We start from the raw sequence: 457,122 nt of genomic DNA, 5'->3' as shown, positions 1-457,122 counted from the left end.
GAGACGACCCGGCGCAGCTGGGCGTGGCGGGGGTCGTCCAGGTTGACCATCGAGTCGCCGAAGACCGTACGCACCCAGCGGGCCGGCTCGGGGGTGGTGACCCCCGGACCGCTGAGGAAGGTGCGCGGGTCCCGGCCGGCCGCCACCACGTCGGCGTGGCGGACCAGGGCGTGGAAACCCCGGCGCGCGCTGCCGGGCCGTTCGGTGAAGAACACCGGGGAATCCAGCGTGCGCAAATAGGCGAAGGCGGCCTCGCGTTCCCGGAGCGGACGTTTCCAGAACAGCGGGTCCGCGAGGTCGGCCCCTGATTCCGGCAGTCGCGCCGGCGCCCCGATGTGCGCAGTCATGTCCCACGTTATGGGCCACGCTCCGGGGAGGCGTCAAATCATGTCACCCGAATGCCGCAATCCGCGTGCGTCACAGCCGCTCGGGCACATGGTTGCTGCTCAGCGCCCAGATGACGAAGATGTCGAGCGCGATCAGCGTGATGGTCCAGAGCGGGAAGTACGGGATGAACATGAACTGGGTGACCAGCCCCAGGGACGCCATGAAGATGCCGGTCCAGCGGGCCCAGGCCGCCCCGGTGAACACCCCGAGGCCGACCAGGACCAGCAGCACACCGATCACCAGGTGAATCCAGCCCCAGGAGGTCAGGTCGAAGCGGTACACATAGCGCGGGGTGGCGACGTACACGTCGTTCTTGGCGATGCCGGTGATGCCCAGCAGGATGCCGAGCACGCCGTTGAGCACCAGCAGCACTGCGGCGAAGCCCATCCAGCCGGTCGCCCCGCCGCCGTCGCGCGGTCCGGGCGCCGGCGTGCCGCCCTGTGTTCCCGGTGTGGCGTGCATGGCCTCTCCCTGCCGTCGGGCCCTGCCGTTCGGGGCCGGTCCTGGGTCCGACCCTCCCGGTCCCGGGGCGGTGCCGCGACCGCTGCTGCGCCATCCGGGTGACACACCGGATGCGCACCGGGTGACGCGCAGGGCGGCGGCCGGGGGTCAGAGCGGCCCGGCCGCCGGGAGCTGCAACTCGGCCCAGACCACCTTGCCGGTGCGGGTGGTGCGGGTGCCCCAGCGGTGCGCCATCTCATTGACCAGCCGCATGCCGCGCCCGCCCTCGTCCTGGTCGGTGGCGCGGCGCAGCCTGGGCGGGAGGTGGCCGATGTCGGCGACCTCCAGGGTGAAGACCCGGTCGCGGATCAGCCGCAGCTGCCGGGGGGCGCCGGCGTGCAGCAGGGCGTTGGTGACCAGTTCGCTGACCAGCAGCTGGGCGAAGTCGGAGAGCGCGGTCAGCCCCCAGGCGTCGAGGGTGGCGCGGGTGAACCGGCGGGCGTCGCTGGGGGTGGTCCGCTCCCGTTCCAGCGGCAGGGTGGCGATCCGGTCGACGGGCAGCGGCAGCGCCCGCGCCATGATCATCGCGATGTCGTCCTCGGCGGCGGTGCCGACCAGGGTGCCGAGCACCGCGTCGCAGGCTTCCTCCAGCGAGCCGCGCCGGTCCGAGATCGTCCTGCGCAGCAGTTCGAGCCCCTGGTCGATGTCCGCGCCGCGCCGCTCCACCAGGCCGTCGGTGTAGAGCGCCAGCACGCCGTTCTCGGGGAGGGTGATCTCCACGCTCTCGAAGGTGGCGCCGCCGACGCCCAGCGGGATGCCCGGCGGCAGCCGCAGCAGCTCGCCGGTGCCGTCCGGGGTGACCAGCACCGGGGGCAGGTGTCCGGCGCTGGCGATGGTGCAGGTGCGCTCCACCGGGTCGTACACGGCGCAGACGCAGGTGGCGAACTGCCCCTCGCCGATCGCGGAGGTGGTCTCGTCCAGCCGGGTGAGCACCTGCTCCGGCGGCATGTCGAGGGTGGCGAGCGTACGGGCGACGGTGCGGATCTGGCCCATGGTCGCGGCGGCCCGGATGCCGTGGCCCATCACGTCGCCCACCACCAGCGCGACCCGGGCGCAGGACAGCGGGACCACGTCGAACCAGTCGCCGCCGACCTCGCTGACCACGCTGCTGGGCAGGTAGCGGTGGGCGATCTCCAGGCCGAGCGTGCGGTGCACCTCCTGCGGCAGCAGGCTGCGCTGGAGGGTGAGCGCGGTGGCGCGCTCGCGCCGGTAGAGGCGGGCGTTGTCGATGCTGACGGCGGCGCGGGCCACCAGCTCCTCCGCGAGTGCCCGGTCGGCCTCGTCGAACGGTTCGCGGCCCCGCAGCCGGATGAACTCGGCGCCGCCCAGCACCAGGCCCCGGGCCCGCATCGGCACCATCAGGTACGAGTGCAGTCCGACCTCGCGGGCGGGCTCCACCCGGTCGGGGGAGGCCACGATCCGGTGCAGCGAGTCGTCGTCCACCTCGGCGACCAGGATCGACCGGCCGGTGCGCAGGCTGTCGGCGTAGATCCAGGAGGAGCCGAACTCGGAGGTGGTGGCACCGACGGCGTCCGCGATCGGGGCGACCCCCAGGCCGGGGACGCCGCCGACGGCGACCGCGCGCAGCGCCACCGAGCCGTCGGCGGGCAGCGCGGAGGGCTCCTCGCCGCGCAGCACGGTGTCGAGCAGGTCGACGGTGGCCATGTCGGCGAACCGGGGGAGCACCACCTCGACCAGTTCCTCGGCCGTCCGCTGGAGGTCAAGGGTGGCCCCGATGCGGGTGCCCGCCTCGTTGAGCAGCGCCAGGCGGGCCTGGGCGGCCTGGGCGGCCTCCAGTGCCCGCTGCCGGGCTCCCGCCGCCTCGCGCTGGCTGGTGTAGAGCCGGGCGTTGTCGACGCAGAGGGCGGCCCGGGTGGTGATCTCCACGGCCAGTGCCAGGTCCTCCTGGCTGAACGGCTCGGGGGTCTCGCGCAGCCGGACGAACTCGACGCCGCCCAGCACCAGCCCCCGGGCCCGCATCGGCACCACCATGTACGAGTGCAGCCCCTCCGCCTCGAACACCTCCACCCGGGACGGGTCGGCGGCGATGTCCGGCAGGTCCTCGGGCCGCACCCGGGGGATCAGCAGCGGCCGGCCGGAGACCAGGCACTTGGTGTAGTGGATGGCGGCGTCCCAGGTCCGGACGTACCCCTCGGCGTCCTCGCCCCGGATCGCCATCGGGCGGTCGCGGGTGGCGCCGACGGCGAGGGTGCGCAGCCGCATGTGGGAGTCCCCGGCGGGCGGCTCGTCGCCGTAGACCACCGTCTCGCGGACGGCCACGGCGACCACGTCGGCCAGCCGGGGGACCGCGACCTCGACCAGTTCGCGGGCGGTGCGGCCCAGGTCCAGGGTGGTGCCGATCCTGGTGCTGGTCTCGTTGATCAGTTGCAGCCGCTCGCGGGCGGTGTTGGCCTCCTGGAGGGCGCGGCTGCGGGCCTCGGCGGTGGTGTGCTCGCGGGTGTACAGCCAGGCGTTGTCGATGGTGACCGCCGCTCGGGCGGCCAGTTCGTCGGCGAGGGTGGTGTCCTCGTCCTCGAACGGCTCCCGGCTGCTCTCCCGGGCGTAGACCACCAGGCCGAGCACCCGGTCCCGGGCCACCAGCGGGGTGGCGCGCACCGCCCAGCCGGTGCGGTCCACGTAGTCGCGGAGGCTGGAGGTGGTGATCTCGGTGAGCGGGTCGCGGTTGGGCCATGGCACATCGACGGTGTGGCCGGTGACCAGGGCTTCCTCGAAGCTGGAGCCGGGCGGGATGCGGCAGACCCGGTCCACCGGGGCGTCCTGGGTCGGGAAGTGGGGGTCGGCGGCCTTGAGGGCCAGTCGGCGTACGGGTTCGCTGCCGGGCCGGCCGTCGGGTTCGCCCTCCTCGCCGGCCACCATGTGCTCCAGTACGTAGACCGCGCTCACGTCAGCGAGCTGCGGGACCATGGCGGCGGCCAGCTCGCGGGCGGTCTGGTACAGGTCGAGGTCGGTGCCGATGCCTGCGGTGGCCTCGACCAGCAGCGCCAGCCGGTCGCGGGCCCGGGTCGCCTCGGCGTCGGAGCGGAACCGCTCGGTGACGTCGATGACCGAGGAGCACATGCCGATGATCTGGCCGGTCGGGTCGGCCAGCCGGAAGTACGAGGCGGACCAGGCGTGGTCGTGGTCGGGGTCGGCGAAGGTCCGGCCTTCCGAGCGGGCGTCGAGGATCGGTTCGCCGGTCACGAGGACGTCGCGCATGACCTCCTCGATCTCACGGCCGTTGATGCCCGGCAGCACCTGGCTCAGCCGGCGGCCCAGGTGCTGCTGGGCCGACAGGCCGTTCATCTCGGCCAGCGCGGCGTTCAGCCGGACGAAGCGCAGGTCGGTGTCGTACACCGCCAGTCCGATCGGCGCCTGGCCGAAGAAGGCGTCCAGGATGGCGAGGTCCGCCTCCAGGCGCCGTACCGCCCGGACGTCGGTGGCCACCGCCAGCACCATCGGACGCTGGTCCGGTCCGGTGATCGGGTGGGTGCGGAACTCCAGGTCGACCTCGTGGCCGTCCCGGTGCCGTACCGGGAAGGCGCCGGACCAGCCCTCACCGGCCAGGATGCGGCCGAACAGCTCCAGCACCTCGTCGCGGCGCTCCCCGGTCGCCAGCAGGTCGACGGCGTACTGGCCGACGGCCTCGTCATGGCGGTAGCCGAGCAGCAGTTCGGCGTCGCCGCTCCAGTGCAGGATGCGGCCGTCGCCGTCGATCAGCGCGGTGGCCACCGGCAGCGCGCGCAGGCCGCCCTCCGGCCGCGACTGTGCCGCGCCCGCCTGTCCCGGGCGGGCGCCGTCAGCGCTACTCGACTGGTCTCCACGCATGGTCAGGGTTCCACCTGAAGGGCTCGGTAGGTCCATTCTTCCCCGGGCCGGACGCGCCCGCCTGTCAGCTGCGCCCGGCGGCCTGGTGGTGGACCGGCGGGCGCGGGTCCGGGGCCGAGCTGACCTGGGGTGACTTATTGTTCTCGGATTGCGCAACCTCTAAAGTCTCGGCCATGGAGAAGCATGGCGCGACGGGGTGGGAGACGGCGGTACTGGACGGCGGGCCCGCGCACGGCCTGCGGGTGAGGGTGGCCGACCGGCCGCAGGTGCTCCAGGTGAGCTATCCGTGCCCGCCGGAGGAGTCGCCGGGCGGGGAGCTGCCGGGCGGGGAGCTGCCGGGCGGGGTGCGGGTGCAGGCGCTGCACATCTACCGGCGTGATCCGCGCGGGCCGGGCGGGCCGGGCGGGCCGGTGCGGTACGGCTTCGACCCGGCCAGCCCCTGAGCCGTACGCCCGCGCGCCCGGCCGGCTCGGGCGGGGGCGGCCGGGGCGGAGCGGCCGGGGTCGGGGCTCAGACGGGTGCGGGGCTCAGCGGCCTGGTGAAGCGCCGGTCGTAGCGGGTCACGGCGGCGGCGAGCCCGAGCCCGTACAGCGCCAGGACCAGCGCGAGCAGCAGGTAGTACACCACCGGCAGCGTGGTCATGCCCAGCGCGGGCGCGACCGGGGAGAACGGCAGCAGGACGCCGACCGCCGCCAGCCCGGCGGTGGCCGACCGGATCGGACCCGCGGTGCGGCGGCCGCCCCGGCGCAGCAGCAGCATCACCAGCGCCTGGGTGAGCAGGTTCTCGGTGAACCAGCCCGCGTGGAAGGCCGCCTGGCCGCCCGACCGGTCCACGCCCCGCACGGCGAACGCCAGCACGGCGAAGGTGGCCAGGTCGGCACAGGCGTTGATCAGGCCGAAGCCGGTGATGAAGCGCAGGAAGTCCTGCGGCCGCAGCAGCGCCGGACCGCGCAGCACGGCGGGGTCCGGCCGGTCGAAGGCGAAGGCCAGCTGCGCGGCGTCGAAGCAGAGGTTCTGCACCAGGACCTGCGCCGGGAGCATCGGCAGGAACGGCAGCAGCAGCCCCGCCACCAGCATCGAGATGACATTGCCCAGGTTGGAGGAGAGGGTGATGCGCAGATAGGTGGCGATGTTGCCGCTGCTGCGCCGCCCGGCGACGATCGCGTGGTCGATGGCGGTGAGGTCCTTGGCGGCCAGCACCACATCGGCCGTCTCGCGGGTCACGTCCACCGCGTCGCGCGGGCAGATCCCCACGTCGGAGGCGTGCAGCGCGGGCCGGTCGTTGACGCCGTCACCGAGGAAGCCGGTGGTGTGCCCGGCGTCGCGCAGCGCGCCGACGATCCTGGCCTTGTGCTCCGGGGTGCAGCGGGCGAAGACCGTGCTCTCGGCGGCCAGTGCGGCCAGTTCGGTGCCGGTCAGGGCGTCGAGCCGGTCGCCGGTGACCACGGTGCCGGGGTCGAGGCCCAGTTCCCGGCAGACCCGGGCGGCGGTGCCCGGGTGGTCGCCGGTGAGCACCTTGACGGCGACGCCCCGGCGGGCGAGGACGGCCAGCGCGTCGGCGGCGGTGGGTGCCAGCTCGTCGCGCAGGGCGACCAGGCCGAGGTAGGTGAGGCCGTGCTCGTCGGCGGCGGTGTACGGGCCGGACCGGGCGGGGCGCTCCGCGACGGCCACGGCCAGCAGCCGCAGGCCGTCCTCGGCCTTCGCCCGGACGGCGCGGCGCAGCCGGTCGCGGGCGGCGGCGTCCAGCTCCGTGCTCTGCGGGCTGCCGTCGGGGCCGTGGGTGCGCAGCCGGGTGCAGCGCTCCAGGACGTCCTCGACGGCGCCCTTGACGACCAGGGTGTGCCGGCCGAAGCCGTCCGGGCGGCGGACGACGGCGCAGGAGCTGCGGCGTACCGGGTCGAAGGGCAGCGCGGCCACCCCGTCCCACTGCTCGGCGTGGTCACCGGCGGCGGTCAGGATCGCTTCGTCCAGGGCGTCCGGGGCGGGGAGGTCGGCGAGGTGCAGCGTCCACAGGCTGTTGACGGCCGCCCAGCGCAGCGCCTCGGGGTCGGGGCGGCCCTCCGGGTCGAGCGAGCAGTCCAGCACCGGGTGGTCGCGGGTCAGGGTGCCCGTCTTGTCGGTGCACAGCACGTCGATCGCGCCGAGGTCGTGCAGCGCGGGCAGCCGCCGGACGATCACCTCGCTGCCGCGCGCCAGGGTGGCCGCGCCCCTGGCCAGCGCGGTGGTGACGATGACCGGCAGCATCTCGGGCGTCAGGGCGACCGCCACCGCCACCGCGAACGGCAGCGTCTGGAGGCCGCGCCCGCGCAGTGCGGCGTCGGCCAGCAGCACCAGTGGCGGGGTGAGCAGCATGAACCGGATGAGGGTCCAGGAGATCCCGTTCACCGACCGGTCGAACGCGGTCTCCCGGCGGCGCCGCGCCGACTCCCGGCAGGTGCCGGCGAACCGGGTGTCGGCGCCGGTCGCCAGCACCACCGCCGTACCGCTGCCGGAGGCCACGCTGCTGCCCTGGAAGCACAGGTGCGGCTGCTCGGGCAGGGGCGCGGCGGCGGTGTCGGGCAGCTGTACGGGGTACTTGGCGACCGGTGCCGACTCGCCCGTCAGCACCGCCTGATGCACCGTCAGGCCGGAGGCGCGCAGCAGCCGCAGATCGGCCGGCACCACATCGCCCGGCCCGAGCCGGATCACATCCCCGGGCACCAGCTGCTCGACCGGCACCTCCCGGAGTGCCGCCGCCCCGCCCCCGGCGGCCCGGCGCTGCACGGTCGCGGTGGTGGCGACCAGTTCGCGCAGCGCGGCGGTGGACCGGTCGGCCCGGTGCTCCCCGCTGGACCGCAGCACGCAGCCGACCACCACCAGCACCGCGATCACGCAGGCCGTGCCCCAGGACGCGACGACGGCCGACACCGCACCCAGGCAGAGCAGCACCGTGGTGAACGGGTCGCGCAAGCTGTGCACGAAACGCCATGGCCAGGAGGCGGGCCGCCGACCGGCGATGACGTTCTCGCCGTACCGCAGCAGCCGCTCCTCGGCCTGCGCCTCCGCCAGCCCGCGCGGGCCGCTGTCCAGTCTGCGCAGCACCTCGAGCGCGGTCAGCCCGGCGAGGTCGCGGACCGGCCCGTCCGCCGCTGCCGGGGCGGTACGGGCGGTGCCGGGTCCGGCGACCGCCTCAGGAGCCCAGGCCACGGACGCGCCCCGGTGCCGCCCGGTGCCCGGCGCGGTCGACCAGTCGGCCGACCAGCCAGCGGACCATGGCCACCACGTCCGGATCGTCCACCAGGTACACCACCCGGCGCCCCTCCCGGCGCGACCGCACCAGACCGGCCAGCTTCAGCTTCGCCAGGTGCTGGCTCACGGCGGGCAGCGCACCGCCCACCCGCTCCGCCAGCCCGCTCACATCGCTCTCGCCCTGGGCCAGCGCCCAGACGATGTGCAGCCTGGCGGGCGAGGCCAGCAGGCCGAAGGCCGCGGCGGCCTCGGTCAGCACGTCGGCAGGCGGGTCCACGAAGTCGCCGCCGCCTGTCGCCACTGTCGCTCTCCCCTCCGCGTGGGGCTCCACGCCGCCCCGGAGAGGCCAGTCTAGGCAACGGTACGGACAGCGGACCGCCGTTCTGGAGGCGAATACCGGTTGCCCGACTGTCGGTGCCGGGCGCTAATCTTCCGAACGTCTGTACAAGACCCATGTTCACCGCGCGCCCGCGCGTGTCGCGGCGGCGTCGCCACCGCTGCTTCTTCGGCTTCCCTGGGGGGACCAGTTCGATGAGACGTACCACCGCGCTGTCCGCAGCGCTCTCGGCGGCCCTGGCCGCCACCCTGCTCGCGGGGCCGGCCCTCGCGTACGCGGACACCGGCACCGCCGCCCCGGAGGCCACCGCGACCGCCACCGCCCCGGCCCCGGCGGATGACGACGCCCCGGCGGACCCGGGCCAGCCGGACCCGGGCACCCCCGACCCGGGCCAGACCGATCCGGGCCAGACCGATCCAGGCCAGACCGACCCCGCGCCGCAGGTCAGCCCCACCATCGACAGCATCGGCACGGTCGCCGGCGACAGCGGCATCCTCCAGGTGTCCGCCTCCTCCGACACGGCCATCGCCCAGGTCACCGCCACGGTCAGCCGCTCTGGTATCGAGGTGGGCAGATTCCCGCTCACCCCGGTCGCCGGCGCGGACCACCTGTGGCAGTCGACCCGCATGGTGCTGCTCCTCGACATGACGTACGACGTCACCGTCACCGCCGTGGACGAGGACGGCGACAGCACCGACGTCACCAAGCCGCAGGCCATCTCGTACTACATGCAGCCGCACGTCCTCGCGCACCAGCTGACCGTCCCGCAGCCGCTGGACTACCAGCACCGCACCGTCACCGCCTCCGGCCGGATCGAGGCCCTGAATCCCTCCACCGGCGTGACGGGCCCGCTGGTCGGCCGCCACATCGACCTGCGCGTGGGCTCCGCCGTGTGGGACGACGCAACCGACTCGACCGGCAGCTACCACTTCTCGGTCCCGGCCGACGCGGTCGCCGCCGCAGGAGCGTCGAAGAAGGCTGAAATCCTCTACCTCGGCGGCGGTCCCCAACTCGTCTTCGACAGCACCAGCCTGTCCACGCTGGTCAGCCAGACCCGCATCCGCCTGGACCACAGCTCGCTCACCATCAAGTACGGCACCAAGGTCGCCATCAGCGGCACCGCCGAGTACAACTACGGCGGCGTCTGGAAGCCGCTGCCGAGCGCCCGGGTCTCGCTCAAGGGCACGGTGGCCACCGCCAACTCGGCCGGCCGGTTCACCGTGAAGTACGCCACCGCGCCCTCGGACGACGGCAGCTGGACCGTCAGCCTGAGCCCGCAGACCCCGGGGAACTCCTTCCTCAAGACCTCGAAGGCGACCTTCAAGGTCGACGTGATCAACAAGATCACCCTCTCGCTGACCACCACCGGCCTGGACGAGTTCGCGGATCTGCACCTGCGCGGCACCATGGCCAGCAGCAACAAGAAGCTGCCCGGCACCCGCAAGATCTACGTCCAGAAGTCGGCCAACGGCAAGTCCGGCTGGAAGTCGGCCGGCTGGTTCACCACCGCGAAGAACGGCTCCTTCGACGTCTACGGCTACCAGGCCACCCCCCGGGGCTACTGGCGCCTGTACTACCCGGCGGCCAAGGACTACCAGGCCGCCTACAGCCGCACGATCCACCACGCCCGTACGGACACCCGGATCACCGGCTTCAGCGTCTCCCCCAAGTCGATCCGCAAGGGCCGCACCATCACCGTCAAGGGCACCCTGCAGAAGCAGCCCGCCAGCAAGTGGGGCAACTTCACCAAGCAGCGGATCTACTACCTCTTCCAGGCCAAGGGCAGCAAGAAGGTGACGCTCATGGGCACCAGCAAGACCGACTCCCACGGGCGCTTCAGCAAGCACTTCACGGCCAAGAAGACCGGCACCTGGTCGGTCGTCTGGATCACCCCCAACAACAAGTACGTCGACGCCTTCAGCAAGGAGGTCAAGGTCAGCGTCCGCTGACCCCTGCCCCCACCCACCCGAGGGCCCGCCGCCACCCGGCGCCGGGCCCTCGGGCATTTCCGCCGCGTCGACTTTGATAACTCCAGTTATGGTAGTTATAGCTGTAATTTCACTTTTCTACCGCCGTTCAGCAGTTCTCCATCCCGGTCGGACCGGCACCGCCGCCTTGCAGCCGACTTCTGCACTGCTCCGGGCCGCAGCCGGGCAGGCGCCGGGCATGGACGGAACCAGAACCCGCGTCAGCGCCACAGCCCTGCTGCTGATCGCCACCGCGGTCACCGGCTGCCGGCACGCCGGCCGCACAGACGACGACAGCAGCCCGGCCCTCGCCGCCGCGCCCGCGTTGCTCCCCAGGGCCGGGCAGCTGCTCATCACCACCGACAACGGCGTCCGGCTGCGCCCGACCGACGACCGCCGGGCCACCGTCGACGGCCATCTCCGGTCGCACTGGTCGCGCAACGGCGCCACCTGGGTGCTGGACCTGGCCTGCCCCGACCACGACCCGGACGCCACCCCGTGTACCCGGATGCCCACGGTCGGCGTACCCGCCGGCACCGCCGTGACCGTCACCGCCCGCAACGCCGGCATCGACGCCACCGGGCTGACCGGCGCCCTGGACCTGACCACCACCAACGGCGACGTGACCGTGGCGCAGGGCGGCGACAGCCAGGCCACCGTCAGGCTCACCACCCGCAACGGCTCCGTCCGGGCCACCGCCCTCCAGGCCGCCCACCTGCACGCCCGGACCGTCAACGGCGACGTGGTCCTCGCCTGCGCCTCCCCGCCGTCCGACGTCACCGCCGCCACCACCAACGGCTCGGTCCGGCTCACCCTCCCCCGCAACGCCCCCGCCTACGCCGTCGACGCCACCACCGACAACGGCCACCCCACCGTCACCCTCCCCACCACCACCCCGTCCCCCGACCACCACCTCACCCTCACCACCGTCAACGGCGACATCTCCGCCACCCGCGACTGACCCCCTCCACCACCGTGCAGCCCCGGAGCAGCATCACCAGCTGCGCCGCGACCACCCGCCGCACCTGCGGATCGGCGTACGTGACGAGCGCTCCCCCACCGGCTGCGGACGGCCCCGGCCGCCCCCGGGGGCGTACAACGCGCCGTACACGCCCACGACTTCGGGCCTGCGCACCCGTACGGCGATGTGGCGCCCGGACAGGTGCGGGCACAGTTCGGCGGCCACCCGAGCGCACGGCAGGCAGACGGGAGGATGCGTCGCGGCCATCCGCTCCGGCCGGCGCGGCCAGGCGCCCCGATCGTCCTTGAGCAGCCACAGCACGCCCTGCTCATTGACGTCCGCCGGCCTGCCGCAGACCTGGCACCGCAGGTGGCGCATCACATACCGCTGCCGACGGGCATGCACCTGCGCGAACTCCGGCCGCCCACCCCCGGGCCTCGACTCGACCCGGCGCCACAACACCCCCCACTCATCCCGGTCCCCCGGACGCTCGTCCAGGTACGCGATACCCCCCGACCGCCGGTCCTCCACCACCACCTGCCCAGCGCACTGCTCATCGCTCCAGGTCGCGATGTACGGGACAGCATCCGGGCGCTTCAGCACAGTCATCGGGATCGCTTCCTTTCACGGAGGCCAAGAGCCCCAGCCATCAGTCGCATACGAACCAGCACCGGGAAACAAACCTCCGTCAAGCACGGCCCCACCTGGCCGACACGGGACTGTTCCACCGGCCACAGCAGCTCTATGGTGTTCTAGAGCACTGATGCTGTCAACAACCGCTTCAGAGCGCTCTAGAACAGGAGCAGACATGACCGGCAACCCGCAGGCACTTCCTCCGTACCGGCGGATCGCCGCCCAGATCAGGGCCCGCATCGACAGCGGCGACATCCGGCCTGGTGAGCGCATCCCGTCCGTACGCGAGATCATGCGGACCGAGGGCGTCACCACCGCCACGGCCACCCGGGTCGCCTCCGTACTGCGCGCCGAGGGCTACGCCGAGTCGATCCCCGGCGTGGGCACCATCGCCAAGGTCCCGCCGGTGCTGACCACCGGGCCCGAACGGCTCCAGATGCTCCGCGCCACCGGCAGCGGCTTCCGTCCAGGCGAGCGCACCGAGATCCTGGCCGCCGAACTGACGTCGGCTCCGGACGACATCGCGGACGCCCTCGGGATCGACCCCGGCGACTCGGCGGTCCGGCGGCGGCGCGTGTACCTCGACGACCAGGGAGTCGTCGCCGTGTCCACGTCCTGGCTGCCGGGTGAGCTGGCCGAGGTGGCGCCCGAACTGCTGGCGGCCGAGCCGCTGCCGAAGATGACCTTCGGCCTGATCGAGGACCGGACAGGACGACGCGCCGCCAGGAGGCGGGACCTCGTCGCCGTCGCACCCGTCCCCGACGACGTGGCACCGCTGCTCGGCGTCGCCCCGGGCACTCCCGCCCTGACCATGACCAACCGCTACTGGGACCAGTACGGCAACGTCACCGAACACGCCGTCGACTTCCTCGGCCCCGGCCGCGAACTCTCCGCCGACTACGCACTCGACTGATCCCAGCCGAGGAGGAGGCGCGGAGCGATGTCAGACCACGGCACCCAGCTCCCGTACCAGCGTGGCGACTTCCGTCCGCTCAGGCGTCAGGGCATCCAGCGGCTGTCCCGCGAACGGTGGGGCGCCGGGCGGTCCATCTGGTCCGCCGAAGTCGAGAGCCGCGACCTGGTCGTGGACCAGCTCACCGTCACCGAGCACCCCGCACCCGAGCACATCGCGCGGGCCCTGGGCCTCGACCCGGGCGCCGCGACCTGCGTACGCAGCCGCCGCTTCGTACTGGACGGCAAGCCGGTACTGCTCGCCACGTCCCACCTCCCGGCCGACCTGGTCGCCGGTTCCGCCATCACCCAGGAGGACACCGGCCCCGGCGGCACCTACGCCCGCCTGGCCGAACTGGGCCACAAGCCGGTGCACTTCCGCGAAGAGATCCGCTGCCGGATGCCCACCCCGGCCGAAGCCGGCCGCCTCCTCCTCGCCGCCGGGACGCCGGTCATCATCCTCTGCCGCACCGCCTACACCGAGAACGGCACCGCCGTCGAGCTCAACGAGATGACCATGGACGCGGCAGCCTACGTCCTGGAGTACGACTTCGACGCGTAGCGGGCTTCGCCGAGTTCTCGGACGATCGCCGCCCCGCGACGGTACGTTGCCCTGTACACGGGTCGAGGACGTTGAGGACGCCATGAGCGACGGCCACCAGCACATCAGCACGGGCGAGCGGATCGCAGCGTACGCGCGAAACGGCGGAGTGACCCTCCGTGCCCTCGCCGCCAGAGCGGGCGTGTCCTATTCCCTGCTGACGAAGGTGACTTCGGGCCACCGACCGGCTTCACCGGCGCTGGTAGCAGCGGTCGCGCGGGCTCTCGGAGTCACCGTCGACCTCCTCGAACCGCAGCCTCACAGAGACGCCACCACGGACCCGCTCATGCCGCTGATGGCGCCCATCCGCGCCACGCTCGACCTCTACGACCTCGCGCCCCAAGAGGACGTCACGCCCCGTCCCCTGCCTCAGCTGCGCGTGGCCGTGGCGCACATCAACGCCCTCGCCCAGGCCGCCCAGTACAAGCCGATGGCCGGAGCACTGCCCGGTTTGCTGACCGAGTTGCACGCCGCCGCGCACACCTTCAACGGCCACGACCAACAGCAGGCATGGGGGCTGCTCTCCGAGGCGTACCGGTGCGGCCACTCGGTGGGGATCGCCATCGGGCTCAACGGCCTCTCCACCACCGCCCTGAACCGGATGGACTGGGCAGCGCAACGGGCCGGGGACCGCGCCCCCGGCCTGCGCGCGGCGCGGGAGTATCTGCGGGTCACCGCTTACCTGCGCACCGGGGATCTGGAGGCGTGCCAACGGTTGCAGGACTCAGGCCGGTACTTCCTGGAAGGCACCGACCCGAACACCCCCGGCGCGCTGGTCGCCCGAGGCCAACTGCACCTGGGCTCTGCCGTCGTGGCGGCCCGCGCGGGGGACAAGGCGCTGATGGAACACCACTTGAACGAAGCCGCAAGGATCGCGGCACGGACCGGCGAGCAGAACGATTTCAGCGTCCACTTCGGCCCGACCAACGTGTCCGTCCACCGAGTCATGACGCTGGTGGAGGTCGGAGAACACGCCCAGGCGGTCGCCGCTTCGAAGAGCGTCCGCTTCCCGTCAGACTGGGCGCCCACCCGCATCGGCCACCACCACATCGACCTTGCCCGCTCGTACCGGTGGCTGGCCAGGCCGGAAACCGCGCTCTACCACCTCGACCAGGCTTATGCCGCAGCGCCTCAGCAGGCGAGCCGACATCCCCTGGTGCGCGAGACGGTCACCGCGCTGGCCCGCACCAGCCACCGGCACAGCGACGCTCTTTCCGTCTGGATCACCCGCACCGGAGTCTGACTCTCTGCACTTGCCGTTTCACAAACTGTGAAACTGGATCGACCTCACAGGCGGCATCGTGGTGTCCGAGCCCCCGCTCGGGCTGTTCACCAGCCTTCTGCGGACACGGGCGTGCAAGCCCCGCCAGGCGCGCTGCTGGCCGGGGGTAGTACTACACCGATTGGAGGGGCCGACGTGGACGTTGGTCAGGTCCTGGAGAACGAGGGCGACGGGGATAACCTCCCCGGTCAGCCCTGGACGCCGCCGCCCCCGCCACCGCCACCGCCACCGCCGGACGGGGAGTCGCCCCCCGGCAACGGAGGACACCGCAAGTGATCGACCGCTCAATGGAGCAGCGGGACCGCGCCGGCGACGAGCTGACGCGGTTCCTCCTCGACATCGGCTCGCTGACACCCGACTGGGTCGACTGCTTCAAGGCCGTGCCGCGCGCACTCCTCCTGCCGGCCCTGGTATGGGCCTTCGACATGGCCACTGGCCAGAGCGTCGCTGTGGACAAAGCGGATGATCCTGACGAATGGCTACGCCAGACATTCGCCAACGTACCCCTGGTCACCCAGTGGGACGACGGCAAGCACGAAGGGAACGTCCCCGGCGCCGTACCGACGAGTTCCGCGAGCATGCCGTCCGTCGTCGCTTCCATGCTCCGCGACCTGGACGTCCGACCAGGCATGAGGGCGCTGGAGATCGGCACCGGTCCGGGCTGGACGGCGGGACTGCTCTCCCATCGACTGGGCAGCGAAAACGTGGTCAGCGTCGAAGTCGACGCCCACGTCGCGGCAGAGGCCCGAACGGCCCTGGCCCGGGTCGGACTCCACCCCGAGATCGTCCGGGCCAACGGCGAGTTCGGCTGGCAGCGCGGCGCTCCTTACGATCGCGTCATCGTCACGGCGGGCGTCCGGAGAATCCCCGTGACCTGGCTGCGGCAGACCCGCCCGGACGGCGTGATCCTCGCGCCCTGGGGCACGGACTACGACAGCAACGGGGACGTCCTGGTCAAGCTGACCGTGAACGCGGACGGCAGCGCGAGCGGCCCGTTCCTGCGACCGGTCGAGTTCATGAAGCTGCGAGGCCAGCGGCTGGACTGGAACCGCTTCCGCCACCACGTCCCCGCCTACCCCGGCGACGCCCACCGGTCCACGACACGGCTGGGACCCGACGACCTGGGCGGCCGATACGGAACAGCCCGCTTCATCGCCGGCCTGTGCGTCCCGAACTGCGCCCACGTCACCAACCAGACCGACGCCGCCACCACCCAGGCGTGGTTCTTCGACCTCTCTGGCCGCTCCTGGGCGAACGCCGTCTTCCGGCAGGGCGCGCCCTCGGCCACGGTCTACCAGTCAGGTCCGCGCAGGCTCTGGGACGAAGTCGAACGAGCACTCTCCTGGTGGCAGACCCAGGGCCAACCAGAACTCACCCAATTCGGCCTCACCATCCACCCCGACGGCACCCAACACCCCTGGCTCACCACCCCCACCAACCCCCTCCCCTCCCCCTGAGCCACCCGACCAGCCCCGGGAGTTGGCAGCCAAGATGGGCGGCGGGTTGATGTGGCTGCGGCTGTGGACCGCCGACGCCTTTCACCTGGTCCTTCTCACCGCAGCAACTTTTCTGTTCGCCGCAGTGGCCATCGAGCACGGCTGACCACACCGAGGCGAGGAAGCGGCCAGCCCAGCCCTGCACCGAACGGGCGCGTCTTCCGTGGCAGCGCTTCCTCCGCCCCACCTCTTGGCCGTGCCCGCTTCTGGGCGCCCGGTGTGCGCCCTACCTCCCGCCGGCCACGCCCAGCACGCTGCTTGGCAGGCTCTTGTCGAGTGGGGAGGCGTGATGGCCAGGAAGCACTGGCGTAAGGGACATCGGACCAGGTCCGGACGGTGGGTGTCGGGCCACTGGGTCGGTGGCACGAACCAGCAGGGCACCAAGGGATGCGCGGCTGCCGTAGCCGCAGCGGCTGTCACGCTCGTGGCCACAACCGTGGTCTTCCGGTCGGCAGCCCGCTAACCCTCCCGCGCCGGCGGCGACCCCCGGCAGGAACCCTCGCGCTGGTCAGCGACGAGATCACGGCCGAGGCAGGCTGGACTGGAGAGCGGCGAGAGCCGGGGCCCCGGGTGGGGCCACCGGCTCTCGGCTGTGGATCGCTAGCTGCGGAGGGCGTGGGATTCGAACCCACGGTGACGGTTTCCCGGCACGACAGTTTTCAAGACTGTTCCCTTAGGCCGCTCGGGCAGCCCTCCTGGCGGAGGTCAGCCTAGCGGGTGGGGCGGGGTGGGGGGTGAGCTACTGGCTGTCGCCGGTGCGCTCGCCGAGGGTGACGGTGGTGGTGTGGGTCTCGCCGCTGCGGGTGTAGGTGAGGGAGACCTTGTCGCCGGGGCGGTGGGTCCAGATCTCGCTGACCAGGGTCGGGCCGCTGTCGATCGGCACGCCGTCCAGCTTGGTGACGACGTCGCCGGGCTTGAGGCCGGCCTTGTCGGCGGGGCCGCCGGGGGTGATGGCGGGGGTGCCCTGGACGTCGGACGGCATGATCTGGGCGCCGTCGCCGTTGTAGTCGTCGTTGCGCAGCACGCCGAGGATGGCGTAGACCGGGCGGCCGGTCTTGATCAGGGTGTCGGCGACCCACTTGGCCTGGTTGATCGGGATGGCGAAGCCGAGGCCGATGCTGCCGGCCTGCTCGGTCTGGCCGAACGGGCTGCCGCCGCCCTGGCTGGTGGACTGGATCGCGGAGTTGATGCCGATCACCTGGCCGCCCGCGTTGAGCAGCGGGCCGCCGGAGTTGCCGGGGTTGATGGAGGCGTCGGTCTGGAGCGCGTTCATGTACGACGCCTGGGCGCCGGTGGAGTCGCCGGAGGCCACCGGGCGGTCCTTGGCGCTGATGATGCCGGTGGTGACCGTGCCCTCCAGGCCGAAGGGGGCGCCGATGGCGATGGTGGCGTCACCGACCGCGACCTTGGCGGAGTCGCCCAGCGGCAGCGGGGTGAGCTTGTTCTTCGGCGGGTTGTCGAGCTTGATCACCGCCACGTCGTAGCCCTCGGCGCGGCCGACCACCGAGGCGGCGTAGCTGGAGCCGTCGGAGAACTTGACCGTGAGCTTGCCGCCGTTGGCCGCCGGGGCGACCACGTGGTTGTTGGTGAGGATGTGGCCCTCGGTGTCGTACACGAAGCCGGTGCCGGTGCCGGACTCCTGGGAGCCCTCCGCCTTGATGGTGACGGTGCTGGGCAGCGCCTTGGCGGCGATGCCCGCGACGCTGGTGGGGGCGCGGTTCAGGGCGGCCTGGTCGACGGTGGAGGAGATGGTGGTGCTGCTGCCGACGCTGCCGGAGTCGGAGTTGCCCGACACCAGGGCGCCGATCCCGCCGCCGATGCCCCCGGCGGCGATGGCCACCGCCGCGACCAGCGCGATCAGCCCGCCGTTGCGGCGGCGGCGCGGCTTGCCCTCGGCGGTGGCGCCGACCGGGTGGTCCGCACCGCCGCCCCAGCCGCCGACCGGGTGGCCTGCGCCGAACGGGTGAGTGCTGGGCGGCGGCCAGGCCGCGCGGTCGGCCTCCGTCTCAACGGCGGCCGCGGGACCGGCACCGTACGGCGCCGCGCCCGGCATGGCCGGCGTCTGCGGCGGCGGGTACGCGGACAGCGGCTGCTGTGCCGTGGCGCCGGGGTCGGCCGGGGCGGGCGGCGGCGGGTACGCGGCCGGCGGCGGAGGGACGGCCGCGGACGGCCCGCCCACCGGGGCGACGGGCGGCGCACCGGCGGACGGCACGGCGGGCTGCTGCGCCGTACGGTCGGGAGCCGGACCCACCGCGTCCTGGCCGCCGGCGGGCTGCGCCCCCTGCGGCCCGGTGAACCCACTCTCGTGCTCGGTGCTCACGGACGACCTCCATGGATGACAGGACCTTGGGACACAGCATTTCCCATCGCCCGTCTGAATGCCGTAAGCAGCACACCCGTGCGGATGGTGGGTTCCTTAGCCGGGGCTGATCTCCGCAGGCCCCGGCCTTGGCCTGGCGGCCCGGTACGCCTAGCATGGCGTGTCGAACTGACACGCGGGAGCTTGGACCTCGACCAGGCTGAGAGGGCACCGGTCGGCCGTACAGGGCCGAGGGGGTGCCGACCGCCGGAACCTGACCGGGTAATGCCGGCGTAGGGAGCATCGGCCGTGACGGCTTCATCGTCCTCGCCTTCGGGCATGTCCACCTCCACCCTGCCCGCCCCCGGGCCGGACCACCCCGGCGGCGAGGCCCCGCTGGTGCTGGACACCACCCCGCCCCGCCCACTGGGCTTCCGCGACCAGGCGGCCTTCTGGGCCAACATGGGCATCAGCCTGATCGGCTTCAGCAGCGCGGCGACCGTACTGGGCACCGGCACCGGCACGCTGTCCTTCGCCGCCGCCGCGACCGCGATCGTGGTCGGCACCGCCGTCGGCACCCTGATGCTGGCCGTCGCCGGGGTGATCGGCGCCCGCACCGGCGCCCCCGCCATGGCGGTGCTGCGCGGCCTGTTCGGCACCCGGCTGTCGTACCTGCCGACGGTGCTCAACATCGTGCAGTGCGTCGGCTGGGGCGTGTACGAGCTCACCGTGATCGCCATGGGCGCCGAGGCGATGACCCACGGCCGGGGCTGGCACTGGCTGTACGTGGTGGCGGCGGGCGCGGTCACCACCGCGCTGACCATCCGGCCGCTGGGCGCCATCGCGCTGCTGCGCCGGTACGTGGCCGTGGCGGTGGGCGCCGCGATGGTGTACTTCACCGTCCAGCTGGCCCGGCAGGGGGTGCCGGACCCGGGGGCGGGCAACTGGCACGGCTTCCTGGGCGCCACCGACTACGTCCTGGCGGTGTCGATCTCCTTCGTACCGCTGGCCGCCGACTACACCCGGCACTCGCGGACGCCCGGTGCCTCCTTCTGGGGGACCTTCTCCGGCTACACCGTGGCGCAGGTGTGGTGCTTCGTGCTCGGGCTGATGGCGCTGCTCCAGGCGCACGGCGACAGCTCGCGGATCTTCGACACCTTCCTCGGGGTCACCGCCGGGTGGGCGTTCTTCGCGGTGCTGGTGCTGCGCGAGGTGGACCAGTCGTTCGCCAACGTCTACTCGACCGCGATGTCCGTCCACAACCTCTTCCCCAGGGTGGACCGGCGGGTGCTGACCGTCGGGATCGGCGTGCTGGTGACGGCGCTGGCGGTGCCGGTGAAGGAGTTCGGCAGCTGGTACTACGGCTTCCTGGGGCTGATCGGCTCGGTCTTCGTGCCGCTGCTGGCCGTGCTCGCGGTCGACTACTACCTGGGGCGCGGCCGGCGCGGCGGCTGGGACCTGTCCGAGTCCGCCCCGGGCCGGCCGCTGATGCTGCTGCCGTGGCTGCTGGGCTTCGCGACGTACCAGTTCCTCTCGCCGTCCGACATCGGCGGCTGGTGGGCCGGCTTCTGGGACCACGTCCACGGCTGGGCGCACTTCACCCCGCAGGAGTGGACCTCCGCCTCGCTCTTCGCCTTCCTGGTGCCCGCCCTGGTCACCTGGGCGCTGACGCCGCTGACCCGGCGGGACGCGGGCCGGGCGTAACCCCCGGTCGTACGGGCGTCGCCGGACGTTCACCCGGACGTCCACCGGGCCTCGCCGGGGCGCGGCGCGGCCGCCCGTACGCTGGGACGGGTGAGGACAGCCCCAGCCATGGCAGCCGCGGCGGCGCCGCCGGTGCCGCTCGCCGTACCCAACCGCTCGACCGTCCGGGTGGTGGCCCATCGGGGCTCCTCCGGCGCCGTCCCCGAACACACCCTGGCGGCCTACCGCCGGGCGATCGAGGAGGGCGCGGACGCGCTGGAGTGCGATGTGCGGCTGACCGCCGACGGCCATCTGGTCTGCGTGCACGACCGCCGGGTGGACCGCACCTCCAACGGGCGCGGGGTGGTCTCCACCCTGGAGCTGGCCGACCTGGCCGAGCTGGACTTCGGCTCCTGGAAGGACGAGGCGCTGCCGCCGGAGGAGCCGGAGGCGCCCGACCGGGCCCCTGCACCGGCCGGTACGGGGCCGACCGGTACGGGGCCGGTGGCCGATCCGGAGCGGTCCGCGGTGCTCACCCTGGAGCGGCTGCTCGAACTGGTCGCGGACGCCGGGCGGCGGGTGGAGCTGGCCATCGAGACCAAGCACCCGACCCGTTACGCGGGCCGGGTGGAGGCCGAACTGCTGCGGGTGCTGCACCGGTTCGGGCTGGCGGGCACCGATCCGGCGCGGGCCGGGGAGCGTTCCCCGGTGCGGATCATGAGCTTCTCGCAGTTGTCGCTGCGCCGGGTGCGGCAGGCCGCGCCGAGCCTGCCCACCGTCTTCCTGATGGAGCGGCTGCCGCTGCGCTTCCGGGACGGCTCGCTGCCGCCCGGGGTGTCGATCGCCGGGCCCGGTATCGACCTGGTGCGGGCCAATCCGGGGTTCGTGGCCCGGCTGCACCGGGCGGGCCACCGGGTGCATGTGTGGACGGTGGACGACCCGGCCGACGTGGAGCTCTGCCTGCGGCTCGGGGTGGACGCGGTGATCACCAATCGACCGCGCGAGGTGCTGGACCAGCTCGGCCGCTGAGCGTTTAGGCGCTGTTCCGGGCGGTGGATGGGTGCATTCCTCTTCTACGACAATGCGTAATCATCGGATGACCTGTCGTGGAAACCGCCATGTCTGTCTTCTTACGACTTGGGGTGATCGCCCGCATCCTGTTTCCGCCGCATTCCGGGTGGGCATTCACCATTCGGCATGCGCAGGCATGCGGCGAAGGAGGTATCGGGGGTGTCCTTGGTGATGGCGCAGGATGTGCCGACTTCGTCGACCATGGCCCTGCCGCACGGGCCGGCCAGCGTCAGCACCGCGCGGCGCCGCCTGCGCCGGGAGCTGCGCGACCGGGAGGTGCCGGACCCGGTGGTGGACGACGCGGTGCTCATCCTCTCGGAACTGCTCAGCAACGCCTGCCGCCATGCGCGGCCGCTGGCCCCGCTGCTGGACCTGGACAGTTCGGCTCTGGACAACTCGGCCCTGGACAACCCGGTCCTGAACAATTCGGCGCAGGGCAACCCGGCGCAGGGCAACCCGGCCGGGGCGGTCCCGGTGCGCGGCGACGACGCCGAGGATGTCGGCGGGGTGCTGGTCCGCTGGCTGGTGCAGAGCGACGGGCTGCTGACCCTGGAGGTCGTCGACGGCGGCGCACCGACCAGGCCGCGCAGCGCCCGGCCCTCGCTCACCGCGCGCGGCGGCCGGGGCCTGAGCATCGTCGGCCGACTGGCGGCCGACTGGGGGGTGCGCGACGACGCGCCCGGCGAGGTGACGGTCTGGGCGGTACTGCCGGTACGGGCCCGGCACGCCCGGCGCGGCGGCCCCACCGTGACGCCGCTCTCCCCCGCCGACCGCAAGCCGGCCGACCGGATCGCCTGACCCGTCCTCACCCCACGGCGACGGCTCACCTCCCGGCGACGGCCGCCACCGGCGCCGTACGCGCGGCGGAGCGGCCCCTTGACCCGGGCACCCGGCTACGCTTCCGGGCGGAAAGCATCGCCGACAGCGTCACCGCATTGGGGAGACCCGCACCATGGCCAAGAAGGCCGCCGACAAGGCATCCCAGCGCAAGCCCGCCGCCGCACCGCAGGCGACCGCGGCCGACCCGGGGTCGATCCCGGTCGTCGGCGCCCGCGAGCCCTGCCCCTGCGGCTCCGGCCGCCGGTACAAGGCGTGCCACGGCCGGGAGGCCGCGCACGCCGTGCAGCAGCTGGTGCAGCGTCCGTTCGAGGGGCTGCCGGGCGAGGCCGACTGGGTGGCGCTGCGCGAGCTGGTGCCCGCCGCCACCGCGCCGCTGACGCTGCGGCAGGGCCTGGCGGCCGACGGCGAGGTGCCGTCGGTGACGCTGGCCACCGTGCTGCCGATGGCCTGGCCGGCGCTGCGCCGCGCGGACGGCGCGATCCTGCTGGGGCTACAGACGCAGTCCTCGTCCGGCGATGTCAGCCGGGACCTGGCCGACGCCCTGGAGCAGGCGCTGGCGACCGAGCCCGGCAACCCCGTGCCGCCGCGCCGCCCGGCGCCGGGCGGTCCGCGCCTCCAGGACCTGCTGGACCTGTCGGCGCCGCTGGAGCCCACCGTGCACAGCGGGTTCGAGTTCTGGTTGGAGGACTCGGAGGCGGCCACCGGTGAGGTGGCGGCGTCGCTGGAGCGGGCGAACGCGGCGGTCATCCCCACCGAGCAGGTGCACGGGCTGGACTCGGCGTACTGGTGCGGGACGCCGGAGAAGAACCACCTGCGCTGGGTGATGACCCACCCCGAGGAGGAACTGCTGGACGCGCTGGCCCGACTGGCCTCCGCCGGTGAGGCCTCGCTCGGTGAGGGGACCAGGCTGGTGGGCTCGTTCCGGGCGCACGGGCTGACGGTGCCGGTCTGGGACCTGCCGCTGGAGATGTCGGCGGCGGACTGCGAGAAGCCGGCCGCCGCCTTCGCGGAGCGGCTCGCCGCCGTGCTGGCCGCCCCGGAGCCGCTCACCCCGGAGCAGCGCCGGACGCGGGCCGGTCTGGTGAACCGTCAGATCACGCTGGGCTGATCCCTGACCCCTGAACCCTGACCTGACCCTTGACCCCGGCCCGCCGGGCGGCCGCTCCGGGGGCGGCCCGGCGAGCGGCCGGTGTCACGGCGAAATAGGCTGGAAATCCGGCGGGTCGGAGCCGGGTCGGAGTGATTCTGGTCACATTTCAGCCGGGCGCCCGCAATTCAACGGGCGTACGCCCCCGGGGGAATTTGCGGATCGCCCGATCCTTGTTACCGTTTAAACAGCCCGGTCGCTGGTGCATCCCCCGTCGCCAGCGGCCGGGCGCTCTACGTTCCGGCCGTGTCCATACCGGCCGCCACTCCCCGCCGCCCTGCCCTGCCGTGCCGCACGCTCAGTACGCCAGTCGGCTGCCGTCCGGTGTCGCGGTGCTCGCCGCGACCAGCGCCTCCAGCAGGTCCCCGACCCTGGGCAGCCACGGCACGCCGCCCGGCCCCGGCACCGGCGGCCGCTCCCAGTGCACCTGGCCGCTCCCGGTGCGGGACGGCGGCAGCACCACGTACCCGCCGGGCCCGTGGTAGCGCAGCGAGGTCGGCACCCAGTCCTGCCGCACCAGCAGTTCGCCCAGTTCGTCGAAGCTGTACGGGGCGACCAGCAGCACATGGCGGGTGGCCGAGGCCGCCACCGGGCCGGTGCGCACCCGCAGCGCGTCGAAGTAGTCCAGCACCCGGGCGCCGGCGGCGGCCGGCAGGCTCACCGCCGCGACGGCGCCGCCGGTGGCGACGACGATGGGGGCGTCCGGCCGCTGGGACCACCACCAGCGGACCATCTGCGGATCGGTGGTGGCCGCGAGCAGCGGCGGGTCGTAGGGATGCGCCCCGGGGACCGAACAGTCGGCGCGCGGGCAGACGCAACTGCGGGCCGCCCGGTCACCCCGCTCCGCCCGGTCCGGGAAGCGGTCGCGGAGCTGGCGCGGCTGCACGCCCGCGCCCGGCACCACGGGCCATCTCCACTGCTCCGCACACGTCAGGGCCGCAGCCGGCAGTGCCGACCTGCTCCTCCGTCGCCTTCCGAGGATCTCGCGCATGTGCGCTCGTTCCTTTCCCGTGACCGTTGAGGATCGGACAGTGACAAATGGGACGACTTCGCAAGAGCACGCAACCGTAAGCGCACCATGGCCGACGCCGACTTCGATACGTGGCGGGGGGTGGCGAATGGTGGCGAATGCACACCGGCACCGCCGTCGGGGTTTTGCCGCCCGCCGTCCGGGGGATGCTTCGGGATTTCTCCTTGCGGCGGACGCCCTCCGGAGGATGCGAAGGGCGGTACGGCTCAGGAGGGGTGGGCCCTCCCGGCCGCGATCCGCTCAGCCGATGACCTCCCGGCCGAGAATCCCTCAGCTTCGGGAGTGACGTCGCACGCCGTGCGCTGGTTCCACCGTATGGATGACTGATACCCGGTTGTCCGCAGGTCGCACCTGTGCGTGGTACCGGGTCGGACCGGGCGCGCCCCGCCGGACACCGCCGCCGAACGCCCGTGCCCATCCGTCCCGCCACGCTCGCTCCGTCCGCTCGATCGCGCCTGCCCGGCCCCCGCTGCTTCGCCTCTCCGCTGTCGCGCGGTCCACGCCGCCCGATCGGCCGGCGCGACCGGAGCGACCGGAGCGGCCGATTGCCACCGCCGATCGGCCGCCGGGGGCCCGGCCGGCCGAAGACCCTCCGGGAGCTGGAATTTTGCGGAGCAATGCATAGCCATTCACACATACCGGAGTGATCATGCGAACCCATGCTTTTCGGCCAAGTTTTCGGAGCCGGGACACCAGCGATCCGGCAGCACCGCAGTTCTGGACATGCCCCGACCGGCCTGTGTAGAAGTGGGGTCATTAATTGCCTTATGGCATGACACCGGGGTGCAAAGTGACTCTTTTCACCGCGTCGGAGCCCACCGCCCCGCGCTGCGGCACCCATGGCACCACCACCCCCGGCCCCGGGCCCCGCGCCCGCAGCGCCGGGCGGCCTCCGGAAGGGCGGACGGCATGACCGGTACGCATCCCACGCCCACCGGCGCCGGTCCGGGCGGCGGCCCCGCCACCGCCGGCCCCGCCACCGCCGACCCCGACCCCGCCACCGCCGACCCCGAGGCCGCCCCGCCCCGGCGGCCGGGCCCCGCACCCGTGACCGCCGCACCCATCCCCGCCGCGCCCGGCGCCGCCCGGGACCGGCCCTGCGCCGACGCCGGGCTGCACGAGCACACCGAGCGGCTGGTCGGCAGCCGGGGCCTGGACGCCCTGCTGCACACCGTGCTGGCCGGCGGCGCCGCGCTGCTCGGCGCCCGGCGCGGCCTGCTGGTCCTCGACTCCTCGCACGGCGACGCGGTCGGCCTCGGCCTGGACCGCTCCTGCCGGGGCGCCCTGGAGACCGTCCCCCGCGACAGCGGCCCCTACGCCGGGCTGCTCACCGCCGCCGACCGCCCCCGCCAGGTGCTGCACCCCGACCTCGCCGCCGCCCCCGGCCTCGACCCCCGCTACCGGGCCGTCGCCGCGCAGCTCGGCATCGGCGCGTCGCTGGCGCTGCCGCTGGCCACCGCCGAGGACGGCCCGATCGGCGCCGCCGTCTGGTTCTACGACGAACCGGCCGAACCCGCCGAGCGCCGCTGCCGACTGGCCCGCCGCTACTGCGCGCTGGCCGCCCCGCTGGTCGCCCGGGAACTGACGGCGCAGCGGCTGCGCCACGACCGCGACGCGCTGCGGCGCGGGCTGCTGCCGGACCGGCTGCCCCGGGTGCCCGGGGTGCGGCTGGCCGCCCGCTGCGTCCCGGCCGCGCCGGACCGTTCGGCGGGCAGCGACTGGTACGACGCCGTCGCGCTGCCGGAGGGCGCGCTCGCCCTCACCGTCGGCAGCGTCTGCGGCGGCGGCACCGGCGCGGCCACCGCGATGGGCCGGCTGCGCGCCGCGCTGCGGGCCTACGCGGTGCTGGAGGGCGAGGACCCGGTGGCGGTGCTGGGCGATCTGGAGCTGCTGCTGAAGACCACCGAGCCGGCCCGCTCCGCCACCGCGCTCTACGCCCATGTGGAGCCCGCCGAGCGGCGGATCGCGCTGGCCGGGGCCGGGCACTGCCCGCCGCTGCTGGTCAGCGGCGGCGGGGCGAGCTTCGTGGAGACCTCGCTGTCCGCGCCGCTCGGCATGCTGAGCTGCTGGGAGGCGCCCGGGGTGGAGCTGCGCGCCGAGCCGGGGGACCTGCTGGTGCTGTACACCGAGGGCCTGGCCCGGCGCTGCGGCGGCAGCCTGGACGCCGGGCAGGCCCGGCTGCGGGCGCTGGCGGCGGACGCCCCGCGCGAGGTGCGGGCCGATCCGGAGCTGCTCTGCGCGCAGTTGCTGGCGGGCTGCCCCGCGCCGGACGGCGGCGACGGGCGGGACCGCGACGATCTGGTGCTGCTGGCGGCCCGCTTCGACTGACGGCCCGCCGCCGGACGGCCGTACGTCCGCCCACCGCCCGAACGGCCGATCGGATGCCGCGCCTACCATGGGAGGGCCGCCCGCCCGCCCCTCCGAGACCCGGTGTGCGCAGCCGGGCGGTCGACGACGCGAGGAGGCGACGCACGTGACCCAGGACCGCACCCCGGCGGCGGCTGAGAACCCCGAGTCGGCCCTGCCCGACGAGGGCGAGCAGCCGATCAAGGGACGCAAGAACGGCCTCTACCCGGAGGTCTCCGACGAGCTCGGCGAGCTGATGCGGAGCGACTGGGCCGACACCGAGCTGCGCGACCTCCAGCCGATCGAGCAGGCCGGATACGCCGCCGAGCGGCGGGCCGCGCTGTCGGCGCGCTTCCCCGGCGAGCGGCTGATCGTCCCGGCGGGCAACCTCAAGACCCGGTCCAACGACTGCGACTACGTCTTCCGGCCGTCCAGCGAGTACGTCCACCTGACCGGCGACCAGACCCAGGACGCGGTGCTGGTGCTGGAGCCGCGCGCCGGCGGCGGCCATGACGCCACCGCCTATCTGCTGCCGCGCTCCGACCGGGAGAACGGCGAATTCTGGCTGGACGGCCAGGGCGAGCTGTGGGTGGGCCGCCGGCACAGCCTGGCGGAGGGCGAGCAGCTGCTCGGCCTGGCCTGCCATGACGTCCGCCGGGTCGCCGAGGAGGTCCGGGCCGCCGCCGAGGCCGCCCCCGTCCCGACCCGCATCCTGCGCCACCATGACGCCGCGCTGGAGGCCGCGCTCGCCGAGCTGGAGCCCGACCGCACCGAGCAGCGCGCCGACCCGGAGACGCCGACCGCCGCCGAGCAGCGCGACGACGAGCTCAAGGTGTTCCTCAGCGAACTGCGGCTGGTCAAGGACGACTGGGAGGTCGGCCAGCTGGCGGCCGCCTGCGACGCCACCGTACGCGGCTTCACCGACGTGGTACGGGAGTTGGCGCAGGCCGTCGCCACCTCCGAGCGCTGGATCGAGGGGACGTTCTGGCGCCGGGCCCGGGTCGAGGGCAATGACGTCGGCTACGGCTCCATCTGCGCGGCGGGGCCGCACGCCACCACGCTGCACTGGGTGCGCAACGACGGCCGGGTGCGGCCCGGCGAGCTGCTGCTGCTGGACGCCGGGGTGGAGACCAGCACCCTCTACACCGCCGACGTCACCCGCACCCTGCCGATCAACGGCACCTTCAACGCCCTCCAGCGCCGGATCTACGACGCGGTGTACGACGCCCAGGAGGCCGGCATCGCGGCCGTCCGGCCGGGCGCCCGCTACCGGGACTTCCACGACGCGGCGCAGCGGGTGCTCGCCGAGCGGCTGGTGGAGTGGGGCCTGCTCGACCTGTCGGTGGACAAGGTCCTGGAGCTGGGCCTCCAGCGCCGCTGGACGCTGCACGGCACCGGCCACATGCTCGGCCTGGACGTGCACGACTGCGCCCAGGCCCGGACCGAGGCATACGTGGACGCGGTGCTGGAGCCCGGCATGGTGCTCACCGTCGAACCCGGTCTGTACTTCCAGGCCGACGACCTGGCCGTCCCCGCCGAGTACCGGGGCATCGGCGTCCGGATCGAGGACGACATCCTGGTCACCGCCGACGGCAACCGCAACCTCTCGGCCGGCCTCCCCCGCCAGGCCGACGAGCTCGAGCAGTGGATGCGCGACCTGACCGGCTGAGCCGGTACGCGGGGGAGGCCGGCGCCGCCTTGCCTCCCCCGTACGTCGCCCTCCGGTCCTGCGGGCAGCCGGGGGCGGGGCGACCCTGCCGGACGGGGGACCGGCTTGCCCTCGAACGGGTGGCGAGGCCGGGGGGCGGTGGAGCGCGGTGCTAGGGATGGGCGGGTTCGGCGTCTGACCGCGATCCCGGGGAGCCCGCCATGTCCGTCGTTTCCGCCGGCGCCACCGAGCGTCGCCTCTCCGGCCCGGCGGCGCCGGGCGGCGTCGAGGAGCGGGAGCTGTCCTTCGGCGGTTTCGGGTTCACCTGCCGGGTGGTGTGGCAGGACGCCCCGGCGACCGAGCCGCTGCTGCTGCTGGGCGGCTCCTCCCAGGACCGGACGTCCTGGGTGCGGCACGAGCGCTGGTTGGCGCCGCTGTGCACCGTCGTCACGGTGGACCTGCCGGGCTACGGTACGGCCGACTTCCTGCCCGCCCGGTACGGCCTGGACTTCCTCGCGGCGGCCGTCCGGCACACCGTGGCCGAGCTGGGGATCGCGCGGGTCAACCTGGTCGGGGCGTGCTTCGGCGGGGCGGTCGGGCTGCGCTTCGCCCAGCACTACCCGGGGCTGCTGCGGCGGCTGGTGCTGGCCGGGATGACGCTGGTGGAGCCCAGGGACCACCACGGGGAGCGGGTGCCGCGCTGGTCCCGGATGCTGGCGGAGGGCCGGATCACCGACCTGGCGCAGGAGCTGGCGGCCTGGTTCGTCACCCAGCCCGGCACGGCGCCGGTCCGCAAGCAGACCGCGATGACCCGCTTCCTGTACCAGCAGTTCGTGGCCCAGGGGCCGCGCGAGCTGGCGATGTGGCTGGAGCACAACGTCCGCCTGGTCAGCCATGAGTGGTACCGCCCCGAGCCGGTGCCGCCGCTGCCCACCCTGGTCTTCACCGGTGAGCACGACATCCTGACCACGCCCCGGATGGGGCGCGAGGTGGCCGCCGCGCTGCCCGGGGCGCGGTTCACCACCGTCCGGGAGGCGGACCACCTGGTGCATCTGGAGCGGATGGCGGAGTTCACCGAGCTGGTGGCCCGGTTCTGCACCGACCGGCCGGTCGACGACCTGCCGTGGTGCGGCCCGGTGGAGAGCTGGGGGCGGCGGGCCGCCGGCTGAGGCGCCCCCGGGCCGGGGCCGTCAGGAGGCGGCGCGCAGCAGGGCGCCCTCCTGCCACTTGAGCAGCTTGTCGAAGCTGACGATGGTGCCCCGGCGGGGGTGGCTGCGGAACTGGACGTGGTCGGCCAGCGCGCGGATCAGGAAGAGGCCGCGTCCGCTCTCCGCCGTGGGGTCGGGCAGGTCGGTGCCGATGTCCAGCGGCAGGCCGGGCAGTCCGGTGGCCAGCGCCAGGCCGCTGTCCAGCACATGGGTGTCGTACGGCGCCGAGCGGCCCGCGGCCCGCAGCCGCCGGGCGGTGGCGGCCGGGCTGAGCGAGGCCATCACGGCGGCCCGGCTGATCACGGTGGTACGGGTGCGCCGGCTCTGGCAGCCGGGGGCGAGCCGGGCCGGGGTCTTGCGCACGGGGGGCACCGGTACGGCGGCGGGGCGGCGCTCGGCCCGGGGGGCGGCCTGCGCGGCGGCGGCGCCCAGCAGTGGGACGGCGGGCAGCGCGAAGGACGGGACGCGCGGGGTCAGCTCGCCGGACGGCAGGCCGGGGCCGCAGTCCATCACCTCGATGCGCAGCCGGTCGCCGTCGATGGAGGCGGTGACCTGGAAGCCCTCGTCGGGGTCGGCGGCGGCGTGTTCGACGGCGTTGGCGCACGCCTCGCTGAGGGCGACCCCGATCTCGTGGGCGACCTGCGGGTCGACGCCTGCGGACTCCATGGTGCCCAACAGGATGCGCCGGGCCAGCGGAACGCTGGCGGGCTCGCGTTTGAGGTGCAGCGTCCACCAGATGTCCACGACGGATTCCTCCTGGCCCTGGCTGCGGCTCCGACACAGGTAGGTATTGCCGACCCGCCGTGGTGCCAACCGCTACCGGGGTCGAGGACCGCCCGTTCGGCGGATGTGCCGGACGGGCAGTGGCGTGTAGCGGGTACGTGCAGCGGTAACGGTCGGGCGGATTCCGCCGGAGGGGTACCCGGTGAGATGATGTCCCGGCCATGCTCCTCCAGCAGCGCGCCGCCGACTCCCCGGGCGCCGCCGCGGCACCGCAGCCGGTGCACGCCGCCGCCTGGGATCTGCGCATGCTCAGGGCGGTGCCGTTCGCCGTGGTGTGCACCCTGGTCGCGGCGGTCGGGCACGCGGTCGCCTCGGGCGGCCCGGTGCCGGTCGCGGCGCTGGCGGTCGGCTTCGCGATGGTGTTCGCGGTGGCCGCGCTGCTCGGCGGCCGGGAGCGGTCGATGACCGCGATCTCCGGTGGGCTGGCGGCCGGGCAGCTGGCGCTGCACTGCCTCTTCCACGGCGCCCAGGGTCTGGGCGGCTCCGCCATGCCGCACACCGGGATGGCGGGGATGGCGGACGGGCGGCTGACGGTGCTCCAGGTCGCGGGCCGGTTGCTGTGCAACGGCCACTCGCCGGGCGGCGCCCTGGTGCTGCCGCCGGGCATGACCCCGGAGCAGCTGGTCGCGCGGGCCGGTCTCGACCCGGCGGCCTTCGCCCCGGCGCCGGAGCTGTCCTGCCTGCACGCCGGGGTGCTGGGCATGACGCCGCTGATGCTGGTGGGCCACCTGGCCGCCGCGCTCGCTGCCGGGTGGTGGCTGCGGCGCGGCGAGGCAGCGCTGTGGCGGCTGGTACGGCTGACGGCCTCGACCGTGCAGGGCTGCGCGGCTCCGCTGCGTACCGTCCTGGCGGTGGCCGGGCTGCTGCTGCGCGGGCTGCTGGGTGCGGGCTCGATGGGCCCGCCCCGGGTGTACGGGCCGGAGCGGGGCGGCCTGCGGCCGCCCGTGCCGGCGACACTGCGGCACTCGGTGGTCCGGCGTGGTCCGCCGATGGCGGCGCTCGCGATCTGATCGGCCGCCGGTGGCGCCGCGCTGCGGCATGCCCCGGTGCGGGCCGATGGCCCGGCCATGCCGTCCGACCGGTCGCGATCCGTGTACGTCAGTCCTGATCACACCCCCATGTGCGCCGGGGCCCCACGGTGGTGGCCCGCGCACGCCCATCCTCCGGACGGAGATCCAGACGATGAACCGCAGCTCCCTCGCTCGCCGCTCGGCAACAGTCCTGGCCGCCGCGGCCACCGCCGTGCTGGCGGCGGCCGGTGCCGCCTCCGCGCATGTCACCGTGAACCCGCGCGAGGCCGTACAGGGCAGCTACACCAAGGTCGCCTTCCGGGTGCCCAACGAGGAGGACAAGGCCTCGACCAGCAAGCTTGAGGTCAACCTGCCCAAGGACCACCCGGTGGCGTCGGTCAGCACCCAGCCGGTGATGGGCTGGACGGTCTCGGTCGAGAAGAGCAAGCTCGACAAGCCGATCAAGTCGGACGACGGCGAGATCACCGAGGCCGTCACCAAGATCACCTGGACGGCGAACAGCGCGTCCAAGATCGCTCCCGGGCAGTTCCAGGAGTTCAACGTGTCGCTGGGCCCGCTGCCCACCGACACCGACTCGCTGACCTTCAAGGCGCTCCAGACGTACGACAACGGAGACGTCGTGCGCTGGATCGACGTGGCGCAGCCGGGCGGGGCCGAGCCCGAGCACCCCGCCCCGGTGCTGACCCTCACCGCCAAGGCGGCGGACGCCGAGCCGAGCGCCGCCGCGACCACGCCCGCCCCGGAGACCTCCCCGGCCGACTCCGGTGACTCCGCCGGCAAGACGGAGACCGCCGCCGCCGACTCCAGCGACTCCACCGCCCGCACCCTGGGCGTGGTGGGCATCGTGGTCGGTGTGATCGGCGCCGGCCTCGGCGTCGTCGGCCTGCGCCGTCGCGGCGGCAGCGCCTCCTGACCGGCTGAACCGGGCGGGCGTACGGGCGCGGATCGCCCCGTACGCCCGCCCCCACGGAACCACCCGCACCACATCGATCGGACCCACCCCATGCCTCGCACCACGCTGCCGCACCGGAGCCGCCGCATCGCGGCCCCGGCCGCTCTGGCGCTCGCCGCCGCCCTGGGCCTCAGCGCCTGCGGCTCCGCCGCCACCGGGGCGGCCGGCCAGGAGATGGCCGTCTCCAAGTCGGCGTCGAACTCGCCGTACCAGGCCACCGTCCTGCCCGCCGCCTACCAGAAGCCGGACCTGGTCCTCGGCGACACCAGCGGCAAGCCGTTCTCACTGCGCGAGCGGACGGCCGGCAAGGCGGTGCTGCTGTACTTCGGCTACACCAGCTGCCCGGACGTCTGCCCCACCACGATGGGCGACATCGCCGTCGCCCTGCAGAAACTGCCCGCCGAGCAGCGGGACCGCATCCAGGTCGTCTTCGTCTCCACCGACCCCGAGCGCGACACCCCGGCGAAGCTCCGCAGCTGGCTGGACTCCTTCGACAAAAGCTTCATCGGCCTCACCGGCGACCTGGCCAAGGTGAAGGCCGCCGCCGCGTCGCTGCACGTCCTGGTCGAGGACCCGATCGTCAACAAGGACGGTACGGTCACCTCCTCGCACGGCGCCGAGGTGCTGGGCTTCCTGCCGTCCGACGACCGGGCGCACCTGCTCTACCTCAGCCAGAGCTCGGTGGCCGTCTTCGCGCACGACCTGCCGCTGCTCGCCAAGGGAGTGCGGCCGTGATCGGCCGCCGCCGGGCCGTCCTGGCGCCGGTGCTGGTCGCGGCGGCGGTGCTGACCGGCTGCGGCTCGGGCTCCCAGGGCGGCGGACCGGCCCGGATCAGCGTCAGCGAGGCGTACATACCGCTGCCCGCCTCGCCCACGGACGCCGCCGGCTACCTCACCCTGCACAACACCGGCGGCACCGACGACCAGCTGGTGAAGGTGGGCAGCCCGGACGCCCGCCAGGTCACCATGCACCGGTCCACCGCCACCTCCATGGCGGCGCTCCCCGAGCTGCCGGTGCCCGCGCACGGCAGCGCCGCCTTCACCCGGGGCGGCGACCATCTGATGATCATGGGCCTGGCCCACCGGCCCACCCTCGGCTCCACCGTGCGACTGGACCTCACCTTCGCCCGCTCCGGGACCATCACGGTGAAGGTGCCCATCAAGCCCCTCGCGTACCGGCCCTCGGACGCCGGCACCGCCTCGGGCAGCTGACCGGAGGGACCACCACCGATGACACCCCGCCAGGGCTCCCCCACCCCACCCGGCACCCGGCCGCCCGACACCCCTGCGGCCGACATCCCCACGGCAGGCACCCCCACGGCCGGTAACGCCGCCGCCCGCCGCGCGGCCGGGCTGCTGCTCGTGCTCGGCTCGGTGCTGGCGCTGCTGCTCGGCGGCGCCGGCAGCGCCGCCGCGCACGCCGCGCTCAGCTCCAGCGACCCGGCGCCGGAGTCGGTGGTGGCCACCGCGCCCAGCCGGGTCACCATGACCTTCAGCGAGGGCGTCACCCTCTCCGGCGACTCGGTGCAGGTCTACGACCCGGCCGGCAAGCAGGTCGGCGAGGGTGCCCCCGAGCACGACGGCGGCAACGGCTCCACCGCCACGCTGCGGCTGCGCGACGGGCTGGCGCAGGGCACCTACACGGTCTCCTGGCGGGTCGTCTCCGCCGACACCCACCCGGTGTCGGGCGCCTTCACCTTCTCGATCGGCAAGCAGACCCAGACCGCCGTACCGGCCGAGATCTCCCGGCAGGACCGGGGCAGCACCGCCGTCGGCGCCCTCTACGGCACCGCGCGGGGCCTGGCGTACGCGGCGTTCGCGCTGCTGGTCGGCTGCGCGGCCTTCGTCCTGCTCTGCTGGCCGCGCGGCGCCGCCACCCGGCCGGTGCAGCGGCTGCTGATGACCGGCTGGGGCGGCCTGCTGCTCTCCACGGTGGCGGTGCTGCTGCTGCGCGGCCCGTACGAGAAGGGCAGCGGGCTGGGCGACACCTTCAACCTGACGCTGGTGCGCGCCACGCTGGACGAGCGGCTGGGTACTTCCCTCGCGGCGCGGCTGCTGCTGCTCGCGGCGATGGGGGTGTTCCTGTCGCTGCTGGTGGGGCAGCTGGGGCACGACCGGCCGGCCGAGCCGACCGCGTCGGGCGAGGTCGAGCCGGCCGAGGGTGAGCCGGCCGAGGGTGAGCCGGCGGAGGGTGAGCCGGCGGAGGGTGAAGAGGCCGAGCTGCGCCGGCTGGAGCGGCGGGCCGCCGCCCGGCCGGAGCGCGAGACCCGGTTCGCGTTGGGCGCCGCCGGGCTGCTGCTGTCCGCCGCGCTGGCCGCCACCTGGGCGGGGGCCGACCATGCGGCGGTGGGCCTCCAGGTGGGGCTGGCGCTGCCGCTGGACATCCTGCACCTGCTGGCGATGGCGCTCTGGCTGGGCGGCCTGGTCACCCTGCTGGTCGGGCTGCGCATCCCCCGGGCGGGCGGCGGGGTCGACGTCCCGGGGGTGGAGGTGTTCTCCCGTACCGCGATGTGCTCCGTGGCGGTGCTGGCGGTGACTGGTGTGTACCAGGCGTGGCGGGGGCTGGGCACCTGGTCCGCCCTGGTGGACACCGACTACGGGCGGCTGCTGCTGGTGAAGGTCGGCTTCATCGGGGTGATGCTGGGCGCGGCCTGGTTCTCCCGGGCCTGGACGGCGCGGCTGCGGACGGCGGTGCCGGTGGCCGAAGCGGCGCTGGTGGGCTCCGCCGTGGGCGCCCCCTCCCCGGCCACGGCCCCGGCCGCGTCCCCGGAGCCGGTGGCGGCCGACGCGCTGCCCGCCGACCCCAAGCGGCGGGCCCAGCTGGAGCGGCAGCGGGCCGCCCGCGCCAAGGCGGCCGACCGCCGCGACAAGGCGCAGGCGCAGGCCAGGGAGCGCGACTCCGACGCCGGGCGCCCCGCGCTGCGGCGCTCGGTGCTGGTGGAGGCCGCCGTGGCGGTGGCCGTCCTGGCGGTCACCACCCTGCTGACCAACTCGCCGCCCGGCCGCACCGCCCAGGAGACGGTGGCCGCCGCCCCGGGCACCCCGACGGCGGCGGCGCCGGCCCAGCCGGTGCAGTTGTCCCTGCCGTACGACACCGGCGGCAGCGGGACGACGGCCCGGGGCACGGCCGACATCACCCTGGACCCGGCCCGTACCGGCGGCAACGACCTGCGGGTGATGCTGATGGACGCGGCCGGCCAGATGGCGGACGTACCGGAGGTGCGGATCTCCCTCACCCTCCCGGCGAAGAACCTGGGTCCGCTGCCGGCGACACTGCAGAAGGTGGACACCGGCCTCTGGTCGGCCCGGCTCCAGCTGCCGATGGCGGGTGACTGGCAGTTGGCGCTGACCGTACGGTCGTCGGACATCGACGAGGCCACCACGACCGCGCCGGTACGGGTCGGCTGAGAGCGAGCGGACGGATCGGCCGCATCGGCCGGTCGACGGGCCCGGACGCATCGGCCGGGCCCGCAGAAGGCACGGAGTAGGGAGCGGCGTGGGCCGTGGACAAGGGCAAGGCGCGATGAGGCGGGTACGGCACGGCGGTCCGGGCGATGACACGGGCTCCGGCGGCCCGGGACAGCAGGCGCGTCCGGCGGGCGGCGTCACCCGGCGCGGGCTGCTGGGGGCGGCCGGGGCCGCCGGGCTGGCGGTGGGCACGGTGGGCGGCGCGGTCGGCCGGGCCGTGGCGGACGGCGGTTCCGGCGGCGCGCCGGCGCTGGGGGCGGCGGCCGTGCCGTTCCACGGGGTGCACCAGGCCGGGATCACGCAGGGGCAGCAGGCCCGGGTGCACCTGGCCGGGTTCGACCTGGCGGCGGGGGTGCGGCGCGGCCAGGTGGCGGCGCTGCTGCGGCGCTGGTCGGACTCGGCCGCGCGGCTGGCGGCGGGCCGTCCGGCGGCCGACCATGAGAACCAGGTCGCGCTGGACGCCGGGCCGTGCTCACTCACGGTGACCTTCGGCTTCGGCGCCTCGCTGTTCGACCGGATCGGGCTGGAGTCGGCCCGCCCGGCGGCGCTGGACCCGCTGCCGGACTTCCCCGGTGACGCGCTGGACCGCTCGCGCGGCGGCGGCGACCTCTGGGTGCAGATCTGCGCGGATGACGCGCTGGTCGCCTTCCACGCGCTGCGGGTGCTCCAGCAGCAGGCCGCCGGGGTGGCGGGGGTCCGCTGGCAGATGTCCGGTTTCAGCCGCTCGCCGGGGGCGACGGCCCGGCCGATCACCACCCGCAATCTGATGGGCCAGCTGGACGGCACCAACAACCCGCACCCCGCCGACGCCTCCTTCGCCTCGAAGGTCTTCGTACCGGCGCAGGGCGCCGACCCGGCCTGGATGGCGGGCGGCAGCTATGTGGTGTTCCGCCGCATCCGGATGCTGCTGGACAACTGGGAGAACCTGCCGGTGGACCGGCAGGAGCGAGTGATCGGCCGCCGCAAGTCGGACGGCGCGCCGCTGTCCGGCGGCAGTGAGACCTCGCCGGCCGACCTGGACAAGGAGAACCCGGACGGCACCCTGGCCATCCCGGCGGACGCCCACATCCGGGTGGCCGCCCCGGCCGCCAACAGCGGGGCGACCCTGCTGCGGCGCGGCTTCTCATACCACGACGGCTTCCTGCCGGACGGCGCCCCGGACGCGGGGCTGCTCTTCATCGCCTTCCAGGCCGACCCGCTGACCGGCTTCGTCCCGGTGCAGCGCAAGCTCGCGGGGGCGGACAGCCTGTCGCGGTTCCTGCGGCACGAGGCGAGCGGGCTGTACGCGGTGCCGGGCGGCGCGGCGGCGGGCGGGTACGTCGGACAGGCGCTGCTGGAGTCCTGACGGCGGGGACACCGGAACCCGGGGGCCGGGCCGGGTTCCAGGTGGCGGAACGGTCCACAGGTCGGGCGGCGGAGTGGCTAAGGTGGCGAATCGGGCATCTGTCAACGGACGTCCCAGCAGCGCATCGCACGGAGGCGGTATGTCGGCCACCCGCTACACCTATCTCGGCCCCGAGGGCACCTTCACCGAGGCGGCCCTGCGCTCACTCCCCGAGGCGGCGACCCGGGAGCTGGTGCCGATGGTCTCGGTGCCGGCGGTGCTGGACGCCGTACGGCGCGGCGAGGCGGCGGGCGCCCTGGTGGCGATCGAGAACTCGGTGGAGGGCGGGGTGACCGCCACGCTGGACGAGCTGGCCGCCGGCTCACCGCTGATGATCTACCGCGAGGTGCTGCTGCCGATCGCCTTCGCGCTGCTGGTGCGGCCGGGCACCCGGCTGGCGGATGTGAAGACCCTCACCGGGCACCCGGTGGCGCAGCCGCAGGTGCGCCGGTGGGTGGAGGCCCATCTGCCGGACGCGTCCTGGGAGTCGGCGGCGTCCAACGCGGACGGGGCGCGGCTGGTGCAGGAGGGGCGCTTCGACGGGGCGTTCGCGGGCGAGTTCGCGGCGGCGCTGTACGGGCTGGAGCCGCTGGTCACCGACATCCACGACGCCAAGGCGGCGACGACCCGCTTCGTCCTGGTCGGCCGGCCGGGGCGGACCTCGGCGGCCACCGGGGCGGACAAGACGTCGGTGGTGGTCTGGCTGAGCGACGACCACCCGGGTGCGCTGCTGGAACTGCTCCAGGAATTCTCGGCCTGCGGGGTGAACCTGATGCGGATCGAGTCGCGGCCGACCGGTGAGGGCCTGGGAAAGTACTGCTTCTCGATCGACTGCGAGGGCCACATCACCGATCGCCGGGTGGGCGAGGCGCTGATGGGGCTGCGGCGGACCTGCCCCCAGGTGCGTTTCCTGGGTTCCTATCCCCGGGCGGACAAGGTGCGGCCGGTACTGCGCCCTGGTACGTCGGATGTGGATTTCACCGCCGCCGCCGACTGGCTGTCGCGCTGCCTGGACGGACGCGGGGAAGTCTGACGCGCCCGACTCCGGGGTTCGGGACGCCGAGGCACTGCGGCCGGCCCTGACGGCGGCGGGCCGTTCGGCCGTACGGTGTACTCCGGCGAGCTGCGGCCGATCGGGACAGATCACCCTTGATCGGGTCGGACCGTATCAATCAGTCGACTTTTCCGCCATCCAGGGGATGCCCGATCGCCGCTCACCTGCGGCGCAGCACACTGTCCACAGGGGCCGAGTTATCCACAGGCCGGGGGGCCGAGTCGACAAACCGCCACGGATGCCCTGTTATCCCGACAGTCGGACATGTCGGAATCCCCTCCCGGCAGCGATCAAGACTCCCGCACTCGGGGGTCGATTTCCCACGCATGGGCGACTTTTGGCGGGTTTGAACCCAGGAAACACCGAGCAGGTCGGAAATCCACAGCGTGGACCCACAGGCTGTGGACGAATCACCGGCGGACCTGGGATGAGGCCAGTTATCCACAGGGATTCCAGGGTTATCCCCAACGTAGCTGCCCAGCGAAAAACGGTCAGAAAACGGCAATAACACTCGATCGCGGCGCACAAAACTACCGGATTGATCAATTCCGGTCACACCGACCCACCGTGGAGGTCGCTCCCCCGCTGCTCCCCACTGCTCCCCCGCTGCTCCCCACTGCTCCCCCGCTGCTGCCAAAGGGCTGGCGGCCGAAGGGAGCGGCCCCGGTAGGCTTCCTCCTGTGATTGACCTTCGCCTGCTTCGTGAGGACCCCGACCGAGTGCGCGCCTCGCAGCGCGCCCGTGGTGAGGACGTCGACCTGGTCGACTCGCTGCTCGCCGCCGACGAGCGGCGCAGGTCCTCCGGCACTCGCTTCGACGAGCTGCGCAACGAGCAGAAGTCCCTCGGCAAGCTGATCCCCAAGGCCCAGGGCGAGGAGAAGGCCGAGCTGCTGAAGCGGGCCCAGTCGCTGGCCGCCGAGGTCAAGGCCGCCGACGCCGCGCAGAGCGAGGCCAAGGAGGAGGCGGACCGGCTGCTGGCCGGCCTGGCCAACCTCATCGACCCGCAGGCCCCCGTCGGCGGCGAGGAGGACTTCGTCACCCTGGAGGAGATCGGCACCCCGCGCGACTTCGCGGCCGAGGGCTTCGAGGCCCGCGACCACGTCGAGCTGGGCCGCATCCTCGGCGCGATCGACACCGAGCGCGCCGCCAAGGTCTCCGGGTCGCGCTTCTACTACCTGACCGGGATCGGCGCCCTGCTGGAACTGGCCCTGGTGAACATGGCCATCGCCCAGGCGGTCGAGGCCGGGTTCACCCCGATGCTCACCCCGGCGCTGGTCAAGCCGCGCGCCATGGAGGGCACCGGCTTCCTCGGCCAGGCCGCCGAGAACGTCTTCCGGCTGGAGCAGGACGACTTCTACCTGGTCGGCACGTCCGAGGTGCCGCTCGCGGCGTACCACATGGACGAGATCATCGAGGCCGACCGGCTGCCGCTGCGCTACGCGGGCTTCTCGCCCTGCTTCCGCCGCGAGGCCGGCACCTACGGCAAGGACACCCGGGGCATCATCCGGGTGCACCAGTTCGACAAGGTGGAGATGTTCGTCTACACCACGCCGGAGGAGGCGGAGGCCGAGCATCGCCGCCTGCTCCAGTGGGAGAAGGACTTCCTCAACGCCCTTGAGGTCCCCTACCGGGTGATCGACGTCGCCTCCGGCGACCTGGGCGCCTCGGCGGCCCGCAAGTTCGACATCGAGGCATGGGTGCCCACCCAGGGCAAATACCGCGAGGTCACCTCCACCTCCAACACCACCGAGTACCAGTCGCGCCGGCTCTCCATCCGGATGCGCGGCGAGAGCGGCACCCGCCCGCTGGCGACGCTCAACGGCACGCTGGTGGCGGTGCCCCGCACCATCGTGGCCATCCTGGAGAACCACCAGCAGGCCGACGGCTCGGTCGTGGTGCCCAAGGCGCTGCGGCCGTTCCTGGGCGGCCGGGAGCTGCTGGAGCCGATCGGCAAGTGAGCCCCGCCCCCGCCTACCGGCTGATCGCCACCGACCTGGACGGCACCCTGCTGACCAGCCGGGAGACGGTCACCGAGCGCACCTTGGCCGCGCTGGCGGCGGCGACCGCCGCCGGCGCTAAGCACCTGGTGGTGACCGGTCGGCCGGCCGCGGTGACCCGGGCGGTCTTCGACGGCATCGGCTACACCGGGCTCGCGGTGTGCGGCCAGGGCGCGCAGGTGTACGACGCCGGTGCGCACCGGCTGCTCACCTCGGTCACCCTGGACCGGCGGCTGGCCGCCACCGCGCTGGCCAAGGTCGAGGGCGAGGTCGGGGCGCTCCGGGTGGCCGCCCACCAGGACGGCGCGGACGGCGCGATGCTGGCCGGCCCCGGCTTCGAGCTGAGCATCGCGGATCTGCCGATGCTCCGGCTGGACGGTCACGGCGGGCTGTGGGACGAGCCGATCAGCAAGCTCTACATCCAGCACCCCGGCATGTCCGACGACGACCTGGCCGCCGCCGCGCATGCGGTGGTCGGCCACCTGGTCGGCGTGGTGATGGCGGGCGAGGGCATAGTGGAGCTGCTGCCGCTCGGTCTGACCAAGGCCACCGGGCTGAGCATCGCCGCCCGGCGGCTGGGCGTCACCGCCGCCGAGACCATCGCCTTCGGTGACATGCCCAACGACATCCCGATGTTCGGCTGGGCCGCGTACGGCGTCGCCATGGGCGGCGCGCACGAACGGCTGCGCGCCGTGGCCGACGAGGTCACCGCCTCCAACGACGACGACGGCGTGGCCATCGTCCTGGAACGGCTCTTTCCCGTCGGCGGGTGACGGGTTCGCCTCGGGGCCCTGGCAGGGGCTGCGGGTCGAGGGCGGCTTGCGGCTTGGTGCGGGGCTGGGCGCGCAGTTCCTCGCGCCCCTGACGGGGCGACCGTCGGCCGGGGTGAGCCCGCACAGTTCCTCTGTTGGGAAACGACTCCCATGCACTTGACAGCCCCGCCGGCCAGGCAACTACCACTTCTCGTCTCCTAGCTGGCTGGGCTGGCGAGCAACCGTAGAAGACAGTGCTAGCGGGACCGTGGGGCCACAAGGTGCGCGTGACCAACATCCGCCACCTCCGGAGCCACGTCTCCGGGCCCTCGGAGGGCAAGCCGCGCGAGCAGCCCCAGCCGAGTGATCGCGGCGAAGACCTCCGCTTCGTCGTCATCTCCGGCCCCCACCCGTCAGCTGCCGCCTGCACCCCGGTACAGGCGGAATCCAGGGCTCAACTTTTTTGACTAGTTGTCGATTTTCGACGCCTTGCCCTCCATACTTTGGCCATGCGTACTGTGCAGAGGAAAGCCCAAGAGGTAGCTGAGCGTGAGCGCATGCTGGTCCGCCTCGCGCTGGAAATGATCGACAGGAGCGGGTTCCACGACCTGACCCTTGGGAAGCTGGCCGCAGAGGGCGGCTACTCCAAGGGGACGGTTTACAACCACTTCACCTGTCGCGAAGACCTTCTCATCGAACTGTCCGCAGAGAGCGCGCGTCGGCAGGTGCGCTACTTCCAGGCCATCGCGGACCTGCCCTGGAGTGGCGCATGGGCGCTGTACGGCCTGGCCCTGGCCTACATGCGGCATGCCGAAGTCGCGCCGGTCCTGTTCGAGTGCAGCATCACCGCACGCACGGACTCCGTGTGCGCAGTGGCCTCCGAGGAGCGCCTGAAGCGCCGCGACCTTGTCGAATCCCAGATGGTGCAGGTCGTCAGTGCCATCGTGGAGCGCGCGATGACCGAGGGATCATTCGACAATCCGCACGTCTCGCCTGCTGTCGCGGTGGATGCGCTGCGGTCCTACATCCTCGGCTACGGCGCGATGCACCTGCTGTCGAGCCGGTTCGTGTGGTCGACGCTGGAGGAATCCCAGAGCCGGTTGCCGGTGCTGGCCTCCGTGGTTAGCGGCCTCGGCTGGCCTCGACTGGAGGCGGACGAGCTGACCTCCGTCCAGCGGGTGGTTGTCGGCGTTGTCGATACAGCCAACGGATGGCGGTAACTCTAGGTATCCGACTTTGACCGATCGCCACGCGCACGCCCCGGCCGAGCACTAGATGATCAGGGGGCTTCATCTGAAAACTACTGGTCAAAAACCGACGGGTAGTCATATGGTGGGCCCTGCCTGATCCGGGGGGGTCAGAGCAGATGCGAACGGAGGGGTTCAATGCGCATCACTATCGCCCGTAGAGGCAGTACTTTGTGGCAGGCGTGTGCCGAGCTCGCGCGCGATCGATACGCACGTGACTACCAGGCCCACATCGCGCCGTCGCCCGACTGCTTCATCGCGCTGTGCTCGGGCGAGGACACCGAGGTCCCGGTCGCCTGTGCCGGGCTCACCTACGGTGGGGAGCGGGCCCTGCTCATCGAGAACTACCTGGGCGGGGACGCAGCCGACGTCATCGGCGGCCGACTCGACGAGCAGTGCGAGCGGACGGGCCTGGTCGAGGTGGGGCCGCTGGCCTCAGCCGAGGCGGGGGCCGGCCTGGCCCTGCTGCGCATGCTGCCAGCCCTGTGCTGGTGCAACGGGGCCGAGTTCGCGCTGTGCACGATCACGCGCCCGCTGTCCGCCATGCTCGCGCGCATCGGCATCAAGTTCACCCCGGTGACCGAGGCACGCGAGGACCTGCTACAGCCCGAGCAGCAGGGGCGCTGGGGCTCGTACTACGACACCGCTCCCATCGCCGGGTACGTGGACCTGCGCCACTTCGGAGCGGAGATCATCCAGCGGGCCGAGATGGGCTACCACTTGGCCGTGACCTGGGGCCGGGGCGAGCCAGTGGCCGTGGCTGCGGCAGGTGCCCGATGAAGGCGGTCGCCGAGGCGCTGTACGAGCCCGCGAACCAGGAGAGGGTCCTGGTCGAACGACTGGCGCAGGACGGTTCGGTCGCCGAGATCCTCACCTACGCGCAGATGCGGGCGTGGAGTGCGAGGTTGCGTCGCACACTGCGCGAGCTGGCCCTGCCGAGCGGCACCCGAGTCGGCTTGGTCGCCGACAACGGACCGGAGTGGGTCGCCGCGGACCTGGCCCTCCTGCTCGAAGACCTGATAGAGGTGCCGGTCCCGCTGGCCTTCTCGGGCGAACAGGCTGCCTCGCTGCTGCGGGAGGTACGGGTCTGCCTCACCGACGAGGCTGGCGCGCGCAAGCTCGACCAGTGGGGACTGGCCGCGGCCGCCATCGTCGTACCGATCGGCCTGAAGACCGCGGACCGCAGTGAGGAGAGTCGGGCGCAAGGGGCACAGGAACCGGCTACGGCGGGGGGTTCTGCCGACGACCGCATCATCAAGATTATTCACACGTCGGGGACCACTGGCGCCCCGAAGGGCGTCCAGATCCGGGCCAAGGGCCTGGAGGCTCTCCTGGGTTCGCTGGACGAGGTCTGCCCACCGCAGATCTTCGACCGGTACCTGTCTCTGGTGCCGTTCAGCCTGCTGATCGAGCAGGTGACGGCGGTGTATCTGCCGATGCTTCGCGGCGGCCGCATGGTGCTGTTGCCACAGGGGGTGTCCCTCCTGGGGACTGCCGGCTCCCGTGCCGACGACGCCCTGACCTGGCTCGGCAGGGGCCAGCCCACCGCGGCAGTGCTGCCGCCGGCGGTGGTCAGCGCCCTTGACAAGGCGGTACTCGGCGCGGGGACGGACGCCGACACCGTGTTCGGACCGGAGCGCCGCCCGTTCCTGATGGCCGGAGGAGCCCCGGTGGACCCTGCCGCGCTGCTGAGACTGGATGCCGTCGGCCTGCGGATACATGAGGGCTACGGACTGTCCGAGAACAGCTCGGTGGTCTCGTGGAACACCATCGACCACTGGCGTCCCGGAACGGTAGGCCATCCGCTGCCGCACTGCTCGGTCAAGCTGGCCGCCGACAACGAACTGCTCGTGAAGTCCACCTCGCTTTTCGCCGGCTACACGGTCGAAGACCCGACCAGCCGACCGGTGGACGAGGACGGTTGGCTGCACACCGGTGACCGCGCCGAGATCGACGAGGACGGCTTCATCCACATCCTCGGCAGGCTCAAGAACGTGATCATCACCGGTCATGGCAGGAACGTCTCTCCCGAGTGGGTCGAAGGACGCCTGCGCACCTGTCCGAGCGTGGTCGACGCCGTTCTCTTCGGCGAGGGCATGGAGTACCTCACCGCTGTCCTGCTCACCTCCGACCGCGCCGCCGCCCAGGGCGAGGTGGAGCGGCAGGCCCGCTCGTACGCCGACGAACATCTCGCCGAGACCGACCGCCCCGAGCGGTTCATCGTGCTGGTCGACGATCAGGACCTGAGGGAGCGCTACTTCACCGTGACCGGTCGTCCTCGACGCCAGCTCATCTTCGGCGAGATCGTGCAGCCCGCACCCGTCCCTGTCCACGCTCACTGACCTGCACCAGCCACTTCCTTGGGGGAACGAAATGAGCTCTGCAGCACAGAACAACCTGCGCCTGGTCACCATCGGCGACGGTGACGCGATGATGGTCACCCCGCCCGGTGAGGGTGCCGACTTCGCCTCCCTCTTCGACGCGGGTATCGACACGCTCCTGGCCGACTCGGGGCACCTCCTCATCCGCGGGTTCCGACCCTCCGTCGAGGACTTCAACGAACTCGTCCAGCGCTACAGCTCGCGCACCACCCTGGATCCGGCACGGGTCTTCCACGGCTCCGCGGCACAGAAGGTCGACTCCGGGCAGGACCCGATCGGCCTGCACCTGGAGAACGGGGGCACGCCCTACGCCCCCGAGCTCCTGTGGTTCCACTGCGTCAAGGCCGCCGCGTCCGGCTCGCAGACCACGGTCTGCGACGGCTACCGCGTCTGGGACGCGCTGTCCGATCAGGCCAAGGATGCCTTCTCGGCTCAGCCGATCCGCTATGCCAGAACCGTTCCGGCCGCGCTGTGGCGGCGCCTGGCGTCCTTCCTCACCGCAGATGGACGCGGACCCGAGGAGGTCACCGTCGCGGACCTGTACGCCACCGCCAACCCGGGGTCGAAGGTCGAGTTCACCGAGCACCCGGACGGCAGCCTGCACTACGACTACCAGGTCTACGCCGCGCACCCGACTAAGTGGTCAACCCGCACAGCTTGGGCCAACAGCCTGCTCGGCCCGTCCTTCAACTATGAGACCCCGGATATCCGGTTCGCGGATGGCTCAGCGATACCGGCCGACATCATCGCCGAATACGTCTCGGTGACCGAGGCGGTGACCGAGGAGATCCAGTGGGAGGACGGCGACATCGTCCTGATCGACAACTCCCGGGTCATGCACGGCCGACGTGCGATCACCGACCCAGACCGCACCATTCTCAACTCCCAGAGCTTTGCGAGGAACTGACCATGAAGTTCGCCATCATCGTCCGCTACGAGTTCGATGCTTCCTGGCTGCGTCTGAGCCGGGAGGAGCGCACCGCGAACGAGGAAGTCTTCCAGAAGGAGATCGTCGGACCGTTCATCGACAGGCTGTCGGTGCGCCACTTCGACGCGGAGGCGTTCTCCACCGCCTACTCGGACTTCCTGCTGATCGAGACCGACGACCTGAAGGCGTACTACTTCTTCATCGAGAAGCTCCGCGATAGCGACTTCATCGCCCGCGGCTGGGTGCGCCTCCACGACATCACCATCGGCATCCCGGACGGCTACAAGGAGTACGAAAATGGCCAGGCTTGAGACGTTCGCGGACATCGCCGACGCCGTCCGCGCCGAGCTGGACTCGGTGACGAGCCTGGCGCATGTGAACACCTTCCACCCCAACGCCTTCGACTGGTCCCAGGCCTCCACCCCCAACGAGCTGGCCTACCTTTCCACCGTCGCCTACGGCGAGCCGGGCCACGAACTGCAGGCCGTGGCCTACATCACCAAGGAACTAGCTCAGCTCGCCGAGATCGAGCGGCACGTCAGCACCGTGATGGCCCTGATCATGGGTGAGCTGCACGACCTCCGCGACTCAATCAACACCGGGCACGAGCTTCACAACGCGCTCTCGTGCTTCGCCGCCGAGGAGATCCAGCACGCCAACACGTTCTACCGGTACGTGCGCGCCCTGACTGGCATCGAACCACGTGTCCACAAGGCCCTGTTCGACGAGCGGCTTGAGGTCTTCCGTACCGACGACCACCCCTACGTCAAGCTGGTCGCGCTGTGCTGCTCGGCCTATGTGGGCGAATCGGTGATCACGATCTTCGAGCACCGCACCGACAACCTCGACCCGCGACGCGCCCACTTCTTCACCCGCCTGCTGCACACCCACGGCCTGGACGAGGCTCGCCACGTGCAGATCGACCACGTGGCGATGAAGATGATCTACCCGGCTCTCACCGAAGCACAACAGACCCGGGTCCGGGAGCTCCTCGCCCAGATCGAGGACCTGAACCGCCGCCTCGCCCAGTACTTCCAGGAGGCCATGACGCAGGCCCTGGCCGTCGACTTCATCACTGCCAACCCCTCGGCCGCTGTCCAGCTGGAGATCACCAAGACCTTCTCCCAGCGGATCTTCTCGGACAACGGCACGCTGCACACCGTCGACGAGATCCTGGATGCGGAGCTGCGCGAGCTCATCGCTGGCTTCGCCGGCGTCAGCCGCGTTCACGGCACGAACACCCAGCTCCTGTCCGCTGCAGTCCCGAGTGTGGGTGGGAGCGCCCAGTGACGGCGCCAGCAGTCGGCACGAGACACGCCGCCCGAGAGGGATCACCCTCGCAGACACGCACAGCCACGAGCAGACTCGCCATCGCCGCTGCCGTCCTTGCCCTCCTCCTCGCCGCCATGGACGCCACCGTCATGGGCACCGTACTGCCCAGTGTGCTCAAGGATGTAGCAAGCGGGTCGGGCGGCGGATACGCCTGGTTGGTCTCCGGGTTCATGCTCGCCCAGGTCGCCGGGACGCCGCTGGCCGGTTGGGCTGCGGACCGGATCGACGACCGCCTGCTCGCGGCGGGCGCGACCATTGCCTTCCTGGCCGCCTCGGCCGCAGCCGGATTCGCCGACTCGTTCGGCGTCCTGGTGGCGGCGCGGGTCCTACACGGACTGGCCGCCGGAGCGATCGTCGTCTCCAGCTACGTCATCGTGGGCCGACTGCTCGGCCCCCAGCGCCGAGCCGCCGCACAGGGCATGCTGAGCATGGTCTGGGGGATCGCCGCCGTGCTGGGTCCGGTGGTCGGAGCCGCTATCACCAGCGCGTTGGGCTGGCGCTGGGTGTTCTTCGTGAACATTCCCTTGTGCCTCCTGGTCCTTACTGCCGTGCTCATCGCCCTGCCGAAGCGCACCCAGGCCACCAACGCCCGGCAGCCCTCCCACCGATTCCCCTCGGCCGAGTACGCGCTGGTCACCGGAGGCGCCGCCCTCCTACTGATCAGCCTGCAAGGCTCTTCCCTGGGAATCGGACCGTTCGGCTCGGGGGCCGCAGCAGTCGTTGGCCTGACAGCGCTAGTTCTCCTACGCCGCTTCGGCAACTCCCTGGTTCCCCGCCAGGTCTACAGCAGGACACCGTCCGCAGGCGCGGCGCTCGCGACCATCGGGGCCTGCGTGGTGATGTACGCCACGGTGACGGTGCTGCCGGTCCGACTCGCCGAGCTCGGCGCATCCACCACGAAGATCGCGGTCATTGTCGGGCTCGCGGCGATCGGCTGGGTCGCAGGCAGCGCGGTAACCGGCAGTGTCGTGGCCAAGCGTGGGTACCGGCTGCCCATGGTGATCGGCTCGGTAGCGCTGGCTGTCAGCACCGTCTTCAGCGCGACCGGAGAGCTCCCCTGGCTGGCCGGAGCCACCGTCGGCCTCGGCACCGGCGCAGTCACTGCGGCAACACTCGCGCTGATCCAGGACCAGGCTCCCGCCGAGCAGCTCGGCGTGGCGACGGCTGCGGCGACCATGCTTCGCAATGTCGGAGCCGCAGTGGGCGTCAACAGCATCGCCGCCCTGTCGGCCGTGCTGGCCACTTCCTCACACGCAGGGAACAGGGCCTTTTGGGCTCTGACGATCGTTGTCGCATTGACCGTCCTCGTCCCGGCACTGTTGGCGCCGCGACGACGCACGCTGACGAAATAACCCCAAGGCACGACGTCAGGGCTGCGGCCGGGTCATCTGGCCGCAGCCCTGACATGCGCTGACCTGCTGCTGGCATTGGCCAGGCTCGCCTGCGGGTACCGCCCGTAGTACCGCCCAGCCGCTGAGCCCAACACCGTCCTGCCCTCCCTCCACGAGGTCTCAATGACTAGGTGTATCGAACCGCAGGGTTGTTGACGCAGGTGTTCGGTGCGTGGTCTCCGAGTGCGGTGTGGCATCGGTGATGGTTGGATGCGTAGGTCGGCAGGAAGACCAGCTCGAGGTCGTTCGCGGCCGCCCGCACGCGGACGTTCGCGTGCTTGTGCGGTGAGAAGTTGTCCAGCACGACGTACGGCTTCCCGCCGGGCCGGCGGGCACGCAGGGACTTGAGCGGGGCCAGGAACTCGCGCCGGCGTTTGCGGGGCCCGATGCGGTAGTACATCTTGCCGGTGGCCAGGTCGAGGGCGGCGAGCATGTGCATCACGCCGTCGTAGCGGTTGTAGGTGGCTCGCAGCCGGCGTGGTGAACGCAGTCGGCGCTGACCTGCATCAACGAGGTGATGTCCGGCACCGACTGGCCCTGTGCGGACATCATCACCACGATCGCCCGCCGCAGCCTCACCGGATCCTTCGCGGTCCGGCTGATCCGCTGCAGCCGACGCCCCTCCTCCATGCTCGTGGAGGGCGCCAGGCCCACGACCGGCCGATGCGAGCCGGGCCGTGCTTGCGCTCCCGGCTCAGAGCGCGGACCCGGGCCTCGGGCCAGGGCCGGGGTGCGGTGGGCGGGTGGTGTGCGGGCGGCTGGAGCGGTCGTGCAGGCCGGCCCGATCGGACACGCTCGACCGACAGCCGTCTGCCGTGAACGGTCAGCCGAGCCTTACGGAGGGACACAAGACCCCCGTGCGGTGCAGCCTTGGTCGTCGACAACCCTCGTGGTCGATACACCCTGGTTCGAGGGCGGGTTGCGGGTTGGTGGGGGGCTGGGCGCGTGGGCTGGGCCTCGCGGCCCTGGTGGGGTTGCTGGTGGGGGCGGTGGTGGGGCAGTTGTAGGATGACCGGGCAGTGGGATGAGTGGAGGTGGGCGGCGATGGGTGGGGGACTGCAGGCGGCGGGGCGTCGCTCGCTGGTCGACGCCGCGATCGAGCAGTTGCGGGGGCAGCTGGCCGACGGCTCCTGGCAGGTCGGTGACCGTATCCCGACCGAACATGAGCTGGCCGAGCGATTGCAGGTGGGCCGGAACACGGTGCGGGAGGCGGTCCGGGTGCTGGTGCACGCCGGGATGCTGGTCTCCCGGCAGGGCGAGGGCACCTTCGTACGGTCCACCAGCGATCCCGCGTCGGTGCTGCGCGGCGTGCAGCGCTCGGGGGTGCGCGACGTGCTGGAGGTGCGGCTCGCGCTGGAGGTGGAGGCCGCCCGGCTGGCCGCCCGTCGGCACACCCCGGAGGATGTCGTCCGGATGCGGGACGCGCTGGCGGCGGAGGCCGCCGTGATGTCGGCGCACCCGGAGCGGTCCGGGCGGGGCGCGACGGTCGAACACGACCTGGAGTTCCACACGGCCCTGGTGGAGGCGGCGCACAATCCGGCGCTGGCCGAGGTGTACCGCTATTTCGGCGCCTCGGTGCGCGAGGCGATGCGGACGACCTTCGGCGACCATGAGATGCCCGAGATGACCGTGCAGTCCCACGCCGCCCTGGTGGACGCGGTCGAGAGCGGCGACCCCGAGCGGGCCGAGGCCGCCTGCCGGGCCCTGCTGGCGGAGCCCACGGCGGCCGTGGAGCAGCTGCTCGCGGAGAACGCGGCGCGCGAGTAGCGGTCCGCTCGCCCCTTCGCCGTACCCCCCGCCTTCCGTCACCCCGTCTTTCCGTGTCCCCGCCGGGCCCCCGTGCGCTCCGGTGCGCCGTACACGAACCGAGAGGAGCCGTGCCCACCCATGCCCGTCACCGATTCCCCCCAGCCGTACTCCCGGCCGACGCAGCCGCACCCGCAGCCGGCCGGGGCAGCCGCCGTGGCAGTCCCGGGTCGGGCGGTGTCGCTGGGCCGGTTGGCCGGTCCCGGGCTGCTGCTGGCCGGGATCGTGCTGGTGGCGCTGAACATGCGCGCCAGCCTGGCGGCGGTCTCCCCGATGGTGGCCGAGGTGCAGCGGACCTTCGGGCTGTCCTCGACGGCGAGCGGGCTGATCACCGCCGTGCCGGTGCTCTTCCAGGGCGCGGGGGCGCCGCTGACGCCCCGGCTGGTCCGGCGGCACGGCACCGAGCGGGTGGTGCTGGGCGCGGTGCTGCTGCTGGCGGCCGGGGTGCTGCTGCGGGTGCTGCCGTCGGTGACGGCGCTGTACGCGGGCTGCGTGGTGATCGGCGTGTCGATCGCGGTGCTCAATGTGGCGATGCCGGGGCTGATCAAGCGTGAGTTCCCGGACCGGGCCGCCGCGATGACCGGTGTCTACTCCACGGCGATGCTGGTGGGCGCCACGCTGGCGGCGGCGGTGTCGGTGCCGCTGGAGCACGCCCTGGGCGGCTGGCGGGCGTCGCTGGGCTTCTGGTCGGTGCTGGCGCTGGTGGCGGCGGTCGGCTGGCTGCCGCAGCTGCTGCGCCGCCGGGCGATGGCGACGGACCCACGTACGGGAACGGGGACGGGTACGGGAGCGGCGGCCGTGGCCGGGCCGGCGGTGCGGGTGTGGCGGTCCCGGCTGGCCTGGCAGATCAGCGTCTTCATGGGCATCTCGTCGCTGCTGGTCTACTCGCTGGTCGCCTGGATGCCGACGATCCTGGCCGACTCGGGCCTCGACCGGGGTGAGGCCGGGCTGGTCTTCGCCTTCAGCAACCTGGTGCAGGTGGCGGGCGCGTTCGCGGTGCCGCTGGTGGCGGGCCGGATGCGTGACCAGCGCGGGCTGGCCGTGGCGATGGCGCTGCTGAACGGGGCCGGGATCGCCGGGCTGCTGCTGGCCCCGGCGTCCGGCGCGTGGGTGTGGGCGGTGGTGCTGGGCGTGGCGCAGGGCGGCTCGCTGGGCCTGGGCCTCTCGTTCATCGTGCTGCGGGCGGGCGGCGCCCAGGTGGCCGCGCAGCTGTCCGGGATGACGCAGACCTTCGGCTATCTGGTGGCCGCCGCCGGGCCGGTGACGGCCGGTGCGCTGCACCAGGCGACGGGTGGCTGGCGGCTGCCGCTGGGGCTGATGCTGGCGCTGTGCGCGGTGGCCGCGGTGGCCGGCTTCGGGGCCGGCCGGGACCGGGTGCTCGGCGGCTGAGCCCCGGCCCGCCGGCGGCCTACTCCTCGCCGGCCAGCGTGAACCCCGCCAGCCGTACCGCCGCGACTCCCGTGGCCGCCAGCGTGACCAGCACCAGCAGCGGCACGGCGACCGGCAGCGAGACATCGGCGGTGATCGCGCCCGGGTCGGCGACGGTCCGGGCGAGGGAGAGGCCCCACTGCTGGATGGAGAGGGTGCGGGCGCCGGATACGAAGTTGCCGATCAGGCTCTCCCAGATCAGCGAGTACATCAGGCCGGCCACCACCGCGTGCCGGGTGACCACGCCGAGCAGCAGGAAGACGGCGCTGTACGCGGCTCCGGCGACCAGCGCGCCCAGGCCGTACCCGAGGGCCAGGCCGTCGGTGCCCCCGTACAGGACCAGCCCGGCCAGGTAGGTGGGCAGGGCGCCGAAGACGGTGGTGCAGCCGATGGCGACCACCAGCTTGGTGACGATGATCTTCCAGCGCGGCTGCGGCTTGGCCAGCAGGTAGACGATGGAGCCGTCGTCGATCTCGGTGGCGATGGCGCCGGTGCCGGCGATCAGGCCGAGCAGCGGCACCAGGGTGCCCAGGGCGAGGGTGCCGAGTACCTGCACGGCGATGTCGTGGTCCCGCCCGTTGGCGGTGCGCACCAGCACCGCGAGGAGCAGCAGCAGCGCGGGTACGACCAGCAGCAGGACGCCGCGGCGGCGGCCCAGCAGGCCGCGTACGGTCAGCCTGGCGACGGTCGGGTTCACGGTGGGGCCTTTCTGCGGGGGTTCAGGAGGCGACGAGGTAGGAGAAGACGCTCTCCAGCGACTCGTCGGCCGGGGCGACGGTGTACAGCCGGACGCCGGCCTCCCGGGCGACGCGCGGCAGCAGCCGGGTGAAGCGGTGGAAGTCGATCGCCTGGACGCGCAGTGCCTTCTCCTGCCAGTCGAGCTCGATGCCGGCGGTGGAGGGGTCGGCGATCAGGGCGGCGGCCAGCGCGCGGTCGTCGCTGGAGCGGACCAGGTAGCGGTGCGGGCGGTCGGTCATCAGCCTGCGGATGCGGCGGAAGTCGCCGGAGGCGGCGTGCCGGCCGGCGACCACCACCTCGATGTGCCGGGCGAGCTGCTCGACCTCCTCCAGGATGTGCGAGGAGAACAGCACGGTGCGGCCGTCGGCGCCGAACCGGCGCAGCAGCTCCATCAGGTGCAGGCGCTGGCGGGGGTCCATGCCGTTGAACGGTTCGTCGAGCAGCAGCACCGAGGGGTCGTGGACCAGCGCGGAGGCCATCTTGACCCGCTGCTTCATGCCCTTGGAGTAGGTGCCGGTCTTCCGGTCCTGGGCGTGCTGCATCTCCACGGTGGCCAGGGCGCGGGTGGCGGCGGCGCCGGGGTCGGGCAGGCCGTGCAGTTCGGCGTTGGCGAGGACGAACTGCCAGCCGGTGAGGAAGTCGTACATCGACTCCCGCTCCGGGACGAGGCCGATCTGCCGGTAGGTCCGCTGGTTGCGCCAGATGGGTTCGCCGTCGAGGGTGACCGTGCCGGCGGAGGGCGCCAGGAAGCCGCTCATCATGTGGATGAGGGTGGACTTGCCGGCGCCGTTGGGGCCGAGCAGGCCGGTGACGCCGGGGCCGATCCGCATGGAGATGTCGTTCACGGCGACGACGTTCCCGAACCAGCGGGAGACGCCGTCGATGCTGATGGTGGCCATGGCTTGGCTGACTCCCTGTCAGAACTTCCGGTAGCGCCGCAGCAGCAGCGCGTACGCGGCGGCGATGATGACGAGGAACTCGGCGAGGAAGACCACGCCCGCCCCGGTGCTGGGCGGCCAGCTGGGGCCGCCGCCGTGCGGCAGCCGGAACAGCCAGGTGGACAGGGAGTCGACCAGGGTGGACGGGGAGAACATCCCGGCCCAGTTGGCGGTGGACGGGTCGGCGCGGCCGGACTCGTGCAGCACCGCCCAGCCGATGCCGGCCACCGTGGTGCTGATCACCAGCACGCCGATGATCGCGGCGACGCCGAAGCCGCGCCGGGGGGTGGCGGCGGCGATGGCCAGGCCGATGGCGGCGAGGATCAGCGAGTACAGCAGCGCGGCGCCCAGGCCGTAGAGGGCGTGCAGGGTGTTGTGGCCGAACGGCATCCCGCAGAGCAGCGCGCCCGCGTACAGCACCAGCACCGGCAGCGCGGTGAGGATCAGCAGCGCGACGGTCATCGCGGCGAACTTGGCCCGTACGTAGTCGGTGCGGGTCAGCGGCCGGGAGAAGTACAGCGGCACGGTCATGAACCGCAGGTCGCGGGAGAGCGCCACCGGTGCCTGGGCGGCGACGAAGATGCCGAACAGGGTGCCGGTGTCGGTGAGGTAGCCGGTGTACTCCACCGGCAGTTGCTCGCTCTTGGCGAACACCGCCACGGCGACGATGATCACCGCCGGTACGCACACCGCGCCGACCAGCAGCATCGGCAGCACCTTGGACTTCGCGGAGCGGCCGAGGCCGTACGCGGAGCGCAGGCTCTGCACGAACAGCGAGCGGGTGGCGTAGCTCCGGCCCAGGCGCGGGCCGCTGTAGTTGCGGTAGCCGATGTTGTGGATCACCCCGGTCCGAGGGGGTGCGGTCGTGGCCTCAGGCGGCACCGGCATCTGCGGGCCCCCCTTCCTGCGGATCGGGGCCGGCCGGCGTGGCGGCGGCGGAGCTGTCGTCGCTGAAGACCTCCACCACCCGGTGGCGGCGCTGCTCCATCCGCACCAGGCCGAGGCCGAGGTCGGCGACGGTGTCGCGGACGGTGTCGTAGGTGTCGTCGTCCTTGATCTGCACCAGCAGGATGCGGCCGCCCAGCTCGCTGCCGGCCGCGCCCGCGCCGTCGGTGCCCACGGTGAGGCCGGCGGCGGTGAGCCGGTCGCGTAGCACCTGGTCCGGGTCGGACCCGAGGTGCCGGTCGGTGTACTCCTCGTCGGCGGTCACCTCGATGGCCAGCACCTGGGTGGCCTCGGTGAACGACGCGGTGGAGGAGGAGCGCAGCAGCGCGCCGCCGTCGATGACGACCAGGTGGTCGCAGGTGCGCTCCAGCTCGCCGAGCAGGTGCGAGGTGACCAGCACCGAGATGCCGAAGTCGCTGTGGATGCGGCGGATCAGGGCGAGCATGTCGTCGCGGCCGACCGGGTCGAGGCCGTTGGTGGGCTCGTCGAGCAGCACCAGTTGCGGGTCGTGGACCAGCGCCTGGGCGAGCTTGACCCGCTGCTTCATGCCGGTGGAGTAGCCGCCGATCGGCCGGTAGCGCTCCTCGTACAGCCCCACGTGGCGCAGGGTGTCGGCGGTGCGCTCCCGGGCGGCGGCGGCCGGCAGCCCCGACATCCGCGCCATGTGGACGACGAACTCGGTGGCCGAGACGTCCGGCGGCAGGCAGTCGTGCTCCGGCATGTAGCCGACCCGCTCGCGGATGGCCGGCCCGTCGGTGGCGACGTCCAGGCCGAGGACGCGGGCGGTGCCGGAGCTGGCGGGGGCCAGTCCGAGCAGGATCTTGATCAGGGTGGATTTGCCCGCGCCGTTGGACCCGACCAGGCCGACGACGCCGGGGGCCACATCGACGGTGAGCCGGTCGAGCGCGGTGACGCGGGGGTACCTCTTGGTGAGGCTGTCCGTGGTGATGACTGACGACACCCTGTGAACCTAGCGCCTGCCGCCCGGTCCTGACATGCACTCGAAAGCCGATCACCTCTGCTCCTTGAGAGGTACACGGCGGGGGTCGTCCCCTAGGGGACGGTCGGGGACGCCCCCGTACGCTCAGCCGGGCGGCACCCTCAGCCGAGCAGCCCGGCCTGGAGCGACACCACCTGCCGGAACGCGGCGTCGGGCACCCCCTCGGGGTTGGTCATCACCACGGTCGCCACCAGGTCGCCCGCCCGCAGCCGCAGCGTCCGGGCGACATCGCGCCGCACCCCGTCGACCGTCTGCCGCCGCACCGAGGAGGTGCCGCTGACCCCGGACGGGAACGCCACGTCGAAGGCGCTGGCCGCCACCTGGTCCGGCACGGCCTTCAGCGTGGCGTCCGGCAGCACGGTGTACAGCTCGCGTGCCTCCGGTTCGGAGCCGAAGCCCACCAACCGGATCTCGGTACGGGTGCCGTCGGACGCCGTCCAGACCCGCCCGGTGCCCCGGCGGCAGGCGCTCTCGGTCAGCGACCGCCGGATCGCCGCGCTGTCCGTGAACTGCTCCGCGAAGGGCGCGCAGCCCGCCGCCGAGGTGGCGGCGGGCGCCGGGGCGACGGTGCCGGTGGCCTCCTGCGGGGCGGGCAGCAGCAGTCCCCGCAGGTCGGCGTAGTGGATGCCGGAGTTGCCGACGGCGGACGGCGCGGGCTTCCCGGCGGGCAGCGGCGGCAGGGTCGGCTGCGGGAAGGTGTAGCGGCCGTCGGCGGGGGTGCGCAGTCCGGGCAGGTCGGTGCGGTCCGGCGCGGCGACGGCGAACGCGGCCGCCGTACCGGACAGGCCCAGCAGCAGTACGGCGGCGCCCCAGCGCAGCACGGTGCGCAGCCGGGGGCGGCGGCGCCCGGGGGACGGCGCGGCCGGGGGTGCGGTGAGGGTGTCGGCGGTGGCCTGCTGGTCCGTCATACGGCTGCTCCCGGGCGTGCCAGGCGGTCGAGCTGCGCCTTGAGCAGCGCCACGGCCTTGTCCTTGTCCAGTGGTGCGGTGCCGGTCACCGCCATGGTGACCAGCAGGTCCCCCTCGGCGGCGAAGCACGTCATGTAGTCGATCTGGGCGGACGGCTCCAGCGGCGGCAGTATGCAGCGGGTGTCCCGGTGCCCGGGGACGGCCGGGCCCTGCCGGAAGGCGCCGAGGCCGTCGACCAGGGCGGTGCTGAGTGCGGTCCTCGCGGTCGCGGCCTGCTGGTTGAGCTGGCTGAGCTGCATCTCGGCCATGAACTCGCCGCTGTCCGCTCGGTAGGTCCGTAGTCCGCCGGCCCGCACGTGCAGGGAGTTCCAGGTGTCCTCGACCTCCTTGCGGTGCTTGTCGGGCACGCCCTTGAGCTGCTGCCGGAGCCGGTCGTGGAGCTGGGCGCCGACCAGTTCGGTGTCATTGCCGAGATCGCCTTCATCGGGGCCGAGGTTGTAGTCGTCGGGGACGGGGAGCAGCTGGTCGCGCAGTGAGCCGAAGTGGTTGCCGTTGGACCTGGCGCCCCAGCTGGGGCTGGGAGCGGCGGTGACCGGGGCGGTGGTGGGTGCGGCGGTGGCGGTGTCGTCCCGGTAGCGGGTGTGCAGCAGCACCTCACCGATGCCGACCCCGGCGACGGCGGCGGCCAGGACGGCGGCGAGCGGCCGCCAGGCACGCCGACGGCGGCGGCGCCTGGGGGGTGCGGCGGGGGGAGCGGTGGGGGGTGCGGGCGGGGTGGTGTAGTCGGTCACAGCCGCTCCCACTGGCGCTGGGCGAGGTCGAGGACCCGGTTGATGTCGACCTTCCTCGGTGAGTGCACGTCGATGCGCATCTCCACATTGCCGCGCCGGGCCACGGCGAGCCCGAGGTAGTAGCGGTCCTTGGACTCGGCGTACGTCTCGGTGGTGTTGCTCACGAGCGCGACGCCGGTGGCCGTGCCGGGGATGGGCCTGCTGGTGCAGGTGTCGTCGTCGCAGGCGGCCAGCTGGACGTCGGCGGCGGGCTGGGAGGCCCCGTCCGGGCCGAACTGGATCAGGCGGACCCGGAAGTCGGTGTCGCCCTCCAGCCAGCTGACGGTGGCGGCGCGGCGGAAGTCGTCGGCGAGCAGTTTGATGAACATGCCCCGGGCGTTGCTCCACATCAGGGCCATCTCGTCGATGGGCATCCAGCCGTCCACACCGGGCATGAAGTCCCAGTCCTTGGCGCCCTTGGGCTTGCTGATCAGCAGTTTGCGCAGGTCACCGTCGATCTTCAGCGGCTCGACGGCTGCGGCGGCGGCCGCCTTGGCGTCCAGCGGCCGGTCCGGGTAGGCGGGCCAGGGCACCGCCAGCGGCGGCAGCGGGGTCGGCGGGCGCCGGGCCTGGACGGCGTAGCCGACCGCGCCGCCGCCGAGGACGCCGAGCAGCAGGGCGGCGGTCAGCAGTACGCCGGTCCGGGGGCGGGGGCGGCGCGGGGCGGCGGGCTCGGGTTCGGCTGCGGGCGGTGGGGGTGCCTCCCGGCTGCCGGGGGTGAAGGGCTGCCAGGGGTCGAAGCCCGGTGCCGGGTCGGGGGCGGGCCGCTCCGGGCCGTCGCTGGTCAAGGGGTGCTCCACGGGAGTTCGAGGGGTGGCGGCGTACGTGCCGTGGCTCAGTGGCCGGTACGCAGCCGCTGCTGCTGGCGCTTGATCAGGCCGGTGAGGACGGACTTGTCCGGAACGCCCTTGACATCGACGCTGATCTCGACCTCCACGTCGCCCTGGTGGAAGAGGCCGATCAGCGATCCGGTGCCGCCCGGCTGCTCGGGCTTGAAGAGGAAGCCACGGGCGCCGTCGACCCCGGGCACCGAGAAGGGGGTGCCGTGCATCGACATGCCGGTCACAAACCAGTTCGCCTTGGTGGCGTTGCCGAACCGGATCAGCCGGGAGGTGACCTCGGCGCTGCCGTCCTGGGTGCGGTAGGTGCGGTAGGCGGCGGAGTGGAAGTCGTAGTCGTCCAGGATGCGCTTGGTCTCGCTGGTGTTGCCAAAGCCCTTGGCCACCGTTTCGAGCGACATCCGGGTACCGGCCGGGTCGCCGTAGACCTCCGCGTCCTCCGGTACGGGGAGCAGGAAGAACCGCAGGTCACCGGTGTGGGCATCGCCGGAGACCCGGCCGGTCACCGTGGGGTGCGGGGTGGGGCTCGCCGTCGGCGGGGGCGGTGCGGCGGTGGTCACGGACGGCTCGGCCGTGGGCGGCGGCGAGGGGGTGGCGGGCGTCGCGGCGGCGGCCTGCGGCTGCGCCGCCGGCCGGGCGGGGCGGCCGACCGCGACCGTCACGGTGGCGGCGGTGGCGGTGACGGCCAGCAGTCCGGCGGTGGCCAGGGTCACGCTCAGGGCGCGGGGCAGTCGGCGCGCCGGCCGGGCCCGGGGTTGGGGCGGTATGGGCGGCGGGGCCGCCTCGTCGGATTCGGGCGGGTGCACGACTCTCCCCCGGCAGATGCGGATCGGTACTCGTCCAGGCCGGTCCGCCTGTCACCCAGCTGGTGCCCGAACGCAGTTGAGCTGCGATTATGCCGACTACCCCGGGCCCTTACAACGCGTTTATGCCTGACGTGTCCGCAACTGTGCGAATACTGACGCACGATTCGTTACCGGACCCGGCCCGCCCAGCGCCCGGGTCAGCCCAGCTGAGCCAGGCCCTCGGTGGCGATCCGCTCGAAGAGGGCCTGATCGGTCTCGAAGACCGAACCGGGCACCGGCCAGTGGACGACGATCTCGGTGACGCCCAACTCGCGGTAGCGGCCGGCGTAGTCCACGAAGGCGTCCAGGGAGTCCAGCGGACGCTCCTGGGTCGAGCCGTGCAACAGCACCTTCTCCAGCTCGCCCGGGTCGCGGCCCACCGCAGCGCAGGCGTCGGCGAGCCTGGCCAGCTGCCCGGCGATCACCCCCGGGCAGTCCTGCACCGGCACGTCCCCCGGCCCGGCCGGATCGCCGTAGCTGACCCAGCCCTGCCCGTACTCCGCCGCCAGCCGCAGCCCGCGCGGCCCGGTCGCGGCCACATGGAACGGCACCCGGGGCCGCTGCACACAGCCCGGGATGTTCCGCGCCTCGACCGCCGTGTAGTAGCGGCCGTGCTCGGTGGTCGAGTCCTGGGTGAGCAGCTTGTCCAGCAGCGGCAGAAACTCCCCGAACCGGTCCGCCCGCTCCCTCGGCGTCCACGCCTGCTGCCCCAGCGCCGTCGCGTCGAACCCGGTACCGCCGACCCCGATGCCCACCGTCACCCGGCCACCGGACACGTCGTCCAGCGTCAGCAACTCCTTGGCCAGCGTGACCGGATGCCGGAAGTTCGGCGAGGCCATTCCGTTTTCATACGAACGGTCCATGCGACGCAACGGGAAGCAGGAGCCGGTGATCACGCCGGGAGAGGCGGCGGCCATCTACTGCCGGATCTCCCACGCCGATGACGACGACCAGACGGGCGTGGACCGCCAGGAGCGGATCTGCCGCGAGATCGCCGAGCGCCGGGGCCTCGTGATCGACCCGCGCCACGTCTTCGTCGACAACAGCCGGTCGGCCTGGCGCCGCAACCGGAAGCGCCCCGGCTGGGACGAACTGCTCACCGGCGCGGGCGAGCGGGAGTTCCGCCACATCATCGTCTACCACCCCGACCGGCTGATGCGGCAGCCCAGGGACCTCGAAGAGCTGCTCACGATCTCCGACGAGCATCAGATCCTCCTCCACGGGGAGGCGAACCGACGGAACCTCTCGGACCCCGACGACCGCTTCATCCTCCGCATCGAGGTGGCCCACGCCTGCCCGTCGTCCGACGACACCTCGCGGCGGCTGAAGGACACGCTCGCCGACCGGGCGAACGAGGGGAAGCCCCACACGGGAAAGCGCCGGTTCGGCTACGAGGCAGACGGCATGACGATCGTCGAGGAGGAGGCCGAGATCGTCCGAGAGGTCTTCGACCTCTACCTCAAGGGCAAGAACCCGTACGCCATCGCCCTCATCCTCCACAAGCGCGGCATCAAGACCGTGTACGGCAAGGAGTGGACCCAGGGCACCGTCCGTGCGCTGCTCGACTCCCGGCACGTCGCCGCCATCCGCATGCACCGGGGCGAGGAACTGGGCCCCGGTAACTGGCCCGCCATCATCGACGCCGGCACCTGGGCGGAGACCCGCGCCCGGCGCGAGTTCCGGTCCCAGGTCCACCAGACCAACCTGGAGCTGCGGCGGTTCTACCTGCTGCGCGGGCTCGTGATGTGCGGCCGGTGCGGGACGCTCATGTCCGGTACCAAGATCGGAAACTCCCCGGCGTACCTCTGCACCCGCAGGACGCGGAACGACGACAAGAAGTGCGTCCGGCGGATCGCGGCCATCAAGCTGGAGGACTTCGTCCGGGACGCCGCGATCGACCTGCTCGGCAAGCTCACGGTCTCCGGGCAGGTGGCCACGACCTCGCTCACGGACAGCGCCGCCGAGGCGGTCGAGGCTGACCAGCAACAGCTCGAAGAGCTGAACGAGATGTGGACCGCCAAGGAGATCAGCACCGCCGAGTACCGGAAGATGCGGAAGGAGATCCAAGGGCGCATCGCCAAGGCCCAGCGGCGGGTGGCGGTACGGCCGATGAAACTCCTCGAAGGGCTGACCGGACCAGGTGCACGGGACGCCTGGTTCGCGGAGGAGATGACCGACGAGCGGCGGAACGCCGTGCTGCGGTTCCTCTTCGCCGGAGTGATCATCGATGCCTCCACAAAGACACCTGGCGTCTTCGACTGGGACCGCATCAGCATCGAGCAGAACCAGCTCTGACCGACGTCGCGCCCCTACCACGAGATCGGCCGGATGCGTCCGGCTGTGGGTGGGTGATCGTGGTCTCGCGCACTCACTGCGGTCCGGGTGACCCCTGGAGGAGGAAGGGCGTGGGCCGTATTTCGAGGAGGAGATTCAACGTAGCGGCCAGGGGTGCCGCGAAAGGCCTCCTTCCCAGGTCAAGTGGCTTGCGAAAAATCCGGTAACGATTTATCCGAATTCCTTGCTTGGGAGATTTTGGCCAACTCCTTGATGGGAGATATTGCGGCTGCTTGAGTATTCGCATCCCCGGTCGCACTGCCTGCGACTTCCCCTGGCGTGGTCGCGCGCCTTCTATCACCGCCTTCCGGCCTCACCAAAGCAGCCACCCCGTGGTCACCTGCGTGCGGCGACGGTACCCCGCCGTTGCCGGATGCCCCAGCTTGCCCTGAAACGAGGAGTTTCTGACATGACGTAGCCGCCGAGGAGCGTGCCGAACGCCTGTCGGCGTCCGGCCCGCCTTCCTTGCCCGTGCCTGGTGTTGGAGCACCCGGCGCGTGGCCCCCGGCTTCCTGACGACCGCCCACAACCCGAGCGACCCGGTGCAGCCCGAGGGGGCCCGCCAGCCCCCTACCCCGCACGCTCTCCCGATGCCCATGGGAACGTGATCGCCCTGCGCCGCCAGGGCACCGACGCGACCGACCCGGCCGGCGGCCGTTCATCCCCGGGACAGCTGGCCGACGAGCGCGCACGCGCGCTGGAGCGGGTCTGCTCCGGCTTCCGGACGACGATCAGCCCCCGCAGCGCGGCCCGCTTGGCCGACCTGTTGGGGACCGCCGCGATCGGCGTCCTGGCCCGCGCGGCCTGACCGCACCCACTCGGGGCCCGCGCACCGCGTGGGCCCCGGAAAGGGGGTCGGCCCCTGGTGTTGGAGCACCAAGGGCCGAGACGACTCCCTGACGACCGCCCACTTAACAACGATCAACCCAGGTGCCCTTCGGCCTGCCAGCCGCAGGGCACCGCGCAAGGAGCTTCGTGTCCCAGCCTACGTTCCCCACTGCGCCCGGCGGGCGGGGACTCCCGACGGCCCCGGAGCGCCGGCCCTCCGGACCCGGCACCCGATCGCCTCACCCCCCTTCGACGGAGCGCCAGGTCAGCACCTGGGACCGCATCGCGGTCGCCCTCCTCGGTGCCGCGGGCTTCGCCCTGTCCTACGACGCGCTGCAGCAGATGGCCGCCGCGATCCACGTCCGCGGGTCGCTGACCTACGTCTTCCCGATGGCCCTCGACGGGTTCATCGCCTACGGCGTGCGTGCCCTGCTCGTCCTGCGCGCCGCCCCGTGGCCGGCCCGCGCCTACACCTGGCTGCTGTTCGCCGGTGCCACTGCCGCCAGCGTCTGGGCCAACGCCCTCCACGCCGTCCGCCTCAACCACCTGCCCGGCAACGGGGACGGGCTGCGGCTGGGCGACAGCGTGGTCGGGCTGCTGTCCACCCTCGCCCCGCTCGCCCTCGGCGGCGCCGTCCACCTCTTCATCCTCATCACCCGCCACGGTCCCCGACCGGACCACCGTCCCGTTCCGGAGGCCGGTGCGGCCCCGGACCGGACCGCGACGGCCGGGGTGTCCGGAACTCCCGATGACCTGTCCGCAGCCTCGGACCACGGGGTGGCTGTGGAGTACAACGACGAGTTCGTGCACCGGTCCGTGGCGACCATCGGCACCGTCCGGTCGGCTGCTGCCGGGACCGGTGGGCCGTCCGCAACGCCCGCAGGTCTCCCGTCCGGCAACCGGGCCGTCGAGGAATTCGTGCATCCCACCGACCGCACAGACGGCGAACCCGCAGGTCATGACCTGTCCGGAACTCTCGCCGTCGAGCGGACGGGCGACGCTGCCATCGGTCCCGAGACGGTGTCGGCGTCTGCCCCGATCGGCGAGGAGCACACCCGTGCTTCGGACAGCGTCGACGGTCGGACCGCCGGGGACGACCTGTCCGGAACTCTCCCGGTGGACCGGGTTGGCAGGCCAGTCGGCCGTCCCCCGGGCGCGTCCAAGGAGGAGCTCGCCGACATCGGACGCCAGGCGTGGCAGCGCACCGGACGGCTCAGCCGTGCCAGTGTCCGCAAGGCTGTCCGCTCCCGGGGCGTGACGATCTCCGGTGACCGCCTCACCGACGTCATGACCGTCCTGCGCGCAGAGAAGCAGGCCGCCGAACAGCGCAGCCGCCGCTGACTCGCGCCTACCTTGCCCTCGCCCTCCCCGTCTTCCGCCACCGATCCGCCCCGGAGCCCCTACGTGACCGCCATCCGACAGACCCCGTCCGGGCATCCCGCCAGCGTTGTAACCTCGCTGGACCGCAACGGAGTTGACCATCTACAGGTCAACAGCGGAGCAAGCGAGTGCGTCCGACCCCTGATCGGGGTCCGGACGCGGACGCTCGCGCCCAGGAGGGCGCGGGCGGGGCGGTGTGGTCGAGCGCGGGGGCGCGGCACTCCGGGAGAAGCCCATCGGAGCCGTTGGGCCGTCACCTGCCGCTGTCGCACGCAGTGCTGACCGTGCTGACGCCCATCGTCCGCCGAAGCGCCGTCGCCGTGACGACGAGAACCCGAGGCTCGCCAAGGTCTCCTTCCGTGTCAGCTCCAAGACGAAGCGGGAGATCGAGCGGCGGGCCGCCGCCGAGAACCTGACCGTCGCGCACTACCTCGCCCGCAAGGCCCTCACCGACGCAGGCCGGGGCCGGGCGGTCGAGACGTGAGCCTGGACGAGGCGATCGACGAGCTGCGGCTGGTGCGGCGCCAGTCCGCCGGCGCGGCCAGCAACCTCAACCAGCTCGCCCGCGACTACAACTCGGGCATCGACCTGCTGCCCGCCGACGTCCGGGACGCCGCCGACGCCGTCCGTGCCGCGTTCGACGCGGGCCGCCTGGTCATCATGCAGATCGACCGGGTGGCGATGGAGCTGGCGAAGGCGAAGCGCCGTTGATCAGCAAGGCCGTCCATGGCAGCAACACCCTCGGCGCGCTTCGCTACCTGTACGGGCCGGGCCGGGCGAACGAGCACACCGACCCGCACCTCGTCGCGTCCTGGGGCGGCTTCGCCCCCGACCCCGGCCGCGACCCGCACTCCAGTCTCGCGCAGCTCCGCGACGCCCTCGACCTGCACGTCGTCCAGTACGGCCGCAAGATCAAGAGCCACGTCTACCACCGAATGGTCCGCGCCGACCCGACCGACCGGACCCTCACCGACAACGACTGGGCCGCCGTCGCCCGCTGCGTCGTGGCCGCCGCTGGCATCGCCCCCGACGGCGACCCGGACGTCTGCCGCTGGATCGCCGTTCGCCACGCCGACGACCACATCCACATCCTCGCCACCATCGTCCGTGCCGACCTCACCCAGGCCCGCCTGCGCGGCGACCAGTACCGCGTCGAAGCCGAACTCACCACGATAGAAAGGCAGTACGGACTCAAAGACCTGTCCGACACCCGCACCCGGGACTACCGGGCCGCGGTCCCCAAACGCGCCACCGGCGCGGAGCTGCGCAAGGCCCAACGCCAGGGCAAGGAGACCAGCGACCGCGACCGGCTGCACACCTCCGTGCGCCGGGCACTGGCCGGGGCCGCGAGCGAGGAGGAGTTCGCCGCCGGCCTCGCCGCCCAGGGCGTGCTGCTGGGCGTGCGCAGGGCGCCGTCCGGGGACGTGACCGGCTACAAGTTCGCTCTCTCCACCGGCGACGGCACCGCACCGGTCTGGTTCCCCGGCGGCAAGCTCGCCACCGACCTCACCCGCCCGCAGATCCAGGCCCGCTTCACCGCTGGCACCGACCTGCCCACCACCAGCTCACCGGTCGCGGCCCGCTACCGGGCCAGCACCACCGTCGACCACGTCACCCGCACCCTCGACGACGCCCCGGACACCGCCCAGGTCGCCGCGGTGATCAGCGGCGGCATCGAAGCCCTCGACGCCCTCGCCCTCACCAGCCCCGTCCTGTCCCGGAAGGAGATCAACCACGCCGCCCGAGCCCTCGAATACACTGCAGTCGCCCGCACCCGCACCCGCGCCGCCCGAGCCGACCTGCGGGCGATGCGCTCCGCCGCCCGCGAACTCCTCCACGCCGGCCCCACCGGCGGCCGAGGAGAAGAAGGCGCGGCCGCCACCACGATCCTCTCCAGCCTGATCCTGCTCGCGCTCGTCATCGCCAAATGGCATGCCGCCCAAGGCCAGCACCACCAGGCCGACGCTGCCCGCACCGCGGCCGACCACCTGCGCACCGCCTACGGCAGGCACGCCGCCAAGCCGCTCGCCCACCTCTCCCTCGAAGGCGAACGCCTACCCGGGGAAGTCCGGGACCGGCAGGCGGCAGCGCTCCGCCACGCGCTACCGGCCGACCAGGCCGCGCGGGTGCTCGCCGACAAGGACGGCTGGGCAGCCCTCGCCGCCACCCTCGCCGAAGCCGAAGCAGCAGGACACGACCCCAATGCCCTGCTCGCCCACGCCACCGGGCGGCGCGAACTCGCCAGCGCCGACTCCGCCGCCGCGGTGCTCACCTGGCGCATCCGCCGCGACACCGCCCTCCCCGCCCCCGGACGAGCGGTCACGCCCGAGGACCGCCGCGCGAACGCGGCACTGTCCAGGAGCGCCACCGGCCGCACCACCACTCCACCTACCCCAACACACCAGCCCCACAGCTCTCGTGGCACCTCGGGAACCACCCCCACCTCGACAGCCGCACTCCCACCCACCACCTCACAGCCGGCCCCCCACCGGCGCTGACCCCTCCCGTAAGGAGCTTCACCACCTTGGCCCAGTCCGACTACCGCACCGACGTCATGGACCTGCTGTTCGACGCGGACTTCAAGTACCGCCCCGACACCAACACCTGGTCCCACAGCGACGGCAGCCCCTTCACCAGGAAGGAGCAGGCCACCGTCCTCAGCGCCACCCGCGAGGAGTTCGAAACGTTCTGCTGGCTGCGGGACCGCAAGATCGAACGCGACCGCGAGATGGCCGACGCCACCCAGGCCGTCATCGCCCTCCTGCACCGGTACTTCGCCGTACTCCCGGCGGACAGCACGGCCGCCGACGCCGCCGCCGTCATGACCGAGCAAGACCGCACCGAGTACGAGCGCCTGCTCGACATCGTCGCCCCGGACGGCTGGCTCTTCGCACCCAGCGAGGAATGACCCTCACCGGCACCCCCGGCCCAGCAACTCCATGGCCAGGGTGTCGATGTGATGTCTTCAGCGGCGGCCGGGAACTTCCCGACCGCCGCTCGTCTTGTGGTCCCTGCATCACGCCACCAGCACGGGAAAGGACCACATGACCGACTACGAACCCGACTTCCACAACCCGCACCCCGAACCCCACCAGAACGTCATCCGAGCGGTCCCCCACCCCGGTGAACTCGACGCTCGCGGCATCCCCATCACCTGCCCCAACTGCCACGCCCGCCGCGACTGGCTGCTCCTCAACGTCCGCCACCACGTCTTCGTCCGCTGCCGCTGCGCCACCGAGTGGCACGAGCCCGACCTCACCCGCGACTACTTCGACCAGTACTTCACCGAGCCCGAACGCGAGTGGGCCAACTTTGACACCGCGATGCGCGCCCTCGCTTTCGATGGCCTGCTCGCGGGCGTCATGTGGGATTAGCCGAACCTCTGTTGGGGCCGCGCCGAGTGGCATGGCCCCAACAGATGGTTGCTCCGGTTTCGACCTGCCGCAGCCCACGCGGCCAAGTCGCTCGGTCACGTCAGCTTGCGTCCGAGGACAGCGGCCAGTGCTCGCTCGTGAACGAGGCCGGGGCGGACGAGGCGTGCCGCGGGCGTCGAGCAGTCGACGATGGTGAGGTGATTCGCGGCCGGCGAGACCCCGCCGTCGAGGAGGACCGTCGCCCTGACACCGGTGGACTCCAGGAAGCCCCGGACCTCCTCGGCCGTGATCGCCGGGCCTGGCGCGTTGGTACCGGCGTTGCCCGAGATGTTGGCGGTCGTCGCGGCCACCGGGGTGCGGGCCGCCGCCGCGAGGGCGCCGAGCGGGCCGGAGGAGAGGGTGGTGAGCGCGGGCGAACCGACGGCGGGGTGGTGTTCGCCGATCTCGGTGCTGTGCCAGGGCAGGAGCATGGCGAGGTTGCCGGGCCAGAAGGCGTCGGCCAGTTGCCGGGCCTCGGGGTGGATGACGAACTGCTTTTCGTACTCCTCCAGGGAGGGGAGTACGAGTACGAGGGACTTGGTGCGGGGGCGCTGCTTGCCGTCGAAGATACTGTTGCAGGCGGCCGGGTTCGTGGCGTCGGCGCAGATCATGTACCAGCGCTCGGTGGGCACGACGACGAGGTCTCCAGCCTCCAACGCGCGGGCGGCGGCACCGAGTTGTTCTGCTGGGATCGGTCTCACAGGTTTCCCTCCGTCTCGGGAGTCAGTGGATGGGCTCGGTTCCGGCCCTGCTCGGCGTTCACGCCGCCTGCGGCAGTCCCTGGTAGTCGAGCCACGGGTTCTGCAGCGCCTGCAGCCGTCGCCGCGCGTGGTCGGTGTGCTCGACGCGGAAGTACGCCATGAGCCGGGGCTCGGGGCCGAGGTTGCGGCCGACGGCGTGGGGGACGAGGTGGTGCATCAGCAGCAGGTCTCCTGGCCGGCCGAGGAACGGGGTACCGGCCTGGGCGTCGAGGCCCGGCGGGACCTGTTCGGTAATGCCGAGCGACCACTGGGTGCGGAACCACTCGGCCATGGTCAGGTGCCCGCCCGGCTGGTAGCGCAGTGCGCCGGCCTCCGGGTCGGTGATGTCGGACAGCACCACGCCGACGAGCAGCGAGAAGGTCCGTAGTTCCTCGGGGTCGAGGTGCGGGCAGGAGACGCCGTCCACGTGCATCGTCTTCTCCGGCTGGCTCTGCTCGAACTGACCCTCGGGGATGCGGATCTGGAGTTGGACGGTGGAGACGGGCCGCACGTCGCCGAGCAGTTCCTGGGCGAGTTCGGCGGCCGGGGACTCGGCGAAGAGGGCGAGCAGGTCGAGGTGGCGGCCGAGTTCCGGGGCGAAGGTCCGCTGCGTGTAGGCGCTGATGAGCTCGGGGTTCATCGACTCGCGGTACCAGTCGGTGACCAGATCGCGGGCCTGGGCGATCCGGTCGGGTGCGATGGCACCGCGCTTGATGTGCAGGCCGTCGCGCATGAAGTCGCGTTTCTCGGCTGAGGTGAGGGCCACTGGATCTCCAGGTGGGCGTAAGGCTGCTACTGGTGGCGATCGGTCAGGTGCGCAAGGACGGGCCCAGCCGCGTCGAGGGCGCCGTCGAGGACGGCCCGGCCTGCGTCGGCGGTCGCCTCGCGGGGGTTGCCCCCGATGACGCCGCAGGTAGCGATGCGGCTGTCGCCGGAGGTCCACGGCCAGGTCGTGCCGCGCTCCATGACGAGCCGCTGCACGTCGCTGCCACTGGCGGCGAAGTCCGTCGGGAGGCGGTCGAGGTGGACGTCGTCCGGGGCGAGTTCGAGCATCATGGCCGTCTCGCGGATGCCCGCGTGAACCTCCGGGACGGCCCCGCCGACTGTCGGAACGGGAGACAGCGACGTCGGGTGGATGACGCAGACGGAGAACCTGTGTGCGCGCTCCAGTTCGTAGAGCGCCGGCTCCAGGATTCCCCGGTTGCCGCCGTGGCCGTTGACGATCAGGAGCCTTCGGGCCGGGGTCGCCCGCAGATACTCGGTGACCACGGCTTCGAGCAGGGCCATGAAGCCGGCGATCCGGAGCGACACGGTGCCCGGCGACCAGGCGTGATCGAGCGAGAGCCCGTACGGGATGGTCGGCAGGGCCCACAGGTCGTGCTGTTCGCCGTACCGCTCGATCAGCAGGCGGGTGAACTGCTCCGCGATCACGGTGTCCGTGTTGAGCGGCAGGTGGGGGCCGTGCTGTTCGTGGGAGCCGATGGGCAGGCAGAGCACGGACTCGGCGGTGAGCTCGGTGAGGACCGCGGGTGCGGCCAGCCGCCCGAACTGGCGGGCGACTGGTCTGCCGTTCGGTATCACGCGGTGCCCCGCCGGCCGATCCGGATGAGGAACTCGTTGTCCTCCGGGAACACGTCGTCGGTGCTGTGCTGCGCGAGGGCGTTCTCCACGGCCGCCTCGAACGCGCCGAGGCGGTCGCCGAAGAGGTGCGGCGCGGCGAAGCTGGTGGAGTAGAGGTAGCCGAGGATGCCCTTCGTGCTCCACGTCCGGTGGACGGGTACCCGGATCTCCTCGACCTGGTTGAAGGGCGACTCCTCCATGATCTCGCTGTAGGGCCGGTCGTGGTGCTTGAAGGTGCTGTTGCCGGCGCGCCGTTCCTCGCCGAGGAAGCTCTGGACGACCGCGCGCACGGATTGCTTCCAGGGGCTGTCGGCGGCCCAGAAGCTGTTGTCGCCGAAGACGGCGACGGCACCGCCGGGGGCGACCTGCTCGTCGAGGAGGGCGAGGACGGTGGCCTGGTCGAGCCAGTGGAAGGCCCGGCAGATCGTCACGAGGTCGGCCTGCCAACTGGCCGGGGCCTTGAAGTCCTCGGCCGTCGACTCGACGAGCGCCAGGCTTGCTCCGCCCGGGAGTTGGGACCGGAGGGCTTCCTCGGCGGCGGCGAGCATGTCGGGGTCGTTGTCGATGGCGATGATGTCGTCGAACCGGCCGAGGAGGGCCTCGGCGACGAGTCCGGTGCCGGTACCGATGTCCAGGAGTCGGCGGGGCCGACCGGGCGCGACGGCCCGGTCGAGGACGGTCGCGACCTCCTCGGGGATGCCGGGACGGTACTGGCGGTAGTAGCTGGAGGTGCCGGCGAACAGGCTCATGGGTGCCTCGTGTCGAGTAGGTGGCGGACGTGGTGGACTGCGTCGGTGAGGTCATGGGCGACGAGTACGTCGTGCTCAACGAGGACGTGTTCGTCGGGGACCGCGCGGCCGTGCGAGAGCCAGACGGCGGCGAATCCGGCTGCCGCAGCGCCGCGGATGTCGCACTCCCAGTCGTCGCCGACGTGGACCACGGCCGAGGCCGGGACCTGGCAGGAGTCGGTGACGGTCCGGAACGCACGGTGGTCGGGCTTGGCGAAGCCGGTCCGGCAGGAAGGGAAGTGAGCGCTGACCCACGGGGAGAGCAGGGCGAGGAGCCGGTCGGGGTCGGCCTCGGTACAGGTGACGTTCGAGAGCGTGACCACGGTGGCCAAGTCGCTGAACTGCTGAAGCGCCTCGACGGCTCCGGGGAACAGGACGAGCGGGGGGACGGGCAGGTCCGTCGGGAAGTCGGACGGCTCGATGCCGAGTGCCGCGCTGACCTTCTCGATCACGTCCTCGGTGATCTCGGGGGCCGTGTGCAGGACGTCCCGCATGACGCGCCGGGCCTGCTGCGGCCCGAGCGGCGAGAGGGCCGCGAGTCGACCTGCGAGGCCGGGGCCCTGTGTGGTACCCAGTGTTCCCCCGATGTCCAGGCTGACCAGGGGACGGACGGTCTCCCTCATGCCGCTTCGCCTTCCACGGCGGGCAGGGCGGAGACGATGGCCTCGACCCGGGCGATGCGGATCTGCTCCGTGGTGGACTCGCCCAGGAAGGTAAGCGCGTACCGGAGTTCGGCCTCGTCGAGCGCGTCCAAGTCTCGGTGGGTGGTCCGGGCGGCGGCGGTCAGGTCGTCGGGGATGCTGCGCGGGCGAAGTCCGTGCGGGAGGTGGAGAGTTCCGGCCCAGGATGGGGTGGTCACCTCGATCGTCTCCATCGGGCGGAGGACGGTGACGTCGTCGAGGGTGATGATCCTGACGGCCGCTGGCCCCTGGCCAAGGTCGAGACGACCGGACAGGAAGGTGTCGTGGCCGTCGAGCCGCTGGTCCAGGACGAGCAGCAGGCCGTGTTCGTCGTGGCGGGTCGTTCCGTGAACGGGGAGGAGCTGGGTGGTTCGGGTCATCGGGTACTCCGGGGTTGGGTGCCGAGTCCGGGGGCATCGGGTGCAGGGAATCTGCCGTTCTCGGGTATCCATGGTTCGGCGTAGAGGAGTTGGCGGCGTGGCTCCCACTGACGGCGGTACTCGACGGCTCGAACGGTGTCGGGGAACGCCGCCACGAGGTGGATAGCGGGCACCATCGAGCGGCCGTGTGGGTAGACGGGAACGCCGGCCTCGTAGCTGGCCTTGGTGATTTCGACCGCGCGGGTGAGGCCGCCGCAGCCGACGACGTCGATGGTCAGGGCGGTGGGTCGGGCAACGTCGAGGAGGGCGCGCAGGTCCTCATCGGGCCTGATGCGTTCACCGAGCGCGATCGGCACTCCGGCAGCGGCCAACTGGCTGTAGGTGCGCAGATAGTGCTCCGGCAGGGGATCCTCCAGCCAGGCGAGGTGCGGGTGGCCCAGGAGGGGCGCGACAGCGGCAGCGAGTTGCGGACTCCAGGTGCCCACTGCATCGACGGCGAAGGGCGCGTCGATGACCGAAGCGACGCGCTCCAGTGCCTCGACCAGGTCCCTGGCCTCGGCCGCGATGCTCGGCCCCGGGCGGCGGCGCAGTCCCCACTTGGTGAACGCCCATCCTTCGGCGAGGACTTGAGTGAGCGCACTGCGGTTGGCGGGGCCGCTGAGGTCCATCCGTAGCCAGGAGGCGTACGCCGGTACGGCCCGCGCCTTCCGTCCCGGTGCGAGCAGGTCGGCCACCGGCCTGCCGGCCAGGCGGCCGTGAAGGTCCCATGCAGCGCAGTCGATTGCTCCGACCGCCCAGTCCGAGACTGTGGGGGCGGCGGCCCGAAGCCGCGGCCGGAGGCCGTGGTGGTCGAGCAGGGAGGCCCCTGTAACTGCGGGTCCGATCGCTTCCACCGCCTGGGCAACCACCAGGCTCACGGGCCCGTACCACCCTGTCTGGCCGCCGCCGTGGACCGCGACGAAAACGGTGTCGTCCCCGGTCTCCGTCCCGCCGCCGGTCAACAGCGTCTCCACCTTGTCGATGAGCAGATCCGTCATCGTGCTGCCTCCGACCTGCCGGTCAGCCGACGGGCTGCCCGGAGCATTCCCTCGGCGTCGAAGCCGAGTTCATGAGCGAGCACGTCCTGCGGCATCGGCCCGGACGGCTCCCGCCAGCCGATCACCTCGACCTGCCGTCGCAACCGCCCCGCCAACAGCCCCCACACCGCTGCCGGATGCCCAAGCGTGACGACCAGAAGCGCAGCACGCTCACCGAAGTAGTGATCGGCCTCATCCTCGGTCAGGCCCTTCGGCCAGCGCTGCGGATCGCCGAGGACGGTCAGGTCGAGGACACCCACGACCCGCACCCGGCAGCCCAGTTGGGCGCGGATGAGAGGCACCGCCTCCATGACCACCTCGGTCGGAAGATCCCCGGCCGCGACGATGGTGAGGTCGGGCGCCTCCCGATCGCTCAGGTGCCACCAGATCGCGAGCCCCCGCCCCAACTCCTGCTCGACGGTCTCGTAAGGAAGTTGCAGTTCGCTGTGCTTGCCCGCGATCAGCACGTTGACCCGGTCCGTCGAGTTCAGCGCCGTGTCGAGCACGGCGGCGGTGCGCCGGGTATCGGCCGGCACCAGCACACTCACCGCCGGGTCTTCCGTCGCGAGAAGCGCGGTCGACAGCGACGGGTCGCCGTGTGTGAAGACGTTGTGCCACCCGTACGAGGTCAGCAGCAGATTGAGGCTCGGTACCTCCTGTTCCCCGGCGAGCCGCCGGTGCTTGAGATGGCCGACGATCCCGGAGGCCATGAGCGGCGCGAACGCCTCGTAGGACACCAGGACACCGCGACGGCCGCTGCTGATCCAGCCGGACAGCCAGCCCAGGAGCACCTCCTCGGCCAGCACCTCGGAGACCCACGGCTCGTCCCGCAGCGCGCCGAGGCGGTTCGAAGAGAGCTCGTCCGGGCTGAAGACCCGGAACCCGCCGCCCTCGGCGTGCCTGCGGAGCACACCGCCCACTGCTTCACCGAACCGGTCGGCACGAGCGGGCAGGACAGACCTCGGCAGTCCGAGCGGGGCGCGTCCGGCGCCTTCGGCGGAGTGCCAGGCGGCCGAGTCGATGGCTTCGGCCAGTGCGCCGATCGGCTGGCCGTCGTGGTCGAAGAGTTCGGCAGGCCGATACGACGCCAACCACCTTTCCAACTGGGCGCGTTGGCCTTCGTCCGAGTGGGCGCCACCGAGAGGCGTCTTGTGCGCTGCAGCGGTGCCGAGCACCGGCTGCCCATCGACCGACTCCGGTCCGCTCCAGCCCTTCACGCAGCGCAGGAACACGGCCGTCCGCGCGCCGTCGGCAACCGCATCGGCCGCCCCTGCCAAGGCTTCCCGGAACGCCTCGTGCGCGTCCACCGTGGTCGCCTCGACGTGCACGACACGGGCTCGCCATCCCAACCCGGCTGCGTAGGGGACGAGTTCCGAGTCTGTCATCATCCCCAGCAGTGACTGGGCACCCATCCGGAAGCCATTGACATGCACGATCGGGAGGACCGCACTCGACTCCAGAGCTCGGGCCGCGAGCCACGAGGCCGCCGTCGTAGGGGTCTCGCACTCACCGTCGCCGATGATCGGCACGACGATCCGCCTGGGGACATCGAGCGCCAAGCCGTGGCTGAACGCGAGCGCACCACCGAGGCACCCTCCGGGTGCCGCTCCCGCCATCAGCAGGGGGTGGGTCTCCGATCCGAGGCCGTCGACGTGCGGGAAGTCGCGGGCGAGGCGACGCAGCCCTGCCGCGTCACGGGAGTACTGGGGCCGTACGGAGGCCAACTGGCCGCTGAGCCAGGCGCAGGCCAGTTGGACCATCCCGGCGTGACCGGCCCCGATCACCGGGACCAGCTCGCGACCGGGCCCCACCTCACCGGCGGCGAGAACCGTGTGGACGAGCGCCCACGCTGTACCGGGAACGGTGCCCCAGTGCCCTGCCGGACGGGGCTTCACGTGCTCGGCCTTGAGCGGTTCGGCCAGCAGCTGGTTGTCGTCGAGGTGCAGCAGCGCCACCGCCACGTACGTGGCGGCCCTCCACAGCGCATCGGCGCGGTTCAGCACGGCGGCACCAACTGCTCCTCGCCGAACGTGAAGTACCAGAGCGGCCGGTAGCACTCCCATGCCACGGGACGAAGGCCGGTCGGACCGACTATCTCCTCGATCTCCCGACGTGCCCGCAAGTAGTAGTCCAGGGACTCGGACCCGCCGGTTCGAAGCCCCGCCATGATCGAGTTGTGCGCCTGGTACACCTGGAAGTTGGGGAACTCGGTGACGAACGGCATCAGCTCACCCACGCCGGCACGGAGTTCGGTGAGCCTGTCCAGGCCGACGATGTAGGTGAACGAGGTCGCGTGGCCCGCACGCATCGCCCGTTCCAGGACCTGCGGCATCTCCTGAGCGGTGAGGGCCGCCTTGCTGGCCTTGAGGAGGAGGTCGCGCCGGCTGAAGCACTCGGCGGTGAGTCGCAGCACCAACGGGGCGACGCGCTCGGCCAGTTCTTCGAACGCCCCGCTGCTGCGGATGACCGAGGTGAGGAGCCCGATCCGGGCGCCGATCCCATGGGCGGAGAGCACCTCGCGGAGCCCTATCAGGTGGTCGACCGCTGCTCGCTCCCGCTCGAAGCACCCCGTCGACACGGTGACCTCCCGTAGCTCGGTCAGGTCGTGGCGGGGGTGCTGCTCGACCAGCGCTGCCAGCAGCTCGTTCAGCTCCCGCTCCTCAGCGAGCCGCGGATCGGCAGCGGCCTCCAAGGTGTTCGGGCAGAACGCACACCCCACACAACGGCTCCGGGCGTTCGGGTTGAGCGTCGCGGCCCGTCCGTCGTCCCGGAAGTACCCGCCGACCGCCTCGTCGGCGGCGACCCGGTCGATCGTGCCGACGACCTCGCTGCCCAGCGACAGTTCCTCGCCGCTCAGACGGAACGGCGATGCCTCGGCGTTGAGCGGAACGATCACCATCCAGGAAGCGTCCGGCCGGGAGGTAAGGCGGACGGAGATTCGGGCCCGGTGCCGGCCGTGAGCGGAGGAGATCCCGTACAGGTTGATCGCGATGAGCAGGGCATCCTCCACCGGCACCCCGCGCTGCTCCGCCATCTCCCTGACGGTCGGCAATGTGAGCACCGCTGCCGGTGTGCCGTCGAGCGCCGCCTTCATGATCCACTCTCCGTAGCTGTCTCGGCCGGGCGATGCCGCCACCGGCGTCCTTCTCTACTGGTCTGTCGCGCTTCCCCTGCGATTCGATCCAGGGCTGGGCCGTGTGGGCCTGCCGGTATCCGTCCCGGCAGGCCCACCCGGTTCCTGCGTTCAGCGACCCGGATAGGGCGGGGTCGGTGGAGTCGGCGGCGGTGGGGCCGGAGGGGGCGGAGGGGGTGGCTGTGGCGTCCGAAGACGCGCGGTGAGCAACAGGGCTGTGCTCCCTTCTCTTCGGTGGCGCATGTGTTGACGAGGCGTGAGTCCGTCGTCAGGTCCCGTCATCGGCTGCGGCGCAGTCCTCGAAGCCGCAGTCGGGCTCGTGGTCGGCCGCCAGGGCGGGGCCGAAGCGGTCGAAGGTGAACTGGTGGTAGGCCGTCACGCCGAGCAAGGCGAAGACGATCAGGTGGCCGAGGACCCAGAGCCAGGTGAGTTTCTGGCCGAACGAATCCTGGCCGGTTCGACGGTGGATGCCGTGGTGCAGCCGGTAATCGGTCATGCCGCATCGGTCCTGAGCTCGGCCCAGACCACGGTGCCGTCGCGGGTCTCGTCGACGCCCCAGTGCTCGCACAGGCAGTCGACGAGGAGCAGCCCCCGACCGCCCTCGGCCGTCGGCGAGCACTCCGATTGCACGACCGCAGTCCCGGTCCCCGCGTCCGCGACCTCGATCCGAAGCCCGTTGGGCTGCGGCACCAGCCGAACGTCGAAGCACCCGAGGCTCGACATCACACCGTGGAGCACTGCGTTCGTGGACAGTTCGGATGCCACGAGTTCGATGTCCTGAACGAACAGTTCGCCGAACTTCCAGCTGCCGACGATCCCCCGAACCAACGTCCGAACCAGAGGCACCGAGGCAGGAGCGCGCAGGAAGCTCATCTGCACCGCCGTGCAGCCGATCGCCCAGGCACCGGTTGCCTCGGACTCGCCGGTGCGCGGCGGGGCTGTGCCCACACCACTGCCCCGAGGGGACACTGGGCGAAGACGGTCGGCGGATGCCGGTCTCTCCTCGGTGGTCGCACCGACCCGCAGGTACTGAGGTACCACGATGATCACCCCTCCGCATCGCTCAATGACCCATCAGGCAGGGCTGCTTGATGGCTAGTCAGAACGCTAGGAGGATGCGGGGAAGGGAACCCGGAAAATCCTTCCGGGGTAAGGAGCCGAGCTTCCCCGAGGCTGGGAGCATGCGAGGGATGACGGAGACGCTGACCATCGGCGAGCGCGTCGGCTGGTACCGCCGCCGACGCGGCATGCCCCAGGAGGTCCTGGCCGGCCTGGTCGGGCGGACGGCCGACTGGTTGAGCAAGGTCGAGAACGGCCGGATCGAACTCGACCGGCTCACGGTCATCAAGTCACTCGCGAGCGCACTCGACGTCCAACTCGGCGACCTACTGGCCGAACCGTCGCTCCTCGACGGGGCCGCCGACTCCCAGGGCGGGGCGGTCACGAAGCTCCGCGAAGCGCTCATGGACTACAAACACATGTCGCCGCTCCTCGCCGCCGACGACGTCGAGCAACCACCCGACCTCGACATCCTGCGCGCCGAGGTCGGCTCCGCCTGGTCCGCTTACCAGGACGCCAGATACTCCCGGGCCACCAGGCTCGTCCCCGGCATCCTCGCTCAGGCCCAACGCGCGGTTCGCATGCACGAGGGCGACCAGCAGCTCCAGGCCAAGGCCCTGCTCGCCATGGCCTACCAGGGCGCCGCCATGGTCCTGACGAAGATAGGCGAAGCCGACCTCGCCTGGATCGCCGCCGACCGCGGCCTCACGGCCGCTCAGGAGTCGGGCAACACCGTCGTCACCGGCTCCCTCTTCCGCTCGGTCTCCCACTGCCTGCTCACCAACGGACGCCTCGCCGCAGCCCGCGACCTGGTCGTGGACTCTGCGGCCTACCTGGAAGCCGGCCTCGACGACGCCTCCCCGACCTACCTCTCGATCTACGGCACCCTCTTCCTGGTCGGGTCGATGGCCGCCGCCAGGACCGAGGACCGCAGCACCGTCCGCGAGTTCCTCGCCGAAGCGAACAGGGCCGCGCAGCGCCTCGGCCACGACGCCAACCACATGTGGACGGCCTTCGGCCCCACTAACGTGGCCATCCACCGGATCTCGACCGCGATGGAACTCGGCGACATCCAGATCGCCGCCGACCAGGGCCCCCGCGTGGACTCCTCGACCCTCCCACTCGAACGCCGCGTCCGGCACACGCTCGAAATCGCCCGTGCCTACAGCGCGCAGAACCGCATGGACGAGGCGCTCGCCCTCGTCCTGGACGCCGAGGAACTCGCCCCCGAGCAAGTCCGCTACCACTTCATCCCGCGACACCTCGTCACCGCCTGGGTCCGCCAACAGCGAGGCAGGCCGAGCCACTTGCTCGCCGGCGTCGCCCAACGGCTCAGCATCGTCGCCTGACCGCAGCGGACGACTACAGTCGTTGCCATGAGCGACTCCCAGCCCGAAGAGGTCGTGGCCCAACCCCGCACCGCCGCCGGCGTCCTCTTCTTCGACGAGGACGACCGCATCCTGCTCGTGAAGCCGACCTACAAGCCCGGCTGGGAGATCCCCGGCGGCTACCTGCAGGCCGGCGAGACCCCGAGCGAAGGCGCCGCCCGGGAGGTCAAGGAGGAACTCGGCATCACCCCGCCGATCGGCCGCCTCCTCGTCGCCGACTGGGCGCCCCACCCCACCGAGGGCGACAAGCTCCTCTTCGTCTTCGACGGCGGAATCCTCCCAGCCCACGAGCTCGACCACATCGCCGTCGACCAGGTGGAAATCGGCGAGTACGCCTTCCACACCACCGACCAGCTCGACGAAGTCCTCATCCCGCGCCTGGCCCGCCGCGTCCACGCCGCCCGCGCCGCGAGGGCACAGTCCGAGACGGCCTACCTGGAACACGGGGCCACCCGCTCTTGACAGAGCGTCGCGCTCCTCGGCGAGTGAACGTGATCAAGACCGCTCGCATGAACACACCTTGCTTGCCTGGGTGTTGTGCTACGTTCCGTAGTCCAACCGAAAACAGGCGACCCCGGCGGTGCGGCAAACACCCCGGGGCCCGGCACCAGGAGCTGTAACTCCCGATGCGTGTTCATCGTAGCGCCCCCGCGCGCCACTACACCGTGCTGCCCAACGCGATGCTGCAGTACCGGCAACTGTCCTACACCGCCCGCGGCCTGCTCGCCGACCTCCTCTCCCGCCCCGACGGCTGGCGCGAGGACGGCCGCCACATGGCCGACACCAGCCCCCAGGGGCGGGGCGCGATCCGCAAGGCCCTGAAGGAGCTGATCGACGCCGGCTTCTACCGGGTCGAGAAGATCCGGCTGCCCGACGGCACGATCGTCAGCGAGATCCACGTCTACGACACCCCGCAGCTCCCGCCGCTACCGGGTGCCACCCGTCCGGCCCCCGGTGAACCGACCACCGATGCCCCTGACGCCCTTTCAAAGAACCGGTACAAAGAACCCACCCTCCCCACCGACCCCGTGAGCAGCGAGACGACCGAGGAACCGGGAGGGTGGGAGGAAGACCTCCGGGCGACCGAGGACGCCCCCGCGCTGCCGGACGAACAACTCCGCGAGGCGGTCGACACGCTGTTCCGGGTGATCCGCCCCGAACCCCGCCTGCACCTCGGCGAGGCCGAAGCCCGCACCCTCCCGCCCCTGGTCGCCCAGTGGCTGGAACGCGGCGCGACCCACACCGATCTCGCCCGCGCCCTGCTACCCGGCCTGCCCGTCCCCCTCCACTCCCCGGCCGGCGTGCTCCGCAACCGACTCGAACGCAAGATGCCACCCGTCCAGGCCCCCGTACGCCCAGCAGCCGCCCGCTACGCCGAGTGCGCCAAGTGCCACGACCCGGTGCCCCGCCCCGGCATCTGTCGCCCCTGCGCGGGCCTCGGCGTTTGGCCCGCCAAGAACGACGGCATAGCGGCAGCCAATACCGTTGGTGCTGCGCGAGTCCGGGCCGCTCTTCGGGCCGCGAAGGGCGCTGTCTGGAGCCCGAGTATGGCTACCGCGAGGTAGGGCGGCCGCAGCCGCGGCCGATTTGGGACATTGCCAAGCGCAATGACAACTACTGAGAGTTAAAGCTTGCAACTCCAGTTGGATCGTGTCATCCTGCAAGGCTTTGACCTCACAGGCACGGAGGGGGAACTTCGGATGGCGGCTAATGGTGCTGCGGGGCCCGACCCGGGCGAGCTTGCTGCGCGGTCTGCCAACTTCGGCTATCTGCTACAGCACGAGCCGCTGCTGGTGTCGTACGGAGTAGCGGCTGAGTCGTACGTGCACTCCGATGCCAACGGCGCCATGTTCAAGGCACGCGCTTTCGGCGAAGTGATGAGCCGCTACTTGGTGGGGCTGCTGGGCATTCGAGTGGATCCGCGGGACCGCCAGGTCGATCGGATCAACGCCCTGGCCCGCGAAGGTGTCCTCCATCCTCAGGTGAAGGCGTGGTTCGAATCGGTTCGCGCTACCGGAAATCGCGCGGTTCACGACCACTACGCCGAGGTCCGGGCAGCCCTCGCTTGTGTTGAGAACTGCTTCCGCCTTGGCGACTGGCTGCACCGTTCGCTGACCACCGACACCACTCACCGCGTCTTCCTTCCTCCGGCTCCCGCAACCCAGGGGCCGGTGCCGACAACGGCCCAGGAGCAGCAGGAGCTGGAGCAGCTCCGAGCCGAGCTTGAGGCGTACCGCACCAAGCTCGCAGAGGCCCGGCTGCGCTACGACGGCAAGCAGGACCGGCTGGAGCGGGAGCGAGTAGCCCGTGAGCTGGCGGAGGCCGAGCTCGCTCGAGCCGAGGCCGATCGGGCGGCACTCCGCGATTTGGTCGATCAGCTCAATGCCCGGCTTGAGCAGTTCAGTTCGGACGAGTTGCCGTTCACTGCTCCTGCGCGGCTTGGGGCCTCCCAGCGTGACGAGATCATCTCGCGTGCCCACAAGGCGGCTCAGGCACCACTGAACGAGGCCCAGGTGCGGGCAGAGATCGACCGCATGCTGGAGGCGGCCGACTGGGTGGTTCAGGACGCCTCTGCGGCCAACCTTCTTGCAGGCCGGGGAGTGGCACTTCGCGAGGTGAGCACGGCTGTCGGCCGGGCCGACTACCTCCTTTACGTCGACCACCGGCTGATCGGCGTGCTTGAGGCCAAGCGCGAAGGCGCTGACCTGACGGTCGCGCAGGACCAGGCAGCTCGCTATGCGTCCGGACTGACGAAGGGTCAGCAGCTGAGTGCTTGGCGGGCAACCCTGCCCTTCCAGTACGTCTCGGACGGCAACACCTTCCGGTTCAAGAACGAGCTGGACCCCGACGCTCGCACCCGCGACGTGTTCGCAGTGCATCGTCCGGAGACGATCGCCAGGTGGATCAAGGAGGCGGAAGCCGACCCCTCGGCTCCCACCTTCCGTGCGCGGCTTCGCCGGCTGCCCCGGACCTTCCTCGATCCGGACCCACTCCGGCCTGCCCAGGTCAAGGCGGTCACTGGCCTGGAACGGTCACTGGCAAGGGACGAACCGCGGGCACTGATCCAGATGGCCGCCGGCGCTGGCAAGACGTACACCGTGGTCAGCGAGAGCTACCGGCTGCTCAAGCACGCCAAGGCCAAGCGGATCCTCTTCCTCGTCGACCGCAACAACCTCGGCAAGCAGGCCGCCACCGAGTTCGACAACTTCAACACCCCTGACGACGGACGCAAGTTCACCGAGCTCTACCCGGTCCAGCGGATGTCCGGAAAGACCGTGCTCGGTTCGTCCGACATTGTCGTCTCCACGGTTCAGCGGCTGTGGCTGGCCCTGACTGGGCGGGAAGTACCCGACGCGGACACCGAGGACGCAGCGCTCGACCGCTACGACCTGATCGACGGCCCGGTGGAGGTCGGCTACAACCCCAAGATGCCGCCAGAGAGCTTCGACCTGATCGTCGTCGACGAGTGCCACCGCTCCATCTACGGCAAGTGGCGCGCAGTGCTGGAGTACTTCGACGCGCATCTGGTGGGCCTGACGGCCACCCCGGTCAAGCAGACATTCGGCTTCTTCTTCCAGAACATCGTCAGCGAGTACACGTACGAGCAGGCCGTCGCCGACGGCGTCAACGTCGACTTCGACGTGTTCCGGATCCGAACGGAGCTGGGTGAGAAGGGCGGCACCATCCCGGCCGAGACCGTGGTGCCCGTCCGGGAGCGCAAGACTCGCCGTGACCGCTATCAGGAGCTGGAGGACGACCTCAGCTGGGCACCCTCGCAGCTCGGCCGCTCGATCATCAGCCGCGGACAGCTGAAGCTGGTCCTCGAGACCTTCCGCGACCGACTGTTCACCGACATCTTCCCGCCCGTGGGGGAAGGCGGGACGGAACACCGCCGCACCCACGTTCCCAAGACGCTGATCTTCGCCGTGGACGACAACCACGCCGAGGAGATCGTGGCAACCGCCCGGCAGGTCTTCGGCAAGGGAGACGACTTCTGCGTCAAGATCACGCACGCCGCGAAGCACCCCGATCGGCTGATTCAGGCGTTCCGTAACAGCCCCGAGCTGCGCATCGCGGTCACAGTCGACATGATCGCCACGGGCACGGACGTTAAGCCCCTGGAATGCGTCTTCTTCCTGCGGGACGTGAAGAGCTGGGCCTACTTCGAGCAGATGAAGGGCCGAGGCGCCCGCACGATCGACCCGGACGAGTTCCAGGCCGTGACACCCGACGCGAAGGTCAAGGACCGCTTCGTGATCGTCGACGCGGTCGGTGTCACGGACTCGCCGCGTGTGGATGCCCGGCCGCTGGTACGTGCCTCCGAGAAGCAGATCCCGCTCCAGCGGCTGATCGACAAGAGCGCGACCTTCTCCCTGACCGAGGATGAGATCGCTACCCTCGCCGGCCGCCTCGCCCGCCTGGACAGGCAGCTGACCGACGAGGAACGCGACGAGCTCGCCGAACTCGCCGGGGGCAAGCCGTTGAGCGAGATCGTCGGTGGCCTGGTCAATGCTGTGGACCCGGACGCTCAGGAGAACGCTCGGCGCATCGGAGGCCCGGAGGCGGTCCGTCAGCTCGCGATCGACGGGTTGACTCCATTCGCCAGCCGGGAACTGCGGGAGCGCATCATGCAGATCCGCCGAGCACACGACATCGTCTATGACGAGGTGAGCGTGGACGACATCGTCGAGGCCCGAGGCATCACCGCAGAAGAAATCGCGACCCAGCGCGTCACCTCCTGGCAGCAGTACCTCAAGGAACACCAGGGCGTGATCGCACCGCTGGAAGCAGCCTTCCGTGAACGCCGCGACCCCCACGAGGTGTACCGGCAGCTGCGCGATCTCGCACGTCGCATCGAGCGGCCGCCCTACCGCTGGACGCCGGACGCCCTGTGGAACGCCTACGTACAGCTCGGCAAGGCCGCCGAGCGTCCGCAGCACGGCGCGGGCGTCGTTGACCTCATCGGCCTCCTGCGGGTAGAGCTCGGTTTGGACGAGACCGCACGGCCGTACCGCAGCTTGGTTGAGGAGCGCTACGCCGCCTGGATCGCACGCCAGCAGCAGGCCAGCGCCGGGTTCACCGCCGACCAGATCTGGTGGCTGCAGCGCATCGTCGATGTCATCGCCACAGACGCGGCGATCGAGCCTGACGACCTCAAGGACGTACCCTTTATCGAGCGCGGTGGAGTGGACGGCTTCCTCGCCGCCTTCGGTGGCCCCCGCGCAGCGGAGATTCTGGAAGACCTGGGACGGGAGCTGAGCGCGTGAGTGGGGATTTGCCGAGGGGATGGGCGCGGGTAAAGCTCAACGATCTCTTGCTCCGAGTTGAGGCGGGGAAGTCCTTCAAGTGTGAGCCGCGTCGCGCAAACCCTGACGAATGGGGAGTCATCAAGGTCAGTGCGATGACGTGGGGCGAGTTTGACGAGGCTGAGAATAAGGCCGTCCCAGAGAACTACGGGTTCGATTCACGAAACGAGATTCAGTCGGGAGACATTCTCGTGAGCAGAGCGAACACCGAAGAGTATGTGGGCGCCCCGGTGCTTGTCGGAGAGTGCCGCCCAAGGCTTCTGTTGAGCGACAAGAGTCTGCGTCTTATCCCAGGATCAGAAGTTGACCGCAGATGGCTCCTCTATTCCTTGTCATCTCCTGGCGTAAGGAGAGAGATTTCACGGCGTTCGACAGGCACCAAGGAGTCGATGCGCAATATCTCCCAAGGATCACTCGGAGAAGTTTCGCTCCTCGTTCCCCCGGCGGCTGAGCAGCTGCGAATCGTCGATTCACTCGAAGAGCAGCTGTCTCGACTTGACCACGCGAGCGCAACGCTCACTCGAGCAGAGCGGAACCTCGGCAGCTTGGCCAAGGCCGGACTCTACAATCTGCTGGGCGAACACGAGCAAGTCGCGCTCCATGAGGTCCTAGCGGAGGGGCTCTCGAACGGCAGGTCAGTAACCACCCGCGATGGCGGCTTTCCCGTTCTCCGACTAACGGCGCTGGGGAATGGGCGAGTGGATCTCACGCAGCGAAAGAGCGGGGACTGGGACGAGGATCAGGCAATGCCTTTTCTCGTCTCGCGCGGAGACTTCCTAATCTCCCGCGGGAGTGGCTCCATTTCCCTCGTTGGACGTGGTGCACTCGTTGAATCAGATCCAGATCCGGTAGCCTATCCTGACACTATTATTCGAGCTCGGCCAAATCCGAAAAGAATTCTCCCGTCCTTCCTGAGGATCATCTGGAACTCTGATATAGTGCGTAAGCAGATCGAGCGTCAGGCCAGGACCACTGCGGGAATTTATAAGGTCAATCAGAAGATCTTGTCTGCAGTCTCATTCCCCCTTCCCAATCTAGACGGGCAGCGCAGGTTCTGCCGCCAGTATGAAGACCTTGAATGGAAGATGGCAAAGCTCTCTGTCGAGGTGCAAATTAGCCAGGCGCGCACAAAGTCCTTGCGCCGCGCACTGCTCGCGGAAGCTTTTAATGGGCGACTTGTACCTCAGAATTCGAGTGACGAACCGGCCGAGAGCCTCCTGCATCGCATCGCTACTGAGCGCGGTTCCGGCAAGCGTCGCCCATCTGGACTCAGCCGAAGCCGGATGGCCGCGAGTGCTGATCCCTCGCAGGCACGACCGAAGGAGCCTGCACCTGCCGCCATCGTCCCTGTCGGTTCCGTCTCCCAGACCTTTCTCGACTTGGAGATCCCCGAGTGAGCACCCTTGAGACCCGTCGTCTCGTTGACAAGCTCTGGAACTACTGCAACGTCCTTCGGGATGACGGCGTCTCCACCATCGACTACGTCGAGCAGCTGACCTTCCTGCTATTCCTCAAGATGGCCGACGAAGCCCAGTCGCGACCGGCCATGTTCCGCGAACAGGTCCTTCCGTCTGGTCCGGCCTGGGATGGCCGCGGGTGGCCTGAACTGGTCAACGCGAAGGGTGATGCCCTTGAGATCGCATACCGCCACCTTCTCGAAGATCTCGGCAACTCCTCTCCTGGCACTACCTTCAACCTGATCTTCAACGGGGCCCGTAACAAGATCCAGGACCCAGCAAAGCTACGCCGTCTCGTTGTCGATCTGATCGGCAAGGAGGATTGGTCGCAGCAGGGCACCGACGTCAAGGGCGACGCGTACGAGGAACTGCTGGCCAAGGGTGCCGAGGACATCAAGTCTGGGGCGGGCCAGTACTTCACGCCTAGGTCGCTGATCCAGGCGATCGTCGACTGCATGCGGCCCACCCCGGACGACACAATTACGGACCCAGCGTGCGGGACAGGGGGCTTCCTCCTGGCAGCAGCGGAGTACCTCGTCCGTGAATACGGCAACACCTTCACACCAGAGCAGCGCCGCGCCCTGAGCTCGGGTGGGATCTGGGGCACCGAGCTCGTGCGCAACACCGCGCGCCTGGCCGCTATGAACCTCTTCCTCCACGGCATCGGGCATGCCAACGGGCCGAAACTGGTCAGGGACGAGGACGCTCTTGCACAGCCGCCGGCGAAGCGAGCCAGTCTTGTCCTCGCTAACCCGCCCTTCGGTAAGAAGTCCTCGATCACGATCTACGGCGAGGACGGCAGTGCCAGCCGCGAAGCCATCGCGTATGAGCGCCGCGACTTCTGGGTCACCACCACCAACAAGCAGCTGAACTTTGTCCAGCACATCGCCTCTCTGTTGGAGATCCACGGCCGGGCAGCGGTGGTCCTTCCCGACAACGTGCTCTTCGAGGGCGGAGCCGGCGAGACTATCCGCCGTCGGCTGCTCAAGGAGTACGACCTCCACACCATGCTCCGCCTGCCGACTGGCATCTTCTACGCGGGCGGCGTCAAGGCGAATGTGCTGTTCTTCGACCGGAAGCCAGCGCGCCCCGAGCAGCCGTGGACGGAGAAGCTGTGGGTGTACGATTTTCGTACTGCGCAGCACTTTACGCTCAAGCAGAACCCCCTCACCCGGGGCGCCTTGGACGACTTCGTCGCGTGCTTCTCGGCGGATGACCGCAGCAAGCGAGTCGAGACTGAGCGCTTCAAGCCTTTCACGTATGACGAGCTGGTGGCCCGGGACAAGGTGAACCTCGACATCACCTGGCTTCGCGACCCCAGCCTGGAAGACGCCGACTCGCTTCCTTCGCCCGAGGAAATCGCCGCAGACATCGTCGAGGACCTTCAGGCTGCCTTGGACGAGTTCGCCGCGATTGCCGACTCTCTTCGGGAAGCACGGACCGCCTCGGAAGCAGTGGCAGAGTCCGACTGAAGTAGTCGACCCGCATGGGTCCAGGCCATCGCATCCCACTACGTGTCCTGGACCCATGCCGTCTGCGACACCCGGTGTACCCAGCGGTGCTCTTTCGAGGAGTACGGCAGAGCTTGGCGCCCCTCGGACGTAGGGTCGATGGCATGCGACTGAGCACAGTGATCCTCCCCATCTACCGCTGGGCCGAAGGCCAGAAGGTCTGGCGGCGCGCCGAGGACCTCGGCTTCCACGCCGCGTACACCTACGACCACCTCTCCTGGCGGTCGTTCCGGGACGGGCCGTGGTTCGGCTCCATCCCGACCCTCACCGCGGCGGCGTCGGCCACCGAGCAGCTTCGATTGGGGACGCTCGTAACCTCGCCAAATTTCCGTCACCCGGTGACGCTGGCGAAGGAGCTGATCACGCTGGACGACGTGTCCGGCGGGCGGCTGACGCTGGGGATCGGGGCCGGGGGGACGGGGTTCGACGCGACGGCGATGGGGCAGAAGGCGTGGTCACCGCAGGAGCGGGCGGAGCGGTTCGGGGAGTTCGTGCCGCTGCTGGACGAGTTGCTGACGAACGACGCGACGACCCGCGAGGGCACCTACTACTCGGCGGTGGAGGCGCGGAACATCCCCGGGTGCGTGCAGACGCCGCGGGTGCCGTTCTACGTGGCGGCGACCGGGCCGCGCGGGCTGAAGCTGGCGGCGCGGTACGGGCAGGGCTGGGTGACGTACGGCGACCCGAAGGGGCCGGCCGACGTGCCGGTGGAGCAGGCGCCCGGGGTCGTGGCGCAGCAGATCGAGAAGCTGGCGGCGGCCTGCGAGGCGGCCGGGCGGGACGTGGGTGAGCTGGCGAAGGTGCTGCTGCAGGGGTCCACGGCGGAGAAGCCGCTGCAGTCGGTCGACGCGTTCGTCGACTGGGCCGGGACCTACCGGGAGCTGGGCATCACCGAGCTGGTGATCCACTGGCCGGTGCCGGACTCGATCTTCGCCAACGACCTGGACACCTTCGAGCGGATCGCCACCGAGGGCCTCGCCCAGCTGAGTTGAGATGCTTCGCTGGGGCGTTCCGAACCCATCTGGTGGAGCGCCCCGGCCGTGGACACGGTCTGCTCGCATTGCAGTACGGGCAAATTGATGAAGCGTCGGCTCTGGCGTCGATACGCTCCTGCAGTGGCCTACATCGTGACACTGCCTGCGGGCGGACTGAACTCCATCCGCGAGAAGTTGAGGATCGAGCAACGGCTGACGAAGGCACTGCCCAAGGAAGTCCGACCGGTTGAGCCGTCCCTGAGTAGGCCCATGGTCCTGCTCCTGAGTGCCACCACCACGGCGACCGGTCAGCGGATCAGGCACTTGATGTGGCTCGGCATCGTGGCGCAGCACAACACGGTCGGCGCTGTCGACTGGAGCATAACCGTCGACCCCCTCCGCGAGTGCATGGAGACGATCCCGCTCGACGGGCACGACGGTCTTCTCAGCCGGCTCTCTGCCGAGTTGCGGAGCGAGTTCGAGCAAGCGTCTCAGATCGGTGCCGTCGGTATGTGCAGCCACACTCTGTGGGAGGCCATCGATGGCGCGCTGCGTGCAGCCCATCCGGGGGCTATCGGCCTGCTGGACTGGCTCGCGGCCCAGGCGAACCCGCCCGTTCTGGACAGCAGTGACGCGGCCGACCGGTCGTGGCAGGAACAGCAAGATGCGACACGCAGCGTTGTGCGCATCTCCGAATTTCCCCTGTCCGCCCTCGCAGCGTGGCAGCGCCCGCCATCACGACACGACCCGTACTTGGCCGGCCTCATCCCCCAGCCGGTTGAGCACAGCCTGATCGACCATGACGTCCGCGCTTCAGGTGAGGCCTTCGGCCTGTTCAGCGAGTGGGAGGACGGCGTGGGAACACGCTGCGACGTGCACGTACTGCGAGACGCCAGCGGCCGATACCTGGAGGTGGCCAACGTCAATGCCACCCCGATCGAGTCCCGCTTCGGCACCGACATGATCTACTACCACGAGCCGACCATGAGCTTCACGTTCGTCCAGTACAAGCGTCTCGAATCACGCAAGAGGTCGATCCGGGTGGACGAGCGGCTGAGAAGCCAGCTCGACCGACTCGACGAAGTGGCGAAGCTGAGCACCTCACCGTCCCGCCCCAGCGACTGGCGGCTGGGGAGCGACCCGTGCTTCTTGAAGCTCGCTTACTGGCCGCGGGACCCGGAGAGCTTCACCGGAGGGCTCACTCCTGGCATGTACCTCCCGGTCTCCTACGTGCGTCTCCTCTTGGAGGACGACTGCACCCGCGGCCGGGAGGGAAGCGAAGCTCGCCTGCTCGGCTACGACCAGGTGGAACGCCACCTGGTCAGCACCCAGTTCGTCGAGCTGGTCAAGCACGGCTTGGCCGGGACGGTCGGAACCACGGCCGAGCAACTCCGGGACCTCGTCCAACGCCGAGTCAGCGCCGGTCACAGCGTCGTCGTGGCCACAGAGTTCAGCGAGGAAACCACCATCGAGCGCCAGCGGCGCACTCGAAGTCGAGCGTCCAAGGCCCAGCGGTACTCCCACAAGGCACAGAAGCCGGAGCCCCTGTTCGAACTGGACTGATCGCCACCCGTGCAGTTGCACCGCTACCTAGGGTGACAGGGTTGTCTACGTCCCAGGTCAGACTGTGATGGGTGAACGAGGCTTGACCGAGGTGACCAGCGTCCCCAGCCTGATCCGCTCGGTCACCACCGCCGCCGCCGTCAACGTCGGCACCGCCCCGAACCACGGCTCGTCCCGGAAGCTCCGCCAGCTCAGGTGGTCATAGGTGTACGCCCCGTGGAACCCCAGCTCCTCGGCCCGCCGCCAGACCTTCTGTCCCTCGCCCCACCGGTACACGGGCAGGATCACCGTACTCAGACGCATGCCCCGAGCCTACGGTCCGCCATGAGCGGACCGGACACCGCACGGCCCTGCACGCCACTTGGCGCAGACGCCCCCCCTTGGACCGGGCTCACCTGGGGCCCCGACGGCATGGCCGGGCTCTGCGGCGACGGGGGCCGTCCCGCTCATGTCAGGACCTGCCCGTGGCGGGCCAGCGCTGCATCCGCAGGAGGAAGGCCGTCCGGAAGCGGCGGTGCTCCTGATGCCGGACGTTCAGCCGTCCCTCCGCGTGGTCGAGCAGCGGAGAGACCCCTGGGTCCTCGGCATCGGGATCGCCCAGGTAGCGCTGAGCGAGGCGCTCCACTCCGGCCTTGACCCGAGGATCGAGCCGGCCCGGGGATGCGCCGACGGTCACCGCGTCCGGCGGGGGCTGGTGAAGGCTGGGTGGGGTCGGGTGGGGGTGGGGTGGGCGAGGATGGGGCGGTGACCACGACCTCTTCGACTCCTGACCGGCAGCACGCCGGGGGCGGGCCGGGCCGCGCCGACCGGCTCCGGATCATCGCGACCGACCTGGACGGCACCCTGCTGCGCAGCGACGGTACGGTCTCGCCGCGGACCCAGGCCGCGCTGGCCGCCGCGGAACGGGCCGGGCTGTGCATCGTCTTCGTCACCGGGCGGCCCCCGCGCTGGATGGAGTCGGTGAGCAGCCACATCGGCGGCCACGGGGTGGCGATCTGCTCCAACGGCGGCGCGATGTACGACGTGCGGCGGCGCCGGCTGCTGGAGAGCTACCCGCTGCGGCCGGCGGACGCGCTGGCGGTGGTGGAGCGGCTGCGGGACCGGCTGCCGGGCACCGAGTTCGCGTTCGAGTACCCGACCGGCTTCTCGCACGAGCCCGACTACCCGGCGCTGATGTGGGACGCGGACGCCACGCATCGGATCGCCCCGGCCGAGGAGCTGCTGGCGGCGCCCGAGGTGCACTCGATCTTCAAGATCCTGGCCTGGCACCCGGCGCTGGACCCGGACGCGTTCCTGCTGCGGGCCAGGGAGGCGGCCGGGGAGCTGGCGGAGTTCACCCGGTCCAGCCCGATCGCGCTGCTGGAGATCAGCGCCACCGGGGTGAGCAAGGCCAGCACCCTGGCCCGCTGGTGCCAGGAGCGCGGTGCGACGGCCGAGCAGGTGGTGGCCTTCGGCGACATGCCCAACGACCTGCCGATGCTGGCCTGGGCGGGCACCGCGTACGCGGTGGCCAACGCGCACCCGGAGGTGCTGGCGGCGACCGGCCGCCACACGGAGGGCAATGACGCGGACGGGGTGGCCCTGGTGCTGGAGCAGCTGCTGCGGGACGGCTGGACCGCCGAGGGCTGACCCGCCGCTCACCGCACGGCGGCCGCCGTCAGCAGGTCGGCCCGCTGCTCGCGCCGCCACATGGTGCGCAGCGGTCCGTCCTGTCCGACCAGCTCGTCCCAGCCGCCGCGCTGCACCACCCGGCCCCGGTCCAGTACCAGGACCTCGTCCACCCCGGCGTCGGCCAGGCCGGCCAGCCGGTGGGTGATGAGCAGGGTGGTGCGGCCGGTGGTGGCGTCCAGCAGGTCGGCGGTGAGGGCGTCGGCGGTGGGCAGGTCGAGGTGTTCGGCGGGCTCGTCCAGGATCAGCACCGGGAAGTCGGCCAGCAGCGCGCGGGCCAGGGCGAGCCGCTGCCGCTGGCCGCCGGACAGCCGGGCGCCGTGCTCGCCGACCATGGTGTCCAGGCCGTCGGGGAGGGAGTCGACCCAGGTCAGCAGGCGGGCGGCGGCCAGGGCGCGGCGCAGGTCCGCCTCGGTGGCGGTGGGTCGGGCCAGGCGGAGGTTCTCCCGTAGTGAGCTGTCGAAGAGATGGGCGTCCTGGGCGCACAGGCCGATCACCCGGCGTACGTCGTCGCCGGACGCGGCGCGGCTGTCCACGGCCGTCGGACCGCTGCCGAGGGTGATGCTCCCGGCGGTGGGTTCGAGGAAGCGCAGCAGGGCGGCGGCCAGGGTGCTCTTGCCGGAGCCGGAGGGGCCGACCACGGCGGTCCGGCGGCCGGCGGTGAGGTCGAGGTCCAGGCCGGCCAGGGCGTCGGTCTGCTGTCCGGGCCAGCGGGCGTGCAGCCCTCGTACGGTGACCGGGAGCGGCGTGGCGGGCAGCGCGGCGGGCTGGTCGGGTTCGCGTACCGGGTCGGGGGTGTCCAGCACCTCCACCAGCCGGGCGGCGGCGGCCGTGCTGCGCTGGCGGAACTGGGCGGCCACCGGCATCCCGGCCACGGCTTCGAACGCGGCGAGCGGGGTCAGCACCAGTACGGCCAGGCAGACGCCGGACAGCGTGCCGGCGGCCACGCCCTGGACGCCGACGGCGGCGGCGCCCGCGACGGTGAGGCCGGTGATCAGCGCGGTGAGGCCGGAGCCGAGACCGGCGGTGGCGGCCGAGCGGGCGGCGAGGCGGGTCAGCTCGGCATCGGCGTCCCGTACGACGGCCAGCCGGCGGGGGAGCGCACCGGCGGCGGTGAGTTCGGCGGTGCCGGTGAGGACGTCGAGGACACCGGTGGCCAGCGCACCCCTGGCGGGTGCGGTGCGCCGCTCGGTGCGGCGGGCCAGGGCGCCGGAGAGGGCGGGTACGGCGACTCCGGCGAGCAGCAGCCCGGCGGCGAGGACGGCGCCTGCGGCGGGCAGCAGGGCGGCCAGGCCGAGTGAGGCGGCGGCGGAGACGGTGACGGCGGCGGCGACCGGCAGCCGCCAGCGCAGGAACCAGTCCTGGATGGCGTCGACGTCGGCGACCAGCCGGGAGAGCAGGTCACCGCGTCGGAAGCCGTCGGCGGAGTGCAGGGCGGCGGGGGCGAGGCGTTCCAGGCGGGCGTGGACGGCGGTGCGGAGGCCGCCGAGGGCGCGCAGCACGGTGTCGTGGGAGAGCAGTCGCTCGGCGTAGCGGAAGACGCTGCGGCCGATGCCGAAGGCGCGGACCGAGGTGACGGCGACCATCAGGTAGAGGACGGGGGGTTGCTGGGAGGCGCGGGAGATCAGCCAGCCGGAGGTGGCCAGCAGGGCGACGGCGCTGCCGAGGGCGAGGCTGCCGAGCAGGGCGGCGAGGGGGAAGCGGGCGCGGGGGGTGGTGGCGCGGGCCAGGCGGACGATGCGGCTGAGGGGGGTGCCCGCGGTGGGGGTCCCTGCGGTGGGGGTCCCTGCGGTGGGGGTGCCTGCGGTGGGGGTCCCTGCGGGGCGGGTGGCCTGGGTGGGGGTGCTGTTTGCGGGGGCGGGGAGGGTGGGCTCGTCAAGGTCGTGGGGGGCTGGGCGCGCAGTTCCTCGCGCCCCTGACGGGGCGGGGAGGGTGGGCTCGTCAAGGTCGTGGGGGGCCGGGCGCGCAGTTCCTCGCGCCCCGGACGGGGCGGGGAGGGTGGGCTCGTCAAGGTCGTAGGGGGCTGGGCGCGCAGTTCCTCGCGCCCCTGACGGGGCGGGGAGGGTGGGCTCGTTGGGGTCGTGGGGGGCCGGGCGCGCAGTTCCTCGCGCCCCGGACGGGGCGGGGAGGGTGGGCTCGTTGGGGTCGTGGGGGGCCGGGCGCGCAGTTCCTCGCGCCCCTGACGGGGACGCCAAGGCCGCAGCCCGCACCCCGGACGGGGGTGCTGGGGGCGGGGTGGTGAGGTGGAGGTGGTGGGTGGCGGTGGCGAGGAGGGCGGGGCGGTGGGCGACCAGCAGGACGGTGCGGTGCGGGTCGGCGGCCAGGGCGTCGACGGCGGCCACCACGGCGGCCTCGCTCTCGCCGTCCAGGTTGGCGGTGGGCTCGTCCAGCAGCACCAGGGGGCGGTCCGCCGCCAGGAAGGCACGGGCCAGGGCGAGCCGCTGCCGCTGCCCGGCGGACAGCCCGGCGCCGCCCTCGCCCAGCGGCGTGCGGACGCCGTCCGGCAGCCGGTCGGTGAAGTCGAGGGCGTGTGCGGCCCGCAGCGCCGCCCGGACCTCGGTGTCGGTGGCGTCCGGCCGGGCCAGCCGGACGTTGTCCGCGATGCTGCCCGCGTACAGGTGCGGGTGCTGCGGTACCCAGGCGATCCGCCGCCGCCAGTCGTCGGGGTCGAGGTCGGCCAGGTCGTACACGGTGCCATCGGCGGCGGTGACGCGGACGGTGCCGGCGTCGGGCCGGGTGAAGCCGAGCAGTACCGACAGCAGGGTGGACTTCCCGGCGCCGCTGGGACCGGTGACGGCGACGGTCTCGCCGGGGCCGATCCGCAGCTCGGCGTCGTGCAGCGCGGGGGTGGTGCGGCCGGGGTGGGTGACGGTGAGGCCGGTGGCGGTGAGGGTGGCGCCGGCCAGGTCGGGGGCGGGGGTGCGGCCGGCCGGCGGGAGGGGGGTCTCCAGTACGGCGAAGACCCGGTCGGCGGCGGCGAGCCCGTCGACGCTGGCGTGGTAGTGGGTGCCGACCTGGCGGATCGGCAAGTACGCCTCGGGGGCGAGCACCAGCACCAGCAGGCCGGTCCCCAGGTCGAGCGAGCCGTCGACCAGTCGGAAGCCGATGGAGACGGCGACCAGGGCAACCGAGAGGGTGGAGAGCAGTTCCAGCGCGAAGGAGGAGATGAAGGCGATCCGCAGGGTGCGCATGGTGGCCCGGCGGTAGTCGTCAGTGACTGCGGCGATGGCCCTGGCCTGGGCCTTCGCCCGGCCGAAGACCTTGAGGGTGGGCAGCCCGGCGACGATGTCCAGGAAGTGGTGGGAGAGCCGGGCGAGGGTCTGCCACTGCCGGTCCATCCGGCTCTGGGTGGCGAGGCCGATCAGCACCATGAACAGCGGGATCAGCGGCAGGGTGGCGGCGATCAGCGCGGCGGACAGCCAGTCGGCGCCCAGGATGCGCAGCAGGACCAGGGCGGGGACGACGACGGCGAGGGCCAGCTGCGGCAGGTAGCGGGCGAAGTAGTCGTCGAGGGCGTCCACGCCCCGGGTGGCGAGGGCGGTGAGTTCGCCGGTGCGGCGGCCGGAGCGCGCGGCGGGGTCCAGCCGGGTGGCGTGGTCGAGCAGTTTGCGGCGCAGTTCGGACTTGACGGTGGCGCAGGCGCGGTGGGCGGCCAGCTCGGTGAGCCAGGCGACGGCGGCGCGGCCGAGTGCGACGGCGGCGAGCAGCAGCAGCGGGGTGCGCAGTTCGGTGAGGCCGGCGTGCTGCTGGAAGGCTCGGACCACGATCTCGGCGATCAGTCCGGCCTGGGCGATCACCAGGCCCGCGCCGGCCGCGCCGAGCAGCACGGAGCAGGCCAGGAAGGTGCGGGTGGCGCGGGCGTGGGCGAGCAGCCGGGGGTCGACGGGCTTCATGGGCGGTCGGCGGCGGGCTGGGCCGGTGCGGGCTGGGCGGGTGCGGGCTGGGCGGGGACGGGGGCGTGGTTCGGGGTGGCGGGGATGTGCTGGACGCCGATGCGGCGGCGGAAGACCCAGTACGTCCAGCCCTGGTAGAGCAGCACCAGCGGGGTGAACAGCCCGGCGACCCAGGTCATGATCTTCAGGGTGTAGGCGGAGGAGGCGGCGTTGCCGACGGTCAGGCTCCACCGCGCGTCCAGCGTGGAGGGCATCACGTTCGGGTAGAGCGCCAGGAACAGCATCGCCACGGTGGCGACCACCACGGCGCCGGAGCAGGCGAACGCCCAGCCCTCGCGGCCGGCCCGGTTGAGGGCGAGCGCGGTGAGCAGCGCGGCGACGGCGATCAGCAGCGCGGCCAGGCTGCGGCCGTTGCCGGTGTGGAGCTGCGTCCAGCTGAGGAAGGCGGCGGCGAGTACGGCGGTGGCGAGGCCGAGCCGCTGGGCGAGGGCGCGGGCCCGCTGCCGGATGTCGCCGAGGGTCTTCAGCGCGGTGAAGACGGCGCCGTGGAAGGTGAACAGGGCCAGGGTCACCAGGCCGCCGAGCAGCGCGTACGGGTGCAGCAGGTCGAGTACGCCGCCGACGTACTCCTTGTCGCGGTCGATGGCGACGCCGTGCACCATGTTGGCGAAGGCGACGCCCCAGAGGAAGGCGGGCAGCAGCGAGGTCCAGAAGATGGCCCGCTCCCAGTTGCGCTTCCAGCGCTCGCCGCTCCGCTTGGCGCGGTACTCGAAGGCGACGCCCCGGATGATCAGACAGACCAGGATGGCGAAGAGCGGCAGGTAGAAGCCGGAGAAGAGGGTGGCGTACCAGTCGGGGAAGGCGGCGAAGGTGGCGCCGCCGGCGGTGAGCAACCAGACCTCGTTGCCGTCCCAGACCGGGCCGATGGTGTTGATCAGCACCCGGCGCTCGCGCTCGTCGCGGGCCAGCAACCTGGTGAGGATGCCGATCCCGAAGTCGAAGCCTTCGAGGAAGAAGTAGCCCGTCCACAGGACGGCGATGACGATGAACCAGACGTCGTGCAGCTGCATGGTCGGCGGTCTCCTGTTCGGTCGGTCGGGCCGTCAGTACGCGAAGGCGAGCGGCTTGTCGGCGTCCTGGTCGGCGCCGTCGCCGTCCCCGCCGAACGGCCCGCCGCGCAGGGTCGGGTCCTGCTCGGGCGGCTGCTCGGCGGTGTTGGGACCGGCCTTGGCGTAGGTCACCATCAGCCGCACCTCGACCACCGCCAGCGCCGCGTAGAGCAGGGTGAAGCCGATCAGGGTGGTGAGCTGCTCGGCGGTGGAGACGCCGGGGGAGACGGCGTCGGCGGTGCGCATCAGGCCGAAGACGGCCCACGGCTGGCGGCCCATCTCGGTGAAGATCCAGCCCCAGGAGTTGGCGATCAGCGGGAATCCCATGGTGAGGATGCCGATCCGCCAGCCCCACCGGGTGAGCACCGGGCCGAGTTCGCGGTTTCGGGTGAGCATCAGCCGGGGCACCTCGTCGGCGGCGGTGCGCTTCGCGGGGGCGACCCAGCGGCGGTTGCGGGTGAGCCACAGCCCGGCCAGCGCGCAGCTGAACGAGGTCATGCCGAACCCGATCATCCAGCGGAAGCCCCAGTAGGTGACGGGCACATTGGGCAGGTAGTCGGCGGGGGTGCCGCCGTACTGGGCGGCCTCGGCGGCGGCGACGTCGTTGATGCCGGGGACGGCGGTGCTGAAGTCGTCGTGGGCGAGGAAGGAGAGCAGGCCGGGGATCTGGATCTCGACGGTGTTGTGGCCCTTGGCCACGTCCCCGACCGCGAAGACCGAGAACGGCGCGGGTGCGGCCTTGTCCCAGAGTGCTTCGGCGGAGGCCATCTTCATCGGCTGCTGCTCGAACATCACCTTGCCGAGGCTGTCGCCGCTGAGCGCGGTGGCGAGGCCGGCCACCACCGCGACCACCAGCCCGACCCGCAGCGAGGTGCGCATGGCCAGGGTCTGCTTGCGGTCGACCGGCAGCCCGGCGGCCTGCCGGCGCTTGGTCCGCCACAGGTGGAAGGAGGCGATGCCGACCATGAAGGCGGCGCCGGTGAGGAAGGCGGCGGTGAGGGTGTGGGCGACCACGACCAGGGTGGTGTTCTGGAAGAGCACCGCGCCGATGTCGGTGAGCCGGGCCTTGCCGGTGGCCGGGTCCAGGGCGTAGCCGACCGGGTGCTGCATCCAGGAGTTGGCGGCCAGGATGAAGTACGCGGACAGTACGGTGCCCAGCGCGACCATCCAGATGCAGGCGCAGTGCAGCTTGCGGGGGAGCTTGTCCCAGCCGAATATCCACAGCCCGATGAAGGTGGACTCGAAGAAGAAGGCGATCAGCGCCTCCATCGCCAGCGGGGCGCCGAAGACGTCACCGACGAAGCGGGAGTAGTCCGACCAGTTCATGCCGAACTGGAACTCCTGCACGATGCCGGTGACCACGCCCATGGCGATGTTGATCAGGAAGAGCTTGCCCCAGAACTTGGTGGCGTGGAAGTACCGCTCCTTGCCGGTGCGCACCCAGGCGGTCTCCAGCCCTGCGGTGATCGCGGCCAGACTGATCGTCAGCGGTACGAAGAGGAAGTGGTAGACGGTGGTGACGCCGAACTGCCACCGCGCGATCGTCTCGGGGGCCAGCGCTAGTTCCACGGGGCACGCCTCCTACCTGCAGAGCTTGTCCGCTTGTGAACGTGAACACGTTCACAAGCTCTGCAGGAATTATGTCCCACCCCTACGACACCAAAGCCCCGGAAAGCCCTCCGGCGGGCGTGAGGTCGGTCACCCGGCGTCATCCCGGGCCCGGCGGCGGCCTATGCGGCGGGGATGCGCACCCGGAAGAGGGCGCCCGCGCCCGGTGCGGTGACCAGCTCCACCGCACCGTCGTGCGCCGCCACCAGCGCGCCCACGATCGCCAGCCCGAGCCCGGCGCCACCGCCCTGCTGGCGGCTGCGCGAGGCGTCCACCCGGAAGAAGCGCTCGAAGACCCGGGCCGCCTGCTCCTCGGTCAGGCCCGGCCCCTGGTCCGCGACCTCCAGCACTCCCCCGCCGTCCGCCATGCCGACGCCGATCCGCACCGGCGTACCGGCCGGGGTGTGCGCGATGGCGTTGCCGACCAGGTTGGCCACCACCTGGCGCAGCCGGGCCTCGTCGCCCAGCACCACGGCGGGCTGCGGCGCGCCCCGGCCGCCAGGACCGGTGAGCGACACCGCGCGGTCCGGGTCCAGCGCGGTGAAGTCGTGCAGCGCGTCGGCGGCCAGGCTGCGCAGGTCCATCGGCTCACGCTCCAGCGGCCGCTGCTCGTCCAGCCGGGCCAGGGTGAGCAGGTCCTCGACCAGCCCGCCCATCCGTACCGCCTCGTTCTCGATCCGGGCCATGGTGCGCTTCACATCGGCCTCGGCGGGCAGCGCGCCCATCCGGTACAGCTCGGCGAAGCCCCGGATGCCGGCCAGCGGGGTGCGCAGCTCATGGGAGGCGTCCGCGACGAAGCGGCGCATCCGGGCCTCGGACTCGGCGCGCGCCGCGAAGGCCGCCTCGATCTGGGTGAGCATCCCGTTCAGCGCGGCGGACAGCCGGCCGACCTCGGTACGCGGCGACGCCTGCGGCATCCGGTGCGACAGCTCACCGGCGGCGATCAGCGCCGCGCCCTGCTCGATCCGGCGCAGCGGCCGCAGCCCCGCCCGGACCGCGAACCACCCGGCGACCGCGATCAGCAGCAGCACCGAGCCGCCGATCAGCAGGAAGCCGGTGCGCAGCTTGGCCACGGTCGCGTCCACCTCGGCCAGCGGGGCGGCCACCAGCACCGCCGCCGGCGCGCCCGCGCCGCCGTTCCGGGCCGGCAGCACCAGCACCCGCCAGTTGCCCGAGCCGTGCTCGCCCGGCACCTCGAACGGGTCGTCCAGCCGGTCCGCGAGGCTGCGCCCGGTCAGCACCGGCAGCCGTGGCCCGGGGTCGCCCGCCGCCACCGGCTGCCGCAGCACCTGCTGGGCGCTGCCGTCGGCCCGCAGGAACTGGACGGCGTACTGGCTGGGCAGCCGCGCGGCGGACGCGGCCGGCGACCGGCCGGTGCCGACGGCCTCCGGGAAGCGCTCCGCCGCGCGGTGGGAGAGCGGCTCCCCGAAGCGGTACAGCTGCTGGTCGAGCCGGTCCACCAGCTGGACCCGTACGGTGCCGACCACCACCGTGTCGCTGACCGCCAGCCCGACCGCGACCAGCGCCAGGGCCAGCGCCAGCAGCCTGGTCCGCAGCGACAGCGGCGGCAGGTCGGCGCGGGTGGGTCGGCGCACCGCCGGTCAGCCCTGGGGGTGGGGCGGGCGGCGCAGCACATAGCCGATCCCGCGCACGGTGTGGATCAGCCGGGGTGCGTCCCCGGTGCCCGGGTCGAGCTTGCGCCGCAGGTAGGAGATGTACGACTCGACGATGCTGAGGTCGCCGCCGAAGTCGTACGCCCAGACGTGGTCCAGGATCTGCATCTTGGAGACCACCCGGCCGGCGTTGGCCATCAGGTAGTGCAGCAGCTTGAACTCGGTGGGCGACAGCGAGACCGGTCGGCCCGCCCGGGAGACCTGGTGGCCGATCGCGTCCAGCTCCAGGTCGGCGACGGTCAGCCGTCCGTCGTCGGGCAGCCCGCCGGTGCGGCGCAGGATGGCCCGGATGCGGGCGATCAGCTCCTCCAGGCTGAACGGCTTGGTGACGTAGTCGTCGCCCACCGACAGCCCGATCACCTTGTCGCCGGTGCCGTCCTTGGCGGTGAGGAAGAGCACCGGGAGGTGGTCCCAGGGGCCGGTGCCGCCGCCCGGCCGGCCGGAGCCGGTCGGGCGGCGGCGGGAGTCCTCGCGCAGTCGGCGGACGACGGCGAAGCCGTCCATGTCGGGCAGCATCACATCCAGGACCACCAGGTCGGGGCGGTCGGCCGCGACGGCGGCGAGCGCCTGCTCGCCGGTGGCCGCCGAGGCCACCCGGAAGCCGGCGAACCGCAGGGAGGCGGCGAGCAGTTCCCGGATGTTGGGCTCGTCGTCGACGACCAGCAGGCTGGCCTCGGCGGAGGCTTCGGTTCCGTCCATGGTGTGCTTTCCGTTCCCCGGCCGGGACCGTCGAAGGAGTGGGTCCAGCACCGTACAGCGTGAAGATGAGAGAGGACGGGCGGCTCAGCCCCCGGCGCCCCCGGCCTGCCGGGCGCCGCCGAATCCGCCGAACCCGCCGAATCCCCCGAAGCCGCCGGTGCCGGCGCCCTCGGTGACCTGGGTGGCGGCGACATTGCCCGAGTCGTCCTTGGTGCCCTGCACCACCACGGTGTCGCCGGGCTGGAGGTCGGAGACCTTGCCGTCCTTGGAGAGCTTCACCTGGGTGGAGCCCTTCTTGGTGGTGATCTTGACCGTGTTGCCCTGGGCGTCGGTGAGGTAGAGGTTGTCGCCGTCGACGACCTTGACGGTACCGGTGGTCATGGTGGCACCGGAAGCGGCTCCGGCGCCCGCGCCACCGAATCCCGTACCGGCACTCGCACCGGCACTCGCACCGGCACCGGCACCCGCGCTCGCACCCGCCCCGGCTTCGGCGCCGCCCTGCTGCCCCTGGCGGCTGCCGAACTGCCCGGACCCGCCGGCGGCGGCGCGCTGCCCGAAGCCCCCGGCGGCGACCGGCGACCGGCCGCCCGGGGTGCCGTGGTCGCGCTGGTACCAGACGCCGCCGGAGAAGGCCACCGCCGCCACGATCCCGCCCGCCAGGCAGAGGGTGAGCCAGGGCAGCCGGCGGCGCGGCGGTGCGGCCAGCTCGGCCGTGATGTCGCGGGTGTCCGGCGGTGTGGCCAGGATCTCCTCCGGGCTGCCGGCCGCCGGCCGCACCGTGTCCGGTACGGGCGCGGGCGGCGCCTTCACCAGGTCGGCTCGGTGTGCGCCCATCTTCGTCATCTCCTTTGAGTCCTTTGAGGTCATCTCCCTTGAGGCCGTCCCCCTTGAGGCCGTCTCCTCGGGGCTACTCATGGCGCAGCGCCTCGATCGGCCGCAGCGAGGCGGCGCGGTTGGCCGGGTAGCTGCCGAAGAACAGGCCGATGGCGACCGCGATGCCGAACGCGCCCGCGACGGACTCGGGGATGATCACCGGTTTGATACCGACGATCGTGAAGTGCGAGCCGACCAGCCCGACCAGCACACCGAGCCCGGCGCCCAGCACCGACAGCAGGGTCGACTCGGCGAGGAACTGGCCGAGGATCACGCCCTTGGGCGCGCCGATCGCCTTGCGGATGCCGATCTCCCGGGTCCGCTCGGTGACCGTGACCAGCATGATGTTGGTGATGCCGATGCCGCCGACCAGCAGCGAGATGGCGGCCACCGCGCCGAGCAGCACGGTGAACGTCTGGTTGGTGCTCTGCCGGGCGCTGAGCAGCGACTCCTGGCTGCTGATCCGGAAGTCCAGGTTGCTGGCGTCCTTGATGCCGTGGGTGCCCATCAGCACCTGGGTGATCTCGCTCTGCGCGGCCGTGGTGGCGTCGGCCGAGGTGGCCTGCACCAGGATCTGGTTGAGCGAGCCGAAGCCGGTGAAGGCGTTCTGCACGGTGGGCAGCGGGGCGATCACCACGTCGTCCGAGTCGCTGAGGCCGGTGCTGCCCTTCTCGGCCAGTACGCCCCGCACGGTGAAGGGGGTGCCGCCGATGACCATGGTCTTGCCCACCGGGTCGGTGGTGCCGAACAGCTCCTCGGCGGTGGTGGCCCCGATCACCGCGACCTTGCGGGAGCCCAGGACGTCGTCGTTGCTGAAGTAGTCGCCCTTGGCGACCTTGTTGTTGGTGGTCTCGAAGTAGGCCGGGTAGGTGCCGACGATCGAGTTCACCGTGTACTCGGTGCCCTGGTAGACGGCGGTGCCGGAGCTGGTGACCACCGGGGCGACCGACTTGATGTCGGTGGCGTCCTCGGAGGTGGCCAGCGCCTTGGCGTCCTTGAGGGTCAGCTGCTTGGTGGCGCCGCTGGAGCGCGCGGCGCCGAAGCCGCCGCCGGAGGAGGAGACGGTGAGCGAGTTGGTGCCCAGCGAGGTGATGGAGTCCTTGACCGCCTGCGAGGAGCCGTTGCCCACCGCCAGCAGCAGGATCACCGCCGCGACGCCGATCAGCACCCCGAGCATGGTCAGCGCGGAGCGCACCTTGTTGGCGGCCAGGCCGCCCACGGCGAACCGCAGGATCTGCCAGACGATCACGGCCTGCCTCCGATCGCGGCGGGCCGCTGGTGGTCGGGGCGGGTGGCCCCCCGGTGGAAGCCGACCGGGTCGGCGAGGGCCGGCGGCGGGCCCGGTACGGGACCCTGCCGCCGGTCGGCGACGATCTGGCCGTCCACCAGGCGCAGCACCCGCTTGGCGTGCCGGGCCACCTCGTCCTCGTGGGTGATCAGCACCACGGTGCGTCCGGCGGCGTTCAGCCGGTCGATCATGCCGAGCACCTCGTCGGTGGAGCGGCTGTCCAGGTTGCCGGTGGGCTCGTCGGCCAGCAGCATCGCCGGGGAGGTGACCAGGGCGCGCGCCACCGCCACCCGCTGCTGCTGGCCGCCGGACAGCTCATTGGGGCGGTGGTCGAGCCGGTCCGCCAGGCCGACCATGGTGAGCGCGGCCACCGCGCGGCGGCGGCGTTCGGCGGCGCGGACGCCGGCGTAGGCCAGCGGCAGTTCCACCTGGGCCTGGGCGCTGGTGCGCGGGACCAGGTTGAAGGACTGGAAGATGAAGCCGATCTTGCGGTTGCGCACCAGCGAGAGCTGGTGTTCGTCCAGGTGGCCGACGTCGATGCCGTCCAGCAGGTAGCGGCCGGCGGTGGGCACGTCCAGGCAGCCCAGGATGTTCATCAGGGTCGACTTGCCGGAGCCTGAGCTGCCCATCACGGCGACGAAGTCGCCCTGCTCGACGTCCAGGCTCACCCCGAGCGGGGTGCCGCCGGGGCCGTCCGGGCCGCGCAGCGCGTGGACGGTGGCGTCGCCCTCGCCGTACGACTTGCGGACCCCGCGCACCGAGATGACCGGTACCGGTCCGGAGGGCCGGGCGGCCGGTGCGGGGCGCTCGGCCCGGCGCCGGCCGATCGGCAGCCTGGGGCTCACCGGCGGCCACCCCCGCTGAACCGGCTGCCCTGCATGCCGCCGCCGAAGCCGGCCGCGCCGCCGCCGAAGCCGCTGACGCCGGGGAAGCCGCCGCTGGGGAAGCCGTTGCCGCCGGAGGCGGTGGTGCTGGTCAGCTCGACCTTCTCACCGACCGACAGCCCGGAGGTGACCTGCACACTGGAGTCGCCCTCGATGCCGACCTCGACGGTGCGGCGCTCGGTGCTGCCGTCGTCCTTGACCACGGTGGCGGTCCGGGAGGCTCCGGTGCCGGAGACCGCGTTGGTGGGCACGTACAGGGCGTCGTCGGCCTCGCCGGTGACCACCGAGATGGTGGCGCTCATCCCGGTGCGCAGCTTGCCGGTGGGGCTGGTGATCTTCAACGTGGCGGCGTACTGCACCGCGCTGCCCGAACCGCTGCCGCTGCCACTGCTGGTGGGCAGCGAGCTGATCGAGAGCACCTTGGCGTTGAGCTCGGTGTCGGACTGGGCGTTGAGGGTGACCGTGGCGGCCTGGCCCTTCTTGACCTTCAGCGCGTCGGACTCCGAGAAGGAGGCGTCGACCTGCATCCCGGCCGGGTTGGTGATGACCACGAAGCCGGTCGGGGTGCCGGAGGAGGACGAGGAGGAGCCGGTGGAGCCGGTGGAGCCGCCCTGGCCCGAGCCGGAGGAGCCGCTGCCGGAGCCGGAGACCGTGTCCCCGACCTTGCCCGCCACCGAGGCGACCGTGCCGGCGACCGGGGCCTTGAGCACCGTGCCGTCCAGGGCGGTCTGGGCGTCGGTGAGGTTGTTCTGGGCCTCGGTGACCTGCTGCTCGGCCTGGGCGACCGCCGAGGCGTCCACCTTGGTGGTGGTCGTGGTCACCGGCGTGGACGACTCGCCGCCGTCACCGCCGCCCGCGCCCTGGCCGCCGCTCTGGCCGCTCTGGCCGCCGGACCGCCCGGCGCTGCCGGTGCCGGTGCCGGTGCCCGGGACGGTGGTGGTGCCCGGGACGGTGGTGGTGCCCGGGACGGTGGTGGTGACGGTCTCACCCGCCTGGGCCTTGGTCAGCGCGGCCTGCGCGGTGTTCAGCGCGGCCTGCGCCGCGTCCACCTTCGCCTGGGCGTCGGTGGTCGACACCTTGGCCAGCACCTGGCCCTTGGTGACCTTGTCGCCGACCGCCACCTTGACCGAGGTCAGGGTGCCGCCGGTGACGAAGTCGGCTCCGGCGTCGGTCGGTGACGCCAGCGTGCCCGAGCCGGACACCGTGGCCAGCACCGTCCCCTTGGCCACGGTCGCGGTACGGGTCTGCCCGGTGCGGCTGGTGGAGCTGGCATCGGCGTTCACCGTGGCGTACGCCAGGCCACCGCCCGCCAGCAGGACCACACCGAGCAGGGAGTTCAACAGGACGGCCCTGCGCCGCCGAGGGAGCACCTTCATAGCGGCACAGCGTGCCGCAGCACCTTTGGCCTGACCCTGGACGGAGCCTGGGAGTTGACTGGGTGAACATATCGGGTGATAGGCATATCAGCGGGTGCGAATCAACCGGCTCCGGCGCCGTCCTCCTACGCTCCTTTGACCGGGCATCCAGCAAACTCCCAGCAACCGCCCGGCACACCCTCACGGCGGTGCGGTTGATTGCCTGCGGTGGCTGCCGACCTCTTCCGGTCGGACGGCCGCCCGATCGGCCTGGTGCCCCGTTCGGCGGGGCCCATCACACCCGAGGAGCCGCAGGTATGTCCGGTACTCGCACGGTTGCGCCCCGCGTGGCCCTGACGCCCCGCCGGCGTGGCAGGGCGGCCCTCGGCGCCGCCGCCCTCCTCGGCGGGGGAGCGCTGCTGGTGGCCGGCTGCTCGTCCGGTTCGGGTACGGCCGCCGCGCCCGCCTCCGCCGCGGCCACCGGGCAGGCCGGCGCGGGCCAGGGCGGTGACGGCCAGGGCCGCGGCGGCGGGCCGGGCGGCGCGTTCGCGGAGTACGCCCAGTGCCTCCAGCAGAACGGCTACACCCTGCCGTCCCGGCCCAGCGGCATGCCGCGCGGCAGCGGCCGCCCGGAGGCGTGGGGCAGCGGCCGCCCGAGCGCCTGGCCCAGCGGACGGCCGAGCAACTGGCCCAGCGGACGGCCCAGCGCCTGGCCCAGCGGCCGACCCGGTGGGCGGGAGGGCGGCGGCTTCGGCATGGGGATGGGGAACACCGCCGACCCGGCGTACCAGAAGGCCGCCGCGGCCTGTAAGTCCAAGCTGCCCTCGTTCGGCGGCGGCCGGGGCGGCAACGGCGGCGGCAACGGCAGTGCGGAGAGCTCCGCGCTCAAGGCGTTCGCCGACTGCATGCGGGGCAAGGGCGTCACCGTCACCAACGGGCTGGCCGGCCTGGCCACCAGCGACCCCAAGACGGCCGCCGCGCTGAAGACCTGCCGGCCGCTGCTGCCCGAGTCGGGCTCGGCGCCGACGCCGAACGCCTCCCCCACCACCTGACCCGGGGAGCGAGAAGGGGGCCGCGCACCGACCGGTGCGCGGCCCCCGCTGATACGTCCTCACAGCTCCTTGCGGAACGCCTCCGCCGCGCGCAGGAAGAGGTCGTTGCCCTCGGTCTCCCCGATGGTCACCCGGACGCCCTCGGGCGCGAACGGCCGCACCACGACCCCGGCCCGCTCACAGGCGGCCGCGAAGTCCGCGGTGCGCTCGCCCAGCCGCAGCCAGACGAAATTGGCCTGCGACTCCGGCACCGTCCAGCCCTGGCCGGCCAGCGCCTCGGCCACCCGGGTCCGCTCGCCCACCAGCGCCTCGACCCGCTCCAGCAGCGCGTCCTCGGCGCGCAGCGAGGCCACCGCCGCGTCCTGGGCGAGCTGGCTGACGCCGAACGGCACCGCCGTCTTGCGCAGCGCCGCCGCCACCGGCTCATGGGCGATGGCGAAGCCGACCCGCAGCCCCGCCAGGCCGTACGCCTTGGAGAAGGTGCGCAGCACGCAGACGTTCGGCCGGTCGCGGTACAGCTCGACGCCGTCCGGCACCTGCTCGTCGCGGTTGAACTCCCGGTACGCCTCGTCCAGCACCACCAGCACATCGCCGGGCACCCGGTCCAGGAAGCGCTCCAGCGCGGCGCGGCGGACCACGGTGCCGGTGGGGTTGTTGGGGTTGCAGACGAAGATCAGCCGGGTCCGGTCGGTGATGGCGTCGGCCATCGCGTCCAGGTCGTGCACATCGCCGGGGGTCAGCGGCACGGTCACCGGGGTGGCGCCGCTGATTCGGGTGATGATCGGGTACGCCTCGAAGGAGCGCCAGGCGTACATCACCTCGTCGCCCGGACCGGCCGTCGCCTGGAGCAGCTGCTGGGCCACGCCCACCGAGCCGGTGCCGGTCGCCAGGTGCGTCGGCGGCACCCCGAACCGCTCGGCCAGCACGGCGGTGAGGTCGGCGCAGGACAGGTCCGGGTAGCGGTTCATCCGGTCGGCGGCGGCGACCACCGCGTCCAGCACGCCGGGCAGCGGCTCGTACGGGTTCTCGTTGGACGACAGCTTGTAGGCCGGCCCGCCGTCCGTGGCCGAGGCCGGGCGTCCCGGCTTGTACGTGGGAATGCCGTCCAGCACCGGCCGAAGCCGGGGGCCCTGCGCAGCCGTGCCGCTCACCGTGGTGTCCTCCACTCGCTCGTCCGCCCCGTCCCGGGGACGGGATCACCATACGAGCAGCCTCTACGGAATTCACCCGTGCAGGTGAGATATCGCGATGTCCGATGGGCCAGGACCTTTCGCCCGCCGCGCACCCAATGGCACATGTCAGAGGAAACTTGCCCCGCGAGGCCGGACTTCCCAGGGGAAAGACCCCTACTGCTCATGGAGAAACGTATCTGCGAACCGCTGTGACCGTCCGCTCACCCGGCGTCGCCATGGGCCATACGATCGGTCCGCCATGACAGCAGCAGCCAACCAGAGCGGCCGGCGGCCCACCAGCCCGAGACGGCTGGAGCGGGCCGGCATCCGGGACGTTGCCGCGGCGGCCGGAGTCTCCATCACCACCGTCTCCGACGCACTCAACGGCAAGGGCCGCCTCCCCGACGAGACGCGCAGCCGGGTGCGCGAGGTCGCCGAGCGACTGGGCTACCGCCCGTCCGCGGCGGCCCGTACGCTGCGCACCGGCCGCTCCGGCCTGATCGGGCTGACCGTGACCACCTACGGCGACGAGCCCTTCACCTTCACCGAGTTCGCCTACTTCGCGGAGATGGCCCGCGCCGCCACCTCGGCGGCGCTCAACCGGGGCTATGCGCTGGTGGTGCTGCCCGCCTCCTCCCGGCACGACGTCTGGGGCAATGTCGCGCTGGACGGCACCGTGGTGATCGACCCGGCCGACCACGATCCGGTGGTCGCGGAGCTGCACCGGCAGGGCGTGCCGGTGGTCAGCGACGGCAAGCCCGGCAACTGCCCGGTCACCGCGTGGGTGGACAACGACCACGAGGCCGCCGTGCTCGGCATCCTGGACCACCTCTCCGGCGCCGGCGCCCGCCGCATCGGCCTGCTGACCGGCACCAGCACCGACACCTACACCCGGCTCAGCACCGAGGCGTACCTCGCCTGGTGCGGCCGGGTCGGACAGGACCCGGTGTACGAGACCTACCCGGCGCACGACCCGGCCGCCGGCGCCGTCGCCGCCGACCGGCTGCTGGCCCGCCCGGACCGGCCGGACGCGGTCTACGGCCTCTTCGACCCCAACGGCACCGACCTGCTGGCCGCCGCCCGCCGCTACGGCCTGCGGGTGCCCGAGGACCTGCTGCTGGTCTGCTGCAGCGAGAGCGATGTGTACGCGACCACCGAGCCGCCGATCACCACCCTCTCCCTCAAGCCCAGGAACATCGGCACCACCGTGGTCAACCTGCTGATCGACGCGATCGAGGGAGTGGGCGAGCAGCGCTCCACCCGGCTGCTCGCCACCGGCACCGAACCGCCGCCGGGCCGGCTGATGCCCACCGAGCTGCTGGTGCGCGCGTCCTCGCAGCGCCGCAGCCCCCGGACCACCATCAGCCCGCCCCGTACTCCGGACGGAGGCTGAGCCACGCCCGGCACCACCGCAGGACCTCCCTCGATACCGGACAAATCACGACATCGAACCGGACGGCACCGCAAGCCGGAACCATCGGATGCGGCCCAGGTGCGGACGCCGGGAGATCGAGCTTCCTATGATGGGCGAATGACACCCGAGGACCGCTTCCCCGGGCCTGAGCTGCCGGAGACAGGCCCCCGAGCCCGCTTGGCCCTCGACCCGCTGTCGTACGGGTACGAGAGCGGCGACCACGGCGGTCCGCAGCAGCCGTGGGCCGGCCCCGGCTACGGCGGCCAGGGGCACGGCAGTCAGGGGCACAGCGGCCAGGGTCACGGCGGCCAGGGGCACGGCGGGCCGGGCGGCGCCGCCGAAGGCGCGGTCCACTCCGGGGAGTCCTCGACCGTCCGGGGCTGGTTCGAGGCCGGCGGCGGCGCGACGGCGTCCGGCTTCGACCCGGACGCACCCGGCCGGCCCCCCTTCGAGCCCACCGACCCGCCCACCCTCGACCTGGGCGCCCCGGTGTCCGCGGCGCCCCCGGCCGGTGCGCCCGACCCGCTCCCCGAGCCCGCCGACACCGCCCCCGTCGGCCCGCTCTACGCCGTCGGCGACGTCCACGGCTACCTGGGCGAGCTGCGCGCCGCCCTGTACGAGCAGGGCCTGGTGGACGCCGACGGCCACTGGTCGGCCGCGCGCTCCCGGCTCTGGTTCCTGGGCGACTTCACCGACCGGGGCCCGGACGGCATCGGCGTCATCGACCTGGTGATGCAGCTCGCCGCCGAGGCGGCGGCGGCCGGCGGCTACTGCCGCGCCCTGATGGGCAATCACGAACTGCTGCTGCTCGGTGCCCACCGCTACGCCGACGAGCCGGTGCAGTCCAGCGCCGGAACCGCGTCCTTCCTGGCCGCCTGGCGGCTCAACGGCGGCCAGCAGAACGACATGGACCGCCTGGAGCCGCACCACATCCGCTGGCTTTCCCGGCTGCCCGCCGTCGCGCTGGAGGACGGCCATCTGCTGCTGCACTCCGACACCACGGCGTACCTGGAGTACGGCGCGTCGATCGACGAGGTCAACGACACCGTCCACGAACTGCTCGCCTCCGACGACGCCGACGGCTGGTGGGACTGCTTCCGCCGGTTCACCCGGCGGTTCGCCTTCCGGGGCGAGGCCGGTCCGGCGGCAGCGGGCGAGCTGCTGGAGGCGTACGGCGGCCACCGCGTCGTCCACGGCCACAGCCCCATCCCGTACCTCACCGGCGAGGCCCCCGGCGAGGACGGCCGACCGCCGCTCCGGATCACCGGCCCCCATGTGTACGCCGACGAGCTGGCCGTCGCCATGGACGGCGGCGTCACCATGGACGGCCGGCTGCTGGTCGCGCGGCTGCCCCTGGAGTGACCGGCGGCGGTGCCCGGTGAGGCCGAAGTTCCGGAAACGGACTGTTAACCCGTCAGGTCGCCGCCCTACCATCGAGACAACCGTCGAGGCCCCGGGCAGCGCACCCACCCGATCCGGACCGGCAGGCCGCCACCGGCCTGCGCAGCCGCAGCTCCCCACCCACGCAGACCGCAGATCCCGCACCCCAGACGCCGAGACGGCAGAACCACCACCTCACCCTGACGGAGCAATCGGGGGGCAAGATGAACACCGCTCCGCACCTGCGGCCAGAAGACCGACCGGACTTCGAGCGGGTCCTGGACCAGGCGCTGCGCGCCGACGGCATCCGCCAGGCGCTGCGGGCGCCCGGCGCGCACCTGAACGCCGAACAACTCCGCACCAGGGCACTGGCCGAGATCGGCGGCATCGCGGCCGCCGCGGCCGTGGAGTACCACGAGTACACGACGCTGCGTGACCGCGTCCGGGACGGCGCCGTCCGGCCGCACGGCGTGGCGGGCGCCGCCGCCCGGCCGACTGCGGGAAACGGCGCCGGGGCCCTGCCGGTGCTGACCGTACTGGCGCCGATCCTGGCCTGGGCCGCCGCGCTGATCTTCCTGCTGCTCGGCTACAGCCTGCGCGCCGCCAAGCCCCGGCTGGTGTTCGCGGACGCGCTGATCACCGCGGGCTGGGTGGCCCTCGCCGTCGGCGCCGTCGCCATGGTCGCCGGTGTCATCGGACTGCTGATCACCGCGCTGCGGGACAGCTCGGCCCCGCCCGACGGCCAGGACCCCCGGCTGCACGCCGAACTGGCCACCACCCGGGACGCCTGGAAGGCGGCACTCATGGACGACGGCATACTGCCCTTCCTCCACCTCACCCTCGCAGCGGACACCCCCACCCGAACCGCCACCGACCGCCCTGCCACCGGCGCCGAACCGCCCATCAACGCGGCCACCGGCGTCGACCTGGTCCGCCGCCGCCCCCGGCTCGGCTACACCAGCCCCGGCTACACCAGCCCCGGCCCCGAGCCCACCCCCCGCCGCGACCGCGCCCACACCACCTTCTCCTCCCCCGAATACTCCAGCCCCAGCTTCAGCTCCCCCGACTTCACCAGCCCCGACTACGACGGCGCCCCCACCGACGCCCCCGGCCCCAACTGACCCGCCCAACCGCCGGTTGACCTTCCCCTGGGACTCGGGCGGAGCGGCCCGACCCGAGGAGGACCGTGGGCACGGAGCTGCTGCCGATCGGCGCCTCCGCCAGGGCGTCGGGGCTGTCGCCCGAGCCGCTGCGAGAACCGGGGCCGAACGAGACCGTGAAGCACCTCCGACTCGACTGGGTCTCGCTACCGTCGTTCCATGACAGATCTGCGCCGGGTGCCGGTTGACGAGGTGCTGGAACGGGTCGAGACCGCGTTGGGGACCCGGCTCGATCGGGCGACGGTGGTCCGCAAGCGTCGGTCCGTGGGCGCCCGCACCGAGCGCGGCACATGGGTTCGGATCGAGCGGCGCGGGTTGGATCGGATCGGCACCCAGGGCGGTGACGGCACACCTTCGGCCGAGGCGCTGAGCGGCATCGCGAAGCCCAGGTGGCTGGCCGGCATCGCGTGGCGAGACGAGGCCGAGCCGGCGATGTGGCGGGCTGACGAGACCGGGCTCCTGCGGTCCGAACCGGTGGGGTCCGCAGTCGTGGCGAACGATCCGGCACTGTCTTCCGGCTGGTGGGCGCAGCTGAACGCCTCACTGGATGCGCTCGCGCGGCAGCGGACGAACCGGATCGCCACTCCGGACACGGAGACGATCGACCAGGATCTGGTGGAACGGACGGTCCGTCAGGTGTTTCCGCGCGTCGATGCGACGGTGCGAAAGTGGTGCCCGGCGCATGCGGATCTGAACTGGGCGAACGTGACGGCACCCGAGTTCTGCATCTTCGACTGGGAGGACTGGGGCATGGCCCCCCGCGGATTGGACGCCGCCACGTTGTGGGCGGCGTCGCTCGCCGTACCGGCGCTGGCCGATCGCGTCCGCGTCGAGCGGAGCACCGACTTCGCGAGCCGGGACGGCAAGCTGATGACGCTGTTCGTCGCGGCGAAGATCCTCGGGCCGTACGCGCATCCCGAGGACCCCCACCTTGAAGGGGCCCGCGCGCTGGCGGAGCAGGTGGTGAAGGAGCTTCAGGCGGACTGACGCAGGAGCTGCCGGTAGGTAAGGAGGACCCCAGCGTGCTCCAGTCCGCCACGCGGCTCCCGCAGGTGCTCGGCGTCATCAGTGCCGACCGCCACCGCCTCCACCCCAGCTTCAGCTCCCCCGACTTCACGGGCACTGGGCCCTCCCTGTCACTCGAACGTCAGGCGGGGGATGGACGCGATGTCGATGCCGTACCGGCGGTAGACCGCCGTGGTGTTCTCGCTGGTGAGGTCGTTCACAGACAGGCCGAGCGCGCGGACCGTGTCGTGGACGTGCCGTCCGCTGTTGCCCTCCACCTCCAGGTACGGGGGGATGAGCGGCCAGTGGTCGATCTCGATGGAGGCGCCGTTCAGCGACCAGGAGGAACGGCGGTTCTCCTGATAGGCCCGGGGCTCGTATCCGAGCTTGGCGAGGATGGCGTTCGTCGCGTCGAAGTCGCCGACGATGGTCTCGGTCTCCGTCACTCCGTCGATGGCGTCGTGGTCCAGGATCTCCTTGACGCACAGGGTTACGGTGCTGCCGTTGTCCCGCAGCCTCACCCAGGTGCCGGCCTTGCCGGGGATGTCGTAGACGTAGCGCCGCTGAAGTCGGTCGGCCAGGTGGCCGGCACCGGCTGTGGCGAGCACGTCCCGGATCTCCTCCGGGTCGACATTGAGGATCTTCGCCTCGTACTCGACTTCAGTGGTCATGCTGGAGTTCCCTTCGCTGTGGGAGAGTTCAGGTGACGGAGCGAACGATGCCGGCGATCTCGACAGCGGCCTCATGCGGCGTCAATCCGGTGGCGTCCACGACCGTGAGGCCGAACCGCTCGTAGCTGGTCACCGTGGTAGCGACGTTGTGCTCCTCGCGCTGGTGCCAGTAGCCGAACGCGCCTCTCTCCTGACGCTGGAGCAGGCGACTTCGGCGCGTCTTCTCGTCCACCACAAGGAGGACAGCCACGTCGGGCAGCAGGACGCCGTTCGGGTAGACCGGCTCGCTGTCGTGCCCCATCGCCTGGTGGGTCGCTATCGTCCGGGGAAAGTAGCTCTCCAGAACCGCCGACCGACCCGTCTCGACGGCCGCCCTGACCTTCCTCGGACTTCAGATGGTTGGCCATCATCCACCAGTGGTAGCGAGCAGCGACGTTGCGGGAATCATCCACCTCCCGCCGCATATGCGGGAACGTCGGCAGGTCGTCTGTGATGTGCGCTGCCCCGAGCAGTTGGGCGACGACGGGTGCGATGGTGCTCTTGCCGCCGGCGCTGAGGCCGTCGATCGTGACGAACGTTCCGAGCTTCATCATGCGCTCCCCGAGTGAGGAGGCTGGGATGACGGGGCGGTGTCGTGTCGCGCCCTTTGGTTACTGGGCGAGGCCCAGGCGTTCAAGGAGGACGGATTCACCAGCTTCTCCCCGACCAACTGCCGTGCCAGGAGCAAGGCCGCGTGCACGCCAACGGGCTACCAGCTCGGTGCGCGGGGACGAGCACCTCAAGGCACTCCGGCAGGGCCTCACGCCCCACCTGACCAGCCGGGTCGTCCGCCAGCTCAACCAACGGTCCGGCGAAGTCGCGCGCCAGAAGGCGTGAGCCCGTCCCGACTCGAACGATCCCGTGGCTCCGCCATCGAGGCAGGCGATCGGGGTTGTACGGCCCGCCGGCGAAGCACTGCGCTGGGAAGCCCCTCCTGCCTCCCAGCGCAGTGAACTCAACGGGCTGGTGTCAGTCGGTGAGGGGGAGGTAGACGCGGTTGCCGTTGGCGGCGAACTCGCGGGACTTGGCGAGCATGCCGGCGGCGATCTCGGCCTCGGTGGCCGGGGTGTCGGGGGCGAAGGTCTCGTTGATGGTGCGGCTGATCTTCATGGAGCAGAACTTCGGGCCGCACATGGAGCAGAAGTGGGCGGTCTTGGCGGGTTCGGCGGGGAGGGTCTCGTCGTGGAAGGCGCGGGCCGTCTCGGGGTCGAGGGCCAGGTTGAACTGGTCCTCCCAGCGGAATTCGAAGCGGGCGTCGGACAGGGCGTCGTCCCAGGCCTGGGCGCCGGGGTGGCCCTTGGCGAGGTCGGCGGCGTGGGCGGCGATCTTGTAGGTGATGACGCCGGTCTTGACGTCGTCCCGGTCGGGCAGGCCCAGGTGCTCCTTGGGGGTGACGTAGCAGAGCATGGCCGTGCCCCACCAGGCGATCATGGCGGCGCCGATGCCCGAGGTGATGTGGTCGTAGCCGGGGGCGACGTCGGTGGTCAGCGGACCGAGGGTGTAGAAGGGCGCCTCGTCGCAGATCTCCTTCTGGAGGTCCATGTTCTCGCGGATCTTGTTCATCGGGACGTGCCCCGGGCCCTCGATCATCACCTGGACGTCCCGCTCCCGGGCGATCCGGCCCAGTTCGCCCAGGGTGCGCAGCTCGGCGAACTGGGCGTCGTCGTTGGCGTCCGCGATGGAGCCGGGCCGCAGACCGTCGCCCAGCGAGTAGGTGACGTCATAGGCGCGCAGGATGTCGCAGAGTTCCTCGAAGTGGGTGTAGAGGAAGTTCTCCCGGTGGTGGGCGAGGCACCAGGCGGCCATGATGGAGCCGCCGCGCGAGACGATGCCGGTCTTGCGGCGGGCGGTGAGCGGTACGTGGCGCAGCAGTACCCCGGCGTGCACGGTGATGTAGTCGACGCCCTGCTCGCACTGCTCGATCACGGTGTCGCGGTAGACCTCCCAGTCGAGTTCCTCGGCCCGTCCGTCGACCTTCTCCAGGGCCTGGTAGAGGGGGACGGTGCCGATCGGGACCGGGGAGTTGCGCAGAATCCACTCGCGGGTGGTGTGGATGTTGCGGCCGGTGGAGAGGTCCATGACGGTGTCGGCGCCCCAGCGGGTGGCCCAGGTCATCTTCTCCACCTCCTCCTCGATGGAGGAGGTGACGGCGGAGTTGCCGATGTTGGCGTTGATCTTCACCAGGAAGTCGGTGCCGATGACGGCCGGCTCCACCTCGGGGTGGTTCACATTGACCGGGATGACGGCCCGGCCTCGGGCGACCCGGTCCCGGACGAACTCCGGGTCCATGCCCTCCCGCAGTGCGACGAACTCCATCTCGGGGGTCACCACGCCCCGCTTGGCATAGCCGAGTTGGGTGACGGCGGCCCCGTCGCGGGCCCGCAGCGGGCGGCGGGGGCGGCCCGGGAAGACGGCGTCCAGGTTGCGCAGGCCGCCGCGCGGTGCGGTGGGCCGCAGACCGTCGTCCTCGGGTTTGGGCGCGCGGCCCTGGTACTCCTCGACGTCGCCGCGCTGCCTGATCCAGCCGTCGCGCAGCGCGGGCAGTCCGCGCCGTACGTCGGTCTCGTACGCCGGGTCGCCGTATGGCCCGGAGGTGTCGTACAGCGGTACCGTACGGCCGTTGCCGAGGTGGACCTCGCGGTATGGGACCCGCAGGTCGGGGCGCGAGCCGGTGCGGTACGCCTTGTGCCAGGCGGGTGTCGGGTACCCGGTGGCGCCGGTGGACCGGTTCCGGTCGTGGTCGTGCTGCTGTGCTTCGTGCGTGGTCATCGGACCCTGCTCCCTACGCCGGCATTACCCGGTCAGGTTCTGCGGTCGGCACAGCGTTCAGTGCCCTCTCAGCCCGGTGCTCCGAGCTCCCGCGTCTGCATCAGATGCGCCCCACCGTAGCCGTCCGGCGCCGCGCACCGCCAGGGGGCCCGGCCGTGGTTCCCTTGGTGTCGACCCACCCCGGAAGGACATCCCGTGGCCGACGTCGACGAGCAGCACCCGCACCGGGACGGCCACGGCCATGCCCACCACCACGGCCCGGCGGCGCCCGCTTCGGCGCGGCTGCGGCGGGTGATCGCGGCGGTGCTGGTGCCGTTCGCGGTGGCGGTGGTGGCGGGGCTGGTGGTGCTCTGGCCGGGGGGTGTGCCGCCGCACAGCGCGGGCCCCGCCGGGGTCGGCTTCGACCAGAGGACGGTGCACGGCACGGTGGTCGCCACCGCGCAGGCGCCGTGCACCGGGGACGCGGGCAAGCAGGACTGCACCAGCGTGTCGGTGCGGCTGACCAGCGGTGACAACGCCGGGCGTACGGTGCGGCAGACGCTGCCCCCGGACGGGAACGGCCGCTGGTCGGCGGGCGACAAGGTGATCCTCACCGACTCGCCGGACGCGCCGGCCGACCTGCGCTACGCCATCGCCGACGCGGACCGGGCGCTGCCGATGGCGGTGCTGGCCGGGATCTTCGCGCTGGCGGTGGTCGCGGTGGGCCGGCTGCGGGGGCTGACCGCGCTGGTGGCGCTGGTGGCGAGCTTCGCCGTGCTGGCGCTGTTCATCCTGCCCGCGGTGCTGCACGGGCAGAATCCGCTGCTGGTGGCGGTGGTCGGCGGCAGCGCCATCATGCTGGTGGCGCTCTACCTCTGCCACGGGCTGTCGGCCCGCACCTCGGTGGCGGTGATCGGCACCCTCTCCTCGCTGGCGCTGATCGGGGTGCTGGGCGAGCTGTTCATCGGGCTGACCAAGCTGACCGGCAACACCTCGGACGAGACGGCGCTGGTGCACTCGCTCTATCCGGGCATCCGGCTGGACGGGCTGCTGCTGGCGGGGGTGATCATCGGTTCGCTGGGCGTACTGGACGATGTGACGGTCACCCAGACCTCGGCGGTGTGGGAGCTGCGGGCCGCCAACCCGGGGCTGGGCGCCCGGGAGCTGTACCGGGCCGGCATCAGGATCGGCCGCGACCACATCGCGTCGACGGTGAACACCCTGGTGATGGCGTACGCGGGCGCCGCGCTGCCGCTGCTGCTGCTGTTCTCCATCTCGCAGCGGGGGGTGGGCACGGTGGCGACCAGCGAGATCGTTGCGGAGGAGATCGTACGCACCCTGGTGGGCAGTATCGGCCTGGTGGCCTCGGTGCCGGTGACCACGGCGCTGGCCGCCCTGGTGGCCTCCCGCGACCGGGTGCCGGGCGGCTCGGTGCCCGCCCCGGGGACCGGCGTACCCAGGGCGGGCACGGGCCGGGCCCGCCACCGCGTACGGCGGTAGCCGTCGCATACGGCGGTAGCCGTCACGTACGGCGGGCCCGGCCCGGTCCGTCAGAGCCGGGCCACGATCCGGCCGGCCTGGTCGTAGACGGTGACGACCACGGAGCCGGGCCTCGCGTCCTTGTCGAGCGTCGGCCCGACCACATAGCCGCTGGCGTAGCCGGGGCGGCCGGGGAGGGTGACCACCTGGGCGTCCAGCGTCCGCCCGGCCACCGCCACCGTGATCCGGGCGACCCGGGCGGGGCCGATGTACAGCGGCGTGTAGAGGGCGCGCCGGCTGTCGCCCAGGGTCTGCAGGCTGACGCTGCCCGCCTGCTGGTTGCCGTCCCCGACGCTCTTGCACTCCGGCCGGCCGTGCCCTTCGACCAGGCAGCGCTCACTGCGGGTCAGGTACATCCGCTGCCCCAGCCCCACCGCGAACCGCTTCCCCTCCGCGACCACCCGCACCGTCGGGGCCGCCGACCGGCCGGCGGTGGCGCCCGGTGCGGCGGCGGCCCCGACGGACGGCTGATCCGCCACAGTGGCCGCGGCCACCGGGTCGACCGGGTCGGCCGCGCCGCCGCGCAGCCCGACCGCCAGCGCGACCGGGGTCGCCACCACGGCGGCGACGGCCAGCGCGACGGCGGTGCGCCGCCGCGCCCGGACGCCCCGGCCGCGCCGGACCACCCGGGCGAGCGGGACCGGTGCGACCGTGAGCAGTTCGGCCTCGGTGGCCAGGGCGTACCGCAGCCGGTCCCCGTCGGCCGACTGGTCGCCGCCGTGGCCGTGGCCGTCCGTACCGATGTCCATGCCCGGGTTGGTCTCCATGCCTGCGGGTCCTTCCTTATAACGGGTCATCGGGGATCGCGTCATCGGGTATCGGGTCATCGGGTATCGGGTCATCGGGCCGCCTCCGCCGCGTAGTCGGCGAGCTGCGGATGGCTGCGCAGTTTGGCCAGCGCCCGGCTGGCCTGGCTTTTCACCGTGCCCGGGGAGCAGCCGAGCACCTGCGCGGTGTCCTGCTCCCCGAAGTCCTCCCAGTAGCGCAGCACCACCACGGCCCGCTGCCGGGGCGGCAGCGAGGCCAGTGCGGTGAGCAGCGCGGACCGCTGCTCCAGCCGGTCCTGGGCGCCGTCCCGCGCCGCCCGGTCGGGCAGCCGGGGCATCAGCAGCTGGGTCACCCGGCGGCGGCGGTACCGGCTGACGTTGTTGTTGACCAGCGCCCGGCGGACGTACAGGTCGGGGTTGTCCAGGCGCCGGATGCGGTCCCAGCCGGAGTAGACCTTGGCCAGGGTCGCCTGGACCAGGTCCTCTGCCTCGTGGTGGTCGCCGGTGAGCAGGTACGCGGTGCGGACCAGCCGGGTCCAGCGGGCGGCGGCGAATGCCTCGAAGTCCGGGGCGGCGCCGGTGTCGGCGCTCCCGGTGCTGGTCGCGGTCCTGATGTCGGCCTCCACCCCTGCGGCGCCCGGGTGCGGCCGTTGCCGTCCGGGTGTGTGCGGTCGGATCGGTGGCCCGGTCGTGCCCGCGCGGACGGCGGGCTCCCTCACTGCGGTCGATGGCACGGTGCTCCCTGTGGCTCGTGCGGATGTCGGTCGGTTCGGGAGCGGGCCCACTCCGACCTGTAACACCCGTGTGGGAGCCGTCGGGTTGCATGACGCCGCAGCCGTTCTCCGCGACGGCGGACCGATCAGGCCCGTACACGCAGGGGCCACACAGGCAGCGACCCAGACACGCAGCGGCCCGGAAACGCAGGCGCCCGCACACCGGGCGGTGTGCGGGCGGGCGCCTCGGGCTGTCGGCAGCTAGTGCCGGGCGGCCTTCTTCACCAGGATCACCACGGCGGCGGCGATGCCGACCACGATCAGCGCCTTGACCGCGAAGGCGATGATGGCGCCAACCAGGCTGAGCACGGCGAGCAGCACGTACCACGCCACGATCAGGACCAGGATCGGTACGACCACGTTGCGCACCCACGAGGGCAGCGACTTCCAGAACTCAGCCATGTCCGTTCCTTCTCTCCCCTCGGACCGGCTCCTGCGAGGCCGCGTCCCGTCCGCTGTGGACACTTCGATCGTACGGGGGCCCCGCAGCGCAGACGAGGGCCGTCGGCCCCGAGAAGACCCGGACATTCCCCTGATCCGGGCCTCCGGGCCGACCCCTCACACCGGCCAGCGCTCGCCGCGCCAGGCGGCGTCCCAGAACATCCACTCATAGCGGGTGGTGGTGGTGAAGTGCTCGGTCGCGCGCCGGCGCTCCGCTTCCGAGAGCTCCTCACCGATCCGGTCGGTCAGGTCGAGCACCCGCCGCACCACGGTCTGGAACGCCTCGTCGCCGTAGGTGGCGATCCAGCGGGCGTAGAGCGGGTCGGGCGACGAGGCTTCCAGCAGCCGCTCCCCTACCTTGGCGTACACCCAGTAGCAGGGCAGCACGGCGGCCAGCGCCTCGGCGAAGGAGCCGCCGTACGCGGTGGCCAGCAGATAGCTGGAGTAGGCGCGGGTGGTGGGCAGCACCGGTTCGGCGGAGGCCGCCGCCGCGTCCGAGCCCAGCGCGGACATGAAGTCGGCGTGCATGCTCTGCTCGGCGGCGATGGCCCCCACCGCGTCGTCCGCGAAGGCCCGGACGTCCTGCTCGGTCGGCGCCTTGGCCGCGCACACCGAGAGCGCTCGGGCGTAGTCCCGCAGATAGTGCGAGTCCTGCACCACGAAGTGGCGGAACGCCTCCCGGGGCAGCGTGCCGTCGGTGAGCCCGGCGATGAAGGGGTGCGTGAGGATGGCCGCGTAGGCCGGCTCCGCCGCCGCCCACAGCTGCTCGGTGAACGGTATGGCCTGCGGTCGGCCCTGCTCGCCCATCGGGTCTCCCTACCTGGTGGTTCCTGCCCTGGTGGTTGCTGCCCCGACCCTATCCGCGCCGCTGGTCAGCCCTCCGGCGGGGAGAAGACCACCAGGACCCGCAGCTCCTCGGTGATGTGGTGGAAGCGGTGCGGCACGCCGGCCGGCACATGCACCACGCAGCCCCGGGCGACGGTGGCGGTCTCGGTCCCCACGGTCAGGTACGCCCGGCCGCTCACCACGAAGTAGATCTCGTCCTGGGCGTGCGGCTGCTGGGTGTCGGTGTCCCCCGGTGAGAGGGCGTAGAGGCCGGCCGACATATGGCGCTCGTTCAGGAAGCGCAGATAGGCGCCCTGGTGGGCGGCCCGCTCCGCGTCCAGGTCGTCCAGCCGGTACATCTTCATGGGGTGCTGCTCCTCTCACCGCCGGTCGGCACGGGGGCATTCAACACCAGTCGCCGCGCAGCGGAGCTTCCGGAGTCGGGCGGCTCCTGCGACGATCACGCCCATGAAGAGTTTCGTCCTGAAGACGCTGATCAACGCCGCCGCCATCTGGGTGGCCGCCCTGATCGTCGACGGCATCACCCTCTCCGGCGGCTCGACCGGGCACAAGGTCCTCACCGTCATCCTGGTCGCCCTGGTCTTCGGAGTGGTGAACTGGCTCATCAAGCCGATCGTCAAGCTGCTGTCCCTGCCCCTGTTCATCCTCACCCTGGGCCTGATCACCTTTGTGATCAACGCCCTGATGCTCTGGCTGACCTCGTGGGCGTCCGACCGGCTGAACCTGGACTTCCATGTGCAGGGCTTCTGGGCCGCGCTGCTGGGCGCCCTGATCATCAGCATCATCTCCTGGGGCCTCAGCCTCGTCCTCGGCGACGACGACTGACGTCCACACCCCCGGCCCGCCCGGCCCCGCCCCCGCTCGGCCGCTTCGGCGCAGAGCGGCGGGCGGAGCCTCCCCCCTCGTGGCTCCGCCCGCCCGCAGCCGTCCCCAGCCCCCTGGTGCACGCCGGTTGACGCGCGGAGAACGACCTGAACAAAGGTAGTTGACTGGGCTGAGGTGTCCAATCACCGGATGACCGCACACCTATCGGCATATTTATGTTTGGGTGGTGGGCCGGTCGTGGCGTCGGATTTCGGACATTCTCCGTCCGCGCAGCTGGGCCCGCTTCTCGGCCGGGGTCGCGGACACCGATGATGCTCGGGGTATCGGGGTATCGGGGCACCGGCGTATCGGGGTATCGGGGTCGGGGAGAGGGGTACGGCGGTCGTGGATCTGGCGCTGCTTCGCACCTTCCTCACGGTGCACCGTGCCGGTTCCATCACCCGGGCCGCCCAGCTGCTGGGGCTGTCGCAGCCCGCCGTCACCGGGCAGATCCGGGCCCTGGAGCGGCAGCTGGGCCGCCCGCTGTTCCTGCGCCAGCCGCGCGGCGTCGCCCCGACCGGGGTGGCCGACGAGCTGGCCCACCGGGTCGCCCCGCATCTGGACGCGCTCGGCGAGATCGCCCAGGAGGGCCTGTACGGGACCGCGCCGCGCACCCTGCACCTGGCCGGGCCGCCCGAGTTCACCGCCAGCCATCTGCTGCCCGCGCTGGCTGGGCTGGTCGCCGACGGGCTGGCGCTGCGGGCCACCCCGGCCACCGGTGACGACGCCGTGGCGGGCCTGGCCTCGGCGACGTACGACGTGGCGGTGACCACGGCGCTGCCGCGCGGGCGGCCGTTCCACATCACGCCGCTGCACGACGAGGAGCATGTGCTGGTGGCCGCGCCGCGCTGGGCCGGCCGGCTGGACCCGCCGGCGGCGGTCTCCCCGGCGGCGCTGGAGCGGCTGCCGCTGCTGGACTGCGGGGAGGAGCTGCCGTTCGCCGGGCCGTACTGGGCCACCGTCTTCGACACCCGCCCCGCCGCCGCGGCGGCGCTGGTCGTGCCCGATCTGCGGGCGGTGCTGACCGCCGCCCGGGAGGGCGCCGGGATCGCGGTGCTGCCCCGGCAGCTGTGCGCCGCCGACCTGGCGGCCGGCACGCTGCGGGTGCTGCTGGAGCCGCCGATGGCGCCGCTGCGGACCTTCTTCCTGGTGGTACGGGCGGGCACGCTCGCCCAGCCGATCGTGGGCCGCGTCCACTCCCGGCTGCTGCGGGCCGCCGCCCGCTGGTGAGCCGGGCCGCCCCGGCGGCCCGTTCGGGTTTCGCCGCGCCCGGCCTGCGGCACAATCCCCGGCAACAGCCGTCACAACGGCCCGTTCCGCCCCACCCGACGGCTCGGACCGTGTTCGTCCCGCCCTGCCGCAGCGGGGCGGCCGCCCGGAGGTGACCATGGGCTCCTCGGCCCACCGCCCGGTGGTGAAGCGCACCGCCCGCGCCATCCTGCTGGACCTCGACCCGGCCGATCCGCACGGCGGCCCGGCGTCGATCGTGCTGATCAAGCGCACCCGCCCCGGCTGCACCCCGTACTGGATCACCCCCGGCGGCGGCGTGGAGCCGGACGACCCCAGCGTGGTGGACGCGCTGCACCGGGAGGTGGACGAGGAACTGGGCGGCAAGATCGCGGACGTGGTGCCCGCCTTCGTCGACACCGTGGTCCACCCCGACCCGCACGGCGCGCCGATCGAGCCGGGCGGGGTCAAGGTGCAGCACTTCTTCGTCTGCCGGCTGGACGGGATGGACCCGTCCCGGCGGCACGGCCCCGAGGTGGAGCAGCCGGCCGGCGAGTACGAGATCGTCCGGCTGCCGTTCACCCGGGAGGGCGTGACCTCGGTGAACGTGGTGCCGCCGTCGCTGCGGGCGTATCTGGCGGCCAATATCGAGGGCGTACGGGCGCTGCTGGCCGACGATCTGACCTGAGCCCCCGGCGCGGTCCGACCGGTCAGGACCGCTCCGCCAGGTCGTGGCGGATGCGCTCGGCCGGCACCCCGGCCCGCAGCAGCGCCTCGGTGCCGCGCCGGACCATGGCGGCCGGGCCGCTGAGGTAGGCGTCATGGCGGTCCCAGGGGCCGTACCGGGGCACCACCTCGGGCAGGGTGCCGGACAGCCCCAGGGTGCGCTGGTCGGAGATCACCGGGTGCACCGAGAGCCAGGGGTGCTGCTGGGCCAGCCGCAGCAGGGCGTGCAGCTCGTACAGGTCCTCGTTGCGGCGGGCGCCGTAGAAGACCGTCACCGCGCGGGCGCCCGCGCCGTGCCCGGCGACATCCTCCACCAGGGCTTTGATCGGCGCGATGCCGGTGCCGCCGCCCAGGCAGAGCAGGCTGCCGCCGCCGCTGTGGTCGACCACCATCCGGCCCTCGGGCTGGCCGAGCCGCAGCACGTCCCCGGGGCGGGCGCGGTGCACCAGGGCGTTGCTGACCCAGCCGGCCGGCACCGCCTTGACGTGGAAGGTGAGCAGCCCGTCGGCGCGCGGGGCGCAGGCGATGGAGTACGGGCGCCACACCCGGGGCCACCAGGGGGTCTCCAGGGTGGTGTACTGGCCGGCCAGGTACGGGTAGGGCTGGTCGGGGCGGACGGTGACGGCGGCGATCTCGCGGGTGCGCTGCTCATGGGCGACGATCTCGGCCTGCCACCAGGACGGGGTGGCGCTGCTCTCGGCGGCGCCGGTCATGGTCCGGGCGATCAGGCCGTAGACGCGCTGCCAGGCGCTCTCGGTCTCGGCGTCCCAGTGGTGTCCGCAGTAGCGGGCCAGGGCGGCGACCAGGCACTCCCCGAACGGGGCGTAGTGCTCGCTGCGCACCCCGTACCGGCGGTGGCTGCGGCCGAGCGGGGCGAGCTGGGCGGTGAGGGCGGCCGGGTCCTCGGCGCTGCGGGCGGCGGTGAGCAGGGCGCGGAACAGCCGGTCGCGCTGGACGTCCATGGCGGCGGGGAAGAGGGAGCGCAGTTCGGGGTGGCGCAGGAAGACCAGCGCGTAGAAGTGGGCGGTGGCGCGTTCCGCGACCGGTTCCAGGGCGGCCAGTGAGGCGCGGACCAGCTCCAGGTCGCGGGGGGTGGGGTCGTCGGCGGCGACCTGGGTGCCGACCGGGACGGCGGCGGTGCGCAGCGCGGGGGGCAGGGCGGGCGGGGCGCCGGCGGGGGTGTCGGTGCCCCAGGCGCGGGTCCAGTGGTCGCCGGGGCCGGCCCAGTTGAGGCCGGGGGCGCGGGTGAACATCGGCTCGATGGGCGGCCGGTCGGGGCGCCTGGGGTAGGCGAGCAGTCCGGTCTCGGGTGCCGGTACGGGCGGGGCAGGGGCCGGTACGGGCGGGGCAGGGGCCGGTACGGGCGGGGCGGGGACGGCGGGCGGGTCGATCGGTACCGGCGGCGGGGGTGCGGGGGCGGGCGGCGGCGGGGGGATCGCGGCGCTCAGGCCCGGTACGGCCGCCGGGGTGGTGGCGCCCACTCCGGCGCGTACCAGCACCGGTGCGGCGCTTCCCCGGTGTCCGGTCGGTTCCCCTGCCCGCCCCGGCTGCGGCGGCTCGGTCGTCAGAGCGTCCATCATCGGCGCTTCCATGCTTCGGCCTCGACTCGTACTCATCGCTGCCCCGACCACTTTTTTCAACTCCGATCATTTCTGATCAGAAGAATTCGAAAAGCACATCGGGAAACCGGTGAATTCCGGCCTCGCCTAGCCTTACACGCCCGAACAGCTCATCCGACAAGTAGCGCGAATACCCGACGGCGCCGCCCGCCGCGCGCTATCCTCCCGCCGAACCGTGCCGCAGGCGCAGACCGGCCGAACCGTGCCGCAGGTACCCGGGTCCGCCCCCGCCCACCGGCGACGGACCCGGGCCCGGCTCACAGCACGTCGGCCAGGTCCGCCAGCAGCCGCCGCTTGGGCCGGGCGCCGACCAGCGACCGCACCGGCACACCGCCCCGGAAGACCATCAGGGTGGGCATCGACAGCACCCCGTACGCGGCCGTGGTCTCCGGGTTGGCGTCCACGTCCAGCACCGCGACCCGCAGCCGGCCCGCCTGCTCGGCGGCGATCTCGGCCAGCACCGGGGCCAGCATCCGGCACGGGCCGCACCAGTCGGCGGTGAACTCCACCAGCACCGGCGACTCGGCCGCCAGCACCTCCGCCGCGAAGTCCGCGTCGGTCACCGTGCGGACGGCTCCGTCGGCCGCCGTCCGTTGTGCCATCTCCTGCATGTCGTGCTCCCCTCATGGGTCCGGTCGGTTTCAGGCACTCGCCGGTCGGTTGCGGAGCGCACCGGTCGGTCTCAGGAACCCGGGTGCGGGGCCAGCTCGCAGCGGGGCTCGGGGGCCGCCGCAGCGTCCGCCCTGGCGAGCTGGTCGCGGAGCTGGTCGCGGACGCCCTGAAGCCGGGCGATGCAGCCGTCCAGCTCCGCGAGCTTGCGCCGGTACACCTCCAGCGACGCCGGGCAGGCGTCACCGGCGTCATGGCCCGCCCGCAGGCACTCCACGAACGGCCGGGTCTCCTCCAGGCCGAAGCCGAAGTCCAGCAGGCTGCGGATCTCCCGCACCAGCCGCAGATCGTCCTCGTCGTACTCGCGGTACCCGTTGACCGCGCGCCGGGCGTCGAGCAGCCCACGCGACTCGTAGTACCGCAGGGTGCGGGTGCTCGTCCCGGCCCGCTCCGCCAGCTCACCGATCCGCATCGTCCTCCGGCTCCTCTCGGGCTGTGCCGTGCTGTCGACGGTAGACCTTGACGCCGACGTCAACGCCAGCCCGAGCGGAGCCGGTCTCACAAGTGGCGCAGCAGCTCCGCCGGATTCTCGACGCAGTCCGCGACGAACCGCAGGAAGCCGCCGGCCGCGCCGCCGTCGCAGACCCGGTGGTCGAAGGTGAACGACAGCTGGGTGACCCGGCGCACGGCCAGCTCGCCGCCGTGCACCCACGGCCGCTCGGTGACCCGGCCGACGCCCAGCATGGCGGCCTCGGGGTGGTTGAGGATCGGGGTGGAGCCGTCGACGCCGAAGACGCCGTAGTTGTTGAGGGTGAAGGTGCCGCCGGTCAGCTCGGCCGGGGTGAGGGTGCCCGCGCGGGCGCCTGCGGTGAGCCGGGCGATCTCGGTGGCCAGCTGCTCGGTGGTCAGCCGCTGGGCGTCCCGGACCACCGGGACCACCAGGCCGCGTTCGCCCTGCACGGCGAAGCCCAGGTGGACGGCCCGGTGGCGGCGGATGCCGGTGGGGGCGCCGTCCGGGCCGGTCACCACGCTGGCGTTCAGCTCGGGGTGGCGGACCAGGGCGGCGGTGCAGATCCTGGCCAGCAGCGCCAGCAGGCCGATCCGGGGGCCGGTGCCGGGGGCGGCCAGCCGGTCCTTCAGGGCGACCAGTTCGGTGGCGTCGGCGTCCACCCAGCAGGTGGCGTCCGGGATCTCCCGGCGGCTGCGGGCCAGCTTCTCCGCGACCGTACGGCGCAGACCGCGCAGCGGCAGCACCTCGGCGTCGGGCTCGACCTCGGCCGCCGGCGCGGATGTTTCACGTGAAACAGCGGCGGCCAGCGCGCGGTCCACATCGGAGCGGAGGATCAGCCCGTCGCGCCCGCTGCCGGTGAGGGTGGCCAGGTCGATGCCGTGCTCCCGGGCCAGCTTGCGGACCAGCGGGGAGACCACCGGCACCGGCCCGCTGCGGGCCGGGGGTGTCGGGGCTGCGGGTGTCGGGGCTGCGGGCGCCGGGGCCGGGGGCGGCGTCGGGGCCGCGCCGGTACGGACCCGGCGGCGCCGCGCGGCGGCGTCCTGCCTGGAAGTGCCGTAGCCGACCAGGACATTGCCGGAACCCTCGCCCTCGGCGCTTCCCGAGGCGCTCCCCGAGGCGCTCTCCGGAGCACCCTGCGGCTCCCCGCCCTCGCCGGACCCGGCCACCGTCACCAGCGGCGCCCCCACCGGCACCTCCTCGCCGGGCTCGCCGAACCGGGCGGTGACCACGCCCCCGTACGGGCAGGGCACCTCGACGGAAGCCTTGGCGGTCTCCACCTCGACCACCGGCTGGTCCACCGCGACGACCTCCCCGACCTCCACCAGCCACCGCACGATCTCGGCACCGGTCAGCCCCTCCCCCAGATCGGGCAGGGTGAACTCGCGCACCATCGCCATCGGGCTCAGTCCTCCCACTGCAGGCGGGCCACCGCGTCCAGGATGCGATCCACTCCGGGCAGGTGGTGGCGCTCCAGCATCGGCGGCGGATACGGGATGTCGAAGCCGGTGACCCGCAGCACCGGTGCCTCCAGATGGTGGAAGCAGCGCTCGGTGATCCGGGCGGCGATCTCCGCGCCCACCCCACCGAAGCCGGACGCCTCGTGGACCACCACGGCCCGGCCCACCCGGCGGACCACCTCGCAGACCGTCGCGTCGTCGAACGGCACCAGGCTGCGCAGATCGAGCACCCCGACCTGCCAGCCCTCCGCCTCGGCGGCCTCGGCCGCCGCCAGGCAGACCGGCACCGAGGGGCCGTAGCCGATCAGCACCGCCGACCGCTCGGTGCCGCCGGACGCGACCGGCCGCCGCAGCACCGCCCGCCCGACCGGCGCGACCGGGGTCGGCGCGTCGGGCGTCCACTGCTGCTTGGACCAGTAGAGCCGCTTGGGCTCCAGGAAGACCACCGGGTCGTCGCAGGCGATGGCGGCCCGCAGCATCCCGTAGGCGTCCTCGACGGTGGCGGGGGTGAGCACCTTCAGGCCCGGGGTGTGGGCGTAGTACGCCTCGGAGGAGTCGCTGTGGTGCTCCACCCCGCCGATGCCGCCGCCGTACGGGATGCGGATGGTGATCGGCAGCGGCAGCTGCCCGGCGGTGCGGTTGCGCATCTTGGCGACATGCGAGACCAGTTGCTCGAAGGCCGGGTACGCGAAGGCGTCGAACTGCATCTCGACCACCGGCCGCAGCCCGTACATCGCCATGCCGACGGCGGTGCCGAGGATGCCCGCCTCGGCCAGCGGGGTGTCGGTGCAGCGGTCGTCACCGAACTCGGCGGCCAGGCCGTCGGTGATCCGGAAGACGCCGCCCAGGGTGCCGACGTCCTCACCGAGGACGTGCACCGCCGGGTCGTCGCGCAGGGCGTCCCGCAGCGCCGTGTTGAGCGCCCGAGCCATGGTCGTGCTGGTGCCGGTGGGGGCGGTCGCGGTGGTCATCTGGCCGCCGCCTCCGCTTCCAGCTCGGCGGCGAGCTGCGCCGCCTGCTCGCGCAGCTGCGGGGTGGGTTCGGCGTAGACGTGGGCGAACAGGCTCATCGGGTCGAGGACCGGCTCGGCGTGGAACTCCTCGCGCATCCGGGCGGCCAGCCGCTCGGCCTCGTCGTCCGCCGCCCGTACGCCGTCGTCGTCCAGCAGGCCCGCCGCGCGCAGGCCGCGCTCCATCAGCAGCACCGGATCGTGCTCGCGCCAGGCGGCGACCTCCGGCTCGCCGCGGTAGCGGCCGGCGTCGTCGGCGTTGGTGTGCGCGTCCAGGCGGTAGGTGACGGCCTCCACCAGCACCGGGCCGCGCCCGGCGCGGGCGTGCGCCACCGCGTCGCCGAGCACGGTGTGCACGGCGGCGGCGTCATTGCCGTCCACCAGGCGGCCGGCCATGCCGTAGCCGACCGCCTTGTGGGCCAGGCTGGGCGCGGCGGACTGCTTGGCGAGCGGCACCGAGATGGCGTAGCCGTTGTTCTGCACCAGGAAGACCACCGGGGCGTTCAGTACGGCGGCGAAGTTGAGCGCCTCGTGGAAGTCGCCCTCGCTGGTGCCGCCGTCGCCGACCAGGGCCAGCGCGACGGTGTCATGGCCGCGCAGCCGGGCGGCGTGGGCGAGCCCGACGGCGTGCGGGGCCTGGGTGGCCAGCGGGGTGGAGAGCGGGGCGGTGCGCCACCGCACCGGGTCCCAGCCGCTGTGCGCGTCGCCGCGCAGCAGGGTCAGCGCCTCCAGCGGGTCGACGCCCCGGGAGACCACGGCGAGGGTGTCGCGGTAGCTGGGGAAGAGCCAGTCGTCGGCGCGCAGCACGGTGGCGGCGGCGACCTGGCAGGCCTCCTGGCCGGTGGAGGCGGGGTAGACGGCGAGCCTGCCCTGCTTGGTGAGGGTGGTGGCCTGCTGGTTGTAGCGGCGGCCGACCACCAGGCGGCGGTGCAGGTCGCGCAGCAGCGCGGGGTCGAGCGCGGCGGCGGCCGGGGTGCCCAGCACCCGGACCGGGGCGGGGTCGGGGAGCAGCGGCGCGGGGTCGGTGCGCGGGGCTCGGGCGCCGGGCCGCCAGGGTGGGGCGTGGTGGGCCGGGCCGGGTGTTCCCGGCTGCTGGTCCAGGACGGTCATCGTGGGCACCTCCGTGCGGGTGGGGAGGTCGCGCCGGGCGGCGTCGGGGGGGGTGGCGGCGCCCGGCGTGGTACCGGTGGGGCGGCGGTGCCGGGTGTGGTGTCCACGGGGCCGCTCTCCCTACCGATTGTTCGGTTGCCTGTTCACTTTGGCCACAGGGCTGCACAAGTGGTGGACAAACTGCCGACCGGGCGGTCGACTGGGGGCAGGACGTCCACATGGGAAGGGCGGGGGGACATGTCCGCTGAACAGATGGCCGGGACCGGCGGCGCGGCCCCGGAGCGCCGCGGCCCGCTGACCGGCGCGGGTCGGTCGCCGGGTCGGGGCGAGGCACCGGGCGACCGGGCGACGTCGGGTCCGCCCGCGAGCGGGACGAACGGCGCGAACGGTACGAACGGGAACGGTACGGGCCAGCCGGGCGGCGGCCGGGCGCTGGACCGGATCGACCGGGCGATCCTGCGGCTGCTCCAGCAGGACGGCCGGGCGTCGATCCGCTCGGTCGCCGAGCAGGTGCACGTCTCGCGGGCCAACGCCTACGCCCGGATCGCGCGGATGATGGAGGACGGGGTGATCCGTGGCTTCACCGCGCGGGTCGACCATGAGCGGGCCGGCCAGGGGGCCTCCGCGTACGTCACGCTGAAGATCGTGCAGAACTCCTGGCGCACGGTGCGGGAGCAGCTGCTCACCCTGCCGGGCGTGGAGCACATCGCGCTGGTGAGCGGGGAGTTCGACGTGCTGCTGCTGGTGCACACGGCGGACAACCGGGCGCTGCGGGAGCTGGTGCTGGGCCGCATCCAGAGCCTGCCGGCCGTGCTGGGCACCCAGACCCTGCTGGTCTTCGACGAGACGGACCAGGTGCCGCCGCAGCCGGACTGAGCCGCCCGCGCCCGGTCCCCTCGCCTGCCTCAGCCCTGGCCGGGCCGCCGCAGCCCGTCGAAGGCGAGCCGGACCACGGCGTCCACGATGTGCTCGGCGGAGGCGGAGCCGGATTCGGCGCCGCCGTCGGCCTCGGCGGCCGGGTGGTACCACTCCACAATGGAGTTGATCATGCCGAAGAGCAGCCGGGTGGCCAGCCGGGGCGGTACGTCCCCGCGCAGGTCGCCGTCGGCCGCCGCCGCGCCCACCAGCTCCGCCACCCGGTGGTCGAAGTCGCGCCGCCGCCCGAGCGCCCACTGCTCGGCGGCGGTGTTGCCGCGCACCCGCAGCAGCAGGGTGACGTACGGCAGTTCGGCGAGCAGCACCTCGGCGGTGCGCCGCACCACGTGCTCCAGCCGCTCCACCGGGCGGCCGGTGCGGGCGCGGGGCTCCTCCAGGATGGCGAACAGCCCGTCCAGCGCCCGGCCGACGGCGAGGCGCAGCAGCTCCTCCTTGCCCCGGACGTGGTGGTAGATGGACGACTTGGAGATGCCGGCCGCCCGGGAGAGGTCCTCCATGGAGGTGCCGTCGTAGCCGCGCGTGTTGAAGACCTCGACGGTCACCGCGAGCAGCGACTCCACCGTGTAGCTGTCCCGGCGGCCGCCCGGCGGCACGGCGGCGCGGGGCCGGGCGGCGGGTGGCGGCGTGTTGTCGACCATGGGCACGAGTATCCACCGATGGAGCAACGGTTCTCCGGCCGGGCGGGAATCCGGGCCGCCACCCTCTTGAACCGACCAATCATTCGGTTACGCTGAGGCAGGGCCCTCCCCGCGTCTCCGGCGCGGCGGAGAAGCGCCACCCACCCTCCCAGCTTCCGCCCCCACCCTCCCCGCAGAGGAGCGCACACCATGGCAGCAGCGGACCGCGGCCCCGAGCCGACCACCCCGGCCGCCTCCGGGCTGGTCGAACGGCACCGGGAGACCCTCGACCGGGCGCTGGCCGCGCTCACCGACCGGGACTACTGGTCGCCCTACCCCGAGATCCCCAAGGCGTACGGGGAGAGCGCGGCGGCCGACGGCCGGGCCGCCTTCGACGCGCTGCTCGGCAGGCCCTTCGAGCTGGACCAGCCCGGCGCCGACGGCGAGACCGGCGAGGAGGTCTCCCCGTACGGCCCGGTGCTCGGCGTCCGCTACCCGCACGCCGACCCGGAGGCGCTGGTCGCCGCCGCGCGGGCCGCGCAGCCCGGCTGGGCGGCGGCCGGGCCGCTGACCCGGGCGGCGGTCTGCCTGGAGGTGCTGGCCCGGATCAACGCCCGCTCGCACGAGTTCGCCCAGGCCGTGATGCACACCACCGGGCAGGCGTACGGCATGGCGTTCCAGGCCGGCGGCACCCATGCCCAGGACCGCGGCCTGGAGGCGGTGGCCTACGCGTACGCCGAGCAGACCCGGCTGCCCCGGCGGGCGGGCTGGACCAAGCCGCAGGGCAGGCGCGACCCGCTGGTGATGGAGAAGACCTTCACCGCCGTGCCGCGCGGCGTCGCCCTGCTGGTGGGCTGCAACACCTTCCCCACCTGGAACGGCTACCCGGGCCTGTTCGCCTCGCTGGCCACCGGCAACCCGGTGGTCGTCAAGCCGCACCCGCGCGCGGTGCTGCCGCTGGCGCTCACCGTACGGATCGCCCGCGAGGTGCTGGCCGAGGCGGGCTTCGACCCGAATGTGGTCACCCTGGCCGCCGAGCAGCCGGGCGAGGGCCTGGCGAAGGTGCTGGCGCTCCACCCCGAGGTGCGGATCATCGACTACACCGGCTCCAGCGCCTTCGGCGACTGGCTGGAGGCGCACGCCACCCAGGCGGAGGTCTACACCGAGAAGGCGGGCGTCAACACCGCCGTCATCGACTCCACCGACGACTACGCCGGGCTGCTGAACAACCTCGCCTTCTCGCTCTCGCTGTACAGCGGCCAGATGTGCACCACCCCGCAGAACCTGCTGATCCCGCGCGGCGGCATCGCCACCGACCAGGGCGACAAGTCGTACGACGAGGTGGTGGCCGACCTGGCGGCGGCGGTGGGAGCGCTGCTCGGTGACGACGCCCGCGCCGCCGCGATCCTGGGCGCGGTGGTCAACCCCGGGGTGGCGGAGCGGATCGGGCAGGCCCTGGAGGGCGGCTACGGCGAACTGGCCCTGGCCCCGCGCCCGGTGGCCGTCCCGGACTTCCCGGACGCGCTGGTGCGGACGCCCGCGCTGGTCAAGGCGGACGCGGCCAAGCCGGACGACGAGGCGACCTTCCGCAGCGAGTGCTTCGGCCCGGTCTCCTTCGCCATCGCGGTGGACTCCACGGCCGACGCGGTGGAGCTGCTGCGCAGCACCACCCGGGAGCAGGGCGCGATGACCGCCGCCGCCTGGACCACCTCGCCGGAGGTGGAGGCGGCGCTGGTGGACGCCTGCCTGGACGCCGGGGTGTCGCTCTCCCTCAACCTCACCGGCGGCGTCTACGCCAACCAGACCGCCGCCTTCTCCGACCTGCACGGCACCGGCGCCAACCCGGCGGCCAACTCGGCGTACTGCGACGCCGCCTTCGTGGCCGGCCGGTTCCGCACGGTGGAGGTCCGCCGGCACGCCTGAGCGGGCGGCACCGGCGCCGGGGCTGACGTGGGGTCGGCTCCGGCGTCCGGCGGCCCGCCGGGGGCGGACGACCCGGGTCCGCAGCAGGACGAGGCGGACCACGGCGGCGTGCCCGGCTCCCCGCCGTACGGGACGCCCGGGGCGAGGCGCCCGGGGCGAGGCGCCCGGGGCGAGGCGTCCGGGGCGAGGCGCCCGGGGCGGGCAGGAACGCGACACCGCCCTCGATCTGGCGCCCGGGGGCGTCGGCGCCGCTGTCGGGACGGGGTGCCGGGCCCCGGGTCGCCGTCCGGCTCATACCGGGGCGGCTCACAGCCCCGGCAGTGACGGCGGCCGACGAGCGTACCGGGAACCGCGCGGGCCGCCGGTGACGCTAGGTCAGCACGGCCTGTACCAGCGGGCCGAACCGCGCCACCAGCTCTTCGCGGTCCATCTCCACCACCGGCGGCAGCCGCAGGACGTAGCGGCACATCGCCAGGCCGATCAGCTGGGTGGCCACCAGCGCGGCGCGGGCCCGCGCCTCGGCCGGGTCCCGGTGCAGCGCGGCCACGGCGGGCGCGACCTGCCCGGCGAAGGCGTCCCGGGCGCGCTCGGCGGCGGTCTCGTTGGTGGCGGCGGAGCGCAGCATCACCTGGAGCGCCTCGTCGCCCTCCCAGCGCGCCAGGAAGTGGGCGACGACGCCCGCGCCGATCCGGTCCGGCGGCAGCGCGGCCAGCGCCGGTATCCGCAGGTCGACCTCGGTGACCGAGGCGGCGGCCGCGAACAGCTGCTCCTTGGAGCCGAAGTACCGCATCACCATCGCCGGGTCGATACGCGCGTCGGCGGCGATGGCGCGGATGGTGGCGCGGTCGTAGCCGTCGGCGGCGAACCGGGTGCGGGCGGCGGCCAGGATGGCGGCCCTGGTGGCGTCCGAGCTGCGGGGGCGCGGCGGTCTCTCGATCACGTCAACAACTGTAGGCCAACGGTCGTTGACATACCAGGGACGCCGTCCTAGCGTTGAAGTCAACAGGTGTTGACCGCAGGGCCGACCGGCCCGGCGAACCCCAGGGGGCGACCATGCCTGACCGCACCAGCACCACCGATGTCCTCATCGCCGGCGCCGGCCCCACCGGCCTGCTGCTGGCCGGCGACCTCGCCGCCGCCGGCGTCGGCGTCACCGTCCTGGAGCGGCGCACGGCCGAATCAGGGCTCACCCGCGCCTTCGCCGTGCACGCCCGCACCCTGGAGCAGCTGGACGCCCGGGGCCTGGCCGACGAGCTGATCGCCACCGGCACCGCGCTGAGCTCACTGCGCTTCTTCGGACAGCTGCGGATCGACCTCTCCCAGCTGCGCAGCCGGTTCCCGTTCGTACTGATCACCCCGCAGTACAACACCGAACGGGTGCTGGAGCGGCGGGCGCTGGCCGCCGGTGCCCGCATCCTGCGCGACGCCGAGGTGACCGGGCTGCGCCAGGACCCGGACGGCGTGGAGCTGGACGTCCGCGACGGCAGCGGCGGCACCGCCACCCACCGCGCCCGGTACGCGGTCGGCGCGGACGGCGTGCGCAGCGCGGTGCGGCAGCTGCTGGACCTGCCCTTCCCCGGCGAGTCGGTGGTCAGCTCGATGATGCTGGCGGACGTACGGCTGACGCACCCGCCCGGCGAAGTGCTCCTGGCCGCCGCCGGGCGGGGCGGCTTCGGCCTCCTCGTCCCCTTCGGTGACGGCTGGTACCGGGCCATCGCCTGGAACCGGCACCACCGGCTCCCCGACGACGCCCCGGTGGACCTCGCTGAGCTGCGCGAGGTGCTGCGGCGGACCCTCGGGGACGACTACGGCATGGGCGAGGCGCGCTGGACGTCCCGCTTCCACAGCGACGAGCGGCAGGTGTCGCAGTACCGCTCCGGCCGGGTCTTCCTGGCCGGCGACGCCGCGCACTGCCACTCCCCGGCCGGCGGCCAGGGCATGAACACCGGCCTCCAGGACGCCGTCAACCTCGGCTGGAAGCTCGCCGCCGCCGTGCACGGCCACGCCCCGGCCGGGCTGCTGGACAGCTACCACGCCGAGCGGCACCCGGTCGGCCGCAAGGTGCTGCGCAGCTCCGGCGCGCTGATCCGGTTCGCCCTGGCCGGCTCCACCGCCGCCGGCGCCCCGATCACGGCCCTGGTCCGGCTGGGCTCCCACCTCCGCCCGGTGACCCGGCGCGCCACCCGCCAGGTCTCCGGCATCGGCATCGCCTACCCGGCCCCGCGCGGCGCCCACCCGCTGACCGGCCGCCGGGTCCCCGACCTGCGGCTCACCGGGCCGGACGGCACACCGCAGCGGCTGTACGAGGCGCTGCGCACCGGCAGGTCCGTCCTGGTCGGCCGCTCCCCCGAGGCGGCCCGCCCCTGGGCCGACCGGCTGCTGCCCGCCACCCCGGCCGGCGGCCCGGCCACCACCCTGCTGGTCCGCCCCGACGGCTACACCGCCTGGGCCGCCGACTCCCCCGCCCCGGCCACCCTCCACACCGCCCTCACCACCCACCTGGGCCCCCCGGCCGGCTCGTGACCGGCGCCGGCCGGATCAGGTGCCGGGCGGATCAGGTGCCGGGCATCAGGACGATGCGCCCGCCCGGGGCGGGGGTGGCGGCCCAGGCCCGCTCGACCTGGGAGAGCGGCATGGGCAGCGGGTCCACGGCCAGGGTGCCGGCGGCGATCTCCACGGCGAGGGAGGGCAGTTCGGCCACGATGCCGGCGGTGGTCAGGGAGCCCTGGCCGCTGCCCAGGATGGTGAGGTTCGCCGCGCGCAGCAGGTACGAGGGCAGGGTGATGTCCCGGCCCGCCATGGACCCGATCTGGACCCAGGCCAGGGCCTTGGCGCGCTCGCGGCGGGCGGTCAGCAGCGCGGGCATGGCCAGCTGGGTGGGGCGCCCCCACAGGTAGTCGATGACGACGTCGACGTCCGAGGCGGCGCGGCCGAGCCGGTCGGCGACGTCCTGCTCGTCGCCGTCCAGCGAGACGACCTCGTCCGCCCCGAGGTCCGTCAGCAGTTCCAGGCGCCGGCGGTCGCGGCCGGCGCCGATCACCCGGGCGGCTCCCAGGTGCTTGGCGATCTGGACGGCGAGTTGGCCGGAGTTGCCGGTGGCGCCCAGGACCAGCACGGACCCACCGGGCCGGAAGCCGACCCGGCTGCGCAGGGCGAGCCAGGAGGACATGCCGGGGTTCATGGCGGCGGCCACGGCCGCCGGGTCGGTCCCGGCGGGCAGGGTGATGGCGCGGCGGCGGTCGACGACGGCCTGCTCGGCCATGGTGCCCGGTACGTCGTCGGCGGCGACGAAGTAGAGCAGTTCGCCGTCCGGGGTCCGGCCGACCCCGTCGACGCCGGGGACCATGGGCAGGGCGCCGTCGGAGGTGTAGTGGCTGCCGTCGGCGGCCGAGCGCACCCGGGGGTGCAGGCCGGCGGCCAGGACGTCGACCAGGACCTGGTGGTCACCGGTGGCGGTGGGGGTCGGGAAGGTGTCGAAGCGCGGCGGGGTGTCGAAGCTGCGGACGACTGCGGCGTGCATGGGGTTACTCCTGTCCGGCCGGCGAGCGCGGGGCGCCTGGGCCCGGGGCGACTGCCGCCATCATTTGGTTCGCGGCACGTACTAAATGGAAGGTAGTTCGTGCCGCGTACTAGGTCAAGTAGACTCCTCCCATGAGCACTGGCAGCCCCCTCGGCCTCCCGGACACCCGGCCCCTGGGCCCGGTGGACGCACTGGTGCAGCTGTCCTTCCTGGTCCAGGGCGTCCTGTCCGCCGCCGGAGCCGAACACGACCTGTCGGTCACTCAGATCAGGCTGCTGGGCGTGCTGCGGGACCGGCAGGTCGGCATGCTCGAACTCGGCCGCCACCTCGGTCTGGACAAGTCGTCCATGACCGGGCTGGTCAGCCGCGCCGAGAAGCGCGGCCTGGTCCGGCGCTCCCCGTCACCCCACGACGGCCGCGCGGTCCTGGTCTCGCTCACCGCCGACGGCAGCCGGCTCGCGGACCAGGGCACCGCCGAGATCGCCCGCCGCGTCACCGAGCTGACCGCACGCCTCGGTGACGCCGAGCTCGCCCAGCTCACCCGGCACCTCACCACACTGGTGCGCCCCTGGCCGCAGACCCCGTAGCGGCCGCCGGGTCGGCTAGGACCCGGCGGCGGGGATCTCGGCGTGGCTGCGGACCCAGGTGTGCATGGCGATGGCGGCGGCGGCGCCCGCGTTGATGGAGCGGGTGGAGCCGAACTGCGCGATGGAGCAGACCAGCGAGGCGTGCTGCCACGCCTCCTCGGTGAGCCCCGGGCCCTCCTGGCCGAAGAGCAGGATGCAGCGGCGCGGCAGCTCGGTGGTCTCCAGCGGGACGGCGCCGGGGAGGTTGTCGATGCCGATGATCGGCAGGTCGCGCTCGGCGGCGAAGGCCGCCAGCGAGGCCACCTCCGCATGGTGGCGCACATGCTGGTAGCGGTCGGTCACCATCGCGCCGCGCCGGTTCCAGCGGCGGCGGCCCACGATGTGCACCTGCTCGGTCAGGAAGGCGTTGGCGGTCCGCACCACCGAGCCGATGTTGAAGTCGTGCGTCCAGTTCTCCACCGCGACATGGAACGGGTGCCGCCGGGTGTCCAGGTCCGCGACCACCGCCTCCCGGGTCCAGTACCGGTAGCGGTCCACGACATTGCGGCGGTCACCGTGCGCCAGCAGCTCCGGGTCGTACCGCTCCCCCTCCGGCCACGGCAGCGGGTGCGGCCCGACCCCGACCTCACGGCCGAAGCCGTCGTCGTACTGGTCGCCGTCGTGCGGGTCGCCGTCCTGCGGGGCGCCGCCGGGCCGGACACTGTCAGGCCGGACACCGTCGAGCCGGTCGCCCTCGGGCGCGATGGGGGTGCTGCTCACGCCACGAGGGTAGTCGGGACCGGCGCGCACCCCGGCCCCGCGCCGGTCACGGGGCCGGCGCGGGGCTCTCGGTCAGGTTCTCGGCTGGGCTCTCATCTGGGCTTCCGGCCGGGCTCCCGGGGGTGCGCGCCGGGCGCGTACCGGCGGCCGACCGCCCCCACAGACCGGTGACCCGGCCGCCCAACCAGAGCAGGAAGGCGGTGGGCAGGAAGACCGCGTCGGCGGAGATCATCGAGAGCGAGAAGATCGGCAGCCCCAGGGCCACCGCGATCCCGGCGTGCTCAAGCATCATCATGGCCAGCAGGACGTTCTTCACCCGCCGGTTGAACAGGGTGAACGGGAACGCCACCTGCACCGCGACGGTGCCGTACGAGATCAGGAAGACCGCGAGCATATTGCCGGCCAGCAGCCCGGCCAGCCACGGCCACGGGGTGAAGTAGTCCAGGTGCAGCGGGTAGTACAGCGCACTGCCGTCCTGCCAGCGGGAGCCCTGGATCTTGTACCAGCCGGCCGTGGAGTAGATGAAGCAGACCTGCACCGCGATCACCAGCATCGCGCAGTTGTGCAGCATGGTGGCGCCCGCGTCCAGCAGCGCCCGCAGCTCATGGCCCGGCCGGTGGCGGTTGACCGCCCACCACAGGCCGTGCGCCGCCCAGATCGCCCACAGCACGGTGCCCCAGCCCAGGTGCGGCCAGCTGTCCGAGGTCATGTCGAGCGAGTCGCCGGAGAAGCCGGAGAGCTGCACCCAGAGCAGCAGCGCACCCAGCACCGACCAGAGCAGCACGCCGGTACGGCCGTCGCCCGCGCCCCGGCGGGCGCGCCGGGCGTCCAGGGACCAGACCTGGCCGCAGCGGGTGAAGACCAGGTAGATCGCCATCAGGTGGATGACGTTGTCGCCGCCGTCACCGACGAAGACGTTCCGGTTCTGGATGGAGAGCACGCCGAGCATGTAGAGCACGGTCATGGCCCGGGTGCGCCAGCCCAGCGTCACGGCCACGGCGGCGAGGATCGCCAGGTGGTAGACGAGTTCGAACCACCAGCCGCCATTGGACCAGGGCAGCACGGTGAAGGAGTGGTTGCCGGCGAGCAGCTGCCGGGCCAGGTCCAGGCTCCAGGGGGCCCGGTCGCCGTACAGGACGCGGCGCTCGGGCCACTCGCGCAGCAGGAACAGGGCGAAGGTCAGGCCGAAGCCGATCCGCACCACGGCGGCCTGGTGCGGGCCCAGCACCCGGCCGATGAAGGTGTCGAAACCGGTGGCGAACAGGTCGCTCAGCCGGTCCAGCGGCCCCCGGCGCGGCGCCGGGACGGGAGCGTCCCCGCCCCCGGGCGCAGCGTCGGCGTCGGCGTCGGCCGCAGGGCGCTCGGCCTCGGGCTCGGCGGTGCGGGGGCCGGGCAGCTGGACGGCGGGGGCAGTGGGCCTGCCGCTGCCGCCCTCCGGGCCGCCGCCGGTGTCGGTGTCCGTGTCGGTGTCCATCTCACAGCCCCGCGTAGTCCTGATCGGACACCGGCCACCACGGCGTCTCCTGGTAGCTGGTGCCGGTGGCCCAGCTCTCACTGCTCCACGGCGGCGGCGAGACGCTGGTGGTGCCCGCCCGCAGCTGCACCTCGACGACCCGCTCGCCCTGCTGCTCGCGGCCCAGCCGCTGGAGCACGATCCGCTTCAGGTACTGCTGGTGCAGCTCGCTGCGCTGCCCGTCGGTGGCGTCGCCGTTGGAGTTGTGCGAACCGCTGTACAGGTCCCAGGCCCGGCGCAGCAGATTCTGGTCGACATGGCCGGGGATGGGGTTGTGCCGGATGCGGGCGACGTCCTGGGCGGTGAGGCCGATCCACTGTCCGGTGTGGTGGCTGCCGTCCTGACCGAGGGTCTGCACCCGGGCCTCCACCGCGATGTTCTGCTGGAGCGGATTGGGGGCGAACAGCTTCCAGTTCTGCTCGAACTCGGGGTAGACCCACTCGTCGACCTGCTGCCGGTACTGCTGCGAGACGGTGTTGCTCGGCGCGATGTCCAGGAAGACGGCGCCCAGGTGCCAGGCCGTGGCTCCGGCGAGCAGCACGGCGGACATCGACAGCAGGGCCAGCGCCGAGGTGGACCAGGCGCGGCCGGGCGCCGTGGCGGGCTGCTCCGGCTCCTTGGGCCCGTCCGGCTCCGCCGGGTCGGACGACGCCGCCGGGTCGGACGGCTGCTCCGGTGTGGACGGCTGCTCCGGCTCGGACGGCCCCGCCTGCCCGGCCGTCGGTTCGTCGGGCGGTGCCGACCGCTCGGGCACCTCACCGCTGGGCTGCTCCATCACACTCCCGGACACCTCGCCGACTCGCCATGCGTCCCCGCACGGTACCGAGGCGGCCGGTCGCACGACAGCACAAGGACGACTGCTGTCCGGTACGACAGCATTTTTCCGGTGCGTTTTCTCCGGTATGCCCCTCCGCTCAGGCCCGCCGCTCATAGCGCAGCAGCCCCGCGCCGTCCCGCCCGACCCGCTCGAACCCGGCCCGCTCCAGCACCCGCTGCGAGGCCCCGTTGCCGGGCTCCACCGCCGCCACCACCACCCGCACCGCCGCCGGGTCGGCCAGCGCCCACGCGGTGAGCAGCCGCACCGCCTCGGTGGCATGGCCGCTGCCCCGGGCCGACTCCGCCAAGTCGTAGCCGATCTCCACCCGCCCGCCGTCCGGCGGGCCGTGGAAGCCGATGCCGCCCACCGCCGCGCCGTCGCCGCGCCGCACGATGGCGTACACCCCCCACTCGGGCCGGTAGCACCCGGCCTCGGCCGCCTGCACCAGCATCGCGGCGGCGTCCCGGGTGCCCTCGTACGGGCCGTCCGGGACCCAGGGCAGCCCGCCGGAGCCGCCGGACCGCAGGTCGGCGGCGGCCGCCGGGTCGATGCTGCGCAGGGTCACCGACTCGCCGGTCAGTACTGCCGTGTCCGCCATGCCGGGCTCCCCGCTGTGGTCGTCGGACGGTCGTGGGCATCCTCGCGCGGCACGCGGCGCGGCGCGCGGGGTTTTCCCGGGCGGCCCGCCGGCTTCCGACAGCCCGCCATCCTCCGGACGGCCCGCCGCCTCCGGACGGCCCGCCTCTCCGGACACCCGTCAGAGCACGAACGGCTCGCTGCCGTCGCTGCTGGCCATCGGACGGCCCGCCGCCTCCCAGGCGTACATGCCGCCCTCGATGTTCACCGCGTCGCGGCCCTGGGCGACCAGGTACTGCACCACCTGCGCGGAGCGCCCGCCGACCCGGCAGACCACGAACAGCCGGTCGTCGGGCAGCTCGTCGAGCCGGGCGACGACCTCACCGATCGGGATGTGCAGCGCCGAGTCGACGTGCCCGGCGTCCCACTCGTCCTGCTCGCGGACGTCGAGCAGCGCGGCATCGGCCGGTACGGAGGCGGCGTCCACGGTGGGCACCTGGGTGTGGAACATGGTCGGTCTCCCGGAGGCAGTCGGCTGGGCGTTCCCGCCCATTCTCACCCGGCGGCGCCGAGCAGCCGGTCGAGTTCGGCCTGCTGCTCGGCGGCGCGGGCCAGCAATTGCTCCGCGATCTCGTCCAGCAGCCGGTCCGGGTCCTCGGGGGAGAGCTTCAGCAGCCGACCCATCGGACCGGACTCCAGCCGCACCTGCTCCTCGGCGAGCCGCTCGATCCGGGCGACCAGCCAGCCGAGCCGCTGCCGCAGCCACTCGGTGCGGTCCGGTACGGCGGTCGCGGCGGCCGGGCCGCTGCGGGTGGCGGCCCACTCGTCCGCCAGGGCCAGCAGCGCCGGTTCGTCGCCGTGCGCGTACGCGTCGTTGACCCGGGCGATGAAGGCGCTGCGGCGCTGCTGCTCGGTGGGGTCGGTGGTGAGGTCGGGGTGGGCGCTGCGGGCCAGTTCGCGGTAGAGCCGCTGGGCCTCCTTGCCGGGCCGCACCCGGCGCGGGGCCTCGGCCTGCGGCGCCGGTCCGGCGTCGGCGGCGGGGCCGCCCCGGCCGGAGGGGGCGTCCGGGCCGAACGGCCCGTCCGGCTCGAAGAGGCCGTCCAGCTCCGGCAGCGGGGTGACCGCGCTGCGTGCCTGATAGGCGCGGCGGATGTCCTCGGCGGCGCCGGTGCGGGCCGCGACGGCCTCCGCGATCAGCGCCTCCAGCTCATCGAGGTGGACGTACATCGGGCCGAGCCGCTGGTGGTGCAGCAGCGCGAAGTTGTCGATCTCCACCCGCAGCGTCTCGACCTCGATCTCCAGGTCCACCAACGCCGCCTCCACGGCGGCCACCTTCAGCTCCAGGGCCTGCTGCTCGGGGTCGGTCCACTGGACGGGGCTCTCCGCGGTCACTGCTCGCCTCGCTGCTCGACTCGTCCGGGCCCGACCTGTCCCGGGCCCGCCTCGTCCGGGCCGCTTCGTGGCCCGGCCGGGCGGGCGGGGCCGCGAGCCGCCCAGCCTACACAGCGGCCGACCGGGCACCCGGCGCCCGGCGGGGGGCGCACGCCCGCAGATCACAATCTTCCGCAATTCCCGGCAACGGCACCCGCATTCGTGCTTGCCTGGTGATCCGCGCGGTGCGCCCCGCCGGCGCCGCCGGCGCGTCCGGGACCCGGTGGGGGCGCGCAGCCAGGCGGGAGCAGACTAACCCCATGCTGGAAGAGGGCACCTCCGTGCCGAACCCTGGTACGCCCGCGTCGACCCCGACGCTCGCCCCGGCCGCCGACGCCACGCCCACCGGGGTGGTGGCGCTGGTCCGGCTCGCCTCGCTGGTGGTCGATCCGGACGGCTGCGTGGCGCACTGGAGCCGATCGGCCGAGGAGCTGTTCGGCCACCGCTCGGACGCGGTGCTGGGCCGCGCCGCCACCGGGCTGCTGCCCGTCCACGAGACCCGCCCCGGCGCCATCGGCCTCGGCCGCGACGCGCTGGACCTGCTGGGCGAGCACACCGCCGCCACCGGCTGCTGGGCCGGGTCGCTGCCGGTCACGGACCGCGAGGACCGGGTGCGCGACGTGCTCTGGTGGGTGTACCGGCTGTCCGAGCCGACCGGCCGCAGCCTGCTGGTGCTGGCCGCCGACGCCCGCCCGCTGCGCGGCGGCCCCCGGCTGGCCCTGGGCTCCCGACTGCTGCCGTACGCCGCCGTGCCGCCGCAGGGCGGCCCGCTGCGCGTCGCCGCCACCGTCTGCGGCCCGGACACGCCCACCTCGCCGGGGATCACCACCCGGCTGGCCGCCGCCCTGCCCCGCACCGGCAACGAGCGGCGCCAGCGGCTGCTGCGGCAGATCGGCGCGGCCGGGCTGCCGGCCCTGCGGGTGGACGGATCGGCGGTGCTGCCGGTGCTGCCGTACGAGCCGCCGGAGGCGGCCGGGGCGCGGGTCACCACCGGGCTGGGCCGCCGCTACCCCACGGCGCAGCAGCGGGTCTCCCGTGGTGTGCACATGCTGCCGCCGGACTGGGCCGCGGCCCCGACGGCCCCGGCGACCCCGGCCGGGAGCGCGATCGGGCTGCGGATGGTCATCCCGTCCGGCTCGGTGCCCGGCCCGCGCGACGCTTCACCGCTCGGGGCGCCGCCCCGGGGCTCCACGCTGCTGCCGCTGCTGAGCACCGGCCCCGGCGGCGAGCAGTTCGCCCTGCTGAACGAGGCGGGCGGCAAGGTCGGCACCACGCTGGAGCTGGACACCACCGCCCGGGAGCTGTGCCAGGTGCTGGTGCCCCGGATCGCGGACTTCGCCTGCGTGGACCTGCTGGACGGGCTGATCTCCGACGCCGAGCTGCCCGAGGGCCTGCCGGACGACGACACCACGCTGCGCCGGCTGGCCCTGGTGCACACCGAGACGCCGGGTCACTGGGAGCACGTCCAGGCGGAGGGCAGCCTGCTGGCGATGCCGCGCGCCACCCCGCCCGGTCTGGCGCTCCAGTCCAACCAGCCGGTGCTGGTGCCGGTGATCGACGCGGAGTTGGCCGAGGACTACGCGACGGCGCTGGGCGGCGGCCCGGCGCTGGTGCCGCAGGTCTCCGGCCGCTCGATGCTGGTGCTGCCGCTGGCCGCGCGCGGCACCGTGCTCGGCCTGCTGAAGCTGCTGCGGCTGCCCGACCGGGCCGCCTTCGACGAGAACGACGCGGTGCCGCTGCGCGAGCTGGCCGCCCGCGCCGCGCTGTCGCTGGACAACGCCCGGCTGCACCGCGCCGAGTCCAAGGTCGCCGCCACCCTCCAGCGCAGCATGATCCCCACCCGGCCGCCGCGTATCCCCGGGGTGCAGATCGCCCACCGCTACATGCCGGGCAACCGCCGCGCCCAGGTGGGCGGCGACTGGTTCGACGCGGTGCAGCTGCCGGGCAGCCGGGTCGCCCTGGTGGTCGGCGATGTGATGGGCCACGGGCTGCACTCCGCCGCCGCCATGGGCCGGTTCCGTACGGCGGTGCAGACGCTGGCCGCGCTGGACCTGCCGCCGGGACAGCTGCTGCGCCATCTGGACAACCTGGCCCACCGGCTGGGCGACGACCACCTGGCGACCTGCCTCTACGCGGTGTACGACCCGATCAACCGGACCTGCACGCTGGCCAACGCCGGCCATGTGCCGCCGGTGCTGGTCCACCCGGACGGGCGCAGCGAGCTGTTGCAGATCCCGGAGGGGGCGCCGATCGGGGTGGGCGGGGTGCCGTTCATCGCGCAGGAGATCGCGGTCGAGGACGGCAGCATGCTGGTGCTGTGCACGGACGGCCTGGTGGAGGTGCGGGGCGGCGACATAGGGGACGGGCTGGCCGCCCTGTGCGGCAATCTGATCGACCCCCGGCGCACCCCGGAGGAGGCGTGCGACACGGTGCTGGCGCGGCTGCACTCCGACGACCGCAAGGACGATGTGGCGCTGCTGGTGGCCCGGTTCGACGGGGTGTCCTCGCCGGACGTGGTCACCTGGCGGCTGGGGCCCGACCCGTCCGAGGTGGGGCGGGCCCGCGCGCTGGTCCGCGAGCAGTTGGCGGCCTGGCAGTTGGACGGGCTCTGCGACACCGCGCTGCTGCTGGTCAGCGAGCTGGTCACCAATGCGCTGCGGGTGGCGAGGGACAGCGTTCAGCTCCAGCTGATCCGGGTGGACAAGCTGCTGGTGGAGGTGAGCGACGACAACCACAACCTGCCGTCGCTCCAGCTGTCGGACCCGCTCGGCGAGGGCGGGCGCGGGCTGGGCCTGGTCAGCAAGTTGTCGTCGCGCTGGGGGACCGCCCGCAAGGCGGTGGGCAAGGTGGTCTGGTTCGAGCTGCCGCTGCCGCGCCGGCCGTGAGGCGGCAGGCATGAGGCGGCGGGGGCTGAGCCGGCGGGCCTGAGGCGGGGGACGGAGGGCGGGGGACGGAGGGCGGTCGCGGACCCCTCGGTAAAAGTTGTATACTGCAACAAATCCGAAGGAGCCCCGCCATGCCCGGTCGCGACGCGACGATCGACATCATCCAACGCGAACTCACCGCCTTCGCCCGTCGCGCCCGCACCAGCGCCGCCCAGGTCCACCCGGAACTCTCCCTGGTCACCTACAGCATGCTCGACCACCTCAAGGAGACCGGCGGCTGCCGCGCCACCGACCTGGCCGCCCGCTTCCTGCTCGACAAGTCCACCGTCAGCCGGCAGACCGCGATGCTGGAGCGGCTCGACCTCATCGTCCGCGAGACCGACCCGGACGACCACCGGGGGCAGATCCTGCGGCCGTCCGAGCGCGGCCTGCGGATGCTCACCGAGGCGTACCAGCAGCGCCGGCTCTCCTTCACCGAGCGCTTCACCGACTGGGCCGACGACGACCTGGAGCGGCTGGCCGGCTACCTCCAGCGGTACAACGAGTCCAGCTGACCCCGCAATCCAGCCCTTGTCGCGAGCCTGTCACCTCCCCGGCTACCACACGCAACCCGCCCGCTACCGGTAGCTCACCCACCGCGCACGCGCCGGGGCGCGCACGCCACCGGGCGCAGAAAACCCTGCGCGACTCCTTCCCATATCCCGCGTAGACCCGTCACGATCGAGCCCATCGCGCCATTCGTGCGCCGACAGCACCCGCTGCCGCAACCGTTGACTCGCTTCCGCTCTTCCGGACCCGCCTCGGCACGCGGCACCCGGAGCAGGAGGAGAAGGCCGCCGTGCATCCCCCCAGGGTGGGTTCCCGGACCACAGCCGCCCCGGCCCCCGCGCACCCGCGAGCCGTCCGCGCCCCGGCCGACCCTCCGCCCCCCACCTCCCGTACGGCCACCTCCCGTACGGCCGCCTCCCGCACCACCGCCCCGCCGCGCCGCATGGTGATGGCGCTCGCCGCCCGCCCGCAGTCCGTACCGCTCGCCCGGTCCACCCTGCGCCGGCTGCTCACCGCCTGGCGCGCGGACACCGACGAGGACGCCGCCGCAGCAGCCGCCCTGATCCTCAGCGAGCTGGTGACCAACGCGATCACCCACGGCACCGCCGCCGACCCGGACGCCGGCTCGGTCACCCTCTCGGTCGCCCTGCTGCCGCCGCCCACCCCGGGCGCCCCCCGCGTGCTGCGGCTCTCGGTGCACGACCCGGGCAGCAGCCGGCCCCTGCTGCGCAGCGCTCGCACCGAGGAGGAGCACGGCCGGGGGCTGCTGCTGGTCTCCGCCACCGCCGACCGCTGGGACTGCGAGCCGCTGCCCGGCGACGGCAAGCGGGTCTGGGCGGAGTTGGACGTCCGGCCCTGAGCCGCTTACCGCGCTGCGGCACCCGACGCGGTACGGACGGTCTCGGTCGCCGCCCGCGCGAGCGCCAGCACCCGGGACCAGTAGCCCCCGAAGACCTCGCCCAGCGCCGCGATCAGCACCGCCGCGGCGATGGCCGCCAGATGCTCCAGACCCGCGAGATTGGGCAGTACGGCGGCCTCGGTGCCCATCAGCGCCACCACGGCGGCCCCGGTGAACCAGGCCCGCGCCCGCCACGCCGCGCAGATCGCCAGCGCCACCACCGCCGCCGAGGGGCCCGCGTCCCGGACCAGCGCGTCGGTGGCGGGCAGCCCCAGGAACCCGCCCGGCCCCACATCGACGGCGACCCGCGCATACAGGGTGCCCGCCACCGTACCGGCGTAGGCGACGAACAGGGCCAGCGGCCGACCGAGCACGATCTCGGCCACCGCGAAGACGACCAGCACCTGAGCCAGCGCCCCCCAGACCGGCAGGTCCAGCGCAGGCACGAACAGCGAGAGCGGCGTACGCAGCAGCTCCAGCTCCAGCGGCAGCCCGGCCCGGACCACGCCGACGCGCTCCACGAAACCGGCCCCACCGGGCAGCTGCTGCACCAGGTCGAAGAGGAGGACCAGCAGCGTGGCCGTCAGCGCCAGCGGCACCGCCGCCAGCCGGCGGCGCGCCAGCCGGCCGCCCACCGCCGCCCACAGCTCCCCCCACTCCGCGGCGGCCGCCCGCCCGAGCAGCGGGCCCACGGTGCCCCGCCGCACGTCCCCCGTGCGGGATGTCAGGTTCACACGCACCTTCCCCGTCGGATCTCTGCGTCTCACAGCACGCTAGGCCGCGTCGGCGCCGCTGTCCTCACCCTTCGGTACCCAGCTTCGGGTCGTCCTCAGGGCGGACGACCCCCGGGACGACCCTGACGGGTGACCCCGCCCTGCGCCCACCGGAGCCATCCCGACACCCCGCCACCCCGGCCGGTCGGACCGCCGCCACCGGGTGCTCCTACCCTCGGGTGGGGGCGCGCAGCCGCCCGCCCCCGCGCAAGCACCGCCCCGCGTAAAGCACCGCCCCGCGCAAGCACCGCCCCGCGCTCAACCGCCAAGGGAGGCAACCGTGCCGATCCGCGTCGTCATCGTGGACGACGAGGTCCTGGTCCGCTCCGGCCTCGAACTGATCGTCGGCTCCGCCCCGGACATCGAGGTGGTCGCCACCTGCTCCGGCGGCGGCGCCGTGGACGCGGTGCGCGCCCACCGGCCGGAGGTGGTGCTGCTGGACATCCGGATGCCCGACGTGGACGGCATCACGGTGCTGCGGCAACTGCGCTCCCTCACCGAACCGCCCGTGGTGTCGATGCTCAGCACCTTCGACACCGATGAGTACATCGGCACCGCGCTGCGCGCCGGGGCAGCCGGCTTCCTGCTCAAGGACACCGCCCCCGAGCAGTTGATACACGCCGTACGAGTGCTGGCGGGCGGCGGCAACATCCTCTCGCCCGCGGTCACCGCCACCGTGATCGGCGGCTATGTCGGCGGCGGCCCGGACGCCGAGGCCGCCGCCCAGGTCCGCTGCATGACCACCAGGGAGCTGGACGTCCTGGCACTGCTGGGCGAGGGCCTGTCCAACGCCGAGATCGCGGATCGGCTCTTCCTGGGCACCGGCACGGTCAAGGACCACATCAGCGCCATCCTGGCCAAGCTCGGCGCGGGCAACCGGGTGCAGGCCGCGGTGATCGCCCACCGGGCCGGGCTGGTCCGGGGCCACGGCACGGGCCCCGCCCTGTGACCGGCACCACCCACCGCCTGCGGACCTGGACGGGCCGGCTCCGGGCAGACCGGCTGCGGATGGGCCGGCTCCGGGTGGACCGGGCCTGGATCGACCGCGCCTGGGTGCGCCGGCTGCCCACCACCGTGCTGGTCCTGCTGTCGCTGCTGGACGCGGCGCTGGTGGACGAGCTCGGCCGCAGCCTGCAGACCGCCACCTCCGTCCTCGCCGCGCTGGCCCTGCTGGTCCGCAACCGCCGGCCGGTCCCGGTGCTGCTGCTCACCCTGCCCGGCACCCTGCTCGGCTTCATCTGGATAGCCCCGATGACCGCCGTATACACGGTCGCCGCCCGCCGCCGCTCGATGCCGACCATCGTGGTGTGCGCCGCGCTCTTCGCGCTGGCGGAGTTCTTCCACTGGCCGTTCAGCGACTACTGGCCGATCAGCCTGGACCGCGACACCGCCCTGTTCGCCATCGAGTGCCTGATGCTGGCCGGCGGACCGGCCGCGATGGGCCTGCTGGTCCGCACCCGCGCGGAGCTGACCGCCCGGCTGGAGGAGCTGACCCGCGGCCGCCGGCGCGAGCAGCGGCTGCTGGCCGAACGGGTGCTGGCCACCGAGCGGGCCCGGCTGGCCCGGGAGATGCACGACGTGGTCTCGCACCAGGTCAGCCTGATCAGCATCCAGGCCGGCGCGCTCCAGGTCGGCTCGGCCGACCCAGTGGCCCAGGACTCCGGCCGCACCATCCGGGAGCTGTCGGTACGCACCCTGGACGAGCTGCGCCACATGGTGGGCGTGCTGCGGGCGGCCGGCGGCTCCACCGGGGAGCTGACCCCGCAGCCCACCCTGGCGGACCTGCCGGGGCTGATCGGCGGCAGCGGACTGGACGCCCGTACGGCGCTGGAGTGGGGCTCCCGGGCCTGGCCGGAGGCGGTCGAGCGGGCCGCGTACCGGACCGTGCAGGAGGCGCTGACCAACATCCGCAAGCATGCGCCGGGCGCCGAGGTGGCGGTGCTGGTCCGCGCCGAGGGCGATCTGCTGCGGGTGGAGGTCCGCAACGGGCCGCCGGACGGCGGCGCCGAGCGGCTGCGGCTGCCCGGCGGCGGGCACGGCCTGGTCGGGCTGCGGGAGCGGGCCCAGCTGCTGGGCGGCCTGCTGACCGCCGGGCCGCTGCCGGGCGGCGGCTTCCTGGTCCGCGCCTCGCTGCCGATGCTGCCGGAGACCGCCCGCCCCTGAATCCCCGGGAACGCCCGAGCCCGTAAACCCACGAAACGCCAAGAACCGGATGCTCCGCAGTGACCTTGGTCATTGCGAGGCACCCGGTTCTTCGGGTACTTCTCTGTGCGCGAGGGGGGAGTTGAACCCCCACGCCCTTTCGGGCACTGGAACCTGAATCCAGCGCGTCTGCCTATTCCGCCACCCGCGCATGGGTGATGTCTTCGATGCTACCGAATGTTCCTCGGCGGTTCCAAACCGGATTCACTCCGCTTCGGTGCCCGGTCCGAGTCCCTTCCGGGTGCCCCTTCCGACGTGGAAAACATTAGCACGCCGGTTGCGGTGCCTTCGAATCCGTTCCGACCGGTCCCGGATCGGCGGCGGCCCGCGTGTCCGGGCCGCCGAACGGGTAGACGGCATCCGTGTCCTTACGCCCCCTCGCGCACCGCCCCGACCGGGGCAACCGCAGACAGCACCTGCCGCCGCCTCTAACATCACTGGACGGGAACCGCGCGGCCGGCCACACCGGAGCGGCACGACAAACGGATGAAGCCGGACCTGCGGCAACCCTCCGACCGCCCGTTCGGCCCGTCCGCAGTGGCATCCTGCGGAGGAGAGTGTGCGCAAGCGCACCCTCGGGCACCGGAGTGCCGGGGAACCGTACAGATGCCCGCGACGTGGATACGATCAGTAGGCAAGTACGCAGTACAGAAGGGCGTCGGCCGGACCGGGCGCGACGGCAGCGAACCCTGAGGAAAGGAGGTGCCCCGTGGGAGTCCTGAAGAAGTTCGAGCAGCGACTCGAGGGTCTCGTGAACGGCACCTTCGCCAAGGTGTTCAAGTCCGAGGTGCAGCCGGTGGAGATCGCCGGCGCGCTCCAGCGCGAGTGCGACAACAACGCCAGCATCTGGAACCGCGACCGCACCGTGGTGCCCAACGACTTCATCGTCGAGCTGAGCCCGCACGACCACGAGCGGCTCAGCCCGTACGCCGGGCAGCTCGGCCAGGAGCTGTCCGGCATGGTCCGCGAGTACGCCGACGCCCAGCGCTACAGCTTCATGGGCCCGCTCCAGGTGCACCTGGAGAAGGCCGACGACCTCGACACCGGCCTGTACCGCGTCCGCAGCCGCACCCTGGCCGGCAGCGAGTCCCAGCAGCAGGGCCCCCCGCCGGGGCCCGGCCCCCAGGGGTACCCGCAGCAGCAGTGGGGCGGCGGCTCCCGCGCGGAGCTCCCGACCGGCTACAGCCCGCCGCCCGCCGCACCCCCGGCGGCCCCGTGGCAGCAGCAGGCCCCCGGCGGCTACGCCGTGCCACCGCCGCCCGCCGCACCCCCCGGAGTGCCACCGCACGCCCCCGGCGGCGGCAACGTCCGGGCGTTCCCCGGCAGCGGCAGCCCGGCGGGCACCCGGCACTGGATCGAGGTCAACGGCACCCGCCACCAGCTCACCGGGGCCGCCACCGTGCTCGGGCGCTCCACCGAGGCCGACATCCGCATCGACGATCCGGGCGTCTCGCGCAAGCATGCGGAGATCCGTCCCGGTTCGCCCTCGATGGTCCTCGACCTCGGCTCCACCAACGGCATCGTGGTGGACGGACAGCACACCCAGCGCGCTACGCTCCGCGACGGCTCGCGGATCGTCGTGGGCAGTACCACCATCGTCTACCGGCAAGCCGAAGGGTAGAGCGGGGCACACATGTCAGAGCTGACCCTCACGGTCATGCGGTTGGGCTTCCTCGCCGTACTGTGGCTGTTCGTGATCGTCGCGGTCCAGGTGATCCGCAGCGACCTCTTCGGCACCAAGGTGACCCAGCGCGCCGCCCGGCGCCCCGCGACCGCCCCCAGCCCCGCCCAGGGCGCCCGCCAGCAGCAGCCCCGGCCGCAGCCGCAGCAGGCCAGGCAGCGGCGCGGCGCCCCCACCCAGCTGGTGGTGGTGCAGGGATCGCTCGCCGGGACGACGGTCGCCCTCCAGGGCCAGACCATCACCCTCGGCCGGGCCCACGACTCCACCATCGTGCTCGATGACGACTACGCGTCCTCGCGGCATGCCAGGATCTACCCCGACCAGAGCGGACAGTGGATCGTCGAGGACCTGGGCTCCACCAACGGCACGTACCTGGACCGGCAGCGGCTCACCACCCCCACGCCGCTGCAGCCGGGGATGCCCATCCGTATCGGCAGGACCGTCATCGAGCTGCGGAAGTAGTAGCGCATGAGGCATCGGACCACGTCCACCGCTCGCCAGCCCCACCGCCATGGGCGGGGCGGTGCCGCCGCGACGCCTGCTGAGGCCGGCTTCGCGCGCGACGAGACGGTTCGAGAGGGGGCGCACGCCGCATGACCCTTGTGCTGCGCTTCGCCGCCGGATCGCACACCGGCATGATCCGGGAGCACAACGAGGACTCCGGCTACGCCGGGCCGCGGCTGCTCGCCGTGGCCGACGGCATGGGCGGCCAGGCGGCCGGCGAGGTCGCCTCGGCCGAGGTGCTGGCCACCATGGTCAAGCTGGACGACGACATCCCCGGCGCCGACCTGCTCAGCCTGCTGGGCGACTCCGTCCAGCAGGCCAACGACCGGCTGCGGCTGATGGTCGAGGAGGACCCCCAGCTCGAAGGCATGGGCTGCACCCTCACCGCCATGCTGTGGACCGGCCAGCGGATGGGCATGGTGCACATCGGTGACTCCCGCGCCTATCTGCTGCGCGACGGCTCGCTCAGCCAGATCACCCAGGACCACACCTGGGTGCAGCGGCTGATCGACGAGGGCCGGATCACCGAGGAGGAGGCGGGTGCCCACCCGCAGCGCTCCCTGCTGATGCGCGCCCTCGACGGCCGGGGCCAGGCCGAGCCCGACCTGTCGATCCGCGAGGTGCGGGCCGGCGACCGGTACATGATCTGCTCCGACGGCCTGTCGGGCGTGGTCAGCCACCAGACGCTCGAAGAGACCATGGGGAGCTTCTACTCCCCGCAGCAGACCGTGCAGGAGCTGATCCAGCTCGCCCTGCGCGGCGGCGGCCCCGACAACATCACCTGCATCGTGGCCGACGTACTGGACGTGGGCGACAGCGACACCCTGTCCGGCCAGCTCAGCGACACCCCCATCGTGGTGGGTGCGGTCGCGGACGGCCCGCCCACCACCACCGACCACATGCTGCACACCCCGGCCGGCCGCGCCGCCGGCCTCGGCCGACCCCCCCAGCAGCCCGGCGGCGCCGGGCCGGAGGGCTTCGGCGAGTTCGGTCCGGCCGAGGGGTACGACGGCTACGACCTGGAGAAGCCGGACCGCCGCAGGCGCGGCAACGGCGGCAAGTGGTTCCGCCGCTCACTGGTCCTGGTGATCGCGCTCGGCCTGGTCGGCGGCGGTGGCTACGCCGGCTGGCGGTGGACGCAGAAGCAGTACTTCGTCGGCGCCAAGGACGACCATGTGGCGGTCTTCCGGGGCGTCAACCAGAGCCTGGTCGGCATCGACCTCTCCTCGGTCTACAAGGACACCACGATCCAGCTGCGCTACCTGTCGCAACTCCAGCAGGACCAGCTGCGGAACACCATCGCGGTGGACGACGTGGACGCCGCGCTGACCAAGGTCCAGGAGCTCAACGCCCAGGCCACCGTCTGCGAGAAGGTGGCCCACGGCGCCGTCCCGGCCACCGACGCCGGTGCGACCCCGTCCGCGCCCCCGTCCCCCTCCGCACCCCCGAAGCCCGCCGGAACCACCGCGAGCCCTGCGGCGTTCGAGGAGGAGACGGTGGGACAGCCCACCGCCACGAGCAAGCCCGGCACCGGCAAGCAGCCCGCACCGGGCCAGGCGTCCGGAAGCCCCGACAGCGGCAAGCCGACCCTGACCGCCCAGGAACAGGAACTGGCGAAGTCGTGCACTCAGTAGCCGTAGGGGAGCGGCCGACGCCGTGAGCAGTTTCGGATTGTCCAACAGCAACAGCGGCAACGCCCGCGACAACGCCAGTGGCAACACCACCACCATCACCCCGCAGGGGGCGCCCAACCGCAGGAACACGGAGCTGCTGCTGCTGCTCTTCGCGGTCCTGATACCGATCTTTGCCTATGCGAACGTCGGCCTGGCCATGGACGGCTCGCTGCCCGGCGGCATGGTGGCGTACGGCTGCGGCATGGGCGGCCTGGCCATGGTCGCCCACCTCGTCGTACGGAAGTTCGCGCCGTACGCGGACCCGCTGATGCTGCCCATCGCCACCCTGCTCAACGGGCTGGGCCTGGTGATGATCTGGCGGCTGGACAAGGCCGGGGACCTGATCACGAAGAACTTCTCGGCCGCCCCCAACCAGCTGATGTGGTCCGCCCTGGGCGTCGCGTTCTTCCTGGTGGTGATGGTCTTCCTCAAGGACCACCGCATCCTCCAGCGCTACACCTACATCTCCATGGTGGTGTCCCTGGTGCTGCTGGCCGCCCCCGCCTTCTTCCCGGCACGGAAGGAGGACTTCGGCGCCAAGATCTGGATTCACCTCGGCCCGCTCAACATGCAGCCGGGAGAGTTCGCCAAGATCATCCTGTCGGTGTTCTTCGCCGGCTACCTGATGGTCAAGCGGGACGCGCTCGCACTGGCCAGCCGCCGCTTCATGGGCCTGTACCTGCCGCGCGGCCGCGACCTGGGCCCGATCATCGCGGTCTGGGTCGTCAGCATCCTGATCCTGGTCTTCGAAACCGACCTGGGCAGCTCGCTGCTCTACTTCGGCCTCTTCGTGGTGATGCTGTACGTGGCCACCGAGCGCACCAGCTGGATCGTCTTCGGCCTGCTGATGTCCGCGGTGGGCGCGGTCGCGGTCGCCTCCGTGGAGCCGCACGTCAAGATCCGCATCGAGGCGTGGCAGCACCCGATGATCGCCTTCCAGGACAACCACCCGGACTGGGCCACCGACCAGATCGCCCAGTCGCTCTTCTCCTTCGGCTCCGGCGGGGTGCTCGGCAGCGGCCTGGGCCAGGGCCGGTCCTGGCTGATCGGCTTCGCCGCCAAGAGCGACTTCATCATCGGCTCCTTCGGTGAGGAACTCGGCCTGGCCGGCATGATGGCGGTCTTCCTGCTGTACGGGCTGCTGGTGCAGCGCGGGCTGCGCACCGCGCTGGCGGCCCGCGACCCGTTCGGCAAGCTGCTGGCCGTGGGCCTGTCGTCCGCCGTGGCCCTCCAGGTCTTCGTGGTGGCGGGCGGTGTCACCGGTCTGATCCCGCTGACCGGTATGACGATGCCGTTCCTGGCCCAGGGCGGTTCCTCCGTGGTGGCCAACTGGGCGCTGGTCGCCATCCTGTTGAAGATCAGCGACACCGCGCGGCGCCCGGCACCCGCGCCGGCACCGAGCCCCGATGCCGAAGCCACCCAGATAGTCCGGGCGTAGGAGGGGTTCCACCCGCATGAACAAGCCCATCCGACGGGTCTCCGTCTTCTGCCTGCTCCTGATCATGGCCCTGCTGGTCCGGGTCAACTGGATCCAGGGCGTCAAGGCGTCGGCCTATGCGGAGGACCCCAACAACAGGCGCGTGCTCTACGACCGCTACGCGCACCCCCGTGGCAACATCTTCCTGGCCAACGGCAAGCCGATGACCAAGTCCAACTTCGTCAACGGCCTGCGCTTCAAGTACAGCTCCGCCTGGACCGACGGCGAGCTGTACGCGCCGGTGACCGGCTACTCCTCCCAGGTGGTCGGCAACAAGCAGATCGAGGAGCTGGACGACGACTTCCTCTCCGGCAACGACGACCGGCTGTTCTTCCGCAACACGCTGGACCTGCTGACCGGCAAGCCGAAGCAGGGCGGCAATGTCATCACCACCATCGACGAGAAGGCGCAGAAGGCGGCCTTCAACGCCCTCAAGGGCAAGAAGGGCGCGGCGGTCGCCATCGACCCCACCACCGGCGCCATCCTGGCGCTGGTGAGCACCCCCTCGTACGACCCGACCAAGTTCGCCGGTCAGGACACCAAGGCGTACCAGGAATACCTCTCGGACCCGGACAACCCGATGCTCAACCGGGCGCTGAAGGAGACCTACCCGCCGGGCTCCACGTTCAAGATCGTCACGGCGGCGGCGATGTTCGAGAACGGGGTCTACAACAGCCCCGACGACAGGACCGACACGCCGGAGATCTACAAGCTGCCGACCACCGACCACGTACTCCCCAACGAGTCCAAGTACGAGCCCTGCACCAACGCCACCGTGCTGGTCGCCATGGAGTACTCCTGCAACACCGTCTTCGCCAAGGTCGGTGACGCGGTGGGCAAGAAGAAGATGGTCGAGCAGGCGGAGAAGCTGGGCTTCAACAACCCCAAGGTCGACACCCCGGTCCGGGCCGCCATGAGCGTCTTCCCCACCGACTCCGACCGGCCCGGCACCGCCCTGGACTCCATCGGCCAGCACAACACCACCGCCACCCCGCTCCAGATGGCCATGGTCGCCGCCGCCGTCGCCAACAACGGCTCGCTGATGCAGCCGTACATGGTCGACAAGGAGGTGGCCCCCGATCTGACGCCCATCTCGCAGACCAAGCCCAAGGAGATGAGCCGCGCCTTCAGCCCGGAGACCGCGCAGAAGCTCCAGGTGCTGATGCAGGGCGTGGTGGAGAGCGACGGCGGCACCGGAAAGGCGGCCCGGATCTCCGGCGTCACGGTCGGTGGCAAGACCGGCACCGCCCAGCACGGCGAGAACAACTCCAAGGCCCCGTACGCGTGGTTCATCTCCTACGCGAAGACCGGGGACACCCCCAAGGTCGCCGTCGCCGTGGTCGTGGAGAGCGACGACGAAGCCGACCACGCGGGCATCGCCGGCGGCAAGCTGGCAGCCCCGGTGGCCAAGGCCGTCATGGAGGCCGTGCTCAACAAGTGACCGATTCCTCACCGGCGCCCTCCGCCCAGTTCGGCGGGGGGCGCCTTTTCCGGTCCGACCTGGGCGGATGGGGTGGGGACGCGGCGGAAACAACCGGTGCACAGCTGATACCGGTCTGGTATCGGGTGGTGCTCGCTACCGGTCCGGGCCGCCGGGACCGGTAGCGTATCCGCAAGCAGCGATCTGTCTGCGGGGCGGTCCTGCGCCGCGACAGACGGCAGAGCCGGACCCGCAGGGCACTACGTCACACATCCTCATGCACCGGTGAGGGAGAGGGCTGGGAGCTATGGAAGAGCCGCGTCGCCTCGGCGGCCGGTACGAGCTGGGTGGCGTGCTTGGCCGTGGCGGCATGGCCGAGGTGTACCTCGGCCACGACATCCGGCTCGGCCGCACCGTCGCCGTGAAGACGCTGCGGGCCGACATGGCCCGTGACCCGTCGTTCCAGGCCCGGTTCCGCCGCGAGGCCCAGTCGGCCGCATCCCTGAACCACCCGTCCATCGTCGCGGTGTACGACACCGGCGAGGACTACATCGACGGCATCTCCATTCCGTACATCGTGATGGAGTACGTCGACGGCTCGACCCTGCGTGAGCTGCTGCACTCCGGCCGCCGGCTGCTGCCCGAGCGCGCCCTGGAGATGACCATCGGCATCCTGCAGGCGCTGGAGTACTCGCACCGCAACGGGATCGTCCACCGCGACATCAAGCCCGCCAACGTCATGCTGACGCGCAACGGCACCGTCAAGGTGATGGACTTCGGCATCGCCCGCGCCATGGGCGACCAGGGCATGACCATGACCCAGACCGCGGCGGTCATCGGCACGGCCCAGTACCTCTCGCCGGAGCAGGCCAAGGGCGAGCAGGTCGACGCCCGCTCCGACCTGTACTCCACCGGCTGCCTGATCTACGAGCTGCTGGCGCTGCGGCCGCCGTTCGTCGGCGACTCGCCGGTGGCGGTGGCGTACCAGCACGTCCGCGAGGAGCCGCAGCCGCCGTCGGTCTTCGATCCGGAGGTGCGGCCCGAGGTCGACGCCATCGTGCTCAAGGCGCTGGCCAAGGACCGGGACTACCGGTACCAGAGCGCCGACGAGATGCGCGACGACATCGAACGCTTCCTGGACGGCCTGCCGGTCGCCGCGGCCCAGCAGGTCGCCGCGTACGGCATGGGTGGCTACGACAACGGCTACGGCGACCAGTACGGCGGCCAGCCCACCACCGCGCTGCCCCAGCAGAACCCGAACCTGGCGGGCACCACCGTGCTGCCGCCGGTGGCCGGGGGTGCCGGGGGCGAGTACGGCGACGACGGCTACGGCGGGCGGGCGAGCAACCGCCGCAGCCAGCCGAAGAAGAACAACACCTCGTGGATCGTGCTCGCCATCGCGGCGGTGCTCGTCCTGGTGGGCTCGTTCTTCGTGGCGCAGGCCGTCATCGGCGGCGGCTCCAAGACGCAGGACCCCACGGTGCCCAACCTGGTGGGGCTGAGCCTGGCGGACGCCCAGACCAAGCTGGACAACGCGGGCGGCAAGCTCACCCTCCAGGAGGGTGACAAGGTCCCCTGCGACGAGGACATCGCGCCCAAGGGCAAGATCTGCCGCCAGGAGCAGGCGGCGGACAACACCGTGGCCGAGGGCAGCGCGGTCGTCGTCCACCTCTCCTCCGGTCCCGAGCAGGGCAGCGTGCCCGACCTGGACGGCCTCTCCCAGGACGCCGCCAAGCAGCGCCTGGAGTCGGAGGGCTTCAAGCTCGGCAAGGTCTCCCAGAAGGAGACCGACGACCAGAGCCAGCAGGGCAACGTCATCGGGCAGAAGCCGGCGGCCGACAAGCAGGTGGCCAAGGGCTCCACGGTCGACATCACCGTCGGCAAGGCGCCGGAGACGGTCGACGCGGGCGACCACAAGGACGAGGACTTCGCCTCCGCCAAGCAGACGCTGACGGACGCCGGGTTCCAGGTCGTCGAGGACCCGCGCGACGTGGACGACCCGAGCCAGGTCGGCAAGGTGCTCGGCCAGTCGCCCACCGGCCAGCAGCAGAAGGGTGCCTCCATCACCCTGACCTACGGCAAGCAGCCGGACCAGGTGCAGGTGCCGGTGCTCGGCCAGCTTCCTTTGCAGCAGGCGCTGAACGCCCTGAACGAGCGGCACCTGCAGTCGTCCATCAACGGACCGACCGACAGCAACGCGATCGTCGTGGACAGCTCGCCCGGGACCGGGAGCATGGTCAACCCCGGTTCGACCGTCACCCTCAACACCCAGGACGTCGCCCCGCAGGGCGACAACGGCGGCGGTGACAACAACGGCGGAGGCGATCACAACGGCGGCATGATCGGCGGCAACCCCAACGGCTGATCCGAGCTGCCGGTGATCCCGGCGGAGGGGCTGTGGACAACTCGTCCACAGCCCCTCCGCCGTTGTGCACACCCTCAGCGGCAGCGGCAGCGGCGCTTGCGGCGGCGGTCCCACTCCGACCGCTGCGACCACTGCGTGCACAGCGAGTCCATCCGGCTGCGGACCTCCCGCAGCGCCGAGTCCAGGTCCGCCAGGCGGCAGCTCATCGCGCCCACCACCCTGGCGTGCGACTCCAGGCGCCCGGCGACGACCTCCTCGGCCACCTGCCGGGCCGCCTCCTGGGCCGCCTGCCGGGCCGCCTGCCGGGCAACCGCCAGCAGCCGAGGGGTGGCCCGAGCCACGATCTCCTCGACCAGCGCGTCCAGCCCGGCGGACGGCCGCGCCGCGTCCGCGAGGTCCAGCAGCTGCACCCGGACCTGGCGGGCCACCTCGCTGTCGCGCAGCAGCATCGCCACATTGAGCACCGCTCGGCGGGTGAACAGCGCCAGGCCACGGCCCGGCACCGACCTAGGGTCCAAGGTGGACCCTAGGTGTTTGCGCAGCTCATCGCCTTGCAGCAGTCGGTAGCCACTGCGCAGCAACTCCTCGCGGTGCCGCTTGACGAGGCTCTTGACTGCCTCCTCGCCCACCTCGAAGTACTCGGCCACCAGCCGCGTCGTGAGGTGCAGGTCGTCGGGCAGCAGCCGGAGTGCCTTGGCCCGGTCGAGGGCTTCGGTCCGTGAAGTGAGGCTGTCGCGCATGGTGCGCGACTCCAGGATGACGGCTTGGCGGTCCATGGTCGGTCCCCTCGGGGTCGTCGGGTCAGGCGTACGCGGGGACGGCACCCCGGTGGCGGCTGCGGGTCATGGCCGCCCGAGCCCGCGCGGCGCCGCTGATGGCCACCTGCGGGGCCGGACGGGGCCCGTACGGGCTCGCCGGGGTGAGCCCGGCGCAGCAGCGGCAGATGCCCGGCTGCGGGACGGGAGCGGCGCACTCGGGGCACTCGTGGCGGACCGGTGGCGGGGGCGCCGGGGTCGGCGCCGGGGGCATCTTGCGGGTCAGCCGGTTCCGGAGCAGCCCGACGGCGGAGTGCACGCAGCTCGGCAGGCCGGACAGCAGCGACAGCCGCAGATCGCCCAGGGTGGCGCCCCGGGCCAGCCACTCGGCGGCCAGCGGCGCCAGCCGCAGGGCCTCCGCCAGGCCGATCCGCAGCCGGGGTTCGGACTCGACGGCCCGCAGCAGCACCTTGGCCGCCTCGGCGGCCCGCTCCGCCCCGATCTCGGGGACGTCCGGCGGCGCTGCGGCCGCGGTCCCGGCACCGGCGGCAGCGCCGCCGCTCCGCTCGCGCTCGGCCGGCCGCGGGGGTGGGAGGGTATTCCCCCGGTTATTCAACCCCTTGGGGGAACTGCCGGGCCGCCGACGCTCCGCCCGCCCGACTGCTGGGAACCCGGCTGTCGGGCGCCGGTCCGGCACCCGACCGGCGTCCCCAGCCGGACCCCCTCCCGGACCCCTTTCCGGACCCCCTCCCGGACCCCCGCCCGGCCCCCCGCCCTGCTCATCCTCGTCGTCGCCCTCGTCCGGCTCGGCGGCGTCGGCCGCCTCGGCACCGGCCGCCTCGGCAGCCGACCAGGCGGCGGCGATCTCGGCCGGGTCGTGCAGCGGCACGCTGGAGACCAGGGTGCGGGTGGCCCAGGTGCCCCGGGTCGGGTGCTGGAACCTGCGTACGTGCAGATAGCCCTCGGCGATCAGCTGCTGCCGGGCCGTGCTGATCGCCGCCTTGCCCTCGGGCAGCCGGGCGGCGATGGTCTGGACGGTCTCGGCGGCGCCGGAGGGGAGCGCGAGGGCGCACAGCAGGAGCTTGGTGGCCGTCCCGCTCAGACGCGGGTGGCGGATGATGTCGTGGGGAGCCTGAAGAAAGCGCGCGGGCTGGCTAAAATGAACGTGCATCGGAGGTTTGGCTCCTGTGTCGGGCCCCGGGGTGTTGGCGCACCGCCGGGGTCATCTATGCCAGGTGTTCGGCTCTGTGGGTACTTCTCGAACTACCCAACGGCCGATCCCGGCACCAGGTCACGTCTCCGGAGCAGCGCCCAGGCGCCCGCCCCCGGCGTGCGCAGCCCGCCACACGCCCCCAGCCACCTCCCACCGCCCCCGGGAACCGCCCCCGGGCAGCGCTCAGCGCAGCTCGGCCGGCGGGGTCCGCTTGGCGTCGACCGGCACGGTGCGCACCAGGGTCCCCCAGACCGCCATCCGGTAGCGGGAGGTGTAGACCGGGGTGCAGGTGGTGAGGGTGATGTACTTCCCCGGCTTGGTGTACCCGGAGCCCTCGGGGACGGGCGCGACCACGCCGGTGTTGAACTTCGAGGTCTCCGGCAGGCTGCTGTCGACCCGGTAGACGTACCAGGTGTCGGCCGTCTCCACCACGACGGAGTCGCCCTTGTGCACCTTGTCGAGGTTGTGGAACTTGGCGCCGTGGCCGTCGCGGTGCGCGGCGAGCGCGAAGTTGCCGACCTTGGCCCACGGCATCGCCGCCGCGTACGGCTCCTGGTAGACGCCCGCCACGCCCTCGTTGAGGATGTCGGTGCCGGTGCCCATCCTGATCAGCACCGTGAAGTCCTTGCCCATCGCGGGGACGTGCAGGAAGCCGACGGAGTCACCGGTGGCGAAGTGCGGGTGCCGCACCGCCGAGTCGCCCGGCTTCTTGGAACCGTCCGTGGCCGGCTGCTGCTGACTCCACTGCCGGCGCAACTGGCCGGCCTCGGTCGCCGCGTGCCGGTCGGCCAGCACATTGGTCCACCACAGCGAGTAGGCGACGAACAGCCCCAGCACCACGCCCAGGGTGATCAGCAACTCGCCGACGACCCCCGCCGCAGCCGCAGCCCTGCTTCGTCCCCGGTTCCCTGCCAATGGTCCTCCGCTTTCCTACGAGCCCAGCAGAGCGTCGGGCTTGCCCTTGCTCCGCGGCCGTTCTTCGACCATCTTGCCCCAGAGGATCAAGCGGTACGTGGAGTGGAACTCCGGGGTGCAGGTGGTCAGGGTGATGTACCGGCCCGGCTTGGTGAACCCGGAGCCGACCGGGATCGGCTGGATCACGCTGACGTTGGACGGCGGGGTCTGCGGCAGGGCACTGGTGATCTCGTACGTGTAGTACGTCTCGGCCGTCTCCACCACGACCTTGTCGCCGACCGCCAGCCGGTTGATGTAGCGGAACGGTTCGCCATGGGTGTTGCGGTGCGCGGCGAGCGCGAAGTTGCCGGTCTTGTCCCAGGGCATCGCGGACTGGAGCTCCCCCGTGTAGTGCCCGACCTCGCCCTTGTCCAGCACGGAGTGCTTGTCGGTGCCCTCCGCGATCGGCGCCTTCACGTCCAGCTTGGGAATCCAGATGACGGCGAAGCCCTCACCCGGCGCGAAGGTCCCCGGGTCGCGCGGGTCGTCCGGGTCCCGGGTGCCGCCCGCGTTGCCCTTGCTCCACTGCTCCTCCAGCCGGTTGGTCGCCCCGTCGGCGGCCTGGTGGGCGCGGACGTTGGTCCACCACAGCTGGTACGAGACGAAGAGCAGCAGCAGCACGCCGAGCGTCACGCACAGCTCCCCCGCCGCGCGGACCAGCTTGACGCCCAGCGGCTCGGCGGCTGCGGCAGCCGCACGACGCCCGTGGCGGCCCGCCACGGGCCGTACGGCGGCCTCCTCCGGCTCCGGGTGCCGGCCCCGCCCCCGGCCCTGCCCACGGGCCGCACGGCGCCGCTCGGCGCGGCCCGGACCTGCGGGCTCCACCGGCACCCCGGCCCACAGCGACGGCTCGGGCAGCCGCAGTTGCAGGGTGTCGTCCGGTCCGGCGGGTGTGCCGGAGGCGCCCGCCGCGGGGTCGGGCAGGGCCCGCAGCCGCATGGTGTCCTCGACGTACACGCTGTACGACGACTCGTCCTCGGGCTCGGGCTGGGCGCCCCTGCTCTCCGGCCGGACCGCTGTCACCTGGTCAGCCCCGACCGATCACCGGCGCCAGACCGGCGGAGCGATCAACCGCTCCGCCGTCCCCGCACTGCGTCAGCCAGTTGGCCAGCATGCGGTGGCCGTGCTCGGTCAGCACCGACTCGGGGTGGAACTGCACGCCCTCCACCGCCGCCTCGCGGTGCCGCAGCCCCATGATGACGCCGCTCTCCGTCCATGAGGTGGCCTCCAGCTCGGCGGGCACGGTGTCCTGCACGACGGCGAGCGAGTGGTAGCGGGTGGCGGTGAACGGCGACGGCAGCCCGGCGAAGACGCCGGCGCCCTCGTGCAGCACCCGGGAGGTCTTGCCGTGCAGCAGCTCCGGGGCGCGGCCCACCACGGCGCCGTACGCGACCGCGATCGACTGGAGGCCCAGGCAGACCCCGAAGACCGGCAGCCCGGCGGCGGCGCAGTGGTGCACCATCTCGACGCACACCCCCGCCTCCTCCGGCGTGCCGGGACCGGGGGAGAGCAGCACGCCGTCGAAGCCGTGGTCGCCCTCGCGGCGGGTGGCGTGGCCGACGGCCACCTCGTCGTTGCGGACCACCTCGCAGGTGGCGCCGAGCTGGTACAGGTACTGCACCAGGTTGAAGACGAAGCTGTCGTAGTTGTCGACGACCAGGATTCGTGCGGTCATGCCTGCGCTGCTCCGGGGTTCAGGACACGGTGGGAGAGGGTGCCGACCACGGCGGAGGGGGCCGCTGCGCCGTTGAGGGCCGTCTCGCCGCTGCTGGGAGTGGGACGGGGACTGCCGGAGGGTTGAACGCCGGAGGAGCCCCCGTCGTTCACGGTGACTTCGCCGAAGGGGAGCAGCGGTTCGGCCCAGGGGAAGACGTGCTGGAAGAGAACGTAGACGATCCCGAACACCAGCAGCAGCGAGATGACCGCCTTCACCAGGACTTTGCCCGGCAGCCGCCGCCAGATCCAGCCGTACATGCCGCTCCTTCCCTCGCCTCGGGCCAAGACTACGGGGAGGTGCGCCCGGCGGGTGGCGGGGAGCGGATTACCGGCGCCGGGTGGTAAAGGGCGCCGGCCGTCGCTACGGGGCGGCCTGGGCGTAGCGCAGGTCGACGGTGCCGGTGTAGCCGGGGAGGGTGGCCGACTTGCTCTGCTCGACCTTCCAGCCCAGGCCGTAGGCGTTGACGTACTGCAGGTAGTTGCTGATGTACGGGTCGGCGTCGATCGCGGCCCGCAGTGCGGAGACGTCCCCGACGGCCTTGACCACGTAGGGCGGGGAGTAGACCCGGCCCTGGAGGATCAGGGTGTTGCCCACGCAGCGCACCGCGCTGGTGGCGATCAGCCGCTGGTCCATGACCTGCACGCCCTTGGCGCCGCCGCGCCACAGGGCGTTGACCACGGCCTGGATGTCCTGCTGGTGGATGACCAGGTCGTTGGGGCCGGGGTCGGGGACGCCGGGGATGCGGGCGGTGGCGCCGGGCGGGGCGTCGTTCAGGGTGACGGCGAGGCCGGGGCCCTTCAGCGGGTCCAGGCCGGAGGCGCGCTCCAGGGCGTTCAGCCGCTTGATGTCGGCCGGATTCTGGCCCTGCTGCTCCGCGAGGTCGTCCACCTGCTGCTGGACCTCGGCCACCTGGCGCTGGGTCTGCTGGTTCTGCTCGCTCTTCTCCCTTATGACGTCGCTGAGCCGCAGCAGCGAGTCATCGGTGCGCAGATTGGTGCCGTGGGCGGTGAGCGCGCTGACGCAGAAGAGCAGACCGGCGAGCGCGAAGACAGCGCAGGTCAGCACACGGCCGACAATTCGGGCGGCTGGACGGCGGCCGACGGGCGGACGGGCGGAAATCTCGGATTCTGGCACCGTACCCTTATCTCCTTCCGACCCGGCGAGCCACTACGCTAACGGACGCCGGTGGCGTGCGCGGACCGCATCGGAACGCGTTCCGCAGCCCCGGCAGCCGCCACTAGCCCTGCGCGGTCATGCAGCGCATCGACAGGAGAGTTCCTCGTGCCGAAGTCTCGTCTCCGCAAGAAGTCCGACTACACGCCACCGCCGCCCGGCGGCACGGCGGCGGTCAATCTGGACGCCGGTCGCGGCTGGGTCGCCCCGCTGATGTTGACGATGTTCCTGGTCGGCCTGGCCTGGATCGTCGTCTACTACGTGACGAGTGCCGCCTGGCCGATCGGCAGCTGGGGCAACTGGAACATCCTGGTGGGCTTCGGCTTCATCGCCGCAGGCTTCGGCGTCTCCACGCAGTGGAAGTGAGCGGCGCCCCTTCGCCGCTCCCCTTTCAGGCATTCCGCCGCTCTCCGTACGCTGACGGTGGCCGCAATCGCGGCCACCGCCGTCGGCATGCCGTCCGCCGCTCGGGGCGCACCCGTTCCGGTGCGCTGGGATGGTCCTACATTGGGCTTGTCCACACAGTTATCCACAGTGGGGAAAAGTTCAGACTGTCTGTGGATAACTTGAGAGTCGGTACCCCCACCCGGATGGCCGCCCGCCTCGGGCAGTAGTCGTCGCCTCTTCTGTCCATCGGATGAGAACCCAGGTGGACGCGAGTAGAACCCATCTGCTCCACCGATTGCGGCCGCTCGGGCCCGGTTCTGTGGATAACGCTGGGGATCAAGCCCGCCCAGCCCGGACCCGCCCGTGGCCGGTCAGCCGTTGACCCGGATCGTCCCCAGCACCACCAGCGCCAGCGAGACCAGCACCACCGCCGCCGCCGACGCCCCCTGCAGCCCCCGCCGATCGGCCGGGGCGCGCACCATGCCCAGCGTGGTCAGCGCACCGGCCACCAGACCGCCGATGTGCGCCCGCCAGTCGATGCCGGCTATCGAGAAGGTCAGGACCAGGTTGAAGCCCACCATGGCCATGATCGGGCCGAGCGGGTAGCCGTTCAGCCGGTGCAGCACCACGGTGGCGCCCAGCAGGCCGAAGATGGCGCCGGAGGCACCGGCCGTGTTCACCGCCGCCCCGGCCACCAGGTACGACAGCGCGCTGCCCGCCAGCGCCGACACCAGGTACAGCGCCAGATAGCGCAGCCGCCCCAGCGCGTTCTCCAACTGCGGGCCGATCCACCACAGCGACAGCATGTTCAGCCCCAGATGCCACCAGGACCAGTGCATGAAGGCGGCGGTGATCAGCCGGTACCACTGGCCGGGCCCGGTCGCCACGCCCACCAGCTCGCCCTGGTCGAAGACCTTGCCCACCAGGACCAGCTGGTATTGGAACGACGGCCCCAGCAGCTGCACCAGCAGGAACAGGGCGGCATTGATCCCGATCAGCACCTTGGTGACCAGCGCCGGATCATGGGGCAGCCGACTGCCCGGAGCCGTCCGGACCTGCCGGACCCCCTGCGGGGCACCCGGCCGACCCTCCTGCGGGCCGCCGTGCACACACTCCGGGCAGTGGAAGCCCACCGAGGCGTTCACCATGCAGAGCGGGCAGATCGGCCGCCCGCAGCGGGTGCAGGCGACACCCGTCTCATGCGCCGGGTGGCGGTAGCAGCGCTGCACCCCCGCACCCTGCGGCGGCACGGCCGGCTGCGGCGGCGCCGGGGGCTGCGGCGGCCAGGACGGCTGCTGCGGGGGCTGCTGGGCCCAGTTGTCGGGACGACGGCCCTCGTCGGGGAGCATCGCGGGCTACCTCCTCGGTGGTGCCGTGTTCCGGTGGTGGCGTGGTGGCGTCGTGTTCCGGTGGTGCCGTGTTCCGGGTCGGGCGCGGCCGTACTCCGTACCTCGCCGGAGGGCGGCCGGTCCCGGCGGTGACAGCGCACCGCCGGGACCGGTCACCGAGCCGGGGATCAGCGGCGGGTGATCTTCACGGACTCGATCACCACGTCCTCCAGCGGGCGGTCGCCCGGCCGGGTCGGCGTGGTGGCGATGGCGTCCACGACCCGCCGGCTCGCCTCGTCGGCGACCTCGCCGAAGATGCTGTGCTTGCGGGTCAGCCAGGTGGTCGGGGCCACCGTCACGAAGAACTGCGACCCGTTGGTGCCCGGACCGGCGTTGGCCATGGCCAGCAGGTACGGACGGTCGAACGACAGCTCCGGGTGGAACTCGTCGGCGAAGCTGTAACCCGGGCCACCGGTACCGGTGCCCAGCGGGTCGCCGCCCTGGATCATGAACCCGGAGATCACCCGGTGGAACACCGTGCCGTTGTACAGCGGCTCGGTGCTCGACTGCCCGGTGTTGGGGTCGGTCCACTTGCGGCTGCCCTCGGCCAGCTCGACGAAGTTGGCCACCGTCTTGGGGGCGTGGTTCGGGAAGAGCTTGATCACGATGTCGCCGCGGTTGGTCTTGAGGGTGGCGAACAGTTCCTCGGCCACGATGCGCCTTCCTACATACGTCACTGACAGAAGAATCCTCGCACGTCCGGCGGAGAGGCGAGCCGCAAGCATGCCCTGCCGGCCGGAACCGTGACCCGGCACCCACCCGCCGCCGCCCCGGCGAGCGGACCCGCATAAGGCCGCAACCGCCGCATACGGCCTATTTCGGCATGCCGGGGCGCGATACCCCATGCATGATCTTCAAACAGGTGGACAGGTGACAGACCGGATGCCACCGAGGAGGAGGATCTTGTGACCCGCTTGGACGCAGCCCGCGATGCTGCCGGAAAGACCCGGGACACCCTGGCGCCGTATGCCGCCACCGCCAAGGACACGGCTGCGCAGTACGCGGACGGCGCCCGCCGCCGACTGGCACCCAAGGTGGAGGCAGCCGCCGCCCAGGCCCGCTGCACGGCCCGCAGCACCTATGACCAGCACCTGGCACCCCGGGTGGAGCAGGCCAGGGGCAGCGTGCCGCCCCAGGTCGAGGTGGCGGCGGCGCGCGCCGCCCAGCGCACCCGGGAGACCGCGCTGACCGCCCTGGACGCCGCCGTCGCGGCCGCCCAGCAGGCCCGCGCCACCGCCACCCCCGCCTTCTCCTCCTTCATGGAGGACGCCAGGACGGCGGCCGCACCGGTCGCCCAGGAGGCGCAGGCGCGCAGCGCGGCGGTCCTGGCGGTGCTGCGCGGCCAGGTGACGGCCGCCGAGGTCGAGAAGCTGGCCAACCGGCACGCACGGCGGCAGCGGTGCGGCCGGGTGACCAAGCGGCTGCTGCTGGTCGGCCTGGCGGCCGGCGGCGGCTTCGCGGCCTGGAAGTGGTGGCGCCGGCAGAGCAGCCCGGAGTGGCTGGTCGAGCCGCCCGCCGAGCACACCGCCCGGCCCTCGGACCGGGTGCACTCGGTCTCCGCGACCGGTCTCACGGCCGCCGACGCCGCCACCCTGGGCAACACGGTCGACGGCTCCATGCCGTCGGACCCCGAGTTCCGGGGCGGGCAGGACGCGGACGGCGAGGAGCGGCCGTAGGCCGCGGCGACCCGGCGCCGGAGCGGCGGTGGGGCGGAGCCCGCGAGGGGGCCCGCCCCACCGCCATGCCCGGCCCGGCCGCCGTACACCCCGCCCACAGTCGGCCGCCCCACCGCACAGTCGGCCGCCCCACCGCCGTGACCACCGGGACCGCCGTGACCACCGGGCTCAGCCCCGGCCGCCGTCCAGCGCGCGCTGCTCGGCCGCCGCCGTCGCGGTGATGTTGCGGGCCATGCCGCCGAAGACCGCCGCGTGGAACGGCGCCACGCTCCACCAGTACGCGTGCCCGGCCAGCCCGTGCGGGTGGAACAGCGCCCGCTGCCGGTAGCGGGCCCCACCCGCCCCGTCCGGCTCGCAGACCAGCTCCAGCCAGGCCAGACCGGGCAGCCGCATCTCCGCCCGCAGCCGCAGCAGCCGACCGGGCAGCACCTCCTCCACCCGCCAGAAGTCCAGCGAGTCGCCCACCCGCAGCCGCTGCGGGTCCCGCCGCCCCCGGCGCAGCCCTACCCCGCCGACCAGCCGGTCCAGCCAGCCCCGCACCGCCCAGGCGAGCGGGAAGGAGTACCAGCCGTTCTCGCCGCCGATGCCCTCGATCACCCGCCACAGCGCCTCCGGCGAGGCAGCGGTCGCCCGCTCGCGCAGATCGCGGTAGAGGCTGCCGCCCGCCCAGTCCGGGTCGGTGGGCAGCGGGTCGCTGGGCGCTCCCGGCACCGAGGCCGACGACCAGCGGGTGGCCACGTCCGCCTCCCGGATGCGCTTCAGCGCCAGCTCCACCGCCCGGTCGAAGCCGAGCGGGCCGCCGGGCGGGTCGGGCACATAGCGGGCGATGTCGTGCTCGGTGCAGACCACCTCATGGCGCAGCGACTCCACCAGCGGCCGGGCGATCGAGTTCGGTACGGGGGTCACCAGGCCCACCCAGTGGCTGGAGAGCCCGGGGCTGAGCACCGGCACCGGGAGGACCACCCGGCGGCGCAACCCGGCGACGGCCGCGTACCGGCGCATCATCTCGCGGTACGTCAGCACCTCGGGGCCGCCGATGTCGAAGGTGCGGTTCACCTCGGGCGGCAGCTCGACGGCGGCCACCAGCAGCCGCAGCACATCGCGCACCGCCACCGGCTGGATGCGGGTGTCCACCCAGGTCGGGGTGACCATCACGGGCAGCCGCTCGCTGAGGTAGCGCAGCATCTCGAAGGACGCCGAGCCGGAGCCGATGATCACGGCGGCGCGCAGCACCGCCGTGGGCACCCCGGACTCCAGCAGGATGCGGCCGACCTCGGCCCGGGAGCGCAGATGCGGGGAGAGCCGCTGCTCCGGGACTCCGGCGGGGGTCAGGCCGCCCAGGTAGACGATCCGCCGCACTCCGGCGGCGCGGGCCGCCTCGGCGAAGAGGCGGGCCGCGACGCGGTCGGTCTCCTCGAAGGACCGGCCGGTGCCCAGCGCGTGCACCAGGTAGTGGGCGGTGTCCATGCCGGCCAGGGCGGTGCGCAGCGACTCCGGGTCGGTGACATCGCCGCGTACCACCTCCACCCGGTCGGCCCAGGGCTGGTCGCGCAGCTTGGCCGGGGTACGGACCAGGCAGCGGACCCGGTGGCCCGCCGCCAGCAGTTCGGGCACCAGTCGGCCGCCGAGATAGCCGGTCGCGCCGGTGACCAGGCAGTGCAGCGGTGGTCGTTCGCTCATACCGGGCTGCTACCCGTCCACCGGCCGGCCGACCATGGACACGCCGGAGCCCCGGCCGCGTGCTGCGGACCGGGGCTCGGACGGAAGGATGCACGGCGCCGTACGGCGCTCGGAGCGTGGAGCCTAGGGGAGTCGAACCCCTGACATCCGCCATGCAAAGACGGCGCTCTACCAACTGAGCTAAGGCCCCTCGGCGGTCCCGGAAGATCCGCCGGGCACCAGGGTACCCGGTCGCGGACCCAATCTTGAGCAGGTATCCGGCCCGCCTCGCCCGGATGCCCGGATCGCCCCCGGAGCGGTGGCTGTTTCACGTGAAACAACCGCCGGCGACCCGCCCGCCCGGCACAGGGGCACCCGCACACGAACACCGCCACCGCGTACGAGCACCGGGGACGGGCACCGCGTACGAACCCCGCCGCCGGCCGCCGGAGACGACGAAACCCCGGCCGGGCGGCCGGGGCAGTCGTGGGAATCCTGGGAGGCGACCCGCTCAGCGGGCGCCCGCGCCGGTCGGAACCGGGTCGGTGGCCTCGGTCCACAGGTCCTGCTCTGCGCGGTCGGCCTGGACCTGGCGGTACACGAAGTAACCGCCGAGGGCGGCCAGGGCGATCAGGAGGAGCTTCTTCACCGCGCGACCTCGTCCTTCTTAATGTCTGGGGGCTCCGCCGGGCTCTCGCGGCCGGTGAGGACTGCGCCCGGCCCAGCGGGGTCCGCGTGTGTGCGAGTGCGAACCGGCGGCCGTGGTGGCAACCGCCGTGCGGCCGATGATACACACTTGTGTCCCAACGGCCGTCGAGGCCGACCCTGTCAACCGCCCGTCCGCAGCACGTCCCTGACGCCGTGAGGGCCGAACGGCCACCCTGCCTGCCCCCACCGGGCCTTGAAAACGACTCAGGGCCGGACACCTGATGGCATCCGGCCCTGAGTCTCGCGGGTGGGGCTAATAGGACTTGAACCTATGGCCTCTTCCTTATCAGGGAAGCGCTCTAACCGTCTGAGCTATAGCCCCGCGCTGCACTGAAAGATTAGCGGATCGACGGCCGAACGCCAAAATCCGCAGCCGCGCGCCGCCAGCCGCCGCCGATCACAAAGCGCAGCTCAGCGCGGCGCGAAAGCGGCGGGCCCGGCCCGGCGGAGTGCCGGACCGGGCCCACGGGGGTTCAGCGGCCCACCAGGGGCTCAGCGAGTGCTCACTCCTCCTCGGCGAGGGTCACCTCGACGCCGCCGGAGAACCCGGCCGCCGTGTTGTAGATGAAGGCACCCAGCGTGGCCAGGGCCGTCATCAGCACCACATCGACCACCGCGATGATCGTGGTGACCATGAACACCTTGCCGAAGCCCAGGAACGCCTGGAGGTCGAAGCCCTGCGGGTCGCTGTCGGAGCCGGTGACCTCCTTGAGCGTCTTGCCCACCGACTCGAAGACGCCCATCCCGTCGAGCACCATCCACAGCACGCACGCCGCCACGATGGTGACCACGCCCAGCGCGATGGAGAGCAGGAAGCTCACCTTCATCACCGACCACGGGTCGACCTTGGTCACCCGCAGCCGCGCCTTGCGGGTCCGCGCCGTGCCGCCGACGGTCACCGGGGCGCCGGCGGACCGGCGCCCGGCCGAGCCGCCCGTCCGGGTGCCGTGGGCCGGTGTGGTCTGGCCCTTGGCGTAGGTGGTCGGTGTCGAGTACTCGGCAGCGCCGGGGGCCGCAGGCGGCGGCGTCTGCGGCGGCTGGGGGTAGCCGTACCCGCCGGTGCCCGGCCCCTGGGCGGCGGCGACACCAGAGGTCGTGGCCCCCGGGTACTCGCCCGGAGCCCGATGTCCCGCACCGGGGGCCTGGTGGCCCCCCTGGCTCCTGGCCTGCGCGGACCCCTGTCGGCCCCCGGCGGCTCCGCCGCCCGCAGCGCCCGTGGCTCCACTCACCCTGGTCCTCCCGCAGTTCCCCTCCAGGCCGGCTGTCTCCGCCCTGGTCAGTCCAGATGGTTCCGCACCGGACAAGCCACCCGGCGGCGGTCAGCCGACCGGCCGGACAGCGCCGCGACGAGTCGCGGACGCGCTGTCCGGCCAGTGTCGACTGGGAAGCCGAGGCTCAGGACTGGTCGGCCGTGCCGCCCGCCGTCGCCTCGTCTCCGTCGTCTCCCCCATTGTCGACTGCCCCGGTTCCGGCCGCACCGCTCGCCGGCTCCAAGCCGTCGGCGGCAGGGGTGCCATCGCCGTTCTCGTCCTGGTACTCCTCCTCGGCCTCCGCGTTGCGGGCAATGCCCACCACCGCGTCACGCTTTCCGAGGTTGATCAGTTGGACGCCCATCGTGTCACGTCCGGTTTCACGAACGCCCGAAACCCTTGTACGAATCACACCACCGGAGAGCGTGATGGCGAGGATCTCGTCCGTCTCCTCGACCACCAGGGCCCCGACCAGCGTGCCCCGGTCCTCCACGATCTTGGCAGCCTTGATGCCCAGACCGCCGCGACCCTGGACACGGTACTCGTCCACCGGGGTCCGCTTGGCGTACCCGCCGTCCGTCGCCGTGAACACGAAGGTACCCGGGCGGACGACGTTCAGCGAGAGGAGCTCGTCCCCCTCCCGGAAGGACATGCCCTTCACACCCGAGGTGGCCCGGCTCATCGGCCGCAGCGCCTCGTCCGTCGCGGTGAACCGGATGGCCTGCGCCTTCTTGCTCACCAGCAGCAGGTCGTCCTCGGCGGAGACCAGCTCGGCGCCGATCAGCTCGTCGTCGCGGCCCTCCTCGTCGGTGCGCAGGTTGATCGCGATCAGACCGCCGGAGCGCGGCGAGTCGTAGTCCTTGAGCGGACTCTTCTTCACCAGCCCCTCCCGGGTCGCCAGCACCAGGTAGGGAGCCGCCTCATAGGTGCGCACCGCCATCACCTGGGCGATGTGCTCATCCGGCTGGAAGGCCAGCAGGTTGGCCACGTGCTGCCCCCGGGCGTCGCGGCCGGCGTCAGGCAGCTCATAGCCCTTGGCCCGGTAGACCCGGCCCTTGTTGGTGAAGAACAGGATCCAGTTGTGGGTCGTCGTCACGAAGAAGTGGTCGACGATGTCGTCCTGCTTCAGCTGGGCCCCGCGCACCCCCTTGCCGCCGCGCTTCTGCGAGCGGTACAGGTCGGTGCGGGTGCGCTTGACGTACCCGCCCCGGGTGATGGTGACGACGATGTCCTCTTCGGCGATCAGGTCCTCGATGGACATGTCGCCGTCGAACGGGATCAGCTGGCTGCGGCGGTCGTCGCCGTACTTCTCCACGATCGCGGCCAGCTCCTCGGCCACGATGCCGCGCTGCCGCACCGGCGAGGCCAGGATGCGGTTGTACTCCTCGATCTTGGCCATCAGCTCGTTGTACTCGGCCGTGATCCGCTGGTGCTCCAGCGCGGCGAGCCGGCGCAGCTGCATCTCCAGGATCGCGTTGGCCTGGAGTTCGTCGATGTCCAGCAGCCGCATCAGGGCGCTGCGGGACTCCTCCACCGTGTTGGAGCGGCGGATGGTGGCGATGACCTCGTCGATCGCGTCCAGCGCCTTCAGCAGACCGCGCAGGATGTGGGCCCGCTCCTCGGCCTTGCGCAGCCGGAACCGGGTACGCCGCACGATCACGTCGATCTGGTGGTTCACCCAGTGCCGGATGAAGCCGTCCAGCGACAGGGTGCGCGGCACGCCGTCGACCAGCGCCAGCATGTTGGCGCCGAAGTTGGTCTGCAGATCGGTGTGCTTGTACAGGTTGTTGAGGACGACCTTGGCGACCGCGTCCCGCTTCAGCACCACGACCAGGCGCTGACCGGTCCGGGAGGACGACTCGTCGCGGACGTCCGCGATGCCGGCCACCCGGCCGTCCTTCACCAGGTCGGCGATCTTCAGCGCCAGGTTGTCCGGGTTCACCTGGTACGGCAGCTCGGTGATCACCAGGCACTGCCGGCCCTGGATCTCCTCGACCTCGACCACCGCGCGCATGGTGATGGAGCCGCGGCCGGTCCGGTACGCGTCCTCGATGCCGCGGCGGCCCACGATCAGCGCGCCGGTGGGGAAGTCCGGGGCCTTGATCCGCTGGATCAGGGCCTCCAGCAGCTCCTCGCCGGTCGCGTCCGGGTGGTCCAGGTACCACTGGACGCCGGAGGCCACCTCGCGCAGGTTGTGCGGCGGGATGTTGGTGGCCATGCCGACCGCGATACCGGTGGCACCGTTGACCAGCAGGTTGGGGATGCGCGACGGCAGCGCGGTGGGCTCCTGCGAGCGGCCGTCGTAGTTGGCGGCGAAATCGACGGTGTCCTCGTCGATGTCGCGCATCATCTCCATCGCCAGCGGCGCCATCCGGCACTCGGTGTACCGCATGGCGGCGGCCGGGTCGTTGCCCGGCGAACCGAAGTTGCCGTTGCCGTCCACCAGCGGCATCCGCATCGACCACGGCTGGGCGAGACGCACCAGGGTGTCGTAGATCGAGGAGTCGCCGTGCGGGTGGTAGTTGCCCATCACGTCACCGACGACGCGGGCGCACTTGTAGTAGCCCTTCTCCGGCCGGTACCCGCCGTCGTACATCGCGTACAGCACCCGGCGGTGCACCGGCTTGAGGCCGTCGCGGACCTCGGGCAGCGCCCGGCTCACGATCACGCTCATCGCGTAGTCGAGGTAGGAGCGCTGCATCTCCGTCTCGAGCTCGACGGGCTCGATCCGCAGGGCACCGCCGACGAAGGTGTCGGGGGAGGGGATGATGTCGCTGGGTTCCGGCTGCTCGCCGTCGGGACGATTGTCGTCGACCACTGCTGGTCAGTTTCCTTTCGCGCGCTGCTGTCCTGGCGTCCGACCTCGGGGGGTCAGACGTCCAGGAAGCGGACGTCCTTGGCGTTGCGCTGGATGAAGGATCGGCGGGCCTCGACGTCCTCGCCCATCAGGACCGAGAACAGGTCGTCGGCGCGGGCGGCGTCCTCCAGGGTGACCTGGAGCAGCACCCGGTGCTCCTGGTCCATGGTGGTGATCCGCAGCTCCTCGGCGTTCATCTCGCCCAGGCCCTTGAAGCGCTGGATCGCGTCCTCCTTGGGCAGCCGGCGGCCGGCCGCCGCCCCCGCCTGGATCACGGCGTCGCGCTCGCGGTCGGAGTAGACGTACTCGAAGTCTTCCTTGCCCCACTTGATCTTGAACAGCGGGGGCTGGGCCAGATACACATGGCCGGCCTCGACCAGCGGCCGCATGAAGCGGAACAGCAGGGTGAGCAGCAGGGTGCGGATGTGCTGGCCGTCGACGTCGGCGTCGGCCATCAGCACGATCTTGTGATACCGCAGCTTCTCGATGTCGAAGTCCTCGTGGATGCCGCAGCCGAAGGCCGAGATCAGCGCCTGGACCTCGGTGTTCTGTAGCACCCGGTCGATCCGGGCCTTCTCCACGTTGAGGATCTTGCCGCGGATCGGGAGGATCGCCTGCACCCGGGGGTCACGGCCGGACTTGGCCGAGCCGCCCGCGGAGTCGCCCTCCACGATGAAGATCTCGCACTCGGACGGGTCCTTGCTCTGGCAGTCCGAGAGCTTGCCCGGCAGCGACGCGCTCTCCAGCAGGCCCTTGCGGCGGGTCAGGTCGCGCGCCTTGCGGGCCGCCACCCGGGCGGTGGCCGCCTGGATGGACTTGCGGATGATGTCCGACGCCTCGGTGGGGTTGCGGTCCAGCCAGTCGTTGAGGTGCTCGTGCACGACCTTCTGCACGTAGGTCTTGGCCTCGGTGTTGCCCAGCTTGGTCTTGGTCTGGCCCTCGAACTGCGGCTCGCCCAGCTTCACCGAGATGATCGCGGTGAGACCCTCGCGGATGTCCTCGCCGGTGAGGTTGTCGTCCTTCTCGCGGAGCAGCTTCTTCTCCCGCGCGTAGCGGTTGACCAGGCCGGTCAGCGCCGCCCGGAAGCCCTCCTCGTGCGTACCGCCCTCATGGGTGTGGATGGTGTTCGCGAAGGAGTAGACGCCCTCGGTGTAGGAGCTGTTCCACTGCATCGCGACCTCGACCGAGATCATCCGGTCCCGGTCCTCGGCGTCGAAGTCGATGACGGTCGGGTGGACCAGCTCGCCCTTGCGGGAGTTGAGGTACCGGACGAAGTCCGAGATGCCGCCCTCGTAGTGGTACGTGACGGTACGCGGCTTGTCCTCCTCGTCGAAGTGCTCGGGGCGCTCGTCGGTGAGGCGGATGGTCAGGCCCCGGTTGAGGAACGCCATCTCCTGGAACCGCCGGGACAGCGTCTCGAAGGAGTATTCGGTGGTCTCGAAGATGTCCGGGTCGGCCCAGAAGGTGACCGAGGTGCCGGTCTCCGCGGTCTCCTCGTTCCGCGCCAGCGGGGCGGTGGGGGCGCCGAGCTCGTAGTCCTGCGTCCAGCGGTAGCCGTCCCGCCTGACCTCGACCGAGAGCCGGCTGGACAGGGCGTTCACCACCGAGACGCCCACGCCGTGCAGCCCGCCGGAGACGGCGTAGCCGCCGCCGCCGAACTTGCCTCCCGCGTGCAGTACGGTCAGCACGACCTCCACGGCCGGCTTGCCGGTCGACTTCTCCACGTCGACCGGGATGCCACGGCCGTTGTCGACCACCCGCACGGCGCCGTCGCTGAGGATCGTGACGTCGATGGTGTCCGCGTAACCGGCCAGCGCCTCGTCGACCGAGTTGTCGACGACCTCGGAGACGAGGTGGTGCAGGCCGCGCTCACCGGTGGAGCCGATGTACATGCCGGGGCGCTTGCGGACGGCTTCGAGCCCTTCGAGGACCGTGATCGCGCTGGCGTCGTAGGACCTCCCGTTGCCGGGAGTGGAGTCGGAGGTCTCGGGGGACTGGTGGGAGTTGCCGGAATCGGCCACGAAGCGCCCTTTCTGGCACAGCACGAGCCGCACCCCCACCCGGCGGGCAGGCGTAACGCGGCCACGGCGTTCGTCTCAGAACCGCAAGCGGCGGTGTATTGCCTCCAGTCTACCGGTACGGCCGACATAGACGGGCGTTTGCCAGCCCCTGAGAGCGGATGTGCCGCACTGAATCCCCTCCGCACATGTCCCGATACTCAGGCGGGGGGCCAACTGCTCTCAAATGGGCACTCAGCGGCTCGACGGCCGCCCCGGTCCGACACCGGCGGCCTCATCAGCCCCAGGTGTCCCCCGGGCCCCGACTCCCGGGAGCCCGCAGCCGCCCGTAGCGGCGCGGCGGACCTGCCGGACCATGCACCTTGATCAGCTTCACCGCACCGTGCCCCAGCTCGGTGTTGAGCCTGGCCACCAGCTGCGGGGCCAGCAGCCGCAGCTGGGTGGCCCAGGCCGTGGAGTCGCAGCGCACGCTCAGCTCGCGGGCCTCCTCGGCATAGTGCTCCGGCACGCAGTGCGCGGCGATCTCCGGGCCCACGATCTGCGGCCAGCGGCCCATCACCCCGCCCACCGCCGCCGGGGCCTCCCAGCCGCGCTCCACGATCAGCTGCCGCATCGCCGCCCCCAGCGGCACCGGGTCACGGCCGTCCGCGCGGGCGCCGCTGCGCAGTCCCCGCCGCTTGGACTCCCGCTTCTGCCGCACCTGCTCGCCGCGCTCCCGGGCCTGCTGCTTGGCGGCGCGCAGCGCCACCCGGGCCAGGTCGACGCCGGACAGCGACGGCTCGGGGCGGTGGACGTCGGCGGGCGATGCCGCCTCGCCGGGTGCGTCGGTCACCGGGCCCACCTCCTTCCCCAGCCTGTGGACGGGGCTCTTCTGAACGGTGCCCCTTGGAACGGTGCCCCTTGGAACGGTGAAGTGGTCCAGCCTAGGGCGCCGGACCGGTCGGCGGGGCGGATGTCATCCACTGGTGACGCGCCGCACTTCGCCGTCGGCGACCGCGAAGCGCACCCCGGACAGCGCCACCGGCACGTCCTCCGGCACCGCCGCGGTGACCAGCACCTGCTCACCGGGGGCGACCAGCTCGGCCAGCCGGTCGCGGCGCCTGCCGTCCAGCTCCGCGAAGACGTCGTCCAGCACCAGCACCGGTTCGCCGCCGTCGGAGCGCAGCAGCTCGTACGAGGCCAGCCGCAGCGCCAGCGCGTACGACCAGGACTCCCCGTGGCTGGCGTACCCCTTGGCGGGCAGCGGGCCCAGCTGTAGCAGCAGGTCGTCGCGGTGCGGGCCGACCAGGGTGACCCCGCGCTCGACCTCCTGCTTGCGGGCGGCGGCCAGTGCGCCGCTCAGCGCCTCGTACGCCTCCTCGCGGGAGGCCGGGAGCGGCCCCTCCACCGAGCTGCGGTACTCCAGGGCGGTGGGGCCGCCGCCGGGGGCGAGCTGCTCGTACGCCTTCTCCACCAGCGGTTGCAGCGAGGCCACCAGCTGGAGGCGGAAGGCGGTCAGCTCGGCGCCGGCCCGAGCCAGGTGGCCGTCCCAGACGTCCAGGGTGGACAGGTCGGACCGGCCGCCGCCCGCCCGGCGGGCCAGGGCGGCGGTCCGCAGCAGGGCGTTGCGCTGCTTGAGCACCCGTTCGTAGTCCTGGCGCACCCCGGCCAGCCGGGGCGCCCTGGCGGTCAGCAGCTCGTCCAGGAAGCGGCGGCGCTCCCCGGGGTCGCCCTTGACCAGCGCCAGGTCCTCCGGGGCGAACAGCACCGTCCGCAGCAGGCCCAGCGCGTCCTTGGGGCGGACGTTGGACGAGCGGTTGATCCGGGCCCGGTTGGCCTTCCCCGGGTTGATCTCCAGCTCGATCAGCGTCGACCGGCCCTGCTGCACCACGCTGCCCCGGACGATGGCCCGCTCGGCGCCGAGCCGGACCAGCGGGGCGTCGGCGGCCACCCGGTGGCTGCCCTGGGTGGCGAGGTAGCCGACCGCCTCCACCAGGTTGGTCTTGCCCTGGCCGTTGGGGCCGACGAACGCGGTCACGCCCGGGTCGAGGGGGACCTCGGCCCGAGCGTAGGAGCGGAAGTCGGCGAGCGACAGATGCGCGACATGCATGGGGTGCGTTGCGCGCGGGGGCCTGTGCCCGCGCTGCCGTCCTCTCCGGTGGGGGTTGCTGCGGGCCGGGTCAGGAGACGGCCGGCGGGTCCACGTCGGCTCCCGGCGCGTCGGCGCCCTTGTGGTCGCTGACGGCGGTGACGGCGTGGCCGCCGAACTGGTTGCGCAGCGCCGCGATCATCTTCATCTGCGGGGAGTCGTCCTGGCGGGAGGAGAACCGGGCGAAGAGGGACGCGGTGATGGCCGGCAGCGGCACGGCGTGGTCGATGGCGGCCTCGACGGTCCAGCGGCCCTCGCCGGAGTCCTCGGCGTAGCCGCGCAGGTGCTCCAGGTGCTTGTCCTCGTCCATCGCGCGGACGGCCAGGTCGAGCAGCCAGGAGCGGATGACGGTGCCCTCCTTCCAGCTGCGGAAGATGGCGGGCACGTCGGTGGTCACCTCGGCGGCCTCCAGCAGCTCCCAGCCCTCGGCGTAGGCCTGCATCAGCGCGTATTCGATGCCGTTGTGGACCATCTTGGCGAAGTGCCCGGCGCCGACCTTGCCGGCGTGCACGAAGCCGTACTCGCCCTCGGGCTTGAGCGCGTCGAAGACCGGCTGCACCTGGGCCACGTGCTCGGCGTCGCCGCCGACCATCAGGGCGTAGCCGTTCTCCAGGCCCCAGACGCCGCCGGAGACGCCCGCGTCCACGAAGCCGATGCCCTTCTCGGCGAGGGCCTTGGCGTGGAGGACGTCGTCGGTCCAGCGGGAGTTGCCGCCGTCCACCACCACGTCGCCGGGCGAGAGCACCTGGGCGAGCTGGTCGATGGTCTGCTGGGTGGGGTCGCCGGCCGGCACCATCACCCAGATCACGCGGGGGCCGTCCAGCTTGTCCACCAGCTCCCGGAGGCTGTGGACATCGGCGAGGTCGGGGTTGCGGTCATATCCGAGGACGGTGTGGCCGGCGCGGCGGATGCGCTCGCGCATGTTGCCGCCCATCTTGCCGAGGCCGATGAGACCGAGCTCCATGACAAGTCCTTACGTGTGTCGACGTGCCTGACGACGGCCCCTTTGCCGCAGTTCGAGCCTACGCCGGGGAGGGTTCGGCCCCGACGGGTGAGGGGCCGCAGGGGAGCGCCTGCCCTGTCGGCGGCGTTCCAGACCCGGCGGCACGGCTGCCTCCCCCGGGACACCCTGCGGCGTGCGGGAGAGGCAGCAGCGGTGGATCAGCCGGAGAGCCGCACCGGCATGATCAGGTACTTGTACGCCTCGTCGGGCTCGGCGTCGACGGCCGGCCGGCCGCTGAGCAGCGCGGGCTTGGTGGAGGTGGTGAAGCTCAGCTGGGCCACCGGGGCGTCGATGGCGGAGAGGCCCTCCAGCAGGTACGCCGGGTTGAAGGCGATCGAGATGTCGTCGCCCTCGAGGTCGGCGTCGATCCGCTCGGTGGCCTGGGCGTCGTCGCCCGAGCCCGCCTCCAGGGTGAGCACGCCCTGCTCGAAGCCGAGCCGGACGGGGGTGTTGCGCTCCGCGACCAGCGAGACGCGCTTGACCGCCTCGACGAAGGGCGCGGTGACGATGGTGGCCACCGCGTTGAACTCGGTGGGGAAGAGGCTGCGGAACTTCGGGAACTCGCCCTCCAGCAGCCGGGTGGTGGTACGCCGCCCGGCGCCCTCGAAGCCGATCAGGCCCTCGCCGCCGGAGCCGGCGCCGCCCGCCAGCGCGATCGACACCACATCGCCGCTGTTGAGCGACTTGGCGGTGTCCAGCAGGGTCTTGGCGGGGACCAGGGCGACGGCCGACAGACCGGCCTGCTCCGGCTTCCACAGCAGCTCGCGCACGGCGAACCGGTAGCGGTCGGTGGCGGCCAGGGTGATCCGGTCGTCCTCGATCTCGACCCGGACGCCGGTGAGCACCGGGAGGGTGTCGTCCCGGCCGGCGGCCACCGCGACCTGGGCGACGGCGGAGGCGAACACCTCACCGGAGACGGTGCCGGAGACGGTGGGCATCTGGGGCAGTGCCGGGTACTCGTCCACCGGCAGGGTGGGCAGGGTGAAGTGGGAGCTGCCGCACACCACGCTGACCCGGACGCCGTCGGTGGAGATCTCCACCGGGCGGTTGGGGAGGGACCGGGAGATGTCGGCCAGCAGCCGACCGGACACCAGGACGGTGCCCACCTCCTCGGTGTCGGCCTCCAGCTCGACCCGGGCCGAGACCTCGTAGTCGAAGCCGGACAGGCTCAGCCTGCTCTCGTCGGCGGCCAGCAGCAGTCCGGCCAGCACCGGAACCGGCGGCCGCGCCGGGAGGCTCCGCGCAGCCCAGGCCACCGCCTCCGCGAGGACATCACGCTCCACCCGGAACTTCACCGGTCACCGCCTCCTGATGCTCCTGCTGTCGGCGAGCCGCCGTCGTCCCCAGCCTGTGGGCTGCTGGACCGGTCGGCTCGCTCCTGTTGCCGGAGAACAGTCTGACGTACTCCACCGACAGCCGGGGCAGACGGCCCGGAGCCCGGGTGAACAGCTGTCGGATTGCCGTTGTCCACAGATCGGCGCCCCACCTGCTGTTAGACGAAGCACCGGGGGATCTCTAGGCGGTAGTAGTAGTAGGGGCTGTGGATTAGGTGGATAACCCCATCCGGCCAGCTCAGCGCCCCTTTTTTATCCACCGGGCCTGTGGGTGGAGCGGTGGATGAACCAGCGCTTCCTGTGGATGGCGGGAGCTTGCCCACAGGCCGTCCACAGCGGTCCACAGGTTCTCCCCAGGACTATCCCCAGGTTTTACCCAGGTTACCCACCGGCCACACCTCCCCTTCGGTGTGACCGCTTTCACACGGACCAGTGAAAGCGCGGTTCTTGTTGTCGAACTGTGGACGCAGGTGTGGAGAAGCTGGGGACAACCCCTCTGGTCCTGGGGACAGCCGGTGGACAACTTTGGCGCCGTGTTGACGGCCCCTCAACTGTCCACAGGCTGTGGACAACGGTTGCCCACAAGTACACAGGCGGTTGAGCTGGGGCGACGAGCCTACTGCGCGCGGAGCTGTGGAGGAGTTCTGGATAACTCCGTGTTCCCCAGGGTGTGGACGGTCGAAAACGGCCCGAGCTGTGGAGACCGCCGCTCCGGGCCGCCGCTGTTCGAATCCCTGCGCACCTGTGCGAGGCGGCGGCCGGTCGGCCGGGGTCCGTCGAACCACCCCGGAGGCCCACCGGCAGGTCCACAAGGAAGGTCCGGGGGCGCTCCTGGAGCCCCTGCGGGCCGCCCGTGAGCCGCAGCCGCGAGGGCGTGCCGGCTGCCCCGGGGAAGGCACGGCGGCGGGTGCCCGGCGCCCGCGTACCCGGGAACGCCGTAGGGGCGCCGGGAGGGGTCTCCCGGCGCCCCTACGGGCGGCCTCTGACGCGGCCGGTCGGCTCTGGTGTGGCCGGTCGGCTCTTGGTGCGGCCAGTCAGCTCTTGATGCGGTTGGTCAGCTCGGTGACCTGGTTGTAGATCGACCGCCGCTCGGCCATCAGCGACCGGATCTTGCGGTCGGCGTGCATCACCGTGGTGTGGTCCCGGCCGCCGAACTGGGCGCCGATCTTCGGCAGCGACAGATCGGTCAGCTCCCGGCACAGGTACATGGCGATCTGCCGGGCGGTCACCAGCACCCGGCTCCGCGACGAGCCGCAGAGGTCCTCCACGGCCAGCCCGAAATACGCGGCCGTCTGCTCCATGATGGTCTTCGCCGTGATCTCCGGGCCGGCCTCCTCGCCGCCGGGGATCAGGTCCTTCAGCACGATCCCGGTGAGCTCCAGGTCCACCGGCGCCCGGTTGAGGCTGGCGAAGGCGGTCACCCGGATCAGCGCGCCCTCCAGCTCGCGGATGTTGCGCGAGATCCGCGAGGCGATGAACTCCAGCACCTCCGGCGGGGCGTTCAGCTGCTCCTGGATGGCCTTCTTGCGCAGGATCGCGATCCGGGTCTCCAGCTCCGGCGGCTGGACGTCGGTGATCAGCCCCCATTCGAACCGGTTGCGGAGCCGGTCCTCCAGGGTGACCAGCTGCTTCGGCGGCCGGTCCGAGGAGAGCACGATCTGCTTGTTGGCGTTGTGCAGGGTGTTGAAGGTGTGGAAGAACTCCTCCTGCGTCGACTCCTTGCTCGCCAGGAACTGGATGTCGTCGACCAGCAGGATGTCCATGTCCCGGTAGCGCTTGCGGAACGCGTCCGCCTTGCCGTCCCGGATGGAGTTGATGAACTCGTTGGTGAACTCCTCCGAGCTCACGTAGCGCACCCGCGTCCCCGGGTACAGGCTGCGGGAGTAGTGGCCGATGGCGTGCAGCAGGTGCGTCTTGCCCAGCCCGGATTCGCCGTAGATGAAGAGCGGGTTGTACGCCTTGGCGGGCGCCTCGGCCACCGCGACGGCGGCCGCGTGGGCGAACCGGTTGCTGGCACCGATCACAAAGGTGTCGAAGAGGTACTTCGGGTTGAGCCGCGCGGCCGGTTCGTCCTTGCGCGGACCGCCGCCGCCGGGCGCACCCGGCATGGGAGGCCCGCCCGGCCGCTTGGGCACGGCGGGGCCGGCGGGCCGGACGGCGGGCAGCGCGGAGCCGCCGCCGTCGCCCGGTGGCTCGGGGGTGTGCGCGGGCTGCGGGCGCCCGCTGTCGGCGCCCGCGCCCCGGCCCCCCTCGCTGCCCGGCGTGCCGTAGTCGCCGCCCAGCAGGTCGCCCTGGGTGCCGCGGCCGTCCCGCGCCGCGTCGGGCGGCAGCTGGCGGAAGCCCTCCGGTGGGGTGGGGGTGCGGTCGTGGTGCGGGGGCCAGTCGCGCTGGCCGGGCCGCCCCTCGGCGCCGGGCCACTCGCCGGGCGCCCGGTCGGCGCTCTCGCCGCGCTCGGGACCGCCGTCGCGGTAGCCGCCCTCGTACCCGCGCCGGTCCCAGTAGCCGGCGTCGCCGTAGCCCGGCGCCCAGCTGCCCTGCTCGGACCAGCCGGGGCGCTGGTCGTACGGGCCGGGTCGCTGCTCGTAGCCGCCGCCCTCGTACCGCCGCTGCTCGTACGCCGGGTCGTAGCCGCCGCGCTGGCCGCCCTGCGGCCGTCCGGGCCAGCCGCCCTCGCCACCGCCGGGCGCCGCCCGGTAGTCGCGGTCCTCCCGGTAGTCCTGGCGGGGCTGCTCCGGCTCGGCGGGCGGCGCGGCCACCGGTGCCGGGGGCACCGCGTTGGCGTCCACCATGACCGCGATCCGCACCGGGTGGCCGAACTCCGCGCCCAGGATCTCGCTGAGCAGCGGCAGCAGCCGGCCCTCCAGGACCTGTTTGGCCCGCTCGTTGGGCGCCGCCAGCAACGCGGTGTCGTGCATCATCCCCATCGGCTGGGTGCGCCGGAGCCACATCCGCTCGCTGTCCCCGACGCTCGCGTCATCGCCCAGCCGCTCGACGACCTTCGCCCAGGCGGGGGCGAGATCGCTGTTGACATCAGCCACTGGAGCACGCTTTCTCGTTCCACCGCTGCGGGTGGTCTTGGTCGGGGGGTGCTTGACACGCGAAGGTGTGGATCGGCGGAGGGCGGGGAACGCAGACAGGTTCTGCAACGGTAATCAGCGGTGATGCCTCGGTTCAAGTTGTTGTCCACAGGCTGTGCACAGCCTGGTCGGCGGCGGGTCGAGGGCGGCGCTCGGTGCCGCCGCACGGCGCGCCAGCACCCGGTTTGACCCGTGGTCCCCCGTCCGCGTACCGTAACCAGGTCGAGTTGTCGATGGCCGCTGCCGCATGCCCGCGGGTCACCCGCATCAGTACAGGCGCGCAGCACGGGCGCCGTGGATCGCCTTGCTTCTCAAGGTGAATGAGGAGATCGCGCGGACGCACGGTGACGGCCAGGCGACGCCCCGCCACCCTACGATTTCCCCTGGAGCCCCCGAGTGAGCAAGCGCACCTTCCAGCCGAACAACCGCCGCCGCGCGAAGACCCACGGCTTCCGGCTGCGGATGCGCACCCGCGCCGGCCGCGCCATCCTGGCGACCCGCCGTGGCAAGGGCCGCGCGCGTCTGTCCGCCTGATCCGCGTACAGGGTCATGCTGTGCTGCCCACCGAGAATCGGCTGAGGCGGCGGCAGGACTTCGCCATCGCGGTGAAACGCGGCCGTCGTGCCGGTAAACCCCTGCTCGTCGTACACCTCAGCCGAGGTGCGGCGGACGGGGGAGCCGACGGCGGACGGAACGACTTCGGCCCGCACGCGCCGGGGGAGGGTGCTCTCCCGGCGCGTGCGGGTTTCGTCGTGAGCAAGGCTGTCGGCCCGGCAGTCGTGCGCAACCTCGTGAAGCGTCGCCTGCGTCACCTTGTGCGAGAGCGTATGTCGCTGCTGCCCACAGGTAGCCTGATAGTGGTACGCGCGCTGCCCCCGGCGGGGACAGCGGACTACGCGGACCTGGAGCGCGACCTGGACGCAGCCCTGCGACGGCTGCTCCGGACGGAGACGACCGCCATCGGGCCGACGGGAGCAGGGCGATGAAGTACCTGCTGATGGGGCTGATCAGGATCTACCAGTGGACCATCAGCCCACTGCTCGGCCCCGTGTGCCGGTACTACCCCTCGTGCTCCCACTACGGCTACGAGGCGATCCGGGTGCACGGCGCGGTGAAGGGAACCGGCCTCACCGCCTGGCGCATCCTGCGCTGCAACCCGTGGTCCCCCGGAGGTGTGGACCATGTACCGCCGCGCAAGCGGCCCGTGTGGCACCAGCGGCTGCTCGGCCACTTCGCGAGCCCGGGTCACCATGGCCCGGCCCCCCAGCCCTCCGGCCCGGTCGAGAACCCGGCGCCCACGCCAAATGCCCAAGGAGCCTGATTCGTGGACACGGTCCTGAGTCCTCTCTATACGGCGGTGTCCTGGATCATCGTCCAGTTCCACTCGCTGTACGCACACCTCTTCGGAGCGGACACCGGCTGGGCGTGGGGACTCTCCATCGTTTCGCTCGTGATCGTCATCCGGATCTGCCTGATCCCGCTCTTCGTGAAGCAGATCAAGGCGACCCGGGCCATGCAGGCGATCCAGCCGAAGATGAAGGCCATCCAGGAGCGCTACAAGAACGACCGGCAGCGCCAGTCCGAAGAGATGATGAAGCTCTACAAGGAAGCGGGCACCAACCCGTTTTCGAGCTGTCTCCCGATCCTGGTGCAGTCCCCGTTCTTCATCTCGCTCTACCGGGTGCTGAACCACATCGCCCAGGGCAAGACGGTCGGCGTCATCGACCAGCCGCTGCTGGAGAGCGCACAGCGGGCCCACATCTTCGGCGCCCCGCTGTCGGTGAAGTTCACCGACTCCGCTGACAAGGTCACCGCGCTGGGCGCCAGCATCACCGATGTCCGCATCGTGACGATCACCATGATCGTGCTGATGTCGCTGTCGCAGTTCGTCACCCAGCGCCAGCTGATGACCAGGAACGTCGACCTCACGGTGAAGACGCCGTTCATGCAGCAGCAGAAGATGCTGATGTACGTCTTCCCCGTCATGTTCGCCGTCTTCGGCATCAACTTCCCGGTCGGTGTCCTGGTCTACTGGCTGACCACCAACGTCTGGACCATGGGCCAGCAGCTGTTCGTCATCCACCGGAACCCCACCCCGGGCAGCCACGCCTGGAACGAGCGCCAGGCCCGGCTGAAGAAGGCGGGCAAGCTCGCCGCCGACGGCACTCCGGTGCGGGGCGGCCTCACCTCCCTGGTCAAGGGCGGCAAGGCGGAGGCCCCCGAGGCTCCTGCGGAGACCGGGCCGCTGGTCCGGCAGCAGCCCAAGCGGCAGACCAAGTCCCAGCGGCAGCAGACCGCGCCCGGGGCCAAGCCCGCCGGTGGCGGCGGTCCGAGCGGCGGCGCCGACAGCGGTGGTCCCAGCAGCAGTGGTACGGCCGGCAGTGGTGCGACCGAGGCGGGGAAGACCGATCCGGGCAAGGGCTCGGCAAGTGGCGGCAAGCGCACCGGACAGCCCGGCAAGCGGACTCCCCAACCGGCCGGGCAGCGGCCGAAGAAGAAGTCCTGACCGGTTCCCCAGATCTTCGTCCCACCGATTCTCCTAAGGAGTCCCTCCGTGACGGAAGGCACCACCTCCGCCGCTGCGGACGCCCCCGCGCCCGCTCCCACGTCCAAGAACGACCTGATCGCCCAGCTGGAGCAGGAGGGCGATATCGCGGCGGACTACCTTGAGGGCCTGCTGGACATCGCCGACCTCGACGGCGACATCGACATGGACGTCGAGGGCGACCGCGCCTCGGTCTCCATCGTGGGTGAGGACTCCGGTGCCCACCGGGCCCTGCTGCGGCTCGTCGGACAGGACGGCGAGGTGCTGGAGGCGCTCCAGGAGCTGACGCGGCTGGCCGTGCACCGGGAGACCGGTGAGCGCAGCCGGCTGATGCTGGACATCGCGGGCTTCCGGGCCGGCAAGCGGGCCGAGCTGGCCCAGCTGGGGGCCAAGGCCGCGCAGCGGGTGAAGGAGACCGGCGAGCCGGCGAAGCTGAGCCCGATGACCCCGTTCGAGCGCAAGGTGGTGCACGACGCGGTGGCGGCGGCCGGCCTGCGCAGCGAGTCGGAGGGCGAGGAGCCGCAGCGGTGCGTCGTCGTGCTGCCGGCCTGAGGCTGCTGCCCTGGACCGGACATGGTTGGCCCGGACTGGACACGACTGCCAGACGGGACGCGACTGCACGGTGACGGCCCCGTCCGCCTCGCGCGGGCGGGGCCGTCCTGCCGTGCGGCAGGTGGCAGAGGATGTTTCACGTGAAACAGCATGAGCCGCTCCCGGCCGATGACGGGCGAGGCGGTGAACCCCCCAGGGAAGAGGCAGGGATGGAGACAGGCACACCCTCCGAGGCGGCCGAGGAGGAGCTGCCGGAGGCGCCGCCTGCTGCGAGGTCGGTCTTCGGTGAGCGCTTCGACGCGGCGGTTCGCTATGCCGAGCTGCTGGCCACCGCCGGGGTGCGGCGCGGGCTGATCGGCCCGCGCGAGGTGCCCCGGCTGTGGGACCGGCATGTGCTCAACTGCGCGGTGCTGGCCGAGGTCGTCCCCGAGAAGGCGTCGCTCTGCGATGTCGGCTCGGGCGCGGGACTGCCGGGCATCCCGGTGGCGCTGGCCCGGCCCGATCTCTCGGTGACGCTGCTGGAACCGCTGCTGCGCCGGACCACCTTCCTGGAGGAGGTGGTCCGCGAGCTGGGCTTGGAGAATGTGACCGTGGTGCGCGGTCGGGCCGAGGAGATGATCGGCAAGCTGTCGGTCGACGTGGTGACGGCTCGGGCGGTGGCGCCGCTGGAGCGGTTGGCCGGCTGGGGGCTGCCGCTGCTGCGCCCGTACGGGCAGATGCTGGCGCTCAAGGGGGACACCGCTGAACAGGAGCTGGCGGACGCCCGGGGGGCGCTGAGCAAGCTGGGTGCGGTGGAGTGGTCGGTGGTGCAGGCCGGCGGCGGGACGGTGGCGACGCCGACCCATGTGGTGCGGGTCCAGGTGGGCGAGAGCCCGGGTGGCGTACGGGCTGCCACCCGGCGGGCGAAGGCCGCCCGAGCGGGTCGGGCCGCCGGGGGCGACCGGGGCGCGGCAGGCGGCCGTGGGGGCGGTCGACGCCGACGCTGAGCGTGGACCCCGAGCCGTGGTGTGACGTGATCACTGCTGCGGATGGGTGAGGGGCGGTGGCCGGATGGTGCGGCTGCCGCCCCTTGTTGTTGCGTCCCGGAGTGTCGCGGCCTGCTATTTCCGACAAAACGGGCATGGTGTTTCACGTGAAACGTCGTCCCCTGCTTCCAGGAATCCTGAGCCGCAGCAGGGCTGCGGTCTCGGCGCCCATCTCCGGGGCGTCTGTCGGCACCTCTCCGGGTGAAGATCCGGGTTTGGGCGGGGTGGAACGGCCGCAACCCGCACCCAACTGCCCTTCGCTGCGCGATGATGCCCCCAAGACCTCAGTTTCCGCCGCGCACCCCGCCCGTCCCACCGGCCAGGCCGTTGCCGGCGGGCCGGGCGGAGGCCGGCCCGGAGAGGGGAGCCAGCCCTTGCCGTCCGACGTCCATGGCACCCAGCCCATGACCGACTCCATGGAATCCGCTGCCGCAGCCGCACTGTGGTCGAGCCGTCGGCCCGAGCCACTGCCGGGCCCCCGGGGCGAGGCCTATCCGACCGGCTCGGTGCCCGGTCCGGGGGGTGACCTCTCCCCCGGCCGCAGCACCGATGTTTCACGTGAAACACTGGCCCGCATGCAGGACTCCGAGTCTCCCGGCCCGGTCGACGCCGGGCCCGTCTACGACACCCCCATCGGGCGGGCCGCCCAGCTCGCGGTGGAGGCCAGAGGCCGTACCGGTGAGCGACTGCCGCGCCCGGCGCAGACCAGGGTGATCGTGGTCGCCAATCAGAAGGGTGGCGTCGGCAAGACGACCACCACGGTCAACCTGGCCGCCTCACTGGCGATGCACGGTGGCCGGGTGCTGGTGGTCGACCTCGACCCGCAGGGCAATGCCTCCACCGCGCTGGGGGTCGACCACCATGCCGAGGTGCCGTCGATCTACGACGTGCTGGTGGAGGGCAAGCCGCTGGCCGATGTCGTCCAGCCGGTGGTGGACGTCGAGGGGCTGTTCTGCGTCCCGGCCACCATCGACCTGGCCGGCGCCGAGATCGAGTTGGTCTCCCTGGTGGCCCGGGAGAGCCGGCTCCAGCGGGCCATCGAGGCATATGAGCAGCCGCTGGACTACGTCCTGATCGACTGCCCGCCCTCGCTCGGCCTGCTCACGGTGAACGCCCTGGTGGCCGGACGCGAGGTGCTGATCCCCATCCAGTGCGAGTACTACGCGCTGGAGGGGCTGGGCCAGCTGCTGCGCAATGTGGAGCTGGTACGAGCGCACCTCAACCCGCAGCTGCATGTCTCCACCATCCTGCTCACCATGTACGACGCGCGGACCAGGCTGGCCGCCCAGGTGGCGGACGAGGTGCGCACCCACTTCCAGAAGGAGGTGCTGCGCACCGCGATCCCGCGCTCGGTGCGGATCTCGGAGGCCCCCAGCTACGGGCAGACGGTCCTCACCTATGACCCGGGTTCCAGCGGGGCGCTGTCCTACCTGGAGGCGGCCCGGGAGATCGCGCTGCGCAGTGTCTCGGTGCCGGGTCCCGGCGCGGCGGCTGCGCGCGGTTACGACTACGGAGTCGGCGTGCAGGCCGGACCGATCGAGGAGCACAGCACGATGGAGGGCAACCGGTGAGTAGTCGCAGGGTGGGTCTGGGCCGAGGGCTCGGGGCGCTGATTCCGCCCGCGTCGGTGGGAGTGGAGGGGGAGCAGCCGGCTGCGCCGGCCCCCCATGTGCTGCCGAACGGGCGGACCCTGATCTCCCCCGGCGCCGCCTCCCCCACTGCGGTGCCGGTGCTGCCGGCCGATCGCGGGACGGTGGCGGCCAAGGCGGCGGCCGGGGCCTCCCGTGCCAAGCGGTCGCAGCCCGCGGTGCCGGAGCAGCCCACTGTGCCGGAGCAAGCTGTGGAGCTGGCGCCGGTGGCCGGGGCCCGGTTCGCCGAGCTGCCGTTGGACGCCATCACGCCCAACCCGAGGCAGCCCCGTGAGCTGTTCGACGAGGAGAAGCTCCAGGAGCTGGTCACCTCGATCAAGGAGGTGGGCCTGCTCCAGCCGGTGGTGGTGCGGCAGGTCGGTGCCGAGCGCTATGAGCTCATCATGGGCGAGCGCCGCTGGCGGGCTTCGCGGGAGGCGGGCCTTGAGGCCATCCCCGCCATCGTCCGGGCCACCGAGGACGAGAAGCTGCTGCTGGACGCGCTGCTGGAGAACCTGCACCGGGCGGAGCTGAACCCGCTGGAGGAGGCGGCCGCCTATGACCAGCTGCTCCAGGACTTCGGCTGCACCCATGAGGAGCTGGCGGACCGCATCGGCCGCTCCCGGCCCCAGGTGTCCAACACGCTGCGGCTGCTCAAGGCGTCCCCTGTGGTGCAGCGCAAGCTCGCGGCGGGGGTGATCTCCGCCGGGCACGCCAGGGCGCTGATGCAGCTGGAGGATCTGGAGGCCCAGGAGAAGCTGGCGCTGCGGATCAATGCCGAGGGGCTGTCGGTGCGTACCGTCGAGGAGATGGTGCGGACCATGGGCCAGCGCCGGCCGCGCTCCGGCCCCCGGCCCGGCGGCCGGATCTCCCCGGCCTTCGGTGAGCTGGCATCCCGGCTCTCGGACCGGTTCGAGACCCGGGTGAAGGTCGAGGTCGGCCAGCGCAATGGGAAGATCGGCAAGGGGAAGATCGTGGTGGAGTTCGCCTCGGTCGAGGATCTGAACCGCATCCTGGACAGCCTGGCCCCCGGTGAGGACTCGCTGCGCGGCGAAGCGCCGGAGGGGCCGGCGGACACTGCGGCCGACGACTCCGCCGACCAGGGTTAGCCATTGGAATGTGGTGGGGCCGGGCCGGGTACACAGGGAACGATGTTCCACGTGAAACCGGCACCGGCCCCTCTTGCGTGCCGCCACCACCCGGGGAGGTGGGGCCCGGATGCCGCGTCAGGACGATTGGCTGCTTGCGTTTCCGGCGGTGGCCGCGTGAAGGTGTGAGGCATGGGACGCAGGATCGCTCCGCTGACGCTCGACAACCTCTCGGATCTGCCGACGACCTGCCGCTCCTGTGTCTTCTGGGAACTGGACCCGGTGAGCGGCGAGGCGGCGGTGCAGGGCGGCAAACCGGAGCTGGAAAAGGAGTCCTGGATCTCCGGTGTGCTGCTGGACTGGGGGTCCTGCGGCCGGGTCGTCTATGTGGATGCCACCCCGGTGGGCTTTGTGCTCTACGCGCCGCCCGCCTATGTGCCCCGCTCGCTCGCCTTCCCCACCAGCCCCGTGTCGCCGGACGCCGTGCAGCTGATCACGGCGCGGGTGCTGCCGGGGTATCAGGGGCAGGGGATCGGCCGGGTGTTGGTGCAGACGGTGGCCAAGGATCTGGTGCGGCGTGGCTTCAAGGCGGTGGAGGCCTTCGGGGACGCCCGCTGGGAGGCGCCCGGTTGTGTGCTGCCCGCCGAACACCTGCTGGCCGTGGGCTTCAAGACGGTACGGCCGCACCATCGGTACCCCCGGCTGCGGCTGGAGGTGCGCTCCGCCATCTCCTGGAAGGGGGATGTGGAGGTCGCGCTGGAACGGCTGCTGGGGGCCACCCGCAAGGAGCCCGCGCTGCGGCCGCTGTAGGGCCGGGCCGGGCTGGGCCGGTCCGGGCGGGGCCCGGAGGCGGTGGAGACGGCTGAGGCGGCCCACCCCCGTGGGGTGGGCCGCCTCAGCCGCGCTAGCTGCCGACCGTTCTCACTTCTGGGAGAGGAACGGAGCCAGGTCCTTGAGCAGCAGGGCCTTGGGCTTGGCACCGACGATGGTCTTCACGACCTCGCCGTTCTGGTAGACGTTGAGCGTCGGGATCGACAGCACGCCGTACTTCGCGGGCACCGACGGGTTGGCGTCGATGTCGAGCTTGGCGACGGTGATCTGGTCGGTGTACTCGCCCGCGATCTCCTCCAGAGCCGGGGCGATCTGGCGGCACGGGCCGCACCAGGCCGCCCAGAAGTCGACGATGACGGGCTTGTCGCTCTTGAGGACCTCGGCCTCGAAGGTCTCATCGGTGACGGTGATGGTGGCGCCGGCCACGGGAACTCCTAGATGTGTGTCGAGGTGCGCGGGGTGGGTCGTGGTCCACGGTTTCACGTGAAACAACAACCGATGGGTCGGATCTGTTTCACGTGAAACCGTGGGCTGCGGCTTCAGAGGGCTGCGGCGGCCTGCTCCGGCTCACGGACGTGCTCCGGGGCGGCCTCCACCAGCGCGGCCAGGTAGCGCTCGGCGTCCAGAGCGGCGGCGCAACCGGTGCCGGCCGCCGTGATGGCCTGCCGGTAGGTGTGGTCCACCACGTCGCCGGCGGCGAAGACGCCGGTCAGGTTGGTCCGGGTGCTGGGGGCCTCGACCTTGAGGTAGCCCTCCTCGTCCAGGTCCAGCTGGCCCTTGAACAGGTCGGTGCGCGGGTCGTGGCCGATCGCGATGAAGAGACCGGTGACCGGCAGCTCTCGGGTCTCCCCGGTGACGGTGTCGCGCAGTGTGACGCCGCTGAGCTTGGGGTCGCCGTGGATCGCCTCGACCGTGCTGTTCCAGGCGAAGGAGATCTTCTCGTCGGCGAACGCCCGCTCCTGCATCGCCTTGGAGGCGCGCAGGGTGTCCCGGCGGTGGACCAGGGTGACCGACTTGGCGAAGCGGGTGAGGAAGGTGGCCTCCTCCAGGGCGGTGTCGCCGCCGCCGACCACCACGATGTCCTGGTCGCGGAAGAAGAAGCCGTCACAGGTGGCACACCAGGAGACGCCGCGACCGGACAGCTCCTCCTCGCGGGACAGCCCGAGCTTGCGGTAGTGGGAGCCGGTGGTGACGATGACCGCCTTGGCGCGGTGCACGGTGCCGACCGAGTCGGTGACGGTCTTGATGTCACCGGTCAGGTCGACCTCGACGATGTCGTCCGGGATCAGCTCGGCGCCGAAGCGCTCGGCCTGGGCGCGCATGTTGTCCATCAGGTCGGGACCCATGATGCCGTCGCGGTAGCCCGGGAAGTTCTCGACCTCGGTGGTGTTCATCAGAGCGCCGCCGGCGGAGACCGCGCCCTCGAAGACCAGTGGCTTCAGAGAGGCGCGGGCGGTGTAGAGAGCGGCCGTGTAACCGGCCGGGCCGGAGCCAATGATGATCACGTTACGGACGTCGCTCACTGCATCTCCTGGTTCGCATCGCGGCCCGCGAGGTCTGCGGGAGGGCGGTCTGCTCCGCCGCCGATTCAACGGTTCACCATCCTCTCGCATTCCCGGCTCCGGGCACGCCACCGGTCCGGCGCAGTTCGCCGGAATGGCCAGGTCCTTCGGTGCCTCAGGTCCGCTGGGGGCGGCGGGGCACGGGAGTCAGGGGGCGAGGTCAGGGTGCGGGGGTCAGGGTGCGGTGCAGTCGGACGGTGCCGGGGTCGGCCGGGGCGACCTGTTCGCAGTCGGGGTCGACCAGGAAGACGTCCAGTGCGCCGACCGGTTGCGCGGCGGCGTACACGACCACGGCGACCGGACCGCCCTGGAAGGTGCCCAGGTCGGTGGCGAGCGGCTGGTCGGCGGGCCGGCCGGTGGCCTGGAGCACGCAGTCGGGGAGGGGCGCGGTGGCCGTCCCGTTCGCCGGGCGAGCACCCGGGCCGCTCATCAGTCGCCCGATCTGGGAGTCGAGGCCCTGCTCGGTGTACGCAGTGCCGGTGCCACGGCTCTGGGCGGCCAGCTGGTCGGACGCGACACCGTGCGGCTGCCGTGCCGTGAAGGCTCGCTGGGGCGCGGCGGTGGCCCCGGCGGCGTCCTTGAGGGCACTGGTCGAGCGGACGTGGTCGGTTTGGAGTGTGTGGATGAGCACTCCGCCCAGGCCGATGGCGGCGGCCACGGCGGCCGTGGCGAGCAGCAGCCGACCGGTCCGGCGGCGCCTGGGCCCCCGGCCGGGGCCGGTCGCAAGACCGGGCCCGCCGCCGGGTCGGGTCCGATCCCGGACCGGGGGGCCGGGCTCGGCAGCGGCGGTGTCGGTGGGGGCGGCGGCCTCGGCCGCGAGTGCGGCGTCGATCCGGTCCGCGATGTCCGCAGGCAGGGGCGGCGCCTCGGTGCGGCCCAGCAGGGCACGGATCTCCAGCAGGGCGTCCCGGGTGTCGGTGCACTCGGTACAGCCGGCCAGGTGGGCACGGACCGTCTCGGCGGCCGCGGGGGTCAGCAGGTCCTCGGTGAGGTCGGAGATCTCCTCGACCGCCGGGTGGTCGGCTGGGTCGGCGGAACCGGCGGGGTCGGGCAGCGGTGGTTCGGTCGGGCCGGAACCCGGTGTGATCGGCGTCATGCTGGTGCTGCACCTCCTCCTGTGGTCAGATCTCCGGTCGGCAGTGCGCTGCCCCTCTCTCGGACGGTACCGCCCGCCGGGAGGTTCCCCCCGGTGGCGGACGGCGGGGCGGTGCCCGCCCGGGTCCGTGTTTCACGTGAAACACGGACCTCGGTTTCACGTGAAACAGTGCCCGGCGGCCCGTCCTCGTCGGTGCGCAGATGCCGAAGCAGCGGCAGCAGCCGGGCCCGGCCCCGGGCGCAGCGGCTCTTGACCGTCCCGGTGGGCACGCCGAGCAGCACGGCGGCCTCGGCCACCGGGTAGCCCTGCATGTCGACCAGCACCAGGGCGCTGCGCTGTTCGATGGGCAGCGAGGCCAGGGCGAGGGCGAGCTCGCGGCGCAGCTCGCCACGGACCACGGGGGCGTCGGCCGGTTCGTCGGTGCCGAGCAGGGCGTCGGCGGACGGTCGGCCGTCGTCCAGCGGGTCGGTGCGCCGGGACGCCGAGCGGCGGGCCCGGTCCAGGCAGGCGTTGACGACGATCCGGTGCAGCCAGGTGGTGACGGCGGAGCGGCCCTGGAAGGTGTGGGCGGCGCGGAAGGCGGAGACCAGGGCGTCCTGGAGCGCGTCGGCGGCCTCCTCCCGGTCGCCGAGCGTGCGCAGTGCCACCGCCCAGAGCCGGTCGCGGTGGCGGCGCACCAGCTCGCCGAAGGCGTCGTGGTCGCCGGCCGCATGTCGGGCGAGGAGTTCCTTGTCGGTCAGTGGGCGGGCGCTCGGTGGGTGGGCGTCGCTGGGCGGGTGGGCGTCGCCGGGCGGGGCGGCCTCGGCGGGCGTGTCGCGGGCGCCGTCGTCGGGCGTCGGGTCCACCGCGCCCCCTCCTGTGGTCGTCCTGCCCGTCAGCCGCTGACCTTGATCTCGGATACCTGGCCCCGGTAGGGCAGGCTGCCGCTGTCCGTCGCGGGCAGCTCGGTCAGCCAGACCAGCAGGAAGCGGGACTTGGTCGGCTTGGCGGGCTTCAGGGAGACATCGGTGCCCGAGCCGTCGGTGAGCGGGGTGAAGCCGTCGAAGCTGCTCGGGGCGCTGGTCGCGTCCGGCGGCGCCGCGAGCAGCGTCACCTTGGTCGAGCCACCGAACCGGACGGTCACGGCGGCGACGTTCTTGGCGCTGCCGAGGTCGAGGATGATGCCCACGCCCGGCTTGACGCCGCCGAAGTCGGCCCGGGTGTAGCCGTCGGTCCGCCAGTAGGTCGAGGGGTCGCCGTCGAAGGCCTTGGGTATGTCCTGCGGCTTCTCGCTGCGGTCGCTGCCGAACGGGTCGAAGTCGGTGGCGTGCACGACCGGCAGCGGCTGGGGCGCGCTCTTGGTCGGGGTCGGCTTGCCGCTGCTCTCGACCTCGGAGGAGGTGCTGTGGGTGCTGTCCCCGGTGTCGCCGTCCCGGTCGAGGAACTGGGTGGCCAGCTGCCAGCTGCCGAGGCCGAGGGCGACCAGCAGCAGCGCGGAGGCGCCCCACTTGACCACCCGGCGGCCGCGACCGCGACCGCGCCGGGCGACGGGCGGTGCGGCCGGGGGTGCGGCGGCTGCGGGCGCCACCGGGCGGGGCCGGGCGGCGGTCGGCGGCGGGTAGCTGGAGCGGGCGTGGGTGGGCTGCTGCTGCGGGTAGCTGGGCGCGGTGTAGACCGGGAGGACGGGCTCGGGCTCCGGGGGGCGCACCTTGGGCAGCAGGGCGATGGCCTTGGCCAGCTCCTCCGGGGTGGTGATGGGCGCCAGGTGGCGCGGCGGCTCGTCGCACAGGGCCCGTACGGCGATCTCCGACAGGCCGCGGTGCACCCCCGCCCGGACCTGGTCCGGCGGTACGCAGCCGATCTCCTTGGGCATGCCCTGGAGGTCGTACTTGTCCTCGGGGTAGGGCCAGCGGTGGGCCAGCGCCGCGTACAGCAGCGCGCCGATCGCCCGGGTGTCGTCCAGCTCGGCCTGCTCGTCGCTGAGGCCGTGCAGGGCGGCGTCCACCGCGAGGCCGTTGATCCGGTACTGGCCGCTGTCGGTGCGCAGCACGCAGGTCGGGGTGAGCCGCAGGTGCGACTGGCCCCGACGGTGGGCCACGGCGACCGCGTCGGTGACCTGCCGAACCATCCGGTAGGCGTCGTACGGCTCCATCGGACCGGTGGCGAGCAGGCTGGCCAGGTCGGTGGCGTCGGGCAGCCACTCGCGGACGATGTAGACCAGGTCGCCGTCGGTCACCGCGTCGAGGACCTGGACGAAGCGCAGGTCCCCGAGGAGCGCGGCGCGGCGGGCGGCGGCCAGCACGGCCCGGGACCGCTCGTGCCCGGCGGCCAGCAGGTGGATGCCGACGGCGCGGCGCAGCTTCTCGTCGACCGCGCGCCAGCTGGTGAAGACACCGGCCTGGGAGATGCACTCCTCCAGGCGGTAGCGGTTGGCGACCTTGTCGCCGCTGTGCCGGACCGGGACGGGCCGCAGGGTGGGCACCGGATCGGTGCCGGCCTCGGGCGTGGCGCTCTCCGCCGGGGCGTCCTCGGCGGGCGCGAGTACGGCGGCTTCCACAGCCGGAGAGCCCGCAGCCGGGTCGTCGTCCGCCGGGGCGTCCTCGGCCTGCTCGTCGGCGGGCCCTTCCTCGGCGGCCCCTTCCTCGGCGGCCTTGTCCTCGGCGGGATCGTCTTCGGCCGGGCCGCCGTCCGCCGTCGGGCCGTCGTCCGCCGCCTCGGCGGTGTCGGGCTTCGCCGCCTCCGCTTCGTCCGATCGGGTGGACTCCTGATGCCGACTGCCTGGGGCCGTCCGTCCGTCGTCCGTGCTGCCGGGAGCTGCGGCGGTCCCACCCGCGCCGTCCTCGGTCACCACGTCGACGGCGGCCCTGCTGCGATCCGCCACCGTCGTCCTGCCTCCCCTTGCATCGCCCCGGATGAGTACAAAGCCGTCCAGGGACAATTGTGCCCAGTCTCCCTGCCCGAGTACGACCGGCGGGAGGGCCGGAACGTTGCCCTGGCGGGAACGGAAGCCCTCCGGGCCGGGGGCTTCCGGGTAGGAGGAGATCATCCCGGTCCGGACCCTAGGTATGCAAAGGGCCCCGGAACCGCGTACCCGGTTCCGGGGCCCTCATCCGCCGACGGTCAGCGACCGAGGCGGCCCCGCACCATCCCGAGCAGCGCGTTCAGCTCCTCGATCCGCAGCCGCTTGGCGATCAGGACGAAGGCGGCCAGCTGCACCACGATGGCCACCGCCAGGGTGGCCACGGCGCCGATCCAGCCGGACGCCAGGTGGGAGAGGGCCTTGGCGACGCCGAAACCGATGGCGGCGGACGGCACACAGGCCAGCATCAGCCGGGTGTACATCCGGCCGACGCGCCGCCCGTCCAGGTCACCGAGCCGCCGCTTGAGCTTGGGCACCGCGACGATCACACCGACCACCGACGCCAGCCCGTAGGCGGCCGCCATGCCGGTGACCGCCCAGCGGGCGGGCAGCACCACGTAGCAGAGCCCGGCGAGGACGGCGTTGGTGATCGCCACCCAGACGGTGTTGGTGAACGGCGTACGGGTGTCCTCGTACGCGTAGAAGCCGCGCAGCAGCACGTACTGCACCGAGTACGGGATCAGGCCGAGCGCGAAGGCGGAGAGCATGACGCCGATCGAATGGCCCTGGGTGACGTCGTTGAAGCCGTAGACGGCCGATCCCATCCACGGTCCCAGCGACAGGAAGAGGAAGGCCGCCGGGACGATCGCCACCGCCGAGGTGCGCAGCCCGTGGGAGATGTCGTCGCGGACCGCTCCGGCGTCGCCGTCCGCCGCCGCCCGGGAGATCCGGGGCAGCACCGCGCTCATCACGGACACCGTGATCACGGCCTGGGGCAGCTGCCAGATCTGCTGCGCGTTGAGGAACGCGGCCAGACCGGCGGCGCCCTTGAAGCCCGCCTGCTCGGCGGCCTTGCCCGCCGAGGTGGCCAGCTGGGTGACCACCAGGAAGCCGGCCTGGTTGGCCAGCACGAAGAGGAAGGTCCAGCGGGCCAGCCGGGCCGCGTGGCCGAGGCCGTGGCCGCGCCAGTCGAAGCGCGGCCGGTAGCGGAAGCCCGCGTCGCGCAGGAAGGGGATCATCGACAGCGCCTGGACGGTGAGGCCCAGCAGGGTGCCGACCCCGAGCAGTCGCAGCCCCTCGGGGGAGATGGTGGCCGGGCCGACCTGGGTGTGGCGGAAGGTGCCGAACACCCAGATGTACATCCCGAAGGAGAAGATCACCACGACGTTGTTGAGGACCGGGGTCCACATCATCGCGCCGAACCGGCCCCGGGCGTTGAGGATCTGCCCCATCACCACGTGCACGCCCATGAAGAAGATGGTCGGCAGGCAGTAGCGGGCCAGCGCGACCGTGGCGTGGGCGCTGGCCGGGTCGGACATCGCGGCGTTGTCCACCATCCGCACCAGCAGCGGGGCGCCGAGCACCGTGACGAAGACCACTCCGGCCAGGCCGCAGATCACCAGGGTGAGCAGCCGGTTGGCGTAGGCGACGCCGCCGTCCTCGTCGTTCTTCATGCTGCGCACCAGCTGCGGCACGAAGACCGCGTTGAGCGCGCCGCCGCCGACAAGGATGTACAGCAGGGTGGGCAGCGTGTTGGCCGCCGCGTAGGAGTCGCCCATGGTGGTCGCGCCGATGGCCGCGACCATGAGCATGTTGCGCAGGAAGCCGGTGGCCCGCGAGACCAGGGTGCCCGCGGCCATCACGGCGCTGGAGCCGAGCAGCCCGGCGACCTTGCCCTTGGCGGGCGCGGCACCGGCTGCCGCGGCCTCCGCCAGCTCCTCGTCCAGCGGCGGCTCCACCGCGATCAGCGGCATGGTGCCGGTGTTCTCGGCGTTGCTGTCCCCGCCGGCCTCGCCGTACCAGTTGGGCGCGTACAGCTCGCCGGGGGGCTGCTGCTGCGCCGGCTGCGGGGCCGGCGGCTGTCCGGCGACGCCGAGCAGCCCGTCCATGCCGACGTACTCGGTCGTCTCGCTGTCCCACGGTGAACCGGCCGGCTGCGGCTGCTCGGGCGTGGGCGCGGTGCCGTACCGGTCCGCCGGGTAGCCGCCCTGCTGGTACTCCTGCGGGTAGGCGTTCGCCTGGAACGCCGTCGGCTGGGGGCCGCCGGGGCCCGGGTACGGGTCCTGGGCGTAGGGCGTCGGCGCGTACGGCTCCTGCGGCTGGGCCGCCTGGTCGTACGGCTGCTGCTGTGCGTAGGGGGTCTGGGTGTGCGCGTACGGCGACTGGCCGTACGGCGGCGGGGGGTGGCCCTCCTGGTCGTACGGGTCCCGCCCGTAGGTCCCCTCCAGGTACGGGTCCGACAGGTACGGGTCCGGGACCTGGCCCGGGGCCGCGGCGGCGCCGGGGCGGCCCTGCGGGACGCCGTCCCCGCGTCCGCGGCCCTGTGCTCTGTCGTCGCGCGGCGCGCTCATGCCACCTCTTCGCTGGTCTGGGTCTCTGTGCCGGGTCCCCGTGGGACCGCTCCCCGGGAAGACGGGGCTCAGGGTCCCACTTTCTCATTGCGAGCGGTCTGATCCCGGTCTTCGGCACCGACCGCCGGAGCGTCCGCCGCCGGAGCGCCCCCCTGCGGCGCGCCCTCCACCGGCGCGTCCCCGTCCTCGTCCGGCCCGTCCGACCCGCGCTTCTTGCGCTGGAGGTAGAACCGGACCCCGGCCAGCAGCGTCAGCAGCACCCCGACGGCGATCACCCACATGACGCCGTTGGTCACATCGGTCACCTGGAGGTTGAAGGTGATCGGATCGCCGTACTGCATCGGGTGGGCCCCGGTGGTCCACAGCTGGGCCATGACGGTCACCTCACCGTTGGCCGACGCCTTGGCGGGGAACCGGACCGACTTCTTCAGCTCGCCGCCGATCGTCAGCTGCGCCGGATCGGGCCGGTAGATGGACAGCCGGGTCGCCGACTGGGTGGAGAGCCGCACCTCCAGGTTGGAGACCGGCTGGTTCAGCCCGTTCTCCACGCTGACCTGGATCGTGCCGGAGTCGCCGGAGAGGGTGGTCGAGTTCTCCCGCTTCTCCACCAGCCGCACGGCCGTGGTGAGCGTCTTGAGATACGCCGCGACCCCCTCCCGGTAGGCCCGGCCGGTACCCCGGTGCGTCCGCCAGGAGGTGGACATCCCCCGCAGTATGGCCTGCCCGAACGGCTCGCGGACCGCGTCCGGCGAGCTGAGTACCCCCATCAGCATCTGCAACTGCCCCTGGGAGCCCATGGCGGCGGCCAGCGCCCGGTGGGACAGCTCGGTGGCCCGCGCCGCCTCCGGGTACTTGGTGGGGGCGGGGACCTTGGTGTTGGCGTCGCCGTCCGCCGAGGCAGCGGCCACCGTACCGAGGCCGGCCTGCTCCGCCCAGTGCCCGGCGGAGGCGTCGTTCAGCGCCTTGGCGAGCGCGTCGGCCGCGCCCGCCGACAGGTCCCGGGGCGGCAGCACCAGGATGCTGCGCTGGTGGCTCGGCTGCTCCAGTGTGATGGTCAGCGTCTCGGCGAGGAACCGCTGCACCGCCAGGGTCTGGGACTCCCGGCTGCTCAGCGAGCCCTGGAAGATGTCGGAGACCGTCGGGTCGGAGACCAGCGCCTTCTGGCCCTTGCCGATCGACCGGACGGCGTTCACCGTGTACTGCACCGACTCCGACGTCGGCATGCTGTCGCCGTTGACCAGCACGATCTTCCCGCCGGTGAGCCGCGACGTGGCTGCCACCTGCCGGTCGACATAGCCCTGGTAGGGCCAGGCGACGTCATTGCGGGAATCCGTCTGGAGCAGGAAGTCGGTGGTCACCGAACCCTCGGAGCTCGCCCGGCTCAGCGCCGTGGTCAGCCCCTGGACACCGCTGCCGTTGTGCGCGATCGACGCCAGGTCGGGATCGCCGTACGGCAGCGCGACCACCTCGTCGTTCTTCACCGCGTCCCGCAGCATCGCCAGCCAGGTGCCCGCCCGGTCGCCGCCGGCGCCCGCCTCGGTGTTGTCCGGCCGGGCGCCGTCCCCCGCGGTGTCCGCCTGCTGCACCCGGTAGGGCTTGGACATGGCCGACGCGGTGTCCAGCACATCCCCGTCGACGGCCCAGGTCACATGCTGGAGGCTGCTGCCCGCCGTCACCACCTCGTTCAGCCGGCCGCCGACGCCCAGCTCTGCCGCCAGGTCGTCGCTGCGCAGCACCGGGGCGTGCGAGGAGTCGGAGTAGGTCTGCGGGACCAGGTCCGGGGTGTGGGTGACCGGCCAGACGGTGGCGATCCTGGTCTTCCTGGTGTCGCCCTGCGACGGGTAGTACGGCAGGAAGGTCCGGGCGATGCCCAGCGTCTCGGCGGCCGCGTCGGCGCTGCCCCGTACGTCCACCGCCAGCTCGTACACGCCGTTGGCGGAGAGGTGCAGCTCCGAGGCGCTGACCGAGATCCGGAACTGACGGCTGGCCCCCGGGGCCAGATCGGCCACCTTGCCGCCGATGCCGGGCAGCTCCTGCCCGTCACCCGACACCGGGTCGGTGCGCGCGGCGACGGCGGCCAGCTCGCTGCGGGTCACCAGCGGTCGGCCGGTGCCGGTGCGCACCCCGGTGCGGACATCGTGCACCGGCTTGCGGCCGCCGTTGGCCAGCGTGCCGGTGACGGTGACCTTGGCGCTGCCGCCGGTCAGGTAGGTCGGCGACACCGAGCTGATCGAGACGGTCACCGGATAGTCGGCGGACGCCTTGCTGGCCCCCGGCAGGTCCGGGGCCTTGGCCGCCGCCTTGCCGGGCGCGGCGGCCACGGCCCGGTCCACGGCCGCCGTACGGGCACCGGCCTGCGCGGCCGGGGCGGTGGCCGCGCCGCCGAGCAGGGCCAGCGCGCAGGCGCCCGCCAGTGCGCCCGTCCGGCGCAGCCGCCCGGCCGCACCGCCCGGCCGCAGGCCGCGGCCCGCCCCCTCCGCGTACCGTGCTGCCTCGCCCACGCGCCTCGCCCTCGCCGTTCTCGTCGGTGCCGTTCGCACCGGCGTCGCTGCCGCCGGTGTCGTGCCGTACGTTCTACAGGGTGCCGCGCCGTTGTCGCGCCCTGGCATGGTAACGACGCTTCGCCCCGCCCCGTGCCACGGCCTGCGCCGGGGCCGCCGGTGGAACGCGGCGGCGGGGCACGGTCGCGGGCACGTACCCTTGTGGGTCGTGCCTAACGTCAACTCTCCCAGCAGCCCCGCTCCCGCCGTGCAGGCGGCGCCCGCCGTCTCCGGCGCCCTCACCGAGGCGCAGGCAGGAGGTGTGCAGGAGTTGCTGCGGGTCGCCCCGGTCGCCGTGGAGATCGCCCGCCGCTTCGCGGACGCGGGCTTCCGGTTGGCCCTGGTCGGCGGCTCGGTGCGCGACGCGCTGCTGGGCAGGCTCGGCAACGACCTGGACTTCACCACCGACGCCCGCCCGCAGCAGGTGCTCCGGCTGGTCAAGGGCTGGGCGGACGCCGTCTGGGACGTTGGCATCGCCTTCGGCACGGTCGGCGCCCGCAAGGACACCGCCGACGGCAGCTTCCAGATCGAGATCACCACGTACCGGTCCGAGGCGTACGACCGCACCTCCCGCAAGCCCGAGGTGACCTACGGCGAGACCATCGAGGAGGACCTGGTCCGCCGGGACTTCACGGTCAACGCGATGGCCCTCGACCTGCCGGACCAGGTGTTCATCGACCCGCACCACGGCCTGGAGGACCTCGCCGCGCGGGTGCTGCGCACCCCCGGCACCCCGGAGGAGTCCTTCTCCGACGACCCGCTGCGGATGCTGCGCGCCGCCCGGTTCGCCGCCCAGCTGGACTTCGAGGTGGCGCCCGAGGTCGTCGCCGCGATGACGGCGATGGCGGAGCGGATCACCATCGTCTCCGCCGAGCGGGTCCAGGGGGAGCTCAACAAGCTGATCCTCTCCGAGCACCCGCGCAAGGGCCTGCGGCTGCTGGTGGACACCGGGCTGGCCGATCATGTGCTGCCCGAGCTGCCGGCCCTCCGGCTGGAGCGTGACGAGCACCACCGGCACAAGGACGTGTACGAGCACTCGCTCACGGTGCTGGAACAGGCCATCGACCTGGAGACGGACGGCCCCGACCTGGTGCTGCGGCTCGCCGCGCTGCTGCACGACATCGGCAAGCCCCGCACCCGCCGCTTCGAGTCCGACGGCCGGGTCTCCTTCCACCACCACGAGGTGGTCGGCGCCAAGATGACCCGCAGGCGGCTGCGGGACCTCAAGTACTCCAAGGAGCTGACCGAGGACATCTCCCGGCTGGTGGAACTGCACCTGCGCTTCCACGGCTACGGCACCGGCGAGTGGACCGACTCGGCGGTGCGCCGCTACGTCCGCGACGCCGGGCCGCTGCTGGAGCGGCTGCACAAGCTGACCCGGTCGGACTGCACCACCCGCAACCGCAAGAAGGCCGCCGCGCTCTCCCGCTCCTACGACACGTTGGAGGAGCGGATCGCGCAGCTGCGCGAGCAGGAGCAGCTGGACGCCATCCGCCCCGACCTGGACGGCAACCAGATCATGGAGGTGCTTGGCCTGCCGCCGGGCCGCGAGGTCGGCCAGGCGTACAAGCACCTGCTGGAGCTGCGGCTGGAGCACGGCCCGCTGGAGCACGACGCGGCCGTGGCCGCGCTCCGCGAGTGGTGGGCGGGGCAGCAGTCCTGACGCCGCCCGGCGGCGTGGTGCGGCCCGGCCCGTCCGCCGGGCGGCACCGCGCCGCCGCAGTCGGTCAGCCCTCGGCCGGAGCCAGGCAGAGCACGAAGCGCGAGGAGCCCTGCTGCTGGTAGTAGCCGATCTCGGAGCCCTGGTCCGCGAACTGCCGGCACCTGTCGATGTCCGTGGTGCCGCTGAGCTTGCCCACCACCTTGTACTCGGCCTGGCTGCCGCCGCAGTCGGTGACCTCCAGGTCCGGGCTGCTCATGGTCCCGCTGTTGTGCAGGCAGTCGCCGACGTCGGCGTACGTCGGGTCGTTCATCACCGCCCTGGTCAGGGGGGCGATGATGATACCGATCACGATGATCGGCACCAGCGCCACCCAGGCGGCGGGCCGGGCGAGGACCGGCTTGCCGACCGGCATCGGGGTGCCCGGGGAGCCGGGTATCGGCGGCGGCAGCTTGTTGATCTTCAGCCGCTGTGGCACGTTGATCAGCATCGTGATCGGGTTGATGAACATCGAGAAGACGGACCACCAGCCCTGCCACAGGCTCCGGGTGGTCATCTCGCGGTGCGTCGCGATGCCGCAGGAGCGGCAGAACGGCCCATGCACGTACCGGAACCACATGATGATCACCAGGCCCTGGTGGCCCCGGATGGTGGCCTCGACGGCCGGTACCGAACCGCAGAAGCGGCACATCGGCCCCTGACCGGGCGGCGGCGGGGGGAAGCCGTACCCCGGGGCCGGCATGCCCTGCGGCGGGGCGCCGTAGCCGGGCGCCGGCTGGGGCGGAAACGGTGAGGCGTACGGGTTCTGATCCGCCGGCACCGGGGGCTGTGGGAGCGGCGGGGGAGGAGTGGTCACATGATTCCCTTGACGTTCGAGGTGGTTCGCAGTCCCGAACGATAGGAGCGGCCACTGACATCGGGGACGGCAATCCCGACTGTTGGACGGCCGTTGGCCGAATCGTGATGGCCCGCCGGCTGCCGACCGACCCTCAGGGAGCGGTGCTGCCGGGTCTGTTCCGGGTGAGGCAGAGCACATAGTGGGAGCGGTGCCTTCGGCTGCCCGTAGTGCCGCCGAAGGTCATGGTCGTGCCGGTGACCTCCTGGCACCTGCTGGTCAGGCTGCCGCTGAATCTGCCGATCACCCTGTACTCGGCGTCGGCGTCGGTGCAGGAGACGACCTTCACCGTGCTGCCCTGGTGCTGTACGCAGTCACCGATCTTGGCGTAGGCGGGGTTGCTGCCCTTGGTGAACAGGTACAGCACGAAGGCGCCGCCCAGTATCGCCACGATCCCGACCACCTTGAGCCAGAGCCTGTTCGACCAGCGCGGCGGCCGGGGCGGGACCGGCGGGGGTGGCGGCGGTGGCGGTGGGTAGCTGCCGGGCTGCGGCCGGCCGTATCCGTACGGCGGCGGGGGCTGCTGCGGCTGTCCGTATGGGGGCTGCCCGTAGGGCGGTTGCCCGTACGGGGGCTGGCCATACGGGGGCTGGCCATACGGGGGTTGCCCGTACGGCGGCGGCGGAGGCTGCTGCGGATACCCGTACGGACCCGGCGGCGGGCCGTACGGGTTGGGCGGCGGTGGAGTGCTCACGAGGCCCTCTCCGGTGCGGGTGGACGGAACTGACAGGCGTTCGAGTCCAGCACCGTAGCGGCTCCGGCCGCCCCGCGACGGCGAACCGCCCGGATCAGCCGACCGCCGCAGCCGCCTCGGAGGGGCCGGGCGGCGGGGTGCGGCGCACCGCGCGTGCGTAGCCGAGGGCGGTCAGCGCATACAGCACCCCCACGCCGACCAGCACCGGGACCGAGCGCCCGGAGAGCGGCAGCACCAGTGCGGTGAGCGCGGCGGCCGCCACGAAGGACACATTGGAGAGCACGTCGTACACGGCGAAGACACGGCCCCGGTAGTCGTCCTCCACCGCGCTCTGCACCACCGTGTCGGTGCAGATCTTGGCGCCCTGGGTGACCACCCCCAGCAGCAGCGCGGCCGCCATGACGGGCACCAGGGCGAAGGTGAGCCCCAGCCCCGGGACGCACAGCGCGGCGGCGGCCAGGCAGCCGACCATCCAGCCGGAGACGCCCAGCCGCCGGGTCAGCGCCGGGCTGACCACCGCCGCGACGAAGAAGCCCGCGCCGGAGAGGCCCACCGCCACGCCCAGGGTGCTCATGCCGCCGCCGGTGTCCGCCGGGTCGTTGAAGGTGTACCGGCAGAGCATCAGCACGGTGACCAGCAGCACGCCGTAGCAGAACCGGCCGACCGTCATGGCGGCCAGCGCGTGCGCGGCGGGCCGCCGGTCGCGTACCAGGTGCCGTACGCCGTCCAGCAGGCCGCGCGCCGTCTCGCCGACGGCCTGCCGCAGCGGCGGCCGGTCCGGGCGGTGCACCGGCCCCAGCAGGTCGGGCGGCATCCGCCGGGCCGCGAGCGCGGCGCCCAGGTAGAGCAGGGCGGCCAGCACCACCAGCGCGGTGTCCGAGGGCGTGCCGCGCGGCAGCACCAGGTTGACCACGAAGGCCGAGCCGCCGCCCGCAGTGGCCGCCACCGTGCCCAGGGTCGGGGAGACCGCGTTGGCGGTGACCAACTGGTCGCCCGCCACCACCCGGGGCAGCGCCGCCGAGAGCCCCGCCAGGATGAACCGGTTGACCGCCGTCACCACCAGCGCGGCCAGCAGGAAGAACCGGTTCGGTACGCCGGCCAGCACCAGCAGCGCGGTGCCCAGCACCAGCGCCGACCGGACCAGATTGCCCAGGAGCAGCACCTGGCGGCGGCGCCAGCGGTCGAGCAGCACCCCGGTGAACGGCCCGATCAGCGAGAACGGCAGCAGCATCACCGCCAGCACCGAGGCGATATCGGCCGGGGTGGCCTGCTGCTCCGGAGAGAAGATCACATAAGCGGCCAGGGATACCTGGAAGACGCCGTCCGACAGCTGCCCCAGCACCCGCACCGCCAGCAGCCGGCGGAAGTCGCGCAGCCGGAACAGCCCGGCCGGACCGGCCGACCGGGGCGGGCGCCCCGCCGGTGCTGCGGGATGCGCTGCCTGCTGCGGGGTGGGCGCGGAGGTGGGCCCGTCGGTGATCGCCACCCACCCAGGGTGGCATGGACCGCCCGACCGGCGGACGGAGAGGGGCCCCCACCCGTGACCGACACGGATGGGGGCCCCTCTCAGCCCTCGCGGGCACCCCTGACGGGGCTCACCCCTCGCGGGGCGTGGCGCTCGGCGTTCAGGCCTCGACGTCGCCGCGGATGAACTTCTCCACGTTCTCGCGGGCCTCGTCGTCGAAGTACTGGACGGGCGGCGACTTCATGAAGTAGGACGAAGCGGACAGGATCGGGCCGCCGATGCCACGGTCCTTGGCGATCTTCGCGGCGCGCACGGCGTCGATGATCACACCGGCCGAGTTCGGGGAGTCCCAGACCTCGAGCTTGTACTCCAGGTTCAGCGGGACGTCGCCGAACGCGCGGCCCTCAAGGCGGACGTACGCCCACTTGCGGTCGTCCAGCCACGCCACGTAGTCGGACGGGCCGATGTGGACGTTGCCGGCACCCAGGTCCCGGTCCTTGATCTGCGAGGTGACGGCCTGCGTCTTCGAGATCTTCTTGGACTCGAGGCGGTCGCGCTCCAGCATGTTCTTGAAGTCCATGTTGCCGCCGACGTTCAGCTGCATGGTGCGGTCCAGCACCACGCCGCGGTCCTCGAACAGCTTCGCCATCACGCGGTGGGTGATGGTGGCGCCCACCTGCGACTTGATGTCGTCACCGACGATCGGCACACCGGCCTCGGTGAACTTGTCCGCCCACTCCTTGGTGCCGGCGATGAAGACCGGGAGGGCGTTGACGAAGGCGACCTTGGCGTCGATGGCGCACTGGGCGTAGAACTTCGCCGCGGCCTCGGAACCCACCGGCAGGTAGCAGACGAGCACGTCGACCTGCTCGTCCTTGAGCACCTGGACGACGTCCACCGGCTCGTCGGTGGACTCCTCGATGGTCTCGCGGTAGTACTTGCCGAGACCGTCCAGCGTGTGACCGCGCTGGACGTTGATGCCGGTCGGCGGCACGTCGCAGATCTTGATGGTGTTGTTCTCGCTGGCGACGATGGCGTGGGCCAGGTCCTGGCCGACCTTCTTGGCGTCCACGTCGAAGGCGGCGACGAACTCGATGTCGCTGACGTGGTACTCGCCGAACTTGACGTGCATCAGGCCGGGGACCTTGCCGGCCGGGTCGGCGTCCTTGTAGTACTCGACGCCCTGCACCAGCGACGCGGCGCAGTTGCCCACGCCCACGATGGCTACGCGAACCGAACCCATTCCGGTTGCTCCCTGTGTTCTCAAGAGGACCGTTGCTCGGTCCTCGGTTTCGGTTGCTTCAGCGGACGGTCCGGTGCGCGGGGCTGTTCGGACCTGTCCTCCATGCAGTCGCCGGCAGTCCCCCCTGCCGCGCCTGCGCCGACCTCGGTGTCGGACGTCGCGCCGTCAGCGCTCCGGCCGGTCGGGCGGCAGGTCGGGGCTGCCGCGGCCGGTCCGGTTGGCACGCTCGGTCTCGATCAGCTCGTTGAGCCATCGGACCTCCCGCTCCACCGACTCCAGTCCGTGCCGCTGCAGTTCGAGGGTGTAGTCGTCCAGCCGCTCGCGAGTGCGGGCGAGTGCGGTGCGCATCCGCTCCATGCGCTCTTCCAACCGGCTGCGGCGCCCTTCCAGGACCCGCATCCGGACGGCCTTGTCGGTACGGCTGAAGAAGGCGAAATGGACGCCGAAGTGCTCGTCCTCCCAGGCGTCGGGCCCGGAGTCGGAGAGCAGCTCCTCGAACCGCTGCTTCCCCTCCGGCGTCAGCCGGTACACGATCTTCGACCGCTTGCCGTTGAGCGCCGTGGCCGGCACGTACTCCTCTTCCGGGTTGTCCTCCACCAGGAAGCCCTGGGCGACCAGGTTCTTCAGGCAGGGGTACAGCGTCCCGTAGGAGAAGGCGCGGAAGGAGCCCAGCAGCACATTGAGCCGCTTGCGCAGCTCGTAGCCGTGCATCGGGGCGTCGTGCAGCAGGCCGAGGACGGCGAATTCCAGGATGCCGGAGCGCCTGCCCATCTCCGCCTCGCCTCCTTCCGGGTCCGGTGCCGGGAGCCGGATGCATCGGAGCGATATGCCGCCGCGATGTATCGACTCGATATATCGAGCACCATAGGCCGGTGCGTCGACAGGAGCAAGGGGCACCCGGGTGAAAGCGATCACAGCAGCTCCGCCGGGGCCCGTGGCGGCCGACCTGGCAACGGGCGAGTAAGGATCTCCGGTCGCTATGCCCGGATTGGTAGTTGATGACCGTTTGGCAGTCCGTTACCCCTGCGTACGCTGTCGCCTGTGCACAGGGGATGCGGGAACCGACGTGACGCCTGGGACGTCAATGTCCCCGGTGCATTCCGCCGCGCCGGGCCCCACGGGCGTCGGCCGGCAGGTGATTCGGGGGAATCCCGCAGGTGCTTCGGCCGCCTGCGGGGAGTGGACGTGGACTACCGCCTTCAGGCCCGAGCGCCTGGCCGAGGAGTAGCTGGAGCATGAGCGAACACCGGCGCAAACCGCCACAGGGCGGAGACAACGCCCCGGGACGCCGCGGCGCGCAGCCGGGCGGCGGGCAGCAGCCCCCCGCCGGCGGCCCCCCGGGCCCGGGTCGACCCGGAGCGCAGGGCGGTCCCGGCGCGCCCCGCCGTACCACCGCGCGCCCCGGCGGCCAGCAGCCCACCGCGCAGCAGCCCCGGATGACCCGCGCCGAACTGCGCAAGGCCGCCAAGCGCGGCGGCGGCCGTGGCGGCGGCTCCGGCCCGACCGGCCGGGCCGGAGCCGTGCCGCCCAAGAAGCGGTTCATCGACTACCCGCGCTGGGGCAAGCACGGCGTGCGGCGCTGGCTGCCCTCGTGGAAGCAGGTGCTCAGCGTCTTCCTGGTCGGCATCGGCGGCCTGGCCACCGCCGTCGGCGTGGCGTACTCGCGCACCACGCTGCCCGACCTCAACGAGGCCGTGCGGCAGCAGAACAACATCTACCAGTGGTCCGACGGATCGCTGATGGCGACCACCGGTGAGACCAACCGTCAGATCGTGCACCTGGCGGACATCAGCGAGTCCATGCAGTGGGCCGCGATCTCGGCGGAGAACGCCAGCTTCAAGACCGACCACGGCATCGACCCCAAGGGCATCGCCCGAGCTCTCTACAACATGGCCAAGGGCGGCGACACCCAGGGTGGCTCCACGATCACCCAGCAGTACGTCAAGAACGCCTTCCTCAGCCAGGACCAGACGGTCTCCCGGAAGCTCAAGGAACTCTTCGTCACCCTGCGGGTGAACAAGAAGATGACCAAGGACGACATCCTCGAGGGCTACCTCAACACCAGCTGGTTCGGCCGTGGTTCCTACGGCGTCCAGGCGGCGGCCAAGTCGTACTACAACATGGACGCCAAGGACCTGGACCCCTGCCACAGCGCGATGCTGGCCGCCCTGCTCAAGGGCGCGGGCTACTACGACCCGTCGCTGAACAAGGAGAACCACGACCGGGCCGTGCAGCGCTGGGGCGACATCCTCGACCTGATGGTCCGGTTCAACCACCTCAGCCAGGCCGACCGGGACAAGTGCAAGACCTTCCCGGAGCCGATCAAGGAGCGCCCGGCGCCCAGCCTCAGCGGCCAGACCGGCTACCTGGTGAAGACCGCCGAGATGTACGTCATCAACAACGACATCGTCTCGGAGGAGGCCCTGAACAAGGGCGGCTACACCATCCGCACGACCTTCGACAAGAAGAAGGTCAAGGAGCTGGAGAAGGCCGTCCGGGACACCATGGACCCGGTGCTCGACCCCAAGAAGCGCAAGGTCGACCGGGACCTGCACGTCGGCGGCGCCTCGGTGGTCCCCGGGGACGGCGCCATGGTCGCCCTCTACGGCGGCCCCGGCTTCGAGAAGCAGCAGACCAACAACGCCGACTTCACCGGCGCCCAGGTCGGCTCGACCTTCAAGCCCTTCGTGCTCGCGGCCGCGCTCACCGACGGTGTCGAGGCCCCGGACGGCACCCGGAAGCCCATCTCGGTCAAGAGCCGCTACAACGGCAATGACATGGCCACCATCTACCAGCCGGACCACAAGACGCCCTGGCAGGACGAGCACGGCATCCTCAAGCAGGAGAACGACGACCACGACAGCCCCGGCTGGATCGACCTCAAGCAGGCCATGACGGAGTCGATCAACACCGTCTACGTTCAGCTCGCGATGGACACCGGCCTGCAGAACGTCAAGGACGCCGCGATCAAGGCCGGTCTGAAGGACGACAAGAGCATGGCCGGGGTCACCCCGACCATCGCCCTGGGCACCTCCAGCCCCAGCGCCATCCGGATGGCCGGCGCCTACGCCACCTTCGCCGCGGCCGGCACCCAGGTGGACCCCTACTCGGTCACCAAGGTCGAGAAGGAGGGCGTCAAGGTCTACCAGCACAAGTCGGAGTCCAAGCAGGCGTTCAGCGCCGACGTCGCCAACACCATCACCGACGTGCTGACCAACGTCGTCGAGAAGGGCACCGGCCGCAACGTCCGCAACCTCGGCCTCACCCGGCCGGTCGCGGGCAAGACCGGCACCACCGACGAGAACAAGACGGCCTGGTTCGTCGGCTACACCCCGCAGCTGTCCACCGCCATCGGCCTCTTCGGGCAGGACCCGAAGACGTACACGTTCGAGTCGATGTTGGACCTGGGCGGCCAGGGCAAGGTGCACGGCGCCGACTTCCCCACCACGATCTGGACCAAGTACATGCTGGCGGCGCTCGACGGCCTGCCGGTCGAGGGCTTCACCGCCCCGCCGCCGAACTTCGGCACCCGGATCGACCTGCCCGGCGCCCCGGTCAGCAGCTCCCCGACGCCGTCGTCCAGCGCCTCCATGGAGGAGTCCGCGCCGCCGCCCAGCACCCCGCCCACCACCTCCGCCAGCACGGAGGAGGACCCGGTCCCGGGCACCTCGGACTACCCCACCGGCGGCACCGACACCGACGGCGGACTGGCCGGCGGCCTGCTCGGCGGCACCGACGGCGGCGGCGGTCCGGGCGACGGGGGCGGCGACACCGGCACGGTCGGCGGCCCGGGTGGCGGCGGTCCGGGCGGCGGTCCGGGCGGCGGTACGGCGGGTACGTCCGCGCCCCCGCAGACCCAGCCCGCCAGCCCCACCGAGATCGGCAGACCCGGGGGCGGCCACGGCGGCCTGCCCGGCGGAGGGGACGGCAACGGCTTCAACTCGTCGGACAACTGACCGGTAGCCCACCGGGCACCGACACCACGGCCACGGCGGCCCGTCCGCCGTGGCCGTGGCATTTCCGGACAAAGCAGTGCGGGCCGCGCGATGCTTCGTACTGGAGTGCCGGGCGCCTACTGGCAGGCTAAGAATCGTGCGGCAGTATGGCGGCCATGACGTCGAGCGCGCATGACGAATCCGCCGGGCCGGAGCACCCCGAGCGGCCGGCCGGGCGGGCAGCCTCGGCCGTGGCCGACCCGGGCGGCGGCGCCGATCTCCAGGCCGACACCGTGGTCGTCCCCGCCGACGAGGACCCGACGGCCGCCGCCGGCAGCGAGCTGCTGGGCGGCGCGCCGGGGCGCCGGGCGCTGCTGGGCGTCTCGTGGTGGACCCCGGCGCGGTTCCTGGCGCTGGCGGTGATCGTCGTCTTCGTCCTGGGCATGGTGCAGAAGAGCCCCTGCTACAGCGGCGGCTGGTTCTTCGGCTCCAGCGACGCCCAGTACACCCACGCCTGCTACAGCGACATCCCGCACCTGTTCTCCGGGCGCGGCTTCGCCCAGGGCCTGCTGCCCTACAAGGACATGATCCCGCCGGGCCCGGACGGCAGCCGCGACCCCCATATGCAGTACCTGGAGTACCCGGTACTCACCGGGCTGTTCATGCAGGTGGCGACCTGGCTGACGCCCCGCTCGGGCGTCATCGCCCCGGACCGCGCCCAGTGGTTCTGGATGGTCAACGCCGGGATGCTGCTGGTCTGCGCCGTGGTGGCCGTCATCGCCGTGATGCGCACCCACCGCCGCCGCCCCTGGGACGCGCTGCTCTTCGCGCTGGCCCCGGCGCTGGCGCTGAACGCCACCGTCAACTGGGACCTGCTGGCCGTCGCCCTGACCGCCGTGGGCATGGCCTACTGGGCGGGCAAGCGGCCGGTCGCCGCCGGTGTGCTCATCGGCCTGGCGACGGCGGCCAAGCTCTATCCGGTGCTGCTGCTCGGCCCGCTGCTGGTGCTCTGCCTGCGGGCCGGCCGGATGCGGGACTTCGGCCGGGCGCTGGGCGGCGCGGTCGCCGCCTGGGCGGTGGTCAACGTCCCGGTGATGTTCTGGAACTGGGACGGCTGGAAGACCTTCTACAGCTTCAGCCAGAGCCGTACGGAGGACTACGGCTCCTTCTGGCTGATCATCCAGCACCAGCGCAATCAGGTGTCGCTCGGCACCGGCGTGCTCAACCTGTGCATCGCGATCCTGCTGATCTCCTGCTGCGCGGGCATCGGCTGGATCGCCCTCTCCGCGCCGCGCCGCCCCCGCTTCGCCCAGCTGGCCTTCCTGGTCGTGGCGGCGTTCGTGCTCACCAACAAGGTCTACTCACCGCAGTACGTGCTCTGGCTGATCCCGCTCGCGGCGCTGGCCCGGCCCCGCTGGCGGGACTTCCTGATCTGGCAGGCGTGCGAGGTCGCGTACTTCCTCGGCATCTGGATGTACCTGGCGTTCATCGCCGACACCAAGCAGCACGGCCTGCCCGTGTTCGGGTACCACGTGGTGATCCTGGTGCATGTCTTCGGCACCCTCTACCTCTGCGGGATGGTGCTGCGCGACATCCTGCTGCCGGAGCGCGACCCGGTGCGCTGGGACGGCAGCGACGACCCCTCCGGCGGTGTGCTGGACGGCGCGCCGGATCGTTTCGTCCTGGGGCAGGCCCGCTGGGAGCAGGAGGAGGCCAGCTACGCGCCGTACGCACCAGTCGGGGCGGTGGGCGCGGCGGACGGCGAGGACTGGCCGCCGCTGCCCGCGACCGACCGGCTCTAGCCGGCGCCCCGCCCCCGCCCCGGCCTCGGCTCGGGCGGGGGCCGGGGCTCTCAGCGGCGGGACATGTAGATGTCGAGCGCCTTGTGCAGCAGCCGGTTGAGCGGGAAGTCCCACTCCCCCAGGTACTCGGCGGCCTGGCCGCCGGTGCCCAGCTTGAACCGGATCAGGCCGAACAGCGGGTCGCCCGGGTCCAGGGTGTCGCTGATGCCCCGCAGGTCGTAGACGGTCGCACCGAGGGCGTAGGCGTCCTGCATCATCCGCCACTGCACGGCGTTGGACGGCCGGACCTCGCGCCGGTGGTCGGCGGAGGCGCCGTAGGAGTACCAGACGTGCTCGCCCACGGTGAGCATGGTGGTGGCGGCCAGTGGTTCGCCCTGGTGGTAGGCCAGGTAGAGCCGCATCCGGTTGGGGTCCTCGGCGGTCAGCGACCGCCACATCCCCTGGAAGTACGGCAGCGGGCGGGGCCGGAAGCCGTCGCGCTCCGCCGTGATCACATACAGCTCGTGGAAGGCCGGCAGGTCGTCGTAGCCGCCCTGGACCACCTCGACCCCGGCCTTCTCGGCCTTCTTGATGTTGCGGCGCCACAGCTGGTTGAAGCCGCGCTGCACATCGTCGAGCGAGCGGTTGGCCAGCGGCACCTGGAAGACGTAGCGGGGCTGCACATCGCCGAAGCCCGCACCCCCGCCGGCCCCCTGGAGCCAGCCGGCGCGGCGCAGCCGGTCGGCCAGCTCGAAGGCGCGTGGCTCGTACCAGGTCGCCTCGACGTCCCGCAGCCGCCTGGCGTGGCCGGCCGCGATGGCGTCCTTGACGGCGGTGGCGTCCCAGCGGCGGATGACGACCGGTGGGCCCATCTTCACCGAGAAGGCGCCCTGCGACTTGAGGTGGGCGAGCAGCGGCCGCAGCCAGCGGTCCAGGTCGGGGTCGAACCAGTCGATCAGCGGCCCCTCCGGGAGGTAGGCGAGGTACCGCTTGAAGGTGGGCAGCTGCCGGTAGAGGACCAGCCCGGCGCCGACCGTCCTGCCCTGCTCGTCGCGCCAGCCGATGCTCTCGGAGCGCCATTCCGCCTTGACGTCGCCCCACGAGGGCACCTGCATGTGGCTGGCGGAGGGCAGACCCCTGACGAAGGCGAGGTGCTCGGCGCGGCTGATCGTGGTCAGGCGCAGGCTCATGCTCGGTCGCTCCTCCCGGGGCAGCGGCTGTCCGGCGAGAGCCTAGTGCCCGGCCGTCCGCGCGCAGCCGCCCCGGCCGGGGGGTGCGCGCGGACGCCGGTCGCGGTGGCCGCGCTACCAGACGCCGCCGAAGAGGCCGCCGTGGGCCAGGCCGATGCCGAAGCCGATCGCGCTCGCCCCGAGGAAGATCACCAGGACGAACCGCTCCGCGGTGGTGGCCGACACGTACTGGCCCCACAGGCCGGTCACGATGCCGGCGAGGCCGCTCCAGGAGCTGAGCAGGTGCAGGTTGTGGAAGAACGAGGACACGAAGGCCAGCAGTCCGAGGACCACGGTCAACGCGGCGAGCGAGTTCTCCACCGGATGGGATTTGCCGTCGGTGTTGAGGGTGAACGCCGGCATCCGGCGTACCGCCTGTGCCATGGGACCAACCTCCTTGAGGAGGATCGCGCGCACTGTACGGACAGCGTCGCGCATCGTACGGCGCGGCGCATCCGGTGTGTCCAGATTGGGGGGACCCCCGCGCGGATTACAAGACCCCGTTCGGGTGCGGGTAGTCTGTTACGTCTGCACCGGTGCATTTCCGGGACGGCCCGACTGTCAGTGCCCCGCACTACGGTGGAGACGTCCTTGCATCGGCGCCGACGCAACAACCCTCCTGCCACGGAGAGACCGTGGCCGCTGAGTCCAAAGGAGGTGGGTTACACATGCGTCACTACGAGGTGATGGTCATCCTCGACCCCTCGGTCGAGGAGCGCGCTGTCTCCCCCCTGATCGAGAACTTCCTCAATGTCGTCCGCACCGGCGGCGGCAATGTGGAGAAGGTCGACACCTGGGGCCGTCGTCGCCTGTCGTACGAGATCAACAAGCAGTCCGAGGGCATCTACTCGGTCATCGACCTCAAGGCTGAGCCTGCGGTCGTCAAGGAGCTCGACCGCCAGCTCAACCTGAGCGAGTCGATCCTCCGGACCAAGGTGCTGCGCCCGGACACCCACTGAGCCTTTCCGGCGCCCGTACGGGCAACGGATGGCGCGCATCGCGTTGTTTCACGTGAAACACGCGATGAGCACCGCAGGACTCCCTGACCGCTGATGCCGACGGCAACCGCAGATCGGGAGCCCTGGGAACGGAACGTCTCCTCTCGAGAGGTCATCCCCACCATGGCAGGCGAGACCGTCATCACCCTCGTCGGCAATCTCGTCGACGATCCCGAGCTGCGCTTCACCCCGTCCGGTGCGGCGGTCGCGAAGTTCCGCATTGCGTCCACCCCCCGCACCTTCGACCGGCAGACCAACGAGTGGAAGGACGGCGAGAGCCTCTTCCTCACGTGCAACGTCTGGCGGCAGCCCGCGGAGAACGTGGCCGAGTCGCTGCAGCGCGGCATGCGCGTGATCGTGCAGGGCCGGCTGCGGCAGCGGTCGTACGAGACCCGCGAGGGCGAGAAGCGGACCGTCTTCGAGGTCGAGGTCGACGAGGTCGGCCCGAGCCTGCGCTCGGCCACCGCGAAGGTCACCCGGGCCAACCGGTCCGGCGGCCAGAGCGGCGGCTTCGGCGGCGGTGGCGGCCAGCAGGGCGGCGGCGGCTGGGGTGGCAACTCCGGCGGCGGCCAGCCCTCCGGCGCACCGGCCGACGACCCCTGGGCGTCCAGCGCCCCGGCGGGCGGCGGCCAGGGCGGCCAGCAGGGTGGCGGCGGCTGGGGTGCCCCGGCCGGTGGCGGCTACTCGGAAGAGCCTCCGTTCTAAGGGGCTTCCCGTTGGGGGAGCCTGCGCCAAGCGGACGAGATTTCGTGCGACCCGGGCGGCTGCGGCCGCTCGGATCGTGAACACCGATGGAGTACATGATGGCGAAGCCGCCTGCGCGCAAGCCCAAGAAGAAGGTTTGCGTGTTCTGCAAGGACAAGATCAACTACGTGGACTACAAGGACACGAACCTGCTGCGGAAGTTCATCTCCGACCGCGGCAAGATCCGTGCCCGCCGGGTCACCGGCAACTGCACCCAGCACCAGCGCGACGTCGCCACCGCTGTCAAGAACAGCCGTGAGATGGCGCTGCTGCCCTACACCTCGACCGCTCGCTGAGAGAGGATGACGAAGCCATGAAGATCATCCTCACCAACGAGGTTCCCGGTCTCGGCGTCGCCGGCGAGGTCGTCGAGGTCAAGGACGGCTACGCCCGCAACTACCTGGTCCCGCGCGGCTTTGCCATCCGCTGGACCAAGGGCGGCCAGAAGGACGTCGACGCCATCCGTCGCGCCCGCAAGGTCCGTGCCATTCAGTCGCTGGAGCACGCCAACGAGGTCAAGGGCAAGCTGGAGGGCCTCCAGGTCAAGCTGGCCGTCCGCTCCGGCGACTCCGGCCGCCTGTTCGGCTCGGTGACCCAGGCCGACGTCGTCGAGGCCGTCAAGGTCGCCGGCGGCCCGTCGGTGGACAAGCGCACCGTCACGATCGCCTCGCCGATCAAGACCGTGGGCTCGCACCGCGTCACCGTCAAGCTGCACACCGATGTCGAGGCCAACCTCGACGTCGCGGTCGTCTCCGCCTGACACCCGCTGTCCGCCTGCCGCCGCCCGCCCGCCGGGTGGCGGCACGGTACGCGGTCCCGAGGGCCGGGACTCCCCAGGGAGTCCCGGCCCTCGGGCTGTCCGCAGGCCCGTACGGCGGGGTGCCCCGGCGGCGGCCCGTCCTACCGTACGGCGCCGGCCACCAGCCAGGCCCCGCTGCGGGTCCGCCAGCCGAGCAGGATCAGCCGTACCGCCATGAAGACCGCCATGGCCCACCAGAGCGCCACCAGCCCGCCGCCCGCCGCCGGGACCAGCAGGGCCAGCGGGGCGAACACCGCGAGGGTGGCCAGCATCGCCCAGGCCAGGTACGGCCCGTCGCCCGCGCCCATCAGCACGCCGTCCAGCACGAAGACCACCCCGGACACCGGCTGGGTCAGGGCGACGATCAGCAGCACCGAGGCCAGCCGGGCCTGCACCGCCGCGTCCGGGCTGAACAGCGGTACGTACAGCGGCCGGGCCAGCACCACCAGCAGCCCCAGCACCACCCCGGCGCCGACGCCCCACTGGACCATCCGCCGGGTGGCGGCCCGGGTGCCGCCGAGGTCGCCCGCGCCCAGGTAGCGGCCGATGATGGCCTGCCCGGCGATGGCTATCGCGTCCAGTGCGAAGGCGAGGAAGCTCCACAGCACCATCGCCACCTGGTGCGCCGCGATCTCGGTGTCCCCCAGCCGGGCCGCCACGCCGGTGGCGATCAGCAGGATGGCGCGCAGGCTGAGCGTCCGGACCAGCAGCGGGCCGCCCGCCCTGGCGCAGGCGCGGATGCCGGCCGGGTCCGGCCGCAGCGAGGCGTGGTGGCGGCGGGCGCCCCGCAGCACCACCGCCAGATAGCCGGCCGCCATGCCGGTCTGGGCCAGCACGGTGCCCCACGCCGATCCGGCCACGCCCAGCCCGGCGCCGTACACCAGGGCGAGGTTGAGCAGCAGATTGGCCGTGAAGCCGCCGACCGCGACGACCAGCGGGGTGCGGGTGTCCTGGAGCCCGCGCAGCACACCGGTGGCGGCCAGTACGGTGAGCATCCCGGGGATGCCCAGCGCGCTGATCCGCAGATAGTCGACCGCGTACGGAGCCGCCGAGTCCGAGGCGCCGAACAGCCCGACCAGCCAGGGGGCCAGCGGGACGGTGAGGGCGACCAGGACGGCGGACAGCAGCAGGGCCAGCCAGATGCCGTCGATGCCCTGCTGTACGGCGGCCCGCCGGTCGCCGGCTCCGATCCGGCGGGCGACGGCGGCGGTCGTGGCGTACGCGAGGAAGACGAACACGCCGGTGAGGGTCGCCAGCAGGGTGGCGGCGACGCCCAGGCCGGCCAGCTGCGCGGTACCCAGATGGCCCACGATCGCGGAGTCGGCCATCAGGAAGAGCGGCTCCGCGACCAGGGCGCCGAAGGCCGGTACGGCCAGCGCCAGGATCTCCCGGTCATGGCGGCGGGGGGTGCTGCGATAGTCATCCACAGGTAAGAGACTAAGGCGACTGTCAACCATTACTCGCAACCCCGTGCGGTAGCCGCTCCCGCACCCTTTGTGGCGATCTACCGGTTGCCCGTAGAGAAATTCTCCTGCACAGCCGGTGGATGGAGTAATCCCAGGTCAGCCAGTTGACGCTGGGCAGATGGTGTGGTTATCCACAGGAGTTTCCCCCAACCTGTGCACAGGTTGGGCCCGCTTCTCCACAGCTGGCGGCCCGTCATCCACACCCCCTGTGGATAACCGTCTTGGCCGAGAGGGCCCGGCACCCGTAGCGTGGGCGTTCGCCCGGCCTGCCGCACCCGCTCCGGGCGGCTTCGATGTCGGTGGGGTGCCGTAGGAAAGAGCCAGGGCGCGCGACCCCGGCGGGAACCGGAGGCGGCGGAGTGCACCGTAGGATTCCGGCCCCCGCCCACCGCGCACCCCTCCCGCCCCACTCGCTGATCGGGGAACACGCGTGACCGGCCCCCAGTACGACGACAACAGCACCCCTCCGCCCCCGGAGGACGACTGGCCCGCTCCCGGCGACTCCTTCCCCAGTGGCTCCTTTCCCGGGGACTCCTTCCCCGGGGACTCGCTGCCCGGAAGCCCGCTGCCCGGCGGCCCCGGCGACCGGCTGCCCGTGCCCCGCAACCGCCGCGACGGCTCGGGCTCCGGCGGCCGGGGCGACTGGAAGACCGACCGGGGCCGGGACGGCGGCGGCCACGGCGGCGACGCCTTCGAGCGCGTCCCCCCGCAGGACCTCGCGGCGGAGCAGTCCGTCCTCGGCGGCATGCTGCTCTCCAAGGACGCCATCGCGGACGTGGTGGAGGTGCTCAAGCCCGCCGACTACTACCGGCCCGCCCACGAGATGATCCACGGCGCGATCCTGGACCTCTACGCCCGTGGCGAGCCCGCCGACCCCATCACGGTGGCCGGCGAGCTCACCAAGCGCGGCGAGATCACCCGGGTGGGCGGCCCCGGCTATCTGCACACCCTGGTCAACTCCGTCCCCACCGCCGCCAACGCCGAGTACTACGCCGAGATCGTCCATGAGCGGGCCGTGCTGCGCCGCCTGGTCGAGGCCGGTACCCGGATCGCCGGTATGGGCTATGCGGCCGAGGGCGACGTTGACGAGATCGTCAACGCGGCGCAGGCCGAGATCTACGCCGTCACCGAGCAGCGCACCAGCGAGGACTACGCCCCGCTCGCGGACATCATGGAGGGCGCCCTCGACGAGATCGAGGCGATCGGCTCCCGCAGCGGCCAGATGTCCGGCGTGCCGACCGGCTTCACCGACCTGGACCAGCTCACCAACGGCCTGCACCCCGGCCAGATGGTCGTGATCGCGGCCCGCCCCGCGATGGGCAAGTGCGTCACCGCCTCCACCCTCCTGGTGGACGCCGCCACCGGCGAGCGGATCGCCGTCGCGGACTTCGTCCGCCGGGGGCAGGCCGGTGAGCCGCTGCGCGTGCACACCCTGGACGCCGACTGGAAGCTGCGCAGCGTCACCCCGTCCGACTTCATCCACAACGGCCGCCGCGCCGTCCTGCGGCTCACCACCCGGCTCGGCCGCTCCATCGCCGCGACGCCCAACCACCCGTTCCGCACCCTGCGCGGCTGGGTCCCGCTGGCGGAGCTGCGGGCCGGTGACCGCATCGCGGTGGCGCGCGACCTCCCGGCCCGGTCGTCCGCCCGGCTCCCCGACGCCGAGGTGGCCCTCACCGGCTATCTGCTCGGCGGCGGCTGCCCGCCGGGTGCGGCGACGCTCCGGGAGGACTACGGCCGGTGGGCCGAGGCCGCCGCCGCGCTGCCCGTTCTCGACGGCGGCGGCCGGGACGCGTGCGTACCCGAGGTCTTCTTCCGGCTGTCCGAGCGGCAGCTCGCCCTCTTCCTGTCCCGCCTGTTCGCCGCCGGCGGCCGGGTCTCGGCGCCTGGCGAACGGCCGCAGCTGGAGTACGGCCCGCTCAGCGAGCGGCCGGCCCGCGAGGTGGCGCAGCTGCTGCTGCGGCTCGGCATCGTGGCCGAACTGCTGCCCGACCCCGCCCCGGGCCGGGCCGGTTTCCGCCTGCTGGTCCGCGACCCCGACCAGATCCGCACCTTCGCCGCCCGGGTCGGCGCTCTCGGCCAGGAGACCCGGCTCGCGGAACTGCTGGACCGGGTCGGCGGCCCGGCGGCCGTCCGGCCCGACCTCGACCTGATCCCGGCGGAGGTCTGGGAGCTGATCGCGGCCGAGGGCGGCCACCCCGACCCGTACGAGGGGCAGCCGATCAGCCGGGCCCGCCTGCTGGAGATCGCCAAGGCGCTGGACTCCCGGCCGCTGCGGGACCTCGCGGAGTCGGACGTCCAGTGGGACCGGGTCGAGACGATCGTCCCGGACGGCGAGGCGGAGGTGTACGACCTCACGGTCGACGGCACCCACAACTTCGTCGCGGACGACATCGTGGTGCACAACTCCACGCTCGCCCTGGACTTCGCCCGCGCCTGCTCGATCAAGAACGGCATGCCCAGCGTCATCTTCTCGCTGGAGATGGGGCGCAACGAGATCGCCATGCGGCTGCTCTCCGCCGAGGCCCGGGTGGCGCTGCACCACATGCGCTCGGGCAACATGACCGACGACGACTGGACCCGCGTCGCCCGCCGGATGCCCGACGTCACCGCGGCCCCGCTCTACATCGACGACTCGCCCAACCTGTCGATGATGGAGATCCGGGCCAAGTGCCGCCGCCTCAAGCAGCGCAACGACCTGCGGCTGGTCGTCATCGACTACCTCCAGCTGATGCAGGCCGGCGGGTCACGCCGGGCCGAGAGCCGCCAGCAGGAGGTCTCCGACATGTCCCGTAACCTCAAGCTGCTGGCCAAGGAGCTGGAAGTCCCGGTCATCGCCCTCTCCCAGCTCAACCGAGGCCCCGAGCAGCGCACCGACAAGAAGCCGATGGTCTCCGACCTCCGTGAGAGTGGCTCGATCGAGCAGGACGCCGACATGGTCATCCTGCTGCACCGCGAGGACGCCTACGAGAAGGAGTCCCCCCGCGCCGGCGAGGCCGACCTGATCGTCGCCAAGCACCGCAACGGCCCCACCGCCACCATCACCGTCGCCTTCCAGGGCCACTACTCTCGCTTCGTCGACATGGCCAACAGCTGACGGCCCATTTTTTAGGGTCTCAGATTTCATGTCGGAATCTCATGGTTGATGTCGGGGCAGGGTCGGATGCGACACCGTCTTGAGACTCGCAGGTCATGCCGTTGTCCCGTCTCGCTGGGCTTGGAGGAGTCTCACTGATCTGAGTGGGGTGGCCTCGAATCTCATACCCGGTGGCTGTTGTCGAGGGTGCGGTCACCCACAGGGGTGACCCGCGTCGCGTTTCGTGTGGCCTGTCTCATGGCATCCGTGATGGTCGAGTCATGGGTGGGATACAGGTGGTGCGAGGTGGGGCTCCGCCGGAGGTCTCGGATTTCGATCTGGCCTGGCTGGAGTATGGCGACGAGGTGCGGAAGCCGTTGGGGTACGCGGCGGAGGTGGCCTTCGAGGAGGTCGCGCCGGTTCGGGACTTTCCGTCGTACCGAGGGCAGCGGCATTTTCCGGGCCTGTACTGGTCGGCGACGACGGGTCGGCATGTCGGGTTCGAGTCGTGGCTGGAGCGTGATCACGCGATCCTGATGGACTTCGATCCGCAGGTTGCGGGGTTCGCCTCGCAGCCGTTCTGGCTGTTCTGGCGCGACGAGGCGTCGGGCCGCGGGCGGTCGCACGCGCCGGACTTCTTCGCGCGGGCAGCGGACGGGACGGGCCTGGTAGTGGACTGTCGTCCGGTGGACCGTGTCGATGCCCGGTCTGCGGTGGCGTTCGCCGCGATGCGCCGCGCATGCGACCAGCTGGGCTGGGCCTATCGGCTGGCCGGGGAGATCGATGCGGTGCGGGTGGCGAATCTGCGCTGGCTCGCTGGCTACCGCCACCCCCGTTACGGGCAGTCGGAGGGGCTCAATGCGGCGGTGACCGCGTCCTTTGCCGTCCCCGCTCCGCTGGTTGCCCAGGCCGCCTCCGTCGGCGATCCCCTCCAGGTGCTCCCGGTGCTGTTCCACCTGCTGTGGTGCGGACGCCTGGCTGCGGATCTGTCCTATCCGCTCAGCGACCGCACGCTGGTGAGCCGCAGCGAGGAGCGATGAGCCGGACAAGTCCGCGCGGAGCACTTCGTGTCGGCGATCGGGTCCGCTTCGACGGGCAGGTTCATACGGTGGCTGGGCTCGCGGGCACCACGGTCCGGCTGGTCGACAGCCACGGGGCACCGTCGCTGATGATGTTCACCCACCTCATGGCCGCCGAGGACTTCGAGTTGCTCGACTCGCAGGCCAGTACGCCGGGCCTGCCACCGTTCGGGCAACTCGACACCGTTCCAGAACCCGCCTTGCGCAAGGCGCAGTTCTTCGAACGGCACCTGATCGAAGTCGAGACCGGGGTGCCGCCGGATGCACCCGCGGGCACCAGTCCCCGGCCGGAGTTCGACCCGAGGTGGCGCACGATCAACGAGCGGATCGTCGCGAAGGCCGCCGAGCTGACCGCCTCGGGAACGTCGGTCTCGGAGCGGACCTTGCACCGCATGCGGTTGCGATGGCGGGACGAGGGTGTGTGGGGTCTGGTCGACCGGCGGGCCACTCGGCTGTCCATGCCGAGTACGGGACGAGTGGACGAGCGGCTGGTGGAGGCCCTCATCGAGGTGCTCGCCTCGCAGGAGAACAAGTCGACCGGCACTCGGACCCGGGTTATGAGGCAGGCCGAGCAGTTGGTGGCCGAACGCCACGGCGAAGGGGCGGTGCCCATTCCTTCACGGGCGACGTTCTACCGGCTGGTGAAGGCTCTGTCCGAGGGGCGGCACAGCTTCGAGGCGGCCACGACCAGGCGGTCGCAGGCCCGGCGGCCGGAGGCGCCGTTCACACCGACGATGGCTGCCCGGCCCGGCGAGGTGGTGCAGATCGACACCACCCCACTGGACGTGCTGGCGGTCCTGGACGACGGGGTCACCGGCAGAGTCGAGCTGACCATCGCCGTCGATATCGCGTCGAGAACGATCTGCGCGGCCATCCTGCGGCCGGCGGGCACGAAGGCGGTTGATGCCGCCTTGCTGCTGGCGCGGACACTGGTGCCCGAGCCGATGCGGCCCGGCTGGGCGGATGCGCTACACATGTCGGCCTCGCTGATCCCGCACGCCCGCCTGATGAGCATCGACGCCCGGCTGGAGCACGCCGCGGCCAAGCCGGTGATCGTCCCGGACACGATCGTCGTCGACCGCGGCAAGGTCTTCATCTCCGACACCTTCATCGCGGCCTGCCGGACACTGGGCATCTCCCTCCAGCCCGCACGGCCGGCCACCCCGACCGACAAGGGCGTGGTCGAGCGCACCTTCTCCTCGATCAACACCCTGTTCTGCCAGCACGTCGCCGGCTACGTCGGCTCCAACGTCACCCGCCGCGGCCAGGACGTCGAAGCCGTCTGGACCATCACGGAACTCGCCGACCTCTTCCAGGAGTGGGTTATCGCCTGCTGGCAAACCCGGCCCCACGACGGACTGCGCAGCCCATTCCTACCCGGCCGGGCACTGTCCCCGAACGACGTCTACGCGCTGCTGGTCTCCCGCTCGGGGCACCTACCGGTCTGCCTGAGCGGAGACGACTACATCGAACTGCTGCCGGTGGAGTGGCGGAAGATCAACGACTACGGGATCACCATCGACTACCGCACCTACGACTGCCGGGAGCTGGGCCCCTACCGGCGTCAGCCCTCCGGCGTCGACGTCAAAGGCAACCTCTGGGAAGTCCACTACGACCCCTACGACCTCTCCCACATCTGGGTACGCGACACCCGGGCCGGAGGATGGATCACCGTCCCGTGGAGCAGGCTGGGCACGGTCTCGGCCCCGTTCGCCGACTTCACCTGGCGCCACGCACGGTCACTCCTGGCCGCGCGGGGAGCGGACACCACCGACGAGGGCGCCATCGCGGCGGCGGTCGAGGATCTGCTGACCCGGGCCGGGGCAGGACCGGACCGGCGGATCGCCGCCCGCACCCGGGCCGCCTCAGCGATCCCCGGCCGCCCGGCGGCAGAGGTCTCGTCGGAGGCGGTCGAGGAGGCGGAGCCGGACGAGGATGAGCTGGTGGGCAAGGTCATCCCCTTCGGGGTGTTCGATGCCTTCACCGATGGGAGCCGCGGATGACGCACTTCCTGGAGCCGGAAGAAGTCGACTACCCGCTGACGACGAGGGAAGGCTGGGCTGCGTTTGTCGCAGAGACCATCGCGCCGCCGGTCGTCCTGCCGCCTGCGGCCCTGCAGCGGCTGCCGGAGCCTGAACGGGCGGAGTATGACCAGGTCCGGGAGGACTACCACTCCCAGTTGGTGATCGTCTCCACCCCGACGATCCGCCATGTCGCCGCGACCGGCCGCAAGCGCATCCTGCTCAACCGGCACCAGTACTCCGCCCGCCGGGGACTGATCGTCTCGGGCCAGGCGGGCACCGGGAAGACCACCGCCATCACGCAACTGGGCAAGAACTATGAGCAGTTGGGGCGGCGCCGGGGAGAGGTTCCGTCGAAGGCCCTGCCGGTCGTTTATGTCACCGTCCCGCCGGCCGCCACCCCGAAGATGCTGGCTATCGAGTTCGCCCGGTTCATCGGGCTGCCGTTGCCGTCCCGCTACAGCCAGGTCGAGATCACCAACAAGGTCTGTGATCTGCTCTGCACACTGGGCTGCCGTCTTGTGCTCATCGACGAACTGCACAATCTCGACATCGGTACGCGGGTCGGCGCCGAGGCGGCCGACCAGATCAAGTACCTCTCGGAACGCATCCCGGCAACCTTCGTCCTGGCGGGAGTCGACGTTGAGGGCACCGGTCTGTTCGCCGGACGGCGCGGCGGCCAGATCGCCAGCCGCTACAGCCTCATTCCCACCAGCCCCTTCCGGCACAAGACCGCAGACCAGTGCGGAGCTTGGCAATCCCTCGTCGCCACGCTCGAGGAATCGCTGCGACTCCATGCCCACCAGCCAGGCACTCTGCTGAAACTGAGTCCCTACCTGCACGACCGCACCAGCGGCATGATCGGCAGCCTGTCTCACCTCGTCCGCGAAGCTGCCCTGGACGCCATCCTCGACGGCAGCGAGAGAATCACCCAAGCCTCGCTGGAACGGGTCGACCTGGACGAGAGCGCCGAACAACAGAACCTCCCGCGCACACGCCGGCGCCGGTCCCGCCACGAGAAACGCACCGCGTGACCACCCGGCTGCGGGTCCTGCCGCTTGCACCACCGCCCGTTCACGGCGAGACGATCGGCTCCTACCTGAACCGGCTCGCAGACGCCAACCACCTCACCATCGGGCACTTCTCGTCCTTGATCGGCCCGTCACGACAGCACCGCCGTGACGACAACCGAGTCGGATACTGGACCTCTGAGGGCCTGATGCGGCTCGCCGCTCTGACCGGTCGGACCTCGGTCTCCCTGATCCACTCAATGCCCCCGCTCGGAACATTGGGCGACCCGATCCGGCGGCTGCCGCTGTCCGTCACTGAGGAGGTCATCGAGCCGCGACGCCGCCCCGCCTGCCGCCTCTGCATGGCCCGCCGCCACATCCGCGGTCTCGTCGTCCGCAGCACCCCGCACCATGAAGGCGTCTGCCACCGGCACCATCGCTGGCTCCTCGGAGACGAGCAGCACAGCCTCACACGACTGCCCGAGGTTGTTCGGGCCAACCGCCGACATCAGCGGATCGTCCGTCGGGGCACCCACCCCTCCACCGCGCTGGCCTACGTCGATGCCCGCGACCGCCTGACCAAGTGGTTCACCAACGAGGTCGGCAGCCCACCGCTTCTGCAGCGTTGGCACCGCCGACTCAACCTGCTGGGCGAGGACCCGTTCGGCGATCCTCACCGTCCGTCCGCATCCCGGATCGAATTGGTCACCTATCCCGAAGCCGTCGTCCTCACCCGCCTGTTCGCCTCCCCACACTGGCGAGGCCACAGCTGCCTGCCCGCCGAGGCGGCACGGCGTCTCGGTATCGCTCCCGATCAGATGCCCTTGTCGACGAGCCCGTAATTCCCAAGCTGTTGGCTGACGGGCTTTCGGGCAGAGCGTCCATCTTGCGGGCAGCGGAAAATCGTTCGACGGGGCGGGCCGGATTCGTCATGATCCGCACTCATGACGACTCCGAAGCAGTTCCTGGTCCGGGCCGCCGCCCGCAACAACGCCGAGTGGTGCGCGGCGATGAGCCGATCACACGGCTTGGCGGGCGAGTTCGGGACACATGCCTGGGCAGCTCCGTCTCGCACGCCGCTGTATTACCCCGACGCGGTGACGCTGGTGCCGGGCGCCGACCGAGCCGCGCTGGTGTCCCGGATCGACACCGTCGCACCCGGCGCCTCCGTCAAGGACAGCTTCGCCGACCTCGACCTGACGGAGGCCGGCTTCCAGATGCTGTTCGAGGCGCAATGGATCCACCGCCCGGCGAGTGCGCCCGCCCCCGTGTCGGATCTCGCCTGGGACGTGGCGGGCGACCCGGACATGCTGCACGCCTGGGCGCTCGCCTGGGACGACGGGGATGGCAACGCGGACCTCTTCCGGCCCGAACTACTCGACGACCCCGCCACCTTCGTACTCGTCGGGCAATCCGCCGACGGCCGCGTGGTCACCGGCGCGGTGGCCAGCCGCAGCGACCAAGCAGTCGGAATCTCCAATGTCTTCGCGCTGGACGGCGGCCCCGACGCGGCCTGGCCGGTCGTACTGGACGCGGTGACGTGGCTGTTCCCCACCCTGCCGGTGGTCGGTTACGAGCAGGGCGATGCCCTGGCGGCAGCCGTCCGTCATGGCTTCGAGCCGGTCGGTCCGCTGCGGATCTGGCTGCACAGTCAGTAACCAGACCAGCTCCAGGGCTGCCCGGGCCCGATTTCTTCCCGACCTGGCCCAGGAACTGCCACCTTCGGTGAGAACTCTGGACAAAGCCATCTCACCGTCCTGGCACAGAGCAGCTCAGGACGCATCACCGTCGTCATGATCAACGAGACATGCGTCCGGCAAAACCGACGCAACCTCCCGGGCACCCCGACAGCCCCGACGGAAATGTCACTCCCACCTGTCACACCCCAGGTCAGCAGCCCACCTTCTGCAAGATCTAATGAGAGGGGACAGCCGTCACTCGTTTGGGTGAAGTCCTGAGCGAGTGATCCCGCCCGGTGTGTCGTAAGCGGCAGCGTGCTGTCGACGGCACCGGAGCGGAGTGGGGGCATGGAGACTACGGTCAGCATCCTCGGAATGGGAAGGTCACGACCCCGAACAACTCACCTCCGAGGAGTTCGAGGAAGTCTGGGGGCCTGTCCGTCACCAGATCGCATCCCGGCCCCCTTGACCCAAGCTCGGTGCCGTGGGGCTTCTTGGCATCATCTCAACATGACCCCGACCCTTCCCCGCACTGTCCGGGCCGTCGACACAGCTCGGCTGCTGGACCTGGCCGAGGAGGCCGCCATGCACGGCTTCAGCCAGCGGCTCCCGGTCGACTGGCTCCGAGAGCACCTCGCGGCAGAGGCGACGCACTACCTGTTCCCGACACTCGTGCAGCGGCTCACGCACCGTCCCGAGACACCGCTGCAGTGGAGGTGCCAGCAACTGCTGACCGTCAGCACCGGCGAACAGATCTGGGGCTTGCTCGACGTCCTCCCCGACACTTTCGACAAGATCCCGGAGACCTTGGACACGGCGTCCAAGAAGGACATCGTCAGCCGCATCGACCGAGCAGTGAGGGTGCGGGAGTGGATGGAACGGACGGCCGCCGATGCAGGTTCATGAGGTCCGGCGCAGCCGGCTGGGCAGTCTGAGGAAATGGCACCGATCTGAGACAGCCGCCTGCCGACACGTCGTGAGACTGGAGGGGAACGTCCAGGTCATAGCGTCGGCTCATGACACCGAAAGTGAGATCCTACACGGCTGTAGGGTCTCAGAGCCGTGTCGGAGTCGCAGAGCTGAAGTCTGATCAGGGCGGATGCGGCACGGTTTTGAGGCTCGCAGGTCATGCCGCCACTCGTTCGGGTGACAGGGCGGGGCTGGGGAGGGAGCCGTAGGGCACCGCCGACGACTGGTGGGTGGAGACCGCGCGGGGGTCGTGATCGCGTTGGCTGGGCGGCTGGTTGTCTTGGGTGTGTTCGGGTGCATTCAGCCGGGTTGGAAGAATGCGAGCATTTTCCGGCCGGCGTCCGGTGAGGTCAGGATTTCCTGGATGTGCGCGGACTGGCGGCCGGCGGCGCTGGTGCGTGCGAACATCTCGCGTTCGTAGTCTTTGACGGCGGCGGGGAAGTCGGCCGGGTGTGCGGCCAGCGCGAGGCCGAGCAGTGCGCCGTCGAGCAGCGCCATGTTGGCGCCCTGGCCCACCGGCGGCATCAGGTGCGCGGCATCGCCGAGCAGCGTGACGCCTGGTGTCGACGGCCAGGTCAGGCCGACCGGGAGAGTGGTGATCGACCATGGCCGGATCGTGTCGTCGCAGGCGGCGATCAGTGCGGTGAACCGTGCATCCCAGCCGGTGAACAGGTCGATCAGCCGCACCCGGGCGGCGGCCGGGTCGTCGAACGGGATACCACTGGTGGCGAACCAGTCCTCGGCGGTGTAAAAGCTCAGGTAGATGCGTACGCGGCCGTCGCCGTTGCGCTGCGCCGACAGGGACTGTCCGTTGCCGAGCACCCAGTAGTTGCCTCGTCCGACCATCCTCGCGAGGCCGGGGTGGGTGTGGTCGATGTCGGGGATGCCGAGTTCGACGACGTTCTGGCCGGTGTGCGCCGGTCGGGCGTCGGTGAGAAGCGCACGGACCCGGGAGCCCGCGCCGTCGGCGCCGACCAGCAGGTCATATGTCGCGCTGCTGCCGTCGGTGAAGTGCAGCAGGCCGTGGTCGGCGTACTCGAACGCACGCCCCCAGTGCACCGCGTCTTCGGGGAGGGAGTCCAGCAGCAGGTTGCGCAGATCGGCACGGTCGACCTCGGGCCGTTCGAGTGGGGCGTCGTCGGGCGTGTCCTCCTGGAGCAGCAGGGTGCCGTCTGGTTCGAGAAGCCGCAGGTCCTGGCCCTCGCGACGGGCAATCGCGTGGAACCGGTCGAGCAGGCCGGCCTCGCGCAGCGCCCGCTGCCCCGTCCCGGAATCCAGGTCGAGCATGCCGCCCTGACCGCGCGCGCCGCGTGACGGTTCGCGTTCGTACACCACGGCGCCGATGCCGTTCATGTGCAGCACACGGGCGAGAGCCAGGCCGCCGAGGCCGGCTCCGATGATGGCGATGGTCATGGGCACCTTCCCTTCGATACACCGTACTGATCGATACACTGTATCGCCCAATGCGATGTACTGTTGGCGGCATGTTGGTGTGGGAGAGGCCGGAGCCACCGAATCGACCCGTGCCGGTCCCGCTGAACCGCGAGCGGATCGTGCGAGCGGCGATCCAGTTGGCCGACGCGGACGGCCTGGACGCGGTGTCGCTGCGCAAGGTCGCCACCGCGCTGGGCGTCGGGCCGATGCGGCTGTACGGCTACATCGCCGGCAAGGAGGAGCTGCTCGACCTGATGGTCGACGCGGTCCACGCCGAGATCCGGCCGGGCGGAGACGGCTGGCGGGAGGTGCTCCGGTCCCTTGCCGAAGCCACTCGGCACGCCGCTCACGAGCACGAATGGCTCGCTGATCTGCTTGGTGGCCGACCCCAGCTCGGGCCGCACGCGCTGGCCAGTGGCGAGACCGTGGTGGCCGCACTGGGCGGCGTCGACGTGGACGCCGTCATGCCGGTGGTCGCGGCAGTCAACGCGTACGTGATCGGCGCGGTGCGTCGGGAGATCGCCGAGCGGCGTGCCGAGCGGGCCACCGGGATGGACGAGAAGCGTTGGCAGGTCTCACTCGGGCCCTATCTGGAGCGGACCTTCGCCACCGGCCGGTTCCCCGCACTGGCCACGGTGGTGCGCGACGCCGCCCACCTGGACGCCGACCGCACCTTCCGGATCGGCCTCGACTTCCTGCTCGACGGCATCGAAGCCCGCATCTCCAGGTGACGCGCGGCCGAGGGAGCGGACCGGTACAGCCCATGGCACCGGGTCCGCCAGGACCGGCGCGGGCGGTTGTCGGGACGGCCGGCCTGGTCAGAGCTGGGGCTGGGGCTGGGAGTGGGACTGGAGGATCAGCTGCTGGAGTTCGGCGGTGCACATCATGTAGCCGTCGGGGGTCGGCAGGTGGTCCAGGTAGTGGGCGAGGTCGGACGCCAGCGAGAAGACCCGCACCGGGATGCCCGCCGAGCGTGCCGACTCCACCACCCTGCGCACGCCGTCCAGGACGGCCGGGTGGCGGGTGCGGTAGGAGTCGGCCACCAGGTGGTTGCCCCGGTCGGCCGCGAGGTAGAACTGCACCAGGTCCTTGATGCCGACGAACAGTTCGCTGACGCCCGTGGCGCACATCGCCGAGGTGGCGTGCACTGCGGAGGGCGTCTCGATGAACGCGGACAGGGGCGTCTCGTCCGGCAGTTGGAGGTGTGCCCTGAGCTGGGCGAACTCCACCTCGTCGTTGACGAACGGAACCGAGAGCCCGATGCGGTCGGCCTCGTCACCGAGCCGCTTGCGCAGGGACGCCAGTACGGCGTGCAGCGCGTCGCGGTAGGCGGCCGAGCCGAGCAGCCAGCGTGCGCCGTGCAAGCCCATCTCGGGGTTGGGCTCGACCGCGACCGGGGCGACCTCGGTGACGCCGGCCGCGTGGTCGGAGCGCAGGTCGAGCATGCGCAGCACCAGCCGCTGGCCGGGCAGGAGCGCCCCGACGAAGTCGCACAGCCGGTCCGCGATGGCCTGGCCGTAGGCGGCGATCTCGGCGGGGCCGCCGTCCATGGCGTCGAGCGGGCTCAGGCCCAGCGCGAGGCAGAGGAACTCCTCGCGGATGAAGAAGGACTCGACCCGATCGGCGTTCGGCCCGGCCGAGTTGATGGTGTCGATGTCCTGGAGATCCGCGATGACCGCGCACGCCGAGCCGAGGTCGTCCAGCGAGGGGCTCGCGGTCCGCGCCACCGCGCGCCGGTCCGACCCGACGACGATCGACGCGCTCTCCAGGTACAGCGTCACCTCGCCGGCCACGTCGGCCAGGTCCGCCTCGTCGACCCGGAGCACGGGTATGCCCCTGCTGCGGCACAGGGACTGCATGTGGCCGGTCAGCCCGCCGGAGCCACAGACGACCGCACGGGCCGCCACGATCGCGTCGTACAGGCTCGCTTCGAGCGCAGGGGCGACGAGGATGGTGCCCTCGCGTGGACTTCTGGTGCGGTTGCAGCTGCCTCGTAACACGCTCTCGGTGCCACCGGCCAGGAGAGATCCCAGAATCCGTCGCCCGTTCAACTAGTCCTCCGGTTCATCGGCGTTGGCTATCCCCAGGTGCCGACGCAGCTGCCGTGGCGTCATGCTGACGTCGGTGAGGCGTTGTACGGCGACCCGGTTGACCACCGTCCGGAGCAGGCGGTCGTACCGGGAAGCTTCTGCCGGAGGTGCCGGACGGTCGTCCAGCGAGCGGATGCATGCGTCCACGCGGGAGTCGAGCGCCTCTCGCTCTCTCCGTGCCCGTGTGGCCAACCTCCGCACCTCCAGGACTACAGCCTCCTCCAGCGCCGCCGGGGCCGCTTCCTTTGGGTTGCCTACACAAGTCCGGTAATGCGGGTGTTCTGCCGCGTTGTGCGGCAGACCGTCCTGCCGCAGTCGCAGTTGCTCGACCGCGTGCGCGGCGACGGCGATGGAGTGGTTCTTGATGGCGGCGAGATTGAAGGTGAACGCGCCGGTCCGGCCGTTGCGTACGATCTCGTCGCCCTCCCGCAGCACGCCGACCGCGAAGACCGGGCCGACCGGTCGCCCGTCGGCGCCCAGCAGGGTGCCGGTCTCGTCGACCTCCAGGCCGCGCCCGGTGCGCTCGTGGGGCACCGCGATCCCCCTCCGGAGGAGGTTGCGCCAGAGCGGTTGGCCGACCCTGGCGTAGTCCGACTCCCTGCCGAAGTTGGACACCACCAGGTCGGCTTCGATGGCGTGCTCCTCCCCCCGCGCCGCGACCGCGACGACCAGCCGCCCCGACTCCGCCGGGGTGATCGCCGCCACCTTTCCGACCACCAGCTTCAGCGGCCCGTCCGGTGGCCGCATGGCCCGCTCGATGACCGCCATGGTGTACTCCATCGCGCCGACGCGTAACGCCGCTATCGCGGTGCCGAAGTCGTCCAGCAGACGGCGCAGCTCGGCGGTGGGGATGTGCTCGATGGCCTCGGGGAGGTAGGGCTCCCACGCCTTGGACACGCGCTCGGCGACGATCACGGGATCGACGTCGGCGTGCTCCTCCTCGACCATCGAGCACGCCGTCTGCCACTCGGCCCTGACCCGGGCCAGGAACTCCTCGCGGTTCCGGTACGGCTGCAGCAGGGCGGCGGGGCGCGGCAGCCGCAGCACTCCGTGCTGGTGGCCGCCGGGGTAGGTGCGGAAGATCGTCCCCGACCTGGAGACGAGGTGGATCGGCCCGGTGTGCCCGTTGCGCAGCAGTAGGCCCGCCGAGTCGTACGCGCTGAGCACCGATCCGACGATCGCCACGGTGGCGTCGGGCGGCAGCGCCGCCAGCTTGCGGACTCCGGCCGCGGAGTACGGGTTGCGTACGAAGGAGCCGTGTTCGGCGACCTCGGTGGCGAAGGGCGGGTCCCTGAGCTCCAGGCCGGTGGCGAGGACGACATGGTCCGCGCTCAGCACCGTCGTCCCCGGGACCGGCCCGGCGCGCAGGCCGTCCAGACCGCTCGCGGAGAGTCGGCCCACCGTGACCTCGGCACCTTGGGCGCGTACGTCCATGTCGACCGCCTCGCCGTCGGCTTCCACGAGGACGACGCCGGGGTAGGACTCCCTTCTGGCCTCGGCCAGCCGGTCATGGAGGTAGTCCTGGAAGATCCGCCGGGGTGCCGGGCCGTGCTCGACGAACTTCGACTCGGCCCAGGGCGTCGGCCAGTCCCGGCGGTCGGCCTCCAGATTGGCCCAGCGGACGAAGTCGAGGACGTCCTCCCGGAAGACGGACATCCGGCCCGCCTGGATGTTGAACACGTGCTCCCAGGGGTTGCCGTCCCGGTGGTAGGCGACACCGGCGGACCGGTAGTCGGGGCGCCGTTCGAGCAGGACGATCTCCAGCGGACTGCGCGCGAAGTGGAGCAGTCGAATCGCCGTGGCGGTGCCGGCCAGGCCGGCTCCCACGACGAGCACTCTGGGGCGCGCTCCCGTTCGACTCATGCAGCCTCCGCCTTTGAACGATGGGCGCCGACCCGGCCGTTTCCCGCCGGGCACAGAATACTGACGGGGCGGCGAATTGCTCCCGGTCGCGGACCGTCGGGTCATCGGATTATCGGGGTGACGGGTATCGGGGTGACGGGTATCGGGGTGGCGGGTGCCGGGATGGCGGGTACCGCGATGGGGGCAGCGGCGTTCGCGCACGCGGCCGGGAGGACGCCCGCATCGGCGCCGGGGGCCGAGACGCCGGCGGTCGGGCGCGCAGCCCGGTGCAGGTCCGGGCTGCGCGGCCGGGGATGGTCAGGCGTCCAGGGCGGGGGCGGCCGGGACGTCGAGGTCGGTACGGGCGTAGTGGTTGAAGTAGTTGGTGTAGAGGTTCGCGGCCACGTGCGCGAACACCTCGGTCAACTCGGTGTCCGTCCAGCCCTCGGCCACGGCCTTGTCCCAGGCCGCGTCGGAGGCGTGACCGAGCTCGCCGGCGATCTCCCGCGCGACCTGGAGCAGGGCGGCCAGCTTGGCGTCGTCGCCGGTGTCGCCGCGGCGGATGGCGACGGTCTGCTCCTCGGTGAAGCCCGCCGCCTTCGCCGACACGGTGTGCGCCGACTGGCAGTACGCGCACTCGTCGACCGCGCCGACGGCCAGGGCGATCGCCTCTCGGGTGCGGGCGTCGAAGGTGCCGTGCTCGGCGATGGCCCCGTTGATCGCTGCGTAGGTCTCCAGGACCACGGGTGAATGGGCCATTCCCCCATGGATGTTGAGCACTCTTCCGAACCGCTTCTCCAAGCGGCGCAGCGTCTCCCGGCCGGCTGCGGGTGCGTTGTCGACGGTGTGGACGGGAATTCGCGGCATGTACATGCCTCTTCTCGTAGTAGGTCGGTGCTCCTCGCTCCCCGTAGTGTGCCCAAGCGGCAGACCCGGTGGGAGGGCATCGCACTTCTTCGCTCTCCGGCCCGCCGTGCCACCGGACGGACGGGCGTCCGGTCACCCGTGCGGCAGCGCCGGCCGAACGGCTCCGGAAGCGCGGAGGAAAGCGGAGGAAGGGGGCACGGATTCAGACCGCCGCCGGGTGGAGCGGCGTGCGGCAGAGGGGGAAAGCAGCAGGTCGCGGAGTGTGAAACCGGGGATGCCGACCGCAGCGCCGGTCGTCAGGGCGGGGGTGTGCGGGTCAGCGCGGCCAACTGGTCGTCGAGGAGTTCGGTCTGGCGGTGGGGTGGGAATGCCGCAGGGTCCAGCAGGGCCTGGACCACCAGGCCGAGTACGAAGGACTGGACGCCGGCCGCGATGCGGGCCGGGTCGCCGGCGGGGAGTTCGCCGGTCTGCTGGGCTGCGGCGACCAGGTCGCGCAGCCTGTCGCGGCTCTGCGCGTACTTGCGGGCGTGGTCGCCGTTCAGTTCGGGATCTGCGAGCGCGACATCCCAGGAGGAGACCCAGATCCGGTTGCTGTCGGTGGCCTCGCCGGTCAGCGGCAGCATGTCCAGCAGGGCGGCCCGCAGGGCGGGCAGTCCGGCCCCGGCGGTGCGCCGGGGCCGGGAGGCGCTGCGCCGGTCGAGCAGGTCCAGCGCGTGGACGACCAGGTCGCGCTTGGTGGGGAAGTAGTGGGTGAGCAGGCCGGTGGTCGCGTCGAGTTCGGCGGCGACGGCGCGCATGGTCAGCCCGCCGAAGCCGTGCCCGGCCAGCACCCGCCAGACCGCCTCGGAGACGTCGCGGCGACGGGCCTCGTGATCCCCCTTGGTACGTGGCATGCTGCTACGGTACATAAAAATAACGCTTGTTGTGTGAATGCGGGGTCACCATGTTCTCTCTTCCGCTGCGGGACGACGCCCTCCTCCGTCCGCTGGAGATCTGGCATGCCGAGGAGTTCGGCGCCCACCTGGACCGGGCCCGCGAGCACATCCAGCCGTGGGTCGGACCGGCGTTCGTCACCGACGACCTCGCCGGGGCGCGGGCCACCCTGCGCCGGTACGCGGAGCGCCAGGCCGCCGACGGTGCCCGTGTCTACGGCATCTGGCTCGCCGGCACGCTGGTCGGCGGCGTGATGTTCGTGGACTTCGACGCCGCCTCGGGGTCATGCGAGATCGGCTGCTGGCTGGAGCCGGCCGCCGAGGGCCACGGCCTGGTCACCGACGCCTGCCGCACCCTGCTCGACTGGGCGTTCACCACCCGGGGGGTGCACCGCGCCGAGTGGCACTGCCGCGCCGACAACGTACGCAGCTCCGCAGTGGCCGAGCGGCTCGGCATGACCCTCGAAGGCGTGCGGCGCGAAGCCTGGGCCTACGGCGGCGCCCGCCACGACAAGCAGGTCTGGGCGATCCTCGCCCCCGAGTGGCGAGCCCGTTCCTGACCGCCGGGCACCGGTCCCCCATGTACGGCCCCGGAGCGGCCGGACTCAGCGGGTGAGCAGGGCCCGGAGGGCGGCGCCGCCCTCGGCGGGGGCCTCCTCGGCCATGAAGTGGCCCGGGACATGATCGGCGCCGAGCTGGTCGCGCTGTCCGCCCGGCACGGCCTGGTCACCTATGAGGTGCTGGGCCACCTGGTACGCCTCCAGGCCCGCAGCGCGCTCGCGGACCTCCCGGCGGCCGACCGGCACGCGGCGGCGGCCGACCGGCTGGCCGAGCGGAATGAACTGCCGCTGGTCGGCGTGTTCACCGAGTGGTACCGGGCGCTGCGGCTCGCCGCGACGGGCACGGCGTCGGCGGCCGAGGCGGCGGCCTACCGGAGCGCCGCCGCTCGGCTGGACGGCGCCGGCGTGCCCGGCCTGGAGCGCGGGCTGCTGCCGCCGGCCCTGCTCTGCCTGCGGGTGCGGCGGGGGCGGCCCGCCCCGGGCGACGGGCGCCCCGACTGGGGACCGTACGAGCCCTGGGCGCGCCCGCTGGTGCTGCCGGCCCAGGGCCGGGACGGCGCGGCGGCGGGTGCGGTGCGCGCGCTCCCGGAGCCGCCCGGCGACCTGCTGTACGAGGCCCTGTGGTGCCCGGCCGCGCGGGCGGCCGTCGCCGTCGGTGACCGGGCGGCGATGCGACGTGCCCGCGCCGGGCTGACCCCGGCGGCGGGGGAGCCGGCGGGTGCGGGCAGCGGACCGGTCAGGCTGGGCCCGGGGGCGGGGTATCCGGCCGAGCCGGCGGCGGTGCTCGGCGGGTGCGGGGAGCAGCGGAGGGCGGTGACCGGCCGGGGGCGGCGGGAAACGGGTTGCCCGGGGGTTCGCACCGCCCGCAGACTCTGCCCATGACCACGACCCCCGCCGCCCTGCCGCCGACCGCCGCCGCCCGTCCGGTGCGGGTCCGGCAGCAGCCCGGCCGACCGTGGAGGCCGATTCCCGCCCGGCCGTGACCGCCGCCCTGGTCGCGGGGCTGCTCGCCGGCTACGGCATCGCCGTGCCGGTGGGAGCGGTCGCGGCCTCGCTGGTGGCCCTCACCGCGCGGACGTCCCTGGCGGTCGGCGCGTCCGCCGCCCTGGGCGTCGCCACCGCCGACGGCCTGTACGCGCTGGCCGCCACGGTCGGCGGTGCCACGCTCGCCCGGTTGATCGAGCCGGTCATGGGGCCGCTGCGCTGGGTCTCGGCCCTGGTGCTGGTCGGGCTGGCGGTCCGTGGCGGTGCCACCGCGATCCGGCGGTACCGCGCCCGGCAGCAGACGGCCCGGTCCGGGCGGGACCCGGGTGGTCCGGTCCGGGCCTATGCCGCGTTTCTGGGAATCACACTGCTGAACCCCGCCACCGTGGTCTACTTCGCGGCCCTGGTGCTCGGCAGCCGTACCGAGGCGGCGCCGGACCGCCTGGAGCAGGCCCTCTTCGTGCTCGCCGCCTTCACCGCGTCCGCCAGCTGGCAGCTGCTGCTCGCCGGGGGCGGCGCGCTGCTCGGCCGGGTGCTGACCGGCGGTCGCGGGCAGCTGGTCACCGGCGTGGCCGCCGGCGTGCTGATCACCGCGCTCGCCGTCCGGCTGCTCGCCCCGCCGTCCTGAAAGGATCGCGGACAGTAGTTGTCCGCATGGTCGGTTAGCGTCGCGCGCATGGTCGACACGAGAACGGGCACCGTCCTGGGCCGCCGGGCGCTGAACCGGGCGCTGCTGGAACGCCAGTTGCTGACGGAGCGCCGACCGCTGCCCGCACTGGCGGTGGTGGAGCGGCTGGTCGGCTTGCAGGCGCAGGACCCCCGGCCGCCGTACGTGGGGCTGTGGAGCCGGGTGGCGGACTTCCGGGCCGAGCAGCTGTCGCGGCTGGTGGCGGAGCGGGCGGTGGTGCGGATCGCGTTGCTGCGCAGCACCATCCACCTGGTCTCGGCGGCGGACTGCCTGGCGCTGCGGCCGGTGATGCAGCCGCAGCTGGAGCGCTGGGCGGCGGCGATGTACCGCAGCAGGCTGGCCGGAGTGGAGTCGGCGGAACTGGCCGCTGTGGCCCGGGGGTTGGTCGAGGAGCGGCCGCTCACCTTCGACGCGCTGGGCCGGCTGCTGGCCGAGCGCTGGCCGGGGCGGGACGCGGCCGCGCTGGCGCAGTCGGCGCGGGCGCTGCTGCCGCTGGTCCAGGTGCCGCCGCGCGGCCTGTGGGGCGCGAGCGGGCCCGCCGCGCACACCACCGCCGAGGGCTGGCTCGGGCGGCCCGGGGCGCCGGGCGCCGGGGTGGAAGCGATGGTGCTGCGCTACCTGGCGGCGTTCGGCCCGGCGACCGTCCGGGATGCGCAGAAGTGGTCGGGGCTGACCCGGCTGCGCGAGGTGCTGGAGCGGCTGCGGTCGCGGCTGCGCGTCTTCCGGGACGAGGGCGGCGCGGAGCTGTACGACCTGCCGGACGCGCCGCGCCCCGACCCGGACACGCCGGTGCCGGTGCGGTTGGTGGCGGAGTTCGACAATCTGCTGCTCTCGCACGCGGACCGTACCCGGGTGCTGCCCGACCCCCACTGGGCGCGGGTCTGCACCAGGAACGGCCTGGTGCGCGGCACGGTGCTCAGCGACGGCTTCGTACAAGGGACTTGGCGGATCGTCTGCGGCGGCCGGGAGGTGCCGCCGGCGCTCTCGGTGGAGCTGTTCGCACCGCTGCCGGCCGCCGACCGGGAGGCGGTGGAACGGGAGGGCCGGCGGCTGCTCGCCTTCTCGCTGAGCGGGGACTCCACGGCGCCCGACGGCGTCGGTGAGGTGCTTTTCACGGCTATGGACTGACTATCGGTCACCCCTGAGGGGGAATCTGCTGCCCCGTTCAGCCGCTGACCCGGCGTCTAATGTCGGACTTTCGGCTCGTAGGCGTGCTCCCTGGAAAAGGACAGACGTCGAACCCTGGTGTCGTCCGCAGCGCAGAACCGAAGGAGTCGTCCGATGCCGTCGTTCTCTCCGATGCGTGCCGCCGTCGCCGCGCTGGCGATCCTGTTGGCGGTGCTCACCGCCATGGGACTGGTCAGCCAGACCGCCGCCGCAGTGGGGGCGCGCACCACCGCGCCGGTGTCCGGTGACGCCGCTGCTGCCGACTGGCACCGGATCTCGCACTGCGAGAGCGGCGGCCGCTGGGACATCAACACCGGCAACGGCTACTACGGCGGTCTCCAGATGACCCAGGGCACCTGGGAGGACTACGGCGGCCGCCGCTACGCGCCGCGCGCCGACCTGGCGACCCAGGAGCAGCAGATCGCGATCGGTGAGCGGATCGTCGAGGCGCGCGGCCTCACCCCGTGGCCGGTCTGCGGCGCCCGCGCCTCGCGCGCCGGGGCTCGGGCGCCGCTGCACGTGGCGACAGCGGCGGCCCGGCCCGTGCACCAGGCGGCGCACACGCTGGCCGCGCCGGGCTTCCTCCAGCCGGTGTCGGTGCTGTCGGTCATGCCGGTGAAGGTCCCCGGGCCGGGCAGCGCCTACTGGACGGTGCACTCGGGCGACTCGCTCTCCTCCATCGCCCAGCAGGCGCATGTGCACGGCGGCTGGCACACCCTCTACGACCTCAACCGCGACACGCTGGGCGACAACCCGGACATGATCCAGCCCGGTCAGCACCTGCGGGTGTCGGCCTGAGCCGGCCGCGACCGGGACGGGTGGCGACGGTGACGACGGTGCGTACGGACGAGGTGACGACGGTGCGTACGGACGAGGTGGCCGGGGCCGACCGGTCAGAAGGCGCGGGCGTACTGCTCGGGCCGGGGCACGGCGGAGCCGAGTCGGAGCGCGGCCTGCTGCGGCCAGGTCGGGTTGCGGAGCAGCTCGCGGCCGAGCAGCACGGCGTCGGCGCGGCCGGAGGCGACGATCTCCTCGGCCTGCTCGGGCTCGGTGATCAGGCCGACCGCCGCGGTGGGCAGGCCGGTCCGGGCGCGGACGGTCTCCGCGAACGGCACCTGGTAGCCGGGCGCGACCGGGATGCGGGCGTCGGGCGCGTTGCCGCCGGTGGAGACGTCGAGCAGGTCGACGCCCCGGGCCTGGAGCTCCTTGGCGAGCAGCACGGTGTCCTCGCCGGTCCAGCCCTCCCGCTGGTCGTCGGTGTCACCGGACAGCCAGTCGGTGGCGGAGGTGCGGAAGAGCAGCGGGAGCTCGTCCGGCCAGACGGCGCGGACGGCCTCCACGACCTCCAGGGCGAGGCGCATCCGGTTCTGGGTGCTGCCGCCGTAGGAGTCGGTGCGCTGGTTGGCGTACGGAGAGAGGAACTCGTTGATCAGGTAGCCGTGCGCACCGTGCAGCTCGACCACCTTGAAGCCGGCGGCCAGCGCCCGGCGGGCGGCGTCCGCGAACGCCTGGACGATGCGCGGGATCTCCTCGGCGTCCAGCTCGTGCGGGACCGGCCGGTCGCCGAAGGCCAGCGCGCTGGGGGCGACCGCCTGCCAGCCGCCCCGGTCCAGCGGCAGCGGACCGGGCTCGCTCAGCGAGCCGTCGCCCGCCTTGCGTCCGGCGTGGGCGAGCTGGATGCCGGGGACGGTGCCGTGCTGCTCCAGGAACGCGGTGATCCGGGTGAACGCCTGCTGCTGGCGGTCGTTCCACAGGCCCAGGTCGTGGGTGCTGATCCGGCCCTCGGGGAGGACGGCGGTGGCCTCGACCAGGATCAGTCCGGCGCCGCCGGTGGCGCGGGCGGCCAGGTGCTGGAAGTGCCAGTCGCCGGGGGCGCCGGTGTCGGGGCCCTCGGGAGCGGCGGAGTACTGGCACATGGGAGCCATCCACACCCGGTTGGGGATGGTCAGGCTGCGCAGGGTGAGTGGCTCGAAGAGAGCGCTCATCGGGGTTCCTCGCTGGAGTCGTCGCGGCGGGTGCGGATCGGTGACGCCCTTCGACGATAGACAGCGCACGCAATAGGTGCAAGGACAACTATTGTGATCGGTACCGCACCCGACCCATACTCGGGCCATGGCGCAGCACAGCGGTGACCGGGCCGGATACGACGCACTCGTCCTGGCGGGCGGCGCCGCCCGGCGGCTCGGCGGCGCCGACAAACCCGGCCTGCTGGTGGGCGGCGCCACCCTGCTCGACCGGGTCCTGGCCGCCTGCACCCGGGCCGGCCGCACGGTGGTGGTCGGCCCGCCCCGGCCGACCGGGCACCCGGTGCGCTGGGCGGCCGAGGACCCGCCGGGCGGCGGACCGGTGGCCGCCGTCGCCGCCGGACTCCCGCACACCGCCGCGCCCGTGGTGCTGCTGCTCGCCGCCGACCTGCCGTTCCTGGCCGAGCCGACCGTGGCCCGGCTGGTCGCGGCCCTCGACGGTGTGGCTCCCGACGGCGTGGCCCTCGACGGCGTGGCTCACGGCGGCGGCGCGGACGCGGCGGTACTGGTCGACGCGGACGGCCGCGACCAGCCGCTGACCGCCGCCTACCGCACCCCGGCGCTGCGCACCGCGCTGGCCGCGCTCACCGCCGAGCACGACGGCAGCCCGGCCGGGCTGCCGCTGCGGCGGCTGGTGGGCGGGCTGCGTACCGTCCGGGTCGCGGACCGGGACGGCGCCGCGTACGACTGCGACACCTGGGAGCAGCTGGCCGAGGCCCGCAGGCAGGCCCGCTGAGCCGGCCGCAGCCGACACGGCCGCACCCGCTGCACGCCCCCGGCACCCCGATCCGGGAACATGGGCGGCGTGCTGGAAGAGTGGATCAAACAAGCCAAGTCTGAACTCGGGATCGATCTCGACGTCGACACCGCCGAACTGCTCGGCATGACCAAGACCGTCGCGCACGGCGTCGCCCGCCCCGCCGCCCCGCTGACCGCCTTCCTGGTCGGCTACGCCGCCGCCCGCGCGGGCGGCGGCCCGGACGCGGTCGCCGCCGCCAGCCGCAGCGCGGCGGAGCTGGCCGAGCGCTGGGCCGCCGAGCACGGCGACGGCGACTCCGGCTGATGGGCCCGGTGGCAGCGGGCGGCCCCGACCTCCCCTTCGACCTGGACGCGCCCCCGGCCGACCGCGCCCGGCGGGCACCCGCCCCCGACCTGCCCTGGAGCCAGGCCAGGGCCGCCGCCCGGCAGGCCGCCGGCGCGCCGCTGCCCGCCGTCGACCTGGAGCTGACGGCGGCCCTCGGCCACGCCCTGGCGCAGCCGCTGACCGCCCTCACCGACCTGCCGTCCTTCGACACCTCCGCGATGGACGGCTGGGCCGTCGCCGGCCCCGGCCCCTGGCGGCTGCACGGCCGACTGCTGGCCGGCCAGAGCCCGCCCGGACCGCTCGCCGACGGCACCGCCGTCCGGATCGCCACCGGCGCCCAGCTGCCGCCGGGCGCCACCGCCGTGCTGCGCCGGGAGCACGGCGTGGTGGACCGGCGCGAACCCGACGGGGACGCCGTGCTGCACGACCGCGCGCCCGGCGCGGCCGAGCCGGGCCGCGACGTACGGCCGCGCGGCCAGGAGTGCCGGCGCGGCGAACCGCTGCTGCCGGCCGGCACCGCCGTCACCCCGGCGGTGCTCGGCCTGGCCGCCGCCGCCGGATACGACCGGCTCGCCGTGCACCGCCGCCCCACCGTGGAACTGCTGCTGCTCGGGGACGAGCTGCTGGAGTCGGGGCTGCCGTCCGGCGGCCGGGTCCGCGATGCGCTGGGCCCGCTGCTGGCGCCGTGGCTGACCGGCTGCGGCGCCCGGCTGATCGGCCGCCGCCTGGTCGGGGACGACCTCGGGCTGCTGCGCGACGCCGTCCGGCTCTCCCCGGCCGATGTGGTCGTCACCACCGGCGGCACCGCCGCCGGCCCGGTGGACTACCTGCATCGCGCCCTGGCCGAGGCCGATGCCCGGCTGCTGGTGGACTCGGTCGCGGTGCGGCCCGGCCACCCCATGCTGCTGGCCGAACTGCCGCCAGCCCCCGGCACCGGCCCCCGCACCCTGGTCGGCCTGCCCGGCAATCCGCTGGCCGCGACGGCGGGCGCCGCCACCCTGGCGGTGCCGCTGCTGCGCGCCCTCGCGGGCCACCCGGCCGCCCCGCCCCGCCGGGTGCCGGCCGCCGCCGACCTCCGGGGCCATCCGCGCGACACCCGGCTGCTGCCGGTCCGCCTCGCGGAGCGCGGCGCGGAGCCGCTGGCCTTCGACGGACCGGCGATGCTGCGCGGGCTGGCCCTGGCTCGGGCGCTGGCGGTGGTGCCGCCCGGCGGCCTGCCGGCCGGGTCGTACGCGGAGGTGCTGGAGCTGCCCTGACCACCCGAGCTGCCCTGACCACCTGAGCTGCCCTGGCCACCCGAGCTGCCCTGACCACCTGAGCTGCCCTGACCACCCGAGCTGTCCTGACCAGCGGTGTCGCCGGTCAGGCGCCGTTGCCCCCGCCGGCCTCCTGCTTGATGGTGATCAGCCGGTCGGTGAGCTGGAGGGTGGCCACCTCCGGGTCCGCGAAGTGCAGCAGCCTGCTGCCCCGGACCACCGCCACCACCAGGTCCGCGCACTCACGCGGCGAGTGCCCGGTCTCGGCCCGGGTCACCGGGCGCTCCGCGACGTCCAGTCCGGTGCCGTACGTCAGCAGGTCCTCCAGCACCGCCCCGACGTGCGGGCTCACCATCGACATGCCGAGCAGCCGGCCGGCCGAACTGGAGCTGGTCACCACCACGTCGGCGCCGCTCTGCCGCAGCAGCGGCACGTTCTCGTCCTCCCGGATGGCGACCACGATCTTGGCCCGCCGGTTCAGCTGCCGGGCGGTGAGGGTGACCAGGACGGCGGTGTCGTCGCGCTGGGTCGCCACGATCACCTGGGCGGCCCGCTCGATCTCGGCGCGCTGTAGCGTCTGCGAGCGGGAGGCGTCACCGAGGATGCCCACCAGGCCGTCGTTGTTGGCGGCGTGCACCACCTTCTCCTGCGGGTCGACCACCACGATCTCGGACTTGGCGGCGCCCTGCCCCAGCAGCGTACGGACGGCGTGCCGGCCCTTGGTCCCGTAGCCGACGACGACGGTGTGATCACGCATGCGGGACCTCCAACGGTGGATGCGCAGCTGCTGCCGGGTGCGCTCGGTCAGCACTTCGAGGGTGGTGCCGACCAGGATGATCAGGAAGAGCACGCGGAGCGGCGTGATCACCAGGATGTTGACCAGCCGCGCCGAGTCGCTCACCGGGGTGATGTCGCCGTAGCCGGTGGTGGAGAGGGTGACGGTGGAGTAGTAGGCCGCGTCGAGCAGGTCCACGGTGGTGTCGGCGCTGTCGTGGTAGCCGTCCCGGTCCACCCAGACGATCGCGGTGGTCAGCACCAGCACCAGCAGCGCCATCGCCAGGCGTTTCAGCACCTGGCGGGCCGGCAGTGACACGGCCGCGGTGGGCATCTGGATGCTTCGGCCGGACTCCGCGTCCTGCGACGCCTCGTCCGGGGTGCGGCGTTGCAGCGAGTGGAGCATCAGCCCGAGGCGCCCCTCGGGGCGGACGGACTTGCGCACGCTCATCGTCGGGCACCTCCGGCCGTGGAGCGGTGCGCTCGCGGGTCCTCGGACTGTTGTCGGGCCGTTGGGGTGACGGCCACCCGTTGACTATGCACGCCCCCATGGTCCCGGACGCGGTCCCCGCCGTGCGCAGCGGTCCACCGGGAGCCCGTGCGGCCGGTCGGCGGCGGTGTGTCCGGGGCGTACGGTCACCGGTCGGCGGGAGGGCCGGGAGTAGCTTCGGACCATGCATGCGATCACGATTCCCGAACCCGGCGGCCCCGAGGCCCTGGTCTGGTCCGAGGTGCCCGACCCGGTGCCCGGCGACGGCGAGGTGCTGGTGGAGGTGGCCGCCTCCGCCGTCAACCGGGCCGATCTGCTCCAGCGGCAGGGCCACTACGACCCGCCGCCCGGCGCCTCCCCGTACCCGGGTCTGGAGTGCGCCGGGCGGATCGCGGCCCTGGGGCCCGGGGTGGGCGGCTGGGCGGTCGGCGACGAGGTGTGCGCGCTGCTGGCGGGCGGCGGGTACGCGGAGCGGGTGGCCGTGCCCGCCGGGCAGCTGCTGCCGCGGCCGGCCGGGCTGAGTGCGCCGCAGGCCGCCGCGCTGCCCGAGGTGGTGTGCACGGTGTGGTCCAACGTGTTCATGGTGGCGCACCTGCGGCCGGGCGAGACGCTGCTGGTGCACGGCGGCGGCAGCGGGATCGGCACCATGGCGGTGCAGCTCGCCAAGGCGGTGGGGGCCCGCGTCCTGGTCACCGCGGGCAGCGCGGAGAAGCTGGCGCGCTGCCGCGAGCTGGGCGCCGACGTCGGGATCAACTACCGCGAGCAGGACTTCGTGGCCGAGGTGCTGGCGGCCACCGCCGGGGCGGGCGCGGATGTGGTGCTGGACATCATCGGCGCCAGGTACCTCCAGCGGAACCTGGAGGCGCTGGCCGTCAACGGCCGCCTGGTGGTCATCGGGTTGCAGGGCGGCACCAGGGGCGAGCTGGACCTGAACGCGCTGATGCGCAAGCGCGCCGCCGTGGCGGCGACCTCGCTGCGGAGCCGGCCGGTCGCGGAGAAGGCGGCGATCGTGGCGGCGGTCCGGGAGCATGTGTGGCCGCTGGTGGAGTCCGGGCGGGTACGGCCGGTGGTGGACCGGGTGCTGCCGATGGCCGAGGCCGGGCGGGCGCACCGCCTGGTGGAGGAGAGCGGGCACATCGGCAAGGTCGTCCTGGCGCGCTGAGCCGAGGGCGGCGGCGGGTCCGAGAACTGATCGATATGCCCGGAATGTCGGATTGTGCGACTCTGGAGCGGAGCCGTCCGACCACACTCCGCCGGTCGGACGGTAGCGGCGCCGAGGTCCTGGGCGCCGCCGGCCTTGCCCGGTGCCGCCGCTTGCGAGGGGCGGCCGTCGGAAGGACGCCCGCCAGTGACCGCGATACCGTGCCCGCCGCACCCCGCCGCCGCCCGCCCGCCACTGCTCGCGGGCTCGCGGCCCTCCGAACACCCGCAACCGCCCCGCCCGCGCCACGGCGGCCGGGCCGGCCGAGTCCCCGTCACGGTGCTGCTCGGCGTCTGCGCCGGACTCGCCGCGTCGGCGCTGGTCGCGCCGCCGGCCGCCGCCGCGACCGGCTGCGACGGCGCAGGCCGGCGGCCCGCGCATGCCGCTGCCCAGGCACCGGCTGCCCGGACACCGGTAGCCCAGGCACCGGCTGCCCGAACGCCCACCCCCGCCCCCGCCGCGCGGCAGCGGCGGCCCGGCGCCCGGGAGTGCCGCGCCCCGGCCGGCGACCCGCCCGGGGCGCCACTGCCCGTCGCCGGGGTGCCCGGCCAGGCGCTGCCCGCCGCGCCCGCGCCCGGCGCCGAGGCGGTGCCCTGGCCCCGGCACCAGCCGCTGCGGCCGCCGCCCGTACCCCCGCAGGACGCCGGGGAGCGCATCGCCACCGGGATCGGCAGCGGCACACCGCCCTTCTCGGCGGTCGCCGCCGGAACGTATCTGCCGCTCGGCATGGGGATGAGCATGATCGGCTTCGGAGTGGCCCTGGTGGGCCTGCGACTGCGCCGCCACTGAATCGGGGCGGCGGCCCTCGCGTGGACCCCTTTCCCCCGGGGCAAGCGTCCTGCCCGCACTCCCGTGAGGAAGAATGGCACCCATGAACACGCCGATGAACGAACGGCCGGAAGAAGGCCCTCACGTCCTGATCGTCGGCCCGGACGGCATGGCCGTCGGCGATGCCGGGGGGTTCGGTCACGTACCGTCCGGTGGCGGTGAGGGAGGGGAACCCAGGGAACTGCCGGTCACCGAGATGGTGGAGCAGCCCGCCAAGGTGATGCGGATCGGCAGCATGATCAAGCAGCTGCTGGAGGAGGTGCGCGCCGCGCCTCTGGACGAGGCCAGCCGCGTCCGGCTCAAGGACATCCACACCGGCTCGATCAAGGAGCTGGAGCAGGGGCTCGCCCCCGAGCTGGTCGAGGAGCTGGAGCGGCTCTCGCTCCCCTTCACCGAGGACACCATCCCCAGCGAGGCCGAGCTGCGGATCGCACAGGCCCAGCTGGTGGGATGGCTGGAGGGGCTGTTCCACGGCATCCAGACCGCCCTGTTCGCCCAGCAGATGGCGGCCAGGGCCCAGTTGGAGCAGATGCGCCGCGCGCTGCCGCCCGGCCAGGGCGGCCAGCTCGACGAGCAGGGCGACCCCGGGCGCGGGATGCGGTCCGGGCCGTACCTCTGACCCCCGGCTGATTCCGGCCCCCAGCTGATTCAGGGCGGTGCGGGAACCGTCCCGGGTCCGGTCGCCGTGTACCGGGGCGTGCGCTGTACGATCGCACGCCCCGGTACCGCGTCGGAGCGTGCCGATAGCCTGGTTCCGGGCCCGGTTCGGGTCCAGGGGCGACCGCGCCGTGGGCCGGTCCACCACACCACGCGCGCGCGGCACGGCGGCGCGGCACGCCGAGGGGGATGTTGAGGACGATGGGCGAGGACGGCACCACCGACGGCGCGGCCGCCGGCCTGCGGGCAGTCGGCCACGGCAGGTACGTCCTGCGGCAACTGCTGGGCCAGGGCGGCATGGCGTCCGTCCACCTCGCGCACGACACCGTGCTCGACCGCCCGGTGGCGGTGAAGACCCTCCACACCGACCTCGGCCGGGAGTCCTCGTTCCGTGAGCGGTTCCGCCGCGAGGCGCAGGCCGTCGCCCGGCTGAGCCACCCCAACATCGTGGCCGTCTACGACAGCGGCGAGGACGCCGACGCCGACGGCGTCACCGTGCCGTACATCGTCATGGAGTACATCGAGGGCACCTCGCTCAGCGCGGTGCTCCGCACCGAGATCGAGCAGCACGGCGCGATGCCCGCCGACCGGGCGCTGCGGATCACCGCCGATGTGCTCTCCGCGCTGACCGTCTCGCACGAGCACGGGCTGGTGCACCGCGACATCAAGCCGGGCAATGTGATGGTGACGCCCAAGGGCGAGGTCAAGGTGATGGACTTCGGCATCGCCCGCGCCCTCCAGTCCGGCGTCACCTCGATGACCCAGACCGGCATGGTGGTCGGCACCCCGCAGTACCTCTCCCCCGAGCAGGCGCTCGGCAAGAGCGTGGACGCCCGCGCCGACCTCTACTCGGTGGGCTGCCTGCTCTTCGAGCTGCTGACCGGGCGGCTGCCGTTCGACGGCGACACCGCCTTCTCCATCGCCTACAAGCACGTCCAGGAGCAGCCGCCCGCGCCGTCCTCCGTCAACCGGGCGGTCACCCCGGCGGTCGACGCCCTGGTGGCCCGCGCGCTGCGCAAGGACCCGGGGCACCGCTTCCCGACCGCCGAGGCGATGCGCGACGAGGTGATCCGGGCGGCCAACGGCGAGCAGCGCGGGGTGACCCCGCTGGTGATCGGCGGCGGTCCCAGCGCGGCGCACGGGCAGGGGCCGGGCGGCCCGCTGTCGTCGGCGATCTTCCCGCAGGTGACGGGGGAGCTGCGCACCCCGACGCCGGACCAGGTACGGCAGCCGTACCAGCCGGGCCCGGCGCCCGCCTTCGGAATGGGCCCGCAGGCCGCGCCGCCGCACACTCCGCCGCCGCACGCCCCGCTGTCGCACACTCCGCCGCCCCGCACCCCGCACCCCCAGACCCCGCAGCCGCAGACCCCGCCGCCGCAGTACCTGCCGCCGCAGCAGCAGCCGCCGTACGGCTACCCGCAGCAGGCGCCCACGTCGATGCCGGGCCCGATGCGGCAGACGCCGCCGCCCCAGCCGATGTCACCGCAGATGTCACCGCAGATGTCACCGCAGCGGGCACAGCCGATGCCGGGCCCGATGGGCCGGCCCATGCCGCAGCCGATGGGGATGGCCCCGCAGCCGCAGCCCCGGATGGGGCCGCCCACCCCGCCGCCGGGGGCGTTCGCCCCGCCCGGTCCGTACCCGCCGGGGCCGCGCCCGGCGTCGGGCGGCAACGGCTGCGGGACGGCGATGGTGGTGGTCGGCGTCATCATCGGCGTGCTGGTGCTGATCGGCATCATCGTGGGGATCGTGGTCACCAACATGGATGACCCTGGCACGTCGGACGACCGCTACTCGACCGGCTCCGGCTACTCCTCGGCACCGCGCCTCACGGTGGTGCAGGGCACCCTGGAGGAGCGCGCCTGACCCCGGGCCGGGGCGCGCGGGCCGGTCCGCGCGCCTGGCGGACGGACGAGCATCCAACGGTACCGGCCGAGCGCCCGGCGGCAGGTCGAGCCGTCACGGACGATCCGCGAAGACGGTAGCGTGCACGGAGGGAATCTGCCCGCCGCCCCGCTCCGGGCGGGTGGGCCCGCCCGAGCGGACCGCTCCGGCGGGCCGAGAAGAGACGAGAGCGTGATCGCATTCAGGTCGACGACGGACGGCGAGGAGTGATGGCACAGACGCAGCACACGGGAGACGGCGATGCGCCCGGCGGTGGCCGGCCGCGCGACGAGTCCCCCCGTGAGCAGCCCCCGCACACCGCTTCGGGGCCGCAGGACGCCGAGCTCCACGGCGGCCGCACCGCAGCCGGCGTGTCGGACACTCCCCACACCCCGGTCGCCGGGCACGGCAGCGGCGGCTTCGGCCGCCCCGCGTTCGGCGCCCCCGGCACCCCGGGCCAGGGCGTCGATGGCGACTTCGGCACCGTCGGCGAGGGCCGCTACCACCTCAACCGGCGGCTCGGCCGGGGCGGCATGGCGGAGGTCTTCGCCGCCGAGGACCTGCGGCTGGGCCGTACGGTCGCGGTCAAGCTGCTCCGTACCGAGCTGGCCCAGGACGACGTCGCCCGGCTGCGGTTCACCCGCGAGGCACACGCCGTCGCGGCCCTGAACCACCATGCGGTGGTGGCGGTGTACGACACCGGCGAGGAGGAGCTGCCCGGTGGCGAGTCCATGCCGTACATCGTCATGGAGCTGGTGGAGGGCCGTACCGTCCGCGAGCTGCTGCTGGCCGAGGAGGCCCCGCCGGTCGACCAGGCGCTGATCATCATCGCCGGCGTCCTGGAGGCGCTGGCCTACAGCCACCGGCACGGCATCGTGCACCGCGACATCAAACCGGCCAATGTGATCATCACCACGACCGGTGCGGTCAAGGTGATGGACTTCGGCATCGCCCGAGCGCTCACCGGCGCGGCCAGCACCATGACGCAGACCGGCATGGTGATGGGCACCCCGCAGTACCTCTCCCCGGAGCAGGCCCTCGGCAAGCCGGTCGACCACCGCTCCGACCTGTACGCCACCGGCTGCATGCTCTACGAGCTGCTCACCCTGCGGCCGCCGTTCACCGGTGAGACCCCGCTGTCGGTGGTCTACCAGCACGTGCAGGACAACCCCGTCCCGCCGTCGCAGGCCAACCACCGGGTGCCGCCGCAGCTGGACGGCCTGGTGCTGCGCTCGCTGGCGAAGGACCCGGACGACCGGTTCCAGACCGCCGACGAGTTCCGCGCCCATGCCCAGCAGGCGCTGCGCGAGATGCACGGCGCGGCGACCGGCTCCGGCTACCCGGCGGGGCAGGCGTCGGCTGCGGGCCCGATCGGGCTGCGGCCCGGCCGCCAGGGCACCCCGCCGGCCGGTTCCGACGCCCTGACCCAGCGGTTCAGCACCTCCACCCCGCCGATGGGCACCGCCACGACCGCGCTCGACAGCGGCTACCGCCCGTACGAGCCCCCGCCGGGCGGCCCCGGCGGCGGTGACGAGCCGCCGCACCGGGCCCGCCGCAACCCGCTGCTCTGGCTGGCCCTGGTGGTGGCCGTCGCCGTGGCCGCAGTCGCCGCCGTGTTCACCCTCAACGGCGATCCGGACGACGCCAGGACCACCGGTCCGACCACCACCACCTCGCCCACGGCGCCGGACCCGGACGAGACCGGCGGGCCGACCACGCCATCGGTCGACCCGGCGCTGCCCTCCGGCGGCGACTCGGGGCTGCCGAGCGGCTCGGGGAACGGCCTGCCGCAGAGCCCGCCGCCCGCCACCGAGTCGACGCCGACCGAGCAGCCGACCACCACCGCGCCGACCACACCCCCGCCGCCGGTGACCTCCACCGCGCCGACGACGCCCCCGCCGCCGGTGACCTCCACCAAGCCGTCCGACCCGCCCGCCACGGACAGCGGCGGCGGGACGAGCGCCGGGAACGGCGACGGCGGCACCGAGGGCGGCGGTACCGGCACCGGCAACACCGGCGGCCCGGCCAGCCCGCCCGCGCCGGGCGGCGGTTCGGACACCGACGGCGGCGACAGCACCGCCGGCGACACCGCGCCCTGACGCCCGCCACCCCGGCGCCCGCCACCCGCCACCCCGGCGCCCGCGCCGACCGAACACCGCGGCCCCCGCCCGGCCTCCTCCCGGAGCCGAGCGGGGGCCGCGGTGCGCCGGGCCTCGGTGCGCCGGGCCTCAGTGCGCCGGGCCTCAGTTGGCGCAGGCGTCCAGCACCTGTTCGTACTCCTCGCACCACCACACGATCTGCGCCGAGGCGGCCGGGAACAGCGGGTCCGTCCGCCGGTCGCCGCGCTCATAGCGCCACTCCAGCATCCAGAAGTCGTTCAGCCGCTCCCACCACACCCGGTGCACCGCTGCGGCCATCTCCTCGGCGGTCGCGGCGCCAACCGCCCGGTACGCCCGGGAGAACCGCCGCACCCGGGCCAGGTCCAGCGCCCCGGCCACCGGGTGGTTGAAGAAGAGGGTGGCCCCCCGGACCGCCTCCTCCGCGCGGGGCTTGAGGCCGAGCCGGTCCCAGTCCAGCACGGCCACCGGGTCCGCCCCCCGGTAGAGCAGGTTCAGCGGGTGGAAGTCGCCGTGCACCCAGCCGGTCGGCGGTGCGGCGTCCGGGCGCGGCCGCCGGTGCCCGTACGCGGCGAGCAGCCGGCGCCGCTCCAGCAACCGGCGCTCGGCCAGCGCGTCCAGCCCGTCGTGCGGCCGGTGCCGCCGGGCGGCGGCCAGCAGCCTGCCGATCAGCTCCTCGGTGTGCGCCGGGTCGGCGGTGGGCTGTGCCAGCGGTTGCAGTACGGGCGGGTGGACCCGGACCAGGGCCAGGTGGAGCCGGCCGAGCAGGGTGCCCAGCTCGGCGCACTGGTCGGGGCTGAGCTGGTGGCCGGCGCGGTGGCTGCCCTCGACCCAGGGGAAGAGCGCGTAGCGCCGCCCGCCGTGGGTCGCCACCGTACGGCCGTCGCGGGCGGCGACGGGGGGCGCGGTGGGCAGTCCGAGGGCGTGCAGGGCGGCGGTGGCGTGGTGCTGGGCGGCGATGGTGGCCGGGGCGGCGGTGGCGCGGTCGACGTAGCACTTGAGGAAGTAGGCGCCGACCGTGGTCCGTACCCGGTAGCCGTGGTTGAGCAGGCCCTCCGCCACGGGGGAGACCTCCAGCGGGTCGCCGACGTCGTAGCGCCGGAGCAGGGCCGCGTTGGCGGGCCCGATTCCCTCGGACCGGCAGGCTGCCTGGGGCGGGACGGCTCTGGGCCGGGCTGTTCCGGGTTGGCCTGTCCTGGGTTGGCTCGTTCTGGGTTGGCCCGTTCTGGGTGGGGCTGTTCTGGACGGGACTGCTTTGGGTGGGGCTGTCTGCGGCTGGGCTGCGGGGGAGAGGACGGGCGGGAGGCCGTTCCGGTGGAGGGCGCCGACCGGACGCCTCCTGTCCAGGCTGCGGCGGTCAACCGTCTGACCGTTGATCACGTGGCTGATGTTACTGCTGTGACAGATGTGGCAGATGGTGACTGATGCTTCGTCAGGAATACTGCCCGCCGGTGCCCTGGGTCGGTATAGAGTCCCCATGCGGGCTCGCCAGGACAGTGGCATGCGCATGCCAGCCGCCCCCCGTCGCCGAGCCATGCCGCCCGCCCGCCGCAGCGGGCCGGCCGAAGTTCCCTGCCGGACCCCTTACGTGGAGCGGGTGCTGCCGGATACCGTGCCCACGTGCACCGACGGGCACTTCGGCAGCCGACCTCCCGAAGCCCCGCACCCAGGGAACAAGTAGGACGTCCAAGCTCAAGCGCGCTTCACGCTTCCGCTGGGTAACGTTCTCTGCGGAGCCGCCCCCGGGCACAGACCGCCACCCGCCTCGCACCTTCGCGCACACCCCGCGCGGACCCGCGAGGAGGCCGCCGAAGGAGGCGGCCGTACGGGCGGATGTCGGACCGGTTGCCGGCGACCCCGGGAGCCGGACAGACCGAGGAGTGAACGTGACCGTCGACAGCACGGCAGGAGCGCCCAAGAGGGCCTCCGGCACCCGCAGGAAGCGGGGGCCCTCCCGCCCCGGAAGCGTCGCGGCGGAGCCGGGGCTGGTCCAGCTGCTGACCCCCGAGGGCGAGCGGATCGAGCACCCGGACTTCTCCCTGGAGACCACCCCCGAGGAGCTGCGGCCCATCTACCGCGACCTCGTCCTGGTCCGCCGGTTCGACGCCGAGGCCACCGCCCTGCAGCGGCAGGGCGAGCTGGGCCTGTGGGCGTCCCTCCTCGGCCAGGAGGCCGCCCAGGTCGGCTCCGGCCGCGCCATGCGGCCCGGCGACTACGCCTTCCCCACCTACCGCGAGCACGGCGTGGCCTGGTGCAAGGGCGTGGACCCGCTCAACCTGCTGGGCATGTTCCGCGGCGTGAACCACGGCGGCTGGGACCCCAACGAGAAGAACTTCCACCTCTACACCATCGTGATCGGCTCGCAGACGCTGCACGCGACCGGCTACGCGATGGGCATCACCCGGGACGGCTCGGACGACGCGGTGATCGCCTACTTCGGTGACGGCGCCTCCAGCCAGGGCGATGTCAGCGAGGCGTTCACCTTCGCCTCCGTCTACAACGCCCCCGTGGTCTTCTTCTGCCAGAACAACCAGTGGGCGATCTCCGAGCCCACCGAGAAGCAGACCCGCGTCCCGCTCTACCAGCGCGCCTCCGGCTTCGGCTTCCCCGGCATCCGGGTGGACGGCAATGACGTGCTGGCCTGCCTGGCGGTCACCCGCTGGGCGCTGGACCACGCCCGCAGCGGCAACGGCCCGGTGCTCGTCGAGGCGTTCACCTACCGGATGGGCGCCCACACCACCTCCGACGACCCCAGCCGCTACCGGCTGAGCGAGGAGCTGGAGGAGTGGCGGCTCAAGGACCCCATCGAGCGGCTGAAGGCGCACCTGGCCCGCCAGGGCTGGGCCGACCAGGAGTTCCTGGACTCGGTCGAGGCGGAGAGCGAGCAGCTGGCCCGCCGGGTGCGGGAGGGCGTACGGACGATGCCGGACCCCTCGCCCCGGGCGATCTTCGAGCATGTGTACGCCGAGGGCCACGCGCTGGTCGACGAGGAGCGCGCCGAGTACGAGGCGTACGCGGCCTCCTTCGCGGACGCCGAGAAGGGGGCCCGCTGAGATGAGCAGCTTCACCATGGTCAAGGCGCTGAACGAGGCGCTGCGCAAGGAGCTGGAGAACGACCCCAAGACCCTGGTCATGGGCGAGGACGTGGGCCGGCTCGGCGGTGTCTTCCGGGTCACCGACGGCCTGTACAAGGACTTCGGCGAGAACCGGGTGATCGACACCCCGCTGGCCGAGTCCGGCATCGTCGGCACCGCGATCGGGCTGGCGCTGCGCGGCTACCGGCCGGTCGTGGAGATCCAGTTCGACGGCTTCGTGTACCCGGCCTTCGACCAGATCGTCACCCAGCTGGCCAAGATGCACGCCCGCGCGCTGGGCCACATCAAGCTGCCGGTCACCATCCGCATCCCGTACGCGGGCGGCATCGGCGCGGTCGAGCACCACAGCGAGTCGCACGAGGCGTACTTCGCGCACACGGCGGGGCTCAAGGTGGTCTCGCCGTCCAACCCGGCGGACGCCTACTGGATGCTGCGGCAGGCCGTGCGGTCCGACGATCCGGTCATCTTCCTGGAGCCCAAGCGGCGCTACTGGGACAAGGCCGAGCTGGACCCGGACGCCGCCGCCCCGACCCCGCTGCACCAGGCCCGGGTGGTCCGCTCCGGGCGGGACGCGACGCTGCTCGCGTACGGTCCGATGGTCAAGGTCTGCCTGGAGGCCGCAGCGGCGGCCGAGGAGGACGGCCGCAGCCTGGAGGTCGTGGACCTGCGCTCGCTCTCCCCGGTCGACTTCGACACCCTGGCGGACTCGGTGCGGCGCACCGGCCGGGCCGTGGTGGTGCACGAGGCGCCGGTCTTCATGGGCTTGGGCGCGGAGCTGGCGGCCCGGATCACCGAGCGCTGCTTCTACTCCCTGGAGGCACCGGTGCTGCGGGTCGGCGGCTACCACGCGCCGTACCCGCCGTCCCGGGTGGAGGACACCTTCCTGCCGGACCTGGACCGGGTGCTGGACGCCGTCGACCGCGCCATGGCGTTCTGAGGGCGGGGAGGAGAACCTGATGAACGCCATCGATGTACAGCAGGTCCGCGAGTTCCGGATGCCGGACGTGGGCGAGGGCCTCACCGAGGCCGAGATCCTCAAGTGGTACGTCCAGCCCGGCGACACCGTCACCGACGGGCAGGTGGTCTGCGAGGTGGAGACCGCCAAGGCCGCCGTGGAGCTGCCGATCCCGTACGACGGCGTGGTACGGGAGCTGTTCTTCCCGGAGGGCACCACCGTCGACGTCGGCACCGCGATCATCGCGGTGGCGGCGGCCGGCGCGGCGCCCGCCGCCCCGGCCGCGCCCGAGGCGGTGGCTCCGGCGGCCGCGCCGGTCGCGGAGGCGGAGCCGGAGCCGGAGCGGCGCGAGGTGCTGGTGGGCTACGGCCCGCGTACCGGTGCCGCCCGCCGCCGCCCCCGCAAGGCGCCGGCCGGGCCCGTCGCCACCGCCCCGGCCCCCCGGCCGGTTCCCGTGGCCGCCCCGGAGCCGGTCGCCGTACCGGTCCCGGCGCCCGCGCCCGCGCCCGCTCCCGCCCCGGCGCCCGCGCCGGTCGCGGAGCAGCCGGGTCGGCCGCTGGCCAAGCCGCCGGTCCGCAAGCTGGCCAAGGACCTGGGCGTCGACCTGCGGGCGGTCACCCCCACCGGCCCCGGCGGGGTGATCACCCGCGAGGACGTCCACGCCGCCGCCGCTCCGGCGGTCGAGGCGGTCCCGGCCGCTGCGGCCACCGCCGCCGAGGCCCCGGCCGTGCTGCCGACCGCCCCGGTGAGCAGGGACCGGCGGGTCCCGGTGAAGGGCGTCCGGCGGGCCACCGCGCAGGCGATGGTGGCCTCCGCCTTCACCGCCCCGCATGTCACCGAGTTCGTCCAGGTCGATGTGACCCGGACGATGAAGCTGGTGCGGGAGCTGAAGGAGTCCGGCGAGCTGGGCCCGGTCCGGGTGAGCCCGCTGCTGCTGGTCGCCAAGGCGCTGCTGACCGCGATCCGGCGCCACCCGGAGGTCAATGCGGCCTGGGACGAGCCCAACCAGGAGATCGTCTACAAGTCGCAGGTCAACCTGGGCATCGCCGCCGCCACCCCACGCGGGCTGATCGTGCCGAACATCAAGGACGCCGACGCCAAGACCCTCCCGGAGCTGGCCGCCGCCCTCCAGGCCCTGGTGGAGACGGCCCGCGAGGGCCGGACGGCGCCCGCCGACATGCAGGGCGGCACGGTCACCATCACCAATGTCGGCGTCTTCGGCGTCGACACCGGCACCCCGATCCTCAACCCCGGCGAGGCGGCCATCCTCGCCTTCGGGCAGGTCCGGGAGATCCCCTGGGTCCACAAGGGCAAGGTCGTCCCCCGCCAGGTGACCACCCTCGCCCTCTCCTTCGACCACCGCATGGTCGACGGCGAACTGGGCTCCCGGGTGCTCGCGGACACCGCCGCCGTCCTGGAGCGCCCCAAGCGCCTGATCACCTGGGGCTGAGCACGCCCGCCGGTCCGGGGGACGTCCGCCGCTGCGGACGCCTTCTCCCGGACCGGCGCCGTTCGGCGGGATGCTGAAGCAGGCATCCTGACGAGGTCGGCGCCTTCGTCGACCGGTCCACGGCGGAGGACCCGCTGCCGCGCGGGGCACCTGCTCTCTTCCGGTGACGTTGCGGTGCGGCGGGCGGCCGGGGGCGGCCGGGCGGGTACGTCTTCGCGGGTCGACCAGCCGACAGCGAGGACCGCCCATGCCCGGCACCGCAGGACGCCGCCGCGCCCCGGCGCTGCTCGCCCTGCTCGGCGCGGTGCTGGCGCCGGTGCTGGCCGGGGGCGCCGAGCCGGTGCGCCGCCCGCCGGTGGCGGCCGGGCGGCTGGTGCCGCCGCCGGGCCGGGAGGACGACGGCGCGCAGCGGGGCGGAGCGGCCCCGGCCGTCGACGTCCGGCGGGGCGGCGATCCCCGGAACCGGATCACCCTGGTGCTGCTGGGCGACGGCTTCACCGCCGGGCAGCTGGGCCTGTTCCGGGCGGAGGCGGAGCGGGCCTGGCGGGCGCTGATGGCGATCGAGCCGTTCCGCACCTACCAGCGCTTCTTCAACATGAGGCGGGTCGACATCGCCTCCCCGGTGCCGGGCGTCAGCGAGCAGCGGCCGCCCCGGCGGTCGCCGCCGAGCCCGCTGCGGATGCACTTCTGGTGCGACGGCACCGCCCGGCTGCTCTGCGTGGACGAGCGGGCGGCGGTGCGGCTGGCCGGGCCGGTGCCCGGCCCGCACTATGTGATCGCCATCGCCAACTCGGCCCGGTACGGCGGCGCGGGCGGCAGCGGGGTCACCACCCTGGCGGGCGGCAGCGCCGACGCCGGGCGGATCATCCAGCACGAGATGGGCCACACCCTGGGGGACCTGGGCGACGAGTACGACAGCGCGGACACCGACGCCGACTACCCCAACCTCGCCGCCGTGGACGCCGCCGCGATGCTCCGCGACCACGTCAAGTGGTGGCGCTGGCTGGGCAGTCGCGCCTCGGACGGCAGCGTGGTGGGCGCGTACCCGGGTGCCAACGGGCTCTACCGGCCCACGCCGGACTCGGTGATGCGCACCCTCGGCGGCGCCTACAACCCGCCGTCCCAGGAGGCGATCATCGAGGCGCTGTACCGGCGGGTGGACCCGGTGGACGCGGTCTCCCCGGCGGCCGGCCCGGTCTTCGGGCTGCCCAGGCTGGCGGTGCGGCCGGTGCCGCTGGCCGGCGGCTGCGCGCTGCGGGTCCGCTGGTGGGTGGACGGGCGGCCGGTGCGGGCGCAGTCGCCGGACGGCAGCTGGTTCGACCCGGCGTACCTGGGGCCGCTGGGCGGGCGGTCGGTGACGGTCACCGCGACCGTGCAGGACACCACCGACCGGGTCCGCGACGAGGCGTTCCGGGCCCGCTGGATGACCCGTACCGTGCGCTGGACGCTGCGCGGCTGACGGGCCGTTGCCCTTGGCCGGAACGGGCCGTGCGTACCCGGCCCCTGTTGCATCTATGATGGATGCATCATGAATGCAAAAGCCCCCGCCGCCGAGCGGGTCTACTCCTATGTCAAGCAGTCCGTGCTCGACCGCACCTTCGAGGGCGGGACGCTGCTGGTCGAAGGGGGGATCGCGGAGGCGGTGGGCGTCTCGCGCACCCCCGTCCGCGAGGCGCTGCTGCGGCTGGAGGCGGAGGGGCTGCTCAAGCTCTACCCCAAGAAGGGCGCCCTGGTGCTGCCGGTCTCCGCCCAGGAGATCGCGGATGTGGTGGAGACCCGGCAACTGGTCGAGCGGTACGCCGTCCGCAAGCTGTCGGCGACCCCGGCGCTGCTGGACCGTCTGGACGGGCTGCTGGCCGAGCAGCGGGCGCTGGCCGACGCCGGTGACCTGCGGGGCGCCGCCGCGGCCGACCGCGCCTTCCACCACGCCATCGTCGCCGCCGCCGGCAACCGCATCCTGGAGCAGCTCTACGACCAGCTGCGCGACCGCCAGCTGCGGATGGGCGTGCAGGTCATGCACGCCGAACCGGAGCGGGTCCGGCTGAACCTCTCCGACCACGCCGAGATCCTGCAAGCCCTGCGGGACGGCGACGCGGACCGGGCCGAGCGGCTGCTGGACCGGCACGTCGGGCGGCTGGACGTCCTGCTGCGAGGCACCGGTGCCTGAAGCGCCGGTACGTGAGGAAGGAGCCGACCCCGTGACCGGGAGCATGCCCGGACCCGCCGACGCGGCCGCAGCGCCGCAGCCAGAGCCCCGGCAGCCAGAGCCCCGGCAACCAGATTCCCAGCAGGTTGGCCCCCAGCGGGCCGCCGCCCGGCACCGCACCCCGGTCGCCGCCTTGGCCCTCGACCCGCCCGGCGGCCGGGCCGCCTGGCTGGCCTGGGGGATCGGCTGCTGCGTCTACGCCCTGGCCGTGGTGCACCGCACCAGCCTGGGCGTGGCCGGGCTGGACGCCGCCGACCGCTTCGGCGTGGGCGCCTCCGCGCTGTCCTCCTTCTCCATCCTCCAGGTGCTGGTCTACGCGGCCATGCAGATACCCGTCGGCCTGCTGGTGGACCGGCTCGGCCCGCGCCGGGTGCTCAGCTACGGCGTGGTGCTGCTGACGGCCGGCCAGCTGGGCTTCGCGCTCAGCACCGACTTCGGCCCCGCGCTGGTCGCCCGCGCCGTGCTCGGCTGCGGCGACGCGATGACCTTCGTCAGCGTGCTGCGGCTCGCCGCCCGCTGGTTCCCGGCCCGCCGCAATCCGCTGATCGCGCAGATCACCGGCCTGGTCGGGCTCAGCGGCAACCTGGTCAGCACCGCCGTCCTCTCCCAGGTGCTGCACAGCCGGGGCTGGACCGCCACCTTCACCACCACCGCGCTGTTCGGCGTCGGCGTGCTCGCCCTGGTGCTGGGGCTGCTGCGCGACACCCCGGCCAGCGGCCCCCCGCTGGCACGGCGGCGCTCCGCCGCCCGTACGGCTGGCGGCCGTACAGCTGGCGGCCGTACGACCGCCCCCCGCCCGCCGCGCGCCGCCAGGACCCCGGTGCCGGTGCTGCCGCAGATCCGCGCGGCCTGGCAGGAGCCCGGCACCCGGCTCGGCATGTGGGTGCACTTCACCACGCAGTTCCCCGGCAATGTCTTCGGCCTGCTCTGGGGCATGCCGTACCTGGTGGAGGGTCAGCAGCTGTCACGCGGCACCGCCGCCGGGCTGCTCACCCTGCTGGTGGTCAGCTCCATGGGCTGCGGGCTGATCTTCGGTCAGCTGGTCTCCCGGCGCCCCGGCGCCCGCGACGCCATCGTGTTCGCCGTGGTGCTGGGCACGGCCGCGCTCTGGGCGGTGGTGCTGGCCTGGCCGACCGGGCGGCCGCCGATGTGGCTGCTGGTCACCCTGATCGCCTTCATGGGCAGCAACGGCTCGGCGTCCCTGGTCGGCTTCGACTACGCCCGGCCCGCCAACCCGCCGGAGCGGCTGGGCACCGCCTCCGGGATCGTCAACATCGGCGGCTTCGTGGCCACCGCGATCACCCTGTTCGGCATCGGCGTGCTGCTGGACCTGGTCAGCCCCGGCGGCACCCCCACCGCCGGCTCCTACCGCTGGGCGTTCTGCTGGCTGTACGGGCCGATGGCGCTGGGCCTGGCCATGATCCTGCGGCTGCGCCCGGCCGCCGCCCGCCGCGAGGCCGAGCGGGCCGCCGCCGCGCCGCCGGTGACCGCCCACATCCCGGCGCCGCGTACGGACTGACCGGCCGTCAGAGGGTGACGGCGAAGTTGTCCAGGATGCGCCGCCCCAGCGCCTCGTCGCCCTCCATCTTCACCCCGGCGGTCTGCGGCCGGATGCGACCGCAGGCCAGCCGGGTGAAGGTCTCCCAGTCGGTGGTCAGCTGGACCCCGGGGGCCAGCGAGACCCGCTCCTCGACGCTGCCCCGGCCGCCGGCGTCCACCCGTACGGTGCGCATGAACTCCACCGCGCCGTGCACATCCACCACCACCGTGGAGCCGGCCGGTGCCCCCGCCTGCTTGGCCACGGCCTTGGGCAGCGCCTCGATCAGCAGGTCCCGGCTGACCAGCGCGCCGGGCGCGTCCAGATTGCCGGGCTGCCGCAGCGCCCGCCGCAGGTCCTGCTCATGCGTCCACACGTCGAAGACGCGGCGGCGCAGCACCTCGTGGTACGGCAGCTGCCGGGTGTACGGACCGGCCGGCCAGCGCACCTCGTCCTCCGGCTGCTGCCGGGCGGTGCGCAGCGCCCGAGCGCGGCGGATGATGGTGTACTCCAGCTCCGCCGTCATCTCCGGCGAGGTGTGGCAGCGCCGCTTGTCCACCGGCACCTCGCACCACCGGGTGAACTCGTCGGTGACATGCCGCAGGTCGCGGGGGAGCGGATGGATCGGCCGGGGGTCGCCCAGCAGCTCCAGCTCCACGGCGATGACATGCGAGACCACGTCCCGTACCGACCAGCCGGGGCACTCGGTGGGGTGGTTCCACTGCCCCTCGGGCAGGGGTGCGACCAGCTCGGAGATCGACTCGATGGAGTGCGTCCATGCGTCGATGTACGCCTGGACGGTCTGCTTGTCGGCCACGTGTCTTCTCGACCCCTCGATCGCTCCGGTGCGCCTGCGTGTCTGGGTGAAGCCGGCGCCCGCCCGGCGCCGGCTCCACTCAGGGGCAGAGGCGCTATCGGCACGTTACGCTTCCCCGTGTCACCGGGTCAGTGCTTTCGAGTGATGATCGTAGGACTCTTGGAGTGGACGGTGGTACTGTGCGCGCTTCTCTGATCCAGCTCTCCGTCACGGACACCGAATCCCCCGAGGAACGGCGGGCCCGGGTCTCCGCCCTGGTCCGCGGCCGTGCCGGTGACGATCTGGTGCTGCTGCCCGAGCTGTGGCCGCTGGGCGGCTTCGCCTACGACCGGTGGCCGACCGGCGCCGAACCGCTCGAAGGGCCCACCGCCGAGGCCATGTCGGCCGCCGCCCGCGCCGCCCGGGTCTGGCTGCACGCCGGGTCCATCGTGGAACGCGACCCTGACGGGCCGATGTACAACACCTCGCTGCTGTTCGACCCCCAGGGCAAGCTGCGCCGCACCTACCGCAAGATCCACCGCTTCGGCTTCGACGGCGGCGAGGCGGTCGCCATGGGCGGCGGCCGGGAGATCGCCACCGCCGTCACCGAACACGGCACCCTGGGCCTGGCCACCTGCTACGACCTGCGCTTCCCCGAACTGTTCCGGGCGCTGCTGGACGCCGGGGCCGAGATCCTCACCGTGCCCGCCGCCTGGCCGGCCCGGCGCGCCGAGCACTGGACGCTGCTGGCCCGCGCCCGCGCCGTGGAGGAGCAGGCGTACGTCCTGGCCTGCAACACCGCCGGCACCCACGGCGGCGTCGAGCAGGCCGGCCGCAGCCTGGTGGTCGACCCGTGGGGCGAGGTGCTGGCCGAGGCCGGCACCGGCGAGGAGGTGCTCACCGTGGACTTCGACCCGGCGGCCGTCGCCAAGACCCGGGCCGACTTCCCGGTGCTCCGCGACCGGCTGCTCGGCATCTCGGCACCCGTACGGCCCTGACCGGCCCGCAGCGCCGCCGCCCGCCCGTGGCCGGGCCCGGACCGGCGTGTCGGACCGGTGTGTCGGGGGAGCGTCGAGTTGCGAGGTTAAAGAGTGCATAAACACCATGGGGTACTGCTCGGGCAACGCTCTCTGATCGGACCTGATCGCCTCCGATCGGCCTTCGAGGATGCCTCCGGCGTCCCTGCACAAGGAGCTCCATGGGCCACCAGACCGCCCGCCGCGCCCCCAGGGCGGTTGCCGCCCTCGGTGCGGCCACCGCCGCCGTCCTCACCGTTGCCGGGACCGGAGCCGTCTCCGCCCCGGCGACCACCGCACTCCCGGCCACGCCGCGCCCCGCCGTGGCCGGCCATCAGCTGGTCAAGGCGGTGGCCAGTCCGCTGGCGACCTCCGCCTGTCTCAAGGAGTACCGCGTCCACTGCTACTCACCGATGCAGTACCGCAAGGCGTACAACCTCAATCCGCTCTACCGTTCCGGCATCACCGGCAAGGGCCGGACCATCGTCATCGTCGACTCCTTCGGCTCCCCCACCGTCCAGCACGACCTGGATGTCTTCTCCAAGGCGTTCGGCCTGCCCACCACCAAGGTGCGGATCGTCAAATGGGGCAACGTCCCGGAGTTCGATCCCGAGGACGAGACCGCGATGGGCTGGGCCGGTGAGACCAACCTCGACGTCCAGTACGCCCACGCCATCGCCCCCGACGCCAAGATCGTGCTGGTGGAGACGGCGGTGGCCGAGACCGAGGGCGTCACCGGCTTCCCCGAGATGATGCGGGCCGAGCAGGACCTGATCAACCAGGGCGTCGGCGATGTCATCTCGCAGAGCTTCGGCGCCACCGAGAACACCTTCCCCGGCTTCTCCAGGGGCGATCACTCCGCCCTGCTCAACCTCCGGTACGCCTTCAAGGCCGCCGCCGACGCCCGCGTCACCGTACTCGCCGCCTCCGGCGACTCCGGCGTCACCGACTTCAAGGCGGACGGCAGCACCCTGTATTCGCACCGGGTGAACTCCTGGCCCTCCACCGACCCGCTGGTCACCTCGGTCGGCGGCACCCAGCTCACCCTGGACGACACCGGCCGCCGACTGGCCCCCGACCGGGTCTGGAACGACGGCCGGGGCGCCGCCGGCGGCGGGAAGTCCGGCGTCTTCACCCGGCCGGGCTACCAGCGCAGCGTCGCCAGTGCGGTCGGCGGGCGGCGCGGCACCCCGGACGTCAGCATCAGCGCGGCGGTCGACGGCGGCGCCTGGGTGTACTCCTCGTACTCGGCCGCCGACAAGGGCTGGGGCATCACCGGCGGTACCAGCGAGGCCACCCCGATCTTCGCCGGGATCGTGGCCCTCGCCGCCCAGCAGGCCCACCACCGGCTCGGCCCGATCAACGACGACCTCTACGCCCTGGCCGCGCGCGGCAGGGCCCGCAGCGGCCTGATCGACATCGTGCACGGCAACAACTCCTTCGCCGGGGTGAAGGGGTACGCCGCCGCCAAGGGCTACGACCTGGCCAGCGGCCTGGGCACCATCGACGGCACCGCGTTCGTCCGCGCCCTGGCCCGGCGGGCCCGCTGAACCGGCGCGGCCCCGCACCCTGGCCGGGTGCGGGGCCGCGCAGTCGGCGGTCAGTCCTCCTCGGCCCGGCGCCGCTCCTTCTCCTTCTCCTCGTGCTCCTCGTGCTCCTCGGTCGACAGCCGGTCCACGCACACCGCCACCGACAGCAGCAGCGCCGCATCCGCCCCGTCCGCCACATCCACCGCATAGGTGTCCCGGACCCGGAACCACTTGCGGGAGATTCGCGCCACCCGCTCGCCGCCGTCCGCCTCGATGTCGTACTCCTTGTCGAGGAAGTCGCCGTGGATCTCCAGCTCCGAGCCGTCCGCCAGCTCCGCGTGGTACTTGTCCCGGAACGGCGTGAACAGCTTCTTCCGCACCGTGGCCACGGTCTCGCCGTGCGCGTCCTGCACCTTCATCGCGTCCCGCAGGCTCAGCACCTTCTTGCGGATCACCGTCACCACGTCACCCGCCGGGTCCCGCAGCTCGAAGGTCTCCCGCAGCCGCAGCGCCTTCCCGTCCACCAGGAACGCCTTCTCCCCGTGCTCGGTCTCGACCCAGTAGTCGTCACCGATCCCGAAGATCCGCTCCCGCACCAGATACCTCATGCCGTGCCCTCCTCCACCGTCCGGACGTCCCCCCAGCTTGGACGCCTCCCCCACCACCCCCGGTTCGACCCGCCGCCCACGGACCTCCCCCGGCAGCGGGTCGGAGATCGGAGGGGCCTTTCGTCGTCCGTGGCTGCTACCCGAGATGGGGAGTCGCCCGTTGCTCCAGGAAGTGGCGGAGCCGTAGTCGCTGGGTGTGGTGCATCGGGAGGGCCGCGATGTCGGCCGGGGCCACGAACTGGAGGTCGGTGGACTCGCCGGAGATCCGCAGCTCCCCGCCGGTGATGCGGGCGGTGAAACAGACGTTGAACTGCTGCCGTACCTCGCCGTCCGAGTAGGCGATCACATGTCGGGGATCGGTGTAGGTGCCGACGAGTCCGGTGATCTCCACATCAAGGCCGGTTTCCTCACGCACCTCCCGAACGGCCGTTCCCGGAAGCGACTCACCGAGGTCCATCGTTCCGCCGGGCAGTGCATACAACCCGTTGTCGGTGCGCCGCTGTAGCAGGATGCGCCCCTCGCCGTCCGTCACCACGGCGGACGCCGCCACTACCAGCCGGTTCGGCTTGGGCGCGGTGGGATCGTCGTAGTACTCGGTCCGTGCCATGTGATCAGCTCCCCTCAACGGGTCGAGCGGCCTCCCACACCGCGTCGAAGCTCGCAGCATAGGTATCGAACAGCGTTCCGGTGCCGGTCCGCCGGAGATGCCAGACCGGGGCGCCGAAGGCGTTGACCCCCCAGATGTGCGCATTCACCAGAACCTGATCATCCGCCCGGTACAGACTGTTGTAGAGCGTGGTCCCATGGGTACGGATCTCGATTCCGGGGGTTCCCAGGAGCGGCCGGTAGTGCATGAGGGCGAGTCTGCAACGGGACTCGATTCCGTGGCCGAACTTCTCCTCCTCGCCGCGTTGCCTGACGTTCTCGCTGTCCGCATCACCGAGGGCGATACGGACTGCGCAGCCGTCAGCGGCGCGCTCACGAAGCAGGTCGTTGAGCCGGGGGTACGTCTCGTGGAGGAACACCGCAGCGTAGACCAACACGTCGATGCGTTCCGCAGCCTTGCCGAGCAGGTCCACAAAGACGGACACCGGCAAGTCGGCCCGCTGCTCATGGAGCGCCACCAGCTCAGGGCTTGTCGCTCGTGCGGCTCGGGGCTGCCGCAGGCTCGGCCACAGTGCGAACATGTCTTCTCCCAAGGCTTCGGCAGCCAGACGGGCTGTCCCCAACCGGGGCGTCCTGTTCTGGTTGGCCCACCGCTCGACCGACTTGGTGTCCACGCCGGCCTTCGCTGCCAGGGCAGCGCACGTCCAACCACCCGACGCCATCACACTTTTCAGTCTCCCGTTTGGCATCTCGCTTGTCTCCCCACAGACACCGGCCCTCCGCCAGGGACGTTCTACCGCGCACGGGACGTTCCGAAGTGTCCTTTGCGCGGGGTTCCACCGTCCCGGGCGACTGCGTGATCGTTGTGGCGGCTCGATCGGAGGGCAGCCGAGGACGGTCGGCAAGGTGCACGACAGGCTGGGGACCGCCTCGGTATGAGCGGCAGAGAGGGGAAGTCCATGGGTGAGCACGGCGGCGGGACCGGCGACGGCAAGGGCGGCGGCCAGCAGGACGACAGCAACAAGGGCGCCGGACACGGCGGCGGCGGGTCCGACGAGGGCGGCAACACCTCCGACGGCTCGTCCCCGGCGGGCGGCGGCAGGTGACCGGCCGGACGCACCAGGAGGCGGGCCCCCAGGGGCTCGCCTCCGCGCTGGTGGCCGGCGGCGCACTCTCCCCGGACTGGCTCCCCTCCTTCAAGGCCGTCCCGCGCGAGTTGTTCGTCCCGGACCGCATCTGGCCGGGCATCGCGGACGGCACTCGGCAGAACCCCGTGGTGTACCGGTCGCAGGACCCCGGGGCGTGGCGGCGGGCGGTCTACTCGGACATCCCGCTCACCACGCAGTGGGATGACGGAGGCCATGAGGGGGACGGGCTCGGCACGACCCCGAGTTCGTCCAACTCCATGCCGACCATGGTCTTCTCGATGCTCCAGGACCTGGATGTCCGCCCGGGTGACCGGGTGCTGGAGATCGGCACCGGGACAGGTTGGAACGCCGGCCTCCTGGCCCACCGCCTGGGCAGCCCCAACGTGGTCACCGTCGAGTACGACCCGGACATCGCGCGCGGCGCGCGGGAGAACCTGGCGAAGGCCGGACTCGCGCCGACCGTGGTCGAGGGCGACGGGCGGTCGGGCTGGGCGGGGAGCGCCCCCTACGAGCGGATCATCGCCACCTGCTCGCTGCTGGAGATCCCTCCGGCCTGGCTGGAGCAGTCCGCCCCCGGTGGGGTCATCGTTGCCCCGTTCGGCACGGAGTACGGCGGCGAGCAGGTCATCCGACTGACCGTGAACGCTGACGGGACCAGCGCGAGCGGCATGTTCACCCGAAGCTCGGCCTTCATGCGGCTCCGGCAGCAGCGCACCGAACGGCCGCCGTTCGACGCCTACCTGCGGGGGAGCGAATGGCCGGCTGACGGGGTGAGAAGCACAACGGCCCTGGCCCCGCCGGACACCGGCGGGTGGCTCGAACAGTTCGCCATCGGGGTGGGCGTGCCCGGTGCGTTCTGGCGGGCGGAGCGCTACGGCAACGGCGCGTACACGCTCTGGCTCTACAGCCGAGACACCCGGTCATGGGCCTCCGCCGACTACGAGCGGGACCGTACGGAGTACGAGGTGTACCAGTCCGGCCCCCGGAACCTCTGGGACGAGGTGGAGGCCGCGTGGCGCTGGTGGGACGGCCAGGGCCGCCCCGGCCCCGACCGCTTCGGCCTCACGGTCACGGCCGACGGCCACACGGTGTGGCTGGACAGCCCGAGCCACCCGGTGCCCGTCCGAGGCCGATCACGGACCGCCCCGGCCGTTCGGCGTCCCTCCGGTGGCAGGGCGGACGCCCTGGAATGCGGACACCGGACGTGAGGTTTGATTGAGGCATGGCTTCTCGTGCACGTGTCCGCGCCCCCGAGCTGGTCGGCGCCGGTGGATGGCTCAACACAGGCGGCAAGGAACTCAAGCTTGCCGACCTGCGGGGTAAGTGTGTCGTACTGGACTTCTGGACGTTCTGCTGCATCAACTGCCTGCACGTCCTGGACGAGCTGCGCGAGCTGGAGGAGAAGCACCGCGACACCGTGGTGATCGTCGGCGTGCACTCGCCCAAGTTCGTGCACGAGGCCGACCACCGGGCCGTGGTCGACGCCGTCGCCCGCTACGAGGTGCACCACCCCGTGCTGGACGACCCGGAGCTGGCCACCTGGAAGCAGTACGCCGTCCGGGCCTGGCCCACCCTGGTGGTGATCGACCCCGAGGGGTACATCGTCGCCCAGCACGCGGGCGAGGGCCACGCCCACGCGATCGCCGCCCTGGTCGAGGAACTGGAGGCCGAGCACGCCGCCAAGGGCACCCTGCGGCGCGGCGACAGCCCGTACGTACCACCGGAGCCGGCCGCCGGCGACCTGCGGTTCCCCGGCAAGGCGGTGACGCTGCCGGGCGGCGGCTACCTGGTCGCGGACTCCGGCCACCACTCGCTGGTCGAGCTGGCCGCCGACGGCGAGACGGTGCTGCGCCGGATCGGCGACGGCGAGCGCGGGCTGCTGGACGGCCCCGCCGAGCAGGCCCGGTTCAGCGAGCCGCAGGGCCTGGCGCTGCTGCCGCCGCAGGCCGCCGCCGCGCTCGACTGCGACCTGGTCGTCGCGGACACCGTCAACCACGCGCTGCGCGGCGTCCGCCTCGCGGACGGCCGGGTCAGCACGCTGGCCGGCACCGGTAGCCAGTGGTGGCAGGGCTCCGCCGTCAGCGGCCCGGCCCGCGAGGTGGACCTCTCCTCGCCGTGGGACGTCGCCTGGTTCGCGGACCGGGTCTGGATCGCCATGGCCGGCGTGCACCAGCTGTGGACGTACGACCCGGCCACCGGCACCGTCGAGGCCGCCGCCGGCACCACCAACGAGGGCCTGGTCGACGGCCCCGCCGCCGAGGCGTGGTTCGCCCAGCCGTCCGGCCTGGCCGTCTCCCCCGACGGCCGCACCCTCTGGGTGGCCGACTCCGAGACCTCCGCGCTGCGCCGGATCGACGCCGCCGACCTCACCGTGCACACCGCCGTGGGCACCGGCCTCTTCGACTTCGGCCACCGGGACGGCGCCGCCGACCAGGCACTGCTCCAGCACCCGCTGGGGGTGACCGCGCTGCCCGACGGTTCGGTGGCGGTCAGCGACACGTACAACCACGCGCTGCGCCGCTTCGACCCGGCCACCGGCGAGGTCAGTACGCTCGCCACCGATCTGCGCGAGCCGTCCGGCGCGGTGCTGGCCGGGGACGACATCGTGGTGGTGGAGTCGGCCCGGCACCGGCTGACCCGGCTGCGGCTGCCCGAGGAGGCGGTCCGGGTGGCGGCCACCGCGCACCGCACCCGGCGGGCGTCGACCGAGGTGGCACCCGGACCGTTCCGGATCGACGTGGTCTTCAGCGCCCCGGCGGGCCAGAAGCTGGACGAGCGCTACGGCCCCGCCACCCGGCTGCTGGTCAGCGCCACGCCCCCGGAGCTGCTGGAGTCCGGCGCGGGCGCGGACAGCGCGCTCTCCCGCGAGGTGCGGCTGGCCGCCGACGGACCCACCGAGGGCGTGCTGCACGTCTCCGCGATGGCCGCCTCCTGCGACGACGACCCGGCCGTGGAGTACCCGGCCTGCCATGTGCACCAGCAGGACTGGGGCGTCCCGGTCCGACTGGTGCCCGGCGCCGCCGCCCGGCTGCCGCTGGTGCTGGCCGGGCTGGACGACCCGGGAGCCGCCGAACCGAGCTGACGCGGCGTCAGAGCCGGGGGTCCTCGTAGTAGTGGTGGCGCTCCTCCACGACCTCGTCGGCGCCGGGGCCGAAGCCGCGCCGGGGCCGCCGCAGCACGCTGCTGAAGGTCACCAGGCCGAGCAGCCCGGCCGCCATCAGGATCACCCCGACCACGGTCAGGTCGACCCCATGCAGGTGCCAGTCGGTGGCGAAGGTGAGGATGGCGCCGAGGGCTATCAGGATCACGCATCCGCCGAGGCCCATGTGGGTCCCTCCCAAGGGAGTTGGTCTGCCCCGTACGCGACGGGCCGTCAGTGCGCGGCTACCCGCACCCCCGGGCTCCATGCCGCACACGCCGACGGGCGGGGCGGGGCCGACCGGCCCCGCCCCGCCCGTCGGCGGCCGTCCGGTCAGCCCTCCAGGAAGCCCTTGAGCGCGGCGGCCAGCAGGAACGGGTCGTCGGCCCCGCACAGCTCGCGCGAGGAGTGCATGGAGAGCGCGGCGACCCCGCAGTCCACGGTGGCGATGCCCAGCCGGGCGGCGGTGATCGGGCCGATGGTGGTGCCGCAGGGCATCGCGTTGTTGGAGACGAAGGTCTGCCAGGGCACGCCCGCCCGCTCGCAGGCGGCGGCGAAGACCGCGCGGCCCACGCCGTCGGTGGCGTAGCGCTGGTTGACGTTGACCTTGAGGATGGGGCCGCCGTTGGGCAGCGGGTGGTGTCCGGGCTCGTGCCGCTCGCTGTAGTTGGGGTGGACGGCGTGGCCCATGTCGGCGGAGAGGCAGACGGTGCCGGCCAGGGCGCGCGCCCGGTCCTCGGCGGTGCCGCCCCGGGCGAACACCGACCGCTCCAGCACATTGCCCAGCAGCGGGCCCTGCGCGCCGGTGTCGGACTCGCTGCCGGTCTCCTCGTGGTCGAAGGCGGCCAGCACCGGGATGGCGGCCGGCTCGGTGTCGGCGGTGGCGACGGCGACCAGCGCCGCGACGCCCGCGTGCACGGAGAGCAGGTTGTCCAGCCGGGCGGCCGCCAGCAGCTCCCGGTCGCGGCCCAGGTAGGACGGCGGCTGCACGTCGTGGACCATCAGGTCCCAACCGGTGACGTCCTGAGCGGCCACTCCGGCCCGCTCCGCGACGTACTCGATCAGCGCGCCCTCGTCGACCGGGCCGATGCCCCACAGCGGGGTGAGGTGGCGCTGCCGGTCGAGCTTCAGCCCTTCGTTGACCTGGCGGTCCAGGTGGATGGCGAGCTGCGGCACCCGCAGCAGCGCCTCGTCCACCTGCACCAGGGCGGTCCCGCCGCCGCGCAGCGCCAGCCGGCCGGAGAGGCCCAGGTCGCGGTCGAGCCAGGTGTTCAGCGGCACGCCGCCGTAGACCTCGACGGCCACCTGCCGCCAGCCCACCGAGCCGGTGTCGGGCAGCGGCTTGACCCGGAGGTTGGGGGAGTCGGTGTGCGAGCCGACCACTCGGAACGGTGCCTCCGGGCCCATCCCCTCGGGGACGTACCAGGCGATCAGCGCGCCGCCGCGCACCACGAACCGGCCGCCGGCCTGGTCGTCCCACGCCTCGGTCTCGGTCACCTGGCGGAAGCCGGCCTTCTCCAGCCGTCCGGCGGCCGACGCGACCGCGTGGTAGGGCGACGGGCTGGCATTGAGGTAGGCGATCAGATCGTCGGTGTGGCTGCGGTCGAAGAAGACCGTTCCGGCGGCGGTCGGCATGCTGCTCCTGGGTCGAGGGTCGAGGGAAGACGCGGCGGGTCTCGCCGGACGCCTCCCGCTTTCGAGCATAGGCGGCACCCGGACGGGGACCGGGCAGGGCCGGAAATCGCCGCCTTGGGCATGACAATAATGCCTGCCAAACGCGCCGAAGGGGCCCCAAAGGCATCGCCCGGGGCCCCTTCGGCGGGAAGACCGCCTCGCTCAGCAGCTCAGAACGCGTCCTCCGGCAGGTCCATCAGCGTGTTGTCCACGCCCTCGGCGATCAGCCGCTGCGGGGCGACGGTGGGCAGGACGTTGCGGGCGTAGAAGCGGGCCGCGGCGACCTTGCCCTGGTAGAAGGCGACGTCCTTGCCGGTCGCGCCGGGCAGCTTGGCCAGCGCCACGGCGGCCTGGCGCAGCAGCAGCCAGCCGATCACCACATCGCCGGAGGCGAGCAGCAGCCGGGTGGTGTTCAGTCCCACCTTGTACATGTTCCGGGCGTCCTGCTCGACGGCGGAGAGGTCGGCCAGCATCTTGCCGACGATCGCCTCCAGGTCGCCGGCCGCCTTGGCCAGGAACTCGCGCTCGGCGGCCAGCTCCTCGCCGCCCTCGCCGCCGGCCAGGAACTTCTGGATCTGCTCGGAGAGCGCGGTGAGCGCCTGGCCGCCGTCGCGGACGATCTTCCGGAAGAAGAAGTCCTGGCCCTGGATGGCGGTGGTGCCCTCGTACAGGGTGTCGATCTTGGCGTCCCTGATGTACTGCTCCAGCGGGTACTCCTGGAGGTAGCCGGAGCCGCCGAAGGTCTGGAGCGACTGGGCCAGCTGTTCGTAGGACCGCTCGGAGCCGTAGCCCTTGACTATCGGCAGCAGCAGGTCGTTCAGCCGCTCGGCCGCCTCGGCCCGCTCGCCGCGCAGCTTGGCCGCCTCGATGTCGTCCTGGACGGAGGCGGTGTAGAGCACCAGGGCGCGCATGCCCTCGGCGTACGCCTTCTGGGTCATCAGCGAGCGGCGGACGTCCGGGTGGTGGGTGATGGTGACCCGGGGCGCGGTCTTGTCCAGGAAGTCGGCCAGATCGGGGCCCTGGACGCGCTCCTTGGCGTACTCCAGCGCGTTGAGGTAGCCGGTGGACAGGGTGGCGATGGCCTTGGTGCCGACCATCATCCGGGCGAACTCGATGATCTTGAACATCTGGCGGATGCCCTCGACGCTCTCCCCGAGCAGCCAGCCCCTGGCCGGGTGCGGCCTGCCGTCCCGGACGCCGCCGAAGGTCAGCTCGCAGGTGTTGGACGCCTTGAGGCCCATCTTGTGCTCGACATTGGTGGCGTAGACGCCGTTGCGCTCGCCGAGCTCGCCGGTCTCCCAGTCGAAGTCGTACTTGGGCACCACGAAGAGCCCCAGGCCCTTGGTGCCGGGGCGGCCGCCCTCGGGGCGGGCCAGCACCAGGTGGACGATGTTCTCGGACAGGTCGTGCTCACCCGAAGTGATGAAGCGCTTGACGCCCTCGATGTGCCAGGAGCCGTCGTCCTGCCGGACCGCCTTGGTGCGCCCGGCGCCCACGTCGGAGCCGGCGTCCGGCTCGGTGAGGACCATGGTGGCGCCCCACTGGCGCTCGATCATCCGCAGCGCGATCTTCCGCTGCTCCTCGGTGCCCTCCTCGAAGACGACCTGGCCGAAGGCGGGGCCGGAGGAGTACATCCAGATGGCGGGGTTGGCGCCCAGCACCAGTTCGGCGAAGGACCAGAGCAGCGAGCGCGGGGTGGGGGTGCCGCCCAGCTCCTCGGGCAGGCCCAGCCGCCACCACTCGGAGTCCATGAAGGTCTGGTAGCTCTTCTTGAAGCTCGCCGGGAGCGGGGCGGTGCCGGTCCCGGGGTCGAAGACCGGCGGGTTGCGGTCGGCGTCGGCGAAGGAGGCGGCCAGGTCGTTCTCGGCCAGGCGGGCGATCTCGGCCAGGATGTTCCTGGCGGTCTCGACGTCCAGGTCGGCGAACGGTCCGCTGCCGTACACCTGGTCGCGGCCGAGTACCTCGAAGAGGTTGAACTCCACGTCGCGGAGGTTGGACTTGTAGTGCCCCATGGCCTTCTCCGGTCATCGCGTCGGTCGGTGCCGGGGTTCTGCTCGCGCCCGTGCGGAGGCGCACCCCTTACCCGTCAGTAGCACCCATGATGCTACCCGGCGGTAACATCTTCAACCCCATGGGGGGCATGAGGGCCGTCACGTCCACTGTGCCCGGCATCGCACCGGTACCGCCGCCGCTTTCCCGAACGGGCGCTCCGTCGGGGGCCGCCGGGCCGATAGCCTGTCTCCGTGTACGGCTACGACCAGACCGCGACCGGGGCAGGACCCGGCTACCCGGGCGGCCCCTACCAGCAGGCAGGGCCGCAGCCCGGGATGGGCGGCATGCCCGGCCCCGGCGGGGGCCCCGACCCCCAGGCCGGCGCCGGATACGGCGCCCAGCAGTCGCAGCAGCCGCTCTACCCCGAGCCCTCGCCGCCCTCGCTGGCCGACGCGGTGCGCGCCTTCACCAGCGGCGGGCTCACGGTGGAGGACTTCCAGGCGATCTTCATCACCTCCAAGGTGTACTGCCCCCGGGGTGAGCGCCCCGGCTTCCTGGCGCTGCACAACACCCCGACCCCGGTGATCCCGATGTTCAGCTCGCTCAAGGAGCTGCGCCGCTACGCGGGCAAGGAGTCCAAGTACTTCACCGTCACCGGTGCCGAGGTGCTGGACCTGCTGCCCACCGGCTACGGCTTCGCGCTGGACATGGAGGGCGACCACCGGATGGTGTTCGACGCCAAGGCGGTGGAGCAGATGGTCGACTTCACCATGCGGCGGATGTACGGCTGACGGACGGCCGACGTACCCCTGCGGGTGACCCCGGCGCGGAATAGTTCAACCTTCAACGCTCTTGTAGTTGATTGTTGAACTACAGTGGTCGCAGGCCACACAGCCCAGAGGAGGCCCGCCATGCCCGCCGTCACCGTCGCCAACCCGCTCGTCCTGCCCGCGGTCGACACCCCCGACCCCACCACCGGCCGGGCCCGCCGGGTCCGCCAGGTCGCCACCGCACCCCAGGGCTACGAGGGCGAGGGCTTCCCGGTCCGGCGCGCCTTCGCCGGCCTCCACACCCGCCACCTGGACCCGTTCATCATGATGGACCAGATGGGCGAGGTGGAGTACGCGCCCGGCGAGCCCAAGGGGACGCCCTGGCACCCGCACCGGGGCTTCGAGACCGTCACCTACCTGATCGACGGCAAGTTCGTGCACAAGGACTCCACCGGCGGCGGCGGGTTCCTCGGCGACGGCGACACCCAGTGGATGACCGCCGGCTCCGGCCTGCTGCACATCGAGACCCCGCCCGAGGACCTGGTGGTCTCCGGCGGCCTCTTCCACGGCATCCAGCTCTGGGTGAACCTGCCCGGCGCCGACAAGATGACCGCCCCCCGCTACCAGGACATCTCCGGGCAGCAGGTCAAGCTGCTCACCTCCCCGGACGGCGGCGCGATCCTGCGGCTGATCGCCGGTGAGCTGGGCGGCCACCAGGGACCGGGCATCACCCACACCCCGATCACCATGGTCCACGCCACCGTCAGCCCCGGCGCCCGGATCACCCTGCCGTGGCGCAGCGACTTCAACGCCCTGGTGTACGCGCTGGGTGGCAGCGGCACGGTCGGGGAGGAGCAGCGGCCGTTCGGCATGGGGCAGGCGGTGCTCTTCGGGGACGGCGACAGCATCACGGTGGCCGCCGACGGCAAGCAGGAGAGCCGGTCGCCCAATCTGGACGTGGTCATCCTCGGCGGCCGTCCGATCCGCGAGCCGGTCGCCTGGTACGGCCCGTTCGTGATGAACAGCCACCGCGAGCTTGAGCAGGCGTTCGAGGACTTCCGGGCCGGCCGCCTCGGCCAGATCCCGGCCGAGCACCGCTGACCCTCGTCCGCTTCCGTACCCGCCTCCGCCCCCGCCGCAGCACCGTCGGCGGGGGCGGAGTGCTCAGCGCAGCCGCAGGTAGACGACGGTGGCGTCGTCCCTGGCCTTGCCGCGTGGCCAGCGGACGCAGTCCGGGTCGGACTCCTCCGCCGCCCGCACCCGGGCCAGCAACTCACCCGGGCCCGAACCGTCCAGCAGCGCCATCGCCGCCGCCCAGTCCCCGAGCCGGTAGCGCTCGACATAGCGGCTCGCGCCGTCGGAGAACGCCGCCACGCCCCGCAGCCCGGCGATCGGCACGGTGCCGACCTCGGCATACTCGGCCGCCCGGGGCAGCGCGGCGGCCACCCAGGGGCCCCGGCCGGTGTTGCGGGCGGCCCGCACCGCCAGTGCGTACCGCATGTGCAGCGCCGCCCGCTCCGGCGAGCCGGCCGCCGTCGCCCACAGCTGCCGCCGCAGCTCCTCGCCCGCCGGGAACGGCTGGTTGTCCCCGACCACCCGGGGCCCGCCCACCTCCGGCTGGATCACCAGCAGCGCGTCACCCAGCACGGCGTACTCCAGGACGGTGCCGCGCAGCCGCACCGCCACCACCATGGCCGCCGGGGTGTTCGGGTGGGCCAGGTCGCAGCGGGCGCCGTGCAGCGCGGCGGTCTCGGCGATGGCGTCCGCCAGGCACTGCGCCGCCGTCCGGTCCGCCCGGTCGGTGAGCCGGGCCAGCAGGTGCGCCCCGAGCCGCCGTACGTACCACGCGGTGCCGTGCCGGCAGCCCGACTCCAGGCCCGCCGGTGAACTCGACCCGTCCAGCAGGACCAGCGCCTCGGGCGTCGCCGCCGCGAAGTCCTCGCTCTCCCGGCCTGGCAGCTGCGGTTCCCCCGCCATCTCCACACGCACCCGCCCAGTGTGGCGGCCGGTGGCACCCGGGCGGCCGGTTTCGGCGGACGGTCACCCGAATGCGGCAGGCGGCCGGGTGCCGCTCAGGGGTGCCACACCTCGCTGAACCGGGTGATGCCGCCGGAGTCCCCGGTGATCTCGTAGAGGTTCCCGGAGCAGGAGAACGGCTCCGGCACGGCCTTGCCCGCCAGGCAGGCGGCCAGATGCCCGGTCAGCGCGGCCAGGGTGACCGCCTGGTGGGTGGTGGCGCCGGTGCTCAGCTCGGCGGTGGCCCCGGCGGCGAGCCGGTAGTCGGCGGCGGCGCCGGTGCCCGCGTAGTCCCCGCCGTCGGGGTCGCAGGCGAACTCCGCCCGCCTGGCCCGCAGCACGCCGCCGACCGGCGCGGCGGTCACCTGGACCACCCGGTGGCCGGCGGGCAGCTGGGCGGCGGTGCAGTCGAAGGTCGGCTCGGGGTCGAGCGGCAGATCGCTCACCGCGGCGGTGGGGGAGGCCGCTGCCGGGGCGGCGGCTGCGGTGGTCGGCGGTGATGTCGTCGGGCCGGTGGTGGTGCTGCCGGAGGCGTCCGCGTCACCCGACGCGCAGGAGGTGAGCGGGAGCACGGCCACGGCGAGGGCGGCCATGGCGAGCAGGCGGCGGGAGGGCATGGTGAGGGGTTCCCCGTCTGGAGGCGGTTCGGGTCGTTGCGGGCAGCGCGGCGGGCCGCCGCCGGAAACCTTCCCGGCGGCGGCCCACCACGAGCGGGGCCGGCTACGAGCAGGTGCCGGCTAGAGGCCGTTGCGCCGGTAGGGCACGTACGGGTGGCCGATGGCCTTCTCGTGGGCGGCGTCGCCGGAGTAGTACGGGTACGGGATGACGTGCGAGACCGTGCCCTGGGAGCCGTTGTCCTCCAGTGCGATGTACTTGGTGTGCGCGGCGTCGGCCCAGCCGCCGAACAGCACGGTGTGGTCGCCCGCGATCAGCGCGTCGCCCGGCTGGAGGTCGTCCTTGGAGATCGGGTGCGCATATGCGCTGCCCATCAGGCCGTAGGTGTTCAGCCCCGGCGGGTTGAGGCCCCATGCGGCCGAGACGAAGCCGGAGCAGTCGTCCCGGTAGCCGTTGGTGGTGGCCGACTGGCTGTAGCCGATCCGGTGGTTGATCCGCTCCAGCGCGCGGTCCAGGATGTCGCGCCGCTCGTCCGGCAGCCCGGTGAGGTCCGGGGCGGTGACCACGCCGGCGCCGGTGGTCGTGTGGTGGGAGCCCGGCTTCCAGGCGTCCCAGTCACCGACCGTCTGCCATGTGCCGTCGCCGTGCCCGTCGTACGAGCCACCGCCTCCGCCGCCGGAGCCGCCGCCCTTGGGCGGGGTGACCGCGCCGCCCTTGCCGCCGCCACCGGCGGGTGCGGCCGAGCCGCCTTTGCCGCCGCCCGGCTGGGCCGGGCTCTTGGGCTTGGCGTGCTCCTTGTCGTGCTTCTTCAGGTCGTCATGGATCTTGCGGTCCGCCGCGATGTACTCATCGGCGATGGACTTGATCTTCTTGGCGTCGGCGGCCAGCTTCGCCCGCAGCTTCTCCTGGAGCTCGCCCAGCGCGTCGGCCTGGGACGCGATGGCCTTGACGTCCTTGAGCACCTCGTAGGCGGTGGCGATCCCGGCCACGCCGCCGATCGCGCTCGCGGCCAGGTCGATCTCGGCGGCGCGGGCGAGCGTGGCCCGGATGCTCCCCAGCTTCTGGGTCACCTCGGCGACCCGCTCGCCGGCGGCCTGCCACTCCTGGCTGAGCTTGGCGAGTTCCTGCAACTGAACGCCGAACTGGTCGTCGGCCATGCGAATCCGTCCCCCTGTGTCCGGTGTGCCGATGGCTGAGCCGCGTACCCGGGCTCACATCACCTTGGCGAGGCGCTCGACCGACTTGCCCAGCGACTGGAGGTCGTCGGCGGCCGACGCCAGCTCCCGCACCCGGCCCTGGGCGTGGGAGGTGAAGGCGTCCGCGGCGGCCCCGTGCCAGCTGATGCCGCCGACGGTGGAGCCGATCTCCTTGCTCAGCTGGTCGAGCTGACCGCCGAGTGCTCCCAGGTCGGCCGCGATCCGATGCAGGTCGCCGCCGTCACCGAACATCGCGTTCAGGGTCCAGTGCGCGATCTCCACCGGCGTCATCACGATGTCCTTGGCGACCTTCACGGCGTCACCGGCCAGCTGTGTGCCGTCGTGCCAGGCTTCGCTCAGAAAGTTCATACCGCCGTTCCCCCGCGTCTCCGAAAGCCGTTTCGGTGCCCCGCGCGGCAGCCTGGTCAAGAGCCCGTACCACAGCGCGGCCACCGTCGAACCCCCACCGTAGCGAGGGATATGACCACGCGTCAGCATTCCGTACACAACCGGTCCGCCCCGCCAGGGCCACGAGGGGCGTCCCTCCCGTCAGCCGTCCCGCACCGCACGGGGGTATGAGCAACCCGCCACGCGCCCGGCAGCCCGGCTATGACAACGGGCCGCCATCCCGTCCCCCGAGCACCGCATGCACCACGGTCGCGTCATCGCTGACCTTCCCCCGCCGCCACCGAAGCCGTTCCGGATCAGCCGCCTCCGCCGCCCGCACCCGGCCCAGCAGCTCCCCCGGCCCGTCCTCCGCCAGCAGCCGCATCGCCGCCGCCCAGTCGCCCAGCCCCAGCAGGTCCACGTACCGGCTCGCCCCGTCGCTCATCGCCGCCACTGACCGCAGCGCCCCCACCGCCACCTCGCCGGTCAGCGCCTCGGCCGCCACGGCCGGGTCGGCGGCGGCCGTCCAGAAGCCGCCCGGCCGGTTCCGCAGCGCCTCCACGGCCGTGGCGTACCGGGCCCGCGCGGCGGCCCGCTCCGGCGAACCCTCCGGCAGCGCGCCCGCCGCCCGCCGCAGCTCCCGGGCCGCCCGCTCCACCCGGTCGTCGGTCACCGCCGCCAGCAGGCCGGGGCCCGCCAGCACCAGCGTGCAGTCCGCGAGCACCAGATACTGGAAGTGCCCGGCCACCACCCGGCCGACCGCGACCGTGGCCTGCGGCGTTCCGGGCGCGGTGAGGTCGCAGCCGTCGCCGTGCGCCGCCGCCGTGCCGCCGACCGCCTCGGCCAGGCAGTCGGCCAGCGGCCGTTCGGGGGCGGCGGTGGCGGCGGTGAGCAGTCGGCTGCCCAACTGCCGTACGTACCAGACGACCCCGTGGTGGCAGCCCGGGTCGGCGGGGCCGGGAGTGACCCCGTCCAGCACCACGAACGCCTCCGGGGAGACCAGCGCGAAGTCCTCGTTGGCCCGCTCGGCCGTGCCGGGCCGGGTCGACAGCTCGATCTGCATCCGCATCCGCCCATCCTGCCCCGCCGCCCCGCCCGACCGGCCGACCCCGACCGGCCGGCCCCGACCGGCTCAGGCGGCCGCGTCCAGCCCGGTACGGTCGGCGGCCGAGGCGTCCCTCGGGTCGGGGCGCGGCCCGGGTAGCCGCCGCACCGGGGCGGCCGGCTCCGGCTCCGTACGGCGCCCGTCGCCGGAGAAGACCAGCAGCCGGAGCACCAGGAACCGCCCGATCCCGGCCAGCCCGGAGGCCGCCAGGTAGACCGCCTGCCGCAGCAGCGCGCCCGCCGCCGGGTCCGCCGAGTGCAGGGCGGTCAGCGCCGCCGTGGTGAAGAGGTAGCTCACCACCACGGTGAGCCCGGACTGGAGATGGCACCGCCAGCCGGTCCGCGCGGCGCGGAAGGAGAAGCGGGCGTGCAGCTCGGTGGCCAGCAGCGTCGACCCGACGGTCACCAGCGCGTTGGCCACCGCGAACGGCAGCCAGGCGGCCAGCGGCAGCAGGACACCGCCGGCCGCCACCCCGACGCCCCCGCCGCAGACGGCGAAGCGGACGAAGGCGGCCGGCGGTGTCAGTGCGGTGTGCTGCTCGGCGTCCTGGTCGGCGGTGTCGGCGGCGGCTGCGGATTCCATACTCCGTAGCCTGCTCCTGCCCGCCGACAGTTCGCTCACCGTTCGCTGACAGCCCGCCGACCATCACCGGACGGAGCAGCGGAGCGAGCGGCGGACGGAGCAACGGACTCCCCGTCGGACTTCCCGTCAGCTGTTCCCTCAGGTCCCGCAGCCGACTGCCCGTCGACCACCGCCACCGGCGTCCCGCCGCGCACCGCGACGGCGGCGACGAGCGCGGCGACCAGCAGCAGCGCCCCGGAGACCAGGAACGCCCGGTCGTAGCCGACGGTGAGCGCCCGCAGCGGGTCGGCGGCGCCGGAGTGCCGGGTGGCGGAGACGGCGACCGTGGAGAGCGCCGCCAGGCCGATGCTGCCGCCGCACTGCCGACTGGCGTTGAGCAGCCCGCTGACCAGCCCGGCCTCGTGGTGGCGGGCGCCGGTGGTGCCCATCGAGGTGTTGGCCACCAGGCAGACCCCGATGCCGGCGCTGGTGACCAGGCACGGGCCCAGGAACCCGCCGACGAAGGTCGAGTCCACGCCCAGCAGGCCGAACCAGGCCATCCCCACCGCGCCCACCAGCAGCCCGCCGGTCAGCAGCACCCGGTTGCCGAACCGGGCGGCGAGCCGGCCGCTGACCATGCTGCCCGTCACGATGCCGACGCAGAACGGCAGGAACGCCGAACCCGCCGCCAGCGGCCCGTAGTGCAGCACCTCCTGGAGGAAGAGCGAGCAGAAGTAGAAGCCGACCAGCATCGCCGAGCCGATGAGCAGCACGATCACATTGGCCGCCCACACCGACCGGGCCCGGAAGACGCTCAGCCGGACGATGGGTTCGGCGCAGCGCCGCTCCCAGAGCACGAACGCCACGCCGAGCAGCACGGCGGCGCCCAGGGTGGCCAGGGTGCGTGCCGAACCCCACGGGTGGGAGCTGGTCTCCACCGTCCCGTACACCAGGAGGCTCATCGCGGCGGTGCCGAGCACCGCGCCGGTGATGTCCGGGAGGCCGCTGCGCGGGGCGGGGCGGCCGTGCACCGAGCGCAGGGCCAGCGGGACGACCACCGCGATGATCGGCAGGTTGATGAACAGCACCCAGCGCCAGTCGAGCACTTCGGTGAGCACGCCGCTGAGCAGCACGCCGAGGGCGCTGCCGACCCCGGAGACCATGGCCCAGATGCCGACGGCCCTGGCCCGGACGGGGCCTTCGGCGAAGTTCACCATGATGACGGTGAGGCTGATCGGGGCGAGCACGGCGGCGGCCAGGCCCTGTCCGGCGCGGGCCGCGATCAGCTGGGACGGGTCCTGGGCGAAGCCGCCGAGCACCGAGGCGACCGCGAACAGCAGCAGGCCGGCCAGCAGGGCGCGGCGGTGGCCCGCCAGGTCGGCGATCCGGCCGCCGAGCAGCAGCAGGCCGCCGAAGACCAGGGTGTAGGCGTTGATCACCCAGGAGAGGGCGCCCGGCGAGAAGTGCAGCGCCCGGTCGATCGACGGGAGCGCGACATTGACCACGCTGGCGTCGAGCACCACCAGCAGCTGGCAGAGGCAGGCGGTGGCCAGGATCAGGCCCAGGTGCGGCGGGGGTGTGGCCGGTTCCGGGGCGGGCCGAGTGACGTCCGTCATGCGAGTTCTCCCGATGCGTACAGCATTCGCGTTAGGTATGCCTAACTTAACCGCGCCGAAGGGTCGGCCCGCAAGGGCGTTCTGAGAAGATGGAGGCATGTTCGAGCGCACCGGGCCCATCGACACCGGCGGGCGGGTGCGCCGCCCACGCCCGGGTCTCACCACCGGCGCGGTCGTCAGCGCCGGGCGCCGGGTGATCGAGCGGGACGGCCTGGACGGGCTGACGATGCGCGCCGTCGCCACCGAGCTGTCCACCGCGCCGACGTCGCTCTACCGCCATGTCGCCGACCGCGAGGCGCTGCTGCTGGCCATCCTGGAGCAGATCGCGGCCGGCCTGCCGGTGGAGGTGCCCGGCGACACCCCGTACGCGCGGCTGCTGCGGCGGCTGCTCGACGCCCATGACTACATGGCCGACCACGTGTGGGTGCTGCACATCCTGATCCGCGGCGAACTCGTCGCGGAGACCGCGCTCGCCTTCAACGACGCCTGCCTGGCCGACTTCCTGGCGGCCGGGCTCGGCCCCGGCGAGGCGATGGCCGCCTTCCGCACCTGCTGGCACCTGACCCAGGGCGAGCTGCTCAACCAGTACCCGCTGCAGCCGCCCCGCGAGCCAAGCCAGCGCTGCCTGGCCTTCGCCGCCGTCGACCCCCGGCGCCTCCCCGCCCTCGCCGCCTGCCTGGCCCACACCCCCGGCCCGCACGCCCCGCGCGACGAGTTCCCGCACGCCCTGGCGACCCTGCTGACCGCCCTCCTCCCCCCGGCCCCGCCGCCGGGTCAGCCCCGGGTGCGGTAGAGGGCGGTCAGGTCGAGGGGCGCGAGGCGGGCGGCGAGGGCCGCCTCCTGGGCGGGGGTGAGGGTGACGCACAGGCCGGTGCCGGTGTCGTACGCGCCGTACAGCTGCTGCCCTTCCCCGTCCCGTGCCTCCGCGCAGACGCTGTACGGCGCGAGGGCCGCCAGGACGGCGAACCGCCCGTCGTCGCGGACGTCCACCTCGATCCCCGCCGCGGGGTCGGGCGCTCCCTGCTCGGCGCCCATGCGCAGCGCCCGCTCGTGGCTGGGCAGGGTCTCCGGCGGCCAGGGCCGGTCGCTGTACGCGTCCAGGTAGGCGGTCCGGAGGTCCGCCCGCAGCACACGCAGCGGCTCCCGGTGCGCCCGGACGGCCGCCGCCGCGCTCAGCCCGTCGCGGCGGAACCAGTCGCGACGCGGCGGAAGACGGGTGGCGGGCATGCCACCCATCTTCCGCCGTCCGCCGAGGGTCAGCCGGTGGTGCGGCCGGCCGGGGCGGGCAGGTACTCGCCCGGGACCACCGACGGGTCGGCCGTCGGCCGGGACGGCGTGGTCGGGGTGGGCGGCGCGGTCGGGGTGGTGAAGGACCGCAGGTTGTCCAGGGCCGACAGAGCACCGTTCGGGATCTTGACGACCGGCGCCCAGTCGGCGCTCGCGGCGATCGACGCGCCGATGGCGCGCAGCGTGCCGGCCCCGTACGACGACCCGCCGCCGTAGGTCTGCACCGAGCCGACGCTCGCGGCCTCCTGGCTGAGGTAGCCCCCCGTCGCGGCGGAGAGCGAACCCGAAGCGGACCACAGCAGCGGCCCGTAGCCCACGGTGGCCGAGGCGCCGGCCACGGCGTCCCGCCAGTTCCCGTAGTGCAGCACGGTGGCCGACACCGGGGAGACCCACCAGAAGCGGGCCAGGTTGGCGGCGACGCTCTCGTGGGTCTTGCCGCCGACGGTCCAGAAGGTCCACACCTTCTTCAGCGACACCCTGGTCATCGCGGTGGTCGCCTTGGAGCCGACGGTCACCATCCGGGTGCGCTTGGGGTTCAGGCCGTTGAGGTAGTTCCGCATCGAGGCGGGGATCTTCTTGCCGTCGGTGAGCAGGACCACGCCCTTGCCCTGGTAGCCCAGCGCCCCGGCGGCCGAGGCGGCGGCGAACGGGTCGCGGTACTCGCTGCCGTCCGCCACGAAGATCCACTCCGGGGCCTTGGCGATCTGCCTCGCGACCCGGACGGACAGCGCGTACCGGTCGGCGCCGTCGAGCCGCACCGGCTTGTAGCCGAGCGCCCGCACCCGCTTCAGCACCTTGTCGCTCAGCGCCTTGCGATTGCCGACCAGGTAGACGGTGCGCCCCTTGGGCAGCACCCGCTTGAGCTCCTTGGCCGCGGCGGCGTCCAGCGAACCGGCCGAGGTGGTCAGCACCGGCCCCCGCTTCTCGGCGCCCAGCGCGATGGCGGGCGCCGCGTAGGCGGCGATGCCCTTGTCGACCAGCACCGCCGACTTGGCCGTGATCAGGCCGTCGACGTGCTTGCCGCCCGTCTTGTCGTAGGTCCAGCGGGAGGCGGCGGTGTCGATCCTGGTGCCGCCGGTCCCGTACACCCGGAAGACGGCGTTCTTGCGCAGCGGCTGCCAGGCCGGCCGGCTGCCCTTGCCGGTGAGCGTGGTGGCGGTGCCGGTGGCCAGGTCGAGGATCTTCGTCGCCGGCACATCGTCGGACCAGCCCGCGTGGCCGCTGTGCGCGTCGTAGGCGATCCGGCCGCCGGACGGGGCCCAGCTCGGGTTCAGATGGTCACCGTCGTCGCTGGTGAGCTGCCGGATGCCGCTGCCGTCCGCGTTGGCGGTGAACAGCTGCGTCCAGTCGCCGACGACCCGGGTGAACGCCAGCTTGGTGCCGTCCTCCGAGTACACCGGCGCGGAACCGACGGCGATGATCTTCTTCAGCTTGCGGGTGACGCTGTCGTACGTCCAGATGCCGGCGTTGTCGTAGCAGCCGTAGCCGCTGCGCCGCTCGAAGGCCAGCGTGCCGGTGAAGGAGGCCGCCGGGTGGACGTCGCAGACCGTCTCCGGCTCCTGCTTCTCGGTCAGCAACGGCTGCGGCGCCCCGGTCCCGTCCGAGGGTCCGTACGCCAGCTGGCCGCCCGTACTGAAGACGATGTAGCGGCTGTTCCACCAGAACACCGGGTCCTCGTAGCTCGTGCCGGACCGCACCCCGGTCGCCCACGGCAGGGTGATGGCGGCGGTCCGCCCCTCCGCGCGGGCGGTGACCAGCTGGCTCCAGCCGGCCACCAGCCGGCTGCCGTCCGACGACCAGCTGGGCGTGTAGCCGTAGTTGGGGACGCCCGGGACGGAGCGCAGGCCGCTGCCGTCCGCGTTGACCAGTTGGACGCCGCTGCCGCCGTACAGGGCGATCCGGCCGTCGGCGGGGCCGGTCGCGGCGAGGGCGTCCGGCGCGGTGGCGCCGATCAGCCCGGCCGCCAGCGAGCCGGCCGAAGTGAGCGCCGCGAGCGTGCGGCGCGTACGGGATATCAAGAAGGAACCCCCCAGGGTGTGGTGTGGATACGGATGCCGCCGAGCCCCGCCCCCCGTGCCGCTCGACCGGCAGGGACAGAGCTTAGGGGCAGGGCGGCCACCGGCGACTCCCCATTTCCGGTGGCCGGGACGGAGCAGCGGCCACCCCGTCCACGCCGTCCGCCGCACCGGCTCCCGCGACCACCGCCGCCACCCCACGGTGGCCCGGTACGCTGCAAGGTTTTCGCAAGGGCGCGGCAAGCCTTCCGTCAGCCCGGCCGGGCAACCAGTCGGAGGCAGTGAGGCTGCGGGGAGACCCGCCGGGGGAGACAACAGGGGGACGCCATGTCGGCGTTGAGTAGGACCACGGAGCCGTCGGCCGAGGACCGCCAGTGGCTGACACTGGTCGGCCGGAAGCGGGTCCTGGCAGTGGTCCACACCGTCACATACGGGAAGCGGCTGCTCGATGTCCTGTCGCTGCTGGAGGCCGACTTCCGGCTCCAGGTGGTGTTCACGGCGCCGCCGCACACCTTCGGGGACGAGGTGCCGCGTTTCCTGGCGCGGCTGGAGAGCGCGGTGCTGCCGTGGGACGAGGCCGTCCGGATGACCTTCGACCTCGCCCTCACCGCCGGGCCGAGAGGGGTGGAGCGCCTGGACGCGCCGCTGATCACCCTCCCGCACGGCGCCAACTACCTGAAGCTCATCACCGGCAGCGGCGAGGGCGCGGCCGGACTGCGCAGACGGGACCTGGCCCCCGGCGGGAAGCTGCCCGCCGCCGTGGTCGTGCCGCACCACGCCGACCTGCGCGAACTGGCCCGCCACTGCCCGGAGGCGCTGCCGGTGGCGCATGTGGTCGGTGACCCCGTCCACGACCGGATCACCGCGAGCCTGCCGCTGCGCGCCGCGTACCGCAGGGCGCTCGGACTGGCCGACGGGCAGAAGCTGGTGGTGGCCGCCTCGACCTGGGGGCCCCGGTCGTCCTTCGGCCGGTTCGAGGCGCTGCTGCCCCGGCTGATCGCGGAACTGCCGGCCGACCGGTACCGGACGGCCGTCCTGGTGCACCCCAATGTGTGGTCGGGGCATGGCCCATGGCAGGTCAGGGCCTGGCTGGCGCGGTGCAGCCGGCTGGGGATCGGCCTGGTGCCGCCGGACGCGGACTGGCGCAGCGTGCTGATCGCCGCCGACTGGATCATCGGTGACCACGGCTCGGTCACCCTGTACGGGACGCTCACCGGAGCCCCGGTGCTGCTCGCCTGCTCGCCCGAGCAGGAGATCAACCCGGCGTCCCCCGCCGCCGCGCTCGCCGTCACGGCCCCGGCGCTGTCCCCGACCCACCCGCTTGAGGAGCAACTCCGCTACGCCGCCGCCGAGTACCGCAGCGAGGCGCACGCGGCCATCGCGGCGCGCATCACCTCGCAGCCGGGCCGCTTCAACCGCAACATGCGGCGGCTGATGTACCGGCTGCTGGGCCTGGGCCAGCCCGCCCACGAGCCGGTGACCCTCCGGCTGCCGCCGCCGCTGCCGCTGGACGCCTGGGCGGCCGACCCGGGGGAGGCGTCGGCATGAGACGGTTCGTCACCGTCGAGCTGCGCCGGACCGCGCCGCCGACCCGGTACGACGCCGATCCGGCGCGCCCCGGCTACGCGGTGTCGGCGCGGCCGGCCACCGCCGACGGGCCGGCGGGCGGGCGGCTGCTGCTGCTCGGTGCCGACCGCCGGGGCGTCCGGTGGGCGCCGGTCCGCGACGAGCACTTGGCCGTCGACCTCGACCGCTGCCGGGAGCGGCGCTGGCTGGACTGCGCCGACGTGCTCCAGGGCAGCCGCCCGTGCCCGGCGGCCGACGCGGCGTGCCGACTGGCGGAGATCACGGCCGCCCACCCCGGCTGCGGCCTCGCGGCGGTACCGCTCGTCGGCGGTGGCTGGGCGGCGGTCGGCGGCGCGGACCGCCGCGTCGTCACGCTGCCGTGCCGGACGCCCCCGCAGTGGTCGCTGCTCCCGTCCTGCCTGCACGGTTGGCTGGTCGCGGGCGGCTCGCTGCGGGAGCTGGTGTCCGCCCGGTGCGGCTGCGGAACCCGCGTGTCGTGGGTCAGCCCGGCGGCCCGGCCGACCGTTCGCTGAGCCGCTGCGCGTCGGCCGGGCTGGTGCTCCGGTACAGGGCGAGCGCCCGGGTGTGGAAGGCGGCGGCGGCCGGGCCGTCACCGTGCTCCCGGGCGGCGTCGCCCAGCATCTCCAGGGTCCGCGCCCGCCAGTGCGCGGCGTCGGAGGAGGTGAACACGGCGAGCGCCGCCTCCAGCTGGGCCGTCCCCGCCGCGTGCTCCCCGGCGCGGGCGCGGGCGCGGCCCAGGAAGGCGAGGGCGCGGGCCGCGTCATGCGGGTCGTGCACGGCCACCAGGTCGCCATGGGCCCGGGGCGGGGTCGTCCTCCACCGCGCGGTCGCGGGCATGGACCCGGACCAGGTCGTGGAAGCGGCAGCTGTCCGGGCCGATGTCCTCCACCAGGTTGGCCTCGACCAGCTCGTCAAGCCTGCGCTCCGCCCAGGGGAGGGATTCGGCGCAGGCCGCGGCGGCGGTCCGGGTGCCGAAGGTGAGCACCGGCAGTGGGCCGAGCCTGCGGTACAGCAGGGCGGCTTCCGGGCTCAACACCGCGTACGACGCGTCCAGGGCCTTGCGCACGGTTGCCTCTCCTTCGACTTCCAGCGCGGCCAGGCGGTCCGCGTCCCGGGCGAGCGCCTCGGCCAGCGCCTCGACCGGCTGCATCGGCCTGGACGCCAGCCGGGCGGAGGCGAGGCAGACGGCCAGCGGCAGCCCGCCGCAGAGCGCCACCAACCGCTGGGCGGACGGCAGTTCGCTCGCCACCCGGTCCTCGCCGATCCCCAGGCTCAGCAGCTCCACCCCGGCCGCGGTGCCGAAGGCCGCGAGCCGGTGGAACTCCGCCCCGTCCATCCGCAGCCCCGAGAGCCTGCGGCGGCTGGTCACGACGACCAGCCCGCCGGGGCCGCCGGGCAGCAGCGGCCGGACCTGCGCGGCGGTGAAGGCGTTGTCCAGCATCACCGCGATCCGCAGACCGGCGGTGCGGGAGCGCCAGAGCGACGCCAGCTCCGCCAGATCGGTCGGCACCGACGCCAGGCCGAGCGCCCGCAGGAACTGCCCCAGGGCCTCGCCCGGACCCGCCGGGCCGTCCACCGAATGGCCCCGCAGGTCGGCGTAGAGCTGGCCGTCGGGGAACTCGGCGTCCAGCGAGCGCAGCCATCTGGACACCAGCGTGGTCTTGCCGACCCCGGCCGGGCCGTTCACCACGATCAGCGGGCGCGGGGCGCCGTCCGCCGCACCCGACGCGAGCATCCTGTCCAGAGCCGCCAGGTCGTCCCGCCGGTTGGTGAAGTGGGCCGGTACCGGCAGCAGTTGCCGTGGCGCCGGGGCCGGGGGCGGTCCCTGGGCGGCGGCCGGGTGCACATGGATGCCGCCGTGCACGTCGCGGGCCTGGACCGTGGCGCCGTACAACTGGGCCGCACCGCCGATGGTGTTGCCGTGGGCATCGTCCGGAACCGCACCCATCAGTCCGCCCCCCGTCGATCGGTCGCGCTCGTCCGGATCACTCCGGTCCTACCCCCCGTCAGGTTCGCGATGCGGCCGACCGGCGACGAACCCGGATCGGCGCGGCCGGCCGACCGGTGCGGCAGTGCCATCTGGCGGCCCCTCCCGAGGCATGTCATGCTCACTAAAATGGACGAACCAGCGGAAGGGTGGCGCTGGTGGAATTCCACATACTGGGACCTGTGGGGCTCCAGCTGGACGGACGGCGCCTTGAACTGGGATCGGACAAAGCACGCATTCTAGTGGCGTCGCTCGCGCTCGACGTGGGCCGCCCGGTCGCTCTGGACACGCTCATCCACCGGCTCTGGGACGGCGAACCGCGTCCGAACGCCCGCGAGAATACGCACACCTATATCTCGCGCATCCGCAAACGGCTGCGCCCCGCCGGTACAGCGCCCAGCGGTACCCCGCGCGGTGGTCCGCTGCCCAGTGGTCTGCCGCGCGGTGGTCCGCCGCACAGCGATCTGCCGCGCATCGTCGGCCGGGCCCACACCTATGTACTGGAGGCCGACCCCGACTCCGTCGACTGGCACCGCTTCCAGCGCCTCACCGGGGCGCCCACCGCCGGCGACGACGAGCACGCGGTGGAGCTGCTGCGCCGTGCGGCGGGGCTGTGGCAGGGCGAGGCCCTCGCCGGGCTTCCCGGCCTCTGGGCCGAGACCGTCCGCAGGACGCTGGCGGAGCGGTGGTTGGGGGCCACCGTGGCCCGGGTCGCCGCCGAACTGCGACTCGGCCGCTTCGCGGACCTGGTCGGTGAGCTGTCCGACCTGGTCGACCGCCATCCGGGGAACGAGACGCTGCTGGGCCAGCTGATGCTGGCCTACTACGGCAGCGGCCGGTACACGGACGCGCTGCGGGTGTACGAGCGGACCCGCAGACTGCTGATGGCCGAGTACGGCTCCCGGCCGGGCGCCGAGCTGAACCGCATCCACCGCGGCGTGCTCGACCGGGTACCGGTCCCCGACCTGGTCGGGGGCAGGGCGGTACGGGCAGCGGCGGCCGCGCCGCCGACCCCGCCGGTCCGGCTGCCGCCCAGGAACCTCCCGCAGCAGTCGCCGCTCGTCGGCCGCCGGGCGGAGCTGCGGGCACTGAGCGAGGTGGTCGACGCGGCGGCGGACGGATCGGTCATATCGCTGGAAACCGTCACCGGCATGGCCGGGGTGGGCAAGACCGCCGTGGCCGTGTCCACCGCGAGCAGACTGGCGACCCGGTTCCCCGAGGCGCAGATCTATGTGGACCTGCGGGGGCACTCGCCCGCCCAGGAGCCGCTGAGCCCGGACGCCGCCCTGGCCACCCTGCTGCGGCTGCTGGGAGCGCCCGCCGACACCATCCCCGGTGGTCTGGAGGAGCGCACCGCGCTGTGGCGCACCATGCTGGCCGAGCGCCGGGCGGTCATCGTGCTGGACGACGCGATCGGCCCCGACCAGATCCTCCCGCTGCTGCCGGGCGACTCGCCCTCCCTGGTGATCATCACCAGTCGGCGCCACCTCACCGGCCTCCCGCACGCCCGCGCCGTCCCGCTGGACGTCATGCCGCCGGCCGACGCGATCACCCTGTTCCGGAGGTTCGCCGGGGAGGGCCGCACCCGGGACACCGAGGAGATCGCCCGGATCGTCTGCCTGTGCGGATACCTTCCGCTGGCCATCGAACTGGTCGCCAACCGCTTCCGGGTCCGCTCCTCCTGGACGCTCGCCACCCTCAGCGGACGCCTGGCCCGCAGCCCGGGGCGGCTCAGCGAGATCCGCGACAGCGGCGACCACGAGATGGCCCGCGCCTTCGACCTCTCCTACCGGACCCTCACCCCCGCGCAGCGCACCGCGTTCCGCCGACTCGCCCTGCACCCGGGCCCCGACTTCACCGTCTCCGCTGCCGCCGCCCTGCTGGGCCTGCCGCCGGAAGCCACCGAAAGGCTGCTGGAGGCCCTGCTGACCTGCCATCTGCTGCGCGAACCCGTACCCGACCGGTACCAGTACCACGACCTGCTACGGGAGTACGCCCGCTTCCTGGCCGCCTCGGAGGACGGCGAACACGACTGCGACCAGGCGGTATGCCGGCTGACCGACTTCTACCTCCAGGCCGCCGACCAGGCCGACCGCCTCGCGTACCCGCGCCGCATCCGGCTGGAGACGCGGCACGACGGCCTCGCGGTGGAGCTGCCGTACCCGCCCGACGCCGAAGCCGCGCGGTCCTGGTTCGCCGCCGAGCGGGAGAACCTGCTCGCCGTCGAGAACCACGCCCGCACCCATGGGCAGCCCGAACGCGCCGCCCGACTCGCCTACTTCCTGGCCGGCTTCCTGGACGCGGAGTGCCACTGGCAGGACGCCGGGACCGTCCTCCAGCACGCCGCAGCCCACTGGGACCGCACCGGCGCCCAGGCCGCCCTGTGCCGCGCGCTGTTCCACCTGAGCGTCGGCTACACCAGCACCGGGCGCTACGCGGAGGCGGCCGAGGCCGGTGAGCGTGGGCTGGCCATCGCCCGTACCCGGGGGGACACGGAGGCCGAGGCGGAACTGCTCCGCGTACTGGGCGCCCTGAACTGGCACCTCGGCGAGCACCGCACCGCACTGGACAGATTCCGGCAGTCGCTTGCCATAAAGGCGCGTGCCGGAGATGTGTGGGAAAACGCCAGAGGACACAACAACATCGCCATAACCCTGCTCTTCCTCGGGGAGCACGATCAGGCCCTGGACTATTTCCACACCGCCCTCGACGGATTTTTGGCCGTGGAGGACAGGACGGCCCTTGCGAAGACCCTCAACAACATGGGGGATCTGTACATGCGGGCCGGGAAGCCGGATCTCGCCAGGAAATCGCTGGAACAGGCGATGTCCTTCCTGGGGGCCACCGGAAACCGCTATGACCGGGCGACGGTACGCGGCAGCCTGGCCGATCTCCTCACCGAGTCGGGGGAAGCGGAGGCGGCCCTTCCGCTTTACCGGGAGATGCTGCTGGAGTTCCAGGAACTGGGTGACCGGAAGAGTCAGGCGGACACCCTGATCGGCCTCGGGGAGGCGCACCGCAGGACGGGGGACCACGCGGCCGCCGCCCGCTACCACCTGGACGCCCTCGAACTCGCCCGCGCCATCGGCGCCGCCCACCAGGTGACACAGGCGCTCCGCTGCCTCGGACAGGCGGAGTCCGCCGGTGGGCGACCGGCCGCCGCGGCGGGGCATCTGCGGGAGGCGGTGGCCATGGCGACCCGGACGCAGGACCTGGACGAGGCGGTCAGGGCGCAGGGCGTACTGGCCGAGGTGCTGCTCGCCGTCGGAGACCTGGCCGGGGCCCGGGTGGCGCTCCAGCGGGTGTTCGATTCTGGGCGGCCGATTGACCGGCAGGAAGCGGTCAGAACACGCGAACGTCTGATAAGACTCGAAAGGAAGCAGCGGGCGGGCAGTCAATAAGATTGTATGACGTGACCCGCCGTCCCTTATGGACTTCTGGGGTCGAGCAAATTTTCGATGTTAGAACGGATGCGTGATACATTCCCTCCACATGATCATCGGTGGAAGGGGAACTCGCGCGTGAGCAGGGTGCGTTGGACGGTTTCGGTGGCCGGGTTCGCCGTCGTCCTGGGGCTGGCAGCGACGTTGGTCGGCCCAATCGCAGTAGTACCACGATCTCCGTATCTCGTACAGATCGATTGGTCGCAGCCGCCGACCCTGGACACCCAGGCCAGGTGCATCATCATCATGACCGTCTCCAGGGACCCCGGCTCCGCCGCCCCGGCCGCACCTACACTGGCGGCACCAGCCGCGCTGATCACGTGAGGGGTGCATGGTGTCCGCCACCGCCCGTGCCGTCACCAACGCGCTACAGCCGCGCAACGCCCTGCTGACCGGTCTGGTCGGGCTCGGGATCGCTGCGGACGGCGGGCCGGCCGGGGCCGGGTGGGGTCTGCTGGCGGCACTGTGCGCGGGCATCGTCCCGGCGTCGTACATCGAGTGGGAGCGGCGGCGCGGCACCTGGGGCGACCGGCATGTGGTGGACCGCCGCCAGCGCCCCCGGATCTTCGCGGTGATCCTGGCCTCCATCGGCACCGGCACCGTGCTGATGCTGCTCGCCCACGCGCCGGGCGACGTACTGGCCGCGATGGTCGCGCTGTGGGCGATGACGGTCGTCCTGCTGGTGGTCAACACCGGGTGGAAGATCTCCGTCGACTCCGCCGTGGCGTCGGCCGCCGTCACCCTGCTCGCCGTGGTGCACTCCCCCTGGTGGCTGCTCGCCCACCCGCTGACGGCGGCCGTCTGCTGGTCCCGGGTCGCCCTCGGGTACCACAGCGTCGCGCAGACGGCGGCCGGGGCCGCGCTGGGCGCGGTCGCCGGTGCGTCCCTGCTGCTGTGCTAGCGGTGTTCCAGCGGTCCGACGGGGAGCCGGTCGGTACCTCCCGCGATGTCGCAGCGGGCGGCTACCGTTTCGCCCATGACATGTGCACCGTGGGGATGCGTCGCATGACCGGGGAGTCCCCGGCCGACCTGACGCGGGCCGAGGACGCTCTGGCACTGCTGCGGCTGGTGGGCCGGCGGGGAGCGGTGCGCGCCGTGCTGGAGTGGCTGGCGCGGCGGACCGGCGCGGCGGTCGCGCTGGTGGCGGGCGACGGATCGGTGCTGGCCTCGGCGCCGGACCAGCCGACGGCCGAAGTCCCGTCCGCCGTACGGGAGTTACACCGGCGCGGCGCACCGGCGGGCGTGGTCGGCGCGGCCGGGGCGCGCACCCTGCACCTGGTGGCGCTCGGCCGGGAGCCGTACCTGGTCGTCGACGCGGTCGGCAGCCACCGGTACGGGACCCTGCTGGTCGACACCGTGCGCATCCTCGGACTCTGCTGGCACCTGGAGGAGGCGGAGCGGACCTCGCGCCGGACGGAGTTGGCGCAGGCGCACAGCAGGGAGGCGGTGCTGCATCTGCTGATGAACGGCAATGTGGCGGCGGCGCATCGGATCGCGGGGGCGCTGGGCTCCCGGCTGCCCAGCCCGGCGCGGGTGTACGTCGTGGAGTGCCCGAAGCAGCGGCGGGCCACGACGGCCGAGCGGCTGACCGGGCTGGTGGAAGGTCCGGCGTGGATCGTGCCGTGCCCGGTGCGGTTCAACCACCTCATAGCGGTCGTCCCGGCCGGGATCGACCAGGGGGAGCGGCGGATCGTCGAGCAGCTGCCGGAGTGCCGGGTCGGCGCGAGCGACGAGGTGGCGCTCAAGGAGATGTCGCTCGGCTATGAGCAGGCGTTCCACGCGCTGGCGGTGGCGCGCAGCGCACCGGACCGCTGGGCCAGGTTCGGGCGGCACCTCGGCCTCGCCCCGCTGCTGGGGCCGGACGGGGCCGGCTGGGCGCTGGAGCTGCTGCGGCCGTGCCTGTCGTACGAGCCGGCCCGGCAGGCCGACCCCGGGGCGGAGGAGCTGCTCGGGACGCTCGGCTCCTGGCTGGCCTTCGGCGCCGGGGCGAGTCGGCATCTGAAGATCCACCGCAATACGCTCGCCGCCCGGCTGCGGCTGATCCGGAAGCTGCTGGGGCTGGACCTCGCCACCAGCCTGGCCGACCAGTCGGCGGCCTGGCTGGCGCTGCGGCTGTACACCCGGCACCCGCCGTCCCCCGGTGGCCCCGCCGACCTGGGCCCGCTGCTGACCACCCCCGCCGCCCAGGGCTGGGCCCGCTGCCAGCTCGACCCGCTCGGCTCCGCCACCGGCACGGTGCACGCCTGGCTGCTCGCCGACGCCAGGCTCCCGAAGACGGCGGCCGCGCTCGGCATCTCGCTCCCGGGCGCGCGCAAGCGCCTGACCAGGGCCGAGGAGCTGCTTGGCCGCTCGCTGCTGCACGCGCCGAGCGCCAAGTACGAGCTGTGGCTGGCGATGCGGGCGCTGGGGCGGCTCTGAAGCGGAGCGCCGCCCGCCGCTGTGCGGAGAGAAACCCGGGCGGCTGCGCGCTGTGCGGACTGTAACTGGTTCCGCTCGGCGGCCCGGTCTACCGTCCCTGTGTACGACGGGAGCCGGTCCGTCGGGGGGCACGTCGGCCACAACCGCGGGGGAGTCGCGGAGGCGCGCCCCGGACGGGCCGGTGATACCCGGTCGGTCGGGTGCGTCAGCCCCGGCCGAGCCAGCCATGCCAGTGCGGCTGCACCAGCCGGGCGTACTCCGCGTAGCCCTCGCCCGCAGGGTGGGCGCCGTCGCCGTCCCGCACCTGGGCCATCCACACCTCACTGGCCAGCAGCGGGTCGAAGACGCTGAGGTAGCCCACCCCGGCGTCGCGGCAGACGTCCGCGAACCGCCCGTCCAGCAGCGCCGTACGCCCGTTCTGCCGCTCGTCGGCCACCGGCGGCGGCCCGACCGCCAGCGCCCGCCACCCCGACTCGTCGGCCTGCCGGAGCAGCGCGGCTAGGTGGGCGGCCGAGTCGGCCGGGTCCACCCGGGGCCCGCCGTTCTCCCAGGTCGTGTCGTTGACGCCGAAGGAGAACACCACGCGGGCGTCACACCCGGCCGGCAGCCGCAGCGCGCACTCCCGGTGCCAGCGGTCGCGGATGTCGCGGGAAGTCTGCAATCGCACGCCGAGGTTGTAGGAGGTCAGCGGCTGCTGCTCCCGGTGGGTCCGGCCGCTGAGCCGTCCGACCCAGCCGAGGTGCTCGGGGTCACCGACCCCGGCGACGAAGGAGTCACCGACGAAGCAGACGCGCAGATCACTGGGCACGGGCGCCATGCTCCCACGCGGCCCCCGCCCGCCGAGAGGCCCCAGGTCCCGGGCCGCCGACGACACGTCACCTCTCGGCTCCCCCGGCCCCGCCGCCCCGCCCGGCTGGCCGGGGACGCCGCCCACCAGCACGCTTCTTCCACGGGATGTCGAACCACTCGGTGTGGGGGACGCGATAGAGGGTGCCCCCGGTGCTGCGGACCAGCATGTCGTCGTACCCGTTGTCACCGTCGCCGTTGCCGTCGCGGCCCGTCCAGCCCCCACAAGTCAGCGCCCCGATCCCCCACCGCCCGGCCGCACACTCCGTATGCGCGCACCGGCCCGCGCCCGCCAGCCACGGCGGACCTTCCCGGTCACCGTGGAAGCCGGGCCCCCGGCGGCCGTGTGCCGAGGGGTCAGCGAGCGGGCTGCCAGCCGAGGGCGGGGCCGAGGTGGGTGGTGATGTCGGTGAGGATCTGGACGTAGTCCGCGTGGTCGAAGCTGAAGGGCAGCGCGAACGCGACCTCGTCGACCTCCCGGAAGGCGGGGTCCGCGTAGAGCCGTTCCGCGAGCTGCGCGGACGGCCCGACGAGGTCGGGCGCGAACATCAGGCGCGCGGGCCCCTGCGGCGTGGCGGTGCGCGGCGTCCGCTGCCGGGCGTACTCCTCGTACTTCGCGCGCTGCTCCGCTGAAGCGGTGTCGGTCGGGATGACGACGAGACCCTGCGAGACGCGGGCCCGAGCGCCGTCGGGGTGGTGGGTGCGGAACGTCCGGATGTGCGAGAGCTGGATCTCGGCGAAGTCCTCGGACTCCTCCGCCTTGACGACGCTGCTGGTCAGCAGGTTCATCCCGTGCTCTCCGGCCCACCGGGCCGACCGCAGGCTCCCGCCGCCGTACCACATGCGGCGGCTCAGGCCGGGGGCGTGCGGCTGGACCCGGTCGGAGTACACCTCGAACCCCTCGACCCCGCTGAAGTCGGTGGCCGGTTCCCCCCGTACGAAGTCCAGCAGCCGCTCCACCCGCCCGTAGCCGAAGTCCTCCGCGTCGGCGGTGTCGGGGTAGAGCGCCGGTCCGACCTGGTCGTAGTGCATCGGCGGACCGACGCTGACCCCGGGGTTCAGCCGGCCCCCGGACAGGAGGTCGACCGTCGCCAGGTCCTCGGCCAGCCGCAGCGGATTCTCCCAGCCCAGGGGGATGACCGCCGTGCCCAGTTCGATGCGGCTGGTGCGCTGCGAGGCCGCCGCCAGCACGGCGACGGGCGACGAGATGCCGTACTGTAGGTGACGGTGCCGCACCCATGCGCTGTCGAAGCCCAGCCGCTCACCCAGTTCGATGATCTCCAGCGTCGATTCGTGCCCGCGCCGGGGATCGGCCCCGTCGAACAGCCCGATCGTCAGGAACCCCAGCTTCCGCAACGGCTCCGAGGTCAGCGGCACGGGGGTCCTCCATCGTCTGCGGCATGGTCTGTCGAACACCGAACCGCTTCGATGATGTCAGCTCACCGCCGTGCCCGCCTCACCCAGTGGTGTGCCCCCTCCCGGCGAGGCGGCTGCGGCGCACTCGACGCACTCGACGCACCCGACGCACTCGGCCACCGACCCGGGGAACCGGCGACGCGGCACGTCGTCGGTCCGGCGGGCGGTCCCGTGCCTCAGACCAGTGGGCCGTAGAGCCAGTTGCCCGCCGCGTCGGCCTCCGGGCTGATGTAGTACTGGCGGATGGCGGCGAGGAGTTCGTCGACGCTCAGCTTGCCGTTGCCGTTGGCGTCCAGCTTCCGGAACGCGGCGGCCCGGTCGGCGGGCGCGGTACGGAACACCTCCTGCCAGGCCTGGAACTCCCGCTCGTCCACCTCACCGTCCCCGTCGGTGTCGAGCAGCGCGCAGACCGCTTCGGCCAGCGGCCGGAACGACGCGTCGAAGCCTTCGACCGAGGTGACGAACGCACCGGTCATGCTCACGCGGTACTCCTCGGGGGAGAGCTTCCCGTCCCCGTCCAGGTCCGCGACGGCCGAGAGGGCGTCCCAGAAGCGGGTCATCCCGTCCATCAGCGCGGTGCCCTTGGGAGAGGTGACGGGCTCACCGAACCTGGTCAGCAGCTGGGAGCCGAGGGTGAGCAGGTCATCGCGGTCGATCGAGCCGTTGTCGTCGGTGTCGAAGTGCCTGAAACAGATGTCGATCTTGTGGTGCAGCAGGGGGGTGCCGGAAAGCATGGTCATGGGCGGTGCCTCTCTCGTGGTGGTGGTTGTGGTTGTGCTCATGCGCACGGGTGGCCTCGGTCGGCGGCCCGGTGGAACCCGGCCGCGGCGAGGTGGTCGAAGTGCCCCGCCCCGCCGGTGCCGATGCTGATGCCCTGGAGCCGGGTGGTCCGCAGCAAAGGGATGTTGGCCTCCCCGAACACCCCGCCGGAGAGCCCGGTACCGCCGATGATGGGCAGGACGGGCAGGGTGCCGATGTGGCTGTCATTGACCTTCAGCACGCCGCCGTTGGTCACCTCGTCGGTGAACCGGTCGACGACGTACGGGTCGCGGGCCCACAGGGAGTTGCGCAGCCCGTACCGGTTCGCGTTGACGAAGGAGATGAACGCCTCCAGCAGCCGGCGGTCGGCCGCCGGCTGCGCGGCCGACACGCTCTCGGGCACGATCACGCACATCAACGGGAAGAACGTCTCCTCCGCGACCGCCCGCATCACCGCCGCCTCCCGCAGCCCCCGCACCCGCAGCAGCACCGGCCTGATGAAGGGCCCCCGGAGCGACGGCCTGTCCCGTACGTCCACCAACTCGCCCCCGCAGAGCAGCTCGGCGCCCCCGGCCACGGCGTCGTCGAGCACGTCCTTGCACTCCGAGCGCTTGACCACGGGGGTGAGTACGACCTCGGGGTCCTCGGGCGGCCCCACCCGCAGCGCCGCCACCCGACTGCGCAGCAGCTCGGTGAACTCCTCGGCCACCGCCGGGTGGACCAGCGCGAACTTCGGCGCCAGGCAGAGCTGCCCGGACCCCTGGTAGCGCTCCAACGCCGCGTCGGCCGCCTGCGGCAGGTCCGCGTCCCGCCAGACCACCAGGGCGTCGTTTCCGGCCAGTTCCATGACGGGCTTCTTGCCGTGTTCCAGACAGGACCGGGTCAGCTCGGCGCCCTGGCTGGAACCACCGAAGAAGAAGATGTCATCGCAGTCGGGCGAGGCAAGCCACGTCCGCAACACCGGCCGCGCCGGCGCGCACAGCACGCTGAGCGTGCCGGGCGGGGCACCGTACTCGGCCAGCAGCGGGGCGACCAGCTCGTGGAAGAGGTACGCGACGCTCAGCGGCACCGACGGCGGGGCATTGACGACCAGGGCGTTCCCCGCCGCCAGCGTCGGCACCCCGGCCAGGGCGGTGAGCACGGGGGCGTTGCGCGCCGGGTCGAGGCAGACCACCCCGTCCGGCTTGCGCACCAGCCGGACCCGCCGGCCCGCCTGCTCGCCCTCCCACACCATGGCCGCCCGCGCATGGTCGAGCGTGTCCGGGTGCGTCAGATTCAGCGCCGCCGACAGCGCCCAGTCGGCCACCCGTACGGGATGCCCCTCGGACACCAGGACCGCGCTGAACTCCGCCGCCCGGTCCCGCAGCAGATCGTGGAACGCCCGCACGAAGTCCAACCGCCGCTCCAACGGCACCCGCGCCCAGGCCGGCTGCGCCGCGCGGGCCAGCGCGAGCGCCGCGACGGCCTGCGTCCCGGTGGACCGCGCCACCCGCCCGACCAACCGGGGATCGGTGTGGTCCTCCGGCGCGGCACGGTGGTGGTCCAGGCGCGCCTTGAGCGCGAGCACCTCGTACGTCTCCTGGAGCATCGCGCTGCTCCTGGGCCAGTGCACCCACCCCTCACCGGGCTCGGGCACACCGCCCAACAGGACGGGATAGGTCGGCAGCTGCTCACCGGGGGAACGGGTCACGTCCCGGATTCTCTGTCCCCGTCCGTGGCTTTCACCTGCCCGGCCCAACCAATCACCCCGGACGAGTGATGTTTCCCTTCAGCCGGATTCAGCCTTGCCAACGCAACGACGGTACGCACCCGGCCACCCCGCCGCGCGCCGCCGCCGGTGGCCCACCCAGCGGGATCGGCCTAGCCTGGACGGGCCGGTCCGTCCGCATCGCGCATCCGGGCCGGGGGCCCGTCTTCTCGCCGAGGGAAGGAAGTCCCGTGGCACGTCCATCAGCACGCCACCACCTGGCTCCACTCCTCCTCCTTCTCGCTGCCCTGCTCGTACCGGCCACCGCGCCGGCCGCCCGCGCCGCGACCCCCACGATCCTGCTGGACGACCTCCTGAACCGCCCGTCCGTCAAGCCCGCGACCTTCCAGGTGACCTGGACGGCCCAGCTCAGCGGACTGCACTGGACACACTGGGGCACCGGCCTGGCCTCCGGAACGGGCACCCTGCGGATCAACACCTGCCTGCCGAACTGCGCCCAGGGCCACATCCGCGTCCTGCCCGGCGCCCACCTCCAGGCCACCGGCGTGCGCCTCGACCGCAACCAGCCCTACTACCGCCAATACCGAATCCTCGCCCCGACCTTCTCCCCCGCCGACCGCACGGCCTACTCGCACTGGACCAACGCCTACACCCCCAGCGACTTCCGCTGACGGGTGCGGTTGACTGGCGCCCATGGAGAACTCCGAACCTGTCTCCACCGTCCGGGAGCTGATCGACCAGGTCGCGCCCGCTCCTGACGCGCCGGTCGTCCTTGAGGCCCCGGAGGACACCCGCCTGGCCGAGCTCATCGCTGAGGTAGGCCGCTGGGCGGGGCGACCCCGCAGCCTCGCAGCGGGCGGTCTCACCGACCCGTCGCTCACCGAGCGCACCGGACTGCCGCTCGCCCAGCCGTTCGGGGGCGAACTGCTGGAGATGGTGGGTTGGGCCGACAAGTCCCGCTGGATCGGGTGCGGACGCGTCCCCGGCCCGGAAGGCGCGCTCCCCGTACCTGCGGGGATGGTCCCGTCGTGACCAACGCGGCGTGCACCGCCACCTCGTGCTCTCCGCGCTGGCGATGCGAAACAGAAGGGGAGTCATCTTGGCAATATCGATCATTTAGGGTCGAGGTTGGGCGCAATGTATCCCGAGAAAAGCGATTGTGGCCAAAATCGATCGCTCGGGCCAAGCTGCTCATCGTTGTCAGACCCAGCGTGTTCAATGCCGTCATGCACGAGGAATCACCTCCCCAGATCCGCAGCCGATGGCCGCGGTTGAGCCGCGCCGCGCGGACCGTCTGGGCGAAGCACGACCGCCCCACGGAGAAGTGGTTGCCGTTGTGGCGCCATATGGCGGACAGCGCCGCCGTGGCGGGGTTGCTGTGGGATCGGTGGCTGCCTCGGAATGTGAAGGAGATGGTCGCCGAGGTGCTTCCGGGCGGCGCGGACGACGCGCGGCGGCTGGCGGTGTGGTTGGCGGCGACGCACGACATCGGGAAGGCGACGCCGGCTTTCGCCTGCCAGGTGGACTCGTTGGCGGGCGCAATGAGCGAGGTCGGGCTCCGCATGCGTACGCAGAAGCAGTACGGCGAGGACCGCAAGATGGCGCCCCATGGGCTGGCCGGGCAGCTGCTCCTACAGGAGTGGCTGATCGAGCGGCAGGGCTGGACGGGCCGTACGGTGGGGCAGTTCGCCATCATCGCCGGTGGGCATCACGGCGTACCGCCCGACCACTCGCAGATCCACGACCTCATGGTGCACCCGGAGCTGCTGCGGACCCCGGGACCGGCGGAGACCGAGTGGCAGCGGGTGCAGACGGAGCTGCTCGACGCCTGCGCCGAGACGTATGACGTAGCAGGACGGTTCGATGACTGGCGGAAGGTGAAACTGCCCCAGCCGGTCCAGGTGTTGCTGACAGCGCTGGTCATCGTTTCGGACTGGATCGCCAGCAACCCCGATCTCTTCCCCTACTTCCCGGAGGACCATCCGCGCGGTGACGACGAGCGGGTCAAGGCGGCCTGGGCAGGGCTCCGCCTGCCGCCACCCTGGGCCGCCGCCGAACCGACCCTGTCCGCAGCCGAGTTGATCGCCTCACGCTTCGACCTGCCGCCGGGCGCGCGGGTGCGGCCGGTACAGGAGGACGCGGTCCGGCTGGCGAGGGAGATGCCCGCACCCGGCCTGATGGTCATTGAGGCGCCGATGGGCGAGGGGAAGACCGAGGCGGCCTTGGCCGTGGCGGAGATCTTCGCGGCCCGGAGCGGTGCCGGTGGCTGCTACTTCGCGTTGCCGACGATGGCCACCAGCAACGCGATGTTCCCGCGCCTGCTGGCCTGGCTGGACCGGCTGCCGTCCGACACCCTCGCGGCGGGCGACCGGTCGGTTCTGCTGGCGCATGCCAAGGCGGCATTGCAGCAGGACTATGCACTGTTGATGCGCAAAACCCGTCAACGGATCGCAGCCGTCGACCAGTTCGGACAAGGCGAAGACCCGCGCAGGAGCGGCAGCAAGGCGGATGCTCGCGAAGGCGGCACCACGGCCGCACGGGACTCCCGGCCCGCCGCACCCGCCGACCTGATCGCCCACCAATGGCTGCGGGGCCGGAAGAAGGGCCTGCTCGCGTCGTTCGCGGTCGGGACGATCGACCAGTTGCTGATGGTCGGGCTCAAGAGCCGCCATCTCGCCCTGCGCCACCTGGCGATGGCGAGCAAGGTCGTCGTCATCGACGAGGTACACGCGTACGACACCTATATGAACAGCTACCTCGACCAGGTGCTGTCCTGGTTGGGCGCCTACCGGGTGCCGGTGATCGTGCTGTCCGCGACGTTGCCCGCGTCCCGGCGCCGCGAACTGGTCGAGGCGTACACCGGCACAAGCGCAGGCACTGCTGCCGTCCCGGACATCGCGGACATCGAGGACGCCGAAGACTATCCGCTGCTGACAGCGGTATCACCCGGCAACGGGCAACCGGCCGTGCTGGCAGCGAGCCCGGCCGCCTCCGGACGCAGGACCGACGTGGCACTGGAGCGGCTGGAGGACGACAACGACCACCTCGCCGACCGCCTGGGCGAAGAACTGGCGGAGGGCGGCTGCGCACTGGTCGTACGCAACACGGTCGACCGGGTGATGGAGACGGCCGCCTGCCTGCGGGCACGGTTCGGTACCGAGCACGTGACCGTCGCCCACGCCCGGTTCGTCGACTTGGACCGGGCACGGAAGGACGCCGACCTGCTGGCGCGATTCGGGCCGCCGGACCAGGACGGTACGTCGCCGGCCCGCCCGCAGCAGGCGCACATCGTGGTGGCCAGCCAGGTGGTGGAGCAGTCCCTCGATGTGGACTTCGATCTGCTGGTGACCGACCTGTGCCCGGTGGACCTGCTGCTCCAGCGCATGGGCCGACTGCACCGCCACCCGCGCGCCGACCGCCCGCGTCGGCTGCGGACCCCCCGGTGCCTGGTCACCGGGGTCGACTGGCAGACCCACCCCGTACCGTCGCCGGTCAGAGGCTCCCAGACCATCTATCGCGCGTATCCGCTGCTGCGCTCCCTCGCCGTGCTGGCCCCGCACTTCGACCAGGGTGTGCCCGTACGCCTTCCCGAGGACATCAGCGGGCTGGTGGGCAAGGCCTACGGCACGGAGGACCCATGCCCCGAGGAGTGGGGCGCGGCCACGGAGTCCGCGCTGGCCGACGACGAGAAACACCACGAGGACCAACGAAATCGGGCGGCCGTCTTCCGGCTGGGCGATGTCCTCAAGCCGGGCAGGCCCTTGATCGGGTGGATCGACGCCGGCGTGGGTGACGCCGACGACAGCCGGACCGGCAGGGCCCAGGTGCGGGACAGCCGCGACAGCCTGGAAGTCCTGGTGGTGATGCGCCGCGCGGACGGCGGCCTGATCACCCTGCCGTGGCTCGACGACGGGCAAGGCGGGCTGGACCTGCCCACGGACGCCGCGCCGTCGCCGCGCGCCGCCCGCGCCGCCGCCGCGAGCGGCCTGCGGCTGCCCTACCACTTCTCGTTTCCCGGGCCTCTGGAGAAGGCGCTCGGCGAACTGGAGCGGAACTGGTTCCCCGCCTGGCAGGAGAAGGAGAGCCACTGGCTGGCAGGGGAGCTGATCCTCGTGCTGGACGAGGACTGCCGGACCAGGCTCGCGGAGTGGCAGCTGCGGTACGACCCCGAGGAGGGACTGCTCGTGGCCCGTGACGACTCCGCAGCGGAGACCGGGATGCCCGCACCAAGGACGGCGCGGCCGCACGTCGTCGGCCCACCGTCGTTCAATCTGGTCGACCGTCCCTGGCTTCCGGTGCAACTCTCCGACGGCACCGAGCGCAGTCTGTCGCTCCTTGAGGTATTCGACCAGGCCCGGACCATCCGTCGGCTGGTCGGTGATCTGCCGACTCAGGAGTTCGCTCTGCTGAGGCTGCTGCTCGCCGTCCTGCACGACGCCGTCGACGGCCCGGCGGACATCGAGGCCTGGGCGGAGCTGTGGGAGAGCGACACACCGTTCGCTCCGGTGGCGGACTACCTGCGGGAGCACCGGGAGAAGTTCGACCTGCTGCATCCGACCATCCCCTTCTTCCAGGTCGCGGACCTGCGCACCGCCAAGGACGAGGTCGCCTCGCTCAACCGGCTGGTGGCCGACGTGCCCAACGGCGAACCGTTCTTCACGATGCGGATGCCCGGCGTGGACCGCCTGTCGTTCGCCGAGGCGGCCCGCTGGCTGGTGCACACGCAGGCGTACGACCCGTCGGGCATCAAGTCCGGTGCGGTGGGCGATCCCCGGGTGAAGTCGGGCAAGGGCTACCCGCAGGGCGTCGGCTGGGAGGGGAACCTCGGCGGCGTGACGATCGAGGCGGACACCCTGCACGAGACCCTGCTGCTCAACCTTGTCGCCCGCGACACCACCTCACTGGACCTTCGAGGCCGCGACGACCGGCCGGCCTGGCGCTCCGCACTGCCCCACGGCCCGGCCGAGGCCACCGACCTGGGCAAGCGCCCGTACGGGCTGATGGACCTGTACACCTGGCAGTCCCGGCGCGTGCGACTGCACCACGATGCGGAGGGGGTGCACGGCGTCGTCCTCGCGTACGGCGACCCGCTCGCCCCCCTCAACCGGCACCGCCAGGAGCCGATGACCGGCTGGCGTCGCAGCCCGGCCCAGGAGAAGAAGCACGGCGTGCCGCTGGCCTACCTTCCCCATGAACACGATCCCGCGCAGTCGGCCTGGCGAGGTCTGCGCGGTCTGCTCGCCGGGCGCGACCACGGCGCTGAACAGCGCCAGGAGGGCCGGGACTACCTGCGCCCCCAGGTGCTCGAATGGCTGGCCCGACTGATCGTCGAGGGCGCGCTCCCGCCGAACCACCTCATCCGGGCCCGGACCATCGGCGCCCGGTACGGCACCCAGCAGTCGGTGATCGACGAGGTGGTCGACGACGGCGTGCTGATGCCCGTGGTGCTGCTCCACGAGGGAGACCGGCGCTACGGGCAGGCCGCCATCGACGCGCTCGGGGACGGCGAATCCGCGGTCAATGTGCTCGGAGACCTCGCCGCCGACCTCGCCCGCGCGGCCGGGGCCGAGGAGGAGCCGCGCAAGAGTGCCGCCCGCGACCTCGGGTTCGCCACCCTGGACACGCCCTTCCGGCACTGGCTGTCCGACCTGGTACCCGGCACCGACCCCGCCCTCCAGCGCGACCGGTGGAAGCGCCGACTGCGGACCCTCATCGGTGATCTCGGGACCTCCTTGCTGAACGATGCGGGGCTCGCCGCCTGGGAGGGCCGGGTGGTCTCAGGCCGTGGCGGCTCCGAGTGGCTGAACGACGCCGCCGCCGACCGGCGCTTCCGGCTCCGCCTGAACAAGCTCCTGACCACACCCGTGGAGGTGGAGGCATGACGATCAGCCCTCCCGTCGCTCCCGTCCCCGCACCCCGCGCCGCCGTCCGCCGGGCGCCGCTCGGCCTGGTCGGAAGCACCGTCGACAAGCACATCAACCGTCTCCAGCACGGCTACCTGCACGACCGCAGCGACGCCGTTGCCGCCCTCGCGCGCCTGCGTCGCGGAGTCGGCCGGTCAGCGGGCGCGACACCCGACCTATGGGGCCTGACCGGTACCGAACCGCTGTACGAGGCATACGAGAGCGGCAAGCTGACCGAGGAGGAACTGCGCCGGGCGGACGAGGCGGCCCATGCCGCAGTCACCCTGTGGGCACTGCACCAGCAGGCCCACCACAACGCCCGCATGCACCGCCGCTACGGACCCGAACTCGGCACCGCCCTCCGCCGACTGCACCCGGGGACGGACATCGATGAGCCGACCCGCAAGCGTTTCGTGCGTGCTGGTACGGCCACCACGCCCGCCGTCCTGGCCGGACGGCTGAGGGATCTCGTGCTGCTGCTGCGCCGCGACGACATCCCGCTCGACTACGGGCTGCTCGCTGACCAGTTGTACGGATGGCAGCAACCAGGCGGCCCGCAGCGCATCCGCCGCTCGTGGGGCCGCTCCTACCAGTTCGCGCACCGGACGGCCGCCACCCCGGATGCGGCGGACGGACCCGATGACACCGACAGTACGACCCCGGAGGACGACACCCCGTGAGCCGCACCATCATCGACGTGCACGTCCTGCAGACCGTGCCGCCCAGCAACCTGAACCGCGACGACACCGGCAGCCCGAAGACCGCGGTGTACGGCGGAGTCCGGCGTGCCCGGGTCTCCAGCCAGGCGTGGAAGCGGGCGACCCGGCAGGCTTTCCAAAATCTGCTCGACCCGGCCGACCTCGGCGTCCGGACCAGGCGGGTTGCCGAGGTGCTGGCCGAGCGGATCACGGCGCAGGAGCCGTCGCTGCCGGGCGACAAGGCCGTCGCGCTGGCGGCCGAGACCATGGCGGCAGCCACCGGGTCGAAGATCGAGGTACCGAAGCGCAAGGTGGAGAGTGCCAAGAAGAAGGGCGAGCCGGAACCGCCGCCGGAGTCCTCCTACCTGATGTTCCTTAGCGCCCGCCAGCTCGACGGGCTCGCCGCCCTCGCGATCGAGGGAGCCGAGGACATCAAGGAGTTCCTGAAGCTCAAGGAGAACAAGGCGCGGGCCAAGGAGATCGCTGACAGCCGGCACTCGGTGGATGTCGCCCTCTTCGGCCGGATGGTCGCCGACTCCGCCGACATCAACGTCGACGCCGCAGCCCAGGTCGCCCACGCCATCAGCGTCCACCAGGTCGAGAACGAGTCCGACTACTACACCGCCGTGGACGACCGCAACGAGAAGGAGGAGACTGGCGCCGGCATGATCGGCACCGTCGACTTCAACTCCGCCACCCTCTACCGGTACGCGGCACTCGACGTCGACCGGCTGCGCGACAACCTCGGCGTCGGCCTGCGCGAGGACGAGCCGCTGACCGAACCGGTGCGCAAAGCGGTCCGCGCCTTCCTGCACGGGTTCATCTCCTCCATGCCGACCGGCAAGGTCAACACCTTCGGCAACCACACCCTCCCCGAGGCGGTGGTCGTCACGCTGCGCTCCGCCCGACCGATCAGCTTTGTCGCCGCGTTCGAGGAGCCCGTTCTCCCCAAGCAGGACGTCGGCGGCCATCTGTACGGCGCCAGCGAGCAGTTGGTCGCCCATGTCTCCGACATCGAGAAGGCCTACGAGGTCAGCGCAGATCCCGCCTGGGTGCTACGCGTCGGCGCCGCCACGGAACGACTCGGCGTACTCGGCACCGAAGTCACCCTGAGCGGACTGCTCGACTGCGTCGGCGACGCGGTCACCGAAAGGCTGAACGGCAAGGCATGAGCGTGCTGACCCTGCGCCTCGCCGGCCCTTTGCAGTCCTGGGGGTCGGCGGGCCGTTTCGCCCGGCGTACGACGGAACGGGCACCCACCAAGAGCGGTGTGCTCGGTCTGCTCGCCGCCGCCCAGGGCCGGGACCGTGCCGCGGACGTCTCCGACCTCGCCGCGCTGGCGTTCGGCATCCGCATCGACCAGCCCGGCACGCGAGTGCGGGACTTCCAGACCGCACACCACGGTGACAGCGGCAAGGCCATGCCCGTCTCGGAACGCTTCTACCTCGCCGACGCCGTGTTCGTGGCCGCCGTGGAGGGCGACGAAGCCCTGATCGCAGCCCTGCACGCGGCCGTACGGACCCCGCACTACCTGCCGTTCCTGGGTCGGCGCTCCTGTCCCCCCTCGCATCCGGTCGATCTGAACACGCACCAGGAGACGGACCTGCTGGACGCACTTCGGACGGAGCCGTGGCAGGCGGCCGACTGGGTGCAGCGGCGCCGGCGAAGGGAGCGACGCGTCGAGCTGGAAGTGATCAAGGAGCTTCCCGCCGGCGAGGGTCCCGGCGACACCCTGCGTGACCAGCCGCTGAGCTTCGACTCCGGGCACCGCCGGTACGGACTGCGCAGCGTCCACTCGTACCACGTCACCGTGCCCAACCCCCATGCCCGGAAACCCCCCCGCCCGCTGTTCGAGGACCATGACCCGATGCTCGGGCTGGGTGACGCCTGATGTGGAGGACGACCATGCACGTGCAGAAAGGCGACTGATGTACCTGACCCGCTTCCGGATCAACACCAGGCGCATGGGAGCGCGCCGCCTGCTCACCTCACCGCAGGCACTGCACGCCGCGGTCATGGCGTCCTTCGCGGAACGGGTCGCCCACTCCGGCCAGGGTCCGCGGGTGCTGTGGCGCCTCGACAACACCGCAGATGGCGATGTGCTGCTCTTCATCGTCAGCCCGGAGCGGCCCGACCTCACCCACCTGGTCGAGCAGGCCGGTTGGCCTGAAACGGGGCGCTGGCAGACCGCACCTTACGGCCCCTTCCTCGCGAAGCTCGCGGTCGGTGAGACGTGGGGATTCCGGCTGAGCGCCAACCCCGTCCACAGCATCCGCCGTACCCCGGACGAACCCACCAAGCGGACGGCGCACCTCACCCCCCGCCACCAGGAACAGTGGCTGCTCGCACGCCAGGAGAAGGGCGGCTTCGCCGTCCTGGACCGGCCCGCAGCCCAGCCCGGCGACCTGGAGAGCGTGGAATACGAGCTCCTGGTGCACTCCCAACGCGAGCTTGCCTTCCGCAAGACCGACAGCTCCAGCGGCAAGCGCCTGGGCGTGAAGCTGGCTCGGGTCACCTACGACGGACGACTACGGGTCACCGACCCCGACGCGCTCCGGCGTACGCTCACCGCCGGCCTCGGCAAGGGGAAGGCATACGGCTGCGGTCTGATGACCCTCGCGCCGGTGGCGGTGCGTCCATGACCACCGTCAGTCGGCGCCCCGCGTCCTCACCGCGCCAGCTCACCCGCGTCGCAGACCGCCTCTCCTTCGTCTACCTGGAGCGGTGCACCGTCCATCGGGATGCCAACGCCATCACCGCCGAAGACGCGGAGGGCACCACGCACATCCCCTCCGCCACCATCGGCACCCTGCTGCTCGGCCCCGGCACCCGCATCACCCACCAGGCGATGAGCGTGCTCGGCGAGTGCGGCGCGGGAGTCGTCTGGGTGGGCGAGTACGGAGTGCGGTACTACGCCGGCGGCCGCTCCCTCAGCCGCTCCTCCGCCCTGGTCGAAGCGCAAGCCACCAAGTGGGCGAACCGCAACAGCCGAATCGATGTCGCCCGCGCCATGTACCGCCTCCGCTTCCCCGACGAGGACCCTGCCGGACTCACCCGGCAGCAGCTCCTCGGCCATGAGGGCGCGCGCGTCAGGGACTGCTACCACGCCCAGGCCGACCGGACGGGAGTCCCCTGGCACGGACGGAAGTTCACCCCCGGCGACTTCACCGCCGACGACCCGCCCAACCAGGCCATCACCGCCGCCGGCCAGTGCATGTACGGCATCGCGCAGGCCGTGATCGCCGCACTCGGGTGCACACCGGGACTCGGATTCGTCCACTCGGGCCACGAACTGTCCTTCGCCATGGACGTGGCCGACTTCTACAAGACCGACATCGGCATCCCGCTGGCCTTCGACGTCGCCGCCGAGGGCGACGAGGACATCGGCCCCCGTACCCGCCGCGCCCTGCGTGACGTGATCAACGGCTCGAAGCTCCTCGACCGTTGCGTGGCCGACATCAAGTCCCTGCTGCTGCCGGAGGCGCCCGCCGAGGACGACGCGACCGAGTTCACGGACCGGGTGACGCTTCAGTCCGACCGAGGCATGGAAGTCGCCTCAGGCCGCAACTACGCGGACGAGGTCATCTGGTGACCGTCATCGTCCTCACCCACTGCCCCGTCGGCCTGCGCGGCTTCCTCACCCGCTGGCTCCTGGAGATCTCGCCGGGCGTCTTCATCGGCAGCCCGTCCGCCCGCATCCGCGACGCCCTCTGGTCCGAGGTCAAGCAGTACGCCGACCAGGGCCGCGCCCTCCTCAGCTACACCACCAACACCGAGCAGGGCTACGCCTTCGAGACCCACGACCACAAGTGGCACCCCGTCGACCACGAAGGCGTCACCCTCATCCGCCGCCCCGCCGACAAGCCCCCCTCCGCCCCTCCCCGCGGCTGGAGCAACGCCTCCAAGCGCCGCCGCTTCGGCAACCGGTAAGCCGCCTCACCTCCGCCGCGCCCCGGGCGCGGCGGAGGTGAGGCGGCACCCGTCACCTTCGGCGGGGGCGGGGCATCCTGGGCTGGGTGGTAGAGCACTTGTGGCACAGGGCGGTGCACAGGGCCAGGCCGACAACTGCGATTGCTGCAATGCCCACCGCCGCACACCACCTGCTGGCGGTGTCTCCCGTGGACGTGATGGTCACGCGCATGGTGAATTCCTCATGGATCGGTGTACCCCGTTTGATTTCACCTGGAGACAGTAAGTCGCACCCAGTCGCTCCGATCTGCCGACTCGCCGCGTCCAAACAGGTGTCTCCTCTATGAGCAGAACCCTACGACAGAAGCCAGTTATCGGGTTCGCCCGCTCTCAGATCCGCAACAGGTACCGTAATCGAGTTCAGAAGGTGCGCCGCCAACGGGCGATGCCAAGCGTCATTGACCTGAGCGGAACCTAAGGGAGAGATGTGGCCTTCTCCTCGCCACAACAGACGAGGAGAAGCCGGCCATCCCCGCAGACGTGGGGAGCAAGGTTGGTCAGTCCCTCCACAGACGCCGTTATCGAGGGAACATCCAGAGGTGCTTGGCGCTGCGGTCGCAGTGGGGCTGATCCCATGCCCAAGGCCTCACCCACAGCCTACCGGCACTCAAGGCCCTGTATTCACAGACCAATCAGTGTGCTCCCCATGCCCGAAGGGACGGCCCCGATCGTGCGGGACTCGGTGATCAGGCGCAGCGGTGTTCCCCCGCGCCTGCGGGGATGACCCCTAGCGGAGGTGGATGCAAGCTAGCTTTAACCTGTACTCCCCGCGCTTGCGGGGATGCTCCCTTGGGAGATTTTTGCCAGCAACTGCTCCCCGCGCCTGCGGGGTTTCATCGGCAGTCAGGTGGTGGCCATGTGACGCAGGTACTTTGGATAAACAACTTGGGAGGTTTGTGGCCAACTCGACCCGACACGCCGGAAAGGCCGTCCTTCGGCGGGCATCAGCCCCAAGCGCTTACGGTGGATGAATCGAGTGGATCGGGCAGAAGACCCGTCCAAATGTACGAGGAGGAGGCCCTCCATGGTCCCAAACGTGGTCATTCACTGCTCCAACGCGTACGCCTTCTGCGTGAGCGGGTTGGCGCTCGGCGGCATGTGCTTTCTCCTTCGCAGGGTGCTTGTCGTGGTCGTACTGGTGGTGACTGGCAGAGCACCGACACGGAGGACGGGGAGGGGTGGGCCGTGCTGCGTGGGTGGGCTTTGATCCGCCCGTGCGACCGGCCAGCCGTCTTCGTCGTCGGAGGCCGCCGCTACGGCGTGCCGCCTGGTGATCTCCAGACCACTGAGCTGCCGGCTGCCCGCGCCGGATGCGGCGGAGTCGTCGGGCCACGGGGTGACCTCGTGATGCCTCACCGAGCCACCGCAGCTTCCCGGACTGGACGGCGAAGCCCGTCATATCCGGCTGCGCCGCGCGGAAGAAATTGATCACCAGCCGCACGTCGGCGCTGTTGGGCGGGTTCAGCGCAGCAGCGGGCGCAGGTCACTGCGGGTGACCTGCGCCCGCTGGGTTCGCGGGTGCACTGCCGGGTCAGTGGGCCTTGATCGTGAAGTAGGCCTGGGCGCTCCAGGCGGCCGTGCCGAGGGCGGCCTTGCGGGGTGGGGTGTAGTGCATGCGGATGCGGAAGCGGCCGTTGACGGGGAGCGAGCTCCACGGAACGGTGTAGGCGCTGTAGCCGTTCTTCCCCACGGGGAGGCACTTGCTCGTCCTGACGGTGTGCCAGGCGTGGGAGACGTACCGTTGCGTGGTCGCCTGGTAGCAGCCGCTCGCCTGCGCCAGGGAGGCCTTGGCCTGGAGTACCGGCCGGTGGTGCCGGCGGTGGAACACCTGGTACACCGTCTTGCCGATATGCACGGTGCCGCCGCTGTACTTCAGGCTCGCGACCACCCGTGGGGTCGCCGCGACGGTCAGGCCGACGGTGCGCGGAGCGTACTGGTAGTCCCCGGCGAAGACGGCGGTGAAGGCCGTGGTGCGGGCCAGTTTGTATGCCACGGCGAGATTGCCCTTGGCGTCGACCCTGCCGGACTTCACCAGCGTCTTCCGGCCGGAGACCGGCTGTGCGTAGATTGCCACGGTGCGGCCGTTGTGGGTGCTCCCCAGGTGGGCGGTGACCGTGGGGGTCGAGTTCTGGGGGTAGGTGTGGGCATGTGAGCCGAGGGTGAGTGCCGGGCTCAGCCGGGAGACCTGCACGGTGACCGAGGCCGAGGCTGCCTGCTGGAGCGCGTCCCCGTCGAAGCCCACGCGGTAGGTGTTGTCGCCGCCCACCTGGGGGGTGTCACCGAAACGGAAGCTCCCGTCGGCGGACAGCGGAGCGTCCGGCAGTGCGACACCGCCCGGATGGGCCAGGTCGGTCCGCGTGATGTGCACTACTTCGTCGGGCGTGTATGTGCCGGGCGAGACCCGTCCGCTGACAACCAGCTTGGTGGCGCGGGTGCTGCCGACGGGTGCGCTCAGTTGGATGGTGCTGGCTGCCGGAGGCGGGAGCTGCGAGGGAACGGTGAAGGCGTAGCGGCCCTCACCGCGGTTGCCCGCGCCGTCCACCGCGTAGACGTACAGCACGTGCGAACCCCAGGCGGGGGTGAGGGTGAGCGTGGCCTCGCCGCTGCTGTCGACCGGATAGGTCGTACTGCCGACCGGCGGCGGCTCGCCCATCGACCATGTGAAGGACTTCACCCCGCTCATCCGGCAGCCGGGGCCTCCAGCGGTGGTGCACCCGGCAGGCAGGACGTCGCTCGTCCTGATGGTGAACGTGGTGGGCTGCCCTGCGGGCTTCCGCGGTGTCCCCTCGGTACCCGGCTGAGGAAAGTCCGGATTGGTGATGCTGGTGACCACCGGCCTGCCTGAGTCGATCGTGAAGTAGCAGGTCGAGGTGGCAGGCGAGGAGGCCGTTCCATCGGAGGTCTGCGCCGACCAGGCGTAGGTGTGGCCGTCTGCCGGGGACAGGGGGACGTAGACGGACTGGGAGGGCAGCGGCAGGCCGTCGACTTCTCCGTCCGCCTGGATCGCTGGGTCGTCCACGTCCCAGGCGTGGACAATGCCCTGGTACCGCACCCCGTTCACCACCGGGCGCGGCACGCCGATGGTGAAGGTCATCCCCTCCGGTGCGGGAATCCGTGTGCTGTCCCACACCGGGGTGCTGCTGCTGCCGCAGTCCTGCCCCGACACCAGCGTGGGCACCGGCAGTGCCGGGTCGATCGGCGGGTCCGCCGCCACCGCTGTCGTCGGCAGCCCTGCGAGCAGGGCCCCGACCAGCAGCGATATCCCCCGTAATCCTTGGTGCGCGAATCGTCCCATGCCCAACCCCCTCCGGCCCGCGCTGCGGGCCGCGTCATCATCGCGGAGATCCTTCAGAGCAGCGGGAGACTAGCGGGCAGACCGAACGACCTGAGCGCCGTCGAGCGGCTTCGGTATCGCGAAAGCGCAGTGGGTGGGCAGGCCCGGCTGCTGTTGCGCGGCAGCGATCCGGTGAAGGCCGTGGAAGTATGCGACACGGAGCTTCGAATTGCGATATGGAGTTCTCGCAAGAAATAAGAAAGGCCCGGACCGGGGATTTACTCTCCGGCTGGGCCTTTTACATGGAGCGGGTGACGAGAATCGAACTCGCGCTCTGAGCTTGGGAAGCTCATGTTCTACCATTAAACTACACCCGCCTGAGCCGCCGTCAGACGGTGGCTCGTTGCTCCGTCACTGTACCGCATTGCTGGTGGTGGGTGCACGGATGGGTGTGGGGTGGGGGCGGTGGGGTGTCGGGGCGGTGGGGGTGGGGGTGCGGGGGTAGCGTGGGGGCCGCGAATCCCGAGGCTGCCGTTTGGGTGGCGCGCTTGTGTGGCGTATGTCCGGAATGTCCCCTGGTGTGACGCTGCTGCGCGGCCGGGCCGGCCGAGGGAGGTCGCAGTGAGCCGTCCGATGGGGAAGGGGATCGATGGAGCAGCGCACCGTCGTCCGTTGTGCCGAAGGGCACCTGTTCAGCACCAGCACGTTCCCGATGCAGAACCTCGGCCCTGGGCGGTTGGGCCCCGGGCGGTTGATCCGGTGCCCGCGGTGTGGGCGGTTGCGCAGTTCGGTGCCGGCCGATGTGGGGGCCCTGTCGGGCAGCCAGTTGGCGCGGGCGATGCGGCTGGAGGCGTCGGAGTTCCTGGCGTAGGCCGGGGTGGAGCACCGGGCGGGCCCCGGCCGGATTGGGCCGGGGCCCGCCGCAGCACGTAACCTCGTGGCGTGCTGCTCTCTGACAAGGACATCCGGGCCGAGATCGACCGGGGACGGGTGGTCATCGACCCGTACGACCCGTCGATGGTCCAGCCGTCCAGCATCGATGTCCGGTTGGACCGCTTCTTCCGGGTCTTCGAGAACCACCGCTACCCGCACATCGACCCCTCGGTGGAGCAGCCGGACCTGACCCGGCTGGTCGAGCCGGTGGGCGATGACGCGTTCATCCTGCACCCGGGTGAGTTCGTGCTGGCGTCGACGTACGAGGTCGTCACGCTGCCGGACGACATCGCCTCCCGGCTGGAGGGCAAGTCCAGCCTCGGGCGGCTCGGCCTGCTGACGCACTCCACGGCGGGCTTCATCGACCCGGGGTTCAGCGGGCACGTCACGCTGGAGCTGTCGAATGTGGCGACGCTGCCGATCATGCTCTACCCGGGGATGAAGATCGGCCAGCTGTGCATGTTCCGGCTCACCTCGCCGTCCGAGTACCCGTACGGGTCGGAGCGGTACGGGTCGCGGTACCAGGGCCAGCGCGGGCCGACGCCGTCGCGCTCGTACCTGAACTTCCACCGCAGCCGGATCTGAGGCGCTCGAAACAGCGGGCGGCCGACCCGGTGGGGTCGGCCGCCCGCTGTTTGTCATGTCCGCTACTTCTTGTTGAGGCAGAACACGAGCTTCTCGCCGCTCATCCGCTGGGAGAGCGCCGCGTCCGCGATGTTGTTGCAGGCACCGGTGTCGGTGCTGCCCTTGACGACCCGGACCACGACGTAGTCGGCGTTGGGGTCCGTGCAGTCCACGGCGGAGACGTTCGGGTTGTCCTGGGCTCCGGCGACATGGACGCAGTCCCCGACCTTGGCGTGGACGGGCCCGGCGGTGGCCCGGGTGTAGCCGATCCACGCGCCGGCCGCCACCACGACGACGGCGGCCACGATGAGAGCCTTCTTGCGCCCGCCGCCCTTGCGGGGATGCTCACCGGGCGGCGGTAGGGCGCCCTGGGGTGTTGAGTAGGGCTGGGTGTCTTCGTGCTGATACGGCGTCGTTGCCATGGAACACGTCCTTGCAGGGTGATACCTGGGGGGGAGGGTGCGGGCAACGTACCGACTCGTACACACGCTGTGAAGGGGGTGTGTGCGGCTTTGTGAGGTTCGGTTGTGAAGTCGTGATCTTCCGGAGATCAGCGCCGCTCGGGCACCGTGACGGCCGTCAGTTCGCTGCCGTCGGCGGAGAGCCGCAACTCGGTGCGGAGGGCGGCGAGTTCGCCCAGTCGGTGCAGATGGGTGCCGCCGCAGAAGATGGCCGCCGTGCCCTCGGGGAGGTCGCAGGCCCAGCGGCGGCGGGCGGTCAGCTCCGGACCCGGCACCTCGATACGTACGGCGGAGTCGGCCGCGACCCAGGCGGCGAGCCGGGCGTTGACCGCTTCGGTGAGGGCGGGCAGCGCGTCCGCCAGGGCCGGGAGCTCCTCGGTGGCGTCGGCGGTGAAGCCCTTCTTCCGCAGCGACTTGCCGAGCCGGTAGACGTCCGTGCTGGCCGTGGTGTCCATCCGGGAGAAGGCCATCGCGAGGCTGTCGAAGTCCGGGTTGCCGAAGGCGTCGGCGCGGCCCGGGTCCTTGCGCCAGCGCGGCGCCAGGGCGGCGTTCAGCGCCAGGGCCAGCAGATGGCAGCCGGTGTGCGCCGCGGACAGCGCGGCGCGGCGCTCGGCGTCCACCCGCAGCTCGGCCTCCGCGCCCAGCAGGTCCCCGGCCGGCAGCGACTCCACCACGTGCAGCACCAGCCAGACCCAGCCGTCGTCGCCGCGCCGCACCGGGATGTCGGCGCCGACCAGGACGGCGGCGGAGTCCGGGCCGACCGCGCCGGTGAGGCAGTCCACCACCGGCAGCTCGGCGCCGCCGACGGTCAGGGTGCCGGTGTCGGCCGGCTGGTCCGGCCAGGTGTGGTCCAGCGGGTGGAACGGGGTGGCCGCAGTGGCGATCCCGTGCCGGCCGTCGCCCAGGTCGTGCACGGCGACGACGGTGGAGCGGCCGGACACCGAGCCGGCCGGGAAGCCGACCTGTGTGGAAGCGGCGGGGATGGTGGGGAGGGACATCGGGGACTCCGGTGAGGTACGTGGTGCGTCGTGCGGCGGACACGGCGGCTCAGGGGTCTCCCGGGCCGCCGCAGCCGTCGGATCAGCTCAGGGTGGGGAGCTTGATCAGGATCAGCAGGGCGATCAGCTGGACGGCGGCGGCCCCGGCCGCCTTGCCCCACGGCAGGTCGTGGACCCGGCGGACCATGATGGTCATCAGCACGGTGCAGAACACCCAGCTCGCCCAGCCCAGCAGCTGGACGAACATGCCGTCGGCGGGCAGGAACAGCGCGAACAGCAGCCGTGGCGCGTCGGTGGTCCAGGCGATCAGCGCGGACAGCCCGACGGTGGACTGCCACGGCCCGTCGCCGCCGAACTGGCGGGCCAGCCCGTAGGTGACCCCGCCGAGCATCGCCCCGGCCAGCAGAAAGGCCACCGCCGCGCCGAACAGCGACCACAGGGCCACCGAGAAGGTCGCGTTCAGCACCTCACTGCGGGTGTCGCCGAAGCCGAGCACGGCGAGCACCCCGTAGACCAGCGAGACGGTGAGCATCGGCAGCCACGCCTGGTGCTCGCGCATCCGGTCGAAGGTGCGGGCCGGGTCGCGGTAGATGCCGACCAGCAGTTCCCGCCAGTGCGGGCGCGGCCCGCTGAGGTGCGGGCCGACCTGGCTGCCGGCCCGGTAGACGGCGACGTGGTCCGCCTCGGGCGGCGGGGCGAAGCCGCCCTGGCCGCCGTAGGCGTCGCCGCCGGTGGTGAAGGCACGGGTGTGGCCGGGGTTGTCGTCGTACCGGGGGTACGGGTCGGCGGCGGGGGCGCCGCCGAAGTACTCGGGCTCGCCGGTGGGCCGCCCCGGGTACGGGCCGCCGCCCTGCGGGCCGTGGCCGTACGGGGCCGGGCCGGGCTGCTGCTGCGCGCCGTCGTAGCCGCCGAGGCCGCCTGCGGGCGGGGTGGCGGGCACGCCGCCGTACTGCTGCGGAGCACGGCCCCGGCCCTGCCGGGGGGTGCCGCGACCGTTGTCGTATCCGTTGCCAGCCACGCTTTGAAGGTACCCGGTGGCGGCGGTGCGGCAGGTCGGGGATGCCGGTTTCGGGGTTGTTGCAGCGCAGTTGTGACAGCGGTCCGGGGTGGTCGTACGGCGGCCCGGTCGGCCGCCGCAGGGTCGCGGGGGCCGGCCGGGCCGTCGGTGCCGGGGGTGCGGGTCAGGGCTGCTCGGGCTGCTCCGGCTGGGCCGGTTCCTCGGGCTTGGCGGGCTTGGCGGGCTCGGCGGGCCCGGTCGAAGCGGCGGGTGCGGCGGGTGCGGCCGGGGCGGCCCGCTCCGGCCGCTGCACCGGCTCAGCGGGCTTCCCACCGGGAGCCGCAGCGGGTGCGGCCGGCTTCTCGGCCGGTACGGGCTTGGCGCCCGCCGCCGGAGCCGCACCCGCCGCCGGAGCGGTCGGGGCCGTCGCCGTCGGAGCCGCGCCCACCAGGGCCGGCTCCGGCAGGGCCTTCACCGAGTCGAGCAGCAGCTGCGCCACGTCGACCACCCGCAGGTGCTCCTTGGCCGCGCCCTCGTTCTTCTTGCCGTTGACCGAGTCCGAGAGCATCACCAGGCAGAACGGGCAGGCGGTGGAGACGATGTCCGGGTCGAGCGACAGCGCCTCGTCCACCCGCTCGGTGTTGATCCGCTTGCCGATCCGCTCCTCCATCCACATCCGCGCGCCGCCCGCGCCGCAGCAGAAGCCGCGCTCCTTGTGGCGGTGCATCTCCTCGTTCCGCAGGCCGGGCACCCGGGCGATGATCTCGCGCGGCGGCGTGTAGACCTTGTTGTGGCGGCCCAGGTAGCAGGGGTCGTGGTAGGTGATCAGCCCCTCGACGGGGTTGACCGGGACCAGCTTGCCCTCGTCGATCAGGTGCTGGAGCAGCTGGGTGTGGTGGATGACCTCGAAGTGGCCGCCCAGCTGCGGGTACTCATTGGCGATGGTGTTGAAGCAGTGCGGGCAGGTGGCCACGATCCGCTTGGTCGGGGCGTCCTCCAGCGCGGTGTTCAGCGTCTCGACGTTCTGCGCGCCGAGCATCTGGAACAGGAACTCGTTGCCCAGCCGGCGGGCGGAGTCACCGGTGCAGGACTCCTCCTTGCCCAGGATCGCGAACTTCACCCCGGCGGTGTGCAGCAGCTCCGCGAACGCCTTGGTGGTCTTCTTGGCGCGGTCCTCCAGGGCGCCGGCGCAGCCGACCCAGTACAGGTACTCCACCTCGGCCGGGTCGATGTCCGCGCCGATGACGGGGACCTCGATGCCGGTCTCCTTCTTCAGCTCCTTCACCCAGGCCACGCGGGCCTTGGTGGCCATGCCCCACGGGTTGCCCTTGTTCTCCAGGTTCTTGAGCATCGTCCCGGCCTCGGTCGGGAAGGACGACTCGATCATCACCTGGTAGCGGCGCATGTCGACGATGTGGTCGATGTGCTCGATGTCCACCGGGCACTGTTCGACGCAGGCGCCGCAGGTGGTGCAGGACCAGAGCACGTCCGGGTCGATGACCCCGCCCTCCTCGGCGGTGCCGACCAGCGGCCGTTCGGCCTCGGCCAGCGCGGCGGCGGGGACGCCCGCCAACTGCTCGGCCGTCGCCCGCTCCTCGCCCTCCGCGTCCTTGCCGCCGCCGGCCAGCAGGTAGGGCGCCTTGGCGTAGGCGTGCTCCCGCAGGTTCATGATCAGCAGCTTGGGGGAGAGCGGCTTGCCGGTGTTCCAGGCGGGGCACTGCGACTGGCAGCGGCCGCACTCGGTGCAGGTGGAGAAGTCGAGGATGCCCTTCCAGGAGAAGTGCTCGACCTGCGAGACGCCGAAGATCGCGTCGTCCGCGGGGTCCTCGAAGTCGATCGCCGTGCCGCCGCTGGTCATCGGGCGCAGCTCGCCGAGGGCGACGTCGCCGTCCGCCTCGCGCTTGAAGTAGATGTTGAAGAACGCCAGGAAGCGGTGCCAGGCCACGCCCATCGACGGGTTGACGCCGATGGTGATCGCCCAGGCGAAGGAGATGCAGATCTTCAGCATCGCGACCAGGTAGACCAGGTTCTCCAGCGTGCCGCGCGAGAGCCCGGCGAAGGCGCGGACCAGCGGGTAGCTGACCAGGTACGCGGCCTCGTACGCGTGGACGCCGGCCAGCGCGCCCTCCAGGCCGCGCAGCACCATGATGCAGAGGCCGATGCCGAGGATCGTGTACTCGACGTAGAACGCCTGCCAGGCGATGGAGCCCGCGAAGCGGCTCTTGCGCCCGGCCCGGGACGGCAGGCTCAGCAGCCGGATCGCCATCAGCACCAGGATGCCGAGGGTGGTGAGGGTGCCGATCAGCTCGACGAAGACCTCGAACGGAGTCCAGTCCCCGATCACCGGCAGCAGCCAGTCGGCCTTGAACAGCTGCCCGAAGGCGTTCACCAGGGTGAGCACCAGCGAGAAGAAGCCGACGGCCACGAACCAGTGCGCGACGCCGACGACGCCCCACTTGTTCATACGGGTGTGGCCGAGAAACTCCTTGGCCACGGTCTTGACGCGCTGCGTCGGGTTGCCGGTACGGGTGTCGTCGGGCTGTCCGACCGTGACGACCTTGTAGATGTACGCGGCCGCGCGAACGGCGAGCGCGATGCCGATCACGCTGGTGACCAGCGAGATGACGATCGCTGCGAGCTGCATCGGCTGCTCCGTCTCCTCCGGCGGTGGTGGATGGGGTCTGAGGGTGCAGGGGTCCCCTCCCCGGAGTGTACCGATCGGTAACTTCGCAGAGAGTGGGCGGATCGGACACTACTGCCCGGTGTGACTCGTTCAGAAGATCTGGTTGCTATGGCCGCTGTCACGTAGGGCCGCACTCACCCTTCCGGCCCCTCGGGCCGCCCTCCTGTGGGCCGGGCAGGAAAGTTGAGCCCGCCGGGCTCACCTCTGTTGACAGCGGCGTCGGGGTGAGGCACGCTTGAGTCTGTTCTACTCAACTTCCGGTGGAGGTAACACACGATGGCTCGCGCGGTCGGCATCGACCTCGGTACGACGAACTCCGTCGTCAGCGTCCTCGAAGGCGGTGAGCCCACCGTCATCACCAACGCCGAGGGCGCCCGGACCACGCCGTCCGTCGTGGCCTTCGCCAAGAACGGCGAGGTGCTGGTCGGCGAGGTCGCGAAGCGTCAGGCGGTCACCAACGTGGACCGCACCATCCGGTCGGTGAAGCGCCACATGGGCACCGGCTGGAAGGTGAACATCGACGGCAAGGACTTCAACCCCCAGCAGATCAGCGCCTTCATCCTGCAGAAGCTCAAGCGGGACGCCGAGGCCTACCTGGGCGAGAAGGTCACCGACGCCGTCATCACCGTCCCGGCGTACTTCAACGACTCCGAGCGGCAGGCCACCAAGGAGGCCGGTGAGATCGCGGGCCTCAACGTCCTGCGCATCGTCAACGAGCCCACCGCCGCCGCCCTCGCCTACGGGCTGGAGAAGGACGACCAGACCATCCTGGTCTTCGACCTCGGCGGTGGCACCTTCGACGTGTCGCTGCTGGAGATCGGCGACGGCGTGGTCGAGGTCAAGGCCACCAACGGTGACAACCACCTCGGCGGTGACGACTGGGACCAGCGGGTCGTCGACCACCTGGTGAAGACCTTCCAGGCCGGCCACGGTGTCGACCTGTCGAAGGACAAGATGGCCCTCCAGCGGCTGCGCGAGGCGGCCGAGAAGGCCAAGATCGAGCTGTCCTCGTCCACCGAGACCTCGATCAACCTGCCCTACATCACGGCCTCCGCCGAGGGCCCGCTGCACCTGGACGAGAAGCTCACCCGGGCGCAGTTCCAGCAGCTGACCGCCGATCTGATCGAGCGCTGCAAGACCCCGTTCCACAACGTGATCAAGGACGCCGGCATCCAGCTGTCCGAGATCGACCACGTGGTGATGGTCGGCGGCTCGACCCGGATGCCCGCCGTGGCCGACCTGGTCCGCGAGCTGACCGGCGGCCGCGAGCCCAACAAGGGCGTCAACCCGGACGAGGTCGTCGCCATCGGCGCGGCCCTCCAGGCCGGCGTGCTCAAGGGCGAGGTCAAGGACGTCCTGCTGCTCGACGTCACCCCGCTGTCCCTCGGTATCGAGACCAAGGGCGGCATCATGACCAAGCTGATCGAGCGCAACACCACGATCCCGACCAAGCGCTCCGAGATCTTCACCACGGCCGAGGACAACCAGCCGTCGGTGCAGATCCAGGTCTACCAGGGCGAGCGCGAGATCGCGGCGTACAACAAGAAGCTCGGCATGTTCGAGCTGACCGGCCTGCCGCCGGCGCCGCGTGGCGTCCCGCAGATCGAGGTCACCTTCGACATCGACGCCAACGGCATCATGCACGTCGGTGCCAAGGACCTCGGCACCGGCAAGGAGCAGCGGATGACCGTCACCGGCGGCTCCGCGCTGCCGAAGGACGACATCGAGCGCATGATGCGCGAGGCCGAGCAGTACGCGGACGAGGACCACAAGCGCCGTGAGGCCGCCGAGGTCCGCAACCAGGCCGAGCAGCTCGTCTACACCACCGAGAAGTTCCTCAAGGACAACGAGGACAAGGTGCCGGGCGAGGTCAAGTCCGAGGTCGAGACCGCCGTCGCGGACCTCAAGGAGAAGCTGAAGGGCGAGGACTCCGCAGCCATCCGCGAGGCCACCGAGAAGGTCTCCACCACCGCGCAGAAGCTCGGCCAGGCGCTCTACGCCAACGCCGGTGCCGACGCCGCCGGTGCGGCCGGTGCCGCCCCCGGCTCCGACGAGGCCAAGGCCGACGACGACGTGGTGGACGCCGAGATCGTCGACGACGAGAAGCGCGAGGGTGGTGCGGCGTGACCACGGAGGACACGCAGGGCTTCGCTTCTGAGCCCGGCGACGCCTCCGAGGCCGGCCAGGCCGCCGGGACCGCCGACAAGGCGGCCCCGGAGGCCCCGGCCACCGAGGCCGACGCCGGCGGCGGCAAGGACGGTGGCGCGGCCGCCGAGCTGGCGGCGCTCCGCCGTCAGCTCGCGGAGCGCACCGCCGACCTCCAGCGCCTGCAGGCCGAGTACCAGAACTACCGCAAGCGGGTCGAGCGGGACCGGATGACGGTGCGTGAGATCGCCGTCTCCAATGTCCTGGAAGCGCTGATCCCGGTGCTGGACGACATCGGCCGGGCCCGGGAGCACGGTGAGCTGGTCGGCGGCTTCAAGCAGGTCGCCGAGTCGCTGGAGACCGTGGTCGCCAAGCTGGGGTTGCAGCAGTTCGGCAAGGAGGGCGAGCCCTTCGACCCGACCGTGCACGAGGCGCTGATGCACAGCTACTCGTCGGACGTCACCGAGACGACCTGCGTGCAGATCCTCCAGCCGGGGTATCGCATCGGCGAGCGGATCATCCGCCCGGCGATGGTGGCCGTGGCCGAGCCGCAGCCGGGCACGCAGTCCACCGCCGCTCCGGAGGCGGAGGACGCCAAGGGCGACGGTGCCGAGGAAGGCTGACGCCGAGTGCGCTGCGGAGCCGTACGCCCGGGGGACCGGAGTGCGGTTCCGCAGCGCCATGGGTAGGAGCAACAGCAAGGCCGGGAGGAGGAGTCTCCGTTGAGCACCAAGGACTACGTGGAGAAGGACTACTACAAGGTCCTGGGCGTGCCCAAGGACGCCTCCACGGCCGAGATCAAGAAGGCGTACCGGAAGCTGGCCCGGGAGTTCCACCCCGACGCCAACAAGGGCGACACCAAGGCCGAGGAGCGCTTCAAGGAGATCTCCGAGGCCAATGACGTGCTGTCCGACCCGGCCAGGCGCAAGGAGTACGACGAGGCGCGCAGCCTCTTCGCCGGCGGGTTCCGCGGCGGGGGCGGCGGCGCGGGCGGAGCCGGGTTCGGCTTCGACCTGGGCGACCTCTTCAACGGGCCGCAGGGCGGTCCGGGCACCGGCGCGGGCGGCGGGTTCGGCGGCGGCATCGGTGATGTCTTCGGCGGCCTGTTCAACCGGGGCGGCCGGCAGGCCGCGCCGCGCCGGGGCGCCGATGTGGAGTCCGAGGTCACCCTGGACTTCGACGAGGCGGTCGACGGCGTCACCGTACCGATCCGGATGACCAGCCAGTCGCCGTGCAAGGCGTGCTCCGGCACCGGGGCGCGGGCCGGCACCACCCCCCGGGTCTGCCCGACCTGTGTGGGCTCCGGCCATGTCAGCCGGGGCCAGGGGGCGTTCGCGCTCTCCGACCCGTGCCGCGACTGCAAGGGCCGCGGGCTGATCGTGGACGACCCCTGCGAGGTCTGCCACGGCAGCGGGCGGGCCACCTCGGCCCGCACCATGCAGGTCCGCATCCCGGCCGGGGTGCAGGACGGCCAGCGCATCCGGCTCAAGGGCAAGGGCGCCCAGGGCGAGCGCGGCGGCCACCCCGGTGACCTGTACATCACCGTCAGCGTCCATCCGCACCCGGTCTTCGGCCGCAAGGCCGACAATCTGACGGTCTCGGTGCCGGTCACCTTCCCAGAGGCCGCGCTGGGCGGCACCATCGAGGTACCGACGCTCGGCGGCCCGCCCGTCAAGCTGAAGCTCCCCCCCGGGACCGCCAACGGGCGGACCCTGCGGGTACGTGGCAAGGGCGCCACCCGCAAGGACGGCACCCGCGGCGACCTGCTGGTCACCGTGGAGGTCGTGGTGCCGGACCAACTGGCCGAGGAGGCCGTGTCGGCGCTGGAGCAGTATCGCGAGGCCACCGCCTCGGAGGACCCGCGTGCCGCGCTGTTCAAGGCGGCGGAGGGAGCGTGACCTGATGGACCCGAGAGGCACCGGCGGCATCGCCCCCGGCGTGGGCGAGGGCCTGCCCGGCGGACCCCGTCCGTCCCGCGCGACGGTCGGCGGCGCCGCCCCGCGCAACCCGGCGGCCTACGGGCTGACCGAGGACACCCCGGTGTACGTCATCTCGGTCGCCGCCCAGCTCTCCGGGCTGCACCCGCAGACGCTGCGGCAGTACGACCGACTGGGTCTGGTCTCGCCCGACCGCGCGGCCGGGCGCGGCCGCCGCTACTCGGCGCGCGACATCGAGCAACTGCGCGAGGTCCAGCGGCTCTCCCAGGAGGAGGGCATCAACCTCGCCGGCATCAAGCGGATCATCGAGCTGGAGAACCAGGTCGCCGCGTTGCAGTCCCGGGTCACCGAACTGCTGGACGCGGTGGAGGGTGCGGCGGCGACGCTCCAGCAGCGGGAGGCCGCCGTGCACGCCTCCTACCGCCGCGACCTGGTGCCGTACCAGCAGGTTCAGCAGTCCAGCGCGCTGGTGGTCTGGCGGCCCAAGACCAAGCGCCACGGGCAGTAGCGACCCCGGGCACCGGGCGCCCGGCTCCCCCCGGGAGGAGCCGGCCGCCCGACCGGAGCGACTCCCCGGCCCAAAGTGCGGTGCTGGCGTGGCGGTTCTGGCCTTACGATCGACCGATCCGCAGTCGTTCGCTCATATGTCACGCCGGGCAAGGGGTCGCAGATGACTACCGCAGACGGGCCTGAACAGCCGGTGCAGCCGTTCGGCGATCTCTCCGCGGAAGCGCGCCACATGTATGTGCAGACGCTCCGGGCCGGCGGTCGGCTGGCCTGGGCCGGCGGGCGCAAACCGGCCTCGGAGGAGGACCGGGCGCTGCGGGAGCTGCTCAATGTGGGGCTGCTGGTCGGTGACCCCGACGACCCGGCGGCGCTGGTCGCGGTCGACCCCCGGCAGCTCGTCGCCAATCTGACCGCGGCCTGGCAGCGGGGCGCGCTGGAGCTGCTGTCGCAGTCGCTGGCCCTGCCGACCGCGCTGCGGGAGCTGAGCGAGGCGTATGACGCCATCGGGAACCAGCCGAAGACCGGCGGCGACATCGAGTACGTGGAAGGCAAGGTCGAGATAAACCAGCGCCTGACGGCGCTCATCGACCAGTGCTCCGAAGAGGTGCTGACGGCACAGCCGGGCGGCGGGCGCGGCGGCCCCATCGAGATGAAGGTCGCGGCGGAGCAGGACGCCGTCGTGCTGCGGCGGGGGGTCTCCAGACGGACGATCTACCAGCCGAGCGCCCGCTACTCGGCCCCGACGCGTCAGTACGTGGAGGCGATGACCCGGGAGGGCGGCCAGGTCAGGACGCTGGCCGAGCCGTTCACCCGCCTGTTCGTCTTCGACCGGCGCATCGCGATCATCCCCATCGTGGGCGATGTCCGCCGTGCCGCGTTCGTGGCGGACGATGTGGTCGTCGGCTACCTGGTCAGCGTCTTCGAGGGCCTCTGGGAGCGTGCGATCCCGTTTCTGGGCGACGTGGAGGTGCCCCCCCAGGTGATCTCCCACCTGCGGGAGAAGATCGTCCAGATGATGATCCAGGGGGTGGGTCACCGGGTGATCGCGCGCAGCCTGGGGCTCAGCGAGCGGACGCTCGCCCGCCACATCGCGGAGATGCGGGAGGAGCACGGCGTCGACACGCTCTTCCAACTGGGCTGGAAGATGGGACAGGCCGAGTCCTACCGGTTCGCCGACGGCGAGGACGTGCCGTAGCGGGCGCTCGCCCGTCAGCCGTGCCGGACCGTACCGCGCCGGGTCAGTCCCAGCGCATGTCCAGCAGGGCCTGGGGACGCAGCGTCTTGGTGACCGCCTCCGTCTGGGTGGAGTGGGTGGCGGTGATGTCCCAGCGCAGGTCGGCGGGCTTCACGGAGCCGGCGCTCAGGGCAAGAGCCAACCCGGCAAGCAGTCCATAGGCCATGAGATGACGCGCTTTGCGCATGACCGTGCTCCCTTCGCGACTTGAGTCGCCACCGTACCTCAGTTATGCCAGTCGAGATATGAATAGCTGACCCATAATGACGTATCCTCACCGCGATTGTCATTACTGCCCAGCGTGAAGTGGTTGTGCCTGCGTGTGCCGGCCGGTGAAGGCAGGAACGGAGCGGACGGCGCCGACCCCGGTCGGCGGTCCCCCCACGTCCCGTCACCCGAGGTGGAGCGGCTCTGTCTGGGCGTCCTCGCGGACGATGGGGGACTGCGCCGCCCCGATGCCGAGACGCGGCCCGACGGTCCGCTCGGGCAGCCGGTGGCGCCGGGCCTGATGGTCCGGGACGAGCTCAGGTGCCCGCTGGACCGCGCTGCCGCGCTCACGGTTCGCCGCGCGAGCCGGTCGGGGAGTTCCGGGCGGGCAGGTGGCCGACGGGCAATCAGGTGGGCACCCCCTGGGTGAGCAATCCGAGCGGATGTTCGCGTTCGATCGAAAGACTGTGGTCGTCCCCGTGCGGGGTGGCACCGATACCGCGGCATTCATCGAGGACCCGGTCACGGCCGGCTACCTGCTGGACCGCTTCGAGCGGGACCGGGCACGGGCGGACCCGTACGACGAGTTCGCGCCGATGTCGGTGCAAAAACTGACGCAAACTCAGCGCTCCGGGTGTGGCTGCCGGGCGGGACAAGGCGCCGGTGTGGTCACCTTGGTGCGCTTGCCGGCAGATGCACGCTCACGGACGCGGACGCCCGACGCCTGCGCCACCCGGGGAACTCACCGGGGGTGGCGTCCGTCACACTGTTGCAACGATCCTGGGAAACGACCTCCGCGCGACGGCCGGTGAGGTGCGTCATCTCGCTGCCAGGCAGACAGATGACACCGGGTGCCAGTGGACGTGCGGTGTGCGTGCGGTGGACGATCGGTGCTACCCCCAAGGCGCCGGGCCCGGCAGCCGATCGTCCCCCGATACCCCACCGTCACCAGGGGCTTGGCACTCCCCCCGGTCGGCCGTTCCCCCGGAGTCGACAATGAGTGATGTCTTCACGCGCCCCGGCGCGCACCGTATGCACACACCCCGGCGGGCCCGGGTGTTCCTCGCCGCCCCGCTGATGAGGCTCACCGGCCCGGCGGACAGCGTCGTGACACTGTCCAGCCGCACCAGGCTGACGGCGCTGCGCGCGTCGCTGCTGCGCTCCGGCGCGGCGGTCTTCAGCGCGCACCACAGCGACGCGTGGACGATAGCCGGGCGGGTCCCGGAACCCAGAGTCCCGTCGGACTACCGGGCGATGCAGTCGGCCGACCTGGTCTTCGCCTATGTGGGCGCCCCGCTGTCGGCGGGCGTGAGCCTGGAGCTGGGCTGGGCGTCGGCGCTGCGCAAGCCGGTGGTGCTGCTGGTGGAGGAGGCGGTCACCTACAACCCGCTGATCGCCACCATCGAGCAGGTGGCCCCGGTGCTGCCGCTGGTGTTCGACGATTCCTGGTCGCCGGACGCCCTCGCCCACACCGTGGAGACCGCGCTGGACTGGGCCGGGATGGCGCTGTCCAACGCCGAGGGGTTCTGGACCGCCCCGGAGGATGACCTGTTCGGCCTGCACCGGGCGGCGGTCGGCGAGGGCTGACGGCCACCGGGGCCTACGGTCATCCGGGCCTACGGTCACCGGGGCCTACGGTCATCCGGGCCTACGGTCTCGGGGCCTCCGGCGACACGGGCTGACAGCGAGATACGAACAGCGAGACTGCGGGGCCGACTGATCCAGTCGGCCCCGCAGTCCGCTGTCCGGAGCCGGGCGCGCTCCCGGAGCGCGGGCCGTGGCGCGACGGCCGTACCACTGAAGCATCGGCCGAGGTGGTTCGACCACTGGCCGAAGAGCCAGTTGTGACGTCATGTCAGCAGCTTCTAGCGTCGGATGCCACACGCACAGCCACTGCGTGACCGACGCGCCGCCCGGTAGCCGGCGGCCGTCCCGCGATCCTGCGGGCCCAGCCGGGACGGACTGTCGTGGAGCGGCCTCCCGATGGGTGCCCAGAGCCCTGATCGGAGCCGCACGTGGTCCGTCCCCCCGTCCCGAGGGTCGCCGCCGCGGCCCTGCTCGCCGTGCTGGCGACCACCGGCTTTGCGTCCGGCTGCACCGCGCCGTCCGGCGGTCCGGCGGAGCCGACCGGCCGCCCCGGTGCCGGTGCGGTGTCGGAGGCGGCGGCGCGGGGGTACGCCGAGTGCATGCGGGGCCAGGGGCTGGTGATGAAGACGCCCCCCGAGGGGCCGCCGACGGTGGACCCGGCCAGGAACCACCCCGCCGCCGTCGAGCGGGCCACCGAGAAGTGCGGGCATCTGCGGGTCCGGTCGGGCACCGTCCGGGTCGCGGACCCGGTGGTGGTCGCGCGGGTCACCACCTGCATGCGGAAGCACGGCGTACCGGAGTATCCGATGCCGGACCCGGTGACCGGCAGTGTCTACCTCACCGATGAACTCGCCCGCCGGCTCCGCAACGACGCCGACGCACACGCCGTGCAGACCGCCTGCGAACGCGCCTCCGGCGGCACCCCGAAGCCCGGGTCCACGCCCCGGTCCGTCGTCACTGGGCAGTCCGTCGTCACCGGGCAGTCCGTCGCCACCGCGCGTCCCGGGGCCGCGAAGCGCTGACCGGCCGGCACGGGCGTTGAGCGCCGTTCAGCGCTGTTGAGCACCGTTCAGCGCCGTTGAGCACTGTTGAACGCCGTTCAGCGCCGTTCAGCGGGGGAGCGCCGCCATGCCCCGGTGCGCATAGGCCACCACCGCCGCCTCCACCCGGGAGCGCAGCGCCAGCTTCTGCAGGATCGCCGCGACATGGAACCGGACGGTGCGTTCGGTGATCCCCAGCGATCTGGCGATCTCCCGGTTGGAGTCGCCGGTGGGCAACCGCAGGAAGACCTGCAGTTCCCGGTCGCTCAGCCGGTCCACGGCGGTCAGCGCGGTGTCCATGCCGCGGGGTCGCTCGGTCGGCGGCGGGGCGGCGTGCGGACGTTCGCTCCGACTGCTCGGCATGGGGCCCCCTGTGGCGCTGTTCACTGGCGGCGACGGAACGGGCGCAGCACGGAGCAGCCCCATGGGAGCGCTCCCACGTCGCACCCCGCCGACCCTGCCATCTGTGGCGCGGTGCGGCAAGCTGGCCTTGTGGCGGGGGTCCCCTCGCGTACGCCCCCGCCGGTGCCGTACCGGGTCGAGCCTGCCGAAGTGGCTCGCCAAGCAACCTTGAGCGGACTAGACTCAACTTGTCTTACGTTGGGGCAGGCAGGTCGGCCACCGCCGAACCGCTGCCGGCGACACGGGAGGAAGCGCGAGCGTGGACGCGAGCAAGTTCACCACCAAGACCCAGGAAGCCCTGTCCGCCGCCATCCGGCAGGCAGCGAACGCGGGTAACCCCGACGTCGCACCGGTGCATGTGCTGCTCGCACTGCTGGAGCAGCCCGACGGCACCGCCCGGCCGCTGCTGGAGGCGGTCGGCGCCGGGGTGCAGCGGGTCCGGGCGGCCGCCCAGCGGCTGGCCGACGCACTGCCCAGCGCCCAGGGCTCCACCGTGGCCGCCCCGCAGCTGGCCAGGGAGACCATGGCGGTGCTCACCGACGCGGGCAAGCGCGCCGCCGAGCTGGACGACGCCTATGTCTCCACCGAACACCTGCTGGTCGGGGTGGCCGCCGAGGGTGGCCAGATCGCGGAGGTGCTGGCGTCCGAGGGGGCCACGCCGCAGGCGCTGCTGGGCGCGTTCAAGGAGGTGCGCGGCAGTGCCCGGGTGACCACCCCCGACCCGGAGGGCACCTACAAGGCGCTGGAGAAGTACGGCACCGACCTCACCGAGGCCGCCCGCTCGGGCAGGCTGGACCCGGTCATCGGCCGCGACCAGGAGATCCGCCGCGTCGTCCAGGTGCTCTCCCGCCGGACCAAGAACAACCCGGTGCTGATCGGTGAGCCCGGCGTCGGCAAGACCGCCGTGGTGGAGGGCCTGGCCCAGCGCATCGTGGCCGGTGACGTCCCCGAGTCGCTGCGCGGCAAGCGGCTGGTGGCGCTGGACCTGGGGGCGATGGTCGCCGGGGCCAAGTACCGGGGCGAGTTCGAGGAGCGGCTGAAGGCGGTGCTGAACGACATCAAGTCCAGCGACGGCCAGGTGATCACCTTCATCGACGAGCTGCACACCGTGGTCGGCGCGGGCGCCGGCGGCGACTCCGCGATGGACGCGGGCAACATGCTCAAGCCGATGCTGGCCCGTGGCGAGCTGCGGATGGTCGGCGCCACCACGCTGGACGAGTACCGCGAGCGGATCGAGAAGGACCCGGCGCTGGAGCGCCGCTTCCAGCAGGTCTTCGTCGGCGAGCCCTCCGTCGAGGACACCGTCGCCATCCTGCGCGGCCTCAAGGGACGCTACGAGGCGCACCACAAGGTGCAGATCTCGGACGCGGCGCTGGTGGCCGCCGCCACCCTGTCCAACCGCTACATCACCTCCCGGTTCCTGCCCGACAAGGCCATCGACCTGGTCGACGAGTCGGCCTCCCGGCTCCGGATGGAGATCGACTCCTCCCCGGTGGAGATCGACGAGCTCCAGCGCTCCGTGGACCGGCTGCGGATGGAGGAGATGGCGTTGGACAAGGAGTCCGACCCGGCCTCGGTCAGCCGGCTGGAGAAGCTGCGCCGCGACCTCGCGGACCGGCAGGAGCAGCTGGCCGGCCTCACCCACCGGTGGGAGCAGGAGAAGAAGAGCCTCAACCGGGTCGGTGAGCTCAAGGAGCGGCTGGACGACCTGACCGGGCAGCTGGAGCGCGCCCAGCGCGACGGCGACTTCGAGACCGCCTCCCGGCTGATGTACGCGGAGGTGCCCGCCGCCGAACGGGAGCTGGCCGAGGCCCAGGCCAGGGCGCAGGACGAGGACGCCTCCACCTCCTCCATGGTCAAGGAGGAGGTGGGCCCGGACGACATCGCGGACGTGGTCGCCTCCTGGACCGGCATCCCGGCCGGGCGGCTGCTGGAGGGCGAGACGGCCAAGCTGCTGCGGATGGAGGATGAGCTCGGCCGCCGGCTGATCGGCCAGCAGGCCGCGGTGCGGGCGGTCTCCGACGCGGTCCGGCGCTCCCGCTCCGGGATCGCGGACCCGGACCGGCCCACCGGCTCGTTCCTCTTCCTGGGCCCCACCGGCGTCGGCAAGACCGAACTGGCCAAGGCGCTGGCCGACTTCCTCTTCGACGACGAGCGGGCGATGGTCCGCATCGACATGAGCGAGTACGGCGAGAAGCACTCGGTCTCCCGGCTGGTCGGCGCCCCGCCCGGCTACGTCGGCTACGAGGAGGGCGGCCAGCTGACCGAGGCGGTGCGCCGCCGCCCGTACAGCGTGGTGCTGCTGGACGAGGTGGAGAAGGCCCACCCGGAGGTCTTCGACGTCCTGCTCCAGGTGCTGGACGACGGCCGGCTCACCGACGGCCAGGGCCGCACGGTGGACTTCCGCAACACCATCCTGATCCTCACCTCCAACCTGGGGTCGCAGTTCTTGAGCCAGCCCAGTCTGAGCGAGCCCACGCTGAGCGGGCAGGGCCTGCTGGACCCGGCCGCCACCGAGGAGCGCAAGAAGGAACTGGTGCTGGAGGCGGTGCGGTCGGCCTTCAAGCCGGAGTTCCTCAACCGGCTGGACGACATCGTGGTCTTCGACGCGCTGGGCATGACGGAGCTGGCCCGGATCGTCGACCTCCAGGTCGCCCGGCTGGCCGACCGGCTCTCCGAGCGCCGGCTGACGCTGGACGTCACCCCGGCCGCCCGGGACTGGCTGGCGCTGACCGGCTACGACCCCGCGTACGGCGCCCGGCCGCTGCGCCGCCTGGTGCAGTCGGCCATCGGGGACCAGCTGGCCAAGGAGATCCTGTCCGGCCGGGTCCAGGACGGGGACACCGTGCTGGTCGACCGGGACGAGGAGGGCGACCGGCTGACGGTGGAGCCGGCGCCCGGCGGGGCCACCCAGGACGTCCCGTCGCTGCGGAAGGGCTGAGCGGAAGGGCTGGGCGGAAGGGCTGGGCGGAAGGAGTGAGCGGAAGGGGTGATCCGGGGCCGCTCCCGGGCCGCCGGGCCGGTGTGACCGGCGGCCCATCGGGCAGGCTGACAAGAGGTGGCGGCCATCCGGACCAGTACCGTTGCCGGCCGTCCTCGAAGCCCCTTCGTACCGAGATCCAAGGGCCTCCGTCCCTTCCCGCGGTCGAGCGTCCTGCAGACGCTGGGCTGCGGCGGAGCTATGGGGGAGGATGGCAGCCGAACCGTTATCGAAGGGACCCGCTGTGAGCATCGACCCGTCCTCCATTCCGTCCTTCGGCCTGCCCCCGCAGCAGCCGGGAGGTGGGCAGCCGAACCCGCAACCTCCGGTGGTGGTGCCGAACCAGGACCTGGTCAAGCAGCTGCTGGACCAGATGCAGCTGAAGCACGTCGTGGACGAGGAGGGGGACCTCACCGCGCCGTGGGAGGGCTTCCGGATCTACTACATGTTCCGGGGCGAGGAGGGCGAGCTGTTCGCCGTCCGCTCCTTCTACGACCGGGCGTACCCGATCGAGCGGAAGGGCGAGATCCTCGACCTGATCGACGAGTGGAACCGGGACACCCTGTGGCCCAAGGTCTACACGCACACCCATGAGGACGGCGTGGTCCGCCTGATCGGCGAGTCCCAGATGATCGTCGGCATGGGGGTCAACCTGGAGTACTTCGTGGCCACCACGGCGAACTGGACCAACGCCGCCGTCGGCTTCGAGCAGTGGATGGTCGAGCGTCTCGGCCTGCAGAAGGAGGTCGACGGGGAGGGCGGCGACGCCGACTCCGGCTCGGACTCCGACGAGGGCTGACGGCCCCGTACGCAGATCGAGGCCCGTACGCACATACCCGTACGCAGATCGAGGCCCGTACGCACATCGAGGAAGGCCCGGCCCCGGACAGGGGCCGGGCCTTCGTGTGTCGGCGGGGCCGCCGGGTCGGCATATCGGCGCGGGGCGGGGTTCGAACAGCGGGGCGAGCCGATCGGAAGCGAAACCTGGGGATCGGGGTCGGAAGGGCCAACCGCACTGAATGGTGATTCATCGGAGAAGATGGGTAAATCCCCCACGGGCTCGCAGAATTCATGCTTTCCTCGTCTGAGTCACCGCAACGATCTCTTTCTCGCCCTGGCGGGTTGCGCCCGGCGAGCACGCGGAGCCGAGAATGCTCACCACACTGCAGACCTCTTATACCGACACCCGCGCCGGGGAACTGGCCTGGTGCCTCGGTGCCCGCCCGCTCCCGGCGCTGGCGGTGCTCGACCTCGACTTCGGACCGACCACCCTCCAGCTGCGGCTGCTCGGGGCGTCGCACCAGGTCATGCTGGCCTCCGACCAGGGGATCTGCTCCGAGACGGTGGCCTGCCTGCCGGGGCGGCGCGCCCCGCTGCCGGCTGCGGTCGCGGAGCGGGTGGCGGGCTGGGAGTACGAGTTCGCCGCCCGGATCGAGACCCTGCCCGAGCATGTCTTCGCCGCCCGAGCGCAGGAGCTGATCGCCCTGGTGGAGGGGCATCCGAGCGGCCTGGCCGGGGTGTTCCCGGGCCACCCGAGCGCCTTCACCGCGCTGGTGGCGGGCGGCAGCGGGCGGCGGGTGCGGTGGCGTACCTGGCACGCCTATCCGCAGGAGGGCACGCTGGTGTGCACCCGGTCCGCGCTGGTCGCCCGGAATAGCGTGCTGACCGGTTGAGAATTCGCTCGTGCGAGCGAATCATCAGGAATTCCGGCGAGTAACCCTCGAACGGGTGACGAGAATTCAGGCATATGTCGCTTAGCGTTTGTTTGTGATCGATAATTCGTCCGTGACGGCACCGCCCCGCATCCTCGGAAGCACTCCCGTCCGGGGTCCGGAGCCGTCCGCGATACGGCCCGGCCCGGCCCGGCTGCTGGTGCTGCTCGCCGCCTTCGTCTGCGCGGCCTGCGGCCTGGTGTACGAACTGGAGCTGGTCGCCCTCGGCGGCCGGCTGTTCGGTGACCCGGTCACCCAGACCTCGGTCGTGCTCTCCGTGATGGTCTTCGCCATGGGCATGGGCTCGCTGCTGGCCAAACGGTTCGCCCGCCGCCCGGCGACCTCCTTCGCCGTGGTGGAGTCGGCGCTCGCCCTGGTGGGCGGCCTGTCCGGGCTGGTGCTGTACGCCTGCTGGGCCTGGCTCGGCCAGTGCCGGGCGGTCACCGTCGGCCTCGCCGGACTGATCGGGGTGCTGATCGGCGCCGAGATCCCGCTGCTGATGACGCTCATCCAGCGCGTCCGCCGCCAGGACCCGGGCCGCGCGGTCGCGGACCTCTTCGCCGCCGACTACGTCGGCGCCCTGGTCGGCGGCCTCGCCTTCCCGTTCCTGCTGCTCCCGGTCTTCGGCCAGGCCGCCGGCGCCCTGCTGGCCGGCGGCGTCAACGCGGTGGCGGGCGGCGTGGTGGTGCTCTGGCTCTTCCGCGACGAGCCCGCCCGGCGCACCCGGCTGCTGCTGTGGGCCGGCTGCGGGCTGGTGCTCACCACGCTCGCCGCGGCCGCCGCCTGCACCGGCGTCATCGAGCGGGCCGCCCGGCACGCGCTGTACGGCGCCCAGGTGCGGTTCGCCGGGCAGAGCAGCCACCAGGAGATCGTGCTGGTCGGTGACCGGCCCCGGGCGGGCACGGCACCCGGGATGCGGCTCTACCTGGACGGGCGGCTCGCGGTCTGCGGCGCCGACGAGCAGCGGCTGCACGACGCCCTGGTCCGGCCCGCCGCGGCCGGTCCGCACCGGCGCGTCCTGGTGCTGGACGGCGGCGACGGGCTCGCCGTACGGGAGGTGCTGCGGCAGCCCGGCGTACGGCGCGCGGTGGTGGTGGAGCCCGACCCGGACCTCACCGCCCTGGCCAGGACCGACCCCGGGCTCACCGCGCTCAACCACCGCTCGCTGGACGATCCCCGGGTGCGGGTCGCCGCCTCGGACGCCCTCTCCTGGCTGCGCGGCGCGGCCGCCGGGCCGCGCTTCGACGTGGTCCTGCTCGACGGGCCGGGGGCGGCGGGCGGGGCGCCGTACCCCGAGGAGCTGTACGGGCTGGCCGCCCGGCTGCTGGCGCCCGGCGGCCGGCTCGCGGTGCGGGTCGGGCCGCTCGGGGCGGAGCGGCGCTTCTGGGCGGTGGAGGCCACCGTCCGCTCGGCGGGGCTGCGGACGGCGCCGTACGACGCTCCGGTGGGCGGCGGCTGCGGCGGCCCGGCGGACCAGGGGTACGTCCTCGCCGCCCGCCAGCGCCCCGCCCTGCCCCCCGGCGTCACCCCCCTCGCCCCGCGCCGCCCCACCCCGGCCCCGGGCACCCTGCTCCGCCCCCTCGGCTGACGGCCGCGGGGCGGCGGGGGCTCTCGGGGCGGGTGGGCGGTTGCCCGCGCCGTTTCCCGCGCCCCTGAGGCCCGTGCCGGGCGCGCGCCCGGCACGGGGGCGCGGCCGACCATCCCCAAGACGTCACCCGCAAACGGGCGCGCGCTCCCGGGGCGCAGGTGCCCATGTCTCCGAGGGCGGCGCCGCCAGGGCTGGGTGGGGTTCCGGACATTCGGGTTGGCGGGGCCGCGTGTCCGTGGCAAGGCTCTGCTACGTCCCGGGGCCGATGGGTAGGCTCCCCGACATGGAGCATCAGGTCCTCGTCCCGCTTCCGGTCCGGCTCGTCCGGCAGGCGCTGCGTGACCCGGGGCTGCCGGCCCGGTGCGTGCCCGGACTGATGGTGGACGGGCCCGCCGCCGGGGGGCGGGTCACCGGGCGGCTGCGGCTGCGGGTCGGCGGCGTCACCATCACCTACCGGGGTGAGTTCACCGCCGCCCCTGACGACGGCGGCGTCCTGTCGGTCGTCGCGGAGGGCCGGGAGGCGCGCGGCGGCGGTGAGGCGTCCGCAGCCCTGCTGTTCACCGCCGAGGAGGAGCGCCCCGGCGCCCCCACCACGCTGCTGACCGTCCGTGGTGACCTGGCCGTCAAGGGGCGGCTGCTGGAGCTGGACGCGCCCGCCGTGGCCGTCGCGGGCCAGCGGCTGCTGGAACGCTTCGCCGCCGCCCTCGCCGCCGACCCGGCCGCCACCGACCAGGCCGACCAGGTCGAGCAGCCCGAACCGCTCGGCGACGCCGCCGACACCGTGGACGCCGTCGAGGTCGCCGAGGCCATGGAGGAGCTTGAGGAGGAGCTGCGCAGCGCCGAGGCCGGCGAGCTGGACGCCTTCCCGGAGCTGGGCCCGCTGGACGCCCTGGACGATGTGGACCTGCCCGGCGTCGACCTCCCCGATGCCGAGCTGCCTGACGCCGAGCTGCCCGAAGCCGAGCTGCCCGGCGTCTCCGGCGAGCCCGACCCGGCCGAGACCGTGGACGCCGACCTCAGCGCGCTGGACGCCGCCCGGATGCTGGACGGCGAGCTGGGCGACGGCGCCCCCGCCGACGCCTCCGACCTGCTGGACGGCCCCGTACGCCGCAGCATCGTCGGCCGCTCCGCCGAGGAGGTCGACCACGCCCCGCCGCGCGGCCGCTACGCCCCCGCGCTGCCCGCCCGCAGCGCCCGCGCCAGGGCCGCCGCCCGCTGGACCGGCGCCGAGCGCGGCCCCGCGACCCCCGTCGCCACCCCGGACGCCGAGCGCAACCTGATGCCCTGGGTGATCGGCGGCGGCGTCGCCCTGCTCGGCGGCGCGGCGGTCGCCCTCGCCCGCGCACTGCGCCGCCACTGAGGCCCAGGCCCCCGACCAGCCGTACGCCACCGGAAGCCGCCGAGAAGTCGCCGAGAAGTCGCCGGAAGTTACGGAGAACACGTGACCAGCGCCGCCACCGACCCTGTACGGGCCCGGGAGTCCGCCGTCCGCCTCACCGCCGGGGACGCCGAGGCCACCGTGCTGCCCGCCGCCGGCTGCCGGCTGGCGAGCCTGCGCATCGGTGGCCTGGAGCTGCTGCGTCCGGCCCCGGCGGAGCCCGCCGGGCTCTCGGACCGGTTGTTCGGCTGGGGCAGCTTCCCGATGGTCCCCTGGGCCGGGCGGGTGGACCGGGGCGTGCTCGACAACGGCCCGGTACGCCATCAGCTGCCCACCGGCGTGCTGCCGCCGCACGCCGTCCACGGCACCGGCGTGGCCGAGGTCTGGCGCCGCGCCGCCCCGCCGACCGACGGCGAGGCCGCCTTCGTGTACGACCTGGCCGACCCCTGGCCGTACCCCGGCCGGGTCACCCAGCGCTTCGAGCTCGACCCGGACCGGCTGCGGATCACCCTGGCGGTGGAGACCCGGGGCGACTCCTTCCCGGCGCAGGCCGGCTGGCACCCGTGGTTCCTGCGCCGGCCGCTGGGCGCCCCCGAGGACGCCGAACCCGTCCGGCTGGACTTCGCACCGGCCTGGCAGGAGGAGCGCGGCGCCGACGACCTGCCCACCGGCCGCCGGATCGACCCGCTGCCCGGCCCCTGGGACGACTGCTTCGGCATGCCGGACGGCATGCGCGCCACCCTGGACTGGCCGGGGCTGCTGCGGCTGACGCTCACCAGCGACTGCCGCTGGGCGGTGGTCTTCGACCGGCTGGGCGACGCCCTCTGCGTGGAGCCGCAGACCGGCCCGCCCAACGCCGTCAACACCGATCCCCGGCTGGTCACCCCGATCGACCCGCTGGAGGCGGTGACCACCTGGCGGTGGGAGCGCCGGTGAAGCACAACTACTGTTGTGGTCCATGAGCAACGACCGCGACGCCCTGCTGGCGCAGATCAAGGACAAGGCCGTCGTGCACGGCAAGGTCATCCTCTCCTCCGGCCGGGAGGCCGACTACTACGTCGACCTGCGCCGCATCACCCTGGACGGCCAGGCCGCTCCGCTGGTGGGCCGGGTGCTGCTGGACCTCACCGCCGACCTGGAGTACGACGCCGTCGGCGGCCTGACCCTGGGCGCCGACCCGGTGGCCGGGGCGATGCTGCACGCCGCCGCCGCGCGCGGCCGGGCGCTGGACGCCTTCGTGGTCCGCAAGGCGGGCAAGGCGCACGGTCTCCAGCGCCGGATCGAGGGCCCGGACGTCAAGGGCCGCCGGGTGCTCGCCGTGGAGGACACCTCCACCACCGGCGGCTCGGTGCTCACCGCCGTGGAGGCGCTGCGCGAGGCCGGCGCCGAGGTGGTCGGCGTCGCGGTGATCGTGGAGCGCGGCGCCGCCCCGGCGATCCAGCAGGCCGGCCTGCCGTACTACACCGCCTTCACCCTCCAGGACCTCGACCTGGGCTGATGGTGTCCGGGGGCTGATCGGGTCCACCTGTACGGCGAGGGCGGGCGGATGTTTCACGTGAAACACCCGCCCGCCCTCGCCGTACGCCCGTTCGGCCGCGCACCCGTTCAGCGGCGCCGGTGCCGGCCGCCGCCGCCCGGCGGGACGGTGTCCCGGTCGACCGGCTCGGGCGCCGCCTCGACGTCACCGCCGGCCTTCTTCTTCTTGCGCTCCCGCAGCACCTCGAACAGGATCGGCGAGACCGAGAGCAGCACGATCAGCGCCATCGCCGGGATCAGGTACTTGTCGATCACCCCGGCCAGCTGGTCACCGGTGAAGTAACCGATCAGCAGCATCGACTCGGTCCACAGCACCCCGCCGACGACATTCCAGACGAAGAACTTCCGGGCCGGCATCTCCAGCGTGCCCGCCACCGGATTCAGGAACGTCCGTACGATCGGAATGAAGCGGGCCATCACCACGGCTTTGGAGGGCCCGAACTTCTCGAAGTAGAACTCGGCCTTCTCCACATACTCCCGGCGGAAGATCTTCGACTCCGGTTTGTCGAACATCCGCAGGCCCACCTTGGCCCCCAGCAGATGTCCGAGCTGCGCACCCGCGATGGCGCACAACGGCGCGCCCACCAGCAGTACGCCGATGGGCATCTGCACACCGTCCCCGAAGGCCTTGGCGGCCGCGCCCGAGGCGGCCACCCCCGCCAGGATCAGCAGCGAGTCGCCGGGGAAGAAGAAGCCGATCAGCAGCCCCGTCTCGGCAAAGAGGATCGCAAGGAGCCCGACCGTGCCGAGGGAGGAGATCAGCGACTTGGCGTCGAGGAGGTTGAGCGCGAGCGTCGTCGTGTCCACCGATGCAGAGTAGCGGGCCGACCTTTCGGCACCGTGAGTCGCGCCGCCGTCCCGCCTGTCGGGCAGGAAGATGAAGCAGGGCCGCTCTTCTGGGAAGATGGCGCAGGCGTTCACAGTACGTACACCGCACACCGACAGGAGCGGATTCCATGCCCATCGCAACTCCCGAGGTCTACACCGAGATGCTCGACCGGGCCAAGGCGGGCAAGTTCGCCTACCCGGCCATCAACGTCACCTCGACGCAGACCCTCCACGCCGCGCTGCGCGGGTTCGCCGAGGCGGAGAGCGACGGCATCATCCAGATCTCCACCGGCGGCGCCGAGTTCCTCGGCGGCCAGTACAGCAAGGACATGGTCACCGGCGCCGTGGGCCTGGCCGAGTTCGCCCACATCGTGGCCGAGAAGTACCCGGTCACCGTGGCGCTGCACACCGACCACTGCCCCAAGGACAAGCTGGACGGCTATGTCCGCCCGCTGCTGAAGATCTCGCAGGAGCGGGTGGCCCAGGGCCGCAACCCGCTCTTCCAGTCGCACATGTGGGACGGCTCCGCCGAGACCCTGGCCGACAACCTGGAGATCGCCCAGGAGCTGCTGGCCCAGGCCGCGCAGGCCAAGATCGTCCTTGAGGTCGAGATCACCCCGACCGGCGGCGAGGAGGACGGCGTCACCCACGAGATCAACGACAAGCTGTACACCAGCGTCGCCGACGCGATCCGCACCGCCGAGGCGCTGGGCCTGGGCGAGAAGGGCCGCTACCTGCTGGCCGCCTCCTTCGGCAATGTGCACGGCGTCTACAAGCCGGGCAACGTCGTCCTCAAGCCGGAGCTGCTGCGCGAGCTGCAGGACGGCGTCGGCGCCAAGTACGGCAAGCAGGACCCGTTCTACTTCGTCTTCCACGGCGGCTCGGGCTCCACCGCCGAGGAGATCACCACCGCGCTGGAGCACGGCGTCGTCAAGATGAACATCGACACCGACACCCAGTACGCCTTCACCCGCCCGGTGGTCGACCACGTCTTCCGCAACTACGACGGCGTGCTGAAGGTCGACGGCGAGGTCGGCCGGAAGAACACCTACGACCCGCGCACCTGGGGCAAGCTCGCCGAGGCCGGCATGGCCGCCCGCGTGCTGGAGGCCACGCAGAGCCTCCGCTCCGCCGGTACGAAGATCAAGTAAGCCCGCCGCCGAGTGCCCCGGTACGAACCCCGTACCGGGGCACTCGGCGTGTCCGCACCGTGCAGACTGGTGCCATGAGCATCCACGAGAACCTGCTCGGGGGCCCGCCCCCGACCCATCTGCCCGTCGAGCCCGAGCCGCTGGAGCAGCTGGCGGCGGGCGCCTCCCCCGCCGAGGTGGCCGCCGCCCACCCCACGTCGTCGCTGGCCTGGGCGCAGCTCGCCGACGACGCCTTCGCGGCCGGCCGGGTGGTCGAGTCGTACGCGTACGCCCGCACCGGCTACCACCGGGGGCTGGACGCGCTGCGCCGCAACGGCTGGAAGGGCCACGGCCCGGTGCCGTGGGAGCACGAGCCCAACCGGGGCTTCCTGCGCGCCCTGCACGCCCTCGCTCGGGCGGCCGACGCGATCGGTGAGAAGCCGGAGGCCGACCGCTGCCACCAGTTCCTGCGCGACAGCTCCCCCACCGCGGCGGAGACCCTGGGCTGACCCGGCCCGACCCCCGTACGCCCGCCGGGCCGGTCCCGGCGGGCGTGCGGGGGGCGCGCGAGCGCCCTTCCGCCGGTCGGCGGCACATGATAGGGATCACAGCGGTTCTCGGAGCCGCAGAGGAGATCCCTGATGATCGAGCCCGAATCCGTCCCCGCCGACTCCGCAACGGGCACACCCACCCTGGAGTTCGCCGGGACGACCCCGTACGAGGAGTATGTGCACGCCTCCGTGCTCGCACAGCTCCAGCAGCCGCTCTCCGACGACCCGGGGGAGCTGGCCTTCCTGGTCACCACCCAGGTCATGGAGCTGTGGTTCGTCCTGCTCGTCCACGAGTGGCGCACCGCCCGCGACGCGCTGTACCGCGACGACCTCGAAACGGCGATGGACGCGCTGCGCCGCAGCCTCACCGCGCACCAGGCGCTCAACGACTCCTGGCGGCCGATCGCCGCGCTCACCCCGGTCCAGTTCAACGCCTACCGCAGCGCGCTCGGTGAGGCGTCCGGCTTCCAGTCCGCGATGTACCGGCAAGTCGAGTTCCTGCTCGGGGACAAGTCGCGGTCGCTGCTGCGGCCGCACCAGGGCCACCCCAAGGTGCACGAGGAGCTGGCGGCGGCGCTCGCGGAGCCGAGCCTGTACGACGCCGTGCTCGAACAACTGCACCGCCGGGGGCTGCCGGTGCCGCAGGAGGTGCTGCGGCGCGACGTCACCGAGGCGTACACCGCGCACCCGGGCGTCGAGGAGGTCTGGCGGCAGATCTACGCCGGGCCGCAGCACAGCCCGCTGCTCGCCCTCGGGGAGGCGCTCACCGACATCGGGGAGCTGGTCTGGCGCTGGCGCAGCGACCATCTGCTCGCCACCCGCCGGGCGATGGGGGCCAAAGCGGGCAGCGGCGGCTCACCCGGCGTGGCCTGGCTGGAGAAGCGGGCCGCCCGCACCGTCTTCCCCGAGCTGTGGACGGCCCGCAGCCGTGTCTGACCCGGCCGGCGCCGAGGAGCGCGCCCTGCTGGGCCGCGCGCCGGTCCCGCCGCCGCGCACCCTGCGCTACGGCGGCCACCCGGACCAGCTCTGCGACCTGTGGCCGGCCGCCGACCCGGCGGCGCCGACGGTGCTGCTGATCCACGGCGGCTTCTGGCGGCAGGCGTACGACCGGCGCCACCTCTCCCCGCTCGCCGCGCACCTCGCCGGGCACGGCTACACCGCCGCGCTGGTCGAGTACCGGCGGGCCTGCGGCTTCGCGGCGACGCTGGACGACATCGCGGCGGCGGTCGACACCATTCCCGCCGCCACCATCCCCGCCGGCACCACCCCCGCCGACACCGGTCCCGCCGCCGGGCCGCCGCTGCTGCTCGGCCACTCGGCGGGCGGGCAGCTGGCGCTCTGGGCCGCCGCCCGGTCGCAGCTGCCGGCGGACGCGCCCTGGCGCGGCGGCCGCCGGCCGCGCGGGGTGCTGGCCGCCGCGCCGGTCGCGGACCTGGCCGCCGCCGTCCGGGACGGCCTCGGCGCGGGCGCGGCGACCGCCTTCCTCGGCGGCGCGGACCTGGTCGCGGGGCGGCTGCCGTACGCGGACCCGGTCGCGCTCGGGCCCACCGGCGTGCGGACCGTACTGCTGCACGGCGCGGACGATCCGGACGTACCGCCCGCCCAGTCCCGGGCGTACGCCGCCGCCGACCCCGCCGCGCGGCTGCTCATCCTGCCCGCCACCGGCCACTTCGCGCCGGTCGACCCCGGTACGGCCGCCTGCGCGCTGCTGACCGCCGCCCTGGCCGACCTCGCTCGGGACACCGCGCGGGCCGCGCCTACAGTGGCCGCAGCACCCCCACCGGCCGCAGGCCGTCAGCGCAGGAGCCGCACGTGAACACTCCGCCCCCCGACCAGGCCATATCCGCCCCGTCCGCGCCCAGCTGGGGGTTCGACCCCTGGTCCGCCGAGTTCGTCGCCCACCCGTACGACGTCTACGCCCGGCTGCGCGAGCACGCCCCGGTGACGTACTACGAGCCCAGCGACCAGTGGCTGATCTCCCGGCACGCCGACGTCAGCGCGCTGCTCCGCGACCGGCGGCTCGGCCGCACCTATCTGCACCGGTTCAGCCATGAGGAGTTCGGCCGCACCCCGCCGCCGCCGGAGCACGAGCCGTTCCACACCCTCAACGGCAACGGGCTGCTCGACCTGGAGGCCCCCGACCACACCCGCATCCGCCGGCTGGTCTCCAAGGCGTTCACCCCGCGCATGGTGGAGTCGCTGCGGCCCGCCGTGCGGCGGATCGCGGGCGAACTGGTGGACGGCCTGGTCAAGGACGGCGGCGGCGACCTGGTGGCCCGGGTCGCGGAGCCGCTGCCGGTCGCGGTGATCGCGGAGATGCTGGGCGTCCCGGAGGGCGATCGGCACCTGCTGCGGCCCTGGTCGGCCGCGATCGTCGGCATGTTCGAGCTGAACCCCACCGAGGAGACGGCCCGGCGCGCGGTGCGGGCCAGCATCGAGTTCTCCGACTACCTGCGGACGCTGATCAGCGAGCGCCGCCGTACGCCGGGCGAGGACCTGGTCTCGGCGCTGATCGCCGCCCACGACGAGGGGGAGAAGCTCACCGAGCAGGAGATGATCTCCACCTGCGTCCTGCTGCTCAACGCCGGGCACGAGGCCACCGTGAACACCACCGGCAACGGCTGGTGGTCGCTGCTGCGCAACCCCGACCAGCTGGCGGCGCTGCGGGCCGACCCGGCAGGGCTGCTGCCCACCGCGATCGAGGAGCTGATGCGGTACGACACCCCGCTCCAGATGTTCGAGCGCTGGGTGCTGGACGACATCGAGGTGGCGGGGGTGCGGATTCCGCGCGGGGCGGAGGTGGCGCTGCTGTTCGGCTCCGCCAACCGCGACCCGGAGCGGTTCACCGACCCCGACCGGCTGGACCTGGCCCGCGCCGACAACCCGCACATCACCTTCGGCGCGGGCATCCACTTCTGCCTGGGCGCCCCGCTGGCCCGGCTGGAACTCACCGAGTCCTTCGGCGCCCTCCTCCACGCCGCCCCCACCCTCCACGCCCTCCACGAGCCGACCTGGCAGCCCGGCTACGTCATCCGTGGCCTGACGGAACTCCTGGTCGAACTCTGAGCGGGTTGCGTGGTTGACCGCTTGCCTTGGACGCGGGGCCGGGCGGTGCCCCGTCAGGGGCGCGGGGAACTGCGCGGCCAGCCCCGCACGGCCGTAGAGCGTCGGGTGTGGCCTTTGTCGCGTCGTTGGGTGGTGGGTTGCTCGCGCAGTTCCTCGCGCCCCTGGGTGGTGCGTGGTTGGCCGTTTGCCTTGGGCGCGGGGCTGGGCGGTGCCCCGTCAGGGGCGCGGGGAACTGCGCGGCCAGCCCTGCACGGCCGTAGAGCGCCGCGCAGTGCCGTCCCCGCACCCCCGGGTGGCTACCTGCGCCGTGGGGCTGGGCGGTGCCCCGTCAGGGGCGCGGGGAACTGCGCGGCCAGCCCCCCACTGCCGTAGAGCGCCGCGCAGTGCCGATCCCGCACCCCCGGGTGGCTACCTGCGCCGCAGGGCTGGGCGGTGCCCCGTCAGGGGCGCGGGGAACTGCGCGGCCAGCCCCGCACGGCCGTAGAGCGCCGCGCAGTGCCGTCCCCGCACCCCCGGGTGGTGGCCCCGCCACGGCAACCTCCCCGCCCCCGGACCGGGGGCACCCCGCTCACCCCGCCGAAGCCGCCGGCACGGTCAACCGCCAAGCGGCGGGCCGGACCGTCCAGGTACGGGAGCGCACCGGGCCGGTGAGCTCGCTGTCGGCCTCGTAGCTGAAGTCCCGCCCCGCCACCGTGACCGTCCGCGCCCGTACCCGCAGCGTCCGCCCCGAAGCCGTCGGCGGCCGGACCAGCACCTCGGCCGCACCGTCCACCGGCTCGCCCGCCCCCGCCGCACCCGGCCGCGCACTCTCCACGGCGGCGAGCCGGACCGCCACCAGCCGCACCGGCCGGTCGACATCGGCCACCAGGGCGCCGTCCACCTCCACCCGGAGCCGGTGCCCGGGTCCGTGCCCGTCCGACGGCGCTGCCGCACCGGGCCGCACCGCCCGGACGACCGATCGGGCGGTCCGCCGCAGCACGGCCGGGGCCAGCGACCACCAGGAGCTGTCCGCCGAGCCGAGAGCCGTCCCCTGCCCGGCCGCAGGCTGTTTCGCTGAGAGCGAACAGGTTTCGCCGCCATTGGGATCGTCGACCCCGCCGCGCGCCTCCCGGAAGCCGACGCGCCCCGTCGCGGACCCACCCCCGGACCGGTCGGCGGCAGCATCCCCGGCGCCCGCCGCGCCGTCCCGCGCCCCGCCGTCGCGCGCGCCCTCCGAGGTCGCCGCGCGCCCCGGAATGCACAGCTCACCGAGGACCACGCCACCGCTGTCGTCCACCAGCAGGTCCAGGCTCCGCTCATGCCCGGCCAGCACCGCGCGGGCCGCCGCCACCGGCTCGGTCGGAATGCCCAAAGCCCTGGCCAGAGCCATGGTGGCGGGCCCGCCGACCGGTATCAGGCCGACCGCTCCGGCCCCCAGTTCGCGCTGCCGGTACAGGGTCTGGACCACCAGTTGGAGAGCCCGGTCGTCACCGATCACCACCGGTCTCTTCCGGCCGCGATGCGCCAGCACCCGATCGAGCTCAGCCGGGCCCTCCGGCATCGCGACCTTCACCGCGGCGCCGCCGCACAGCACGTCCTTGGCGATCCGTACCGACTCCGGGTCCACCCGTCGGGCGGTAGGGGCGATGACCACCAGCAGCGGCTGCCCCGCCGTGTACTCGGACGACACGCGCGGTCCTTCCTCAGGTAATCTCTCGGTGCAAGAGCCCCTTGCGCTGTTGCGCCAGGGGCTTCGTCTATCTCGGGGCCGAATCCGGCGGCCTTCCGCCGCCAGGATGCCCCGCCCGGAAGGGGTGTACGCCTGTGCCCGCACTCGTGCTCGTCGGCGCTCAGTGGGGTGACGAGGGCAAGGGGAAGGCAACCGACCTCCTCGGCGGTTCCGTGGACTACGTAGTCCGCTACCAGGGCGGCAACAATGCCGGCCACACCGTGGTCGTCGGCGATCAGAAGTACGCCCTCCACCTTCTCCCCTCGGGCATCCTCAGCCCCAACTGCACACCGGTCATCGGCAACGGGGTCGTCATCGACCCGGGTGTGCTGCTCTCCGAGCTGACCGGACTCCAGGACCGCGGCATCGACACCTCGAAGCTGCTGATCTCCGGCAACGCCCATCTGATCACGCCGTACCACCGGACCCTCGACAAGGTCACCGAGCGGTTCCTCGGCAAGCGGCGGATCGGCACCACCGGCCGGGGCATCGGCCCGACCTACGCCGACAAGATCAACCGGGTGGGCATCCGGGTGCAGGACCTCTTCGACGAGTCCATCCTGCGGCAGAAGGTCGAGGCGGCCCTCGCCGACAAGAACCAGATCCTGGTCAAGCTCTACAACCGCCGCGCGATGCCCGCCGACCTGGTCGTCCAGGAGTACCTGGGCTACGCCGACAAGCTGCGCCCCTACCTGGCCGACACCACCCTGGTCCTCAACCAGGCGCTGGACGCCGGCAAGGTGGTGCTGCTGGAGGGCGGCCAGGGCACCCTGCTGGACGTGGACCACGGCACCTATCCCTTCGTGACCTCGTCCAACCCCACCTCGGGCGGCGCCTGCACCGGCTCCGGCATCGGCCCCACCCGCATCGACCGGGTGATCGGCATCCTCAAGGCGTACACCACCCGCGTCGGCTCGGGACCGTTCCCGACCGAACTGCTCGACGAGGACGGCGAGGCGCTGCGCCGGATCGGCGGCGAGCGCGGGGTGACCACCGGCCGCGATCGGCGCTGCGGCTGGTTCGACGCGGTGATCGCCCGCTACGCGACCCGGGTCAACGGCCTCACCGACTTCTTCCTCACCAAGCTGGACGTGCTCACCGGCTGGGAGCAGATCCCGGTCTGCGTCGCGTATGAGGTCGACGGCCGCCGGGTGGAGGAACTGCCCTACAACCAGTCGGACTTCCACCACGCCAAGCCGGTCTACGAGCTGCTGCCGGGCTGGTCCGAGGACATCACCAAGGCCAAGTCCTTCTCCGACCTGCCGAAGAACGCCCAGGCGTACGTCAAGGCGCTGGAGGAGATGTCGGGCGCCCCGATCTCCGCCATCGGCGTCGGTCCGGGCCGCACCGAGACCATCGAGATCAACTCCTTCATCTGAGCCCACTCCGGAAGGCCGCCGGCACACCGCCGGCGGCCTTCCGGCATGTCAGCGGGCCATCGAATGAACTAATGCAAAACCTACTTGCAGCTAGTGCAAAGGGTGGCTAGGTTCTCCCCATGCCTGCCAAGACCCCGCTGCCCACCGTCCTCCAGGGCCGCCACATCCGCCTCGAACCGCTCACCCTCGACCACCTGCCGGACCTCTTCGCCGCCGGTGGCGACGACGACGAGGTGTGGCGCTGGCTGCCGCACCCGACCCCGCGCACCGAGGCCGAGCTGCGCGCCATCGCCCGGTCACTGCTGGCCGACGCCGAGCGCGGGGCGTACGTCCCGTTCGCGGTGATCGAGCCGGCCGGCGGCCGCGCCATCGGCTGGACGACCTACTGCGACATCCACGAGGCCGACGAACGGCTGGAGATCGGCTGGACCTGGTACGGCCGCGCCCACTGGCGCACCCCGGTCAACACCGAGGCCAAGCTGCTGCTGCTCACCCACGCCTTCGAGGAGCTGGGCTACGGCCGGGTGCAGTGGAAGACCCACCACCGCAACGAGCGCTCGCAGAACGCCATCGCCCGCCTCGGCGCCGTCCGCGAGGGCGTGGCCCGCCGCCACCGCCGCTATCCGGACGGCACCTGGCGCGACAGCGTCTACTTCTCGATGCTCATCGACGAGTGGCCCCCCGCCAAGCAGGCCCTCACCGCCCGCCTGGCCCGGGGCTGAGTGACAGGGTGTCGGGACCGCCCCGGTACGGCAGACACCGTGCAAGTGTCCGGGACGGGGACGGGCTCCCTAGGGTGGGCGGTATGAGCATCCCCGCCGACCCTTCCGCCGGGCAGGCCGTCAAGGCCGCTGACCGCGCGCACGTCTTCCACTCGTGGTCCGCGCAGGGCCTGATCGACCCCCTCGCCGTGGCCGGCGCGGAGGGCTCGTACTTCTGGGACTACGACGGCAACAAGTACCTGGACTTCTCGTCGCAGCTGGTCAACACCAACATCGGGCACCAGCACCCCCGGGTGGTCGCCGCGATCCAGGAGCAGGCCGCCAAGCTGTGCACCTTCGCGCCCGCCTTCGCGATCGACGTACGCAGCGAGGCCGCCCGGCTGATCGCGGAGCTGACCCCGGGCGACCTGGACAAGATCTTCTTCACCAACGGCGGCGCCGAGGCCGTCGAGAACGCCGTCCGGATGGCCCGGCTGCACACCGGCCGGCAGAAGGTGCTGGCCGCGTACCGCTCGTACCACGGCGCCACCGCCAACGCCATCGCCCTCACCGGTGACCCGCGCCGCTGGCCGAACGAGACCGGCACCTCCGGCGTGGTGCACTTCTGGGGGCCGTACGCCTACCGCTCCCACTTCCACGCCGACAGCGAGGCGCAGGAGTGCGAGCGGGCGCTGGCCCACCTGGAGCAGGTGATCGCCTTCGAGGGCCCGCAGACGGTGGCCGCGATCGTGCTGGAGACGGTGGTCGGCACGGCCGGGGTGCTGGTGCCGCCGGCCGGCTACCTGGCCGGGGTGCGGGAGATCTGCGACCGGTACGGGATCGTCTTCGTGCTGGACGAGGTGATGGCCGGCTTCGGCCGTACCGGCGAGTGGTTCGCCGCCGACCACTGGGGCGTCACCCCCGACCTGCTGACCTTCGCCAAGGGCGTCAACTCCGGCTATGTGCCGCTGGGCGGCGTCGCCATCTCCGCGAAGATCGCCGCGACCTTCGCCGAGCGCCCCTACCCCGGCGGCCTCACCTACTCCGGCCACCCGCTGGCCTGCGCCTCCGCCGTCGCGACCATCACCGCGATGCGCGAGGAGCGGATCGTGGAGAACGCCCGCGAGATCGGGGAGAAGGTGCTCGGCCCCGGGCTGCGGGAGCTGGCGGAGCGCCACCGGTCGGTGGGCGAGGTGCGTGGCCTGGGCGTCTTCTGGGCGGTGGAGCTGGTCCGGGACCGCGCCACCCGTGAGCCGCTGGTGCCGTACAACGCGGGCGGCGCCGCCAACCAGCCGATGGCGGAGCTGGCCGCGGCCTGCAAGCAGCGCGGTCTGTGGCCGTTCATCAACATGAACCGGCTGCACGTGGTCCCGCCGTGCAATGTCTCGGAGACGGAGGCCAAGGCGGGCCTGGCGATCCTGGACGAGGCGCTGACCGCCGCCGACGCGCACACCGTCTGACGACCGCCCGGCGGCGGGCCCGACGCGGGCCCGCCGCCGGGCCGTCCGGCCGCCTGCCGGGCCGGACACGGCCGTTCGTCCGCGATGGAACGGGCTGCCGCCCGCCCTCGCGCGCCCTTCGCGTACGGTGTGCGGGAGGTCGGCCGTCGAGGAGGAGTGCCCACATGCCCGCTGGCAGCGGACGCACCGCCGTGCAGCGCAGCAGCCTCCGCGAGCAGATCGCCAACGCCCTGCGGGACGAGATGATGGCCGGGCGGCTGGTGGCGGGCAGCCATTTCACCGTCAAGGAGATCGCGGAGCTCTACGGCGTCTCGGCCACCCCCGCCCGGGAGGCGCTGGTCGACCTCACCGCCCAGGGCCTGCTACGGGTGGAGCACCACCGCGGCTTCGCCGTACCGGCGCTGACCTGGCAGGACTTCCTGGACATCGTCGAGGCGCGCACCATGCTCACCGACAGCGTCTTCCGCCACCTGGGCCGCCGCTCGGGCCGCCTCGGCTGGGAGCGGCTGCCGTCGGTGCGCCGCCGTGCCGAGGCGGCGGCCCGCGCCGCGCAGACCGGGCAGCTGGATGTGCTGGTCGGCTGCGACCACCGCTTCTGGCAGGAGGTGTGCGGGCTGCTGGGCAACCCCCGGATCGCGCACTACCTGGACTGGCTGCGGGTCCAGTCGTGGATGTACGCCGCCCCCCAGCTGCGGGCCGATCCCGACCGGGCGCGGCTGTGCTGGTCCGGCCATGTCGAGCTGGTGGACCGGATCGCGGCGCGGGACCGCACCGGGGCGCACCGGATGATCCTGGCCTACAACCGGTCGACGGTGGAGCTGATGGCCGAACTGAGCGGCCATCGGCTCGACGAGGCACGGCTGCCGCTGCCGCTGCTGCTGGACGACGAGGCGGCGGACGAGCCGGACCCGGGACCTGCCGCCGCCCAAGGACCCGGCGCCGCTCGTCCCGACCCGCGCGGCGCGCCCGGCCGGTAGGGTGAGCGGTCCGTGCCCGTCCGGCGTGTCCAGCGCCACGGCGTACGGTCACCCCCGCCCCCGACGCCCCGCGCGAGCAGCGCACAGGAGTGCTTGTGGCCTGCGACATCTGGCTCGTCCCGCTGGTGGACGTGCTCTGCCACGCTCCGGAGAACCCCTTCCGGGACGACCTCGACGTCTACAACGCCGCGCTGGTGGCGCAGGGGCTGCCCGAGGTGCCGGTCTTCCAGTACATGCCCGGACTGAGCGGCGACGTGGAACCGGTGGCCGCCTTCGACTACGACTCGCTGCACTTCCTGCGCCGCGCCTACCTGCTCCAGCTCACCGGCTTCGAGGTGACGCCGGTGGAGGCGCTGGGCAGCGACTACGAGCAACTGCTGGAGATGTTCGAGGGCACCGCCGAGCAGTCGCACCTGGTCTGGCACTTCGACCATGCGGGCGCCTATGTGCCGGTCGACTTCGCCACCCCGCTGGTCGACGAGTCGCTGCTGGCCGCCGGGGGGCCGCTCGGCTCCGCGCACGGGCTGCTGCGGGAGTTGCAGGCGGTGGCGCCGGTGCTGGGCATCGACCCGGCGGCCCCGCCGCGGCCCACCCGGCCGCTGGGACCGACCGAGCTGGAGCAGCCGTTCAACCCGCCGCTGGACGACCTGGGCCCGTTCGCCCGGGAGCGGCACGCCTGGGCGGGACTGCACGCGGCGGCGGTCCGCAGCCTGGGCCAGGGATCGATGATCGTCTTCGCCTGATCCCGCGTCCGGGCCCGAGCCTGAGCCCGTGGTCCGGGCCCCAGCTCCCAGTCCATGCCTGAGCCCAGGCCGGGCGGCGACCGCAGGGGCGCGCGCCGACCGGTACGCGCCCCTGAGCGGGCCCCGCACGCGGACTACCGCAGGGGCCCCTCCGGCGGGCGCTGACGGGGCATCGTCGGCCGGGTCCCCGGCGTCGGCAGCACCCGCACCTGGGCCCCCGGGCTGCCCTCGCTGCGGTTGCCCCACGCCCCCGGCGCCTGGGTCGGCAGCCGGCTCATCCCGGCGCGGAACTCCAGCATCCACTCGGCCGTCTCGCTGCGCACCATGTCCGAGACGTCCTCGCAGAACCGCCGCAGCACCCCGAGGCAGCGCTCCGCCGCCTCGGCCGCGGTGCCCTCGGTGGGGCCGAGCACCTCGCGTACGCACTCCGACGCCCAGTCGAACTGGAACGCCTCCAACCGGCGCTGCAACGCCTGCGCCGTGCTGACGTCGCGCATCCAGCCGGAGGTGAGGCCGAACGCCCGGTCCGCACCCAGGCAGGCACCGGCCAGCAGCAGCAGGACGTAGCCCCAGTGCGAGGCGCCCGGCCACAGCGTGGTCAGATCGACCAGCGGCAGCACCGTGCCGCCGACCGCGAGCAGCGCGGCCAGCACCCGCAGCGCCCTGGCCGTGCGGCGCTTCCACGCCCGGTCGCGCAGGTACCAGTCGATCGCCTCGACGGCCCGCTCCTCCGACCAGCGGTACAGCTCCTCCAGCCGCTCCGCGGGCTCGCCCCAGTCACCCAGCGGGAACTGGCGTGCGCTCAGGTCGGTGCGGCGGGGGCGCGACCGGTCCTCGGCGATGATCGCCGTGGCCTGGTCCTCCTCGCCTGGTTCGTTGCCCCAGGGGTTCTCCTCGGGCTGCATTTCCGGCTGGCTCACCTGTGGGACTCCCTGTGCGGCCGTACCGGCCGGGTGCCGGCAGTTCTCCAAGAGGACTTCTTACCGCCAAATGGCTGACCGTGGGGAGCCTTCGCCCCGGAAGGTGGCCGCAAAGGCCCCCGGGAGGCCAAGGCGGGGGCGATTTGCCGGGTAGTCGGATTTCACCCGGGAGAGTGGGTGTCCGGAGAGCCTCAAAAGTGACGGAATCGACAAATCGCTGATTCCACCGCTTCCCGCCCGCAGCCGACCGGCCCGCGGACCCCCGGCGCCCCGCGTCCGGACCCCGCCGCCCGGCCCCGCGCCCCGGCCGCCGACCGGCCAGGCACTACCCTTGCCAGGCGTGAAGGTCCTTGTCATCGGCGGCGGCGCCCGCGAACACGCCCTGTGCCGTTCCCTGTCCCACGACCCCGACGTCACCGAGCTGCACTGCGCCCCCGGCAACGCCGGTATCGCGCAGGTCGCCCGGACGCACCCGGTCGACCAACTGGACGGCTCGGCGGTGGCCGACCTGGCCGTCCGGCTCGGCGCCGACCTGGTGGTCGTCGGCCCGGAGGCCCCCTTGGTGGCCGGGGTCGCCGACGCCGTACGCGACCGTGGTATCCCCGCCTTCGGCCCCTCCGGGGAGGCCGCGCAGCTGGAGGGCTCCAAGGCGTTCGCCAAGGACGTGATGGCCGCCGCCGGGGTGCCCACCGCCCGCTCCTACGTCTGCACCACCCCCGAGGAGGCCGCCGCCGCGCTGGACGCCTTCGGCCCGACGTACGTGGTCAAGGACGACGGCCTGGCGGCCGGCAAGGGCGTGGTGGTCACCGACGACCGCGCGGCCGCGCTCGCCCACGCCGCCTCCTGCGGCCGTACGGTCATCGAGGAGTTCCTGGACGGCCCGGAGGTCTCGCTCTTCGCCGTCACCGACGGCACCACGGTCGTCCCGCTCCAGCCCGCACAGGACTTCAAGCGGGTCGGCGACGGCGACCAGGGCCCCAACACCGGCGGCATGGGCGCCTACTCGCCGCTGCCGTGGGCCGACCCCAAGCTGGTCGACGAGGTGCTGGAGAGCGTGCTCCAGCCGACCGTGGACGAGCTCCGGCGGCGCGGCACCCCCTTCTCCGGGCTGCTCTACGCGGGCCTGGCGATCACCTCGCGCGGGGTGCGGGTGATCGAGTTCAACGCGCGCTTCGGCGACCCGGAGACCCAGGTCGTCCTGGCCCGGCTGAAGACCCCGCTCGCCGGGGTGCTGCACGCCGCCGCCACCGGCAGGCTCGGTGAGGTCGAGCCGCTGCGCTGGAGCGACGACGCCGCCGTCACCGTGGTGGTCGCCGCCGCCGGCTACCCCGAGTCGCCGCGCTCCGGCGACCCGATCGGCGGTCTCGCCGAGGCCGAGGCCGCCGACGGCACCGCGTATGTGCTGCACGCCGGCACCCGGGCGGGCGAGGACGGCGCGATCCTGTCGGCTGGCGGCCGGGTGCTCTCGGTCACCGCCACCGGCGCCGACCTCAAGGCCGCCCGTAGCCGGGCGTACGACGCGGTGGCCCGGATCGAGCTGGCCGGCTCGCACCACCGCGGCGACATCGCGCTGAAGGCCGCCGGCTGACGCCGGTCGCGCCGTGGGGGCCTTGGGCCCGGTGTCGTGCGGGGTCCGCCCCTCACCTCACTGGGCCCAAGGCCCCCGATCCGTTTCCGGGGCCCCGCCGCCCGCCGCCGCCCGCGCCGAACGGCGCCCGCCGCCAGTCCTTCGAGTGATCACGGGCGCATCCGGCTGACGGCGGACGGGCGGCTCCCTTATGGTGCGCAGAACCGCGGTTCCGGGCCGCCGCTTCGGGGGAGCGTCGGCAGGTGGCCGCGTCGCACCGGGGGGATGCTGCGGATCAGGAACACCCGCCTCTTTCGGGGGAAGGAGACGGAACCCCGGAACGGCGGCACCGCACCCGGGCGTCAGCAAGGGCAGAGGCGCCACGGAGAGGGTCCGATCGATGATCGGACCGAGGCGGTTCTCCACCGTCCCGTGCACGGACGTACAAGCGGGACTGCGAACTCTTGAACTTTTCGAACTCTTGAACTCTTCGAACCGGGCCGCGAGGCCGACCGCCGGAGCAGACCGGCGGCCGACCCGGCGGCGGCAGGGGGTGTGGCGAACGGTGGCAGGCGTCGACGCGGCACGGGCACGTGCCCACGCGGTGCTACGGGTCCGCGGCCTGGCGGTGGCGGCCGCCGCGCTGCCCGCCGCCGTCGCCGTCGTGCTGCTCGCCGGGCGGTTCACCGGCCGGATCGGCGCCCCCGGGTCGCCCGACGCGGCCGGCTGGGACACCGCCCGCTGGATCGTCTGCGGCCTGGCCGCCGCCGCCCTGCTGGTGGCCGGCGCGGTGGCCGCCGTCTTCGCCAGGGCCAGACCGCCGCGCACCCCCGCCGTCACGGTGCCCGAGCAGGACGCCCCCGAGCTCTACCGGCTGATCCGCGACCTGGCCGCCAGGATGGCCGTACCGGCCCCCTCGGCGGTCGCGCTCACCCCCGACTGCGACAGCTGGTTGGAGGAGCCCGAGACCGCCGCGCATCGCCGCCCGCCCGGCCGCCGCCCGGCGTCCCCCGCTCCGGTGCTGGTCATAGGCTCGCCGTTCCTCTGGTGGATGCGGGTCCCCGAGCTGCGGGCGCTGCTCGCCCCGGTGGTGGCCGGCACCGCCGCCTCCGCCGACCCGGAGATCGCCGCCGCCCGCCGCTTCGTCCGCGGCCTGGACGCCGCCGGGGCCGCCGTACGCCGGGGGCGCGCGGCCGGACGGGGGCGCGCAGCCGGGCAGGGGGGCGCATCGGCCACCGCCGCGCGCCGGATGTTGCGCCGCCCCGCCCTGGCGGTGCTCGACCGGGTCACCCGCGCCCTGCTGGCCGCCTGCCGGGGCCACGCCGCCGAGCTGGAGCGCGCGGTGGCCGGCTGGGCCTCCGAGCAGGCCCAGGCCGTCGACTACGGGCTGCGCATCGCCGCACAGGAGCAGGTCGGGCTGGCCTACGCGGGCTGGGACCGCCTGCTGACCAGGGTCGCGCTGCCCGCCTGGCGCATCCGCCGACTCCCCGCCCGGCTGAACACCGGCGTGGTGGCCGCGCTCACCGAGCTGTCCCGGCGCGACCGGCTCGCCGAGGGGTACGAACGGCGGCTGGCCGACCGGCCCGCCTGTGACCTGCTCGAAGACCCCGGCGCCGTCGACGAGGCGACCTCGCTGCTGGCTGCCCGGCTCTTCCACGGCCTGCCGCGCGGCGCGGGCGCCGGGGCGGGGGGCTGGAGCCTGATCGGCTGGGAGGAGTATCCCGGGCAGGTGGTGGACCGGATCTGGCGCGCCCAGGCCGCCGCCCTGCACGCCGCCGTCGACCGGCTCGCCCCGGGCGGCGCCGGGCCGCGTCCGCCGCACTCCGCCCCGGGGCGCGACACGCCCGCCGATACACGCGCTCGGGTGACCACCGGGCCCGATGTCGCCCGGGTGCTGGAGCGGCTGCGGGCGGGCGACGGCGACCGGTTGGCGGCGGAGCTGGCCGCCCGCCCCGCCGCCGGCCCGCCGCCCCCGTCCACCGAAGCCGCCGGGCCCACCGAGGCCGCCGGGGCCACCGGGGCCACCGGGCCGGGCCTGGCGGCCCGCTCGGCCGACCCCGACTCCGACGACGGCGACGAAGGGCCGGTCGTCCAGCTGGCGCCCCCGCGTACCGGCCGTGACCTGCTGATGGACCACGTCACCGCGATGGTCTGCTGCGCCGCCGCCGACACCGCGGGCGCCGCCCCCGGCCTCGACTGGCTGGACGGTCCGGTGCTGCTGGTCGGCGGCGCCCGCCGCACCGATCTGGCGGCCCCGGTCGCCCGCGCCGTCGAGCACGGCGACGACGGGCCGCTGCGCGGGTGGCTGGAAGGCGTCGGTGTACGGCTGGCGAACCCGGTCCGGCTTCGCTGATCCGCCGCCCGGATCGGCGGTGAACATCCGGAGGTACATGCCTCTGGCATATTCAGCTACACGGGGGGTGACACAACGGTGGCGGGATGTGATGTGCTTGTCCCGCGCTGGGCAAGGGCGACCGGTGCCGGTCGCCGCACACCCGCGCGTCTGCGCCGGGTCCAGGAGGAACTAGTGGGGACGGATCAGATCCGCCGCTGGGAGTCGGGTGCGCTCGCACACGGGGTGACCGACCCTTTCGGTCAGGGGCCGCTGCCCTGGCTGCGCGGCGCCGACACCTATGTCGAGGGCTCCGGCCCCGACGCCGTGGGGACGGTGGTCCCCTGGTACGTCGACCTGGGCGCCCCGGGCCAGCAACTGCTGCCCGGCGCCCGGCGCGCCCTGGACGGGGGCGGCTCGGTCGGTGCACCGCGCAACTCGGACGACGTCGACTGCCAGATCAAGGGCTTCCCCTCGGCCGGAGTCGTCCGGCCCGGCGGCTCGGTCGACCTGCGGGTCAGCGTCAACCCGCCGCGCGAGTTCACCGTGGACGTCTACCGCATCGGCCATTACGGCGGCGCCGGCGCCCACCACATGACCGCAGGTCCGGGCGTGTCCGGCCTCAAGCAGCCGCCCCCGCTGGTGGCGGGCCGCACCGTCTCCTGCCACCACTGGTGGCTCTCCTGGCGGTTGCACATCCCGGCGCACTGGCAGCCGGGGGCGTACGTCGCGGTGCTCACCACCGTCGACACCCGGCACCGCAGCCACATCCCCTTCACCGTGCGGGACGACCGCCCGGCCGACCTGCTGCTGCTCCTGCCGGACGTCACCTGGCAGGCGTACAACCTCTTCCCGGAGGACGGCCACACCGGCGCCTCGCTGTACCACGCCTGGGACGAGAACGGCCGGCTGCTCGGCGAGGAGGACGCGGCCATCACCGTCTCCTTCGACCGGCCGTACGCGGGCGCCGGGATGCCGCTGCACGTCGGGCACGCCTATGACTTCGTCCGCTGGGCGGAGCGGTACGGCTACGACCTCGCGTACGCCACCGCCACCGACCTGCACGCGGGCGAGGTGGACCCGACCCGCTACCGGGGGCTGATCTTCCCCGGCCACGACGAGTACTGGTCGGAGCCGATGCGGCGGGCCGCCGAGCGGGCGCGGGCCGCCGGGACGTCGCTGGTCTTCCTCTCCGCCAACACCATGTACTGGCGCGTCGAGCTGACCCGCTCCGCCGCCGGGGAGATGGACCGGCTGGTCAGCTGCCGCAAGCGGCGCAAGCCCGGCCCCGGCGGGTCCTACCAGGGTGCGCCCGGGGCCCGTACCGCCCTGTGGCGGGACGCGGGCGAGCCGGAGCAGCACCTGATGGGCGTCCAGTACGCCGGGCGGGTGCCGGAGCCGTCGCCGCTGGTGGTGCGCAACGCCCACCACTGGCTCTGGGAGGGCACCGGAGTGCGGGAGGGGGAGTCGGTGCCGGGGCTGGTCGCCGGGGAGGCGGACCACTACTTCCCCCGGGTGGCGCTGCCGGAGCACACCGAGCGCATCCTGCTGGCGCACTCCCCGTACACCGACGCCGCCGGGATCGGCCGCCACCAGGAGACCTCGCTCTACCGCGCGCCCAGCGGCGCCTGGGTGTTCGCCTCCGGCACCTTCGCCTGGTCGCCGGCGCTGGACCGGCCCGACCACACCGACGACCGCATCCAGCGGGCCACCGCCAATCTGCTGGACCGGATCTGCAAGCGCGACTGAGAGCCGGGTGCGACCTGAGAGCCAGGCGCGGCCGAGAGCCAGGCACGACTGGACCACCGCTGGGAGCCCCCTCCCGCTGCGGGCGCGCTGCGCCGGCCGGGCTGCGGAGCCGGGCCCGGCGGCGTGGGTCCGGCACCGGGTGACGCCGGGGTGATATTCGTCGCCTTACGGGCGGAATATGACGGTATGCCTGGTCTGCGGCAGCCGACCCGCCCCGGCAGGCGCGCGCGGAACGGAGAGGGGCCCCGGATGTCCGGCGGTGACGAGCAGACGACGGGGCTCAGGACGGCGGAGCCGAGGCCCGAGGCACCCGAGACGGCGGGCGGCGGCCAGACCCCCACCCGGGCACAGCACCGGTGGCTCCGCTGGCCGCGCGAGCGGAAGCTGCCGGCCGCGCTGGTGGCCGGCGTGGTGCTGCTGGCCAGCGGCGCGGTGGCGGCCTGGCTGACCGTCGGCGGCCCCGGGGGCGTACGGACGGCCACCGTGCTGCGCAGGGCGCTGGACGGGTCGGTGACCGCCCGGGGCACGGTGACGCCCGCTCAGACGGTCCAGGTGACAGTGCCGACCGGCGGCCGCGCCGATGCGGTACGGGCCGTGGTGACCAAGCTGCCGGTACGGCCCGGCCAGACGGTCGCCGCCGGTCGGGTGCTGGTCGAGATCTCCGGACGCCCGGTCTTCGCGCTGCCGGGCGCGCTGCCCGCCTACCGCGACCTGCGGCCGGGCGACCACGGGCAGGACGTCCTCCAACTCCAGAAGGCGCTGCGCGGCCTCGGCCTGCGCACCGGCGGCGACCAGGACGCCGACTTCGGCACCGGCACCGCCGCCGCGCTGACCGCCCTCTACACCGGGCAGGGCTACCAGCCGCAGTCCGCCCAGACCGACGGCGGCGCCCGGCAGGCGGCGGCCGAGGAGGCGGTGACCGCCGCCCGCCGCGACCGGCAGGACGCCCAGGACGCGCTGGAGGCCGCCCGGCAGCGGGCCGCCAACCCGGTCGGCGGCGGCGGCCTCCCCGGCGCGGACCGGATCGCCGCCGACCAGGCGGTACGGGCGGCCGAGCGCCGGGTCGCCCGGGGCGGCGAGGACCTGGCGGCCGCCAAGCGCAGGCTGGCGGCGGCCAAGGCGGCGGACGGCCCGATGCTGCCCGCCTCGGAGGTGCAGTACCTCCAGGGCTTCCCCGCCACCGTCGACTCGGTGGCGGCGGAGGTCGGCTCGGTACTGGCCGGCAGCGCGATGACCGTCTCGGCCGACGGGCTGGTGGTCCGCAGCGGCCTCCCCGCGTACCAGCGGGGGCTGGTGCGGCCCGGCCAGACGGTCAGGATCGTCTCCGACACCGACCGGGTCAGCGCGAGCGGCACCGTCGTCTCGGTGGCCGACACCCCCGGCACCGTGCAGCAGGTCGGCACCGCCTCGGACAGCGTCCCGGCCGCGTCCGGCGGCAGCTACCCGATGGTGGTGCGCCCCAACCAGGAGCTGGACCCAGGGCTGGCCGCCAAGGACGTCCGGGTGACGGTGCAGGCGGCGCCGTCCCGGGGCCGGGTGCTGGCCGTACCGGCCGCGGCCCTGGCCACCGACCGGTACGGCCGCACATCGGTGGTCCGCTACCGCGACGGGGGTCGCCACCGGGTCGAGGTGCGGACCGGCACCTCCGGCGGCGGCTGGACCGAGATCCGGCCGCTGGACGCGGGCGCGCTGCGGGAGGGTGACCGGGTGGTGGTCGCCGACCCGGCCGTGGACGGCGACACGCCCAGCCCGGTCGCGCCCGCACCGGCGTCCGTGATCGGCCTCACCTCGGGAGCGGTACCGGGGCGGGTGACCGGGGCGGCCTCCCGCACCGCGTGAAAGACTCCCAGGAGGCAGCCCACGATCACGAGGACAGAACCGTTGAGCGGATTCGTCGAGAAGCCTGAGCCGGTGCAGGTGCCCGGACTGGTTCACATCCACACCGGCAAGGTGCGCGACCTCTACCGGAACGACTCCGGCGAGCTGGTGATGGTCGCCAGCGACCGAACCTCCGCGTACGACTGGGTGCTCCCCACCGACATCCCGGACAAGGGCCGCATCCTCACCCAGCTCTCCCTGTGGTGGTTCGACCAGCTCGCGGACCTGGTCCCCAACCATGTGCTGTCCACCGACCTCCCGCCCGGCGCCCCCGCCGACTGGAAGGGCCGCACCCTGGTCTGCCGCAGCCTGGAGATGCTGCCGGTGGAGTGCGTCGCCCGTGGCTACCTCACCGGCTCCGGGCTGGCGGAGTACGTCCGGGACCGCACCGTGTGCGGGCTGGCGCTGCCGGAGGGGCTGGTCGACGGCTCCGAGCTGCCCGCGCCGATCTTCACCCCCGCCACCAAGGCCGAGGTCGGCGAGCACGACGAGAACGTGTCATACGAGGAGGTCGCCCGGCAGGTCGGCCCGGAGGCGGCCGCCCAGCTGCGCCAGGTGACGCTGGCCGTCTACAGCCGGGCCAGGGACATCGCTCGGGCGCGCGGCATCATCCTGGCGGACACCAAGTTCGAGTTCGGCCTCGACCCGGACGGCGACAAGGACAGCCCCGGCCTGGTCATCGCGGACGAGGTGCTGACCCCGGACTCCTCGCGCTTCTGGCCCGCCGACAGCTGGCAGCCGGGCCGGCCCCAGCAGTCGTTCGACAAGCAGTTCATCCGGGACTGGCTCACCTCCCCGGCTGCCGACTGGGACCGCACCGGCGAGCTGCCCCCGCCGCCGCTGCCGGACGAGATCGTCGAGCGCAGCCGGGCCAAGTACGTGGAGGCGTACGAGCGGCTCACCGGTACCACCTGGGCCTGACCCCGGCCGGTTGCGGGGGCGCGATGGCGCCCCCGCGACCGGGGGGCGACCGGGGGTGACCGGTGGGCGTGCGACGGCACGCGGAAACGCCGGAGGCCCACTCTTCCGAGTGGGCCTCCGGGTCTGGAGCGGACGACGAGATTCGAACTCGCGACCCTCACCTTGGCAAGGTGATGCTCTACCAACTGAGCCACGTCCGCATGATCTGTATGGTGTCGCTCCCCGATGTGAGGAACGGCACATTTGTACGACTGAGAGCGGACGACGAGATTCGAACTCGCGACCCTCACCTTGGCAAGGTGATGCTCTACCAACTGAGCCACGTCCGCCTGGCGCCTGGGGCACCCGCCTCCGCTTCCCTTTCGGTCTGCGGCGACGAGAAGTACTCTACCCCATCCATCGGGGTGCTTGCTGCGACCCCGCCGCCGTGGCCCACCTGGACGGCGGGTGCGGCGGCGGGACGGCTGCCTCAGCTGGCCTCGGCGAACTTCTCGTACACATGCTTGGGAATCCGGCCGCGGGCCGGCAGGTCCATGCCCCGGGACTGTGCCCAGGCACGGACCGCGGCCGGGTCCGGTGCAAGGGCGGTACGGCGGAACGACTTGCCGGAACGGCTCTGCCGACGGCCCGCCGCCACATAAGGGGCGAGGACCTCCCGGAGCTTCTCGGCGTTGTCGACCGACAGGTCGATCTCGTACGACTTCCCGTCGACGCCGAAGTGGACGGTTTCCGCCGCCGCACCGCCGTCCAGGTCGTCGGAGAGCGTGACCACTACACGCTGAGCCATGGGTGTCAATCCTCTCGGGCAATGCGGCCGCTGAAGTGCCGAAGGCGCTGGGCGGCCCGGAGTGCACCGGCTGCCGTGAGGTTCGCCGCACGGGCGTGACGCTCCGCCTGTCGCGAACCGCCTGCCGCAACCGGTGCCCCTTATTCTGCACCAAAACCGGTCGGAAATTGAACCCTCGACTTTTCTGCGGTGGAATATCCGTACGGTTCGGCCGCTCCGGTGATACCGGTCGATACCCCCGCCGATGTACGAGTGATCTGTGGGCCGATCTGCCCGGAGTGCCGGTAATGACGCCGTTCCCGAGGGCCTTCCGTGGCGTCGCTCCGAGGTACGGAATCCGGCAAAAGAGGTGCATTTCCCAGTGATCGCGGCCGGAGCGTCGCAGGTGGCGCGGCAGGTCAGCGGCAGGGCACTGTCTACGCGCGTTGCGACTGCCGGGCCGCCGGAGTGCCCGAAACCCTAGGTATTCTGGGGTTCCCGCCCACACGCACCAACATCGGGAGTGCCAGTGGCACGCGTCGTCGTCGACGTCATGCTCAAGCCGGAGATCCTCGACCCCCAGGGCCAGGCGGTGCAGCGTGCACTGCCGCGCCTCGGATTTGCCGGGATCTCCGACGTCCGCCAGGGAAAGCGCTTCGAACTGGAGCTGGACGGTCCGGCCGATGAGGCCACCCTGGACCGTATCCGGGAAGCAGCCGAGACCTTCCTTGCCAACACCGTGATCGAGGACTTCACCGTGCGCGTCGAGGAGGAGGCGAAGTGACCGTCCGCGTCGGCGTCGTCACTTTCCCCGGTTCGCTCGACGACCGCGACGCCCAGCGCGCGGTACGCCTCGCCGGCGCCGAGCCGGTCGCCCTCTGGCACCGTGACCGCGACCTCCACCAGGTCGACGCGGTGGTCCTGCCCGGTGGCTTCTCCTACGGCGACTACTTGCGCTGCGGCGCCATCTCCCGCTTCTCGCCGGTGATGGACACCATCATCGAGCAGGCCAAGGGCGGTCTGCCCGTGCTCGGGATCTGCAACGGCTTCCAGGTGCTGTGCGAGTCCCACCTGCTGCCGGGCGCGCTCACCCGCAACGACAGCCTGCACTTCGTCTGCCGTGACCAGAAGCTGCGGATCGAGAGCACCGCCACCCTCTGGACCTCCGACTACACCCAGGGCCAGGAGATCACCGTCCCGCTGAAGAACGGCGAGGGCCGCTTCGTCGCGGACGAGCACACCCTGGACGCCCTGGAGGCCGAGGGCCGGGTCGTCGCCCGCTACCTGGACGTCAACCCCAACGGGTCGTACCGCGACATCGCCGGCGTCAGCAACGCCGCCGGCAACGTGGTCGGCCTGATGCCGCACCCCGAGCACGCTGTCGAACCGCTCACCGGCCCCGGCACCGAGGGCCTCGGGTTCTTCACCTCGATCCTGAAGAAGCTGGTCAACGCCTGATGTCGCAGAAGCACCTCGACACCGTCACCTACGCCGCCGAGACCCCCGACGTCGAGCAGCCCTGGGCCGAGCTGGGGCTCAAGCAGGACGAGTACGAGCGCATCCGCACCATCCTCGGCCGCCGCCCCACCGGCGCCGAGCTGGCCATGTACTCCGTCATGTGGTCCGAGCACTGCTCGTACAAGTCGAGCAAGGTCCACCTCAAGCAGTTCGGCGAGAAGGCCCCGGCCTCCGACGCCATGCTGGTCGGCATCGGCGAGAACGCCGGCGTGGTCGACGTGGGCCAGGGCTATGCGGTCACCTTCAAGGTGGAGTCGCACAACCACCCGTCCTATGTCGAGCCCTACCAGGGCGCGGCCACCGGCATCGGCGGCATCGTCCGCGACATCCTCGCCATGGGCGCTCGCCCGATCGCCGTGATGGACCCGCTGCGGTTCGGCGCCGCCGACCACCCGGACACCAAGCGGGTGCTGCCGGGCGTCGTCGCCGGCATCGGCGGCTACGGCAACTGCCTCGGCCTGCCCAACATCGGCGGCGAGGTCGTCTTCGACCCCTGTTACCAGGGAAACCCGCTGGTCAACGCGCTCTGCGTCGGGGTGATGAAGCACGATGACATTCACCTGGCCAAGGCGTCCGGCACCGGCAACAAGGTCGTCCTCTACGGTGCCCGCACCGGCGGCGACGGCATCGGCGGCGCCTCCATCCTCGCCTCCGAGACCTTCGACGACGCCAAGCCGGCCAAGCGGCCCGCCGTCCAGGTCGGTGACCCCTTCCAGGAGAAGCTGCTCATCGAGTGCACCCTGGAGGTCTTCCGAGAGAAGCTCGTCACCGGCATCCAGGACTTCGGCGCCGCCGGCCTCTCCTGCGCCACCAGCGAGCTGGCCTCGGCCGGCTCCGGCGGTATGCGCGTCGACCTGGACGTCGTACCGCTGCGCGACTCCACGCTCTCGCCCGAGGAGATCCTCATGAGCGAGTCGCAGGAGCGGATGTGCGCCGTCGTGGAGCCCGACAAGGTCGAGCGCTTCCTGGAGATCTGCGAGAAGTGGGACGTGATCGCCACCGTCATCGGTGAGGTCACCGACGGCGAGCGGCTGGAGATCTTCTGGCAGGGCGAGCAGATTGTGGACGTGCCGCCGCGCACCGTCGCCCACGAGGGCCCGGTCCTCAACCGGCCGTACGCCCGCCCCGACTGGCAGGACGACCTCCAGGCCGACGCCCCCACCGCCGAGCGCCTCAAGCGCCCGGCCAGTGGCGACGAGCTCAAGGCCACCCTGCTGGCCATCGCCGCGCACCCCAACCACGCCGACAAGTCCTGGATCACCTCCCAGTACGACCGGTATGTGCTCGGCAACACCGTCCTCGCCCAGCCCGAGGACTCCGGCATGATCCGGATCGACGAGGACACCAACCTCGGCGTCGCCATCGCCACCGACGGCAACGGCCGCTTCGCCAAGCTCGACCCGTACACCGGCGCCCAGCTGGCGCTTGCCGAGGCGTACCGCAATGTCGCCGCCACCGGCGCCAAGCCGCTGGCCGTCACCGACTGCCTCAACTTCGGCTCGCCCGAGGACCCGGCGGTCATGTGGCAGTTCGCGGAGGCGTGCCGGGGCCTGGCCGACGCCTGCCAGGTGCTGGGCACCCCGGTGACCGGCGGCAATGTCTCGCTCTACAACCAGACCGGTGACGTGGCCATCCACCCGACCCCGGTGGTGGGCGTGCTCGGCGTGATCGACGATGTCACCCGGCGGACCCCGATGGCATTCGCGGAGGAGGGGCAGCTCGTCTACCTCCTCGGTGACACCGAGGACGAGCTCGGCGGCTCCGCCTGGGCGCAGGTCGCCCATGACCACCTCGGCGGGCTGCCGCCCAAGGTGGACCTGGAGCGCGAGCGGCTGCTGGCCGAGATCCTGATCGCGGCCTCCCGCGACGGCATGATCGACGCGGCGCACGACCTCTCCGACGGCGGCCTGGCCCAGGCCCTGGCGGAGAGCTGCCTCAGGGGCGGCCGGGGCGCCCGGATCGTCGTCCCGCAGGGGACCGACCCGTTCGTCCTGCTCTTCTCGGAGTCGGCGGGCCGGGCGATCGTCGCGGTGCCGCGCAGCGAGGAGCTTCGCTTCACCGACATGTGCGGTGCCCGTGGCCTGCCGGCCACCCGCATCGGCGTGGTGGACGGCGACCGCATCGACGTGCAGGGGCAGTTCAGCGTCACGCTGGACGAGCTGCGTACCGCGCACGAGGCCACCTTCCCGGCGCTGCTGGGCTGAGCCGAGGGGCCAGAACCCGCCGTCCTCCACCCGTGCCCCCGAGCGTCCGCGCCCGGGGGCACGGGCCTGCCGCCCCTCCGGCCGGGGAACCGGCCACCCGCGCCGTACGTCGTCCAGGGTGGCTGCCTTCGTGGCAGCCGAGGCGACGACGGCGGCCGGTCGAACGGGGAGGGCACCGCCAATGCGGGATGCGGGTGGGGCAGGTGGCAGCGGATTCGCGGTGCACCCTGCGGCGCTGGACCAGGCGGGCACGGCGTCCCAGCAGTGCGGACAGCAGGTGAGGCAGGACCTCCCCCGGGTGGTCCAGGCGGACACCGAGGCGGCGAGCGGCCTGCCGGGCTGGCAGACCGCCCAGGAGCTGGAACGCACCAGCTCGGCCTGGAGCAGTCGGCTGCGCGCCCTCGCGCAGGAGCTGGACACCACCGGGGCCGATCTGCACCGAACCGCTGAGGCGTATCGCGGGACCGAGCGCGATGTGCACGGCAGCATGGCGGTGTGACGGGGATGCTGACCATCGCGCAGATCCAGTCGGCCCGGGTCGACGGAGTGCTGGAGGCCGCAGCGGAATGGCGGCAGCACTCCGGCTGTCTGGCGGAGATCGCGGACGAGTTCCGGGTGAATGTGGTCGGGGGAGTGGACCGCAGCGGCTGGACCGGGCCGGCGGCGACCGGCGCCCAGGCCCGAATGGAGGCCGAACTCCAGGAGCTGGAGGCGGCGCAGCAGCGGGCCGCGGCGATCTCCGCCGCCCTGGAGCGCGCCGCCGACGAGTTCCGCGCGGCGCAGTTGCACCTGCTGGGTGCGCTGGACTCGGCGGAGGGCCAGGGGTTCCAGGTGCACCCGGACGGCAGCGTGGAGATCCCGCCGGACCCGGACGCCGACCCGGCCACCACCGGCCTGCGCCAGAGCGCGGCCACCCAGACCGCAGCGGAGGTCCGGGCGGCCCAGGAAGAGGCCACCCAGGCGGACGAGCAGGCCGTCATCGACCTCCGCGCCGCCACCGGCCCCGACGTGGGTGCCGGCGGTGTCGGTGGTGGTCCGGTGGGTGGTGGGGCCGGCGGCGTCGCTGGCGAGGCCGTCGGCGCCTGAGCGTGTCGTGGCCCGGGGAGAGTTCGCGCCGGTGGGGCCGGGCGCTGTCGGTCGGTGTGGCTCGGCGCTTGCCGAGGCATGGGGGCCCGGCCCGGCGCTCCGGGGAGCCGGGCTTCGCTGAGAGCGGTCGGCCGGTCGGCCAGGACGGCGGCTGGCTAGGCTCGGCGCATGCCGCCGTCCAGTGCCCGCAAGAACGCCCGCCGTACTCGCAGCTACGACCCGGGCCGGGTCAGGACCGCGCTGGTCGCCCAGATCGAAGCGCTGCGCGAAGCCGTCCACAGCCTGTGTGCGCATCCGCAGGCCGACGCGCTGCTGAGCGCCCCGACCCGGCGCGGGGACCGGGCCGTATGGGACCTCGTGGCGCAGCTGGCTTCCGAGCTGGCCGCAGTGCCGGCTCAGTTGCAGGAGCCGGTGCCGGAGGGTGACCCGGGCACTCCCACCGCCTGGGCGCTGGCCGGTCGGGCGGCGGAGGAGAAGGGCACCGAGGCAGCGCGCCCGGAGGCCGTGGTGGCCCCCGGCGACCTCGCGTCGGCGTTCGACCGCGCTGCGGACGCCCTGCTGGCGCTGCTGGCGGGACCGGAGGCAGCCGAACCGGGGCGCCGCATCGCCGTCTCGTTCGGGCCGATGCTGTTCACCGACTACCTGGTGACCCGGCTGTTGGAGACCGTCGTACGCGCCGACGACCTGGCGGAGGCGGTCGGCCGAGCCGCCCGCGCGCAGGCGGTGGACAGCCCGATGGCAGCGCCGGAGGCATTCCGCCACGATCGGCAGGCGCTGGCGGCGGCGACCCGGCTGCTGGCGGACACCATGGCCGAGGCGGTGCCCGGTGGCGCGGTCGAGCTGCGGGTGCCGCCGTACGCCGTGGTGCAGTGCGTGGCCGGCCCCCGGCACACCCGTGGCACTCCGCCCAACGTCGTGGAGACCGACCCGCTGACCTGGCTCCGGCTGGCCACCGGCAGGGTGGCCTGGGCCGACGCGGTCGAGGACGCCGCCGTGTCCGCGAGCGGTGAGCGAAGCGACCTGTCGGGCTACCTCCCCGTACTGGGCTGACCTGCCCGCCGCCGGTCCGGCGCTGAGCGGAGCAGCCACGCCCCCGCACCCGGCTGACCCGTCCCCGGCCGGTCCGGCGCCGTGTCGGGCATCCGCGCCGCCGTGTCGGTGAGCGGTGAGCGAGGCGACCTGTCGGCGCGCGCCCCCGTACTCGGCTGGGCCGCCGCCCCGGCTGCGGGCCAGCCGTGCCGCGTCCAGGGCCAGGCCCTCGGCCAGCGGGACCAAGCCGCCGTGGCGGTCGTGCAGTGCGCGCCGCAGCAGTTGGTGGACCCGGGTGGCCTCGGCCGGGCAGAGGGCCGCGCAGGCGGTCAGCGCGGGCTCGCGGGCCACCTCACTGGTCCGCCGCGCGATGTCCCGTACGGCCCGAGCGGCGTCGCCCCACACCCGGGCCCCGGCGATCGGCCCGCTCATCGCCGCACCGCCCCGGCCTGGCCCGCGGCGAACCTGGCCAGCCGCACCCGGTGAGCCAGCACGGCCTCCAGCCGGTATGCGTACGCCTGGGCCGCCGCTGAGGCGTGCCGCAGCCGGTCGGCGGCGATCGGGGCGTCGCGCACCCGCTGCCGCATCTGCCGTCGCAGGGCTTCCTCCGCCCCCGCAGCCCCGGTGCGCAACCGGTGCGCGCAGCCGTCCATCTCCTCGGCCAGCAGCCGCAGCCGTGCGGCGAGCCCGTGCAGGGCGCTCGGTGAGCCTGCCATGGTCAGCTCCTCCCGTCGTCGAATGGCGGTACGGGAGGAAGGCAGACGACGGACGACCGTGCGTGCCCACCCCAGTCGCACCGGTCAGTCCGCAGTCACCGTAAGTCGCGGGCCACCCACCCCCGCAAGAGGGCCGCTCCGGGATCACCCGGACGAGTGAAGGGCGGATGTGACCAGGGTCATGTCGGCCGGTCCGCCGACGTCCGGTCCGCAGCGGTCCGCAGTCCCGCGCATCCCAGGCGCAAGGCCGCTGAGCGGGCCTGCACCGCTGCTCGTACGACCGTGCGACAGCAGGCCGTAACCTCGCCGGAATTGCCGACACCAGGGCCCTCTACGCGCGTCAATCGGGCTGCTGCCGATCCCCCGTTCGGCCGGGCGCCGCCGCCTGCCCTAGACTCGAAGACGTGCCACGTGGTGACGGACGACTCAACCACGATCTTCTTCCCGGCGAGAAAGGCCCCCAAGACGCCTGCGGCGTCTTCGGAGTCTGGGCCCCGGGCGAGGAGGTCGCCAAACTCACCTACTTCGGGCTGTACGCCCTGCAGCACCGCGGACAGGAGTCCGCGGGCATCGCAGTGAGCAACGGCTCCCAGATCCTGGTCTTCAAGGACATGGGGCTTGTGTCCCAGGTCTTCGACGAGACCTCCCTCGGTTCCCTGAACGGCCATATCGCCGTGGGTCACGCCCGCTACTCCACCACCGGCTCCTCGGTGTGGGAGAACGCGCAGCCGACCTTCCGGGCGACCGCGCACGGCTCGCTGGCCCTCGGCCACAACGGCAACCTGGTGAACACCGCCGAGTTGTCCCGGATGGTCGCCGAGCTGCCCGGCGAGGAGCACGTCTCCCGCTCCGGGCGCACTGCGGCGACCAATGACACCGACCTGGTGACCGCGCTGCTGGCCGGCCACCCGGACCTCTCCATCGAGGAGACGGCCCGCCAGGTGCTGCCTGCGGTCAAGGGCGCCTTCTCGCTCGTCTTCATGGACGAGAACACCCTGTACGCCGCCCGCGACCCGCAGGGCATCCGCCCGCTGGTGCTGGGCCGGCTGGAGCGCGGCTGGGTGGTCGCCTCCGAGACGGCCGCCCTGGACATCGTCGGCGCCAGCTTCATCCGCGAGGTGGAGCCCGGCGAGCTGATCGCGGTGGACGAGAACGGCATGCGGGCGTCCCGCTTCGCCGAGGCCAGGCCCAAGGGCTGCGTCTTCGAGTATGTCTACCTGGCCCGTCCGGACACCTCCATCGCCGGGCGCAATGTGCACCTCTCCCGGGTGGAGATGGGCCGCCGGCTCGCCGCCGAGGCCCCGGCCGACGCGGACCTGGTGATAGCGACCCCGGAGTCGGGCACCCCGGCCGCGATCGGGTACGCCGAGGCCAGCGGCATCCCGTACGGCTCCGGCCTGGTGAAGAACGCCTACGTCGGCCGCACCTTCATCCAGCCGAGCCAGACCATCCGGCAGCTGGGCATCCGGCTCAAGCTCAACCCGCTCAAGGAGGTCATCGCCGGGAAGCGGCTGGTGGTCGTCGACGACTCGATCGTCCGCGGCAACACCCAGCGCGCCCTGGTGCGGATGCTCCGCGAGGCGGGCGCCGCCGAGGTCCACATCCGGATCTCCTCGCCGCCGATCAAGTGGCCGTGCTTCTTCGGCATCGACTTCGCCACCCGCGCCGAGCTGATCGCCAACGGCCTCACGGTCGAGGAGATCGGCAAGTCGCTCGGCGCCGACTCGCTTTGCTTCATCTCGATAGAGGGCATGGTGGAGGCCACCACCCAGCCCAAGGACCGGCTCTGCCGGGCCTGCTTCGACGGCGAGTACCCGATGGAGCTGCCCGACCCGCAGCTGCTCGGCAAGCACCTCCTGGAGGCGGAGATCGCCTCCGGTCGGCAGCAGCCCGCCGGCCGCGGCAGCGCGGCCGCCCAGCTGACCGACCTGGACGGCGTCCAGACCCTGCTCGGCGGCGCAGGAGCCGCCGACGCGCTGCGCCGTCCTTAAGCGTGCCGCCGCAGGCCCGTACCGATCGCGTACGGGCCTGCGGCCGCCGCTCCCACCCCGCATTTCGCACCCCGCACCACTCTCCCCACGACCCGAGAGGGCCGCTCCCGTGACCGAACAGACCTCCTCCGGCGCCACCTATGCGGCGGCCGGTGTCGACATCGAGGCCGGCGACCGTGCCGTCGAGCTGATGAAGAGCTCCGTCGGCAGGGCCACCCGGCCCGAGGTGGTCGGCGGCCTCGGCGGCTTCGCCGGGCTCTTCGACGCCTCCGCCTTCAAGCGGTACGAGCGGCCGCTGCTGGCCACCTCGACCGACGGCGTCGGCACCAAGGTCGCCATCGCGCAGGCGATGGACAAGCACGACACCATCGGGCGCGACCTGGTCGGGATGGTCGTCGACGACCTGGTGGTCTGCGGTGCCGAGCCGCTCTTCATGACCGACTACATCGCCACCGGCAAGGTGCACCCCGAGCGGATCGCCGCCATCGTGGGGGGCATCGCGGAGGGCTGCGTGCTGGCCGGCTGCGCCCTGGTCGGCGGCGAGACCGCCGAGCACCCCGGGCTGCTCTCGCCGGACGAGTACGACGTGGCGGGCGCCGGCACCGGTGTGGTGGAGGCGGACGCGCTGCTGGGCGCCGAGCGGGTCCGGGCCGGTGACGTGGTGATCGCGATGGCCGCCTCCGGGCTGCACTCCAACGGATACTCGCTGGTCCGCCATGTGCTGCTGGACCGGGCCGGCTGGAAGCTGGACCGGGAGGTCGCGGAGTTCGGCCGCACGCTGGGCGAGGAGCTGCTGGAGCCCACCCGGATCTACTCGCTGGACTGCCTGGCGCTGACCCGGACCGCCGAGGTGCACGCCTTCTCGCACATCACCGGTGGCGGCCTGGCCGCCAATCTGGCCCGGGTCGTCCCGGACCACCTGCACGCCCGGCTGGACCGTGGCACCTGGACCCCGCTGCCGATCTTCCAGACCGTCGCCGAGGTCGGCAAGGTGTCCACCCTGGAGATCGAGAAGACCCTCAACATGGGGGTCGGCATGGTCGCCGTGGTGCCGCCGGAGTCGGTCGACGTGGTGCTGTCGGCACTGGCCGACCGCGACCTGGAGGCATGGCTGCTCGGAGACGTCGTGGAGCGCGGCGCCGAGCACGAGTCCGGCGCCACGCTCTACAACAGCTATCCGACCGCCGGCTGAGCATCGCGCCGGCGCCACATACGCCAAGGCCCGGTCCGGGGTACGGGACCCCGGACCGGTGCGGAGGCGGAGTGAGGGCTAGGCGCCCCGGCGGGAACGACTGCCGTCCTCGCCGTCGCCCTCGTCGGAGTAGTAATCCGCATACGACCCGTAGGGGTCGTCCTCGTCCTCGTCCTCGAACGGCTCGCCGTTGACCGGCACCGGCTCGTTCGACGGTACGCCCAGCTCCTGGGACAGACGGGAAGCGTCGAAGCCGCCGCTGTTGTACTTCAGCTGGCGGGCGACCTTCGTCTGCTTGGCCTTGGCCCGGCCGCGCCCCATGGGTCGACCCCCTCAACGACGGGGCTCACGGCCCCGAGTCTGACACGCGTTCATGTGCGGGAACGGTCTCTCCGAATCGAGAGAACCGCTCCTTAGAGCAATAACGGTACCTGCTTCCGCCGCCGGGCGGTACGTCGCCCGGACGACGTGGCGCAGACTACCGTGCCTCGCGACTGCGTCGTTCCTGGTCACGAGGGTAGCCGACTGCTTCCGCAGGGCGGCCGGGGGAGCCTGCTGACCGCCGTCGCAGGACCGATTATCCCCCGCCGGAGGGCGTCGCATCCCCCGTTCGGAGCCATCGGGTGAGAACCGCGTTCTCATTCTGGCAGGTCACCGGCGCGCGCGGTGGGGGCGGCCGCGCCGCGCCGGTGACCAATCACACACCGGGGCCGCTAGCCCCGGCTGCCGTCCGGCAGCAGGATCGTCCGCAGCCGGCCGATCTCCGACATCCGGCGCTCGGCCAGCCGGTCGGCGGCCGCGGCCGGCGGGACGCCGTCCGCCGTCGCCAGGGCGAAGATCTCCAGCGTGGTGTCGTAGATCTTGGACGCCTTGTTGCGGGCCCGCTCGAAGGAGAACCCGTGGATCTCGTCGGCCACCTGGATCACGCCGCCGGCGTTCACCACGTAGTCGGGCGCGTACAGGATGCCCCGGTCGGCCAGGTCCTTCTCCACCCCGGCGTGGGCGAGCTGGTTGTTGGCCGCGCCGCAGACCACCGAGGCGGTCAGCGCGGGCACGGTGCCGTCGTTCAGCGCGCCGCCGAGTGCGCAGGGGGCGTACACGTCCAGATCGGCGCGGATCAGCGCGTCGGCGTCCGCGACCACCTCGACCTGCGGGTGCGCGGCGCGGACCCGGGCGATCGACGCCTCGCTGATGTCGGTGATCAGCACCGTCGCGCCGTCCTCGACCAGGTGCTGCACCAGGTGGTGCCCGACCTTGCCGACCCCGGCCACGCCGACCCGCCGACCGCGCAGGGTCGGTGTGCCCCAGAGGTGCTGGGCGCTGGCCCGCATGCCCTGGAAGACGCCGTACGCGGTCAGCACCGAGGAGTCGCCGGCGCCGCCGTGCTCCGGCGAGCGGCCGGTCACCCAGTCGCACTCGCGGGCGATGACGTCCATGTCGGCCACGTAGGTGCCGACGTCGCAGGCGGTGATGTAGCGCCCCCGCAGGGACTGCACGAAGCGCCCGTAGGCGCGGAGCAGCGCCTCGGTCTTGATCTCGGCCGGGTCGCCGATGATGACGGCCTTGCCGCCGCCGTGGTCGAGTCCTGCAAGGGCGTTCTTGTACGACATGCCGCGCGAGAGGTTGAGCGCGTCCTGGACGGCCGCCTCCTCGGAGGCGTACGGGTAGAAGCGCGTCCCACCGAGGGCGGGGCCGAGCGCGGTGGAGTGGAGGGCGATGACCGCCTTGAGGCCCGAGTGCCGGTCGTGGCAGAGGACGACCTGCTCGTGGCCGTCGCCGGGGGCTCCCTCCGACTCGGTTCCGAAGATGCGGCTGAGCACCCCGGTGCTGGTGGACGGGGCTGACTGCTGCTGTACGTCGGTCACTGTGGTGACTCCCGTGGTACGGCCCGCTGCTGTGGGTGCGGGCGCCTGCACCGAAGCGTAGGTCCTGGCGGTCCCGTCGGGTATGGCGGGCGCGGGAAGTCACCCCGCCGGATGCCGGACGGCGAACCCGGCCCTTCCGCCCCCGGGCCGACCCGGCGCGTGCGACGATGCCTTGCGTGACTGCCGTGCGGACCTCGGTACTCCCGCCCTACGCCGCCTATCTGCGTGTGTACGAGCCGCTGGCTGCCTTCCCGGAGCCGGACCGGGCGCACTGGCAGGCGTACGCGGCGCGGCGCGGCGCGGACGCCGACTCGGTGCAGACCGCGCCCTCCGCACTGGACGAGCGCCGCCGTGGCCTGGCCGAGCTGGGGACGGTCACCCCCAAGGCGCTGCCCGAGCGGGAGAGCCGGGACGCGCTAGTGCGGGTGGTGGACGGGGTGACCTATGTCTGCCCCTCCCGGCTGCGGTTGCGCAGCTGGCTGGCGCTGGAGGAGCTGAAGGAGGAGCTGCCGCGCCCGCTGCTGGACGCGGTGCTGCCGCCGGCGGTGCGCGAGCAGGCCGAGGCGGACTGGGAGCGCTGGCGGGCGGACCATCCGGACGGCCGGCCGTGGATTCTGACCCGCACCTGGCATGTGCCGGTGCGGTGGTTCCTGCTCTTCTCCGACGAGGAGCGGCGTTTCGCCCCGGCGCTGCCGCCCGCGCCCGCCGAGGGCGCCGAGGCCGCCGCTGGTGGCCGGGGGGAGGCGGGCAGGGGGGCGCCGCCCGCGCTGTTCTACCTGACGCCGATGGCGCAGGCCCGGCGGCGGCTGGCGCGGGGCTACCGGGTGCTCCGGGAGAACCTGGAGGAGGGCCCGCTGGTCTCCGGGGTCGAGCAGGTCGGCCGCTGGCTGGAGGAGTTCCACCCCCGGTCGCTGGTGGAGCTGGACTACGGCGGCCTGGTGCACGCCATCCCGGAGGCGCGGCTGGCCGAGGACCGGTCGGCCGCCGAGGTGGCGGAGGGCATCGCCGCGCTGCGGGCCGGGGACGGCGTGCGGGCCGGCCGGGCGTACCGGACGGTGACGGAGCGCTGGCGGCTGGTGCAGGAACTGCTCTACGCGAGCTGACGGCGGTGCCCGCCAGGGTGGCGGGTTCCCGCCAGGGGTTGATCACGCCATGATCAATGCGGTGGGCTTGTCGGACATGCGTGGCATCCTGCGTGTCGGGGCGGGCTGCTTTGCGTGTTCCAAGGCCGTCGTCCCCTTTTGGGTCAATACCTCGGAAACGTGACGCTACTCACCGTTGACGTGAGGTGGTCCCTATGTGGCAAAATAGGACAACAAGACCAGCTGTCGGTGGATGTGCCCACTTTTGGGTGTATCCACGGGGGGATGAGGTCTTTGTGGGAGAGCAGTACCTCGACGATGTCATGACCGATCGTCACTTTGGGGTGACTGTCCGCTATGGCATGGTCCATCGGCTTCCGTCGACCTTGGCCCCGTGAGGTGCCAATTCCGGCGGTTTGGCCGATGGAGCTGGACGGATGGTGTAGTTGTAGTCCCCAGGACAAGCCGTTCGTCCTATTACCGACTCGGCCCGTGTATGCCATTTCGGGCATCGCGGGTCAAGGTGCAGAATTTGAAGGAAAGAACCGTGTTGGTTCGGTTCTCCCGAGGAGGCCGCTCATGACCGCTCGCACCCCTGACGCCGAGCCGCTGCTGACGCCGGCTGAGGTCGCCACCATGTTCCGCGTGGACCCCAAGACGGTCACACGCTGGGCCAAGGCCGGCAAGCTCACGTCCATCCGCACGCTCGGCGGGCACCGCCGCTACCGGGAGGCGGAGGTTCGCGCCCTGCTCGCGGGTATCCCGCAGCAGCGCAGCGAAGCCTGACGCTTCGACAGCGGCCCCTTCCCAGGCCACTGGGCGGTCGACGCGCCAGCGACGCGTCCGCCCCCGGAGACCGGGAACTCAGGGTCTCAGCCAGACCGCACAAGAGGTCGTATCGGACTCCGCCGGGTCCGATACGACCTCTTGTCATTCCCCGACACGTCGACTGTCGGACACCTGTGCAATTTCATATGTTAAATCGCGAGGCGGCCGAGAGTGCTCCGAAGGGCCCCGCTCCGCAACGACTTCCGTGACACCCGTCACATGAGGCGCCCTCTTGCGCACCTCGCCCTACCTGGGATACCGGTCCTGACCTCGATCACAGCGGCCCGTCGGGACCGCCGACGGTACACCGCCGCACCCGCCCGCCGTACCCGCCGAACGGCTGGACCCGCCCGAGCCGGAGGGGGCCGGACGGGGCCGCACACGGCAAAGCGAGAGGCCCGGAACCTCACGGCTCCGGGCCTCTCGCCTCTTGCGATCCCGACGGGACTTGAACCCGCGACCTCCACCTTGACAGGGTGGCGAGCTAACCAACTGCTCCACGGGACCAGGATCTTCCTGCGTCGCTGCTCGCGCGGCGACAACACTGATGTTACTGCATGCGGAGCCCCAGGTCGAACCGCCTCCCGGGGCCCCGCAGGCGGCTCAGGCGGCCGCCGCCTCCATGGCCTTGCTGATCCGCTTCTCCGAGATCGGCGTCGGCGTACCGAGGGTCTGCGCGAAGAAGCTGACCCGCAACTCCTCCAGCATCCAGCGAATCCGCAGCAGCTCCTCGGAGGGTCGGTGCCCGGCCGGTACGGCGGCCAGCAGCGCCGCGTACTCCTCCTGGAGCAGCTGCACCCGCCGCAGATGCTGGAGGTCCCGCTGCGGATGGTCCGGCAGCGCCTCCAGCCGCCGCTCGGCGGCCAGCAGATAGCGCTTGAGGTCGGGCAGCCGCGCCCAGCCCGTCCCGGTGACGAAACCGGGGTGCACCAGCGCCGCCAGCTGCGCCCTGACATCCGTCACCGCCGGCAGCAGCACCGGGCTGCTGACCGCCTTCAGCCGGTTCGCGGCCCGCTGGAAGGCGATCAGCGCCGAGGCGGTCTTCAACGTGGTGTCCGCCGCGGTGTCGTACAGGTCCGCCCGCACCCGGTCGCGCAGCTTGCCGAAGCCCTCCTCGTCCCAGGCGGGCCCTCCGGCGTCCGCGACCAGTTTGTCAGTGGCACAGGAGACGATGTCGTCGAAGAGGGGGGCGATGCCGCCGTGCGGATTGTTCGACAGCGCCAGCTTGGCCTGGTTGCCCAGCCTGCCCTGGATGGACTTCACCGGAGAGGGGGTGGTCAGCATCAGCAGTCGGCGGGTGCCCGCCCACATCGAGTGCGCCTGCTCCTCCGCCGTGTCGTACAGGCGTACCGAGACCGAGCCGCCGTCGTCCGCCAGCGCCGGATAGGCGCGGATGGCGTGGCCGTGGCTGCGCCGCTCGAAGGTACGCGGCAGCGTCGGCACGCCGACCGGCCAGGCCGTCAGCCCCTCCTGCTCCAGGCCGTGCCCGGAGGCCGCCGACGACAGGGTGGCCTTCAGCTTGGGTTTCAGCCGCAGCCGCAGCTCCTCCAGGTCCTTGGACTCGGCAAGCCTGCGCCGGCGCTCGTCCACCACCCGGAAGGTGACCCGCAGATGCTCGGGCACGGGCGTCTGCCCCCATGCCTCCGGCGGGATCGTCACCCCGGTCATCCGGCGCAGCTCCCGCTCCAGCGCGGGCAACAGCGGCTCCTGGCGCGGCGTCAGCCGCTGGAGCACCGCCTTGGCGAAGTTCGGCGCCGGTACGAAGTTGCGGCGCACCGCCTTGGGCAGCGACCGGATCAGCGCGGTGACCAGCTCCTCGCGCAGCCCCGGGATCTGCCAGTCGAAGCCCTCGGAGGAGACCTGGTTGAGCACCGGCAGCGGCAGGTGCACGGTGACCCCGTCCGCGTCGCTGCCCGGCTCGAACTGGTACGTGAGGCGGAACCGCAGCTTGCCCTGCTGCCAGTGGTCCGGGTAGTCCTCCTCGGTGATGCCGCCCGCCGACTCGTTGATCAGCATCGACTTCTCGAAGGACAGCAGATCGGGCTCGTCCCGCCGCGCCTGCTTCCACCAGGAGTCGAAGTGCCGGGCCGAGACCACGTCCTCCGGCAGCCGCTGGTCGTAGAAGTCGAACAGCGTCTCGTCGTCCACCAGGATGTCGCGGCGCCGTGCCCGGTTCTCCAGCTCCTCCACCTCGGAGAGCAGCCGGCGGTTCTCCGCGAAGAACCGGTGGTGCGACTCCCAGTCGCCCTCCACCAGCGCATTGCGGATGAACAGCTCCCGGCACAGCTCCGGGTCGATCCGCCCGTAGTTCACCTTGCGCTGCGCCACGATCGGTACGCCGTACAGCGTCACCTTCTCGTACGCGAGGACGGCACCGGCCTTCTTCTCCCAGTGCGGCTCGCTGTAGGTGTGCTTGACCAGGTGCCCGGCCAGCGGCTCCACCCACTCCGGCTCGATCTTCGCGTTGATCCGCGCCCACAGCCGGGAGGTCTCCACCAGCTCCGCCGACATCACCCAGCGCGGTGGCTTCTTGAACAGCCCCGAGCCGGGGAAGACCGCGAAGCGCGCCCCCCGGGCGCCGACGTACTCGCGCTTCTCCACGTCCATCAGACCGATGTGCGACAGCAGGCCGGACAGCAGCGAGGTGTGGATGCGCTGCGCGTCCGGCTCGGCGCCCGGCTCGGGTTCGGTGATCTGGACGCCCAGCTGCTTGGCGACCGTCCGCAGCTGGGAGTAGATGTCCTGCCACTCCCGTATCCGCAGGTAGTTCAGGAACTCCGACTTGCACATCCGGCGGAAGGCGGAGGAGGACAGCTCCTTCTGCTGCTCCCGGACATAGCGCCAGAGGTTGAGGTAGGCCAGGAAGTCGGAGGTCTCGTCCGCGAAGCGGCGGTGCCGCTCGTCCGCCGCCTGCTTCTTCTCGCCGGGCCGCTCGCGCGGGTCCTGGATGGACAGCGCCGCCGCGATCACCATGACCTCGCGCACGCAGCCGTTGCGGTCCGCCTCCAGCACCATCCGGGCCAGCCGGGGGTCGACCGGGAGCTGGGCCAGCTTGCGGCCGAGCGGGGTGAGCCGCTTGCGGGGGTCCTGCTGGGCCGGGTCGAGGGCGCCCAGCTCATGCAGCAGATTGACGCCGTCGCGGATGTTGCGCGAGTCCGGCGGGTCGATGAAGGGGAAGGCCGCGATGTCGCCCAGCCCGGCCGCCGTCATCTGCAGGATGACCGACGCCAGGTTGGTGCGCAGGATCTCCGCGTCGGTGAACTCCGGGCGGGAGAGGAAGTCCTCCTCGGAATACAGCCGGATGCAGATGCCGTCCGAGGTGCGGCCGCAGCGCCCCTTGCGCTGGTTGGCGCTGGCCTGGCTGACGGCCTCGATCGGCAGCCGCTGCACCTTGGTGCGGTGGCTGTAACGGGAGATCCGGGCGGTGCCGGGGTCGATGACGTACTTGATCCCGGGGACGGTCAGCGAGGTCTCGGCCACATTGGTGGCCAGCACGATCCGCCGCCCGCCGTGCCGCTGGAAGACCCGGTGCTGCTCGGCGGAGGAGAGCCGGGCGTACAGCGGCAGCACCTCGGTGTTGCGCAGGTTCATCCGCCCCAGCGCGTCGGCGGTGTCGCGGATCTCCCGCTCGCCGGAGAGGAAGACCAGGATGTCGCCCGGCCCCTCGGCCTGGAGCTCCACCGCCGCGTCGCAGATCGCCTGCACCTGGTCGCGGTCCCGCTCGACCTCCTCGGCCCCGTCGCCCTCCTCCACCACCGGGCGGTAGCGGACCTCCACGGGGTAGGTCCGCCCGGACACCTCGATCACCGGGGCGTTGTCGAAGTGCCGCGAGAACCGCTGCGGGTCGATGGTGGCGGAGGTGATCACGACCTTGAGGTCGGGCCGGCGGGGCAGCAGCTGCCGCAGATAGCCCAGGATGAAGTCGATGTTGAGGCTGCGCTCGTGCGCCTCGTCGATGATCAGGGTGTCGTACTGGCGCAGCTCGCGGTCGGTCTGGATCTCGGCCAGCAGGATGCCGTCCGTCATCAGCTTCACCAGGGTGTCCTGGCCCACCTGGTCGGTGAAGCGGACCTTCCAGCCGACCGCCTCGCCCAGCGGGGTGTCCAGCTCCTCCGCGACCCGCTCGGCCACCGTGCGGGCGGCGATCCGGCGCGGCTGGGTGTGCCCGACCAGGCCGCGTACGCCGCGACCCAGCTCCAGGCAGATCTTGGGGATCTGGGTGGTCTTGCCGGAGCCGGTCTCGCCCGCGACGATCACCACCTGGTGGTCGCGGATGGCGGCCAGGATGTCGTCCTTCTTCTGGCTCACCGGCAGCTCGGCGGGATAGCTGATCCCGGGCACCGCGGCCCGCCGCTGCTCCAGCCGCAGCTCGGCCTTGTCGATCTCGGCCGACAGCTCCTCGATGACGCTGCGGCGGGCCTCCGGGTTCCGCAGCCGGCGTGCGCCGTCCAGGCGCCGCTCCAGCCGCCGCTGGTCGCGCAGCATCAGCTCGGGCAGGCGGGCCTGCAGGTCGGAGAAGGCAGAACTCACGGAGGGCATCCCCATACAGTCGCAAGAAACGGCGGGCGGCCGCACGCGGGTTTTGCCCGGCGTGCTGCCGCTGTCCACAGCCAGTGTGCGACAGGTGCCCCGGCCGCTGCCGCAGGGCCCGCACCTCGGCGCGCGGAAAGGCCCCTTCGGCCGGGCCACCGGGTCCGCGCCGAACTGCCGATGCGGCTCTCCGACGTGGACGGCCTGTACGGGGGCCGCCGCCCACCCGGCGGCCGGACTGCCCCGGGCGGCGGCATCGCCCCGACCTGGCAGGCAGGGCGCCGGGGGGACACAATGGAACTTCCCGGACAGACCAGGGTGCGACGGGCAGGTGGTAGCGATGCCCGCATGGCGTCTCCGCGACTATCACGACGACGATCTCGACCAGGCGATCCGGATCTGGGACCAGAACCGCCAGGCCGATGACCGGGACCCGGTCTTCCCGGTCTCCGAGGTGATGGCCGCAGCCCGAGCGGGCCAGGCGGCGGTGGTCGCGGTGGTCGGTGACGAACTGGTCGGCATGGCGGTGGCGCAGACCCAGGGCGAGCGGGCGTGGGTGGTGCTGGTGGCCCTCTCGCCCCGCTGGCGCGACCGCGGCATCGGCAGCGCCCTGCTCGCCGAGCTGGAGCGGCGGCTGCGAGCGCTGGGCGTACGCCGGGTCAGCGCCCTGCTGCCCGCGAGCGCCACCGGGACGAAGGCCCTGGAGCACTCCGGCTATCTGACCCGGACGGGTCTCGTCTACTACGAGCGGATCGAGCCGCCCGGAGCGGCCAACACGGAGGTGATCGACCACCTGGGCGGCCGGATGCTGCCCCCCGGACTCTGGGAGGGCATGGCCGGCATGGAGCGGGAGAAGCAGGTCGTCGAACGACGGATCGTGCTGCCGCTCACGGAACCGGCGGTGGCCGACCGCTATGGCGTCACCCCGCCGAAGGCGGCCATCCTGTTCGGCCCGCCCGGCACGGGGAAGACCAGCTTCGCCAAGGCGGTGGCCTCCCGGCTGAGCTGGCCGTTCGTGGAACTGTTCCCGTCCCGGCTGGCGGCGGCCACCGACGCCGGGCTGGCCGCCGCCCTGCGGGACGTCTTCGCGGACCTCGCCGCGCTGGACTCGGTGCTGCTGTTCATCGACGAGGTCGAGGAGATCGCCGGCACCAGGTCCGGTCAGGCCGTCGACCCCAGCCACGGCGTCACCAATGAACTGCTCAAACTCATCCCCGGCTTCCGCGAACACGACGACCGCCTGCTGACCTGCGCCACCAACTCCGTACGCTCCCTCGACCCGGCCTTTCTGCGTCCGGGCCGCTTCGACTACGTCATCCCGATCGGGCCACCCAACCCGGCGGCCCGCGCGGCGATCTGGACCCGCTACCTCGGACCCGCCTCCGACACGGTGGACCTGGACCATCTGGTGCGGGTCAGTGAACTGTTCACCCCGGCCGACATCGAGTTCGCCGCCCGCAAGGGCGCGCAGGCGGCGTTCGAACGCGAACTCGTCCACCGCCGGGGCGCCCCGGCCACCACCGAGGACTACCTCATCGCCGTCGCTGACACCCGGCCGACGCTCACCGCCCAGGCGATCGAGGAGTTCACCGAGGACATCGCAACCTACAGCCGCCTCTGACCCGCGCCGGCAGCTCGGGTGGCGTCCGGTCGCGAAGGATGTGGGCCCAACTGCCGGCACCGTAGGGACTGTCCAGCCAACGGTGTGACTCGTGTGGTGTGGGTTATCGGCGGCCGATGGAGAGTCGGCCGTCGAAGGCGATGTCGAAGGCCTGCAGTGCGGGCTTCCATCGCGTGGTCCAGCGTTTGCGGTCCTGCCCGGTGGGGTCCAGGCTCATCACCGCCATGTAGACGCACTTGAGCGCTGCGGCCTCGTTCGGGAAGTGCCCGCGGGCGCGGACGGCCTTGCGGATGCGCGCGTTGACGCTCTCGATCGCGTTCGTCGTGCGGACGGTCCGGCGGATCTCGGCGTCGAACTGGAGGAACGGCACGAACTCGGCCCAGGCGTTCTCCCAGAGCCGTACGATCGCCGGGTATCTGCCGCCCCATTCCTCGGCGAAGTCCAGGAAGCGTTCCTCGGCGGCCTTCGCGGTGGGGGCGGTGCAGACGGGCTTGAGCCCGCGGGAGGTCTTGTCCCAGTCCTGGCGGCCCGTGTAGCGGAACGAGGCCCGCAGCAGGTGGACGACGCAGGTCTGCGTGACCGCCCGGGGGCCAGACCGCTCCGATCGCGTCCGGCAGGCCCTTGAGACCGTCGCAGACGACCATGCACACGTCTTCGACGCCGCGGTTCTTGATCTCCGTGAGGACCTGGAGCCAGTACCTGGCGCCCTCGCCTCCGTCGCCGGCCCGCAGACCGGGGATGTCACGGGTGCCGTCCACGGTCACGGCGAGGGCGACATAGACCGGCCGGTTGGCCACCCGCCCGTCGCGGACCTTCACGTGGACGCGGTCGATGAAGACCACCGGGTAGACCGGGTCCGGCGGCCGGTTCTGCCATTCGGCCATCCCGTCCATGACCTTGTCGGCAATGGTCGAGATGGTCTGCTTGGACACGCTGGCGCCGTAGACCTCGGCCAGGTGCGCGGGGATGTCACCGTGCGTCAGACCCCTTGCGGACAGGGACAGCACCATCTCGTCCACGCCGGTCAGCCGGCGCTGGCGCTTCTTGACGGTCTGCGGCTCGAAGCTGCCCCCACGGTCCCGCGGGACTGCGATCTCGACCGGGCCGACATCGGTCGGCACGGTCCTGGAGCGGACGCCGTTGCGGCTGTTGCCGCTGCCCGCGCCGGCCGGATCGTGCTTCTCGTAGCCGAGGTGGTCGGTGATCCCACCCTCCAGGGCGGACTCCAGCACACGCTTGGCCAGCCGCTGCAGCAGCCCTCCCTCACCGGTCAACTGGAGCCCGCTCGCGCGGGCCCGGTCGACCAGCTGCCCGATCAACTGCTCGTCCAGCACGTCCGCCGGCAGCTCGACCGGCAGGACCCCTTCAACCCCCTCAACCGAGGCAGTCACGTCGCTCATCAGGTGCTACTTCCATGATCGGGAGTTACACCGAAGACCGTACAGACCCGCGCCGAGCTGGCAGCAGCACCTTCAAGCACCACAACCGGCCCTACAGCGAAATCATGGAGGAGTCCCCGTTCAACCAGGTCGAAGAGGTCCGGGTGCCGGTCCAGCGCACCTGGACCACCGAGGGCATCCTCGGCTACCTCTACTCGACCAGCTTCGCCGCACCCCATCTCTTCGGCGATCGACTCGCCGACTTCGAGGCCGCTGTCCGAGCCGCCCTCGCCGAGCACAGCAGCGACGACACGTTCCTCGAGGACAACGAGTTCCTCATCCGGATCGGCCGCCGGAGCAGGACGTGACGCCAGCCGCAGCAACGGCTCGGCAGTACGGTCGGCTTGCCGCCCCGGACGTCGCTGCCGAGCTCGGTGCCGGATCGGTGCTGTGCCTGCCGATCGGCTCCGTCGAACAGCACGGCCCCCACCTGCCGTTGAACACGGACACGGTCATCGCGGAGCAGTTCACCACCCGGCTGGTCGAGCGCTACGGCGACCACCACGACTTGTGGGTGCTGCCGGCGATCCCGTACGGCCTGTCGCTGGAACACATCTGGTCGCCCGGGACGGTCTCGGTGCGGGTGGCGAGCTTCATGTCGCTGCTCGATGCGGTGGTCGGCGGCTACGTCCGATCCACCCCGGCCCGGGGCCTTCTGATCGTCAACGGTCAGGGTGGCAACCGCGGCATCCTGGAGGCCGCACTCTGCCCCGTCCCTGGCGGACTGCGAACAACGCTTCGTGATCTCCGAGGAAGCCCGGCATGGACTGGCAGGAGAACGGCCTCGTCTTCCCGTCCCGGATCGGCACCCCGTACGAGCCGGACAACCTGCGCCGCAGCTGGCACGCGGTCCGCGGGCGCCTCGGCTTGGACGACCTCCGCTTCCACGACCTCCGCCACACCTGCATCACCCTGCTGCTCGACCTCGGAGTGCCCCCGCACATCGTCCGGAAGATCGCCGGCCACAGCGATGTCGGCGTGACCATGAAGGTCTACGCGCACGCCTCCCTCGCCGAGCGCCTCAAGGCCCTGAGCCGCCTCGGGGACGCGCTCGCCTCACCGCTTCCCCTGACCCGTCGTCATCCTCCGGCGTCCGGTAGGACCCAAATCCATTGGGCCTGCCGGGCACCGGTGTCACTGGCCCGGCGGCGGGGTCAGGTCGAGGGGCCTCCCTCATCGGCGGGGACGTATCCGCACTGCTTCGGGCCGCAGTGTGTCTTGTGGTCACGGCCCCATAGGCCGGTGTCACGTTCGGTGGCGCGGGCGATGTGGGCGAGACGGCGCTGTCTGAAGCGCGGCACGGTCGAGGGCAGGGCGGCGAAGGTCTCGGGAAGTACGGCCAGCATGCTGCTGACCTGTTCGCCGTCGATCATCGTCAGGAGCACGCGGCACTGCCACCAAGGTCGTCCCGCCTCCGGGTTCGGCCAGTAGTAGTCCGCCGGGTCAGGAAGAAGGTAGTGGGGACCGCTGGGGTCGAGGTGAGCTTGCAGCCAGGGACTGCTCCCGCCCAGGCCCAGCCGCAGGCGTCCGGCTTCCTCGTGGAGGGCGAAGATCGCGTCGCTGTCCAGAGCCTTCAGGACCCGCGCCTCGCGGGGGAGCGGCTGACGACCGGAGGGGGTGTTCACCGGCCAGCCTGCCAGCAAACCTATGCGCTGGCGGGTGCTGAGCGGGGGGACTCCCTTGCGCGGGGTCGGGAGCGGAGGCGGGGGAGTCCACTGGAGCCCGATCTCCTCGACGTGCGAAAGGATCCAGGCTCGTTTCTCCGGGCCGGCTGTGTTCCAGAGCCAGCTCATCGGCCGTTCCCTCATCGCCCGCTCCCGCCTACTGCCGGGCTTCCTGCGGGCGGGACGCCGAGCGCGCGGCGCGTCGCCCACGGGCAGGTTGTGGCCCAGGTCGGCCAGGAGTCTGATGCGGTCGAGGGCCTCGGCGGACGAGACCTCCTCCGGGGACCGCCGAGCGCGGCCGGCCAGGGACCGGATCTCGATGAACGCCTGAATGGCCAGGTGCGCGGCCAAATCCCGGTCGTCGACCTCCCCTGAACGGGTAGGCCCGGTTGCGGGTGAGCTTGTGGACTTTCTGATCATTGCTGTGACAGCTCGGGATCACGGTGGCCGCTGAGCGATTGCCCGGCGACGAGTTCGGATCGGACCAGTTCGAGCAGGCGGCCCATCCAGTTCCGCCCGCGGCTGTCGGGGACGTCCCGCCAGAAGGGGGAGTCCGAGGAGCCGGTGTAGCTGATCCTCGCGTCTCCGGTGGAGAGAAGGATCTCGCCGAGCTCGGGGTGCTGGGCGAACTTCGCGCGCAGCAGCCCGGCCATGACCGCGAGCCGCAGGGCGGGCCAGTCTGCCCGCTGGGCCGCCCGGCCACCCAGATCGTGTGCTTCCCGACCGGACGGCGCCTCCCGGATCCGCAGGCGATCGGCGTCGTCGGCTGCCGACAGGGCCCAGTAGCCGTGGAGTACAGAGGGGTAGGTCTCGTCGGCGAAGACGATCTGTACGGGGTAGTCGTTGCGCAGCACGAACAGGTCCAGCACCTCGGGCCAGCCCTGCGGGTAAACCGTCTGGTGGGAGATCACGGCCGCTCGGCCGGGCCCGGTCGGATCAGCGGCGTACTGGACAGTGCGCCGCTCCTCTTCGCGGGCGGCACCGTCGTACACGCGGTGGAAGTAGTCCAGCACCTCCCGGTGCATATCCGCTGTCACCACCGGACCGTCGCCGTCTACGGCCTCACCCACATCGGTGAGCAGGATCCGCAGGGGGCGGTCCTGGCGGTCCATGTCGCCGAGGACGTAGATCCGGCGGTGCGGCGGCACCGCCAAGTAGGCGTCCCGCAGCAGCCTGCGGTTCGGCTCGTCGGGCTCCCGCTGGTAGCGCTGGATCACCTCCCAGCAGCGCTGTCCGGCGGTCGGTCGGCCGTTGAGCTCCTCGATCTTGTCGGCGACCTCGCTCAGGAACCCTTCCGGGCTCAACGGTTCACCGCGGCGGGAGCGCCACTTCGAGGGTTCGTCACGAAGATCGGGAGCCCCGGGACGTGTCACGGTGATTCGGCCCGAGGCCAGTAGCTTCTCCAAGCCGGCCAGGTCGGTCCGTTCCTGGCACCTGACCGCGCCGTCCGCGAAGACGATCAGATCGTCGAGGAAGTACTCCCCATCCCATTGGCTCCGCTGCCAGACGTGGCACCAGACCCCGTCGACCCTCTCCCCGTCCACCATCCGATATGTCGGTCCCCGCCATGTCATGGCTGCACGCTACTGCTTTGGTGGCGCGGCGACGCGCGTTATTCGGCTCGGCCTCGGGAGGAGGTGGAGTGGCCCAGGCGACGATTCCCTGTGACCGACGTCGCATCGTGCCGGTTGCCGGAGTTCCTGCCTCGACTGCCTGGATCCGCTGCGGTTCGGGCCCGTTGGCGTCAGCGTTGGCGTCAAACGGCACAATGCCCTCGAAGCGATCCGCTTCGAGGGCATTGTGCCTGGTCAGGCTATGTGGCCAGGGCCGGGGTCGAACCGGCGACCTTCCGCTTTTCAGGCGGACGCTCGTACCAACTGAGCTACCTGGCCGTACTGCATTGCGCATCCCCAGGGTAGGGGATGAGCGATCCCGACGGGACTTGAACCCGCGACCTCCACCTTGACAGGGTGGCGAGCTAACCAACTGCTCCACGGGACCTCGTAACGCAGATGGACTCTGCGCATAGGCACTGCGGTGCCCCCAACGGGATTCGAACCCGTGCTACCGCCTTGAAAGGGCGGCGTCCTGGGCCACTAGACGATGAGGGCTTTATGGCCCACCCGGCGTCCTTGCGGCCGTCGGGGACGTCGAGAAGCATATGGGATGCCGGGCGGGAACGCCAAAACCGTTTGCGGCAGGTCGCTCACCGGTCACCGGGGTCGGCGCTGGTCAGCGATCGGCCGTCCGGCTGGGGGCGGGCGTGGCGGTGGGGGTGGACGGTGCTCCCGCCTCGCCGGGTTCGGCGGCCAGGTGGCGGTCGATCTTCGCCGTGGTGCGGCCGAGGCCGCCGAGGGTGATGTCGTCCCAGGCCTGCAACCGGTGGCTGCTCCGGTCGAAGAAGAGCACCGAGAGCTCCACCGGGCTCGGCGGGTTGCTCTCCAGGGCCCGCAGCCCCGAGCCGCCGGTGGAGCCCTGGATGAAGAGCCGGGTGCCGTGGTCCAGCATCCGGGTGGCCCGGACATGGGTGTGGCCGGCCAGGACCAGCGGCACCAGGCCGTCAAGCTGCTGAGCGGCGGTCGGCTCGTGGACGGCGGCGATGTCGGGCGGCGGCCGGGTGGCGGTGATCTTCGCGGCGAACGCCTGGCCCATCGCCACCTCGGCTTCCTCCCCGCCCACCTGCACCGAACGGTCCGGGGTGAACTGCGGGTCGCCCCAGCCCGCGATCCGCAGCCCGGCCACGGTGACGGTGCGGCCCTCGTCCAGCACGATGGCGTGCTTCTGCCGGGCGACGGCCTGCTGACTGCCCGCCGAGTCGTGGTTGCCGCGTACGTAGACGTAGGGCGCGCCCAGGCTGGGGATGTCGTCGGTGAAGGCGTTCTCGGCGGCCGAGCCGTGGTCCATCAGGTCGCCGGTGTCCACGATCACGTCGATCTTGTAGTCGGCGACCACCGACCGGATCAGGTCCCAGGCGGCCGGGTTGAGGTGGATGTCGGAGACGTGCAGCACCCGCACCGTGCCCGGGTCGGGGTTGTAGGCGGGCAGCGTGGTCGCGGTGTCGTACAGCCGGGTCACATTGGTGACCAGCTTGGCCAGTTCACGCCGGTAGACGTCGAAGTCGCTGACGATGCTGCGGGCGTTGCCGACCACCTGCGGCGCGCCGGCCAGCAGGCCGGTGAAGTGCGGTTCCAGCACCGACTTGGGGTTCCAGCTGAGCGCCGCCCCGCCGAAGGTCGCGCCCAGCAGGCCGAGCGAGGTGGCGGCGGCGGTCAGCGCCCGGCCCGGACGCCGGTAGACCACCAGGCCGACCGCGCAGGACCCGGCGGCCACCGCCACCGCCGCGCGCAGCCCCAGGCGCAGCATGCCGTGCTCCACCCCGGTGACCACCTCGTCCTGGAGCCCGGCCAGCCGGGCCGGGTCCTTGGCGATGGCCCGAGCGGCGTCCGGATTCAGCCGCCGTACGTCCACGTCCAGCCGTAGCGGGGCGCGGTGGGTGTCCAACTCCAGGGCGCCCAGCGGCGCGATGTCGACCCGGCTGCCGCCGGCCAGGTCGGGGTGGAGCGACATCCGGGTGTCCATCGGTCCGACCCTGGCCGGTGAGCCGCCCGCCACCAGCAGGCCCAGCCAGCCGCCGATCAGGGCCACGGCGGCCAGCACGGCGGCGCGGCGCAGGCCGGTGGAGAGCCACGGCAGGCGGGGCGGGTGCGGGGCACGGGCCCGGCGGAGCCTGGCGCGCTTCGGGTTGCGCTGGTCGGCGGCCATCGCCCGGAGCATTCCCGCCGGGGGCGCGCGTCATGCGGTACGCGCCCGGCGCCACCCCTCGGGGAGCACCACCCTTCGGCGAGTGCGACCCTTCGGCGGGTCAGGCCCAGCCGAGTTCGTGCAGCCGTTGGTCGTCGATGCCGAAGTGATGGCCGATCTCGTGCACCACGGTGGTGCGGACCTCCTCCACCACCTGCTCGCGGGTCTCGCAGATCCGCAGCGTCGGCCCCTGGTAGACGGTGATCCGGTCGGGCAGCACCCCGGCGTACCACTCGCCGCGCTCGGTCAGCGGGGTCCCCTCGTACAGGCCCAGCAGTTCGGGATCGTCCGGGCCCGGCTCGTCCTCCACGAAGACGGCCACGTTGTCCATGACCTTGGCCAGTTCGGCGGGGATGCGGTCGAGCGCGTCGCCGACCAGGGCCTCGAACTCGTCTCGGGTCATCTCCACCGACCCATTGTCGGCCGGGCGGCCCGATCCGTACACCGGGCCGCGCGGCCGGGCGGCCGTGTCCTCCGGGGCGCGGGCGCGTTGGGCACCTGTAGTGGCCGCACGCAGCGGGCGGTCCCGGTGGGGTGTGTAGCGAGAGGCTTGCTGTGACTCCGGTGACTCCTGTGTCTTCCGAACCGGCCGTGGCGACCGCCGCCACGGCCCGGCCCCCGGCGCGCCGCGCCGCCCTCGGCCGTGCGCTGGCGGTGGCGGCGGCCGGTGTGCTGGCCGCCGCCGCGCTCAGCGGCTGCATGGACGTGAGCCGCGCGCCGACCTCCCAGGGCTCGCAGAACGGCGGTCAGGGCGCCGCCGACCAGGGGTCCGAAGCCACCCCGGGCGGGGCAGCCGCCGGGCCGGGCGGCGCGCAGCCGGTGCCGGCGGGGTCCACCGGCGCGGCGGCGGCCCACTCCCCGGTGCGTCCGACCGGTACGGCCAGCCCCTCCCCGTCCCCGGGCGAGTCGGCCCGTCCCCATGACCGGCCCTCCGAGCACCCGCACCCCGGCGGCCCGGGGGCGAGCGCGGGCAGCGGGTCCGCCGGTGGCGGGGCCGGCGGGGGTGGTGGGCCGGTCGGCGGTGGCGCCGGCGGCTCCGGGGGCCGTTCGTCCGCCGGTACGGACGGCGACGGCGGTACGGGGGGCGGCGGCTCCCGGCCGACGAGCGAGCCGTCGGTCGTCCCGCCGCCGACGCCCGCCGGCGGTCCGTCCAACGCCCCGGACCCGACCCCCAGCCCCAGCAGTGAGGACCCCCCGCCCGCCGCAGGCGACGGCGGCGGCACCGGCGGCTGAGCCGTGGCGACCGGGAATGCGGCGCGGTCCGGTACGGTTGGGCACAACAGCCCGGCGGTGTGTGCCGCTGGGCGGACGGCGGGCGCACCCCTGCTCCAAAGGGGCGATTTGCGTTCGCCCGTTCGTGGCGTCTATAGTGGCAGATCGTTTGATTTCCTCTGCCCGGCGCCGCTCATCTCAGGCGCTCTTGGCGCGTTCCGGCGATCCGTGGCTTGACTGCATCGAGGCGGTCTGTGCGAACCCGCGGACTTAGGCGCGTGCCACTTCCGGAAGGTTCTGCATGTCTCTCGTTGACGACGACCGCTTCGCCATGCCCGCGAGCGGTTCCGCCGCCGATGCCCCCGTCGAGGCCGTAGTGGTCCCCGACGCCCTCACCGCCGATGTGGCGGATGTCACCGATCCGGCGGACGTCCTGGACGACGCCGCCGACATCGACGCCGACGCCCCCGCAGCGGGGTCCGTCGAGGAGCCCACCGCCACCTTCGGTGACCTGGGCCTGCACGACGACATCGTCCGCGCCCTCGCGAAGCGCGGCGTCACCGTCCCGTTCCCGATCCAGGCCGCGACCATCCCGGACGCGCTGGCCGGCAAGGACGTGCTGGGCCGTGGCCGCACCGGCTCCGGCAAGACCCTGAGCTTCGGCCTGCCGCTGCTCACCCGGCTCGCCGAGGGCCGCACCCGGGCCAAGCGGCCGCGCGGCCTGATCCTGGTCCCGACCCGCGAGCTGGCCATGCAGGTCTCCGACGCGCTGGAGCCGTACGGCTCGGTGCTCGGCCTCAACCTCAAGGTGGTCTGCGGCGGCACGTCGATGCCCCGCCAGATCTACGCGCTGGAGCGCGGCGTGGACGTCCTCGTCGCCACCCCCGGTCGGCTGCGCGACCTGATCGACCGTGGTGCCGCCACGCTGGACGAGGTGCAGATCGCCGTCCTGGACGAGGCGGACCAGATGGCCGACATGGGCTTCCTGCCCGAGGTCACCGAGATCCTCGACCTGGTGCCGGCCGGCGGCCAGCGGATGCTCTTCTCGGCCACGCTCGAGAACGAGATCGACACCCTGGTCAAGCGTTACCTGCAGAACCCGGTCACCCACGAGGTCGACCCGTCGGCGGGCGCCGTCACCACCATGACCCACCACATCCTCGTGGTGAAGCCCAAGGACAAGGCGCCGATCACCAACGCGATCGCCGCCCGCAAGGGCCGCACGATCATCTTCGTCCGTACCCAGATGGGTGCCGACCGGGTGGCCGAGCAGCTGATCGAGGCCGGGGTGCGCGCCGACGCGCTGCACGGCGGCATGACCCAGGGCGCCCGCACCCGGACCCTGGGCGACTTCAAGGACGGATACGTCAACGTCCTGGTCGCCACCGACGTCGCCGCCCGTGGCATCCACGTCGACGGCATCGACCTGGTGCTGAACGTGGACCCGGCCGGCGACCACAAGGACTACCTGCACCGCTCCGGCCGCACCGCCCGTGCCGGCCGCTCCGGCATCGTGGTCACCCTGGTGCTGCCGCACCAGCGCCGGGGCATCTTCCGGCTGATGGAGGACGCCGGGGTCGACGCCTCCCGCCATGTGGTGGGCGGCGCCTTCGACGCCGATGTGGCCCGGATCACCGGCGCCCGCTCGCTGACCGAGGTCCAGGCGGAGGGCGCGGCCGGTGCCGCCAAGGCCGCCGAGCGCGAGGTCGAAGAGGTGACCCGCCACCTGGAGAAGCTCCAGCGGCGCGCGGCCGAGCTGCGTGAGGACGCGGACCGGCTGGCCGCCCGCGCGGCGCGCGAGCGGGCCGAGCTGGGCATCGAGGACGAGGCGCCGGCCGAGGCCGTCGTCACCCTCGACGAGTCCGCCGCCGCTCCGGTGGTCGAGCCCGCCGAGCAGGCCCCGGCCGTGGCCGCGGCCGAGCCGCAGGAGCGCGAGCGCGAGCGTGGTACGTCGTACCGCGAGGCGCGCAGCGAGCGCCCGCCGTACAACCGCGACCGTGACCGTGGTGGGGACCGTGGCGGCGAGCGTCCGGCGCGTTCCTTCGACCGTGACCGCGACGACCGTGGTGGCCGTTCGTTCGAGCGCCGCGACGACCGTGGCGGTCGCCCGTACGAGCGTCGTGACGACCGGGGCAACTTCGGCAGCCGTGACCGCGACGACCGTGGTGGCCGTTCGTTCGAGCGTCGTGACGACCGTGGCGGTCGCCCGTTCGAGCGCCGTGACGACCGTGGCGGCAGCTTCAACCGCGACCGTGGCGGCGAGCGTCCGGCGCGTTCCTTCGACCGTGACCGCGACGACCGTGGCGGCCGTTCGTTCGAGCGCCGCGACGACCGTGGCGGCAGCTTCAACCGTGACCGTGGCGGCGAGCGCCCGGCCCGCTCCTTCGACCGCCCGTACGGCGGCGACCGCGACCGTGGCGCCCGCCCGTCCTTCGGGGACCGCGACCGCACCAGCCGTCCGTTCGCCCGGCGCGACGACCACCGCTCCGGCACCGGTCGCCCGCAGGGCACGCACAGCGGCTCGTCGTACGGCGACCGCGACCGCAGCGGCGGCACCGGCAGCCGGGGCTTCGAGCGCCGCGACAACGGTGGCACCGGCGGCGGTGGCTTCGGTGACCGCAAGCCGCGCTGGAAGCGCAACGGCTGACGCCGACTCAGCACTCTGACGGCCGCGGGCCCGCCCTATCGCACGGGGCGGGCCCGCTGCCGTACTCCCGGCGCCACATCTCGGCCCCCGGCTCCGCAATGCGATGGCGAAGCCACCGGCATCTCCGGGTAGTCTTCTTCCGGCAGCAGCCGCACCCTACGGCCGCACCGCCACCGGGCCGCTAGCTCAATTGGCAGAGCTGCGGACTTTTAATCCGTAGGTTCAGGGTTCGAGCCCCTGGCGGCCCACACGGTCAAGGCCCAGCTCATTCCGTATGAGCTGGGCCTTTCGCGTTTTCATGGGCTATCGGGTGGGTTTCGGCCGTCCGCTCCGGGTGGGACGGTCGGCCCGGGGTCGCCGGGGGTCAGCCGTTGTAGCCGAAGCCCGGGGTGAGCGGCTGCTGCCGGAAGAGGGTGGTCGGGATGGCTTCCGCGAGCGCCTGGTAGCCGGTCGGGTTGAGGTGCAGGTGGTCTCCGACGTCGAAGGTGGGGCGCAGCTGCCGGGGGTGCTGCGGGTCGCGGGCGGCCCGGTCGAAGTCGATCACGCTGTCGAACCGGCCGCTGGTGCGAATCCAGGTGTTCACCGTCTGCCGGGCCGCCTCGCGGTAGCCGTCGGGGTCGTCGTAGTCGGCACCGCCCATGGGGGTCAGGGTCACCCCGTACACCCGGATGCCCTGGGCGTGCGCCATGGCGACGATCTGCTCGTACGCCGCGATGACATCGGCTGCCACCTGCCGCTGGGCCGCCTTGGTGGCGTCCGCCGTACCGATGTCGTTGATCCCCTCGAAGACCAGGAGCCAGTCGACACCGCTCTGCGCCAGGATGTCGCGGTCGACCCGGGCGAGGCCGTTGGGGCCCAGCCCGTCGTTGAGCAGCCGGTTGCCGCCGGCCGCCTGGTTGAGCAGCGCGACCGACGCGGAGCCCGGCCGGCTCTCCAGCCGCTTCAGCAGCTGGTCGGGCCAGCGGTCGTTGCCGTTGGTGGTGGAACCGCGGCCGTCCGTCAGGGAGTCGCCGAGCACCACGGCGGCGGAGGTGTCGGCCTTGGACCAGACCTCGACGCCGCTGAGGAAGTACCAGTGGTCGGCGGTGGCGGCCCCGGCCAGGTTCGCGTCCTTCACATGGTTGCCGGTCAGCAGGTACGAGGTGGTACGGGAGCCCGGGTGCGAGGTGATGGAGGTGGACGCCTGGCCGTCGGCCAGGTAGAGCGTCACCGTGAGGTTGGAGTCGGGCTGGATCGGGAAGTCCAGCGGGTCGGAGACGGCCTGCGCCCCGACCGGTACCGACGCCGACGACCGGCCCTGGAAGGTCACCGGGTGCGTGGTGCCGGGCTGGATGGCGCCGGTGCCGGCCTGGCCGCCGGCGGGGAGGGCCACGGACACCGCGGTGATGGGCAGCGCCGCGCCCCCGAACGCGTTGGAGATGCGCAGCCGTATGTGCTTGCCGCCGACCGAGACGTGGACGGTCTGGCGCACCGTGGCGTTCACCAGGACGGCGTCGTCCTGGGTGAAGGGCGCCGGCGGCATGTTGCTCGGCTCCGTCAGCTGCGGCATCGCGGCCCAGGTGCCCACCCAGTGGGCGTTCGGCTCTCTCGGGCCGGCGGCGTTGGCCGGGCCCGGCGCATGGGTGAGGGGTGGGTGTCCGGCTCCCACCGCCGGTGTGGTCACCACGACGGCGGCTGCCAGGGCGCCGGCCGCGATCAGGCTGACAAGGGAGGACTTGGTGCGCATGGTGGGCCTTTCCTACGGTCCGGTACGGCCTGCTTCGGTCCTGGGTGACCGGCAGGCGGTGGCGTGGTAAGGGGTGGGCGGCCTGCCCTGCCCGGTACGGGGGTGAGCTGCGGCGGGCTCCGGGGCGGCCCTCGCTCCGGGACGAGGGGCGCGGGCAGGGCCACGGGTGGGCTGTTCGGGCGGGTGGGCTGTTCGGGCGGGTCGGCTGTTCGGGCGGGTCTGCGGCGGCTTGGAGTGGGCGCCACCGAGTGCCGCTCGGGATCGTTCGGCTGGTGCCGGGGCAGCGAGGTGCGCGGCCCGGCCTGGTCCGGGCGCTGGCGGCGAACGCTCCCTGCCGCTCCGTCCCCCGTGGTCCGTCCGGTGGCGGTCCCGCTGGGACGGGTGCCGTGGGCCCGGGTCGCCGGATCGGCGGCCGCCGGGCTCCCGCCCCGGCGCGGTGCGTCGGTGCCGGGGCGGGAACTCGGGGTGGCCGGGGTGATCAGGGGCTGGTGCAGGTGATGTTGCTGGGTGCGGCGGAGGAGCTGCCGGTGGCGGTGTAGCCGAAGGTGGTGGTGCCGTTGGCGGCGAGGGTGCCGTTCCAGTCCACGTTCTTGACCGTGATGGACCCGCTGGTGCCGCTGTTCGCGCCGCTCCAGATGCTGCTGATGGTCTGGCCGGATGCGAGGGTCATGCCGACGGTCCAGCCGTTGAGCGTGCCGGTGCCGTTGTTGCGGACCGACACCTCGCCCTGGAGGCCGCCGGGCCAGGTGCTGATGTTCTGGTAGGTGGCAGTGCAGGCGCCGCTCGTGCCGCCGCCGCCCGTGGTGGCTCCGCCGGTGGTCGTGCCGCCCGTGGTGGTGCCGCCGGTGGTGGTGCCGCCGGTGGTGGTGCCCCCGGTGGTGGTCCCTCCCGTGGTCGTGCCGCCGGTGGTGGTCCCTCCCGTGGTGGTCCCGCCGGTGGTGGTCCCTCCCGTGGTGGTCCCGCCGGTGGTCGTGCCGCCGGTGGTGGTCCCGCCGGTGGTGCTTCCACCGTCGGTCAGGGTCGGCGTCTGCCAGTCCCGCCAGGAGGCCAGGTTGCCGGACTTGCTGGGCGCGATCCGGAACACACCGGAGCCGTTGCCCGTGCCCAGCAGGAACTTCTGGAGGTTCTGCTGCAGCGGGGTCTTCCACTCGGACCTGACCGCGCAGTGGGTCCCGTCCTGGACGTCCGACCAGTAGGTGATGTTGCTCTGTACGCCGAGCGCCTTGTAGACCTCGGCTCCGCCCAGAGCGGCCACACTCCCCGACTTGGCGGCCAGCCAGTCGACGGAGGGGTTCTCCATGATGAACAGTCCTCGCGGCGCGACCATGCCGACGATCTCGTGGGTGTCCACCGGCAGCGTGTTCGGGTTGCCCGTGTAGGGGCTGAACGCGTCGCCGAGCCACGGCTGCTCGGTGAAGGCGCTGTTCAGCGGCTGGGCGCCGTTCTCCCCGGGAATGCCGCGGAGGATGGGGACACCACCGCTGCCCGACTCGATGGGCATGGTCAGCGCGATGCGCTGGTCGAAGGCGCCGGCCACGATGGCGCCCTTGCCGAACCGCGAGCATCCCGTCACGCCGGTCGCATCCGCCTTGAGGATGTTGCCGCCCGACTGCTCGATGACGTCGATGATCCGGCTCACGCCCCAGGACCAGGCCATCAGCAGCCCCGTGCTGCTTGACGAGCCGTAGATGCTGTAGAACGCGCCCTGCTTGTTGTTCCGCGCCGTGCCCTCGGCGCCGACCGAGTAGGGGTCGTAGCTGATGATGGCAGCGCCGGCGGCCTTGATGGTGGCCGTGTCCGCCCCGAGGCCGCCCAGCACGATGACGGCCGGGAAGGGGCCGGAGCCGCTGGGCAGGCTGACGCCCGCCGAGAAGCTGGCGGTCTTGCCCTGGTCCGTCACCTTCACCGTGATGCTGCTGTTGGAGACCGTACCCGTGACGCCGGCGGGCTTTGCGGGCTTGGGGCCGTAGACGGTCTTCTCGGCCAGCGACTCGATCTCGGCCCGGCGACACCGCCAGTCGGACTTGGTGGAGATGCGGGTGCCGTCCAGCTTCTTGAAGGGGTCGGGCAGCATGGAGTTGGACGGCGAGGAGCCCTGGTTGGGCACCGTGCAGCCGGCACTGTCGTCTTCCACGGCGGCGGCCTGTACCTGCGCGGCGGCGACCGTTCTGTCGGCGGCACCTGCCTGCGGGGTGAGGAGGGGGACGGTCAGGCTCGCGGCGGCCACCAGTACGGCGGCTGCCCACGCCTGGGGCCGATATCGATAGCGAGGAAAGCGCATGGAGGGACCTCCGGAGGAAGGCGCGCGGTTGACGCGGGTGGGCCCTGCCCGGTCGGCCGGGAACCGCGGACCCGCTGGTGCAGGTGGGTTGGGGTCGCGGACCCGCCGTGGGAAGTGCCGCTGCGAGCGTGGTGTCCGGGAAGGGGCTTGGGTTTCCCGGTGGGGCGTTTCACGGGTCGCAGGGCACCAGAACCAGAACCGGGTGGGGTTGGGAGCGCTCCCAAGAGTAGGAAGTGGCCAAGGGCATGACAACACATGGGCACGGGGGTGCTCAGGTTGGCTGTTCTGGCACTTCTTCCGACGCATACGACGCCCACCAAAGCCGGGCGGATGAGTGGAAATCAGCCGCGCCTTCGACCGGTAGTGACTTCATGCAATAGAAAGAACCAGCCACTTTGCGAAGCATTGTCGAAACTTTCGGAATCCTTTGACGAGCCTAGCCCGCATTTCGGTGAGGCGCGAGGGCCCCGTGCGGTGGGCCCCGGACAACTCCACCGCATCGGGGTCTCCGCGCTCGGATCAGGCCCCGCTGCCGACTGTCGACAACACCGGTGACGGATACGGCTAGCTGCCGATCTTCTTGCGCTTGCGCGCTTCGAGCCGCGCATACCAGCGCCGGCCCTCCGCGCCGCAGTGGTCCCGGATGTGGTCGCGGAGCACGGCCGTCCGGTCGTTGCACTCCTTGACGCGGAGGCTGCCCCGGTCGATCTCCGCGCTGAGGGCGGTCAGCGCGCCGTACAGGTCGTCAATGGTGCTCTGGGTCGCCTGCAACTGGCGCACCGTGCCCGCCCGGCTCCGGGCGGGCAGGCGGTCGCGCTTCCGGGCCAGCTGCCGCTTGTCCTCGCGCAGTCGGTTCAGTACGCCGGAGAGCGTGCCCCGGGTCTGGACGGCGCTGCGCTTGAGTGCGTACCAGCGGTCGGCGAGCAGCAGGCTTTCATAGTGCCGCTGCCGGTACAGCGCGAAATTCACCTCGTCGTGCGCCACGAGGCGCATGCTCGCCAGAAGCGCCGATTCGCGTTCCAGTCCGCTGCTGATGTCGCTCAGCCGACGGCGGACCGCGCGGGCGTCGGCCAGGGCCGAGCCCGAGGCGGCGGCCGGTACGCGCGAAGTCGACCGGCTGCTCCGGTACCAGGCGATGAGCGCGATGGCCGCGAGGACGAGAGCGAGGACGACGTACGGCAGCTCGTTCTGGAAAAGCCAGGCTATTCCCCAGCCGATGAATCCGATTGCGAGCAGCGCCAGGGCGAAAAGGAGCAGGATCTCCCCGGGTTCCACCTGGGCCCACCTCCGAACAGTGCGACTGGGGATCAGGAATTGATGGCACGCCAGGCCGCGACCGCCGCCTCGGCATCTCCGAGTCGCAGCGAGTCGCTCAGCCGGATGAGCTGATCGCCGCTGGTGATGTGGTAATGCAGCATCTGGCCGGTCAGGATGCTGATGGTCTGCACCGCCAGGATGCGCTGCTCCTCGGAGACCGACAGATCGCTGGACTGCTGGACCATGGCCTGAATGGCGAAGGACTGGTTTTGCAGCGAGAAGTGCACCATGGCGGCCTTGGCCCGCTCCGCCTCGAATGTCCGCACGATCGTCTCCTGCCGCATTCGGATGATGTCGGAGGCGATGGCGCGCTGTGTGTTGAACCGCTTGAACTCGAACGCGCAGGCCGAGAGCGTGGCGGTGATTCCGGCCGCCGCGCCGAGCGGGCTCAGTGCGGTGGCGATATGGCCGACGGCCGAGTTGTAGCTGACCCGGCGATCGCCGGCGACGCGGATGAGTTCGGCAACCATGGCGTTCACGCCCCTTGATCAAGACGTCCGGACCGGGACGGCGGCCCGCTGGGGCCGGCCGACGAGTGGTTGCACGGTAGGCGGGCTATGGCGATCGTATGGCGATGGACGGCGGCCGCCCGGTCGGCGGAACGCGCGCACCGCCCGGCGCCGGTACCGGCCAGTGCAGCCGGTATCGGTCAGTACATGAGCGGGTAGGCCGACACGATCCCCTCGCCGTAGGGCTCCACGATGACGCGCAGTCTGACGCCGTCGTACAGCCCGTCCACCCGGAAGCGGGCCGGGATGGCCCACTCGACGTCGGGGAGGTCGTGCCACGGGTTGAACAGGGTCTCGGGCTCTCCGCCCGTCTTCCCGTCCCGGGACCAGGCCGCCGCGGGGTCGCTGGCGACGGCCTGGGCCGCCGTGAATATCGCGTCGTCGGTCCAGTGCGCGGGGAAGAGGCTCTTTCCCAGACCACGGGCGGATGCCCGGTCGGAGTGCAGTTCCGCAATGTGGTCCATGCGGTAGGGCGAGAGGTAACTGGCCCGCTCGCGCAGTTCCGGGGTGATGGCGATTTCCTCGCCGCGCACTTCGGCGTCCTCCCAGCCGCCGTACCGGCCGCGGGAGGCTCCGCGCCCGCTGGCTTCCTGCCCGTAGACAGTGCGTGGGTCATAGGGTTCGGGGGTATCGGCCACGGCGTCTCCACCTTAGGATCACCCGCGTACGCTCAGGAGGCGGCTGGGGCGCGATTTTAGCGCCGCGGCGGCTCGCAAGGGGGGCATGTGTCCGACCCGGTGCCTTCAGGAGTGGCAGCGGCGGCCTCGCGACTGCGGGCGCTGCTCACCTCGACATATCAGCGCCGATGGCTGGCCCACTCCCGGCGGATGAGGGGCGACGGGCTCAGCTATGCGGCGGTGTCGCAGGTGGTGGCGCTCCACCTCTGGGAGAGCGGCTTACGCACCGACACCGACCGCGATCTGCCGCGCAAGCTGCGGGACCGCATCCGGCAGGCGCTGCGCGGCGAGCAGCTGACCCAGGAGACCATCGGCTGGTTGGTGGAGGCATTCGACTTCACCGAGGACGACGCCCGCTCGGTGTGGGACGCCTTTTCCGGGGGGAATGCGTCCGATCTGGAGGACGACGGTATTTCCGCCACCCTCCGGCAGCTCGCGGTGCCGATCGTGAAACCGCAGCGGCATCGGACGACGGCGCTTTTCTCGCGTTACCACATCGGGCCGGACCTGATGCTCCGCAGGATAGAGTCCAGCCATGTGATCGTCGCCCTGGAGGACGGCGTCGACACTTTCGCCTACAGCCCGCGGGACACCGTGGTCGACGCGGATGTGGTCAGCGGCGGCACTCTCGTCGGGCGCCATGAAAGCACGCTCGGATTCATCGGGCTGGAATTCCGGCTGGACCGTCCCCTCGCGGAGGGCCGGCATGCCTCGCTCCAGTACTACACGACCCACCGCCCGACCCCCGAGCCCTGCACCCAGGTGCGCCGGGCCGCCCGCAAGCGCATCGAGAACGTCGACCTGCGGGTGATCTTCGAGGGGCCGGTGCCGGCCAGGGCGTGGTGGTGCGTCTGGGACGCCTACAGCGAGGGCGACGCGGTGCAGCGCCGGCCGGCGCGGGTCTCGGCCCGGTCAGAGCTGCACCAGTTCCTGCCGTATGCCGAGGAGGCCGTCATCGGCTTCGAGTGGGAGTGGTAGCGCCCGGGTGGGGTCAGGTAGGTGTCAGGTAGGTGGGGTCCCGGCGGCCGGGCACGGGCCACAGTGGTGACGCAACGTAGCCGATTCTGCTGGGCGGGACGGTTGGCCGGGCTGGGTGGCTGCTCCGTTCGGCCCGGGGTCGGTGGGGTCCGGTCGGCCTGTACCGGTTCTCCACAGGGCCATCCACAGGCTGTGGACATGTCAGCCATCACCCGGTGGACGACTGCGGTCGCGGCGGTCCGCGACCGCTCCGCCACCCACCGCCACCGTCCAGGAGGTCCACAGCACGCGCCGGGGTCGGGTTCGCCAGTATGGATTCGGCCAGAGTGTCCGGGGCGCCGCGGCGACGCCGATACCGGGAAACGGTGCACAGCGGGGGAAAACGCGGTGGTGATGAGGGTTCCGGGGGCGACCCAATCGGCATATGCCAGGACTTTGGGGTCGATGGGGCTGGATCTCACTCCGGTGAAACGTGGCTTGATCATGCGCACCGGGGCGGCCGGAACCCGACCTGGACGCAAGTGATCATGGCTGCCTAGCCTGAGTGGTCTGTCCCACTACACCTCTGGGAGACCCGTCATGACGACGACTCAGCAGGCACCTGACATCCTCTCGCCCGAGTTCGCGTCCGACCCGTACACGGCTTACCGCATCATGCGGGACGACTTCCCGCTGATCTGGCACGAGGCCACGCAGAGCTACATCGTGTCCCGGTACGAGGACGTCGAGCGCGCCTTCAAGGACCGGGAGTCCGTCTTCACCACCCAGAACTACGACTGGCAGATCGAGCCGGTGCACGGCCGGACCATCCTCCAGCTGAGCGGGCGCGAGCACTCGGTGCGCCGCGCGCTGGTGGCGCCCGCCTTCCGGGGCAACGCGCTGGAGGAGCAGTTCCTGCCGGTGATCGAGCGCAACTGCCGGGAGCTGATCGACGGCTTCCGCGACGCCGGGACCGCCGATCTGGTCTCGCAGTTCGCGACCCGCTTCCCGGTCAATGTGATCGCGGACATGCTGGGCCTGGACAAGGCCGACCACGAGAAGTTCCACGGCTGGTACACGACGGTGATCGCGTTCCTGGGCAACCTCAGCCAGGACCCGGAGGTGGCCGAGGCGGGCGCCCGGACCCGGGTGGAGTTCGCCGAGTACATGATCCCGATCATCCAGCAGCGCCGGGAGAACCTGGGCGACGACCTGCTCTCCACGCTCTGCGCGGCCGAGGTCGACGGCACCCGGATGAGCGACGAGGACATCAAGGCGTTCTGCAGCCTGCTGCTGGCGGCGGGCGGCGAGACCACCGACAAGGCCCTGGCCTCCATCTTCGCCAACCTGCTGGCCCACCCGGAGCAGCTGGCCGCAGTGCGCGCCGACCGCAGCCTGATACCCCGGGCGTTCGCGGAGACGCTGCGCTACACCCCGCCGGTGCACATGATCATGCGCCAGACCGCGAAGGAGGTCGAGGTCAGCGGCGGGGTGATCCCCGAGGGCGCCACCGTCACCTGCCTGATCGGCGCCGCCAACCGGGACGACCGCCGGTACAGCGCCCCCGACACCTTCGACATCTTCCGCGACGACCTCACGGCCACCAACGCCTTCTCCGCCGCCGCCGACCACCTGGCCTTCGCGCTCGGCCGGCACTTCTGCGTGGGCGCGCTGCTGGCCAAGGCGGAGGTCGAGATCGGCGTCGACCAGCTGCTGGACGCCATGCCCGACATCGCGCTCCAGGAAGGCTTCGCCACCACCGAGTCCGGCGTCTTCACCCGTGGCCCCCAGGCGGTGCCAGTGCGCTTCACCCCGGTCGGCGCGGCGTAGCCCGCAGCCGCCCGCGACGGCCCGTATGGACCTCGGGGCGCGGGAAGCAGTGCGGTCGCCCGCACCGCTCCCCGCGCCCCGGACCGGGTGCGCGGCCGGTCAGCCCCGCAGGGCCGGCCCCGGGGTGAACTCCACCGGCAGCGACTCCAGCCCGCGCATCCAGATCGACGGCCGCCAGACCAGCGACTCGGCGTCCACCGCGACCACCACGTCCGGCAGCCGGTCCAGCAGTACCTCCACCGCCGCCTTGGCGATCACCTCGGCCAGCTCCGGCGCCGGGTACGGGCACTGGTGCTCGCCGTGGCTGAACGACAGGTGCGCCTGGTTCCCGGCGGCGCCCGCCGCCGCGTCCGGGCGCACCTGCGGGTCGGTGTTGGCCGCCGCCAGCCCGAGGACCAGCAGATCGCCCCGGCGGATGCGCCGCCCCGCCAGCTCGGTGTCCTGGGCGGCCCACCGCCCGATGAAGTTCTGGGTCGGGGTGTCCTCCCACAGCACCTCGTTGAGCGCCTGGCCGACGCTGCGCCGACCACCGGAGAGCGTCACCGAGAACCGCTCGTCGGTCAGCATCAGCCGCAGCGTGTTGCCGATCCAGTTGGCGGTCGGCTGCTGCGCCGCCGCGATCACCGAGATCAGGTCCTGGACGATCTGCTCGTCGGTCAGCCCCGCCGAGTGGGCCAGCAGCCGGGACGGCACATCCGGGCCCGGCCGCCGGTGCTTGGCCTCGACCAGCCGCTGAATCCGGTCCTGCACCCGCTGGTAGGCGGCGACCGGGTCGTCACCCTCGCCCGCGTCGAGCGACACCGTCAGGTCGTGGACCAGGTCGTCGACCTCGGAGTCCGGCAGACCGCACATCCGGACGATGGCCAGCAGCGGCAGCTGGTGCGCGTAGTCGGCCATCAGATCGGCCTCGCCGCTGCCGACGAAGGCGTCGATCAGGGTGTCGGCGATCCGCTCGCAGACCGTCTGGAGCTCGAACTGGTCGACCGCGCCGAGCGCGTCGCTGATCGCGCCGGAACGCCGCCGGTGCTCGGGCCCCTCGGTGAACAGCACGGACGGCTGGTAGCCGACGTACGGGAGCAGCGGCCAGTCGGCCGGGATGCTGTCCCAGGCGTGCCAGCGGCGGGAGTCACGGGCGAACAACTGGTCGTTGCTGGTGACGTAGTGCACCTCGCGGTAGCCGAGGACCAGCCAGGCGGGCACGCCGCCGTCCAGCGCGACCGGGGCGACCGCGCCGTGCACCCGGCGCAGCTCCCGGTACAGCTCGGCGGTCTTCTGCTGGAACTGGAGGCTGTTCAGCTCCACTGCGCCGGCGTGCGCCGGGCAGCCGGCGGGCGCGGCCGGGGCGCCGTCGGCGGTGGTAAGGCTGTCGGTCATCGCGTCTTCTCCTGGGCGGATGACAGGGAGTGGAGGTGGTTCACGAGGCTGATCAGCACCGCCTTGCTCGATCCGCGGTCACGTGCGTCGCAGTCGATCAGCGGGACGTCCTCGGAGAGCGACAGGGCGTCCCTCACCTGCTCCAGCGAGTGCGTGGGGTTGCCGAAGTTGTTGCGGGCCACGATGAAGGGCATGCCGTGGTGCTCCAGCCGGTCGATGGCGTACCAGGAGTCGGCCAGCCGCCGGTTGTCGACCAGCACCACCGCGCCGAGCGTCCCGGAGAACAGCCGGTCCCACAGGAACCAGAACCGCTCCTGGCCGGGTGCCCCGAACAGGTACAGCACCATCTGCTCGTTGAGGCTGATCCGGCCGAAGTCGAACGCGACCGTGGTGGTGCTCTTGCCCTGCACCTGCGCGGTCTCGTCGATGCCGAGACCGGCCTGCGTCATGGTCTCCTCGGTGTTCAGCGGGCGGATCTCGCTGACCGAGCGGACCAGGGTCGTCTTGCCCACACCGAACCCGCCGGCTACGACGATCTTGAGAGCGTTGTCCGCGGTGTCCGGCAGGGGGACGCGCGCGGTCGGCTCAGAGATTCTGGAGTCCAACGAGTACCTGCTTAAGAAGGTCGGGATCGGGCAGCCGCGTCCTGGAGGCGGTCAGCCGGGGGTGGCGGGCGGTGATCCGGCCGGTGCCGTGCAGATCGCTCAGCAGGATCCGTACGATGCTCACCGGCAGGCCCAGGTCGGCGGCGATCTCCACGACCGCCGTCGGCCGCGCGCAGATGCGAAGGATCTTGGCATGCTCGGACTGCATGCCGGGGGTCGGCTCGGATTCGCTCAGGATCAGCGTGACCAGGTCGAAGACGGTGTCGTCCACCCGGCTGCGGCCACCGGTGACGGTGTACAGCCGGTCCGGGTCCTCGCTGTCGACCGGACGTCGGATCATGCCGGCCCGCTGGCCGAGCCGGCGCTGCGCGGCGGTGAGCTGAGGTGCTCGCCGAGCTGCTCCACCAGTTCGTCCATGTTGTGGCCGATGGCACCGGGGTCGGCCTCGTCGCGGGCCACCACGGCGAGGTGCGCGCCCTCGCCGGCCTCCACGATGAACAGCAGGCCGCCGTGGAACTCGGTCATCGACTGCCGGACGCCGCCGGTGCCGTCGCCGAACTCGACGGAGGCGCCGTGCGAGAGGCTCTGGATGCCCGACGCGATGGCGGCCAGCTGGTCGGCCTGGTCGGTCGACAGCCCGGCCGACCAGCACAGCTTCAGGCCGTCCCGCGACAGCACCAGCGCGTGTCGGGCCCCCGGAGTCTTCTCCAGGAGGTTCTCCAGCAACCAGTCGAGGCTGCGGTCTGTGGTCTGCATCGCTGCTACGGGGCCGGGCCCGGCGGTTGCCGCCGGGCGGGGTCGGCCCCTGCCTCCAATCTGTTGACGTGCTCCGCCCCGGCCGGGGATCCCCCGGTTCGCACCGGGCAGGGCAGCGGTGTGGGAAGAGCGCCGGGTGCCGTCGTCGCGTTTGCCTGCGGCGCCGGCACCCGGATTCCGTTCAGGAGGGGGTAGTGGTCACTGGTCGCCGTCCGCCGGGGTGCGCTCCGGGGTGCTGCTCTCCGGGTCACCGTTCGGGGCGCCCTTCAGGGTGTCCTGCGGGGCGTCCTTCGGGGCGCTGCTCGGGGTGCCGCCCCTGACCGCCTGCCGGAAGGCGCGGAAGCGCGCGCCGGAGCCGGTCCTGGGGGCCTGCGGCTGCGGCTGGGGGGCCTCCTCGACCCGGGCCTCGGAGGCGGCGAGGGTCTGGCCGCGCGGCCGCTTGGGCAGGCCGTGCACCTCCGCCGTACCGGCCGCCGGCGACGACGCGGACTGCGCCGGGAGCGCGGCCGGGGCGGACTCGGCGGCCCGGGTGGACTCGGTGGGCTCACCGGCCCGGACGGGCTCGGTGGTCCGGACGGCCTTCGGCGCGGCGGCGGTGCGGCCGGCCGGGGCGGCGGTACGCGGGCGCGGGCGGCCGGTGGCCCGGGGCCGGTCGGCGGCCGGGGTGGCCATGCCCTGCCGGGGCTGGGTGATCAGCTCCCGGGGGATGAGCACCACCGCTCCGGTACCGCCCCGCGAGGACGGCCGGAAGGACACCGTCAGCCGGTGCTTGCGGGCCAGACACCCCACCACCGCCAGGCCCAGCCGGGTGCTGGACAGCGTGGCGAAGTCCAGCGGCTCGGTGGAGACGGCCCGCTGCGCCCGGCTGAGCTTCTCCGGGTTCATCACCAGGCCGCCGTCCTCGATGGTGACGACGACCCCGGCGGCGACCTCCTCCACGTACACGTGCACTTCCTCGGTGGGCGGCGAGAAGCTGGTGGCGTTGTCCATCAGCTCGGCCAGCGCGTGCATGACGCCCTCGGCCGCGTGGCCCGCGACCGCCACCGAGCAGGTCGAGTGCCAGCGCACCCGCTGGTAGGCGCTGATCCGGCCCATCGCGCCGCGCAGGATGCTCTCCATCACGATCGGCTTGGTCCAGCGCCGACCGGAGCGGGCCCCGGTGAGCACCGCGATGCTGTCGGCCAGCCTGCCCGCCTGGGCGGTGGCGTGGTCCAGCTTCAGCAGGTCGCCCAGCACCTCCTCGCCGTGCCGCTCCTCCATGGTGCGCAGGTCGGCCAGCATGGTGGTGGCGAGCGCCTGCACCCGGCTGGCGGCGTTGGCGCAGGCCGACATGGTGGCGGCCCGCATCCGCTCGCCGGCGGCCAGCTCATGGGCCACCGTCTCCAGCACCCGCCGGTGCACCGCGTCGGCGGGCTCGGGCAGCTCGGTCAGCGCGGTGTCGGCCGACGAACCGGCCCGCAGCCGCTTGACCAGGCCGGGCAGCAGCTCGTCCGCCAGCATGCCGGCCTGGGCGGCGAGCCGCGCGGTCTCCTCCCGCAGCCGCTCCGCCTCGGCCTCCTGCTCGGCGACCCGGTCGCGCAGCCGGCGGGTTTCGGACTCCGCCCGCGTCAGGTCGGCGCCGAGGCGGGTGGTGTCCCGCGCCAGCTGCTCGCTGCGGGCGCGGGCACCGCGTACGGTCCCCAGCGCGCGGGCGGCGACCGTCACGGCGGCGGTCAGCAGTACGGCGGCGGTGACGCCGGTGGCGGTCACCGCCGTACGGGCCGCTTCGGGGGCGGCGAGGACCGCCCAGAGGCAGGCGGCGCCGGTGACGAGCGCGGAGAGCGGGAGGGCGAGCAGCGTCCGCCCCTTCGGCAGGCGGACGGCCTGCGGGCGGGAGGCTCTGGAGGGTGGCATCAGGCGGGTCCTCATGGATGGGACAGGTGCGGCGGCTGGACTGTCGCACGGGGTGAGGGCTTCTGCTGCGCGCGGCGCACGGTGGTGACGCTGAGGGGACGGCCGCGAGTGCAGTCTGAGGTGCCGTCAAGTGGGCTTGAGTATAGTCATGTTGTCTGTTGAGACGCATGTGATGGGCCCCGCTGCCCCGGTTGCCCCGGGCCCGTACGCCGCCGCCCGGCACCGTCGCGCGGCCCGCCCGGCAGCCGCGCTCCCGGGCCGCTCCGGGCGGTCGCCCACCACCCGCCGCGACCCCCGCGATGCCCGCCCGAACCCACCCCGGCCAGCGGTTTCGTCCCGGCGGACCGTAGCCTTCGACAGGTCGCCCGACTCCCGTTGCAGGAGCGGGACATGGCGCTGACGGGCCCGTGAAGCGGGGCCGTCAGGCTGTGATCACCGGCGCCGGGGAGGGGCTCGGCCCCGCCGGGCCGGGTGTGAAGGATCTGAGGAGAGGGGCAGTGCCGTGAGGCTCGGCAGGGGGGTGGTGGCGGTGCTCGCCGCCGCAGGGCTGGCAGTGTCGGTGGCGGCCTGCGGAAGCGGCGCGGCCCCGGTGGCGGACGGGACGGCACCGGGCGGGGCCGGTGCCCGCCCCACCAGGCAGCACGACCGGGTGCCCGAGCCCCCGCCGACGCCCACCGTCGGCAAGGAGATCCAGCACACCCTGGAGGACGGCGGCCGCAGCGTCGGCCTGACCTTCGACGACGGCCCGGACCCCACCTGGACGCCCAAGGTGCTCGCCCTGCTCGCCCAGCACCACGCCAAGGCCGTCTTCTGCATGATCGGCCCCAATGCCGCCGCCCACCCGGAGCTGGTCCGCCAGGTCGTCGCCGCGGGGCACCGGCTGTGCGACCACTCGGTGCACCACAACGAGAGCCAGAGCAGCCGCTCCGCCGACTACAACGTGCACGAGATCGTCGACGCCCAACTGGAGATCGCCAAGGCCGCCGGACCCGGCGCGCCGCTCTGGTACTACCGCGCCCCGGGCGGCGACTTCACCCCGGCGATCCGCACCGTGGCCGCCGAGCACGGCCTGCGCCCGCTGGGCTGGCAGGTCGACTCCCGGGACTGGCAGCGGCCCGGCGCCCAGGCGATCGTCAACACCGTCTTCGCCGAGCTGAAGCCCGGCCGGATCGTGCTGATGCACGACGGCGGCGGCGACCGCTCGCAGAGCCTGGCCGCGCTGCGGACCGTACTGGACCGGCTGGACAGCGAGGGCTGGACGTACAGCTTCCCGCGCCGCTGACCGGCGGCGGGCGGGGCGCCGGGCGGCTTCCGGACGGGTGCCGGGCGGGTTCCGGGGCGGGCGGGCCGTCGTCGACCGAGCCCATGGTAATGGAATGGTAAAATTCTATGCTGTTGGGAGACCGCAGCCTGCCCGCCCGCCACCCGGAGCCCTGCCATGGAACACGCCGCCCACGCCCGCCGCACCCTGCTGCCCGGTGTCGGGGTCCGCTACGACCTCGTCACCGAGGAAGGCCGCCACGTCTCCGTGGTGGCCCATCAGGACGGCCGCCGCTTCCTCGCCTTCCACGACCCGGCCGACGACGACGCCTGCCGGGACACCGTCCCGCTGGCCCCCGCCGAAGCCGCCGGACTGGCCAAACTGCTCGCCCCCGACCCCCTGCGCCAGCACCTGCCCAGCGAGGTCGAGATCGACCTCGTCACCGAGAAGATCCCGGTCACCGCCCGCTCCCCGTACAGCGGCCGGACCCTCGGCGCGACCCAGGCGCGCACCCGCACCGGCGCCTCCATCGTCGCCGTGCTGCGCCGCACCTCCGCCACCCCCTCGCCCACCCCCGACTTCCGCTTCGCGGCCGGGGACGTTCTCGTCGTAGTCGGCACCCGCGAGGGTGTGGAGGCCGTGGCGGACCTGATCACCGGAGGCTGACCGCCCGTGCACGACACCACCACCAGCCTGCTCATCGAACTCGGTGCCGTCATCCTGGCGCTCGGCATCCTCGGCCGGATCGCCGGCCGCTTCGGCTTCTCGCCCATCCCGCTCTACCTGCTGGCCGGGCTCGCCTTCGGCCGCGGCGGCCTGCTGCCGCTGGACGCCAGCGAGTCCTTCGTCGCCACCGGCGCCGAACTCGGCGTGATCCTGCTGCTCCTGCTGCTGGGCCTGGAGTACAGCGCCCCCGAACTCGTCACCAGCCTCAAGACCCAGTACCCCTCCGGCGCCGTCGACTTCGCACTCAACGCGCTCCCCGGCGCCGCCGCCGCCCTGCTGCTCGGCTGGGGCCCGGTCGCCGCCGTGGCACTGGCCGGCGTCACCTGGGTCTCCTCCTCCGGAGTGATCGCCAAAGTCCTGGGCGACCTCGGCCGGCTCGGCAACCGCGAGACCCCGGTCATCCTCGGCGTCCTGGTCATCGAAGACCTCGCCATGGCGCTCTACCTGCCCATCCTCACCGCACTGCTGGCCGGGATGAGCCTGGCCGGTGGCAGCATCGCGCTGGTGGTCTCGCTCGGCACCGTCGGCGCCGTCCTCTATGTCGCGCTCCGCCACGGCCGGCTGATCAGCCGCGCCGTCTCCTCCGACGTCCCCGAGATGCTGCTGCTGGTCGTCCTCGGCCTCACCCTGGTCGTCGCGGGCCTGGCCCAGCAGCTCCAGGTCTCCGCCGCCGTCGGCGCCTTCCTGGTCGGCATCGCGCTCTCCGGCGAGGTCGCCGAAGGCGCCCGCAACCTGCTCACCCCGCTGCGCGACCTGTTCGCCGCCGTCTTCTTCGTCTTCTTCGGCCTCAGCACCGACCCGGCCGCGATCCCGCCGGTGCTGCTCACCGCGCTGCTGCTGGCCGCGATCACCGCCTGCACCAAGGTCGGCACCGGCTGGTACGCGGCCCGGCGCGCCGGGGTCAAGCCGGCCGGCCGCTGGCGGGCGGGCGGCGCGCTGGTCGCCCGGGGCGAGTTCTCCATCGTCATCGCGGGCCTGGCCGTCGGCACCGAGCCCCGGGTCGGCCCGCTGGCCACCGCCTATGTGCTGATCCTGGTCATCGTCGGCCCGCTGGCGGCCCGCTGGACCGAACCGATCGTCCGCAGAACGCGGCTCGGCCTCCGGAAGACCCCGCCGCCCCCGTCCGGCCCGCCTCCCGCCGGGCTGGCGGAGGTGCCGACCGCCACGTCCGGCTGACCGGGCGGGCATGAAGGGGCGGGCGTACGGGGCCGCCGTACCGGGCCGCCGTACGGGTGGCCCGGCGCGGCCCGGGGCGTAGCGGGGCCGAATCCGGGAACCGGCGGCGGGTCACCGACACCCAGGAGGCCACCCGTGCGACTCCCGATCAAGGCCCGCCACCTCGCGCCCCGACTGATCACCGGCGCGTTCATCCTCAACTCCGGGCTGGGCAAGTTCCAGGCCCGGCACGACGAGCAGACCGCGCAGGCCCTGCACGGCATGGCGGCCGGCAGCTACCCGTTCCTGCGCCGGGTGCCGCCCGCCACCTTCGTCACCCTGCTGGCCGCCGCCGAGACCGCCCTCGGCGGCGCGCTGCTGCTCCCGGTGGTCCCCACCGCCGTCGCCGGCGCCGGGCTGACCGCCTTCTCCGGCGGTCTGCTGGGGCTCTACTTCCGTACGCCCGGCCTGCGCAAGCCGGGCAGTCTCGCCCCGACCCAGGACGGCCTGCCGATCGCCAAGGACAGCTGGCTGCTCGGCATCGGCCTGGGCTTCCTCACCGACGCCTGCGCCGAACGGCGGCGCTGCTGCCGCTGATCCACTGCGCCATCTGTCGGGCCATCCGTCGGGCCATCCGTCGGGCCGTGCGCTGGGCCATGCGCTGGGCCGTCCGCCGGGCCGTCCACCGACGCGCTCCGGCGGCCGCCGCTCGACCCACGCTCCCGTAACCTGGCGCCCTTACTGTTGCTCCCATGGGCGATCAGCAGGAAGAGAGCCAGGGGGACGCCGCGCCGGAGATCGAGGCCGTCGTCACCCTCCAGATCCGCGTCACCGACTGGGCCGCCCTGCGCGCGGCGGGGCACCGGGCGGTACGCGGCATCAGCTTCGAGGGCACCGACCCGGAGCGGCAGCGCGCCGCCATGGCGGCCGAGGTCGACGACGGCCCGCAGGGCGCGCTGAACGTACTGCTCGACCCCGAACAGCTGCTGGAGGGCGTCCCCGGCGTGGAGCTGCTCGGCGGCGCGCTCACCACCCGGCCCGCCGACTCCTTCGAGCCGGACTTCGCGGAGCTGTTCCCGCTCGACCCGGTCCCCTCCGGGCCGGGTGAGGGCTGGCTGCTCACCCCGCGCACCGCCTGCCTGCTGTACGAGCAGCTGTCCGCGCTCGCCGACGCCGGGTACGACGACGTGGAGGAGTACGGCGGGGCGCCGGTCGTGTCGGGCGAGGAACACGAGTGGGCGCTGCTCGGCCGGCTGCCCCGGATCACCTGGCACCAGGACGTCGACTGGCGGCGGGCGATGACCCGCTCCTTCGACGACCTGGCCGAGGACCTGGCCGGCGGGCTGTGGCCGCAGCCGCGCTGCCCGGCCGAGGAGCTGGCGCTGCACCTGGCGCTGACCGACGCGGCCGCCGCGCTGGAGGATGAGCCCGACCACATCGCGGAGCTGATGGTCGCCCTGCCGGCGCACCCCTTCGACTACGACTGGGGCGGCTGCCACGAGCTGCTCCTCCAGGACGGCGACCTGCTGCTGGTGGACGCGCTCGGCGCGGACGGCGTCGAAGGACCGGGGGCCGACCGGGAGCCGGGCGACGGCGGCCGGTGGCCGTCGGCCTGGTTCGTCCGCTTCGACGGCGCCGACCCCCGCGACCCGGACCGGGGCTTCCGGCGCTGAGCGGCCCCCTGGCCGACGGTTGTGCGGCGGTCGGCAACCGATCGGCCGCCGCCGGGCGTCCTCCCGGGTGTCAGCTCCTCCGCGTACCGAGAGGCAGGGAGTACCGCATGGGAATCATCGGCTGGGTCGTCCTCGGACTGATCGCCGGGGCCATCGCCAAGGCCGTCCTGCCGGGGCGCGACCCCGGCGGCCTCATCGGCACCACGGTGATCGGCGTGGCCGGCGCCTTCGTCGGCGGCTGGCTGTCGGCCACCTTCCTGCACCGGTCCGTCGCCCGGCAGTTCTTCGACGGCGCCACCTGGGTGTCGGCCGTCGCCGGTTCGCTGGTGCTGCTGATCGCGTACCGGCTGGTGTTCGGCAACTCGCGGGACTGACCGGGCCGACCGGTCCCGGCCGGTTCCGACCCCTTCCGGGGGACGGATCGGCGGATCGCGGAACGCCGGGTGGCCTCCCGACGTTGGCTGGGCAGGCGCTTTACGCCCCCATTACCTAGGAGAGATTCACCCATGGCACTGTGGAACCGGCTGAAAGAGTCCGCGCAGACGATGCAGACCCAGCTGGAGGCCAAGAAGAACGACCTGAAGAGCGGCGCCTTCCGCGACGCCAGCATGGCGATGTGCGCCCTGGTCGCGGCCGCCGACGGCTCGGTCGACCCCTCCGAGCGGCAGCGGGTCGCCTCCCTGATCGCCTCCAACCCGGTGCTGCAGAACTTCGCCGCCGACGACCTCCAGCGCCGCTTCGACGCCTATCTGGCCCAGCTCAGCGGCGACTTCGCCATCGGGAAGGTCGGCATCCTCCAGGAGATCGGCAAGGTCCGCAAGAAGCCGACCGAGGCCCGCGCCGTGATCCAGATCGGCATTGTGATCGGCGGCGCCGACGGCGACTTCGACAAGACCGAGCAGGGCGTCGTCCGCGAGGCGTGCTTCGCGGTCGGCATCTCCCCCGACGAGTTCGACCTGTAACGGCCCGTCAAGGTCTGGCCCCGGCGGGCGGCCGCCGGGGCCGGACCGGGCAGCCTCAGCGTGGCCCCGCCGGTGCGGCGCGGCCCACCACGGCCCCGGCCCGGTCGACGCAGATCACGTCCACCGCCACCGGGGCGCCCCGCAGCACGTCCAGCGCCGTCCGCCGGGCCGCCGCCGCGACCAGGTCGCCCAGCGGCACGCCCCGCGCCGCGCAGAGCTGCACGGCGGCCAGCCCGGTGTTGGCCGCTGCCACGGCGTCGGCCAGCGCGTCCCCCGCGCCGCCGACCCTGGCCAGCCCGGCCAGGTACCCCTTGTCGACCTGCGAGCGTCCGGAGTGGAGGTCAAGATGTCCGGCGGCCAGCTTGGAGAGCTTGGCGAAGCCGCCCGCGACGGTGAGCCGGGGCACCGGGTGCCGCCGCAGGTACTTCAGCACCGCGCCCGCGAAGTCCCCCATGTCCAGCAGCGCGTCCTCCGGCAGCCCGTACGCGGCCACCGCGACCTGTTCCGAGGTGGAGCCGGTGCAGCCCGCGACATGGGTGCGGCCCGCCGCGCGGGCCACGTCGACGCCCCGCCGGATGCTCTCGATCCAGGCCGAGCAGGAGTACGGCACCACGATGCCGGTCGTCCCCAGCACGGACAGCCCGCCGAGGATGCCCAGCCGGGGGTTCCAGGTGGAGCGGGCCAGCTCCTCGCCGTGGTCCACCGACAGCTCGACCACCAGGTCACCGCTGCCGCCGTACCGAGCCGCGACCTCCGCGACCGCGTCCCGCATCATCCGCCGGGGCACCGGGTTGACCGCCGGCTCGCCCACCGGCACCGGCAGTCCCGGCTTGGTCACCGTGCCCACCCCCGGCCCGGCCCGGAAGACCACCCCGGCCCCGGCGGCGGCCGGCCGCACCGTCGCCCGGACCAGCGCGCCATGGGTGACGTCCGGGTCGTCCCCCGCGTCCTTGACCACCCCCGCCGTGGCCTGCCCGCCGCCCAGCTCCTCCACCGCCAGCGCGAACGACGGGCGTTCGCCCCGGGGCAGCGTGATGGCCACCGGGTCCGGGAAGTCGCCGGTCAGCAGGGCCGTGTACGCGGCGGTGGTGGCGGCCGTGGCACAGGCGCCGGTGGTCCAGCCGTGCCGCATCCGGGTCCGCTCCAGCTGGGCGGCGCGACCGCTCGCCCCGGGCCGCGGCTCAGCCACGGCGGGCCCGCCGCCACCGGACCGGCGCCGGGCGGCCGCCGATGAGGGTGCTGATCCTGGGCGGTACGGCCGAGGCCCGCGCGCTGGCCGCCGAGCTGGCCGCCGACCCCCGGATCGAGGTGACCAGCTCACTGGCCGGGCGGGTCGCCGCACCCCGGCCGCCCGCCGGGCGGCTGCGCGTCGGCGGCTTCGGCGGCCCGGCCGGCCTGGCCGACTGGCTGCGCGAGCAGCGGACGGACGCACTGGTCGACGCCACCCACCCCTTCGCCCGGACCATCACCGCCAACGCCGCCGAGGCGGCCACCGCCGCCCGGGTGCCGCTGCTGGTGCTGCGCCGCCCCGGCTGGCGCCCGCAGCCCGGCGACCGCCGGCACCCGGCCGACTCGCTGGAGGAGGCCGCCGCCCTGCTGCCCGGCCTGGGCCGCCGGATCTTCCTGACCACCGGCAGGCTGGAGGCGGCGGCCTTCGCGCACCTGGCCGACCTGTGGTTCCTGCTGCGGTCGGTGGACCCGCCCGAGCCGCCGCTGCCGCCGCACACCCTGGTGCTGCTCGCCAGGGGCCCGTACACCGTGGCGGGGGAGCGGGAGCTGCTGCGCGAGCACCGGATCGACGTCCTGGTCAGCAAGGACAGCGGCGGCCCGGCCACCGCCGCCAAGCTCACCGCCGCCCGTGAGCTGGGCCTGCCGGTGCTGCTGGTGCGGCGGCCGCCGCTGCCGCCCGGCGTGGCCTCGGTGCCGGACGCGGCGGCGGCTGCGGCCTGGGTACGGGGCCTGCGCGGGTAGCGGGGGCTGTGCGGGCTGCGGGGAGCGCGGGGGTGAGCCGGGGTCACTCCGCCTCGCAGGCGATGGCGTTCACCGCTGCGGCGGCCAGCGCACTGCCGCCGCGTCTGCCGTGCACCACCAGATGGTCCAGGGCCGCCGGATGGTCCGCCAGCGCCTGCTTGGACTCGGCGGCGCCCACGAAGCCGACCGGTACCCCGATCACCAGCGCCGGGCGCGGCGCACCGGCTTCCACCAGCTCCAGCAGCCGGAACAGCGCGGTCGGCGCATTGCCGACCGCCACCACCGCCCCGTCCAACCGGTCCCGCCACAGCTCCAGGGCCGCCGCGCTGCGGGTGGTCCCCAGCCGCTCCGCCAGCGCGGGCACGGCGGGGTCGGCCAGGGTGCACAGCACCTCGTTGCCAGCCGGCAGCCGCCGCCGGGTGATCCCGCTGGCGACCATGGAGACATCGCACAGCACCGGCGCCCCGGCCCGCAGCGCCGCCCGGCCCCGGGCCACCGCGCCCGGACTGACGGCCAGGTCGCGGACCAGGTCGACCATCCCGCAGGCGTGGATCATCCGCACCGCGACCTGCGAGACCTCCGGCTCCAGCCCGGCCAGGTCCGCTTCCGCGCGGATGGTCGCGAACGACTGGCGGTAGATCTCCGCGCCGTCCTTCTCGTACTCGAACACAGGGTCCTCCCGGCCGGAGCATAGCCCGGTATGCCCCGCCGGGCTGTGGCGCGCCTTACCCCTCGTCCGCCTCATCAGCCCGGTCCGCCCGGTCCGCCCGGTGCGATCCGCCCTGCCGGTGCGCTCCGCCGTCCGCGTCCGCGTCCGCGTCCGCGCCCGCGTCCGCGCCCGCGTCCGCGTCCGCGCCCGTCGTGCGGCGGCCCCGGCGGCGTCGCACCAGCCGGTGCGCGACGAAGCCGACGACGGCGACGCCCAGGGCGATCAGCAGATAGCTCTGGTAGCGGCTCACCTCCGCGTACACCGCGTCGATGTGCGAGCCCGCCAGATAGCCGACCCCCGCCCAGAGGCCGACCCAGAGCGCCGCGCCCAGCGCGTTGAACAGCAGGAAGGTACGCCAGTGCATCCCGGTGGTGCCCGCGATGATGCCGTTGGCCTGCCGCAGCCCCTCCACGAACCGGGCGATGGTCACCACCGCCGGGCCGCGCCGGGTGAAGAAGTCCTCCGCCTTGCCGAAGCGCTCCGGGGTGAGCAGCACATAGCGGCCCCAGCGGTGCACGAACGCCCGCCCGCCGGTGCGCCCGACCACATAGCCGATGTTGTCCCCGACCACGGCGGCGGCCAGCGCGATCAGCACCACGGCGGCGATGTCCAGCCGCCCGGCACCGGCGTAGACCGCTGCGGCGACCAGGATGGTCTCCCCCGGCACCGGGACCCCGAAGTCCTCCACCGCGACCAGGGCGCCGACCGCCCAGTAGCCGTAGTGGTCCAGCACCGGGGCGAGGTGGGAGAGCGGGCCGGGGAGGGTCGTCGCCGCCATGCTGCCCACCCTACGGCGGGCAGGCCCCGCGACGGCGCCTGACGCGGCGGGGGTGGTCGGCCCCGCCGCGTCAGGCGCCGACGTAGGCCGCGAGGTGCTCGCCGGTGAGGGTGGAGCGGGCGGCGACCAACTCGGCGGGGGTGCCCTCGAAGACGATCCGGCCGCCGTCGTGGCCGGCGCCCGGCCCCAGGTCGACGATCCAGTCGGCGTGCGCCATGACCGCCTGGTGGTGCTCGATGACGATCACCGACTTGCCGGAGTCCACCAGCCGGTCGAGCAGCCCGAGCAGGTTCTTGACGTCGGCGAGGTGGAGGCCGGCGGTGGGTTCGTCCAGGACGTACACGCCGCCCTTCTCGGCCAGGTGGGTGGCCAGCTTGAGCCGCTGCCGCTCGCCGCCGGACAGCGTGGTGAGCGGCTGGCCCAGGGTCAGGTAGCCGAGCCCCACGTCGGAGAGGCGTTCCAGAATCCGGTGGGCGGCGGGGACGCGTGCCTCGCCGGTGCCGAAGAACTCCTCGGCCTCGTCGACCGGCATGGCGAGGACCTCGCTGATGTCGCGGCCGCCCAGCCGGTACTCCAGGACCGACGCCTCGAAACGCCTGCCCTCGCAGTCCTCGCAGGTGGTGGCGGTGCCCGCCATCATCCCCAGGTCGGTGTAGAGGACGCCCGCGCCGTTGCAGGTGGGGCAGGCGCCCTCGGAGTTGGCGCTGAACAGCGCGGGCTTCACGCCGTTGGCCTTGGCGAAGGCGGTGCGGATCGGGTCGAGCAGGCCGGTGTAGGTCGCCGGGTTGCTGCGGCGGGAACCCTTGATCGGTGACTGGTCGACGGCCACCACGCCGTCCCGGCGCGCCACCGAGCCGTGGATCAGCGAACTCTTGCCGGAGCCCGCCACCCCGGTGACGACGCACAGCACCCCGAGCGGGAGGTCGACGTCGACGTTCCGCAGGTTGTGCGTCGTCGCGCCGCGGATCTCCAGCGTGCCGGTGCGCGTCCGCACCGTCTCCTTGAGGGCGGCCCGGTCGTCCAGATGGCGGCCGGTGAGGGTGCCGCCGGTCCGCAGCCCCGCGACGGTGCCCTCGAAGCAGACGGTGCCGCCCGCCGTACCGGCGCCGGGGCCGAGGTCGACCACATGGTCGGCTATCGCGATCGTCTCCGGCTTGTGCTCCACCACCAGCACCGTGTTGCCCTTGTCCCGCAGCCGCAGCAGCAGGCTGTTCATCCGCTGGATGTCATGGGGGTGCAGGCCCGTGGTGGGCTCGTCGAAGACATAGGTGGTGTCGGTGAGCGGCGAGCCGAGGTGGCTGACCATCTTGATCCGCTGTCCCTCACCGCCGGACAGGGTGCCCACCGGACGTTCGAGTGCGAGGTAGCCGAGGCCGATCTCCACCAGGGAGTCCAGGGTGTGCAGCAGCTTGGCCAGCAGCGGCGCCACCGACGGCTCGTCCAGCCCGCGCACCCACGCGGCCAGGTCCCTGGTCTCCATCGCGCAGGCGTCGGCGATGCCGATCCCGCCGATCTTCGACGACCGGGCCGTCTCGCTGAGCCGGGAGCCGCCGCACTCCGGGCAGGTGGTGAAGGTCACCGCCCGCTCCACGAACGCCCGGATGTGCGGTTGCAGCGACTCCTTGTCCTTGGAGAGCATCGACTTCTGGATCTTCGGGATCAGGCCCTCGTACGTCAGGTTGACGCCGTCGACCTTCACCTTGGTCGGCGCACCGTGGAGGAAGTCCCGCAACTCCCGCTCGGTGAAGTCCCGGATCGGCTTCTTCGGGTCGAGGATGCCCGACTCGGCGTAGACCCGGGTGGTCCAGAAGCTGTCCTGCTTCCAGCCGGGGATGGTGAACGCGCCGTCGCCGATCGCCTTGGAGTCGTCGTAGAGCTGGGTGAGGTCGATGTCGGAGACCGTGCCCCGGCCCTCGCAGTGCGCGCACATGCCGCCGTGGTAGACGGCCTTGCGCACCACGACCCGCTGGCCCTTGCCCTTGTCGACGTTCATGGCGCCGCTCGCCGTCCGCTTGGGGACGTTGAAGGCGAACGCGCTGGGCGGGCCGACATACGGCTGCCCGAGCCGGCTGAAGAGGATGCGCAGCATCGCGTTGGCGTCGGTGGCGGTGCCGACCGTGGAGCGGGGGTCGGCGCCCAGCCGCTGCTGGTCGACGATGATCGCGGTGGTCAGCCCTTCGAGCACGTCGACCTCGGGCCGCGCCGGCGTCGGCATGAAGCCCTGGAGGAAGGCGCTGTAGGTCTCGTTGACCAGCCGCCGCGACTCGGCGGCGATCGTGCCGAACACCAGTGAGCTCTTGCCCGAGCCGGAGACGCCGGTGAACACCGTCAGCCGGCGCTTCGGGAGCTCGATGCTGACGTCCTTGAGGTTGTTCTCGCGGGCGCCGTGCACGCGGATCAGGTCGTGGCTGTCGGCAATGTGCGGCTCAGGCGCGTGCGTGTCCGTCCTCGGGGCCGTGCTCATCGTGTCTCCGTCTGTCGGGCGGGCCGCCTTCGCGGTCTCCGTCGTGTCGCCTGGCTGCTCGGTCCGACCGGTTTCGAGCAGTACGGGTGGGTTTTCGCGCCGCCGACGCGGTCGCGGCGGCGGCCGGGCCGTGCACCTGCCGGGCCGCAGCCGGCCGCTCGCTACCGCTTGCGGGGCTGGTTGAAGCGGATCATGTTCCCGGCCGGGTCGCGGAAGGCGCAGTCGCGGACGCCGTACGGCTGGTCGATCGGCTCCTGAAGCACCTCCCCGCCGGCGGTCCGGATGCGTTCGAAGGTGGCGTCGCAGTCGTCGGTGGAGAAGATCACGCCGCGCAGCAGGCCCTTGGCCAGCAGCTCCGCCATCGCCTGCCGGTCGGCCGGCGAGGCGTTGGGGTCGGCGAGCGGCGGTTCGAGGACGATCTCCACACCCGGCTGCGTGGGCGAGCCGACGGTCACCCAGCGCATCCCCTCGAAGGCGACGTCATTGCGTACCTCCAGGCCGAGGACGTCGCGGTAGAAGGCGAGCGCCTTGTCATGGTCGTCGACGGCGATGAAACACTGCGAGAGCTTGATGTCCATGCCTTAGACGCTACGAGGCGGCGGCGGCATCCGCTTCTCCGATCCTGATCGGTCTGTTCGTTCTGATCGGTCTGGTGAGGATCTTGGCGATGCAGGCCGGGATCGCGGCGCCGGCCTCGTGGCGGCGGGCCCGGTAGGCGCTGGGGCTCTCGCCGACCAGCTCGGTGAAGCGCGAGCTGAACGACCCCAGCGAGGTGCAGCCGACCGCGAAGCAGACCTCCGTCACGCTCAGGTCGCCCCGCCGCAGCAGCGCCTTCGCCCGCTCCACGCGGCGGGTCATCAGATAGCGGTAAGGCGTTTCCCCGAAGGCGGCGCGGAAGCTGCGGGAGAAGTGCCCGGGTGACATCAGGGCGACGTTCGCCAGCGCGGCGACGTCCAGCGGCCGTGCGTAGTCGCGGTCCATCACGTCCCGGGCGCGGCGCAGCAGTACCAGGTCCTCCAGGGTCATGCATCCCAGCATCGCACGGTGGCGACGGCCGTCCGCCGTGATCGGCGCCACCGGGCCCTGGGTGCACCACGGCCTCGTCGATCGCGGGGTACGCCCCAGGCAGGGCGGTCAGTCGTCGGCCATCCGCAGGAACCATTCGGCGGCGGCGTCGGCCACCCGCTCCAGCGCGCCGGGCTCCTCGAACAGATGGGTCGCCCCGGGGACGACGGTCACCGTGTGCGGGCCCGCCAGCCACTCGGCGGCCAGGATGTTGAGCCCCAGCACCTCGCGGTCCGCGCCGCCGACCAGCAGCAGTACGGGTGCCCGCACCTGCTCCAGCACCTCGGCCGCCAGATCGGGCCGCCCGCCCCGGGACACCACGGCCCGTACGCCCTCCGGCCGCTCGGCCGCCGCCACCAGCGCCGCCGCCGCGCCGGTGCTCGCGCCGAAGACACCCAGCGGCAGCCCGGCCGTCGCGGGCCGGGCGGCCAGCGCGTCCACCGCCGCGACCAGCCGCCGGCCCAGCAGCGGGATGTCGAAGCGGTACTCGGCGCTCACCCGGTCCGCCCGCTCCTCGGCCTCGGTCAGCAGGTCCAGCAGCAGCGTGCCCAGCCCGGCCCGCCGCAGCGCCTCCGCCACGGCCCGGTTGCGCGGGCTCTGCCGTGAACTGCCGCTGCCGTGCGCGAACAGCACCATGCCGCGCGGCCGCTCGGGCAGCGCGAGGTCGCCGGTGAGGACAGAATCTCCGGCGGCCACCTCGACCGTCTCGCTGGTCATGTCGCCTCCGATCGCCGTCGCGGGCCCGGTGCCCAGCCGTCGCGGGCCCGGTGCTCAGTACCCGATCTCGCGGGACAGCTCCAGCGCCAGCACCCGGTCCAGATACACGAACGTCTCGAACCGCGTCCCCGCCGGCACCTCGCCCACCTCCGCCAGCCCCCGCAGCAGCTCCAGCACGGCAGCGGTGTCCAGCCGCTCGGCCAGCAGCTCCCGCGCCGCCCGTACGGTCTCGGCGTGCACCGGCCGGGACGGCTCCCGCGCCCACTGCGCGACCAGCCCGCGCCAGCGTGCGAGCGTGGTCCCGGCGTCGGCCAGCGCCGCCGGGGTCAGCCCGGCGGGCGCCCCCGGGGCGTACCGCAGCAGCGCCAGCCGCAGCGTCTGCGGGTCGGTGGCCAGCAGGCCGGGGAAGAGCGTCTCGGCGTCGGCGTCCGCCTCCGCGCTGAACGGGGCCGCGCCGACGTCGATCCGCGAGCTGTCGACCCGTGAGCCGCCGATCCGCGAGCCGTCTGGCCCGCCGCCGACCGCGACGCCGTGGCCGACCACCCGTACGTCCGCCGGACCGCCCAGCGCCGCCGGGACGTCCCGGAAGCCCGCCTGCACGGTCGGCGGGTGGATGCCCAGCAGCTCGGCGTCGCGGACCAGCGCCTTGACCTGGTCCGGCGCCAGCTCCGGCAGACCCAGCCCCACCACGGACTGCCGCCCGCCGAGCGCGGCGGTCCGCAGCAGCACATCGCAGACCAGCAGCACCCGCAGATCGGCCAGGTGCGGTCGACCGTCCGCGCACGACGCGTCGGCGTAGACCCGCAGCAAGGTCCGGCGGGAGCCGGGGATGAGCCGGTCGGTGGCCAAGGAGTCCTCCAGGCGGTCGGTACAGCTGGCCCCTGGTTGCCTCGTGCCCAGGGCGGCGGGTACGCACGCCCGTCCGGCGCGACGCATTCGCCGGGGTGGCCCGGGTAGGAGACGGACTCGGTTGCGAACAGTGTCCCCGAGATTGGGGAGATCATGGAAACAGGCTTTCTCAGACCACTTCTCGACCACCACGGCCCCTGGGCCTCGGTCTACCTGGACACCTCGCGCGAGACGGCCGACGCCGCCAAGCTCCAGCAGCTGCGCGTGCGCGCGGTCGCCGAATCCCTGCTCGCCCAGGGCGCCGACGACCGCACCCGGCAGGCCGTGCTCGACCGGCTCACCGAGGAGGCCGTCTCCCGCGCCCCGGCCGGCCGGGCGGTCTTCGCCGCCCACGGCGAGGTGGTGCTCGATCTGCCCCTGGACGTCTCCCCGACCGCTGTGGAGACCGCCTGGTCGGCACTGCCGCACATCGCCCCGCTGGTCGGCCTGCTGGACGACGATCCGCTCTGCCTGGTCGCGTACGTCGATCGAGGCGGCGCCGACCTGGAGCTGCGCCACCCCCGGGGCAACCGGTCGCTCGGCAGCGTGGACGGCCGGGACTTCCAGGCCAGGGGGCACCGCACCGTACCCGCCGACCGGGCCGAGTGGCACTACCGGAACCGGGTCGAGGAGCAGCGCAAGCGGGTGGCGGGCCAGGTCGACGGCGAACTCGCCCGCCGGTTCGCGCAGAGCGGCGCCGAGCTGCTGGTGCTGTGCGGTGACCCCAAGGACCAGCGGGCCGTCCACCAGCGGCTGCCCGAACCGCTGCGGGCGGCCACGATCCAGGTGGACGGCGGCAGCCGGGGGGCGGGCGCGTCCAAGCGGCTGCTGGACCAGGAGATCATCGCGGCCTGCGAGCAGTACACCGGGCAGCGGCTGACCGAAGCCCTCAGCCGCTTCCACGCCGGACGCGGCCGACCCGGCGAGCACGGCGCGCTCGGCCCCGACAGCGCCCCGGGCGGCGCGGCCGAGGGCGTGCCCGCCGTGGTGGACGCCGCCCGCAGCCGCCAGGTGGCGGCGCTGCTGCTGGCGGAGCAGGGCGCCTACGGGCGGCAGCCGGTCTGGGTCGGCCCCGAACCCGACCAGGTCGCCGTCCAGCGCGGCCAGGTCCGCGCCATGGGCGTCCCGGACCCGGTCTCCGTCCCGGCCGGTGACGCGCTGCTGCGCTGCGCGGCCGCCGCCGACGCCGAAGTACTGCTGGTCCCCGACGGCGTGCCGGGACCGGCCGGCGGCCTCGGCGCGGTCCTGCGCTGGAGCTGATGCGCCGGAGCTGACCGGCGCACCGCCGACTGCCGCACCGGAGCACGGGGGCGGCAGTCGGCGCCTACCGGCGCTCGGTCCGCTGCCTGCGGTCGGCCGCCTGCTGCTCCACCATCCGGCGGGCGACCACGGCCAGGTCGATCACGGCGATGACGGCCAGGGCGGCGCAGATCGCGGCGAAGACGATGTAGGTGCCCCGGTTGGGCGCGGCGCCGCCGGAGCCAGCCCGCCAGGCGAGCACCGCGAACAGGGCCGCCCCGAGCACGAACAGCGGCGCGAAGATCCGCGACAGCGTCCGGCGGAACCCCAGGTCGCTGCGGGCGGTCCGTGGCTCGGTCCCGGCCCGTGGCCGGGGCTGCCGCTGCCGGTGCGGGCGCTCGGGCGGCTGGTACGGCCCGTACACCACCGTCCCCCGCGCCCGCCGGTCCGACCGCCGCCTCCATCGCATGCCCTCACCCCGTCCTCGCTCCGCCGTCTCGCTCCGCGACCGGTCCGCCTACCCCCGCCCCCCGCCCCCACACCGGCTGACCAGGGCTTCCCGCCGGAGACAGCCCAGGCCCTTCGGTAAGGACTACACTCCTTAGGGGTGTGGTCCTTACGATTGGAGGGTGTCGGTGCAGCGGACGACAGGACCCGGTAAGCCGCCCCACGTCTTCGCCAGGGAAGCCGAGTGGAGCGGCCTCGCGGCCTTCGCGACCCGGTCCGCCCCGCACGCCATGCTCGGGGTGGTCAGCGGCAGGCGCCGGATGGGCAAGACGTATCTGCTGCGCGCCCTGGTCGAACAACTGGGTGGCTTCTACTTCGGAGCCACGGCCGCGACTGCCGGAGAGTCACTGCGGCAGTTCGGCGCCGCGCTGGCCGACCATGCGGGCTCACCGGCCCCGTTCTCCTTCGCCACCTGGGACGACGCGGTCTCGTACCTTTTCGGACTGGCCGCACCCGACCGGGGCGAGGGGCCCGTGCTCGTGGTCATCGACGAGTTTCCGTACCTGGAGAAGGCGGCTCCGGAACTCCCCTCCCTCATCCAGCGGGAGATCGACCGCTTCCAGGTGGCGGGGAGCCGGATGCGGCTGCTGCTGTGCGGCTCCGCGATGTCCGTGATGGGCGGTCTGCTGGCCAGCACCGCGCCGCTGCGCGGGCGGGCTCAGCTGGAACTGGTCGTCCGGCCGTTCGGATACCGGTCGGCCGCCGACTTCTGGGGCGTCGCGGACAGTCCCGCGCTCGCGGCCCGGCTCCACGCGGTGCTGGGCGGCACACCGGCCTACCGGCGGCAGTTCCTCGCCGACGACGTCCCGGAGAGCCTGGCCGGGTTCGACGACTGGCTCTGCCGCACTGTCCTCTCCCCGCTCAGCCCGCTCTTCCGCGAGGCCCGGTACCTGCTCGCCGAGGAAGCCGACATCCGGGACACCGCCCTCTACCACTCCGTCCTGGCGGCGGTCGCCGAGGGCAACACCACGCGCGGTGGAATCGCGGGATACATCGGCCGGAAGTCGGTGGACATCTCCCATCCGCTCAACGTGCTGGAGGACAGCCATCTGCTGGTCCGGGAGGCGGATGTGTTCCGGGCCGGGAAGTCGCAGTACCGCATCACCGAACCGCTGATCAACTTCTACGAGGCGGTGCTGCGCCCGTCCTGGGCCCGGTTGGAGGGCGGCCAGGCGGCGCAGGTGTGGTCGCAGTCGGCCGAGCGTTTCGCGGCACAGGTCGCGGGCCCGCACTTCAAGGAGATGTGCCGCGCCTACCTGCTCGGTCCGGGCAGCGCCCTGCTGGACGGCAGCCTGGGGCAGGTCGGCGGCGGTGTCGTCGTCGACCCGGTGGCGCGGCGGCAGATCGAGATCGACGTGGCGGTGGTCGAGCCCGGCTCGGGAGGCAGCAGACCCGCCGTCGCGCTGCTCGGCGAGGCCAAGTGGGGCACCGTCATGGGCCTCGGGCACCTGGAGCGGCTCCGGCGGGCCGCAGAGGTCCTTGCCACGCGCGGCCTGGACACCGGCCGCTGCGCCCTCGCCTGCTTCAGCGCCGCCGGGTTCAGCGACCCGCTGCGGGCCGAGGCGGCGCGGTGCGGTGCGCTGCTGATCGGGCTGGAGGAGCTCTACGGCTGAGGGCGGGGGCTACGGCCGGGGGTGGTGGCGGGTGAGGGTGCGGCCGGCGGCGAGGGCGGTGGCGGCCAGGGCGGTGGCCAGGGTGGCGGGGAGGACGGGGGAGGGGTCGTCGGCCGGGGTCGGCGGGATGGGGGTGACCGAGCGGACCGAGCCGTCCGGGTTGAGCAGCATCCGGGTGCGGTGCGGGTGGTCGAAGTCGAAGGCGTGCACCAGGGTGCCCGCCCGGCCGTCGAAGGAGGCGCCGCCGATCCGGCCGGTGCGCCAGTTGTCCTCGATGAAGGCCGTGATGGACGCCTGCTCGGTGGGCGTGTGGTCGATGTGGCCGACCCTGGCGTATGGGGAGACCACCAGCAGCGGCTGGCGCGGCCCCGGCCCGCAGCGGTCCTGGAAGCCCAGGGCCGCCGGGGGTCCGGCCTGGCAGGCGGGGCCGTCGGTCGGGCCGCCCCCGGCGGCGGGCGTGGTGTCCCGGGAGCCGTTGGTCGGCGGCGTCCAGACGTGGTCGTACCAGCCGTCGGAGTCGTCGTACGCGATGACCACGGCGGTGTGCGGCCACTGCGGGGACAGCTGGATGCGGTTGATCTCGTCCACCAGGAAGTGCTGCTCGTCGATCGGGTCGGAGTACCCGGCGTGCCCGTCCTGGTACTGCGCGGCCTTGAGGAAGCTGACGGCCGGGAGGCGGCCGGCGGCGACGGCGGCGTGGAAGTCCGCCAGGTCGTAGTTGTGGTTGGCCGGGCCCGGGTAGCCGATCTCGGCGACCGAGGCGGGCGGCAGGTGGTGCGGGTTGGCGGTGGACCGGTAGTACTGGAACGGGTTGTGGTGCGGGCTGTAGTCGACCACCGGGATGCCGCCCACATTGGTGTGCGTGGTGCCGCCGCACCGGGCGTGGTGGCCGGGCAGCCCGTCCCACGGGGTGCTGGGCCGGAAGCCGCCCTGGAACCAGCCCCAGCTGACCCGTGCCTCGTTCAGCAGGTTCCCGATGTTGCGGCCCAGCATGGCGGCGAGCGCGCTGCCGCTGCTGCGGTCGTTGCCGGAGCAGTCGTCGAACGCCGGGTCGGGGTCGTTGATCATCGTGCCGACGCCCCGCGCGTCCGGGGAGGCGACCGCGTACGGGTCGGGCGCGGCGGTCCGTACCGGGTCCTCGGAGCCGGAGGCCGGGTCGACCGAGACCACGCCGTGGGTCTGCCCGGAGATCAGTTCCAGCGCGCCGGGGGTGGACGGGCCGTACGCCGAGCCGAAGGAGCGGTCGCCCAGGGTGTAGTGCCGGGCGTAGTTCCACAGCGCGGTGACGGTGTTGCCGTCGAAGTAGTCCAGCACCAGGCCGGGGTCGCCGTGCAGCCGCCCGGAGCACTTGCCGTACTCGGTCTGCTCCACGAACCGGTCGGCCGCGCCGCCGTGGTAGGCGAGCTGTTCGGCGGCGTAGTCGTGGTTCTGGTCGCAGGTCAGGGCCTCGGCGGGGGAGAGCCGCCGGGGGGCGTACTGGTTGGGGTTGCGCTTCAGCAGCCCGGCGGACTCCAGGGTGTCGGCGCGGGGCGCGGTGGCGGTGTTGGCGGCGTGGGGGATGTCGGGGTCGGCGTGGAAGGGCGTGCCGTCGGTGTTGGCGGCGTGCGGGTAGGTGGCGAAGTAGTGGTCGAAGGAGACGTTCTCGTCGTAGATCACCACCAGGTGCCGGATCGGTGACCTGGTGGGTGTCGGCCGCCCGCCCCCGGCGGCGGGCGCGGCCGCTGCCGTACCGGCGGCCGCCAGCGCGGCCAGCAGCACCGCCGCCCCCCGCCGTACCCCCGACCCGCCGACCATGCGCCACCTCTCCCCGGCCGTACCCGCGCTGCCCCTCCACCATGGCCCATCCGCCCACCCGCCGCCGGGACCGCCACCGCGCCCCGCGCCCGCTTCACCCGCCCGCCGCCCGGTCGGCCGCCGCCCGGTCGGCCGCCGCCCGGTCGGCCGGTGTGCGGTCGGCCGGTGTGCGGTCGGCCGGTGTGCGGTCGAGCAGCGCGCGGCCCAGCCAGTCGGCCGCGTCCCGCACCCCGGGCAGCGCGAAGAAGTAGCCGCCGCCGAACGGGACGGCGTAGTCGGTCAGCGGCTCGCCCGCCAGCCGCCGCTGCACGGCGGCGAACTGGCGGTCCAGATCCTGCTGGAAGCAGCAGAACAGCAGCCCCGCGTCCAGGTCGCCGTTGGCCCGCACCCCCCGGTCGTAGCTGTAGCCGCGCCGCAGCGGCTGCTCGGCGGCGCTGCCGGGGGTGCGCGGGTTGGCCAGCCGGATGTGCGCGTCCAGCGGGATGACCTCGCCCTCCGGGTCCTGCGGGTAGTCGGGCGCGTCGGACTCCCGCCGCCCGTCCAGCGGGGCGCCGGTGTCCCGGGCGCGGCCGATGATCCGCTCCTGCTCGGTGAGCGACACCCGGTCCCAGAACTCCACCAGCAGCCGGATCAGCCGCACCACCTGGTAGCTGCCGCCCGCCGCCCAGCCGGGCTCGCCGCCCCCGGCGGGCACCCAGACCAGGCGGTCCATCGCGCGGGCGTCCCGGGGGTCGGGGCCCGCCGTGCCGTCCTTGAAGCCCAGCAGGTTGCGCGGCGCGCCGGACGGGCGCGGCGGCGGCCGGAAGCCCTCGGCCCGCCAGCGCAGCCGGGTCAGGCCCCGGGTGTGCCGGGTGACGTCGCGCAGCGCGTGGCAGAGCGTGTCCGGGTGGTCGGCGCAGAGCTGGAGCAGCAGGTCGCCGTGGCACCAGGCGTCGTCCGGGTCGTCATCGGGGAAGACGTCCATCGGCCGCAGCCGCCGGGGCCGCCGCGCGGCCAGCCCGTACCGGCCGTCGAACAGCGACGCGCCCACCGCGACCGTCGCGGTCAGCCCGTCGGCGGGCACCACCGGGCCCAGCTCGCCGGAGTCCGGCGGCGGCGCGGAGATGCCTAGCGGCGCGGGGGCGCCGCCGATGGTCAGGAAGCGCAGCCGGTCGGTCAGTACGCGCAGCAGCTCGCCGAGTTCGCGCCGGTCGCGGGCGGTGACGTCCAGCGCGGCGAAGCAGGCGTGCGGCTGCGGGGGCGTGGTGACGCCGGCCTGGTGCGGGCCGTGGAAGGCCACCGGCGGCCCGGCGGTGGCGGCCCCGCCGCCCACCGCCCCGGCCGCGCCCGCCACCAGGGCGCCGCGCAGCAGCGAGCGGCGGTCGAGCCGGGCGGGGGTCATGCGGTCCTCCCTGAGTGGCGGTGCGCGGTGGCCCGGTCTGGTGGCTCGGTACGGGTGGCGGGGTTGGTGCTGCCCGGGGGCCGACCGGCCGCGCGGGGGTCATGCGGTCCGCCGTGGGTCGCAGCGGGTGGCGACCCGGGCGAGCAGTTCCGCGAGCGCGCCGAAGTCTGCGTCGATCCGCTCCCGGTCGGGCCGGGCCAGCGCGGCGGGCGGCTGCCAGCCGCCGCCGGGGCGGGCGGCGACGGCGAGGTCGCGTACGGCGCGGCGCAGCAGCGCGTCGGCGGACCGGGGCAGCCGGGCGTCGCCGCGGACCAGCAGCGGACGCAGCAGCCGCAGCAGTTCGGCGGTGCCGTCCAGCCCGGCGCGGGCGGTGGCCAGCGGGGTGCCGCTGCCGTGGTCGCTGCGGCCGGTCAGGTCGGCCTGGAGGGCGTCCTCGGTGATCTCATGGGCGCGGACGGGCAGTTCGGCCGGGTCCAGCCGGGTCCGCGCCCACTGGGTGCGCAGCGCCCGTACGTCCCGGACCAGCCGCTCGACGGGGGTGCGCAGCGCGGCGGCGGACTCGCCGTGCCACAGGCCGCGCTCGACCCGGTGGAAGCCGCTCACCGGCCGCACCACGCCGTCCACCGCCTCCCCCAGCTCCCCGAACGCCCCGTACGCGCCGCCGAGCCGGGCATAGCCGAGGTGCGCGGCGAGCCAGGCCGTGCGGGCGGCGGGCAGGTTGCGCCGGGCGACGGCGGTGCGCAGCGCCTCGACCCGGCCGACCAGCCGGTCCAGCCCCCGGGCCACCCACCGCTGGTAGGCGAGCGCGGGCGGGATCAGGTCGTGCCGGGTGACCGGCGGCACCGCCGGCCCGCCCCGGACCGGGCCGTCGGTGACCCGTACGGTCGGCCCGGTCACCGCCCCGGAACCCTCCGGCAGGCAGCGGAAGGCGTACTCGCCCCGGCCGAGGGTCACCCGCAGCTCCCGTACGGTGCCCGGACCGAGCCCCTCGACCTCGCCGAGCAGCGCCCCCGAGGCGTCCATCAGCTGCACGTCCGCCGCGCCGCCGGAGGTGTTCCGCAGCTCGAAGACCTGGGTCCCGCCCCGGGGCCGGTCCCACCCCCGCCCGCAGCCGCCCGGCGACACCTCCACCGCACCGCCCGCCACCGGGCCGCCCCCACCGCCCCCACCGCCCCCACCGGCGGCGGCCGGGGCGCAGGCAGCCAGTGCGGCCCCGGCGAGCAGCAGCGCCGCCCGCCGGACACGGCGGCCGCCGCCGGGATGCGTCATCGATCGATCACCCTCCGCAAAGTACCGGGACCCCGATGCTAAACGGGTCAAACCGGATATCCCCCAAGACACCGCCCACCCACGCCGCCGCACTGGCCGGCTCCCGGATGGCGCCAGGCGCCCCGGCGCCCTCTTGGTGGCCGGCGGAGGCGGCTGTATTCTGGCGGCAGTGTCAGTGGCCGTGGGCCGCTGGAAGTGGAGCCAGGTGACCTGGGGCAGACCGGGAGCCTGGCTCGGCGCCTTTCCGGGGCCGTATCAGCAGGCGGTGTGGACATCGAAGTCCAGCACCGTGCCGCCGAGGAGGTCCCGGTACTCCCCCCGTCCCAGCCGCTCGGCGCGGCAGGCTCCCGCCACCACGTCGGCGACCCACAGCAGCGGCTCCATCGCCCCGAGGACGTGGTCGACGCGAAACCGCGTCCCCTTGGGCAGGCCGCTGCGGGCGGCGATGACGGTGGTGACGTCCCTGCTGTTGAGCTCCTTCTCGCGGGCTTCCATGTAGAGCTGGGCGACGCCGAAGCCGTGCAGTTCGACAACCAGGGCGGTGAGGCACTTGCTGCGTGCCCTCTCCTGCCTGCGCAGCGGCACCGGGGAGCCGACGGAGACGACGTGCAGCCCCGGCAGGCCGGCGACGAGCCGGGCGGCGGCGCAGCGGTCACGGTGGTCCATCTCGGTCCAGTGGGCCTTGGCGGTGGCCCGGCGGCCCCGCAGCCCGCGCATCGCCTCGCGGACGGTGTCGGCGGCATCGGGCTCGATGACGGCTGCGGCCAGGATGTAGAACCCGGCCGAGTCCTGCTCCTGGAACGACTCGTCAAGCCACGCGGCCCGAGCGGTCCCGGCCGGACGGCCCGGGAGCGGCGTACCCCTGTCCACGGCTACCGGGTCACCGCCTGGCCGGAAGAGTGGTCGCCGCCCTGCTTCCGCCCCCTGGGCGGCCGCAGCCAGTCGACCAGGCGGTACCGGTACACGAGCGTGGCGCCGGTCGGGGACAGCGGTGCGGGCTCGTAGGTGGCGCGGCGTTCCGCCAGACCCGTCGTCACCAGCGTCTGCAGACCCCGCAGCTGGGTGTCGGCGGACCAGCCGTACCACGCCGGTGCCTGCTCGGCGGGGAAGGACGACCAGGGCTTCTCCTTCGCCAGGGCCAGCAGCATGGCCAGCCCCGGAACGTCGATCGCCTCGTCGTGGCCGTTCGTCCAGAAGGCCGTGGGCAGGCGCAGGAACCTGTCGGCCTCGGTCTGCCCGTCCGGCCAGGTGTACGGAGCGCCGGTGCCGTCCTCGCGGAGCAGGGTCACCGAGATCCGGGTGCTTCCCCTGGGCCGTTCGCAGACGACGAGACCCCGGTCCTCCAGGCGCCGCAGAACGCGCCAGGCACCGGTGCGCGCCGACTGGCCGGACACACCGAGGTCGGTGTCCAGCAGCCGGGCCCAGACCATGCTGTCGTGCGTCGTGACGTGGTGGCCGTCCTGGTCCTTGCCGCCGGAGGCCGCCATGACCAGGAGCAGGGCACGCAGGCCCCGCAGGTCGCCGCCGCGCACGAACTCCCGCAGCGGAGCGTGACGGCTCGCCGAGCCCCGGACCGCCTGGACGAAGGTGTGCCGCAGCGGGACGGTGCGATGGGCCGCGCGCATGAGTTGCGCGATCCGGGCGTCCCGACCGGTGATCTTCGGCGGCTGCGTGTCCGGGGCCTCGGACGGCGTCGTGTGCATGGTGTCAGGCTAGCCATGGCAGCCTGCCCTGTTCAGACGAATGATCACGCTTGATCTGGCTGCTCCAGCGGGTGCAACTGTGCGGACCTGCTGACCAACGGCTGCGGTGACCACGCCGAGGTCGTACAACCGACCCTTGTCCGCGCCCGCTTCGCACTGCCGCAAGTCGGCCGTACCACTGATGCGGACGGTCGTTCGGGGGGAATGGGGGCACCAGGTGTCCCAAGACGGGGGTGGGACGGGCGGGACGTGGCTAGCATGCGGGCTGACGGCCCGTGGGGCCGAGACGGTGGGGTGGGTGCGATGGTGGGTACCGACTGGATGCGGCAGGGTGCGCGGGGGGCGGGTGCGGAGCCGGTGGATCTGCGGACGGATCGGCCGCACTCGGCGCGGATGTACGACTACTGGCTGGGCGGCAAGACCAACTTCGATCCGGACCGGGCGCTGGGGGAGATGTTCGAGCGGCAGATCCCCGGCATCCGGAGCATGGCGCGGGAGAACCGCCGCTTCCTGGGCCGCGCGGTCCGCTACCTGGCGGCCGAGGGTGGCATCCGGCAGTTCCTGGACATCGGCACCGGCATCCCCACCGAGGGCAACACCCACGAGGTCGCGCAGGCCGTCGCCCCGGAGAGCCGGGTCGTGTACGTGGACAACGACCCGATCGTGCTGGCGCACGCCCGCGCCCTGATGGCGGACGGTGAGCACGGCCGCACCGCGTACATAGACGCGGACCTCCGCGACCCCGGGGCGATCCTGGCCCACCCGGAGCTGACCGGCACCCTGGACCTGTCGCAGCCGGTGGGCCTGACCCTGGTCGCGGTGCTGATGCTGATCGCGGACCGGGACGACCCGTGGGGCCTGGTCCGCCAGCTGCTGGACGCCCTGGCGCCGGGCAGTTACATCGCCGTCAGCCACCCCGGTTCGGACTTCGACCCGGCGGCTATGCGGCAGATCGCGGACGCGGCCGGCCACGACGGGATGACGCTGGTGCCGCGCACCCAGGAGGAGGTGGCCCGGTTCTTCGGTGACTGGGAGCTGGTCGACCCGGGCGTGGTGCCGGTGATGGGCTGGCGTCCGGACGGCGAGCCGCCGGCCGACCCGGCCGCCGCGTACTACTGGTCCGGAGTGGCCCGCAAGCCCTGAGCGGCGGGTCCGGCCCGCCCGGCCCGGGGCCTGCGGATGCCCCGGGCCGGGCGGAGCCTGCCGTTCAGGCGCCGGCGGCGGCGGTGAAGCGGCGGGAGACGTCGGTCCAGTTGACCAGGTCCCAGAGCTTGGTCACATAGTCCGGCCGGACGTTCTTGTACTGCAGGTAGTACGCGTGCTCCCAGGCGTCGAAGACCAGCAGCGGCGTGCTGCCCTGGCCGACGTTCCCATGGTGGTCGTACACCTGCTCGACGATCAGCCGCTTGCCCAGCGGCTCCCAGGCGAGCACCCCCCAGCCGGAGCCCTGCACCGAGCTGGTCGCCACCGTGAGCTGCTTCCGGAACGCCTCGAAGCCGCCCAGGTGCTCGTCGATGGCGTCGGCCAGCGGGCCGTCGGGGCGGTCGCCGCCGTCCGGGGAGAGGTTCTCCCAGAAGATCGAGTGCAGCACGTGGCCGGAGAGGTTGAAGGCGTACGTCTTCTCCAGGCCGACCAGCCCGGTGGGGGTGATCCGGTCCTTGTCCCGGGCCTCGGCGATCTGCTCCAGGGTGTCGTTGGCGCCCTTGACGTAGGCGGCGTGGTGCTTGGCATGGTGCAGTTCCAGGATCTGCCCGGTGATGGCCGGCTCCAGCGCCGAGTAGTCGTACGGCAGGTCGGGAAGCGAGTACGTGCCCATCAGGCACAGCCCCTCTCAGTGGTGTGATCAAGCTGGGTCCACCTTATTGCGAGTCACTTGCAATAACCACTGGAGTGCATCAGCATGAGAAACGACGGGGTCGGCCCGTCAGCTTTCGGGTGACCGCTCCCCGCTTGGTGGTGCGTTCCTTCCGTGAGGTGATCGTCTTCCCACCCGGCGCCCGCCGGGCCCCCGGCCGACCCCGCCCCCTCCCCGCTCGCCCGGGACACCGGCCCGCCGCCTGGCGGATTTCGGACGTCACCGTCCCGCAGCCCCCGCCCGCCGCCCGACCTGGGCGATGCTGGAGGAACACCGGAAGCACCGGAAGCACGGGAAACACCGGAAACACGGGAAGCACGGAAGACGGGGAGCGAGCCATGGCTGCGGGCTGGGTGAGCGTCGAGGCACCGGAACCGCTGGGCGCGGTCGGCGCCGCCGTCACCGCCGCAGGCGTCGCAGCGGTGGCCTTCGCGGTACGACCGCCCGCCGACCTCACGGCCCGGCTGGCGCCGGCACCGGCCGCCCGACCCGAGCAGGCGGCACTGGTGGCCCGGCAGATCGCCGAATACCTCGCCGGGCGGCGGCAGACCTTCGACTTCCCGATCGACTGGAGCCTCACCGCCGGCGCCCAGCGCACCGTCCTGCAGACCCTGCACCGGACGGTCGGCTACGGCCGGACGGTCACCTATGGCGCACTGGCGGACCGCAGCGGCGTCTACGACGACGCGGGGCCCGGCGAGCGGTGGGCCGGGGCGCGCGATGTCGGCCAGATCATGGGGTCCAACCCGGTCGCGCTGCTGGTGCCCTGCCACCGGGTGGTCGCCTCCGACGGCCTCGGCGGGTACGGCGGCGGATACGGCGGGGTGGAGACCAAGCGCTGGCTGCTCACCCTGGAGGGCGTGCTCGCGCCCACGCTGGACTGGAACGGTCCGGGCTGAGCCTGCCCGCCCAACCGGGAGCGGCGGCGCTCAGAGCCCGGTGGCGGTACGCAGCGCGGCCACGGTGGCCTCCGGGTCCGGCACGCTGATCAGCAGCACGTCGAAGCTCCCGTCCCCGGAGAGGTCGACGCGTACGCCGCGCTCACCCCGGGAGGCGAGGACGAACTGCCGCCCCGCGTGCGAGCTGCGCCAGGTGCCGGCCTTGACAACGCCCGGCAGGTCGGTGCCGGGGACGCGCAGCCCCCGGGGCGCGCCCAGCGGGTCCTGGAGCACCGAGACGGCGCGCACCTCGGTGAGCGGCACGGTGACATCGCCGTGCAGCGCCTCGACCTTCTGCCAGCCGGACAGCCGGACGGTGAGCCGGGGGCCGTCGATCACGATCTCCGCCATGGTGCTGCTCCGTTCGGCGCGGTCGCTGTCCCGGTGACAGTACGCCCCAGTCGACCGCCACCGCCGTACGGGGCGGGGGCCGACCGGGGCGCGGCGGAGGTCAGGACGCCTTGCGCTGCGGCTCCTCGACCCGAGGGGCCGCCGTGTCCACGGACGGCTCCTCGGTGACGCGCTCCACGGACGGAGGCTCGTCGCGCATGGCCTTGGTCTCGGCCTTGAGGATGCGCATGGACTTGCCCAGCCCGCGTGCGATCTCCGGAAGCTTCTTGGAGCCGAACAGCAGGACGACCACGACCAGCACCAGGATCAGGTGCCAGGGTTCCAGCCCATTCCTGAACCACACGGTCGACTCACCCCTTTCTGCGTCTCGTGGGCCGAGCCGGTGCTCAAGCCCCCCAATGCAGTATCACCCACACCACCCCGGGTGCAGACCTGGTCGAGCCACCCGGTTCGGGCCGGGGACCGCGCCGCCCGGCCCCGGGAGCCACGGCTGCCGTAGGCGGCCGCCGCCGGGGGCGGCCGATCCCGATCGGTGGCCGGCGCCTTCGCGGGGTGCCGCTTGGTGCGGCGCCCGCTGCGGTGATGGAGTGGTTCCCGTGAACGGGCGGTGGCAGCACCGGCCCGTCGGAGCAACGATACTGACGAGGAGTCAGCCCATGCCGCTCATCCAGGTCAAGCAGCTCGCCGGCCGCAGCACCGAGCAGAAGCGCGAGATCGTCCGCGAGCTCACCGACGCGTACGTCCGGATCACCGGCGTCAAGCCGGAGTCCATCTGGGTCACCATCGACGAGCTCCCGGCCGACAACTGGGCCACCGGCGGCACCCTCCTCGCCGACCGCACTGCCTGACCCCCGCCCACCCCGGGCCGCCACCCCGCCACCCCGGCGGCCCGGGGCCCCTGCGCCTGGACACGGGCATGGGGAATCCGCTCTGGGACGCGCCCCGCTCAAGGACCGGCAGCAAGGTCGGCGGTCCCGGCCAGGGCCTGCGGCCGATCCGGGGCCCGGACACCGTCGAGGACGCCGGCGAGGAGGCGCAGGGAGCCGTCACGTCGGGCCCGTGGTGGGTCGGGGAGGTCAGTCGCGGCAGCCGCATCCGGCACGGCAGCCGCACGCGTCCGGCCCGGCGGACGGCACCGCCGCAGCCGTGGGGGCGCAGCAGCCCTTGCCCTGCCAGGCGTCGCGGCCCTCCTTCACCGCGACGGCGGCGATGACGAGCGCGGCGACCGGGTCGGCCCAGGACCAGCCGAGCGTGGCGTTGAGGACCAGGCCGATCAGCAGCACGGCGGACAGGTAGGTGCACAGCAGCGTCTGCTTGGAGTCGGCGACCGCGCTGGCGGAGCCGAGTTCACGTCCGGCCTTGCGCTGAGCGGCCGACAGGAACGGCATCGCCGCCAGCGACAGGGCCGCGATGACGATGCCCGGGATGGAGCGTTCGGCCTCGCCGGTCCCGGCCAGGGCGCGGGCGGCGTCGACGGCGACGTACGCGGCGAGCGCGAGGAAGGAGACGGCGATGATCCGCAGGGTGGTCTTCTCCCGCGCTTCGCGGACCGTGTGCTCGCGGGCGGAGAACTGCCAGGCGACCGCAGCGGCGGAGGAGACCTCGATGGCCGAGTCGAGGCCGAAGCCGATCAGGGCCGTGGAGGAGGCGGTCGTCCCGGCGGTGACGGCGACGATCGCCTCGATGACGTTGTAGGCGATGGTCACGGCGACCAGCAGCCGTATCCGGCGGGTGAGCGCGTCCCGCCGGGCCGGGCCGGGGCCGAGGGATATGGACATCTCCGCGGACATGGTCAGCAGCACTTCGTCTCGGCGTCCGGGCAGGTGCGGTCGGTCTCGACGGCGACCACGGCGGCGCGCAGGTCATCGAGCGCGTGGCCGAGGCGTTCGTCAGCGAGCTCGTAGCGGGTACGCCGGCCGTCGGGGACGGTGACGACCAGCCCGCAGTCACGCAGGCACGCGAGGTGGTTCGACAGCCGGGTGCGGGAGATCCCGAGGGCGTCGGCGAGGTCGGCCGGGTAGGCGGGTGCGTCGCGCAGGGCGAGCAGGATGCGGCAGCGGATCGGGTCGGCGAGCGCGCGGCCGAACCGGGCCAGCACTTCGATGTCGGAGGCAACAGTCAGCACGGCACGACAGTACACGTACTCCTGAATTCAGGGAACCATGGATAACCACCGCGTCGGCTCGCCCTCCACGTCTTCGCCGCCCTCGCCGGGTTCACCTGCGAACCCATCGTCGGCGGCAACGAGGGCCTGGCCGCCGCCCGGGAGCGCGGCCGGGTCGGCGGGCACCCGGGCTCGCCGGCGAGGTGGGCCAATACCGGCCAGGCCCGATGTCCGGGAGTGGCGGCAGTAGGTTGGGGCGCGTGCTGGGGCGAATCGAGGAACTGGTGATCGACTGCGCCGAGCCGGCCGTGCTGGTGCGGTTCTGGGCGGCGGTGCTCGGCGGGAGTCCGGTGGACCGGGGGCCCGACTGGTCGTACGTGGACCCGCCGGACGGGCAGCCGAGGATCGCCTTCCAGCGGGTGCCGGAGCCCAGGGGGGACCGGAAGAACCGGCTGCACCTGGACATCGGCGTGGCCGACATCGACCGGGTCCGCGAGCAGCTGCTCGCGGCCGGCGCGCGGGCGGTCGGCGGGGTGCGGACGGACGAGCAGGGGGCCTTCCAGGTGATGTCGGACCCGGAGGGAAACGAGTTCTGCCTGGTGCGTTAGGCCCCCCGGCGGGGGCCCGCCGGGGCGTGGTGTCGCTCCGGCACGGCCGGGGCAGACGCCCTCCGCAGCTGTGCGGGCCACAGCGGCGGCCACCGGCGCGGCCGGTGGCCGGGGGCCGATCGCGGAGGGCCGGGCATGAGTTCCACGGCAGGCAGGGACACCGGGGCGGGTGCGTCGGAGGACGGGCCGCCGGCCGGGGGCGGCGGTGGCGGCGGGCGCGGTGGCGGCGTGCAGACCGGCACCATCCGTACCAAGGTCCCCGCCCGGCTGGACCGGCTGCCGTGGTCCGGCTGGCACTGGCGGATCATCATCGGCCTGGGCACCGTCTGGATTCTGGACGGGCTGGAAGTCACCATCGTCGGCAATATCGCCGGCCGACTCTCCGAGTCCGGCAGCGGCCTGGCCGTCAGTGCCGCCCAGGTCTCCGGGCTGGCCGCCGCGCTGTACGTGGCGGGGGCGTGCAGCGGGGCGCTCTTCTTCGGGTGGCTGACCGACCGCTACGGCCGCAAGAAGCTGTTCATGCTGACCCTCTGCCTCTATCTGGCGGCGACCGCGCTGACCGCCGTCTCCTGGACGGCCTGGTTCTTCTTCCTCTGCCGCTTCTTCACCGGCTTCGGGATCGGCGGCGAGTACGCGGCGATCAACTCCGCCATCGACGAGCTGATCCCGAGCCGCCACCGGGGCCGGATCGACATCGTGATCAACGGCAGCTTCTGGATCGGCGCGGGCGCCGGCGCGCTGATCTCGGTGCCGCTGCTGAACACCTCGCTGCTGGCCGTGAACGTCGGCTGGCGGGTCGCCTTCGCCCTGGGCGTGGTGCTCGGGCTGGTGATCCTGCTGGTGCGGCGCCATGTGCCGGAGAGCCCGCGCTGGCTGTTCATCCACGGCCGCGACCGGGAGGCGGAGGAGGTGGTCGCGGAGGCCGAGCGGATCGTCGAGGCGGAGACGCACCAGGCGCTGGCGGAACCGGACGAGTCGATCACCATCCGGCAGCGCCGCAGCATCGGCTTCATCACCATCGCACACACCGTGATCAAGCTCTACCCGGGCCGCACCGTGCTCGGCCTTGCGCTCTTCATCGGCCAGGCGTTCCTCTACAACGCGGTGACCTTCGGGTATGCCACCATCCTGAACACCTTCTTCGACGTGCCCAACGGCCACACCGGCTACTACTTCGTGATCATCTGCGTCGGCAACTTCCTGGGGCCGCTGCTGCTCGGCGGATTCTTCGACTCGGTGGGCCGCAAACCGATGATCTCCGGCACGTACATCCTCTCCGGGGTGCTGCTGCTGGGCACCGCGCTGCTGTTCCAGCACGGCGTGCTCTCCGCGCTCACCATGACGTTCTGCTGGACGGTGGTGCTGTTCTTCGCGTCGGCGGGGGCCAGCTCGGCGTACCTCACGGTGAGTGAGGTCTTCCCGATGGAGACCCGGGCGATGGCCATCGCGTTCTTCTACGCGGTCGGCACGGCGGTCGGCGGTATCTCCGGGCCGCTGCTCTTCGCCGACCTGGTGAGCACCGGAAAGCCGACCGACACCGCAGTGGCCTTCGCCATCGGCGCGGCGCTGATGATCGCGGCCGGGGTGGTGGAGCTGTTCCTGGGCGTGAAGGCGGAGCGGCGCGGACTGGAGAGCATCGCGATGCCGCTCACGGCGGAGGACCCGGCGGCGTCCGGAGCCGCCGCACCGGGCCGAACCTGACGTACGGTGACCGGCTCCTGACCCTGGGGAGGGGAGCGGTGCCGCGCTTCCCATCAACCGCGACAAATCACCCCTTCCGTCGTTCATGTGACCGTCTGCATTTCCCAAGTGGCTTGGAATTGCGGCGGCCTGGGATTAACGTTTGATAACGCAGCGCGGTCGCAAACGCCGTACCACGACGGCACCGTGCGCCAACGCCTAATCCTGGAGGCGCCGTTACGGCGGCGTCCGGGAGCCGGGGAACCACCGTTCCTTGGGGTGAATCGGCGGCGGCGGACCTGTTCGCACCCTGACGGAGCGTTACCAGACGCTCGCCCGGGTACGGCCGCAGGCCCCCGCAGCCGTAGGAGACCTTCCTGCTCCGAACCCGTCAGCTAACCCGGTAGGCGTGAGGGAAGGAAAGGAGTGCGCCTGCCGTGGCGTCGACGTACCGTTCCGAGGGCATGCCCTCGACCCTGCCGCTCACCACACTCTCCGGGGCGACCGGGCCGACCGGGCCGACCGGGCAGCCCTGGCCCGAGATCCCCGCGCAGGCCGACGGCTTCGGCGGCGAGCCGGACCGCGGCCGCCACCGGATGCCCAGGCAGCGCAGCGGCGGCATCGGCTCCTCCGCGGTGATAGGCGTCGCCGCGATGGCCGCCACCCTGGGGACGACCGGCTTCACCTCGTACGCCGCCACCGCCACCGCCGAGCAGGCCGACGACGCGCGGAGCACGGCGTTCGCCGAGGCCACCGACCCCGGCGTGGCCCTGGCCGCCCGTATCCAGGCGCAGGCCGACAGCCAGCGCACCGCCGCCGAGGAGACCGCCCGGGTGCAGGCCGCCCGCGAGGCCGAGGCCAAGCGCGCCGTCCAGGAGCAGGCCGCCCGCGAGGCCGCCGCCAAGGAGGCCGCCGCCCAGCGGGCCGAGGAGGCCCGGCAGCAGAAGGCGGCGGCGGAGCGCGCCGCCCGCGAGGCCGAGCGCGCGCTCCTCGGTGACCTGGTGCTGCCGGTCTCCGGATACACCCTCACGGCGGGCTTCGGGCAGGCCGGCTCCTACTGGTCCCACCTGCACACCGGCCTGGACTTCGCCGTCCCGACCGGCACCGCCGTCAAGGCGCTGGGCGCGGGCACGGTCACCTCGGCGGGCTGGTCCGGCGCCTACGGGTACCGGGTCATCGAGCGGCTGCACGACGGCACCGAGATCTGGTACTGCCACCTGTCCTCGATCGGCCAGGGGTCCGGCGCGGTGCGGGCCGGCGACGTCATCGCCCGGTCCGGCGCCACCGGCAATGTCACCGGGCCGCATCTGCACCTGGAGGTCCGGCCGGGCGGCGGCGCGCCGATCGACCCCAAGCTGTGGCTCCAGTCGCACGACCTCACCCCCTGAGCCGGCAGCGGTTCCGAAGCTCCGGCAGCCCCCGGCCGCCGACGGCCCCGGCGATCATCCCCCCGACGCCGGGGCCGTCGGCCTGCCCATCGGACGGCCCGGTCAGCCGCGCCGGTCCGCCACCACGTAGGAGGCCAGCGCCATCGCGCCGGACACCGCGAAGACCGAGGGCCAGGCGCCCACCTTCTTGGCCAGCGGGTGCGAACCGGCGAACGCCGCCGCATAGAGGCCGGTGAGCGCCGCCGCGCCCGCCGTACCGGTCTGCCGCTGCCACTGCCGGGCCGCCACCGCCCCCGCCGCGGCCAGCGCGACCCCGCCCAGCGGCCGCTTCCTGGTCCACCGCGCCACGCCGTAGCCGCCGACCAGCCCGGCCGCCGCCACCGCCGCCGTCGGAATCCTCGCCATCGTGCGCCTCCCTGTCCGCGCTCACGCGCCGTGCGACATCTGCTTCCGCACCGACCCTAGAACGTCCGCTCCGGGCCCCGCGCCCACCGGCCGGAGCCGTCTCGAATCCCGTTCCGCTCCCCGTTCCGCTCGCGGACCTATTGCGGACCGATCCTGACCGCATTGCCTCCTATGGTGATCCCAACGGACAGCGGAAAGGACCAACGCATGACCAGCGACCAGACCCCCGGCACCCAGACCCCCGGCACCCAGACCCCGCCCGCCCCGGCCGGGGAGCGCGACGAGCTGCTCCGGATGCTGGCGGAGCAGCGGAACACCCTGCTGGTCACCGTCCGGGGGATCGGTGACGCGGAGGCGGCGCGCCGCACCACCGTGAGCGAGCTGACCCTTGGCGGCCTGCTGCGCCATGTCGCCCACTGCGAGCGGGCCTGGATGCATGTGATGACGCGCCAGGACGGCAGCCTGCCCGACGGGATGCTGAACGGGGACCAACACCGCATGGCGGAGGACCAGACCCTGGCCGGTCTGATCGACGACTACGCGGCGGCGGCCCGGGAGACCGAGGCGGCCGTCGCGACGCTGCCCGACCTGGACCAGCAGATCCCGCTCCCCGAGTTCCCGTGGAGCCCGCCGGAGCGGCAGTACTGGTCCGCTCGCCGCATCCTGCTGCACCTGCTCCGGGAGACGGCGCACCACTGCGGGCACGCCGACCTGATCCGGGAGGCGCTGGACGGGGCCAACACCACCCGGCAGCTGGGCGAGGACAGGGCCAAGCAGAGCGCCTGACCCCGGTCCGGGCCGCCGCGCCCGGCCGGGTCGGGCCCGGCTCAGGCCCGGTCGGCGGCGGTCAGGTACCCGTCCAGCTCGGCCTGGCCCGGCTCGGGGGCCAGGTCGGCGTAGTCGGCGCGGAGCAGCGCGGGCAGCCCCGGCACCGTCCACTCGCCCAGCAGCCGCACCGCCTCGTCCGCGACCAGCTCCCCGTAGCGCTCCACGTCATGGCCGAGCTCCGGCGGCAGGCTCTGCCCGGCGGCGACCAGGGCGGAGAGCGAGCGGTACACCCGCTCCAGCAGCCGGTTGCCGAGCAGCAGCCGGGCGTTCTCGGTGGACATGCCGAGGGTGATCAGCCGGGTGCGGTCCCAGGCCTGCGGGCGGCCGTGCTCCTCCTCGGCCACCACCAGCTGCGGCAGCCCGGCCCAGGCCGCCGCCCGGCCGTCCTCGCCGCGCTGCCGGAAGGCGTCCAGCCAGGCCCGTACGGCGCCCGCGTCGGTGGTGTCCACGCCGTCGGCGTGCAGCAGCATCGCATACAGCCGGGGCCAGGTCAGCCGGCCCGGCAGCCGCATGACCAGCGGGAACCCGGCACCGAGCGCTTCCAGTTCCTCGCGCAGCCGGGCGTGCCGCTTGGCGTTGAGGCGCTTGGCGGCCCGCTGGTGGTCGAGGACGGCGGCCAGCGCGTCCAGGTACGCCTGGTGTCCGTCGCCCTCCGCGTCGGCGGTCAGCGGCAGCAGCTCGTACAGCAGCTGGTCCAGCTCCTTGGCGGACACCTCCGGCCAGCCGTCGCGCAGTCGGCAGCCGGTCAGCTCCAGCAGGGTGAGCACGATGCGCAGCGGCCGCTCGGCCACCTCGCGCCCGTCCGTGGCGCACCAGGTGAGCAGGTCGTCGGTGCGGGTGCGCGGGATGAGTTCGAGAGCCTGTGCGTCGTCCATCCCCGTACCGTAGTCCGGTCCCCGGAGCCGTGCCGCCGCCGCGCGAGTGCCGCACCGGCCGTGTGCTTTTCGGCACGGGATGTTCACGCGCCGGGCGGCCCACACCGCTGGCGGGAACCCGGGCGGCGATGGCACGGTGGATCGGTACAGGCCCTCGTCGGGGGCCCGACCCGGGTCCGTGCCGCGTGCCGCCGGGCCTTCGACCCGCGAAGGGGCCGGTGCACGTGCGTCAGACCCTCACCGCCACGCTCGACCACCGGGCCGGATGCACGGTGCTCACCCTGGTCGGGGAGATCGACCACGACACCCGGCCGCTGTTGGACGGCCTGCTGGACGGCCTGCCGGCCCGGCTGCCGCAGGCGGGCGGGCCGCTGCGGGTGGATCTGCGCGGGGTGCCGTTCATGGACTCCGCCGGGCTGCACTTCCTGGTCGAGCTGCGCCGCAGGCAGACGGTGGGCGGCGGTGCGGCGCCGGTGCTGCTGGGGGTGCAGGAGCAGCCCGCCGGCGTACTGCGGCTGATCGGGCTGGACGGCCTGCTGGGCGTCGCCGCCTGAGGCCCGCCCGGTTGCCTGGTCACTGGTCGGCCGGGGTCAGGGGGTCGCGCGGGCGGCGGCCAGGGCGATCCGGGCCGCCCGGTCGGCGGCGGCCTCGTCGAGCGGTTCGCCGGTGATCAGCAGCTGGAAGTAGACGGGGGCGGCGAGCGTCCGGACCACCTCGGCGGGGTCGGTGCCGCCCGGGAGCTCGCCCCGCTCGACGGCGCGGACGATCACCGGCGCGGCCCGCCGGACGCGGTCCTCGAAGATGTGCCGCCGGGCCTCGGCGACCTCCGGCAGGCGGATCGCGTCGGAGAGCATCACCGAGAGCACGGCCCGGCCGGACGGGCTGGTGGCCCAGCCGATGAGTCCCCGGGCGAGCAGCCGGAGGTCGGTCTCCACCGCACCGGTGTCGGGGATCGGGATGTCCGCCGCGATGTGCTCGGTCAGTGCGGCGACCACCAGGGTCTCGCGGTCCTGCCAGCGCCGGTAGACGGTGGTCTTGTGGACCCCGGCCCGCTGGGCGACGTTGTCGACGGTCAGCGCGGCGTACCCCGTCTCGGCCAGCTCGGTGAGCGTCGCGGCGAGGACGGCGGCCCGTACCTTCGGGCCGCGCCCCACCGGCCGGGAGGCTGCGGAGGCGGCTGCGCGGGTCGGGCGGTCGGACTGCATTGCAACTCCTGGTTGCGTTGGATCGGGTGGCGTGGCACGCTCAGAATATTGCAACTCCCAGTTGCAATACCATTCGAGGGGGTCAGCCATGCCCGCGCTCTACCGGTACACCGCACCCGTCCGGAAGAAGGCCGCCACCGGACCGGTCGCCGCCGTCTACGCCCAGATGTCCGCCGACTTCCTGCTCGGCGACGGGCCGCTGATGGCCCTGTCGCCCGCCCCGGACCTGCTCACCGCCGCCTGGGCGCTGCTGCGCGAGGCGCAGGTGGCCGGAGACGCCTCCCGGGCGGGCCGGGAACTGGTCGCCGCCGTCGTCTCCAGCGGCAACGAGTGCCCCTTCTGCGTGGACGCGCACACCCTGCTGGTGCACGCCACCGGCGCCCACGCCTCCGCCGAGACCGTACGCAGCGGCGGCACCCCGGCCGACCCCGGGCACGCCGCGCTGGTCGCCTGGGCCACCGGCACCGCCACCGCCGCCACGGCCGCCACCGCCGCCACGGGGTCGGCCGCGCCGCCGTTCCCGGCCGCCGAGGCGCCCGAGTACCTGGGCACCGTACTGGTCACCCACTTCATCAACCGGATGGTCTCCTCGCTGCTGACCGAGGAACTGCTGCCCGGCGGCCTCCAGGGCTCGGCGCTGGTCCGCCGGGTGGCCGGGCGGGTGGCCGGCGGCAACGCCCGGCGCCGCTCGCGCCCCGGCGAGAGCCTGCCGCTGCTGGCCGGCCTCCCGGCCGCCCCGCCCCCGTCCTGGGCCGGGGACTCCCCGGTCGGCCCGGCCTTCGCCGCACTGCGGGCGGTCGCGGCCACCGGCGGCGACCTGCTCACCGACCCGGCCCGTACGGCGGTGCTCGACACGGTCGCCCGCTGGGACGGCGGGCCGCAGCCCATGGCGTCCGGCTGGCTGGACGCCCCGCTCGCCGCGCTGCCCGCCGCCGACCGACCGGCGGCCCGGCTCGCCCTGCTGGCCGCCCTCGCCCCGTACCGGGTCACCGATGCCGACATCGCCGCTTGGCGCACCCCCCACCACCGGCCCGACGCCGAACTGGTCCGGCTGCTCGCCTTCGGCGCCATGGCCGCCGTCGAACGCGTCGCCACCTGGGTCGGCGTCAGGCAGCCGACCCCGTGACGTCCGGCCCCCCGGCTGCGGGCCCCGGGCTCAGAGCCAGTCCTGCTCGGGGGTGGCCGCGCGGAGGACCGGGCCCGCGCCCCGGAGGATCGGGTCGCCGTGCGGGACGCACAGGGTGTCCGGCTCCAGCGCGGCCAGCCGTCGGAAGGAGGCGATGGCCGCAGCGCGGTCCACGTTGATCGGGCCGAGGATCGCGCGGTGCTCGGCGGTGGCGATGAGGTCGCCCGGGAACAGCACGCCCCCGCCGGTCGGGAGGTGCAGCGCGATGCCGCCGGGGGTGTGGCCGGGCACATGCAGGACGTGGACGGGCTCGCCCCAGCCGTCCAGGGTGTCGCCGTCGTGCAGCTCCACATCCACCGTGAGGTGCCGGAGCGGTGGGGTGTCCGCGTCCGCGAAGCCCGCCATGACCTGCTGGTGCAGGGCGCGCTCCGCCGGGGTGTACACCGGCTCGGGCTCCGGGGCGGCGGCGCTGATCACCGGTGCGTCCAGCGCCCCGGCCAGCACCCGGGCGCCGGTGGCCGCCACCAGGTCGGCGGCCGAGCCCATGTGGTCCAGGTGCGAGTGGGTCAGCACGATCTGCCGCAGTTGCTGCGGCCGGCCGCCGAGCCGCGCCAGCGCGGCCAGGATCGCCGGGGCCGAACCCGGGAAGCCGGTGTCGACCACCGCGAAGCCGTCCGGCAGCCGTACGAGGTGCACATGCCCGACCGGCAGCGGCAACTGGTGGACGGTCGGGGTGATCCGCAGCAGTTCCATACGTCGACGCTACGGCCTGCCGACGCCCCGCCAACCGCTTTGCGCCGCCCGCGAATTCAGCGCAGCGGAGAATCCCGCACCACCCCCGGCCGGGTGCGGCGCGGTCAGATCCAGCCGCGCTCCCGGGCCGCCATGCCGGCCTGGAAGCGGGTGCCGGCGCCCAGCTCCCGCATCAGGGTCTGGAGGCGGCGCTGGGTGGTCCGGGCGCTCCAGCCGAGCGAGCGGGCGATCGACTCGTCGGTGAGCCCGGCGGCCAGCAGCGGCAGCAGTTTGCGGTGGTCGGCGTCGGGCTCGCTGCTCTCCTGGACGGTGCCGATCGCCGCCTGGAGCGGCACCGCCCGCGCCCACTCGGCCTCGAAGAGGGCGTTCAGGGCCTGGAGCAGCGTCGACGGGTGGATCACATAGGCGGCGTCCAGCACCCGGTCACCGAAGCTGATCGGTATGATCGCCATCCGGTCGTCCGAGATGATCATCTTCATCGGGAGCGCGGGCCGGACCCGGGCCTCCTCGCCGTCCTGGACGCTGACCAGGATCTCGTTCTCCAGGCGCCCCGGCCAGGCCAGCGCGTCCCGGTCGAAGACGGTGCGGAACCGCACCCCCGACTTGAGCTGCTGACGCTGCCTGGGCAGGTTGGCGCCCAGCTCCTGGATGTACGGCGGGCAGTCGAAGCCCCGCACCTCGTGCTGGCTGGCCCCGGTGAGGTGCTCCAGCCGCTGCACGATGGCCTCGCCGCCGGTGAGCACCTCCACGGAGCGGGCCGGGTCGGTGAACTGCGACGCCTCCCGGAAGAGGTCCATCAGCCGCTGCATCTCCGTCCGCGCGGTGTGCAGCTCGGCCTCGCGGTGGGCGATCAGGGTGCCCAGGGCCGCCTCCGGGGCGACGGCGAGATAGCGGTCGCGGTCGGTGGACGTCCGGGTGGCCATGCCCTGCTGGGTCAGCCGGGTCAGCGACTTGCAGCAGTGCTGGACGGGCACGCCGCACGCCTCGGAGAGTTCCTCGACGGTCGCCTTGGGTGCCACGACCAGTGCCGAGTAGACCTGCCCGTCAAGCTCGGAGAGCCCAAGCGCGATGAGCGCGTCGAGCACGGTGTTCCTCCCCGTCGGCGGGTTCCTGGCTGCAAGCAGGCCACTGTCCAGCGACCATCCTCGCGCGGCGCGATCCCCGGTGACAAGCTGGTCCCGGGGATCGCGGCCCGCTGCGGAGCAGCGCTGCATGCGGCGCTGTGACGTCTCTCACCTGCGGTTATGGCAGTCGTACGGTGCTCAGGGCGCGGCCGTGCCGGTGCTCCCTCGGCATCGCCCGGGAGATGGCGGTGAAGACCACCCAGATGACGGCGGCGATGGCGGCGGCCAGGATGCCGACCGGGGCCAGCAGCGCGACGAACGGGGACGCGACCAGCCAGCCGAGCGCGCGGGCCGGCTCCCGGCGGTCCATGGCCGCCCTGCCCAGGCAGATCAGGAAGGCGAGCACCATGAGTGCGTAGTAGAGGTAGTTGAACCAGCTCATGCGGGGACCTCCCTGGCCGCAGCCTGCGGCCACCGTGAATCCCGCCCGCACGCGGGGACCGGGCCCGGTCCCGCCTCGATCGGCGGGTGGGAGAAAAGGCACGTATGTCCAGGCTTGCGGCTGATGTCGGCTGGGTCAAGGGGGCGGGGGGCAACGGGCCGGGCAGCGCGGGAGGGGCCGAGGTGGGAGGGGGAGCCGTAGCCGGACCACCCCCGGCCTCCCGCCCCCGCCACCTCGACCCCTCTCACCGCCCGGACCACTCCCACCGCACGGGCAGCGCGCCGAGTTCAGGAGGAGTAGACCCGGAACTCGGACACCTGGGCGGCCGGCCACCCCGTGTTGCCGGTGAAGGAGAGCCGCAGATAGCGGACGCTGGCCGCCGTCGGGAAGGTGAGGGTGACGGTGTTGCCGGTGGCGGGAGCGAAGGTGTAGCCGGCCGAGCCGACCACGGTGCTGAACTGCGAACCGTCGGTGCTGCCGAGCACGGAGAGGGTCTGTGTCCTGGTGCCCCAGGCGGCGGCCGGCGGCAGGGTGAGCACGACCCGCCCGACGCTGCTCCGGGCGCCGAGGTCGACCTGGAGCCACTGCGGGAAGGCGTTGTTGGCGCTCTCCCAGTAGCTGTCGGTGTTCTCGTCGACGGCGTTGCCGCTGCCGTAGTCCTGGGTGTGGCTGCTCTCCGAGGTGGCCCGGTGGGCGGCGAGGTTCGTAGTGCTCGCGGCGTCGGTGGTCACGGTCACCGTGTTGGAGGCGCCGGAGGCGTTGCCGGCCGCGTCCTGCGCGGTGACGCAGAAGGTGTAGGCGGTGGCCGGGGTCAGCCCGGTGACGGTGAAGGTGGTGGCGCCGGTGCTGCCCAGCTCCGTCCGGCTGGAACCGGTGACCCGGTACACCCGGTACGCGGTGACCCCGACGTTGTCCGTGGCGGCGCTCCAGCTCAGCGTCACGGTGGTGCCGGTGTGGCCGGTGGCCTGGAGCCCGGCCGGGGTGCTGGGCGGCTGGTTGTCGCCGCCCGACCCGGCCACCGGGGGCGTCGGGCGGACGGCGGTCAGGGCCAGCTGCCCCTTGAGCATCCGGCCGCCGTCGGCGGTGAGGCGCAGGTAGTAGTCGGACGAGCAGGCCGTGCCGTCCTCGTCCAGCGCCAGCAGCCCGGAACCGGTCGGCACCGCCGCCGCCGTGGCGGCCGTCTTGGCGATCTGGTTGCCCTCGTTGTACTCGTCGAACATGGAGATGTAGATGCCCTGGGCGCCCACCCGCACCATGTTGTAGAACTGCCGCCACATGAAGTCGCCGTGCGCCCGCTGGCGTGCCGAGACGTCGCCCGGCAGCACGCAGGGCTGGTAGTCGATCCCGTGGGCGTTGCAGTCGGCCTGGTCCGGGACGTTGCAGTCGTTGTAGAAGCGGTCCGAGTCGGCCGCGTTGCCGATCCGCCCCACCATCCACGGCGAGAGCATGTCGAAGGCGTGGTAGACGTCGAGGTAGCCCGCCCGGGAGTCACTCACCCCGGTCCGCCAGTAGGTCGGCACGCCGCCCATGACATAGCAGCCCTGGCCCTTGAACCAGTTCACCACGTCCAGGCAGACGCTCGGACTCCAGCCGTGGTTGGCGTCGTTGAAGCCGAAGCCCCAGATGCCCACCACCGGCTTGCCGCCCTGCCTGGCGTATGCGGACGACGCGGTCAGCGCGGCCATCTTGGCGGTCCAGTCCGCCTTGATCTCCGACTGCATGTTCGTCCAGCCGCTGACGTCGTACATGATGTAGAACTTCCGGCCGTACGCCTCGGCCGCGCTGCGCACCTTCACCGCCATGCCGTCCCGGGTGGGGCCCTCGCCGCCGGTCGGGTTGAACCGCTGGAGGGCGGCGGTGTCGCAGCCGTTCTGCTGCATCCAGCGGAAGTGGGTGTCCACCGTCTGCTGGTCGTAGGAGGAGAACAGCGTCGCCGGCCTGCCGTCGCCGAGGTTGCCGAACGCGGTCGGATAGCCATGGGTGTACTCGGCCATGTCCGGCCAGGCCTTGATGGCGTTGGTGGCCGGTGAGGGGGCCTTCGACCAGTCCTGGCTCCAGTGCCACCAGCCGTTGATGGGCGCCCCGTCGCCGGTACAGGCGAACCAGCCCTGGTAGCCCACGGTGATCTTCCCGACGACGTCACCGGCGGCACTGGCGGCGGGAGCCGCGACGGCACCGGCGGCGGGCACCGCCGCGCGGGCGGGCTCGGTGAGCGACCAGGCACCGAGGGCCGACCCCGCCGCCACCGAGGCGATGAACGACCGGCGTGAGACTCCCATGTGACTCCTCCGCTCAGCGCCCGACACCGGGACCACCGGTCCGTGGCAGGTGACTGGTTGTCAGCGGCAAGAGCATGCAATGGACATGCTGAGTCACGCAAGAGATGTGACAGGACCCGCAAAAATCTGCGAATGAGCTCACGTACGGCCATGCGTCAGCGCAACCGCTTGATGTCGCCCCGGGCCCGGTAGAAGCCCCCGGCCGCCGACGACCGCACCTCCGCGACCAGATAGCGGGCCCCGGGCACCCGGATGTCCTTGGGGAACTGCACCCGCATCGCCGGGTCGTACCCGGGCGACACCACCCGCACCCGCAGTCGGCCCCCGTCCTGCACGCACTCCACGATCACGCCCCCCGCACCGCCCGCCGACCGCACCGACGCCTCGCTGACGCTCTCCAGCTCGGTGGACGGCGCCACCGCCGCCCAGTGCGACGCCTTGATGTCGTCCCGCTGGGGCAGCCGGCCCTGCTCGGCGTCCCGCACGGCCGCCTCGCCGGCGTCGATGCAGGCCAGCGAACCGTCCGTGGTGACGATGTACAGCCGCTCGTCGCGGTACTGCATCGAGTACGCCGAGCCGCAGCCGGTGCCCAGCTTCCACAGCCGGGTGCCGTCGGCGGCGAAGCAGTACACCGAGGAGTGGTTGTCGCCCGCGAAGACATACCGCCCGTCCGGCGAGGTGGCGCAGGAGAACACCGCCGCGTCGCAGCGGTACCGCGAGCGCACCGTGCCGTCGGCCTTGGCCAGCCGGTAGACCCAGCCCCGCCCGGTACCGGCGAACACCTCCCCCGGCTCCTGCCAGCCGAACAGCACCGGCCCCTCGGTGGCGGTGTGCCACAGCGGATCGCCGCTGCGGGCCGCGTACGAGGTGACGCCGCTGGAGTGGCCGTGGAAGACGCTCTCCCCGGAGCAGCGCACCATCCAGCCGGAGCTGCCGCCGCTGCGCCGGGACCACTGGTACTCGTCCTCGTGGTCCACGGTGGTGATGCCGCCCCGGCGGTCCGAGACGCCCAGCACCCCGTCGTCGATGTCGAGCCAGTAGATATCCACGTCGCCGGCGATCTCGTACGCCACGTGCGGGATCTTGCCGCTCAGGTCGTAGACCCGGCCGTCGTCGCAGCCGGCGTATATCCAGAAGTCGTCCGCGACGATGCACTTCACCCCGTCCGGCAGGCCGAAGCGCCCGGTGACCCGGCCGTCGTGGGTGAGGGTGTAGACGTCTCCGCGCTCATTGCCGACCCAGGCGTGCTCCTCGCCGACGAAGATGCCGAACGCCGCCGCCCCGGAGTCGAACCGCCACAGCACCGGAGCCTGACGCGCCGTCGACCTGGTGCTGGTGATCTGCCGCCGGGTGACCGGCCGGGCCTGCCGCACCCCCTGGACCGCCGGAGCGTACCCCTTGCGGACCTTCTCCCCGATCTTGCGGGCGGCGGCCGCGGCCGCCTTCTCGGTGCTCGGGTAGCTCGCCGTGCGCACCTGCCCCGGCTCACCGATCCGGCCGTACCGGATCGACACCTCGGTGCCCGCGACCCGCACCTCGTAGAACTTGTGGGCACCGCTGCCCTCCTCGGACAGCTCCAGATAGGTCGTCCCCCCGGCTTCGGACACGGACACGGACGCGGTACCTGCGGCTGCGGACATGCGGAAACAGCCCCCCCTCGGGCGGTCGGATCACTTCGACAGGAACTACGGTAGGCACCGGCACTGACAACGGGCCGGACGCGGCTCGACGAGGGGGAGGCGGAGCGGGTGGACGAGTACCACGTGGTTGACTGGGCGGACGCGACCTGGCTCAACCCGCCGCCGGCCGCCGAGCCGGACGCCGACGGCCTGCTGGTGACCGCCCGGGGCCGGAGCGACTTCTGGCGCACCACCAGCTACGGATTCGTACGGGACGACGGGCATGCGCTGCTGACCGGGCTGCCCGCCGGGTCCGCCGTCGAAGTGACCTTTCCGGCGGCCTTCGACAGCCTCTACGACCAGGCCGGAGTCATGGTCCGGGTGGACGAGCAGACCTGGATCAAGGCCGGGATCGAGCTGACCGACGGGGTGCCGCACCTGGGCGCCGTGGTCACCCGGGGCCAGTCGGACTGGTCGCTCTCCCCGGTGCCCGAGTGGGCCGACCGCCAGGTCACCGTCCGGGTCAGCCGCGCCGGTGACGCGATCACCGTCCGGGCGCGCTGCGACCAGGGCCCCTGGCGGATGGTCCGGCTCGCCCCGCTGGCCCCGGACGCCGTGGCCTCGGCCGGCCCGTTCTGCTGCTCCCCCGAGCGCGACGGCCTGAAGGTGCGGTTCACCCGGTTCGTCACCGGCCCGGCCGACAAGGCCCTGCACGACGCCTGACGGCCTGCGGACCGGCCTAGACCTCCACGCCGAGCGGGACGCCGAGCAGGGCCTCCAGCTGCGCGATCGTCCCGGCGGGATCGGTCGCGTGCACGGTGGCGACGCCCAACTCCGCCGCCGGCGGCAGGTGGTGCGCGGTGTCGTCGACGAAGACGCAGCACTCGCCGGGCAGGTCCATCAGGTCCAGCATGATCCGGTAGAGCGCCGGGTCGGGCTTGCGCATCCCGTAGTGCTCGGAGATCAGCACCGCGTCGTACAACCGGTTGAAGTCATAGCCCTCGTACGGGTCGAACGGCTCCGTACCGATGCCATTGGCGAAGATCCCCACCTTCACCCCGGCCAGCCGGGCCGCCTGCACCGCCGCGATGACCGACGGCTCCGGCGCCAGATCGGCCAGCACCCGGCCGCACAGATTCGCCGGCCCGACCCCGAGGATCGCGGCGGTGCGCTCGTTCCACTCCCGCTGGCTGATCGCCCCGCGCTCCAGCTCGCGATACAGGGCCGCGCCCTCCGGGTCCCGAGTGATCACCGCCGAGAACGCCCCCTTCCGCAGGCCCTCACGGCGCTCGTACGCGGCCACCCCGGCGGCGACGCTGGTGGTCAGCACCCCGTCGAAGTCGAGGATCAGGCCAGTGCGGTGGCTCATACGGCACTCCCGGCGGTCGTGAGGGCGGTGCGGTACACCCGCCGCTCCCGGCCGGGCAGCGGCATCCGGTCATCCGGCCCCCGCCGACCGCGACCCGCCGCAGCGGAGGACGCGGGGTCGGCATGGCCGGTCCCGGTGAGGAAGTCGCGGCGGTTCACACTGCTCCAGGTCGAAGTGGCGGCGCGCACGGCGTCGGCGGGCTCTCAGGACAAATCCAACCTCATCACCCCCACCGCTGTCTCAACCTTGCCCATACCGAGCCCGTACAAGTCACCCGCACCGGTTCATCTCCGGCGTGGTGGATGCCGAAGGGGCCGCGGGTGGGTGGGTGCGGCCCCTTCGGGGGAGGGGTGGGCGTCAGGCGGCCGGGATGTCGGCCGGGCGGGGGGTGTCGAGTGACAGGACGACGGTCCGTACCAGGTCGACGGTGTCCCTGGCGATGGCCTCGATTGCCGCCGGGACGCCGTCCGCGTCACTGGCCCGGACCGCTGCGAGCAGGGCCTGCACGTCCTGCCGGAGCGCGGACAGCGCGTCCTCGATCGTCGTGGCGCGGGGGGCGTCCGAGCCGTCCGTGTCGCGGTGGGCGGCGGACGGGCCGCCCCGGCCCGCCGGGCCGGCCGTCCGGGCCAGCAGCTCCGCCGCCGCGCTGCCCAGGGCGCTCGCGCTCTGCCGGACGTCGTCGATCCCGGCGCCGTTCCGCGCGGCGCCGACCAGGTCGCGGACGCCACGGGTGACGTCGCCGAGCGTACCCAGCGCATCGACCGTCACGGCCGGGTCGAACTTGGACGAGGTGGCCGGGCCGACCGGGTCGGCGGGGTCTGCCGGAGTGCCCGGGGCGGCCGGGGCCTCGGCGCCGGGGGTGGGCGCGACCGGGGCAGGTACGGGCACGGTGTCGCGGTCGGCGGTCGCGAGGGCGACACCCGCCCCGGCGGTCAGCGAACCGGCCAGCAGGGCACCGGTGATTACGGCGGCGAACCGTCTGTTGCGCATGGCGGAGCCTTTCGGAGGGAGATCCTTGGCTCCACGGATTTCACGGTTGGTCACGCCCCGCAACCGGAGTGCGACATACGGTGCTCACAACGGGTCACCTGGCCTATCCGACGGGTGGGATCGGCCGGGCGGGACGTGCGGGCAAGGGGGGTGACGGGTCATCGGGGAGCGGGGCGGCTCGCCGCGGGGGTGGGGAAGGGCGACCAGGGCGAGTACGGGGGCGGCCCAGCGGCGGCGTTCCCAGAGGCGGTACAGCAGTTCCCGTTCGCGTGCGGTGAACTCGGCGACCGGGGCCGCACCCCGCTCCGCCCGGCGGCGCAGCAGTGCCAGCGCGGTGGCCAGGGCGATGTACTCACCCATCAGCCGCCCGCCCGCCGGACCGTACAGCGCCCGAGCCCGCAGCCGGGCCCGGCTGCGCAGCCGTATCGTGCCCAGCACCATCGGCTCGGCGGGCCCCAGCCAGCCCGCCCAGACGTACATCGGCAGCCTGGTCCCGACCGCCCTGAGCTCGTCGCCGCGCGACCACACCGCCAGGCCGACCAGCCCGCCGAACGCGGGCACCATGCAGACCCCGTACACCAGCAGGAAGCCGCCGGTACCCAGCGAGGCCGCGCCGTTCCACAGGCCGTGCAGCAGTACCGCCGCCAGCCAGCCGCCGACCGGTGCGGCCACCCGCAGCAGCCGGCCGCGCGCCACCGCCGCCAGCGCGAAGCCGATCCCGATCACGGCGGTGAAGAACGGGTGCGCGAACGGCGACAGCATGCCGCGCAGGACGAAGGTGCAGATGGTGCTGTCGAAGCCGTCGCCGATCGCCCGGTCCTCGGTGTACGAGCGGCCCAGGTAGAGGACGTTCTCGGTGAAGGCGAAGCCGCAGGCCGTGAAGCCGGCCAGCACGATGCCCCGGGTGAGACCGGGGTGGCCGCGGCGGCGGAAGGCGAAGAGCAGCAGCACCGCCGCGCCCTTGCAGGTCTCCTCCACCATCGGCGCCACCACGGCCGACCCGATGGTCTCGCCGCGCGGGCCCTGGTGCGAGACCAGCAGGTCGGCCGTCCAGCTGTTGGCCACGATGGCGACCAGGGTGGCCGCACACGCGCCCCAGGCGAAGCAGAACACCAGGTCACGGGGGGTCTGCGGCGCCACCCGGTCCAGCCAGGCCAGCGCGCCCAGCACCAGCGGCAGCGGCAGTACGGCCAGGCCGAGCCCGACCAGGAAGCCGAGGGCGCCGGTCTGCCGCTCGACCATCCCCAGCATCACCGCCCCGCAGAGCGCGAGGACCGCCGCCGTCACCCCCAGCCGCAGCGCCGGCGGCCGCTCCACCAGGACCCGCCGCAACCGGCCGGTCCCACCGAAGAACCCCCACCGCGCCCGGAACCGCCCCGCCCCCGAACCCAGCGACCCCGGCCCCACCGCACCCGGCCCCAGTGACCCCGGCCCCACCGCACCCGGCCCCAGTGACCCCGGCCCCACCGCACCCGGCCCCACCGCACCCGAACGCGGCGGCGCGGAACAGGGCGGGCGGGCCCGTGCGGGATGCCACGGGCCGGTCGGCTGCGGGCTGCTCACCCCACGACCTTAGGGGACGACCCCCGCCCCCGGGAGTGGTTGCGTACACCCTGCGTACCCGAAGCCGCACCAAACGTAAGCGCCCGGCCTCACCGCACCAGCAGCCTCAGCGCCGCCGGAACAGCAGATCGTGTACCACATGCCCCTTGGCCAGGCCCTGCCGCTCGAACTTGGTCACCGGCCGCCAGGCCGGCCGTGGCGCGTACCCGGGCCGGCTGCCGTCCGCCAGCACCGTGCCGTCGCCCTCCGGGTGCAGATTGACCAGCTCAGGCGAGCCGGACAGCACCGCCAGCATCTGCTCGGCGTACGGCTCCCAGTCGGTCGCGCAGTGCACGGTCGCCCCCGGGGCGAGCCGGGAGACCGCCAGGGCGATGAACTCCGGCTGGATCAGCCGCCGCTTGTGGTGCCGGCTCTTGGGCCACGGGTCCGGGAAGAAGACCCGCAGCCCGGCCAGCGTGCCGGGCGCCACCATGTCGCGCAGCAGCACCACCGCGTCCCCGGCGGCCAGCCGGACGTTCGCCAGTCCGTCGCGCTCGATCCGGCTCAGCAGCCCGGCGTGCCCGGGGGTGTGCACGTCCACCGCGAGGATGCCGGTCACCGGGTCGGCCGCCGCCATCGCGGCCGTGGTCTCCCCCATCCCGAAGCCGATCTCCAGCACCACCGGCAGCCCGGACCGGCCGAACAGCTCGGCCAGGTCGAGCGGCGCACCGTCGACCGCCGTCCCGTACCGGGGCCAGAGCCGCTCCAGGGCGTCGCCCTGGGTGCCACTCAGCCGCCCGCGCCGGGGGTGGAACGAACGTATCCGCTGCTCCCGGTGCTGTTCGGGCGTCGCGGCGTGCGGGTACGGGCGCGCGGCATCGGTGCGGGAGGTGGTGGAGGCAGTCACAGTGGGCCAAGTCTACGGGGAGGCCCACAGCCTACGGGCGGCCGCCGACACCACTGCCCCGCCCGGTGGCCACGTCCAGCGCCGCCAGCGCCCGGCGCGCCACCTCCCGGCCGATCGGCAGCGACGCCGTCGCGGCGGGGGAGGGCGCGTTGAGCACATGCACCAGCCGGGACGGTACGGCGGCCCGCGCGTCCGGGTCGAAGCCGGCGAAGGCGAAGTCGTCCAGCAGCGAACCGTCCCGCGCGACCGCCTGGGCGCGCACCCCGGCGGCGGCCGGCACCAGGTCGTCCGCCGTCACCTCCGGCAGCATCCGCCGTACGGCGGCGGTGAAGGCCCGCTTGGACAGCGACCGGTGCAGCTCCCCGACCTCGTACCGCCAGTGCCGGCGGGCGATCCGCCACGTCCCGGGGAAGGCGACCGTGCCGGCCAGGTCGCGCAGCCGCACCGTACGCCAGTCGTAGCCCTCCCGGGCCAGCGCCGGCACCGCGTTGGGGCCCACATGGACGTCACCGTGCACACCCCGGGTCAGATGCACCCCCAGGAACGGGAACGCCGGGTCCGGCACCGGATACACCAGCCCGCGCACCAGCCCCCGGCGCCCCGCCACCAGCTCGTAGTACTCACCGCGGAACGGCACCACCCGCACCCCCGGGTCGTCCCCGGCCAGCCGGGCGATCCGGTCGCTGTGCAGGCCCGCGCAGTTCACCAGCACCGCCGCCCGCAGCTCACCGCGCGGCGTCTGCACCACCACCCCGTCCGCCCGGTGCGACACCGCGCGCGCCTCGGTCGCCGGGTGCAGCCGGGCGCCCTCCCGCTCGGCCAGCGCGGCCAGCACCCGCGCCACCATCGGGTAGTCGCAGATGCCGGTGGAGCCGACGTGCAGCCCGGCCACCCCCGACACATGCGGCTCGTACTCGGTGATCTGCGCCGCGCCCAGCTCCCGCACCGGGATGCCGTTCTCCCGGCCGCGCTGCGCCAGCGCGTGCAGCCTCGGCAGCTCCTCGCGGCCCACCGCGACGATCAGCTTCCCGGTGATCTCGTACGCGACGTCGTGCACCCGGCAGAACTCCACCAGCTCCGCCGCACCGGCCACCGCGAACCGCGCCTTGAGCGAGCCCGGCCGGTAGTAGATGCCGCTGTGGATCACCCCGCTGTTGCGGCCGGTCTGGTGCGAGGCGAGGAAGTCCTCCTTCTCCAGCACCCCGACGGCCAGCCCCGGGCGCGCCCGCACCAGCGCGTACGCCGTGGACAGCCCGATGATCCCGCCGCCGACCACCAGTACGTCGTAGTCGTACGCCACGAGGCCCGCACCCCTTCCGCCGCCACCGCGCCCCCGCGATCGTGCCATGGAGCACGGGGGCGGTCGAGAGGGCGCAGCGCAGGGGCGCGCACCCCGGCGCGCGGGGACTACGCCGGCGCCGCCAGCACCAGTTTGGCCCGCTCCGTCAGCTCCCGCACTGCCTGCTCACCCCGGAACGGCTCCAGCCGCCGCAGCATCTCCAGCACATACTCCCTGGTCCGCTGCGAGGAGATCCGCCCGGCCACGTCCACCGCGCGGGCCCCGGCGGCGACCGCCGCGTCCAACTCGCCCGCCTGCGTCTCGGCCATCGCCGACACCACCAGCCGCAGCCCGTGCGACCGCACGAACCCCTCCGTCGGCCGGGCCAGCGCCTCCTGGGTGAACTGCCGCACCTTCGCCGGCACCCCGAGATCCCGGAAGCACTCCGCCGCGTCCGCCGCCAGCCGGTCGTACGAGTAGAAGTCGATCCACGCCGGGTCCGCGTCACCGGCCCGCGCACGCTCCAGCCAGGACTCCGCCGCCGCCAGCGCCGCCGCGCACGGACCCGCACTGCCCGCCCGCGCGTGCGCCCGCGCCTCCACCAGGTGGAAGAAGCTGGTGGTCCGGGCCGTCGCCAGCCCCCGGTTGCGCTCCAGCGCGGCCTGCGCCAGATCCACCCCCTCGTCCGCGAAGCCCCGGTAGGTCGCCTGGAGGCTCATCGAGGCCAGCACATACCCGCCCAGCGGCACGTCCGCCGCCGCCCGTGCCAGCCGCAGCGCCTGGATGTAGTACCGCTGCGCCGCCTCGTGCTGCCCGGTGTCGAACGCCATCCAGCCCGCCAGCCGGGTCAGCTCCGCCGTCGCGCCGAACAGCGCCCGGCCCACCTCGTCGCTGTACGACGCCAGCAGCAGCGGCGCCGCCTCCACCCGCAGGCAGTCCGGCACCATGGACGACCGCCAATCGCCGCCGCCGTACTTGGAGTCCCAGCGGCGGGCCTCCTGCGCCGCCTCCCGCAGCTTGGCCGCGTCCGCGTGGCCCACCCGGTACGACGACAGCTCGGCCGGCGAGGCGGCCGCCAGCACGCTGCTGCGCCGCCCGTGGTCCGGCGGCGAGCCCGCCGCGGCCAGCGCCGCCGCGTCGCGGGCCACCGACGCGTCGGCGGGCGTGATCAGCCACCGGGACGCCGGGGTGGCGTACGCGGCCACCGAGAAGGTGCCCGCCAGGCTGTCGCTCCACCGCCCGCCACCGGGGGCCCGGCGGTTCTCCAGGTCCACCTTCCACAGGTCGGTGGCGGTCCGCACCGCCTCCGGCACCTCACGCGGAAAGGCCAGGCCCACCTCCGGCGCCGGATCGGTGTCGCCCAGCCCGATCTCCTCCAGCGGCACCGGGCGGCCGAGCTTGCCGCCGATCGCGCTGGCGATCAGATGCGGCACGGGACCCTGCGGCACCATGCCCTTGGTGACCCAGCGGGCCACCGACGTCTTGTCGTAACGGAGCGTCAGACCCCGCTGCGCGCCCAGGTCGTTGACCCGCCGCGCCAGTCCGGCGTTGCTGATCCCGGCCAGCGACAGCAGTGTGCCGAGTTTCTCGTTCGGTCCCCGCGGGCTGTTGATCGTCAACCCTGCCACCCCCTCGGCGCTGCGGCCCGACAGCCTTGGCACACCCAGAGTAGTTCGGTGCATCCCGACGGTTAAGAGCTGGGATTCCGGATGGCGGGATTGTGTGCCTCCGCGACCGCCCGGCGCGGGCGCGGACGGCCGCCGAACGCCCCGTCCCGGGCGGCGCCGCGCCCGGCGCCGACACCCGTTCGTGCTCCGGTGGCGTGCGGACGTGCGCCGCCCTGTGCGACCTGTCCAGGCCGGTGGGGCAGCGCTTCTCTGGACGGTGTGGGTCGGCCCGCCGTCCGAGGACCCGGTGGGCCGGGGGATACCGCCGCCTCATTCCCCGCGGGTGGCGGACCGGCTCGGGAGGGCGTGCGGACGCCCTCCCGGGCTGTGTGTTTCCAGCCGGTCCGGGCCCAGGAGGGGGCGGCCCGGACCCGCTGCCCGACTTCGTGATGAAACGTCACCATATGCTCGCCACAACGGCCGGACAAGCCCCACCGACACCGCCGCCCGACCGCAGGACAACTGGCACGATTGTGCCCGACGGCCACGGGCGCACCCCGCCCCGCCGCCGTCCAGGTCCGGTGGAGGCGCGATGCGGTGGTTGGCGGGATGGAGCGGCGCCGTGCCGGGCGCCGGCGCGTACGAACCCGGTCCCGACCCGCTGCGCACCGTACGCCCCATCGCCGCCCGCCTGCTCTGGCCCGGTCCCGACCCGCTCTGGGCGGTCGGCGACTGGCGGCCCGAGGAGATCCGGCTGGTCACCCTGCGGCCCGGCGCCGCCGCCGAGACCGCCACCGGCTTCCCCGACATCCCCCAGGACCCCGACGCACCCCCCGCACCGCACACCGTCCCCACCGCCCGCCGCGCCGCACCCCCCGCCCGGCTCGCCGTGGTCGGCCGCTGCGGTGCCTCCGACGCCGAACTGCGCTCCGGCCTGGCCGCCGCCCGGGGCGGCGCGCTGCGCCACCTCACCGCCTGGCCGGGCAGCTACACCGCCGTACTGCACCTGGGCACCCGTACGGTGCTGCTCACCGACCTCGCCGGGGCACTGCCCGCCTTCCACACCCCCTGGTGCGGCGGCACCGCCTACGCCACCGCCGCGCTGCCGCTGGCCGACCTGATCGGCGCCGGCCTGGACGCCGGGCACCTCGCCGCCCGGCTGGCCTGCCCGGAGGCCCCCGAGGCCACCGGCACCAGCACCCCGTACCTGCACGTCCACCGGGTGCCGCCGGCCCACTCGCTCTCCATCCGCTCCGGGCGCGCCCAGAGCACCTCGTACGACGCCCCGGCACCCAGCGCCGGCGGCCCGGTCCAACTGGCCGAGGCCCCCGCCGTCCGCGAACTCACCCGCTCCCTGCTGGAAGCCGTACGCTGCCGCATCCGCACCGCCGCGCCCCGGCCGACCGGCACCACGCAGCGGCCCAGGATCGGCGCCGACCTCTCCGGCGGCACCGCCTCCACCACCCTGGCCCTGCTCGCGGCGGCCACCCCGGCCGCCACCGCCCCACCGAGCCGCCCGGCCCCCGACCTGCGCACCCCCACCGCCTTCCGCACCGCCGACCTCGGCGCCCCGGCCGCCGGCTGGGGCGGCCTCCTCGCGGACCACGGCGCGGCCGAACCGAGCCCGCGCAGCGGGGCGGTGAAGGGCTCCTGGGCGCGGCCCCCGGCGCCCGGCCCGGCACCCGTGCCGCTCACCGCCGTCACCTTCGCGGACGCCCCGGCCGCACCCGTCCCCGCGCTGGCCCGCGCCCGCAGCCTGGCCGGCGCCGTACCGCGCCTGCACCACGCCGTGGTCCCGGCCACCGCCGCCGCCCTCCCGTACGCCGACCTCGCGGACGACCCGCTGGCCGGGCCGCTCACCGACGAACCCGGCCCGGCGCTGGTCGAGGCCCCCGCCGTACGCGCCCGACTGGCGGCGGGCGGCAGCGACCACCTCACCGGCTACGGCGCCCGCCAGGCCCTGGACGGGCACCCCGCCCGGCTGGCCGACCTGGTCCGCGACCACCGCCGCCGCGACCTGATCCGGCCGGTCGCCGCCCTCGCCCGCGCTGACAGCGCCGCCGAAGGGCCGCTCACCGGCGCCCTCGCCACCCCCGTCTCGGTCTTCCGCGCCGCCCGCCGCCTGGCCCGCGCCTCCTACGCCGAAGCCCTGGAGGACGCCGCCGTACGCCTCATCGCCCGCCGGGGGCCGGGCGCCGCCACCAGTCCGGGCAGCGCCTCCACCGCCGCGCTGGCCTGGTGCGTCACCGGTCCTGCGGCCCGCTGGCTCTCCGACGGCGCGCTCTCCGGCATCGCGGTACGCCTCCGGCTCGCCGCCCGGGGGCCGGTACCCGCCGAGCGGCCCGGTGAGCGCCGCGCCCGCCTCGCCCTGCACCGGCACGCCGCCGCGTACCGCACCCTGGTCCAGGTGGCCGAGCAGCACGGCCAGCGGCTGCACGCCCCCTTCCTGGACAACCAGGTGATCCGGGCCTGCCGGCTGGTCCCGGACGGCCTCCGCGTCCAACCCGGCGCTCGGCAGACCCTGCTCCGGGCCGTCCTCGCCGGCGCCGGCATCGCGGACCTGCCCGCCGACTGGGGCGCCGGACCCCGCCCCGACCGCGCCGCCGCCACCCGCACCGGCCTGCGCCAGGCCGCCGACGGCCTCACCGAACTCCTCCACGCCCCCCTCCTGGCCGACCTGGGCCTCATCGACCTCCCCGCCGTCCGCCAAGCCGTCCGCCACGCCACCGACGGCACCGCCCCGGTCCCCCTCGACGGCCTGGCCGACCTGCTCGCCACCGAACTCTGGCTCCGCCGCTACCACGCCCGCCAACACGGCTCCTGCTGGACCGGCATGCCCCTCGCCACCCGCCGCGCCCTCACCCCCCACCCGGCCTGACCCATCCCCCCACCGACCCCAACCCCCGGCCCCAACCCACCCGACCCCTGCCCCACTTGGCCTCAGCCCCGCCCGGACCCTTCCTTCCCCACCCTCCCCAAGCGGTAGCGACCCACCCACCCCAGCCACGCACGGACCCTTCCTCCCCCATCCCCACCAAGCGGCACCAACCCACCCACCCCAGCCCCGCACGGACCTTCCTCCCCCACCCCCACCAAGCGGCACCAACCCACCAACACCAACCACGCACGGACCTTCCTCCCCCCTCCGGGCGGAAGGGTGGCGGACGGGGAGGGGTGGGGGTCCCGGGCACTCA

Annotated in this window: 392 protein-coding genes, 12 tRNA genes, 9 pseudogenes and 3 riboswitches (1 of these 416 only partly in view); of the genes and pseudogenes, 210 read left to right on the top strand and 203 right to left on the bottom strand. The window is 72.8% G+C overall.

The genetic code is table 11. From position 1 onward, the window contains the following. From ACIQGZ_RS02065 to ACIQGZ_RS02055, 3 genes are all read right to left on the bottom strand, one after another. A protein-coding gene (locus ACIQGZ_RS02065; protein ID WP_402598740.1) for a cytochrome P450 crosses the window boundary here: on the bottom strand, positions 1–347 show its beginning. The gene continues 925 nt to the left of window position 1, outside the view; the window shows 347 of its 1,272 coding nt (coding positions 1–347); its start codon is at positions 345–347; the stop codon falls past the left edge of the window. Positions 348–417: 70 nt separating this feature from the next. Then, positions 418–849 carry a hypothetical protein gene (locus ACIQGZ_RS02060; RefSeq protein ID WP_402598738.1) on the bottom strand — a complete coding sequence of 144 codons (432 nt, stop codon included), beginning with the start codon at positions 847–849 and terminating at the stop codon, positions 418–420. A 147-nt stretch (positions 850–996) separates the two neighbouring features. Further along, positions 997–4,713: a SpoIIE family protein phosphatase gene (locus tag ACIQGZ_RS02055; protein WP_402598737.1), complete on the bottom strand. Its 3,717-nt coding sequence runs from the start codon at positions 4,711–4,713 to the stop codon at positions 997–999. 173 nt (positions 4,714–4,886) lie between these two features. Here ACIQGZ_RS02055 and ACIQGZ_RS02050 point away from each other — a divergent pair, with 173 nt between their 5' ends. After that, on the top strand, positions 4,887–5,156 hold the full coding sequence (locus ACIQGZ_RS02050) for a hypothetical protein (RefSeq protein WP_402598736.1): 270 nt from the start codon (positions 4,887–4,889) through the stop codon (positions 5,154–5,156). A gap of 67 nt (positions 5,157–5,223) precedes the next feature. On the opposite strand, the gene mgtA is transcribed toward ACIQGZ_RS02050, so the two are convergent. After that, a complete protein-coding gene (gene mgtA, locus ACIQGZ_RS02045) occupies positions 5,224–7,899 on the bottom strand; it encodes a magnesium-translocating P-type ATPase (protein WP_402598735.1) in 2,676 nt (891 codons plus the stop codon). After that, the gene (locus ACIQGZ_RS02040) at positions 7,883–8,242 is read right to left on the bottom strand and encodes an ArsR/SmtB family transcription factor (protein ID WP_402598734.1); all 360 of its coding nucleotides are present in this window, start codon (positions 8,240–8,242) and stop codon (positions 7,883–7,885) included. Before ACIQGZ_RS02040 ends, mgtA begins: the two co-directional genes overlap by 17 nt. A 230-nt stretch (positions 8,243–8,472) precedes the next feature. Here ACIQGZ_RS02040 and ACIQGZ_RS02035 point away from each other — a divergent pair, with 230 nt between their 5' ends. Further along, the gene (locus ACIQGZ_RS02035; protein ID WP_402598733.1) at positions 8,473–10,227 is read left to right on the top strand and encodes a hypothetical protein; all 1,755 of its coding nucleotides are present in this window, start codon (positions 8,473–8,475) and stop codon (positions 10,225–10,227) included. Positions 10,228–10,444: 217 nt separating this feature from the next. Further along, positions 10,445–11,206, top strand: coding sequence for a DUF4097 family beta strand repeat-containing protein (locus tag ACIQGZ_RS02030; RefSeq protein WP_402598732.1), 762 nt, complete (start codon positions 10,445–10,447; stop codon positions 11,204–11,206). Between the two features lie 33 nt (positions 11,207–11,239). On the opposite strand, the gene ACIQGZ_RS02025 is transcribed toward ACIQGZ_RS02030, so the two are convergent. Continuing rightward, positions 11,240–11,815 carry a hypothetical protein gene (locus ACIQGZ_RS02025; protein ID WP_402598730.1) on the bottom strand — a complete coding sequence of 192 codons (576 nt, stop codon included), beginning with the start codon at positions 11,813–11,815 and terminating at the stop codon, positions 11,240–11,242. Positions 11,816–12,014: 199 nt separating this feature from the next. Between ACIQGZ_RS02025 and ACIQGZ_RS02020 the strand changes: the two genes are divergently transcribed. From ACIQGZ_RS02020 to ACIQGZ_RS02000, 5 genes and pseudogenes are all read left to right on the top strand, one after another. Beyond that, complete coding sequence (locus tag ACIQGZ_RS02020; protein WP_402598729.1) at positions 12,015–12,752, top strand: GntR family transcriptional regulator; 738 nt, start codon at positions 12,015–12,017, stop codon at positions 12,750–12,752. Positions 12,753–12,821: 69 nt separating this feature from the next. Continuing rightward, positions 12,822–13,352 (top strand): annotated as a pseudogene (locus ACIQGZ_RS02015) (GntR family transcriptional regulator); the annotation flags it as partial. An 82-nt stretch (positions 13,353–13,434) separates the two neighbouring features. Further along, positions 13,435–14,634: a helix-turn-helix domain-containing protein gene (locus ACIQGZ_RS02010; protein WP_402598728.1), complete on the top strand. Its 1,200-nt coding sequence runs from the start codon at positions 13,435–13,437 to the stop codon at positions 14,632–14,634. A gap of 311 nt (positions 14,635–14,945) precedes the next feature. Then, positions 14,946–16,130: a protein-L-isoaspartate(D-aspartate) O-methyltransferase gene (locus ACIQGZ_RS02005; protein ID WP_402598727.1), complete on the top strand. Its 1,185-nt coding sequence runs from the start codon at positions 14,946–14,948 to the stop codon at positions 16,128–16,130. A 22-nt stretch (positions 16,131–16,152) separates the two neighbouring features. After that, positions 16,153–16,275: a hypothetical protein gene (locus tag ACIQGZ_RS02000; protein WP_402598725.1), complete on the top strand. Its 123-nt coding sequence runs from the start codon at positions 16,153–16,155 to the stop codon at positions 16,273–16,275. Positions 16,276–16,776: 501 nt separating this feature from the next. Here the strand turns inward: ACIQGZ_RS02000 and ACIQGZ_RS01995 are convergent. Together ACIQGZ_RS01995 and ACIQGZ_RS01990 are read right to left on the bottom strand one after the other, a co-directional pair. After that, positions 16,777–16,865 (bottom strand) — tRNA-Ser (locus ACIQGZ_RS01995). A 43-nt stretch (positions 16,866–16,908) separates the two neighbouring features. Next, positions 16,909–18,489, bottom strand: a complete 1,581-nt coding sequence (locus tag ACIQGZ_RS01990) for a S1C family serine protease (protein WP_402598724.1) — start codon at positions 18,487–18,489, stop codon at positions 16,909–16,911. 165 nt (positions 18,490–18,654) lie between these two features. Next, positions 18,655–18,785, top strand: a riboswitch (TPP riboswitch). A 22-nt stretch (positions 18,786–18,807) separates the two neighbouring features. Between ACIQGZ_RS01990 and ACIQGZ_RS01985 the strand changes: the two genes are divergently transcribed. The 4 genes from ACIQGZ_RS01985 to ACIQGZ_RS01970 all read left to right on the top strand — a co-directional run bounded on the left by ACIQGZ_RS01985 (position 18,808) and on the right by ACIQGZ_RS01970 (position 23,170). Next, positions 18,808–20,172, top strand: coding sequence for a purine-cytosine permease family protein (locus ACIQGZ_RS01985; RefSeq protein ID WP_402598723.1), 1,365 nt, complete (start codon positions 18,808–18,810; stop codon positions 20,170–20,172). Positions 20,173–20,280: 108 nt separating this feature from the next. After that, complete coding sequence (locus ACIQGZ_RS01980; protein WP_402598722.1) at positions 20,281–21,180, top strand: glycerophosphodiester phosphodiesterase; 900 nt, start codon at positions 20,281–20,283, stop codon at positions 21,178–21,180. A gap of 201 nt (positions 21,181–21,381) precedes the next feature. Next, complete coding sequence (locus tag ACIQGZ_RS01975; protein ID WP_402598721.1) at positions 21,382–22,020, top strand: ATP-binding protein; 639 nt, start codon at positions 21,382–21,384, stop codon at positions 22,018–22,020. 154 nt (positions 22,021–22,174) lie between these two features. Next, positions 22,175–23,170 (top strand): DUF5926 family protein, encoded by a 996-nt coding sequence (locus ACIQGZ_RS01970; RefSeq protein ID WP_402598720.1) that lies wholly within the window; start codon positions 22,175–22,177, stop codon positions 23,168–23,170. 337 nt (positions 23,171–23,507) lie between these two features. On the opposite strand, the gene ACIQGZ_RS01965 is transcribed toward ACIQGZ_RS01970, so the two are convergent. Next, entirely contained in the window at positions 23,508–24,200 is a 693-nt protein-coding gene (locus ACIQGZ_RS01965; RefSeq protein ID WP_402598719.1) for a bifunctional DNA primase/polymerase, read from the bottom strand. A 948-nt stretch (positions 24,201–25,148) separates the two neighbouring features. On the opposite strand from ACIQGZ_RS01965, the gene ACIQGZ_RS01960 reads away from it, so the two are divergent. The 3 genes from ACIQGZ_RS01960 to ACIQGZ_RS01950 all read left to right on the top strand — a co-directional run bounded on the left by ACIQGZ_RS01960 (position 25,149) and on the right by ACIQGZ_RS01950 (position 29,402). Further along, on the top strand, positions 25,149–26,567 hold the full coding sequence (locus tag ACIQGZ_RS01960) for a PP2C family protein-serine/threonine phosphatase (protein WP_402598718.1): 1,419 nt from the start codon (positions 25,149–25,151) through the stop codon (positions 26,565–26,567). A gap of 145 nt (positions 26,568–26,712) precedes the next feature. Next, the gene (locus ACIQGZ_RS01955; protein ID WP_402598717.1) at positions 26,713–28,254 is read left to right on the top strand and encodes an aminopeptidase P family protein; all 1,542 of its coding nucleotides are present in this window, start codon (positions 26,713–26,715) and stop codon (positions 28,252–28,254) included. A gap of 200 nt (positions 28,255–28,454) precedes the next feature. Beyond that, on the top strand, positions 28,455–29,402 hold the full coding sequence (locus ACIQGZ_RS01950) for an alpha/beta fold hydrolase (RefSeq protein ID WP_402598716.1): 948 nt from the start codon (positions 28,455–28,457) through the stop codon (positions 29,400–29,402). A 501-nt stretch (positions 29,403–29,903) separates the two neighbouring features. Here the strand turns inward: ACIQGZ_RS01950 and ACIQGZ_RS01945 are convergent. Beyond that, positions 29,904–30,185 (bottom strand): annotated as a pseudogene (locus ACIQGZ_RS01945) (ATP-binding protein); the annotation flags it as partial. 200 nt (positions 30,186–30,385) lie between these two features. On the opposite strand from ACIQGZ_RS01945, the gene ACIQGZ_RS01940 reads away from it, so the two are divergent. From ACIQGZ_RS01940 to ACIQGZ_RS01865, 16 genes are all read left to right on the top strand, one after another. Beyond that, positions 30,386–31,234 (top strand): hypothetical protein, encoded by an 849-nt coding sequence (locus tag ACIQGZ_RS01940; RefSeq protein ID WP_402598715.1) that lies wholly within the window; start codon positions 30,386–30,388, stop codon positions 31,232–31,234. A gap of 172 nt (positions 31,235–31,406) precedes the next feature. Then, positions 31,407–32,168: a YcnI family protein gene (locus ACIQGZ_RS01935; RefSeq protein WP_402598713.1), complete on the top strand. Its 762-nt coding sequence runs from the start codon at positions 31,407–31,409 to the stop codon at positions 32,166–32,168. A 90-nt stretch (positions 32,169–32,258) separates the two neighbouring features. Further along, positions 32,259–32,942, top strand: coding sequence for an SCO family protein (locus ACIQGZ_RS01930; protein ID WP_402598712.1), 684 nt, complete (start codon positions 32,259–32,261; stop codon positions 32,940–32,942). Further along, entirely contained in the window at positions 32,939–33,418 is a 480-nt protein-coding gene (locus tag ACIQGZ_RS01925) for a copper chaperone PCu(A)C (protein WP_402598711.1), read from the top strand. Before ACIQGZ_RS01930 ends, ACIQGZ_RS01925 begins: the two co-directional genes overlap by 4 nt. Before the next feature lie 18 nt (positions 33,419–33,436). Beyond that, complete coding sequence (locus ACIQGZ_RS01920; RefSeq protein WP_402598710.1) at positions 33,437–35,614, top strand: copper resistance CopC/CopD family protein; 2,178 nt, start codon at positions 33,437–33,439, stop codon at positions 35,612–35,614. Between the two features lie 115 nt (positions 35,615–35,729). Then, positions 35,730–37,019, top strand: coding sequence for an iron uptake transporter deferrochelatase/peroxidase subunit (gene efeB, locus ACIQGZ_RS01915; RefSeq protein ID WP_402598709.1), 1,290 nt, complete (start codon positions 35,730–35,732; stop codon positions 37,017–37,019). Positions 37,020–37,158: 139 nt separating this feature from the next. Next, positions 37,159–38,091, top strand: coding sequence for a prephenate dehydratase (pheA, locus tag ACIQGZ_RS01910; RefSeq protein ID WP_402598708.1), 933 nt, complete (start codon positions 37,159–37,161; stop codon positions 38,089–38,091). Positions 38,092–38,792: 701 nt separating this feature from the next. Then, positions 38,793–40,070: a serine--tRNA ligase gene (gene serS / locus ACIQGZ_RS01905; RefSeq protein ID WP_402598706.1), complete on the top strand. Its 1,278-nt coding sequence runs from the start codon at positions 38,793–38,795 to the stop codon at positions 40,068–40,070. Then, positions 40,067–40,882: an HAD family hydrolase gene (locus tag ACIQGZ_RS01900; protein WP_402598705.1), complete on the top strand. Its 816-nt coding sequence runs from the start codon at positions 40,067–40,069 to the stop codon at positions 40,880–40,882. Before serS ends, ACIQGZ_RS01900 begins: the two co-directional genes overlap by 4 nt. Before the next feature lie 536 nt (positions 40,883–41,418). After that, positions 41,419–42,081: a TetR/AcrR family transcriptional regulator gene (locus ACIQGZ_RS01895; protein ID WP_402598704.1), complete on the top strand. Its 663-nt coding sequence runs from the start codon at positions 41,419–41,421 to the stop codon at positions 42,079–42,081. 165 nt (positions 42,082–42,246) lie between these two features. Continuing rightward, positions 42,247–42,888, top strand: a complete 642-nt coding sequence (locus tag ACIQGZ_RS01890) for a thermostable hemolysin (protein ID WP_402598703.1) — start codon at positions 42,247–42,249, stop codon at positions 42,886–42,888. Beyond that, positions 42,885–44,450 (top strand): AMP-binding protein, encoded by a 1,566-nt coding sequence (locus tag ACIQGZ_RS01885; protein WP_402598702.1) that lies wholly within the window; start codon positions 42,885–42,887, stop codon positions 44,448–44,450. Before ACIQGZ_RS01890 ends, ACIQGZ_RS01885 begins: the two co-directional genes overlap by 4 nt. Positions 44,451–44,481: 31 nt before the next feature. Next, positions 44,482–45,396 carry a TauD/TfdA family dioxygenase gene (locus ACIQGZ_RS01880; RefSeq protein WP_402598701.1) on the top strand — a complete coding sequence of 305 codons (915 nt, stop codon included), beginning with the start codon at positions 44,482–44,484 and terminating at the stop codon, positions 45,394–45,396. A 2-nt stretch (positions 45,397–45,398) separates the two neighbouring features. Then, the gene (locus tag ACIQGZ_RS01875) at positions 45,399–45,728 is read left to right on the top strand and encodes a darcynin family protein (RefSeq protein WP_402598700.1); all 330 of its coding nucleotides are present in this window, start codon (positions 45,399–45,401) and stop codon (positions 45,726–45,728) included. Continuing rightward, entirely contained in the window at positions 45,715–46,707 is a 993-nt protein-coding gene (locus ACIQGZ_RS01870) for a hypothetical protein (RefSeq protein WP_402598699.1), read from the top strand. The genes ACIQGZ_RS01875 and ACIQGZ_RS01870 overlap by 14 nt, the downstream gene beginning before the upstream one ends. Further along, positions 46,704–48,101 (top strand): MFS transporter, encoded by a 1,398-nt coding sequence (locus ACIQGZ_RS01865; protein WP_402598698.1) that lies wholly within the window; start codon positions 46,704–46,706, stop codon positions 48,099–48,101. The genes ACIQGZ_RS01870 and ACIQGZ_RS01865 overlap by 4 nt, the downstream gene beginning before the upstream one ends. Before the next feature lie 166 nt (positions 48,102–48,267). Here ACIQGZ_RS01865 and ACIQGZ_RS01860 read toward each other — a convergent pair whose 3' ends face one another. Then, the gene (locus ACIQGZ_RS01860) at positions 48,268–48,612 is read right to left on the bottom strand and encodes a transposase (RefSeq protein WP_402599944.1); all 345 of its coding nucleotides are present in this window, start codon (positions 48,610–48,612) and stop codon (positions 48,268–48,270) included. Positions 48,613–49,184: 572 nt separating this feature from the next. On the opposite strand from ACIQGZ_RS01860, the gene ACIQGZ_RS01855 reads away from it, so the two are divergent. Then, positions 49,185–49,907, top strand: a complete 723-nt coding sequence (locus tag ACIQGZ_RS01855; RefSeq protein WP_402598697.1) for a FadR/GntR family transcriptional regulator — start codon at positions 49,185–49,187, stop codon at positions 49,905–49,907. A gap of 120 nt (positions 49,908–50,027) precedes the next feature. Beyond that, complete coding sequence (locus ACIQGZ_RS01850; RefSeq protein ID WP_402598696.1) at positions 50,028–51,335, top strand: CynX/NimT family MFS transporter; 1,308 nt, start codon at positions 50,028–50,030, stop codon at positions 51,333–51,335. A 19-nt stretch (positions 51,336–51,354) separates the two neighbouring features. On the opposite strand, the gene ACIQGZ_RS01845 is transcribed toward ACIQGZ_RS01850, so the two are convergent. From ACIQGZ_RS01845 to ACIQGZ_RS01805, 9 genes and pseudogenes are all read right to left on the bottom strand, one after another. Continuing rightward, positions 51,355–52,071 (bottom strand): ABC transporter permease, encoded by a 717-nt coding sequence (locus tag ACIQGZ_RS01845; RefSeq protein ID WP_402598695.1) that lies wholly within the window; start codon positions 52,069–52,071, stop codon positions 51,355–51,357. 22 nt (positions 52,072–52,093) lie between these two features. After that, on the bottom strand, positions 52,094–53,011 hold the full coding sequence (locus tag ACIQGZ_RS01840) for an ABC transporter ATP-binding protein (RefSeq protein WP_402598693.1): 918 nt from the start codon (positions 53,009–53,011) through the stop codon (positions 52,094–52,096). Positions 53,012–53,029: 18 nt separating this feature from the next. Beyond that, on the bottom strand, positions 53,030–53,938 hold the full coding sequence (locus ACIQGZ_RS01835) for an ABC transporter permease (protein WP_402598691.1): 909 nt from the start codon (positions 53,936–53,938) through the stop codon (positions 53,030–53,032). Beyond that, positions 53,922–54,956 (bottom strand): ABC transporter ATP-binding protein, encoded by a 1,035-nt coding sequence (locus tag ACIQGZ_RS01830; RefSeq protein WP_402598689.1) that lies wholly within the window; start codon positions 54,954–54,956, stop codon positions 53,922–53,924. Before ACIQGZ_RS01830 ends, ACIQGZ_RS01835 begins: the two co-directional genes overlap by 17 nt. A 140-nt stretch (positions 54,957–55,096) precedes the next feature. After that, positions 55,097–55,903 (bottom strand): hypothetical protein, encoded by an 807-nt coding sequence (locus ACIQGZ_RS01825; protein WP_402598687.1) that lies wholly within the window; start codon positions 55,901–55,903, stop codon positions 55,097–55,099. Then, positions 55,900–56,694 carry a hypothetical protein gene (locus ACIQGZ_RS01820; RefSeq protein ID WP_402598686.1) on the bottom strand — a complete coding sequence of 265 codons (795 nt, stop codon included), beginning with the start codon at positions 56,692–56,694 and terminating at the stop codon, positions 55,900–55,902. The genes ACIQGZ_RS01825 and ACIQGZ_RS01820 overlap by 4 nt, the downstream gene beginning before the upstream one ends. Next, positions 56,691–57,521 carry a hypothetical protein gene (locus ACIQGZ_RS01815; RefSeq protein ID WP_402598684.1) on the bottom strand — a complete coding sequence of 277 codons (831 nt, stop codon included), beginning with the start codon at positions 57,519–57,521 and terminating at the stop codon, positions 56,691–56,693. Before ACIQGZ_RS01815 ends, ACIQGZ_RS01820 begins: the two co-directional genes overlap by 4 nt. A gap of 47 nt (positions 57,522–57,568) precedes the next feature. Next, positions 57,569–58,378 (bottom strand): hypothetical protein, encoded by an 810-nt coding sequence (locus ACIQGZ_RS01810; protein ID WP_402598683.1) that lies wholly within the window; start codon positions 58,376–58,378, stop codon positions 57,569–57,571. A 197-nt stretch (positions 58,379–58,575) separates the two neighbouring features. Further along, positions 58,576–59,256, bottom strand: a pseudogene (locus ACIQGZ_RS01805) (LLM class flavin-dependent oxidoreductase); the annotation flags it as partial. Positions 59,257–59,278: 22 nt separating this feature from the next. Between ACIQGZ_RS01805 and ACIQGZ_RS01800 the strand changes: the two are divergent. The 7 genes from ACIQGZ_RS01800 to ACIQGZ_RS01770 all read left to right on the top strand — a co-directional run bounded on the left by ACIQGZ_RS01800 (position 59,279) and on the right by ACIQGZ_RS01770 (position 66,333). Continuing rightward, entirely contained in the window at positions 59,279–60,712 is a 1,434-nt protein-coding gene (locus ACIQGZ_RS01800) for a recombinase family protein (RefSeq protein WP_402598682.1), read from the top strand. 643 nt (positions 60,713–61,355) lie between these two features. Beyond that, positions 61,356–61,559 (top strand): hypothetical protein, encoded by a 204-nt coding sequence (locus ACIQGZ_RS01795; protein ID WP_402598680.1) that lies wholly within the window; start codon positions 61,356–61,358, stop codon positions 61,557–61,559. Positions 61,560–61,921: 362 nt separating this feature from the next. Further along, positions 61,922–62,920 (top strand): hypothetical protein, encoded by a 999-nt coding sequence (locus ACIQGZ_RS01790; RefSeq protein WP_402598679.1) that lies wholly within the window; start codon positions 61,922–61,924, stop codon positions 62,918–62,920. A gap of 519 nt (positions 62,921–63,439) precedes the next feature. Next, positions 63,440–63,670 carry a hypothetical protein gene (locus tag ACIQGZ_RS01785; RefSeq protein WP_402598678.1) on the top strand — a complete coding sequence of 77 codons (231 nt, stop codon included), beginning with the start codon at positions 63,440–63,442 and terminating at the stop codon, positions 63,668–63,670. Then, positions 63,667–65,457 carry a hypothetical protein gene (locus ACIQGZ_RS01780; RefSeq protein WP_402598676.1) on the top strand — a complete coding sequence of 597 codons (1,791 nt, stop codon included), beginning with the start codon at positions 63,667–63,669 and terminating at the stop codon, positions 65,455–65,457. The genes ACIQGZ_RS01785 and ACIQGZ_RS01780 overlap by 4 nt, the downstream gene beginning before the upstream one ends. Positions 65,458–65,483: 26 nt before the next feature. Further along, positions 65,484–65,867 carry a hypothetical protein gene (locus tag ACIQGZ_RS01775; RefSeq protein WP_402598675.1) on the top strand — a complete coding sequence of 128 codons (384 nt, stop codon included), beginning with the start codon at positions 65,484–65,486 and terminating at the stop codon, positions 65,865–65,867. Between the two features lie 136 nt (positions 65,868–66,003). Further along, positions 66,004–66,333, top strand: coding sequence for a hypothetical protein (locus ACIQGZ_RS01770; protein ID WP_402598674.1), 330 nt, complete (start codon positions 66,004–66,006; stop codon positions 66,331–66,333). Positions 66,334–66,428: 95 nt separating this feature from the next. Here the strand turns inward: ACIQGZ_RS01770 and ACIQGZ_RS01765 are convergent, their stop codons facing one another. From ACIQGZ_RS01765 to ACIQGZ_RS01715, 11 genes are all read right to left on the bottom strand, one after another. Next, a complete protein-coding gene (locus ACIQGZ_RS01765) occupies positions 66,429–67,073 on the bottom strand; it encodes an L-threonylcarbamoyladenylate synthase (RefSeq protein WP_402598672.1) in 645 nt (214 codons plus the stop codon). Positions 67,074–67,131: 58 nt separating this feature from the next. Then, on the bottom strand, positions 67,132–67,878 hold the full coding sequence (locus ACIQGZ_RS01760; RefSeq protein WP_402598670.1) for a phytanoyl-CoA dioxygenase family protein: 747 nt from the start codon (positions 67,876–67,878) through the stop codon (positions 67,132–67,134). A gap of 26 nt (positions 67,879–67,904) precedes the next feature. After that, positions 67,905–68,693, bottom strand: a complete 789-nt coding sequence (locus tag ACIQGZ_RS01755) for a creatininase family protein (RefSeq protein ID WP_402598669.1) — start codon at positions 68,691–68,693, stop codon at positions 67,905–67,907. Continuing rightward, positions 68,690–69,481, bottom strand: a complete 792-nt coding sequence (locus tag ACIQGZ_RS01750) for a class I SAM-dependent methyltransferase (RefSeq protein WP_402598667.1) — start codon at positions 69,479–69,481, stop codon at positions 68,690–68,692. Before ACIQGZ_RS01750 ends, ACIQGZ_RS01755 begins: the two co-directional genes overlap by 4 nt. Further along, positions 69,478–70,143 (bottom strand): HAD family hydrolase, encoded by a 666-nt coding sequence (locus ACIQGZ_RS01745; RefSeq protein ID WP_402598666.1) that lies wholly within the window; start codon positions 70,141–70,143, stop codon positions 69,478–69,480. Before ACIQGZ_RS01745 ends, ACIQGZ_RS01750 begins: the two co-directional genes overlap by 4 nt. Then, positions 70,140–70,580: a hypothetical protein gene (locus tag ACIQGZ_RS01740; RefSeq protein ID WP_402598665.1), complete on the bottom strand. Its 441-nt coding sequence runs from the start codon at positions 70,578–70,580 to the stop codon at positions 70,140–70,142. The genes ACIQGZ_RS01745 and ACIQGZ_RS01740 overlap by 4 nt, the downstream gene beginning before the upstream one ends. Beyond that, the gene (locus ACIQGZ_RS01735; RefSeq protein ID WP_402598663.1) at positions 70,577–71,617 is read right to left on the bottom strand and encodes an enolase C-terminal domain-like protein; all 1,041 of its coding nucleotides are present in this window, start codon (positions 71,615–71,617) and stop codon (positions 70,577–70,579) included. The genes ACIQGZ_RS01740 and ACIQGZ_RS01735 overlap by 4 nt, the downstream gene beginning before the upstream one ends. After that, positions 71,614–73,659, bottom strand: coding sequence for a hypothetical protein (locus ACIQGZ_RS01730; RefSeq protein WP_402598662.1), 2,046 nt, complete (start codon positions 73,657–73,659; stop codon positions 71,614–71,616). Before ACIQGZ_RS01730 ends, ACIQGZ_RS01735 begins: the two co-directional genes overlap by 4 nt. After that, on the bottom strand, positions 73,653–74,750 hold the full coding sequence (locus tag ACIQGZ_RS01725) for a hypothetical protein (RefSeq protein WP_402598661.1): 1,098 nt from the start codon (positions 74,748–74,750) through the stop codon (positions 73,653–73,655). Before ACIQGZ_RS01725 ends, ACIQGZ_RS01730 begins: the two co-directional genes overlap by 7 nt. A gap of 307 nt (positions 74,751–75,057) precedes the next feature. Continuing rightward, complete coding sequence (locus ACIQGZ_RS01720; protein ID WP_402598660.1) at positions 75,058–75,285, bottom strand: hypothetical protein; 228 nt, start codon at positions 75,283–75,285, stop codon at positions 75,058–75,060. Further along, on the bottom strand, positions 75,282–75,737 hold the full coding sequence (locus ACIQGZ_RS01715) for an ATP-binding protein (RefSeq protein ID WP_402598659.1): 456 nt from the start codon (positions 75,735–75,737) through the stop codon (positions 75,282–75,284). Before ACIQGZ_RS01715 ends, ACIQGZ_RS01720 begins: the two co-directional genes overlap by 4 nt. Positions 75,738–75,979: 242 nt before the next feature. On the opposite strand from ACIQGZ_RS01715, the gene ACIQGZ_RS01710 reads away from it, so the two are divergent. The 8 genes from ACIQGZ_RS01710 (at position 75,980) to ACIQGZ_RS01675 (ending at position 88,047) form a co-directional block, all read left to right on the top strand. Continuing rightward, complete coding sequence (locus ACIQGZ_RS01710) at positions 75,980–77,197, top strand: helix-turn-helix domain-containing protein (RefSeq protein ID WP_402598658.1); 1,218 nt, start codon at positions 75,980–75,982, stop codon at positions 77,195–77,197. Between the two features lie 27 nt (positions 77,198–77,224). After that, positions 77,225–77,698 (top strand): NUDIX domain-containing protein, encoded by a 474-nt coding sequence (locus ACIQGZ_RS01705; RefSeq protein WP_402598657.1) that lies wholly within the window; start codon positions 77,225–77,227, stop codon positions 77,696–77,698. 164 nt (positions 77,699–77,862) lie between these two features. Next, positions 77,863–78,801 (top strand): hypothetical protein, encoded by a 939-nt coding sequence (locus ACIQGZ_RS01700; RefSeq protein ID WP_402598655.1) that lies wholly within the window; start codon positions 77,863–77,865, stop codon positions 78,799–78,801. 78 nt (positions 78,802–78,879) lie between these two features. After that, positions 78,880–82,503: a DEAD/DEAH box helicase family protein gene (locus ACIQGZ_RS01695; RefSeq protein ID WP_402598654.1), complete on the top strand. Its 3,624-nt coding sequence runs from the start codon at positions 78,880–78,882 to the stop codon at positions 82,501–82,503. Then, positions 82,500–83,939, top strand: coding sequence for a hypothetical protein (locus ACIQGZ_RS01690; protein WP_402598652.1), 1,440 nt, complete (start codon positions 82,500–82,502; stop codon positions 83,937–83,939). Before ACIQGZ_RS01695 ends, ACIQGZ_RS01690 begins: the two co-directional genes overlap by 4 nt. Beyond that, the gene (locus ACIQGZ_RS01685) at positions 83,936–85,471 is read left to right on the top strand and encodes an N-6 DNA methylase (RefSeq protein ID WP_402598651.1); all 1,536 of its coding nucleotides are present in this window, start codon (positions 83,936–83,938) and stop codon (positions 85,469–85,471) included. The genes ACIQGZ_RS01690 and ACIQGZ_RS01685 overlap by 4 nt, the downstream gene beginning before the upstream one ends. A 143-nt stretch (positions 85,472–85,614) precedes the next feature. Next, the gene (locus tag ACIQGZ_RS01680; protein ID WP_402598649.1) at positions 85,615–86,502 is read left to right on the top strand and encodes an LLM class flavin-dependent oxidoreductase; all 888 of its coding nucleotides are present in this window, start codon (positions 85,615–85,617) and stop codon (positions 86,500–86,502) included. Between the two features lie 123 nt (positions 86,503–86,625). Beyond that, on the top strand, positions 86,626–88,047 hold the full coding sequence (locus ACIQGZ_RS01675) for a hypothetical protein (RefSeq protein WP_402598647.1): 1,422 nt from the start codon (positions 86,626–86,628) through the stop codon (positions 88,045–88,047). 60 nt (positions 88,048–88,107) lie between these two features. Here ACIQGZ_RS01675 and ACIQGZ_RS01670 read toward each other — a convergent pair. Further along, positions 88,108–88,350 (bottom strand): annotated as a pseudogene (locus ACIQGZ_RS01670) (LLM class flavin-dependent oxidoreductase); the annotation flags it as partial. 441 nt (positions 88,351–88,791) lie between these two features. Here ACIQGZ_RS01670 and ACIQGZ_RS01665 point away from each other — a divergent pair. After that, the gene (locus ACIQGZ_RS01665; RefSeq protein ID WP_402598645.1) at positions 88,792–89,676 is read left to right on the top strand and encodes an HAD family hydrolase; all 885 of its coding nucleotides are present in this window, start codon (positions 88,792–88,794) and stop codon (positions 89,674–89,676) included. Between the two features lie 8 nt (positions 89,677–89,684). Here ACIQGZ_RS01665 and cydD read toward each other — a convergent pair whose 3' ends face one another. From cydD to ACIQGZ_RS01620, 9 genes are all read right to left on the bottom strand, one after another. Next, a complete protein-coding gene (gene cydD, locus ACIQGZ_RS01660) occupies positions 89,685–93,608 on the bottom strand; it encodes a thiol reductant ABC exporter subunit CydD (protein WP_402598644.1) in 3,924 nt (1,307 codons plus the stop codon). Continuing rightward, complete coding sequence (gene cydB, locus ACIQGZ_RS01655) at positions 93,605–94,678, bottom strand: cytochrome d ubiquinol oxidase subunit II (RefSeq protein ID WP_402598642.1); 1,074 nt, start codon at positions 94,676–94,678, stop codon at positions 93,605–93,607. The genes cydD and cydB overlap by 4 nt, the downstream gene beginning before the upstream one ends. 33 nt (positions 94,679–94,711) lie before the next feature. Beyond that, positions 94,712–96,286, bottom strand: a complete 1,575-nt coding sequence (locus ACIQGZ_RS01650) for a cytochrome ubiquinol oxidase subunit I (RefSeq protein ID WP_402598640.1) — start codon at positions 96,284–96,286, stop codon at positions 94,712–94,714. 161 nt (positions 96,287–96,447) lie between these two features. Next, the gene (locus ACIQGZ_RS01645; protein WP_402598639.1) at positions 96,448–97,920 is read right to left on the bottom strand and encodes a sensor histidine kinase; all 1,473 of its coding nucleotides are present in this window, start codon (positions 97,918–97,920) and stop codon (positions 96,448–96,450) included. A 6-nt stretch (positions 97,921–97,926) separates the two neighbouring features. Next, a complete protein-coding gene (locus tag ACIQGZ_RS01640) occupies positions 97,927–98,697 on the bottom strand; it encodes a response regulator transcription factor (RefSeq protein WP_402598637.1) in 771 nt (256 codons plus the stop codon). 84 nt (positions 98,698–98,781) lie between these two features. Continuing rightward, positions 98,782–99,531 carry a hypothetical protein gene (locus tag ACIQGZ_RS01635; RefSeq protein WP_402598635.1) on the bottom strand — a complete coding sequence of 250 codons (750 nt, stop codon included), beginning with the start codon at positions 99,529–99,531 and terminating at the stop codon, positions 98,782–98,784. Positions 99,532–99,604: 73 nt separating this feature from the next. Beyond that, on the bottom strand, positions 99,605–100,819 hold the full coding sequence (locus tag ACIQGZ_RS01630) for an ABC transporter permease (RefSeq protein WP_402598633.1): 1,215 nt from the start codon (positions 100,817–100,819) through the stop codon (positions 99,605–99,607). Beyond that, complete coding sequence (locus ACIQGZ_RS01625; protein WP_402598632.1) at positions 100,816–101,703, bottom strand: ABC transporter ATP-binding protein; 888 nt, start codon at positions 101,701–101,703, stop codon at positions 100,816–100,818. The genes ACIQGZ_RS01630 and ACIQGZ_RS01625 overlap by 4 nt, the downstream gene beginning before the upstream one ends. After that, positions 101,700–103,118 (bottom strand): efflux RND transporter periplasmic adaptor subunit, encoded by a 1,419-nt coding sequence (locus ACIQGZ_RS01620; protein WP_402598630.1) that lies wholly within the window; start codon positions 103,116–103,118, stop codon positions 101,700–101,702. Before ACIQGZ_RS01620 ends, ACIQGZ_RS01625 begins: the two co-directional genes overlap by 4 nt. A gap of 326 nt (positions 103,119–103,444) precedes the next feature. Here ACIQGZ_RS01620 and ACIQGZ_RS01615 point away from each other — a divergent pair, with 326 nt between their 5' ends. Continuing rightward, positions 103,445–104,149 (top strand): hypothetical protein, encoded by a 705-nt coding sequence (locus ACIQGZ_RS01615; protein ID WP_402598629.1) that lies wholly within the window; start codon positions 103,445–103,447, stop codon positions 104,147–104,149. A 59-nt stretch (positions 104,150–104,208) separates the two neighbouring features. Here the strand turns inward: ACIQGZ_RS01615 and hisC are convergent, their stop codons facing one another. Continuing rightward, a complete protein-coding gene (gene hisC, locus ACIQGZ_RS01610) occupies positions 104,209–105,300 on the bottom strand; it encodes a histidinol-phosphate transaminase (protein ID WP_402598627.1) in 1,092 nt (363 codons plus the stop codon). A 280-nt stretch (positions 105,301–105,580) separates the two neighbouring features. Between hisC and ACIQGZ_RS01605 the strand changes: the two genes are divergently transcribed. From ACIQGZ_RS01605 to ACIQGZ_RS01590, 4 genes are all read left to right on the top strand, one after another. Beyond that, entirely contained in the window at positions 105,581–106,714 is a 1,134-nt protein-coding gene (locus ACIQGZ_RS01605; RefSeq protein WP_402598626.1) for a LacI family DNA-binding transcriptional regulator, read from the top strand. A 138-nt stretch (positions 106,715–106,852) separates the two neighbouring features. Further along, complete coding sequence (locus tag ACIQGZ_RS01600) at positions 106,853–108,097, top strand: metallophosphoesterase (protein ID WP_402598625.1); 1,245 nt, start codon at positions 106,853–106,855, stop codon at positions 108,095–108,097. A gap of 242 nt (positions 108,098–108,339) precedes the next feature. Then, the gene (locus tag ACIQGZ_RS01595) at positions 108,340–109,236 is read left to right on the top strand and encodes a hypothetical protein (protein ID WP_402598623.1); all 897 of its coding nucleotides are present in this window, start codon (positions 108,340–108,342) and stop codon (positions 109,234–109,236) included. 198 nt (positions 109,237–109,434) lie between these two features. Continuing rightward, positions 109,435–110,262 carry a hypothetical protein gene (locus ACIQGZ_RS01590; protein WP_402598622.1) on the top strand — a complete coding sequence of 276 codons (828 nt, stop codon included), beginning with the start codon at positions 109,435–109,437 and terminating at the stop codon, positions 110,260–110,262. A 149-nt stretch (positions 110,263–110,411) separates the two neighbouring features. Here ACIQGZ_RS01590 and ACIQGZ_RS01585 read toward each other — a convergent pair whose 3' ends face one another. From ACIQGZ_RS01585 to thiC, 3 genes are all read right to left on the bottom strand, one after another. Next, positions 110,412–110,951: a class IV adenylate cyclase gene (locus tag ACIQGZ_RS01585; RefSeq protein WP_402598621.1), complete on the bottom strand. Its 540-nt coding sequence runs from the start codon at positions 110,949–110,951 to the stop codon at positions 110,412–110,414. A 28-nt stretch (positions 110,952–110,979) separates the two neighbouring features. Further along, entirely contained in the window at positions 110,980–111,252 is a 273-nt protein-coding gene (locus ACIQGZ_RS01580; protein ID WP_402598620.1) for a hypothetical protein, read from the bottom strand. Positions 111,253–111,959: 707 nt separating this feature from the next. Continuing rightward, complete coding sequence (gene thiC / locus ACIQGZ_RS01575; RefSeq protein ID WP_402598618.1) at positions 111,960–113,759, bottom strand: phosphomethylpyrimidine synthase ThiC; 1,800 nt, start codon at positions 113,757–113,759, stop codon at positions 111,960–111,962. Further along, positions 113,753–113,862: riboswitch (TPP riboswitch) on the bottom strand. Its footprint overlaps the gene before it by 7 nt. Positions 113,863–113,954: 92 nt before the next feature. Between thiC and ACIQGZ_RS01570 the strand changes: the two genes are divergently transcribed. Then, positions 113,955–115,238: a YibE/F family protein gene (locus ACIQGZ_RS01570; RefSeq protein ID WP_402598617.1), complete on the top strand. Its 1,284-nt coding sequence runs from the start codon at positions 113,955–113,957 to the stop codon at positions 115,236–115,238. Between the two features lie 50 nt (positions 115,239–115,288). Here the strand turns inward: ACIQGZ_RS01570 and ACIQGZ_RS01565 are convergent, their stop codons facing one another. The 5 genes from ACIQGZ_RS01565 to ACIQGZ_RS01545 form a co-directional block, all read right to left on the bottom strand. Beyond that, positions 115,289–116,044: a hypothetical protein gene (locus ACIQGZ_RS01565; protein ID WP_402598616.1), complete on the bottom strand. Its 756-nt coding sequence runs from the start codon at positions 116,042–116,044 to the stop codon at positions 115,289–115,291. A gap of 71 nt (positions 116,045–116,115) precedes the next feature. Continuing rightward, positions 116,116–116,670 carry a SigE family RNA polymerase sigma factor gene (locus tag ACIQGZ_RS01560; protein WP_402598614.1) on the bottom strand — a complete coding sequence of 185 codons (555 nt, stop codon included), beginning with the start codon at positions 116,668–116,670 and terminating at the stop codon, positions 116,116–116,118. Positions 116,671–117,018: 348 nt separating this feature from the next. Next, the gene (locus ACIQGZ_RS01555; protein ID WP_402598613.1) at positions 117,019–117,219 is read right to left on the bottom strand and encodes a DUF5326 family protein; all 201 of its coding nucleotides are present in this window, start codon (positions 117,217–117,219) and stop codon (positions 117,019–117,021) included. Between the two features lie 156 nt (positions 117,220–117,375). After that, positions 117,376–118,065 (bottom strand): thiaminase II, encoded by a 690-nt coding sequence (tenA, locus tag ACIQGZ_RS01550; protein WP_402598611.1) that lies wholly within the window; start codon positions 118,063–118,065, stop codon positions 117,376–117,378. Positions 118,066–118,130: 65 nt separating this feature from the next. After that, on the bottom strand, positions 118,131–118,448 hold the full coding sequence (locus ACIQGZ_RS01545; protein ID WP_402598609.1) for a cupin domain-containing protein: 318 nt from the start codon (positions 118,446–118,448) through the stop codon (positions 118,131–118,133). Positions 118,449–118,551: 103 nt separating this feature from the next. Between ACIQGZ_RS01545 and ACIQGZ_RS01540 the strand changes: the two genes are divergently transcribed. The 3 genes from ACIQGZ_RS01540 to ACIQGZ_RS01530 all read left to right on the top strand — a co-directional run bounded on the left by ACIQGZ_RS01540 (position 118,552) and on the right by ACIQGZ_RS01530 (position 120,883). Beyond that, the gene (locus ACIQGZ_RS01540) at positions 118,552–118,929 is read left to right on the top strand and encodes a phage holin family protein (protein ID WP_402598608.1); all 378 of its coding nucleotides are present in this window, start codon (positions 118,552–118,554) and stop codon (positions 118,927–118,929) included. A gap of 384 nt (positions 118,930–119,313) precedes the next feature. Then, positions 119,314–120,198 (top strand): LysR family transcriptional regulator, encoded by an 885-nt coding sequence (locus ACIQGZ_RS01535; protein WP_402598606.1) that lies wholly within the window; start codon positions 119,314–119,316, stop codon positions 120,196–120,198. 157 nt (positions 120,199–120,355) lie between these two features. Then, complete coding sequence (locus tag ACIQGZ_RS01530) at positions 120,356–120,883, top strand: NUDIX domain-containing protein (RefSeq protein WP_402598605.1); 528 nt, start codon at positions 120,356–120,358, stop codon at positions 120,881–120,883. A 22-nt stretch (positions 120,884–120,905) separates the two neighbouring features. Here ACIQGZ_RS01530 and ACIQGZ_RS01525 read toward each other — a convergent pair whose 3' ends face one another. The 6 genes from ACIQGZ_RS01525 to ACIQGZ_RS01500 all read right to left on the bottom strand — a co-directional run bounded on the left by ACIQGZ_RS01525 (position 120,906) and on the right by ACIQGZ_RS01500 (position 127,236). After that, positions 120,906–122,498: a globin domain-containing protein gene (locus ACIQGZ_RS01525; protein ID WP_402598603.1), complete on the bottom strand. Its 1,593-nt coding sequence runs from the start codon at positions 122,496–122,498 to the stop codon at positions 120,906–120,908. Positions 122,499–122,797: 299 nt separating this feature from the next. Then, positions 122,798–123,151, bottom strand: a complete 354-nt coding sequence (gene trxA / locus ACIQGZ_RS01520) for a thioredoxin (protein ID WP_402598601.1) — start codon at positions 123,149–123,151, stop codon at positions 122,798–122,800. Between the two features lie 71 nt (positions 123,152–123,222). Next, a complete protein-coding gene (locus tag ACIQGZ_RS01515; RefSeq protein WP_402598600.1) occupies positions 123,223–123,621 on the bottom strand; it encodes a MerR family transcriptional regulator in 399 nt (132 codons plus the stop codon). Between the two features lie 86 nt (positions 123,622–123,707). Beyond that, positions 123,708–125,057, bottom strand: a complete 1,350-nt coding sequence (locus ACIQGZ_RS01510) for a dihydrolipoamide acetyltransferase family protein (RefSeq protein WP_402598599.1) — start codon at positions 125,055–125,057, stop codon at positions 123,708–123,710. 5 nt (positions 125,058–125,062) lie between these two features. Next, positions 125,063–126,088 (bottom strand): alpha-ketoacid dehydrogenase subunit beta, encoded by a 1,026-nt coding sequence (locus ACIQGZ_RS01505; protein ID WP_402598598.1) that lies wholly within the window; start codon positions 126,086–126,088, stop codon positions 125,063–125,065. Continuing rightward, positions 126,085–127,236 (bottom strand): thiamine pyrophosphate-dependent enzyme, encoded by a 1,152-nt coding sequence (locus ACIQGZ_RS01500; protein WP_402598597.1) that lies wholly within the window; start codon positions 127,234–127,236, stop codon positions 126,085–126,087. The genes ACIQGZ_RS01505 and ACIQGZ_RS01500 overlap by 4 nt, the downstream gene beginning before the upstream one ends. A gap of 237 nt (positions 127,237–127,473) precedes the next feature. On the opposite strand from ACIQGZ_RS01500, the gene ACIQGZ_RS01495 reads away from it, so the two are divergent. Continuing rightward, positions 127,474–128,112, top strand: coding sequence for an Lrp/AsnC family transcriptional regulator (locus ACIQGZ_RS01495; protein WP_402598596.1), 639 nt, complete (start codon positions 127,474–127,476; stop codon positions 128,110–128,112). A gap of 29 nt (positions 128,113–128,141) precedes the next feature. Here ACIQGZ_RS01495 and ACIQGZ_RS01490 read toward each other — a convergent pair whose 3' ends face one another. Continuing rightward, the gene (locus ACIQGZ_RS01490) at positions 128,142–128,810 is read right to left on the bottom strand and encodes a TetR/AcrR family transcriptional regulator (RefSeq protein ID WP_402598595.1); all 669 of its coding nucleotides are present in this window, start codon (positions 128,808–128,810) and stop codon (positions 128,142–128,144) included. 189 nt (positions 128,811–128,999) lie between these two features. Here ACIQGZ_RS01490 and paaN point away from each other — a divergent pair, with 189 nt between their 5' ends. Further along, on the top strand, positions 129,000–130,712 hold the full coding sequence (gene paaN, locus ACIQGZ_RS01485) for a phenylacetic acid degradation protein PaaN (RefSeq protein WP_402598594.1): 1,713 nt from the start codon (positions 129,000–129,002) through the stop codon (positions 130,710–130,712). A 370-nt stretch (positions 130,713–131,082) separates the two neighbouring features. Here the strand turns inward: paaN and ACIQGZ_RS01480 are convergent, their stop codons facing one another. Then, positions 131,083–131,652: a TetR family transcriptional regulator gene (locus tag ACIQGZ_RS01480; RefSeq protein WP_402598593.1), complete on the bottom strand. Its 570-nt coding sequence runs from the start codon at positions 131,650–131,652 to the stop codon at positions 131,083–131,085. A gap of 113 nt (positions 131,653–131,765) precedes the next feature. Here ACIQGZ_RS01480 and ACIQGZ_RS01475 point away from each other — a divergent pair, with 113 nt between their 5' ends. Beyond that, the gene (locus ACIQGZ_RS01475; protein ID WP_402598591.1) at positions 131,766–133,235 is read left to right on the top strand and encodes an FAD-dependent monooxygenase; all 1,470 of its coding nucleotides are present in this window, start codon (positions 131,766–131,768) and stop codon (positions 133,233–133,235) included. A 31-nt stretch (positions 133,236–133,266) separates the two neighbouring features. Here the strand turns inward: ACIQGZ_RS01475 and ACIQGZ_RS01470 are convergent, their stop codons facing one another. After that, positions 133,267–134,232 (bottom strand): zinc-binding alcohol dehydrogenase family protein, encoded by a 966-nt coding sequence (locus tag ACIQGZ_RS01470; protein WP_402598590.1) that lies wholly within the window; start codon positions 134,230–134,232, stop codon positions 133,267–133,269. 131 nt (positions 134,233–134,363) lie between these two features. Between ACIQGZ_RS01470 and ACIQGZ_RS01465 the strand changes: the two genes are divergently transcribed. Continuing rightward, the gene (locus ACIQGZ_RS01465; RefSeq protein WP_402598589.1) at positions 134,364–134,819 is read left to right on the top strand and encodes a MarR family winged helix-turn-helix transcriptional regulator; all 456 of its coding nucleotides are present in this window, start codon (positions 134,364–134,366) and stop codon (positions 134,817–134,819) included. Between the two features lie 15 nt (positions 134,820–134,834). Here ACIQGZ_RS01465 and ACIQGZ_RS01460 read toward each other — a convergent pair whose 3' ends face one another. From ACIQGZ_RS01460 to ACIQGZ_RS01435, 6 genes are all read right to left on the bottom strand, one after another. After that, positions 134,835–135,578, bottom strand: a complete 744-nt coding sequence (locus ACIQGZ_RS01460) for a TrmH family RNA methyltransferase (protein ID WP_402598588.1) — start codon at positions 135,576–135,578, stop codon at positions 134,835–134,837. A 46-nt stretch (positions 135,579–135,624) separates the two neighbouring features. After that, positions 135,625–137,052: an HTTM domain-containing protein gene (locus ACIQGZ_RS01455; protein WP_402598587.1), complete on the bottom strand. Its 1,428-nt coding sequence runs from the start codon at positions 137,050–137,052 to the stop codon at positions 135,625–135,627. Position 137,053: 1 nt separating this feature from the next. After that, on the bottom strand, positions 137,054–137,866 hold the full coding sequence (locus tag ACIQGZ_RS01450) for a DUF5819 family protein (protein ID WP_402598586.1): 813 nt from the start codon (positions 137,864–137,866) through the stop codon (positions 137,054–137,056). A 139-nt stretch (positions 137,867–138,005) separates the two neighbouring features. Beyond that, positions 138,006–138,506 carry a GNAT family N-acetyltransferase gene (locus ACIQGZ_RS01445; protein WP_402598585.1) on the bottom strand — a complete coding sequence of 167 codons (501 nt, stop codon included), beginning with the start codon at positions 138,504–138,506 and terminating at the stop codon, positions 138,006–138,008. A 159-nt stretch (positions 138,507–138,665) separates the two neighbouring features. Next, positions 138,666–138,995 (bottom strand): rhodanese-like domain-containing protein, encoded by a 330-nt coding sequence (locus tag ACIQGZ_RS01440; RefSeq protein WP_402598584.1) that lies wholly within the window; start codon positions 138,993–138,995, stop codon positions 138,666–138,668. A gap of 44 nt (positions 138,996–139,039) precedes the next feature. Then, entirely contained in the window at positions 139,040–139,876 is an 837-nt protein-coding gene (locus ACIQGZ_RS01435) for a hypothetical protein (RefSeq protein WP_402598582.1), read from the bottom strand. Positions 139,877–140,175: 299 nt separating this feature from the next. Between ACIQGZ_RS01435 and ACIQGZ_RS01430 the strand changes: the two genes are divergently transcribed. The 3 genes from ACIQGZ_RS01430 (at position 140,176) to ACIQGZ_RS01420 (ending at position 144,208) form a co-directional block, all read left to right on the top strand. Then, positions 140,176–142,800 (top strand): SpoIIE family protein phosphatase, encoded by a 2,625-nt coding sequence (locus tag ACIQGZ_RS01430; protein WP_402598580.1) that lies wholly within the window; start codon positions 140,176–140,178, stop codon positions 142,798–142,800. Positions 142,801–142,931: 131 nt separating this feature from the next. After that, positions 142,932–143,354: a MarR family winged helix-turn-helix transcriptional regulator gene (locus tag ACIQGZ_RS01425; RefSeq protein ID WP_402598579.1), complete on the top strand. Its 423-nt coding sequence runs from the start codon at positions 142,932–142,934 to the stop codon at positions 143,352–143,354. Between the two features lie 284 nt (positions 143,355–143,638). Continuing rightward, positions 143,639–144,208, top strand: a complete 570-nt coding sequence (locus tag ACIQGZ_RS01420) for an ATP-binding protein (RefSeq protein ID WP_402598578.1) — start codon at positions 143,639–143,641, stop codon at positions 144,206–144,208. A 5-nt stretch (positions 144,209–144,213) separates the two neighbouring features. On the opposite strand, the gene ACIQGZ_RS01415 is transcribed toward ACIQGZ_RS01420, so the two are convergent. After that, a complete protein-coding gene (locus ACIQGZ_RS01415; RefSeq protein ID WP_402598577.1) occupies positions 144,214–144,981 on the bottom strand; it encodes a hypothetical protein in 768 nt (255 codons plus the stop codon). A gap of 319 nt (positions 144,982–145,300) precedes the next feature. Between ACIQGZ_RS01415 and ACIQGZ_RS01410 the strand changes: the two genes are divergently transcribed. After that, positions 145,301–145,969 (top strand): response regulator, encoded by a 669-nt coding sequence (locus tag ACIQGZ_RS01410; protein ID WP_402598576.1) that lies wholly within the window; start codon positions 145,301–145,303, stop codon positions 145,967–145,969. After that, positions 145,966–147,183: a sensor histidine kinase gene (locus ACIQGZ_RS01405; protein WP_402598575.1), complete on the top strand. Its 1,218-nt coding sequence runs from the start codon at positions 145,966–145,968 to the stop codon at positions 147,181–147,183. Before ACIQGZ_RS01410 ends, ACIQGZ_RS01405 begins: the two co-directional genes overlap by 4 nt. 106 nt (positions 147,184–147,289) lie before the next feature. Here the strand turns inward: ACIQGZ_RS01405 and ACIQGZ_RS01400 are convergent. Then, positions 147,290–147,373 (bottom strand) — tRNA-Leu (locus tag ACIQGZ_RS01400). A 558-nt stretch (positions 147,374–147,931) separates the two neighbouring features. Between ACIQGZ_RS01400 and ACIQGZ_RS01395 the strand changes: the two genes are divergently transcribed. From ACIQGZ_RS01395 to pknB, 6 genes are all read left to right on the top strand, one after another. After that, positions 147,932–148,843, top strand: a complete 912-nt coding sequence (locus tag ACIQGZ_RS01395; protein ID WP_402598574.1) for an FhaA domain-containing protein — start codon at positions 147,932–147,934, stop codon at positions 148,841–148,843. Between the two features lie 12 nt (positions 148,844–148,855). Then, positions 148,856–149,365: an FHA domain-containing protein gene (locus tag ACIQGZ_RS01390; RefSeq protein ID WP_402598573.1), complete on the top strand. Its 510-nt coding sequence runs from the start codon at positions 148,856–148,858 to the stop codon at positions 149,363–149,365. A gap of 131 nt (positions 149,366–149,496) precedes the next feature. Beyond that, positions 149,497–151,041 (top strand): PP2C family protein-serine/threonine phosphatase, encoded by a 1,545-nt coding sequence (locus ACIQGZ_RS01385; RefSeq protein WP_402598572.1) that lies wholly within the window; start codon positions 149,497–149,499, stop codon positions 151,039–151,041. 22 nt (positions 151,042–151,063) lie between these two features. Then, positions 151,064–152,518 carry an FtsW/RodA/SpoVE family cell cycle protein gene (locus tag ACIQGZ_RS01380; RefSeq protein WP_402598570.1) on the top strand — a complete coding sequence of 485 codons (1,455 nt, stop codon included), beginning with the start codon at positions 151,064–151,066 and terminating at the stop codon, positions 152,516–152,518. A 16-nt stretch (positions 152,519–152,534) separates the two neighbouring features. Next, the gene (locus ACIQGZ_RS01375) at positions 152,535–153,998 is read left to right on the top strand and encodes a peptidoglycan D,D-transpeptidase FtsI family protein (protein ID WP_402598569.1); all 1,464 of its coding nucleotides are present in this window, start codon (positions 152,535–152,537) and stop codon (positions 153,996–153,998) included. Positions 153,999–154,284: 286 nt separating this feature from the next. Continuing rightward, complete coding sequence (gene pknB, locus ACIQGZ_RS01370; protein WP_402598568.1) at positions 154,285–156,342, top strand: Stk1 family PASTA domain-containing Ser/Thr kinase; 2,058 nt, start codon at positions 154,285–154,287, stop codon at positions 156,340–156,342. A 74-nt stretch (positions 156,343–156,416) separates the two neighbouring features. Here pknB and ACIQGZ_RS01365 read toward each other — a convergent pair whose 3' ends face one another. The 7 genes from ACIQGZ_RS01365 to ACIQGZ_RS01335 all read right to left on the bottom strand — a co-directional run bounded on the left by ACIQGZ_RS01365 (position 156,417) and on the right by ACIQGZ_RS01335 (position 162,100). Beyond that, positions 156,417–157,118, bottom strand: a complete 702-nt coding sequence (locus ACIQGZ_RS01365) for a hypothetical protein (protein WP_402598567.1) — start codon at positions 157,116–157,118, stop codon at positions 156,417–156,419. A 25-nt stretch (positions 157,119–157,143) separates the two neighbouring features. After that, positions 157,144–158,268, bottom strand: a complete 1,125-nt coding sequence (locus tag ACIQGZ_RS01360) for a hypothetical protein (protein WP_402598565.1) — start codon at positions 158,266–158,268, stop codon at positions 157,144–157,146. Positions 158,269–158,493: 225 nt separating this feature from the next. Next, positions 158,494–159,225 carry a class E sortase gene (locus ACIQGZ_RS01355; RefSeq protein WP_402598564.1) on the bottom strand — a complete coding sequence of 244 codons (732 nt, stop codon included), beginning with the start codon at positions 159,223–159,225 and terminating at the stop codon, positions 158,494–158,496. Positions 159,226–159,240: 15 nt separating this feature from the next. Next, positions 159,241–160,287, bottom strand: a complete 1,047-nt coding sequence (locus ACIQGZ_RS01350; protein ID WP_402598563.1) for a class E sortase — start codon at positions 160,285–160,287, stop codon at positions 159,241–159,243. Positions 160,288–160,291: 4 nt separating this feature from the next. Next, positions 160,292–160,939: an aminodeoxychorismate/anthranilate synthase component II gene (locus tag ACIQGZ_RS01345; protein WP_402598562.1), complete on the bottom strand. Its 648-nt coding sequence runs from the start codon at positions 160,937–160,939 to the stop codon at positions 160,292–160,294. Further along, positions 160,936–161,238: a hypothetical protein gene (locus ACIQGZ_RS01340; protein ID WP_402600023.1), complete on the bottom strand. Its 303-nt coding sequence runs from the start codon at positions 161,236–161,238 to the stop codon at positions 160,936–160,938. Before ACIQGZ_RS01340 ends, ACIQGZ_RS01345 begins: the two co-directional genes overlap by 4 nt. A gap of 103 nt (positions 161,239–161,341) precedes the next feature. After that, positions 161,342–162,100: a DUF881 domain-containing protein gene (locus tag ACIQGZ_RS01335; RefSeq protein WP_402599943.1), complete on the bottom strand. Its 759-nt coding sequence runs from the start codon at positions 162,098–162,100 to the stop codon at positions 161,342–161,344. A gap of 162 nt (positions 162,101–162,262) precedes the next feature. Here ACIQGZ_RS01335 and crgA point away from each other — a divergent pair, with 162 nt between their 5' ends. Continuing rightward, positions 162,263–162,520, top strand: a complete 258-nt coding sequence (gene crgA, locus ACIQGZ_RS01330; RefSeq protein WP_402598561.1) for a cell division protein CrgA — start codon at positions 162,263–162,265, stop codon at positions 162,518–162,520. A 392-nt stretch (positions 162,521–162,912) separates the two neighbouring features. Here crgA and ACIQGZ_RS01325 read toward each other — a convergent pair whose 3' ends face one another. Both ACIQGZ_RS01325 and ACIQGZ_RS01320 read right to left on the bottom strand, forming a co-directional pair. Further along, complete coding sequence (locus tag ACIQGZ_RS01325) at positions 162,913–163,890, bottom strand: rhomboid family intramembrane serine protease (protein ID WP_402598560.1); 978 nt, start codon at positions 163,888–163,890, stop codon at positions 162,913–162,915. Positions 163,891–164,057: 167 nt separating this feature from the next. After that, positions 164,058–164,582, bottom strand: a complete 525-nt coding sequence (locus ACIQGZ_RS01320) for a peptidylprolyl isomerase (RefSeq protein ID WP_402598559.1) — start codon at positions 164,580–164,582, stop codon at positions 164,058–164,060. Between the two features lie 252 nt (positions 164,583–164,834). Here ACIQGZ_RS01320 and ACIQGZ_RS01315 point away from each other — a divergent pair, with 252 nt between their 5' ends. Further along, the gene (locus tag ACIQGZ_RS01315; RefSeq protein ID WP_402598558.1) at positions 164,835–165,605 is read left to right on the top strand and encodes a DUF5324 family protein; all 771 of its coding nucleotides are present in this window, start codon (positions 164,835–164,837) and stop codon (positions 165,603–165,605) included. A gap of 168 nt (positions 165,606–165,773) precedes the next feature. On the opposite strand, the gene ACIQGZ_RS01310 is transcribed toward ACIQGZ_RS01315, so the two are convergent. The 12 genes from ACIQGZ_RS01310 to dnaA form a co-directional block, all read right to left on the bottom strand. Then, complete coding sequence (locus tag ACIQGZ_RS01310; RefSeq protein WP_402598557.1) at positions 165,774–167,285, bottom strand: SDR family oxidoreductase; 1,512 nt, start codon at positions 167,283–167,285, stop codon at positions 165,774–165,776. 117 nt (positions 167,286–167,402) lie between these two features. Continuing rightward, a tRNA-Ala gene (locus ACIQGZ_RS01305) sits at positions 167,403–167,475 on the bottom strand. Positions 167,476–167,775: 300 nt separating this feature from the next. Then, positions 167,776–167,913, bottom strand: coding sequence for a DLW-39 family protein (locus ACIQGZ_RS01300; protein ID WP_402598556.1), 138 nt, complete (start codon positions 167,911–167,913; stop codon positions 167,776–167,778). Positions 167,914–168,220: 307 nt separating this feature from the next. Continuing rightward, a tRNA-Ile gene (locus tag ACIQGZ_RS01295) sits at positions 168,221–168,294 on the bottom strand. A 181-nt stretch (positions 168,295–168,475) separates the two neighbouring features. Beyond that, on the bottom strand, positions 168,476–169,201 hold the full coding sequence (locus ACIQGZ_RS01290; RefSeq protein WP_402598554.1) for a DUF3566 domain-containing protein: 726 nt from the start codon (positions 169,199–169,201) through the stop codon (positions 168,476–168,478). A 166-nt stretch (positions 169,202–169,367) separates the two neighbouring features. Beyond that, a complete protein-coding gene (gene gyrA, locus ACIQGZ_RS01285; RefSeq protein WP_402598553.1) occupies positions 169,368–172,040 on the bottom strand; it encodes a DNA gyrase subunit A in 2,673 nt (890 codons plus the stop codon). A 53-nt stretch (positions 172,041–172,093) separates the two neighbouring features. Continuing rightward, the gene (gyrB, locus tag ACIQGZ_RS01280; RefSeq protein WP_402598551.1) at positions 172,094–174,124 is read right to left on the bottom strand and encodes a DNA topoisomerase (ATP-hydrolyzing) subunit B; all 2,031 of its coding nucleotides are present in this window, start codon (positions 174,122–174,124) and stop codon (positions 172,094–172,096) included. 250 nt (positions 174,125–174,374) lie between these two features. Then, a complete protein-coding gene (locus ACIQGZ_RS01275) occupies positions 174,375–174,929 on the bottom strand; it encodes a DUF721 domain-containing protein (protein ID WP_402598549.1) in 555 nt (184 codons plus the stop codon). Positions 174,930–175,052: 123 nt separating this feature from the next. Then, entirely contained in the window at positions 175,053–176,186 is a 1,134-nt protein-coding gene (recF, locus tag ACIQGZ_RS01270; RefSeq protein ID WP_402598548.1) for a DNA replication/repair protein RecF, read from the bottom strand. 70 nt (positions 176,187–176,256) lie between these two features. Continuing rightward, the gene (gene gnd, locus ACIQGZ_RS01265; RefSeq protein WP_402598547.1) at positions 176,257–177,189 is read right to left on the bottom strand and encodes a phosphogluconate dehydrogenase (NAD(+)-dependent, decarboxylating); all 933 of its coding nucleotides are present in this window, start codon (positions 177,187–177,189) and stop codon (positions 176,257–176,259) included. A 197-nt stretch (positions 177,190–177,386) separates the two neighbouring features. After that, positions 177,387–178,523 (bottom strand): DNA polymerase III subunit beta, encoded by a 1,137-nt coding sequence (gene dnaN / locus ACIQGZ_RS01260; RefSeq protein WP_402598546.1) that lies wholly within the window; start codon positions 178,521–178,523, stop codon positions 177,387–177,389. A gap of 1,073 nt (positions 178,524–179,596) precedes the next feature. Then, positions 179,597–181,546, bottom strand: a complete 1,950-nt coding sequence (gene dnaA / locus ACIQGZ_RS01255) for a chromosomal replication initiator protein DnaA (protein WP_402599942.1) — start codon at positions 181,544–181,546, stop codon at positions 179,597–179,599. Positions 181,547–182,035: 489 nt separating this feature from the next. Between dnaA and rpmH the strand changes: the two genes are divergently transcribed. From rpmH to ACIQGZ_RS01210, 9 genes are all read left to right on the top strand, one after another. Further along, positions 182,036–182,173 carry a 50S ribosomal protein L34 gene (gene rpmH, locus ACIQGZ_RS01250; RefSeq protein ID WP_030354375.1) on the top strand — a complete coding sequence of 46 codons (138 nt, stop codon included), beginning with the start codon at positions 182,036–182,038 and terminating at the stop codon, positions 182,171–182,173. A gap of 20 nt (positions 182,174–182,193) precedes the next feature. Continuing rightward, positions 182,194–182,625, top strand: coding sequence for a ribonuclease P protein component (rnpA, locus tag ACIQGZ_RS01245; protein ID WP_402598545.1), 432 nt, complete (start codon positions 182,194–182,196; stop codon positions 182,623–182,625). Beyond that, complete coding sequence (gene yidD / locus ACIQGZ_RS01240) at positions 182,622–182,960, top strand: membrane protein insertion efficiency factor YidD (RefSeq protein ID WP_402598544.1); 339 nt, start codon at positions 182,622–182,624, stop codon at positions 182,958–182,960. The genes rnpA and yidD overlap by 4 nt, the downstream gene beginning before the upstream one ends. Before the next feature lie 3 nt (positions 182,961–182,963). Further along, complete coding sequence (gene yidC / locus ACIQGZ_RS01235) at positions 182,964–184,145, top strand: membrane protein insertase YidC (protein WP_402598543.1); 1,182 nt, start codon at positions 182,964–182,966, stop codon at positions 184,143–184,145. A gap of 48 nt (positions 184,146–184,193) precedes the next feature. Beyond that, positions 184,194–184,736, top strand: coding sequence for a protein jag (locus tag ACIQGZ_RS01230; protein ID WP_402598542.1), 543 nt, complete (start codon positions 184,194–184,196; stop codon positions 184,734–184,736). 209 nt (positions 184,737–184,945) lie between these two features. After that, on the top strand, positions 184,946–185,722 hold the full coding sequence (gene rsmG / locus ACIQGZ_RS01225) for a 16S rRNA (guanine(527)-N(7))-methyltransferase RsmG (RefSeq protein ID WP_402598541.1): 777 nt from the start codon (positions 184,946–184,948) through the stop codon (positions 185,720–185,722). 614 nt (positions 185,723–186,336) lie between these two features. Next, positions 186,337–187,332 (top strand): ParA family protein, encoded by a 996-nt coding sequence (locus ACIQGZ_RS01220; RefSeq protein ID WP_402598539.1) that lies wholly within the window; start codon positions 186,337–186,339, stop codon positions 187,330–187,332. After that, the gene (locus tag ACIQGZ_RS01215; protein ID WP_402598538.1) at positions 187,329–188,498 is read left to right on the top strand and encodes a ParB/RepB/Spo0J family partition protein; all 1,170 of its coding nucleotides are present in this window, start codon (positions 187,329–187,331) and stop codon (positions 188,496–188,498) included. Before ACIQGZ_RS01220 ends, ACIQGZ_RS01215 begins: the two co-directional genes overlap by 4 nt. Before the next feature lie 171 nt (positions 188,499–188,669). Beyond that, the gene (locus ACIQGZ_RS01210; protein WP_402598537.1) at positions 188,670–189,287 is read left to right on the top strand and encodes a GNAT family N-acetyltransferase; all 618 of its coding nucleotides are present in this window, start codon (positions 188,670–188,672) and stop codon (positions 189,285–189,287) included. Positions 189,288–189,398: 111 nt separating this feature from the next. Here the strand turns inward: ACIQGZ_RS01210 and trxA (ACIQGZ_RS01205) are convergent, their stop codons facing one another. From trxA (ACIQGZ_RS01205) to ACIQGZ_RS01175, 7 genes are all read right to left on the bottom strand, one after another. Beyond that, positions 189,399–189,734, bottom strand: coding sequence for a thioredoxin (gene trxA, locus ACIQGZ_RS01205; protein WP_402598536.1), 336 nt, complete (start codon positions 189,732–189,734; stop codon positions 189,399–189,401). Positions 189,735–189,847: 113 nt separating this feature from the next. Further along, positions 189,848–190,831: a thioredoxin-disulfide reductase gene (trxB, locus tag ACIQGZ_RS01200; protein WP_402598535.1), complete on the bottom strand. Its 984-nt coding sequence runs from the start codon at positions 190,829–190,831 to the stop codon at positions 189,848–189,850. Between the two features lie 199 nt (positions 190,832–191,030). Next, complete coding sequence (locus ACIQGZ_RS01195; protein WP_402598533.1) at positions 191,031–191,966, bottom strand: anti-sigma factor family protein; 936 nt, start codon at positions 191,964–191,966, stop codon at positions 191,031–191,033. Then, complete coding sequence (gene sigM / locus ACIQGZ_RS01190; protein ID WP_402599941.1) at positions 191,963–192,706, bottom strand: RNA polymerase sigma factor SigM; 744 nt, start codon at positions 192,704–192,706, stop codon at positions 191,963–191,965. The genes ACIQGZ_RS01195 and sigM overlap by 4 nt, the downstream gene beginning before the upstream one ends. Positions 192,707–192,840: 134 nt before the next feature. Continuing rightward, complete coding sequence (locus ACIQGZ_RS01185) at positions 192,841–194,826, bottom strand: protein kinase family protein (RefSeq protein ID WP_402598532.1); 1,986 nt, start codon at positions 194,824–194,826, stop codon at positions 192,841–192,843. A 239-nt stretch (positions 194,827–195,065) separates the two neighbouring features. Next, positions 195,066–197,375, bottom strand: coding sequence for a murein biosynthesis integral membrane protein MurJ (gene murJ, locus ACIQGZ_RS01180; protein WP_402598530.1), 2,310 nt, complete (start codon positions 197,373–197,375; stop codon positions 195,066–195,068). A gap of 68 nt (positions 197,376–197,443) precedes the next feature. Continuing rightward, the gene (locus ACIQGZ_RS01175) at positions 197,444–199,876 is read right to left on the bottom strand and encodes a DUF6049 family protein (protein ID WP_402598528.1); all 2,433 of its coding nucleotides are present in this window, start codon (positions 199,874–199,876) and stop codon (positions 197,444–197,446) included. 208 nt (positions 199,877–200,084) lie between these two features. Here ACIQGZ_RS01175 and ACIQGZ_RS01170 point away from each other — a divergent pair, with 208 nt between their 5' ends. Next, the gene (locus ACIQGZ_RS01170) at positions 200,085–201,578 is read left to right on the top strand and encodes a CCA tRNA nucleotidyltransferase (RefSeq protein ID WP_402598526.1); all 1,494 of its coding nucleotides are present in this window, start codon (positions 200,085–200,087) and stop codon (positions 201,576–201,578) included. A gap of 64 nt (positions 201,579–201,642) precedes the next feature. Here the strand turns inward: ACIQGZ_RS01170 and ACIQGZ_RS01165 are convergent, their stop codons facing one another. The 5 genes from ACIQGZ_RS01165 to ACIQGZ_RS01145 all read right to left on the bottom strand — a co-directional run bounded on the left by ACIQGZ_RS01165 (position 201,643) and on the right by ACIQGZ_RS01145 (position 206,643). After that, positions 201,643–202,266: a hypothetical protein gene (locus ACIQGZ_RS01165; protein ID WP_402598525.1), complete on the bottom strand. Its 624-nt coding sequence runs from the start codon at positions 202,264–202,266 to the stop codon at positions 201,643–201,645. A gap of 298 nt (positions 202,267–202,564) precedes the next feature. Beyond that, positions 202,565–202,861: a hypothetical protein gene (locus ACIQGZ_RS01160; RefSeq protein WP_402598524.1), complete on the bottom strand. Its 297-nt coding sequence runs from the start codon at positions 202,859–202,861 to the stop codon at positions 202,565–202,567. 397 nt (positions 202,862–203,258) lie between these two features. Next, on the bottom strand, positions 203,259–204,548 hold the full coding sequence (locus ACIQGZ_RS01155) for an MFS transporter (RefSeq protein ID WP_402599940.1): 1,290 nt from the start codon (positions 204,546–204,548) through the stop codon (positions 203,259–203,261). A 241-nt stretch (positions 204,549–204,789) separates the two neighbouring features. Next, entirely contained in the window at positions 204,790–205,872 is a 1,083-nt protein-coding gene (locus ACIQGZ_RS01150) for an inositol-3-phosphate synthase (RefSeq protein WP_402598522.1), read from the bottom strand. A gap of 165 nt (positions 205,873–206,037) precedes the next feature. Next, positions 206,038–206,643, bottom strand: a complete 606-nt coding sequence (locus ACIQGZ_RS01145) for a helix-turn-helix transcriptional regulator (RefSeq protein WP_402598521.1) — start codon at positions 206,641–206,643, stop codon at positions 206,038–206,040. Between the two features lie 665 nt (positions 206,644–207,308). Here ACIQGZ_RS01145 and ACIQGZ_RS01140 point away from each other — a divergent pair. Further along, positions 207,309–209,828 carry a transglycosylase domain-containing protein gene (locus ACIQGZ_RS01140; RefSeq protein WP_402598519.1) on the top strand — a complete coding sequence of 840 codons (2,520 nt, stop codon included), beginning with the start codon at positions 207,309–207,311 and terminating at the stop codon, positions 209,826–209,828. Between the two features lie 155 nt (positions 209,829–209,983). Then, positions 209,984–211,609 (top strand): glycosyltransferase family 87 protein, encoded by a 1,626-nt coding sequence (locus tag ACIQGZ_RS01135; protein WP_402598518.1) that lies wholly within the window; start codon positions 209,984–209,986, stop codon positions 211,607–211,609. A 50-nt stretch (positions 211,610–211,659) separates the two neighbouring features. On the opposite strand, the gene ACIQGZ_RS01130 is transcribed toward ACIQGZ_RS01135, so the two are convergent. Further along, on the bottom strand, positions 211,660–212,778 hold the full coding sequence (locus ACIQGZ_RS01130; RefSeq protein ID WP_402598517.1) for a lipid II:glycine glycyltransferase FemX: 1,119 nt from the start codon (positions 212,776–212,778) through the stop codon (positions 211,660–211,662). Between the two features lie 114 nt (positions 212,779–212,892). Then, positions 212,893–213,201, bottom strand: coding sequence for a hypothetical protein (locus tag ACIQGZ_RS01125; RefSeq protein ID WP_402598515.1), 309 nt, complete (start codon positions 213,199–213,201; stop codon positions 212,893–212,895). Between the two features lie 284 nt (positions 213,202–213,485). Between ACIQGZ_RS01125 and rpsF the strand changes: the two genes are divergently transcribed. The 4 genes from rpsF to rplI all read left to right on the top strand — a co-directional run bounded on the left by rpsF (position 213,486) and on the right by rplI (position 215,319). Beyond that, complete coding sequence (gene rpsF, locus ACIQGZ_RS01120; RefSeq protein ID WP_377270384.1) at positions 213,486–213,776, top strand: 30S ribosomal protein S6; 291 nt, start codon at positions 213,486–213,488, stop codon at positions 213,774–213,776. Positions 213,777–213,938: 162 nt separating this feature from the next. Beyond that, positions 213,939–214,520 (top strand): single-stranded DNA-binding protein, encoded by a 582-nt coding sequence (locus ACIQGZ_RS01115; RefSeq protein ID WP_402598514.1) that lies wholly within the window; start codon positions 213,939–213,941, stop codon positions 214,518–214,520. A 98-nt stretch (positions 214,521–214,618) separates the two neighbouring features. Beyond that, complete coding sequence (gene rpsR, locus ACIQGZ_RS01110; protein ID WP_055590023.1) at positions 214,619–214,855, top strand: 30S ribosomal protein S18; 237 nt, start codon at positions 214,619–214,621, stop codon at positions 214,853–214,855. Positions 214,856–214,872: 17 nt separating this feature from the next. After that, positions 214,873–215,319, top strand: a complete 447-nt coding sequence (rplI, locus tag ACIQGZ_RS01105) for a 50S ribosomal protein L9 (RefSeq protein WP_402598512.1) — start codon at positions 214,873–214,875, stop codon at positions 215,317–215,319. Positions 215,320–215,459: 140 nt separating this feature from the next. On the opposite strand, the gene ACIQGZ_RS01100 is transcribed toward rplI, so the two are convergent. Continuing rightward, complete coding sequence (locus ACIQGZ_RS01100) at positions 215,460–216,785, bottom strand: MATE family efflux transporter (protein WP_402598510.1); 1,326 nt, start codon at positions 216,783–216,785, stop codon at positions 215,460–215,462. A 589-nt stretch (positions 216,786–217,374) separates the two neighbouring features. Between ACIQGZ_RS01100 and dnaB the strand changes: the two genes are divergently transcribed. The 7 genes from dnaB (at position 217,375) to ACIQGZ_RS01065 (ending at position 226,595) form a co-directional block, all read left to right on the top strand. Then, complete coding sequence (dnaB, locus tag ACIQGZ_RS01095) at positions 217,375–219,921, top strand: replicative DNA helicase (protein ID WP_402599939.1); 2,547 nt, start codon at positions 217,375–217,377, stop codon at positions 219,919–219,921. Between the two features lie 260 nt (positions 219,922–220,181). Next, complete coding sequence (locus ACIQGZ_RS01090; RefSeq protein ID WP_402598509.1) at positions 220,182–220,940, top strand: TnsA-like heteromeric transposase endonuclease subunit; 759 nt, start codon at positions 220,182–220,184, stop codon at positions 220,938–220,940. Further along, on the top strand, positions 220,937–222,982 hold the full coding sequence (locus tag ACIQGZ_RS01085; protein ID WP_402598508.1) for a Mu transposase C-terminal domain-containing protein: 2,046 nt from the start codon (positions 220,937–220,939) through the stop codon (positions 222,980–222,982). The genes ACIQGZ_RS01090 and ACIQGZ_RS01085 overlap by 4 nt, the downstream gene beginning before the upstream one ends. Beyond that, the gene (locus tag ACIQGZ_RS01080; protein WP_402598507.1) at positions 222,979–224,034 is read left to right on the top strand and encodes a TniB family NTP-binding protein; all 1,056 of its coding nucleotides are present in this window, start codon (positions 222,979–222,981) and stop codon (positions 224,032–224,034) included. The genes ACIQGZ_RS01085 and ACIQGZ_RS01080 overlap by 4 nt, the downstream gene beginning before the upstream one ends. After that, positions 224,031–224,852 carry a TniQ family protein gene (locus ACIQGZ_RS01075; RefSeq protein WP_402598505.1) on the top strand — a complete coding sequence of 274 codons (822 nt, stop codon included), beginning with the start codon at positions 224,031–224,033 and terminating at the stop codon, positions 224,850–224,852. The genes ACIQGZ_RS01080 and ACIQGZ_RS01075 overlap by 4 nt, the downstream gene beginning before the upstream one ends. A 102-nt stretch (positions 224,853–224,954) precedes the next feature. Further along, positions 224,955–225,668 (top strand): hypothetical protein, encoded by a 714-nt coding sequence (locus ACIQGZ_RS01070; RefSeq protein WP_402598503.1) that lies wholly within the window; start codon positions 224,955–224,957, stop codon positions 225,666–225,668. A 531-nt stretch (positions 225,669–226,199) separates the two neighbouring features. Beyond that, positions 226,200–226,595, top strand: a complete 396-nt coding sequence (locus ACIQGZ_RS01065; protein ID WP_402598502.1) for a hypothetical protein — start codon at positions 226,200–226,202, stop codon at positions 226,593–226,595. Positions 226,596–226,958: 363 nt separating this feature from the next. On the opposite strand, the gene ACIQGZ_RS01060 is transcribed toward ACIQGZ_RS01065, so the two are convergent. Continuing rightward, positions 226,959–228,071 carry an FAD-dependent oxidoreductase gene (locus ACIQGZ_RS01060; RefSeq protein WP_402598501.1) on the bottom strand — a complete coding sequence of 371 codons (1,113 nt, stop codon included), beginning with the start codon at positions 228,069–228,071 and terminating at the stop codon, positions 226,959–226,961. Between the two features lie 71 nt (positions 228,072–228,142). Here ACIQGZ_RS01060 and ACIQGZ_RS01055 point away from each other — a divergent pair, with 71 nt between their 5' ends. Beyond that, positions 228,143–228,823: a TetR/AcrR family transcriptional regulator gene (locus ACIQGZ_RS01055; protein ID WP_402598500.1), complete on the top strand. Its 681-nt coding sequence runs from the start codon at positions 228,143–228,145 to the stop codon at positions 228,821–228,823. Positions 228,824–228,910: 87 nt separating this feature from the next. Here the strand turns inward: ACIQGZ_RS01055 and ACIQGZ_RS01050 are convergent, their stop codons facing one another. From ACIQGZ_RS01050 to ACIQGZ_RS01035, 4 genes are all read right to left on the bottom strand, one after another. Continuing rightward, a complete protein-coding gene (locus ACIQGZ_RS01050) occupies positions 228,911–230,092 on the bottom strand; it encodes a putative PEP-binding protein (RefSeq protein WP_402598499.1) in 1,182 nt (393 codons plus the stop codon). Between the two features lie 51 nt (positions 230,093–230,143). Further along, positions 230,144–232,045 carry an FAD/NAD(P)-binding protein gene (locus ACIQGZ_RS01045; RefSeq protein ID WP_402598497.1) on the bottom strand — a complete coding sequence of 634 codons (1,902 nt, stop codon included), beginning with the start codon at positions 232,043–232,045 and terminating at the stop codon, positions 230,144–230,146. A 297-nt stretch (positions 232,046–232,342) separates the two neighbouring features. Continuing rightward, positions 232,343–232,891 (bottom strand): carboxymuconolactone decarboxylase family protein, encoded by a 549-nt coding sequence (locus ACIQGZ_RS01040; protein ID WP_402598495.1) that lies wholly within the window; start codon positions 232,889–232,891, stop codon positions 232,343–232,345. 296 nt (positions 232,892–233,187) lie between these two features. Next, entirely contained in the window at positions 233,188–233,784 is a 597-nt protein-coding gene (locus tag ACIQGZ_RS01035) for a TetR/AcrR family transcriptional regulator (protein WP_402598493.1), read from the bottom strand. Between the two features lie 50 nt (positions 233,785–233,834). Between ACIQGZ_RS01035 and ACIQGZ_RS01030 the strand changes: the two genes are divergently transcribed. The 5 genes and pseudogenes from ACIQGZ_RS01030 (at position 233,835) to ACIQGZ_RS01010 (ending at position 238,020) form a co-directional block, all read left to right on the top strand. Further along, positions 233,835–234,383, top strand: a complete 549-nt coding sequence (locus tag ACIQGZ_RS01030; RefSeq protein WP_402598491.1) for a GNAT family N-acetyltransferase — start codon at positions 233,835–233,837, stop codon at positions 234,381–234,383. Between the two features lie 114 nt (positions 234,384–234,497). Beyond that, positions 234,498–235,172 (top strand): annotated as a pseudogene (locus ACIQGZ_RS01025) (SARP family transcriptional regulator); the annotation flags it as partial. Between the two features lie 166 nt (positions 235,173–235,338). After that, on the top strand, positions 235,339–235,995 hold the full coding sequence (locus ACIQGZ_RS01020; protein WP_402598489.1) for a LysE family transporter: 657 nt from the start codon (positions 235,339–235,341) through the stop codon (positions 235,993–235,995). A gap of 48 nt (positions 235,996–236,043) precedes the next feature. Further along, positions 236,044–237,183, top strand: coding sequence for a winged helix DNA-binding domain-containing protein (locus ACIQGZ_RS01015; RefSeq protein WP_402598488.1), 1,140 nt, complete (start codon positions 236,044–236,046; stop codon positions 237,181–237,183). A gap of 153 nt (positions 237,184–237,336) precedes the next feature. Continuing rightward, a complete protein-coding gene (locus tag ACIQGZ_RS01010; protein ID WP_402598487.1) occupies positions 237,337–238,020 on the top strand; it encodes a transglycosylase family protein in 684 nt (227 codons plus the stop codon). A 95-nt stretch (positions 238,021–238,115) separates the two neighbouring features. Here ACIQGZ_RS01010 and ACIQGZ_RS01005 read toward each other — a convergent pair whose 3' ends face one another. Beyond that, on the bottom strand, positions 238,116–239,207 hold the full coding sequence (locus tag ACIQGZ_RS01005; RefSeq protein ID WP_402598486.1) for an NADH:flavin oxidoreductase/NADH oxidase: 1,092 nt from the start codon (positions 239,205–239,207) through the stop codon (positions 238,116–238,118). A 127-nt stretch (positions 239,208–239,334) separates the two neighbouring features. On the opposite strand from ACIQGZ_RS01005, the pseudogene ACIQGZ_RS01000 reads away from it, so the two are divergent. Together ACIQGZ_RS01000 and ACIQGZ_RS00995 are read left to right on the top strand one after the other, a co-directional pair. Continuing rightward, positions 239,335–240,309, top strand: a pseudogene (locus ACIQGZ_RS01000) (NTP transferase domain-containing protein). Next, positions 240,309–241,586 carry a molybdopterin molybdotransferase MoeA gene (locus tag ACIQGZ_RS00995; RefSeq protein ID WP_402598484.1) on the top strand — a complete coding sequence of 426 codons (1,278 nt, stop codon included), beginning with the start codon at positions 240,309–240,311 and terminating at the stop codon, positions 241,584–241,586. The pseudogene ACIQGZ_RS01000 and the gene ACIQGZ_RS00995 overlap by 1 nt, the downstream one beginning before the upstream one ends. A 106-nt stretch (positions 241,587–241,692) precedes the next feature. Here ACIQGZ_RS00995 and ACIQGZ_RS00990 read toward each other — a convergent pair whose 3' ends face one another. Further along, positions 241,693–242,811 carry a potassium channel family protein gene (locus ACIQGZ_RS00990; RefSeq protein ID WP_402598483.1) on the bottom strand — a complete coding sequence of 373 codons (1,119 nt, stop codon included), beginning with the start codon at positions 242,809–242,811 and terminating at the stop codon, positions 241,693–241,695. 223 nt (positions 242,812–243,034) lie between these two features. Here ACIQGZ_RS00990 and ACIQGZ_RS00985 point away from each other — a divergent pair, with 223 nt between their 5' ends. The 5 genes from ACIQGZ_RS00985 to ACIQGZ_RS00965 all read left to right on the top strand — a co-directional run bounded on the left by ACIQGZ_RS00985 (position 243,035) and on the right by ACIQGZ_RS00965 (position 249,519). Then, positions 243,035–244,012, top strand: coding sequence for an NAD(P)H-quinone oxidoreductase (locus ACIQGZ_RS00985; RefSeq protein ID WP_402598482.1), 978 nt, complete (start codon positions 243,035–243,037; stop codon positions 244,010–244,012). 186 nt (positions 244,013–244,198) lie between these two features. Further along, a complete protein-coding gene (locus ACIQGZ_RS00980) occupies positions 244,199–244,840 on the top strand; it encodes a hypothetical protein (RefSeq protein ID WP_402598481.1) in 642 nt (213 codons plus the stop codon). 82 nt (positions 244,841–244,922) lie between these two features. Beyond that, complete coding sequence (locus ACIQGZ_RS00975; protein ID WP_402598480.1) at positions 244,923–245,498, top strand: bacterial proteasome activator family protein; 576 nt, start codon at positions 244,923–244,925, stop codon at positions 245,496–245,498. A 239-nt stretch (positions 245,499–245,737) separates the two neighbouring features. After that, positions 245,738–247,402: a protein kinase gene (locus ACIQGZ_RS00970; RefSeq protein ID WP_402599938.1), complete on the top strand. Its 1,665-nt coding sequence runs from the start codon at positions 245,738–245,740 to the stop codon at positions 247,400–247,402. 248 nt (positions 247,403–247,650) lie between these two features. Then, positions 247,651–249,519 (top strand): protein kinase, encoded by a 1,869-nt coding sequence (locus ACIQGZ_RS00965; protein ID WP_402598478.1) that lies wholly within the window; start codon positions 247,651–247,653, stop codon positions 249,517–249,519. A 144-nt stretch (positions 249,520–249,663) separates the two neighbouring features. Here ACIQGZ_RS00965 and ACIQGZ_RS00960 read toward each other — a convergent pair whose 3' ends face one another. Then, positions 249,664–250,665 (bottom strand): phosphotransferase, encoded by a 1,002-nt coding sequence (locus ACIQGZ_RS00960; protein WP_402599937.1) that lies wholly within the window; start codon positions 250,663–250,665, stop codon positions 249,664–249,666. A gap of 758 nt (positions 250,666–251,423) precedes the next feature. Here ACIQGZ_RS00960 and pdhA point away from each other — a divergent pair. From pdhA to ACIQGZ_RS00930, 6 genes are all read left to right on the top strand, one after another. Further along, positions 251,424–252,590, top strand: coding sequence for a pyruvate dehydrogenase (acetyl-transferring) E1 component subunit alpha (gene pdhA, locus ACIQGZ_RS00955; RefSeq protein ID WP_402598477.1), 1,167 nt, complete (start codon positions 251,424–251,426; stop codon positions 252,588–252,590). 1 nt (position 252,591) lies between these two features. Further along, positions 252,592–253,569 carry an alpha-ketoacid dehydrogenase subunit beta gene (locus ACIQGZ_RS00950; RefSeq protein WP_402598475.1) on the top strand — a complete coding sequence of 326 codons (978 nt, stop codon included), beginning with the start codon at positions 252,592–252,594 and terminating at the stop codon, positions 253,567–253,569. Positions 253,570–253,588: 19 nt separating this feature from the next. Then, positions 253,589–255,037: a dihydrolipoamide acetyltransferase family protein gene (locus ACIQGZ_RS00945; protein ID WP_402598474.1), complete on the top strand. Its 1,449-nt coding sequence runs from the start codon at positions 253,589–253,591 to the stop codon at positions 255,035–255,037. Between the two features lie 247 nt (positions 255,038–255,284). After that, positions 255,285–256,496 carry a M64 family metallopeptidase gene (locus ACIQGZ_RS00940; RefSeq protein ID WP_402598473.1) on the top strand — a complete coding sequence of 404 codons (1,212 nt, stop codon included), beginning with the start codon at positions 255,285–255,287 and terminating at the stop codon, positions 256,494–256,496. Positions 256,497–256,565: 69 nt separating this feature from the next. After that, positions 256,566–257,204: a GntR family transcriptional regulator gene (locus tag ACIQGZ_RS00935; protein ID WP_402598472.1), complete on the top strand. Its 639-nt coding sequence runs from the start codon at positions 256,566–256,568 to the stop codon at positions 257,202–257,204. Positions 257,205–257,235: 31 nt separating this feature from the next. Next, positions 257,236–258,762: a nitrate/nitrite transporter gene (locus ACIQGZ_RS00930; protein WP_402598471.1), complete on the top strand. Its 1,527-nt coding sequence runs from the start codon at positions 257,236–257,238 to the stop codon at positions 258,760–258,762. Between the two features lie 7 nt (positions 258,763–258,769). Here ACIQGZ_RS00930 and ACIQGZ_RS00925 read toward each other — a convergent pair whose 3' ends face one another. Beyond that, complete coding sequence (locus ACIQGZ_RS00925) at positions 258,770–259,597, bottom strand: maleylpyruvate isomerase family mycothiol-dependent enzyme (RefSeq protein ID WP_402598470.1); 828 nt, start codon at positions 259,595–259,597, stop codon at positions 258,770–258,772. Between the two features lie 179 nt (positions 259,598–259,776). Here ACIQGZ_RS00925 and ACIQGZ_RS00920 point away from each other — a divergent pair, with 179 nt between their 5' ends. Further along, complete coding sequence (locus ACIQGZ_RS00920) at positions 259,777–260,574, top strand: carbon-nitrogen family hydrolase (RefSeq protein ID WP_402598469.1); 798 nt, start codon at positions 259,777–259,779, stop codon at positions 260,572–260,574. 200 nt (positions 260,575–260,774) lie between these two features. Then, positions 260,775–262,142 carry a S8 family serine peptidase gene (locus ACIQGZ_RS00915; protein ID WP_402598468.1) on the top strand — a complete coding sequence of 456 codons (1,368 nt, stop codon included), beginning with the start codon at positions 260,775–260,777 and terminating at the stop codon, positions 262,140–262,142. A 50-nt stretch (positions 262,143–262,192) separates the two neighbouring features. On the opposite strand, the gene ACIQGZ_RS00910 is transcribed toward ACIQGZ_RS00915, so the two are convergent. From ACIQGZ_RS00910 to ACIQGZ_RS00900, 3 genes are all read right to left on the bottom strand, one after another. After that, positions 262,193–262,729 (bottom strand): LURP-one-related/scramblase family protein, encoded by a 537-nt coding sequence (locus ACIQGZ_RS00910; RefSeq protein WP_402598467.1) that lies wholly within the window; start codon positions 262,727–262,729, stop codon positions 262,193–262,195. A gap of 136 nt (positions 262,730–262,865) precedes the next feature. Next, positions 262,866–263,336, bottom strand: a complete 471-nt coding sequence (locus ACIQGZ_RS00905) for an NUDIX domain-containing protein (protein WP_402598465.1) — start codon at positions 263,334–263,336, stop codon at positions 262,866–262,868. A gap of 4 nt (positions 263,337–263,340) precedes the next feature. Continuing rightward, positions 263,341–264,084 carry an XRE family transcriptional regulator gene (locus ACIQGZ_RS00900; protein ID WP_402598464.1) on the bottom strand — a complete coding sequence of 248 codons (744 nt, stop codon included), beginning with the start codon at positions 264,082–264,084 and terminating at the stop codon, positions 263,341–263,343. Positions 264,085–264,270: 186 nt separating this feature from the next. Between ACIQGZ_RS00900 and ACIQGZ_RS00895 the strand changes: the two genes are divergently transcribed. Genes ACIQGZ_RS00895 through ACIQGZ_RS00885 form a run of 3 tightly spaced genes read left to right on the top strand, consistent with a single transcriptional unit; the run spans position 264,271 to position 267,565 of the window. Beyond that, complete coding sequence (locus ACIQGZ_RS00895) at positions 264,271–264,441, top strand: hypothetical protein (protein ID WP_402598463.1); 171 nt, start codon at positions 264,271–264,273, stop codon at positions 264,439–264,441. Then, entirely contained in the window at positions 264,438–265,691 is a 1,254-nt protein-coding gene (locus tag ACIQGZ_RS00890) for a methyltransferase domain-containing protein (protein WP_402598462.1), read from the top strand. Before ACIQGZ_RS00895 ends, ACIQGZ_RS00890 begins: the two co-directional genes overlap by 4 nt. A gap of 14 nt (positions 265,692–265,705) precedes the next feature. After that, entirely contained in the window at positions 265,706–267,565 is a 1,860-nt protein-coding gene (locus tag ACIQGZ_RS00885; RefSeq protein WP_402598461.1) for an NHL domain-containing thioredoxin family protein, read from the top strand. 7 nt (positions 267,566–267,572) lie between these two features. On the opposite strand, the gene ACIQGZ_RS00880 is transcribed toward ACIQGZ_RS00885, so the two are convergent. The 3 genes from ACIQGZ_RS00880 to ACIQGZ_RS00870 all read right to left on the bottom strand — a co-directional run bounded on the left by ACIQGZ_RS00880 (position 267,573) and on the right by ACIQGZ_RS00870 (position 271,308). Further along, a complete protein-coding gene (locus tag ACIQGZ_RS00880; RefSeq protein WP_402598460.1) occupies positions 267,573–267,809 on the bottom strand; it encodes a DUF6458 family protein in 237 nt (78 codons plus the stop codon). A 146-nt stretch (positions 267,810–267,955) separates the two neighbouring features. Further along, positions 267,956–269,257 carry a M18 family aminopeptidase gene (locus tag ACIQGZ_RS00875; protein ID WP_402598458.1) on the bottom strand — a complete coding sequence of 434 codons (1,302 nt, stop codon included), beginning with the start codon at positions 269,255–269,257 and terminating at the stop codon, positions 267,956–267,958. Between the two features lie 209 nt (positions 269,258–269,466). Continuing rightward, on the bottom strand, positions 269,467–271,308 hold the full coding sequence (locus ACIQGZ_RS00870; protein WP_402598457.1) for an acyl-CoA dehydrogenase: 1,842 nt from the start codon (positions 271,306–271,308) through the stop codon (positions 269,467–269,469). A 231-nt stretch (positions 271,309–271,539) separates the two neighbouring features. Here ACIQGZ_RS00870 and ACIQGZ_RS00865 point away from each other — a divergent pair, with 231 nt between their 5' ends. Next, positions 271,540–272,079: an SseB family protein gene (locus ACIQGZ_RS00865; protein WP_402598456.1), complete on the top strand. Its 540-nt coding sequence runs from the start codon at positions 271,540–271,542 to the stop codon at positions 272,077–272,079. Positions 272,080–272,199: 120 nt separating this feature from the next. Then, entirely contained in the window at positions 272,200–273,159 is a 960-nt protein-coding gene (locus tag ACIQGZ_RS00860; RefSeq protein ID WP_402598455.1) for a pirin family protein, read from the top strand. Between the two features lie 63 nt (positions 273,160–273,222). Here the strand turns inward: ACIQGZ_RS00860 and ACIQGZ_RS00855 are convergent, their stop codons facing one another. The 7 genes from ACIQGZ_RS00855 to ACIQGZ_RS00825 form a co-directional block, all read right to left on the bottom strand. Next, on the bottom strand, positions 273,223–274,047 hold the full coding sequence (locus tag ACIQGZ_RS00855) for an integrase (protein ID WP_402598454.1): 825 nt from the start codon (positions 274,045–274,047) through the stop codon (positions 273,223–273,225). Positions 274,048–274,130: 83 nt separating this feature from the next. Beyond that, positions 274,131–274,691 (bottom strand): hypothetical protein, encoded by a 561-nt coding sequence (locus tag ACIQGZ_RS00850; RefSeq protein WP_402598453.1) that lies wholly within the window; start codon positions 274,689–274,691, stop codon positions 274,131–274,133. 120 nt (positions 274,692–274,811) lie between these two features. Then, on the bottom strand, positions 274,812–275,846 hold the full coding sequence (locus ACIQGZ_RS00845) for a hypothetical protein (protein WP_402598452.1): 1,035 nt from the start codon (positions 275,844–275,846) through the stop codon (positions 274,812–274,814). A 54-nt stretch (positions 275,847–275,900) separates the two neighbouring features. After that, positions 275,901–276,254 carry a hypothetical protein gene (locus ACIQGZ_RS00840; RefSeq protein WP_402598451.1) on the bottom strand — a complete coding sequence of 118 codons (354 nt, stop codon included), beginning with the start codon at positions 276,252–276,254 and terminating at the stop codon, positions 275,901–275,903. Positions 276,255–276,492: 238 nt separating this feature from the next. Then, positions 276,493–277,341 (bottom strand): integrase, encoded by an 849-nt coding sequence (locus tag ACIQGZ_RS00835; RefSeq protein WP_402598450.1) that lies wholly within the window; start codon positions 277,339–277,341, stop codon positions 276,493–276,495. Between the two features lie 63 nt (positions 277,342–277,404). Next, positions 277,405–277,959, bottom strand: coding sequence for a hypothetical protein (locus ACIQGZ_RS00830; RefSeq protein ID WP_402598448.1), 555 nt, complete (start codon positions 277,957–277,959; stop codon positions 277,405–277,407). 35 nt (positions 277,960–277,994) lie between these two features. Next, positions 277,995–279,554, bottom strand: coding sequence for an MFS transporter (locus tag ACIQGZ_RS00825; protein ID WP_402598447.1), 1,560 nt, complete (start codon positions 279,552–279,554; stop codon positions 277,995–277,997). A gap of 97 nt (positions 279,555–279,651) precedes the next feature. Between ACIQGZ_RS00825 and ACIQGZ_RS00820 the strand changes: the two genes are divergently transcribed. Next, positions 279,652–280,347 carry a TetR/AcrR family transcriptional regulator gene (locus tag ACIQGZ_RS00820; protein ID WP_402598446.1) on the top strand — a complete coding sequence of 232 codons (696 nt, stop codon included), beginning with the start codon at positions 279,652–279,654 and terminating at the stop codon, positions 280,345–280,347. Here ACIQGZ_RS00820 and ACIQGZ_RS00815 read toward each other — a convergent pair. Next, positions 280,329–280,781: a hypothetical protein gene (locus ACIQGZ_RS00815; protein WP_402598445.1), complete on the bottom strand. Its 453-nt coding sequence runs from the start codon at positions 280,779–280,781 to the stop codon at positions 280,329–280,331. The genes ACIQGZ_RS00820 and ACIQGZ_RS00815 overlap by 19 nt on opposite strands. A 29-nt stretch (positions 280,782–280,810) precedes the next feature. Next, positions 280,811–282,859 (bottom strand): TolB family protein, encoded by a 2,049-nt coding sequence (locus ACIQGZ_RS00810; RefSeq protein WP_402598444.1) that lies wholly within the window; start codon positions 282,857–282,859, stop codon positions 280,811–280,813. Between the two features lie 324 nt (positions 282,860–283,183). Here ACIQGZ_RS00810 and ACIQGZ_RS00805 point away from each other — a divergent pair, with 324 nt between their 5' ends. Both ACIQGZ_RS00805 and ACIQGZ_RS00800 read left to right on the top strand, forming a co-directional pair. After that, positions 283,184–284,404: a hypothetical protein gene (locus ACIQGZ_RS00805; protein ID WP_402598442.1), complete on the top strand. Its 1,221-nt coding sequence runs from the start codon at positions 283,184–283,186 to the stop codon at positions 284,402–284,404. Beyond that, on the top strand, positions 284,401–284,955 hold the full coding sequence (locus ACIQGZ_RS00800) for a hypothetical protein (protein WP_402598441.1): 555 nt from the start codon (positions 284,401–284,403) through the stop codon (positions 284,953–284,955). Before ACIQGZ_RS00805 ends, ACIQGZ_RS00800 begins: the two co-directional genes overlap by 4 nt. On the opposite strand, the gene ACIQGZ_RS00795 is transcribed toward ACIQGZ_RS00800, so the two are convergent. Both ACIQGZ_RS00795 and ACIQGZ_RS00790 read right to left on the bottom strand, forming a co-directional pair. Next, positions 284,924–285,226 (bottom strand): tetratricopeptide repeat protein, encoded by a 303-nt coding sequence (locus ACIQGZ_RS00795; RefSeq protein WP_402598440.1) that lies wholly within the window; start codon positions 285,224–285,226, stop codon positions 284,924–284,926. The genes ACIQGZ_RS00800 and ACIQGZ_RS00795 overlap by 32 nt on opposite strands. Further along, entirely contained in the window at positions 285,204–286,391 is a 1,188-nt protein-coding gene (locus ACIQGZ_RS00790) for an AAA family ATPase (protein WP_402598439.1), read from the bottom strand. Before ACIQGZ_RS00790 ends, ACIQGZ_RS00795 begins: the two co-directional genes overlap by 23 nt. Before the next feature lie 221 nt (positions 286,392–286,612). Between ACIQGZ_RS00790 and ACIQGZ_RS00785 the strand changes: the two genes are divergently transcribed. The 3 genes from ACIQGZ_RS00785 to ACIQGZ_RS00775 all read left to right on the top strand — a co-directional run bounded on the left by ACIQGZ_RS00785 (position 286,613) and on the right by ACIQGZ_RS00775 (position 292,291). Beyond that, positions 286,613–289,831: an AfsR/SARP family transcriptional regulator gene (locus ACIQGZ_RS00785; protein WP_402598438.1), complete on the top strand. Its 3,219-nt coding sequence runs from the start codon at positions 286,613–286,615 to the stop codon at positions 289,829–289,831. A gap of 373 nt (positions 289,832–290,204) precedes the next feature. Further along, a complete protein-coding gene (locus ACIQGZ_RS00780; RefSeq protein ID WP_402598436.1) occupies positions 290,205–290,774 on the top strand; it encodes a hypothetical protein in 570 nt (189 codons plus the stop codon). Between the two features lie 104 nt (positions 290,775–290,878). Beyond that, complete coding sequence (locus ACIQGZ_RS00775; protein ID WP_402598434.1) at positions 290,879–292,291, top strand: helix-turn-helix domain-containing protein; 1,413 nt, start codon at positions 290,879–290,881, stop codon at positions 292,289–292,291. 205 nt (positions 292,292–292,496) lie between these two features. Here the strand turns inward: ACIQGZ_RS00775 and ACIQGZ_RS00770 are convergent, their stop codons facing one another. The 4 genes from ACIQGZ_RS00770 to ACIQGZ_RS00755 all read right to left on the bottom strand — a co-directional run bounded on the left by ACIQGZ_RS00770 (position 292,497) and on the right by ACIQGZ_RS00755 (position 297,002). Next, the gene (locus ACIQGZ_RS00770; RefSeq protein ID WP_402598433.1) at positions 292,497–293,099 is read right to left on the bottom strand and encodes a GDSL-type esterase/lipase family protein; all 603 of its coding nucleotides are present in this window, start codon (positions 293,097–293,099) and stop codon (positions 292,497–292,499) included. A 395-nt stretch (positions 293,100–293,494) separates the two neighbouring features. Continuing rightward, entirely contained in the window at positions 293,495–294,514 is a 1,020-nt protein-coding gene (locus tag ACIQGZ_RS00765) for an LLM class flavin-dependent oxidoreductase (protein WP_402598432.1), read from the bottom strand. Between the two features lie 215 nt (positions 294,515–294,729). After that, positions 294,730–295,293: an EF-hand domain-containing protein gene (locus ACIQGZ_RS00760; protein WP_402598431.1), complete on the bottom strand. Its 564-nt coding sequence runs from the start codon at positions 295,291–295,293 to the stop codon at positions 294,730–294,732. A gap of 38 nt (positions 295,294–295,331) precedes the next feature. Next, the gene (locus ACIQGZ_RS00755) at positions 295,332–297,002 is read right to left on the bottom strand and encodes an aldehyde dehydrogenase family protein (protein ID WP_402598430.1); all 1,671 of its coding nucleotides are present in this window, start codon (positions 297,000–297,002) and stop codon (positions 295,332–295,334) included. Between the two features lie 248 nt (positions 297,003–297,250). On the opposite strand from ACIQGZ_RS00755, the gene ACIQGZ_RS00750 reads away from it, so the two are divergent. From ACIQGZ_RS00750 to cas2e, 9 genes are all read left to right on the top strand, one after another. After that, the gene (locus ACIQGZ_RS00750) at positions 297,251–297,691 is read left to right on the top strand and encodes a hypothetical protein (protein WP_402598429.1); all 441 of its coding nucleotides are present in this window, start codon (positions 297,251–297,253) and stop codon (positions 297,689–297,691) included. Between the two features lie 22 nt (positions 297,692–297,713). Then, complete coding sequence (locus tag ACIQGZ_RS00745) at positions 297,714–298,052, top strand: hypothetical protein (RefSeq protein ID WP_402598428.1); 339 nt, start codon at positions 297,714–297,716, stop codon at positions 298,050–298,052. 194 nt (positions 298,053–298,246) lie between these two features. Then, positions 298,247–302,902 (top strand): type I-E CRISPR-associated protein Cse1/CasA, encoded by a 4,656-nt coding sequence (casA, locus tag ACIQGZ_RS00740; protein WP_402598427.1) that lies wholly within the window; start codon positions 298,247–298,249, stop codon positions 302,900–302,902. Further along, positions 302,899–303,603 carry a type I-E CRISPR-associated protein Cse2/CasB gene (gene casB, locus ACIQGZ_RS00735; RefSeq protein WP_402598425.1) on the top strand — a complete coding sequence of 235 codons (705 nt, stop codon included), beginning with the start codon at positions 302,899–302,901 and terminating at the stop codon, positions 303,601–303,603. Before casA ends, casB begins: the two co-directional genes overlap by 4 nt. Then, positions 303,600–304,793 (top strand): type I-E CRISPR-associated protein Cas7/Cse4/CasC, encoded by a 1,194-nt coding sequence (gene cas7e, locus ACIQGZ_RS00730; RefSeq protein ID WP_402598424.1) that lies wholly within the window; start codon positions 303,600–303,602, stop codon positions 304,791–304,793. Before casB ends, cas7e begins: the two co-directional genes overlap by 4 nt. Beyond that, complete coding sequence (gene cas5e / locus ACIQGZ_RS00725) at positions 304,790–305,512, top strand: type I-E CRISPR-associated protein Cas5/CasD (protein WP_402598423.1); 723 nt, start codon at positions 304,790–304,792, stop codon at positions 305,510–305,512. The genes cas7e and cas5e overlap by 4 nt, the downstream gene beginning before the upstream one ends. Positions 305,513–305,549: 37 nt before the next feature. Next, a complete protein-coding gene (gene cas6e, locus ACIQGZ_RS00720; RefSeq protein ID WP_402598422.1) occupies positions 305,550–306,263 on the top strand; it encodes a type I-E CRISPR-associated protein Cas6/Cse3/CasE in 714 nt (237 codons plus the stop codon). Continuing rightward, entirely contained in the window at positions 306,260–307,213 is a 954-nt protein-coding gene (gene cas1e / locus ACIQGZ_RS00715) for a type I-E CRISPR-associated endonuclease Cas1e (RefSeq protein ID WP_402598421.1), read from the top strand. The genes cas6e and cas1e overlap by 4 nt, the downstream gene beginning before the upstream one ends. Beyond that, a complete protein-coding gene (gene cas2e, locus ACIQGZ_RS00710; protein WP_402598419.1) occupies positions 307,210–307,551 on the top strand; it encodes a type I-E CRISPR-associated endoribonuclease Cas2e in 342 nt (113 codons plus the stop codon). Before cas1e ends, cas2e begins: the two co-directional genes overlap by 4 nt. Before the next feature lie 1,570 nt (positions 307,552–309,121). On the opposite strand, the gene ACIQGZ_RS00705 is transcribed toward cas2e, so the two are convergent. Both ACIQGZ_RS00705 and ACIQGZ_RS00700 read right to left on the bottom strand, forming a co-directional pair. Further along, on the bottom strand, positions 309,122–310,885 hold the full coding sequence (locus ACIQGZ_RS00705) for a hypothetical protein (RefSeq protein WP_402598417.1): 1,764 nt from the start codon (positions 310,883–310,885) through the stop codon (positions 309,122–309,124). Positions 310,886–311,167: 282 nt separating this feature from the next. Then, positions 311,168–311,241 (bottom strand) — tRNA-Gly (locus tag ACIQGZ_RS00700). Between the two features lie 272 nt (positions 311,242–311,513). Between ACIQGZ_RS00700 and ACIQGZ_RS00695 the strand changes: the two genes are divergently transcribed. Both ACIQGZ_RS00695 and dcd read left to right on the top strand, forming a co-directional pair. Continuing rightward, positions 311,514–311,735, top strand: a complete 222-nt coding sequence (locus ACIQGZ_RS00695; protein WP_402598416.1) for a hypothetical protein — start codon at positions 311,514–311,516, stop codon at positions 311,733–311,735. A 71-nt stretch (positions 311,736–311,806) separates the two neighbouring features. Next, positions 311,807–312,382, top strand: coding sequence for a dCTP deaminase (gene dcd / locus ACIQGZ_RS00690; RefSeq protein WP_402598415.1), 576 nt, complete (start codon positions 311,807–311,809; stop codon positions 312,380–312,382). 62 nt (positions 312,383–312,444) lie between these two features. On the opposite strand, the gene ACIQGZ_RS00685 is transcribed toward dcd, so the two are convergent. The 4 genes from ACIQGZ_RS00685 to ACIQGZ_RS00670 form a co-directional block, all read right to left on the bottom strand. Further along, entirely contained in the window at positions 312,445–312,843 is a 399-nt protein-coding gene (locus ACIQGZ_RS00685) for a hypothetical protein (RefSeq protein ID WP_402598414.1), read from the bottom strand. Between the two features lie 128 nt (positions 312,844–312,971). Beyond that, positions 312,972–313,880 carry a metal-dependent hydrolase gene (locus ACIQGZ_RS00680; RefSeq protein WP_402598413.1) on the bottom strand — a complete coding sequence of 303 codons (909 nt, stop codon included), beginning with the start codon at positions 313,878–313,880 and terminating at the stop codon, positions 312,972–312,974. An 82-nt stretch (positions 313,881–313,962) separates the two neighbouring features. Beyond that, positions 313,963–314,898, bottom strand: coding sequence for a Yip1 family protein (locus ACIQGZ_RS00675; protein ID WP_402598412.1), 936 nt, complete (start codon positions 314,896–314,898; stop codon positions 313,963–313,965). Between the two features lie 163 nt (positions 314,899–315,061). Then, positions 315,062–317,521: a heterodisulfide reductase-related iron-sulfur binding cluster gene (locus tag ACIQGZ_RS00670; RefSeq protein WP_402598411.1), complete on the bottom strand. Its 2,460-nt coding sequence runs from the start codon at positions 317,519–317,521 to the stop codon at positions 315,062–315,064. Positions 317,522–317,836: 315 nt separating this feature from the next. Between ACIQGZ_RS00670 and dnaK the strand changes: the two genes are divergently transcribed. The 5 genes from dnaK to ACIQGZ_RS00645 all read left to right on the top strand — a co-directional run bounded on the left by dnaK (position 317,837) and on the right by ACIQGZ_RS00645 (position 323,344). Beyond that, positions 317,837–319,687, top strand: a complete 1,851-nt coding sequence (gene dnaK / locus ACIQGZ_RS00665) for a molecular chaperone DnaK (RefSeq protein ID WP_402598409.1) — start codon at positions 317,837–317,839, stop codon at positions 319,685–319,687. Then, a complete protein-coding gene (gene grpE / locus ACIQGZ_RS00660) occupies positions 319,684–320,328 on the top strand; it encodes a nucleotide exchange factor GrpE (RefSeq protein WP_402598407.1) in 645 nt (214 codons plus the stop codon). Before dnaK ends, grpE begins: the two co-directional genes overlap by 4 nt. Before the next feature lie 99 nt (positions 320,329–320,427). Further along, positions 320,428–321,603: a molecular chaperone DnaJ gene (gene dnaJ, locus ACIQGZ_RS00655; protein WP_402598406.1), complete on the top strand. Its 1,176-nt coding sequence runs from the start codon at positions 320,428–320,430 to the stop codon at positions 321,601–321,603. A 4-nt stretch (positions 321,604–321,607) separates the two neighbouring features. After that, the gene (locus ACIQGZ_RS00650) at positions 321,608–322,150 is read left to right on the top strand and encodes a heat shock protein transcriptional repressor HspR (protein WP_402598405.1); all 543 of its coding nucleotides are present in this window, start codon (positions 321,608–321,610) and stop codon (positions 322,148–322,150) included. A gap of 162 nt (positions 322,151–322,312) precedes the next feature. Further along, positions 322,313–323,344 carry a hypothetical protein gene (locus tag ACIQGZ_RS00645; protein ID WP_402598403.1) on the top strand — a complete coding sequence of 344 codons (1,032 nt, stop codon included), beginning with the start codon at positions 322,313–322,315 and terminating at the stop codon, positions 323,342–323,344. 43 nt (positions 323,345–323,387) lie between these two features. Here the strand turns inward: ACIQGZ_RS00645 and ACIQGZ_RS00640 are convergent, their stop codons facing one another. Further along, positions 323,388–323,525 carry a hypothetical protein gene (locus ACIQGZ_RS00640; RefSeq protein WP_402598401.1) on the bottom strand — a complete coding sequence of 46 codons (138 nt, stop codon included), beginning with the start codon at positions 323,523–323,525 and terminating at the stop codon, positions 323,388–323,390. Between the two features lie 1,061 nt (positions 323,526–324,586). Here ACIQGZ_RS00640 and ACIQGZ_RS00635 point away from each other — a divergent pair. Together ACIQGZ_RS00635 and ACIQGZ_RS00630 are read left to right on the top strand one after the other, a co-directional pair. After that, on the top strand, positions 324,587–325,177 hold the full coding sequence (locus ACIQGZ_RS00635; protein WP_402598399.1) for a hypothetical protein: 591 nt from the start codon (positions 324,587–324,589) through the stop codon (positions 325,175–325,177). Between the two features lie 428 nt (positions 325,178–325,605). Next, positions 325,606–326,199 carry a hypothetical protein gene (locus ACIQGZ_RS00630; protein ID WP_402598398.1) on the top strand — a complete coding sequence of 198 codons (594 nt, stop codon included), beginning with the start codon at positions 325,606–325,608 and terminating at the stop codon, positions 326,197–326,199. Between the two features lie 87 nt (positions 326,200–326,286). Here the strand turns inward: ACIQGZ_RS00630 and ACIQGZ_RS00625 are convergent, their stop codons facing one another. After that, entirely contained in the window at positions 326,287–326,580 is a 294-nt protein-coding gene (locus ACIQGZ_RS00625) for a LuxR C-terminal-related transcriptional regulator (RefSeq protein WP_402598397.1), read from the bottom strand. Between the two features lie 298 nt (positions 326,581–326,878). Here ACIQGZ_RS00625 and clpB point away from each other — a divergent pair, with 298 nt between their 5' ends. The 7 genes from clpB to pyrE all read left to right on the top strand — a co-directional run bounded on the left by clpB (position 326,879) and on the right by pyrE (position 335,775). Next, complete coding sequence (gene clpB, locus ACIQGZ_RS00620) at positions 326,879–329,560, top strand: ATP-dependent chaperone ClpB (protein ID WP_402598396.1); 2,682 nt, start codon at positions 326,879–326,881, stop codon at positions 329,558–329,560. A 283-nt stretch (positions 329,561–329,843) separates the two neighbouring features. Beyond that, the gene (locus ACIQGZ_RS00615; RefSeq protein WP_402598394.1) at positions 329,844–330,398 is read left to right on the top strand and encodes a YbjN domain-containing protein; all 555 of its coding nucleotides are present in this window, start codon (positions 329,844–329,846) and stop codon (positions 330,396–330,398) included. Positions 330,399–330,750: 352 nt separating this feature from the next. After that, a complete protein-coding gene (locus ACIQGZ_RS00610) occupies positions 330,751–331,272 on the top strand; it encodes a DUF2617 family protein (protein WP_402598393.1) in 522 nt (173 codons plus the stop codon). A gap of 112 nt (positions 331,273–331,384) precedes the next feature. Continuing rightward, entirely contained in the window at positions 331,385–332,899 is a 1,515-nt protein-coding gene (locus ACIQGZ_RS00605) for a fused MFS/spermidine synthase (protein WP_402598392.1), read from the top strand. A 283-nt stretch (positions 332,900–333,182) separates the two neighbouring features. Continuing rightward, positions 333,183–334,259, top strand: coding sequence for a hypothetical protein (locus ACIQGZ_RS00600; protein WP_402598390.1), 1,077 nt, complete (start codon positions 333,183–333,185; stop codon positions 334,257–334,259). Positions 334,260–334,340: 81 nt separating this feature from the next. Further along, positions 334,341–335,213, top strand: coding sequence for an aldose 1-epimerase (locus ACIQGZ_RS00595; protein WP_402598389.1), 873 nt, complete (start codon positions 334,341–334,343; stop codon positions 335,211–335,213). 22 nt (positions 335,214–335,235) lie between these two features. Continuing rightward, the gene (pyrE, locus tag ACIQGZ_RS00590) at positions 335,236–335,775 is read left to right on the top strand and encodes an orotate phosphoribosyltransferase (protein WP_402598388.1); all 540 of its coding nucleotides are present in this window, start codon (positions 335,236–335,238) and stop codon (positions 335,773–335,775) included. A gap of 107 nt (positions 335,776–335,882) precedes the next feature. On the opposite strand, the gene ACIQGZ_RS00585 is transcribed toward pyrE, so the two are convergent. Beyond that, positions 335,883–336,620, bottom strand: a complete 738-nt coding sequence (locus ACIQGZ_RS00585) for a DedA family protein (RefSeq protein WP_402598386.1) — start codon at positions 336,618–336,620, stop codon at positions 335,883–335,885. Between the two features lie 149 nt (positions 336,621–336,769). Here ACIQGZ_RS00585 and fbaA point away from each other — a divergent pair, with 149 nt between their 5' ends. From fbaA to ACIQGZ_RS00560, 5 genes are all read left to right on the top strand, one after another. After that, positions 336,770–337,792, top strand: a complete 1,023-nt coding sequence (gene fbaA / locus ACIQGZ_RS00580; protein WP_402598385.1) for a class II fructose-bisphosphate aldolase — start codon at positions 336,770–336,772, stop codon at positions 337,790–337,792. A gap of 74 nt (positions 337,793–337,866) precedes the next feature. Beyond that, the gene (locus ACIQGZ_RS00575; protein WP_402598384.1) at positions 337,867–338,280 is read left to right on the top strand and encodes a DUF3151 domain-containing protein; all 414 of its coding nucleotides are present in this window, start codon (positions 337,867–337,869) and stop codon (positions 338,278–338,280) included. 132 nt (positions 338,281–338,412) lie between these two features. Continuing rightward, positions 338,413–339,258 carry a tryptophan 2,3-dioxygenase gene (locus tag ACIQGZ_RS00570; protein WP_402598383.1) on the top strand — a complete coding sequence of 282 codons (846 nt, stop codon included), beginning with the start codon at positions 338,413–338,415 and terminating at the stop codon, positions 339,256–339,258. Next, the gene (locus ACIQGZ_RS00565) at positions 339,251–340,138 is read left to right on the top strand and encodes an alpha/beta hydrolase (RefSeq protein WP_402598382.1); all 888 of its coding nucleotides are present in this window, start codon (positions 339,251–339,253) and stop codon (positions 340,136–340,138) included. The genes ACIQGZ_RS00570 and ACIQGZ_RS00565 overlap by 8 nt, the downstream gene beginning before the upstream one ends. A gap of 23 nt (positions 340,139–340,161) precedes the next feature. Then, positions 340,162–341,388 (top strand): cytochrome P450, encoded by a 1,227-nt coding sequence (locus ACIQGZ_RS00560; protein WP_402599936.1) that lies wholly within the window; start codon positions 340,162–340,164, stop codon positions 341,386–341,388. 568 nt (positions 341,389–341,956) lie between these two features. Here the strand turns inward: ACIQGZ_RS00560 and ACIQGZ_RS00555 are convergent. Beyond that, positions 341,957–343,057, bottom strand: a complete 1,101-nt coding sequence (locus tag ACIQGZ_RS00555) for a hypothetical protein (RefSeq protein WP_402598381.1) — start codon at positions 343,055–343,057, stop codon at positions 341,957–341,959. A gap of 134 nt (positions 343,058–343,191) precedes the next feature. Between ACIQGZ_RS00555 and ACIQGZ_RS00550 the strand changes: the two genes are divergently transcribed. From ACIQGZ_RS00550 to ACIQGZ_RS00530, 5 genes are all read left to right on the top strand, one after another. Beyond that, complete coding sequence (locus ACIQGZ_RS00550) at positions 343,192–344,475, top strand: adenylosuccinate synthase (RefSeq protein WP_402598379.1); 1,284 nt, start codon at positions 343,192–343,194, stop codon at positions 344,473–344,475. Positions 344,476–344,594: 119 nt separating this feature from the next. Next, positions 344,595–345,197, top strand: a complete 603-nt coding sequence (locus tag ACIQGZ_RS00545) for a GNAT family N-acetyltransferase (protein WP_402598378.1) — start codon at positions 344,595–344,597, stop codon at positions 345,195–345,197. A gap of 83 nt (positions 345,198–345,280) precedes the next feature. Then, positions 345,281–346,636: an aspartate aminotransferase family protein gene (locus tag ACIQGZ_RS00540; protein ID WP_402598377.1), complete on the top strand. Its 1,356-nt coding sequence runs from the start codon at positions 345,281–345,283 to the stop codon at positions 346,634–346,636. Positions 346,637–346,800: 164 nt separating this feature from the next. Continuing rightward, positions 346,801–347,613, top strand: coding sequence for a GntR family transcriptional regulator (locus ACIQGZ_RS00535; RefSeq protein WP_402598376.1), 813 nt, complete (start codon positions 346,801–346,803; stop codon positions 347,611–347,613). 95 nt (positions 347,614–347,708) lie between these two features. Then, positions 347,709–348,356 carry a hypothetical protein gene (locus ACIQGZ_RS00530; protein ID WP_402598375.1) on the top strand — a complete coding sequence of 216 codons (648 nt, stop codon included), beginning with the start codon at positions 347,709–347,711 and terminating at the stop codon, positions 348,354–348,356. Between the two features lie 134 nt (positions 348,357–348,490). Here the strand turns inward: ACIQGZ_RS00530 and ACIQGZ_RS00525 are convergent, their stop codons facing one another. Continuing rightward, complete coding sequence (locus tag ACIQGZ_RS00525; protein WP_402598374.1) at positions 348,491–349,276, bottom strand: SLATT domain-containing protein; 786 nt, start codon at positions 349,274–349,276, stop codon at positions 348,491–348,493. Positions 349,277–349,616: 340 nt separating this feature from the next. On the opposite strand from ACIQGZ_RS00525, the gene purD reads away from it, so the two are divergent. From purD to ACIQGZ_RS00500, 5 genes are all read left to right on the top strand, one after another. After that, entirely contained in the window at positions 349,617–350,864 is a 1,248-nt protein-coding gene (gene purD / locus ACIQGZ_RS00520) for a phosphoribosylamine--glycine ligase (protein ID WP_402598373.1), read from the top strand. 544 nt (positions 350,865–351,408) lie between these two features. Then, positions 351,409–353,196 (top strand): hypothetical protein, encoded by a 1,788-nt coding sequence (locus ACIQGZ_RS00515; RefSeq protein WP_402598371.1) that lies wholly within the window; start codon positions 351,409–351,411, stop codon positions 353,194–353,196. Positions 353,197–353,370: 174 nt separating this feature from the next. Next, positions 353,371–354,924 carry a N,N-dimethylformamidase beta subunit family domain-containing protein gene (locus tag ACIQGZ_RS00510; protein ID WP_402598370.1) on the top strand — a complete coding sequence of 518 codons (1,554 nt, stop codon included), beginning with the start codon at positions 353,371–353,373 and terminating at the stop codon, positions 354,922–354,924. A 249-nt stretch (positions 354,925–355,173) separates the two neighbouring features. Then, positions 355,174–356,763, top strand: a complete 1,590-nt coding sequence (locus ACIQGZ_RS00505) for a peptidoglycan-binding protein (protein ID WP_402598368.1) — start codon at positions 355,174–355,176, stop codon at positions 356,761–356,763. Positions 356,764–356,805: 42 nt separating this feature from the next. Continuing rightward, positions 356,806–357,723, top strand: a complete 918-nt coding sequence (locus ACIQGZ_RS00500) for a phosphoribosylaminoimidazolesuccinocarboxamide synthase (RefSeq protein ID WP_402598366.1) — start codon at positions 356,806–356,808, stop codon at positions 357,721–357,723. A gap of 124 nt (positions 357,724–357,847) precedes the next feature. Here ACIQGZ_RS00500 and ACIQGZ_RS00495 read toward each other — a convergent pair. The 3 genes from ACIQGZ_RS00495 to ACIQGZ_RS00485 all read right to left on the bottom strand — a co-directional run bounded on the left by ACIQGZ_RS00495 (position 357,848) and on the right by ACIQGZ_RS00485 (position 358,510). After that, a tRNA-Gly gene (locus ACIQGZ_RS00495) sits at positions 357,848–357,923 on the bottom strand. Between the two features lie 56 nt (positions 357,924–357,979). After that, a tRNA-Gly gene (locus tag ACIQGZ_RS00490) sits at positions 357,980–358,052 on the bottom strand. A gap of 140 nt (positions 358,053–358,192) precedes the next feature. Next, positions 358,193–358,510: an Lsr2 family protein gene (locus tag ACIQGZ_RS00485; RefSeq protein WP_402598364.1), complete on the bottom strand. Its 318-nt coding sequence runs from the start codon at positions 358,508–358,510 to the stop codon at positions 358,193–358,195. Positions 358,511–359,018: 508 nt separating this feature from the next. On the opposite strand from ACIQGZ_RS00485, the gene purS reads away from it, so the two are divergent. The 6 genes from purS to ACIQGZ_RS00455 all read left to right on the top strand — a co-directional run bounded on the left by purS (position 359,019) and on the right by ACIQGZ_RS00455 (position 364,347). Continuing rightward, complete coding sequence (purS, locus tag ACIQGZ_RS00480; RefSeq protein ID WP_402598362.1) at positions 359,019–359,273, top strand: phosphoribosylformylglycinamidine synthase subunit PurS; 255 nt, start codon at positions 359,019–359,021, stop codon at positions 359,271–359,273. Beyond that, complete coding sequence (gene purQ, locus ACIQGZ_RS00475) at positions 359,270–359,947, top strand: phosphoribosylformylglycinamidine synthase subunit PurQ (RefSeq protein ID WP_402598360.1); 678 nt, start codon at positions 359,270–359,272, stop codon at positions 359,945–359,947. The genes purS and purQ overlap by 4 nt, the downstream gene beginning before the upstream one ends. Next, a complete protein-coding gene (gene purL, locus ACIQGZ_RS00470) occupies positions 359,947–362,211 on the top strand; it encodes a phosphoribosylformylglycinamidine synthase subunit PurL (protein WP_402598359.1) in 2,265 nt (754 codons plus the stop codon). The genes purQ and purL overlap by 1 nt, the downstream gene beginning before the upstream one ends. A gap of 181 nt (positions 362,212–362,392) precedes the next feature. Beyond that, a complete protein-coding gene (locus ACIQGZ_RS00465; RefSeq protein ID WP_402598357.1) occupies positions 362,393–362,710 on the top strand; it encodes a hypothetical protein in 318 nt (105 codons plus the stop codon). After that, positions 362,707–363,297, top strand: coding sequence for a hypothetical protein (locus tag ACIQGZ_RS00460; RefSeq protein WP_402598356.1), 591 nt, complete (start codon positions 362,707–362,709; stop codon positions 363,295–363,297). Before ACIQGZ_RS00465 ends, ACIQGZ_RS00460 begins: the two co-directional genes overlap by 4 nt. A gap of 168 nt (positions 363,298–363,465) precedes the next feature. Further along, a complete protein-coding gene (locus tag ACIQGZ_RS00455) occupies positions 363,466–364,347 on the top strand; it encodes a sterol carrier family protein (protein WP_402598355.1) in 882 nt (293 codons plus the stop codon). Between the two features lie 407 nt (positions 364,348–364,754). Here the strand turns inward: ACIQGZ_RS00455 and ACIQGZ_RS00450 are convergent, their stop codons facing one another. Beyond that, positions 364,755–365,042: a hypothetical protein gene (locus ACIQGZ_RS00450; RefSeq protein WP_402598354.1), complete on the bottom strand. Its 288-nt coding sequence runs from the start codon at positions 365,040–365,042 to the stop codon at positions 364,755–364,757. A gap of 404 nt (positions 365,043–365,446) precedes the next feature. Between ACIQGZ_RS00450 and purF the strand changes: the two genes are divergently transcribed. Then, the gene (gene purF / locus ACIQGZ_RS00445) at positions 365,447–367,033 is read left to right on the top strand and encodes an amidophosphoribosyltransferase (protein ID WP_402598352.1); all 1,587 of its coding nucleotides are present in this window, start codon (positions 365,447–365,449) and stop codon (positions 367,031–367,033) included. Positions 367,034–367,142: 109 nt separating this feature from the next. Then, complete coding sequence (gene purM / locus ACIQGZ_RS00440) at positions 367,143–368,225, top strand: phosphoribosylformylglycinamidine cyclo-ligase (RefSeq protein ID WP_402598351.1); 1,083 nt, start codon at positions 367,143–367,145, stop codon at positions 368,223–368,225. Positions 368,226–368,303: 78 nt separating this feature from the next. On the opposite strand, the gene ACIQGZ_RS00435 is transcribed toward purM, so the two are convergent. Together ACIQGZ_RS00435 and ACIQGZ_RS00430 are read right to left on the bottom strand one after the other, a co-directional pair. After that, a complete protein-coding gene (locus ACIQGZ_RS00435) occupies positions 368,304–368,546 on the bottom strand; it encodes a DUF3073 domain-containing protein (protein ID WP_402598349.1) in 243 nt (80 codons plus the stop codon). Positions 368,547–368,938: 392 nt separating this feature from the next. Next, the gene (locus ACIQGZ_RS00430) at positions 368,939–370,045 is read right to left on the bottom strand and encodes a Glu/Leu/Phe/Val dehydrogenase dimerization domain-containing protein (RefSeq protein WP_402599935.1); all 1,107 of its coding nucleotides are present in this window, start codon (positions 370,043–370,045) and stop codon (positions 368,939–368,941) included. A gap of 212 nt (positions 370,046–370,257) precedes the next feature. Here ACIQGZ_RS00430 and ACIQGZ_RS00425 point away from each other — a divergent pair, with 212 nt between their 5' ends. Continuing rightward, positions 370,258–371,193, top strand: a complete 936-nt coding sequence (locus tag ACIQGZ_RS00425; protein ID WP_402598348.1) for a hypothetical protein — start codon at positions 370,258–370,260, stop codon at positions 371,191–371,193. A 558-nt stretch (positions 371,194–371,751) separates the two neighbouring features. Continuing rightward, the gene (bldC, locus tag ACIQGZ_RS00420) at positions 371,752–371,958 is read left to right on the top strand and encodes a developmental transcriptional regulator BldC (protein WP_003949541.1); all 207 of its coding nucleotides are present in this window, start codon (positions 371,752–371,754) and stop codon (positions 371,956–371,958) included. Between the two features lie 475 nt (positions 371,959–372,433). Here the strand turns inward: bldC and ACIQGZ_RS00415 are convergent. Together ACIQGZ_RS00415 and hrpA are read right to left on the bottom strand one after the other, a co-directional pair. Further along, positions 372,434–372,507: transfer RNA gene (locus ACIQGZ_RS00415), tRNA-Asp, on the bottom strand. A 96-nt stretch (positions 372,508–372,603) separates the two neighbouring features. Beyond that, positions 372,604–376,539 carry an ATP-dependent RNA helicase HrpA gene (gene hrpA / locus ACIQGZ_RS00410; protein ID WP_402598346.1) on the bottom strand — a complete coding sequence of 1,312 codons (3,936 nt, stop codon included), beginning with the start codon at positions 376,537–376,539 and terminating at the stop codon, positions 372,604–372,606. Between the two features lie 331 nt (positions 376,540–376,870). Between hrpA and ACIQGZ_RS00405 the strand changes: the two genes are divergently transcribed. Continuing rightward, entirely contained in the window at positions 376,871–378,151 is a 1,281-nt protein-coding gene (locus ACIQGZ_RS00405; RefSeq protein WP_402598344.1) for an ATP-binding protein, read from the top strand. Positions 378,152–378,254: 103 nt separating this feature from the next. Here the strand turns inward: ACIQGZ_RS00405 and ACIQGZ_RS00400 are convergent. Continuing rightward, positions 378,255–379,542, bottom strand: a pseudogene (locus ACIQGZ_RS00400) (IS256 family transposase). A gap of 113 nt (positions 379,543–379,655) precedes the next feature. Here ACIQGZ_RS00400 and ACIQGZ_RS00395 point away from each other — a divergent pair. The 3 genes and pseudogenes from ACIQGZ_RS00395 to ACIQGZ_RS00385 all read left to right on the top strand — a co-directional run. Beyond that, positions 379,656–379,898 carry a hypothetical protein gene (locus tag ACIQGZ_RS00395; RefSeq protein WP_402598342.1) on the top strand — a complete coding sequence of 81 codons (243 nt, stop codon included), beginning with the start codon at positions 379,656–379,658 and terminating at the stop codon, positions 379,896–379,898. Further along, positions 379,895–380,284: pseudogene (locus ACIQGZ_RS00390) on the top strand (creatininase family protein); the annotation flags it as partial. The gene ACIQGZ_RS00395 and the pseudogene ACIQGZ_RS00390, both read left to right, overlap by 4 nt. Before the next feature lie 68 nt (positions 380,285–380,352). Then, a pseudogene (locus ACIQGZ_RS00385) lies at positions 380,353–380,538 on the top strand (tyrosine-type recombinase/integrase); the annotation flags it as partial. Positions 380,539–380,744: 206 nt separating this feature from the next. Here ACIQGZ_RS00385 and ACIQGZ_RS00380 read toward each other — a convergent pair. The 7 genes from ACIQGZ_RS00380 to ACIQGZ_RS00350 form a co-directional block, all read right to left on the bottom strand. Next, entirely contained in the window at positions 380,745–381,605 is an 861-nt protein-coding gene (locus tag ACIQGZ_RS00380) for a hypothetical protein (protein WP_402600022.1), read from the bottom strand. A gap of 65 nt (positions 381,606–381,670) precedes the next feature. Further along, a complete protein-coding gene (locus ACIQGZ_RS00375) occupies positions 381,671–382,801 on the bottom strand; it encodes an NADAR family protein (RefSeq protein WP_402598340.1) in 1,131 nt (376 codons plus the stop codon). Between the two features lie 271 nt (positions 382,802–383,072). After that, positions 383,073–383,146: transfer RNA gene (locus ACIQGZ_RS00370), tRNA-Phe, on the bottom strand. Between the two features lie 35 nt (positions 383,147–383,181). After that, positions 383,182–383,255 (bottom strand) — tRNA-Asp (locus ACIQGZ_RS00365). A 37-nt stretch (positions 383,256–383,292) separates the two neighbouring features. Next, positions 383,293–383,365 (bottom strand) — tRNA-Glu (locus tag ACIQGZ_RS00360). A gap of 121 nt (positions 383,366–383,486) precedes the next feature. After that, positions 383,487–385,016, bottom strand: a complete 1,530-nt coding sequence (locus tag ACIQGZ_RS00355; protein ID WP_402598338.1) for a metallophosphoesterase — start codon at positions 385,014–385,016, stop codon at positions 383,487–383,489. Between the two features lie 100 nt (positions 385,017–385,116). After that, positions 385,117–385,458, bottom strand: a complete 342-nt coding sequence (locus ACIQGZ_RS00350; protein WP_402599934.1) for a metallopeptidase family protein — start codon at positions 385,456–385,458, stop codon at positions 385,117–385,119. Positions 385,459–385,628: 170 nt separating this feature from the next. Between ACIQGZ_RS00350 and ACIQGZ_RS00345 the strand changes: the two genes are divergently transcribed. From ACIQGZ_RS00345 to ACIQGZ_RS00335, 3 genes are all read left to right on the top strand, one after another. Next, the gene (locus ACIQGZ_RS00345) at positions 385,629–386,288 is read left to right on the top strand and encodes a hypothetical protein (RefSeq protein ID WP_402598337.1); all 660 of its coding nucleotides are present in this window, start codon (positions 385,629–385,631) and stop codon (positions 386,286–386,288) included. A 280-nt stretch (positions 386,289–386,568) separates the two neighbouring features. Next, positions 386,569–388,914: a DEAD/DEAH box helicase gene (locus ACIQGZ_RS00340; RefSeq protein ID WP_402598335.1), complete on the top strand. Its 2,346-nt coding sequence runs from the start codon at positions 386,569–386,571 to the stop codon at positions 388,912–388,914. 175 nt (positions 388,915–389,089) lie between these two features. Continuing rightward, positions 389,090–389,162 (top strand) — tRNA-Lys (locus ACIQGZ_RS00335). A gap of 116 nt (positions 389,163–389,278) precedes the next feature. On the opposite strand, the gene ACIQGZ_RS00330 is transcribed toward ACIQGZ_RS00335, so the two are convergent. The 5 genes from ACIQGZ_RS00330 to ACIQGZ_RS00310 all read right to left on the bottom strand — a co-directional run bounded on the left by ACIQGZ_RS00330 (position 389,279) and on the right by ACIQGZ_RS00310 (position 395,385). Then, complete coding sequence (locus ACIQGZ_RS00330) at positions 389,279–390,640, bottom strand: SGNH/GDSL hydrolase family protein (protein ID WP_402598333.1); 1,362 nt, start codon at positions 390,638–390,640, stop codon at positions 389,279–389,281. A 478-nt stretch (positions 390,641–391,118) separates the two neighbouring features. Continuing rightward, entirely contained in the window at positions 391,119–392,921 is a 1,803-nt protein-coding gene (locus ACIQGZ_RS00325) for a cellulose binding domain-containing protein (protein ID WP_402598332.1), read from the bottom strand. Between the two features lie 564 nt (positions 392,922–393,485). Then, positions 393,486–394,196 carry a hypothetical protein gene (locus ACIQGZ_RS00320; RefSeq protein WP_402598330.1) on the bottom strand — a complete coding sequence of 237 codons (711 nt, stop codon included), beginning with the start codon at positions 394,194–394,196 and terminating at the stop codon, positions 393,486–393,488. 32 nt (positions 394,197–394,228) lie between these two features. After that, positions 394,229–394,717, bottom strand: coding sequence for a hypothetical protein (locus ACIQGZ_RS00315; RefSeq protein ID WP_402598329.1), 489 nt, complete (start codon positions 394,715–394,717; stop codon positions 394,229–394,231). Positions 394,718–394,887: 170 nt separating this feature from the next. Next, positions 394,888–395,385 (bottom strand): EndoU domain-containing protein, encoded by a 498-nt coding sequence (locus ACIQGZ_RS00310; RefSeq protein ID WP_402598327.1) that lies wholly within the window; start codon positions 395,383–395,385, stop codon positions 394,888–394,890. Between the two features lie 87 nt (positions 395,386–395,472). Here ACIQGZ_RS00310 and ACIQGZ_RS00305 point away from each other — a divergent pair, with 87 nt between their 5' ends. Then, complete coding sequence (locus ACIQGZ_RS00305) at positions 395,473–396,402, top strand: hypothetical protein (RefSeq protein ID WP_402598326.1); 930 nt, start codon at positions 395,473–395,475, stop codon at positions 396,400–396,402. Positions 396,403–396,981: 579 nt separating this feature from the next. After that, the gene (locus ACIQGZ_RS00300) at positions 396,982–398,211 is read left to right on the top strand and encodes a cytochrome P450 (protein WP_402598325.1); all 1,230 of its coding nucleotides are present in this window, start codon (positions 396,982–396,984) and stop codon (positions 398,209–398,211) included. A gap of 99 nt (positions 398,212–398,310) precedes the next feature. On the opposite strand, the gene ACIQGZ_RS00295 is transcribed toward ACIQGZ_RS00300, so the two are convergent. The 5 genes from ACIQGZ_RS00295 to ACIQGZ_RS00275 all read right to left on the bottom strand — a co-directional run bounded on the left by ACIQGZ_RS00295 (position 398,311) and on the right by ACIQGZ_RS00275 (position 402,839). Beyond that, the gene (locus ACIQGZ_RS00295; RefSeq protein ID WP_402598323.1) at positions 398,311–399,585 is read right to left on the bottom strand and encodes a cytochrome P450; all 1,275 of its coding nucleotides are present in this window, start codon (positions 399,583–399,585) and stop codon (positions 398,311–398,313) included. Next, positions 399,582–400,190 (bottom strand): GTP-binding protein, encoded by a 609-nt coding sequence (locus tag ACIQGZ_RS00290; protein WP_402598321.1) that lies wholly within the window; start codon positions 400,188–400,190, stop codon positions 399,582–399,584. The genes ACIQGZ_RS00295 and ACIQGZ_RS00290 overlap by 4 nt, the downstream gene beginning before the upstream one ends. Next, positions 400,171–400,530, bottom strand: a complete 360-nt coding sequence (locus ACIQGZ_RS00285; RefSeq protein WP_402598320.1) for a DUF742 domain-containing protein — start codon at positions 400,528–400,530, stop codon at positions 400,171–400,173. Before ACIQGZ_RS00285 ends, ACIQGZ_RS00290 begins: the two co-directional genes overlap by 20 nt. Then, positions 400,527–400,946, bottom strand: a complete 420-nt coding sequence (locus tag ACIQGZ_RS00280) for a roadblock/LC7 domain-containing protein (protein WP_402598319.1) — start codon at positions 400,944–400,946, stop codon at positions 400,527–400,529. The genes ACIQGZ_RS00285 and ACIQGZ_RS00280 overlap by 4 nt, the downstream gene beginning before the upstream one ends. 198 nt (positions 400,947–401,144) lie before the next feature. After that, a complete protein-coding gene (locus ACIQGZ_RS00275; RefSeq protein WP_402598318.1) occupies positions 401,145–402,839 on the bottom strand; it encodes an ATP-binding protein in 1,695 nt (564 codons plus the stop codon). A gap of 502 nt (positions 402,840–403,341) precedes the next feature. Between ACIQGZ_RS00275 and ACIQGZ_RS00270 the strand changes: the two genes are divergently transcribed. From ACIQGZ_RS00270 to ACIQGZ_RS00240, 7 genes are all read left to right on the top strand, one after another. Next, positions 403,342–404,121: a polysaccharide deacetylase family protein gene (locus tag ACIQGZ_RS00270; RefSeq protein ID WP_402598317.1), complete on the top strand. Its 780-nt coding sequence runs from the start codon at positions 403,342–403,344 to the stop codon at positions 404,119–404,121. Positions 404,122–404,277: 156 nt separating this feature from the next. After that, positions 404,278–404,766 carry a cation:proton antiporter regulatory subunit gene (locus ACIQGZ_RS00265; RefSeq protein ID WP_402598316.1) on the top strand — a complete coding sequence of 163 codons (489 nt, stop codon included), beginning with the start codon at positions 404,278–404,280 and terminating at the stop codon, positions 404,764–404,766. A 6-nt stretch (positions 404,767–404,772) separates the two neighbouring features. Continuing rightward, positions 404,773–406,002 (top strand): cation:proton antiporter, encoded by a 1,230-nt coding sequence (locus tag ACIQGZ_RS00260; protein ID WP_402598315.1) that lies wholly within the window; start codon positions 404,773–404,775, stop codon positions 406,000–406,002. Between the two features lie 135 nt (positions 406,003–406,137). Continuing rightward, positions 406,138–406,578, top strand: coding sequence for a hypothetical protein (locus ACIQGZ_RS00255; RefSeq protein WP_402598314.1), 441 nt, complete (start codon positions 406,138–406,140; stop codon positions 406,576–406,578). A gap of 155 nt (positions 406,579–406,733) precedes the next feature. Next, positions 406,734–407,654, top strand: coding sequence for a hypothetical protein (locus tag ACIQGZ_RS00250; protein ID WP_402598313.1), 921 nt, complete (start codon positions 406,734–406,736; stop codon positions 407,652–407,654). 107 nt (positions 407,655–407,761) lie between these two features. Next, complete coding sequence (locus tag ACIQGZ_RS00245) at positions 407,762–408,028, top strand: GlsB/YeaQ/YmgE family stress response membrane protein (protein WP_402598311.1); 267 nt, start codon at positions 407,762–407,764, stop codon at positions 408,026–408,028. Positions 408,029–408,160: 132 nt separating this feature from the next. Beyond that, positions 408,161–408,616, top strand: coding sequence for a tellurite resistance TerB family protein (locus ACIQGZ_RS00240; protein ID WP_402598310.1), 456 nt, complete (start codon positions 408,161–408,163; stop codon positions 408,614–408,616). A 55-nt stretch (positions 408,617–408,671) separates the two neighbouring features. Here the strand turns inward: ACIQGZ_RS00240 and ACIQGZ_RS00235 are convergent, their stop codons facing one another. Then, positions 408,672–409,805, bottom strand: a complete 1,134-nt coding sequence (locus ACIQGZ_RS00235) for a cobalt-precorrin-5B (C(1))-methyltransferase (RefSeq protein WP_402598309.1) — start codon at positions 409,803–409,805, stop codon at positions 408,672–408,674. Between the two features lie 41 nt (positions 409,806–409,846). On the opposite strand from ACIQGZ_RS00235, the gene ACIQGZ_RS00230 reads away from it, so the two are divergent. After that, positions 409,847–410,587: a cobalt-precorrin-6A reductase gene (locus ACIQGZ_RS00230; RefSeq protein ID WP_402598308.1), complete on the top strand. Its 741-nt coding sequence runs from the start codon at positions 409,847–409,849 to the stop codon at positions 410,585–410,587. A 43-nt stretch (positions 410,588–410,630) separates the two neighbouring features. Here ACIQGZ_RS00230 and ACIQGZ_RS00225 read toward each other — a convergent pair whose 3' ends face one another. From ACIQGZ_RS00225 to ACIQGZ_RS00195, 7 genes are all read right to left on the bottom strand, one after another. Continuing rightward, positions 410,631–411,257 carry a precorrin-8X methylmutase gene (locus tag ACIQGZ_RS00225; protein WP_402598306.1) on the bottom strand — a complete coding sequence of 209 codons (627 nt, stop codon included), beginning with the start codon at positions 411,255–411,257 and terminating at the stop codon, positions 410,631–410,633. Positions 411,258–411,312: 55 nt separating this feature from the next. Beyond that, on the bottom strand, positions 411,313–412,074 hold the full coding sequence (locus ACIQGZ_RS00220; RefSeq protein WP_402598305.1) for a DedA family protein: 762 nt from the start codon (positions 412,072–412,074) through the stop codon (positions 411,313–411,315). 70 nt (positions 412,075–412,144) lie between these two features. Continuing rightward, entirely contained in the window at positions 412,145–414,538 is a 2,394-nt protein-coding gene (locus ACIQGZ_RS00215; protein WP_402598304.1) for an ATP-binding cassette domain-containing protein, read from the bottom strand. A 161-nt stretch (positions 414,539–414,699) separates the two neighbouring features. Then, positions 414,700–415,116, bottom strand: coding sequence for a VOC family protein (locus ACIQGZ_RS00210; RefSeq protein ID WP_402598302.1), 417 nt, complete (start codon positions 415,114–415,116; stop codon positions 414,700–414,702). Positions 415,117–415,126: 10 nt separating this feature from the next. Further along, positions 415,127–415,564: a helix-turn-helix domain-containing protein gene (locus ACIQGZ_RS00205; protein ID WP_402598301.1), complete on the bottom strand. Its 438-nt coding sequence runs from the start codon at positions 415,562–415,564 to the stop codon at positions 415,127–415,129. A gap of 108 nt (positions 415,565–415,672) precedes the next feature. Continuing rightward, on the bottom strand, positions 415,673–416,320 hold the full coding sequence (locus ACIQGZ_RS00200) for a dienelactone hydrolase family protein (RefSeq protein ID WP_402598300.1): 648 nt from the start codon (positions 416,318–416,320) through the stop codon (positions 415,673–415,675). 54 nt (positions 416,321–416,374) lie between these two features. After that, complete coding sequence (locus ACIQGZ_RS00195; RefSeq protein ID WP_402598299.1) at positions 416,375–417,169, bottom strand: hypothetical protein; 795 nt, start codon at positions 417,167–417,169, stop codon at positions 416,375–416,377. 153 nt (positions 417,170–417,322) lie between these two features. Between ACIQGZ_RS00195 and ACIQGZ_RS00190 the strand changes: the two genes are divergently transcribed. After that, positions 417,323–418,468 (top strand): hypothetical protein, encoded by a 1,146-nt coding sequence (locus ACIQGZ_RS00190; RefSeq protein WP_402598298.1) that lies wholly within the window; start codon positions 417,323–417,325, stop codon positions 418,466–418,468. Between the two features lie 64 nt (positions 418,469–418,532). Here ACIQGZ_RS00190 and ACIQGZ_RS00185 read toward each other — a convergent pair whose 3' ends face one another. Then, positions 418,533–418,916, bottom strand: a complete 384-nt coding sequence (locus tag ACIQGZ_RS00185; protein WP_402598297.1) for a hypothetical protein — start codon at positions 418,914–418,916, stop codon at positions 418,533–418,535. A 298-nt stretch (positions 418,917–419,214) separates the two neighbouring features. Here ACIQGZ_RS00185 and ACIQGZ_RS00180 point away from each other — a divergent pair, with 298 nt between their 5' ends. Next, positions 419,215–420,567 carry an ATP-binding protein gene (locus tag ACIQGZ_RS00180; protein ID WP_402599933.1) on the top strand — a complete coding sequence of 451 codons (1,353 nt, stop codon included), beginning with the start codon at positions 419,215–419,217 and terminating at the stop codon, positions 420,565–420,567. Between the two features lie 9 nt (positions 420,568–420,576). Here ACIQGZ_RS00180 and ACIQGZ_RS00175 read toward each other — a convergent pair whose 3' ends face one another. From ACIQGZ_RS00175 to ACIQGZ_RS00155, 5 genes are all read right to left on the bottom strand, one after another. Then, positions 420,577–422,361 (bottom strand): phospholipase C, encoded by a 1,785-nt coding sequence (locus ACIQGZ_RS00175; RefSeq protein ID WP_402598296.1) that lies wholly within the window; start codon positions 422,359–422,361, stop codon positions 420,577–420,579. Positions 422,362–422,455: 94 nt separating this feature from the next. Next, positions 422,456–423,742, bottom strand: coding sequence for an iron uptake transporter deferrochelatase/peroxidase subunit (gene efeB / locus ACIQGZ_RS00170; RefSeq protein WP_402598295.1), 1,287 nt, complete (start codon positions 423,740–423,742; stop codon positions 422,456–422,458). A gap of 99 nt (positions 423,743–423,841) precedes the next feature. Then, positions 423,842–425,011, bottom strand: a complete 1,170-nt coding sequence (locus tag ACIQGZ_RS00165) for an imelysin family protein (protein ID WP_402598294.1) — start codon at positions 425,009–425,011, stop codon at positions 423,842–423,844. 255 nt (positions 425,012–425,266) lie between these two features. Beyond that, on the bottom strand, positions 425,267–425,881 hold the full coding sequence (locus ACIQGZ_RS00160) for a hypothetical protein (protein ID WP_402598293.1): 615 nt from the start codon (positions 425,879–425,881) through the stop codon (positions 425,267–425,269). Positions 425,882–425,883: 2 nt separating this feature from the next. Continuing rightward, positions 425,884–426,714 (bottom strand): hypothetical protein, encoded by an 831-nt coding sequence (locus tag ACIQGZ_RS00155; protein ID WP_402598292.1) that lies wholly within the window; start codon positions 426,712–426,714, stop codon positions 425,884–425,886. A gap of 303 nt (positions 426,715–427,017) precedes the next feature. On the opposite strand from ACIQGZ_RS00155, the gene ACIQGZ_RS00150 reads away from it, so the two are divergent. After that, positions 427,018–427,857, top strand: a complete 840-nt coding sequence (locus tag ACIQGZ_RS00150) for an SAM-dependent methyltransferase (protein ID WP_402598291.1) — start codon at positions 427,018–427,020, stop codon at positions 427,855–427,857. A gap of 64 nt (positions 427,858–427,921) precedes the next feature. Here ACIQGZ_RS00150 and ACIQGZ_RS00145 read toward each other — a convergent pair whose 3' ends face one another. Next, the gene (locus tag ACIQGZ_RS00145; RefSeq protein WP_402598290.1) at positions 427,922–428,530 is read right to left on the bottom strand and encodes a superoxide dismutase; all 609 of its coding nucleotides are present in this window, start codon (positions 428,528–428,530) and stop codon (positions 427,922–427,924) included. 377 nt (positions 428,531–428,907) lie between these two features. On the opposite strand from ACIQGZ_RS00145, the gene ACIQGZ_RS00140 reads away from it, so the two are divergent. Further along, entirely contained in the window at positions 428,908–429,468 is a 561-nt protein-coding gene (locus tag ACIQGZ_RS00140; RefSeq protein ID WP_402598289.1) for a methylated-DNA--[protein]-cysteine S-methyltransferase, read from the top strand. A gap of 30 nt (positions 429,469–429,498) precedes the next feature. Here ACIQGZ_RS00140 and ACIQGZ_RS00135 read toward each other — a convergent pair whose 3' ends face one another. Both ACIQGZ_RS00135 and tatA read right to left on the bottom strand, forming a co-directional pair. Continuing rightward, positions 429,499–429,858, bottom strand: coding sequence for a hypothetical protein (locus ACIQGZ_RS00135; protein WP_402598288.1), 360 nt, complete (start codon positions 429,856–429,858; stop codon positions 429,499–429,501). A gap of 100 nt (positions 429,859–429,958) precedes the next feature. Continuing rightward, a complete protein-coding gene (gene tatA, locus ACIQGZ_RS00130; RefSeq protein WP_402598287.1) occupies positions 429,959–430,201 on the bottom strand; it encodes a Sec-independent protein translocase subunit TatA in 243 nt (80 codons plus the stop codon). Between tatA and ACIQGZ_RS00125 the strand changes: the two genes are divergently transcribed. Then, positions 430,086–430,706, top strand: a complete 621-nt coding sequence (locus ACIQGZ_RS00125; RefSeq protein WP_402598286.1) for a 4-oxalocrotonate tautomerase family protein — start codon at positions 430,086–430,088, stop codon at positions 430,704–430,706. The genes tatA and ACIQGZ_RS00125 overlap by 116 nt on opposite strands. A gap of 228 nt (positions 430,707–430,934) precedes the next feature. Here the strand turns inward: ACIQGZ_RS00125 and ACIQGZ_RS00120 are convergent, their stop codons facing one another. Then, complete coding sequence (locus ACIQGZ_RS00120; RefSeq protein WP_402598285.1) at positions 430,935–431,648, bottom strand: cation transporter; 714 nt, start codon at positions 431,646–431,648, stop codon at positions 430,935–430,937. A gap of 2 nt (positions 431,649–431,650) precedes the next feature. Next, the gene (locus ACIQGZ_RS00115) at positions 431,651–431,983 is read right to left on the bottom strand and encodes an ArsR/SmtB family transcription factor (protein ID WP_402598284.1); all 333 of its coding nucleotides are present in this window, start codon (positions 431,981–431,983) and stop codon (positions 431,651–431,653) included. A gap of 239 nt (positions 431,984–432,222) precedes the next feature. Here ACIQGZ_RS00115 and ACIQGZ_RS00110 point away from each other — a divergent pair, with 239 nt between their 5' ends. The 3 genes from ACIQGZ_RS00110 to ACIQGZ_RS00100 all read left to right on the top strand — a co-directional run bounded on the left by ACIQGZ_RS00110 (position 432,223) and on the right by ACIQGZ_RS00100 (position 435,638). Beyond that, entirely contained in the window at positions 432,223–432,570 is a 348-nt protein-coding gene (locus ACIQGZ_RS00110; RefSeq protein WP_402598282.1) for a VOC family protein, read from the top strand. A 135-nt stretch (positions 432,571–432,705) separates the two neighbouring features. Beyond that, on the top strand, positions 432,706–434,271 hold the full coding sequence (locus ACIQGZ_RS00105; protein WP_402598281.1) for an MFS transporter: 1,566 nt from the start codon (positions 432,706–432,708) through the stop codon (positions 434,269–434,271). Between the two features lie 185 nt (positions 434,272–434,456). Beyond that, positions 434,457–434,675, top strand: a riboswitch (cyclic di-AMP (ydaO/yuaA leader). A gap of 12 nt (positions 434,676–434,687) precedes the next feature. Beyond that, the gene (locus tag ACIQGZ_RS00100) at positions 434,688–435,638 is read left to right on the top strand and encodes a M23 family metallopeptidase (RefSeq protein WP_402598280.1); all 951 of its coding nucleotides are present in this window, start codon (positions 434,688–434,690) and stop codon (positions 435,636–435,638) included. A gap of 102 nt (positions 435,639–435,740) precedes the next feature. Here ACIQGZ_RS00100 and ACIQGZ_RS00095 read toward each other — a convergent pair whose 3' ends face one another. Next, positions 435,741–436,043 carry a hypothetical protein gene (locus ACIQGZ_RS00095; protein WP_402598278.1) on the bottom strand — a complete coding sequence of 101 codons (303 nt, stop codon included), beginning with the start codon at positions 436,041–436,043 and terminating at the stop codon, positions 435,741–435,743. A gap of 207 nt (positions 436,044–436,250) precedes the next feature. Here ACIQGZ_RS00095 and ACIQGZ_RS00090 point away from each other — a divergent pair, with 207 nt between their 5' ends. Next, positions 436,251–436,829: a DinB family protein gene (locus ACIQGZ_RS00090; RefSeq protein ID WP_402598277.1), complete on the top strand. Its 579-nt coding sequence runs from the start codon at positions 436,251–436,253 to the stop codon at positions 436,827–436,829. A 41-nt stretch (positions 436,830–436,870) separates the two neighbouring features. On the opposite strand, the gene ACIQGZ_RS00085 is transcribed toward ACIQGZ_RS00090, so the two are convergent. Further along, positions 436,871–437,746, bottom strand: a complete 876-nt coding sequence (locus tag ACIQGZ_RS00085) for a hypothetical protein (RefSeq protein ID WP_402598275.1) — start codon at positions 437,744–437,746, stop codon at positions 436,871–436,873. Between the two features lie 224 nt (positions 437,747–437,970). Here ACIQGZ_RS00085 and ACIQGZ_RS00080 point away from each other — a divergent pair, with 224 nt between their 5' ends. Continuing rightward, entirely contained in the window at positions 437,971–438,300 is a 330-nt protein-coding gene (locus ACIQGZ_RS00080) for an STAS domain-containing protein (protein WP_402598274.1), read from the top strand. 36 nt (positions 438,301–438,336) lie between these two features. Here the strand turns inward: ACIQGZ_RS00080 and ACIQGZ_RS00075 are convergent, their stop codons facing one another. Beyond that, positions 438,337–438,951, bottom strand: a complete 615-nt coding sequence (locus tag ACIQGZ_RS00075; RefSeq protein ID WP_402598272.1) for a TetR/AcrR family transcriptional regulator — start codon at positions 438,949–438,951, stop codon at positions 438,337–438,339. 88 nt (positions 438,952–439,039) lie between these two features. Here ACIQGZ_RS00075 and ACIQGZ_RS00070 point away from each other — a divergent pair, with 88 nt between their 5' ends. Beyond that, positions 439,040–440,077, top strand: a complete 1,038-nt coding sequence (locus tag ACIQGZ_RS00070; protein ID WP_402598271.1) for a DNA-binding protein — start codon at positions 439,040–439,042, stop codon at positions 440,075–440,077. Between the two features lie 30 nt (positions 440,078–440,107). On the opposite strand, the gene ACIQGZ_RS00065 is transcribed toward ACIQGZ_RS00070, so the two are convergent. The 5 genes from ACIQGZ_RS00065 to ACIQGZ_RS00045 all read right to left on the bottom strand — a co-directional run bounded on the left by ACIQGZ_RS00065 (position 440,108) and on the right by ACIQGZ_RS00045 (position 446,255). Then, positions 440,108–440,830 carry an MBL fold metallo-hydrolase gene (locus ACIQGZ_RS00065; RefSeq protein WP_402598269.1) on the bottom strand — a complete coding sequence of 241 codons (723 nt, stop codon included), beginning with the start codon at positions 440,828–440,830 and terminating at the stop codon, positions 440,108–440,110. A 104-nt stretch (positions 440,831–440,934) separates the two neighbouring features. After that, positions 440,935–441,915 carry a helix-turn-helix domain-containing protein gene (locus tag ACIQGZ_RS00060; protein WP_402598268.1) on the bottom strand — a complete coding sequence of 327 codons (981 nt, stop codon included), beginning with the start codon at positions 441,913–441,915 and terminating at the stop codon, positions 440,935–440,937. A gap of 157 nt (positions 441,916–442,072) precedes the next feature. Further along, positions 442,073–442,336: a hypothetical protein gene (locus ACIQGZ_RS00055; RefSeq protein WP_402598266.1), complete on the bottom strand. Its 264-nt coding sequence runs from the start codon at positions 442,334–442,336 to the stop codon at positions 442,073–442,075. 287 nt (positions 442,337–442,623) lie between these two features. After that, a complete protein-coding gene (locus ACIQGZ_RS00050) occupies positions 442,624–444,615 on the bottom strand; it encodes a discoidin domain-containing protein (RefSeq protein ID WP_402598264.1) in 1,992 nt (663 codons plus the stop codon). 155 nt (positions 444,616–444,770) lie between these two features. Further along, on the bottom strand, positions 444,771–446,255 hold the full coding sequence (locus ACIQGZ_RS00045; RefSeq protein ID WP_402598262.1) for a WGR domain-containing protein: 1,485 nt from the start codon (positions 446,253–446,255) through the stop codon (positions 444,771–444,773). A gap of 108 nt (positions 446,256–446,363) precedes the next feature. Here ACIQGZ_RS00045 and ACIQGZ_RS00040 point away from each other — a divergent pair, with 108 nt between their 5' ends. After that, positions 446,364–446,957 (top strand): DUF1349 domain-containing protein, encoded by a 594-nt coding sequence (locus ACIQGZ_RS00040; RefSeq protein WP_402598260.1) that lies wholly within the window; start codon positions 446,364–446,366, stop codon positions 446,955–446,957. A 16-nt stretch (positions 446,958–446,973) separates the two neighbouring features. Here ACIQGZ_RS00040 and ACIQGZ_RS00035 read toward each other — a convergent pair whose 3' ends face one another. The 6 genes from ACIQGZ_RS00035 to ACIQGZ_RS00010 all read right to left on the bottom strand — a co-directional run bounded on the left by ACIQGZ_RS00035 (position 446,974) and on the right by ACIQGZ_RS00010 (position 453,940). Then, positions 446,974–447,603 (bottom strand): HAD-IA family hydrolase, encoded by a 630-nt coding sequence (locus ACIQGZ_RS00035; RefSeq protein ID WP_402598259.1) that lies wholly within the window; start codon positions 447,601–447,603, stop codon positions 446,974–446,976. A gap of 357 nt (positions 447,604–447,960) precedes the next feature. Further along, positions 447,961–448,593 carry a hypothetical protein gene (locus ACIQGZ_RS00030; protein ID WP_402598258.1) on the bottom strand — a complete coding sequence of 211 codons (633 nt, stop codon included), beginning with the start codon at positions 448,591–448,593 and terminating at the stop codon, positions 447,961–447,963. Positions 448,594–448,677: 84 nt separating this feature from the next. Then, entirely contained in the window at positions 448,678–449,925 is a 1,248-nt protein-coding gene (locus ACIQGZ_RS00025; protein WP_402598257.1) for a PrsW family intramembrane metalloprotease, read from the bottom strand. A gap of 337 nt (positions 449,926–450,262) precedes the next feature. Next, on the bottom strand, positions 450,263–451,042 hold the full coding sequence (gene trmB / locus ACIQGZ_RS00020; RefSeq protein ID WP_402598256.1) for a tRNA (guanosine(46)-N7)-methyltransferase TrmB: 780 nt from the start codon (positions 451,040–451,042) through the stop codon (positions 450,263–450,265). Between the two features lie 31 nt (positions 451,043–451,073). Continuing rightward, positions 451,074–452,390 carry an L-2-hydroxyglutarate oxidase gene (gene lhgO / locus ACIQGZ_RS00015; RefSeq protein ID WP_402598255.1) on the bottom strand — a complete coding sequence of 439 codons (1,317 nt, stop codon included), beginning with the start codon at positions 452,388–452,390 and terminating at the stop codon, positions 451,074–451,076. 59 nt (positions 452,391–452,449) lie between these two features. After that, positions 452,450–453,940, bottom strand: coding sequence for an MFS transporter (locus ACIQGZ_RS00010; RefSeq protein ID WP_402598254.1), 1,491 nt, complete (start codon positions 453,938–453,940; stop codon positions 452,450–452,452). 610 nt (positions 453,941–454,550) lie between these two features. Between ACIQGZ_RS00010 and ACIQGZ_RS00005 the strand changes: the two genes are divergently transcribed. Continuing rightward, positions 454,551–456,806, top strand: a complete 2,256-nt coding sequence (locus ACIQGZ_RS00005) for an asparagine synthase-related protein (protein WP_402598253.1) — start codon at positions 454,551–454,553, stop codon at positions 456,804–456,806. Positions 456,807–457,122 lie beyond the last annotated feature (316 nt).

The sequence above is a fragment of the Streptomyces sp. NPDC092296 genome (genome assembly GCF_044755465.1).
In the GTDB taxonomy this organism is placed as follows: domain Bacteria; phylum Actinomycetota; class Actinomycetes; order Streptomycetales; family Streptomycetaceae; genus Peterkaempfera.
The sequence above is the reverse complement of the archived record's forward strand: the minus strand, read 5'-3'. Positions and strand labels throughout refer to the sequence as shown.

Coding starts and splice junctions, on each gene's coding strand:
- ACIQGZ_RS02060 (WP_402598738.1), bottom strand. CDS start 849: ATGCACGCCACACCGGGAACACAGGGCGGCACGCCGGCGCCCGGACCG.
- ACIQGZ_RS02055 (WP_402598737.1), bottom strand. CDS start 4,713: ATGCGTGGAGACCAGTCGAGTAGCGCTGACGGCGCCCGCCCGGGACAG.
- ACIQGZ_RS02050 (WP_402598736.1), top strand. CDS start 4,887: ATGGAGAAGCATGGCGCGACGGGGTGGGAGACGGCGGTACTGGACGGC.
- ACIQGZ_RS02035 (WP_402598733.1), top strand. CDS start 8,473: ATGAGACGTACCACCGCGCTGTCCGCAGCGCTCTCGGCGGCCCTGGCC.
- ACIQGZ_RS02030 (WP_402598732.1), top strand. CDS start 10,445: ATGGACGGAACCAGAACCCGCGTCAGCGCCACAGCCCTGCTGCTGATC.
- ACIQGZ_RS02025 (WP_402598730.1), bottom strand. CDS start 11,815: ATGACTGTGCTGAAGCGCCCGGATGCTGTCCCGTACATCGCGACCTGG.
- ACIQGZ_RS02020 (WP_402598729.1), top strand. CDS start 12,015: ATGACCGGCAACCCGCAGGCACTTCCTCCGTACCGGCGGATCGCCGCC.
- ACIQGZ_RS02010 (WP_402598728.1), top strand. CDS start 13,435: ATGAGCGACGGCCACCAGCACATCAGCACGGGCGAGCGGATCGCAGCG.
- ACIQGZ_RS01985 (WP_402598723.1), top strand. CDS start 18,808: ATGTCCACCTCCACCCTGCCCGCCCCCGGGCCGGACCACCCCGGCGGC.
- ACIQGZ_RS01980 (WP_402598722.1), top strand. CDS start 20,281: ATGGCAGCCGCGGCGGCGCCGCCGGTGCCGCTCGCCGTACCCAACCGC.
- ACIQGZ_RS01970 (WP_402598720.1), top strand. CDS start 22,175: ATGGCCAAGAAGGCCGCCGACAAGGCATCCCAGCGCAAGCCCGCCGCC.
- ACIQGZ_RS01965 (WP_402598719.1), bottom strand. CDS start 24,200: ATGCGCGAGATCCTCGGAAGGCGACGGAGGAGCAGGTCGGCACTGCCG.
- ACIQGZ_RS01960 (WP_402598718.1), top strand. CDS start 25,149: ATGACCGGTACGCATCCCACGCCCACCGGCGCCGGTCCGGGCGGCGGC.
- ACIQGZ_RS01950 (WP_402598716.1), top strand. CDS start 28,455: ATGTCCGTCGTTTCCGCCGGCGCCACCGAGCGTCGCCTCTCCGGCCCG.
- ACIQGZ_RS01940 (WP_402598715.1), top strand. CDS start 30,386: ATGCTCCTCCAGCAGCGCGCCGCCGACTCCCCGGGCGCCGCCGCGGCA.
- ACIQGZ_RS01935 (WP_402598713.1), top strand. CDS start 31,407: ATGAACCGCAGCTCCCTCGCTCGCCGCTCGGCAACAGTCCTGGCCGCC.
- ACIQGZ_RS01930 (WP_402598712.1), top strand. CDS start 32,259: ATGCCTCGCACCACGCTGCCGCACCGGAGCCGCCGCATCGCGGCCCCG.
- ACIQGZ_RS01920 (WP_402598710.1), top strand. CDS start 33,437: ATGACACCCCGCCAGGGCTCCCCCACCCCACCCGGCACCCGGCCGCCC.
- efeB (WP_402598709.1), top strand. CDS start 35,730: ATGAGGCGGGTACGGCACGGCGGTCCGGGCGATGACACGGGCTCCGGC.
- pheA (WP_402598708.1), top strand. CDS start 37,159: ATGTCGGCCACCCGCTACACCTATCTCGGCCCCGAGGGCACCTTCACC.
- ACIQGZ_RS01895 (WP_402598704.1), top strand. CDS start 41,419: ATGCTGGTCCGCCTCGCGCTGGAAATGATCGACAGGAGCGGGTTCCAC.
- ACIQGZ_RS01890 (WP_402598703.1), top strand. CDS start 42,247: ATGCGCATCACTATCGCCCGTAGAGGCAGTACTTTGTGGCAGGCGTGT.
- ACIQGZ_RS01885 (WP_402598702.1), top strand. CDS start 42,885: ATGAAGGCGGTCGCCGAGGCGCTGTACGAGCCCGCGAACCAGGAGAGG.
- ACIQGZ_RS01880 (WP_402598701.1), top strand. CDS start 44,482: ATGAGCTCTGCAGCACAGAACAACCTGCGCCTGGTCACCATCGGCGAC.
- ACIQGZ_RS01875 (WP_402598700.1), top strand. CDS start 45,399: ATGAAGTTCGCCATCATCGTCCGCTACGAGTTCGATGCTTCCTGGCTG.
- ACIQGZ_RS01870 (WP_402598699.1), top strand. CDS start 45,715: ATGGCCAGGCTTGAGACGTTCGCGGACATCGCCGACGCCGTCCGCGCC.
- ACIQGZ_RS01855 (WP_402598697.1), top strand. CDS start 49,185: ATGGGTGGGGGACTGCAGGCGGCGGGGCGTCGCTCGCTGGTCGACGCC.
- ACIQGZ_RS01850 (WP_402598696.1), top strand. CDS start 50,028: ATGCCCGTCACCGATTCCCCCCAGCCGTACTCCCGGCCGACGCAGCCG.
- ACIQGZ_RS01840 (WP_402598693.1), bottom strand. CDS start 53,011: ATGGCCACCATCAGCATCGACGGCGTCTCCCGCTGGTTCGGGAACGTC.
- ACIQGZ_RS01835 (WP_402598691.1), bottom strand. CDS start 53,938: ATGCCGGTGCCGCCTGAGGCCACGACCGCACCCCCTCGGACCGGGGTG.
- ACIQGZ_RS01825 (WP_402598687.1), bottom strand. CDS start 55,903: ATGACGGACCAGCAGGCCACCGCCGACACCCTCACCGCACCCCCGGCC.
- ACIQGZ_RS01800 (WP_402598682.1), top strand. CDS start 59,279: ATGCGACGCAACGGGAAGCAGGAGCCGGTGATCACGCCGGGAGAGGCG.
- ACIQGZ_RS01790 (WP_402598679.1), top strand. CDS start 61,922: ATGGCCGCCGCGATCCACGTCCGCGGGTCGCTGACCTACGTCTTCCCG.
- ACIQGZ_RS01770 (WP_402598674.1), top strand. CDS start 66,004: ATGACCGACTACGAACCCGACTTCCACAACCCGCACCCCGAACCCCAC.
- ACIQGZ_RS01750 (WP_402598667.1), bottom strand. CDS start 69,481: ATGAGCCTGTTCGCCGGCACCTCCAGCTACTACCGCCAGTACCGTCCC.
- ACIQGZ_RS01745 (WP_402598666.1), bottom strand. CDS start 70,143: ATGAGGGAGACCGTCCGTCCCCTGGTCAGCCTGGACATCGGGGGAACA.
- ACIQGZ_RS01740 (WP_402598665.1), bottom strand. CDS start 70,580: ATGACCCGAACCACCCAGCTCCTCCCCGTTCACGGAACGACCCGCCAC.
- ACIQGZ_RS01735 (WP_402598663.1), bottom strand. CDS start 71,617: ATGACGGATCTGCTCATCGACAAGGTGGAGACGCTGTTGACCGGCGGC.
- ACIQGZ_RS01725 (WP_402598661.1), bottom strand. CDS start 74,750: ATGAAGGCGGCGCTCGACGGCACACCGGCAGCGGTGCTCACATTGCCG.
- ACIQGZ_RS01720 (WP_402598660.1), bottom strand. CDS start 75,285: ATGACCGATTACCGGCTGCACCACGGCATCCACCGTCGAACCGGCCAG.
- ACIQGZ_RS01710 (WP_402598658.1), top strand. CDS start 75,980: ATGACGGAGACGCTGACCATCGGCGAGCGCGTCGGCTGGTACCGCCGC.
- ACIQGZ_RS01705 (WP_402598657.1), top strand. CDS start 77,225: ATGAGCGACTCCCAGCCCGAAGAGGTCGTGGCCCAACCCCGCACCGCC.
- ACIQGZ_RS01700 (WP_402598655.1), top strand. CDS start 77,863: ATGCGTGTTCATCGTAGCGCCCCCGCGCGCCACTACACCGTGCTGCCC.
- ACIQGZ_RS01680 (WP_402598649.1), top strand. CDS start 85,615: ATGCGACTGAGCACAGTGATCCTCCCCATCTACCGCTGGGCCGAAGGC.
- cydD (WP_402598644.1), bottom strand. CDS start 93,608: ATGAAGCCCGTCGACCCCCGGCTGCTCGCCCACGCCCGCGCCACCCGC.
- cydB (WP_402598642.1), bottom strand. CDS start 94,678: ATGCAGCTGCACGACGTCTGGTTCATCGTCATCGCCGTCCTGTGGACG.
- ACIQGZ_RS01640 (WP_402598637.1), bottom strand. CDS start 98,697: ATGGACGGAACCGAAGCCTCCGCCGAGGCCAGCCTGCTGGTCGTCGAC.
- ACIQGZ_RS01635 (WP_402598635.1), bottom strand. CDS start 99,531: ATGGGCGCACACCGAGCCGACCTGGTGAAGGCGCCGCCCGCGCCCGTA.
- ACIQGZ_RS01620 (WP_402598630.1), bottom strand. CDS start 103,118: ATGAAGGTGCTCCCTCGGCGGCGCAGGGCCGTCCTGTTGAACTCCCTG.
- ACIQGZ_RS01605 (WP_402598626.1), top strand. CDS start 105,581: ATGACAGCAGCAGCCAACCAGAGCGGCCGGCGGCCCACCAGCCCGAGA.
- ACIQGZ_RS01600 (WP_402598625.1), top strand. CDS start 106,853: ATGACACCCGAGGACCGCTTCCCCGGGCCTGAGCTGCCGGAGACAGGC.
- ACIQGZ_RS01595 (WP_402598623.1), top strand. CDS start 108,340: ATGAACACCGCTCCGCACCTGCGGCCAGAAGACCGACCGGACTTCGAG.
- ACIQGZ_RS01590 (WP_402598622.1), top strand. CDS start 109,435: ATGACAGATCTGCGCCGGGTGCCGGTTGACGAGGTGCTGGAACGGGTC.
- ACIQGZ_RS01585 (WP_402598621.1), bottom strand. CDS start 110,951: ATGACCACTGAAGTCGAGTACGAGGCGAAGATCCTCAATGTCGACCCG.
- ACIQGZ_RS01580 (WP_402598620.1), bottom strand. CDS start 111,252: ATGGGGCACGACAGCGAGCCGGTCTACCCGAACGGCGTCCTGCTGCCC.
- thiC (WP_402598618.1), bottom strand. CDS start 113,759: ATGACCACGCACGAAGCACAGCAGCACGACCACGACCGGAACCGGTCC.
- ACIQGZ_RS01565 (WP_402598616.1), bottom strand. CDS start 116,044: ATGGAGACCAACCCGGGCATGGACATCGGTACGGACGGCCACGGCCAC.
- ACIQGZ_RS01555 (WP_402598613.1), bottom strand. CDS start 117,219: ATGGCTGAGTTCTGGAAGTCGCTGCCCTCGTGGGTGCGCAACGTGGTC.
- tenA (WP_402598611.1), bottom strand. CDS start 118,065: ATGGGCGAGCAGGGCCGACCGCAGGCCATACCGTTCACCGAGCAGCTG.
- ACIQGZ_RS01545 (WP_402598609.1), bottom strand. CDS start 118,448: ATGAAGATGTACCGGCTGGACGACCTGGACGCGGAGCGGGCCGCCCAC.
- ACIQGZ_RS01540 (WP_402598608.1), top strand. CDS start 118,552: ATGAAGAGTTTCGTCCTGAAGACGCTGATCAACGCCGCCGCCATCTGG.
- ACIQGZ_RS01530 (WP_402598605.1), top strand. CDS start 120,356: ATGGGCTCCTCGGCCCACCGCCCGGTGGTGAAGCGCACCGCCCGCGCC.
- ACIQGZ_RS01525 (WP_402598603.1), bottom strand. CDS start 122,498: ATGGACGCTCTGACGACCGAGCCGCCGCAGCCGGGGCGGGCAGGGGAA.
- trxA (WP_402598601.1), bottom strand. CDS start 123,151: ATGCAGGAGATGGCACAACGGACGGCGGCCGACGGAGCCGTCCGCACG.
- ACIQGZ_RS01515 (WP_402598600.1), bottom strand. CDS start 123,621: ATGCGGATCGGTGAGCTGGCGGAGCGGGCCGGGACGAGCACCCGCACC.
- ACIQGZ_RS01510 (WP_402598599.1), bottom strand. CDS start 125,057: ATGGCGATGGTGCGCGAGTTCACCCTGCCCGATCTGGGGGAGGGGCTG.
- ACIQGZ_RS01505 (WP_402598598.1), bottom strand. CDS start 126,088: ATGACCACCGCGACCGCCCCCACCGGCACCAGCACGACCATGGCTCGG.
- ACIQGZ_RS01500 (WP_402598597.1), bottom strand. CDS start 127,236: ATGACCGTCCTGGACCAGCAGCCGGGAACACCCGGCCCGGCCCACCAC.
- ACIQGZ_RS01495 (WP_402598596.1), top strand. CDS start 127,474: ATGTCCGCTGAACAGATGGCCGGGACCGGCGGCGCGGCCCCGGAGCGC.
- ACIQGZ_RS01490 (WP_402598595.1), bottom strand. CDS start 128,810: ATGGTCGACAACACGCCGCCACCCGCCGCCCGGCCCCGCGCCGCCGTG.
- paaN (WP_402598594.1), top strand. CDS start 129,000: ATGGCAGCAGCGGACCGCGGCCCCGAGCCGACCACCCCGGCCGCCTCC.
- ACIQGZ_RS01475 (WP_402598591.1), top strand. CDS start 131,766: ATGCCTGACCGCACCAGCACCACCGATGTCCTCATCGCCGGCGCCGGC.
- ACIQGZ_RS01470 (WP_402598590.1), bottom strand. CDS start 134,232: ATGCACGCCGCAGTCGTCCGCAGCTTCGACACCCCGCCGCGCTTCGAC.
- ACIQGZ_RS01465 (WP_402598589.1), top strand. CDS start 134,364: ATGAGCACTGGCAGCCCCCTCGGCCTCCCGGACACCCGGCCCCTGGGC.
- ACIQGZ_RS01455 (WP_402598587.1), bottom strand. CDS start 137,052: ATGGACACCGACACGGACACCGACACCGGCGGCGGCCCGGAGGGCGGC.
- ACIQGZ_RS01450 (WP_402598586.1), bottom strand. CDS start 137,866: ATGGAGCAGCCCAGCGGTGAGGTGCCCGAGCGGTCGGCACCGCCCGAC.
- ACIQGZ_RS01445 (WP_402598585.1), bottom strand. CDS start 138,506: ATGGCGGACACGGCAGTACTGACCGGCGAGTCGGTGACCCTGCGCAGC.
- ACIQGZ_RS01440 (WP_402598584.1), bottom strand. CDS start 138,995: ATGTTCCACACCCAGGTGCCCACCGTGGACGCCGCCTCCGTACCGGCC.
- ACIQGZ_RS01430 (WP_402598580.1), top strand. CDS start 140,176: ATGCTGGAAGAGGGCACCTCCGTGCCGAACCCTGGTACGCCCGCGTCG.
- ACIQGZ_RS01425 (WP_402598579.1), top strand. CDS start 142,932: ATGCCCGGTCGCGACGCGACGATCGACATCATCCAACGCGAACTCACC.
- ACIQGZ_RS01390 (WP_402598573.1), top strand. CDS start 148,856: ATGTCAGAGCTGACCCTCACGGTCATGCGGTTGGGCTTCCTCGCCGTA.
- ACIQGZ_RS01385 (WP_402598572.1), top strand. CDS start 149,497: ATGACCCTTGTGCTGCGCTTCGCCGCCGGATCGCACACCGGCATGATC.
- ACIQGZ_RS01375 (WP_402598569.1), top strand. CDS start 152,535: ATGAACAAGCCCATCCGACGGGTCTCCGTCTTCTGCCTGCTCCTGATC.
- pknB (WP_402598568.1), top strand. CDS start 154,285: ATGGAAGAGCCGCGTCGCCTCGGCGGCCGGTACGAGCTGGGTGGCGTG.
- ACIQGZ_RS01365 (WP_402598567.1), bottom strand. CDS start 157,118: ATGGACCGCCAAGCCGTCATCCTGGAGTCGCGCACCATGCGCGACAGC.
- ACIQGZ_RS01360 (WP_402598565.1), bottom strand. CDS start 158,268: ATGCACGTTCATTTTAGCCAGCCCGCGCGCTTTCTTCAGGCTCCCCAC.
- ACIQGZ_RS01345 (WP_402598562.1), bottom strand. CDS start 160,939: ATGACCGCACGAATCCTGGTCGTCGACAACTACGACAGCTTCGTCTTC.
- ACIQGZ_RS01340 (WP_402600023.1), bottom strand. CDS start 161,238: ATGTACGGCTGGATCTGGCGGCGGCTGCCGGGCAAAGTCCTGGTGAAG.
- ACIQGZ_RS01325 (WP_402598560.1), bottom strand. CDS start 163,890: ATGCTCCCCGACGAGGGCCGTCGTCCCGACAACTGGGCCCAGCAGCCC.
- ACIQGZ_RS01310 (WP_402598557.1), bottom strand. CDS start 167,285: ATGAGCGAACGACCACCGCTGCACTGCCTGGTCACCGGCGCGACCGGC.
- recF (WP_402598548.1), bottom strand. CDS start 176,186: ATGCATGTCGCGCATCTGTCGCTCGCCGACTTCCGCTCCTACGCTCGG.
- gnd (WP_402598547.1), bottom strand. CDS start 177,189: ATGGAGCTCGGTCTCATCGGCCTCGGCAAGATGGGCGGCAACATGCGC.
- yidD (WP_402598544.1), top strand. CDS start 182,622: ATGAAGTACCTGCTGATGGGGCTGATCAGGATCTACCAGTGGACCATC.
- rsmG (WP_402598541.1), top strand. CDS start 184,946: ATGGAGACAGGCACACCCTCCGAGGCGGCCGAGGAGGAGCTGCCGGAG.
- ACIQGZ_RS01220 (WP_402598539.1), top strand. CDS start 186,337: ATGCAGGACTCCGAGTCTCCCGGCCCGGTCGACGCCGGGCCCGTCTAC.
- ACIQGZ_RS01210 (WP_402598537.1), top strand. CDS start 188,670: ATGGGACGCAGGATCGCTCCGCTGACGCTCGACAACCTCTCGGATCTG.
- ACIQGZ_RS01195 (WP_402598533.1), bottom strand. CDS start 191,966: ATGACGCCGATCACACCGGGTTCCGGCCCGACCGAACCACCGCTGCCC.
- murJ (WP_402598530.1), bottom strand. CDS start 197,375: ATGAGCGCGCCGCGCGACGACAGAGCACAGGGCCGCGGACGCGGGGAC.
- ACIQGZ_RS01165 (WP_402598525.1), bottom strand. CDS start 202,266: ATGTGCCGCTTCTGCGGTTCGGTACCGGCCGTCGAGGCCACCATCCGG.
- ACIQGZ_RS01150 (WP_402598522.1), bottom strand. CDS start 205,872: ATGGGTTCGGTTCGCGTAGCCATCGTGGGCGTGGGCAACTGCGCCGCG.
- ACIQGZ_RS01145 (WP_402598521.1), bottom strand. CDS start 206,643: ATGGGCAGGCGCTCCGGCATCCTGGAATTCGCCGTCCTCGGCCTGCTG.
- ACIQGZ_RS01140 (WP_402598519.1), top strand. CDS start 207,309: ATGACCCGCGCCGAACTGCGCAAGGCCGCCAAGCGCGGCGGCGGCCGT.
- ACIQGZ_RS01135 (WP_402598518.1), top strand. CDS start 209,984: ATGACGTCGAGCGCGCATGACGAATCCGCCGGGCCGGAGCACCCCGAG.
- ACIQGZ_RS01130 (WP_402598517.1), bottom strand. CDS start 212,778: ATGAGCCTGCGCCTGACCACGATCAGCCGCGCCGAGCACCTCGCCTTC.
- ACIQGZ_RS01125 (WP_402598515.1), bottom strand. CDS start 213,201: ATGGCACAGGCGGTACGCCGGATGCCGGCGTTCACCCTCAACACCGAC.
- rpsF (WP_377270384.1), top strand. CDS start 213,486: ATGCGTCACTACGAGGTGATGGTCATCCTCGACCCCTCGGTCGAGGAG.
- ACIQGZ_RS01115 (WP_402598514.1), top strand. CDS start 213,939: ATGGCAGGCGAGACCGTCATCACCCTCGTCGGCAATCTCGTCGACGAT.
- rpsR (WP_055590023.1), top strand. CDS start 214,619: ATGGCGAAGCCGCCTGCGCGCAAGCCCAAGAAGAAGGTTTGCGTGTTC.
- rplI (WP_402598512.1), top strand. CDS start 214,873: ATGAAGATCATCCTCACCAACGAGGTTCCCGGTCTCGGCGTCGCCGGC.
- ACIQGZ_RS01090 (WP_402598509.1), top strand. CDS start 220,182: ATGGGTGGGATACAGGTGGTGCGAGGTGGGGCTCCGCCGGAGGTCTCG.
- ACIQGZ_RS01085 (WP_402598508.1), top strand. CDS start 220,937: ATGAGCCGGACAAGTCCGCGCGGAGCACTTCGTGTCGGCGATCGGGTC.
- ACIQGZ_RS01080 (WP_402598507.1), top strand. CDS start 222,979: ATGACGCACTTCCTGGAGCCGGAAGAAGTCGACTACCCGCTGACGACG.
- ACIQGZ_RS01070 (WP_402598503.1), top strand. CDS start 224,955: ATGACGACTCCGAAGCAGTTCCTGGTCCGGGCCGCCGCCCGCAACAAC.
- ACIQGZ_RS01065 (WP_402598502.1), top strand. CDS start 226,200: ATGACCCCGACCCTTCCCCGCACTGTCCGGGCCGTCGACACAGCTCGG.
- ACIQGZ_RS01060 (WP_402598501.1), bottom strand. CDS start 228,071: ATGACCATCGCCATCATCGGAGCCGGCCTCGGCGGCCTGGCTCTCGCC.
- ACIQGZ_RS01055 (WP_402598500.1), top strand. CDS start 228,143: ATGTTGGTGTGGGAGAGGCCGGAGCCACCGAATCGACCCGTGCCGGTC.
- ACIQGZ_RS01045 (WP_402598497.1), bottom strand. CDS start 232,045: ATGAGTCGAACGGGAGCGCGCCCCAGAGTGCTCGTCGTGGGAGCCGGC.
- ACIQGZ_RS01040 (WP_402598495.1), bottom strand. CDS start 232,891: ATGCCGCGAATTCCCGTCCACACCGTCGACAACGCACCCGCAGCCGGC.
- ACIQGZ_RS01035 (WP_402598493.1), bottom strand. CDS start 233,784: ATGCCACGTACCAAGGGGGATCACGAGGCCCGTCGCCGCGACGTCTCC.
- ACIQGZ_RS01030 (WP_402598491.1), top strand. CDS start 233,835: ATGTTCTCTCTTCCGCTGCGGGACGACGCCCTCCTCCGTCCGCTGGAG.
- ACIQGZ_RS01015 (WP_402598488.1), top strand. CDS start 236,044: ATGGTCGACACGAGAACGGGCACCGTCCTGGGCCGCCGGGCGCTGAAC.
- ACIQGZ_RS01010 (WP_402598487.1), top strand. CDS start 237,337: ATGCCGTCGTTCTCTCCGATGCGTGCCGCCGTCGCCGCGCTGGCGATC.
- ACIQGZ_RS01005 (WP_402598486.1), bottom strand. CDS start 239,207: ATGAGCGCTCTCTTCGAGCCACTCACCCTGCGCAGCCTGACCATCCCC.
- ACIQGZ_RS00995 (WP_402598484.1), top strand. CDS start 240,309: ATGGGCCCGGTGGCAGCGGGCGGCCCCGACCTCCCCTTCGACCTGGAC.
- ACIQGZ_RS00990 (WP_402598483.1), bottom strand. CDS start 242,811: ATGAGCGTGCGCAAGTCCGTCCGCCCCGAGGGGCGCCTCGGGCTGATG.
- ACIQGZ_RS00985 (WP_402598482.1), top strand. CDS start 243,035: ATGCATGCGATCACGATTCCCGAACCCGGCGGCCCCGAGGCCCTGGTC.
- ACIQGZ_RS00975 (WP_402598480.1), top strand. CDS start 244,923: ATGAACACGCCGATGAACGAACGGCCGGAAGAAGGCCCTCACGTCCTG.
- ACIQGZ_RS00970 (WP_402599938.1), top strand. CDS start 245,738: ATGGGCGAGGACGGCACCACCGACGGCGCGGCCGCCGGCCTGCGGGCA.
- ACIQGZ_RS00965 (WP_402598478.1), top strand. CDS start 247,651: ATGGCACAGACGCAGCACACGGGAGACGGCGATGCGCCCGGCGGTGGC.
- ACIQGZ_RS00950 (WP_402598475.1), top strand. CDS start 252,592: ATGAGCAGCTTCACCATGGTCAAGGCGCTGAACGAGGCGCTGCGCAAG.
- ACIQGZ_RS00945 (WP_402598474.1), top strand. CDS start 253,589: ATGAACGCCATCGATGTACAGCAGGTCCGCGAGTTCCGGATGCCGGAC.
- ACIQGZ_RS00940 (WP_402598473.1), top strand. CDS start 255,285: ATGCCCGGCACCGCAGGACGCCGCCGCGCCCCGGCGCTGCTCGCCCTG.
- ACIQGZ_RS00935 (WP_402598472.1), top strand. CDS start 256,566: ATGAATGCAAAAGCCCCCGCCGCCGAGCGGGTCTACTCCTATGTCAAG.
- ACIQGZ_RS00915 (WP_402598468.1), top strand. CDS start 260,775: ATGGGCCACCAGACCGCCCGCCGCGCCCCCAGGGCGGTTGCCGCCCTC.
- ACIQGZ_RS00910 (WP_402598467.1), bottom strand. CDS start 262,729: ATGAGGTATCTGGTGCGGGAGCGGATCTTCGGGATCGGTGACGACTAC.
- ACIQGZ_RS00905 (WP_402598465.1), bottom strand. CDS start 263,336: ATGGCACGGACCGAGTACTACGACGATCCCACCGCGCCCAAGCCGAAC.
- ACIQGZ_RS00900 (WP_402598464.1), bottom strand. CDS start 264,084: ATGCCAAACGGGAGACTGAAAAGTGTGATGGCGTCGGGTGGTTGGACG.
- ACIQGZ_RS00895 (WP_402598463.1), top strand. CDS start 264,271: ATGAGCGGCAGAGAGGGGAAGTCCATGGGTGAGCACGGCGGCGGGACC.
- ACIQGZ_RS00885 (WP_402598461.1), top strand. CDS start 265,706: ATGGCTTCTCGTGCACGTGTCCGCGCCCCCGAGCTGGTCGGCGCCGGT.
- ACIQGZ_RS00880 (WP_402598460.1), bottom strand. CDS start 267,809: ATGGGCCTCGGCGGATGCGTGATCCTGATAGCCCTCGGCGCCATCCTC.
- ACIQGZ_RS00875 (WP_402598458.1), bottom strand. CDS start 269,257: ATGCCGACCGCCGCCGGAACGGTCTTCTTCGACCGCAGCCACACCGAC.
- ACIQGZ_RS00870 (WP_402598457.1), bottom strand. CDS start 271,308: ATGGGGCACTACAAGTCCAACCTCCGCGACGTGGAGTTCAACCTCTTC.
- ACIQGZ_RS00860 (WP_402598455.1), top strand. CDS start 272,200: ATGCCCGCCGTCACCGTCGCCAACCCGCTCGTCCTGCCCGCGGTCGAC.
- ACIQGZ_RS00850 (WP_402598453.1), bottom strand. CDS start 274,691: ATGCCCTCCCGCCGCCTGCTCGCCATGGCCGCCCTCGCCGTGGCCGTG.
- ACIQGZ_RS00845 (WP_402598452.1), bottom strand. CDS start 275,846: ATGGCCGACGACCAGTTCGGCGTTCAGTTGCAGGAACTCGCCAAGCTC.
- ACIQGZ_RS00840 (WP_402598451.1), bottom strand. CDS start 276,254: ATGAACTTTCTGAGCGAAGCCTGGCACGACGGCACACAGCTGGCCGGT.
- ACIQGZ_RS00835 (WP_402598450.1), bottom strand. CDS start 277,341: ATGCGGATGCAGATCGAGCTGTCGACCCGGCCCGGCACGGCCGAGCGG.
- ACIQGZ_RS00830 (WP_402598448.1), bottom strand. CDS start 277,959: ATGGAATCCGCAGCCGCCGCCGACACCGCCGACCAGGACGCCGAGCAG.
- ACIQGZ_RS00825 (WP_402598447.1), bottom strand. CDS start 279,554: ATGACGGACGTCACTCGGCCCGCCCCGGAACCGGCCACACCCCCGCCG.
- ACIQGZ_RS00820 (WP_402598446.1), top strand. CDS start 279,652: ATGTTCGAGCGCACCGGGCCCATCGACACCGGCGGGCGGGTGCGCCGC.
- ACIQGZ_RS00815 (WP_402598445.1), bottom strand. CDS start 280,781: ATGCCCGCCACCCGTCTTCCGCCGCGTCGCGACTGGTTCCGCCGCGAC.
- ACIQGZ_RS00805 (WP_402598442.1), top strand. CDS start 283,184: ATGTCGGCGTTGAGTAGGACCACGGAGCCGTCGGCCGAGGACCGCCAG.
- ACIQGZ_RS00800 (WP_402598441.1), top strand. CDS start 284,401: ATGAGACGGTTCGTCACCGTCGAGCTGCGCCGGACCGCGCCGCCGACC.
- ACIQGZ_RS00790 (WP_402598439.1), bottom strand. CDS start 286,391: ATGGGTGCGGTTCCGGACGATGCCCACGGCAACACCATCGGCGGTGCG.
- ACIQGZ_RS00780 (WP_402598436.1), top strand. CDS start 290,205: ATGGTGTCCGCCACCGCCCGTGCCGTCACCAACGCGCTACAGCCGCGC.
- ACIQGZ_RS00775 (WP_402598434.1), top strand. CDS start 290,879: ATGACCGGGGAGTCCCCGGCCGACCTGACGCGGGCCGAGGACGCTCTG.
- ACIQGZ_RS00760 (WP_402598431.1), bottom strand. CDS start 295,293: ATGACCATGCTTTCCGGCACCCCCCTGCTGCACCACAAGATCGACATC.
- ACIQGZ_RS00745 (WP_402598428.1), top strand. CDS start 297,714: ATGGAGAACTCCGAACCTGTCTCCACCGTCCGGGAGCTGATCGACCAG.
- casA (WP_402598427.1), top strand. CDS start 298,247: ATGCACGAGGAATCACCTCCCCAGATCCGCAGCCGATGGCCGCGGTTG.
- casB (WP_402598425.1), top strand. CDS start 302,899: ATGACGATCAGCCCTCCCGTCGCTCCCGTCCCCGCACCCCGCGCCGCC.
- cas5e (WP_402598423.1), top strand. CDS start 304,790: ATGAGCGTGCTGACCCTGCGCCTCGCCGGCCCTTTGCAGTCCTGGGGG.
- cas6e (WP_402598422.1), top strand. CDS start 305,550: ATGTACCTGACCCGCTTCCGGATCAACACCAGGCGCATGGGAGCGCGC.
- cas1e (WP_402598421.1), top strand. CDS start 306,260: ATGACCACCGTCAGTCGGCGCCCCGCGTCCTCACCGCGCCAGCTCACC.
- ACIQGZ_RS00705 (WP_402598417.1), bottom strand. CDS start 310,885: ATGGGACGATTCGCGCACCAAGGATTACGGGGGATATCGCTGCTGGTC.
- ACIQGZ_RS00695 (WP_402598416.1), top strand. CDS start 311,514: ATGGAGCAGCGCACCGTCGTCCGTTGTGCCGAAGGGCACCTGTTCAGC.
- ACIQGZ_RS00685 (WP_402598414.1), bottom strand. CDS start 312,843: ATGGCAACGACGCCGTATCAGCACGAAGACACCCAGCCCTACTCAACA.
- ACIQGZ_RS00680 (WP_402598413.1), bottom strand. CDS start 313,880: ATGTCCCTCCCCACCATCCCCGCCGCTTCCACACAGGTCGGCTTCCCG.
- ACIQGZ_RS00670 (WP_402598411.1), bottom strand. CDS start 317,521: ATGCAGCTCGCAGCGATCGTCATCTCGCTGGTCACCAGCGTGATCGGC.
- dnaK (WP_402598409.1), top strand. CDS start 317,837: ATGGCTCGCGCGGTCGGCATCGACCTCGGTACGACGAACTCCGTCGTC.
- ACIQGZ_RS00650 (WP_402598405.1), top strand. CDS start 321,608: ATGGACCCGAGAGGCACCGGCGGCATCGCCCCCGGCGTGGGCGAGGGC.
- ACIQGZ_RS00645 (WP_402598403.1), top strand. CDS start 322,313: ATGACTACCGCAGACGGGCCTGAACAGCCGGTGCAGCCGTTCGGCGAT.
- ACIQGZ_RS00635 (WP_402598399.1), top strand. CDS start 324,587: ATGAGTGATGTCTTCACGCGCCCCGGCGCGCACCGTATGCACACACCC.
- ACIQGZ_RS00625 (WP_402598397.1), bottom strand. CDS start 326,580: ATGCCGAGCAGTCGGAGCGAACGTCCGCACGCCGCCCCGCCGCCGACC.
- ACIQGZ_RS00610 (WP_402598393.1), top strand. CDS start 330,751: ATGCTCACCACACTGCAGACCTCTTATACCGACACCCGCGCCGGGGAA.
- ACIQGZ_RS00600 (WP_402598390.1), top strand. CDS start 333,183: ATGGAGCATCAGGTCCTCGTCCCGCTTCCGGTCCGGCTCGTCCGGCAG.
- pyrE (WP_402598388.1), top strand. CDS start 335,236: ATGAGCAACGACCGCGACGCCCTGCTGGCGCAGATCAAGGACAAGGCC.
- fbaA (WP_402598385.1), top strand. CDS start 336,770: ATGCCCATCGCAACTCCCGAGGTCTACACCGAGATGCTCGACCGGGCC.
- ACIQGZ_RS00575 (WP_402598384.1), top strand. CDS start 337,867: ATGAGCATCCACGAGAACCTGCTCGGGGGCCCGCCCCCGACCCATCTG.
- ACIQGZ_RS00570 (WP_402598383.1), top strand. CDS start 338,413: ATGATCGAGCCCGAATCCGTCCCCGCCGACTCCGCAACGGGCACACCC.
- ACIQGZ_RS00545 (WP_402598378.1), top strand. CDS start 344,595: ATGCCTGCCAAGACCCCGCTGCCCACCGTCCTCCAGGGCCGCCACATC.
- ACIQGZ_RS00540 (WP_402598377.1), top strand. CDS start 345,281: ATGAGCATCCCCGCCGACCCTTCCGCCGGGCAGGCCGTCAAGGCCGCT.
- ACIQGZ_RS00535 (WP_402598376.1), top strand. CDS start 346,801: ATGCCCGCTGGCAGCGGACGCACCGCCGTGCAGCGCAGCAGCCTCCGC.
- ACIQGZ_RS00505 (WP_402598368.1), top strand. CDS start 355,174: ATGTCCGGCGGTGACGAGCAGACGACGGGGCTCAGGACGGCGGAGCCG.
- ACIQGZ_RS00485 (WP_402598364.1), bottom strand. CDS start 358,510: ATGGCTCAGCGTGTAGTGGTCACGCTCTCCGACGACCTGGACGGCGGT.
- purL (WP_402598359.1), top strand. CDS start 359,947: ATGTCGCAGAAGCACCTCGACACCGTCACCTACGCCGCCGAGACCCCC.
- ACIQGZ_RS00465 (WP_402598357.1), top strand. CDS start 362,393: ATGCGGGATGCGGGTGGGGCAGGTGGCAGCGGATTCGCGGTGCACCCT.
- ACIQGZ_RS00455 (WP_402598355.1), top strand. CDS start 363,466: ATGCCGCCGTCCAGTGCCCGCAAGAACGCCCGCCGTACTCGCAGCTAC.
- ACIQGZ_RS00450 (WP_402598354.1), bottom strand. CDS start 365,042: ATGGCAGGCTCACCGAGCGCCCTGCACGGGCTCGCCGCACGGCTGCGG.
- ACIQGZ_RS00435 (WP_402598349.1), bottom strand. CDS start 368,546: ATGGGGCGCGGCCGGGCCAAGGCCAAGCAGACGAAGGTCGCCCGCCAG.
- ACIQGZ_RS00425 (WP_402598348.1), top strand. CDS start 370,258: ATGCCTTGCGTGACTGCCGTGCGGACCTCGGTACTCCCGCCCTACGCC.
- bldC (WP_003949541.1), top strand. CDS start 371,752: ATGACCGCTCGCACCCCTGACGCCGAGCCGCTGCTGACGCCGGCTGAG.
- hrpA (WP_402598346.1), bottom strand. CDS start 376,539: ATGCCCTCCGTGAGTTCTGCCTTCTCCGACCTGCAGGCCCGCCTGCCC.
- ACIQGZ_RS00405 (WP_402598344.1), top strand. CDS start 376,871: ATGCCCGCATGGCGTCTCCGCGACTATCACGACGACGATCTCGACCAG.
- ACIQGZ_RS00395 (WP_402598342.1), top strand. CDS start 379,656: ATGGAGGAGTCCCCGTTCAACCAGGTCGAAGAGGTCCGGGTGCCGGTC.
- ACIQGZ_RS00375 (WP_402598340.1), bottom strand. CDS start 382,801: ATGGTGGACGGGGAGAGGGTCGACGGGGTCTGGTGCCACGTCTGGCAG.
- ACIQGZ_RS00355 (WP_402598338.1), bottom strand. CDS start 385,016: ATGGCCGCCGACCAGCGCAACCCGAAGCGCGCCAGGCTCCGCCGGGCC.
- ACIQGZ_RS00350 (WP_402599934.1), bottom strand. CDS start 385,458: ATGACCCGAGACGAGTTCGAGGCCCTGGTCGGCGACGCGCTCGACCGC.
- ACIQGZ_RS00340 (WP_402598335.1), top strand. CDS start 386,569: ATGTCTCTCGTTGACGACGACCGCTTCGCCATGCCCGCGAGCGGTTCC.
- ACIQGZ_RS00330 (WP_402598333.1), bottom strand. CDS start 390,640: ATGCGCACCAAGTCCTCCCTTGTCAGCCTGATCGCGGCCGGCGCCCTG.
- ACIQGZ_RS00325 (WP_402598332.1), bottom strand. CDS start 392,921: ATGCGCTTTCCTCGCTATCGATATCGGCCCCAGGCGTGGGCAGCCGCC.
- ACIQGZ_RS00300 (WP_402598325.1), top strand. CDS start 396,982: ATGACGACGACTCAGCAGGCACCTGACATCCTCTCGCCCGAGTTCGCG.
- ACIQGZ_RS00295 (WP_402598323.1), bottom strand. CDS start 399,585: ATGACCGACAGCCTTACCACCGCCGACGGCGCCCCGGCCGCGCCCGCC.
- ACIQGZ_RS00285 (WP_402598320.1), bottom strand. CDS start 400,530: ATGATCCGACGTCCGGTCGACAGCGAGGACCCGGACCGGCTGTACACC.
- ACIQGZ_RS00280 (WP_402598319.1), bottom strand. CDS start 400,946: ATGCAGACCACAGACCGCAGCCTCGACTGGTTGCTGGAGAACCTCCTG.
- ACIQGZ_RS00275 (WP_402598318.1), bottom strand. CDS start 402,839: ATGCCACCCTCCAGAGCCTCCCGCCCGCAGGCCGTCCGCCTGCCGAAG.
- ACIQGZ_RS00265 (WP_402598316.1), top strand. CDS start 404,278: ATGGAACACGCCGCCCACGCCCGCCGCACCCTGCTGCCCGGTGTCGGG.
- ACIQGZ_RS00250 (WP_402598313.1), top strand. CDS start 406,734: ATGGGCGATCAGCAGGAAGAGAGCCAGGGGGACGCCGCGCCGGAGATC.
- ACIQGZ_RS00245 (WP_402598311.1), top strand. CDS start 407,762: ATGGGAATCATCGGCTGGGTCGTCCTCGGACTGATCGCCGGGGCCATC.
- ACIQGZ_RS00240 (WP_402598310.1), top strand. CDS start 408,161: ATGGCACTGTGGAACCGGCTGAAAGAGTCCGCGCAGACGATGCAGACC.
- ACIQGZ_RS00230 (WP_402598308.1), top strand. CDS start 409,847: ATGAGGGTGCTGATCCTGGGCGGTACGGCCGAGGCCCGCGCGCTGGCC.
- ACIQGZ_RS00220 (WP_402598305.1), bottom strand. CDS start 412,074: ATGGCGGCGACGACCCTCCCCGGCCCGCTCTCCCACCTCGCCCCGGTG.
- ACIQGZ_RS00215 (WP_402598304.1), bottom strand. CDS start 414,538: ATGAGCACGGCCCCGAGGACGGACACGCACGCGCCTGAGCCGCACATT.
- ACIQGZ_RS00210 (WP_402598302.1), bottom strand. CDS start 415,116: ATGGACATCAAGCTCTCGCAGTGTTTCATCGCCGTCGACGACCATGAC.
- ACIQGZ_RS00205 (WP_402598301.1), bottom strand. CDS start 415,564: ATGACCCTGGAGGACCTGGTACTGCTGCGCCGCGCCCGGGACGTGATG.
- ACIQGZ_RS00200 (WP_402598300.1), bottom strand. CDS start 416,320: ATGACCAGCGAGACGGTCGAGGTGGCCGCCGGAGATTCTGTCCTCACC.
- ACIQGZ_RS00190 (WP_402598298.1), top strand. CDS start 417,323: ATGGAAACAGGCTTTCTCAGACCACTTCTCGACCACCACGGCCCCTGG.
- ACIQGZ_RS00185 (WP_402598297.1), bottom strand. CDS start 418,916: ATGCGATGGAGGCGGCGGTCGGACCGGCGGGCGCGGGGGACGGTGGTG.
- ACIQGZ_RS00180 (WP_402599933.1), top strand. CDS start 419,215: ATGGGCAAGACGTATCTGCTGCGCGCCCTGGTCGAACAACTGGGTGGC.
- ACIQGZ_RS00175 (WP_402598296.1), bottom strand. CDS start 422,361: ATGGTCGGCGGGTCGGGGGTACGGCGGGGGGCGGCGGTGCTGCTGGCC.
- efeB (WP_402598295.1), bottom strand. CDS start 423,742: ATGACCCCCGCCCGGCTCGACCGCCGCTCGCTGCTGCGCGGCGCCCTG.
- ACIQGZ_RS00165 (WP_402598294.1), bottom strand. CDS start 425,011: ATGACGCATCCCGGCGGCGGCCGCCGTGTCCGGCGGGCGGCGCTGCTG.
- ACIQGZ_RS00155 (WP_402598292.1), bottom strand. CDS start 426,714: ATGCACACGACGCCGTCCGAGGCCCCGGACACGCAGCCGCCGAAGATC.
- ACIQGZ_RS00150 (WP_402598291.1), top strand. CDS start 427,018: ATGGTGGGTACCGACTGGATGCGGCAGGGTGCGCGGGGGGCGGGTGCG.
- ACIQGZ_RS00145 (WP_402598290.1), bottom strand. CDS start 428,530: ATGGGCACGTACTCGCTTCCCGACCTGCCGTACGACTACTCGGCGCTG.
- ACIQGZ_RS00140 (WP_402598289.1), top strand. CDS start 428,908: ATGGCTGCGGGCTGGGTGAGCGTCGAGGCACCGGAACCGCTGGGCGCG.
- ACIQGZ_RS00135 (WP_402598288.1), bottom strand. CDS start 429,858: ATGGCGGAGATCGTGATCGACGGCCCCCGGCTCACCGTCCGGCTGTCC.
- ACIQGZ_RS00125 (WP_402598286.1), top strand. CDS start 430,086: ATGGACTTGCCCAGCCCGCGTGCGATCTCCGGAAGCTTCTTGGAGCCG.
- ACIQGZ_RS00120 (WP_402598285.1), bottom strand. CDS start 431,648: ATGTCCGCGGAGATGTCCATATCCCTCGGCCCCGGCCCGGCCCGGCGG.
- ACIQGZ_RS00105 (WP_402598281.1), top strand. CDS start 432,706: ATGAGTTCCACGGCAGGCAGGGACACCGGGGCGGGTGCGTCGGAGGAC.
- ACIQGZ_RS00095 (WP_402598278.1), bottom strand. CDS start 436,043: ATGGCGAGGATTCCGACGGCGGCGGTGGCGGCGGCCGGGCTGGTCGGC.
- ACIQGZ_RS00090 (WP_402598277.1), top strand. CDS start 436,251: ATGACCAGCGACCAGACCCCCGGCACCCAGACCCCCGGCACCCAGACC.
- ACIQGZ_RS00085 (WP_402598275.1), bottom strand. CDS start 437,746: ATGGACGACGCACAGGCTCTCGAACTCATCCCGCGCACCCGCACCGAC.
- ACIQGZ_RS00075 (WP_402598272.1), bottom strand. CDS start 438,951: ATGCAGTCCGACCGCCCGACCCGCGCAGCCGCCTCCGCAGCCTCCCGG.
- ACIQGZ_RS00070 (WP_402598271.1), top strand. CDS start 439,040: ATGCCCGCGCTCTACCGGTACACCGCACCCGTCCGGAAGAAGGCCGCC.
- ACIQGZ_RS00065 (WP_402598269.1), bottom strand. CDS start 440,830: ATGGAACTGCTGCGGATCACCCCGACCGTCCACCAGTTGCCGCTGCCG.
- ACIQGZ_RS00055 (WP_402598266.1), bottom strand. CDS start 442,336: ATGAGCTGGTTCAACTACCTCTACTACGCACTCATGGTGCTCGCCTTC.
- ACIQGZ_RS00050 (WP_402598264.1), bottom strand. CDS start 444,615: ATGGGAGTCTCACGCCGGTCGTTCATCGCCTCGGTGGCGGCGGGGTCG.
- ACIQGZ_RS00045 (WP_402598262.1), bottom strand. CDS start 446,255: ATGTCCGCAGCCGCAGGTACCGCGTCCGTGTCCGTGTCCGAAGCCGGG.
- ACIQGZ_RS00035 (WP_402598259.1), bottom strand. CDS start 447,603: ATGAGCCACCGCACTGGCCTGATCCTCGACTTCGACGGGGTGCTGACC.
- ACIQGZ_RS00030 (WP_402598258.1), bottom strand. CDS start 448,593: ATGCGCAACAGACGGTTCGCCGCCGTAATCACCGGTGCCCTGCTGGCC.
- lhgO (WP_402598255.1), bottom strand. CDS start 452,390: ATGGCACGATCGCGGGGGCGCGGTGGCGGCGGAAGGGGTGCGGGCCTC.